Source organism: Devosia sp. 63-57, assembly GCF_001899045.1.
GTDB lineage: Bacteria > Pseudomonadota > Alphaproteobacteria > Rhizobiales > Devosiaceae > Devosia > Devosia equisanguinis.
Window position 1 is genome coordinate 224,074 of record NZ_MKUY01000005.1, and the last position, 450,977, is coordinate 675,050.

General features: G+C 63.0%; 432 protein-coding genes, 4 tRNA genes, 2 pseudogenes and 1 riboswitch (2 of these 439 only partly in view). Of the genes and pseudogenes, 206 read left to right on the plus strand and 232 right to left on the minus strand.

Annotated features, from left to right (window positions below):
* Together BGO80_RS09350 and BGO80_RS09355 are read left to right on the plus strand one after the other, a co-directional pair.
* Nucleotides 1-315, plus strand: the 3' end of a protein-coding gene (locus BGO80_RS09350; RefSeq protein WP_286721081.1) for an NnrU family protein. It extends 369 nt beyond the left edge of the window; 315 of the gene's 684 nt are visible here — the last part of the coding sequence; the start codon falls outside the window, past its left edge; its stop codon occupies nt 313-315.
* A gap of 84 nt (nt 316-399) precedes the next feature.
* Entirely contained in the window at nt 400-1,131 is a 732-nt protein-coding gene (locus BGO80_RS09355; protein WP_286721082.1) for an SDR family NAD(P)-dependent oxidoreductase, read from the plus strand.
* Here the strand turns inward: BGO80_RS09355 and BGO80_RS09360 are convergent.
* The 3 genes from BGO80_RS09360 to BGO80_RS09370 are packed head-to-tail and all read right to left on the minus strand — an operon-like array spanning nt 1,121 to nt 2,776.
* Nucleotides 1,121-1,540, minus strand: coding sequence for a DUF2177 family protein (locus tag BGO80_RS09360; RefSeq protein ID WP_286721083.1), 420 nt, complete (start codon nt 1,538-1,540; stop codon nt 1,121-1,123). The genes BGO80_RS09355 and BGO80_RS09360 overlap by 11 nt on opposite strands.
* 10 nt (nt 1,541-1,550) lie before the next feature.
* A complete protein-coding gene (locus BGO80_RS09365) occupies nt 1,551-2,201 on the minus strand; it encodes a ChrR family anti-sigma-E factor (RefSeq protein ID WP_286721084.1) in 651 nt (216 codons plus the stop codon).
* Nucleotides 2,198-2,776, minus strand: a complete 579-nt coding sequence (locus BGO80_RS09370) for an RNA polymerase sigma factor (protein ID WP_353744203.1) — start codon at nt 2,774-2,776, stop codon at nt 2,198-2,200. The genes BGO80_RS09365 and BGO80_RS09370 overlap by 4 nt, the downstream gene beginning before the upstream one ends.
* A gap of 248 nt (nt 2,777-3,024) precedes the next feature.
* Between BGO80_RS09370 and BGO80_RS09375 the strand changes: the two genes are divergently transcribed.
* The 3 genes from BGO80_RS09375 to BGO80_RS09385 all read left to right on the plus strand — a co-directional run bounded on the left by BGO80_RS09375 (nt 3,025) and on the right by BGO80_RS09385 (nt 5,624).
* Complete coding sequence (locus tag BGO80_RS09375; protein ID WP_286721085.1) at nt 3,025-4,368, plus strand: NAD(P)/FAD-dependent oxidoreductase; 1,344 nt, start codon at nt 3,025-3,027, stop codon at nt 4,366-4,368.
* The gene (locus tag BGO80_RS09380) at nt 4,365-5,093 is read left to right on the plus strand and encodes a DUF1365 domain-containing protein (protein ID WP_286721086.1); all 729 of its coding nucleotides are present in this window, start codon (nt 4,365-4,367) and stop codon (nt 5,091-5,093) included. The genes BGO80_RS09375 and BGO80_RS09380 overlap by 4 nt, the downstream gene beginning before the upstream one ends.
* 102 nt (nt 5,094-5,195) lie before the next feature.
* Nucleotides 5,196-5,624 carry an Rrf2 family transcriptional regulator gene (locus tag BGO80_RS09385; protein WP_286722997.1) on the plus strand — a complete coding sequence of 143 codons (429 nt, stop codon included), beginning with the start codon at nt 5,196-5,198 and terminating at the stop codon, nt 5,622-5,624.
* A 220-nt stretch (nt 5,625-5,844) separates the two neighbouring features.
* On the opposite strand, the gene BGO80_RS09390 is transcribed toward BGO80_RS09385, so the two are convergent.
* The 3 genes from BGO80_RS09390 to BGO80_RS09400 all read right to left on the minus strand — a co-directional run bounded on the left by BGO80_RS09390 (nt 5,845) and on the right by BGO80_RS09400 (nt 8,709).
* Nucleotides 5,845-6,816: a prephenate/arogenate dehydrogenase family protein gene (locus BGO80_RS09390; protein ID WP_286721088.1), complete on the minus strand. Its 972-nt coding sequence runs from the start codon at nt 6,814-6,816 to the stop codon at nt 5,845-5,847.
* Nucleotides 6,813-7,907, minus strand: a complete 1,095-nt coding sequence (gene hisC, locus BGO80_RS09395) for a histidinol-phosphate transaminase (protein WP_286721090.1) — start codon at nt 7,905-7,907, stop codon at nt 6,813-6,815. The genes BGO80_RS09390 and hisC overlap by 4 nt, the downstream gene beginning before the upstream one ends.
* 70 nt (nt 7,908-7,977) lie before the next feature.
* Nucleotides 7,978-8,709, minus strand: a complete 732-nt coding sequence (locus tag BGO80_RS09400) for a class I SAM-dependent methyltransferase (RefSeq protein ID WP_126149359.1) — start codon at nt 8,707-8,709, stop codon at nt 7,978-7,980.
* 104 nt (nt 8,710-8,813) lie between these two features.
* On the opposite strand from BGO80_RS09400, the gene gloB reads away from it, so the two are divergent.
* On the plus strand, nt 8,814-9,581 hold the full coding sequence (gene gloB, locus BGO80_RS09405) for a hydroxyacylglutathione hydrolase (protein WP_502686555.1): 768 nt from the start codon (nt 8,814-8,816) through the stop codon (nt 9,579-9,581).
* 387 nt (nt 9,582-9,968) lie between these two features.
* Here gloB and BGO80_RS09410 read toward each other — a convergent pair whose 3' ends face one another.
* On the minus strand, nt 9,969-11,015 hold the full coding sequence (locus BGO80_RS09410; RefSeq protein ID WP_286721094.1) for a DNA topoisomerase IB: 1,047 nt from the start codon (nt 11,013-11,015) through the stop codon (nt 9,969-9,971).
* 246 nt (nt 11,016-11,261) lie between these two features.
* On the opposite strand from BGO80_RS09410, the gene BGO80_RS09415 reads away from it, so the two are divergent.
* Nucleotides 11,262-11,546 carry a hypothetical protein gene (locus BGO80_RS09415; RefSeq protein ID WP_286721096.1) on the plus strand — a complete coding sequence of 95 codons (285 nt, stop codon included), beginning with the start codon at nt 11,262-11,264 and terminating at the stop codon, nt 11,544-11,546.
* Between the two features lie 12 nt (nt 11,547-11,558).
* On the opposite strand, the gene BGO80_RS09420 is transcribed toward BGO80_RS09415, so the two are convergent.
* From BGO80_RS09420 to BGO80_RS09430, 3 genes are read right to left on the minus strand one after another with little or no spacing between them, the layout of a single operon-like run.
* Entirely contained in the window at nt 11,559-14,705 is a 3,147-nt protein-coding gene (locus BGO80_RS09420; protein ID WP_286721097.1) for an efflux RND transporter permease subunit, read from the minus strand.
* A gap of 3 nt (nt 14,706-14,708) precedes the next feature.
* On the minus strand, nt 14,709-15,908 hold the full coding sequence (locus tag BGO80_RS09425) for an efflux RND transporter periplasmic adaptor subunit (RefSeq protein ID WP_286721099.1): 1,200 nt from the start codon (nt 15,906-15,908) through the stop codon (nt 14,709-14,711).
* Entirely contained in the window at nt 15,905-16,369 is a 465-nt protein-coding gene (locus tag BGO80_RS09430) for a GbsR/MarR family transcriptional regulator (protein ID WP_126151433.1), read from the minus strand. Before BGO80_RS09430 ends, BGO80_RS09425 begins: the two co-directional genes overlap by 4 nt.
* Before the next feature lie 162 nt (nt 16,370-16,531).
* On the opposite strand from BGO80_RS09430, the gene BGO80_RS09435 reads away from it, so the two are divergent.
* The 18 genes and pseudogenes from BGO80_RS09435 to BGO80_RS09520 all read left to right on the plus strand — a co-directional run bounded on the left by BGO80_RS09435 (nt 16,532) and on the right by BGO80_RS09520 (nt 31,585).
* A complete protein-coding gene (locus tag BGO80_RS09435) occupies nt 16,532-17,302 on the plus strand; it encodes an MBL fold metallo-hydrolase (protein WP_286721101.1) in 771 nt (256 codons plus the stop codon).
* 233 nt (nt 17,303-17,535) lie between these two features.
* Nucleotides 17,536-17,940 (plus strand): annotated as a pseudogene (gene rplU / locus BGO80_RS09440) (50S ribosomal protein L21); the annotation flags it as partial.
* A gap of 132 nt (nt 17,941-18,072) precedes the next feature.
* Nucleotides 18,073-18,339: a 50S ribosomal protein L27 gene (gene rpmA / locus BGO80_RS09445; RefSeq protein ID WP_126151430.1), complete on the plus strand. Its 267-nt coding sequence runs from the start codon at nt 18,073-18,075 to the stop codon at nt 18,337-18,339.
* Between the two features lie 119 nt (nt 18,340-18,458).
* Nucleotides 18,459-18,986, plus strand: a complete 528-nt coding sequence (locus BGO80_RS09450; RefSeq protein ID WP_286721104.1) for a GNAT family N-acetyltransferase — start codon at nt 18,459-18,461, stop codon at nt 18,984-18,986.
* A complete protein-coding gene (locus BGO80_RS09455; RefSeq protein ID WP_126151428.1) occupies nt 18,983-19,510 on the plus strand; it encodes a GNAT family N-acetyltransferase in 528 nt (175 codons plus the stop codon). The genes BGO80_RS09450 and BGO80_RS09455 overlap by 4 nt, the downstream gene beginning before the upstream one ends.
* Nucleotides 19,501-20,025, plus strand: a complete 525-nt coding sequence (locus BGO80_RS09460; protein WP_286721107.1) for a GNAT family N-acetyltransferase — start codon at nt 19,501-19,503, stop codon at nt 20,023-20,025. The genes BGO80_RS09455 and BGO80_RS09460 overlap by 10 nt, the downstream gene beginning before the upstream one ends.
* A complete protein-coding gene (locus BGO80_RS09465) occupies nt 20,022-20,594 on the plus strand; it encodes a GNAT family N-acetyltransferase (protein ID WP_126151426.1) in 573 nt (190 codons plus the stop codon). The genes BGO80_RS09460 and BGO80_RS09465 overlap by 4 nt, the downstream gene beginning before the upstream one ends.
* A 19-nt stretch (nt 20,595-20,613) precedes the next feature.
* Complete coding sequence (obgE, locus tag BGO80_RS09470; RefSeq protein ID WP_126151425.1) at nt 20,614-21,657, plus strand: GTPase ObgE; 1,044 nt, start codon at nt 20,614-20,616, stop codon at nt 21,655-21,657.
* 172 nt (nt 21,658-21,829) lie between these two features.
* Nucleotides 21,830-22,963, plus strand: coding sequence for a glutamate 5-kinase (gene proB / locus BGO80_RS09475; RefSeq protein ID WP_126151424.1), 1,134 nt, complete (start codon nt 21,830-21,832; stop codon nt 22,961-22,963).
* Nucleotides 22,960-24,240: a glutamate-5-semialdehyde dehydrogenase gene (locus BGO80_RS09480; RefSeq protein WP_126151423.1), complete on the plus strand. Its 1,281-nt coding sequence runs from the start codon at nt 22,960-22,962 to the stop codon at nt 24,238-24,240. The genes proB and BGO80_RS09480 overlap by 4 nt, the downstream gene beginning before the upstream one ends.
* Before the next feature lie 166 nt (nt 24,241-24,406).
* The gene (locus tag BGO80_RS09485; RefSeq protein WP_126151422.1) at nt 24,407-25,045 is read left to right on the plus strand and encodes a nicotinate-nucleotide adenylyltransferase; all 639 of its coding nucleotides are present in this window, start codon (nt 24,407-24,409) and stop codon (nt 25,043-25,045) included.
* Nucleotides 25,046-25,292: 247 nt separating this feature from the next.
* Entirely contained in the window at nt 25,293-25,619 is a 327-nt protein-coding gene (rsfS, locus tag BGO80_RS09490; RefSeq protein ID WP_126151689.1) for a ribosome silencing factor, read from the plus strand.
* Between the two features lie 15 nt (nt 25,620-25,634).
* Nucleotides 25,635-26,117 carry a 23S rRNA (pseudouridine(1915)-N(3))-methyltransferase RlmH gene (gene rlmH / locus BGO80_RS09495; RefSeq protein ID WP_126151421.1) on the plus strand — a complete coding sequence of 161 codons (483 nt, stop codon included), beginning with the start codon at nt 25,635-25,637 and terminating at the stop codon, nt 26,115-26,117.
* Between the two features lie 96 nt (nt 26,118-26,213).
* The gene (locus BGO80_RS09500) at nt 26,214-27,638 is read left to right on the plus strand and encodes a murein hydrolase activator EnvC family protein (protein WP_286721112.1); all 1,425 of its coding nucleotides are present in this window, start codon (nt 26,214-26,216) and stop codon (nt 27,636-27,638) included.
* A 7-nt stretch (nt 27,639-27,645) separates the two neighbouring features.
* Nucleotides 27,646-29,064, plus strand: coding sequence for a S41 family peptidase (locus tag BGO80_RS09505; protein WP_223214244.1), 1,419 nt, complete (start codon nt 27,646-27,648; stop codon nt 29,062-29,064).
* 145 nt (nt 29,065-29,209) lie between these two features.
* On the plus strand, nt 29,210-30,340 hold the full coding sequence (locus tag BGO80_RS09510) for a divergent polysaccharide deacetylase family protein (RefSeq protein ID WP_286721114.1): 1,131 nt from the start codon (nt 29,210-29,212) through the stop codon (nt 30,338-30,340).
* 11 nt (nt 30,341-30,351) lie between these two features.
* Nucleotides 30,352-30,888 carry an RNA pyrophosphohydrolase gene (locus BGO80_RS09515; protein ID WP_206437864.1) on the plus strand — a complete coding sequence of 179 codons (537 nt, stop codon included), beginning with the start codon at nt 30,352-30,354 and terminating at the stop codon, nt 30,886-30,888.
* 7 nt (nt 30,889-30,895) lie between these two features.
* Nucleotides 30,896-31,585 (plus strand): aspartate/glutamate racemase family protein, encoded by a 690-nt coding sequence (locus BGO80_RS09520; protein WP_286721116.1) that lies wholly within the window; start codon nt 30,896-30,898, stop codon nt 31,583-31,585.
* 8 nt (nt 31,586-31,593) lie between these two features.
* Here BGO80_RS09520 and BGO80_RS09525 read toward each other — a convergent pair whose 3' ends face one another.
* The 6 genes from BGO80_RS09525 to BGO80_RS09550 all read right to left on the minus strand — a co-directional run bounded on the left by BGO80_RS09525 (nt 31,594) and on the right by BGO80_RS09550 (nt 38,942).
* On the minus strand, nt 31,594-33,750 hold the full coding sequence (locus tag BGO80_RS09525; RefSeq protein ID WP_286721117.1) for a methyl-accepting chemotaxis protein: 2,157 nt from the start codon (nt 33,748-33,750) through the stop codon (nt 31,594-31,596).
* A gap of 213 nt (nt 33,751-33,963) precedes the next feature.
* Complete coding sequence (locus BGO80_RS09530) at nt 33,964-34,389, minus strand: F0F1 ATP synthase subunit epsilon (protein ID WP_126151415.1); 426 nt, start codon at nt 34,387-34,389, stop codon at nt 33,964-33,966.
* A gap of 85 nt (nt 34,390-34,474) precedes the next feature.
* Complete coding sequence (atpD, locus tag BGO80_RS09535) at nt 34,475-35,914, minus strand: F0F1 ATP synthase subunit beta (RefSeq protein ID WP_126151414.1); 1,440 nt, start codon at nt 35,912-35,914, stop codon at nt 34,475-34,477.
* A 21-nt stretch (nt 35,915-35,935) separates the two neighbouring features.
* Nucleotides 35,936-36,823: a F0F1 ATP synthase subunit gamma gene (locus tag BGO80_RS09540; protein ID WP_126151413.1), complete on the minus strand. Its 888-nt coding sequence runs from the start codon at nt 36,821-36,823 to the stop codon at nt 35,936-35,938.
* A 22-nt stretch (nt 36,824-36,845) separates the two neighbouring features.
* Nucleotides 36,846-38,381 (minus strand): F0F1 ATP synthase subunit alpha, encoded by a 1,536-nt coding sequence (atpA, locus tag BGO80_RS09545; protein ID WP_286721119.1) that lies wholly within the window; start codon nt 38,379-38,381, stop codon nt 36,846-36,848.
* The gene (locus tag BGO80_RS09550) at nt 38,382-38,942 is read right to left on the minus strand and encodes a F0F1 ATP synthase subunit delta (RefSeq protein ID WP_286721121.1); all 561 of its coding nucleotides are present in this window, start codon (nt 38,940-38,942) and stop codon (nt 38,382-38,384) included.
* 356 nt (nt 38,943-39,298) lie between these two features.
* On the opposite strand from BGO80_RS09550, the gene BGO80_RS09555 reads away from it, so the two are divergent.
* Both BGO80_RS09555 and BGO80_RS09560 read left to right on the plus strand, forming a co-directional pair.
* On the plus strand, nt 39,299-39,553 hold the full coding sequence (locus BGO80_RS09555) for a type II toxin-antitoxin system ParD family antitoxin (protein WP_286721122.1): 255 nt from the start codon (nt 39,299-39,301) through the stop codon (nt 39,551-39,553).
* Nucleotides 39,540-39,827 (plus strand): type II toxin-antitoxin system RelE/ParE family toxin, encoded by a 288-nt coding sequence (locus tag BGO80_RS09560; RefSeq protein WP_286721124.1) that lies wholly within the window; start codon nt 39,540-39,542, stop codon nt 39,825-39,827. The genes BGO80_RS09555 and BGO80_RS09560 overlap by 14 nt, the downstream gene beginning before the upstream one ends.
* Nucleotides 39,828-39,831: 4 nt before the next feature.
* On the opposite strand, the gene BGO80_RS09565 is transcribed toward BGO80_RS09560, so the two are convergent.
* Both BGO80_RS09565 and BGO80_RS09570 read right to left on the minus strand, forming a co-directional pair.
* Nucleotides 39,832-42,000 (minus strand): primosomal protein N', encoded by a 2,169-nt coding sequence (locus BGO80_RS09565; protein WP_286721126.1) that lies wholly within the window; start codon nt 41,998-42,000, stop codon nt 39,832-39,834.
* A gap of 92 nt (nt 42,001-42,092) precedes the next feature.
* Nucleotides 42,093-43,100 carry an omptin family outer membrane protease gene (locus BGO80_RS09570; protein ID WP_286721127.1) on the minus strand — a complete coding sequence of 336 codons (1,008 nt, stop codon included), beginning with the start codon at nt 43,098-43,100 and terminating at the stop codon, nt 42,093-42,095.
* Nucleotides 43,101-43,176: 76 nt separating this feature from the next.
* Here BGO80_RS09570 and BGO80_RS09575 point away from each other — a divergent pair, with 76 nt between their 5' ends.
* From BGO80_RS09575 to BGO80_RS09585, 3 genes are all read left to right on the plus strand, one after another.
* Complete coding sequence (locus BGO80_RS09575; RefSeq protein ID WP_126151687.1) at nt 43,177-44,106, plus strand: tyrosine recombinase XerC; 930 nt, start codon at nt 43,177-43,179, stop codon at nt 44,104-44,106.
* Between the two features lie 70 nt (nt 44,107-44,176).
* Nucleotides 44,177-45,133: a DMT family transporter gene (locus BGO80_RS09580; protein WP_286721130.1), complete on the plus strand. Its 957-nt coding sequence runs from the start codon at nt 44,177-44,179 to the stop codon at nt 45,131-45,133.
* An 81-nt stretch (nt 45,134-45,214) separates the two neighbouring features.
* Nucleotides 45,215-47,038 (plus strand): hypothetical protein, encoded by a 1,824-nt coding sequence (locus BGO80_RS09585; RefSeq protein ID WP_286721131.1) that lies wholly within the window; start codon nt 45,215-45,217, stop codon nt 47,036-47,038.
* A 114-nt stretch (nt 47,039-47,152) separates the two neighbouring features.
* Here the strand turns inward: BGO80_RS09585 and BGO80_RS09590 are convergent, their stop codons facing one another.
* The 5 genes from BGO80_RS09590 to sdhC all read right to left on the minus strand — a co-directional run bounded on the left by BGO80_RS09590 (nt 47,153) and on the right by sdhC (nt 51,030).
* Nucleotides 47,153-47,935: a succinate dehydrogenase iron-sulfur subunit gene (locus tag BGO80_RS09590; RefSeq protein WP_286721133.1), complete on the minus strand. Its 783-nt coding sequence runs from the start codon at nt 47,933-47,935 to the stop codon at nt 47,153-47,155.
* 93 nt (nt 47,936-48,028) lie between these two features.
* Nucleotides 48,029-48,319 (minus strand): hypothetical protein, encoded by a 291-nt coding sequence (locus BGO80_RS09595; RefSeq protein WP_286721135.1) that lies wholly within the window; start codon nt 48,317-48,319, stop codon nt 48,029-48,031.
* A gap of 113 nt (nt 48,320-48,432) precedes the next feature.
* A complete protein-coding gene (gene sdhA / locus BGO80_RS09600; RefSeq protein WP_126149046.1) occupies nt 48,433-50,244 on the minus strand; it encodes a succinate dehydrogenase flavoprotein subunit in 1,812 nt (603 codons plus the stop codon).
* 5 nt (nt 50,245-50,249) lie between these two features.
* Entirely contained in the window at nt 50,250-50,642 is a 393-nt protein-coding gene (sdhD, locus tag BGO80_RS09605; RefSeq protein ID WP_286721137.1) for a succinate dehydrogenase, hydrophobic membrane anchor protein, read from the minus strand.
* Between the two features lies 1 nt (nt 50,643).
* A complete protein-coding gene (gene sdhC, locus BGO80_RS09610) occupies nt 50,644-51,030 on the minus strand; it encodes a succinate dehydrogenase, cytochrome b556 subunit (RefSeq protein WP_286721139.1) in 387 nt (128 codons plus the stop codon).
* Nucleotides 51,031-51,282: 252 nt separating this feature from the next.
* Between sdhC and BGO80_RS09615 the strand changes: the two genes are divergently transcribed.
* Nucleotides 51,283-51,855, plus strand: coding sequence for an NUDIX domain-containing protein (locus BGO80_RS09615; RefSeq protein WP_286721141.1), 573 nt, complete (start codon nt 51,283-51,285; stop codon nt 51,853-51,855).
* A gap of 233 nt (nt 51,856-52,088) precedes the next feature.
* On the opposite strand, the gene BGO80_RS09620 is transcribed toward BGO80_RS09615, so the two are convergent.
* Nucleotides 52,089-52,826 (minus strand): DUF1223 domain-containing protein, encoded by a 738-nt coding sequence (locus BGO80_RS09620; protein WP_286721143.1) that lies wholly within the window; start codon nt 52,824-52,826, stop codon nt 52,089-52,091.
* 174 nt (nt 52,827-53,000) lie between these two features.
* Between BGO80_RS09620 and BGO80_RS09625 the strand changes: the two genes are divergently transcribed.
* A complete protein-coding gene (locus tag BGO80_RS09625; protein ID WP_286721144.1) occupies nt 53,001-53,615 on the plus strand; it encodes an NAD(P)H-dependent oxidoreductase in 615 nt (204 codons plus the stop codon).
* 59 nt (nt 53,616-53,674) lie between these two features.
* Here BGO80_RS09625 and acnA read toward each other — a convergent pair whose 3' ends face one another.
* Nucleotides 53,675-56,428, minus strand: coding sequence for an aconitate hydratase AcnA (gene acnA / locus BGO80_RS09630; RefSeq protein ID WP_286721145.1), 2,754 nt, complete (start codon nt 56,426-56,428; stop codon nt 53,675-53,677).
* A gap of 154 nt (nt 56,429-56,582) precedes the next feature.
* Here acnA and ccmA point away from each other — a divergent pair, with 154 nt between their 5' ends.
* The 6 genes from ccmA (at nt 56,583) to BGO80_RS09660 (ending at nt 59,610) form a co-directional block, all read left to right on the plus strand.
* Nucleotides 56,583-57,209, plus strand: a complete 627-nt coding sequence (gene ccmA / locus BGO80_RS09635; protein ID WP_286721146.1) for a heme ABC exporter ATP-binding protein CcmA — start codon at nt 56,583-56,585, stop codon at nt 57,207-57,209.
* Nucleotides 57,206-57,871 carry a heme exporter protein CcmB gene (gene ccmB / locus BGO80_RS09640; protein ID WP_126149038.1) on the plus strand — a complete coding sequence of 222 codons (666 nt, stop codon included), beginning with the start codon at nt 57,206-57,208 and terminating at the stop codon, nt 57,869-57,871. The genes ccmA and ccmB overlap by 4 nt, the downstream gene beginning before the upstream one ends.
* 76 nt (nt 57,872-57,947) lie before the next feature.
* Nucleotides 57,948-58,712 carry a heme ABC transporter permease gene (locus BGO80_RS09645; protein ID WP_286721149.1) on the plus strand — a complete coding sequence of 255 codons (765 nt, stop codon included), beginning with the start codon at nt 57,948-57,950 and terminating at the stop codon, nt 58,710-58,712.
* A complete protein-coding gene (ccmD, locus tag BGO80_RS09650; protein WP_286721151.1) occupies nt 58,709-58,855 on the plus strand; it encodes a heme exporter protein CcmD in 147 nt (48 codons plus the stop codon). The genes BGO80_RS09645 and ccmD overlap by 4 nt, the downstream gene beginning before the upstream one ends.
* Nucleotides 58,855-59,388, plus strand: a complete 534-nt coding sequence (locus BGO80_RS09655; protein ID WP_286721153.1) for a DsbE family thiol:disulfide interchange protein — start codon at nt 58,855-58,857, stop codon at nt 59,386-59,388. Before ccmD ends, BGO80_RS09655 begins: the two co-directional genes overlap by 1 nt.
* A gap of 81 nt (nt 59,389-59,469) precedes the next feature.
* Nucleotides 59,470-59,610 (plus strand): Flp family type IVb pilin, encoded by a 141-nt coding sequence (locus BGO80_RS09660; protein ID WP_126149035.1) that lies wholly within the window; start codon nt 59,470-59,472, stop codon nt 59,608-59,610.
* Nucleotides 59,611-59,694: 84 nt separating this feature from the next.
* On the opposite strand, the gene BGO80_RS09665 is transcribed toward BGO80_RS09660, so the two are convergent.
* Nucleotides 59,695-59,904, minus strand: a complete 210-nt coding sequence (locus BGO80_RS09665) for a DUF1674 domain-containing protein (protein ID WP_286721156.1) — start codon at nt 59,902-59,904, stop codon at nt 59,695-59,697.
* A gap of 96 nt (nt 59,905-60,000) precedes the next feature.
* On the opposite strand from BGO80_RS09665, the gene htpX reads away from it, so the two are divergent.
* The 4 genes from htpX (at nt 60,001) to purH (ending at nt 65,746) form a co-directional block, all read left to right on the plus strand.
* Nucleotides 60,001-60,990 carry a zinc metalloprotease HtpX gene (gene htpX, locus BGO80_RS09670; RefSeq protein ID WP_286721158.1) on the plus strand — a complete coding sequence of 330 codons (990 nt, stop codon included), beginning with the start codon at nt 60,001-60,003 and terminating at the stop codon, nt 60,988-60,990.
* Nucleotides 60,991-60,998: 8 nt separating this feature from the next.
* Nucleotides 60,999-62,300, plus strand: a complete 1,302-nt coding sequence (locus BGO80_RS09675; protein WP_286721160.1) for an RsmB/NOP family class I SAM-dependent RNA methyltransferase — start codon at nt 60,999-61,001, stop codon at nt 62,298-62,300.
* Nucleotides 62,301-62,440: 140 nt separating this feature from the next.
* Nucleotides 62,441-64,066, plus strand: coding sequence for a heparinase II/III family protein (locus BGO80_RS09680; RefSeq protein WP_286721162.1), 1,626 nt, complete (start codon nt 62,441-62,443; stop codon nt 64,064-64,066).
* Nucleotides 64,067-64,162: 96 nt separating this feature from the next.
* The gene (gene purH, locus BGO80_RS09685) at nt 64,163-65,746 is read left to right on the plus strand and encodes a bifunctional phosphoribosylaminoimidazolecarboxamide formyltransferase/IMP cyclohydrolase (RefSeq protein ID WP_286721164.1); all 1,584 of its coding nucleotides are present in this window, start codon (nt 64,163-64,165) and stop codon (nt 65,744-65,746) included.
* A gap of 65 nt (nt 65,747-65,811) precedes the next feature.
* Here purH and BGO80_RS09690 read toward each other — a convergent pair whose 3' ends face one another.
* From BGO80_RS09690 to BGO80_RS09705, 4 genes are all read right to left on the minus strand, one after another.
* A complete protein-coding gene (locus tag BGO80_RS09690; RefSeq protein ID WP_126149029.1) occupies nt 65,812-66,234 on the minus strand; it encodes a TadE/TadG family type IV pilus assembly protein in 423 nt (140 codons plus the stop codon).
* 5 nt (nt 66,235-66,239) lie between these two features.
* Nucleotides 66,240-66,803 carry a TadE/TadG family type IV pilus assembly protein gene (locus BGO80_RS09695; RefSeq protein ID WP_286721166.1) on the minus strand — a complete coding sequence of 188 codons (564 nt, stop codon included), beginning with the start codon at nt 66,801-66,803 and terminating at the stop codon, nt 66,240-66,242.
* The gene (locus BGO80_RS09700; protein ID WP_126149027.1) at nt 66,800-68,806 is read right to left on the minus strand and encodes a pilus assembly protein TadG-related protein; all 2,007 of its coding nucleotides are present in this window, start codon (nt 68,804-68,806) and stop codon (nt 66,800-66,802) included. Before BGO80_RS09700 ends, BGO80_RS09695 begins: the two co-directional genes overlap by 4 nt.
* 162 nt (nt 68,807-68,968) lie before the next feature.
* Nucleotides 68,969-69,979 carry a PAS domain-containing protein gene (locus tag BGO80_RS09705; RefSeq protein WP_286721168.1) on the minus strand — a complete coding sequence of 337 codons (1,011 nt, stop codon included), beginning with the start codon at nt 69,977-69,979 and terminating at the stop codon, nt 68,969-68,971.
* A 254-nt stretch (nt 69,980-70,233) separates the two neighbouring features.
* Here BGO80_RS09705 and BGO80_RS09710 point away from each other — a divergent pair, with 254 nt between their 5' ends.
* Complete coding sequence (locus BGO80_RS09710; protein ID WP_286721170.1) at nt 70,234-71,697, plus strand: site-specific integrase; 1,464 nt, start codon at nt 70,234-70,236, stop codon at nt 71,695-71,697.
* 3 nt (nt 71,698-71,700) lie between these two features.
* Here BGO80_RS09710 and BGO80_RS09715 read toward each other — a convergent pair whose 3' ends face one another.
* Nucleotides 71,701-72,216: a DUF6428 family protein gene (locus BGO80_RS09715; protein ID WP_286721171.1), complete on the minus strand. Its 516-nt coding sequence runs from the start codon at nt 72,214-72,216 to the stop codon at nt 71,701-71,703.
* A gap of 47 nt (nt 72,217-72,263) precedes the next feature.
* Between BGO80_RS09715 and BGO80_RS09720 the strand changes: the two genes are divergently transcribed.
* The 6 genes from BGO80_RS09720 to arsH are packed head-to-tail and all read left to right on the plus strand — an operon-like array spanning nt 72,264 to nt 75,732.
* Nucleotides 72,264-72,626, plus strand: coding sequence for an ArsR/SmtB family transcription factor (locus tag BGO80_RS09720; RefSeq protein ID WP_286722998.1), 363 nt, complete (start codon nt 72,264-72,266; stop codon nt 72,624-72,626).
* On the plus strand, nt 72,616-73,146 hold the full coding sequence (locus tag BGO80_RS09725) for an arsenate reductase ArsC (protein WP_286721173.1): 531 nt from the start codon (nt 72,616-72,618) through the stop codon (nt 73,144-73,146). The genes BGO80_RS09720 and BGO80_RS09725 overlap by 11 nt, the downstream gene beginning before the upstream one ends.
* A complete protein-coding gene (locus BGO80_RS09730) occupies nt 73,146-73,550 on the plus strand; it encodes an OsmC family protein (protein WP_286721175.1) in 405 nt (134 codons plus the stop codon). The genes BGO80_RS09725 and BGO80_RS09730 overlap by 1 nt, the downstream gene beginning before the upstream one ends.
* A gap of 4 nt (nt 73,551-73,554) precedes the next feature.
* Nucleotides 73,555-74,616, plus strand: a complete 1,062-nt coding sequence (arsB, locus tag BGO80_RS09735) for an ACR3 family arsenite efflux transporter (RefSeq protein ID WP_286721176.1) — start codon at nt 73,555-73,557, stop codon at nt 74,614-74,616.
* Nucleotides 74,613-75,032, plus strand: coding sequence for an arsenate reductase (glutaredoxin) (gene arsC, locus BGO80_RS09740; RefSeq protein ID WP_286721177.1), 420 nt, complete (start codon nt 74,613-74,615; stop codon nt 75,030-75,032). The genes arsB and arsC overlap by 4 nt, the downstream gene beginning before the upstream one ends.
* A gap of 10 nt (nt 75,033-75,042) precedes the next feature.
* Complete coding sequence (gene arsH, locus BGO80_RS09745; protein ID WP_502686569.1) at nt 75,043-75,732, plus strand: arsenical resistance protein ArsH; 690 nt, start codon at nt 75,043-75,045, stop codon at nt 75,730-75,732.
* A gap of 114 nt (nt 75,733-75,846) precedes the next feature.
* On the opposite strand, the gene BGO80_RS09750 is transcribed toward arsH, so the two are convergent.
* The 3 genes from BGO80_RS09750 to BGO80_RS09760 all read right to left on the minus strand — a co-directional run bounded on the left by BGO80_RS09750 (nt 75,847) and on the right by BGO80_RS09760 (nt 78,925).
* Complete coding sequence (locus BGO80_RS09750; RefSeq protein WP_286721181.1) at nt 75,847-77,244, minus strand: hypothetical protein; 1,398 nt, start codon at nt 77,242-77,244, stop codon at nt 75,847-75,849.
* Between the two features lie 108 nt (nt 77,245-77,352).
* A complete protein-coding gene (locus BGO80_RS09755) occupies nt 77,353-78,063 on the minus strand; it encodes a recombinase family protein (RefSeq protein ID WP_286721182.1) in 711 nt (236 codons plus the stop codon).
* A gap of 370 nt (nt 78,064-78,433) precedes the next feature.
* A complete protein-coding gene (locus tag BGO80_RS09760) occupies nt 78,434-78,925 on the minus strand; it encodes a DUF305 domain-containing protein (RefSeq protein WP_286721184.1) in 492 nt (163 codons plus the stop codon).
* A gap of 163 nt (nt 78,926-79,088) precedes the next feature.
* Between BGO80_RS09760 and nirK the strand changes: the two genes are divergently transcribed.
* The 3 genes from nirK (at nt 79,089) to BGO80_RS09775 (ending at nt 82,161) form a co-directional block, all read left to right on the plus strand.
* Nucleotides 79,089-80,156 (plus strand): copper-containing nitrite reductase, encoded by a 1,068-nt coding sequence (gene nirK, locus BGO80_RS09765; RefSeq protein WP_286721186.1) that lies wholly within the window; start codon nt 79,089-79,091, stop codon nt 80,154-80,156.
* Nucleotides 80,157-80,209: 53 nt separating this feature from the next.
* Nucleotides 80,210-80,692, plus strand: coding sequence for a DUF411 domain-containing protein (locus BGO80_RS09770; protein WP_286721188.1), 483 nt, complete (start codon nt 80,210-80,212; stop codon nt 80,690-80,692).
* Between the two features lie 98 nt (nt 80,693-80,790).
* Nucleotides 80,791-82,161, plus strand: coding sequence for an IS1182 family transposase (locus BGO80_RS09775; RefSeq protein WP_286721189.1), 1,371 nt, complete (start codon nt 80,791-80,793; stop codon nt 82,159-82,161).
* 120 nt (nt 82,162-82,281) lie between these two features.
* On the opposite strand, the gene BGO80_RS09780 is transcribed toward BGO80_RS09775, so the two are convergent.
* The 4 genes from BGO80_RS09780 to BGO80_RS09795 form a co-directional block, all read right to left on the minus strand.
* Nucleotides 82,282-82,821: a DUF305 domain-containing protein gene (locus tag BGO80_RS09780; protein ID WP_286721191.1), complete on the minus strand. Its 540-nt coding sequence runs from the start codon at nt 82,819-82,821 to the stop codon at nt 82,282-82,284.
* A gap of 403 nt (nt 82,822-83,224) precedes the next feature.
* Nucleotides 83,225-85,600, minus strand: a complete 2,376-nt coding sequence (locus BGO80_RS09785; protein ID WP_286721193.1) for a heavy metal translocating P-type ATPase — start codon at nt 85,598-85,600, stop codon at nt 83,225-83,227.
* A 168-nt stretch (nt 85,601-85,768) separates the two neighbouring features.
* On the minus strand, nt 85,769-87,445 hold the full coding sequence (locus BGO80_RS09790; protein ID WP_286721195.1) for a hypothetical protein: 1,677 nt from the start codon (nt 87,443-87,445) through the stop codon (nt 85,769-85,771).
* 124 nt (nt 87,446-87,569) lie between these two features.
* On the minus strand, nt 87,570-87,986 hold the full coding sequence (locus BGO80_RS09795; RefSeq protein ID WP_286721197.1) for a hypothetical protein: 417 nt from the start codon (nt 87,984-87,986) through the stop codon (nt 87,570-87,572).
* Between the two features lie 303 nt (nt 87,987-88,289).
* On the opposite strand from BGO80_RS09795, the gene BGO80_RS09800 reads away from it, so the two are divergent.
* The 3 genes from BGO80_RS09800 to BGO80_RS09810 all read left to right on the plus strand — a co-directional run bounded on the left by BGO80_RS09800 (nt 88,290) and on the right by BGO80_RS09810 (nt 90,446).
* Nucleotides 88,290-89,177: an AbiTii domain-containing protein gene (locus BGO80_RS09800; RefSeq protein ID WP_286721198.1), complete on the plus strand. Its 888-nt coding sequence runs from the start codon at nt 88,290-88,292 to the stop codon at nt 89,175-89,177.
* A 109-nt stretch (nt 89,178-89,286) separates the two neighbouring features.
* On the plus strand, nt 89,287-89,991 hold the full coding sequence (locus tag BGO80_RS09805; RefSeq protein WP_286721200.1) for a DUF3800 domain-containing protein: 705 nt from the start codon (nt 89,287-89,289) through the stop codon (nt 89,989-89,991).
* Nucleotides 89,991-90,446, plus strand: coding sequence for a hypothetical protein (locus BGO80_RS09810; protein ID WP_286721201.1), 456 nt, complete (start codon nt 89,991-89,993; stop codon nt 90,444-90,446). Before BGO80_RS09805 ends, BGO80_RS09810 begins: the two co-directional genes overlap by 1 nt.
* Before the next feature lie 297 nt (nt 90,447-90,743).
* Here BGO80_RS09810 and BGO80_RS09815 read toward each other — a convergent pair.
* Nucleotides 90,744-90,819 (minus strand) — tRNA-Ala (locus BGO80_RS09815).
* Nucleotides 90,820-90,913: 94 nt separating this feature from the next.
* Nucleotides 90,914-91,927, minus strand: coding sequence for an NAD-dependent epimerase/dehydratase family protein (locus BGO80_RS09820; RefSeq protein ID WP_286721202.1), 1,014 nt, complete (start codon nt 91,925-91,927; stop codon nt 90,914-90,916).
* A gap of 101 nt (nt 91,928-92,028) precedes the next feature.
* Between BGO80_RS09820 and BGO80_RS09825 the strand changes: the two genes are divergently transcribed.
* The 4 genes from BGO80_RS09825 (at nt 92,029) to BGO80_RS09840 (ending at nt 95,212) form a co-directional block, all read left to right on the plus strand.
* Nucleotides 92,029-92,586, plus strand: coding sequence for a TetR/AcrR family transcriptional regulator (locus tag BGO80_RS09825; RefSeq protein ID WP_286721204.1), 558 nt, complete (start codon nt 92,029-92,031; stop codon nt 92,584-92,586).
* An 89-nt stretch (nt 92,587-92,675) separates the two neighbouring features.
* A complete protein-coding gene (locus tag BGO80_RS09830; RefSeq protein WP_126150013.1) occupies nt 92,676-94,046 on the plus strand; it encodes a hypothetical protein in 1,371 nt (456 codons plus the stop codon).
* Nucleotides 94,043-94,861 (plus strand): COG3904 family protein, encoded by an 819-nt coding sequence (locus BGO80_RS09835; protein ID WP_286721205.1) that lies wholly within the window; start codon nt 94,043-94,045, stop codon nt 94,859-94,861. The genes BGO80_RS09830 and BGO80_RS09835 overlap by 4 nt, the downstream gene beginning before the upstream one ends.
* A 72-nt stretch (nt 94,862-94,933) precedes the next feature.
* Nucleotides 94,934-95,212 (plus strand): hypothetical protein, encoded by a 279-nt coding sequence (locus tag BGO80_RS09840; protein WP_126150014.1) that lies wholly within the window; start codon nt 94,934-94,936, stop codon nt 95,210-95,212.
* A 5-nt stretch (nt 95,213-95,217) separates the two neighbouring features.
* On the opposite strand, the gene BGO80_RS09845 is transcribed toward BGO80_RS09840, so the two are convergent.
* Both BGO80_RS09845 and BGO80_RS09850 read right to left on the minus strand, forming a co-directional pair.
* Entirely contained in the window at nt 95,218-96,432 is a 1,215-nt protein-coding gene (locus BGO80_RS09845; RefSeq protein ID WP_286721207.1) for a GGDEF domain-containing protein, read from the minus strand.
* 113 nt (nt 96,433-96,545) lie between these two features.
* Complete coding sequence (locus tag BGO80_RS09850; RefSeq protein WP_286721208.1) at nt 96,546-97,556, minus strand: LLM class flavin-dependent oxidoreductase; 1,011 nt, start codon at nt 97,554-97,556, stop codon at nt 96,546-96,548.
* 220 nt (nt 97,557-97,776) lie between these two features.
* On the opposite strand from BGO80_RS09850, the gene BGO80_RS09855 reads away from it, so the two are divergent.
* Together BGO80_RS09855 and BGO80_RS09860 are read left to right on the plus strand one after the other, a co-directional pair.
* Nucleotides 97,777-98,364 (plus strand): acyloxyacyl hydrolase, encoded by a 588-nt coding sequence (locus BGO80_RS09855; protein ID WP_286721210.1) that lies wholly within the window; start codon nt 97,777-97,779, stop codon nt 98,362-98,364.
* A gap of 138 nt (nt 98,365-98,502) precedes the next feature.
* Entirely contained in the window at nt 98,503-99,057 is a 555-nt protein-coding gene (locus BGO80_RS09860) for a hypothetical protein (protein WP_286721211.1), read from the plus strand.
* Between the two features lie 22 nt (nt 99,058-99,079).
* On the opposite strand, the gene BGO80_RS09865 is transcribed toward BGO80_RS09860, so the two are convergent.
* Nucleotides 99,080-100,270, minus strand: a complete 1,191-nt coding sequence (locus tag BGO80_RS09865) for a BaiN/RdsA family NAD(P)/FAD-dependent oxidoreductase (protein ID WP_126150019.1) — start codon at nt 100,268-100,270, stop codon at nt 99,080-99,082.
* 340 nt (nt 100,271-100,610) lie between these two features.
* Here BGO80_RS09865 and BGO80_RS09870 point away from each other — a divergent pair, with 340 nt between their 5' ends.
* The 3 genes from BGO80_RS09870 (at nt 100,611) to BGO80_RS09880 (ending at nt 103,654) form a co-directional block, all read left to right on the plus strand.
* The gene (locus tag BGO80_RS09870; RefSeq protein ID WP_286721214.1) at nt 100,611-101,654 is read left to right on the plus strand and encodes an aspartate-semialdehyde dehydrogenase; all 1,044 of its coding nucleotides are present in this window, start codon (nt 100,611-100,613) and stop codon (nt 101,652-101,654) included.
* Nucleotides 101,655-101,894: 240 nt separating this feature from the next.
* Complete coding sequence (locus tag BGO80_RS09875; protein WP_286721216.1) at nt 101,895-102,773, plus strand: EamA family transporter; 879 nt, start codon at nt 101,895-101,897, stop codon at nt 102,771-102,773.
* Nucleotides 102,773-103,654 (plus strand): EamA family transporter, encoded by an 882-nt coding sequence (locus tag BGO80_RS09880; protein ID WP_286721218.1) that lies wholly within the window; start codon nt 102,773-102,775, stop codon nt 103,652-103,654. Before BGO80_RS09875 ends, BGO80_RS09880 begins: the two co-directional genes overlap by 1 nt.
* 56 nt (nt 103,655-103,710) lie before the next feature.
* Here BGO80_RS09880 and BGO80_RS09885 read toward each other — a convergent pair whose 3' ends face one another.
* The 3 genes from BGO80_RS09885 to BGO80_RS09895 all read right to left on the minus strand — a co-directional run bounded on the left by BGO80_RS09885 (nt 103,711) and on the right by BGO80_RS09895 (nt 105,395).
* Nucleotides 103,711-103,986, minus strand: a complete 276-nt coding sequence (locus BGO80_RS09885; RefSeq protein ID WP_126150269.1) for an EF-hand domain-containing protein — start codon at nt 103,984-103,986, stop codon at nt 103,711-103,713.
* Between the two features lie 160 nt (nt 103,987-104,146).
* Entirely contained in the window at nt 104,147-104,395 is a 249-nt protein-coding gene (locus BGO80_RS09890) for an EF-hand domain-containing protein (RefSeq protein ID WP_126150023.1), read from the minus strand.
* 361 nt (nt 104,396-104,756) lie between these two features.
* Complete coding sequence (locus BGO80_RS09895) at nt 104,757-105,395, minus strand: carbonic anhydrase (protein WP_126150024.1); 639 nt, start codon at nt 105,393-105,395, stop codon at nt 104,757-104,759.
* 72 nt (nt 105,396-105,467) lie between these two features.
* Here BGO80_RS09895 and BGO80_RS09900 point away from each other — a divergent pair, with 72 nt between their 5' ends.
* The gene (locus tag BGO80_RS09900) at nt 105,468-105,674 is read left to right on the plus strand and encodes a DUF1737 domain-containing protein (protein WP_286721221.1); all 207 of its coding nucleotides are present in this window, start codon (nt 105,468-105,470) and stop codon (nt 105,672-105,674) included.
* Between the two features lie 27 nt (nt 105,675-105,701).
* On the opposite strand, the gene BGO80_RS09905 is transcribed toward BGO80_RS09900, so the two are convergent.
* The 4 genes from BGO80_RS09905 to tsaD are packed head-to-tail and all read right to left on the minus strand — an operon-like array spanning nt 105,702 to nt 108,491.
* The gene (locus tag BGO80_RS09905) at nt 105,702-106,136 is read right to left on the minus strand and encodes an EVE domain-containing protein (protein WP_126150026.1); all 435 of its coding nucleotides are present in this window, start codon (nt 106,134-106,136) and stop codon (nt 105,702-105,704) included.
* Between the two features lie 3 nt (nt 106,137-106,139).
* A complete protein-coding gene (locus BGO80_RS09910; RefSeq protein WP_126150270.1) occupies nt 106,140-106,433 on the minus strand; it encodes a YciI family protein in 294 nt (97 codons plus the stop codon).
* Between the two features lie 2 nt (nt 106,434-106,435).
* On the minus strand, nt 106,436-107,428 hold the full coding sequence (locus tag BGO80_RS09915) for an NAD(P)H-dependent glycerol-3-phosphate dehydrogenase (protein ID WP_286721223.1): 993 nt from the start codon (nt 107,426-107,428) through the stop codon (nt 106,436-106,438).
* The gene (tsaD, locus tag BGO80_RS09920; protein WP_286721225.1) at nt 107,412-108,491 is read right to left on the minus strand and encodes a tRNA (adenosine(37)-N6)-threonylcarbamoyltransferase complex transferase subunit TsaD; all 1,080 of its coding nucleotides are present in this window, start codon (nt 108,489-108,491) and stop codon (nt 107,412-107,414) included. The genes BGO80_RS09915 and tsaD overlap by 17 nt, the downstream gene beginning before the upstream one ends.
* Nucleotides 108,492-108,548: 57 nt before the next feature.
* Between tsaD and hemC the strand changes: the two genes are divergently transcribed.
* From hemC to BGO80_RS09945, 5 genes are all read left to right on the plus strand, one after another.
* Nucleotides 108,549-109,487, plus strand: coding sequence for a hydroxymethylbilane synthase (gene hemC, locus BGO80_RS09925; RefSeq protein WP_286721226.1), 939 nt, complete (start codon nt 108,549-108,551; stop codon nt 109,485-109,487).
* A complete protein-coding gene (locus BGO80_RS09930; RefSeq protein WP_286721228.1) occupies nt 109,487-110,218 on the plus strand; it encodes a uroporphyrinogen-III synthase in 732 nt (243 codons plus the stop codon). Before hemC ends, BGO80_RS09930 begins: the two co-directional genes overlap by 1 nt.
* Nucleotides 110,219-110,242: 24 nt before the next feature.
* Nucleotides 110,243-111,499 carry a COG4223 family protein gene (locus BGO80_RS09935; protein WP_286721230.1) on the plus strand — a complete coding sequence of 419 codons (1,257 nt, stop codon included), beginning with the start codon at nt 110,243-110,245 and terminating at the stop codon, nt 111,497-111,499.
* Nucleotides 111,496-112,881 carry a heme biosynthesis protein HemY gene (locus tag BGO80_RS09940; RefSeq protein WP_286721232.1) on the plus strand — a complete coding sequence of 462 codons (1,386 nt, stop codon included), beginning with the start codon at nt 111,496-111,498 and terminating at the stop codon, nt 112,879-112,881. The genes BGO80_RS09935 and BGO80_RS09940 overlap by 4 nt, the downstream gene beginning before the upstream one ends.
* A 35-nt stretch (nt 112,882-112,916) precedes the next feature.
* Nucleotides 112,917-112,992: transfer RNA gene (locus tag BGO80_RS09945), tRNA-Thr, on the plus strand.
* 75 nt (nt 112,993-113,067) lie between these two features.
* Here BGO80_RS09945 and BGO80_RS09950 read toward each other — a convergent pair.
* Entirely contained in the window at nt 113,068-113,823 is a 756-nt protein-coding gene (locus BGO80_RS09950) for an N-acyl amino acid synthase FeeM domain-containing protein (RefSeq protein WP_126150033.1), read from the minus strand.
* A 139-nt stretch (nt 113,824-113,962) separates the two neighbouring features.
* Nucleotides 113,963-116,233 (minus strand): putative bifunctional diguanylate cyclase/phosphodiesterase, encoded by a 2,271-nt coding sequence (locus BGO80_RS09955; RefSeq protein ID WP_286721234.1) that lies wholly within the window; start codon nt 116,231-116,233, stop codon nt 113,963-113,965.
* Between the two features lie 232 nt (nt 116,234-116,465).
* Here BGO80_RS09955 and BGO80_RS09960 point away from each other — a divergent pair, with 232 nt between their 5' ends.
* On the plus strand, nt 116,466-116,756 hold the full coding sequence (locus BGO80_RS09960) for a 4a-hydroxytetrahydrobiopterin dehydratase (protein ID WP_286721236.1): 291 nt from the start codon (nt 116,466-116,468) through the stop codon (nt 116,754-116,756).
* Here the strand turns inward: BGO80_RS09960 and BGO80_RS09965 are convergent, their stop codons facing one another.
* From BGO80_RS09965 to BGO80_RS09975, 3 genes are read right to left on the minus strand one after another with little or no spacing between them, the layout of a single operon-like run.
* Nucleotides 116,757-120,215, minus strand: a complete 3,459-nt coding sequence (locus BGO80_RS09965; protein WP_286721238.1) for an error-prone DNA polymerase — start codon at nt 120,213-120,215, stop codon at nt 116,757-116,759. It lies immediately after the preceding gene.
* Nucleotides 120,212-121,882 (minus strand): Y-family DNA polymerase, encoded by a 1,671-nt coding sequence (locus BGO80_RS09970; RefSeq protein WP_286721240.1) that lies wholly within the window; start codon nt 121,880-121,882, stop codon nt 120,212-120,214. Before BGO80_RS09970 ends, BGO80_RS09965 begins: the two co-directional genes overlap by 4 nt.
* On the minus strand, nt 121,770-122,576 hold the full coding sequence (locus tag BGO80_RS09975) for an ImuA family protein (RefSeq protein WP_286721242.1): 807 nt from the start codon (nt 122,574-122,576) through the stop codon (nt 121,770-121,772). Before BGO80_RS09975 ends, BGO80_RS09970 begins: the two co-directional genes overlap by 113 nt.
* A 227-nt stretch (nt 122,577-122,803) precedes the next feature.
* Here BGO80_RS09975 and BGO80_RS09980 point away from each other — a divergent pair, with 227 nt between their 5' ends.
* A complete protein-coding gene (locus tag BGO80_RS09980; protein WP_286721244.1) occupies nt 122,804-123,259 on the plus strand; it encodes a tellurite resistance TerB family protein in 456 nt (151 codons plus the stop codon).
* Here BGO80_RS09980 and BGO80_RS09985 read toward each other — a convergent pair.
* On the minus strand, nt 123,253-123,840 hold the full coding sequence (locus BGO80_RS09985) for a hypothetical protein (RefSeq protein WP_286721245.1): 588 nt from the start codon (nt 123,838-123,840) through the stop codon (nt 123,253-123,255). The two genes, BGO80_RS09980 and BGO80_RS09985, sit on opposite strands and share 7 nt — an antisense overlap.
* Nucleotides 123,841-123,917: 77 nt before the next feature.
* Between BGO80_RS09985 and BGO80_RS09990 the strand changes: the two genes are divergently transcribed.
* The gene (locus tag BGO80_RS09990) at nt 123,918-124,367 is read left to right on the plus strand and encodes a universal stress protein (RefSeq protein WP_286721246.1); all 450 of its coding nucleotides are present in this window, start codon (nt 123,918-123,920) and stop codon (nt 124,365-124,367) included.
* A gap of 111 nt (nt 124,368-124,478) precedes the next feature.
* A complete protein-coding gene (ppa, locus tag BGO80_RS09995; protein WP_126150043.1) occupies nt 124,479-125,009 on the plus strand; it encodes an inorganic diphosphatase in 531 nt (176 codons plus the stop codon).
* A gap of 159 nt (nt 125,010-125,168) precedes the next feature.
* Here the strand turns inward: ppa and rplS are convergent, their stop codons facing one another.
* From rplS to BGO80_RS10015, 4 genes are all read right to left on the minus strand, one after another.
* The gene (gene rplS / locus BGO80_RS10000; protein WP_164550317.1) at nt 125,169-125,717 is read right to left on the minus strand and encodes a 50S ribosomal protein L19; all 549 of its coding nucleotides are present in this window, start codon (nt 125,715-125,717) and stop codon (nt 125,169-125,171) included.
* A 306-nt stretch (nt 125,718-126,023) separates the two neighbouring features.
* On the minus strand, nt 126,024-126,716 hold the full coding sequence (gene trmD / locus BGO80_RS10005; protein WP_126150044.1) for a tRNA (guanosine(37)-N1)-methyltransferase TrmD: 693 nt from the start codon (nt 126,714-126,716) through the stop codon (nt 126,024-126,026).
* Complete coding sequence (gene rimM, locus BGO80_RS10010) at nt 126,713-127,252, minus strand: ribosome maturation factor RimM (RefSeq protein WP_126150045.1); 540 nt, start codon at nt 127,250-127,252, stop codon at nt 126,713-126,715. The genes trmD and rimM overlap by 4 nt, the downstream gene beginning before the upstream one ends.
* A 58-nt stretch (nt 127,253-127,310) precedes the next feature.
* Nucleotides 127,311-127,913, minus strand: a complete 603-nt coding sequence (locus BGO80_RS10015; protein WP_126150046.1) for a DUF4893 domain-containing protein — start codon at nt 127,911-127,913, stop codon at nt 127,311-127,313.
* An 80-nt stretch (nt 127,914-127,993) separates the two neighbouring features.
* Here BGO80_RS10015 and BGO80_RS10020 point away from each other — a divergent pair, with 80 nt between their 5' ends.
* On the plus strand, nt 127,994-128,293 hold the full coding sequence (locus BGO80_RS10020; protein ID WP_126150047.1) for a hypothetical protein: 300 nt from the start codon (nt 127,994-127,996) through the stop codon (nt 128,291-128,293).
* 44 nt (nt 128,294-128,337) lie between these two features.
* On the opposite strand, the gene BGO80_RS10025 is transcribed toward BGO80_RS10020, so the two are convergent.
* From BGO80_RS10025 to BGO80_RS10035, 3 genes are all read right to left on the minus strand, one after another.
* Entirely contained in the window at nt 128,338-128,775 is a 438-nt protein-coding gene (locus BGO80_RS10025) for a metallopeptidase family protein (protein ID WP_286721250.1), read from the minus strand.
* On the minus strand, nt 128,766-130,172 hold the full coding sequence (leuC, locus tag BGO80_RS10030) for a 3-isopropylmalate dehydratase large subunit (protein WP_126150049.1): 1,407 nt from the start codon (nt 130,170-130,172) through the stop codon (nt 128,766-128,768). The genes BGO80_RS10025 and leuC overlap by 10 nt, the downstream gene beginning before the upstream one ends.
* A gap of 93 nt (nt 130,173-130,265) precedes the next feature.
* The gene (locus BGO80_RS10035) at nt 130,266-131,621 is read right to left on the minus strand and encodes a lipopolysaccharide biosynthesis protein (RefSeq protein WP_286721253.1); all 1,356 of its coding nucleotides are present in this window, start codon (nt 131,619-131,621) and stop codon (nt 130,266-130,268) included.
* A 255-nt stretch (nt 131,622-131,876) separates the two neighbouring features.
* Between BGO80_RS10035 and BGO80_RS10040 the strand changes: the two genes are divergently transcribed.
* Nucleotides 131,877-132,689, plus strand: coding sequence for an exodeoxyribonuclease III (locus tag BGO80_RS10040; protein ID WP_286721255.1), 813 nt, complete (start codon nt 131,877-131,879; stop codon nt 132,687-132,689).
* 20 nt (nt 132,690-132,709) lie between these two features.
* Here the strand turns inward: BGO80_RS10040 and BGO80_RS10045 are convergent, their stop codons facing one another.
* The 3 genes from BGO80_RS10045 to BGO80_RS10055 all read right to left on the minus strand — a co-directional run bounded on the left by BGO80_RS10045 (nt 132,710) and on the right by BGO80_RS10055 (nt 134,877).
* Nucleotides 132,710-133,162 (minus strand): Crp/Fnr family transcriptional regulator, encoded by a 453-nt coding sequence (locus BGO80_RS10045; RefSeq protein WP_286721257.1) that lies wholly within the window; start codon nt 133,160-133,162, stop codon nt 132,710-132,712.
* A 111-nt stretch (nt 133,163-133,273) separates the two neighbouring features.
* A complete protein-coding gene (locus BGO80_RS10050; protein ID WP_126150053.1) occupies nt 133,274-133,957 on the minus strand; it encodes a response regulator transcription factor in 684 nt (227 codons plus the stop codon).
* 227 nt (nt 133,958-134,184) lie between these two features.
* Complete coding sequence (locus tag BGO80_RS10055) at nt 134,185-134,877, minus strand: YggS family pyridoxal phosphate-dependent enzyme (RefSeq protein WP_126150054.1); 693 nt, start codon at nt 134,875-134,877, stop codon at nt 134,185-134,187.
* A 131-nt stretch (nt 134,878-135,008) separates the two neighbouring features.
* Here BGO80_RS10055 and leuS point away from each other — a divergent pair, with 131 nt between their 5' ends.
* A complete protein-coding gene (gene leuS, locus BGO80_RS10060) occupies nt 135,009-137,612 on the plus strand; it encodes a leucine--tRNA ligase (protein ID WP_286721259.1) in 2,604 nt (867 codons plus the stop codon).
* A gap of 3 nt (nt 137,613-137,615) precedes the next feature.
* On the plus strand, nt 137,616-138,638 hold the full coding sequence (gene holA / locus BGO80_RS10065; protein WP_286721262.1) for a DNA polymerase III subunit delta: 1,023 nt from the start codon (nt 137,616-137,618) through the stop codon (nt 138,636-138,638).
* Here the strand turns inward: holA and pdxR are convergent.
* A complete protein-coding gene (pdxR, locus tag BGO80_RS10070) occupies nt 138,635-140,116 on the minus strand; it encodes a MocR-like pyridoxine biosynthesis transcription factor PdxR (protein WP_286721264.1) in 1,482 nt (493 codons plus the stop codon). The genes holA and pdxR overlap by 4 nt on opposite strands.
* A gap of 99 nt (nt 140,117-140,215) precedes the next feature.
* Here pdxR and BGO80_RS10075 point away from each other — a divergent pair, with 99 nt between their 5' ends.
* Nucleotides 140,216-141,424: a benzoate/H(+) symporter BenE family transporter gene (locus BGO80_RS10075; RefSeq protein WP_286721266.1), complete on the plus strand. Its 1,209-nt coding sequence runs from the start codon at nt 140,216-140,218 to the stop codon at nt 141,422-141,424.
* On the opposite strand, the gene BGO80_RS10080 is transcribed toward BGO80_RS10075, so the two are convergent.
* The 17 genes from BGO80_RS10080 to BGO80_RS10160 all read right to left on the minus strand — a co-directional run bounded on the left by BGO80_RS10080 (nt 141,421) and on the right by BGO80_RS10160 (nt 160,716).
* Nucleotides 141,421-142,488 (minus strand): ATP-binding protein, encoded by a 1,068-nt coding sequence (locus BGO80_RS10080; RefSeq protein WP_286721268.1) that lies wholly within the window; start codon nt 142,486-142,488, stop codon nt 141,421-141,423. The genes BGO80_RS10075 and BGO80_RS10080 overlap by 4 nt on opposite strands.
* A complete protein-coding gene (locus BGO80_RS10085) occupies nt 142,481-143,164 on the minus strand; it encodes a response regulator (RefSeq protein ID WP_286721270.1) in 684 nt (227 codons plus the stop codon). The genes BGO80_RS10080 and BGO80_RS10085 overlap by 8 nt, the downstream gene beginning before the upstream one ends.
* Nucleotides 143,165-143,218: 54 nt before the next feature.
* Entirely contained in the window at nt 143,219-144,997 is a 1,779-nt protein-coding gene (locus BGO80_RS10090; protein WP_286721271.1) for an ABC transporter ATP-binding protein, read from the minus strand.
* A complete protein-coding gene (locus BGO80_RS10095; protein ID WP_286721273.1) occupies nt 144,990-148,124 on the minus strand; it encodes a multidrug efflux RND transporter permease subunit in 3,135 nt (1,044 codons plus the stop codon). The genes BGO80_RS10090 and BGO80_RS10095 overlap by 8 nt, the downstream gene beginning before the upstream one ends.
* Before the next feature lie 15 nt (nt 148,125-148,139).
* Entirely contained in the window at nt 148,140-149,291 is a 1,152-nt protein-coding gene (locus BGO80_RS10100; RefSeq protein WP_286721275.1) for an efflux RND transporter periplasmic adaptor subunit, read from the minus strand.
* A gap of 54 nt (nt 149,292-149,345) precedes the next feature.
* Nucleotides 149,346-150,728: an efflux transporter outer membrane subunit gene (locus tag BGO80_RS10105; protein ID WP_286721277.1), complete on the minus strand. Its 1,383-nt coding sequence runs from the start codon at nt 150,726-150,728 to the stop codon at nt 149,346-149,348.
* Nucleotides 150,729-150,899: 171 nt separating this feature from the next.
* The gene (locus tag BGO80_RS10110) at nt 150,900-152,072 is read right to left on the minus strand and encodes an acetyl-CoA C-acetyltransferase (protein ID WP_286721278.1); all 1,173 of its coding nucleotides are present in this window, start codon (nt 152,070-152,072) and stop codon (nt 150,900-150,902) included.
* Nucleotides 152,073-152,729: a 3-oxoacid CoA-transferase subunit B gene (locus BGO80_RS10115; RefSeq protein ID WP_126150066.1), complete on the minus strand. Its 657-nt coding sequence runs from the start codon at nt 152,727-152,729 to the stop codon at nt 152,073-152,075.
* A complete protein-coding gene (locus tag BGO80_RS10120; RefSeq protein ID WP_286721280.1) occupies nt 152,729-153,442 on the minus strand; it encodes a CoA transferase subunit A in 714 nt (237 codons plus the stop codon). Before BGO80_RS10120 ends, BGO80_RS10115 begins: the two co-directional genes overlap by 1 nt.
* Before the next feature lie 13 nt (nt 153,443-153,455).
* Entirely contained in the window at nt 153,456-154,427 is a 972-nt protein-coding gene (locus BGO80_RS10125; protein WP_286721282.1) for a branched-chain amino acid ABC transporter permease, read from the minus strand.
* Nucleotides 154,427-155,314: a branched-chain amino acid ABC transporter permease gene (locus BGO80_RS10130; protein ID WP_286721284.1), complete on the minus strand. Its 888-nt coding sequence runs from the start codon at nt 155,312-155,314 to the stop codon at nt 154,427-154,429. The genes BGO80_RS10125 and BGO80_RS10130 overlap by 1 nt, the downstream gene beginning before the upstream one ends.
* Nucleotides 155,315-155,368: 54 nt before the next feature.
* On the minus strand, nt 155,369-156,565 hold the full coding sequence (locus BGO80_RS10135) for an ABC transporter substrate-binding protein (RefSeq protein ID WP_286721286.1): 1,197 nt from the start codon (nt 156,563-156,565) through the stop codon (nt 155,369-155,371).
* 45 nt (nt 156,566-156,610) lie between these two features.
* Nucleotides 156,611-157,339, minus strand: a complete 729-nt coding sequence (locus BGO80_RS10140) for an ABC transporter ATP-binding protein (RefSeq protein WP_164550321.1) — start codon at nt 157,337-157,339, stop codon at nt 156,611-156,613.
* Entirely contained in the window at nt 157,332-158,096 is a 765-nt protein-coding gene (locus BGO80_RS10145) for an ABC transporter ATP-binding protein (RefSeq protein WP_286721288.1), read from the minus strand. The genes BGO80_RS10140 and BGO80_RS10145 overlap by 8 nt, the downstream gene beginning before the upstream one ends.
* Nucleotides 158,093-158,878: a 3-hydroxybutyrate dehydrogenase gene (locus tag BGO80_RS10150; RefSeq protein WP_126150071.1), complete on the minus strand. Its 786-nt coding sequence runs from the start codon at nt 158,876-158,878 to the stop codon at nt 158,093-158,095. The genes BGO80_RS10145 and BGO80_RS10150 overlap by 4 nt, the downstream gene beginning before the upstream one ends.
* A gap of 168 nt (nt 158,879-159,046) precedes the next feature.
* Nucleotides 159,047-160,453 carry a sigma-54 interaction domain-containing protein gene (locus BGO80_RS10155; protein WP_286721291.1) on the minus strand — a complete coding sequence of 469 codons (1,407 nt, stop codon included), beginning with the start codon at nt 160,451-160,453 and terminating at the stop codon, nt 159,047-159,049.
* Between the two features lie 173 nt (nt 160,454-160,626).
* A tRNA-Ser gene (locus tag BGO80_RS10160) sits at nt 160,627-160,716 on the minus strand.
* Between the two features lie 108 nt (nt 160,717-160,824).
* Between BGO80_RS10160 and BGO80_RS10165 the strand changes: the two genes are divergently transcribed.
* Nucleotides 160,825-161,268: a gamma-glutamylcyclotransferase family protein gene (locus BGO80_RS10165; protein WP_286721292.1), complete on the plus strand. Its 444-nt coding sequence runs from the start codon at nt 160,825-160,827 to the stop codon at nt 161,266-161,268.
* A gap of 68 nt (nt 161,269-161,336) precedes the next feature.
* Here BGO80_RS10165 and BGO80_RS10170 read toward each other — a convergent pair whose 3' ends face one another.
* The 8 genes from BGO80_RS10170 to hemE form a co-directional block, all read right to left on the minus strand.
* A complete protein-coding gene (locus BGO80_RS10170; RefSeq protein WP_126150074.1) occupies nt 161,337-162,212 on the minus strand; it encodes a ParB/RepB/Spo0J family partition protein in 876 nt (291 codons plus the stop codon).
* Between the two features lie 9 nt (nt 162,213-162,221).
* On the minus strand, nt 162,222-163,022 hold the full coding sequence (locus tag BGO80_RS10175; protein ID WP_126150075.1) for a ParA family protein: 801 nt from the start codon (nt 163,020-163,022) through the stop codon (nt 162,222-162,224).
* 20 nt (nt 163,023-163,042) lie between these two features.
* A complete protein-coding gene (gene rsmG / locus BGO80_RS10180; RefSeq protein WP_286721295.1) occupies nt 163,043-163,690 on the minus strand; it encodes a 16S rRNA (guanine(527)-N(7))-methyltransferase RsmG in 648 nt (215 codons plus the stop codon).
* Nucleotides 163,690-165,552: a tRNA uridine-5-carboxymethylaminomethyl(34) synthesis enzyme MnmG gene (mnmG, locus tag BGO80_RS10185; RefSeq protein ID WP_286721297.1), complete on the minus strand. Its 1,863-nt coding sequence runs from the start codon at nt 165,550-165,552 to the stop codon at nt 163,690-163,692. The genes rsmG and mnmG overlap by 1 nt, the downstream gene beginning before the upstream one ends.
* A 101-nt stretch (nt 165,553-165,653) precedes the next feature.
* A complete protein-coding gene (mnmE, locus tag BGO80_RS10190; RefSeq protein WP_286721299.1) occupies nt 165,654-166,955 on the minus strand; it encodes a tRNA uridine-5-carboxymethylaminomethyl(34) synthesis GTPase MnmE in 1,302 nt (433 codons plus the stop codon).
* Nucleotides 166,956-167,003: 48 nt separating this feature from the next.
* Nucleotides 167,004-168,269 carry a transcription termination factor Rho gene (gene rho, locus BGO80_RS10195; RefSeq protein WP_126150079.1) on the minus strand — a complete coding sequence of 422 codons (1,266 nt, stop codon included), beginning with the start codon at nt 168,267-168,269 and terminating at the stop codon, nt 167,004-167,006.
* Nucleotides 168,270-168,444: 175 nt separating this feature from the next.
* On the minus strand, nt 168,445-168,870 hold the full coding sequence (hemJ, locus tag BGO80_RS10200) for a protoporphyrinogen oxidase HemJ (RefSeq protein WP_286721302.1): 426 nt from the start codon (nt 168,868-168,870) through the stop codon (nt 168,445-168,447).
* Between the two features lie 12 nt (nt 168,871-168,882).
* Nucleotides 168,883-169,914 (minus strand): uroporphyrinogen decarboxylase, encoded by a 1,032-nt coding sequence (gene hemE, locus BGO80_RS10205; protein WP_286721304.1) that lies wholly within the window; start codon nt 169,912-169,914, stop codon nt 168,883-168,885.
* 432 nt (nt 169,915-170,346) lie between these two features.
* On the opposite strand from hemE, the gene BGO80_RS10210 reads away from it, so the two are divergent.
* From BGO80_RS10210 to dnaQ, 4 genes are read left to right on the plus strand one after another with little or no spacing between them, the layout of a single operon-like run.
* The gene (locus tag BGO80_RS10210; protein ID WP_286723000.1) at nt 170,347-170,964 is read left to right on the plus strand and encodes a Maf family protein; all 618 of its coding nucleotides are present in this window, start codon (nt 170,347-170,349) and stop codon (nt 170,962-170,964) included.
* Complete coding sequence (locus BGO80_RS10215) at nt 170,961-171,791, plus strand: shikimate dehydrogenase (RefSeq protein ID WP_286721306.1); 831 nt, start codon at nt 170,961-170,963, stop codon at nt 171,789-171,791. The genes BGO80_RS10210 and BGO80_RS10215 overlap by 4 nt, the downstream gene beginning before the upstream one ends.
* A 2-nt stretch (nt 171,792-171,793) precedes the next feature.
* The gene (gene coaE / locus BGO80_RS10220; RefSeq protein WP_286721308.1) at nt 171,794-172,390 is read left to right on the plus strand and encodes a dephospho-CoA kinase; all 597 of its coding nucleotides are present in this window, start codon (nt 171,794-171,796) and stop codon (nt 172,388-172,390) included.
* Nucleotides 172,390-173,097: a DNA polymerase III subunit epsilon gene (gene dnaQ, locus BGO80_RS10225; RefSeq protein WP_286723001.1), complete on the plus strand. Its 708-nt coding sequence runs from the start codon at nt 172,390-172,392 to the stop codon at nt 173,095-173,097. The genes coaE and dnaQ overlap by 1 nt, the downstream gene beginning before the upstream one ends.
* Nucleotides 173,098-173,161: 64 nt before the next feature.
* Here the strand turns inward: dnaQ and secB are convergent, their stop codons facing one another.
* Both secB and BGO80_RS10235 read right to left on the minus strand, forming a co-directional pair.
* Complete coding sequence (secB, locus tag BGO80_RS10230; protein ID WP_286721310.1) at nt 173,162-173,677, minus strand: protein-export chaperone SecB; 516 nt, start codon at nt 173,675-173,677, stop codon at nt 173,162-173,164.
* 89 nt (nt 173,678-173,766) lie between these two features.
* Complete coding sequence (locus tag BGO80_RS10235; RefSeq protein WP_286721312.1) at nt 173,767-174,228, minus strand: FxsA family protein; 462 nt, start codon at nt 174,226-174,228, stop codon at nt 173,767-173,769.
* Nucleotides 174,229-174,399: 171 nt separating this feature from the next.
* On the opposite strand from BGO80_RS10235, the gene BGO80_RS10240 reads away from it, so the two are divergent.
* Genes BGO80_RS10240 through BGO80_RS10250 form a run of 3 tightly spaced genes read left to right on the plus strand, consistent with a single transcriptional unit; the run spans nt 174,400 to nt 176,091 of the window.
* On the plus strand, nt 174,400-175,119 hold the full coding sequence (locus tag BGO80_RS10240) for a Tim44/TimA family putative adaptor protein (protein WP_286721314.1): 720 nt from the start codon (nt 174,400-174,402) through the stop codon (nt 175,117-175,119).
* Between the two features lie 25 nt (nt 175,120-175,144).
* The gene (locus tag BGO80_RS10245; protein WP_286721315.1) at nt 175,145-175,726 is read left to right on the plus strand and encodes a Smr/MutS family protein; all 582 of its coding nucleotides are present in this window, start codon (nt 175,145-175,147) and stop codon (nt 175,724-175,726) included.
* Entirely contained in the window at nt 175,723-176,091 is a 369-nt protein-coding gene (locus tag BGO80_RS10250; RefSeq protein WP_126150275.1) for a helix-turn-helix domain-containing protein, read from the plus strand. Before BGO80_RS10245 ends, BGO80_RS10250 begins: the two co-directional genes overlap by 4 nt.
* Nucleotides 176,092-176,291: 200 nt before the next feature.
* Here BGO80_RS10250 and hslU read toward each other — a convergent pair whose 3' ends face one another.
* From hslU to hslV, 3 genes are read right to left on the minus strand one after another with little or no spacing between them, the layout of a single operon-like run.
* Nucleotides 176,292-177,602, minus strand: coding sequence for an ATP-dependent protease ATPase subunit HslU (hslU, locus tag BGO80_RS10255; RefSeq protein WP_126150089.1), 1,311 nt, complete (start codon nt 177,600-177,602; stop codon nt 176,292-176,294).
* Nucleotides 177,595-178,119, minus strand: a complete 525-nt coding sequence (locus BGO80_RS10260) for a GNAT family N-acetyltransferase (protein WP_286721317.1) — start codon at nt 178,117-178,119, stop codon at nt 177,595-177,597. The genes hslU and BGO80_RS10260 overlap by 8 nt, the downstream gene beginning before the upstream one ends.
* Nucleotides 178,116-178,676, minus strand: a complete 561-nt coding sequence (hslV, locus tag BGO80_RS10265; protein ID WP_126150091.1) for an ATP-dependent protease subunit HslV — start codon at nt 178,674-178,676, stop codon at nt 178,116-178,118. The genes BGO80_RS10260 and hslV overlap by 4 nt, the downstream gene beginning before the upstream one ends.
* A gap of 595 nt (nt 178,677-179,271) precedes the next feature.
* Here hslV and hisB point away from each other — a divergent pair.
* From hisB to coaA, 7 genes are all read left to right on the plus strand, one after another.
* Nucleotides 179,272-179,859 (plus strand): imidazoleglycerol-phosphate dehydratase HisB, encoded by a 588-nt coding sequence (gene hisB / locus BGO80_RS10270; RefSeq protein ID WP_286721319.1) that lies wholly within the window; start codon nt 179,272-179,274, stop codon nt 179,857-179,859.
* 171 nt (nt 179,860-180,030) lie between these two features.
* On the plus strand, nt 180,031-180,684 hold the full coding sequence (hisH, locus tag BGO80_RS10275; protein ID WP_286721321.1) for an imidazole glycerol phosphate synthase subunit HisH: 654 nt from the start codon (nt 180,031-180,033) through the stop codon (nt 180,682-180,684).
* A gap of 142 nt (nt 180,685-180,826) precedes the next feature.
* Nucleotides 180,827-181,558 (plus strand): 1-(5-phosphoribosyl)-5-[(5-phosphoribosylamino)methylideneamino]imidazole-4-carboxamide isomerase, encoded by a 732-nt coding sequence (gene hisA, locus BGO80_RS10280; RefSeq protein WP_286721322.1) that lies wholly within the window; start codon nt 180,827-180,829, stop codon nt 181,556-181,558.
* The gene (locus BGO80_RS10285; protein WP_286721324.1) at nt 181,555-181,884 is read left to right on the plus strand and encodes a hypothetical protein; all 330 of its coding nucleotides are present in this window, start codon (nt 181,555-181,557) and stop codon (nt 181,882-181,884) included. The genes hisA and BGO80_RS10285 overlap by 4 nt, the downstream gene beginning before the upstream one ends.
* Nucleotides 181,881-182,690: an imidazole glycerol phosphate synthase subunit HisF gene (gene hisF, locus BGO80_RS10290; protein ID WP_126150096.1), complete on the plus strand. Its 810-nt coding sequence runs from the start codon at nt 181,881-181,883 to the stop codon at nt 182,688-182,690. Before BGO80_RS10285 ends, hisF begins: the two co-directional genes overlap by 4 nt.
* 141 nt (nt 182,691-182,831) lie before the next feature.
* The gene (locus BGO80_RS10295) at nt 182,832-183,149 is read left to right on the plus strand and encodes a phosphoribosyl-ATP diphosphatase (protein ID WP_286721326.1); all 318 of its coding nucleotides are present in this window, start codon (nt 182,832-182,834) and stop codon (nt 183,147-183,149) included.
* Complete coding sequence (gene coaA / locus BGO80_RS10300) at nt 183,150-184,100, plus strand: type I pantothenate kinase (RefSeq protein ID WP_286721327.1); 951 nt, start codon at nt 183,150-183,152, stop codon at nt 184,098-184,100. It abuts the gene before it with no gap.
* A 119-nt stretch (nt 184,101-184,219) separates the two neighbouring features.
* On the opposite strand, the gene BGO80_RS10305 is transcribed toward coaA, so the two are convergent.
* Nucleotides 184,220-184,570 carry a VOC family protein gene (locus tag BGO80_RS10305; RefSeq protein ID WP_286721328.1) on the minus strand — a complete coding sequence of 117 codons (351 nt, stop codon included), beginning with the start codon at nt 184,568-184,570 and terminating at the stop codon, nt 184,220-184,222.
* Between the two features lie 103 nt (nt 184,571-184,673).
* On the opposite strand from BGO80_RS10305, the gene dapB reads away from it, so the two are divergent.
* A complete protein-coding gene (dapB, locus tag BGO80_RS10310; RefSeq protein ID WP_286721330.1) occupies nt 184,674-185,504 on the plus strand; it encodes a 4-hydroxy-tetrahydrodipicolinate reductase in 831 nt (276 codons plus the stop codon).
* Between the two features lie 20 nt (nt 185,505-185,524).
* Nucleotides 185,525-186,139 (plus strand): 2,3-bisphosphoglycerate-dependent phosphoglycerate mutase, encoded by a 615-nt coding sequence (locus tag BGO80_RS10315; RefSeq protein WP_286721332.1) that lies wholly within the window; start codon nt 185,525-185,527, stop codon nt 186,137-186,139.
* A gap of 6 nt (nt 186,140-186,145) precedes the next feature.
* Here BGO80_RS10315 and BGO80_RS10320 read toward each other — a convergent pair whose 3' ends face one another.
* From BGO80_RS10320 to BGO80_RS10330, 3 genes are all read right to left on the minus strand, one after another.
* The gene (locus BGO80_RS10320) at nt 186,146-187,192 is read right to left on the minus strand and encodes an AI-2E family transporter (RefSeq protein WP_286721334.1); all 1,047 of its coding nucleotides are present in this window, start codon (nt 187,190-187,192) and stop codon (nt 186,146-186,148) included.
* 91 nt (nt 187,193-187,283) lie between these two features.
* Nucleotides 187,284-188,153 (minus strand): methylated-DNA--[protein]-cysteine S-methyltransferase, encoded by an 870-nt coding sequence (locus BGO80_RS10325; protein WP_286721336.1) that lies wholly within the window; start codon nt 188,151-188,153, stop codon nt 187,284-187,286.
* A gap of 91 nt (nt 188,154-188,244) precedes the next feature.
* A complete protein-coding gene (locus BGO80_RS10330) occupies nt 188,245-188,727 on the minus strand; it encodes a DUF2244 domain-containing protein (protein WP_126150104.1) in 483 nt (160 codons plus the stop codon).
* Nucleotides 188,728-188,770: 43 nt separating this feature from the next.
* On the opposite strand from BGO80_RS10330, the gene nth reads away from it, so the two are divergent.
* Nucleotides 188,771-189,460 carry an endonuclease III gene (nth, locus tag BGO80_RS10335; RefSeq protein ID WP_286721338.1) on the plus strand — a complete coding sequence of 230 codons (690 nt, stop codon included), beginning with the start codon at nt 188,771-188,773 and terminating at the stop codon, nt 189,458-189,460.
* On the opposite strand, the gene BGO80_RS10340 is transcribed toward nth, so the two are convergent.
* Complete coding sequence (locus BGO80_RS10340; protein WP_286721340.1) at nt 189,457-189,903, minus strand: DUF2214 family protein; 447 nt, start codon at nt 189,901-189,903, stop codon at nt 189,457-189,459. The two genes, nth and BGO80_RS10340, sit on opposite strands and share 4 nt — an antisense overlap.
* Nucleotides 189,904-189,955: 52 nt before the next feature.
* Between BGO80_RS10340 and BGO80_RS10345 the strand changes: the two genes are divergently transcribed.
* Together BGO80_RS10345 and BGO80_RS10350 are read left to right on the plus strand one after the other, a co-directional pair.
* Entirely contained in the window at nt 189,956-190,516 is a 561-nt protein-coding gene (locus BGO80_RS10345) for a TetR/AcrR family transcriptional regulator (RefSeq protein WP_286721342.1), read from the plus strand.
* Nucleotides 190,517-190,737: 221 nt separating this feature from the next.
* Nucleotides 190,738-191,742: an adenosine kinase gene (locus BGO80_RS10350; RefSeq protein WP_286721344.1), complete on the plus strand. Its 1,005-nt coding sequence runs from the start codon at nt 190,738-190,740 to the stop codon at nt 191,740-191,742.
* Between the two features lie 216 nt (nt 191,743-191,958).
* Here BGO80_RS10350 and pyrF read toward each other — a convergent pair whose 3' ends face one another.
* The 3 genes from pyrF to BGO80_RS10365 all read right to left on the minus strand — a co-directional run bounded on the left by pyrF (nt 191,959) and on the right by BGO80_RS10365 (nt 193,884).
* Nucleotides 191,959-192,660: an orotidine-5'-phosphate decarboxylase gene (pyrF, locus tag BGO80_RS10355; protein ID WP_286721345.1), complete on the minus strand. Its 702-nt coding sequence runs from the start codon at nt 192,658-192,660 to the stop codon at nt 191,959-191,961.
* 68 nt (nt 192,661-192,728) lie between these two features.
* Nucleotides 192,729-193,334 (minus strand): histidine phosphatase family protein, encoded by a 606-nt coding sequence (locus tag BGO80_RS10360; RefSeq protein ID WP_286721346.1) that lies wholly within the window; start codon nt 193,332-193,334, stop codon nt 192,729-192,731.
* A gap of 4 nt (nt 193,335-193,338) precedes the next feature.
* A complete protein-coding gene (locus BGO80_RS10365; RefSeq protein ID WP_286721347.1) occupies nt 193,339-193,884 on the minus strand; it encodes an NADPH-dependent FMN reductase in 546 nt (181 codons plus the stop codon).
* A 121-nt stretch (nt 193,885-194,005) separates the two neighbouring features.
* Here BGO80_RS10365 and BGO80_RS10370 point away from each other — a divergent pair, with 121 nt between their 5' ends.
* A complete protein-coding gene (locus tag BGO80_RS10370; protein WP_126150112.1) occupies nt 194,006-194,413 on the plus strand; it encodes a VOC family protein in 408 nt (135 codons plus the stop codon).
* 57 nt (nt 194,414-194,470) lie between these two features.
* On the opposite strand, the gene BGO80_RS10375 is transcribed toward BGO80_RS10370, so the two are convergent.
* Both BGO80_RS10375 and dnaJ read right to left on the minus strand, forming a co-directional pair.
* The gene (locus BGO80_RS10375; protein WP_286721348.1) at nt 194,471-195,400 is read right to left on the minus strand and encodes a glycosyltransferase family 8 protein; all 930 of its coding nucleotides are present in this window, start codon (nt 195,398-195,400) and stop codon (nt 194,471-194,473) included.
* Nucleotides 195,397-196,533 carry a molecular chaperone DnaJ gene (gene dnaJ, locus BGO80_RS10380; protein ID WP_126150114.1) on the minus strand — a complete coding sequence of 379 codons (1,137 nt, stop codon included), beginning with the start codon at nt 196,531-196,533 and terminating at the stop codon, nt 195,397-195,399. Before dnaJ ends, BGO80_RS10375 begins: the two co-directional genes overlap by 4 nt.
* Before the next feature lie 263 nt (nt 196,534-196,796).
* Between dnaJ and BGO80_RS10385 the strand changes: the two genes are divergently transcribed.
* A complete protein-coding gene (locus tag BGO80_RS10385) occupies nt 196,797-198,467 on the plus strand; it encodes a hypothetical protein (protein WP_286721349.1) in 1,671 nt (556 codons plus the stop codon).
* An 87-nt stretch (nt 198,468-198,554) separates the two neighbouring features.
* Here BGO80_RS10385 and BGO80_RS10390 read toward each other — a convergent pair whose 3' ends face one another.
* Nucleotides 198,555-198,845, minus strand: a complete 291-nt coding sequence (locus BGO80_RS10390) for a GIY-YIG nuclease family protein (protein ID WP_286721351.1) — start codon at nt 198,843-198,845, stop codon at nt 198,555-198,557.
* Nucleotides 198,846-198,973: 128 nt separating this feature from the next.
* Between BGO80_RS10390 and BGO80_RS10395 the strand changes: the two are divergent.
* Nucleotides 198,974-199,263 (plus strand): annotated as a pseudogene (locus tag BGO80_RS10395) (GIY-YIG nuclease family protein).
* Complete coding sequence (locus tag BGO80_RS10400) at nt 199,227-199,388, plus strand: hypothetical protein (protein WP_286723102.1); 162 nt, start codon at nt 199,227-199,229, stop codon at nt 199,386-199,388. The pseudogene BGO80_RS10395 and the gene BGO80_RS10400 overlap by 37 nt, the downstream one beginning before the upstream one ends.
* Before the next feature lie 76 nt (nt 199,389-199,464).
* Here BGO80_RS10400 and dnaK read toward each other — a convergent pair whose 3' ends face one another.
* Entirely contained in the window at nt 199,465-201,381 is a 1,917-nt protein-coding gene (gene dnaK, locus BGO80_RS10405) for a molecular chaperone DnaK (protein WP_286721353.1), read from the minus strand.
* 216 nt (nt 201,382-201,597) lie between these two features.
* A complete protein-coding gene (locus tag BGO80_RS10410; protein ID WP_286721355.1) occupies nt 201,598-201,930 on the minus strand; it encodes a hypothetical protein in 333 nt (110 codons plus the stop codon).
* Between the two features lie 167 nt (nt 201,931-202,097).
* Here BGO80_RS10410 and BGO80_RS10415 point away from each other — a divergent pair, with 167 nt between their 5' ends.
* Genes BGO80_RS10415 through BGO80_RS10430 form a run of 4 tightly spaced genes read left to right on the plus strand, consistent with a single transcriptional unit; the run spans nt 202,098 to nt 205,306 of the window.
* Nucleotides 202,098-203,885 (plus strand): aminodeoxychorismate synthase component I, encoded by a 1,788-nt coding sequence (locus tag BGO80_RS10415; RefSeq protein WP_286721356.1) that lies wholly within the window; start codon nt 202,098-202,100, stop codon nt 203,883-203,885.
* Nucleotides 203,882-204,517: a bifunctional nicotinamidase/pyrazinamidase gene (gene pncA / locus BGO80_RS10420; protein ID WP_286721357.1), complete on the plus strand. Its 636-nt coding sequence runs from the start codon at nt 203,882-203,884 to the stop codon at nt 204,515-204,517. The genes BGO80_RS10415 and pncA overlap by 4 nt, the downstream gene beginning before the upstream one ends.
* 46 nt (nt 204,518-204,563) lie before the next feature.
* Nucleotides 204,564-204,845, plus strand: a complete 282-nt coding sequence (locus BGO80_RS10425) for a hypothetical protein (protein WP_286721359.1) — start codon at nt 204,564-204,566, stop codon at nt 204,843-204,845.
* On the plus strand, nt 204,845-205,306 hold the full coding sequence (locus BGO80_RS10430) for a PIN domain-containing protein (RefSeq protein WP_286721360.1): 462 nt from the start codon (nt 204,845-204,847) through the stop codon (nt 205,304-205,306). The genes BGO80_RS10425 and BGO80_RS10430 overlap by 1 nt, the downstream gene beginning before the upstream one ends.
* Here BGO80_RS10430 and grpE read toward each other — a convergent pair.
* A complete protein-coding gene (gene grpE / locus BGO80_RS10435; protein ID WP_286721361.1) occupies nt 205,303-205,902 on the minus strand; it encodes a nucleotide exchange factor GrpE in 600 nt (199 codons plus the stop codon). The two genes, BGO80_RS10430 and grpE, sit on opposite strands and share 4 nt — an antisense overlap.
* Nucleotides 205,903-205,986: 84 nt before the next feature.
* Nucleotides 205,987-207,063 carry a heat-inducible transcriptional repressor HrcA gene (gene hrcA, locus BGO80_RS10440; protein WP_286721362.1) on the minus strand — a complete coding sequence of 359 codons (1,077 nt, stop codon included), beginning with the start codon at nt 207,061-207,063 and terminating at the stop codon, nt 205,987-205,989.
* A 139-nt stretch (nt 207,064-207,202) separates the two neighbouring features.
* On the opposite strand from hrcA, the gene rph reads away from it, so the two are divergent.
* The 3 genes from rph (at nt 207,203) to hemW (ending at nt 210,068) form a co-directional block, all read left to right on the plus strand.
* Nucleotides 207,203-207,919: a ribonuclease PH gene (gene rph, locus BGO80_RS10445; RefSeq protein WP_126150124.1), complete on the plus strand. Its 717-nt coding sequence runs from the start codon at nt 207,203-207,205 to the stop codon at nt 207,917-207,919.
* A gap of 196 nt (nt 207,920-208,115) precedes the next feature.
* Nucleotides 208,116-208,760, plus strand: coding sequence for a non-canonical purine NTP pyrophosphatase (locus BGO80_RS10450; protein ID WP_286721363.1), 645 nt, complete (start codon nt 208,116-208,118; stop codon nt 208,758-208,760).
* Between the two features lie 153 nt (nt 208,761-208,913).
* Nucleotides 208,914-210,068: a radical SAM family heme chaperone HemW gene (gene hemW / locus BGO80_RS10455; RefSeq protein ID WP_286721364.1), complete on the plus strand. Its 1,155-nt coding sequence runs from the start codon at nt 208,914-208,916 to the stop codon at nt 210,066-210,068.
* On the opposite strand, the gene BGO80_RS10460 is transcribed toward hemW, so the two are convergent.
* Complete coding sequence (locus BGO80_RS10460; protein ID WP_286721365.1) at nt 210,065-211,306, minus strand: penicillin-binding protein activator; 1,242 nt, start codon at nt 211,304-211,306, stop codon at nt 210,065-210,067. The two genes, hemW and BGO80_RS10460, sit on opposite strands and share 4 nt — an antisense overlap.
* 87 nt (nt 211,307-211,393) lie before the next feature.
* On the opposite strand from BGO80_RS10460, the gene rsmI reads away from it, so the two are divergent.
* The 5 genes from rsmI (at nt 211,394) to BGO80_RS10485 (ending at nt 215,232) form a co-directional block, all read left to right on the plus strand.
* On the plus strand, nt 211,394-212,281 hold the full coding sequence (gene rsmI, locus BGO80_RS10465; protein WP_286721366.1) for a 16S rRNA (cytidine(1402)-2'-O)-methyltransferase: 888 nt from the start codon (nt 211,394-211,396) through the stop codon (nt 212,279-212,281).
* The gene (locus BGO80_RS10470; RefSeq protein WP_286721367.1) at nt 212,250-212,636 is read left to right on the plus strand and encodes a YraN family protein; all 387 of its coding nucleotides are present in this window, start codon (nt 212,250-212,252) and stop codon (nt 212,634-212,636) included. The genes rsmI and BGO80_RS10470 overlap by 32 nt, the downstream gene beginning before the upstream one ends.
* Nucleotides 212,637-212,644: 8 nt before the next feature.
* Nucleotides 212,645-213,589, plus strand: coding sequence for a glutathione synthase (gene gshB, locus BGO80_RS10475; protein WP_286721368.1), 945 nt, complete (start codon nt 212,645-212,647; stop codon nt 213,587-213,589).
* Nucleotides 213,590-213,604: 15 nt separating this feature from the next.
* The gene (locus BGO80_RS10480; protein WP_286721369.1) at nt 213,605-214,543 is read left to right on the plus strand and encodes a serine hydrolase domain-containing protein; all 939 of its coding nucleotides are present in this window, start codon (nt 213,605-213,607) and stop codon (nt 214,541-214,543) included.
* A gap of 62 nt (nt 214,544-214,605) precedes the next feature.
* The gene (locus BGO80_RS10485; protein WP_126149296.1) at nt 214,606-215,232 is read left to right on the plus strand and encodes a MarC family protein; all 627 of its coding nucleotides are present in this window, start codon (nt 214,606-214,608) and stop codon (nt 215,230-215,232) included.
* A 2-nt stretch (nt 215,233-215,234) separates the two neighbouring features.
* On the opposite strand, the gene BGO80_RS10490 is transcribed toward BGO80_RS10485, so the two are convergent.
* The 3 genes from BGO80_RS10490 to galE form a co-directional block, all read right to left on the minus strand.
* Nucleotides 215,235-216,398, minus strand: a complete 1,164-nt coding sequence (locus BGO80_RS10490) for an SGNH/GDSL hydrolase family protein (protein WP_126149295.1) — start codon at nt 216,396-216,398, stop codon at nt 215,235-215,237.
* A 71-nt stretch (nt 216,399-216,469) separates the two neighbouring features.
* Nucleotides 216,470-217,672 (minus strand): lytic murein transglycosylase, encoded by a 1,203-nt coding sequence (locus BGO80_RS10495; RefSeq protein WP_164550237.1) that lies wholly within the window; start codon nt 217,670-217,672, stop codon nt 216,470-216,472.
* A gap of 11 nt (nt 217,673-217,683) precedes the next feature.
* On the minus strand, nt 217,684-218,670 hold the full coding sequence (gene galE, locus BGO80_RS10500; RefSeq protein ID WP_126149293.1) for a UDP-glucose 4-epimerase GalE: 987 nt from the start codon (nt 218,668-218,670) through the stop codon (nt 217,684-217,686).
* Between the two features lie 103 nt (nt 218,671-218,773).
* Here galE and galU point away from each other — a divergent pair, with 103 nt between their 5' ends.
* Complete coding sequence (gene galU, locus BGO80_RS10505; RefSeq protein ID WP_126149292.1) at nt 218,774-219,658, plus strand: UTP--glucose-1-phosphate uridylyltransferase GalU; 885 nt, start codon at nt 218,774-218,776, stop codon at nt 219,656-219,658.
* 323 nt (nt 219,659-219,981) lie between these two features.
* Here the strand turns inward: galU and BGO80_RS10510 are convergent, their stop codons facing one another.
* From BGO80_RS10510 to BGO80_RS10525, 4 genes are all read right to left on the minus strand, one after another.
* The gene (locus BGO80_RS10510; RefSeq protein WP_286721372.1) at nt 219,982-221,277 is read right to left on the minus strand and encodes an outer membrane beta-barrel protein; all 1,296 of its coding nucleotides are present in this window, start codon (nt 221,275-221,277) and stop codon (nt 219,982-219,984) included.
* A gap of 91 nt (nt 221,278-221,368) precedes the next feature.
* Nucleotides 221,369-221,821, minus strand: a complete 453-nt coding sequence (locus BGO80_RS10515) for an NfeD family protein (RefSeq protein WP_126149290.1) — start codon at nt 221,819-221,821, stop codon at nt 221,369-221,371.
* A 15-nt stretch (nt 221,822-221,836) separates the two neighbouring features.
* Nucleotides 221,837-222,856 carry an SPFH domain-containing protein gene (locus BGO80_RS10520; RefSeq protein ID WP_126149289.1) on the minus strand — a complete coding sequence of 340 codons (1,020 nt, stop codon included), beginning with the start codon at nt 222,854-222,856 and terminating at the stop codon, nt 221,837-221,839.
* A 110-nt stretch (nt 222,857-222,966) separates the two neighbouring features.
* On the minus strand, nt 222,967-223,803 hold the full coding sequence (locus tag BGO80_RS10525; protein ID WP_126149288.1) for a glycoside hydrolase family 25 protein: 837 nt from the start codon (nt 223,801-223,803) through the stop codon (nt 222,967-222,969).
* Nucleotides 223,804-223,989: 186 nt separating this feature from the next.
* Between BGO80_RS10525 and BGO80_RS10530 the strand changes: the two genes are divergently transcribed.
* Nucleotides 223,990-225,516, plus strand: a complete 1,527-nt coding sequence (locus BGO80_RS10530; RefSeq protein WP_286721375.1) for a YifB family Mg chelatase-like AAA ATPase — start codon at nt 223,990-223,992, stop codon at nt 225,514-225,516.
* A gap of 45 nt (nt 225,517-225,561) precedes the next feature.
* Here BGO80_RS10530 and pheT read toward each other — a convergent pair whose 3' ends face one another.
* From pheT to rpmI, 7 genes are all read right to left on the minus strand, one after another.
* Nucleotides 225,562-227,985 carry a phenylalanine--tRNA ligase subunit beta gene (gene pheT / locus BGO80_RS10535; RefSeq protein WP_286721376.1) on the minus strand — a complete coding sequence of 808 codons (2,424 nt, stop codon included), beginning with the start codon at nt 227,983-227,985 and terminating at the stop codon, nt 225,562-225,564.
* An 11-nt stretch (nt 227,986-227,996) separates the two neighbouring features.
* Nucleotides 227,997-229,037 (minus strand): ASCH domain-containing protein, encoded by a 1,041-nt coding sequence (locus BGO80_RS19435; protein WP_353744204.1) that lies wholly within the window; start codon nt 229,035-229,037, stop codon nt 227,997-227,999.
* Nucleotides 229,034-229,297, minus strand: a complete 264-nt coding sequence (locus BGO80_RS10545) for a DUF2442 domain-containing protein (RefSeq protein ID WP_164550236.1) — start codon at nt 229,295-229,297, stop codon at nt 229,034-229,036. Before BGO80_RS10545 ends, BGO80_RS19435 begins: the two co-directional genes overlap by 4 nt.
* Nucleotides 229,278-229,514, minus strand: coding sequence for a DUF4160 domain-containing protein (locus tag BGO80_RS10550; protein ID WP_286721377.1), 237 nt, complete (start codon nt 229,512-229,514; stop codon nt 229,278-229,280). Before BGO80_RS10550 ends, BGO80_RS10545 begins: the two co-directional genes overlap by 20 nt.
* A 1-nt stretch (nt 229,515) precedes the next feature.
* Nucleotides 229,516-230,646 carry a phenylalanine--tRNA ligase subunit alpha gene (gene pheS, locus BGO80_RS10555; protein WP_286721378.1) on the minus strand — a complete coding sequence of 377 codons (1,131 nt, stop codon included), beginning with the start codon at nt 230,644-230,646 and terminating at the stop codon, nt 229,516-229,518.
* Nucleotides 230,647-230,946: 300 nt separating this feature from the next.
* Entirely contained in the window at nt 230,947-231,348 is a 402-nt protein-coding gene (gene rplT / locus BGO80_RS10560; protein WP_126149282.1) for a 50S ribosomal protein L20, read from the minus strand.
* A 19-nt stretch (nt 231,349-231,367) separates the two neighbouring features.
* Nucleotides 231,368-231,568, minus strand: coding sequence for a 50S ribosomal protein L35 (rpmI, locus tag BGO80_RS10565; RefSeq protein WP_046105910.1), 201 nt, complete (start codon nt 231,566-231,568; stop codon nt 231,368-231,370).
* 288 nt (nt 231,569-231,856) lie between these two features.
* Between rpmI and BGO80_RS10570 the strand changes: the two genes are divergently transcribed.
* Nucleotides 231,857-232,168 (plus strand): hypothetical protein, encoded by a 312-nt coding sequence (locus BGO80_RS10570; protein WP_126149281.1) that lies wholly within the window; start codon nt 231,857-231,859, stop codon nt 232,166-232,168.
* A gap of 49 nt (nt 232,169-232,217) precedes the next feature.
* Here the strand turns inward: BGO80_RS10570 and BGO80_RS10575 are convergent, their stop codons facing one another.
* Nucleotides 232,218-233,066, minus strand: coding sequence for a glycosyltransferase family 2 protein (locus BGO80_RS10575; RefSeq protein WP_286721379.1), 849 nt, complete (start codon nt 233,064-233,066; stop codon nt 232,218-232,220).
* Between the two features lie 136 nt (nt 233,067-233,202).
* Here BGO80_RS10575 and BGO80_RS10580 point away from each other — a divergent pair, with 136 nt between their 5' ends.
* Together BGO80_RS10580 and BGO80_RS10585 are read left to right on the plus strand one after the other, a co-directional pair.
* Entirely contained in the window at nt 233,203-233,622 is a 420-nt protein-coding gene (locus BGO80_RS10580) for an Hsp20 family protein (RefSeq protein ID WP_286721380.1), read from the plus strand.
* A gap of 24 nt (nt 233,623-233,646) precedes the next feature.
* Entirely contained in the window at nt 233,647-233,931 is a 285-nt protein-coding gene (locus BGO80_RS10585; protein WP_126149278.1) for a DUF1150 family protein, read from the plus strand.
* A 79-nt stretch (nt 233,932-234,010) separates the two neighbouring features.
* Here BGO80_RS10585 and BGO80_RS10590 read toward each other — a convergent pair whose 3' ends face one another.
* Nucleotides 234,011-234,478: a PTS sugar transporter subunit IIA gene (locus BGO80_RS10590; protein ID WP_126149277.1), complete on the minus strand. Its 468-nt coding sequence runs from the start codon at nt 234,476-234,478 to the stop codon at nt 234,011-234,013.
* 48 nt (nt 234,479-234,526) lie between these two features.
* A complete protein-coding gene (locus BGO80_RS10595; RefSeq protein WP_286721381.1) occupies nt 234,527-235,105 on the minus strand; it encodes a ribosome hibernation promotion factor in 579 nt (192 codons plus the stop codon).
* A 235-nt stretch (nt 235,106-235,340) separates the two neighbouring features.
* Here BGO80_RS10595 and BGO80_RS10600 point away from each other — a divergent pair, with 235 nt between their 5' ends.
* Nucleotides 235,341-235,664, plus strand: coding sequence for a hypothetical protein (locus BGO80_RS10600; RefSeq protein ID WP_286721382.1), 324 nt, complete (start codon nt 235,341-235,343; stop codon nt 235,662-235,664).
* Nucleotides 235,665-235,739: 75 nt separating this feature from the next.
* Here the strand turns inward: BGO80_RS10600 and BGO80_RS10605 are convergent, their stop codons facing one another.
* Together BGO80_RS10605 and BGO80_RS10610 are read right to left on the minus strand one after the other, a co-directional pair.
* Nucleotides 235,740-236,306, minus strand: coding sequence for a NifU family protein (locus BGO80_RS10605; protein ID WP_286721383.1), 567 nt, complete (start codon nt 236,304-236,306; stop codon nt 235,740-235,742).
* Nucleotides 236,307-236,609: 303 nt separating this feature from the next.
* The gene (locus BGO80_RS10610; RefSeq protein ID WP_286721384.1) at nt 236,610-238,220 is read right to left on the minus strand and encodes a glycoside hydrolase family 43 protein; all 1,611 of its coding nucleotides are present in this window, start codon (nt 238,218-238,220) and stop codon (nt 236,610-236,612) included.
* A 153-nt stretch (nt 238,221-238,373) separates the two neighbouring features.
* On the opposite strand from BGO80_RS10610, the gene BGO80_RS10615 reads away from it, so the two are divergent.
* Entirely contained in the window at nt 238,374-239,456 is a 1,083-nt protein-coding gene (locus tag BGO80_RS10615; protein ID WP_286721385.1) for a PAS domain-containing protein, read from the plus strand.
* 233 nt (nt 239,457-239,689) lie between these two features.
* Here the strand turns inward: BGO80_RS10615 and xylA are convergent, their stop codons facing one another.
* From xylA to BGO80_RS10630, 3 genes are all read right to left on the minus strand, one after another.
* Complete coding sequence (xylA, locus tag BGO80_RS10620) at nt 239,690-240,997, minus strand: xylose isomerase (protein ID WP_286721386.1); 1,308 nt, start codon at nt 240,995-240,997, stop codon at nt 239,690-239,692.
* Complete coding sequence (xylB, locus tag BGO80_RS10625) at nt 240,994-242,457, minus strand: xylulokinase (RefSeq protein WP_286721387.1); 1,464 nt, start codon at nt 242,455-242,457, stop codon at nt 240,994-240,996. The genes xylA and xylB overlap by 4 nt, the downstream gene beginning before the upstream one ends.
* 578 nt (nt 242,458-243,035) lie before the next feature.
* Nucleotides 243,036-244,079, minus strand: coding sequence for a LacI family DNA-binding transcriptional regulator (locus BGO80_RS10630; RefSeq protein ID WP_286721388.1), 1,044 nt, complete (start codon nt 244,077-244,079; stop codon nt 243,036-243,038).
* 135 nt (nt 244,080-244,214) lie between these two features.
* Here BGO80_RS10630 and BGO80_RS10635 point away from each other — a divergent pair, with 135 nt between their 5' ends.
* Both BGO80_RS10635 and BGO80_RS10640 read left to right on the plus strand, forming a co-directional pair.
* Nucleotides 244,215-245,225: an aldose epimerase family protein gene (locus BGO80_RS10635; protein WP_286721389.1), complete on the plus strand. Its 1,011-nt coding sequence runs from the start codon at nt 244,215-244,217 to the stop codon at nt 245,223-245,225.
* A 108-nt stretch (nt 245,226-245,333) separates the two neighbouring features.
* On the plus strand, nt 245,334-246,017 hold the full coding sequence (locus BGO80_RS10640) for a helix-turn-helix transcriptional regulator (protein WP_286721391.1): 684 nt from the start codon (nt 245,334-245,336) through the stop codon (nt 246,015-246,017).
* 200 nt (nt 246,018-246,217) lie between these two features.
* Here the strand turns inward: BGO80_RS10640 and pnp are convergent, their stop codons facing one another.
* The 3 genes from pnp to BGO80_RS10655 form a co-directional block, all read right to left on the minus strand.
* Nucleotides 246,218-248,362, minus strand: coding sequence for a polyribonucleotide nucleotidyltransferase (gene pnp / locus BGO80_RS10645; protein WP_286721393.1), 2,145 nt, complete (start codon nt 248,360-248,362; stop codon nt 246,218-246,220).
* Between the two features lie 312 nt (nt 248,363-248,674).
* The gene (gene rpsO, locus BGO80_RS10650; RefSeq protein ID WP_286721395.1) at nt 248,675-248,944 is read right to left on the minus strand and encodes a 30S ribosomal protein S15; all 270 of its coding nucleotides are present in this window, start codon (nt 248,942-248,944) and stop codon (nt 248,675-248,677) included.
* Between the two features lie 144 nt (nt 248,945-249,088).
* Nucleotides 249,089-250,807 (minus strand): sensor histidine kinase, encoded by a 1,719-nt coding sequence (locus BGO80_RS10655; RefSeq protein WP_286721396.1) that lies wholly within the window; start codon nt 250,805-250,807, stop codon nt 249,089-249,091.
* Nucleotides 250,808-250,919: 112 nt separating this feature from the next.
* Between BGO80_RS10655 and miaB the strand changes: the two genes are divergently transcribed.
* Nucleotides 250,920-252,329 (plus strand): tRNA (N6-isopentenyl adenosine(37)-C2)-methylthiotransferase MiaB, encoded by a 1,410-nt coding sequence (gene miaB / locus BGO80_RS10660; protein WP_286721397.1) that lies wholly within the window; start codon nt 250,920-250,922, stop codon nt 252,327-252,329.
* Nucleotides 252,330-252,390: 61 nt separating this feature from the next.
* Nucleotides 252,391-254,370: an acyltransferase family protein gene (locus BGO80_RS10665; RefSeq protein ID WP_286723003.1), complete on the plus strand. Its 1,980-nt coding sequence runs from the start codon at nt 252,391-252,393 to the stop codon at nt 254,368-254,370.
* 176 nt (nt 254,371-254,546) lie between these two features.
* On the opposite strand, the gene aceA is transcribed toward BGO80_RS10665, so the two are convergent.
* Nucleotides 254,547-255,842, minus strand: coding sequence for an isocitrate lyase (gene aceA / locus BGO80_RS10670; RefSeq protein ID WP_286721399.1), 1,296 nt, complete (start codon nt 255,840-255,842; stop codon nt 254,547-254,549).
* Nucleotides 255,843-255,938: 96 nt separating this feature from the next.
* Nucleotides 255,939-256,166: a hypothetical protein gene (locus tag BGO80_RS10675; RefSeq protein ID WP_286721400.1), complete on the minus strand. Its 228-nt coding sequence runs from the start codon at nt 256,164-256,166 to the stop codon at nt 255,939-255,941.
* A gap of 151 nt (nt 256,167-256,317) precedes the next feature.
* Between BGO80_RS10675 and BGO80_RS10680 the strand changes: the two genes are divergently transcribed.
* Nucleotides 256,318-257,727 carry a helix-turn-helix domain-containing protein gene (locus tag BGO80_RS10680; protein WP_286721402.1) on the plus strand — a complete coding sequence of 470 codons (1,410 nt, stop codon included), beginning with the start codon at nt 256,318-256,320 and terminating at the stop codon, nt 257,725-257,727.
* 36 nt (nt 257,728-257,763) lie between these two features.
* Here BGO80_RS10680 and BGO80_RS10685 read toward each other — a convergent pair whose 3' ends face one another.
* Entirely contained in the window at nt 257,764-258,339 is a 576-nt protein-coding gene (locus BGO80_RS10685; RefSeq protein WP_286721404.1) for a hypothetical protein, read from the minus strand.
* Between the two features lie 201 nt (nt 258,340-258,540).
* Here BGO80_RS10685 and BGO80_RS10690 point away from each other — a divergent pair, with 201 nt between their 5' ends.
* A complete protein-coding gene (locus BGO80_RS10690; protein WP_223214106.1) occupies nt 258,541-259,191 on the plus strand; it encodes a L,D-transpeptidase in 651 nt (216 codons plus the stop codon).
* 562 nt (nt 259,192-259,753) lie between these two features.
* Here the strand turns inward: BGO80_RS10690 and trxA are convergent.
* The 5 genes from trxA to BGO80_RS10715 all read right to left on the minus strand — a co-directional run bounded on the left by trxA (nt 259,754) and on the right by BGO80_RS10715 (nt 268,325).
* A complete protein-coding gene (gene trxA, locus BGO80_RS10695) occupies nt 259,754-260,077 on the minus strand; it encodes a thioredoxin (RefSeq protein ID WP_126148977.1) in 324 nt (107 codons plus the stop codon).
* Nucleotides 260,078-260,157: 80 nt separating this feature from the next.
* The gene (addA, locus tag BGO80_RS10700; protein WP_286721406.1) at nt 260,158-263,577 is read right to left on the minus strand and encodes a double-strand break repair helicase AddA; all 3,420 of its coding nucleotides are present in this window, start codon (nt 263,575-263,577) and stop codon (nt 260,158-260,160) included.
* The gene (addB, locus tag BGO80_RS10705; RefSeq protein WP_286721408.1) at nt 263,574-266,591 is read right to left on the minus strand and encodes a double-strand break repair protein AddB; all 3,018 of its coding nucleotides are present in this window, start codon (nt 266,589-266,591) and stop codon (nt 263,574-263,576) included. The genes addA and addB overlap by 4 nt, the downstream gene beginning before the upstream one ends.
* Nucleotides 266,588-267,280 carry a nucleotidyltransferase family protein gene (locus BGO80_RS10710; protein WP_286721410.1) on the minus strand — a complete coding sequence of 231 codons (693 nt, stop codon included), beginning with the start codon at nt 267,278-267,280 and terminating at the stop codon, nt 266,588-266,590. The genes addB and BGO80_RS10710 overlap by 4 nt, the downstream gene beginning before the upstream one ends.
* A 64-nt stretch (nt 267,281-267,344) precedes the next feature.
* Nucleotides 267,345-268,325 (minus strand): acetyl-CoA carboxylase carboxyltransferase subunit beta, encoded by a 981-nt coding sequence (locus BGO80_RS10715; RefSeq protein WP_286721412.1) that lies wholly within the window; start codon nt 268,323-268,325, stop codon nt 267,345-267,347.
* A gap of 183 nt (nt 268,326-268,508) precedes the next feature.
* On the opposite strand from BGO80_RS10715, the gene BGO80_RS10720 reads away from it, so the two are divergent.
* A complete protein-coding gene (locus BGO80_RS10720) occupies nt 268,509-268,805 on the plus strand; it encodes a type II toxin-antitoxin system RelE/ParE family toxin (protein ID WP_286721414.1) in 297 nt (98 codons plus the stop codon).
* Nucleotides 268,806-268,809: 4 nt separating this feature from the next.
* Nucleotides 268,810-269,112 carry an addiction module antidote protein gene (locus tag BGO80_RS10725; RefSeq protein ID WP_286721416.1) on the plus strand — a complete coding sequence of 101 codons (303 nt, stop codon included), beginning with the start codon at nt 268,810-268,812 and terminating at the stop codon, nt 269,110-269,112.
* Nucleotides 269,113-269,119: 7 nt separating this feature from the next.
* On the opposite strand, the gene trpA is transcribed toward BGO80_RS10725, so the two are convergent.
* The 8 genes from trpA to BGO80_RS10765 form a co-directional block, all read right to left on the minus strand.
* Complete coding sequence (trpA, locus tag BGO80_RS10730; protein WP_126148983.1) at nt 269,120-269,944, minus strand: tryptophan synthase subunit alpha; 825 nt, start codon at nt 269,942-269,944, stop codon at nt 269,120-269,122.
* A gap of 112 nt (nt 269,945-270,056) precedes the next feature.
* Nucleotides 270,057-271,274 carry a tryptophan synthase subunit beta gene (trpB, locus tag BGO80_RS10735; protein WP_126148984.1) on the minus strand — a complete coding sequence of 406 codons (1,218 nt, stop codon included), beginning with the start codon at nt 271,272-271,274 and terminating at the stop codon, nt 270,057-270,059.
* A gap of 43 nt (nt 271,275-271,317) precedes the next feature.
* Nucleotides 271,318-271,965, minus strand: coding sequence for a phosphoribosylanthranilate isomerase (locus BGO80_RS10740; RefSeq protein ID WP_286721421.1), 648 nt, complete (start codon nt 271,963-271,965; stop codon nt 271,318-271,320).
* 58 nt (nt 271,966-272,023) lie between these two features.
* Nucleotides 272,024-272,389 (minus strand): lipopolysaccharide assembly protein LapA domain-containing protein, encoded by a 366-nt coding sequence (locus BGO80_RS10745; protein WP_126148986.1) that lies wholly within the window; start codon nt 272,387-272,389, stop codon nt 272,024-272,026.
* 46 nt (nt 272,390-272,435) lie between these two features.
* Nucleotides 272,436-272,717, minus strand: coding sequence for an integration host factor subunit beta (locus BGO80_RS10750; protein WP_126148987.1), 282 nt, complete (start codon nt 272,715-272,717; stop codon nt 272,436-272,438).
* Nucleotides 272,718-272,815: 98 nt separating this feature from the next.
* The gene (locus BGO80_RS10755; protein WP_286721422.1) at nt 272,816-273,322 is read right to left on the minus strand and encodes a GNAT family N-acetyltransferase; all 507 of its coding nucleotides are present in this window, start codon (nt 273,320-273,322) and stop codon (nt 272,816-272,818) included.
* Nucleotides 273,323-273,395: 73 nt separating this feature from the next.
* Nucleotides 273,396-275,105 carry a 30S ribosomal protein S1 gene (rpsA, locus tag BGO80_RS10760; RefSeq protein ID WP_126148989.1) on the minus strand — a complete coding sequence of 570 codons (1,710 nt, stop codon included), beginning with the start codon at nt 275,103-275,105 and terminating at the stop codon, nt 273,396-273,398.
* Nucleotides 275,106-275,284: 179 nt separating this feature from the next.
* The gene (locus tag BGO80_RS10765; protein ID WP_126148990.1) at nt 275,285-275,938 is read right to left on the minus strand and encodes a (d)CMP kinase; all 654 of its coding nucleotides are present in this window, start codon (nt 275,936-275,938) and stop codon (nt 275,285-275,287) included.
* A gap of 195 nt (nt 275,939-276,133) precedes the next feature.
* On the opposite strand from BGO80_RS10765, the gene BGO80_RS10770 reads away from it, so the two are divergent.
* The 3 genes from BGO80_RS10770 (at nt 276,134) to BGO80_RS10780 (ending at nt 278,668) form a co-directional block, all read left to right on the plus strand.
* The gene (locus tag BGO80_RS10770) at nt 276,134-276,535 is read left to right on the plus strand and encodes a TIGR02300 family protein (RefSeq protein WP_286721423.1); all 402 of its coding nucleotides are present in this window, start codon (nt 276,134-276,136) and stop codon (nt 276,533-276,535) included.
* 197 nt (nt 276,536-276,732) lie between these two features.
* Nucleotides 276,733-276,808: transfer RNA gene (locus tag BGO80_RS10775), tRNA-Ala, on the plus strand.
* A gap of 171 nt (nt 276,809-276,979) precedes the next feature.
* On the plus strand, nt 276,980-278,668 hold the full coding sequence (locus tag BGO80_RS10780; RefSeq protein ID WP_286721424.1) for an alpha/beta hydrolase: 1,689 nt from the start codon (nt 276,980-276,982) through the stop codon (nt 278,666-278,668).
* A gap of 5 nt (nt 278,669-278,673) precedes the next feature.
* Here BGO80_RS10780 and BGO80_RS10785 read toward each other — a convergent pair whose 3' ends face one another.
* The 5 genes from BGO80_RS10785 to irrA form a co-directional block, all read right to left on the minus strand.
* Nucleotides 278,674-279,570 carry a ribokinase gene (locus BGO80_RS10785; RefSeq protein ID WP_286721425.1) on the minus strand — a complete coding sequence of 299 codons (897 nt, stop codon included), beginning with the start codon at nt 279,568-279,570 and terminating at the stop codon, nt 278,674-278,676.
* Nucleotides 279,567-280,106, minus strand: coding sequence for a DUF1697 domain-containing protein (locus BGO80_RS10790; RefSeq protein ID WP_286721426.1), 540 nt, complete (start codon nt 280,104-280,106; stop codon nt 279,567-279,569). The genes BGO80_RS10785 and BGO80_RS10790 overlap by 4 nt, the downstream gene beginning before the upstream one ends.
* The gene (locus BGO80_RS10795) at nt 280,106-280,702 is read right to left on the minus strand and encodes a YdeI/OmpD-associated family protein (RefSeq protein WP_286721427.1); all 597 of its coding nucleotides are present in this window, start codon (nt 280,700-280,702) and stop codon (nt 280,106-280,108) included. The genes BGO80_RS10790 and BGO80_RS10795 overlap by 1 nt, the downstream gene beginning before the upstream one ends.
* Before the next feature lie 3 nt (nt 280,703-280,705).
* On the minus strand, nt 280,706-281,548 hold the full coding sequence (locus BGO80_RS10800) for an arylamine N-acetyltransferase family protein (RefSeq protein WP_286721428.1): 843 nt from the start codon (nt 281,546-281,548) through the stop codon (nt 280,706-280,708).
* Between the two features lie 110 nt (nt 281,549-281,658).
* The gene (gene irrA, locus BGO80_RS10805) at nt 281,659-282,105 is read right to left on the minus strand and encodes an iron response transcriptional regulator IrrA (RefSeq protein WP_126148997.1); all 447 of its coding nucleotides are present in this window, start codon (nt 282,103-282,105) and stop codon (nt 281,659-281,661) included.
* 175 nt (nt 282,106-282,280) lie between these two features.
* On the opposite strand from irrA, the gene fabA reads away from it, so the two are divergent.
* Both fabA and fabB read left to right on the plus strand, forming a co-directional pair.
* The gene (gene fabA / locus BGO80_RS10810) at nt 282,281-282,781 is read left to right on the plus strand and encodes a 3-hydroxyacyl-[acyl-carrier-protein] dehydratase FabA (RefSeq protein ID WP_126149022.1); all 501 of its coding nucleotides are present in this window, start codon (nt 282,281-282,283) and stop codon (nt 282,779-282,781) included.
* A 107-nt stretch (nt 282,782-282,888) separates the two neighbouring features.
* Complete coding sequence (gene fabB, locus BGO80_RS10815; RefSeq protein WP_286721430.1) at nt 282,889-284,115, plus strand: beta-ketoacyl-ACP synthase I; 1,227 nt, start codon at nt 282,889-282,891, stop codon at nt 284,113-284,115.
* Between the two features lie 6 nt (nt 284,116-284,121).
* On the opposite strand, the gene BGO80_RS10820 is transcribed toward fabB, so the two are convergent.
* From BGO80_RS10820 to ubiE, 6 genes are all read right to left on the minus strand, one after another.
* Nucleotides 284,122-284,853 carry a HesA/MoeB/ThiF family protein gene (locus BGO80_RS10820; protein WP_286721432.1) on the minus strand — a complete coding sequence of 244 codons (732 nt, stop codon included), beginning with the start codon at nt 284,851-284,853 and terminating at the stop codon, nt 284,122-284,124.
* Nucleotides 284,843-285,583, minus strand: a complete 741-nt coding sequence (locus tag BGO80_RS10825; protein ID WP_286721434.1) for a DUF2259 domain-containing protein — start codon at nt 285,581-285,583, stop codon at nt 284,843-284,845. Before BGO80_RS10825 ends, BGO80_RS10820 begins: the two co-directional genes overlap by 11 nt.
* On the minus strand, nt 285,555-286,016 hold the full coding sequence (gene dut, locus BGO80_RS10830; protein WP_126149001.1) for a dUTP diphosphatase: 462 nt from the start codon (nt 286,014-286,016) through the stop codon (nt 285,555-285,557). Before dut ends, BGO80_RS10825 begins: the two co-directional genes overlap by 29 nt.
* A complete protein-coding gene (locus BGO80_RS10835; protein WP_286721437.1) occupies nt 286,013-286,612 on the minus strand; it encodes a hypothetical protein in 600 nt (199 codons plus the stop codon). Before BGO80_RS10835 ends, dut begins: the two co-directional genes overlap by 4 nt.
* Before the next feature lie 86 nt (nt 286,613-286,698).
* Nucleotides 286,699-288,252, minus strand: a complete 1,554-nt coding sequence (ubiB, locus tag BGO80_RS10840; RefSeq protein WP_286721439.1) for a 2-polyprenylphenol 6-hydroxylase — start codon at nt 288,250-288,252, stop codon at nt 286,699-286,701.
* Nucleotides 288,253-288,255: 3 nt separating this feature from the next.
* Nucleotides 288,256-289,020, minus strand: a complete 765-nt coding sequence (gene ubiE, locus BGO80_RS10845; protein WP_286721441.1) for a bifunctional demethylmenaquinone methyltransferase/2-methoxy-6-polyprenyl-1,4-benzoquinol methylase UbiE — start codon at nt 289,018-289,020, stop codon at nt 288,256-288,258.
* Between the two features lie 115 nt (nt 289,021-289,135).
* On the opposite strand from ubiE, the gene mutM reads away from it, so the two are divergent.
* The 12 genes from mutM (at nt 289,136) to gyrB (ending at nt 309,018) form a co-directional block, all read left to right on the plus strand.
* A complete protein-coding gene (mutM, locus tag BGO80_RS10850; RefSeq protein ID WP_286721443.1) occupies nt 289,136-290,020 on the plus strand; it encodes a bifunctional DNA-formamidopyrimidine glycosylase/DNA-(apurinic or apyrimidinic site) lyase in 885 nt (294 codons plus the stop codon).
* A gap of 289 nt (nt 290,021-290,309) precedes the next feature.
* Nucleotides 290,310-290,573: a 30S ribosomal protein S20 gene (gene rpsT, locus BGO80_RS10855; protein ID WP_126149006.1), complete on the plus strand. Its 264-nt coding sequence runs from the start codon at nt 290,310-290,312 to the stop codon at nt 290,571-290,573.
* A gap of 899 nt (nt 290,574-291,472) precedes the next feature.
* Complete coding sequence (dnaA, locus tag BGO80_RS10860; protein WP_286721445.1) at nt 291,473-292,948, plus strand: chromosomal replication initiator protein DnaA; 1,476 nt, start codon at nt 291,473-291,475, stop codon at nt 292,946-292,948.
* Between the two features lie 274 nt (nt 292,949-293,222).
* Entirely contained in the window at nt 293,223-295,964 is a 2,742-nt protein-coding gene (gene mutS, locus BGO80_RS10865) for a DNA mismatch repair protein MutS (protein ID WP_353744205.1), read from the plus strand.
* Nucleotides 295,945-298,740: a [protein-PII] uridylyltransferase gene (locus tag BGO80_RS10870; RefSeq protein ID WP_286721447.1), complete on the plus strand. Its 2,796-nt coding sequence runs from the start codon at nt 295,945-295,947 to the stop codon at nt 298,738-298,740. The genes mutS and BGO80_RS10870 overlap by 20 nt, the downstream gene beginning before the upstream one ends.
* Nucleotides 298,741-298,872: 132 nt before the next feature.
* The gene (murJ, locus tag BGO80_RS10875) at nt 298,873-300,435 is read left to right on the plus strand and encodes a murein biosynthesis integral membrane protein MurJ (RefSeq protein WP_286721449.1); all 1,563 of its coding nucleotides are present in this window, start codon (nt 298,873-298,875) and stop codon (nt 300,433-300,435) included.
* A 68-nt stretch (nt 300,436-300,503) separates the two neighbouring features.
* Nucleotides 300,504-301,547 (plus strand): tryptophan--tRNA ligase, encoded by a 1,044-nt coding sequence (gene trpS, locus BGO80_RS10880; RefSeq protein WP_126149010.1) that lies wholly within the window; start codon nt 300,504-300,506, stop codon nt 301,545-301,547.
* A gap of 17 nt (nt 301,548-301,564) precedes the next feature.
* On the plus strand, nt 301,565-302,038 hold the full coding sequence (locus BGO80_RS10885) for a universal stress protein (RefSeq protein ID WP_126149011.1): 474 nt from the start codon (nt 301,565-301,567) through the stop codon (nt 302,036-302,038).
* 390 nt (nt 302,039-302,428) lie between these two features.
* On the plus strand, nt 302,429-303,700 hold the full coding sequence (locus tag BGO80_RS10890) for an O-acetylhomoserine aminocarboxypropyltransferase/cysteine synthase family protein (protein WP_126149012.1): 1,272 nt from the start codon (nt 302,429-302,431) through the stop codon (nt 303,698-303,700).
* Between the two features lie 163 nt (nt 303,701-303,863).
* The gene (gene dnaN / locus BGO80_RS10895) at nt 303,864-304,988 is read left to right on the plus strand and encodes a DNA polymerase III subunit beta (protein ID WP_126149013.1); all 1,125 of its coding nucleotides are present in this window, start codon (nt 303,864-303,866) and stop codon (nt 304,986-304,988) included.
* Between the two features lie 213 nt (nt 304,989-305,201).
* Nucleotides 305,202-306,320 (plus strand): DNA replication/repair protein RecF, encoded by a 1,119-nt coding sequence (recF, locus tag BGO80_RS10900; protein ID WP_126149014.1) that lies wholly within the window; start codon nt 305,202-305,204, stop codon nt 306,318-306,320.
* Nucleotides 306,321-306,564: 244 nt separating this feature from the next.
* The gene (gene gyrB, locus BGO80_RS10905) at nt 306,565-309,018 is read left to right on the plus strand and encodes a DNA topoisomerase (ATP-hydrolyzing) subunit B (protein ID WP_126149015.1); all 2,454 of its coding nucleotides are present in this window, start codon (nt 306,565-306,567) and stop codon (nt 309,016-309,018) included.
* 104 nt (nt 309,019-309,122) lie between these two features.
* Here the strand turns inward: gyrB and BGO80_RS10910 are convergent, their stop codons facing one another.
* From BGO80_RS10910 to BGO80_RS10920, 3 genes are all read right to left on the minus strand, one after another.
* On the minus strand, nt 309,123-309,434 hold the full coding sequence (locus BGO80_RS10910) for a hypothetical protein (protein WP_286721456.1): 312 nt from the start codon (nt 309,432-309,434) through the stop codon (nt 309,123-309,125).
* Nucleotides 309,431-311,929 carry a cytochrome c oxidase subunit I gene (gene ctaD, locus BGO80_RS10915; protein ID WP_286721458.1) on the minus strand — a complete coding sequence of 833 codons (2,499 nt, stop codon included), beginning with the start codon at nt 311,927-311,929 and terminating at the stop codon, nt 309,431-309,433. Before ctaD ends, BGO80_RS10910 begins: the two co-directional genes overlap by 4 nt.
* A gap of 202 nt (nt 311,930-312,131) precedes the next feature.
* Nucleotides 312,132-312,884: a cytochrome c oxidase subunit II gene (locus BGO80_RS10920; RefSeq protein ID WP_286721460.1), complete on the minus strand. Its 753-nt coding sequence runs from the start codon at nt 312,882-312,884 to the stop codon at nt 312,132-312,134.
* On the opposite strand from BGO80_RS10920, the gene BGO80_RS10925 reads away from it, so the two are divergent.
* The gene (locus BGO80_RS10925; protein ID WP_126149019.1) at nt 312,810-313,364 is read left to right on the plus strand and encodes a DUF2231 domain-containing protein; all 555 of its coding nucleotides are present in this window, start codon (nt 312,810-312,812) and stop codon (nt 313,362-313,364) included. The genes BGO80_RS10920 and BGO80_RS10925 overlap by 75 nt on opposite strands.
* On the opposite strand, the gene BGO80_RS10930 is transcribed toward BGO80_RS10925, so the two are convergent.
* From BGO80_RS10930 to BGO80_RS10940, 3 genes are all read right to left on the minus strand, one after another.
* The gene (locus BGO80_RS10930; RefSeq protein WP_286721462.1) at nt 313,345-313,845 is read right to left on the minus strand and encodes a CopD family protein; all 501 of its coding nucleotides are present in this window, start codon (nt 313,843-313,845) and stop codon (nt 313,345-313,347) included. The two genes, BGO80_RS10925 and BGO80_RS10930, sit on opposite strands and share 20 nt — an antisense overlap.
* Nucleotides 313,842-314,603, minus strand: a complete 762-nt coding sequence (locus BGO80_RS10935) for a cytochrome c oxidase assembly protein (protein WP_286721464.1) — start codon at nt 314,601-314,603, stop codon at nt 313,842-313,844. The genes BGO80_RS10930 and BGO80_RS10935 overlap by 4 nt, the downstream gene beginning before the upstream one ends.
* 186 nt (nt 314,604-314,789) lie before the next feature.
* Nucleotides 314,790-317,327, minus strand: coding sequence for a membrane-bound PQQ-dependent dehydrogenase, glucose/quinate/shikimate family (locus tag BGO80_RS10940; protein WP_286721466.1), 2,538 nt, complete (start codon nt 317,325-317,327; stop codon nt 314,790-314,792).
* 199 nt (nt 317,328-317,526) lie between these two features.
* A riboswitch (cobalamin riboswitch) is annotated at nt 317,527-317,728 on the plus strand.
* 109 nt (nt 317,729-317,837) lie between these two features.
* Here BGO80_RS10940 and nrdH point away from each other — a divergent pair.
* From nrdH to BGO80_RS11025, 17 genes are all read left to right on the plus strand, one after another.
* Entirely contained in the window at nt 317,838-318,059 is a 222-nt protein-coding gene (gene nrdH, locus BGO80_RS10945; protein ID WP_126150824.1) for a glutaredoxin-like protein NrdH, read from the plus strand.
* 7 nt (nt 318,060-318,066) lie between these two features.
* The gene (nrdI, locus tag BGO80_RS10950; protein ID WP_126150823.1) at nt 318,067-318,465 is read left to right on the plus strand and encodes a class Ib ribonucleoside-diphosphate reductase assembly flavoprotein NrdI; all 399 of its coding nucleotides are present in this window, start codon (nt 318,067-318,069) and stop codon (nt 318,463-318,465) included.
* Nucleotides 318,453-320,624 (plus strand): class 1b ribonucleoside-diphosphate reductase subunit alpha, encoded by a 2,172-nt coding sequence (gene nrdE, locus BGO80_RS10955; protein WP_286721469.1) that lies wholly within the window; start codon nt 318,453-318,455, stop codon nt 320,622-320,624. Before nrdI ends, nrdE begins: the two co-directional genes overlap by 13 nt.
* A gap of 177 nt (nt 320,625-320,801) precedes the next feature.
* On the plus strand, nt 320,802-321,776 hold the full coding sequence (nrdF, locus tag BGO80_RS10960) for a class 1b ribonucleoside-diphosphate reductase subunit beta (protein WP_286721471.1): 975 nt from the start codon (nt 320,802-320,804) through the stop codon (nt 321,774-321,776).
* A 178-nt stretch (nt 321,777-321,954) separates the two neighbouring features.
* Nucleotides 321,955-323,838: an AfsR/SARP family transcriptional regulator gene (locus tag BGO80_RS10965; protein ID WP_286721473.1), complete on the plus strand. Its 1,884-nt coding sequence runs from the start codon at nt 321,955-321,957 to the stop codon at nt 323,836-323,838.
* Nucleotides 323,839-323,983: 145 nt separating this feature from the next.
* Nucleotides 323,984-324,166 carry a hypothetical protein gene (locus BGO80_RS10970; RefSeq protein ID WP_286721475.1) on the plus strand — a complete coding sequence of 61 codons (183 nt, stop codon included), beginning with the start codon at nt 323,984-323,986 and terminating at the stop codon, nt 324,164-324,166.
* A complete protein-coding gene (locus tag BGO80_RS10975) occupies nt 324,167-325,342 on the plus strand; it encodes a YcaO-like family protein (protein ID WP_286721477.1) in 1,176 nt (391 codons plus the stop codon). It begins immediately after the preceding gene.
* Nucleotides 325,339-326,046 (plus strand): TfuA-like protein, encoded by a 708-nt coding sequence (locus BGO80_RS10980; protein ID WP_286721479.1) that lies wholly within the window; start codon nt 325,339-325,341, stop codon nt 326,044-326,046. Before BGO80_RS10975 ends, BGO80_RS10980 begins: the two co-directional genes overlap by 4 nt.
* Nucleotides 326,047-326,139: 93 nt before the next feature.
* On the plus strand, nt 326,140-326,469 hold the full coding sequence (locus BGO80_RS10985; RefSeq protein ID WP_126150817.1) for a LuxR C-terminal-related transcriptional regulator: 330 nt from the start codon (nt 326,140-326,142) through the stop codon (nt 326,467-326,469).
* Nucleotides 326,470-326,627: 158 nt separating this feature from the next.
* Nucleotides 326,628-327,575 carry a cellulose biosynthesis protein BcsN gene (gene bcsN / locus BGO80_RS10990; protein WP_286721481.1) on the plus strand — a complete coding sequence of 316 codons (948 nt, stop codon included), beginning with the start codon at nt 326,628-326,630 and terminating at the stop codon, nt 327,573-327,575.
* Between the two features lie 28 nt (nt 327,576-327,603).
* Entirely contained in the window at nt 327,604-329,781 is a 2,178-nt protein-coding gene (gene bcsA, locus BGO80_RS10995) for a UDP-forming cellulose synthase catalytic subunit (RefSeq protein WP_286721483.1), read from the plus strand.
* Entirely contained in the window at nt 329,774-332,005 is a 2,232-nt protein-coding gene (locus BGO80_RS11000) for a cellulose biosynthesis cyclic di-GMP-binding regulatory protein BcsB (protein ID WP_286721485.1), read from the plus strand. Before bcsA ends, BGO80_RS11000 begins: the two co-directional genes overlap by 8 nt.
* A complete protein-coding gene (locus BGO80_RS11005) occupies nt 332,002-333,063 on the plus strand; it encodes a family 8 glycosyl hydrolase (RefSeq protein ID WP_286721487.1) in 1,062 nt (353 codons plus the stop codon). Before BGO80_RS11000 ends, BGO80_RS11005 begins: the two co-directional genes overlap by 4 nt.
* Complete coding sequence (locus BGO80_RS11010; RefSeq protein ID WP_286721489.1) at nt 333,060-335,234, plus strand: tetratricopeptide repeat protein; 2,175 nt, start codon at nt 333,060-333,062, stop codon at nt 335,232-335,234. Before BGO80_RS11005 ends, BGO80_RS11010 begins: the two co-directional genes overlap by 4 nt.
* Nucleotides 335,235-335,370: 136 nt before the next feature.
* The gene (locus BGO80_RS11015) at nt 335,371-336,393 is read left to right on the plus strand and encodes an LLM class flavin-dependent oxidoreductase (RefSeq protein WP_286721491.1); all 1,023 of its coding nucleotides are present in this window, start codon (nt 335,371-335,373) and stop codon (nt 336,391-336,393) included.
* Between the two features lie 63 nt (nt 336,394-336,456).
* On the plus strand, nt 336,457-336,615 hold the full coding sequence (locus BGO80_RS11020; RefSeq protein WP_502686556.1) for a type II toxin-antitoxin system HicA family toxin: 159 nt from the start codon (nt 336,457-336,459) through the stop codon (nt 336,613-336,615).
* Nucleotides 336,602-336,895, plus strand: a complete 294-nt coding sequence (locus tag BGO80_RS11025) for a type II toxin-antitoxin system HicB family antitoxin (RefSeq protein WP_286721492.1) — start codon at nt 336,602-336,604, stop codon at nt 336,893-336,895. The genes BGO80_RS11020 and BGO80_RS11025 overlap by 14 nt, the downstream gene beginning before the upstream one ends.
* Here the strand turns inward: BGO80_RS11025 and BGO80_RS11030 are convergent, their stop codons facing one another.
* Nucleotides 336,896-337,417, minus strand: a complete 522-nt coding sequence (locus BGO80_RS11030; protein WP_286721494.1) for a hypothetical protein — start codon at nt 337,415-337,417, stop codon at nt 336,896-336,898.
* A 256-nt stretch (nt 337,418-337,673) separates the two neighbouring features.
* On the opposite strand from BGO80_RS11030, the gene BGO80_RS11035 reads away from it, so the two are divergent.
* The gene (locus tag BGO80_RS11035) at nt 337,674-340,331 is read left to right on the plus strand and encodes a PBP1A family penicillin-binding protein (protein WP_286721496.1); all 2,658 of its coding nucleotides are present in this window, start codon (nt 337,674-337,676) and stop codon (nt 340,329-340,331) included.
* A 365-nt stretch (nt 340,332-340,696) separates the two neighbouring features.
* Here BGO80_RS11035 and BGO80_RS11040 read toward each other — a convergent pair whose 3' ends face one another.
* The 3 genes from BGO80_RS11040 to BGO80_RS11050 all read right to left on the minus strand — a co-directional run bounded on the left by BGO80_RS11040 (nt 340,697) and on the right by BGO80_RS11050 (nt 342,590).
* Nucleotides 340,697-341,383, minus strand: a complete 687-nt coding sequence (locus tag BGO80_RS11040) for a L,D-transpeptidase (RefSeq protein WP_223214200.1) — start codon at nt 341,381-341,383, stop codon at nt 340,697-340,699.
* A gap of 66 nt (nt 341,384-341,449) precedes the next feature.
* Nucleotides 341,450-341,788, minus strand: a complete 339-nt coding sequence (locus tag BGO80_RS11045) for a hypothetical protein (protein ID WP_286721497.1) — start codon at nt 341,786-341,788, stop codon at nt 341,450-341,452.
* Between the two features lie 46 nt (nt 341,789-341,834).
* Nucleotides 341,835-342,590 carry a M48 family metallopeptidase gene (locus BGO80_RS11050; RefSeq protein WP_286721498.1) on the minus strand — a complete coding sequence of 252 codons (756 nt, stop codon included), beginning with the start codon at nt 342,588-342,590 and terminating at the stop codon, nt 341,835-341,837.
* Between the two features lie 179 nt (nt 342,591-342,769).
* On the opposite strand from BGO80_RS11050, the gene BGO80_RS11055 reads away from it, so the two are divergent.
* Nucleotides 342,770-343,060: a hypothetical protein gene (locus BGO80_RS11055; RefSeq protein WP_126150805.1), complete on the plus strand. Its 291-nt coding sequence runs from the start codon at nt 342,770-342,772 to the stop codon at nt 343,058-343,060.
* A gap of 93 nt (nt 343,061-343,153) precedes the next feature.
* Nucleotides 343,154-343,537 (plus strand): endonuclease domain-containing protein, encoded by a 384-nt coding sequence (locus tag BGO80_RS11060; RefSeq protein ID WP_286721500.1) that lies wholly within the window; start codon nt 343,154-343,156, stop codon nt 343,535-343,537.
* A 515-nt stretch (nt 343,538-344,052) separates the two neighbouring features.
* On the opposite strand, the gene BGO80_RS11065 is transcribed toward BGO80_RS11060, so the two are convergent.
* Nucleotides 344,053-345,372: a hypothetical protein gene (locus tag BGO80_RS11065; protein WP_286721502.1), complete on the minus strand. Its 1,320-nt coding sequence runs from the start codon at nt 345,370-345,372 to the stop codon at nt 344,053-344,055.
* A 69-nt stretch (nt 345,373-345,441) separates the two neighbouring features.
* Nucleotides 345,442-348,360, minus strand: a complete 2,919-nt coding sequence (gene polA, locus BGO80_RS11070) for a DNA polymerase I (protein ID WP_286721504.1) — start codon at nt 348,358-348,360, stop codon at nt 345,442-345,444.
* A 256-nt stretch (nt 348,361-348,616) separates the two neighbouring features.
* Here polA and BGO80_RS11075 point away from each other — a divergent pair, with 256 nt between their 5' ends.
* On the plus strand, nt 348,617-348,958 hold the full coding sequence (locus BGO80_RS11075) for a response regulator (RefSeq protein WP_223214123.1): 342 nt from the start codon (nt 348,617-348,619) through the stop codon (nt 348,956-348,958).
* On the opposite strand, the gene tsaE is transcribed toward BGO80_RS11075, so the two are convergent.
* The 9 genes from tsaE to BGO80_RS11120 all read right to left on the minus strand — a co-directional run bounded on the left by tsaE (nt 348,959) and on the right by BGO80_RS11120 (nt 358,738).
* Nucleotides 348,959-349,384, minus strand: coding sequence for a tRNA (adenosine(37)-N6)-threonylcarbamoyltransferase complex ATPase subunit type 1 TsaE (gene tsaE, locus BGO80_RS11080; protein WP_286721507.1), 426 nt, complete (start codon nt 349,382-349,384; stop codon nt 348,959-348,961).
* Between the two features lie 306 nt (nt 349,385-349,690).
* On the minus strand, nt 349,691-352,042 hold the full coding sequence (locus BGO80_RS11085; protein WP_286721509.1) for a sensor histidine kinase: 2,352 nt from the start codon (nt 352,040-352,042) through the stop codon (nt 349,691-349,693).
* Between the two features lie 704 nt (nt 352,043-352,746).
* Complete coding sequence (gene ahcY / locus BGO80_RS11090) at nt 352,747-354,150, minus strand: adenosylhomocysteinase (protein WP_286721511.1); 1,404 nt, start codon at nt 354,148-354,150, stop codon at nt 352,747-352,749.
* 108 nt (nt 354,151-354,258) lie between these two features.
* Nucleotides 354,259-354,777: a DUF2937 family protein gene (locus tag BGO80_RS11095; protein WP_286721512.1), complete on the minus strand. Its 519-nt coding sequence runs from the start codon at nt 354,775-354,777 to the stop codon at nt 354,259-354,261.
* 110 nt (nt 354,778-354,887) lie between these two features.
* On the minus strand, nt 354,888-355,193 hold the full coding sequence (locus BGO80_RS11100; protein WP_126149730.1) for an HPr family phosphocarrier protein: 306 nt from the start codon (nt 355,191-355,193) through the stop codon (nt 354,888-354,890).
* A 4-nt stretch (nt 355,194-355,197) separates the two neighbouring features.
* Nucleotides 355,198-355,599, minus strand: coding sequence for a PTS sugar transporter subunit IIA (locus BGO80_RS11105; RefSeq protein WP_286721515.1), 402 nt, complete (start codon nt 355,597-355,599; stop codon nt 355,198-355,200).
* Between the two features lie 142 nt (nt 355,600-355,741).
* Nucleotides 355,742-356,209: an HPr kinase/phosphorylase gene (locus BGO80_RS11110; RefSeq protein WP_286721517.1), complete on the minus strand. Its 468-nt coding sequence runs from the start codon at nt 356,207-356,209 to the stop codon at nt 355,742-355,744.
* Between the two features lie 9 nt (nt 356,210-356,218).
* The gene (locus tag BGO80_RS11115) at nt 356,219-358,009 is read right to left on the minus strand and encodes a sensor histidine kinase (protein WP_286721519.1); all 1,791 of its coding nucleotides are present in this window, start codon (nt 358,007-358,009) and stop codon (nt 356,219-356,221) included.
* A 9-nt stretch (nt 358,010-358,018) separates the two neighbouring features.
* Complete coding sequence (locus BGO80_RS11120; RefSeq protein ID WP_126149733.1) at nt 358,019-358,738, minus strand: response regulator transcription factor; 720 nt, start codon at nt 358,736-358,738, stop codon at nt 358,019-358,021.
* Nucleotides 358,739-358,985: 247 nt separating this feature from the next.
* Between BGO80_RS11120 and pckA the strand changes: the two genes are divergently transcribed.
* Nucleotides 358,986-360,578, plus strand: a complete 1,593-nt coding sequence (gene pckA / locus BGO80_RS11125) for a phosphoenolpyruvate carboxykinase (ATP) (RefSeq protein WP_286721521.1) — start codon at nt 358,986-358,988, stop codon at nt 360,576-360,578.
* 56 nt (nt 360,579-360,634) lie between these two features.
* Here pckA and BGO80_RS11130 read toward each other — a convergent pair whose 3' ends face one another.
* The 6 genes from BGO80_RS11130 to BGO80_RS11155 all read right to left on the minus strand — a co-directional run bounded on the left by BGO80_RS11130 (nt 360,635) and on the right by BGO80_RS11155 (nt 368,244).
* The gene (locus BGO80_RS11130; protein ID WP_126149735.1) at nt 360,635-361,360 is read right to left on the minus strand and encodes a PadR family transcriptional regulator; all 726 of its coding nucleotides are present in this window, start codon (nt 361,358-361,360) and stop codon (nt 360,635-360,637) included.
* A gap of 224 nt (nt 361,361-361,584) precedes the next feature.
* Nucleotides 361,585-362,718, minus strand: coding sequence for an ROK family transcriptional regulator (locus BGO80_RS11135; protein ID WP_286721524.1), 1,134 nt, complete (start codon nt 362,716-362,718; stop codon nt 361,585-361,587).
* 231 nt (nt 362,719-362,949) lie between these two features.
* Entirely contained in the window at nt 362,950-366,141 is a 3,192-nt protein-coding gene (locus BGO80_RS11140) for an alpha-mannosidase (protein ID WP_286721526.1), read from the minus strand.
* Nucleotides 366,142-366,413: 272 nt separating this feature from the next.
* Nucleotides 366,414-367,352 (minus strand): aldo/keto reductase, encoded by a 939-nt coding sequence (locus BGO80_RS11145; protein ID WP_286721528.1) that lies wholly within the window; start codon nt 367,350-367,352, stop codon nt 366,414-366,416.
* Complete coding sequence (locus tag BGO80_RS11150) at nt 367,349-367,882, minus strand: hypothetical protein (RefSeq protein ID WP_126149739.1); 534 nt, start codon at nt 367,880-367,882, stop codon at nt 367,349-367,351. The genes BGO80_RS11145 and BGO80_RS11150 overlap by 4 nt, the downstream gene beginning before the upstream one ends.
* Entirely contained in the window at nt 367,852-368,244 is a 393-nt protein-coding gene (locus BGO80_RS11155) for a VOC family protein (RefSeq protein ID WP_286721530.1), read from the minus strand. The genes BGO80_RS11150 and BGO80_RS11155 overlap by 31 nt, the downstream gene beginning before the upstream one ends.
* Before the next feature lie 218 nt (nt 368,245-368,462).
* Here BGO80_RS11155 and BGO80_RS11160 point away from each other — a divergent pair, with 218 nt between their 5' ends.
* From BGO80_RS11160 to BGO80_RS11180, 5 genes are all read left to right on the plus strand, one after another.
* The gene (locus BGO80_RS11160; protein WP_286721531.1) at nt 368,463-370,040 is read left to right on the plus strand and encodes an ABC transporter substrate-binding protein; all 1,578 of its coding nucleotides are present in this window, start codon (nt 368,463-368,465) and stop codon (nt 370,038-370,040) included.
* A gap of 259 nt (nt 370,041-370,299) precedes the next feature.
* The gene (locus tag BGO80_RS11165) at nt 370,300-371,280 is read left to right on the plus strand and encodes an ABC transporter permease (RefSeq protein ID WP_286721533.1); all 981 of its coding nucleotides are present in this window, start codon (nt 370,300-370,302) and stop codon (nt 371,278-371,280) included.
* Between the two features lie 4 nt (nt 371,281-371,284).
* Nucleotides 371,285-372,244 (plus strand): ABC transporter permease, encoded by a 960-nt coding sequence (locus tag BGO80_RS11170; protein ID WP_286721535.1) that lies wholly within the window; start codon nt 371,285-371,287, stop codon nt 372,242-372,244.
* Nucleotides 372,244-373,884, plus strand: a complete 1,641-nt coding sequence (locus BGO80_RS11175) for an ABC transporter ATP-binding protein (RefSeq protein ID WP_286721537.1) — start codon at nt 372,244-372,246, stop codon at nt 373,882-373,884. The genes BGO80_RS11170 and BGO80_RS11175 overlap by 1 nt, the downstream gene beginning before the upstream one ends.
* A gap of 149 nt (nt 373,885-374,033) precedes the next feature.
* Nucleotides 374,034-374,759, plus strand: a complete 726-nt coding sequence (locus tag BGO80_RS11180) for an SIMPL domain-containing protein (RefSeq protein ID WP_164550289.1) — start codon at nt 374,034-374,036, stop codon at nt 374,757-374,759.
* 18 nt (nt 374,760-374,777) lie between these two features.
* On the opposite strand, the gene BGO80_RS11185 is transcribed toward BGO80_RS11180, so the two are convergent.
* From BGO80_RS11185 to BGO80_RS11205, 5 genes are all read right to left on the minus strand, one after another.
* Nucleotides 374,778-377,447 (minus strand): bifunctional diguanylate cyclase/phosphodiesterase, encoded by a 2,670-nt coding sequence (locus tag BGO80_RS11185; RefSeq protein WP_286721539.1) that lies wholly within the window; start codon nt 377,445-377,447, stop codon nt 374,778-374,780.
* Between the two features lie 143 nt (nt 377,448-377,590).
* On the minus strand, nt 377,591-378,001 hold the full coding sequence (gene mce / locus BGO80_RS11190; RefSeq protein ID WP_286721541.1) for a methylmalonyl-CoA epimerase: 411 nt from the start codon (nt 377,999-378,001) through the stop codon (nt 377,591-377,593).
* Nucleotides 377,998-380,112 (minus strand): methylmalonyl-CoA mutase, encoded by a 2,115-nt coding sequence (scpA, locus tag BGO80_RS11195; RefSeq protein WP_286721542.1) that lies wholly within the window; start codon nt 380,110-380,112, stop codon nt 377,998-378,000. The genes mce and scpA overlap by 4 nt, the downstream gene beginning before the upstream one ends.
* 174 nt (nt 380,113-380,286) lie before the next feature.
* Nucleotides 380,287-382,269, minus strand: coding sequence for an acetyl-CoA carboxylase biotin carboxylase subunit (locus BGO80_RS11200; protein WP_286721543.1), 1,983 nt, complete (start codon nt 382,267-382,269; stop codon nt 380,287-380,289).
* An 11-nt stretch (nt 382,270-382,280) separates the two neighbouring features.
* The gene (locus tag BGO80_RS11205) at nt 382,281-383,813 is read right to left on the minus strand and encodes an acyl-CoA carboxylase subunit beta (protein ID WP_286721544.1); all 1,533 of its coding nucleotides are present in this window, start codon (nt 383,811-383,813) and stop codon (nt 382,281-382,283) included.
* 125 nt (nt 383,814-383,938) lie between these two features.
* Between BGO80_RS11205 and BGO80_RS11210 the strand changes: the two genes are divergently transcribed.
* Complete coding sequence (locus tag BGO80_RS11210; protein WP_286721545.1) at nt 383,939-385,351, plus strand: helix-turn-helix domain-containing protein; 1,413 nt, start codon at nt 383,939-383,941, stop codon at nt 385,349-385,351.
* A 5-nt stretch (nt 385,352-385,356) separates the two neighbouring features.
* On the opposite strand, the gene BGO80_RS11215 is transcribed toward BGO80_RS11210, so the two are convergent.
* The 3 genes from BGO80_RS11215 to BGO80_RS11225 form a co-directional block, all read right to left on the minus strand.
* Nucleotides 385,357-385,737, minus strand: a complete 381-nt coding sequence (locus tag BGO80_RS11215) for a hypothetical protein (protein WP_286721546.1) — start codon at nt 385,735-385,737, stop codon at nt 385,357-385,359.
* Nucleotides 385,738-385,816: 79 nt separating this feature from the next.
* Nucleotides 385,817-386,371, minus strand: a complete 555-nt coding sequence (locus tag BGO80_RS11220) for a gamma carbonic anhydrase family protein (protein WP_286721547.1) — start codon at nt 386,369-386,371, stop codon at nt 385,817-385,819.
* Between the two features lie 11 nt (nt 386,372-386,382).
* Nucleotides 386,383-387,792, minus strand: coding sequence for a protein adenylyltransferase SelO (locus BGO80_RS11225; RefSeq protein ID WP_286721548.1), 1,410 nt, complete (start codon nt 387,790-387,792; stop codon nt 386,383-386,385).
* Nucleotides 387,793-387,881: 89 nt separating this feature from the next.
* On the opposite strand from BGO80_RS11225, the gene BGO80_RS11230 reads away from it, so the two are divergent.
* The 4 genes from BGO80_RS11230 (at nt 387,882) to BGO80_RS11245 (ending at nt 391,734) form a co-directional block, all read left to right on the plus strand.
* Complete coding sequence (locus BGO80_RS11230) at nt 387,882-388,571, plus strand: HAD family hydrolase (protein ID WP_223214062.1); 690 nt, start codon at nt 387,882-387,884, stop codon at nt 388,569-388,571.
* A gap of 417 nt (nt 388,572-388,988) precedes the next feature.
* Nucleotides 388,989-389,828 (plus strand): cell wall hydrolase, encoded by an 840-nt coding sequence (locus tag BGO80_RS11235; RefSeq protein ID WP_286721549.1) that lies wholly within the window; start codon nt 388,989-388,991, stop codon nt 389,826-389,828.
* A gap of 109 nt (nt 389,829-389,937) precedes the next feature.
* Complete coding sequence (locus BGO80_RS11240; protein WP_286721550.1) at nt 389,938-391,143, plus strand: class I SAM-dependent RNA methyltransferase; 1,206 nt, start codon at nt 389,938-389,940, stop codon at nt 391,141-391,143.
* Nucleotides 391,144-391,347: 204 nt separating this feature from the next.
* Nucleotides 391,348-391,734 carry a DUF2147 domain-containing protein gene (locus BGO80_RS11245; protein ID WP_126148714.1) on the plus strand — a complete coding sequence of 129 codons (387 nt, stop codon included), beginning with the start codon at nt 391,348-391,350 and terminating at the stop codon, nt 391,732-391,734.
* Nucleotides 391,735-391,793: 59 nt separating this feature from the next.
* Here BGO80_RS11245 and BGO80_RS11250 read toward each other — a convergent pair whose 3' ends face one another.
* The 3 genes from BGO80_RS11250 to BGO80_RS11260 form a co-directional block, all read right to left on the minus strand.
* Nucleotides 391,794-392,618 (minus strand): sugar phosphate isomerase/epimerase family protein, encoded by an 825-nt coding sequence (locus tag BGO80_RS11250; protein WP_286721551.1) that lies wholly within the window; start codon nt 392,616-392,618, stop codon nt 391,794-391,796.
* Nucleotides 392,615-393,784: a dihydrodipicolinate synthase family protein gene (locus tag BGO80_RS11255; protein WP_286721552.1), complete on the minus strand. Its 1,170-nt coding sequence runs from the start codon at nt 393,782-393,784 to the stop codon at nt 392,615-392,617. Before BGO80_RS11255 ends, BGO80_RS11250 begins: the two co-directional genes overlap by 4 nt.
* A gap of 155 nt (nt 393,785-393,939) precedes the next feature.
* Complete coding sequence (locus BGO80_RS11260; protein ID WP_286721553.1) at nt 393,940-395,091, minus strand: Gfo/Idh/MocA family protein; 1,152 nt, start codon at nt 395,089-395,091, stop codon at nt 393,940-393,942.
* A gap of 334 nt (nt 395,092-395,425) precedes the next feature.
* Here BGO80_RS11260 and BGO80_RS11265 point away from each other — a divergent pair, with 334 nt between their 5' ends.
* Complete coding sequence (locus BGO80_RS11265; RefSeq protein ID WP_286721554.1) at nt 395,426-396,115, plus strand: TetR/AcrR family transcriptional regulator; 690 nt, start codon at nt 395,426-395,428, stop codon at nt 396,113-396,115.
* Nucleotides 396,116-396,124: 9 nt separating this feature from the next.
* Here BGO80_RS11265 and rpoN read toward each other — a convergent pair whose 3' ends face one another.
* The 5 genes from rpoN to BGO80_RS11290 all read right to left on the minus strand — a co-directional run bounded on the left by rpoN (nt 396,125) and on the right by BGO80_RS11290 (nt 400,219).
* Nucleotides 396,125-397,633, minus strand: a complete 1,509-nt coding sequence (gene rpoN / locus BGO80_RS11270) for an RNA polymerase factor sigma-54 (protein ID WP_286721555.1) — start codon at nt 397,631-397,633, stop codon at nt 396,125-396,127.
* Nucleotides 397,634-397,746: 113 nt separating this feature from the next.
* Entirely contained in the window at nt 397,747-398,553 is an 807-nt protein-coding gene (gene lptB, locus BGO80_RS11275; protein WP_502686570.1) for an LPS export ABC transporter ATP-binding protein, read from the minus strand.
* Nucleotides 398,502-398,954 (minus strand): LptA/OstA family protein, encoded by a 453-nt coding sequence (locus BGO80_RS11280; protein ID WP_286721556.1) that lies wholly within the window; start codon nt 398,952-398,954, stop codon nt 398,502-398,504. The genes lptB and BGO80_RS11280 overlap by 52 nt, the downstream gene beginning before the upstream one ends.
* A 5-nt stretch (nt 398,955-398,959) precedes the next feature.
* Entirely contained in the window at nt 398,960-399,589 is a 630-nt protein-coding gene (locus BGO80_RS11285) for a hypothetical protein (protein ID WP_286721557.1), read from the minus strand.
* A gap of 15 nt (nt 399,590-399,604) precedes the next feature.
* Nucleotides 399,605-400,219, minus strand: coding sequence for a ribonuclease D (locus BGO80_RS11290; protein WP_126148723.1), 615 nt, complete (start codon nt 400,217-400,219; stop codon nt 399,605-399,607).
* Between the two features lie 242 nt (nt 400,220-400,461).
* On the opposite strand from BGO80_RS11290, the gene metK reads away from it, so the two are divergent.
* From metK to BGO80_RS11305, 3 genes are all read left to right on the plus strand, one after another.
* Complete coding sequence (metK, locus tag BGO80_RS11295; RefSeq protein WP_126148724.1) at nt 400,462-401,718, plus strand: methionine adenosyltransferase; 1,257 nt, start codon at nt 400,462-400,464, stop codon at nt 401,716-401,718.
* A 176-nt stretch (nt 401,719-401,894) separates the two neighbouring features.
* The gene (trmB, locus tag BGO80_RS11300; protein WP_286721558.1) at nt 401,895-402,605 is read left to right on the plus strand and encodes a tRNA (guanosine(46)-N7)-methyltransferase TrmB; all 711 of its coding nucleotides are present in this window, start codon (nt 401,895-401,897) and stop codon (nt 402,603-402,605) included.
* A gap of 88 nt (nt 402,606-402,693) precedes the next feature.
* Nucleotides 402,694-403,077, plus strand: coding sequence for a winged helix-turn-helix transcriptional regulator (locus BGO80_RS11305; RefSeq protein WP_286721559.1), 384 nt, complete (start codon nt 402,694-402,696; stop codon nt 403,075-403,077).
* A gap of 79 nt (nt 403,078-403,156) precedes the next feature.
* On the opposite strand, the gene BGO80_RS11310 is transcribed toward BGO80_RS11305, so the two are convergent.
* The gene (locus tag BGO80_RS11310; protein ID WP_286721560.1) at nt 403,157-403,396 is read right to left on the minus strand and encodes a hypothetical protein; all 240 of its coding nucleotides are present in this window, start codon (nt 403,394-403,396) and stop codon (nt 403,157-403,159) included.
* Nucleotides 403,397-403,724: 328 nt separating this feature from the next.
* On the opposite strand from BGO80_RS11310, the gene rimP reads away from it, so the two are divergent.
* From rimP to BGO80_RS11335, 5 genes are all read left to right on the plus strand, one after another.
* Complete coding sequence (gene rimP / locus BGO80_RS11315) at nt 403,725-404,351, plus strand: ribosome maturation factor RimP (protein ID WP_126148728.1); 627 nt, start codon at nt 403,725-403,727, stop codon at nt 404,349-404,351.
* On the plus strand, nt 404,351-405,949 hold the full coding sequence (gene nusA, locus BGO80_RS11320; protein ID WP_286721561.1) for a transcription termination factor NusA: 1,599 nt from the start codon (nt 404,351-404,353) through the stop codon (nt 405,947-405,949). The genes rimP and nusA overlap by 1 nt, the downstream gene beginning before the upstream one ends.
* 46 nt (nt 405,950-405,995) lie before the next feature.
* Nucleotides 405,996-406,667: an RNA-binding protein gene (locus BGO80_RS11325; RefSeq protein WP_164550193.1), complete on the plus strand. Its 672-nt coding sequence runs from the start codon at nt 405,996-405,998 to the stop codon at nt 406,665-406,667.
* A 6-nt stretch (nt 406,668-406,673) separates the two neighbouring features.
* Nucleotides 406,674-409,526: a translation initiation factor IF-2 gene (infB, locus tag BGO80_RS11330; protein ID WP_286721562.1), complete on the plus strand. Its 2,853-nt coding sequence runs from the start codon at nt 406,674-406,676 to the stop codon at nt 409,524-409,526.
* A 168-nt stretch (nt 409,527-409,694) separates the two neighbouring features.
* On the plus strand, nt 409,695-411,368 hold the full coding sequence (locus tag BGO80_RS11335; RefSeq protein ID WP_286721563.1) for a glycoside hydrolase family 3 protein: 1,674 nt from the start codon (nt 409,695-409,697) through the stop codon (nt 411,366-411,368).
* A gap of 6 nt (nt 411,369-411,374) precedes the next feature.
* Here BGO80_RS11335 and BGO80_RS11340 read toward each other — a convergent pair whose 3' ends face one another.
* Entirely contained in the window at nt 411,375-411,680 is a 306-nt protein-coding gene (locus BGO80_RS11340) for a hypothetical protein (RefSeq protein WP_286721564.1), read from the minus strand.
* Nucleotides 411,681-411,798: 118 nt separating this feature from the next.
* On the opposite strand from BGO80_RS11340, the gene BGO80_RS11345 reads away from it, so the two are divergent.
* Nucleotides 411,799-412,431, plus strand: a complete 633-nt coding sequence (locus tag BGO80_RS11345) for a LolA family protein (protein WP_286721565.1) — start codon at nt 411,799-411,801, stop codon at nt 412,429-412,431.
* Between the two features lie 87 nt (nt 412,432-412,518).
* Here the strand turns inward: BGO80_RS11345 and BGO80_RS11350 are convergent, their stop codons facing one another.
* On the minus strand, nt 412,519-413,217 hold the full coding sequence (locus BGO80_RS11350; protein ID WP_223214063.1) for an SH3 domain-containing protein: 699 nt from the start codon (nt 413,215-413,217) through the stop codon (nt 412,519-412,521).
* Between BGO80_RS11350 and BGO80_RS11355 the strand changes: the two genes are divergently transcribed.
* The 4 genes from BGO80_RS11355 to truB all read left to right on the plus strand — a co-directional run bounded on the left by BGO80_RS11355 (nt 413,186) and on the right by truB (nt 416,399).
* Nucleotides 413,186-414,205: a 2-hydroxyacid dehydrogenase gene (locus BGO80_RS11355; RefSeq protein WP_126148735.1), complete on the plus strand. Its 1,020-nt coding sequence runs from the start codon at nt 413,186-413,188 to the stop codon at nt 414,203-414,205. The genes BGO80_RS11350 and BGO80_RS11355 overlap by 32 nt on opposite strands.
* 182 nt (nt 414,206-414,387) lie before the next feature.
* A complete protein-coding gene (locus BGO80_RS11360; RefSeq protein ID WP_286721566.1) occupies nt 414,388-415,047 on the plus strand; it encodes a hypothetical protein in 660 nt (219 codons plus the stop codon).
* A 33-nt stretch (nt 415,048-415,080) separates the two neighbouring features.
* Nucleotides 415,081-415,488 (plus strand): 30S ribosome-binding factor RbfA, encoded by a 408-nt coding sequence (gene rbfA, locus BGO80_RS11365; RefSeq protein ID WP_126148737.1) that lies wholly within the window; start codon nt 415,081-415,083, stop codon nt 415,486-415,488.
* A 2-nt stretch (nt 415,489-415,490) separates the two neighbouring features.
* Complete coding sequence (truB, locus tag BGO80_RS11370) at nt 415,491-416,399, plus strand: tRNA pseudouridine(55) synthase TruB (RefSeq protein WP_286721567.1); 909 nt, start codon at nt 415,491-415,493, stop codon at nt 416,397-416,399.
* Nucleotides 416,400-416,563: 164 nt separating this feature from the next.
* On the opposite strand, the gene BGO80_RS11375 is transcribed toward truB, so the two are convergent.
* The 3 genes from BGO80_RS11375 to BGO80_RS11385 form a co-directional block, all read right to left on the minus strand.
* Nucleotides 416,564-417,451 carry a hypothetical protein gene (locus tag BGO80_RS11375; protein WP_286721568.1) on the minus strand — a complete coding sequence of 296 codons (888 nt, stop codon included), beginning with the start codon at nt 417,449-417,451 and terminating at the stop codon, nt 416,564-416,566.
* A gap of 227 nt (nt 417,452-417,678) precedes the next feature.
* Nucleotides 417,679-420,594, minus strand: a complete 2,916-nt coding sequence (locus tag BGO80_RS11380; RefSeq protein WP_286721569.1) for an FAD-binding and (Fe-S)-binding domain-containing protein — start codon at nt 420,592-420,594, stop codon at nt 417,679-417,681.
* A gap of 64 nt (nt 420,595-420,658) precedes the next feature.
* A complete protein-coding gene (locus tag BGO80_RS11385; protein WP_286721570.1) occupies nt 420,659-421,585 on the minus strand; it encodes a LysR family transcriptional regulator in 927 nt (308 codons plus the stop codon).
* A 394-nt stretch (nt 421,586-421,979) separates the two neighbouring features.
* Here BGO80_RS11385 and BGO80_RS11390 point away from each other — a divergent pair, with 394 nt between their 5' ends.
* The 6 genes from BGO80_RS11390 to BGO80_RS11415 all read left to right on the plus strand — a co-directional run bounded on the left by BGO80_RS11390 (nt 421,980) and on the right by BGO80_RS11415 (nt 428,344).
* The gene (locus BGO80_RS11390) at nt 421,980-423,275 is read left to right on the plus strand and encodes an ABC transporter substrate-binding protein (RefSeq protein WP_286721571.1); all 1,296 of its coding nucleotides are present in this window, start codon (nt 421,980-421,982) and stop codon (nt 423,273-423,275) included.
* A gap of 14 nt (nt 423,276-423,289) precedes the next feature.
* Nucleotides 423,290-424,237, plus strand: a complete 948-nt coding sequence (locus BGO80_RS11395; protein WP_286721572.1) for a carbohydrate ABC transporter permease — start codon at nt 423,290-423,292, stop codon at nt 424,235-424,237.
* Between the two features lie 49 nt (nt 424,238-424,286).
* Nucleotides 424,287-425,114 (plus strand): carbohydrate ABC transporter permease, encoded by an 828-nt coding sequence (locus BGO80_RS11400; RefSeq protein WP_386849545.1) that lies wholly within the window; start codon nt 424,287-424,289, stop codon nt 425,112-425,114.
* 68 nt (nt 425,115-425,182) lie between these two features.
* Entirely contained in the window at nt 425,183-426,190 is a 1,008-nt protein-coding gene (locus tag BGO80_RS11405; protein ID WP_286721573.1) for a Gfo/Idh/MocA family protein, read from the plus strand.
* A gap of 5 nt (nt 426,191-426,195) precedes the next feature.
* On the plus strand, nt 426,196-427,275 hold the full coding sequence (locus BGO80_RS11410; protein WP_286721574.1) for a Gfo/Idh/MocA family protein: 1,080 nt from the start codon (nt 426,196-426,198) through the stop codon (nt 427,273-427,275).
* Between the two features lie 13 nt (nt 427,276-427,288).
* Entirely contained in the window at nt 427,289-428,344 is a 1,056-nt protein-coding gene (locus tag BGO80_RS11415; protein WP_286721575.1) for an ABC transporter ATP-binding protein, read from the plus strand.
* Between the two features lie 95 nt (nt 428,345-428,439).
* On the opposite strand, the gene BGO80_RS11420 is transcribed toward BGO80_RS11415, so the two are convergent.
* Both BGO80_RS11420 and trhO read right to left on the minus strand, forming a co-directional pair.
* Nucleotides 428,440-429,378 (minus strand): LysR family transcriptional regulator, encoded by a 939-nt coding sequence (locus BGO80_RS11420; protein WP_286721576.1) that lies wholly within the window; start codon nt 429,376-429,378, stop codon nt 428,440-428,442.
* An 83-nt stretch (nt 429,379-429,461) separates the two neighbouring features.
* On the minus strand, nt 429,462-430,499 hold the full coding sequence (gene trhO, locus BGO80_RS11425) for an oxygen-dependent tRNA uridine(34) hydroxylase TrhO (protein ID WP_286721577.1): 1,038 nt from the start codon (nt 430,497-430,499) through the stop codon (nt 429,462-429,464).
* Nucleotides 430,500-430,570: 71 nt separating this feature from the next.
* On the opposite strand from trhO, the gene BGO80_RS11430 reads away from it, so the two are divergent.
* Nucleotides 430,571-431,608: an aldo/keto reductase gene (locus BGO80_RS11430; RefSeq protein ID WP_286721578.1), complete on the plus strand. Its 1,038-nt coding sequence runs from the start codon at nt 430,571-430,573 to the stop codon at nt 431,606-431,608.
* Between the two features lie 119 nt (nt 431,609-431,727).
* On the opposite strand, the gene BGO80_RS11435 is transcribed toward BGO80_RS11430, so the two are convergent.
* Nucleotides 431,728-432,618: an NAD(P)/FAD-dependent oxidoreductase gene (locus tag BGO80_RS11435; RefSeq protein ID WP_286721579.1), complete on the minus strand. Its 891-nt coding sequence runs from the start codon at nt 432,616-432,618 to the stop codon at nt 431,728-431,730.
* An 83-nt stretch (nt 432,619-432,701) separates the two neighbouring features.
* The gene (locus BGO80_RS11440; RefSeq protein ID WP_126148751.1) at nt 432,702-433,139 is read right to left on the minus strand and encodes an RrF2 family transcriptional regulator; all 438 of its coding nucleotides are present in this window, start codon (nt 433,137-433,139) and stop codon (nt 432,702-432,704) included.
* Between the two features lie 96 nt (nt 433,140-433,235).
* Here BGO80_RS11440 and BGO80_RS11445 point away from each other — a divergent pair, with 96 nt between their 5' ends.
* The gene (locus BGO80_RS11445; RefSeq protein WP_286721580.1) at nt 433,236-433,835 is read left to right on the plus strand and encodes a hypothetical protein; all 600 of its coding nucleotides are present in this window, start codon (nt 433,236-433,238) and stop codon (nt 433,833-433,835) included.
* Nucleotides 433,836-433,883: 48 nt separating this feature from the next.
* Here the strand turns inward: BGO80_RS11445 and BGO80_RS11450 are convergent, their stop codons facing one another.
* Nucleotides 433,884-435,011, minus strand: a complete 1,128-nt coding sequence (locus BGO80_RS11450; protein WP_286721581.1) for a Gfo/Idh/MocA family protein — start codon at nt 435,009-435,011, stop codon at nt 433,884-433,886.
* A 110-nt stretch (nt 435,012-435,121) separates the two neighbouring features.
* A complete protein-coding gene (locus BGO80_RS11455) occupies nt 435,122-435,538 on the minus strand; it encodes a VOC family protein (protein ID WP_286721582.1) in 417 nt (138 codons plus the stop codon).
* 77 nt (nt 435,539-435,615) lie between these two features.
* Between BGO80_RS11455 and BGO80_RS11460 the strand changes: the two genes are divergently transcribed.
* Nucleotides 435,616-436,218, plus strand: a complete 603-nt coding sequence (locus BGO80_RS11460; RefSeq protein WP_286721583.1) for a TetR/AcrR family transcriptional regulator — start codon at nt 435,616-435,618, stop codon at nt 436,216-436,218.
* Nucleotides 436,219-436,241: 23 nt separating this feature from the next.
* Here the strand turns inward: BGO80_RS11460 and BGO80_RS11465 are convergent, their stop codons facing one another.
* Nucleotides 436,242-437,306, minus strand: a complete 1,065-nt coding sequence (locus BGO80_RS11465) for a DUF2793 domain-containing protein (RefSeq protein WP_286721584.1) — start codon at nt 437,304-437,306, stop codon at nt 436,242-436,244.
* A 163-nt stretch (nt 437,307-437,469) separates the two neighbouring features.
* On the opposite strand from BGO80_RS11465, the gene BGO80_RS11470 reads away from it, so the two are divergent.
* Nucleotides 437,470-438,765 (plus strand): bifunctional folylpolyglutamate synthase/dihydrofolate synthase, encoded by a 1,296-nt coding sequence (locus BGO80_RS11470; RefSeq protein ID WP_286721585.1) that lies wholly within the window; start codon nt 437,470-437,472, stop codon nt 438,763-438,765.
* Between the two features lie 4 nt (nt 438,766-438,769).
* Here the strand turns inward: BGO80_RS11470 and BGO80_RS11475 are convergent, their stop codons facing one another.
* The 9 genes from BGO80_RS11475 to BGO80_RS11515 form a co-directional block, all read right to left on the minus strand.
* Nucleotides 438,770-439,918 carry an MFS transporter gene (locus BGO80_RS11475; RefSeq protein ID WP_286721586.1) on the minus strand — a complete coding sequence of 383 codons (1,149 nt, stop codon included), beginning with the start codon at nt 439,916-439,918 and terminating at the stop codon, nt 438,770-438,772.
* A gap of 55 nt (nt 439,919-439,973) precedes the next feature.
* On the minus strand, nt 439,974-440,438 hold the full coding sequence (locus BGO80_RS11480) for an MmcB family DNA repair protein (RefSeq protein ID WP_126148759.1): 465 nt from the start codon (nt 440,436-440,438) through the stop codon (nt 439,974-439,976).
* Entirely contained in the window at nt 440,431-441,621 is a 1,191-nt protein-coding gene (locus tag BGO80_RS11485) for an MFS transporter (protein ID WP_126148760.1), read from the minus strand. The genes BGO80_RS11480 and BGO80_RS11485 overlap by 8 nt, the downstream gene beginning before the upstream one ends.
* On the minus strand, nt 441,618-442,790 hold the full coding sequence (locus tag BGO80_RS11490; protein ID WP_286721587.1) for an MFS transporter: 1,173 nt from the start codon (nt 442,788-442,790) through the stop codon (nt 441,618-441,620). The genes BGO80_RS11485 and BGO80_RS11490 overlap by 4 nt, the downstream gene beginning before the upstream one ends.
* A 133-nt stretch (nt 442,791-442,923) precedes the next feature.
* Nucleotides 442,924-443,895, minus strand: coding sequence for a carbohydrate kinase family protein (locus tag BGO80_RS11495; RefSeq protein ID WP_286721588.1), 972 nt, complete (start codon nt 443,893-443,895; stop codon nt 442,924-442,926).
* 9 nt (nt 443,896-443,904) lie between these two features.
* The gene (locus tag BGO80_RS11500) at nt 443,905-445,104 is read right to left on the minus strand and encodes a trans-sulfuration enzyme family protein (RefSeq protein ID WP_286721589.1); all 1,200 of its coding nucleotides are present in this window, start codon (nt 445,102-445,104) and stop codon (nt 443,905-443,907) included.
* Between the two features lie 13 nt (nt 445,105-445,117).
* Nucleotides 445,118-445,954, minus strand: coding sequence for a carbohydrate ABC transporter permease (locus BGO80_RS11505; protein WP_286721590.1), 837 nt, complete (start codon nt 445,952-445,954; stop codon nt 445,118-445,120).
* Between the two features lie 2 nt (nt 445,955-445,956).
* Nucleotides 445,957-446,856, minus strand: coding sequence for a carbohydrate ABC transporter permease (locus BGO80_RS11510; RefSeq protein WP_286721591.1), 900 nt, complete (start codon nt 446,854-446,856; stop codon nt 445,957-445,959).
* A gap of 53 nt (nt 446,857-446,909) precedes the next feature.
* Nucleotides 446,910-448,160 (minus strand): ABC transporter substrate-binding protein, encoded by a 1,251-nt coding sequence (locus BGO80_RS11515; RefSeq protein WP_286721592.1) that lies wholly within the window; start codon nt 448,158-448,160, stop codon nt 446,910-446,912.
* A 134-nt stretch (nt 448,161-448,294) separates the two neighbouring features.
* Here BGO80_RS11515 and BGO80_RS11520 point away from each other — a divergent pair, with 134 nt between their 5' ends.
* Together BGO80_RS11520 and BGO80_RS11525 are read left to right on the plus strand one after the other, a co-directional pair.
* Nucleotides 448,295-449,149: a MurR/RpiR family transcriptional regulator gene (locus tag BGO80_RS11520; protein ID WP_286721593.1), complete on the plus strand. Its 855-nt coding sequence runs from the start codon at nt 448,295-448,297 to the stop codon at nt 449,147-449,149.
* 15 nt (nt 449,150-449,164) lie between these two features.
* Nucleotides 449,165-449,845: a phosphoribosylanthranilate isomerase gene (locus BGO80_RS11525; RefSeq protein ID WP_286721594.1), complete on the plus strand. Its 681-nt coding sequence runs from the start codon at nt 449,165-449,167 to the stop codon at nt 449,843-449,845.
* Nucleotides 449,846-449,923: 78 nt separating this feature from the next.
* On the opposite strand, the gene BGO80_RS11530 is transcribed toward BGO80_RS11525, so the two are convergent.
* Nucleotides 449,924-450,277, minus strand: a complete 354-nt coding sequence (locus BGO80_RS11530; RefSeq protein ID WP_206437760.1) for a septal ring lytic transglycosylase RlpA family protein — start codon at nt 450,275-450,277, stop codon at nt 449,924-449,926.
* A gap of 425 nt (nt 450,278-450,702) precedes the next feature.
* On the minus strand, nt 450,703-450,977 hold the final stretch of the coding sequence (locus BGO80_RS11535) for a peroxiredoxin (protein WP_286721595.1). It continues 361 nt past the right edge of the window; the window shows 275 of its 636 coding nt (coding positions 362-636); its start codon lies beyond the right edge, outside the window; the stop codon is at nt 450,703-450,705.

Here is a 450,977-nt window from a genome sequence, read left to right on the forward strand (position 1 = left end):
TGGGCTTTTGGCCATCTCGTCGCCAATGGCGATCTGCGCAGCCTCATGCTGTTCGGCGTTTTCGGCCTGTTTGCGCTTTTCGGCATGCTGATGGCCGAGCGGCGCGGCAGCAAACGCAATCCAGCCTGGAATGAGATCACCGCCACCACCTCGATTGTGCCTTTTGCCGCCGTCGTCGCCGGCCGCGCGAGGCTGCGGATCGACCGGGCTATGATCATCGGCTTTATCATCGCCCTTGCCCTCACCATCTGGCTGCTCTCGGGCGGCCATGCGGCCATTTTCGGCGCAGATCCGCTGGCCATGGCGACGGCCTGACCGGCAACGCCTCAGGGTTTTTCGCCACCAGACGCATCCATCCGTCCCGTTGGACCGTATATCGGGAAAAGCGGAGACGAGATCATGGCTGGCAGCAACGAGAAAATCTGGATCATTGGCGGCAGTGCCGGCATCGGCGCCGCCTTGGCCGAAGCCTATGCCCAACGCGGCGCGACCCTGGTGCTCTCCGGCCGCGACCAGGCCGCCCTCGACCAGCAGGTGGCCAAACTCGGCCCCGGCCATAGTGGCGCCGAGGCCGATATCGGCGATCGGGAAAGTCTCGAGCGCGTGGCGCGCCAGTTCGGCCCCTTCGAGCGGGTTATCGTCACCGCCGCCATCTACGATCCCGGCCCGGTCATGCAGGCCGATGCCGACAAGGCGGCAAAGATCTTCGCGACCAATCTCGGCGGCACGTTCAACGCCGTGCGCGCCGCCGTCCCCAGCCTGCGCCAAGGCGGGCAATTGGTGCTTTTCGGCTCAGCGGCGGCAATTTTCGGATTGCCCAATGGGCAGGTCTATTCGGCCACCAAGGCGGGCATCGTCAATCTGGCGCAAAGCCTGCGCAGCGAATTGTGGCCTGCAGTCGATACGCGCCTGGTCACCCCCGGCTTCGTGCGCACCCGCCTGACCGATCAGAACACCTTTGCCATGCCGGCCATGCTGGAAGTGGAGGATGCAGCCGCCCGCATCATCAAGGGGCTGGATGGCAAGCGCTTCGAAATCGCCTTTCCGCGCCGGCTGATCTGGCCGCTGCGGCTTCTGGCACGCCTGCCCCACGCCATCGCGTTTGCCCTCGCGGGCCGGCTTAAAGGGTGAAGCGCGCCACCCAATAGCCGGCCATTGCCGAAATGCCGGTCAGGAAGCCGCCCCACAGCACATCCACCAGGCTCACCTTCCAGGACCAGTCCTTGATGGTGGCCAGGTTGGTCATGTCATAGGTGCCATAGGCGATAAGCCCCAGCCCGATACCGGCGAGGAGCGCCCAGAGCCAGGACTGGTTGTTGAGCGCCGGCAGCACTGCGAAGAAAACGACGCCGACCACATAGAACAGATAGAACACCGCCGCCGGCACGAGGTTCGGCCGCTCCAGCAGCACATGCCCGATCTCGGACCGGTAAAACCCCAATGCGACGAAGGATAGCCAGACGAAATCCAGCGCGAAGAACACGACGGCCGACCCGATATAGGCGGCAATGAACGTCATCAGGGAATAACCGGCCAGCATCGCGTCCTCCTCAAATCCCCAGGAATGGTTGAACCAGGCGCACCAGGCGACTGCTGAAGCGCAGCGGCGCATCGGTCACGGCGAGGCAGATGCAGTCCTCGCTCTTGTCCGCCACCGGCTGATGCGTCAGTTCGCCATCCGCCTCTTCGATATCGCCGGGGCCAAAATGATCGACCTCGTCATGAAAACTGCCCGTCAGCACCAGGGTCAGCTCGCGCCCGCCATGGCTGTGCTCGGGCACCGGCTTGCCGGCGGGAATGCGCAGCAGCCTGACCTGGGTTTCCCGGTCGCCGGTGGGGATCAGCACCTGATGGGCCGTGCCGATGCTGCGCCATTTGAGCGCGTCGATATCGCCCACATAGCTGCGCAGCGGCTCGGGAATGACCGCATGAGCAGGGCGCTTGCGCGCGATCGGTGGCGCCACTTGCCTGGGTGCGTCATCGAGCCGTGCACGCATCCGCTCCCAGGCATTGGCCGGGCCCGCAACGGGGGCAATCGTGTCGATCACCGCCCCGCCGGCGGCTTCGGCCAGCGCCAGCCGCGCCCGGCAATCGGGGCACATGGCCAGGTGGCAGGCCACCGCAATGGACCAGCCCTCGGCCAGGTGGCCGGCGGCATATTCGACCAGCAGCTCGTCGCTCAAATGGTGTTTGATGCTCATCTCAAGCTCTCCAGCGCCGTTCTAAGGCGCCCGAAGGCCAGGCGGATTCTGGATTTGACCGTGCCGATCGGCAGGCCAAGCTGTTTGGCAATGGTGCTATGGGAAGCCTCTTCGAAAAAAGACAGGCGGATAAGATCCACCTGCTCCTTGGGGAGGGTTGCGAGCGCCCGGTGCAAGGCGTCGTGGCTTTGCCTGTCTTCCATTACCCGCGCCGCGTCGGGCAGCGGTTCGCTGACAAAGGCAGGGTCTTCGGGATTGAATTCGGGCCGACGCTGCTTGCGCCAGGCATCGATCCAGATATTGCGGGCGATGGTGAAGATCCAGGCCGATGCCGGACCGCGCGCCGGATCGAACTGACCGGCCTTGCGCCAGATGGTCAGCATGGTTTCCTGCATCAGGTCCTCGGCGGCCTGGCCATTGCGCGTCAGTTTGAGCATATAGGCGCGGATGCGTGGACTATATTGTTCGAACAGCGCCTCGAAAGCGGCCATGTCGGCATGGGCTGCGATGGCCACCAGATAGGGCGCCATATCATCCGCCGGCGGCGTGAGGCCGCTGTCCTTGCTTGCTGTCAATGGCGGATTTCCATGCTGGGCGCGCGCCAAAGGGCGTCGGCGTTTCTTGAACGCGCTATCTTCGCATGTCCCGACCAGTGGGTAAATTGCCAGTGTCATGCCGGCTAATACGCCCCCTTTCGGCGGGCGGATCACCACAGACCAGCGAAAATCTTGTCAGCGGCAATGGCGGGAAAAGAATTCGGCCCGGCGATGATCCGAAAGCGCGTCTCGCGCGTATCTACTACAAAGAAACCGGGACTAGATAGATGTTTCAATCGCCAGAGCCGTTCAACCGCTCCGTGCCGCCGCGCCAGCGCATTGCCGTCATCGGCAGCGGCGTTTCCGGGCTGTCGGCCGCCTGGCAATTGTCCAAGACGGCCGATGTCGTGCTCTATGAAGCCGATGCGCGCCTGGGTGGCCATGCCAACACCATTGACGTTGACGGCACGGGTCCGGTCGATACCGGCTTCATCGTCTATAACAACGCCAATTACCCCAATTTCCAAGCCATGCTCGCCCATCTCGGCGTCGATAGCGTGGCCACCGAAATGTCGTTCTCGGCCTCGCTGGAACAGGGCAATTTCGAATATTGCGGCGAAGGCCTCGCTGGCATGCTGGCCCAGCGTCGTAATGCTTTCCGACCGCGCTTCTGGAGCCTGCTCCGCGATCTCATCCGCTTCTACCGCGAAGCCCCCGATGTCCTTGATCAGCCCGACATGCGCGGCCTGACGCTGGACGAATATCTGCGCATGCAGCGCTATTCGCGATCCTTCGTCGAGGGCCACCTGCTGCCCATGGCCGCGGCGATCTGGTCGTCCACCGCCGAGGATATTCGCGCCTATCCGCTCTTTGCCTTCGTGCGCTTCTTCGAAAGCCACGGCCTGCTCAAGCTGACCGCGCGTCCGCTCTGGCGCACCGTGACCGGCGGCAGCCGTGCCTATATCGGGGCGCTGATGAACCAGTTCTCAGGCGAAGTGCGCCTCTCGAGCCCGGTGACCTCGGTCGAGCGCGATGCCACCGGCGTGACCATACGCGACGGCAAGGGCAATACCGACCGCTTCGACCAGATCCTGATCGCCGCCCATGCCGACCAGGCCCTGAAAATGCTCGACAAGCCGACTGCGCTCGAAAGCGAATTGCTCGGGGCCTTCGAATATACCCGCAATATTGCGGTGCTGCACAGCGATGCCAGCTATATGCCGCGCCGTCGCAAGGTCTGGTGCTGCTGGAACTACATCGCCATGGGCGAGGAGAAGGAGGCCCCGCTCTGCGTCAGCTACTGGATGAACAAGCTGCAGCACCTGCCCGGGCGCGATCTCTTCGTTACCCTCAACCCGCCGGGCAATCCGGAGGGTGAAGTGGCCCGCTTCGACTATACCCATCCCCTTTTCAACACCCGCGCCATCGAAGCGCAGGAAAATCTCTGGCGCCTGCAGGGTCAGAACCGCACCTGGTATTGCGGCGCCTATTTCGGCCGCGGTTTCCACGAGGATGGTCTGCAGGCTGGCTTGGCCGCCGCCGAGGACATGGGCGCACCCGCCCGCCCCTGGATGCTGGCCAATCCTTCGAACCGCATCACCCTAGCCCCCATCCCGGCGATGGTCGCGTGACCACCGCCTCGGCCATCTATGTCGGCCATGTGGTGCACCAGCGGCATCGGCCCAAAAAGCACGCGCTGCGCTATCGCGTGTTCTCGCTGCTGATCGATCTCGACGACTTGCCTCGGCTCAACCAGCTGCGCCTTTTCGGGCACAACCGGCCTTCTCTGTTCTCGTTTCGCGATGCCGATCACGGCCATGGCCAGACCCCTCGCGACTGGGTGTTCGCCCAGCTACGCGCGCATGGCCTGCCCGAACCAACCAGCATTCGCCTGCTCTGCTATCCGCGCATTCTGGGCTATGTGTTCAACCCGCTGACCGTCTGGTTCTGCGCCGATGGCGAGGGCAGGAGCATCGCCACCATCTACGAGGTGCACAACACCTTCGGCGAGCGCCACACCTATGTGCTACCGGCGGGCGCCGAGCAGACATGCAGCAAGACCTTTTACGTCTCCCCCTTCATCGGCATGGATTGCCAATATGCCTTCTCCATCCTCGAACCGGGCGAGAAGGTGCGGGTGGCCATCGACGAGACGGAAAAAGGCGAGCGGCTTCTCTACGCCGCCTTTGCCGGCAAGCGGCACGAGTTCACCGACAGAACCCTGTTTGGCCTCTTCTTCAGCCATCCACTGATGACGCTGAAGGTGACCCTGGGCATTCACTGGGAAGCGCTGCGCCTCCTGCTCAAGGGGATAAAATTCCACCCGCACCGGCCCAAGAATTCGCCTTCGGCCTAAAAGGACGGTGGGCGCTGCGACAACGTAGTGCAGTCCAACACCATTGTACTTGGCCACAATCAGGCCGATCTTGATGTCAGAAATGTCACGGTCAGGACTGCCATGCGCCTCACCCAGTTCACCGACTATGCGCTGCGCCTGTTGATCTATGCCGCCACAAATGGCGAGCGCCTCGTCACCATTGAAGAGGCCTCCGACGTCTATGGCATTTCCCGCAACCACCTGATGAAGGTCGCCAATCTTCTGACACGCGAAGGCTATCTGCGCGCCGTGCGCGGTCGCTCCGGCGGCTTGACCTTGGCCCGACCCGCCGCCGAGATCAATCTGGGCGCAGTGGTGCGCGCCACCGAGCCCGATTTCGCCATGGTCGAATGCTTCGCCGCCGACAACCGCTGCCGCATCACCCCCGGCTGCCGCCTCAAGACCATCCTGAACCGCGCGCTCAAGGCCTTCATCGCCGAACTCGACCAACACAGCCTCGCCGACCTCGCCGTCGACCCCGCGCTTTTCGGCATCGAACACTCAGCCTGACCACCGCCGCACTCCACCGCCTGGCCTTGAAAATGCGTTGCGATCCTGGCTTCTGCCCTTCCCTCTCCAAAAGGTGGGGAAGGCGCGCCTCCCCTAGAGCTTTCACGTTCTGGTTGATGCGGCTCCATCGCCCCTCCCCCTTGAGGAAAGGGAGGCAAAAGAGCCCTGAGTGCACCTCAGTTTGCAATGGTCCAGGCAAAGCCCGAACCCGCGGCCTCTGCTACGCGTCGTCGCCGCCGCCGTGGTCGCGGACTGGGGTGGGTTCGGGGGTGGGGGGCTGTTCGTGGGGGCGGCCGAAATCGGCGGCGGCGGTTTCCTGGCCGGCATTGATGATCGAGCGGCGGATGGCGCGGGTGCGGGTGAAGAGGGCTTCGAGCGCCGGGCCGTCGCCGGTGCGCACCGCGCGCTGCAGCCGTGATAGGTCTTCGTTGAAGCGGCCGAGCATTTCCAGCACCGCATCACGATTGGTGAGGAACACGTCGCGCCACATCACCGGATCGGAGGCGGCGATACGGGTGAAGTCACGGAAGCCCGAGGCGGAGAACTTGATCACCTCGGACTTGGTATCGGCTTCGAGATCGGACACTGTGCCGACGATATTATAGGCGATGAGGTGCGGAATATGGCTGGTAATGGCCAGCACCATGTCGTGATGGGCTGCATCCATGCATTCCACCATCGAGCCCATGGCCTGCCAGAAGCCGACGAGCCTGTCAGTCGCCGCCTGCGGCACGCCGGCGGTGGGGGTGAGGACGCACCAGCGCCCCGCAAACAGTTCGGCAAAGCCGGCAGAGGGGCCGGAATGCTCGGTGCCGGCAATGGGGTGGCCGGGAATGAAATGCACCCCGGCAGGCACATGCGGGCCGACGACCTTGACCACATGCTCCTTGACGGAGCCGACATCGGAGACGATGGCGCCCGGCTCCAGCGCCGGCGCGATGGCTTCGGCCAGCGCCGCATAGGCCCCGACCGGGGCGCAGAGAATGACGAGATCGGCGCCGCGCACCGCTTCGGCCGGGTCGAGCGTATAGATGTCGCCCAGGTTCAATTCGCGGGCTTCATCGAGCGTTTCCTGGCGCCGTGTGGCGATGGAGATCACTTCCACCAGCCCCTGCCGCCGCGCCGCCAGGGCAATGGAGGAGCCGATGAGACCGATGCCGATCAAAGCGAGCTTGCGAAACTGTGCGCTCATTGTGCGCCCCCGAATGCCTTGAGCACCTTGGCGACACCCTGCATGGCCGCCTCCGGCCCAATGGAAATGCGCAGCCCATTGGCAATGCCATAGGAGGCGCCGATCTCGCGCACGATATAGCCGGCCTCGACCAGGGTCTTAAACGCCGCTGCGGCAATCTCGGGGGTGTCGAACAGCACCATGATGAAATTGGCCTGGCTGGGGATGACGCGCATGGTGTTGGAGTGGAGCTCGGCGGTGAGCCAGTCGCGCCAGCGTGCATTATAGTCGCGCAAACTTTGCGTGAAGGCGGTGTCGCGGGTCGCGGCGGCCCCGGCCAGTTGCGCCGGCAGATTGACGTTGAACGGGCCGCGAATGCGGTTGATGGCGTCGACCACATGGTCGGGCCCCACCATCCAGCCGATGCGCGCCGCCGCCAGGCCCATCTTGGAGAAGGTGCGCACCATGACGACATTCTGATGCGCGCCGACCAGATCAAGCCCCACCGAATAGTCAGCGGCCGTCACATATTCGGCATAGGCACTGTCGATGACGAGCAGGATATCGGGGCGGAGACCGGCATGCAGCCGCGCCACCTCGTCTGCATTGAGATAGGTGCCGGTGGGATTGTTGGGATTGGCCAGCCAGACCACCTTGGTGCGGGGCGTTACCGCCGCCAGCAGCGCATCGACATCGGCGCAATAGTCACGCTCGTCGACCATGATAATCTGGGCGCCGGTCGCCCTGGTGATGATCGGATAGACCGAAAAACCGTAGCGGTTCATCACCGCTTCGTCGCCTTCCCCCAGATAGACCTGGGCCAACAGGTGCAAGAGATCATCCGAGCCATTGCCGCAGACGATGCTATCGGGATCGACGCCATGCACTTCGCCCAGCGCCTCGCGCAGCAGGCGCGACGTGCCCTCGGGATAGATTTCGAGCTTTTCGGCAGCGGCGGCAAAGGCGGCGATCGCCTTAGGGCTGGCGCCGAGCGGGGATTCATTGGCCGAGAGCTTGATCGCATTGCTGCCCGGCTTGCCGGACTTGCCCGGCATATAGGGCGCAATATCGAGAATACCGGGCTGCGGTGTGGGGCGGACGGTTTCGGACATGATGGTCTTCGCGAAAGGGCAGGGAAAGCCGCGCGGACCATAGTGAAACCGCGCCCTAAAGGCAAAGCCTCTATGCGTTGCGGGCCGTCGCCGCCGACAGGCCCGGCAGGCGCACATAGCGCTCGGCGCGCTTGCGCCGGGGAATGGCGGGAAACGCCTCCTTGCGGGCACGCACGCAGATCGCCCCGCTCATTGCCGGCCCGAACAGGCGCCCGAAGCGCTCGAAAAAGCGGGTGGATTTGAGCACCAGGCCCGATTGCACCGGCGGCACGAACAGGGCATCGCGCCAGGCCTCGGGCACGAAGCTATGATCGCGCAGCAGTTTTTCCAACTGCCCGCCGGAATAGGGATTGCCCTGCCCGAACGGGGTATTGTCGCGCTGGGCCCAGATACCACGGCGGCGCGGCACCACCAACACCAGATGCCCATTGGGCGCCGTCACGCGCCACAGCTCGCGCATCAGTTCTTCGGCATCGGCGACATGCTCGAGAGCGTGGATGGCAATGGTCAGATCGATCGCCGCATCGGTGAGCGGCATCTCCAGCGGATCGCAGAGTACCGTGCAGGACGGGCCCTCGCGCGGCCAGGCCGAGGCCCCCTGGCGTGCCGGCATGAAGGCCAGCACGCGCTCGGCCGGTTCGAGCGCGAATCGCAGATAGGGCGTGGCAAAACCCAGCCCCAGCACCCGCTTGCTGCGCACATCGCCGGCCAGGGCCATGACCTGTTCACGCACCAGCGCCCGCGAAATGCGGCCCAGGGGGGACTTGTAGTAGCCGATGAGGCGCGAAACATCGCTGGTCATGGCTGGGACTGTGCCAAAGCCCCGTGAACTTGTCCAATCCAAGGTTGTATTGCGCCCGCCCACTCCCTAGCTTGCGGGCAAACCGCAGAACCAAGGAGATGAAGATGGCCCTGATCGTGGATGTCTTTCCCGCCCGCAGCGACAATTTCGGCTATCTGGTGCATGACCAGGCCAGTGGCCGCACCGCCGCCATCGACGCCCCCGAAGCCGCCGCCATCCGCAACGCCCTCACCCACCGTGGCTGGACGCTGACCGACATTTTCATCACCCACCACCATATCGACCATGTCGAGGCCATTGCCGAGCTCAAGGCCGCCTTCGGCGCCCGCGTGGTCGGCCCGCGCGATGAAGCCGACAAGATCGAGGGGCTGGACGAGTTGGTAGGCGACGGTGACACGATCGAACTCGGCGACACCAGCTTTGCAGTGATGGCCACCCCCGGCCACACGCTGGGACACGTGGTGTTCTACAATGCCGAGGGCGGGCACCTGTTCTCCGCCGATGCGCTGTTCTCGCTGGGCGTGGGCCGCATGTTCGAGGGCACGCCCGGCCCGATGTGGGAAGGCGTCAAGCGCCTGCGCGCGCTGCCGGACGATACGCTGGTCTATTGCGGCCACGAATATACCGAGAGCAATGCCCGCTTCGCCCTCTCCATCGATCCGGACAATGCCGTGCTTCAAAAGCGCGCCGACGAGGTCAAGGCGCTGCGGCTGGCCGGCCGGGCCACCATTCCCTTCACTCTGGGCGAGGACAAGAGAGCCAACCCCTTCATGCGCGCCGACGCCCCCGAACTGGCCCGACACTATGGCCTTGAAGGCGCCGACCCCGCCGAAGTCTTCGCCGCCATCCGCAAGGGCAAGGACAATTTTTGATTTGGGGGCGCGCGGGGCGTCGGCTGCTGCTCCCCTCCACCTTTAGCGCATGTGGGTTGGAGCGGGCTGCCCACCCCCACCCAACCTCCCCCTGAAGAAGGGGGAGGAGCCATATCGCGTTCCAGGCAAATTCTAGCCAAAAGCACTGACGGGACTCCCTCCCCCTCCTTTAGGGGGAGGTTAGGTGGGGTGCTGCAGGTTCAGCAAACTCCAATCAACGAACAGATTCCCGGATGGTTCAGCACCCCCACCCTCATTCCCAGTCCGTTCGAGCGTAGCTCGAATGGCCTTCTCAACGAAAATCGCTCCACTGGAGCGATTTTGCCTCCGGCACGGGTCGAAGCCCCTCAAGGGGAGGAGAGTCCGTGGCCATATGCGATCGCCCTCTTACCCCCGCCCCAGACGCCGCAGAAAGTGAAGGGTCTCGACCTCATCTAGGTCGAGCATCTCGACCGGCTTGAGCCGGCCGGAGCGGCGCAATTGACCCTGCTGCCAATGCTCCTGCACCGCCGGATGCACATAGCATTGCCGGCAGACGGTTCGGGTATTGCCCAGCCGCGCCGCCACCTGGTCGATGATGGCATTGACGGTGCGGGCCTGGCCCGACTTGGTCTCGGGGCGTTCAGTGGCTTCGAACAGGCCAAAAGCGCGCACCGTGGCCGCCCAGGTGCGGAAATGCTTGGAGGTAAAGCCAGGCCCGGCAAAGCTCGAAATATAGGCGTTCACATCGCGAGAGGAGATAGCGTGATGCCCCTCCTCGCCCTCATATTTGAACAGATGCTGCCCCGGCAGGTCCTGCAGGGAGCGCACCAGTCGGGCGATGCGTCGGTCGGCCAGTTGCAGCCGCCAGTGTTTGCCCGATTTGCCCTTGAAGCGGAAATGCAGCGTGCTGCCTGAAATCTCGACATGGCGATTGCGCAATGTCGTCAGTCCGAAACTCTTGTTGTCGCGCGCATAGCTGGGATTGCCGACGCGGATCAGGCTGTTATCGAGCAACCAGACCACCGAGGCCACCACGCGCTCATAGCCCAGTGAGCGGCGGCGCAAATCCACCTCAACCTGTGCCCGCAGGGTCGGCAGCGCCGCGGCGAAGGCGGCCAGCGTCTCGAACTTGGTGGCGCTGCGGTGCTGCGTCCAATCGGCATGATAGCGATATTGCTTGCGGCCGCGCTCGTCGCGACCGGTGGCCTGGATATGGCCGCTCGCGTCTTTGCAGATCCACACATCCTGCCAGGCTGGCGGAATGACCAGCGCCTTGATGCGCTGGAGGTCCCGCGCGTCGGGCCGCGCTCCATCGGCGTCTACATAGGAAAAACCGGTGCCGCGGCGCAGGCGGCGCCAGCCCGGGCCGTCATCGGAGCAGTAGGACAGGCTGGGAGCGGGCGCGATCTCGTCGGCGCGCATCCGGTCATAAAGCGGTCGCAGTGGAAACATGGCACAGCCTCGCGGAGCTACCGCCGAGCAATGACCGACCTGCCACCGCAGTTCCTGGTTGGCTGATCACTTCTGCGGAACATGAGGCGCGTGGTGACGTTGGTTCCCCGCAGCGCTTTCCCTGTGAAGAGGCAACTGATCGCCATCGCCTTTCGTTAACAAATCGTTACCATCTGGCACGGCGATTGCCCCTGAAGGGTCATGATGCCGTGGTGTCTGGTCCATTCCGGACCAGGGCGGCCCAAAATGGAACAGTCGATGCACGGACTGACCGAGAACGACACAGACCGGGACAATAGCCTTGTGGGCCTGCCCACGTTGATCGAGGCCAATGGCGCGCGTCCCTCTTTGGCCCGCACTGCCCCCACCGCCGCCTTTGTCAGCCAGCTGATCGCCGCGCGCGACCGCCTGCCCCCGCAACGCGCCCGTCGCCAGGGCACAGTCGACGGCGCCATCGGCGCCTATGGCAAAGGCGCCCGCATCGCCGAGCGCCGCATGCCCCAAGGCTACCGCAAGTCGGTGGTGGCCTGAGCTTTTAGTGTTTCAAGTTTGGCTATCCGCCTCCACCGGGGCGGCATGCTCCATATCGTCGGGGGCCTTGGGCATGATGCGGCGCATGAAGACACTGAAGCGGTCGATATAGGTCAGGAGCACCGGCACCACCAGCAAGGTCAGTGCCGTCGAGCTGATCAGCCCGCCGATCACCGCATGGGCCATAGGCGCGTTCTGCCCGCTGCCTTCGTGCAGATTGAGGGCGAGCGGCAGCATGCCGAAGATCATGGCCAGCGTGGTCATGATAATTGGGCGGAAGCGGGTGACCCCGGCCTCCACCAGTGCGTCATAGAGATTCCAGCCCTCGCGCACATGCTGGTTGGCATTGTCGACCAGCAGAATGGCGTTCTTGACCACGAGCCCCATCAGCATGATGAAGCCGATGGCCGAGAACATGTTGAGGGTCGAACCACCGATCAGCAGCCCCACCATCACCCCGATAATGGCGAGGGGGAGCGAGCCCATAATGGCCAGCGGCTGGAGGAAACTGCCGAACTGGCTCGCCAGGACCAGATAGATGAAGATGACGGCCAGCAGCAGCGCCGAGCCGACCGTGCCCATGGTATCGGCGATCTGTTCGACCTCCCCGCCAAAGGAACTGCGATAGCCGGCAGGGAAGTCGATCCGCGCCAGAGCCGCCTGCAATTGCGGGGCGACCGCCCCCAGTTCCACCCCTTCGACATTGGCGGAGATGGTAACGCCGCGCTGCAGGTCCTGCCGGTTGATGGTCGAGGGACCGGTGCTTTCCACCACCTCGGCCACCTGCCCCAGCGTGATCATGCCCGCAGAACCGGTGGCCCCGGACTGAGCGATCGGCAGATTGCCGATGGCATCGACATCGTTGCGCAGATCCTGCGGCAGCCGCACCACCACCGAATAGACCTGCCCGTTCTTCGCGGTCCAGTCGGCGACATTCTCGCCGCTGATCAGCGGCCCCAGAGTGGCCGCGATCTGGCCCATGGAGACGCCAAGACTATCGGCGAGCTCGCGATTGACCCGGATACCCACCACCGGCTCGGCGTCGTCAAGGCTCGACGACACGTCGATCAACCCGTCGATGCGGCGCATATCGGCCATCAGCTGTTCGGAGAGCCGCTCGAGCACCACGATGCTGTCGCCATAAAGCGTCACCGAGACCGGTGCCGTGCCCGCCCCCAGATTGGAGGCCACCGAGACCTCGAATTCGGCGCCCGGCACCGCTTCGAGCGCCCGGCGAACCCGCGGCATCAGCTCACTGGGCGTGGAACTGCGCTCGGTCTTGTCGACCATGGTGACGGTGAGCGTGCCGCTATTGGAGCCGGAGGCGGCAAGACTGCCGGAAATGGTCGAATAGGTGGTTTCGATATCTGGGAAACTGCGCACCACGGCCTCGGCCTGGCGCAGCTTGCTGGCGGTATATTCCTTGGCCGAGCCGGCCGGGGTCTCCACCTTGATGGTGAAGATACCGGTATCGGTGGCGGGCATGAACTCGACCCCGACACGCGGGAACAGCAGCACCGAGCCGACCAGCGACAACAGCGCGATCAAGAGCACGGTCTTGCGGAATTTCAGCCCCCAGCGGATGAGATGGCGATAGCCTTCGGTGATCCACTCGAACAGTCGGTCGAATTGCTGCACGGCCTTGCCGATCGGCCCACGCTTGGCATTGGGATTGGCGGCGGGGTCGTACCAGACGCTCGACATCATCGGGTCGAGGGTGAAGGCGACGAAGAGCGAGATCAGCACCGCCACCGAGACGGTAACGCCGAACTGCAGGAAGAACCGGCCCATGATCCCGTCCATGAAGGCCACGGGCAGGAACACCGCGACGATGGACAGCGTCGTCGCCATCACCGCCAGGCCGATTTCATTGGTGCCATCCAGCGCCGCCTGGCGGTGCGTCTTGCCCATATGCAGGTGCCGGGTGATGTTTTCGCGTACCACGATGGCGTCGTCGATGAGAATGCCGACGGCCAGAGACAGCGCCAGCAGGGTCATGGTGTTGAGCGAAAAGCCCATCACATGCAACGCCACCATGGTGCCGATGATCGAGATCGGCAGCGTGAGGCCGGTAATGATGGTCGAGCGCCAGGAATTGAGGAACACGAAGACGATGACCACCGCCAGCGCCGCGCCTTCCACCAGCATGTTCTGCACGGCGTGGAAGGAATCCTCGACCGGTTTTGCATTGTCCACCACCACCTGGATCTTGACCGCATCCTTGGGCAGTTCGGTGGCCTCGAGCCGCTCGATGGTGCGGCGGATTTCAGCGGCCACCCCGACCGTATTGGCGCCCTGGGTCTTGAGAATGTCGATGGCCAGCGCCCGCTCGCCATTGAGGATGGCCAGGCTCGTGGCTTCGCCGGTGCCGTCCTCGATGGTGGCGACGTCGCGCAGGGTCACCGCCTGCCCACCCTGATTGCCCACGGTGATGTTGTAAAAATCCTGCTCGTCCTCGAGCCGTCCCAGCACCTGGATGGAGCGCACGATGCTGTCCTGGGTGATGGCGCCCGCCGCCAGATCCTTGTTGGCCGCCTGCAACGCCGAAACCACTGCCCCGGGGCTGATATTGAACGCTGAGAGGCGATCGGGGTCGATATTGATGTTGAGCTGGCGCGGCACCCCGCCGACGACGCTGGCGCTGCCCACCCCATCGATATTGGACAGGCGCTTGGCGATGACATCCTTGGTGAGCGCGGTAAGATCGCGGTCCGAGAGCGTGTTGGAACTGACCGCCAGCGACAGCAGCGGCAAGGCCGCCGGATCGAAGCGCAGCACCTGTGGATCATTGGCGCCGGCCGGCAGCCGCGCCTTGACCGGGTCGATCTTGTCGCGAACGTCCTGGGCCTTCTGCTGGGAATTGGCCTCGAGATCGAAGATCATGATGATCATCGCCTGGCCGGACTGGGCTACGGACTGGATGGTGTCGAGCCCGGCAATGGTATTGACCGCATCTTCGATGGGCTCGATGACGTCAGCCTCCACCGCCTCGGGCGAGGCGCCGGGATAGGACACCACGACCGCCACGACCGGCAGGTCGATATCGGGCAATTGCTCCACCGGCAGGCGCTGATAGGAATAAATGCCGAAGACCATGATTGCCACCATGATCATGGTGGCAAAGACGGGATGATTGACGCTGATGCGGGTCAGGAACATGGCTCAGTTCCCCAGCACTTCATAGGCATCCCCGGCGCCCAGGGTCGTCAGCGCCGCCGCGACGACAACCTCGCCCGTGGCAAGCCCTTCGACCTCGCGCACCCGGCCGCGATCCCATTCGGCGCCGGGGGTGACTGGTTTGCGGACCAGCGTGCCATTGTCGAGCAGCAGCACGAAGCTGCCTTCGGCATCTTCCCGCAGGGCGGTGGCCGGCAGGGCGATGGCATCGCGCTTTTCCGCCACGGTGATGTAGCCGGTGGCGAACATGCCACCGCGCAACAGACCTTCGGCGTTTTCGATCGACACATAGATCGGCACCGCGCGAGTGCCTGAAATCGCCACCGGATTGACCCGTGTGACGCTGCCGGTGAAGGTCCTGCCTTCGATCCCGGTGACGGTGATGCCAACACTCTGGCCCGGCTTGACCAGCGCACTGGAATTGACCGAGGCAGAGGCGTCGAATTCCATGGCGTCGAGATTGACCACGGTAAAGAGCGGCGTGCCGGCACTGATCGTCTGGCCCGGCTCCACCGAACGGACTGAGACCACACCATCGAGCGGCGAGCGCACCGTGGCATTGTCGAGCGCGATTTCGGCGCTTTCGACGGCGCTTTCGAGCCCTGTGAGATTTGCAGCGAAGGTCGCAACCGAGGTGCGCGCCTGTTCCAGTGTCGAGGGACTGGCCAGGCCCTGGCGTGCCAGTTCCTCGGTGCGTTCAAGCTGCTGGCGCGCCGATGCCAGTTGCAGGCGCGTGGCCTCGGCGGTGGCGCGCTGCTGATTGACCTGCAGCGCCAGGGTGGCCCGATCGATCTCGGCCAGCACCGCGCCTTGGGCAACGGTGTCGCCCGGCCGCACGGTGACGCTCAGCACCCGGCCCGACGCCATGGACGCCACAGCCGACTGCTGGCCCGGCACCAGCGTGCCGGTGACCTTGACAGTCTGGCTCAGCGTCGTCGGGGCAATCTCGACGATTTCGCTGGCCAGCAATTGCTTGACCACCGGCGCCGTGTCTTCGCTGGAAACCCCCGGCTCAGGGGCAGGCGGGCGCAGCAGCACGAAGCCGACGGCCCCCACGACGATCACGCCCAGCACCACCCAGCGCAGGATACGGCGCTTGGGCTTTTCGCCATTGGCGATGCGGCGGGCATTTTCCTTTTCGAAACGGCTTTGGGCCCATCCGGGCTTGGCATGGACTTGGGTCATTCACTGTCCCCCTGGGGTGGACGCTGACGCAGCGTCTCGGCCCACTGATCGAGAATTTCTGCCGACTGGCTGTAAAAGCCGGTGAGATGATCGATGCGCTTTGCCGCATCCTGATCCTCGGCCCGCAGCGCGGCGGCACAGGCTTGCATGGTGGCGGCATAGCGCCGGAACCGGGTAGCGACGTCGCCGATCATATCGGTATAGGGCGACTGCACCATCTGGTAGTAATCCTGCCGATCCCCGGCGCGGGTGGTGAGCTTGAGCACCCCGCCCTTGGCCAGCAGACGCGTATTGGTGCTGACGCTGGCTCGACTGACGCCGAGCCGCTCACTGATCTGGGAGAGGCTCATTTCGCGGCCCTCGGCCAGGAGCAGCCCGAAAATCCGCCCGGCAATGCGCGGCGCTCCACTATCCTGGAGCACCAGTCCCATCTCTTCGATAAACCGGTCGACGGCGGCCATGGCGAACCTTGCTTCATTTCGTTCAGTGCATACTGAACATACGAGACGATGTAAACACCATCAGCCCCAATCCGCGCAAAGTCATCACGATCCCGTGACTGCCCGATCCCTGCCCCGGTAAGGGCGTTGGTTTGGATCATCGCGATAAAGGGAGAAAAGATAATGCCGAGACGCCGCACCGTTCTCACCGGCCTTGCCGGACTGCCCCTGCTCATGCTTGCTGGCGCCCAGTTCAGCCCGCTTCTTGCCCAGGACACCGACTTGGCCGATACCATCGCCACCGATCAGGGCAACCTCACCATTCATCCGGTCGACCATGCCAGCATGGTGCTGCATTGGGGCGATCATGTCATCTATGTCGATCCCGTGGGCGGCGCCGAGCGCTATGCGAGCCTGCCCGCGCCGACCGCCATCCTCATCACCCACGGCCATGGCGACCATTTCGACCTGCCCACGCTCGAGGCCATCGCCAGCGGCGTTCCGATCGTGGCCAATGCCGAAGTTTTCGACAAGCTGCCCGAGGACCTGAAGGCCAATGCCACCAGCCTGGCCAATGGCGAGGCGGGCGACATTGCCGGCGTGCCGCTGCGCGCCGTCGCTGCCTACAATACCAGCGAGGACCGCCTGCGCTATCACCCCCAGGGCGTCGGCAATGGCTACATTCTGATCTTTGGCGACAAGACCGTTTATGTGGCCGGGGATACCGAGCCCACGCCCGAAATGCTGGCCTTCAGGGATATCGATGTCGCCTTCCTGCCGATGAACCTGCCCTATACCATGACGCCCGAACAGGCGGCCGAGGCGGTCAACGCGTTCAAGCCGGCCATCGTCTATCCCTACCATTATGGCGACAGCGATCTCGGCCTCTTCGAAAATGCCGTCGACAAGGGCATCGAGGTCAGGCTCCGCAACTGGTATCCCAGCGCCGGCTGAATGGCCCTCAGCGCCCGCCAGGCTCTTGACTCCGGGGCCCTTTGCCCTGATAAGCCCAGCAACCTGCGCATTGGCCCTGCCTTTGCGCTGGTTGTGTTTGAAAACGCTGCTCGAGGCTGCCGGCCGGTATGACATCGGCCCTCTGACCCGAAAAGCCCGCGGAACGGCACGAAATCCGCGGCGCCACAGAGCGCGACAGATAGGGACCGGTTGCATATCCAACCGGCATGAATATGACTTTCGCCGTTATCAAGACGGGCGGGAAGCAGTACAAAGTTGCTGCCAACGACGTCATCAAGATCGAAAAGCTCGACGCCGAAGCCGGCGACATCGTCACCTTTGACGAAGTCCTCATGGTTGGCGACACCATCGGCGCTCCGCTGGTGGAAGGCGCCCTGGTCGCTGCTGAACTGGTGGAAACCAAGAAGCAGAAGACCGTCATCATCTTCAAGAAGCGTCGCCGCCACAATTCGCGTCGCCGCAACGGCCACCGTCAGCTGCTGACCACCGTCCGGATCACCGAGATCCTGACCGGCGGCGCCAAGCCGACGATCAAGGCTGCTGCCAAGGCAGAGACCACCGAAGCCGTCGCCGAAAAGGCCCCGGCCAAGAAGGCTGCGCCCAAGGCTGAAGCCGCCGCTGACGCACCGGCCAAGAAGCCGGCTGCCAAGAAGGCTGCTGCCAGCGAAGACACCGCCGCTGAAAAGCCGGCGAAGAAGGCCCCGGCCAAGAAGGCCGATAAGGCCGACAAGGAATAAGGAGCTTAGACCATGGCACATAAGAAAGCAGGCGGTTCATCCCGCAACGGTCGTGATACCGCTGGCCGTCGTCTTGGCGTGAAGAAGTTCGGTGGCGAAGCTGTGCTCGCCGGCAACATCATCATCCGCCAGCGCGGCACCAAGTGGGCTCCGGGCACCGGCGTCGGCCTGGGCAAGGATCACACCATTTTCGCACTCGTGGACGGCCATGTGTCGTTCCGCACCCGTGCGAACTCCAAAGTACACGTTTCTGTCGTCCCGGCAGAGGCCGCCGAATAACCCGGCAGGCCTGACCAACCCGCCGGTGACCAGTTCCCCGGCGCAGTGTTTGGCAAACAACAGATGCGAAAGGGGAATCGGTCCGCCGGTTCCCCTTTTTCCGTCTGGAGTTTTGCATCGTGACCACCATCAAGAGCCGTCTGCCCCAAACGCTCACCACCCGGCGCCTGGTCCTGACCGCGCCGACCCTTGAGCATGTCCCGGCCATCGCAAAACTCTGCAACAACAAGAACATCCACCAATGGATGAGCCGCCTGCCCTTCCCCTATGCGGAAGCAGATGCGCGCTTTTTCGTCGAGACCGTCGTCCCCAGCGCCGAAGAGGCCTGCTATGGCATCATGCGCGAGGACGAATTCATGGGCGTTGTGGGCCTCCATTTCGCACAAGGCGAATTGCCCGAGCTCGGCTATTGGCTGGGCGAGCCCTATTGGGGCCATGGCTATGTCACCGAGGCGGCGCGCGCCGTGGTCGCGGCGGCCAGGGCGGCAGGGGCCAGCGCCCTGCGCTCGCGCGCACTCAGCACCAATGCCCGCTCGCTCAACGTTCTCGGCAAGCTCGGCTTCCTCGAAACCGGCAAGGGCGCCGAGCCCATCGGACCCAATGCCGGCATGCCCGCGACCTTTCTCAGGCTGGACTGGGACAGATGATCACGCTCAAGACCGATCGCCTCATCCTGCGCTCCGCCCGGCCGGACGATGCGCCCAGCTATACTTTGGGCATTGGCGAATTCGCCGTTGCCCGCTGGCTCACCCCGGTGCCCTGGCCCTGCTCGCTGGCCATGGCCATGGACTGGCTGCGCCAGACGCCGCGCAATACGCCCGAGCATGCGCTGTTCATCATCGAACGTCCCGGCAAGGGATTGATCGGTTCGATATCGCTGATGGACGAACTCGGCTTCTGGATCGCCCGCCCCTTCTGGGGACGGGGTTATGGCACCGAAGCGGCCGCGGCGGTGATCTCCTGGCATTTCAGCGAGACCGAGCGCGAGGCCATTCCCTCCAGCGCCCATCACGACAATGCCGCCTCGCTCAGGCTGCAGCACAAGCTCGGCTTTGTCGATGAGGGCCATGAAATGCGCTATTCCCAGGCCCTGCAAAACCATGTCGATCATGTGATAACCAGACTGACACGCACCGCCTGGCAGGCGCGGGGAGACCAACAATGCGCCTGACAGACACCCTCCCCCAGACCATCGCCACCGAGCGTCTGCTGCTGCGCGCCCCGCGCATGAGCGATGCCGAAGCGCTGGTGACAGAGGCCAATAATTGGAAAGTGCTGGAGCCCACCGCGAACCTGCCTTTTCCCTATCTACCCGAACATGCCGAGGGGTTTATCACCCGCGCCGCGCATAAACCGGGCCAGCGGTCCTATGTCATTGCGGGCAGCGGGGATGACAGGCTCAAGGGCGTCATCGGCTTCTACTTTTTCGAAGACCGCCCAGTCGAGCTCGGTTATTGGCTGGGCGAAAGCCATTGGGGTCAGGGCCTTGCACCCGAGGCGGTCACCGGTTTGGTCGAGGCCGCCGAAGCTTTGGGGATCACCCCCATCCGCGCCCGTGTTCTCGCCGGCAATGCCGCCTCGGTGCGCGTGCTGCAAAAGACCGGCTTTGTCGTGATCGAGGAAACGCTGAGCGTGGTCGAACGCCATCGCGGCCGGCCGCTGCTCCTCATGGAGCGCCGCCGATGAACCCAACGCTCAATACCGCCCGCCTGCTGCTGCGCCCCCCGCAGAGCCTCGACGCCCCAGCAATCGCCCGCTACCTCAACGATATCGACGTGGCTGGCAATCTAGCGCGCGTGCCCTTTCCCTACCATCTCGCCGATGCGCAGGGCTGGCTGCGCACCCGCAAGCCGGACCTGGCTCCCGACGAGGTCAATTTCGCCATCGAGATTCATGGCGCCTATGCCGGCCAGGTGGGATTTCATCCCGGCGCCGAGGGCCCCGTCATCGGCTATTGGCTGGGCAAGCCCTTCTGGGGCCGGGGCATCATGACCGAAGCGGTCACCGCCAGCCTCGCCTGGTTCTTTGCGGCAACGGCAGCGCCCATGATCTATTCCGGTGTTTTCCATTTCAATGCCGCCTCGCTCGCCATCCAGAAGCGGTTGGGCTTTGTCGAGACCGGACGATCAAGCCTGCTCTGCCTTGCGCGCGGCGCCGAGGTGGAGCATATCGAGACCCAATTGTCGCGCGAGAGTTTCCAGGACCACCAGCACCGGTCGGCGCCGGGCGGAAACCATACGCAAGCGAACACCTAGCCTGGAAGGCACGACAGCAATGAAATTTCTCGATCAGGCCAAGGTCTATATCAAATCCGGTTCCGGCGGCGCCGGCGCCGTCAGTTTCCTGCGCGAAAAATTCGTCGAATTCGGTGGCCCCGATGGCGGCAATGGCGGGCGCGGCGGCGACATCATCGCCGAATGCGTCGAAGGCCTCAACACCCTGATCGACTATCGCTACCAGCAGCACTTTCGCGCCGATACCGGCGTGCATGGCATGGGCCGCAACCGCACCGGCGCCGATGGCGCCGACGTCATCCTGCGCGTCCCCAAGGGTACCCAGATTTTTGAGGAAGACCAGGAAACCCTGATCGCCGATTTCACCGAGGTCGGCCAACGGGTCGTGCTGCTCAAGGGCGGCAATGGCGGCTTCGGCAATGCCTATTTCAAGACCAGCTCCAACCAGGCGCCGCGCCGCGCCAATCCCGGTCAGGAAGGCACGGAAAAAGGCATCTGGCTGCGGTTGAAGCTCATCGCTGATGCCGGCCTCGTCGGGCAGCCCAATGCCGGCAAGTCGACCTTCCTCGCCGCCGTCTCCGCCGCCAAGCCAAAGATCGCCGATTACCCCTTCACCACGCTCCACCCCAATCTGGGCGTGGTGCGCGTCGGCGAGCGCGAATTCGTGCTGGCCGATATTCCGGGTCTCATCGAAGGGGCGAGCGAGGGCATCGGCATTGGTGACCGGTTCCTCGGCCATATCGAGCGCTGCAATATTCTCATTCACCTGATCGACGGCACCAGCGAAGACGTGGCCCATGTCTATAAAGCGGTGCGCTACGAGCTGGCCGCCTATGCCGACGTGCTGGCCGACAAGGACGAGATCGTCGTCCTTAACAAGGTCGATGCGCTGAGCGAGGACGAGATCAAGGCCAAGGTCAAGGCCCTCAAAAAGGCCTCCAAGGCCGAAGTGCGCCTGGTCTCGGGCGTCACCGGCCAGGGCGTCGAACAGGTGCTCTGGGACGTCATCAACTTCCTCGACGCCGAAAAGGCCGAGGCTGTCGAGATGGAAAAGAAGGCCACGGAAACAAAATGGACGCCGTGATGGGCAGTCTCCTCGGCACAATTGTAGCACCCCCTCCCAACCTCCCCCTGAAACAGGGGGAGGGGTGGGCTGGTTGCGGCCCTCGATCGCGTCACGCGCACAAGGCCCCCCCTCCCCCTTCTTCAGGGGGAGGCTGGGTGGGGGTTTCTGGATTGCCTTTGGAAACCATCCGATGAACCCCCTCGCCCCCTATCGCCGTATCACCATCAAGATCGGCTCGGCTCTGCTCGTCGACAAGGCCGGCAAGCTGCGCGCAGCCTGGTTGGCCGATCTGGCCGAGGACATTGCCGCGCTCAAGTCCGAGGGCCGGGAGATCGTCATCGTCTCCTCCGGCGCCATTGCCCTGGGCCGGGGCCTGCTCGGCCTCTCCGCCGTCACCCTCACGCTCGAGCAGAGCCAGGCCGCTGCCAGCGCCGGACAGATCGCTCTATCCCAAGCCTGGGCCGAGGCATTGGGCCGGCACCAGATCGTCACCGGGCAGATCCTCATCACCCCCAATATCACCGAGGAACGTCGCTACTTCCTCAATGCGCGCACCACCATCCAGACGCTGCTGGGTCTGGGCGCCATTCCCATCATCAACGAGAATGACAGCGTCGCCACCGCCGAAATCCGCTATGGCGACAATGACCGCCTCTCGGCCCGCGTCGCCACCATGATCGAGGCCGATCTTCTGGTGCTTCTCTCCGATATCGACGGGCTCTATACAGCCCCGCCGGCCAAGGACCCCGCCGCCGCCCACATTCCGGTGGTCGAGCGCATCACCCCGGCCATCGAGGCCATGGCCGGCGGCGCCGCCAGCCATCTCTCGCGCGGTGGCATGACCACCAAGGTCGAGGCCGGCAAGATCGCCACCCTGGCCGGCACCGCCATGATCATCGCCAAGGGCACTGAAACCCATCCGCTCAAGCGCCTGGGCGAAGGTGGCTTACACACGCTCTTCCAGGCCGCCACCTCCCGCGCCCAGTCGCGAAAACGCTGGATCATGGGCACGCTGGCCGTCTCGGGCACCGTCCAGGTCGATGCCGGCGCGGCCGGTGCGCTTAAGAATGGCCGCTCGCTGCTGCCCGTGGGCGTCACCCGGATCACCGGGGAGTTCGAACGCGGCGACACCATTGCCGTGATCGGCCCGGATGGTATCGAAATCGCCCGCGGCCTCTCCGGGCTCGACAGCGACGATGCGCGCCTGGTCATGGGCAAGAAGAGCCACGCCATTGTCGAATTGCTGGGCGCTGGCAACCGCGCCGAAATGGTGCATCGCGACAATATGGTCCTGACAGGCAGTAAAGAGGAGCTAGCGTCATGAGCGCCGTCCAAGCCACCCCGAGCCTTGCCGAGATCATGGGCGAGATCGGCCGAAATGCCCGCATCGGCGCCAGCGCCCTCAAGATCGCAACCTCAGAGCAGAAGCGCACTGCCCTGCTCACCGCCGCTGGCGCCATCAACGCCCATCGCAAAAAAATCCTTGCCGCCAACGAGCTCGACATGGCCGCCGCGCGCGAAAAGGGCATTTCCGGCGCCTTTCTCGATCGCCTGCTGCTCACCGACGCGCGTATCGACGGCATTATCGAGGCCGTAAAGACCATTGCCGAGCTGCCCGATCCGGTGGGCACGGTCATCGCCGAATGGGATCGGCCCAATGGCCTCCATATCGAGCGCGTCCGCACCCCCCTCGGCGTCATCGGCGTCATCTTCGAAAGCCGCCCCAATGTTACGGCAGATGCCGGGGCGCTCTGCATCAAGTCGGGCAATGCCGTCATCCTGCGCGGCGGCTCGGATTCTTTTCATTCCTCCCGCGCTTTGGTCGATTGCCTGCTCGACGGGCTGCATCTGGCCGGCCTGCCGGTCGAATGCGTCCAGCTCGTGCCCACCACCGACCGCGAAGCGGTGGGGGAAATGCTCAAGGGCCTGGGCGGCAATATCGACGTGATCGTGCCGCGTGGCGGCAAGTCCTTGGTGGCGCGTGTCCAATCCGAAGCGCGCGTGCCGGTCTTTGCCCATCTCGAGGGCCTGGTGCATGTCTATATCGACCGCTCGGCCGATCTCGACAAGGCCGTCGCCGTCACCCTCAACGCCAAGATGCGCCGCACCGGCATTTGCGGCGCCGCCGAAACCCTGCTGGTCCACAAGGACGTGGTCAAAACCCATTTGAAGCCGATCATCACTGCGCTCGTGGCAAAGGGCTGCGAAATCCGCGGCGATGCGCAGGTCATGTCATTGATCCCCGAAGCGCTGGAAGCCACCGAGGAGGATTGGAAAACCGAATATGAGGACGCCATCATCTCGGTGAAGGTGGTCGACAGCATCGAGCAAGCCATCGCCCATATCGAGCATTATTCCAGCCATCACACCGAAGCGATCATCGCGGAGGACCTGGAAGCCGTCGAAAAATTCTTCAACGAAGTCGACAGCGCCATTCTCGTCCACAACGCCTCCACCCAGTTCGCCGATGGCGGCGAATTCGGTTTTGGCGGCGAAATCGGCATCGCCACCGGCAAGATGCATGCGCGCGGCCCGGTTGGCGTCGAACAGCTCACCAGCTTCAAATACCGCCTGCGCGGCAATGGGCAGTTGAGGCCTTGAACTTGGTTTCTGTTCTGCTGGGCCCCCACCCAACCTCCCCCGGAAGACGGGGGAGGGGCCCATCCAGTACGCCACTCTCTCAGCGCCCCTCCTCTTCTCCTCCCCCTCCTTCAGGGGGAGGCCGGGTGGGGGTGTTCATGGCTAGCTCTTCGAAGCAGCGCCACCCATGACCCTGCGCCCGCCCCTCCGCATTCCCGGCATCACCACGCTGCCCCCCTCGGCATCGGGCATGCGCATCGGCCTTTTCGGCGGCTCGTTCAATCCCATCCATGACGGCCATATCCTGGTCATGGAGGAAACCATGCGCCGGCTGGAGCTCGATGCGCTCTGGGTGCTGGTCACCCCCGGCAATCCGCTCAAGAACAATGCGAAACTGCCATCGCTCACCGAGCGGGTGACGGCGGCCCGCGCCCGCATTGGCCATCCGCGCATCCGCGTCACCGGCTTCGAGGCCGAGAAGGGCTTCGTCTATACCTGGCAGACCATTGCCTTCCTGACCCGGACGATGCCCGACCGGCGCTTTGTCTGGATCATGGGCGCCGACAGTCTCGCCGATTTCCATCGCTGGGAACGCTGGCGCGATATCGCGGCCATGGTGCCCATTGCCGTCTATGCGCGACCGGGATCGGGCCGGCGGGCCCTGGCCTCCCGCGCTGCCAGCGTGCTCGACCATGCCCAGCTCGACGAGAGCGCCGGTCCCCTCCTGCCCTATGCGCAGCCGCCCGCCTGGATCTATCTGCAGGGGCGTCAATCCGCGCTGTCCTCGACCGCCATTCGGGCCCAAAAGGGGCTGACTACGGCGTGATCGCGCCATGACCTTGCAAAAATCCCCATAAACGCGCATATTTGGCCGGAGTGATCACTGTCACCGGAACAGGAACTGACGGCTTGCCGTTTTTCACGACGCCGCAACATTCCGATCAACAACCAAGGATGCTTATCTCTCGCATGACCCATGCACGCGCATGGGCGGAAGGCCGTTTCTGATGGCCGCGCTGCCCGAAAACACACTTTCCGCTTCGCCGACCCCGGCTGCCACCGCTTCGAAGTCCATGATCGACGTCATTCTCGATACGCTCGAGGATGCCAAGGCCGAGGAAACCGTTGCCGTCGATATCACTGGCAAGTCCTCGCTGGCCGACCATATGGTGGTGACCTCGGGTCGCTCGCACCGGCACGTCGCCGCTGTCGCCGACCAGCTGATCTCGGCCCTGCGCGACCATGGTCACGGCAAGCCGCGGGTCGAAGGCTTGCCCCATGCCGACTGGGTCCTGGTTGATGCCGGCGATGTCATCGTCCACATCTTCCGCCCGGAAGTGCGCGAGTTCTATAGCCTCGAAAAGATGTGGCAGGCCGATTTCGCCGCCGACCAGCACTGAGCCGGACCGCACTGGATGCGCATTGCCATTGCGGCCGTGGGCCGGATGAAGAACGGGCCGGAGCGCGAGCTCGTGGCCCGTTATCTTGAGCGGGCCAGCGGCACCGGCAAGCCCCTGGCGCTGACCGGCTTTGACGTCTTCGAGATGAGCGAAAGCCGCGCCGGTTCCGCCGCGTCCCGAAAAGCCGAGGAAGCCAAGGCCATTCGCGCCGCCCTGCCGGACGGTCTCCTCGTCACTCTCGACGAACGCGGCAAATCCATCACCTCGGACGCCTTTGCCACCCAGCTCGGTCGCTGGCGCGATGATGGCCGCGCCGCTATCGGCTTTGTGATCGGGGGCGCCGACGGCATCGACCCCGACCTGGTGCGTCAGGCCGATCTCAGCATCAGCTTTTCCCCCATGGTCTGGCCGCACCAATTGGTGCGCATCATGCTGGCCGAGCAGCTTTATCGTGCCACCACCATTCTGTCGGGCCACCCCTATCACCGGGGCGACTGAGCCCCACATGGTTAAGCAATGTTAACCAGCGGTTTGCCAGCCGCTTGCTATGGTGCGCGGGACTGATTCGGGCGATTGCCCAGGCAAGGAGATGCCATGCGGCCAGGGCCGGGCAGCACAGTGAAAGCGGTTCTGACCGGGCTGGCCCTTGCCGGACTGGTGGCGCTGCCGCTTTCCGCGCAAACCCAGACCGTCGCGCCCGATCCCGCCGTCTCCACTCCAGCCGAAACGCCAGCGCCCGACGCCGCTGCGCCAATAGACACCGAGGCCACCCCGGCAGCGTCTGAGCCTGGCGCCGCGCCGGAGGTCACAATTCCGGCCACCGATACCGCCACCACCAGCGCCGCCGACCTCGAAACCGTGGAATCCTCGCTGAGCCTCAGCCGCGAGCGCATCGACGCGCTCAAGGCCGAAATCGCCGAGATGGAGGGCGACCGCACCCAGCAGAACGCCGCCCTGATTGCCGCGGCGCAACGCGTCAAACTGGCCGAAATCGAAGTGGCCAATGTCGAGGAGCGCCTCTCCGACCTCATCGTGCGCGAACTCGAAGTGCGCGGCCGACTCGATGGCGCCGATGCCGAAATCGCCAATGTGCTCGCTGCCCTGCAGCGCATTTCACTCAATCCTCCGCCGGCGCTGATCGTCGATCCCAGCGATGCCCTGGGTTCGGCACGCGGCGCCATGCTGATCGCTGCCATCGTCCCGCAATTGCGAAGCCGCGCCGATAGCGTGGCCGCCGATCTCAAGACCCTGACGGGAATCAAGGAAGAGGCGCTGGCCGAAGAAGCCACGCTCAAGGCCAACCACGCCGTGCTCGAGGAAGAGCAATTGCGCATCGCCACCCTGATCGCGGCGCGCAAGCAGGGCATTACCCAGCGCAGCACCGAGCTCGAAGCCGAGGAGGCCGAAGCCCTGGCGCTGGCCGAGCGCGCCAGTTCCTTGCGTGAACTGGTTGGGGCCCTGAGCGAGCGCGCCGCCAACAGCGCCGCCGGCACCCCGCAGAACCAGCAGCCCGACGCCCCAATGCTGTCGCCCGAGGCGATCCAGCTGGCTTTTGCCAATGCGGCGCGCACCGAGCCGGCCGTGCCCTTCCCCATGGCCCGCGGCTATCTCGCCCGCCCCGCCAATGGTGAAGTGGCCGTCGCCTTCGGCAGCAATGACAGTCGCGGCGGCATCGCCCAAGGGCAATCCATCCTGACGCGCAACGACGCCCAGGTCCTGGCCCCGGCCGATGGCTGGGTGCTCTATACCGGCCCTTACCTCAATTATGGCCAGATCATCATTCTCAATACCGGCAGCGGCTACACCGCCTTGCTGGCCGGGCTTGATTCGATCAGCGTCTCGATCGGGCAATTCGTGCAGATGGGCGAACCCGTGGGTGCCATGGGATCACGCACAATTGGACGGACGGTCACCACCAATGCTGGAAACGCCCAGCCGACCCTTTATATTGAACTGCGACAGAACAACGAGCCTTTCGACCCCGAGGGGTGGTGGGCCAGACAAGAACAGACGGGATAGATAATTCATGCGCTTCCCCCTTATCGGCGCCGGCGCCCTTGCCGTTGCCCTGCTGGTGCCCGCCACCATGCTCATCGCGCAGGACCAGGCCCCGGCTCCCGCAGCCCCGGCTGCCCCGGCCGAGGAAGCCCCGCAGGTCCCGCTCGATCCCAATGCCGAGCAGCCTGAGCCGACCCCCGAGGAAAAGGCCGCCGCCGAGCCGCGCGATCCCTTGCAGGTCTATGCCGACCTCAATCTCTTCGGCGAAATCTTCGACCGCATCCGCAATGAATATGTCGATCCCCCCGATGAGGAGGAGCTGATCCGCGCCGCCATCAGCGGCATGCTGCGCTCGCTCGATCCGCATTCGGACTATTTGCCGCCCGTCGACTATGACGAGACCCGCCAGGACATGTCCGGGCAGTTCGGGGGCCTTGGCATCGAAGTCACCCAGGAAAACGGCATCGTCAAGGTGGTGTCGCCCATCGACGAGACCCCGGCCGCCCGCGCCGGCATTCTCGCCAATGACCTGATCGTGGCACTGGATGGCGTCTCCATCGAAAATCTCTCGCTCGACGAGGCCGTCGACAAGATGCGTGGGCCGATCGGCACCACCATCAAGGTCACGGTGATCCGCGAGGGCGTCAACGAACCCCTCGACTTCGAATTGACCCGCGCCACCATCTCGATGCGCGTCACCCGCTGGTCGATGGAAGGCGACGTCGCCGTCATCCGCCTGGCCCGCTTCACCGAGCAGGCCTTTGTCGGGCTCGAGCGCTCCATCGAGGACATCTACAAGGAGCGCAATGGTACCCCGCCCAAGGGCATCATTCTGGATCTGCGCAACAATCCTGGTGGCCTGGTCGACCAGTCGGTCTATGTCGCCGACGCCTTCCTCAACAAGGGCTCGGTGGTGCTGACGCGCGGCCGCTCCGAGAACGAAAGCGCCCGCTACGACGCCCAGCCCGATCCGCTCGATGCCAAGCTGGCCGATGTGCCGCTGGTGGTGCTGATCAATGGCGGCTCCGCCTCGGCCTCCGAGATCGTCGCCGGTGCCCTGCAGGACCACAAGCGCGCCACCGTGGTGGGCACGCGCTCCTTCGGCAAGGGGTCGGTGCAGTCGATCATCTCGCTGGGTCCCGATGGCGCCATGCGCCTGACCACGGCCCGCTACTACACCCCGAGCAACCGCTCCATCCAGGCTTTGGGCATCACGCCCGATATCGAGATCAAGCAGACCGTGCCCGAAGAGTTCAAGGGCCGTGACGAGATCATCGGCGAAGCCGGGCTGGCCGGCCACATCACCGTGGATGGCCAGGAAGAGACCACGGTCGGCTCCTCGGTCTATGTGCCGGTGGACAAGGCCGAGGACAACCAGCTGCAATATGCCATTCGCCTGATCGATGGCGAAGAGACCAACCCGGCCTATCCGCCCAAGGCGGACTGACATCCGAACCGGTCTGCCGGTGCCAACACGATCACTTCACCGATTCAGCGAAACGGTGAAGTGATCTAGACTAGGGGAAGCGCGGGACCCTGATTCTCCCGCGCTTCCGGCCTTTCCCTCTCAGAAGAGCGAACCCGACCCCGCCATGGCCAACGATCTCAGCACACCATTGACCGGCCGCAAGCGCCGTGGCGACGGTGGCCGGGGCCGTCTGCACCTGCCGCTGGGGCGCATTCTCTTCGGCATCATCGCCGTGATCGTGCTGGGCCTGGTGCTGCGCGTGGTCATGGTCGAAGATCCCAATGGCGGCCGCCCCTCCCAGGAAGTGGCCATTACCTCCACCCGCGATGGCAATGCCATCGCCAATGCCGTGGCCAGCGGGCCGGTGACCATTACCGCCGATCCCGGGCAATTCCCCGCCGGCGCCGCGATCACCGAGATGACGGCCGGCCACGATGCGCCCGCCGACATGGGGCCGCTGCCGGTGCGCGACACCACTGGCGCTCTGCCCGATCTCAGCGAAGAAACTGCCAATGGCGCCATCCCACGCATTTCCGGCACTGGCACGCGCCCCTTCGAGGCCTATCGCAATGCCGCGCCTGTGGTCAGCGGCCCCAAGGTGGCGATCATCGTCACCGGCCTTGGCATCAACGAACAGGGCTCGCTCGACGCTATCGGTCAGTTGCCGCCCGATGTGACACTGGCCTTTGCCCCCTATGGACGGCAATTGCAGAACACGGTTTCGGCCGCGCGCTCCTCCGGCCACGAGGTAATGCTGGAGATCCCGCTCGAGCCCTTCGACTACCCACAGAACGATCCCGGCCCCCATACCATCCTCACCGGCGAAGCCCCGCGCGCCAATCTCGAAAAGCTGTTCTGGCTGATGGCGCGATTTGGCGGTTATTTCGGCGTCATCAACAATATGGGCGCACGCTTCACCGCCTCGGGCACCGACTTCTCGCCGATCATGGAAGAGTTGGGCGCCCGTGGTATCGGCTATATCGATGACGGCTCCTCAAACCGCTCGGTGGCCCAGCAATTGTCCAGCACCAACAAGGTGCCCTTTGCCAAGGCCAGCCTGATCATCGACGCCAACCCCTCGCGCCAGGCCATTCTCGCAGCGCTTGCCAGCCTTGAAAACCAGGCCATGGAAAGCGGCGGAGCCATCGGTATTGTGAGCGCCCTGCCCATATCGGTGCAGGCAGTGACCGAGTGGTCGCAAGACCTTCAAGCGCGCGGGATAACCTTGGTGCCCGCCAGCGCCCTGATGAAATGAAAAGACCTGCTATGACGACCCGCCCTGACCGTGACGCCCTGCCCTATCGTGACTGCGTGGGGGTGGCCGTCTTCAATGCCGAGGGCAATGTTCTGATCGGGCGGCGCAAGGCCGATCCCAATTCCGAGGACCGCAGTGAAGTCGCCGCGCCATGGCAGATGCCGCAGGGCGGCATCGACAAGGGCGAAGACCCGCTGCGCGCCGCTTTGCGCGAGCTGCACGAGGAAACCAATATCGTCTCGGTCAGCCTCCTGGCCGAGGCACCGGAATGGATCCATTACGACCTGCCCGACGAGGCCCTGGGCATTGCCCTCAAGGGACGCTATCGCGGCCAGCGCCAGCGCTGGTTTGCCTTCGCCTTTACCGGCAAGCCCAGCGAGATCGATGTCGAGACCCCAGGTGGCGGCAAGTTTCCAGCCGAGTTCGACGCCTGGCGCTGGGAAAAGCTGAGCCGCACCCCCAGCCTGATCGTGCCGTTCAAGAAGCCCGCCTATGAAAAGGTGGTCGAGGCCTTTGCCGATATCCCGCAGCGCTTCACCCATGTCTGAGGCCAGCATGAAGACCATCGGCCTGATCGGCGGCATGAGCTGGGAATCCACCGCCCATTACTACCGGGTGCTGAACCAGGAGACGGCGCGTCGTCTCGGCGGTCTGCATTCGGCGCCGCTCATCGTCCATTCGGTCGACTTCGCCGGGATCGCCGCCATGCAATCGGCCGGCGCCTGGGACGAAGCCGGACTGACGCTCAATGGCGTGGCGCGCGGTCTGGTCGCCGCCGGTGCCGACATCATCGGCCTGGCCACCAACACCATGCATGTGGTGGCCGACGCCATTCAGGACGGCATTGCCCGCCCCTTCGTCCACATCGCCGACCCCACCGCCGAGGCGCTGCTCGCCGACGGTTTCGATACGGTGGGCCTGCTGGGCACGCGCTTCACCATGGAAATGGACTTTTACAAGGACCGGCTGCTGGCGCGTGGCCTCACCCCGTTGATCCCCGAGGTGGAACGCACCAATCTCAACGGCATCATCTATGACGAGCTGTGCAAGGGCATCGTGCGCGAGCAGTCGCGCCGCATCTACCAGACCGCCATCCACCGGCTCGCCGCGCGCGGTGCCCAAGCCGTCATCCTGGGCTGCACCGAAATCGGCATGCTGATCGACGACAGCACCTCGTCACTGCCCACCTACGACACCACCGATCTGCACGCCAAGGCCCTGGTTGACGCGGCCCTCGCCGGCTGAGCGACCGCTCAAGCCGCCGCGCGCTGCTTCGGCATCTGTTTGTCCTCATCGAGCCGGAACACGTCGACAATCCGGTCCAGGGCCTGGGTCTGGCCTTCGGTCTGCGCAATGACCGAATTGGTCTCTTCCACCAATGAAGCATTGTGCTGCGTCATCTGATCGAGCGTGCGCACGGCCATGTTGACCTCTTCGATCGCCGAAGCCTGCTCACGGCTGGCCTGGGTGATGGCCCGCACCAATGCGCTATTCTCTTGCGCCGCCTCCAGAACCGCACGAAGTCTGTCACCGGCCTCGACCACAAGCTGTGCCCCGCCCTTCACTTCCGTGCCGCTCTGTTCAACAAGCGCCTTGACCTCATTGGACGCCTGCGCGGCGCTCTGCGCCAGCCGCCTCACCTCCACCGCGACGACGGCAAAACCCTTCCCGGCGTCACCCGCCCGTGCCGCCTCGACCGAAGCGTTGAGCGCCAACAGATTGGTCTGGAAAGCGATGTCGTCGATCAACCCGATGACGTTGGAGATCTTCTGCGAAGAGGCGGTGATACGCGCCATGGCCCCGGTCGCCTCCTCCATCACCGCGCCGCTCTCCTGGGCGACGGCAGAGACGGTCTCGGCCTTGCGCGCTGCCTCTTCGGCCATGCCGGCATTGCTGGTCACCGTCGCCGCCAGCTCTTCCATGGCTGCCGATGTCTGCTCGATGGTGGCCGCCTGCCGCGTCGTGCGTTCCGACAGATCATTGGCGCCGCTCAGCAGCTCGCCGCTGGCCGTCCGCAGCGAGCGCGTCGTCATGCGCAGCTGCCCCACCACATCGGCAAAGCGCTCCACTGTGCCATTCAGCGCCATGCGCAGGTCTTCGAACTCGGCAGGAAAAGGCGTGTCGATCGTATGGGTCAGGTCGCCCGAGGCCAGCGTCTTCAGCCCTTGGCCAATGGCGGCGACGGACTGCTTGCGCGCTGTCACGTCCGTGGCGAACTGCACGACCTTATAGGGCCGTCCTTCGGCATCGGAGATCGGGGTAAAAGTGCTCTGGATCCACACTTCGCGCCCATCGCGCGTCTGCCTGCGGTACTCGCCACTCTTGAACGTGCCCTCCGCCAACTCGGTCCAGAACTGAATATAGCTGACACTTTTAGGATCGGCGTTGAACAGGAAGAGCGCATTGGGCTGGCCGACAACGTCTGCAGCTCCATAGCCCAGCAACCGCAGGAAATTTTCATTGGCACTGATGACAGTGCCATCGAGGTGAAACTCGGCCACGATCTGGCTCCGACCAATGGCCTGCAATTGCCCCGTATGATCGGCTGCCTCGGCAAGATGATGCCGCGCCCGCTCGTCGAGCGCGGCTTTTTCCAGCGCATTGGTACGAAAAATCTCGACGGATCGCGCCATGGCGCCGACTTCGTTGCGCACATGGAGATAGGGCACTTCACAATCGAGTTCGCCGCCGGCTATGGCGTCCATCGCCTTAGCCAATTGGGGAATGGGTCTGATCAACCCGCGGGCCACCATGAGCGCGACGAGTGCAATCAAAACCAGGGCCAGCAGGGCCGTTGCCCCCAGCACCAGCATGGATTGTCCGAGCACCGCCTCCAGCGGCGCGCGGTCAACGGCGATAAGCAGGGCCCCAATCACTTTGCCATCGGCCGTGGCAATAGGCTGGTACCGCATCAGGTAGCGCTTGGCCTCGATCTGGTCGGCCACCTGCACCGCGCTGCCGGCCATAAGGGTGTCGAACAAAGCACTGCCGGCAGGGATGGCCCGATCCACTGCCCGCTCTCCGCTCGACAGGACCAGGCTGGTGCTGCCGACGAGAAAGTCCGGACTGACCTCAGGGTCGAACACATAGATGGCAGCGCCCTGTCCCGCGACACGCGAGACCGTGTCGATAACGTCGTGCGTGCGGAAACGCGGCATGCGTTGCGCAGAAAGACCTGTGACCTCGCCGTGCTCGTCGAGCACAACGTCCAGGCTGGGCAGATTGACCTGGAGGATTTGCGCTGCAACCCGCGTGGATGTCATGACCGCGGCGTCAGTATCCCGCTGCACCGTGCCACTGAGGCTGAGATACAGCCCCCCGATAACAGCCAGCATGGCGGTCGCCAAGGCCCCGATAGTCATGGCCGGAATGGCGAAGGTCAGACGCAGATTGCTCAGAAACGTGCCCATCGTAATGTCCCCATTTGCCGGCCCTCCAGCCGGACACCACCCGCTCCCTGGGCTCAGAGACTGGGGCCTAAATGTTAACTCGACGTTGCATCACGGAAAATTTCTAATCATATCAATGACTTGCCTAAACACTGGGCAAGGCGCTCAAATTAAAAGCAAAAAGGCCGCCTCCAGAGGAAGCGGCCTTACAGTATGGTCGACAGATCAAATGCCTTAATGGACGTGGGCGCCGTTGATCTGCTGGGCTTCGATGGCGAGGTTGAGCAGGCCCGAAACGACTTCCTGGGCATAGGACTTGTCCTCGGGCGAAGCGGCGCGGGCCAGTTCTTCCTCGGCGGCCTTGATCTGCGTCTGCAGATCGCCATGGTCGAAATGCGCGAAGGGAATGGAACGCTCGGCCAGGATGGTCAGCCCGGACGGCGACACATCGGCAAAGCCACCCTTGACGAAATAGATGTCGGCATGGCCGGCATCCTTGGTCACGGTGATGAAGCCGGGACGCAGCGTGGTCATGAACGGCGCATGGTCGTTCATCACCGTGAAATAGCCTTCCGTGCCCGGGACGGTGACCGACACGACGGTCTCCGACAGCACCAGGCGCTCGGGCGAAACGATCTCGATCTTGAGGCCTTCAGCCATATTTTTGGTCCCTTAGCGGAGAGAGCCCGAAAGCTCGAGCTTAGGCGCAGGGCCCGCCGCTGGCGGCGAGCCCGGATTGGATAGCTTAGGCAGCCTGGGCGGCCAGCTTCTGGGCCTTGGCAACGGCGTCTTCGATGGTGCCGACCATGTAGAAGGCGGCTTCCGGCAGGTGATCGTAGTCACCATTCACCAGGCCCTTGAACCCCTTGATGGTGTCTTCGAGCTGCACAAACACGCCCGGCGAACCGGTGAACACTTCGGCCACGTCGAAGGGCTGGCTCATGAAGCGCTCGATCTTGCGGGCGCGGGCCACGGTCAGCTTGTCTTCTTCGGAGAGCTCGTCCATGCCCAGGATGGCGATGATGTCCTGCAGAGCCTTGTACTTCTGCAGGATCGCCTGAACCTGACGGGCGGTCTCGTAGTGCTCGACGCCGACAACGTTGGCGTCGAGAATACGCGAGTTGGAAGCCAGCGGATCCACGGCCGGGTAGATACCCTTTTCCGAGATGGCGCGGTTGAGCACGGTCGTCGCGTCAAGGTGAGCGAAGGTCGTGGCCGGGGCCGGGTCGGTCAAGTCGTCGGCGGGCACGTAAACGGCCTGCACCGAGGTGATCGAGCCCTTGGTGGTGGTGGTGATGCGTTCCTGCATCGCGCCCATGTCGGTCGACAGCGTCGGCTGGTAACCCACGGCGGAGGGGATGCGGCCCAGCAGAGCCGACATTTCGGCGCCGGCCTGGGTGAAGCGGAAGATGTTGTCCACGAAGAACAGCACGTCCTGGCCCTTGTCGCGGAAATTCTCGGCGACGGTCAGGCCCGTCAGCGCCACGCGGGCACGGGCACCGGGGGGCTCGTTCATCTGGCCGAACACCAGGGCGCACTTGGAGCCGGCGGCGGAGCCACCATGTTCCTTGGGGTCCTTGTTCACGCCCGATTCGATCATTTCGTGATAGAGATCGTTGCCTTCGCGGGTGCGTTCACCCACGCCGGCGAACACCGAATAACCACCATGGGCCTTGGCGACGTTGTTGATCAGTTCCTGGATCAGCACGGTCTTGCCCACGCCGGCGCCGCCGAACAGGCCGATCTTGCCGCCACGAGCATAGGGAGCGATCAGGTCCACGACCTTGATGCCGGTGACCAGCACCTGGCTTTCCGGGGACTGCTCGACGAATTCGGGCGCATCCTGGTGGATTTCGCGACGGGCAGCGGCCGGGATCGGGCCGGCTTCGTCGATGGGCTCGCCGATCACGTTCATGATGCGGCCCAGGGTTTCGTCACCGACGGGCACCGAGATCGAAGCGCCGGTATCGGACACTTCGGTGCCGCGAACCAGACCTTCGGTCGTGTCCATGGCAATGGTGCGCACGGCGTTTTCGCCCAGGTGCTGCGCCACTTCCAGGACCAGACGCTGGCCATTATTGGTGGTTTCAAGCGCGTTCAGGATGGCGGGCAGGTGATCGTCGAACACCACGTCAACGACGGCGCCAATGACCTGCGAAACGCGACCGGCCTTCTTCTCTGCCATTTGTTCGTCCTCGCTGATGGGTTAGAGCGCTTCCGCGCCCGAGATGATTTCGATGAGTTCTTTGGTGATCTGGGCCTGACGCTGGCGGTTATAGCTCAGCTGCAGCTTTCCGATCATTTCGCCGGCATTGCGGGTCGCATTGTCCATGGCGGACATCTGCGCACCGTAGAACGAGGCAGAGTTTTCGAGCAGGGCGCGAAGAATCTGCACGCTGATATTGCGCGGCAACAGGTCTTCGACGATCGCTTCTTCGTTCGGCTCGTATTCATAGGGCACGGCGGGAGCGGCGGCATTGCCTTCGCCCTCGATGCGCTCGAGCTTGGCCGGAATGATCTGCTGTGCCGTCGGCACCTGGCTGATCACGCTGCCGAACTTGGCGAAGAACAGGGTGGCCACGTCGAATTCGCCGGCGGCGAACATGGCGAGCACCTTGTTGGCGACCAGCTCGGCCTGGGTGAACCCGACCTGCTTGATCTCGCGGAAATTGAAGGTATCGACGATCAGTTCCGGATATTGCCGGCGCAGAATGTCATGACCCTTGCGGCCAACGGTCAGAATCTTGACCGTCTTGCCTTCGCGGATCAGCTTGGCAGCGTGATCGCGTGCCAGGCGGGCGATGGAGGAGTTGAAACCGCCGGCCAGGCCGCGCTCGCCGGTGGCAACCACCAGCAGATGCACCTGATCCTTGCCCGTACCGCCAAGCAGCACGGGGGCGTTTTCCTGCCCATCATAGACGGCGCCAAGCGCGGCCAGCACCTTGCCCATGCGCTCGGCATAGGGACGCGCGGCCTCGGCAGCTTCCTGGGCGCGACGGAGCTTGGCCGCCGCGACCATCTGCATGGCCTTGGTGATCTTCTGGGTCGATTTGACCGAGTCGATCCGGTTTTTGAGGTCCTTTAGCGACGGCATTGCCTGTCGTCTCCTTCAGGGCTTAAACCGCGTAGGTCTTCTTGATCTCATCCAGAGCCGACTTCAGCTTGGCGCGGGTATCGTCGCTCAGAGCCTTTTCGGCGGCGATGGTCTTGAGGATGTCGGCATATTTCGAGCGCATGTTCGACAGAACGTGCTTTTCGAAGTCCTGCACCTTGGTGACCGGAATGCTGTCGAGATAGCCCTGGCCGCCGGCAAAGATCACCGCAACCTGTTCTTCCGTCTTGAGCGGGGAGAACTGCGGCTGCTTGAGCAGCTCGGTGAGGCGTGCGCCGCGGTTGAGGAGGCGCTGGGTGGCGGCGTCTAGGTCCGAACCGAACTGGGCGAAAGCGGCCATTTCGCGGTACTGCGACAGCTCACCCTTGAGCGAGCCAGCAACCTGCTTCATCGCCTTGATCTGGGCCGAACCACCCACGCGGGACACCGAAAGACCGACGTTCACGGCCGGGCGGATACCCTGGAAGAACAGGTTGGTCTCGAGGAAGATCTGGCCGTCGGTGATCGAGATCACGTTGGTCGGAATATAGGCCGACACGTCGTTGGCCTGCGTCTCGATGACGGGCAGCGCAGTCAGCGAACCCAGACCGTGGTCTTCGTTCATCTTGGCGGCGCGTTCGAGCAGACGGGAGTGCAGGTAGAACACGTCGCCCGGATAGGCTTCGCGGCCCGGCGGACGGCGCAGCAACAGCGACATCTGGCGGTAGGCAACGGCCTGCTTGGTCAGATCGTCATAGGCGATCACGGCATGCTTGCCATTGTCGCGGAACCACTCGCCAATGGCGCAGCCGGTGAACGGCGCGATATACTGCAGCGGTGCCGGATCGGAGGCGGTTGCCGCGATCACGATCGAGTAGGGCAGGGCGCCCGATTCTTCGAGCTGACGCACGAACTGGGCGACGGTGGAGCGCTTCTGACCTACGGCGACGTAGATGCAGTAGAGCTTGTCGGTGTCCGAGGCGTTGGCATCGTGTGCCGGGCGCTGGTTGAGGAAGGTGTCAAGAATGATGGCGGTCTTGCCGGTCTGGCGGTCACCAATGACCAGCTCGCGCTGGCCGCGGCCGATCGGGATCAGCGCATCGATGGCCTTGAGGCCGGTGGACATGGGCTCGTGCACGGACTTGCGCGGCAGGATGCCGGGAGCCTTGACGTCGACGCGGCGGCGTTCGGTATGCTCGATCGGGCCCTTGCCGTCGATCGGATTGCCGAGACCGTCGACCACGCGGCCGAGGAGGCCCGGACCCACGGGGGTGTCCACGATGGCGCCAGTACGCTTGACGACGTCGCCTTCCTTGATCGAACGGTCATTGCCGAAAATCACGACGCCGACATTGTCGGTTTCGAGGTTCAGCGCCATGCCCTTAATGCCACCCGGGAACTCGACGAGCTCACCGGCCTGCACCTTGTCGAGGCCGTAGACGCGGGCGATACCGTCGCCAACGCTCAAAACCTGGCCGACTTCGGAAACCTGGGCTTCCTGGCCGAAATTCTTGATCTGGTCCTTGAGGATCGCAGAGATTTCCGCGGCTTTGATGTCCATTTATCCGACCTCTTTCATGGCGATTTTCATCGCAGCGAGTTTTGTCTTGAGCGAAGAATCGATCATCTGCGATCCGACCTTCACCTGAAGGCCACCGATCAGCGAGGGATCGACGAATTGGTTGAGTGTGATGGTCTTGCCCAGCTTGGCCTTGAGCGTCTCGGCAAGGGCCGAAGCTTGTTCCGAGGTCAGGGGGGCAGCCGACGTCACCTCGGCAGTCATTTCGCCACGGGCGGCAGCGGCCAGCTCGCGGAAACCGATAATGATCTGATCGAGCGCGAACAGGCGCCCGTTCCGCGCCACGAGGCGCAGGAAGTTGGCGACCAGCGGATTGACCTTGGCCTTGCCGATAATGGCATCGAGGGCCGCAGCCTTGACGTCGCTGGTGATCACCGGCGAGCGGAGATAACGCGCGAAATCATCGCTTTCGCCGATCAGGCGGGAAATATCGGAAAGCCCGGTTTCCACCTGGGCCAGCTGGTTCTCGCTCTCTGCGAGATCAAACAGCGCCGACGCATATGGCCGCGCGATCTGGGTAAGCACTGAATTCTGCGCTGCCAATGCCGCTTCACCCTCTTTCTGGCCTGCCCTGTTGTCAGCTTCGCTATTGGAAGCCCCGGGCGGGTTATGAACGCTTGGACGTGCTCGGAAACGGGGTTCGAGCCGGACCCCTCTAAAGTCGCGCTCGCTCTAACATAAGCCCGGCGCGCCACGCAAGGCTTGGAAACGCGATTCAATTGTGGCGAAAGTGTCGCAGGCTTCGAGGCGTCCCGCAGGGAGAAAGGCTCCAATAGACCGATTTGAGCCGAAAAGGCCATGAGGGCTATGCCGGAGTGGCGGGGTCGACCGGCAGATATCGCAACTTGCTTTGCCAAAATACCAAGTTTTGGTATTTTTCTCTATCCGGAGGCAATGTCATGGCTCGCAATACATCCGTTTCTCTAAGCGATCACTTCGCCGAATTCGTCGACGATCAGGTCGAAACCGGACGCTACGGCTCCGCCAGCGACGTGATCCGCGCTGGGTTGCGCCTACTCGAGGAGCACGAAGCCAAGGTCAAAGCGCTGCATGACGCCATCAGGGCCGGAGAAGAATCGGGGCCGGCAACGCCATTTGACCGCGATGCGTTTCTCGCTGAACTACAAAGCCGTCATGCCCATGAGGGCTATTGACCTCAAGCCTTTGGCAAGAGAGGACTGGCGCGGCATCTGGGACCATGGAATAGAGAATTGGTCGGCAACGACGGCGAAAAGCTATTACAACCGGATTGCAAATCGTCTGGAAGACCTTGCAGTCGGCCAGCTCATTGGTCTTCCCGCCTATAACTATCCGGGCGTCCTGACGAGTCTGATCGGGTCTCATGCCATCTACTTCCGCATCGAGCCAAAGACCTTGACCGTCTTGCGAATTCTTCACCAAGGCATGGATGTCGGCAAAAACCTCTAACCACTCACATAAAACTCATCGGATCGATGTCGATCTGCACCTTGATGTCGCCCTTGGGCCGTTCACCGCTTGCCAGCCAGAAGCGGACGTAACCGGAAAGATCAAAGTCCTTGCCCGACTGGGCGAGGAGCCGCACCCGATGGCGGCCGCGAATCATTGAAACAGGCGCATCGGCCGGCCCGAACAGCCGCACCCCCTCGGCCATCGGCGCCGCCGACAGCAGCGTGCGCGCATAGGCCATGGCGCCCGCCTGCTCATTGGCCGAGATGATCAGCGCCGCCAGCCGTCCAAAGGGCGGCATCCCACCCGCCTCGCGCGCCAGCAATTCCTGCGCATAAAAAGCCTCGCGATCGCCCGACACCATCGCCTTCATCACCGGATGATCGGGATGATAGGTCTGCAAGAACGCCTTGCCGTGCCGGCTCGCCCGTCCGGCCCGCCCCGCCACCTGCGTCAGGATCTGAAAGGTCTTTTCGGCAGCGCGCGGATCGCCATGGGCGAGGCCGAGATCGGCGTCGAGCACCCCCACCACCGAAAGCTTTTCGAAATGGTGCCCCTTGCTGACCAGCTGCGTGCCGATGATCAGATCATATTCGCCCCGCTCCACCTCGGCGAAGCGCTCGCGCAATTGCCCATGGCTGCCCATGTCGGTGGAGAGCAACACGCGCCGGGCATCGGGAAAGCGCGCCGCCGCTTCCTCGGCAATGCGCTCGATGCCCGGGCCCACGGCCACCAGGCTATCGGCCTCGCCACAGGCGCTGCAGCTCTTGGGCGTGCGCATTTCGTAGCCGCAATGATGGCACATGAGCACGCCGCGAAACCGGTGTTCCACCATCCAGGCCGAGCAATTCGGGCATTGATATTGATGGCCACACGAGCGGCACAGGGTCAGCGGCGCATAGCCGCGCCGGTTGAGGAATAACAGCGCCTGCTCGCCCCGATCGAGCGCTGCAAACACTTCCCGCGCCAGGGTCGGGGCAATCCATTCACCCTTTTCCGGTCCATCCACCCGCATGTCGATGGCGGTGACATCGGGCATGGCAGCAGCCGCAAAACGGCTTTCGAGCCGCACATGGGCATAGCGCGCCTGATTGGCATTGTTGCGTGATTCCACCGAGGGCGTGGCCGAGGACAGGACCACCCGGGCCCGCGCGAGATTGGCGCGGACGATGGCCATGTCGCGCGCGTGATAGGTAAAGCCGTCCGATTGCTTATAGGCGCCGTCATGCTCCTCATCGAGCACCATAAGGCCCAGTTCACGGAAGGGCAGGAACAGCGCCGAGCGCGCCCCCACCACCGCCCTCACCGTGCCGTCCAGCACGCCGCGCCACACCTTGGCGCGCTGTGCCGGGGTCATGTCGGAATGCCATTCGGCGGGCCTGGTGTCGAAGCGGCGGGTAAAGCGGTCGATGAAGGTATTGGTAAGCGCGATCTCAGGCAGCAGAATCAGCGCCTGACGGCCGGCACGCAATGTGTCGGCCACTGCCTCGAAAAACACCTCGGTCTTGCCGCCCCCGGTCACTCCGTCGAGCAGCGCCACCCCGAACTGCTGGGGGTCGAGCGCCCTGATCTGGTCCAGCGCCGCCTGCTGTTCGGCATTGAGCACCGATGGATTGCCATCGGGATCAGGCGGCAAAACCACGGGCGGCGGCGCCATTTCGAGCTTTTCCAGCGCCCCGACCCGTTCCAGCCCCTCGATCACCGAAGGCGACACTCCGCTGGCCCCGATCAGCGCCGGCTTGGGCCAGGTCATGTCATCCATCAGGCAATCCAGCACCCGCAGCCGCGCCGGCGTCAGCTTTTCCGGCTCATGCCCGGTGCGGCGATAGGCGATGACAGGCTTTGGTGCATCCAGGGCTTCGGGCGAGCGCAACACGCCGCGCAGCACCTGACCCGGCGCCGCCAAAGTGTAGCGCGCTACCCACTCGACCAAAGCCAGCAACTCCCCTGACAGGGGCGGAACGTCATAGGCGTGGGCGATGTCGCGCAGGCGGTTATGAGCGATATTATCCTTGGGCGGACCCCAGACCACACCCAGCACCAGGCGCGGCCCCAGCGGCACGGCGACGATGGAGCCACGCTCCACCACCATGCCGGCAGGCACGCGATAGCTATAGGGGCCTTCGACGGCCACGCCGACCATGACGGCGACGATGTCGGGGTGATCCAGCATTTGTGCCCGTTCTGTTCGCGTCAGAACATAGGAGCATCAGCTGATTCTGCAAGAACAAGCCGGCCGAAATCGGCCGCGCTGTCCCACATGCTTCAGAAATTACCGCGCAGGCTCGCGGTGAGTTCGACACTGCGGAAATCGCCCCCCGCGCCGCCCCCGGTGGCGCTCACCAGCGTGCTGGTCGAGCCGATGAACATCTGGCTGTCGCCGCGTTGGCGGAAAATCTGGCTATAGCGTGCGCCCAGCACCACTTCGGCCATAGGGCCGATGGCATAGCCCACATCCGCGCCCGCCGTCAGTGTCGGGGATACATAGAGCTGGTCAACGAATTTGAGGTCACGCAGCCAGTGATTGTCGGTTCCCAGCGCATTGACCGTCAGGCCGCCACGCAACAGGCCACCGATGCGGATATTGCCATAATGCTGCTCGCCTTCAACGCCGGCGAACACTTCTGGAAGCTGCTGGCGATAGGTGATGCCGCGGCCAGGGGGCATGTCCCCGATCAGGTCGCGAAAGCCGCCTGGGGAGGAATAGACATAGGAGCCGCCATGGGCGGTCCATTGCACATCGGTGAATTTGAACCCGCTCTGCAGCCGCACCAGCGCCTGGTCGCTGCGCGAAAGATCATAGCCGATGCTGGCGGCGCCGGTCCAGAAATGGTCGAGATTGGTGCTGGGATGCTGGGAGCGGTCTGTCCAACTGCCGAAATTGTCGCTCGGCCCCGTCCAGTCATAATCCTCCATATAGGAGACGCCGTAACCGGCGACGCTGCCTTCGAGCCCGACGCTGAACCCGCCACCAAGATCGGCCGACAGATTGCCGCGCAGCACCGGCGCGCGGCTCTGCCAGATCAGCTGGCTCAGCGTTTTGTCGCCGTTATAGACGAGCTCATTGGCTTCAATGAAGGCCGCCCCGATTCCGGCCTGCACCCGCACGCTGTCGCTATCGGAGACGGCGTGCCGATAATCCTCGGTGCCGAAGCCGCCGCGAAAGGCGATCGGATCGCCCTTGCCGGGTTGATAGACCAGGCTCTGGTCCGCCGCCAGCGCGGGGGTGGCCAGGGCAGTGGCAGTCGAAAGGGCGAAAAAGATGGAGCGCACGGGAAATCTCCTTGTGCGACCAGTTGACCATGCCCAGGTTAAGACAGGGTTTACCATGTCCGTTGACACTTCAGTCATGACCGACGCCGCCTTTGCCACCGATGATTTCGTGCGTGCCCAGCTTGCCGGATGGCAGACCGAGCTCGGCGCCGTCCGGCGCCTGGCGCCCAAGACGCTCGAAGCCTATGGCCGCGACCTCACCCAGTTCATGTCCTTCCTCGCCGATCACATGGGTGGACCGGTGACGCTGAAATCGTTGCGCGAGCTGCGCGGCGCCGATATCCGCGCCTTCATGGCCCAGCGCCGCAGCGAAAGCCTCGGCTCGCGCTCGCTGGCGCGGGTGCTGTCGGCGCTCAAGAGCTTTTTTGCCTATCTCGAACGGCAGGGCGTGGTGTCGGTGGAGGCGCTCAATGTCATCCGTACGCCCAAAATCGGCCGCTCTCTGCCCAAGGCGCTGACCGTTCTCGAGGCCCGCGCCACCATCGATACAGCGGGCGAAATGGAAGAGCGCCCCTGGGTGGGCGCGCGCGACATGGCGGTGATCGCGCTCTGCTATGGCTGCGGGCTGCGCATTTCCGAAGCCCTGGCGCTGACCGGCGCCGATCTCGAGGCCGATGTTCTGCGCGTCACCGGCAAGGGCGGCAAGATGCGCATGGTACCCCTGATCGCGCCGGTGCGGCGAGCCATCGATCTCTATCGCGAGCTCAGCCCCTTCAAGCTCTGGCCCGAAGAGCCGTTGTTCCGCGGCGTGCGCGGCGGCGTGCTGTCGCCCCGGCTCATCCAGCTGCGCATGGAGCAATTGCGCTCGGTATTGGGCCTGCCGCCCTCCGCCACGCCGCATGCCCTGCGCCATTCCTTTGCCACCCATTTGCTCGGCAAGGGCGGCGATCTGCGCTCCATCCAGGAGCTATTGGGCCATGCCAGCCTCTCCACCACCCAGATCTACACCGCCGTCGATACCGACCGGCTCCTCGAAAGCTACGCAAAAGCCCATCCGCGCGGATAACCGCGCCAATTGGACGGAAAGGCCCCGACGGGGGCTTTGACGCTGCCGCCGCCAAGCCTATGCATGGGTCATGACCAGCCCCTCAACACCCAGTCCCGCGCCGCAAGCGGCTTCGATCGACATGCTCGGCTATGGCTTTGCCCTGACCGGCGCGGCGCTGTTCTCGACCAAGGGCATTTTCATCAAGCTGGCCTTCGCTGAGGGCGCCTCGACCGAAATCGTCCTGGCGCTGCGCATGCTGGTGGCGCTCCCTGTCTATCTGGTGATTCTGCTTGTGCTGCTCCGCCGCAATCCGCAGACCCGCGCCCTGCTCACCCCGCGCCGCCTGCTGGCTTCCATGGCGGTGGGGAGTCTCGGCTATTATCTTTCGAGCTATCTCGATTTTGCCGGCCTGGCCTTCGTCTCCGCCCAATATGAGCGGCTGGTGCTCTTCACCTATCCGTTCTTCGTGCTGCTGTTCGGGGTCTGGTTCTTCTCCGACCGCATGAACTGGCGGCTGATGCCGGCCATGCTGGTCACCTATGGCGGGCTTTTGGTCATCTTTGCCTGGAACCTCACCATGCGCCCCGACGGCCTGTTCATCGGCACCGCGCTGGTCTTGGGCTCGGCCCTCACCTTCGCCTTTTACCAGCACCTGGCGCGCCGGCAGATGCTGATCATCGGCTCTGGGCTTTTTACCTGTATCGGCATGTCCACCGCCGCCGTGCTCGCCATCGGGCAAAGCCTTCTTGCCGACGGTCCCGCCGCCTATGGCGAACTCTCGAATCATGTCTGGTTCTATGGCCTGATGCTGGGCATTTTCGGCACGGTGCTGCCCTCGTTCCTGCTCAATACCGGCGTTGCCCGCATCGGCGCCCGCGCCACCTCCTCCACCGCCTCGCTCGGCCCGGTGGTCACCATCGTATTGGCCGTGTTCATTCTGGGCGAGGAGTTCACCTGGATCCACGCCATCGGCACCGCCCTCGTGCTGTTCGGCTCATCCTGGTTCGCCCGCCAGGAAAGCCGCGCCGCCCGCGCCGGCAAATAATTCTTCCTCACGACGATGTGTGCCTGCCGCAAAGCCGCTATATTGTCGCTTCTATAGTGCTGGCCCAATTGGAGGACACCGATGCGTGCATTGAACACACTCATGGGCGGGGCGATGGTGAGCCTCATGCTGGCCACCAGCTTCACGGCGCCGGCATGGGCCCAACCGACGCCCAATGCGGCCAATATCGATTTTGGCGACGATTCCTCGCCCTGGGCCAAGGATGGCGAATGCGACGATCCGCGCTTCACCGGCCCCGGCGCCGCCCAGGAACTGGTGGAAGCGGACCGCATGAAGGACGCCACCGACTGCCGCGCCGCCTTCGAAGCGGGCAAGGTCACGTTAAAGGACGACGCTGGCACGCCGCCTCCACCCCCTCAGGGGCAGCCGGGGACGCCGCCACCCCTGCCGGGAACCACCCCGCCGCCTCTGCCGGGCGCCGACGCGCCCACTGCACCCTCGGCGCCGGCGAGCCCGGCCCCCAATATCGACTTCGGTGACGATTCCTCGCCCTGGGCCAAGGACGGCGAATGCGATGATCCGCGCTTCACCGGACCCGGCTCGGCCCAGGAGCTGGTCGAGGCCGACCGCATGAAGGATGCCACCGATTGCCGCGCCGCCTTCGAAGCCGGCACCGTGACCCTCAAGGACACCGGGGCCATCCCGCCGGCCACCATCACCCCGCCCGCCGATATCGACTTCGGCGACGATAGTTCCGAATGGGCCAAGGATGGCGAGTGCGACGATCCCCGTTTCACCGGACCCGGCTCGGCCCAGGAACTGGTCGAAGCGGACCGCATGAAGGACGCCACCGACTGCCGCGCCGCCTTCGAGGCCGGCACCGTGACCCTCAAGGACGCCGCCGCTACCCCCGCAGCCACCACGCCCACCGCCGCCGATATCGACTTCGGCGATGACAGCTCCGAATGGGCCAAGGACGGCGAGTGCGACGATCCCCGTTTCACCGGCCCCGGCTCGGCCCAGGAACTGGTCGAGGCCGACCGCATGAAGGATGCCACCGATTGTCGCGCCGCCTTCGAGGCCGGCACCGTGACCCTCAAGGAAACCGGCGCGTCCCAGCCGGCTGCCACGCTCACCCCCATCGGCGAGATCGACTTCGGCGATGACAGCTCGAACTGGGCCAAGGATGGCGAATGCGACGACCCGCGCTTTACCGGCCCGGGTTCGGCCACCACGCTGCTCGACGAGGACCGCCTCAAGGACGCCACCGACTGCCGTGCCGCCTATGAAGCGGGCACCGTGACCCTCAAGACCGATGCCGCCGCGACGCCCGCCGTCTCGGTGCCGGTGTCCGAAATCAATTTCGGCAACGACACTTCCGACTGGGCCAAGGACGGGGAATGCGACGATCCGCGCTTCACCGGCCCGGGCGTCGCCACCACCGCCATCGATCTCGACATTGCCAAGGACGCCACCGATTGCCGCGCCGCCGTCGAGGCCGGCACCGCCACCTATACCGGCGAGCACGTCGCCAGCAGCGATGCCTTCGACTATGGCTCGGACAGCTCCAAATGGGCCAATGACGGGGAATGCGACGACCCGCGCTTCACCGGGATCGGCACCAACAAGAAGCTCCTTGGCGAAGACATGTATGCCGACGCCACCGACTGCAAGGCCGCCGTCGAGGCCGGCACCGCTTCGGTGATCCCGGTCTATACGCCCGAATATGCCGCTGCCGCCCCCTATGACAGCACCGGCATCGACTTCGGGGACAATAGCTCCAATTATTCCGACGACGACGAATGCGACGATCCGCGCTTCATCGGTCCGGGCACCGCCACCACCCTGCTCGACAGCGACCGCATGGCCGATGCCAATGATTGCAAGGCCGCCTATGAGGCCGGCACCATCATGCTGCGCGAGGATCTCGAACGCGGCATGTAAATCCGGCCAACCAGCCGCACAGTACAATGAAAACGGCGGGCCCCCGGGGACCCGCCGTTTTCTATGCCAGATCGCCATCCTCGGGCCTGACCCGAAGGGCTCCCAGGGTCACCCTCAGGCGGCCTTGCGCTCCACCATCATCTTCTTGATCTGGGCAATGGCCTTGGCCGGGTTGAGCCCCTTCGGGCACACTTTTGCGCAGTTCATGATGGTGTGGCAGCGATAGAGCTTGAACGGGTCCTCGAGATTGTCGAGGCGCTCCTGCGTCGTCTCATCGCGGCTGTCGATCAGCCAGCGATAGGCCTGCAGCAGCGCCGCCGGGCCGAGATATTTCTCACCATTCCACCAATAGGACGGGCAGGAGGTCGAGCAGCAGGCGCAGAGGATACACTCATAGAGCCCGTCGAGCTTGGCGCGGTTCTCAATGGACTGGGTCCATTCCTTTTCCGGCGTCGGCGAGGTGGTCTTGAGCCAGGGCTCGATGGCGCGGTGCTGGGCGTAGAAATTGGACAGGTCCGGCACCAGATCCTTGACCACCGGCATATGCGGCAGCGGGTAGATCTTGATCGGGCCGGAACTGTCATCCATGCCCTTGGTACAGGCCAGGGTATTGAGCCCGTTGATATTCATCGAGCACGACCCGCAAATCCCCTCGCGGCAGGAGCGGCGCAGCGTCAGGGTCGGGTCGGTATTGTTCTTGATATAGAGCAACGCGTCCAGAATCATCGGCCCGCAATTGTCGAGATCGACGAAATAGGTGTCGATGCGCGGATTGTCGGTCGAGTCCGGATCATAGCGATAGATATGGAATTCCCGCAGGCGCGTGGCGCCGGCCGGCTTGGGCCAGGTCTTGCCCTTTTGCGGCTGATCGGCCTTGCGAAGCGTCAGTTCGGCCATTCTTTCATTCCTTCTCAGCGGACGCTTGGGGTCGTCCAGAAACTCATCGTCACACCGGCTGCCATCGCCACTGGCGAGCCTTCCCTGCCGCCATCAGTAATTCGGCTTACAGATCTGGTTCGATTTGGCGACATAGGTGTTGTAGGCGTCGTAGTCTGCTGCCGCCGGCGAGCCGCCCTTCATCGAGGAAATCACCACGCCCATGAAGCGCTCGTCGATCAGCGTCATCGCCGCATCGGCCTTGCAGCGACACAGCTCGGCATTCTGGGAAATGCCGACACAGACCTTATAGAATTCATCCTTTTGCGCCGCGCTGGGCTGGGCCGCCGTCACGGTCTGAACGCCCATCGTCAGCACGGCCAGTGCCAGAAGAATGTTCCGCATTATCTGCTCCGCTATTCGGGCCCTTGCCCTGTTCATCGCGATCCAGCCCGGCCGGGGCACAGGGCGCCGGCCAGAAATCATCGTAACTGCGCTCTTCGCAGAGATGGCACAAATCAGTACACGCGTGCCTTGGGCGCGATCTTCTTGAGATCGATGCCGCCCTGATCCTGCGGTGTCAGCGGGTCGGTGATCACCGGCCGATAGCCCAGCACCACATCGCCGGTCTCGACATTGACATGGGCCAGCGTGTGCTTGCGCCATTCGACGTCGTCGCGATTGGGGAAATCCTCATGCGCATGCGCACCGCGGCTTTCGTGGCGGGCTTCGGCCGACACCACCGTGGCGATGGCGCAGGTCATGAGGTTTTCGAGCTCAAGCGTTTCAACGAGATCGGAATTCCAGATCAGCGAGCGATCCGAAACCTTCACATCGGGCAGGCGCTTGTAGATTTCGCTCATGGCGGCAACGCCCTGCTTGAGCGACGCATCGGTTCGGAACACCGCTGCGTCCTTCTGCATGGTCTGCTGCATCTCGTCGCGCAGTTTTGCCGTCGGCTGGCTGCCATTGGCATTGCGCAGCCGATCGAAGCGGGCAAGGATCTTGTCGTCCTGCGCCTTGTTGATCCCTGGGATCGGCGCGGCCTTGTCCACGACCTTGCCGGCGCGAATGGCGGCGGCGCGACCGAACACCACGAGGTCGGTCAGCGAGTTCGAGCCAAGACGGTTGGCGCCATGCACCGAAGCGCAGGCGGCTTCGCCCACCGCCATCAGGCCCGGCACGATGCGGGTCGGATCCTCGGCGGTCGGGTTCAGCACTTCGCCGTGATAGTTCGCGGGAATGCCGCCCATATTATAGTGCACGGTCGGCAGCACCGGGATCGGCTCGCGCGTCAGGTCGACGCCAGCGAAAATCTTGGCGCTCTCGGTAATGCCCGGCAGGCGCTCATGCAGCACCTTCGGGTCGAGATGATCGAGGTGCAGATAGATATGATCCTTCTTGGGACCCACGCCCCTGCCCTCGCGGATTTCGAGCGTCATGCAGCGGGAAACGACGTCGCGCGACGCCAGATCCTTGGCATTGGGCGCATAGCGCTCCATGAAGCGCTCGCCCTCCGAATTGGTGAGATAGCCGCCCTCGCCGCGCGCGCCCTCGGTGATGAGAACGCCCGCGCCATAAATACCGGTCGGGTGGAACTGCACGAATTCCATATCCTGCAGCGGCAGGCCAGCACGCGCCACCATGCCATTGCCGTCGCCGGTACAGGTATGGGCCGATGTGGCCGAGAAATAGGAACGGCCATAGCCGCCGGTCGCCAAAACCACCAGCTTGGCGCGGAAGCGATGCAGCGTGCCATCATCGAGCTTCCAGGCGATCACGCCCTGGCATTCGCCATTTTCGCCCATGATCAGATCGAGCGCGAAATATTCGATGAAGAACTGCGCGTCATTCTTGACCGACTGGCCATAGAGCGTGTGCAGGATGGCGTGGCCGGTGCGGTCGGCCGCGGCACAGGTGCGCTGCACCGGCGGGCCGTCGCCAAACTCGGTCATGTGGCCGCCGAAGGGGCGCTGATAGATCTTGCCTTCCTGCGTACGGCTAAACGGCACACCATAGTGTTCCAACTCATAAATCGCCGCCGGGGCCTCGCGCGCCAGATATTCCATGGCGTCATTGTCGCCCAGCCAGTCCGACCCCTTGACGGTGTCGTACATGTGCCACTGCCAGCTATCTGGCCCCATATTCTGCAGCGAGGCGGCAATACCGCCCTGCGCCGCCACGGTATGCGAACGGGTCGGGAAAACCTTGGTGATACAGGCAGTATTGAAACCCTGCTCGGCCATGCCGAGCGTCGCACGCAGGCCCGCGCCACCGGCGCCGACCACCACCACGTCGAATTCGTGGTCGATCAGTTCGTAAGTGGTCATGTGGATCAACCCCAGAAGACGAGCTTGAGCACGGCGCCGATGCCGGCGAGTGCGATAACGAGACAGAAGAGCGTGTTGAGCATCATGACGAGGCTATAGACCCGCCCGTGCAGGTAATCCTCGAGCGTGTCGCGCATGCCATTACGCATATGCACGGCCACGATGGCGATCAGCACTGCCAAAGGCAGGCCGATCCAGGCGCTGCCAATGACCGCGACCATATCGGTGCGGTCCTGCCCGGCCAGCCGAACGACCAGATAAAGCAGCAGCCCCAGGAACAGGATATTGATCGCCCCGGTCACCCGCTGGGTGATGAAGTGGCGCGTCGAGGCCTTGGCATTGCCGTAATGGGTCTTGGGATTGGCAATCATGTCTTTGGTGATCACGGTATTGCGCATGTCAGGCCGCCCACACAAAGATGGTCCAGATGATAAGGGTGAGCACGACCGAGCCGATAATCGTCGCCCAGGCCATGGTTTCGCGCTGGCCCGGCTCCATCATCGCCGCGGTGTCCCAGACGAAGTGGCGGATGCCGCCCAGCATGTGGTGCACCAGGCTCCAGGTGAAGCCGAACAGCACCAATTGGCCGAACCAGCTGGCAAAGATGTAGTTGAGGCTGGTCAAGGTGTCCTGGCCCATGGCGGCGGCGACCAGCCAGATCACAAACAGCGCCATGCCGGCATAATTGGCTATGCCGGTGGCGCGGTGAAGGATCGACATGGCCATGGTGATGGTCCAGCGGTAGATCTGCAGATGCGGGGAAGTGGGGCGGGCTCTAACCGACATGGTGCTATCCAGGGCCTTCCTGTATGCGGCGCAGTGCCGCGTCCAGTTTGGAATTGTTCGAGGTTTCTAGCGCCCAAACCTTACGAAATCAAAGCCCTCTATGGCCTCAGGCTTCGTACTTTCGGCGCAATCCGCACTTTGTTCGTATAGCGCACAATTCGTTCGATGGGCGGACGAGAGGAAAATCGCGCCCTTTCTCTTTCCTCGCATCCTCTACCCGGCTACACCGGCACCCAATAAGGATTGGAGCCAATGGACGAGCGTATCCGCAAGATCGATGAACAGCTGCTGGCCCATGACTGGGGCAAGCTCACCAAGGTAACGCTCGACTACCGGCGCAATGACGGGCGCTGGCAGCGCATGAGCCGCGAAATCTATGACCATGGCAGCGCCGCCGCCATGCTGCTGTTCAATCCGGCCCGCGAAACCGTGCTGCTGGTGCGCCAGTTCCGCTATCCGGTGCTGGAAAACGGCGACAACCCCGATTTCCTCGAAGTCTGCGCCGGTCTGCTCGACGGCGAAGCCCCCGAGATCGCCGCCATGCGCGAAGCGCTTGAGGAAACCGGCCACGCCCCCACCGATATCCGCCATATATGTGACATCTATGCCAGCCCCGGCTCGCTGACCGAAAAATGCCACCTCTTCATCGGCCATTATGACGAAGCGACCCGCCAGACCGCTGGCGGCGGCATCGAGGCCGAGGGCGAGGAGATCGAGCTGGTCGAACTGGACCTGGCCGAAGCCCTGACCATGATCGCCGATGGCCGCATTCTCGACGCCAAGACCGTCGTCCTGCTGCAAAACCTGGCCATGAGCTGGCGCTGAGCAAATCCCAACCACGACACCGCCCTCAGGTCGAGCCCGCTGACAGGATCCTCCTCGCAAGAGGGAGAGGGAGACAGGCCGTTCTTTGGCTGGCTTTTGCCCAAAACGCCATACGGCCCCTCCCCCTCCTTCAGGGGGAGGCTGGGTGGGGGTGTGCAGCACACTCAAACCAATAGGCGATAACCCTACCCTTGAGGCAGGGCCCGGATGGCAGCCCCTCGATTTGAAATGATCTAAAGCTCGAAAGCGGCGGCGCCGATGATATTGCCGGGCATGCCGCGGCGCTCCTGCTGCACCACCACTGCAAGACCGGTGCTGGTGCCGCCCAGAAGCTCGCCCAGCGGCAGCTTGAGATAGGCGCCCGAGGCGGCTTCCCACATGCCCATGACCTGCCGACCGGTCACCACCTGGGTATAGACCATGCTCTTACCCGCATTGTCGCCGCGCTCGATGGCGACATCGGCCCGGTCCAGATAAGTCACCAGCGACACGGTGGCATCGCCATAGCTGCTATTGCGCGGCACCGAGACGCGCAGCATATCGCCGTCGCGCTGCAATTCGACGCTCAGCCCCAGGCTGGCCGTCTCCACCGCATCATGCACCTCGTCGCGGCGCGAGCCGACCACCGCCTTGGCGCCATTGACCACCATTTGCGGGGTATAGATGCGCGAAGAGCCCCAGCTTTTGGCATAGGCCCGTTGGCGGTCGGAAAAATCCTTGGCGCCAAAGGTGTCTTCCCAGCCGATATAGTCCCAATAGTCCACGTGATAGGCCAGCGCCACCACGTCGTCGCGCTCGGCCAGCGTGGTCAGCAGCGCATCTGCCGGCGGGCATTGCGCACAGCCCTGGCTGGTGAACAGCTCCACCACCGCCTTGATCTTGCCGCCCGACGCCTGGGCATGGGCCTGCCCCGTCAGGGCGAGGCAGAAGGCGGAGCCGGCAAGGGTGTTGAACTGGCGTCTGGAGAGCATGGGCGAAGTTGTAAGCCGCCGCTTTGCCCTCTGCCTAGTCAAAAGAGGGTGAGAGGTGAAACTTCTCACCGATAGAGCATGCCGGCCAGATGCTCTTGATCCAGCGCAAGGCTTGGATCGGCCGGAAATGGCAAGATTGCCCGATATCGGCCACGGTCAACTCATGGAAACCCAATGCCCAATTGCCTCATCCTCAACGGCCACCCCTTCACCCCCAGCTTCAGCGGCGCCATCGCCGGGCGCTATGCGGAAACGCTCGCCGGCCAAGGCATAAATCTCCGCCGGCTCGACCTGGCGGACATGACGCTCCCCGAGCACACCATCCGCAAGGCCGGCGACGAGGTGATGCATGGCGATGTCCTCGCCTTCTGGGAGGCCATGGTCTGGGCCGATCATGTGGTGATCATCCATCCCCTCTGGTGGGGCAGCATGCCGGCCAAGCTCAAGGCGCTGTTCGATATCGGGCTGCAATCGGGCCGCGCCTATCGTTACCGCGATGGCCGCCCGCTGCCTTTGGGCCTGCTCAAGGGCCGCTCGGCCAGACTGATCGTCACCTCGGATACGCCGAATTTCTTCATGGCGCTCGCCTATGGCAATGCTCATTTCCGCACCATGAAGAACCAGATCCTCAAATTCGTCGGTCTCAACCCGGTGCGCATCAGCCATTTTTCGACCATGCGCGACTCGACCCCCGAGCGCCGCGATACCTTTCTCCGCCGCACCGCCGAGGTCGCTGCCGCCGATGCCCAGCGCCTCCTGCGCCATTCCCGCAAGACCACTCCCGCCTGAAACGAAAATGGCGGCCCCGAGGGACCGCCATGCTCATTTGATCGCGTGCGACGCCGGGCTTAGGCGGCGACGAGGCTGCGCAGCACATAGTGCAGGATGCCGCCATTGCGGAAGTAATCCAGCTCATTGGCCGTATCGATGCGGCAGCGGGTCTCGACATTGATCACCTCGCCATTGGCGCGGGTGATCTTGACGGTGACATTGGCGCGCGGGACGATATTTTCGACCCCGGCAATATCCACGGTCTCGGTACCGTCGAGGCCCAGCGTCTGCCAGCTCTCGCCATCCTTGAACTGCAGCGGAATCACGCCCATGCCGACCAGGTTCGAGCGGTGGATACGCTCAAAGCTCTGGGCAATGACCGCCTTGACGCCGAGCAGGTTGGTGCCCTTGGCCGCCCAGTCGCGGGAGGAGCCGGTGCCATATTCCTTGCCGGCAAAGATCACCAGCGGCGTATTCTGCTGCTGATAGGCCATGGCCGCGTCATAGATGGCCATCTGGCTGCCATCGGGACCCTTGGTATAGCCGCCTTCGACGCCGTCCAGCATCATGTTCTTGATGCGGATATTGGCGAAGGTGCCGCGCATCATCACTTCATGATTGCCGCGACGGGCGCCATAGGAGTTGAAATCCTTGGGCGCGACCTGGCGTTCTTCCAGATATTTGCCAGCCGGGGTCGAGGCCTTGAACGAACCGGCCGGGGAGATGTGGTCGGTGGTGATGCTGTCGAGGAACAGCGCCAGGACGCGCGCCGAGACCACGTCGGTCACCGGCTTGGGTTCCATGGTCAGCTCTTCGAAATAGGGCGGGTTCTGCACATAGGTCGAGCTCGAATTCCAGCCATAGGTTTCCCCGCCTTCGACGGCGATGGCCTGCCAGTGCTTGTCGCCCTTGAACACGTCCGAATAGCGCGAACGGAACATGTCGGCGGTCACATGCTTGCGCACGATCTCGGCAACCTCGTGATTGGTCGGCCAGATATCCTTGAGATAAACCGGCTTGCCGTCCTTGCCCGTGCCCAGCGGTTGGGTGGTGATGTCGATATTGAGCGTGCCGAGCAGCGCATAGGCGACCACCAGCGGCGGGGAGGCGAGGTAGTTCGCCCGCACGTCCGGGTTCACGCGGCCTTCGAAATTGCGGTTGCCCGAAAGCACCGAGGCGGCGACCAGCTTGTTTTCGTTGATCGTGTCGGAAATCGCCTGCGGCAAGGGACCCGAATTGCCGATACAGGTGGTGCAGCCATAGCCGACAAGGTTGAAGCCGATGGCGTCGAGATCGTCCTGCAGGCCCGCTGCGGTCAGGTAATCAGTGACCACCTGCGAGCCGGGCGCCAGCGAGGTCTTCACCCAGGGCTTGGAATTAAGGCCGAGGGCCCGCGCCTTGCGGGCGACGAGACCGGCCGCGACCAGCACCGAGGGGTTGGACGTATTGGTGCAGGAGGTGATGGCGGCGATGACGACCGAGCCGTCATTGATCTTGTAGTCGCAACCCTTGACCGGGAAAGCGGCCTCTTCGGGAATGTCGTCGACGCCGGTGGCGCCTTCATCCACGAAGCGGCTTTCCTGCTTGTCGGCGGGCAGCTTGGTGCGCTCGATGCGGCCACCGGACAATTCCGGCAGGGCCTCGGCAAAGGCACGGGTCACATCCTTGAGCGCCACGCGGTCCTGCGGGCGCTTGGGACCCGACAGCGACGGCACGACGGTCGAGAGATCGAGTTCCAGCGTCGAGGTGAAGACCGGGTCCGGTGTCTCGGTGGTGCGGAACATGCCCTGGGCCTTGGAATAGGCCTCCACCAGCGCCACGCGGTCGGCATCGCGGCCGGTGGTGGCGAGGAATTTCAGCGTATCGGCATCGACCGGGAAATAGCCGCAGGTGGCGCCATATTCGGGCGCCATATTGGCGATGGTCGCCTGGTCTTCGAGGCTGAGATAGTCGAGGCCCGGGCCGTAGAACTCGACGAACTTGCCGACCACGCCCTTCTTGCGCAGCATTTCGGTGACGGTCAGCACCAGATCGGTGGCGGTGATGCCTTCATTGATCTTGCCGGTCAGCTTGAAGCCGACGACTTCGGGGATCAGCATGGTGACCGGCTGGCCCAGCATGGCCGCCTCGGCCTCGATGCCCCCCACGCCCCAGCCCAGAACCGCCATGCCATTGACCATGGTGGTGTGCGAATCGGTGCCGACCAGCGTGTCGGGATAGGCGACGGTTTCGCCATTCTCGTCCTTGGTCCACACGGTCTGGGCCAGATATTCGAGGTTCACCTGGTGGCAGATGCCGGTGCCGGGGGGCACGACGCGGAAATTGTCGAAGGCCGACTGGCCCCAGCGCAGGAATTCATAGCGCTCGCCATTGCGCTCATATTCGAGCTCGACATTCTGCTGGAAGGCCAGCGGCGTGCCGAAGCTGTCCACCATGACCGAATGGTCGATGACCAGATCGACGGGCACCAGCGGATTGATCTTCTGCGGATTGGCGCCGAGCTTGGCGGTGGCATCGCGCATGGCGGCCAGATCGACCACGGCGGGCACGCCGGTAAAGTCCTGCATCAGGACGCGCGCCGGACGATACTGGATTTCATATTCGGACGTGCGGGTCACCAGCCATTCGGCGATGGCCTGGATGTCTTCCTTCTTCACGGTCCGGTTGTCTTCGAAGCGCAGCAGGTTTTCCAGCACCACCTTCATCGAGCTCGGGAGCTTCGAGACGCCGGTGAGGCCGTTCTTTTCGGCTTCGAGAATTGAGTAATAGGTATAGGTCTTGCCACCGACTGTAAGCGTCGACTTGGATTTGAAGCTGTCGATCTGCGTCATGATGCTCCGCCCTTTGCTGCTGTTACGGGCCTGCCGGACGCTTTGGGGCCGCCGGAAACGCCGTCTTTCTGGAATGACTCCAATTCACTTGGGCTTATAGTCAATCGAATAGGCCCTTGCCAGTACGACCATGGGTTCAATACGAGATGGGGCCATGACGCAAAGGCAAGTCTTCCCGCAACTCCGTCTCAACGTGCACGGCCTCAGCTGCGGTCGCGGCGATGCCGTGCTGCTGGAAGGGCTCGATCTCGCGCTGGATAGCGGGCACGCGCTGCTGCTGCGCGGCCCCAATGGATCAGGCAAATCCACTCTGCTCTTGACCCTTGCCGGTCTCCTCCGGCCCCTCGAGGGTACCATCACCCTCGAGGCACACGACGAGGAAAACGGCCCGCCGCTGCATTATTGCGGCCATCGCAATGCGGTGCGGGCGCGGCTGGGCGTTCTGGAAACGCTCAACTTCTGGCGCGCCCTCAATGGCGCCGGCACGATGGAGCCAGAGGCCGCGCTGGAGCGGGTTGGGCTGGGGCGCGCTGCCCTGCTCGATGCCGCCTATCTCTCCGCCGGCCAGCAACGCCGCCTGGCCCTGGCGCGGCTGCTCGTCTCCCCGCGTCCGCTTTGGCTGCTCGACGAGCCGACGGCGGCGCTCGACAGCGAGGGCCACGCTTTGGTTGCTGCCCTGGTCATTGAGCACCTGGCCTCAGGTGGCCTCGCCATCATCGCCACCCATGATCCGCTTGATATCGCGGCTTGCGAAACGCTGACCCTTGGAGGGCCGGCATGAGCGGCTTCACCGCCATCCTCCGACGCGAAATCCGCCTCGGCCTGGCCGGTGGCGGCGAGGTTTTGACTCTTCTCCTCTTCTTCATCATCGTCGGCGCCATCGTTCCCTTCGCCGTCGGGCCCGACAAGGTGCTTTTGGCCCGCATCGCCCCCGGCATCGTCTGGATCGCGGCCTTCCTGTCCATGCTGCTCGGGCTCGAGCGGCTGTTCCGCCCCGATCACAATGACGGCACAATGGCGCTTTACCGGCTCGCCGATCTGCCGCTTTCCGCCGTCATGGCGGCCAAGCTCTTGGGCAATTGGCTGACCTCGGCACTGCCGCTGATCCTGGCCTCGCCCTTCCTGGCGCTGATCCTCGCCATGGATATGGACACCTATTGGCGCACACTCCTGTCCCTGCTGCTTGGCACCCCGGCACTGGCGGCGTTCGGCACTTTCGGGGCCGCCATCACCGTCGCCATTGCCCGCGGGGGCCTGCTGGCCCCCATCCTCATCGCCCCGCTTTGCGTGCCGGTGCTGATCTTCGGGGTCGGCGCCATCGCGCCGCAGGGCGGGCCGGATCAGGCGCAGGCGGCGCTGCTCTTCGTTGCGGCACTCAGTCTCATCTCGGTGAGCCTGTCTCCCTTCGCCGCCGCTCTTGCGATAGGCTGGGGAGAGGAATAGATCGGTTGAAACCTGCCTGGATGCCGTGCCCTTGCGCATCCTCCCCGCTGCGGGGACCATGGAGCCGGATGCAAAGATGACCATCAACGACACCACCCCGAAAATGAGCTGGTGGAACCGCCTGGCCCATCCCGGCCAGTTCGTCATCTGGACAAGGCCGCTGCTCTGGCCGCTGGCGGTGCTGACCGCTCTGCTGTTCGTCGCCGGCCTGTGGTTCGCCTTCTTCAATTCGCCAGCCGACTACCAGATGGGTGACACGGTGCGCATCATGTATGTGCATGTGCCCACCGCCTGGCTGAGCCAGTTCGTCTATGGCGCCATGGCGGTTTCGGCGCTGGGCACGCTGGTCTGGCGCCACCCCATGGCCGATGTGTCGATGAAGGCCGCCGCCCCCATGGGCGCTGTGTTCACCGCCATGGCCCTGTTCACCGGCTCGCTCTGGGGTCGGCCCACCTGGGGCACCTTCTGGGAGTGGGATGGTCGCATGACCTCCACCCTCATCATGCTGTTCATCTATCTCGGCATCGTCGCGCTCTGGCGCGCCTTCGACGATCAGCTGCGCGCCGCCCGCATCGTCGCCATCTTTACCCTTGTCGGTGCGGTCAATGTGCCGATCATCAAATTCTCGGTGGATTGGTGGAGCACGCTGCACCAGCCGGCCAGCGTCTTCCGCGCCGATGGTCCCACCATGCCGGGCTCGATCCTCACCCCGCTCTTCATCATGTTCTTTGCCTTCACCTTCCTCTTCATCACGCTGCAGCTTTTGGCCATGCACACCGAAGTGCGCCGCCGCCGGGTGATGACGCTGGAGCGCAAGGCCGCTCGGGGAGATGCACGATGATCGAACTGGGCCAGCATGCCGGCTTTATCATCACCGCCTATATCGGGGTCTTTGCCGGGCTTTTCGCGCTGATCGGCTGGAGTCTTTATGACAGCCGCCGGGTCAGCCGCCGCCTTGCCCGGCTCGAGGGGCGCAAGGACTGATGCGCGTTCTGTTCTTCGCCCTGCCGCTGGTGCTGCTCACCGGCCTCGTCGCCATTTTCGCTCTGACCATCGACCGCGATGCGAGCCTGGTGCGCTCGGTGCTGATCGACAAGCCCGCCCCCCAATTCGTCCTGCCGGCAGTCGAAGGGCTTGCTGTGCCCGGCTTTGACACCGCCACTCTCAAGGGCGCGCCGACCCTGGTCAATGTCTTTGCCTCCTGGTGCATCCCCTGCCGCGACGAACACCCGCTGCTCGAAGCCATCAAGGACGATATCGGCATCCGCATTTACGGCATCAATCATTCCGACGCGCCGGACAATGCCCGCGCCTTTCTGGCCGAGCTGGGCAATCCCTATGCCGCGGTCGGCGCCGATCGCGACCGGCGCGTCTCCATCGACTGGGGCGTCTATGGCGTGCCCGAGACCTTCCTCGTCGATGCCAATGGCACCATCGTCTATAAGCATGTCGGCCCGCTGACCCAGAAAGCCATCGACACCGAGCTTAAACCGGCCATTGCCAAGCTGGGTGGCTAAGCCGATCTGGAAGCGTTCATCTTCGGTTCAGACTGCGGTCAGCATTGTGGGGTCACTGGTTCTGCGTATCGAGTGACTGCCTTGCCCCTGATTGCCAAATTCCTCTCTGACCAACGCGGTGTCAGCGCCGTCGAATACGGCCTCATCGCCGCCATCCTCACCGTCGCCACCACCTTCGCCGTCTCGGCCGCCGGCTATAATATCACTGATTTCATTGGCTAATTTGGCCGCCAGGCAAGTGTCTGGGCACGATCGGTCCCTCCCCCTCCTCCAGGGGGAGGCTAGGTAGGGGTACCCTTCCAACCCTCAGAAATCAGCCGTCAGCCCCTTGATCTCCCAATCCCCATAGCGCCCCGGCTCCAGCCCCCCACGCCCACCCTTCTCCTTGGGCGCCATGGCCGTCGCAGCATCGATCGCACTGCGCCGCGCCGCCGCCTCGGCCAGTGCCCGCGCCGCCGCGGGGCTCAGCACCTTCGGCATTTCCTCTGCGATTTCAGGTAGTTGTTGCTCGCTCATCGCAAATCCGTTTCCGCTGTGATGGATGCCGCTTGCGCGGAACCCCTTGGCACACAACATAGTTGAGGCAAAGATCCAACCCAAGGGGTTCGACCCATGTTCAACGCCTTCCGCACTTTTGTCCTGCTCGCGGGCATGACCGCGCTCTTCATGGTGGTGGGCTATTTCATCGGCGGCCAGTCCGGCATGCTGATCGCGCTGGCCTTTGCGGGCGTGACCAATCTTTTTGCCTATTGGAACTCCGACAAGATGGTGCTGCGCATGCAGAACGCCGTCCCGGTCGAGCGGTCCCGCGCGCCCGAACTCTATGACATGGTTGATGTGCTGTCCCAGCGCGCCGGCATTCCAACCCCCGCCGTTTACGTGATCGAAACCGACCAGCCCAACGCCTTCGCCACCGGCCGCGATCCGAATAATGCTGCAGTGGCAGTATCTTCGGGCCTGTTGCGCCAGCTCGATACGCGCGAAGTCGCCGGCGTCGTGGCGCATGAACTGGCCCATATCAAGAACCGGGACACCCTGACCATGACCATCACCGCGACCCTTGCCGGTGCGATCTCGGCGCTGGCGCAGTTCGGCCTGTTCTTCGGCGGCGGCAACAGCAATAACCGCGACAATCCGCTCGGCGGCATCGGCACGCTGCTCATGGTTTTCCTCGCGCCCATGGCGGCGATGATGGTGCAAATGGCGGTGAGCCGCACCCGCGAATACGAGGCCGACAAGCACGGCGCGCTGATCTCTGGCGATCCGCTGGCCCTGGCCTCCGCACTCAACAAGATCGCAACCCTGGCCGGCCGGCAGGTCAATGTCGCCGCCGAGCGCAACCCGGCCATGGCGCATATGTATATCATCAACCCCCTCAACGGGCAGCGGATGGACAATCTCTTCTCCACCCACCCCGATACGGGCAACCGCATTGCCGCGCTGCAAAAGCTTGCAGGCGAGATGAGCGTGGACGATAAGGGGCGCCGGCCCCAGCCCCGCCCGCAGTCCGCCTCTAGCGGTCGCGATATCGGCGGCGGCTGGCGCGTGCCGACCGTGGGGCGCACCGAAGATGATGGCGGAGCGCGCGGTCCCTGGGGATAGGATAACAAGTGGCCAACAAACCCGAACCGGCGGGGCTTTCCCTCCGCCTTGCCGCCGCCCAACGCCTTCGTGCCGTTTTGGGCGGCGAGCATTTTGCGCCCCTATCAACAAGCGATATCGCCGATGGCCGCGACCGGGCCATGGCCAATCGCCTGATCACCACCGCCCTGCGCCGCCATGGGCAGATCGACGTCATCATCGCCGAATTGCTGGGAAAAGGCCTGCCGGCCCGCTCTGGCACCTTCGAGGCGGTCCTGCGCCTGTCGCTGGCGCAACTGGTCTTCCTGCCAGATCTGGGCGCCCACAGCGCTCTGTTTCTCGCCGTCGAGGCCCTCAAGAAAGACAACAAGGCTCGTCATTTGACCGGCCTGATGAACGCCGTGCTGCGCAAGGCGCAGGCCAATTCGGCGCGCTACGGGCTGATGGACGAACGCCTCCTGCTGCCCGAGGCCGTGCGCAGCCGCTGGACATCGGCCTATGGCGAGACCGAGCTCGACGCTTTTGCCGAAGCCCTGATCGAGGGCGCGCCGCTTGACCTGACCTTGCGCGACGACGACGAGGAGCTGGTCGAAGCGCTCGGCGCCGAGCGGCTCATGGCCGATTCGGTCCGACTTGCCAGCCGCGACCGACCCGTTGAAGCCCTGCCCGGCTATGATGCCGGACGCTGGTGGGTACAGGACGCCGCCTCCGCCATTCCCGCCCGTTTGCTGCGTGCAAGCCCCGGGGCCAGTGTACTCGATCTCTGCGCCGCCCCCGGTGGCAAGACCGCCCAACTGGCCAAAGCCGGCTTCGAGGTCTCCGCGCTCGACAGCGATTCGGCGCGACTGGAACGGTTCTCCGCCAATATGAGCCGACTGGGATATGCCCCCGAGGTCATCACTGCAGACGCTTCCAGCTACCGCGCGGAGACGCCTTTCGACGCCATTGTGCTCGACGCCCCCTGTTCGGCGACCGGCACCTTCCGCCGTCATCCCGAGATTCTCTGGCATCGCAATGCCGCCGATATTGCCGGCCGGGTGCGCCTGCAGCGGGCGCTGCTTACCAATGCCTTTGCCAATTTGGCGGTGGGCGGGAGCCTCATCTATTGCGTTTGTTCCCTCGAGCCAGAGGAAGGCGAAGCCCAGGCCGATTGGGCGCTTGGTGCCCTGCCTGGACTTGAAGCCGACCCGATCACCGTTGCTGAAATGGCCGGCCTGGCCGAGGCGGTGACGGAGAAGGGGCATGTGCGCACCCATCCGGGCATGGCGCCGGGCGGACGAAACGGTGGAATGGACGGTTTCTTCGTGGCGCGATTCCGGCGAACGCGATAGGCCATGGCCAAGCCGCTTCGGCTCAGCGAAAGTGACGCGAATTCAGGCGTGGTGACAAAGGCCACGGCAAGGACAGGACTGGTGACAGAGCGCGGCGGACGGATGCCGGAACGGGCGAAAACCCGGCAGGAGGCATATCGGTGAGCGTGCGGTTGACCCATACCGCGCGAAGGCTGTCGCGTGGCTTGGCCGACAGCCTCGTCACCCAGCCGCTCTTGCGCTGGACTTGGCAGGGTCAGGGCGAGGTCAATTTCGTCGGCGACCTGCCCGATTTTCGTCCTTCCGACCGCGAGACGGTGCGCGAGATGATGGCGGGCCGCTATCTGCTCGCCTCCAAGCTGGTGGAAACCGGCGGCACCTCGCCTTTCTCCATCGATATCGACCATCCCGACTGGTGGAACAATCTGCAGGGCTTTTCCTGGCTGCGCCATTTCCGCGACTGCCGCGATCCCGGCGAGCGGCAGTTTGCCCGCACGCTGGTGCTCGACTGGATCGGGCGCGAGGGCCAGTTCGATCGCGACACCTGGACACTGATGCTGACCGCCCAGCGTGTCCTCAACTGGCTTCGGCACCTGACACTGCTGCTTGACGGCGCCACCCCGGAGCAGATGAAAACCATCCAGCGCAATCTGGGCACACAGGTGCAAAGCCTGCGTGTGCGCGGCGGCCTGGCCGACGAACCGGTCGAAGAGCTTTTCGCCGCCATGGGGCTACTTGGCGCCGCCCTGTGTTCTGCGGCCGAAAACACCGAAATCGAAGACAAGCTCATCCGCCTCAACGGCGTCTTGGCGCGGCAGGTCGATGGCGATGGGTTGCATCTATCGCGCAATCCGCGCCTGCAGCTCAACCTTCTGGTCGATCTTGCCAGCCTGCGCCGCGCCGCCACCCAATATGGCAGCGCCGCGATGGCCGAATTCGCCAATCGGGTCGATCGCATGCATGAAGCGCTCGACGCACTGACCCTGTCCACCGGCGAGCCCGTCTATTTCAACGGCTGCGGCCAGGTTCCGCACGATGTGCTGGTCGCAGTGCAGGCCCATGGCCCTTCCGCCTCGCGCCGATCGCAGCTGATTGGAGGCTATGGCATCCTGCGCGATGGCGACAGCGTCGTGGTAGTGGATTCGGGCCTGCGACCGCCTTCCGGCTTCGACGGTGAGGCCCATGCCGGCGCTCTGGGCTTCGAATTCGCGCATGGGCGCGAACTGATCCTCGGCTCCTGTGGCCCGGCCCCCTCCGACCTGCCGGAAAGCCGGGCGCTGTTCCGCCAAGCCATTGCCCACTCCGCACCGACCATCGACGCCGAGGATGCAATGCCGCTCAAGGGGCGGCTCTTTTCGGGCCCGGCTACAGGGCCCGCCATGGATATCAACACGGCCGAACACATGCTGGGCCTCAAGACCAATGGCTATGCGTCCCGGTTTGGCGTCGAGATCGAGCGGCATCTGACGCTGATCTCAGGCGGCACCACGCTGGTAGGCCAGGACCGGGTCGTGGTCGCCGGCGACCATCCCAAGGGGCATCTGGCCATCCGCTTCCATCTGGGCCCCGGGGTCATCCCGCGCCGGCCGCCGGGGGACAGCATCGTGCGGCTCACCCTGCCGGACGGTTCGGTCTGGTCCTTCCTTTGGGAGGGCGCCAGCCTTCGCCAGGACGACAGCGTCCGCCAATCGGCCTATCTCGGCTTTCACCGCACCCAGCAATTGGTGCTGGAGGCCGACATCTCGGCCGATCACGAAGTGGCCTGGATTTTCACCAAGGAACAGTGATCAACCCCTCTGGGGCGCAATCCGTCATTGGCCTTTTGCCCGCTTCGTGCTAGCGAGCCGACAAATTCCTCCACACTTGATGGCGAGACACATCCCATGGGCAAGACGGTACAGGTCGGGCGGGCACTGCTTTCGGTTTTCGACAAATCGGGCATGACCGAATTTGCGAAGGGGCTCGCCGAAGCCGGGGTGGAGCTGGTGTCCACCGGCGGCACCCACCGCCTGATCTCCGAAGCCGACCTGCCGGTCCGCGAAATTTCCGATCTCACCGGCTTTCCCGAAATGATGGATGGCCGCGTCAAGACCCTCCACCCCAAAGTGCATGGGGGCCTCCTCTCGGTGCGCGATAATCCCGAGCACAAGGCGTCGATGGACGAGCACGAGATCGGTCCCATCGATCTCGTCGCCGTCAACCTCTACCCGTTCGAGAAAACCGTTGCCTCGGGCGCCAGCTATGACGAGATCATCGAGAATATCGACATCGGCGGCCCGGCCATGGTCCGCTCCGCGGCCAAGAACCACGCTTTTGTCACCGTAGTCGTTGACCCGGCCGACTATCCGGCCATTCTCGAGGCCATCAAGTCCGGCGGTATTCCCTTCGAACTGCGCCAGCGCCTCGCCGCCAAGGCGTATGCCCGCACCGCTGCCTATGACAGTGCCATTTCCACTTGGTTCGCCAGGGAGATCGACTTCGCCGATGTCACCTATCGCAGCTTTGCCGGCACGCTGAGCGAAGTCATGCGCTATGGCGAAAACCCCCATCAGTGGGCCGCCTTCTACAAGACCGGCGAAAACCGCCCCGGCGTCGCCACCGCCACGCAGGTGCAGGGCAAGACGCTGTCCTATAACAATATCAACGATACCGACGCCGCTTTCGAACTGGTCAGCGAATTCGACCCCACGGAGACCGCTGCCGTCGCCATCATCAAGCACGCCAATCCCTGTGGGGTCGCGGTGGCCGGTGACCTCAAGACCGCTTATTTGAAGGCGCTGCGCACCGATCCGGTTTCGGCCTTTGGCGGCATTGTCGCCACCAATCGCGAAATCGACGCCGAGACTGCCACCGAGATCGTGAAGGTCTTCACCGAGGTGATCGTGGCCCCCTCCGCCACCCAGGAAGCCCAGGACATCATTGCGGCCAAGAAAAACCTCCGCCTGCTGCTGACCGGCGGCATGGCCGACGCCAAGGCAGAAGGCCTCTTGGTCAAGTCGGTGGCCGGAGGCCTCCTGGTCCAGGGCCGCGACAACAAGAATGTCGATGATTGCGACCTCAAGGTCGTCACCAAGCGCCAGCCGACAGAACAGGAGCTGGTCGACCTCAAGCTCGCCGCCAAGGTCGCCAAGCATGTGAAATCCAACGCCATTATCTATGTCAAGGATGGCGCCACCGCCGGCATCGGCGCAGGACAGATGTCCAGGGTGGATTCCGCCCGTGTTGCCCATCGCAAGTCGATCGACGCTGCCCAGGCGGCCGGGATCGAGGGCGCGCTGACCCAGGGGTCGGTCGTGGCCTCCGACGCCTTCTTTCCCTTCGCCGATGGTCTTGAAGCCCTGGTCGCCGCCGGCGCCACTGCAGTGATCCAGCCGGGCGGCTCGATGCGCGACGACGAAGTCATCGCCGCCGCCGATGCCGCCGGCATTGCCATGGTGATGACCGGCATGCGCCACTTCCGCCATTAGGGCGGTCCTGGTGGGGTGGAGCGCGACGGCACCCATCCCACAGTCGTGACGGGCTCAAGCGAGATCTAAAGCGCCGACCAATCGAGAAAGCAGGCATTGGCCGAAAAGCTGATCACCTTCTCGAAGGGAAAGACCGAGTCGAACCTGGTGGAGAGCATCACCTCCACGGCGCCTTCCATGTCCTGACATGTGGTATCGGGCGTAACCACAATGCCGTTGGCCTCGAGGCGCACGCCGCGCGCCGCAGCCTGGGAGCGGGCAAACTCAGCCGCCGCTGCCGCAGACGGTTCATTGGCTGAGAGGCATTCGCGCTGGCCGACGCCAAAGCAGCGCGCAGTAGCCCCAGCCACGTCCTGAATGGCCTGCTTGGTCCACCAGGCGCGGCTGAACTCGATGATTCCGAACAGCAGCAGGATGAAGGGCGCGATCAACAGCGCGAACTCGACCGCCGAAGCAGCCCGGCTATCGCCCAGAAACCGCGGCAACATTCGCCTCACTGCAGCGCCGCCGTTGCGGTGACCACGATTTGTCCGCCATCGGACAGGCCATAGCTGAAAAAGAGCGGCGTATAGGGCGCCATGGCCGTGAGCGTCATATATTTGCCGGCACTTCCGCCGGCGGGACAGGCCGAACCGCAGCTGCGCGCATTGCCCCAGGAGATGGCGCCATTGGCGGGACTGGGGCAATAGCAGAGGCCAGCCAAAGCTGCCGTACCGCTTTGCTGCAGGCCACCCGCGGCGCCGCTGGTGCGCGGCCCCTCATTGATGCTGATATCGACCGAACTGGCGTCTCCGGCCTGGCCGGCCAGGATGCGCGCCACCGACAGCGTGAGGCCTGGCGCCGTCTGCGCCGTCACCTCTTGGCCATGGGCCAGTGCATAGCCGGTCGCCGTCGACATCGCTGTCTCGAGCTGTGAACGCACATAGATGAGTGCCCCGAAATCCACCACCGCTGCCAGCAGCATCAGTAGGATTGGCGCCACCAGTGCAAATTCGATGGCCGAAACGCCATTGTCGCGCCGAAGGAAACGGCGGAGCTGGCAACGGAAGCCTTTCATTGCACCAGCACCACCCGCTTTTTGCGGCCGCTGCCGCCCCCTTCGCCCAGGCAATCGGAGGCCGCCGCGGCGCCGCCGGTCAATTCGATGCGCGATCCGATCATCTGCAGGCAGTCGCCGCCGCCACCCGCCAATCCAGAACCCCCGCCCATGGCGATGGGCCCTGTGGGAAAATAGAAGGCGCCGGAGATGCGCGCATTGCTTGCACCTTCGACCAAGCTGGCCCCGGCCGTGCGGCCATCAACCGGCCCGATCACGGCGAGGCCCGCATAGGCGCCGCTGGTGGGGGCCCGCAACACAATATTGCTGTAGCCCGCGCCGACACAAAAGGCCTTGCCGTTGCAACTGCCGGCAGTGCCGACACTTTTGCCGGAAAGAACGAGGCTTACATTATTGGCCATGAGGCTGATCGACTGGCCATCGCAGGTGGCACCGCCGCCACCACTGCTGCCCAGAAGGAATGCCCCATCTATAGTATAGATACCGGCACCGAGCACGACGGCGCCCGAGCCTATGAAGTTTCCGGCGATATCGTGGTGCGGTGCGGCGCTCACGATGAAGCAAGTGCCCCCTCCCCCGCCATTGATATGGCCATGCACGCGGAAGCTGGCGGGATCGTTGCCCGCATCACCCGGCATGGCATCGGCGAGGATAGTGGTGCTGCCACCCTCGAGATCGATGGCATTGCCGACCCCGCTGGTCAATCGAGCCGCACCGATATCGAAGACATTGGTCTGCCCAGCCCCCAGCACCATGCGGGCACCACCGCCGGTTTTCAGCCCGGCAGTGAGCGAGAAGGCACTGGGACCATCGATCGTCAGCTTGCCGCCGGAAAGGGTGCAGATGCTGTAGCTACAGCCGGAGGTATTGGCACCGACGTGAAACCGCCCCTTGCCGAAAGTGGCGGTGCCTGAGGCCACATAGAGGCCCTTTGCAATCACATATTCTCCGGCCGGAAAGCTCGCCGTGCCTTCGATGCGCAGTCCGCCGCTGAATTCGAACCGCTTGCCGGGCTCGGCATTGAGCTCGAGCTTGACGCCGCCGGGTACGGTGAAGGCGCCGAAATTATAGACCTTTGCCTGGCCCCCGCAATTGACGATCCACTGACCGCTATAGTCTGCAGTATTGCCAAGCGAGCAGCCGGCCTGGGCCACCTTGTTCTGCATCGATGCACGGGTGGTATAGCCAAAGCTCAGATCCGGGCCGGTCTTGACGACCGGCGTCGTCGGTGGCGTCATGGTCGCGACGCTGGCCAACCGTGCCGTGGCACTGGCGACGCGCGCATTGCCGGCCAGGGGATCGGGCGTCGTGGTCTTGGTGATTGGCGCGGCACCGCCTTGCGGGTCACGGATACCGTTACAGCCATTGGTTGGCGGATTGGTATCGTAGGTGACGCCCTTGGAGGTAATGCTGGTGCCGCAGGGAACGGCAACGCTGGCATTGGAGGCAATGGTGCAATTGGGCGCTGCGATTTGCGTGCCACCCGACAGGACGATGCCGGGAAGGTTGCGATCAAGCGCCACGATGCAGGCAGGCGGCGTATTCTTGCCCCCGATTGACGCATAGGAATTGGTCACGATCGACAGTTCCGGCAACGCCCCCAGCAGCGTTCCCAGAACGATGCTCTGTTCCACCGCGATGGCCACATGCACCACCTCGCCCTCGCCGCGCGGCGAGGGGACGAGGCTCACCGTCAGCCGATCGGCAGCAATGCCGTTGAGTGTTGCGACCTGCGCCGCCACGGCTTTCATGCGCACTTCCGAATTGGTGGAGCCGTAATTCACCGCCCCGGCGAAAGCGGCCATATCGGCGACGCGCTGATTTTTCGCCCGCGTGACCAGGCCCTGCCCATATTCAACGGCCAGCGCAGTGCTACCGATCAGCACCGGCAGCAGCAGGGCCGCCAGAATGGCAAAATTTCCTGCCTCGTCGCTATGAAGGCGTCGCCAGGACGCAGCGGCTCTGGAGCGCAGATTTGCAATGAGTGCTCGTAAACCGGACATCGCGCAGTACGGGGCTCCTTGTGTGCCGGCAGGGGCCTGCTGGCACGCTTAGCTTCATCCAGGACGTTGACTTGAACCTCGTGCGGGACGCCGCCGCCAAAGCGCGCCCGGCGCATAGCTAATGCGTAGAAACACTAATAATTCTTCCTGATTGGCAAGATGTTACAACGAGATCGCAATTTTCCCGGTCACGGTATGCTGAAACACCACGCCACCATCACTCAGCGCCGCAACCAACTTGGACATGGTCGCCGGCCGCCGTGTCGACGGGGTGGGATCAGAGGCCTCCTCGATGCGCATGATGGTGGAGACGGAGACGCCGGCCCGCTGCGACAGGATGGGAATGGTCCAGTCGAGCATGGCTCGGGCAGCGCGGATGGTTGCGCCGGTCATTCCGACTATGGCGCTGTCATCGTCTGATCGGGTCACCGAAACCGATGGCTCGGGCAGGAGCCGGGTCACACCGAACCATTCCACCAGCATACCCGAAGCATCGCGCACCGGCATGCGGGCGCTTTCCGCCCAGGCATATTGACCCGGTGCCACAGCGATCCGGCAGCGCACCAATGTCTTGGACGTGTCGCTCGACACGGCCTGCATCGCCTCGCGATCATCTGGGTGGATCAGCTCCAGCCAGTCTTGGGTGAGTGCAGTATCAACCGCCACATCGGTGCGATCGGAGCGGAAGACGAGTTCAATCTGCCGGGCATCGGCGGAACTGAGCCAGGCCAGGTCCGGGTCGAAAAACCCCAGCAGGGCCTGCTGGCGCTGCCGCTCCCTGGTCGCGAAGCGCGCCAGATTATCCGCTTCGGTGACGTCGAGGACGCAGATCAGCCAGCCACAGGGGTAGTGATTGGCATCCACCAGCTGCTGGGGCTGCAGGTCGAGCAGCCGCAGCGTTCGATCTGGTCGAACCAGGCGAAAGCGGCGATGAATCGGCGCCGAACCGCGCATCATCTGATGGAAGGCCTCGAAAAGCCTGGGACGGTCTTCGGCGTGAAACAGGTCGGCCATCGCATCGAGCGGCAGCGGTCGCCCGACACTCTCGGTATCGCAGGCCATCACGTGCAGGCCATCCGACCACCGGACCGTGCCATCATCGGTATTGAAAATACCGAAGCCCACCCCGGCCATGGTCTCGAGCGCACGCAGCAGCTGGCGCGATGTCGGCATTGAAGTGGCGTCCGGTTTGCCTTGGACACTGGACTGCCGCGACATCCCGCTCGCTATTCCCGTAAACGTTTTCCCTCCATTGTGAGTAGCGACATGTCCCAAGCCGGGTCAAGCGCCGCAACGCGTCATGGCGATCACTTCTTGAGAGGGAATGGTGGAGCTGAGCGGGCGCTCCAATTTCAAGTGTTGTTTTCATTTTAAATCAAGGGTTTCCTAGGCATTATGGGCCATATCGGTACCCGTGGTGGGTACGAATGTGGGTACGCAGGGCGATGCCGGTAAAGAGCTCTTCAGACAAACGATATCTTGAGAAGCATGGCGACAAGTGGCGTGTCGTCCTGTCCGTGCCGCGCGACCTCCACAAACAGCTGGGCACCAAGCTCAAACAGAGTCTGGAAACCGACAGCTTGGCGGTGGCGAACCGGCTCAAGTGGGGCGTCATCAAGGAGCTTCGAGAGCGCATTGACATGGCGCTGGGTGCGGATGTTGCGGACCATGCTGCCGTCCTGCGAGAGGCCCTGTTGATCCGAAAAGAGTATCGTGCCGCCATGGATCCGAACCTGGAGAACGACATTCGTAGAGCCGCGGAAGCTCGCGCCTATGAGATTCTGGGCCCCGAGACTGCCGTGGTGCACGATGACGAAGGCGATTTCCCTGTCTACGACAAGCGAAGGGAGCAGTTGGCAACGAGCTACATGAGGGTGGCCACAGGCAGCGGGACTCCCCTAAAACTGCATTATGCTGAATATCTCGGGCAGCTCCGCCTGAACCGCAGGACCATAGCTGACGACCAGCGAGGCATCGACTATCTAGTGTCCTGGTGTGCGAAAAACGGCGTGAAGGACGATCTTTCGGCAATCTCGACGAAGGTGGCAAAGCAATTCGCCGCAGACCTTCCAGCGTTGGCAAACGGCATCGCGGCTCGCACGGTCCTCAAGTATATCACCAGGCTTGCCCAGTACTGGAAATTCCTCGCCTACAAAGAAATCCATGACGAGAATCCATGGCTCGCCGTGGTTGTGAAGGTCGAAGAGACACCCCATGAAGAGGAAGAGCGAGCCTTTACAAACGCAGAAGTGCAGACCCTCTTGCTGGGCGATGCCGCGCCAGAGATGCGTGACCTAATGATGATCGCTGCGTTGACGGGAGCTCGTCTCGACGTGATCGTGGACCTGAAGGTCGGCGACACGGCCAACAATGCCTTCAAGTTCAAGCCGCAGAAAAAGGAGAAATCATCTCGCTACGTTCCGATCCATCCGTCGCTAGCCGAGATTGTTGAGCGGCGGACCAGGGACAAGGCGCCAACAGACGAATTTTTTCCCGAATTCCCTGGCCCGAAAAAGGAAACGAGCTTGCGAGAGCGCAGCTTCAAGGCCTCCAACGAGTTTACCGCCTATCGGCGGCGCTGCGGTGTCGATGAGCAAATTCCTGGCCGACGCCGCTCCCTGGTGAACTTTCATTCCTTCCGGCGTTGGTTCATCACCGAGGCCGAGCGCGCCAATGTACGTCCTGAACTCATCTCGGCCTTGGTGGGGCACAAACGGAGCGGAATGACGCTGGGCCGTTACAGCGAGGGACCGGAAATGAAGGCGGCTCGACGGGCCATCGCCGCCGTCAAGCTCCCAAGGCTCGACGGGCCTGTCATTGAAGCTCAGGCCGTTACGCCGAGAGAGCGAAAAGGTGCGGTCAAAAAGGCTGCTGCAACCGAACCTATTTGACGATTAGCAGCAGGTTGGTGCCTTCGGCGACGATCTGCAGCATGCCGTTACCTCCGTCGCCCGTTCGGCCCGGTGACGCGGCTTGCAGATGGCGGGCCGAATGCCAAGAGCCAGTACGGCGGCATCCCCGGTGATGGCCACCTCGGCAATATCATAGACCCTCATAGCCTCTCCTGGCCGACCAATCTCGATGGTCAGGCGGGCGTCATGGTCCAGCGACACCCTTCGGTCAACCTGAGCGAGGATTGACCGGAATTTTCCTGCTGTCATCTGGGCCTTGCCGTCCGATGCCGGAATGTCCTCCACCTGGAGCACTGTTTCCGTCCAGGCGTCAGGGTTTCCACCGCAGTCAAGGGTAACAAATGATCCGGCCTTTACCTCCGTCACATGAAAACCTGACTGCACGGAGCGACCCTCGTACAAGATGGAGAGAACCCGGTCGTCATGACCGTCGAGTTGGACCAGAACGTCGGCCAAGGTGCTGTCGACTTGGACATAGGCGGTTGCATGGGCATTCATGTTCAGCTATCCAATAATTCAATGATCCTTGAGATATTGAAATGAAATTGGAAGAACCGCAAGCCCTCGATGCCTTCGGCGCCCTGTCGCAGGAAACGCGACTGCGAATGGTCCGCGTTCTGGTGCAGGCCGGTCCAGAAGGCCTGTCTGCTGGCGCAGTCGGCGAGGCTGTTGGCGCATCGTCGTCGGGCGCATCGTTCCATCTGGCGCATCTGGAGCGATCGGGGTTGATCGCATCCCGCCGCGAGTCTCGCTCGATCATCTACAGCGCCCGCTACGACACGCTAGCCGGCCTGGTCGAATTCCTCATGAGGGACTGCTGTTCCGGCCACCCCGAAATCTGTGCACCCGCCGCCGCTGCGGCAGCCGCCTGCTCGGCTGTACCCAAGGAGATCGCCTGTGTCTGCTGATCGCACCTACAATGTTCTCTTCCTCTGCACCGGCAATTCCGCTCGTTCGATCCTAGGCGAGGCCCTGACGAACCACGTAGGCCAGGGCCGGTTCCGTGCCTTTTCTGCGGGGTCCACGCCTAAAGGTGAAGTTCACCCTCTCACGCTCCAGACCCTGCGCCGTGCCGGCATCGCTACAGAAGGGTTGCGTTCCAAGCCTTGGGAAGAATTCGCCACCCCCGACGCCCCCAAGATGGATTTTGTCTTTACCGTCTGCGACAACGCCGCCGGCGAAGTCTGTCCGGTCTGGCCGGGACAGCCGGTGACGGCGCACTGGGGCATCGAGGACCCCGCCTCAGTCGAGGGCCCGGACTTCAAGAAGGAAGCTGCGTTCGACGACGCCTTGCGCTACCTGCGCAACCGCCTCGCAGCCTTCATGAGCCTGCCGCTGGCCACCATCGATCGGATATCGCTCACCTCCAGGCTGCAGGGGATTGGCGCCATGGATGGCTCTACCGGAACGGGCAAAGGGGCGGCCTGATGCTTGAATACAAGGTTCACGCGAGGCGTGTCGACGCCAATGGCGGCGTCGCCACCTGCAAAGAGGCGGAACTAGTGATCGACACCGCGCTTGCCGGACGCGCCGACGCGTTCAACCCGGCCGAGTTGTTCCTCGCCTCTATTGCCGCCTGCATGCTCAAGGGCATCGAGCGCGTCACTCCGCTGCTGAAATTTGAGCTTCGCGGAGTGGAGGTGAGCCTCGAGGCCAAGCGCCACGATTCACCGCCGCGCATCCTTTCGGTCGATTACATCGTGACGGTGGACAGTGACGAGTCCGACCAGAGGTTGGAACTGCTGCATACCAATGTGCGCAAGTACGGCACCATCTTCAACACTGTCGCCGAGGCTGCCGGTCTCAATGGCAGACTGATCCGAAAGACCTGACCCGGTGTCCATCTTCGAACGCTACCTGACCCTGTGGGTCGCCATCTGCATCGTGGTCGGCATCGCCGCGGGCCAGTTCTTGCCAGATTTCTTCCAGGGTCTTGGCGCCCTTGAATATGCTCAGGTCAACATTCCCATGGCGGTGCTGATCTGGCTGATGATCATCCCCATGCTGGTTCGCATCGACTTCCTGAGCTTGCGCCAGGTCGGCGCCTACTGGCGTGGTATTGGCGTCACCGTCTTCATCAACTGGGCTATCAAGCCCTTTTCCATGGCGCTGCTCGGATGGCTCTTCATCGGCTTCCTGTTCCGGCCCCTGCTGCCGGAAGTTCAGATAGACAGCTATATCGCCGGCCTCATCATCCTCGCTGCGGCGCCGTGCACGGCAATGGTGTTCGTCTGGTCGAACCTGGTCAAAGGCGAGCCGCATTTCACCCTGAGCCAGGTCGCGCTCAACGACGCAATCATGGTTGTTGCCTTCGCTCCTATAGTCGGCCTGCTTCTCGGCCTGTCGGCCATCACCGTGCCGTGGGATACGCTGCTGCTATCGGTCGGCCTCTATATCGTCGTGCCGGTCATCGCCGCTCAAATCTATCGCAGGTGGCTGTTGGCCAACGGTGGAATTGACGGAATGAACCGAGCGCTGGCCATCCTGCAGCCGATCTCGATTGCGGCCCTGCTCCTGACGCTGGTGATGCTCTTCGGTTTCCAGGGGGAGCAGATCGTCGCTCAGCCGACCATCATCCTGCTCCTGGCCGTGCCGATCCTGATCCAGGTCTATTTTAACTCGGGCCTCGCCTATCTCCTGAACCGTGCCACTGGTGAACAGCATTGCGTTGCTGGACCATCTGCACTGATCGGAGCCTCGAACTTCTTTGAGCTGGCCGTCGCTGCCGCTATCGCCTTGTTCGGTTTCAATTCCGGCGCCGCCTTGGCCACCGTCGTGGGCGTGCTGGTGGAAGTGCCGGTCATGTTGTCGGTGGTCTGGATCGTGAACCGATCGAAGGGTTGGTATGAACGCGGCGCTGCCGTGAAGAACAACACAAAGACGAGGGCAGCCTTGTGAGCGTCACCATCTACCACAATCCCGACTGCGGCACGTCCCGCAACGCCTTGGCCATGATCCGGCAATCGGGCGTTGAACCGACTGTCATCGAATACCTTAATACGCCGCCTGACAGGGACACCATTACCAAGCTGGTCGAGGATGCCGGCCTGACGCTGCGACAAGCCCTGCGCCAGAAGGACACTCCGTATGATGCCCTTGGCCTGGGCGATCCGTCCAAGTCCGATGCTGAACTGCTCGACGCCATCGAAGCCCATCCGATCCTGCTCAACCGCCCATTCGTTGTGACGTGCATCGGCACGCGCCTCTGCCGTCCATCTGAACTGGTGCTGGGTATTTTAGAAAATCCCGATATCGGGCCGTTCACCAAAGAAGACGGCCAGCTCGTTTCGGCTCAGGGGAAGCGCATTGACTGACTTGGAAAATATCGCGCCAGGCGCATTTGAGGTTCCCGATGCCGAGCGCCTGGCCGTGACCATCTCGCAGCGCAAGCCCCGCATCCTCATGCTCTATGGATCCCTGCGGGAAAGGTCGTATTCCCGGTTTCTGACTTTTGAGGGTCAGCGTCTGCTGGAAGCCTTTGGAGCCGAAGTCAGGGTCTTCCATGCCAATGGCCTGCCGCTACCGAATGATGCGCCCGATGACCACCCGAAGGTGCAGGAGCTTCGCGAAGCCATGCTCTGGTCCGAGGGGCAGGTATGGACCAGCCCAGAACGGCACGGTGCCATGTCGGCGGTGATGAAGGCACAGATCGACTGGATACCGCTGCCTGGCGGCGCCATCAGGCCGACGCAGGGCCGGACGCTGGCCCTGATGCAGGTATCAGGCGGCTCGCAGAGCTTCAATGCGGTCAATCAGATGCGAATTCTCGGCCGATGGATGCGGATGGTCACAATCCCGAACCAGTCTAGCGTGGCCAAGGCCTATCAGGAGTTCGACGAGGCCGGTCGGATGAAGCCTTCGTCCTATTATGACCGTGTGGTGGATGTCATGGAAGAACTGGTCAAATTCACCATCATCAATCGAGGCGTTTCTGGCTACCTAACCTCCCGATATTCGGAACGCAAAGAAGCGATTGCCAAGTTCGATCAAAGGGTCGGCCTGCCATTGATTTAACGCCTTGCCCGGTATTGCCACACCCGCAACTGCGACCGTCTCGGCGCTTCCGATTCTATCTCTGGTTGTGGTGATGGTGCTGGCATTCTGGGCGGCGGGTTGTGCGATAAAGTTTCAGTCCTCGTCGCTGTAGATGATGACGTCTTCTGGCTGAGGCGTGGTCCTGTTAGCGCCGATACGTTCTTCAAATTCACGGCGTCCAGGGGTGCGTGCCCATATGGCGTCGGCGGCGAGTTCGACTGTCAGCATATCCATACCTTGCATTAGAGGTAGGGCACGTTCCAGGAATGCGATACCTGCAGGCGTCGGCGACCAGTACCCGTTGGGGTAGAACAGGCTCGCCTCGGTGTGAGCTTCGATCTGAGATACCGCCTTATGAACATGCCCTGGCTTCAGAGAGAGGCGGGTGCAGAAATCGTCGAAGGTTTCCGGCACTGCCCCGTTCATGGATTGCAGAAGCCTGACAACCACCCAGAACGCGTCGATACTCGGTGCAGCAAATGGATTGTAGAACTCAGATTCTGGAGCTGCGGGGCGTACTGTAGATATAATGACGCTTCGTGTGCGAGCCTTGATAGGACGCGAGCTCTGCAGGTCTGCTTTTGTTCGCTTCGTAGCCGAAACACCGCCCTGACCCTCAGGGAGCCGCTTCTTGCCGGGGGTGGCACTTTCCCCATCGCGACGATCCGATGGCGCCCCAGGGGCGCTCTGACGCGTTTTACGGGTATTCCGAGCCTCGCTGGTCTTTGAACGTTTCTGTTCCGTGCCACCGCCCAGGGTATTCAAATATGCAGCATACCATCCTGCTGGCCGGATCATTCGGCGACGCTTGAGGTTCCAGACAGTCTCAAGGATGTGCGGCGGCCAGTTTGGGACCTGCGGATAGTCGAGCATGCGCGATGCGATGTAGAAGGCGGCTCGCTTAAGGCTTCGGACTGGGCGGTCATCGATCCATACCCCGCCGGTGAATCTTTCCTCCAGATATTCCCTTACAAGGCCAAGGTGCTCTGGAGCTATGTGCCAGAGGGCGTGGAGGTGCGGATCGAGTCTGCCGTCGTGGTCCAACCTTATTTGCGGAACCGACAGTACTGGCTCCACCCAGCCCTCCGACCTCATGTAGGGAACATACGTGTTGATGCTTTCGGAGAGAGCATCAAGGTGTGAGTTCAGCTGGTGGGGCTCCGGCTTGTCCTCAGTGAGCTTCAACGTCACCAGTCGGAGATTGCTCAGGTCTTGGCTTTTGCCAGCCAGCGATATTTGCCTGGCCACCTTGGCAGCTCTGCTCAAGCCAATGGTGGGGAAAATCCACCGAGCTTGCAGATCAGGATCATGGCCGCTTGTTGTGCGATCGGCCTTATCCAATGAGCTCCGCTTGTATGGTTCGTGCCCGGCCTCTTTCAGCCGTTTGGCAGTGTCAGTGCTGAGCTGGCGTCGCATCGCGCGGGTCAAAGCGGTGCGCCTTATGCGGCGTTCAGGTCCTGAACCCTTGCCCCAAGCTTCAGACTCGCCCACTCGCATCACCCGTGTACCGTTTGGTCACGAAATGCCTATCATTATAATGTTAGCTCCAGACTAACGGCTCACCTTTGCGCCAGAGCCTGCGACAGCGAATTCCCTTGCCTATATCCCATATTTCCGCAGCGCCCTGGAAAGCGTCGGCTGACTGATCTCCAACGTCGTGCATACCTTATTCCAGCTCTTGCCTTCGTTGAGCATGCGACGAGCCTCTTCTGTTCTGGTCAGGCTCATGCGTGCGGGCCGCCCTACGTGCTTTCCTGCCTTTTTGGCGGCCTTCATTCCCGCAGTGACTCGATCTCGTATCGTATCCCGCTCGAACTCTGCCAACGCACCCAGCACATGGAATAGCACCCGCCCCGCCGGGGTAGACGTGTCCAGGCTCTCCGTGATCGAATGCAGCGACGCCCCCTTTTCGCGGATGATTTCGGCGGTATCGATGAGCTGTCGAAGCGACCGACCCAGCCTGTCCAGCTTCCAGATCGCGAGAGTATCGCCTGGGCACAACAGTGATAGCGCTCGATCTAGGCCTGGGCGGTCTGCTCGAGCTCCAGACATCACATCCTCGATGATTTCGACGGGAGGGCGCTTGAGTTCCATCAACGCATTTCGTTGTAACGCCGAGTCCTGTTCCGCGGTCGAAACGCGGACATAGCCGAAAACCCGTGCAGTCTGTGGCTCCAAATCAAGCGATAAGGTTTCCTCTGGAGCTAAGGTCTCAATGGCGTCCTTGAGGCGCTGAAGGCGTGCAGCGTTGTATCGCGCCTCGAAGGCCATCGCGGCCTTGATCGATCGAGCCTCGATCATCTCGGCCATGCTGGGTTTTGAATACAGCTCGCTAGGATCGAAGGCCAACAGAGGCTCAATTTGACGCGGAATTTTTGAAAGCACCCTTTTGAAAGTCGTAACCCATTGTAATATCTGGTGTGGCTTCGTCTTGCAAAAGGATTTCCTTTTGCAAGTGTCGTCACCGACCGAGGGCGCATGGGCGGCTTATCGATACCTCAGATCTTATGTGCGGTCGATTCGGTGTACCGCGGTTGAATCGTGCCTGCGACTGGCACCGACCCCACTACCGACACTCGCTGCGGATTTGGGCAATCCCGAAAGCCGCCGTTCACGCCCTCACGACAATATGGGCGGGCAGCTCTAAAAGTTCGGATTGGATGACAAAGGCCAAGCCAGACTACAACCCAGCTCCGATTGCCTCCATCTGCTCGATTTCGCGTCGTTGCGCCTCGATGATTTCGCTGCAGAGCTGCACCAGTTCCTGATCTCGTAGGTCGGCCTCACGACACATGAGGATTGCGCCGGAATGGTGAGGAATCATGGAGTCGATGAACTGGCCGTCATCGATCAGCGCCTGCGATCGTGTGGCCCAAAACGAGCCGACTGTTAGCACGGCGAACAGCACGTAGAGGATGATATTCAAGCCCTTCTTGGGGAACATGCCCGGCATGGTGGCGAGCATGAATATGCCCATGGGCGCCCACATGGTCACGGCCATGTAGAACATGTTTAGGTTGTTCCGGAAATCGGCTGGGCCATCGATCATCGAGAACATCACCACGTACATAACGACAAGGCCCAGGATCATATTGATCCAGAACATCAAGTAGGGGCGCCCGTGGCCGCGATGCTCGCCCTGCAACTGGGCGTGTTGTTCATGTTCGGTCATGTGCGCTTTCCTCCATGTCACGCAGTTCAGGCGAGTGAAGGCCCTCGGAGCTGTTTACCGCAAGCGCTTTCGTCAGTGCTCGCTACGCCTAGTTGCGCTGGCGCAACGAACCGAAGCTTTAGCGAGGGTATCGTGAGTTCCACGATACCGAAGAGGACACCACATGCGCGCGCAAAATCGCCTACTCCCTGCCTTGGCAGCCATTATGATGTTCGCCGCCTCTGCCGGAGCCGTTTTGGCAGCCGGGTCTCATGAGCATCCAGAGGAGAACGGCACAGCCGCTGCGCCGCTCGATATTGTTCGGAGCGCAACTGATCTGCCAGCGTGGGAGAGCCGTGCGCCGCAGACCATCACGATAGACCTTGAAACGGTGGAGGTGACCGGATCGCTCGCAAATGGCGCCACCTACCACTATTGGACCTTCAACAGGAAAGTGCCAGGGCCGTTCGTTCGGGCTCGCGTGGGCGACACCATCAATGTCAGCCTCCACAATGCCTCTGACAGTTCGGAACCCCACAGTGTCGACTTCCATGCTGCCACTGGCCCTGGCGGCGGCGGAGTGGCAACCCACGCGGAAGCGGGCGAAACTCGGGAATTTTCTTTCAAGGCCCTGAAGCCCGGACTCTACGTGTACCATTGCGCTGTGCCGTCCGTGGCACAACACATTTCAAATGGAATGTACGGTTTGATCTTGGTCGAGCCTGAGGAGGGGCTGCCGCCCGTGGATAGGGAATTCTATGTCATGCAGGGCGAGCTCTACACCGCCGAGACCTTTGGCGCGCAAGGTGCCTTGCAGGGAAGTGTGGAGAAGCTGGCGGCTGAACAGCCTGAGTATTACGTCTTCAACGGCGCTGCCGAGGCGCTGACCGGCAACAATGCATTGGTGGCTGAGACAGGCGAGACCATCCGGATTTATTTCGGCGTCGGTGGGCCGAACAAGGACTCTAGCTTCCATGTCATCGGAGAGATATTCGATCGCGTGTATCAGCTGGGCTCGTTCGTTACCCCGCCGATGCTGGATGTGGGCACTATCTCCGTGCCGCCCGGCAGTGCCGCCGTGGTTGATATGACGCTGGAGGTGCCCGGGGAGTTCATCCTGGTGGATCACGCTCTGTCGCGGGCCGAACGGGGACTTCTCGGCAAGTTGGTCGTCACGGGCAAAGAGCAACGGGATATTTTCGATGTGCCTGACCTTGGTTCGAATGAAACCGACACGGACAAGCTACATTGATGAATGGAAGCCACGTCCAAGACGCAACCGCTGGTCAGTGAAGGAATAAGAACATGAAGGTTTTCACCCGCAGATCGACCCTGTGTCTGGGTGCAGCCGCCGTGGGGCTTACGATCGTCCCTGCTTTCAGCTTCGAGAGCGGCCCGGAGGTGATGGTCTGGAAAGATCCTTATTGTGGCTGCTGCGATGGGTGGATGGCCCACCTGCGGGCAAACGGATTTTCAGTTCAGTCTGCTGATGTCCAAGACATGGAAACGCTGAAGAGCGAAAGAGGCATTCCTCCAGAACTCCGCTCCTGCCACACCGCCCAAGTTCAAGGTTATGTTGTTGAGGGCCACGTGCCTGCTGCCGCCATCAACAGGCTGCTGGAAACGAAACCTGCGAACGTCTCAGGCCTGGCCGTCGCAGGCATGCCGCTTGGGTCGCCGGGAATGAGCGCACCCGAAGGCTATCCGCCGGACCACTACGACGTGATCTCGTTCGGAAACGGGCAGCAGTCGGTGTTCATGCGGTTTGCCGGTGAGCAGCAGCTCTGAGGTGCGGTGGGCTGGCGGAATGTGAAGGGGCGCTATTGCGCCCCTCAGACTGCTGACAAACCCCTGGCGCAAGCTGGGGGTTTTTGATTCATTGGGGCATGTTGCGCAAACCCGGCCCCGAACAGACCGCTCTTGAGATGGTAACGCTCGAAGAGTTGGTACCCGCCGATCACCTTTTGCGTCGGATCGATGCGGTGATCGACTTCTCTTTCATTCATGATCGGGTTGCGGGCTTGTACTGCGCCGACAACGGCCGTCCGCCGCTCGATCCGACCTTGATGTTCAAGGCCCTGTTCATCGGCTACCTGTTCGGCATTCGCTCGGAACGGCAACTGGTGCGCGAGATCACGGTCAACGTGGCCTATCGCTGGTTCCTGCGCTTGAAGTTGACCGATGGCGTGTTCGATGCCTCGACCCTGAGCCAGAACCGGCGGCGACGCTTCACCGATCCGCGTGTGGCCCAGGACATATTCGACGCCATCGTCGAGCAGGCGATCGGCCATGGCCTGGTGGATGGGACGGTGCTCTATACCGACAGCACGCATCTCAAGGCCAATGCCAACAAGGGCAAATACGACCTGGAGCTGATTGCCCAGTCGCGGGCCGACTATTGGGACGATCTGGACCGGGCGATCGATACGGATCGGGACGAGCATGGCAAGAAGCCGCTCAAGCCGGCCGAGCGCGAGCCCGCAGTGAAACAGACCAAGGTCAGCCGGACCGACAAGGATGCCGGCTATATGGTGCGCGAGGGCAAGCCCAAGGGCTTCTTCTATCTCGATCATCGCACGGTGGATGGCAGATTGGGGATCATCACCGATACCCACGCCACCCCCGCCAATGTGCATGACTCCATTGTCTATCTCACCCGGCTCGACCGGCAGGTGGAGCGCTTTGGCTTCGCGGTTGGAGCCGTTGGGCTTGATGCCGGCTATGCCACACCCGGCATTGCCAGAGGGCTGGAAGAGCGCAACATCCTGGGCGTCACCGGCTATCGCAATCCCACCCCGCCTCGGTCGGGCATGATGCGCAAGTCGCGCTTTGCCTATGAGGCAGAACAGGATGGCTATCGCTGTCCGGAGGGGCAGGTCCTGCCCTATGCCACCACCGACCGCAGCGGCTACAAGCACTACCGGTCTGATCCGGCCATCTGCAAGACCTGCCCGCTTCTGGCCTCATGCACGTCCAATGCCAAGGCTCAGCGCACCATCACCCGCCATGTCTGGCAGGACGCCCGCGAACGCACCGATGCCCATCGCCTGACCCCATGGGGCAAGGCCATCTACAAGCGCCGCAAGGAAACCGTCGAACGCTCCTTTGCCGATGCCAAGCAATTGCATGGTCACCGCTATGCCCGATTCCGAAGTCTCTGGCGCGTCCGCGTGCAGTGCCTCCTCGCCGCAACCGCTCAGAACATCAAGAAGATCGCCATGGCACTGACCACCACAGCAGCACCCAGGCCCGCATAAGAACCCCACCTGGTCACCTCTGCGAAAACACCCAAATCAAAGTGCAAAAAAATAAACCCCGCCAAAATGACGGGGTTTGTCAGCAGTCTGAGGGGCGCTATTGCGCCCCTTCTGCTGTCCTTAGTTTTCCGTTTCGGCTGGGGCCTGCTCCTCAAGCCAGGACATCATTTCGGCGATCTCCTGTTCCTGAGAGTCGATTATCTTCTGAGCCATTGCCCTGGCGTCTTCGTTGTCGCCATGGTCCAGCTCAGCCTTGGCCATGTTCACTGCGCTCTGGTGATGGGGGATCATGCCGCAGATGAACGCTACGTCGACGTCCTCGGCCATCATGCCCATCATCATCTGCCGGTTCATCTCATCCATGCCCTCCATGAGGGCCATGTGAGCTTCATCCATCTGTTCTGGTTTCATGGACATTTCTTCCATGGGATGGTCGCCGCCCGTCATGCAGATATCCGGAAGCTGCATCTGGCCGGGCGCCATGCCTGACATGTCATGTCCTTGGTGTTCCTGAGCGAGAAGGTTTCCTGTCGAAGCTGCAAGCAGGAGACCGGCTACAGCAGTTGATTTGAAGAAGTTCATTTTGTTCATTCCTGAAAATGTTTTCCGAAAGGGATCGATCGGGTCAGGAATGCCTTGGAGGTCGATCAAGGCGCTCAATGGGCCAATTCACATCGACATGCGTGGCCAGCGGGTGGTGCGGAGATCGGTTCCAGTCTGGAGGGGTGGCAGCAGCAGGACCAGGCAGCGCAGCCAGGCATAAACCCATTCCGCAACATTCCGGCAAGGTGTGATGCTGCAGCTCGCAAGCCAAAACTCCGCAGTCGTTATCGTGATGAACCTGGTCTTGGTGCTGATGGTGAGCAACAGAAAACTGGCTTGCCATCGCGCTGTGGTGCAGTGTCATGCTCGACACTACAGCCAGCAGGACGGCGATAATCAGCCGCAAGCGCCACCTCCCGCAATGGTCCAATCTGTATAACCTCATGGGCATCCTAATCTGCAAATCTCCGGTGGGTTCCCCATGTAATTCACGCAAGGATCAGCGAGCACGTTAATCAAACTAACCAATGCTGGCGCTGCGGAGGCGTAACGAGTTGGCGATCACGCTGACCGAGGACAGCGCCATGGCCGCCGCAGCGATCGCTGGTGATAGGGTAATGCCGAAAAACGGATAGAGGAGGCCTGCTGCAACCGGCACCCCGGCTGCGTTGTAGATAAACGCGAAGAACAGGTTCTGGCGGATATTGCCCATCGTTGCATGCGACAGGCGCCGAGCACGGACAATCCCCATCAGGTCCCCGTTGAGCAAGGTCACCCCGGCACTTTCCATGGCAACATCGGTTCCGGTTCCCATGGCAATGCCGACATCAGCCGCAGCTAACGCGGGTGCGTCATTGACACCGTCACCAGCCATGGCCACCACCTTGCCTTGGGATCGGAGACGTTCGACCACTTCGCTCTTGCGTTCTGGCAACACGTCGGCCTCCACTTCGGTGATCCCAAGGCGTTGGGCAACGGCATTTGCGGTTACAGCATTGTCGCCGGTCATCATGACGACGCGGATGTTCTCCGACCTCAGCGCCGATAGCGCATCGGCTGTCGTTTGGCGGATCGGATCAGCGATACCGATGCCCCCGGCAACCTCTCCGTCAATTGCCACCAGCACGACCGTGGCGCCCTCAGATCGGACATTGTCAGCCCTTCCCTTCCAGTCGTCTATCGGCACGCCCTCGGAAGCGAGGTACTTGGCGCTGCCGATCAGCACCCGCTTTCCGTCTACCATGCCCGTCAACCCTTTCCCCACAGGAGAGTCCACGTCCGACGGGTTAGACAGTTCAATGGCCCGTTCCTGGGCGGTAGCCACGATGGCGACACCAAGCGGATGCTCGCTTGCGCGTTCCAGGCTGGCCGCCACACGAAGCAGGGTATGCTCATCGAAACCTTCGGCTGGAAGAAGGTGGGTCACTTTCGGCTTACCTTCGGTCAGGGTGCCGGTCTTGTCCACGACCAGCGTGTCGACCTTTTCCAGACGTTCCAGAGCTTCCGCATTCTTGACCAACAGCCCGGATTGGGCACCCTTACCCACACCCACCATGATAGACATGGGTGTAGCCAGACCGAGGGCACAAGGGCAGGCGATGATCAGCACGGACACGGCGGCAACAAGCGCGTGGGCGAAGCGAGGTTCGGGCCCCCAGATCATCCATGCGCCGAATGCCACGAACGCGATGCCGATCACCAGGGGAACAAACCAACCGGAGACTTGATCCGCCAGGCGCTGGATAGGCGCCCTTGATCGCTGTGCGGTGGCTACCATTTGCACGATGCGAGCCAACATGGTGTCGCGGCCAACGCCAGTCGCCTCCATGACCAGACCCCCAGACTGGTTGATTGTTCCGGCAACCAGCTTGGCTCCTTCGGTCTTGGTAACCGGCATGGACTCGCCCGTCACCATGGACTCGTCCACTGCACTGCGACCTTCCAGGACCTTGCCATCCACGGGCACCTGTTCACCAGGGCGCACCCGCAGTCGATCGCCTACACCCACCGCGTCTATCTCTACCTCTTCGTCGGAGCCATCCGCTCTGATACGGCGGGCAGTTTTTGGCGCCAAGTTAAGCAGAGCCTTGATTGCACCCGAGGTCTTCTCCCTGGCCTGCAGTTCCAGCACCTGACCCAGCAGAGCCAACGCCGTAATCACAGCGGCAGCCTCGAAGTAGACGGGAACGGCCCCGTCCATTTCACGCATGTTGCCCGGGAATATCCCGGGAAGGAATGTTGCCACGACCGAATAGATCCAGGCGACGCCGATCCCCATAGCGATCAACGTGAACATGTTGAGGCTGCGGTTGCGGACCGATGCCCAGCCACGTTCGAAGAACGGCCACCCTGCCCAGAGAACAACCGGTGTTGCGAGCACCAGCTGTATCCAGTTGAGCGTCTGCCCCGACACCCAATGGTGCAGGTCGATCACATGCGCCGTCATCTCCAGGACGAACACCGGCAGCGCCAAGGCCGAGCCCACCCAGAACCGTCGCGTCATGTCCTGCAGCTCCGGGCTGGGCCCAGTCTCTGCTGTGGGTAGTTCCGGCTCAAGGGCCATTCCGCAGATTGGGCAAGAGCCGGGTTCGTTCCGCCTTATTTCTGGATGCATCGGGCAAGTCCAGATCGTGCCGGGCGGCGCCGTTTCGGTCGGGGTGTTCACTTCCCCCAGATACTTGGTCGGCTCGGCCAAGAACTTGCTTCGGCAATTTTCCGAGCAGAAGTAGTAGCTGGTTCCTTCGTAGGCCGCCTTGTGCTGTGCGGTCAGCGGATTGACCGTCATTCCACACACGGGATCTCTTGCCGCCGACGTGCTTTCAGGCGCCCCATCGCGCCCATGATGATGGTCATGGTGCTGGTGATCATGGTCGTTGTGCGTGTGGTGTGCAGACATGATGATCTCCTTTGTCCGACCTTGCACCTTCCTGCAGTGGTAAGGTCAAGGGGAAAGAAATCTTCCGACGCTATGTCCGTGTGTTGATCTGCAAAGCCAAAAGCCGACTGACGGCTACCCACCGCGATGCAGAACATTGCGAGCTGCACTGGCTGTCGGCCAAAGGAGCTATCGGCGCATGGCAAGCAGTTGGTCTGGAACAGGGTGGCCATGCGGATGCTTCAGTTCGGCCTTGGCATCCTCAAGGCGGTCGATTTCGCCACGCATGCGATCGATCCAGTCCTGATCTCTGCTGTTCTTCTTCCATTGCGCCTTGATGGCGTCGATCTTCTCGTCCAATGCCGCAATGCGATCACCTAGGGTCTGTGCGCCATTACCTGCATCGGCCTTGGCGGTGCGAGCGGTGGGACGGAAGCCGGCGGCACCTTGGGGCAACCCGCCCTCGGTGTTCTCAGCTTCCCACCGTTTGACCAGAGCGGGGGGCGGCGTATAGCCAAGGAACACGACGCCGGCATGCTGGCATGCCCACCATAGGCGTGCCTTGTCCTTTTCGGACCAATCAACGCTGCCGGGTGGGCCGGTAAGCTCCAGCCCGCCGCCCCAATGCGTTGCGGCATATTCCGCGATGAGCATCAACGCATGACTGCTGGGCGGTAGATCGTGAACCTCTATCTCATGGCCGCGATCGATCAGGAGCGTGCCGCCCACCTCCACAGCGATGCCGCCCGCGCGGCGCTCGGGCTGCAAGCCTTTCCCCACCCACCATTCGAAGCGACCATCGTCGTCGCGGGTCGCGACGGGGCAAACAGCCTTGATGACGTGTGGACGCCGCTTAAGGGGGGGGCGTTCCGCCCGGTGGATCGCAAATGGCTCCACCTTAGCCAACGCCTCAGCCAGTTCATCGGCATTACCCTTCGGCCCGGAGACCATCAAGCGCGACGCCGCATTGTCCACCGTCACCCAACCGCCATCCTGCATCAGGATCCGATGTGGCGGCCCTTTCTTCACGTAACGGGTGCGATTGCGAAATTCCTGCACAATCTGCTCGCCGGTGACGGCGGCCAGAATTCTGGACTTCTTGTCGTTGAACTGGGTCATGGACTGGGCCTTTTTGAATTGCTCCAGCGTGGGGAGCTTGAGGGTGGAAAGATAGGTTCGCACCTGCGCCGCCGATGGGGCTGGGAGCCCGTGACGGCGGCACGATTGACGCAGCGCCCTGGCCAGTGGGTGCGGTGTCCCCGTGTGGTCAACGAGAACAACCACCTTCTCGCCCATGGCAAGGCCAAGACCCCTTTCCAGCAGCGTATTGCGGAAGTCATGCGCATTGGTGGACGGCCAAGCGGACAGAAGTGAAACCTGCAAATCCTGGTGATCAACCCGAGTGCGTTCCGTGATGTGGCGCTGCTGGGGCGACAAGCCGGATATGCGGACAGGAGCGCGAATAGCGTCGGAATGTGCGCCCAGCCATTTTGCAACATCGATCCGGCCTTCACTGAGCAGCGCCTTATGGATCGCACGTGGTCGGGGAACCGGAGGGACCGGCAGGCCGAGTTCATAAGAGGTGATGACCGAAATCTTCTCCCGCCTCCGGAAAGAATTCCGCAGGTCAACGACCCGATGATCGGGCAGGACGAGGCTGTATACGAAATGGCCATGAAGCCTCGTCGCCCCATCTTTCCCTCGGTGCAAGACGCCGGCCCTGGGCTGCCCCTCGAGCCCGAATTCCGCTTCGAAGAGCCGGAGCCAGTGCCGGATGGTGTCAACATTGTCGGCGCCGATTGAGGGGTCGACATGGATGTGGAGGATAGGGCGCTGTGTTCGAGCGCCCCTTGCCGCGAGGGCCATTTCGGCGAGTTGTCCTGATAGCGTTGAAGCCGCGAGAAATCGGCTTTCGACGTGTTGGACCAACTGGCCCTTCGCGGTCGATTCCAAATGCCGGGCGAGCGCTGCGCCACCTGCTCCCCGCGTCTCACCGCTCAGCACTCAGTCGCTCGATCAACAGGCCAGCTCGACTGGCGTTCTCACGCAGGCCCGACAAGACCTTCTCTGCCTCAGCGTGATGAACGGAGGCACCCGAACGGCGCAAGGCTTTTGACAATTGAATCGTAGAGCCGGTCGCTCGGCCAAGCGTTGAAAGGAGCGCGGCAACTGCCTCGATATCGGCAGAGGTCATCCTTTGATACCGGCGGGGGCGGGTGGTCTCGGGAAGCTTGACCGCCGAGAGAACGTGCCGTCGAACGAACGCGGCTCTGCTGCATCCGCCTGCCCGTGCAGCGGCATCGATCGCCTGTGCTTCGGCATCGGTAAGGCCGACGTTCACTTGGGCCTTCAACCGGCGGCTCTGGCTGCTGCTCATCCCCACGCCCCTGGCGTTGTTGCGGTCCACGGGGGCACCCCCTGGCCAGTGGTATCGACGGCCCGGCGTCTAGATACCATGCCTGGCTCAACCAACATTAACTACGTTTCAGTTAACTTTCAACAGGACGCCTGGTAGCGACGGGAATGCGGGGTCAGCGTAGCTGGTCAGGGTTGCGAAGCTGGCCCCGCCATTCTGGGCACTAGGCGGGTCAGCGTTATGCCGGCGGCCTGCCCTTCGATATGCCAAGATGGATGGGTCGCCGTCTGGCAGAGCTTGAGGTGCATTTAGCGAATCGAGATATGATCGATGGCACTGCCATAAGGGGCCGCCATGAGCTTGCTCGACGATATCATCAAGTCCATTACCGAGACCGATGAGAAGACCTCGTCGATCCTGAGGAAGTGCTTGGTGCTCTCTTACAAGCTCAAGAACGACAGCCTGAAGTCGTGGGTGTCGAAGGAGCTTAACGGCTACGATTACGACGATCCTGACATGCCGGACTACAGGAAGATCAGTGCGCCGGCTAAAGGTGTATTCCTTGGGTCATTCGGCCAGCAGATCAACGATCAGCCTATCCCCTCGGCGGTCATGAAAGAAGAGCACAGGCACTGGGCTGAACGAGCGAAGTTGCCGCAGCCGATCGCCGCTTATGAAGACGTCAAGGGCGATGAGAACCGCGTGATCCCCTGGCCCGCCAACCTCGTGGTTTTCTACCAAGCCAAGTTCTTTGATGGCGACATGGCCCTAAATCGTGCTTGGCAGGATATCCCCGGCACCGTGATGGTTGGCATCGTTGATACCGTCCGCACACGTGTGTTGACCTTCGTGCTCGAACTCAAGGAGCAGACAGTCGAGGAAGAGGTGGAAGTAGAGAAGCTGCCGCCTTCTACCGTGCAAACGCTGGTCCAGATGACTGTCATCGGCGGCACGAATGTTTTCGGCAACGTCGAGCAGTTTGCCGCCACGACAGTCCAGGTCGGTGATGCAGCGAGCCTTAAGGGTACTCTGGCCGCTCTGGGCGTGGGTCACGAAGAGCTGGACGCACTCGAAGCGGACATTGCAGCCGATCAAGCCGAGGAACCCAAGGCGTTAGGGAAGCGCACGTTGAGCTGGATAGGCCGCAACGCCAAGGCTGCAGGCAAGGGAGCGGTAAAGATTGGTGGGGATGTCGCCACCGCCGTCATGACAGAGGCAATCAAGAGGTACATGGGGCTTTGATGAAAAAACGGATTTTTTCGAGCCCCGTGCGAATGGGGCGATCTGTTATGAGGCGAGGCCTATTCTGGAATATAACTTCGATCAATAATTCCATGCACCCAGGTAACTCATGAAGTTCGAGGTTTATTGCGACGAAACTCAGCCGGACCTGTTCACGTCGGTAAATCCCGCCGCCCGATACCTAATGATTGGTAGCCTATGGCTGCCATCCGGCCTGCGAGAAGATGCCAAAGAAAAGGTCAGTCGCCTTCGTGAGCGCCATAGTGTCTGGGGTGAGGCCAAATGGACGAAAGTTTCACCGGCCAAGAAGGACTTCTATCTAGAAATGGTCGATTTGTTCATGAGCTATGGCATGGACATGCGGTTTCGGTGCATCGCAGTTGATCGTACGCAGGTCAACATGGCGTTGCACAACAACGACGGAGAGTTGGGATTTTACAAATTTTACTACCAACTACTTCACCACTGGATTCTTGACTTCAACGAGTACAGCATTTTCTGCGACTTGAAGACCAACCGAGATAGAACGCGATTAAAAGTCCTTAAGCGCTGCTTGGAATATGCAAACAGGTCAGCGGCGATTTCATCCGTGCAGTCTCTCCCGTCACCTGAAGTCGCTCTTTTGCAGCTCTGCGACATACTGTTAGGAGCCGCCAGCAGCCGTCTAAACCAAACGTTGCGTGAAGGGTCTGCGAAGTCGAGTCTTGTCTCTATGCTTGAGACACGGCTTGATCTGCGCGGACAGCTATCACCGACCGGCGCAGCCGAGAAAAAGTTCAACATCTTCAAGATCAACTTGGGCGGGGGTTGGTAGTGCCTCCGTTATTGCTGCTTGAGCACGAAGCTGACTACCGTCAGCATTTCTACACAACCTACTGCAACGGTGAGATCAACACGCATGATGGAATTCGAGTCTACTTTCGGACGGAGGATTTCGATCACGCCTTCTTCGAAAGTACGATGCGAGATGGCGTGAAGGACGCGACGCTATCAAAGGTGCGAGCTGAGAGGATGAACTGGATTGCCTCTACGCTCGCAGACCCGGCATCTGACCGTTTTCAAGGCTGGCTCAAGAAAGAGCAGCGCTACGATCCCACGCGTTGTGTGAGCGTGGTGCATGGTGATTTCGTCGTCGTGTTACGCTTCGGCAAAAGGAAAGATGCTTCGTTGAGAGCCAACTTTGTAACGTGCTATGAAGCTGACAACAGCATCGGGAAGATACGTCAGTCTCCCCTTTGGATCAAAGAGGACTGTCTCAATTCGCTGTAGTGGGTTGGCGGACGCTGATTTGCTATGCTGGCTCAGCGTCCGAAGCCTCGATAGGTTCAAAGCCGATAGGCAGTGAACTCGAGCAACAGATATGGCCATGTCGGCTGACATGTCAAGAATCTTCCAGTCAACAATCCTTGAATCAGATTCCATAGCGCCGGGCCTGTTCGCATGTCTGCGTAGTTTATTAGCTGTGGAAATGGGTACGCATGGTGGGTACTTGCATGGGTACGCAACCTTTTCCAATGATCAGCTAAGGTCCTGTAGCATAACGCAAAAATCCAACTGAAATCGGAATGGTGGAGCTGAGCGGGATCGAACCGCTGACCTCGTCATTGCGAACGACGCGCTCTCCCAACTGAGCTACAGCCCCGCACCGACGCCGTATATGGACAATATCGCCCCCAAGGGCAAGAGGCCGGCAAGCAGATGCCCCGCAGCGCAGTAGTTACAGGGTGACGCGGGGACTAGACGAGGCCGTGCTCAACAAGGCTCCTGCCGGTGGCGATGACAGCTTTGGGCGTCCCGATCAGTGGACGGCCGAGCAATCGCGGCGCCCGCGTGGTGTCGAGGCGCTTGGGCGTGCCGATCTCGTGCATATTGTCCCGAATGTCGCGGTCAAAGAGGGCCGCTAGACGCACGATCCAGTTGGGCAGGGTGGCGGTGGGCACCCGACGGTTCGGGAAGGCCGGACGCAGCATGGCGCCCACCTCGGACATCGCATAGACACCCTCGGCGGCGATGCAGCGCTGGCCGAAAAAGGCCGGATCGGTCATCGCCGCGACATGCAAGGCCACCACATCGCGCACGTCGACACAGGCCATGTAGAGGCGTGGAACGGCGGGCAGGCGGCCGTCGAGAAGGCGACGGACCAGCAAAGATGAGGTGCCGGGATCGCTGTCCAGCAAGGGCCCGAAAATGCCGGCGGGATTTATGACCGACAGCGTGTTGCGACGCCCCGCGCTCTCGACCATCTGCCAGGCCATACGCTCGGCCAGGGTCTTTGATGCCGGATAGGCGCCGGTGCTAGGGGCATCCTGCCGGGTCCAGTCGGCCTCCGTCAGCAGCCGCTCATAGCTCTTGTGGCCATATTGGATGGCGGCGATGGACGAGGTGAGAACAATGTGCTCGACATTTGTCCGCAGTGCAGCACCCAGGGCACGGCGCGTACCCTCGACGGCCGGACGAATAAGCTCCTGGGGGTCCTTTGGGGTTTCGAGCACGAAGGGCGAGGCCGTATGCTGCAGATAGCGTACCCCGCTCATCGCCTCGTCCCAGCCGCTGTCGCTCAAGAGATCGAGGGCGACGAATTCGAGCCGTGTCACATCGCCCCCGGCGGCGGCGAGGGTTTCCCGCACCGCAGCGGCCCGGTCGAGGTTGCGCACGCTGCCTCGGACGGTGTAGCCAGACTTGAGCAGGGCGAGGGCGAGATGGCCGCCGAGAAAGCCGGATATACCGGTTACGAGAACGCGATCGGACATTGCTGTCTCCTGTAAGAATTGAACGATATATTCGAATATCGTTCAATAAGTTCAATAGGTGAGATGTGGCAACAGCGCGGATGGAGGAAAAGCGGCGGCGAATGCTGGACGCGGCAAGGGTGGTGATGCTGCGCGACGGACTGCGCGGCGCCACCATGGAAGCCATTGCACGCGAGGCCGGCATCGCCAAGGCTACGCTCTATGCGCAGTTTTCCGACAAGGATGCGGTCTTCGGTGCACTGGTGGTGTCGCTGCGCGACACGTTGCTGGCCGCATTCGAAGACGGCATCGACAGAGAGGGGAGCGCCGCCGTACGTATCGGATCGGCTCTGGCCGCCCACTATCTGGCGCTGTCGCAAATCCTTGAAGGCTCGCCGCATGCAAGCGAACTGATGAGCGAGCACAAGCGGCTCGGCGCCTCACTGCGCGACACCGATCTTGCCATGCAGGATCGCATGACCACCGCTCTCGCCCAGGCCGGCGCAACGGCACCAGCAGACTTGGCGCGTCTCCTCTCGGCGGCCAGTTATGGCATTGCGCTCAAGACCCGCGACGAGGAAACCATGGCGGCCCACATAAGGCTGATGTGCCGGCACGTGATCGATGGCGAGACCATAGCGGCACACCCTGCTCACGCAGAAATCATCCAAGGCAATTAACCCTCAGCCGATCTGCCCACTTCTTGCCAGCTTGGCTGTGTTAACCTCAGATTAAGCCTGCCCCGCGCGGGCACTTCAAAGGGGACCAGATGCAGCTCAAGCCCAATGCTTTTCGCCTGCACGAAACGGCGCGCGGCGTCGAAACCATGTCGCGCTTCGCGCTGGCGGTGCTGTCCCTGGCCTCGGGGGTCTACACCTATCTTGGGGTGCGGGGCCTGCTCGATGGTTCGGCCACCTTCGTCTTCTTCGCTGCCATCGTCTATTCGGCCGCGGTCTCGGTCGCCATCTATGCCTTCTGGACCTATATGATGCGCTTTGTGCCCTTGGTGGTCAGCGGCACGCAGCGGATCGGGCTGTTTTTCACCATGGCCATTGGCTGCGCCATGATCATCGCCATGAGTTCCTGGCTCAATGCCGCGGCACTGGCCGGCTCGGCGGCACTGGAACAGCACATGGCGGTGACGCTGCAAGGCTATGCCGAAGATCTGGATCAAGCCCATGCCAATGCCCTGGCCAGCCAGAGCCTGTTGCCCGACGTGCAGCGGGCGGCGGAGCGCTTTGCCGCCCTGGCACAGGACGAGCGGGAAAGCGGCGCACTGACCGGCACGCAGGGCTCGGGCAGCGTCGTGCAATTGCTCAGCCAGATGAGCCTGCAGATGAACCAGCTGGCCGCGACCATCAGCGGGTCGCGCGGCGAGGTGACGACGCTGTTCACGCAAGGATCGGAGCGGTTGGCCACCATGCGCGAGCTGGTATCGACCCCCGGCGCCATCGAGCCGCGTTCCGACAATTTCCAGGCTGAGGCGGTGCAGCTTTCGGCCATTATCGCCGCCTTGCAGCAGACCGATGTTGCCGCTTCGGTCAAGCGCGCCGCAGCCGATCTTTCGGCCGGCTTCATTGCCCCGGTGGCCGATGGTCGCTCCGCCGAACTGGCCAACCGGCAGGATCAGGTGATGGAGACCGTGCGGACCTCGGTGGCGGCCCAGTCGACGGCGCTGAGCGCCGCGGCCGATGAAATTCTCGCCACGCCCAAGGTCGAGCAGCGGCGCTTTGTGCCGCTCTCTTCGGCCGAGGCGGTGATCCGCTACTGGGGCGACTTCATTCCATCCTGGGCCGGAGCCATCTCCATCGATTTGCTGCCGGTGGTGCTGGTTCTGGTGCTGATGATCGTCAATGACGCCATGCGGCGCGAAGCCGAGACGCTCAAGGAGGCCGAGACCATTACCGCGGCGGAAATGCTGCGGGCGATGACGCTTTATCGACGCATGGAAGCCGAGGGGCTCACCCTGCCCAGTGTGACCGCACCTGTGGTGCAGCAACCGGACAATGAGGTTGCAACTGAGGAGCCGAAGGCTGCAGAGGCGGCAGTGACACCCGCGCCTGCCGGGACCGACGATGGCACGGTCACTCCGATCGAGACGGCGCAGCGCAAGCGTGGCGACGGACCGCGCCCGGCATGAAGACCCAGGCCAATGCGCGAGCCCCCACCGATGATGGGCCGTTTTACCGCGGCGTGATCGCCGCACTGGCGCGCATCGAGGACGGCACCATTCTGCGTACAGCGTTTTTCGTACTGCTCGCCGGGACCGTGGGGGTGCTCTATGTCGACTATCGCGAGCTCAGCGCCAAGCAGGCCGAGCTCACCCGCGTGCCGCAGCCCATCTTGCCACCCGCCACCACGCCCGATGGCACTGAAGGCCGGCCGCGCCCGCCAGTGACCAGTGCGCCGGACATTCTCGACGCACCTTTGGAGATCGTCCTTGGAACCGGTGGTGAATTGCGGCTGACCGGCACGATCGACCCGGGGTCTGCGCAACGCTTTGCCGACGAAATCGCGGCGCGCGGCGAATATGTCGAGACTGTATCGCTCGATTCCCCGGGCGGCTCAGTCGACGATGCCTTGGCCATGGGGCGGTTGATCCGTGAAAAAGGCCTTTCCACCAAAGTCGGCGCGGGGCAGCTTTGTGCATCTTCGTGTCCGATCATTTTCGCGTCCGGCACCAAGCGGCTAGCGGGCGCGAATTCAGCGATCGGCGTGCATCAGGTCTATGCCGCAGCGCTCAGTGCCGACCCGGTCGATGCCCTCAGCATGGCCGGCATCGCCATGGCCGATGCCCAGGTTGTCACGGCCGAGATCACCCGGCATCTGACCGAGTCCGGCGTAGACCCGGCCATGTGGCTGCATGCGCTGGAGACGCCCCCGGACCGGCTCTACTATTTTTCGCTCGAGGAGATGGAACGTCTTCGCCTTGTCACCGATGTGACAGAAGAGTGAACGCTACCAGCGGAACCGAGGGAGGATCGGGTCCGTTTGGCCGTATTGATCATAAGTGGAGGGAGGCCACACATGTCCAATGCACATATGCTGACCCGGCATCGGGATATTCAAAACTGGGTTGCCGGGCGCCGCGGCATGCCGGCGATCGCTCGGGTGCGCAACAGTTTTGGCGAGGAACAGGCACAGCTGCGGCTGACATTCTCCCGCAATATGGAAGGGCGCGAAGACATCGGAATGAGCCCATGCTCGTGGAGTGCGTGGCTGGCCGAACTCGACCGGCAGCAGTTGGCGCTGCGCATCGAGCCTAGCGGGCGGTGTGAACTGGTGTCACGCGCCAGCATGAACTAGGCACTCTAAACCGGCCCCTTGTCCTCGCGTGGCGCAATCGCAATGGCAACAAGGCTCGGCCGCGTTTCGGTTTCTGCAATACAGACCCGATCGCGGCCGTTCGACTTTGCCTCATAGAGCGCAGCGTCGGTGCGCCGCATCAAGTCAGGAAGGCGGTCGCTGGCGCGAAACTGCGACACGCCGAACGAGGCTGAAACAGGCCGATCGATGCCGTGCTCCTCAAGCGCCACTCGCGAAAAAACGCTGCGCACCGTTTCGGCATAGAGCCGGCCGGCAACCAGATTGGCGCCAGGAATGAAGACGGCAAATTCTTCGCCCCCCATGCGACCGATGACGCTGCGCTCGCTGGCCATCTGCTTGAGCACCCGGCCGAAGGCGGTGATGACGGCGTCGCCGGCAGCATGACCGAAACTGTCATTGATCTGCTTGAAGTGATCGAGGTCGGCCACCACCATCACGGCTGGCACACCCGAGCGCAGGGACAATGACAGGGCCTTGTCGGCCCGGTCCTCGAATCCACGGCGATTGAGCAGTCCGGACAGCGTGTCGGTCTCCGAGCGCGCGGTAATGTCGGCCATCACATCGCGCACGATGATCAGCAACAGGACGATGCCATTGCTGATCAGCATGACTGCGCCGGTTGTCTGCGAGATCGCGGCATAGCTCGAGGCCAGATAAAGCTGCGGCGACGCCCCTGAGCCCAGGACGGCGGCGATGAAGGGCTTGGCCAGGAAATGCAGGCCCGCAGCAATGAACAAGGTCAGCAAAGCATAATCGAGCGCACCATTGCCGCGATGCCGCAGGATAATAGCGGCGCCCACGAGCAGCATCACCGAATAGGGCGCTTGATAGGCTAGCCCACGCACCAGATCTGTGCGTGGCATGTCCAGAATGAGGAGATAGCCGATCAGCGACGCGCCGGTCAGCACCAGAAGCAGGCGCCAGGGCGGTTGCTGCCGATAATGGCGGGCCAGGCCAATGCAGCAGCCGGCAAGCGCCAGCACAAAGCTCATGGCGATGATCAGGCTGACCGGGCGGTGGTCGGTCTGATAGGGCAGGATGAATTCCATCACCGCCGTGACCATGCCCAGGCAATAGGAGAAAGCCAGCCACACCGCACCACGGGACGAACGCTGGAAGGCCGCGACACTGCCGAAGGCAATGGCAAAAATGCCCGCCACGAAGAGGTTGATCGCCAATACATAGGCTGCGGCAGTCATGGAGCGTCTTCTGTTGTCGGCGGCGCGTGCAGCCTAGACTGTGGCACCCAAAGAGACGTTAACGAAAGGGTCCGGATCGCACTTGTGAACAAAGTGCCCCCCGCTCAGCGCCCTCACGCCCGCGCCGCAATGCCGAGGGCATCAGCCAGCAGCGCATAGGACCGCCGGCGCAGCTCGTAGGAATGGATGGTCGTGGTGATCATCACCTCGTCGGCGCCCGCTGCCCTGGCCTTTTCGCTGATGGTTTCGGCCATGCTTCCTGGATCGCCCACCAGCCACAGGCTCGACTGATGATCGATGACCTGCTGTTGCTGCGGGGTCAGCCTGTGATTCATCGCCTCCTCGGGCGCGCTCAACTGCCGCTGTTCCCCGGTGACGAAACGGGCCCAGTTCACCTTCTGGGAGATCGAGAGATAGTCGGCCTCGTCCTGTGTCGGCGCACAGATCACCGACAGGCACAAAATGGTGCGCGGTTCGGGGAAATCCACCGAGGGCACGAAAGCGGCCCGATAGGCTTCAAAAGCCGGCGCCGCCGGCGTATGCGAAAAGTGGGCGGCAAAAGCATAGCCAAAGCCGATCTGGCCCGCCGCTTGGGCGCTGGCTCCGGACGAGCCAAGAAGCCATTTCGGTGGCAGGGTGATACCCCCCGGCGACACCGGCACACGCGAGAAAGGATGATCGGCCGGGAAGTTTTCCTCATCGAACGCCATCAGCTCGGCGAGATAGGTCGAAAATTCCTCCCCGCCACCGCTGCGCAAGGCGCGCATGGCATAGCCATCGCCACCCGGCGCACGGCCGATACCGAGGTCGATGCGTCCCGGATGGAGCGCTTCAAGGGTGCGATAGGCCTCTGCAATGCGCAGCGGCGCATGGTTGAGCAACATCACCCCGCCGGAGCCAACGCGAATATGTTTTGTGGCCGCCGCCGCGCTGCCGATCAGGATTTCCGGTACTGACGAGGCAATGGAAGGCATGCCGTGATGCTCGGCATACCAGAGCCTGGTATAGCCCAGCCGGTCGGCCTCCTGCGCCAGTCGCACGGTCTCGGCCATCGCCTCGGGCGTCGAACTGCCTTGGGCGATTGGGGCAAGATCCTGGAGGGAAAGTGCGAAGGGCGCTGTCATGAAGCCGGCTTTCAGAGAGTTTGGTACCATCGGTAGATCACGATGAAAGACGCAAAGGTCAAGGCTTGGGCGCAAAAAAATGCCAGGCGGCACCGCCGCGATTGTGTCCGGACTGCTGCACATTCGCCGCGATGCACCACGCCGCAGCCCGCATGAATTGACTTTTTAACGCTTTCACCGCCCTTATGCGAACCCATCAGTTATGCGTGAGGGTCGAACAGTGGCGCGAAACAGTGTGATCCTTGCCGGGCTCATGATGCTGGTGGCGACACCCGCTATGGCGCAGAACCTGCTCGATCCGCATCCGCTTGCTGGCGTCGTCGATGAATTGCGCATCGGTCTGCATGCCCATGACGTTCACCACGCCGCCCTGCCCTTTTCGGTCAATCAGTGGCGGCTCAACCAGATCGAGGACATCAGTTTCGATCTGCTTTTCACCTCACCGGACCTGGATGTGTTCCGCTGGATGGGTTCGCCCCGCCCGGAAGTTGGCGCCACGCTCAATCTCGGCGGCAAGGATTCGATGGCCCATCTCGGCCTCACCTGGCAATTGCCGATCTTTGAAACCCCGGTCTATCTCGAAGGCACGTTCGGCGCCGCCATTCACGATGGCGCACTGACCGGCGCAGCACCGGGCCGCAAGAATTTCGGCTGCCAGGTCAATTTCTACGAACGCTTCGGCGTCGGCATGCATGTCAGCGACAATGTCACCGCCACGCTGACCTATGAGCACACCTCCAATAATGGCTGGTGCCAGGCCAATGACGGGCTCTCCAATTTCGGTCTGCGTCTGGGCTGGAAATTCTAGGTCCGCAGGCTGCCGTGCGAGAAGAACGAGCGGCGTTACCGGGCGTTAGCATTAACGCCTGATTAAAGACGATTTTAATCAAATCTTGCCCATGGCGCATGCACGGCGCCCTATGGTTTTCTCGCAGGGAGACCGACAATGGCACGCTTTCTGACCGGTATCGCGCTGGTCCTGTTCAGTTTGGGGCTGGCAGTGCCTGCCTTCGCGCAAATTCTGCCTTTCGAAGTGCGCGGCGGCGTGTCTGCCTCCGGCGTCACCGATTCCGGCGTCAACATGTTCGACCCGTCTCGGCTGCGCGACGCCAATGTCGAACTGCTTTACGCAGTTCCCGATCTCAGCGCCTGGGCGGTATTGGGCGAGCTCCGCCCACACCTGGGCGGCACTATGAGCTTTACCGGCCAGGAAAATCTCATCTATGGCGGACTGAGCTGGACCGTGCGTGCGCCGCTGCTGCCGGTCTGGGGCGAGGCGAGCCTGGGCGGCGGCTGGCAGAGCGGCGCCCTGCAACCGGCCGGCACACCCACCCGCTTCGGCTGCGCCGTGGTGGCTCGAGCCGCAGCCACGGTGGGCGTCGATGTGCTCCCCGGCGCCTCGGTCATGGCAACGCTCTCCCACCTCACCGATTTCGGCGCCTGCAATCAGCCCAATAATGGCCGCACCGATCTGGGCCTCAGGGTCGGCATCCGGTTTTAGCTTTTGCTCCGCTGCAAACGCCTTAGGCGACTTGCCCCGCTGACCAGCCAGAAGCCCAGGCCCATTGGAAATTGTAGCCGCCCAGCCAGCCGGTGACATCCACGGCCTCACCGACGAAGAACAGATTGGGGACGGTGCGCGCCATCATGGTCTTGGCATCGAGATCCTTGGTATCGATCCCGCCCAGCGTCACCTCGGCCGTGCGATAGCCTTCCGACCCCACCGGCTTGAGCGTCCAATTGGTGATCTGCTCGGCGGCGACAACCAGTTTCTTGTCGGAGAGATCGCCGATCATCCCCGGCTGGTCGATCAGATCCCCCACCAACTGCGCCAATCGCTTGGGCAAATGGGCTGAGAGTACGGTCTGCACATGCAGCCTCGGCGTCGCCTTGCGGGCCGCCTGCAGCAGCGCCAGCGCATCCTGACCGGGGAGCAAATTGACCGCGATCGGGTCACCGTCGCGCCAATAGGAGGAAATCTGCAGGATCGCAGGGCCTGAAAGCCCGCGATGGGTAAAGAGCAGCGCTTCTTCGAACCTGGTCTTGCCATGACTGACAATGGCATTGGTCGACACCCCAGCCAGGGGCTTGAGCATTTCCAGAGCGCCCGGCTCAAAGGTCAGTGGCACCAGGGCCGGGCGCGTATCGATGACGTTTAGGCCGAACTGGCGCGCCAGTTGATAGGCGAAGCCAGTCGCACCCATCTTGGGAATGGATTTGCCGCCCGTGGCCACGACGAGGCTCGTCGTCGTGACGATGCCATCCCCGACCATGACCTTGAAACCGTCGGCATCTTGCTCGACGGCGCCGATGGCACGACCGGTCCAGATGGCCACTCCGGCCTGCCTGGCCTCGTCGATCAGCATGGAGACGATCTGGGTTGCCGGACCGTCGCAGAACAATTGCCCCAGCGTCTTTTCGTGAAAGGCGATGCCACGCTTCTTAACCCGCTCGATGAACATTTCCGGCGTGAAGCGGGACAAAGCCGACAGCGCAAAGCGCGGATTCTGGCTCAGAAAGCGGTCTCGCCCCAGAATGTGATTGGCGTTAACATTGGTAAAATTGCAGCGGCCGCCGCCAGAAATGCGGATCTTTTCGCCGGGATCGCGGGCGTGATCGGCAACCAGCACCCGCCGGCCACGCCGGCCGGCTTCAATGGCGGCCATGAGCCCGGCTGCGCCGGCCCCCAGGATGATCACGTCAAAATCGGGCATTTCAGGTCCTTCGCGGCTTTGCCCCATCCCTCTCGCAAAGGGCGATGGGGCGCAAGAGGCAAAGCCATCCGCAATGGCGATTGACTCTTTCCTATTTGAGAGTATGAGAAGTCCTGCTTTGCAATAGGAAGCATATGTTCGTCATGGCTCGCATCGGCTCCATCGCCGTATTCGCACTGACCCGGCTCACCACCGGGGGCGCTGCCGCCATGACTAAAACCACCAAAACCGCCTGACGCTTTTCCCCGGGTCGCACTCCCGACGGGGAGAGGCTCAAAGACAAGACCGCGATCAGCCGATCGCGCGGGGGCGGAAAATGGTAAGGGACCGGAGTTCCAAAATGGGTTATCGCGTCGCTGTCGTCGGGGCCACGGGCAATGTGGGCCGCGAAGTTCTCAATATTCTGGCCGAACGCAACTTCCCGGCCGACGAGGTCTTTGCGCTGGCCTCTTCCAGGTCGATCGGCAAGGAATTGTCTTATGGCGACAAGATCCTCAAGGCCAAGGACCTGCAGCATTTCGACTTCTCGACCGTCGATTTCGCCATCATGTCCGCCGGTGGCTCCATTTCCAAGGAATGGGCGCCCCGTATTGCTGCAGCCGGGGCTATCGTGATCGATAACTCCTCCTATTGGCGCTACCATTCGGACGTGCCGCTCATCGTGCCGGAAGTGAACGGAGACGTGCTCGACCGCTGGCTGGCCGATCCCAAGCGTACCGGCATCATCGCCAATCCCAATTGCTCGACCGCCCAACTGGTCGTGGCCCTCAAGCCGCTGCATGACGCCGCCAAGATCAAGCGCGCCGTCGTCTCGACCTACCAGTCGGTGTCCGGCGCCGGCAAGGAAGGCGTGGACGAGCTCTGGAACCAGACCAAGGGCATTTTCGTCAACGACAGCCCGACCCCGCAGAAGTTCACCAAGCAGATCGCCTTCAACGTCATCCCGCATATCGATGTGTTCATGGAAGACGGCTACACCAAGGAAGAGTGGAAGGTTCTCGCCGAGACCAAGAAGATCCTCGACCCCAAGATCAAGGTGACCTGCACCGCCGTGCGCGTCCCGGTCTTCGTGGGCCATTCCGAGGCGGTCAATCTCGAATTCGAAAACCCGATCTCCGCCGATGAAGCCCGCGACCTGCTGCGCGAGGCACCGGGCATCTCCGTGCTCGACAAGCGCGAAGCCGGCGGCTACGCCACCCCGGTCGAGACCGTGGGCGAATATGACACCTATATCAGCCGCATCCGCGAAGACAATACGGTCGAAAATGGCCTGGCCCTGTGGGTTGTCTCGGACAACCTGCGCAAGGGCGCTGCCCTCAACACCATCCAGATCGCCGAGACCCTGATCGAGAAGGGCTACAAGGCGCGCGCAAAGGCCGCGTGATCTCGCTTATTCTTCTCCCCTCGGGGAGAAGAGCCTGGCCTCGGGCCTGACCCGAGGGCAGAGCCCTCGTGTCACTTCGCGCACGAGGACAAGCTCCACGCTGGATGAGGGGGATATTGCCACGCGCCTCAGGCCCGTGGATAAGTTCCCCTCACCGACTCGGCGTCGCCGAGCTACCTCTCCCCGTGGGGGAGAGCAATGGGGCCCCGGTTTTGGACGGGCATTCCGAAAGACCTTTCCATGTCTCCCCGTGATCTGCTGCTCGCCCTGCTCGTTGTTGTGGTCTGGGGCCTCAACTTCGTCATGATCAAATGGGGCGTCGAAGAGGTTCCTCCCCTCTTTCTCACCGCCCTGCGCTATCTCTGCGCCGCGCTACCCATGGTGTTCTTCATCAGGCGCCCGCAGGTGAAGACGACAACGCTGATCGCCTATGGCCTGGCCATCGGCTTTGCCCAGTTCGGCCTGTTGTTTTCCGCCATCAAGCTCGGCCTGCCGGCTGGCCTCGCGTCCCTCATCATCCAGACACAGGCCTTTTTCACCTTCGGTCTCGCCGTGCTGTTTCTCGGCGAGAAATTGGGGCGGATGCAGGTGATCGGCGCCACCGTCGCCATTCTGGGCATTGGGGTCATCGCCATCGAGCGCTTCGAAGTGACCGCGCTGGTGCCCCTCATCATGGTGCTGCTGGCGGCCTTCTTCTGGGGCGTGGGCAATATCGCGTCCAAAAAGGCCGGCCAGATCGACATGCTCTCCTTCGTGGTCTGGGGGAGCCTGGTGCCGATTGTGCCACTTCTGGCGCTGTCCGTGGCCATAGAAGGCCCAGCCGCGATTGGTGCGGCGCTCAGCCATGTGAGCGTGCGCACCATCGGTGTGGTGCTGTTCAATGGCTATGCCGCTACGCTGCTCGGCTTTGGGCTCTGGAGCTATCTGCTGAAGCGTTATCCCGCCGGCCTTATCGCGCCGTTCTCGCTATTGGTGCCGGTCTTCGGCATCGGCTTTGCGTTCCTGCTGCTCGGGGAAACCATTACCAGCGTTGAAATCATCGGCTCCATGCTGGTGTTTGTCGGCCTGGTCATCAATGTGTTCGGTCCGCGGCTGCTCAATAGGAGGCCTAAGACCTGATGCCGCTTCGCCACGTTCTTCTGGCTCTGTTGGTCGTTTCCATCTGGGGTTTTAATTTCGTCGTCATCAAGCTGAGCGTCGAAGCCTTGCCGCCCATCCTCGCCGCGGCATTGCGGTTTACGGCGGCAGCCTTTCCGGCACTTCTCTTCGTGCGGCCGCCCAGGACATCGCCATGGCTGGTCATCGGGTTCGGGCTGAGCTTCGGCTTTGCCCTCTACGCCTTCCTCAACCTGTCCATTGCCTGGGGCATGCCGGCGGGGCTGAGCTCGATCGTGCTGCAGACCCAGGCCTTCTTCACCATGATGATGGCTTTCGTGCTGTTAGGTGAGCGGCCAAGCAAATTCCAGATCATGGGCGCCGCCATTGCCTTTGCCGGCATCGCCGTGATCGCCTCGGAACGCATCGAGGGCACGGGGCTATTGCCGCTGCTGCTGACCCTGGGGGCTGCCGTGAGTTGGGGACTGGCCAATGTGCTGACCAAGAAGGCCGGTCGCATCAATGCGCTGGCCTTTACCGTGTGGGGCTCGCTTGCCGCGCCTCTGCCGCTTTTCGCCATGTCGTTGATCACCGAGGGCTGGCCCACCATGTCGGCGGCATTGCTCGGTTTTTCCTGGAGCGATGCGGCGCTTATCGCCTTCCTCGCTTATCCGGCAACGCTGCTGGGCGGCGCCATCTGGAGCTGGCTACTGGGCCGCCATCCCGCGTCGGTTGTGGCGCCCTTCACCCTGCTCGTGCCGATCACTGGTCTTGCATCCGGCTATCTGGTGCTGGGCGAAGTGGTGACCCAGATTGAAATCGCGGGTGCCCTGCTGGTGATCGCCGGCCTGGTGGTCACGCTCAAAAAGGCAAAAAAAAGCGAGCCGCCGATCCGGCTGGATTAGCACAAGCAAAAGGGACCGCGCACCGCACGGTCCCTTTTGCAAAAATGGGGCGCCGTTCAGTTGGCGGGCGTTTCCGCCGGCACGCCGGTCGGGGAAGGCAGGGTGCTGGGCTGCAGGCTGTTGAGCTCTTCGATCGAGAGACCACCGCTGCCATCAATATCGGCCAGGTCGAACTCCTGCTGCGTCAAGTCGGGCCACACCACCTGCAATTCGGCAAAGCTCAGTTCGCCATTCCCGTCGGTATCGACATCGGCAAAGGTGAGCGGGGTCTGGGCCAGTGCGGCCGATCCGGCCATGAGCAGGGCAGCAAGGCCCAGCGCAATCTTACGCATTATCGTCTCCAAGTCGGGGTGACTTCACCCCAGATCACGGCGCCATCCCGCTTGCCGGCCACAGAGATCGGCCATGGCGCGAAGGCGCTCAAAAAACCGCAGCCACCCCGGAGCGTGGTCGGGGTGGCTGGCTGGGCTGCCCCAGAAGGGGCAGAAAGGCTTAGTTGGCCGGAACCGGGTTCGCTGCCAGCAGAGCCTCGAATTCAGCCTGCGACAGTTCGCCATTGCCGTCCGTATCAGCGGCGGTAAAGGCCTCCTGGGTCAGATCAGGCCAGATCGCCTGGGCTTCGGTCAGCGAGATGCTGCCATTGGCGTCGAGGTCGACCGAAGCGAAGTCGGTGGCAGCCTGGGCCATGGCGGCGCCGGAAAGGCCGAGAAGCACGATGGACGAAAGGATGATCTTCTTCATGGGATTTCTCCATGTTGACTTTGGGAGGAGGCAGCATCGGTTTGCCCGATACTGACGGGTCGCTCTCCGGCGGCCCGTGACCAAGACAATCGCTGCGCAATGTGGCTCGGAAAGGCCCGCTCCTTGGCACGGCTGGACAAATCTCGGGGCAATTTTCGGGCACGTCAAAACCCTTGAAAATCAAGGGTGTAGAAATAGACGAGGTGTCTCGATCACGGTTTCGTGGTCAGATCTGGAGACAAAAGCCGATAGTGATTGTGGCAGTGCGAGTGCAACTTTGCGGCAGGTTGGTGACAATTGATCACGCGCAAGTGATCGCGCAGCCCTGCCCGGCACCAAGGGCGCCGGGCATTGGAAAAATTCAGATGCTAGGGCGCACGAAGTCGCCGTTCTGGTCCATGATCCAGAGCTCACCGGCGGAAATATCGAACCAGGCGCCATGCAGGGCGATCTTGCCTTCGGCCTCGAGCGCCGCGACATAGGGGAAGCTGCGCAGATTACCGATCGAGTTGCGAATGGAGATTCGCTCCATAGCCGTCTGCCGCTCGGTGGCGGTCATCAGGCTGTTGGCAACAACCTGATCAGGCAGGTCGCCAAGCATGGACAGCCACTTGCCAATGAAATCGCCATCGTCGAGCGGCGTCTTGTCGGGATTGAGCGCGGCATGGATACCGCCGCAGCGGCCATGACCCATGACCACGATATTGGCAATGTTGAGCGCCTTGACCGCAAACTCGATAGCCGCCGAGGTGCCGTGCTGACCGCCATCGGGCTGGTAGGGCGGCACCAGATTGGCAACGTTGCGCAGGACAAAGAGCTCGCCCGGCCCGGAGTCGAAGATCATCTCGGGCGCCGCGCGGCTATCGCAGCAGGCAATCATCAAGGTGGTGGGTTTCTGGCCGGCCGAGGCCAATTCGCGATAGCGATCACGCTCGCGCGTATAGCGGCCGGACATGAAATTGGCGTAGCCGTCGAGCAGGTGCTGAGGAAAGCTGTGCATGGGCTCTCGATTAGCGCTAAGAGGCGACAAGATCAATCGCGGCGCAAAGCCGTTTATGCAAGGGGGCCATGCATGCTCATCTACCGTTTTCTAACCGGCGAAGACGATTCCACGTTCTGTCACAAGGTCACCAAGGCCCTGAGCGAAGGCTGGACCCTGCATGGCAGCCCCACCTATGCCTATGACGCGGTCAGCAAGAAAATGCGCTGTGGCCAGGCCGTGACGCGCATTGCCAAGGATCAGCCCTACGATCCGGACAAGAAACTGGTCGACTTTTAGGACATCTGCCCTTGATGGCGGGCAGCGCTACAGCCCGCCCATCGTGCAGAGCAGTTTCCATTCTGTCTCAGACACTTTCGAGACCGAAAGGCGCGAAAGCTTGACCAGTTCGAGTTCGCTGAGCTCGGGTGTCGCCTTGATTTCGGCAAGAGTGACCGGGCGCGGAAAGGGTTTGACCGACTGCACGTCGACGCATTCCCACACCACTTCGCCCTTGGCATTGAGATCGGCGGTGCTGTCGGGATGGGCTTGGGCCACGATGGTCATGACACCCACGATCTCCTTGCCGATATTGGAGTGATAGAAAAACGCCTGATCGCCGACCGCCATGGCTTTCATATTGTTGCGCGCCGCATAGTTGCGCACCCCGTGCCACTCTTCAACCTCGCCGTTTTTGGTCTTGGCGATGAGATCGTCAAAAGAAAAGACGTCGGGCTCCGACTTCATCAGCCAATAGGCCATGGCTCAGAGCTCCACGCCAGTGGTGTTGATGGCGAGGCGCCAGCGCTTGACCTCGTAGCTGGCAAAGACACCAGCGGCAACGAACGGATCGGCGTCGGCCATGGCCTGCGCCTCCTGCAGATTTTCTGCCTCGAACACCACGATCGAGCCCTCGGGCTTGTCTTCGGCATCAAGCAGCGCGCCGGCAAAAACCAGCTTCTTGCCCAGGCTGTTGAGATGGTCGAGATGCACCGGGCGGGTGTCGAGCCGGGTCTGCAGCGCCCCGGGGGCATCCTTGGCGATCATGGCATAGAGCATGTTCAATGTTCTCTCTTGAGCGGACGGGACATGAGCCCGGCAACGATAGTGGCGATATCGGCGCGCCCGGCGACCACAGCGTCGACGGCTTCGATCAGCGGTGCATCGACATCAAGGCTTCGGGCCAGCGCCACAGCCACCGGCGCGGTCGCCACGCCTTCGGCCAGCTTGGCGCCGCCAGCAATGATAGCCTCGGTGCTGTGCCCGGCGCCCAGGGCAATGCCGAACTGGTAATTGCGCGATTGCACCGAGGTGCAGGTGAGCGTTAGATCGCCCAGCCCGGCAAGCCCCGTCAGAGTATGGGCCGAACCGCCCATGGCAGTGACCATGCGCGCCATTTCGGCATAGCCGCGGGCGATCAGGGCGGCACGGGCCGAGGCGCCCAGCTGCGCACCCTCGACGGCGCCACAGGCCAGCGCATAGACATTCTTCAAGGCCCCGGCGATCTCAACCCCGATGCGGTCATCGGCGGCATAGGGGCGAAAGCTCGGGCCAGCCAGGGCGGTAGCAAGGTCTGAAGTCGCACTGGCATCGTCCCCCGCCAGCGTCACCGCGGTGGGTCGCCCCGCCGCCACATCCACGGCAAAGGACGGGCCGGAGAGCACATAAGGCACGGCCTCGGGCGCCATATCGAAAAGGATCTCGCTCTGCCGCGCCAGCGTGCCGGTTTCGAGCCCTTTGGCCGAAAGCACCACCGGCCGACCTGCCAGAAGCGCGGGATCGATAGTGGAAAGCAAGGTGCGGGTGGACTGGGCCGGCACGGCCAGGATGACAATATCGCTGCCGGCAAATTCAGCCGAAGCATTGACCCCCGCCAAGAGCGCCTGACCCGGCAGGGCTGCCTCATTGCGACGGCTGGTATTGATCGCCTCGGCCTGCGCCGGATGACGCACCACCAGCCTAACCTTGCGCCCTGCCATGGCCGCAGCCTGCGCCAGGGCCGTGCCCCAGGCGCCGCCGCCGATCACCGTCACCGTTTCAAGCCGCATCGTCATTGACCTTCATGCCCGGCGTATCGAGAGGCCAACGCGGCCGGGCCGCCACATCGAGCCCATCATTGGCCCCGAGCGCCAGGCGTTCCGCCCCGGCCCAGGCGATCATGGCGCCATTGTCGGTACAGAGCGGGATAGGCGGAACCACCAATTGCGCGCCCATAGTGCTGCACAGCGCCTCAAGCGCCTGGGCGATGCGCCGATTGGCCGCGACGCCCCCCGCCACCACCAGCCGCATCTCTTGGCCAGGAAACTGTTGCGAAAACCGCTCCAGCGCCTGGCGCGAACGGGTTTCGACGACGACAGCCACCGTATCCTGGAAACTGGCCGCAATATCGGCGACATCCTGGTCACTGAGTGGCGCCAGCGCCTCGGCCTGCAACCGCACCGCGGTCTTGAGGCCGGAAAAGGAAAAATCGAGCCGCTCTTCGCGCAGCAACGGCTTTGGAAACTTGAATCGGGTGGGATCGCCCGATTTTGCGGCCTGCTCCACCGCCGGGCCGCCCGGATGGCCGAGGCTCAACAGCTTGGCTACCTTGTCGAAGGCCTCGCCCAGCGCGTCATCGATCGTACCGCCCCAGCGCTCATAGTCGCCGACGCCGCGCACCAGCACGAACTGGCTGTGTCCACCCGAAACCAGCAGCATGAGATAGGGAAATTCAACCCCATTGGTGAGGCGCGCCGTCAGCGCATGGCCTTCGAGGTGGTTGACCGCCACCAGCGGCTTGTCGAGCGAAGCGGCCAGCGCCTTGGCCGTGGTCAGGCCGACCAGCACGCCACCGATCAGTCCCGGTCCGGCGGTTGCGGCGATGGCGTCGACATCCTCAAGCCGGATGCCGGCCTCTTCGACCGCCTGGGCAATGATGTGATCGAGCCATTCGACATGAGCGCGCGCGGCCAATTCCGGCACGACGCCGCCAAATGCCGCATGTTCATCGAGCTGCGAGCGCACCACATTGGAACGAATGGTTCCCCTGCCGGATTGATCCCGCACGACCACAGCCGCGGCGGTTTCGTCGCAGCTGGTCTCGATGCCGAGGAGTATGGCTTGTGCTTGCCCGGTCATGACGAACTGGTCTACTCCCATGAGGGAGCCTATCGCCTACACCAGGACTGACCGGATATGCAATCGCCTACCCCCTTCGCCCGGATCGGAACACGCGGCAGCCCGCTGGCCCTGGCGCAGGCGCGCCTCGTGCGCCGATTGCTGTCTGAGGCCCATGGGGTGGAGGAAGAGGCGATCGCCATCGAGGTGTTTTCCACCGGCGGCGACCGCAGCCAGAGCGAGAATACAACGCTGTCCGATATTGGCGGCAAGGGCGTTTTCACCAAGGAGATCGATGACGCGCTGCTATCGGGCCGAATCGATATCGGCGTGCATTCGAGCAAGGATGTCGCCACCGGCCTGCCGCAGGGCATGAGTCTGGCCGCATTTCTGGAGCGGGAGGATGTGCGCGACGCCTTTTTGTCGGTGAGCGTCAAAGGCATGGACAATCTGCCCGAGGGCGCACGCTTCGGCACCTCCTCCATTCGCCGCGCTGCCCAGGCCCTGCGCCTCCGGCCAGACCTGCGCATCGTGCCATTTCGCGGCAATGTGCATACGCGCCTGCAAAAGCTGCTCGATGGCGTGGCGGATGCCACACTCCTGGCGCTGGCCGGACTCAACCGCCTGGGTGAAGAGCATCGCGCCACCGCGATTCTCGATCCCGAAGACTTTATGCCGGCCCCGGCCCAGGGGGCCATCGGCATCGCCATCCGCGATCACGATGATCGTTTCGCCGAAATCGTCGCGCCGCTCGATCATGCCCCGACCCATGCAGCAATTACAGCGGAACGCACCATGCTTGCCGTGCTCGACGGTTCCTGCCGCACCCCCGTAGGGGCGCTCAGCGGGCGGGTGGGCGAGATGCTGACTCTCAAGGGCGAAATCCTCAGCCTGGACGGGCAAACTAGCTTCCGCGCCGAAGCCAGTGGCACAGACGCAACGACACTGGGCGAAAAGGTCGGTCGTGAATTGCTGGCCCAGGCCGGGCCGGACTGGGCTGGGCAATGGGGGCGCTGATGCGCATGCTGGTGACGCGACCCGAGCCGGACACTCAGGCCACCATGGACCGGCTGGCGGCGCTCGATATCTCCGCAATAAGCGCGCCGGTAATGACCCGGCAGACGCTCGATGCGCACTTCCCGCCGACCACCGGCTTTGCCGCCATGGCGCTGACCAGCACCAATGCGCTGCGCACGCTTGAAGATATAGGGCTCCTGCCGCAGCTTTTGGGCCTCAAGGTTTTTGCCGTAGGCGACCGCACCGCTCACGAGGCGCGCCTCGCCGGCTTTGGCGATGTCGTTATCGCCGAAGGCACGCTCGATAGCCTCGTCACCACCATCGCCCTGGCACGGCTCGAAGGACCAGTGCTCTATCCCGCCGGCCGGCATTTGAGCGGCGACATGGCGCGGGCCCTGGCCCCCCACGGCCTCATGGTGGTTACCGTCCCTGTCTATGAGATGGTGGCGGAGGAACGATTGCCTGAGGCGGCGCGAGAGGCGCTGGCTGGCGGCGAAATCGGCGGCGTGCTGGTCTATTCGCGACGCACGGCGGAGATTTTCGCAGATTTGGCCGCTCCTTGTCTCAGCGACGAGCAAAAGCGGGCCCTGCCTATGCTGTGCCTCTCGGAAAATGTTGCGGCGCCGCTCCTGGCCAACCATTTCAGCCGTGTGTTGCTCTCGGACCATCCGAGCGAAGAGGCAATGATGGCGCTGGCTTTGGCTTTTGCCCGCGAGCAAACTGGGTCATGATCGGACGAACGAAGAGGCAGGCTTATGGCTGACGACAAGAAGAACGACACGCCATCGACCAACCCCAAGCCGGCTGCCAAGTCGGCGGCGGTCAAGCCTCCGGTGCTGGAGGGCACGGCGCGGCCCGCCGATGCCAGCGCTCCAGGCAAGACGGATGACGCCAAGGCGGCCAAACCCACATCTTCCGCTGGTCCGCCCAAGCCGACGGCATCTCCACTGCCCAAGCCTGCACCGGCTCCCGCTGCTGCTGGCTCGCCCTGGCTCGCTGGCCTGGCTGGTGGCGTTATCGGCCTCGGCGCGGCCTATGGCCTTGCCTTTTTCGGGTTCTGGCCCAGCCAACCGGTGCAGGCTCCGCCCACCGATCCCCGCATCGCCCAGGTCGTGACTGCTTTTCCCGAGGTGAGCACTGCCACCACCCAATTGCAGGCCGACGCAACCGCACTGTCAGACCGCCTGGCAGCGCTCGAGGCCGCGCAAACCGCCCAACCAGCCACCGAGCCTGTCGCCGCTGACCAGAGCGCCTTGGCTGAGGAACTCGCCGCACTGACCCAGCGTGTCGATACCATGGCCAATGCTGCGGCGCAGACAACCACTGCCGCCACCCCGGCACCGGGACCCGACGCCGCAACCAGCGCCACCCTCTCCCGGCTGGACGAGGCGGTTACGGCGCTGGATGTGCAGGCGCAGACGCTTTCTGGCCGCCTGGACGAGGCCGACACGCGCATCGACCAATTCGACAAGGCTCTTGCCGAAAATCGTACCGCCGATACGGGCCTGGCGCGCATGCCGCTGATTCTCTCCGGACTCGAAACCGCATTCGACGCCGGCCGCCCCTATGGCACCGAACTTTCGGCGCTGGCGCAGGCCCTGCCCGATCAGAAAATTCCCGAGGCCCTGTTGGCAGCCTCCGCGACCGGCCTCAAACGCCCGGACGAAGTGGCGCGCGACTTTGCCGATATCCTGCCCGATATGTTGGCCGGTCGCCCCGCCTCCGCCGATGGGCAGTGGCAGGACAACGCTGCCGACTGGCTGCGTGGGATCGTCGCCCTTCGTCCGGCCGGCGAAGTGGAAGGGGACAGCCCAGACGCCATCGTTGCCCGTATCGAGGCCGCCATTGCCCGTCGCGACTTCGTCTCCGCGCAGCAAGAGCTCACAAGCCTGCCCGCTCCCATGCAGACCGCCGCCGGCGCGGTTGCCCATGACATTGCAGCGCTCGCCGCCGCCCAGAGCTTCCTTGCCCAGTTGCGGAGCACGGCCATGAGCGGGGAGCGTGCGCAATGATCAGACTGGCCTCCTGGATCATCGGCAGCTTGCTGGTTGCAGCGCTAGCCGCCTGGATCATCTCCCTGCCCGGCACGCTGACGCTCGAATTCGCCGGCTACCGCATGCAGCCGCGTCTCGGCACGGCTGTAGTTTTGCTGTTGATCGCCGCCGCATTGGTTATCGCAATCTGGGCGATCATTCGCCGCCTTATCGGCGCACCCGGTGCCATGGCTCGCCGCCGCGCCGCCAAGCGCCGCGAACAGGGCGTCGAGGCACTGTCCGATGCGGTAGTGGCCCTGCAATCTGGTGACCCCGCCCGTGCCCGCCTGATGGCCCGCGAGGCCCAGGCGCGACTGCCCGAGAACAGCGCCGCCAAGCTGCTCGAGGCCCGTGCCGACCTGGCGCTGGGCGACATGCCCGCGGCCCGCGAACATTATCGCGCGCTCATCGCCAGCGAGAAAACCGCCATCGCCGCCCTGACCGGCCTTTACGACCAGGCGCGCGCCCAGAACCGCCCGGAAGCCGCCCTGACCTTTGCGCGCAAGGCTCTGGCATTGGCCCCCGACAGCAGTTGGGCCGGCGAAGCCGTGTTTGAAGACCTGACGCAGCGCGGGCAATGGGCGGAAGCGGTGGCCATGGTCAATGCCGAAATTGTCTCGACCCGCGAGGCAAAGGCCAAGAAGCGGCGCAAGCAGGCGGTGATCGAAACCGCCCGCGCCCGCGAAAACGAGATCAGCCAACCCAATTCAGCGCTGGATCATGCGCTGACCGCACTGAAATTGCTGCCTGACTTCGTGCCGGCGGCACTGATCGCAGCCCGCATCTATATCAGCCGCGGCGAGGGGCGACGCGCGCAAAGCCTGCTGCGCCGCATCTGGCGCGCCACCGGCCACCCGGACGTCGCCGCGCTCTATGCCCATTCACAAAGCGGTGCCTCAGCAGTCGAGCGCCTCAAGCGCCTGCGCGAATTGATTGAATTGCCCGCACCCCATCGCGCCGCCGCCATGGCGCTAGCTCGTGCCGCCATTGATGCCTATGACTGGCCATTGGCGCGTCAGGCGCTGGACCCCTTTGCCGGCGCCGATGCCACCCAGGGTGTCGCCACGCTCATGGCCGAAATCGAGGAAGGCCAGAGCGGCGACCAGGGCAAGGCCCGCGAATGGCTGGCTCGCGCCGTGCGTGCCCCGCGCGATCCAGCCTGGACCGCCGATGGCATTGTCAGCGACGAATGGGAGCCGCTTTCGCCTATCACCGGCAAACTGGACGCCTTCGAATGGAAAGTCCCGGTTTCTACCACAACGCGCCCCACGCCGCTGCCGCCCGCAGAGTCCGTCAGCCTGCCGCAATTGCCGCAAACCGACCCTGCTTTGCCCCTTGCGCCCGCCGGAAACCCTCAGTAAAAGACACCCACTCCGGCGGGCCCACGCCCGCCTTAGCCGCTTTAGCTCAGTCGGTAGAGCACATCATTCGTAATGATGGGGTCAGGTGTTCGAATCACCTAAGCGGCACCATTTCTTTCCGACATCATCGTTCTGAGCCATGGTGGCAGCGGTCGACCAGAGCCTTGCCGCGCTGGCTGACGCGCCTCATCCCGCCTTGGACAGCAATTCCAGCCTTTGGGCCTGGCGTGCCGAAGGCGCGATGGCGCGGGTTTCCCCTTGAGCGGTTCCGAACAGCACCTCGCGCTCTTCGGGCAGCGACATGAAGAAGGGATAACGGTCAGCGACGCGGTCGCGAATAACCGGCACTTCGGCGGCATAAAGCTGCATCGGGAAAGTCAGATTGGCATAGCTGCGCTGATCGCCGAGCACCGTAGCCCCGAACACCCGGCGATAGAACGCGGTGTGCTCTGGGCGCACCGCCGACATGCAATAGCGCACCGGGAAATATTCGCAGGCCATGGCAGCAAGACGCAGGGTCAGATAGGGCAGCGCGGGATAGGCCAGGGACGCGTCGAAATCGGCGGTGAAGCGGCCTGGATCGATGAAATTGAGTCCCTTGTCGAGCAGGGGCTGCAATACATCGGGCCATACCGACATACAGGGCGATGTCGGTTGCTCGGCCGTAACCACGTGAAAGCGCAGGGAGCTGACCAGTTGGTCGTCGATATAGACGCCATAGCAATAGCAATTGGGCAGCTCGTCGAATTCGTCTCGGGTGACCTGCTGGGAATTGACCGGGATGAAGTCTTCCCGCCGATAGGCTTCGTAGCGCAGACGATAGACCGGGTCGAGCTGCTCTGCCGCCGATACACGGCGGTAACGCACCGAATCGAGCATGTCGATCAAGGCAGTGGCGAATCGAGAATTGGCGCCCGAAGGCGTGTCATTGGCCGCGTTCATAGACCCAAAAGCCCCCTGGGTTATGGCAGCCAAGTTAACCTTTCATTATCCATCTTGGCATGGTGAAAAATCGCACACCACCAGTGCGATAGCGGCGAGTAAGGGGTTTTCCCAAGCGGGGCCAAATGGTTAAGACCGATTAACCATGCTTGCGATTTTCTGCGGCCTGGTCTTTGCTGGCGCCGGAATTAAAGCGGGCGATCAATTCGGAAATATCGCGCGCCGGTAGCGGCCTGCTGAAGTGATAACCTTGGACCTGCTGAACCAGTGTATGGGCCACCATGGCTTCGAGCTGGGCTTCGGTTTCGACGCCTTCGGCAACCACGGTGAGATCGAGATCGCGCCCCAGTCGCGCGACGCTCGCCAAGAGGCGCAAGGCCCTCGGCTTGGTGGCGATATCGACCAGGAAGGAACGATCGATCTTGAGCTTGGTGAAGGGCAGCGCGTTGAGATAGCTGAGCGAGGAATAGCCGGTGCCGAAATCGTCGAGCGCAATGGCAATGCCCTTGTCGGCCAGCGTCTTCAGTGTCCGATTGGCCAGTTCGCGCTCTTCGATCACCGCTGTTTCCGTCACCTCGATTTCGAAGCGCGCCGCCGGCAAGGCGCTGTCAACAAGCGCAGCATCGATCAATTCAGGCAAATCGAGGCCGCGGAAATCGCGCGCCGAAACATTGACCGCCACGCCGACCGCGCCCGGCCACTGGCTGCATTCGCGCGCTGCGTTCTTGACCACCCAGGCGGTGATATCGGAAATCAGGCCCATTTCCTCGGCCAGAGGAATAAAGGTTGCCGGCGGCACGGGCCCCAGTTCCGCATGGTTCCAGCGGGCCAGAGCCTCGCAACTCACCACCCTGCGGGTGTCGATGTCGAAAAGCGGCTGGAACGCCAGACTCAGTTCGCCATTAGCCACGGCATCACGCAAATCAGCCTTGAGGCGCTGGCGGTAGTGGTAGTCGATATCCATCTGGGCATGGAACAGCTGGCTCCTGCCACGCCCGCCAGACTTGGCGGCAAACAGGGCCAGATCGGCCTTGGTCATCAGCTCGTCGAGCTCATCGCTGCTGTCGGCACTGGTGACCAGACCGACACTGACCTTGCTGGGCAGGTTGAGCCCATCGACGCTGAATGGGGCCTGGAAAGCATCGAGCACGCGGTCGGCGAGCAACTGAGCATTGCCCGAATAGGGGCTGAGCATGATGAATTCATCGCCGCCCAGCCGTGCCAGGATGGCACCCTCGGGCGCCGCCTTCTTCAGCCGGTCTGCCACCTGCTCGAGCAGCATATCGCCAACGATGTGGCCAAAACTGTCATTGACGTGCTTGAACTCGTCGAGGTCGATGATCATCAAGGCGCTCGACGTGCCGGCGGCGGCCTGCTTTTGCAGGGCCTCCAGCGCCAGCTCGCCGAAATAGCTGCGATTGGGCAGCTCTGTCAGCGTATCGTGACGAGCGATGAAATTGATCCGTTCCTCGGCTGTGACGCGCTCGGTGATGTCTTCGAGCAGCAACACGCTTCTGGAACGGCGCGAGCTCAGCGTCACTTCGTAATGCGCGCCGCCATCGATCGAGAGCAGGCCCTTTCCTGAAGTGCGCTGCCCAATCATCTCCGAGAGCCGCGCAATCGAGCGCTCCGGCACTCGACCGGTAGCGTTGAGGGCGTCGAGAATAGCCGTATAGTGTTGGCCGATCGGCTTTTGTACATTGAACAGGGCCAGCGTCTTGAGCGCGCGCTCATTGACGAGCGTCACCATGCCGTTTTCATCCAGCATCAGCAGGCCATGCTGCAGGGTGGTGATGGCAATATCGAGTTCGGCGGCGAGACGGGACACTTCGGCCCGCCCATGCACGGCCGAAAGCAGGATGGCGCGGACATCGCCGGCCAGCTTGCGGAAATTGATCAGCAGCAGCACCAGCATGGCGGCGAGCAGCTGGTAGTAGAAGTCGCCGCGCAGGATCATGGCGATCCACAGCGGCACCGACAGAGACAGGATCTGCACCGTCAGCAGCCGGTCCAGCCCGAAATTGCGGGCCACCAGACCCACCGTGGCGGCAATTGTCAGGGTAATGCTGGCCAGCTCGGCAAAGGGATCGCGCACGATCAGGATGGCGACGAGACACCAGATGCCATGCGCCACGGCGACCAGCGCGCCACCGACCAGCGCCCGCTGTTCCCAGCGTTCGGCGGCTTCTGCGTCCTCATTGCCGATCCCCGCATGCCAGAAGGCACGCATATTGGCAAAGCGGATAAAACCCACCAGCAGCAGCGCTGCAGCCATGACGAAGAGAATGGGAGCATTGGCCTTGAGGGCCGAAACCGCCGCAATACCGGCGCTGTTAAAGGCGCCAAACAGCAATGCCCACCGGTCGCCATAGACCGAGCGGATGATGGACACATAGTCCAGCGCTGGCATCGATTTCCGGGCCGAGGTGAACACACCGCTTCCCCAATTACCGATCTATTGAGCGGTAAAGCCATTAATAGGCCCTTGCCGCGCCTGCGTTCTGGCTCGGGACGGGACGGCTTCCGTTCATCAGGCTGAATCGAAGGTTAACGATTTTCAGTTGTGTTGGACACAACACGGTGAGCTCTGCGTTGCAGCCGGATCGGACGATACCCGTTTCAAGGCATGGAGGAAATTACCAATGGTAGAAAGACTGAGCGATGCGGCGCGGCAGGCCGCGATGTTCCAACTGACGCAGTGGCAACTTGAAGAGCCGGCCGAAGCCATTGTGCGGCGCTTCAAGTTCAAGGATTTTTCCGAGGCTTTTGCCTTCATGACGCGGGTGGCACTGCTGGCCGACGCAGCCGGGCACCATCCCGAATGGTCCAATGTCTACAACAATGTCACCATTCGCCTGACCACCCATGATGCGCGCGGCTTGTCGGAAAAGGATATTGCACTGGCCCACCGGATCGACGCGCTGCTCGGCTGATCAGTGGAAATTACGCCCCCCAGGCAGGGCAGCATAGGCGCGCCGCCGCGCCAGCTCGATTTCGCGCAAGGCTTCGCGATTGCGACTTTCGGGCTGGTCCGGCCCGGATTTGCCCTCATCGGCCCGCGCCAGCACCGCCTCGCCTATATCTGTGCCATGAGCGAGATCGAGCAGATGCGGGGTCAGGTCCGCCATATCTTCGGCCACGACATGGATCACGCCATGGGCTGATTGCACCTTACCGCGCACCGCCAGCATACGGCTCGACAGCAAGATCTTGCGCAGCCGATCGTCCTTGAACAGTTTTGGCCAGACCACGATATTGGCCACCCCGGTTTCGTCCTCGAGCGTCACGAAGATCACCCCACTCGCCGTACCGGGGCGCTGGCGCACCAGAACCAGCCCGGAAACCTCGACCACGATATCGGGTGGCACCTGCGCCAGATTTTCCGCCCGCGTCGTGCCGCGCGCCATCAGCATGGGCCGTAAGAATTCAACCGGATGGCCCTTGAGCGAAAGCGAGAGGGTCGAATAGTCGTGGATCACCTCCTCGCCCGGCGCCATCAGCGGCAGCCCGGCGGGCGTCTCCGGCGCCGCGTCCACTGGCGGGCCGGCAGCGGCAAAGAGCGGAAGCGTTTCGGCGCCGTGGCTGCCCACCAGACCCTTGACCGCCCACAAAGCCTCGCGCCGATTGAGCCCCATCGAGGCAAAGCCATCGGCCCGCGCCAGCTTTTCGAGACTGGCAATAGGCACCCCGGTGCGCAACCACAGCTCGCGAATGGAAGTATAACCCGCACCACGCCGGGCGACGATGCGATTGATGTCGACCTCTGCCAGCCCCTCGACAAAGCGCAGGCCAAGCCGGATCGCCTTGTTCGAGAGGATATCGCCGGCCATTTCGGCATGTCGCGGCCAGATATGATCGGCTACCCGCCGCTTCGCATCAGCCTCCAGCACGCATTCGAGATCGGAGCGGTTCACATCCGCCTCCAGCACGGCAATCCCGTGCTCGCGCACATCGCGCACGATCTGGCTGGGCGCATAAAACCCCATGGGCTGCGAATTGAGCAGGGCGCAGGCAAACACATCTGGATAGTGGCATTTGAACCAGCACGAAGCATAGACGAGGAGCGCAAAGCTCGCGGCATGGCTCTCCGGAAAGCCATATTCGGCAAAGCCTTTGATTTGCGCAAAGCAGCGTTCGGCAAAATCGCGCTCATAGTGATTGCTGATCATGCCATCGATGAAGCGTTCCTGAAAAATGTCCATCTTTCCGGTCCGCCGCCAGGCAGCCATGGCACGCCGCAATTGGTCCGCCTCGCCCTGGGTAAAGCCCGCACCCTTGATAGCCATCTGCATGGCTTGTTCCTGAAACAGCGGAATACCGAGCGTTTCCTTCAGCACCTCGTCCAAGGCATCACCGGGCTTGGGTGCCCAATATTCGGTACCGTCGCGCCGCTTGAGATAAGGATGAACCATTCCGCCCTGAATAGGTCCTGGTCGGACGATCGCAACCTCGATGACGAGGTCGTAAAACTTTGAAGGCCGTAAGCGCGGCAGCATGGTCATCTGCGCGCGGCTCTCAATCTGGAAAACACCCAGGGTGTCAGCGCGATGCGTCATGGCATAGACGCGCGATTTTTCCATCGGCCCCTCGCCCGTCTCCTCGGCCAGAAGGTCTACAAGCTCGTAACGCTTGTCATAGTGGACATGAAGCAATTCGAATGCCCGACGCAGACAAGACAGCATGCCCAGAGCGAGCACATCGACCTTCAGAATGTTCAAGGCGTCAATATCATCCTTGTTCCACTCGATGATTGATCGGCTATCCATGGCTGACTGACCAATGGGTACGAGGCTCTCGAGCGAATCGCGCGTGATGACGAAGCCGCCGACATGCTGGCTAAGATGCCGTGGAAAGCCGCGCAAAACCTTGATGACCTCGAACATCTGCGCCATGACCGGGTCATCGGGATTGAGGCCAATCCCCCTGAGCTGGCCAAGATCGAGCTTACTGCCCCAGCCCCAGTGCAGTTGGGAAAATGCTGAGACCACGTCGTCGGAAACCCCGAACGCCTTGGCCGCCTCCCTGATGGCGCTTTTCGAGCGATAGGAGATGACATTGGCCGTCAACCCGGTGCGTCGCCCGCCATACTTCTGATAAATATACTGCATCACCTCTTCGCGCCGCTCGTGCTCGAAATCGACGTCGATATCGGGAGCTTCGTCGCGCTCGGTAGAAATGAAGCGGCCAAAAACCAGTGTGCGCTTGGTGGGGTCGACTTCTGTAATACCCAGACAGAAACAAACCGCCGAATTGGCTGCGGAACCGCGCCCCTGGCACATGATCTTACGCTCATAGCGCGCATAGGCGACGATATCGTGGACGGTCAGAAAGTAAGCGGCATAGCCCTTATAGGCGATGAGGCAAAGCTCGGTCCAAAGACTGCGGTTGATGGCATCGCTCACCCCTCCCGGATATCGTTTTGCCGCCCCCTCCCAGGTCAGGCGCTCCAGCGTCTGCTGTGCGGTTTCCCCATTGCCGATGGTCTCTTCGGGATAGTTATATTTGAGATCGCTGAGACAAAAGCCGATGCGCCCAATGAAAACCTGCGTCTGGGCGATGGCATCTGCGTGTTCGGCGAAAAGTCGGGCCATTTCTTCAGGGAGCTTCAGGCACCGCTCGGCATTGGCGGCCAGGTGAAAGCCGGCCTCTTCGAGCGTCAGATGCTCGCGGATGCAGGTGACCACATCGAGCACGATACTGCGATCGGGCCGATGATAGCGCGCGTCATTGCTGGCGAGCATCGCCGCACCATGTCGCTTGCCCAGGGCGGCGACGCGGTTGAGCCGAGCACGGTCCCGCCCATCAAAGCGCGGCACCCCGGCCACCCAGACCCGGCCAGGCGCGGCGCGACTCAACTGGTCCAGGGTCTTTTCGGTGAGACCCCAGTCGGTTTCATCGGGCATGAGGATGAAGAGCTGGCCCTGCGAGAAATCCTCGATCGGCCCCTGCTCACTGTCGGATACAGGAGCACTGGCGCCGAAGAGATCGCTCAACAACAGTTTCGGATTGCCCTTTTCGCCGCGCTTATTGCCGATGGTAAGCAGCTTGCAGAGCCGCCCATAGGCCACCCGGTCGGTTGGATAGGCGATGATATCGGGCGTGCCGTCGGCAAAGACCAGACGCACGCCGACGAGATAGCGAAAACCGCGACTGCGCTCCTTGTTGTCCCGCGCCGTCACATAGCCACGCACCACCCCGGCAAAGCTATTGCGGTCGCAAACGCCCAGCGCCGTCATTCCCATGGCCATGGCATGGGCCACCAGTTCCTCGGGATGCGAGCCGCCGCGCAGGAAGGAGAAATTGGTGGTGGTGACCAATTCGGCATAATAGGGCGGCGCCAGCACGATAGGCGGCGGCACGATCTCGGATTGGGTTTCGGGCACCTCGCTCATGCGAAGACCCCATGCAGATACCAGGCCGGCTGTTTTTCACCGCTATAAAAGCCCTGTCGGAACACCCAATAGCGATGTCCCTCCTGATCCTCGACCAGGTAATAATCGCGCGTTCCGGCATCGGGCAAAAACAGTTGCAGGTCCGGGACATAAGGCGGCGGCTCCGACGGTTCTCCCGGCTCCTGTTCTTGCGGTTTGGGTGGCGCGACCAACTCCAGCCGCTGCCCGGTTCGCCACCATTCGGCACCCAGACGCTCGGGGCCCTCCCCCTTGATCAGCCGATACGTCTGGCCCCGCCACTCCATGCGCGCCGGCAGTCCATCGGGCACCTCGGCCATCACGCGGATGGGCTCGGGCCTGGGCAGGAGCCGCAGCGGCCGCGGCAAAAGCGGCGCCTCCAGCCGCGTCTCACCTGCGGCCAGCGCCGGGACCAGCCGCACAGCCCGCTCCGGGACATGGGAGGCGACCGGGACCGATTTGAGCACCGCCATGGCGCCGAGCCGGCTCGCCAACCTGTCATTGAGCCGGTCGATATCCTCGAGCCCGTTTTCTGTCGAAAAGGCTCCCGTCTGCAGCGCCTCGAGCCGCTCGGTGCTGGAGGCGGCCAGCCGCACCATGTCGATGCCGAAACCAGCATCATATTCGCCTTCGAGCCGCTGCGCCCGATGACGAAACAGCTCCGTGATATGGGCGGGGTCGCGGGTGACCCGCGCCGCATTGAGCGACAGGGTCATGACCTTGTGGTCGACCCGATAGACAAAAAGATGAAAGGCCTGGGCGCCGACCCCCGCCGCTTCGAGGTCTTGCGCCAATTGCACGCTGAGGTCGGCCGTCACCCGTAGCACATCGTCGAGAAGACTGATCGGTTCGGCCAGACGCCGTTCCGCCATATGCTCGGCAAGCGGCAGGCGCGGGGTCAGCTTTTCATCGATCACCCCAAAGGCCTGATCGATGCGGGTGAGCAGAGACAGCCCAAACCGGGCCTGCAGCGGCTTGCGCGGGCGCTGGCGCAATTGCCCGATCGTTGCGAGCCCCATCTGGCCGAGATCGGCGATCTGCTTGTCGCTGAGGCGCAGGCCATGGACCGGAAGGGCATCGAGCACGCTCTCCAGCATTTCCGGCACCACGATCTGGCTGCGGGCGAAATGGCTCACCGCCCAGGCTGCACCGATGGTTGGTGCGATGGCACCGGCCACGCGATAGCCCAGATCACGCAGGCGCTTGAGCAGCAGGCGCAGCATTTTTGCTTCGCCCCCGAACAGGTGATCAACCCCGGTAATATCAAGCACCAGATCGCCGAAAGCGCTCATGTCGCTCAATACCGATACCAGCGGGCTGGCATTGGAATGCCAATCGGCAAAGGCGGCGAAAGCCGCGACCAGTAGGGGCCGGTCGATCTCCTCGACCACCATATCCGGCTTGATTGCCCTGGCATCGGCCAGGTTCTGCCCGACCCGCAGACCCTCGCGGCTCAGCTGCGGATCGAGTGCGGCCAACCGCAAGCCGCCCTTGATGTGTTCATAAAGCGCCAGCGGCTTATCCCTGAGCTGGGGATCAGCCCGCTTGCGATAGTCGGTGGCCCAGAACGGTAGGTGGAGAACCAGGAAACGGCGTGCCGGCAGGCTGCCGGAGAGAAGGCTTGGGCTGGGGGATGACTGCAAAACCATTTTTCGTCCATTCCAGCACCCATTCGGTGCGATTGCCGGCAATGCGACCCTTTTCGAGCTCGAGGGACCAGCGCGCCGGCCCGGGCGCGCGATCGTCAAAGGCCTGGCGACCACTGCGCGCGGCGCGCAGATGCCAGCGCAAATGGCTGGCACTGCTGGCCCTGCCATGGCCGTAGCGCAGCATGAACAGCGACACATTGCTGTTGGCCGCCCGCAGGCTGAGGCGCCGGCTGGCGGTGAAATTGAGCAGTTTCGGCTCACCCCTGATATCGGCGATGACAGCGGCCACCGCCCGGCAGGAGGCGACCTCTTCTGCTGCCCACAAAAATTCGGTCATGTCGCCAGTGCGCACGATCACCAATTGCGCCGCATCCACCCCGGCCCAATTGAGACCCGGACCATAGGGCACGCCCATTTTCTGGGCGTCTTCGCCCTGCTGCAGGTAGAAAACGACTGGCCGACGCGGTGTCACAAGCCCCTTGGCCTGGGCCAGCGCAAAGCCGAGGCTGGCGCCACCATCGCGCAGATCATCGGCAAACACTTCCTGCACCAGGCCCCCGCCCAGAGCCGGGAACACATCACCTTGCACCGCGTCAGGCCGGCGAACCGCCTCGGCCAAGGCCGGCTTGCGCTCGATATCGGCAATGACGTCCCGCAACGCGGCGAGGCGCTGATGGTGAGCCTGGATCTGCATGATGACTGCTCAAGTGAACAAAACAAGAACATTTAGACTCCGAATCCGAGAGGAGTCGAGTCCCTTTTTCACGCGCCCGGTGTGGCGCAAGCGCATCAGCTTCCCGCAAGAGCGCGTGAGCGCACCCGCAGCCCATTGAGCCGTCATCGCTTCTGGCTAAGTCTTTACCAGCCGGTCTCCGGCGTTTCCCATCCGATTCTCGTGCCGATTTCTATGGAGACCCGCCTATGTTCGAGGCCCTGACGCGCCTGTTCGGAAAGGCCGAAGCCCAGCTCGACCCCAGCGATCCGCGCCTGGCCGTGGCGGCCCTGCTGGTGCATCTGGCCGGCGTCGATGGCAGCATGAAGGAAGAGGAGCGCAAGGCCATCCGTGGCGCGCTGATGGATCACTATGATCTCGATGAGACCAACGTCGACCAGCTGATCAAGGAAGCCGCGGCCCGCGACGCCGAAGCGGTGGATTTCTATAAGTTCACCAGCGGGTTGACCCAGCTGGAGATGCAGGACCGGGTCGAGATCATCCGCATGATGTGGAGCGTGGTCTTTGCCGACAGCAAGAACCACGAGCTCGAGGACAATATGGTCTGGCGGGTGGCCGAGCTGATCGGCGTCTCCAGCCGCGACCGCACCGTGCTGCGCAACCAGATGCGCGGCAAGGCGGCGGCAGAAACCAGCGATCAATAAGCGGTAAAGTCCCCGATCACTTCGGGTTCTTCATTGTCGCAATCAAAGCTGCCGGCCTTGTCGGCGGCCTGACGCGCCAGGTCATTGGCGTTCTTGTTGGCCAGCGCATCCACATAAGCGATGTGGCAGGAATTGCCCTCGGCGATCTGGCTGACCACCAGCACCTGCCCCTTGTCCTCGCCGGTTTCCACATCGGCGGTGAAATAGCGCACGATGGTGGCTATGGGCATCCAGCGCCCCGAGGCATTGGACAGCCGCCATTCGAGCTTGTTGCCCAGATGGTTGAACGGCGGCAGCGTCTGGAATCCCACGCTATTGGCATCGGGATTGAAGCCATAATTCAGCGAAAAGCGCAGATCGCCTTCCTGCACCCGCAACGGAAAGCCCTTATAGCCCGGGCAGGCCCAACTGGCGCCGAAATCGTCGGCCTCGAGCACAAGACACTGATCGAGGTCGAGATCGGTATAGGCGCTGGTAAAGCCTGATTGCCCAAGCGCCGGCGTGCCCAAGCACAAGGCCCCGGCGACAAGAGCAATGCCGCCCAGAACCGCGCGAATATCGACAAATGCGCCTGCTGCCATAGGATGTCTCCCGATGATCCAGATCAACTCGTCACCGACTTGATCCGGTTAATGTGCAAAAAACAAGGAGAGGACCCATGTTCAAGACCCTGCTGATTGCCACCGACGGATCCGAACTGGCGGCCAAGGCGCTTGATGCCGCCATCGAGCTCGCCAAGCTGCACGGCTCGAGCCTCATCATCCTGACCACCACCGATCCGGTGGGCACCAGCATCGGTGCCGGTGGGTTCGGCGCCATCGACGCCGCCCCCATCATTGCCCGACTGGATGAGACCTATACAGCCGAAGCCAAAAAGCTGCTCGATGCAGCCAAGACCCTGGCCGGCGAGCATGGTATCCCGGCCGAAACCGTGCACGTACCGCACCAGCGCCCGGCCGACGGTATCATCGACACCGCAAAAGCCCGCAATGTCGACACCATCATCATGGGATCGCATGGCCGGCGTGGCCTGGGACGGCTGATTCTGGGCAGCCAGGCCGCCGAAGTCCTCGCCCGCTCTGACGTGCCGGTTCTGGTGGTGAAATAACCCATCGGCTCACGCAGGACCGGTGCGGCGGATTTGCGGCTTGCCTTGGGGGCGGAATTTCGGGCAGAACCAGCCGCGAATTTCCGTCCTCCTCCTACGGCAGCAAGACACATGAATATCGACGCCATCCCCACCGGCAAGAACCCACCCGACGACCTCAATGTCATCATCGAGGTCCCCTTGGGGGGCGAGCCGATCAAGTACGAGATCGACAAGGATAGCGGCGCCCTGTTCGTCGACCGTTTCCTCTATACGCCGATGCGCTATCCCGGCAATTACGGCTTCGTCCCGCACACCCTGTGCGGCGACGGCGATCCGCTCGACGTTATCGTGATGAATTCCCGCCCGCTGGTGCCCGGTGCCGTGGTGCGCTCGCGCCCGGTCGGCGTCTTGTTCATGGAAGACGATGGTGGCCAGGACGAGAAAATTATCGCCGTGCCCGTCAGCAAGCTGACGCGCATGTATGACAACATCCAGGACGTCACCGACCTGCCCGAAATCCAGCTCGAGCGCGTCAAGCACTTCTTCACCCATTACAAGGATCTCGAGCCCGGCAAGTGGGCCAAGATCGACCGGATCGGCAATCTTGCCGATGCCCGCGCCGTGATTCTCAAATCCATCGAAATGGCCCAAAAGGGCTAAGAGGCTTCAAGCCTTGGAGAAAGAAGGGCGGAACCACAGGGTTTCGCCCTTTTTCTTTGCGCGGCCTATGTCGGTGCAGCGGCAAATGCTTCACGTGAATCAGGGCAAACAAAAAGCCCGGCACGATGGCCGGGCTTTTCGAATAGAGGCGCGCAGAGCTTATTCGCTCTTGGCGTCGCCTTCGGCCGGGGCGGCTTCGGCAGCGGCGGCAGCTGCTGCTGCGGCTTCCGCGTCCTTGGCGGCCTGCTCGGCGGCAAAGGCCTCGGCTGCAGCGATCTTTTCAGCTTCGCGGGCATCCTTGGCAGCCTGTGCGGCTTCACGCTCGGAGGCTTCGATCTTCTTGGTGCGCGAATTGGTCGATTCGAAAATACGAGCCGACTTACCGCGACGGTCGCGCAGGTAGTAGAGCTTGGCGCGACGCACCTTACCGCGCTTGATCACTTCGACCGAAGCGATGTTGGGGGAGTGAATGGGGAACACGCGTTCCACGCCTTCACCATAAGAAATCTTGCGGACGGTGAAGCTTTCCATGATGCCGGCGCCGGAGCGGGCAATCACGACGCCTTCATAGGCCTGCAGACGTTCCTTGTCGCCTTCGCGGATCTTGACCCAGACCTTGACGGTATCGCCATGGGTAAATTCGGGAAGTTCGCGCTTGGCGACGAGCTCGGCAACGTGCTCGGCATTGAGCTGTTCGATGATGTTCATTTTCGATCCGTTCGATCTTTTCATAGGAGCGACTTTTTTGAGGTTTTCTCAAACCCCGTCGCCCGGTCTTGGTTGGTAACGGAAGGCAGTCTTCTTGGTCTTGTCGCGCACCGGCTCCGAAACGCCCGGTACACGAGATGGGCGGCTCATAGGGGATTTCTGCCCCAGAGTCTAGGGCTTTTGGGCTTCCCCGCCCGACCATTGTGTCGTCACCACCCGTCTTGACCCGGTGGCCAACCTTCGGCCTTGGCAAGTGAGCAAATGGATTGCCCGGTCAAGCCGGGCAATGACGACGCAAGCAAAGCGTCAGCGCCCGCTTCGGTTCAGCAGGTCCGGCCGCCTCGCCTTGGTCAGCGCCAGGGACTGCTCGTGCCGCCACTTGGCGATCTTGCCATGGTCTCCCGAGGTCAATACCGCCGGAATGTCCTGCCCTTCAAAGCTCTGCGGCCGCGTATAGTGCGGATATTCGAGCAGGCCATTTTCAAAGCTCTCCTCGTCGCGGCTGTCGAGCGCACCGAGCACGCCGGGAATGAGCCGCACCACAGCCTCCAGCAGCACCATGGCCGCCACTTCTCCCCCGGCCAGCACATAGTCGCCAATGGAGATTTCCTCCAACTGGCGGTTATCGATGACGCGCTGGTCTACGCCCTCGAAGCGGCCGCAAATGATGACGGCACCGGGACCCACGGCCAGCTCATGCGCGCGGGCCTGGGTCAGCGGCTTGCCGCGCGGCGACATCAGGATGCGCGGGCGTAGATCACCAACGGGCGCAACGGTATCGATGGCCCTGGCCAGAATATCAGGTTTCAGCACCATTCCGGCGCCACCGCCCGAGGGCGTGTCGTCGACAGTGCGGTGGCGGTCCCCGGCAAAGTCGCGCAATTGGGTGGCGCGCAGCGACCACAGACCCTCATTGAGGCCACGGCCCAGCACAGAAGCGCCCAAGGGCCCCGGAAACAGTTCGGGGAACAGGGTGATGATCTCGGCGGAAAAACTCAATCGGGCTCTTCCTCGCCGGGATCGGCATCGAGCGGCGGCGCAATGGTGAGATAGCCATCGGCGATGCGAATGGTCGGGACGACCGCCTTGGTGAAGGGGAACAGGAACGTGTCGCCCGAGCGCGGATCGCGCACTTCAATGAGATCGCCGGCCCCAAAATTCGGCAGCGCCACCACTTCCCCGATGCTGACCCCGGTTTCCTCCAGCCGTGCGTCGAGCCCGATCAGGTCGGCATGGTAGAAATCGTCCTCGTCCTCATGCTCGGGCAGGCGGTCGCGATCGATATAGAGCCCGACACCATTGAGCAGTTCGGCCGCATTGCGGTCGCGCACCCCCTTGAGACGGGCAATGAGCACCGTCTTGTTGAGGCGAGCGGTTTCAATGGTGATGGTGAGCCCGGCCCGATCGGTGTGGAGCGGACCATAGGAGGCGATCGCCTCGGGATCCTGGGTATGGGAGGTGATGCGTACCTCGCCCTTGATACCGTGGGCAGCGCCGATCGTGCCCAGAAGAATGCGGTTGGAATTGTCTGCCATGACCTGCCTTCGCGTTTCCATCTGGCTCATATCAGGCCGGCGCGCGCACGCAAATGGGTCAATCCTTGCGCACCAGTTCAATGACGTCATGCGTGGATTCGTAGCGCGGATAAGGCAGCTCCAGCCGATAACGCTTCGCAGTCTTGTCGGGCACGCGATAGATGCAGCCCACCTGGTCGCGATCGGCATCGGCGCCATAGGCAATGGGCTGTTCATCCCCGTAATACAGCGCGCCCCAATAGAACACCGCTGTTTCCGCCGATTGCAGCCTGCCGGAAAAGCGCTGCGATACGGTAATTTTGTCGATACGGGTGCCGCCCTTGGAAATCCGGCAGTCGAAATAGGGATAGACCACCAGCGGCGAAATGGCGCCGCCGAGCTTGACGGTGCGGCAGAGATAGTCGCCATCGGCAATGGCGTCGATATAGCCGTCGCCCTGGGCAAACAGCGCATGCACATCGACCCGCTCGTTATAGGACGGTGCGATCAGCGTTTCGGCCAGGCCCTGGCTGCGCGAGCGGAAGAAATCCACCATCCGCTCCTGATCATTTTCGGAAAGCGTCACCCCATCCGGCACGGTGCAAGCCAGTGCCGAAAGGGGTTGCAGGGCCAGCACTGCCGCCAGCAGCAATGCGGCGCCTGATTTCAGACAATTGGACATGGCGGAGCCCCTTGTTCCAGATCAAGGAACCTTGCACGCCCATGGTGCTTTCTCAAGGACACTCGACCTGGAGGTTCATGATGTCCCAGATACTCACCGATCGCGAAGCCATCCGCCAATGGGTGATCGCCCGCGGCGGCAATCCCGTGCTGATGGATGTTCCTGACGGCAGCAAGAGCCGCACGGTGCTGCAACTCTCCTTCGGCCAGGACATTCTCAATGCCGATGCCAACGAAGGCCCCGACCGGGTCGGCGGTTTCCAACTGGTGAGCTGGGAAGAATGGTTCGCCGCGCTTGAAGCCGGCAAGCTGGCGCTGATGGTCTCGGACGATCCGTCCGGCGGCAATGAGGCCGAATATAATTTCGTCGAACGGGACTAGCGCTAAACGCGATCGGGCGAGGGAGCGACCGCTACAACTAGCCGTCAGCCCTCGTCTTCCAGATCCGCCTGGGCCTCGATGGCTTCCATATCCTCATCGGAATAGCCGAAATGGTGCCCGAGTTCGTGGATGAGAACATGGGTGACGATGTCGCCCAGCGTATCCTCGTCATGCTCGGCCCAATAGTCGAGGATGGCCCGCCGATAGAGAAACACCGTATTGGGAAACTGACCGGTATGCGGCACGGCGCCGTCATGGGTCATGCCGATGCCGGTAAACAGCCCCATCAATTCGAACGGGCTCTCCATGCCGAAATGGGCGATGATATCGTCCTCGGCAAATTCGGCCACCGAGCAGGTGACTTCGGCACTCAGTGACTTGAAAGGCTCTGGCAGGGCCGCAAGCGCCGCGCTGGCCAGAGCCTCGATGTCATCGAGGGTCGGGGCATGAAACCCCGACCAATCCAAACCCTTTAGCGCCACTCGCGAATATCGACGAAGTGGCCGGCAATGGCGGCTGCGGCGGCCATGGCGGGGGAAACGAGGTGCGTGCGGCCCTTAAAGCCCTGGCGTCCCTCGAAATTGCGGTTGGACGTCGAGGCACAACGCTCCTCGGGCTTCAGCTTGTCCGGGTTCATGGCCAGGCACATCGAGCAACCGGGCTCGCGCCATTCGAAACCGGCAGTCTTGAACACCACGTCGAGACCCTCGGCTTCGGCCTGTTCCTTGACGAGACCGGAACCGGGCACGACCATGGCCGACACGTGCGATGCCACCTTGCGGTCGCCGATCACGGCGGCAGCGGCGCGCAGATCTTCAATGCGGCCATTGGTGCAGGAGCCGATGAACACCTTGTCGAGCTTGATGTCGGTGATCGGGGTGCCGGGCTTGAGCCCCATATAGTCGAGGGCACGCCACTTGGAGCTGCGCTTGTTCTCGTCCTGGATTTCGTCCGGATTGGGCACAACACCCTGCACCGAAATCACGTCCTCGGGCGAAGAGCCCCAGGACACGATGGGCGGCAGCTTGGCAGCGTCGAGCACCACCACCTTGTCGTAATGGGCGCCTTCGTCGGTGAACAGCGTCTTCCAGTAGTCGACGGCCATGTCGAAGGCTTCGCCCTTGGGCGCGCGCGGACGATCCCTAACATAGGCGAAGGTCTTTTCGTCGGGCGCAATCAAGCCGGCGCGCGCGCCGCCTTCGATGGTCATGTTGCAGACCGTCATGCGGCCTTCCATCGACAGCGAGCGAATGGCCTCGCCGGCGAACTCGATGACGTGGCCATTGCCGCCGGCCGTGCCGATTTCGCCGATGATGGCGAGAATGATATCCTTGGCAGTAACGCCAGGGGGCAGCTGGCCATCCACACGCACGAGCATGTTCTTGGCCTTCTGCTGGATCAGCGTCTGGGTGGCCAGAACGTGTTCCACTTCCGAAGTGCCGATGCCGTGGGCCAGGGCGCCGAACGCGCCATGGGTCGAGGTGTGGCTGTCGCCGCAGACGATGGTCATGCCCGGCAGGGTAAAGCCTTGTTCAGGGCCGACAATGTGCACGATGCCCTGACGCTTGTCGAAGGGGTCGTAATATTCGATGCCGAAATCGCGCGTATTCTCGGCCAGGGTCTCGATCTGGATGGCGCTTTCCGGATCGGGATTGGGCAGGGAACGATCGGTGGTGGGCACATTGTGGTCGACCACGGCGAGCGTGCGCTCGGGATGGCGCACCTTGCGGCCATTAAGGCGCAGGCCCTCGAAGGCCTGCGGGCTGGTGACTTCGTGCACCAGGTGCCGGTCGATATAGATCAGGCTGGTGCCGTCCTCGTTGTTCTGGACCAGATGGTCGTCCCAGATCTTGTCATAGAGCGTGCGGGCCTTGGTCATGTCGATCTTCCGAGGGGGCATGAATGAAAGTTTGGAGTGGTTCTAAGCCCAAGCCGAAAAACGGTCAAGCACAACCGTACTCTTGGGTACGGTTCACGCCTGTCGGCTGGCATTGAGCCGCGACAGGGCGAAAATACCCAGCAGGCTGGTGTCGAGCCCGATGCGGTAGCGGCACCACAGGGCAATGGCGATCTGGGCGAGGATGCGCCCGCCCATATTGACCGCCGCTGCACCGACGACGCCCCAGATCGGGATAACGAGGATTTGCACCAGAAAACCCAGCCCCATAATGGCGCCGAAAATGGCGACATAAGCCCGCTCATGGCCCGTCATCATCATGACGATCTTCGAAGGACCAGTCGCGGCGTCGAACAACAGACCCGTGGCCAACAGCACCAGCACCAGCGCGCCACCGGCATAATCAGGCCCGAACATCGACAGGATCGGCCCGCCGAACAACACGAATCCCGCAAAGATGACCAGTGAAAACAGAAAGCCCGCCCAGGAGCACAGTGCGGTGATGGCCTGGGCCTTGCGCATTGAACCGGCATGATAATGCTCGGCCACCATCGGCGCGATGACCAGCTCGATGGCGAATGTAAACAGTGTCATCAATCCGGCGGTGCGGAAGGCGTTGAAGTAGAGCCCCGAGCTTTCGAGGTCGAGCATCAGCCCCACCAGGATCACATCGGCATTGAGCGTTGCGGTTTCGATGAGCGCGCCCAGCAAAAGCCAGCGGCTGAGCCCGCCCCATTCGCGCCAATGGCGGCGCACCGGGGCAATCGCCGGCATGATGGCGTAATTCTGGCGCCGCGCCGCAGCCATCTGCAGCACCAGCGCGCCGAGCAGCAGCGCGGCCGACAGGGCCAGGGCGTCAGGCCCGCTCAGTACAATGCCAACGGAGAAAAGAACAAGCACAGCGCCGGGCAGCGCCAGACGCCAGAGAATGTCGCGCGGCAACAAAGCCGTCCACAACGACCCCTGCGCGCGTAGCACCGAGGAATTGTATTCAGCCAGCGCCAGCGGCAAGAGGATGATCGCAGCGGCATAGAAATGGTTGACCGTCATGCGCGCCGGCAGGAATGGCAGGCTGATGACGGTGAGAATGCACAGCACCACAGCGACGACTAGGCTTGCCCCAATGGTAATGGCCGAGCCGGCGGCGACGGCATCCCTGGCCTTCTGCTCATCGCCCTGCCCCCGATATTGTGCCCAGAGCCGCAGTATGGCGGTCGGCTGACCGGCCCCGGCCAGGATGGCGAGCACAGTCGCCAGCGCCAGGCCGAAGGCGAAATGACCATATTCGCTGACCGTTTGCGTGCGCGAGAGCACCACATAAGTGAGATAGGTGAGGCCGGCCGTGGCCACCTTGATGCCCAGTGACCCCACCGACCGCCACAGGCCTGTGTGGAGCAATGCCCGCAGGTCGCTCGGTATGGTGAGCCGCATCGATAAGCCTCAAAAGCCGCGCAGACGCTTGCGCGGGAGCCTCAATCTGGCATGGCGTCTCTCAAGAACCCCTTACCGTGCGGCCCTTTGCGATGACAAAACCGTCAGCGACGATGTGTTTTGTCGACGCCAGCAGTGACCCATGCTGCCAGTCGGCGTCAGCAGCAGTCACCAGCACGCCATTTCCGGCTTTACCCCCGGGCCCGGCTTGGCGATAACAACGCCGCCCATCGTCGCGACTCACCCGGAACCGCCATGACCCAGTCCATCGTCACCTGGAACATCAATTCGGTTCGCCTGCGCCTGCCGATGGTGCTGGATTTTCTCGCGCAATATCAGCCCGACGTGCTGATGCTGCAGGAGATCAAGTGCACCAATGACCAGTTTCCGCGCAACGCCTTCATCGAGGCCGGCTATCCGCATATGGCCGTGCATGGGCAGAAGGGCTATCACGGCGTCGCCATTGTTTCGAAATTCCCGCTGATCGACATTTCGAGCCGGGTTTTCTTCGACATCCCGGAATCGCGCCACATCTCGGCGCTGGTCGATCTGGGGCATGGGCCTTTTACCCTTCACAACTTCTACATTCCGGCCGGCGGCGACGAGCCCGATCCCGAGATCAACCCCAAGTTCAAGCACAAGCTGGGCTTCCTCGACGAACTCAAGACCTGGTTCTCCGAGCCGGTTTTCCAGCGCGGCCATCTCATTGCCGGCGACTTCAACATCGCCCCGCATGAGAACGACGTCTGGAGCCACAAGCAGTTGCTCAAGATCGTCAGCCACACGCCCCAGGAAACCGAGCGTCTCGATGCCCTGCTCTCGGGCGGGCACGGCTGGGTGGATCTGGTGCGCAAGCACATTCCCTACGACCAGAAGCTTTATTCCTGGTGGAGCTATCGCAGCGCCAATTGGGAGCTGGCCAATAAGGGCCGCCGTCTCGACCATATCTGGTCCACTGCCGACGTGGCGGCGCACTCGATCGGTGCCGAAATCATCAAACCGGCCCGCGGCTGGACCGACAAGCCCTCAGACCATGTGCCAGTGATCGCTCGTTTCGTGAAGCCTTAGCGACGGGGAGCAGGCGCCTCTCAGGCGCCCTTCATCTTGCGCCGGAGCGGCTCGAGGGCGTGCATGTAGCGGCCCAGATCCTGCTCGATGCGCTGGGCGGCCCGCTGCGCCAATTCAGGATATTGCCGTAATAGCTTGAGAAAAGCGCTGCGCGGCACGAACAGCAATTCGCAATCTGTCACGGCCGTAAAGGTGACCGGGCGCGGCTTGTCTAGGATAAGCGCGGTGGGCGAGATGACGCTGCCCGGTTCGCTGAGGGCATAGGGCTTGCCGGCCTCGGCCCCCTCATGGCGCGCCTTGACCGTGCCATCCATCAGCACATAGGCGCCCTGCGGCACGTCGCCGGCGCGATAGATGACGTCATCGGCGTCGAAATGCTGGCGGTCGCCGGCAAAACCCAGCATGCGCCGCTGCTCGTCGTCGCAGATGTCGAAGAAATCGGCCTGGGACAAGACCCCGGCCGCGTCATCCATTCTCATGTGCCCCAGACCCGGATGCAAGACCGCCTGCCAGGATGGCAGGCGGAAGATCTGGTTAACCTATAGGGGAGTTCGCGACGGGATTGAACTCCCTTGTCCACCCAATCAGGGGACAAGCCGATAGCCGCCATCCTCGGTCACGAGCAGGCGCGCATTGGAAGGGTCGCGCTCGATCTTTTGGCGCAGCCGATAGATGTGAGTTTCCAGCGTATGGGTGGTCACGCGGTTGTTGTAGCCCCAGACCTCCTTGAGCAGCACGTCGCGCGTGATGGTCTTCGGACCCTGGCGATAAAGGAATTTGAGGATCGAGGTTTCCTTGTCGGTCAGGCGCACCTTGATGCCGTCATTGGTCTCGAGCACCTTGGCGGCGGGCTGGAAATGATACTGACCGATGGTGAAGACCGCATCCTCGCTCTGATCATGCTGGCGGAGCGCCGCATTGATGCGGGCGAGCAGGACCGGATAACGGAACGGTTTGGTCAGGTAATCATTGGCCCCAGCCTCGAGACCCTTGATCTCGTCGGCTTCGGTGTCGTGACCGGTCAGCATCAGCACCGGGCTCTTATAGCCCTCCTGACGCATCAGCTTCACCGCTTCGCGGCCATCCATATCAGGCAGGCCGACATCGAGGATGGTCAGCTCGATATTGGTGTCGCGCAAGACCTTGAGCGCATCATTGGCGGTGCCCGCCTGCAGGATGTCAAAGGAAGGCTCGCCCTGAAGCTGCTCCACCAGGGTCTGGCGCAGATCCGCGTCGTCGTCCACGACTAGGATGCGTCGCTTGTTCATTGAGGTCTCCGGTCTCTTCGGTCAGCGCCGACCAAGGTCACATCATTGCGACCTGTTTTTGGCCAGCCAATCACAACGGTGTTACAACTGCCAGCAACGCGGCAAGAACCGGAATAGTTGCATTTGCTGCTTTCCGAACGCTGCAAATGCGTCAAGGCGTGATCGATCCAAAGACCAGGCGCCGTGACTTCGGCAACCAGTGATTTACTACAGTAAGGCGGAGGGCTTTACGCTGGCTCAGGCGTGAAGCGGCGGCCGAAAAGCGCCGAACCGACGCGCACATGGGTGGCCCCCATGGCAATGGCCGTTTCGAAATCCCCGCTCATGCCCATGGAGAGTTTTTCGACAGCGCAATCCCTGGCCAGTTGCACGAGATGGGCAAAATAGGGACCGGGCGGCTGTCCATCGGGCGGAATGCACATCAGCCCCACGACATTCAGACCGTAGTCACTGCGACAGCGTCCCACGAAATCCGCGGTCTCGCTGACGGCAATGCCGGCCTTCTGTTCCTCGCCGCCGATATTCACCTGGACGAAACAGGGTAGCCGCCGGCCGGTGCGCGCCATTTCCTCACCCAGCGCCTTGGCGAGCTTGTCACGATCCACCGTTTCGATCACATCGAACAGCGCCACCGCCTCGCGCACCTTGTTGGTCTGCAGCGGGCCGATGAGGTGCAGGCTAAGACCGGGGAACTCCGCCCGCAGCCCCGGCCACTTTTCCTTGGCCTCCTGCACCCTGTTCTCGCCGAAGACCAATTGTCCGGCCACAAGAAACGGCCGCACCTGATCGGCAGGAAAGGTCTTGGACACGGCCACCAGTTCGACCGATTCGGGCGGCGGGCCGAAGCGGCGCCGTGCCTTTTCGATGCGGCCTTTGATGTAGTCGAGCGCCTGGGAGGCGCCAGCAGCAGTCTCTGCCATAACGCGGCCCCGTCTCTGTTGACCTGGTAGGGGTTTTCTGATGATGGTCCGGTAGCCAAAATCCCCAATAAACGCAAGCCGCGCCGCCTTTTGCGCGCTGGCCCTGCGTCAATCTTGTAAGGACGAGACAAGTGAGCGGCGAACGCTACAATCCGCGCGAAAGCGAACCGAAATGGCAGAAGGTCTGGGACGACGCCAAGACCTTCGTCACCGCCAATGACGATCCGCGCGAGCCCTACTACGTCCTCGAGATGTTTCCCTACCCCTCTGGCCGCATCCATATGGGCCATGTGCGCAACTACGCCATGGGCGATGTGGTCGCCCGTTATTATCGCGCCCGCGGCCGCAATGTGTTGCATCCCATGGGCTGGGACGCCTTCGGCCTGCCGGCCGAAAATGCCGCCATCGAGCGCAAGACCCATCCGGGCACCTGGACCTATTCCAATATCGAGGCGATGAAGAAGCAGCTGAAATCGATGGGCCTGTCCATCGACTGGACGCGCGAAATCGCCACCTGCTCGCCCGACTATTACCAGCATCAACAGGCCCTGTTCCTCGACATGCTGGCAGCCGGACTGGTCACCCGCAAGAGTTCCAAGGTCAATTGGGATCCGGTCGACATGACCGTCTTGGCCAATGAGCAGGTTATCGACGGCAAGGGCTGGCGCTCTGGCGCGGTGGTGGAGCAGCGCGAGCTGACCCAGTGGTTCTTCAAGATCTCCGATTTCGCCGAGGATCTGCTCGAGGCGCTCGATACCCTGACCGAATGGCCCGAAAAGGTGCGCATCATGCAGCGCAACTGGATCGGCAAATCCGAGGGCCTGCGCCTGCTGTTCGAGATCGAGCCCAACAACAAGACCAATGCCAATTCGGTCGAGGTGTTCACCACCCGTCCCGACACCATTTTTGGTGCCTCCTTCCTTGCCCTCTCCCCCGACCACAAGCTGACCGCGGCGCTGGCGGCCCACAATGCCGAACTGGCCGAATTCGTCGCCGAATTCCGTCGCCAGGGCACGGCCACCGAAACGCTGGAGAAGGCCGAGAAGAAGGGCGTCTTTACCGGGATTCACGTGAAACACCCGGTGATCGAGGGCGCCACCCTGCCCGTCTACGTCGCCAATTTCGTGCTGATGGATTATGGCACCGGCGCCGTGTTCGGCTGTCCGGCTCATGACCAGCGCGATCTCGACTTTGCCCGCAAATACGGCCTGCCAGTCAAGCCGGTGGTGCTGCCGACAGATGCCGATCCCGCAAGCTTCACCATCGGCGATGAAGCCTATGTTGACGCTGGCAACATTTTCAATTCCGGTTTCCTCGATGGCCTCTCCATCGACGCCGCCAAGACCCGCATCGCCGAGTACTTTGGCGCGCGCCAGGTCGATGGCCAGGTGCAGGGCAAGGTGGAAGTCAACTACCGCCTGCGCGACTGGGGCATTTCCCGCCAGCGCTATTGGGGCTGCCCGATCCCGGTCATCCATTGCGAGGTCTGCGGCACCCTGCCAGTGCCCAAGAAGGACCTGCCGGTGGTGTTGCCCGAGGATGTGAGCTTCGACAAGCCGGGCAATGCGCTTGACCATCACCCGACCTGGAAGCATGTCGATTGTCCGCAATGCGGCGGCCCCGCACGGCGCGAAACCGACACCATGGATACTTTTGTTGACTCCTCCTGGTATTTCGCCCGCTTCACCGCCCCCGATGCCGCGACCCCGACCGTTCCGGCCATCGCCAATCGCTGGCTGCCGGTGGACCAATATATCGGCGGCGTCGAGCACGCGATCCTGCACCTGCTCTATTCGCGCTTCTTCACCCGGGCGATGAAGGCCACCGGCCATGTCGGGCTCGACGAGCCGTTCAAGGGGCTCTTCACCCAGGGCATGGTGACGCACGAAACCTATAAGAGCACCGAAGGCGCCTGGGTCCCGCCCACCGAGATCGTCATTGAAGCCAATGGCGATCAGCGCACTGCCCGTCATGCTGAAACCGGCGCGCCGATCAGCATCGGCTCGGTGGAAAAGATGAGCAAGTCCAAGAAGAACGTCGTCGATCCCGACGAGATCGTGGGCACCTATGGCGCCGATACCGCGCGCTGGTTCATGCTCTCGGACTCGCCGCCGGAACGCGACGTGCAATGGACCGAATCGGGCGTCGAAGGCGCCGGCCGCTTCCAGCAGCGCGTCTGGCGGCTGGTCAACGACCTCGCCGACCTGCCCGCGCCTGCTGCCAATGCGGATGATGACAAGTCCGCGCTGGCCCTGCGCCGCAGTACCCATCGCGCCGTGGCCGGCGTGGCCCAGGATATCGAGGGCCTGCGCTTCAACCGCGCCGTGGCGCAGATTTATGAGCTGACCAACGCCCTCGCCAAGGGTCGCGACACCGCCACCGGCCCGGCCGCCCAGGCCGCCTTGCGTGAAGGCGTCGAGCGCCTGGTGCAGCTGATCAGCCCGATGATGCCGCATCTGGCGGAAAGCTGCTGGGAGATTCTGGGCAAGTCCGGCCTTGTCGCCGACGCCGCCTGGCCCGAAGTCGATCCGGCAATGCTGGTCGACGACGAAGTGGTCCTGCCTGTCCAGATCAACGGCAAGCGTCGCGCCGAAATCGCCGTGGCCAAGGGCATGGCTGCCGGGGAGGTGGAAGCCTTGGTGCTCGCCCTAGAGGCCGTGCAGAAGGCGCTCGAGGGCAAGACGCCCAAAAAGATCGTTGTGGTGCAGGACCGCATCGTCAACATCGTGGTCTAGGGCATGACCGCACTCAAGGCTCATGAGGTGGCGCGCTTTCTGGCGCGCCCCGATCTCGGCGAGGGGATTTTCCTCGCCTATGGGCCCGACGGCGGCTTGGTGCGCGAAACCGCTCAGCGGCTGATCCGGCATCTGAGCGGCGACGACCCAGCCTCAGCCAATGTCACCATTTTCGACGGGCCGGAACTGGCTGCCGACCCGTCGCTATTGGTGCTGGAAGCACGCTCTGTGTCGCTGTTCGGCGGCAAGCGCATCATCCGTGTGCGCAATGCCACCAAGGCGCTGGTCATGCCGCTGACCCAGCTGCGCGACGATCCCGGCGGCACCGCCATTGTGCTCGAAGCCGATAATCTCCCCCCACGCGACGCCCTTCGCGCGCTGGTGGAAGCGGCCAAGCTCGGCCGCGCCCTGCCCTGCTATCCCGACAGCGACGAGACGCTGACGGCGCTGATGCGCGAGACCTTCAATCAGGCCGGCATCCGCATCGAGACCGATGTGGTCCCCACCCTGCGCGAAATCCTCGGCAATGATCGCGAAGTGACGCGGCGCGAACTCGAAAAACTCACCCTCTATGCCGCGAAGAGCAAGGCGCTGACCCGTGAGGAGGTGCTGCTGCTCTGCGCCGACAATGGCGCGCTGGCCATCGACGCCATTCTCGACGCCACCGGCGGCGGCCATGCCGAAAAACTGGAGCTGGCGCTCAATCGCGCCATCGCCGCCAATATCAATTCCCAGCAATTGCTGGTCATGCTCTCCAACCACTTCGCCAATCTGCGGCGCTGGCGCACCGAGGTAGACGCCGGCAAGGCGCCGCGCGCGGTCTTGGACGGGTTGAAGCCCAAGCCGCATTTTTCCCGCAGCGGCGCGCTTGAACAGCAATTGCGTCTATGGACCGATACCAGCCTCGCCACGGCCGTGGAACGACTGTTGCAGGCCACCGCCGATTCGCGCCGCCGCCCGCATCTGGCCGAAACCCTTTTGCGCCGCACCGCCCTGGCGCTCTGCATGCTGGCCGCGACACATTAACGCGGACGCATAGCCGCAAAGGTCTGTGCCAGCCTCAACACCGCCGTTTCGAGCTCCTGCGGCGTATAGGCGGCAAAGCCCATCATGAAGCCCACCCGCCCCTCGCCCCCGGCATAAAGCGCCGAAAGCCCCAGCAGCTGGAAACCCGCTCTTCGCCCGGCTGCGACGGCAATCTCCTCGTCTATGCCCGGTTTCAGCATGCAGGCCAGCTGCAGGCCCCCGGCGGGGACCTGCGGCTCCACCCAGGCGCCAAGATGCTGGCGCACCAGCGCCACCAGCACATCGCGCCGCTGCGCATAGACGCCGCGCATGGCCCGCACATGCGCTCCGAAATGCCCGCCCTCCATGAAGCGCGCAAGCGTCAATTGCGCAATTACAGCGGTGTGGCCGTCCATGAGGCTGCGGGCATTGGTCATCGGCTGCACCAGCGCCGGCGGCAAAACCACATAGCCGATGCGCAGGCCGGGAAAGAGCGACTTGGTGAAGGTGCCGATATAGAGCGTGCGCTCTTGCCGATCGAGACCCTGGACGCAGGCGGTCGGCCGCCCCTCATAGTGAAACTCGCTGTCATAGTCGTCCTCGATGATCCAGGCCTGGTGCTGTGCGGCCCAGTCGATCAGGGCCAGCCGCCGCTCCAGCGTGAGGGTGGCCCCTGTCGGGAACTGATGCGAAGGCGTGAGAAAAACCGCACGCGCTGCCTGGGGATCGGCAAGGATCGGCTCCACGACGATACCCTGGCTGTCCACCGCTATCGGCACCGTCTCGACCCCGGCCGCCGCGAACGCCTTGCGGGCCCCGTAATAGGCCGGGTCCTCGATGAAGAGACGCTCGCCAGGATCGAACAGCAGCAGCGCGCACAGCATCATCGCCTGTTGCGAAGAGGTGAGCACCAGAACCCTGTCGGCACTGGCCCGGGCGCCACGCTCGAGATTGATATAATCGGCTATGGCACGCCGCAGTGTCTCGCTCCCCTGCGGATCGCCATGCAGCAGCGCCCGGCTACCGCTCTCCTTGAGCACCTGCCGCTCCAATCGCTCCCACAGCGCCAGCGGAAAGCGCCTGGTATCGGGCACGCCATGGGCAAAGGGAGTAGGGGCCTGCGTCTCCCGCACCCCGCCACTCTCGAACAGCGCCGAACCGCGTCGGCTGAGCCGGGCCGGTCCGGTGCCGCCGACTGGCCCGATCCGCCGCGGCCGGGAAAAGTCGTCAATGGCGGCAACGGAACTGCCGCTGCCCACGCGCCGCTCGATGAAGCCTTCGGCATGAAGCTGGGCATAGGCAGCCTCAACGGTATCGCGCGACACGCCCAACGACCGGGCCAGGGCGCGCGATGCCGGCAAGGGCTTGCCTGCCCCAAGCGCTCCATCCAACACCAATTGCCTTATCGCCCTATGAATGCGCGCATAAAGCGGCAGTCCCGCATGGTCAGGATGAAGCAGCGCTGCCTGCACCGAGGCAAGTTGGGAATGCTTGAACAAATGGTCTGGCTCATAACGATGAAGTGGCGGGGCTTATCAGTCCAATAGGGCGCTAGAGGTCAAGCCCTCTTCGCCAACCTCCTTGTTCCGGAGCCTACCTTGACCACCGCCCACGCCGCCAGGCCGACCCGTATCGGCCCCCATGACCTACTCCACCCCATAGTCGCGGGGCTCATCTCGGTGATCGTCAATTATGGCGGCACCTTCATTCTGGTGTTCCAGGCGGCGCGGGTTGCCGGCCTCAGCCCCGCGCTCACCGCGTCCTGGGTGTGGTCGGTATCGATCGGCGTCGGCCTCACCGGGCTTTATCTCAGCTGGCGCTATCGCGAGCCGATCATCACCGCCTGGTCGACTCCGGCAGCGGCATTTCTGGTCACTGCGCTCGCCACCACCAGCTATGCCGAGGCCGTGGGCGCCTACATGCTCTCGGCCGCCGCCTTTGTGGTCTTGGGGCTGTCCAGCTATTTCGATCGGGTTATCCGCCTCATCCCGCCCGGCATCGCCTCGGGATTGCTCGCCGGCATCCTGCTGCAATTCGGCATCGGCGCCTTTGCCGGCGCCAGCCTTGATCCCGTACTGGTGACGCTGCTCATCGTCTCCTACCTGGTGCTGAAGCGATTTTCGGCGCGCTATGCAGTGGTCGGCATCCTGGTGATCGGGCTCGCTTTCCTGCTGGCCCAGGGGCGCGTCGACCTTTCCGGCCTGCAATTGCAACTGGCCATGCCAGTCTTCACCCTGCCCGCCTTCAGCCTCAATGCGACGCTGAGCATCGCCCTGCCGCTGTTTCTGATCACGCTCACCGGCCAATACATGCCGGGCATGCTGGTGCTGCGCAATGATGGCTTCAAGACCAGCGCCGATCCCATCGTCACCGTGACCGGGCTGGGCTCGCTGCTCATGGCACCCTTCGGCTCGCACGCCTTCAACATCGCCGCCATCACCGCCGCGATCGCCACCGGTCGCGCGGCCCATGAAGACCCTTCCAAACGCTGGATCGCTGGCATTGCTGCAGGTTGCTTTTATTGCCTCGTCGGCGTGTTCGGGGTGACCCTGGCTGCCGTGTTCATGGCATTTCCCGCCAGTTTCATCACCACCCTTGCCGGACTGGCGCTGCTCGGCACCATCGGCAACAACCTTGCCAATGCGGTCGCCGATCCGGCGTCACGCGAGGCTGCGCTCATCACCTTTCTCGCCTCCGCCGCCAATATTACCCTCTTCGGTATCGGCGGCGCCTTCTGGGGCCTGATCATCGGGCTGATCGCACACACTATCCTCAACGGCAAACTGCCCAGGCTCAAATCCACCTAGTCGGGGATGCGTGCGGGCAGCGTGATGGTGACAGAGGCCCCGCCGCCAGGGGCATTATGGAGGCGGACCTGGCCGTCATGGGCATGCACGATTGCCCGCACGACCGACAGGCCCAGTCCGCTCCCACCCTTGTCACGGGCCCTCGACTCCTCGTCGCGCCAAAACGGTTCGAAGCCCTGACGCAGCGCTGCATCGGTGAGGCCCGGCCCGCTATCGGTAATGGTCAAAACTGCGTTGCCATGCTCGAGCCCCGTGGCGATGGTGAGACGCGTTCCCGGCGCGTAGCGCATGGCATTGTCTATCAGCGCAAGCAGGACCTGGCGGAATCTGGCCGCATCCGCCAGCACCGGGCTGGACCGCAGATCAAGGCTCAGCGTCATGCTCCTGGCCTGCAGCGCCTCTACCGAAAGATCAGTAACGTCACGGGCAATCAGTGCCAGATCGACATTGGTGACCGAAAGCTCCAGCGAGCCGGCATTGAACAGCCCCAATGTGCGCAAATCCTCAACAATGCGCGTCATACCATCGACCTGAGCGATCAGCAGGTCGATCAGATCATCGTCGAGTGCAAACACCCCGTCAGCCACCCCTTGCAGCCGACCCTTGAGGATGGTCAGCGGCGTGCGCAATTCGTGAGCGGCCGCCGAATTTGAAAACCGAAGCTCCGCCTCGGCGCGTTCGAGCCGCTCGGCCATCGCATTGAAGTCGGCCACGAGCCGAGCCGATTCGCCAAATCCCTGGATGCTCGGATTGGCGCGGGCGGTGAGATCACCTGCAGCAACGGCGCGGATGGCACGCGCGACTTCCAGCAGGGGAACGACGATGCGCCGTGACAGCCAGGCACCGCCGATTGCACCAAGTGGCAGGGCGATCAGCAGCGTCAGCAGCAGGTAGCCCCAATCGAGCCAGGACCAGAGGGCATCGGTTTCCGAGGCTTGCGGGAACAGCATCTGCGCCATTTCGAAATAGGCAGGGAAGCTGAAATAGGCGACCAGCGCCACGGCGGTTGCCAGGGCGACGGCGACAAGACCGATCTGCAATGCAGTGCTGACGGGCTTAGCCATGCGGCGCATCCAGGCGATAGCCGACACCTCGGACACCGATGATCAGGTCGGGCATTCCCGCCGTGCACAGCTTGCGGCGCAGATTACTCATATGGCTGTCGACCGTACGGTTCATTGCCTCGCCTTCCGGCAGGCAGGCGTCGATCAACTCGCTGCGTTCGAAGACCCGGTTTGGTGAACGGGCCATATGCTCGAGCAGCCGGTATTCCGTGCGCGTCAGCGTCAGGCTGATCGGACCCACATGTGCCGTCATGGCGTCGCTGTCGATACTGAGCGAACCCAGCCGCAATACCGCGCTGGAGCGCCCCCCGGCGGTGCGCCGCAGAATGGCGCGAGCTCGCGCCACCACTTCGAGCGGATTGAAAGGCTTGACCACATAATCGTCCGCGCCCAGCCGCAGGGCCTGCAACTTGTCCAGATCCTCGGCCAGAGCCGTCACCATGAGCACCGGCGTATCGTCGGTGCTGCGCAGGGCCGCAAGGGTTTCAAAGCCGTCCATCTTCGGCATCTTGACGTCCAGCACCACCAAATCGGGTTTGAGGCGCTGGTGGTGGGCGAGGCCGATATGCGGATCGGTCGCGGTGACAGTGCGGTAGCCATCGCGCTCGAAATAGGCCTGCAGGATGCGGACGATTTCGACATCGTCCTCGATGATCAGGATGAGCTGGTTGTTCATGATATTGGGGCCTTCCCCATCATTGGCGGGCATTCGTCTGCGAACGACACGAGCTCAACCAATGGACGCCAGCTGGCGATAACGGCCATTTGCGGCGATGAGCTGATCATGGTTTCCCATTTCCACGATACGTCCTTGTTCCAAAACCACGATCTGGTCGGCATGGCGCACCGTCGACAGGCGATGCGCGATTGAAACGACAGTGCGATTGTGGCGCGCGGCAAGAGCGGCGGATAGTGCATTTTCCGTTTGCGGGTCGAGCGCGCTGGTCGCCTCGTCGAGTAGCAATATCGTTGGATCACGCAGGATCGTGCGAGCCAGCGACAATCTCTGGCGTTCGCCACCCGAAAACTGATAGCCGCGCTCGCCCACTTCGGTCCTAAGACCCTGGGGAAGGCTCGCCACCTTTTCGCTCAGCTGCGCCAGCTCGAGCGCCGATCGCAGTTCGGCCTGGCTTGCCTCCGGCTTGGCGAAGCGCAGGTTCTCCTCGATGCTCGCGTTGAGCAGGAAGGGATCCTGGGTCACGACGCCCAGCAGCTGCGACAGACTCTCGAAGCTCATATCCCTGAGATCGATGCCATCCAGTGTCACTCGGCCGGAATCCGGATCGTAAAGCCGGGCAATGAGGTAGCCGAGCGTGCTCTTCCCCGATCCAGTGCTGCCGACAATTGCGGTATGCGTACCCGCAGCAATGCGCAACCAGATATGATCGAGCGTCTGCCGCTCCGACGCGGGATAGGCGAACGAGACATTTTCGAAGCAGATTTCGCCCCGTATTTCACCAGTGTTCAAGCTGACTGGGTTTGCCGGCTCGACCAGTGTCGGCTTGGTGTCGAGAGTGCCGAAGACGCGCGTCAACAGGGCACGGGCTTTACGCAATTCCACCCGCGCTTCAAACAGCTCGAGCAGCGGCCACAGCAATTGTTCCTGCAAGGCGATCAGCGCCACCAGCGTGCCGATGGAGACACCCAGACCCTGCGCCAGCATCAGGCCACCGACAAGAAAGGTCAGCGCCGGCAAAATATCGAGCGCGAACATGATGATGGCGATTTCCCACTGGCCCGCCGTATGCGAGCGCAGTTCAAGGTGCGCCACCTCGGATGATTTCTGCCGGAAAAGGCGGTTGAGATGGCGGGCCCGCCCCATAGTGCGGGCGAGAATGAACCCTCCGGCTGACAGCGATTCGGTGACCGTCGCCGACATGTCGGCAATGCGCTCCTGCTGCTGGAAGGTGATGCGTTCACGCAGCCCCGCAACGCGATTGTTGAGCCAGAGCAGGACCGGCATGAAGCCGAGCGAGGCCAGGGCCAGCCGCCAGTCGAGCAGGATCATGGCCACCATCGTCGTCAGCACCACGCTGACATTGCGCGCAACATCCGTAGCGGTGTTGGTGAACAGCGATTGCAGCCCGGTAATGTCGCTCGACATGCGCGATTGCACCTCTCCCGTGCGGGCGGTGGCAAAAAAGGCCAGCGAGAGCGACTGCAGGTGCTCGTAGAGCTTTACCCGCAGCTCATGCATGATCTGCTGGCCAATATGGGTCGAGACATAGGCCTGCAGCACGCTGGCGACCGCCGCCAGCACCGCGACGCCCAGCAACCCGCAGCAGAGCCAGACGAGCAGAGTGGTATCCTTGGCAGGCAAGGCATCGTCAACAATGGCGCGCATCATGAACGGTGTCGTCGCTCCGGCAATCCCCGCGATCACGATCAGACCAAGGACAACCAGCACCCCCCTGCGGTGGGGACGAAACAGCCCGAATACCCGCCGCCACGGCGTATGCTGGCGCGCCGAGGCCTCATAGGCTGCGAAGTCGTCATCATTTTCATGCATGGTCTGGCCTTTCCGCGTCACGTGCGGCCGCAACGGCCCTACCCGGTTTGCGACCGAAGATTGACATGACGACGAAATAGAAGACCGGTACGAACAGCAGCGCGAAAATCGTTGCCGCCACCACCCCGCCCAGCACGCCGGTGCCGAGCGCCTTCTGGGTTTCCGCGCTGGCCCCATGGGCATGCACCAGCGGCATGACGCCAAGGGCGAATGCCAGTGACGTCATGACGATCGGGCGGATGCGCAATCGGCCGGCCTCGACGATGGCGTCGCGCAGCGTCCAGCCTTCATGCAGCTTGGCCTTGGCGAATTCGACGATGAGGATGGCGTTCTTGGCCGAAAGGCCGATGACGGTGATCAGGCCGACCTTGAAGAACACATCATTGGACTGACCACCGATCTGCACCGCCGCCACCGAACCAATGACCCCGAGCGGCACCATCAACATGACCGAAAGCGGCACGGTCCAGCTTTCATAGAGCGCGGCGAGAACCAGAAACACCACCAGCATCGAGATGGCGATAAGCATCGGCATCTGCGCGCCGGACTGACGCTCCTGCAGCGATTCCCCGGTCCATTCGATGCCAAAGCCCTCCGGCAGCGCTGTCACCAATTGCTCGACTTCGGCCATGGCCTGGCCATTGGAGACCCCCGACTTGCCCTCACCCTGGAGCGATGTCGCCAGATAGCCATTGTGGCGGGAAATCTGCGCCGGAGCGCTGTTCCATTTCGCCGTGACCACTTCGCTGAGCGCCACCATGCCGCCCTTGTCGTTCCGCACGAACAGCTTGAGGACATCGTCGACATTCATGCGGTAGCGGGCATCGGCCTGCACGATCACCTGCTGCAGCTTGCCGCCATTGGAGAAGTCGCCGACATAGCTCGAGGTGATCGCTGTCGACAGCGTGTCGCTGATCGACTGGAATGCCACGCCCAGCGCCTGCGCCTTGTTGCGATCGATCTCCAGTTCGACATTGGGCCCATTGGGCAGGCTGTTCTGGTAGAGGCTCGCCAGTCGCGGCGACTGGGCAGCGGCGGCGAGCAACTTCTCCTGCGCCGCAAGCAGCGCCTCCAGGCCTTTGCCGCCGCGATCCTGCAGCACGAAGCTGAAGCCTGAACCACCGCCGAGTTCCTCGACCGGCGCCGGCAGCGCCACCATCACTGAGCCCTCGGGGATATCGGCCATGGTCGTGGTCATGGCCGCAACCTCGCCACTGGCCGGCAGGTGCGCACGCTCTTTCCAATCCTTGAGTGTGACGAACGCCATGGCGGCGTTCGAGCCGGTCCCCATGAAGCTGAAGCCGTTGATCAACAGATTGTCTTGCGTGGCTTCGCGCTTGAGGACTTCGCTATTGAACAGGTCCGTGACCTTGGCGGTCCGCTCCTGCGTGGCGCCGGCTGGCAGCGTGATCGAGACGGTGTAGTTGCCCTGATCCTCGTCCGGCATGAAGGCCGAGGGGATCTGCGGGAACCATACGGCGAGCGCCACCACCAGCACGCCATAAAGCGCCATCATGCGACCGCCACGTCGCAACAGCCCGGCAATGGTCTTGCCGTAACCATGAGTCACCCGCTCGACACCCTTGTCGAACAGGGCGAAAGGCAACCACTTCTTCTTGTGGTGATCCACCGGCTTGAGCAGAGTGGCGCAAAGCGCCGGCGTCAGGGTGAGCGCGAGGAAGGCCGAGAACAGGATGGATACCGACATCGACAGGGTGAACTGGCGATAGATGGCGCCCACCGACCCGCTCGCCAGACCCATGGGGATAAACACCGCCACGAGCACGGCAGTGATGCCGATCACTGCGCCGGTGATTTCCTTCATCGCCTTGCGCGTGGCATCCCTGGGCGACAGACCCTCGCTCGCCATGATGCGCTCGACATTTTCGACCACCACAATGGCGTCATCGACGATGATGCCGATCGCCAGCACCATGCCGAACATGGTGAGCACGTTGATGGAATAACCCGCCAGCAGCATCACCGCGAATGTGCCAAGCAATGCCACTGGGGCGACGATGGCCGGAATGATCGTGTACCGCACGTTCTGCAGGAACACGAACATCACCGCAAAGACCAGGGCCATGGCTTCCAGGAGCGTGTAGATCACCTTTTCAATCGACACCTTGATAAAGGGGGAGGTGTCGAACGGCAGCGCATAGGACATGCCCTCCGGCATGGACAGCTTGAGTTCGGCCAGACGCGCCTTGACCGCATCGGCCGTTGCGACCGCATTGGCACCGGGCGAAAGCTGGATGGCCGCCCCGGTTGCCTGGTTGCCGTTCTGTTGCATCGCGAAGCCGGTGGTCTGGGCACCGATTTCCACACGCGCCACATCGCTCAGCAATACGGTAGCGCCGTTGCGCTCGCCCTTGATCACCAGCTTGCCGAAATCTTCGGCGGTGGTGAGGTCGCTGCGCACGCTGAGCGGCACGGTGATCGCCTGGCCGGGCACGGTCGGCCCTGCCCCGAGCTGGCCCGGCGCAATCTGCAAATTCTGTCCTTGGATTGCGGCGGTCACGTCCGAAAAGCTGAGACCGAGCATTTCGAGCTTGAGCGGGTCCACCCAGATGCGCATGGCCTTTTCGGTGCCGAACGATTGCAGGCGCCCTACCCCTTTGATGCGCTTGAGCTCGGGCACGATGTATTTGGCGAGATAGTCTTCGAGGTCGAGCGCCGAGAAGCGCTTGCCTTCCGATGTCAGCGTCACGATTGCCAGGAAGCCCGACGTCGCCGATTCAACGCTGAGCCCGCCCTGGCGCACCAGAGCCGGAAGCCGCGGCTCCACAGCTTTGAGCCGGTTCTGCACGTCAACCATGGCCAGTTCCGGATCGGTGCCGGGCGCGAAGGTCAGGTTTATGCTGGCGGAGCCGGTGCTGTCGGCAGAGGAACTGAAATAGAGCAGGTTTTTCACACCCGTCAGCTCGCGCTCGATCGGGATGACCACGCCTTCATTGACGGTTTGCGCTGGCGCGCCGGGATAGCTGGCCGACACGCTGACGCTGGGTGGGGCAATGGAGGGGAAGCGCGCCACCGGCAGCTGGGGAATGGCGATGACGCCGAACAATACGATGAAAGCGGCCACCACCCACGCAAAGACGGGGCGATCGATAAAGAACTGAGGCATTGTGCTCGCCTGGAATTAAGGGGAGGTGACCGGCGCCGCAGCAGCGTCGGAGTGTGGTTGGCCAAAGGCCATGCTCCGCACCGGGCCGGCAGCAGAGAGCTTGTCCTGCCCCTCCACGACGAGGATCTGGCCCGGTTGAAGCCCGGCGCTGACGATGTATTGACCCTCAACCAATTCGCCCAGGACGACCTCTGCCGGCGTTGCAACACCATCGGTGCCGACGACGAAGACGCTGGGCGCACCAAGCATGTCGCGCACCACCGCCTGTTGCGGCACGCTGACGGCGTCCGGATAGATGCCGCGCGGCACCCGCGCCCGCACATACATGCCGGGGAGCAGCCGACGATCCGGATTATCCGCCCGCGCCCGCAGCCGCACATTGCCGGTGCCTTCATCGACGCTGATATCTGAAAACAGCGCCTTGGCGGCAATGACGCCGTCATCGCCTTCACCCAGAAGAATGTCGATGGGAATAGCGCCGGCCTGCTGCAGGCCACCGCTTTTTGCCAGGCTGCGCAGATGTTCCAGTCTCGAGGCCGGCTGGCGAATGTCAATGTTAACACTGCCTATTTGCTGGATGGTGGCGAGTCCCACCGTACTGGTGCTTTCGGCCAGCATGCCTTCTCCAACGGAAGCCGCGCCGATCTGCCCGTCGATCGGAGCCTTGATCGTAGCCAGGTCGAGCAACAGTCGCGCCTTTTTCAAAGCCGCCTCGGCCTGCGCAACATCGGCAGAAGCCTGGGCGTGCTGCGACCGCGTCAGGTCGAAAGCCTGATCGCTGATATTGCTGCTCGCCTTGAGCGCTTGCGCCCGATCGAGTTCGGACGCGGCCTGGCTGAGTGCCGCCTGGGTCTTTTGCAGCGTCGCCTCAGCGCTGGCGACATCGGCCGCATAGGATGCGGCGTCGAGCACAAATAGCGGCTGCCCCATTTTCACCTCGCTGCCTTCCTCAAACAGGCGGCTGACAATGAGCCCGCTGACTTGCGCCCGCACCTCGGCGGTCCGCAAAGCCGACACACGGGCAGGCAATTCGTCCCAAACGGTGACGGAGCTGGCTTTGAGCTCGATGACCGATACGAGCGGGGCTTCGGCTGCAGGTGGCTGAGCGGGCTGGTCCTGTGCGCTGGAGCAGGCGGCAAGGGCCAGTGCCAGCAGCGCAGTCGGCAAGAAACGAAATGTCGAGGAAATCATGATGCTACCCGGAAAGATATGGTCGTGCGGTCAGCGGGACGCAGTGGCGGGCATGGACGGCGAACCGCCCAAGACGCGGAAGATCTGCACCTCGGTGACCAGCTGATCGAGCCGGTTGGCGGCCACGGCTCGGGCTGCCGTGCGGCTGCGCTCCTGCGCATCAAGCCAGATGCGCAGGGCCACAGAACCGGCGCGATAGCGTTCCTCGGTCAGCTTGTCGGCAGCCTCAGCCGCTTCGAGCGCGGCACGCAGGCGCCTGGCCTTGTCATTGAGCGCGGTGCGGGCGCTGAGCGCCGTGCTGGTATCGCTGAAGGCGGTAAGCAGTACCGATCGGAATTCGGCAACGGCGATCTCGTAATCCACCTCCGAGACTTTGACCCGCAGCTCGCCGTCGCGAAAATTGAGAAATGGCAGGACAATGCCGGCGCCCAGAGTCGCCACGGGATTGGACAGAATCTGCAGGAGGTCGCTGCTGGCGGCCCCCAGATTGCCGGTGAGGCTGATCTGCGGATAGAGGCTGGCCCGCATGGTGTCGACCGCGCGGAGAGATGCCCGCAGACGCAGTTCGGCAGCCCGCAGGTCGGGCCGGCGCGCCAGCAGCTCGGCAGGGAGCCCGGCCGTGATCCGCATCGGCGTCTGGCGCGGCAGATGCTGGGGCTCGACGACCGGATTCGCCCCCCCATTGAGCAAGACAAAAAGGGCATTGCGCAACACGACGCGGTTCTGCTCGAGATCGGCAAGCGCCGCGGCCTGGCTTTCGAGCGTCTGTCGAACCTCGGCCAATTCGAGCGCCGTGGCCGCACCTGCAGCAGCCTGGCTTTTCACCAGGTCCTCCACCTGTCGCGCAATCTCCAGTGAGGCCCGGGCCGCGGCCAGATCCTGGTTGACGAAGGCCAGCCGCCAATAGGTTTCGATGGTCGCGGCAACCACTGTGGTGCGCGCCGCCTCCACATCCTCGATCGATGCCGCAGCCTGCAGACTGGCCATGTCCTGAGCGCTGGCCAGCCGACCCCAGAGGTCCAGCTCATAGGACGCACCAAGGCCGGCAACAAAGCTGCTGCTCGCCGCATTGCCATCGCCCAGCGGAAAGCTGCGCTGCGCTGTTCCGCCGCCAGTAGGGACTGGAAACTTAGTGACGCCGGCCAGCTCCGCCTGCAGCAGCGCCTTGCGTACCCGGAGCGTCGCAGCAAAAAGATCGTTGTTGTTGCCTAGGACCGCCTCGACCAGCTGGTCGAGCTTGGGGTCGCCAAAGCTCCGCCACCAGCCGATCGCGGCCGAGGGTTCGGCAACCCCAGCACTTTGCGTCCAAGCCGGTGCAGCCGGGAGAGCCGGCCGCATATAGGGCGTCGTTAAACTCGAACACCCTGCCACCAAGGCGGCAGGCAGCAGCAGCGCGAAGCGAAGAGACGACATGGCCAACCAGATGATCCCAAAAGCGACCGACGTCCGGCCGCCCTCTAACCATCAGGCGCATGTGCAGCAATTATCGAGAAACGGTGCAGATTGCGTGCAGACCGAACCGGCGCGACGCGCAAGCGCCCTGCAACGGCTCGTGGACTGTATCGGTGGGTATGTGTCGCCTCGTCAGGTTTCCAGGCACATGGCAACGCCCATGCCGCCGCCAATGCAGAGTGTGGCAAGCCCACGGCGAGCATCTCGCCGCATCAGCTCGTGCAGCAGCGTGACCAGCACGCGAGCTCCGGACGCGCCAATAGGATGGCCGATGGCGATGGCGCCGCCATTGACATTGACCCGATCCGGATCCCAGCCCATCTGCTGGTTCACGGCACAGGCCTGCGCGGCAAAGGCCTCATTGGCTTCGACCAGGTCGAGGTCAGAGACGGCCCAGCCGGCCTTGTCGAGCGCCTTGCGCGAAGCGGGGATAGGTCCGGTGCCCATCAGGGCCGGGTCGACGCCGGCGGTGGCCCAGGACGCAATGCGGCCCAGTGGCTTCAAACCACGGCGCGTCGCTTCATTGGCATGCATGAGCACGACTGCCGCCGCGCCATCGTTGAGGCCGGAGGCGTTGCCAGCCGTGACGGTCCCGGCCTTGTCGAAGGCAGGCGAGAGCTTGCCCAGCCCCTCGGATGTGGTTTCGGCGCGAATATATTCGTCGCGATCGACGATCAGATCGCCCTTGCGCGAACTGACCGTTACTGGCGCGATCTCATCAACGAAGCGGCCTGCGGCCTGCGCGGCTGCAGCCTTGCGCTGCGAGGCCAGAGCAAAGCCATCCTGCTCGTCGCGGCTGATGGAATAGGCCCTGGCGACATTTTCAGCGGTGATGCCCATATGATATCCGCCCATGGCATCGGTCAGGCCATCCGACAGCATGGTATCGACCAGGGTGACCGGACCCATCTTGGTGGACTGGCGCAGGTTCTGGCAATGCGGCGACAGGGACATCGATTCCTGCCCTCCGGCCACCACGATCCCGGCATCACCGCACAGGATTTGCTGCATGCCCATGGCAATTGCGCGCAGGCCGGAGCCGCAAACCTGATTGATCCCCAGTGCCGTCGCATGCTGCCCGATTCCGGCGGCCAGCGCCGCCCGTCTTGCCGGATTCATGCCCTGTCCCGCCGCCAATACCTGGCCCAGGATAACCTCGTCGACATCAGCCGCCGACACGCCGGCACGCGCCAGCGCGGCGGCGATGGCAGTGGCGCCGAGCTGATGCGCCGGCACGCTGCCGAGGGCACCCAGAAAGCTTCCAACCGGCGTCCGCGCCGCGCCTACAATGACGATATCGGTCATTTAATTGGCCCCTTGGTCCAGGCCGATCTCGAACCGGGCCTCTGTCTTTGCTGCAATTTCATCGAGCGTCACGCCATCTGCCAGTTCTACCAGCACCAGCTTCGGCGGCCCGCGTCGGGCGATGGTGAAGACGCCGAGATCGGTGATCACCAGATCGGCGCAGCGCTGTCCGGTCAGCGGCAGAGTACATTGGCGCAACAGCTTGGATTCGCCCTTGGCTTCGTGCTCCATCACCACCACGACGCGCTTGACGCCGGCCACCAGATCCATGGCGCCGCCCATACCCTTGACCATCTTGCCGGGGATCATCCAGTTGGCGAGATCGCCATTTTCGGCCACTTGCATGGCACCGAGGATGGAGAGGTCGATATGACCGCCGCGGATCATGCCAAAGCTGTCGGCACTGGAGAAGAAACTGGTCTGGGGCAGTTCGGTAATGGTCTGCTTGCCGGCATTGATGAGGTCCGCATCCTCCTCGCCCTCGAGCGGGAAAGCGCCCATGCCGAGCATGCCGTTCTCGCTCTGGAGCGTGACGTCGATATTGTCCGGGATGTAATTGGCCACCAATGTCGGGATGCCGATGCCGAGATTGACGTAAAAGCCGTCTTCCAGCTCGCGTGCGGCGCGGGCCGCCATCTGGTCGCGGGTCCAGGCCATCAGGCAATCTCCTCGATGCGGGGACGGGTGGTGCGCTGCTCGATATGCTTGAGCGGATTGGGCACGTGCACGAGGCGTGACACGAAGATGCCCGGCGTATGGATGCTGTCGGCCTCGATCTCGCCGGTGGGCACCAGATGCTCGACCTCGGCAATGGTCAGCTTGCCGGCAGTGGCCATCATCGGGTTAAAATTGCGGGCCGTCTTGCGGTAGACAAGATTGCCCTCGTGGTCGCCCTTCCATGCGTGGACGAGGGAAATGTCGGCGACAAGGCCCCGCTCCATCACGAACATTTCGCCGTCGAATTCCTGCACCGGCTTGCCCTCTGCAATGACAGTGCCCACGCCGGTCTTGGTGAAGAATGCCGGTATGCCGGCGCCGCCAGCGCGGATGCGTTCGGCCAGCGTGCCCTGCGGGTTGAATTCGAGCTCGAGTTCGCCGGAGAGATATTGCTGGGCGAACAGCTTGTTCTCGCCCACATAGGACGAGATCATCTTGCGGATCTGTCGGCTCTCGAGCAGCGTGCCCAACCCGATGCCGTCGACACCGGCATTGTTGGAGATGACGGTGAGGTCGCGCGCGCCGGATAAGCGGACCGCCTCGATCAGCGCCTGAGGAATGCCGCAGAGGCCGAAGCCGCCGGACATGATGGTCATGCCATCGCGGAGCGCGCCGGCAAGGGCGTCGACGGCGCTCGAATAGACTTTCTGCATCGGATTACTCTGCCTAAAGGGGTTTCTTGAGCCAACGGGAAATGACGCCGACAATGCCTTCGCGGAACAGCAGCACGCTGATGACGAAGATCACGCCCTGCAACACGGTGACCCAGGCGCCGAAACCGGCGAAATAGTTCTGCATGGTGACGATGACACCGGCGCCGATCAGCGGCCCGAAAATCGTGCCCATGCCACCCAGCAGCGTCATCAGCACCACCTCGCCGGACATGCTCCAATGCACGTCGGTCAGCGATGCAAGCTGGAACACCAGCGCCTTGGTCGCCCCGGCGAGGCCGGCAATGCTGGCCGACATGACGAAGGTGGCGAGCTTGTAGCGATTGACCTTGTAGCCCAGCGACGTCGAGCGCGCCTCGTTGTCGCGAATGGCCTTGAGCACCTGGCCGAAGGGCGAGTGGATGATGCGATAGATCAGCAGCATGCCGCCGACGACGATGGCCAGCACCACGAAGTAGAAGGTGAGGTCGCGGCTGAGGTCGATCACCCCGAAAAGATGGCCGCGAGGCACGGCCTGGATACCGTCTTCGCCGCCGGTAAACGGCGCCTGGATGCAGAAGAAATAGACCATCTGCGCGAAGGCAAGCGTCACCATGGCGAAGTAGATGCCCTGTCGACGAATGGCGAGCACACCGATCAGCAGCCCCAGAACCGCCGCCGCGGCAGTGCCGAGCAGGATGGCCAGCTCGGGCGTCAGCCCCCAGACCTTGGCGGCATGGGCCGACACATAGGCAGCAATGCCGAAAAAGGCGGCGTGGCCGAAGGACAGCAACCCGCCAAAGCCGAGCAGCAGGTTCAGCGCACTGGCAAACAGGGCAAAACACAGAACCTTCATCAGAAAGACCGGATAAAGCACGAACGGCGCCACCAGCAGCAGGGCGACCATGCCCAGGAAGATCAGCACATGGTGACGCGGCACGCCGACAGATGCATTGGTGACGACTGCAGGCTGAGTATCGACGGCCATTATGCAGCCCTCCCGAACAGGCCGGCGGGCTTGACCAGCAGCACCAGCGCCATGACGACAAAGACGGCGACCGAAGAGGCTTCGGGATAGAAGACCTTGGCCAGGCCCTCGATGATGCCGAGGCCGAAGCCGGTGAGGATGGCACCCAGGATCGAGCCCATGCCGCCGATGACCACAACGGCAAAGACGACGATGATGAGATCGGCACCCATATTGGGGTTGACCGAATAGATCGGGGCGGCGAGCACGCCAGCCAATGCGGCAAGCGCCACGCCGAAGCCATAGGTCAGCGTGATCATGCGTGGCACATTGATGCCGAAAGCACCCACCAGATCCGGGTTTTCCGTGGCGGCGCGCAGATAGGCGCCGAGCCGCGTGCGTTCGATGGCAAACCAGGTCCCAAGACACACCACCAGCGAGGCCAGTACGACCCACCCGCGATAGGTGGGCAGGAACATGAAGCCGAGATTAGTGCCGCCTGCCAGTTGCGAAGGGATGGAATAGGGCAGACCAGACACACCATAACCATTGCGGAACAAGCCCTGGATGATCAGCGCCAGACCGAAGGTCAAAAGCAGGCCATAGAGATGATCGAGCTTATAGAGCCGCGAGATCATCAATCGCTCGACCACTATGCCCGTCGCGCCGACCACAATGGGCACCAGCAGCAGCGACCACCAATAATTGATGCCGAGATAGGTCATCAGCATCCAGGCCACGAACGCACCCATCATATACTGGGCGCCATGGGCGAAATTGATGATGTTGAGCAGCCCGAAGATCACTGCCAGGCCCAGGCTGAGCAAGGCGTAGAACGATCCGTTGATCAGCCCCAGAAGGAGCTGGCCGAACAGGGCCTGTGGTGGAATGCCGAGAAGCTCGAACATGACGGTTCCTTGCTGGCGGGATGCGCGCCGGGGCCCGCATCCCGCAGAATTGAACTACTGGACCAGGGCGCAGCCGCCTTCTTCCATCGGTCGGAAGGCCTGATCGGCAGGAATAGTGGCCAGCAGATCGTAATAGTCCCAAGGACCACTCGATTCGCCCGGCGCCTTGACCTGGAACAGGTACATGTCGTGGATGGTCCGGCCATCCGCACGGACCGCCCCCTGGCCCATCAGCGGATCGGAAGTGGGCGTGGCCTTCATCGATGCCATCAGGTCAGCCGTGACCTTGCCGTCTGTGGCCTCGACGGCCTTGAGATAGTGCAGCACGCTCGAATAGACGCCGGCCTGAACCATGGTCGGCTTCTTGCCCCCGCTCTGGGCTTCGAAGCGTTCGGACCAGGCACGGGTTTCGTCATTGAGGTCCCAGTAGAAAGCTTCGGTCAGCACCAGACCCTGCGCCGCATCAAGGCCGAGCGCATGCACGTCGGTGATGAAGATCAAGAGGCCCGCCAGCGACTGGCCGGCCTGGGTGATTCCGAACTCGGCGGCCTGCTTGATGGCGTTGACCGTATCCCCGCCAGCATTGGCAAGGCCGATGACGTCGGCGCCCGAAGACTGGGCCTGCAGCAGATAGGACGAGAAATCGGTGCCCGGGAACGGGTGACGGGCAGTGCCCAGCACCTTGCCGCCGGCGGCTTCGACCACCTTGGTGGTTTCCTCTTCCAGCGAATGACCGAACGCATAGTCAGCGGTGATGAAGAACCAGTTCTTCTTGCCCTGCTCGACCATGGCGCCGCCCGTGCCCTTGGCCAGGGCATAGGTGTCATAGGTCCAGTGGATGGTGTTGGGCGAGCACTGCGCGCCGGTCAGCGCCGTCGAACCGGCGCCGGAATTGATAAAAATCTTGTCCTTTTCGCGGGTGACTTCCGACACGGCCAAGGCGGCCGACGAGGTGGGCACGTCCACGATCAGGTCGACGCCATCGGTATCGTACCACTGACGGGCAATGTTGGAGGCCACGTCGGGCTTGTTCTGGTGATCGGCCGAGATGATCTCGACATTGATACCCTTGTCGGCCACACCGAAATCCTCGACCGCCATGCGTGCGGCGATCACCGAGCCCTCGCCGGACAGATCGGCATAGATGCCGGAGCGGTCGTTGAGCACGCCGATCTTGACGTCGACGGCCATCGCCGTGCCGGTCATCAGTGTGGTGGCGAGCGCTGCCACCAGCAGTTTGTTCAAAGTCATAGTCGGTCTCCTCCCGATTTGCCTTGGCCCGTTGCGGGCAGCTGATCAGACGCCCAGATAGGCGTGTAGTTTGGCTGTATTGGCCGCCAGCTCGGCATTGGGAATCATGTCGATCACCCTGCCCTGTTCGACCACGTAATGCCGATCCGCGACCGAGGCCGCGAAGCGGAAGTTTTGTTCCACCAGGACAATGGTGAAGCCCTGACCCTTGAGCATGGCCAGTGTCCGGCCGATCTGCTGCACGATGACCGGGGCAAGGCCCTCGGTGGGTTCGTCGAGCAGCAGGAACTTGGCGCCGGTGCGCAGGATGCGGCCGATGGCCAACATCTGCTGCTCACCGCCCGACAGCTTGGTGCCCTGACTGCCCAGCCGCTCGCGCAGATTGGGAAACATGTCGAGCACCTGTTCGCGGCTGAGCCCGCCCGGCTTGACCATGGGCGGCAGCATCAGGTTCTCGTCCACCGACAGCGACGAAAAGATGCCACGCTCCTCGGGACAATAGGCAATGCCGGCCTTGGCGATATGGCGTGGCGGCAACCCCACCAGTTCACGACCGGCAAAGCTCACCGAGCCCTGGCGGCGGGGCAGCAGGCCCATAATGGCGCGCAGGGTACTGGTCTTGCCGGCACCGTTGCGACCCAATAGCGTCACCACCTCGCCGGCATGGACGTCGAAGTTTATGCCATGCAGCACATGGCTTTCGCCGTACCAGCCCTCAAGATTGCGGACCGCGAGTTCGGGCGCGGCAGATGCTGCAAGGGCCGGGCTATTCATGGCCGCCTCCGATATAGGCTTCGATGACCTTGGGGTGCTGGGAGACGTCGGCATAGCTGCCTTCGGCCAGCACTTCGCCGCGGGCGAGCACTGTGATGCGGTCGGAAAGGTCGGCAACCACGGACAGATTGTGCTCGACCATCAGGATGGTGCGATTGGCCGAGATACGGCGGATCAGGGCAGAGATGCGGGTGACATCTTCCTGCGCCATGCCCGCCATGGGCTCGTCGAGCAGCATCATCTCGGGCTCAAGGGCCAGCGTGGTGGCAATTTCGAGAGCCCGCTTGCGCCCATAGGACAGATCGCCGGCCTGGGCATGCGCCAGATCGGCCAGGCCCACTTCCTCGACCCGGCGCATGGCCTCGTCGTCGAACTGGGCCAGCACCTTTTGCGGCCGCCAGAAATCGAAGCTGTCGCCACGGCGGCGCTGCAGGGCGATGCGCACGTTTTCCAGCACGGTCATCTGCGCAAAGACCGCCGAGATCTGGAATGATCGGACGACCCCGAGCCGGGCAATGGCCGCCGGCTGCAGGGCGGTGATATCGCGGCCGTTGAAGGTGATACGGCCCGAACTGGGCTGCAGGAATTTGGTCAGCAGGTTGAAACAGGTGGTCTTGCCGGCGCCATTCGGGCCGATCAGCGCGTGGATGCTACCGCGCCGCACGTCGAGATCGACGCCGTTGACGGCGGTGAAGCCGGCAAAGCGCTTGGTCAGGCCGCGCGCGGAGAGGATGGTGTCTTGGGCCGATGTGGTCATTTGGCGGTCCAGCCTCCGTCGATGGAAATGGTGGTGCCGGTGATCGAGCGCGCCCAATCCGAGCAGAGATAGGCTGCCATCTCGGCGATTTCCTCGGGCTGGACGAACTGGCGGGTAGGCTGGGGCGCCAGGATGACTTGGCGAACCACGTCGTCCTCGCTCAGATTGTGCACGCGCGCCTGATCAGTCACCTGGCTTGCCACCAGGGGGGTCCAGACATAGCCGGGACAGATGGCATTGACGGTTATGCCCTTCTCGGCCACTTCGAGTGCGACTGACTTGGTGAGGCCGACCACGCCATGCTTGGTGGCCACATAGGCCGACTTGTAGGGCGAGGCACGCAGCCCATGGGCCGAGGCGATGTTGATGATCCGGCCCCAGCCGCGTTCGGACATGCCCGCAAGGGCGCCGCGAATGGTGTGAAAGGCTGAATCAAGACTGACGGCGATGATGCGGTTCCAGTCTGCGGCTGGCAGCTGCTCGACCGCGGCAACCTTCTGAATGCCGGCATTGTTGACCAGCACATCAAGGCTGCCCAGATCGGCAATCACGTCCTGGCTGAGCCGATAGCTTTCATGCTCATCGGCGAGGTCTGCCTGATGATAGACGATGCGGCCAGAAGACACGGCCTGAAGATCCCCAAGCACCGGGGCCACAGCCGCCTCCGGCTCGAAGCTGTTGATCGCCACATCATAGCCCAGACCGGCAAGTCGGCGCGCAATGGCCAGGCCAATCCCGCTCGTCGACCCCGTCACCAATGCAGTTCGCTTAGGCGCGCTCACTCCATCTCCATCCCTGTCGTTGCGGATCTTGATCGACCCGGCATCTTTGCAGGATGTCTTGCAGCTTTCGTGCCAGTCCCGGTTTTGCTGGACTTTTGTCCGGCGGCCGCTGCCGGACTGTCCGAAAATCAGGACAATATCGAACAGATGTCCGGTCAGCCGGACAGATCAGAGGTCGTGTCGCTTCGCCTTTTCGTAAAACTGGGAGCGCGAAATACCCAAGTGGCGGGCTGCGGCAGACTTGCTGCCATTGGCGGCGGCGATGGCATCGATCAGCGCCTGTCGCTCCGCCTCGGCGATACGGCCAGAAAGGCTGGGCGCGGTGCTGGACACTCGCCCACGGAGCTGCGGCAAGGCCCGGCCAATCAGCGCGCCGTCGATGCTGTCTTCCGGTGCCATGGCTGCCGCGCGTTCGAGCACGTTGCGAAGTTCGCGCACATTGCCGGGCCAATCGTGTCGGGCGAGGCACTCCACCGCATCCGCTGCCAAAATCCAGCCGGTTTGCCCCTCCTGGCCGGGGATTTGCTCGAGCAGGGTGGTGGCGATGACCTCGATATCGTCAAGACGCTCCCGCAGGGGCGGAACGTGAATGGTCAGCACGGCGATGCGATAATAAAGGTCCGATCGAAAGCTCTTGTCGGCCAGGCGCTCGGACAGATTTTGCGAGGTGGCGGCAATGATGCGCACATCCACCTTTTTGACCGTATTGGAGCCCAACGCTTCAATTTCCCCTTCCTGCAGCGCCCGCAACAGCTTGGCCTGAAGGGCGGCGGGCATGTCGCCGATCTCGTCGAGAAACAGCGTGCCGCCATGGGCCAGTTCGAACTTGCCCTTGCGCGGCTTGCGATCGGCTCCGGTGAATGCCCCGGGCGCCACGCCGAAGAACTCGGCTTCCAGCAGGGCCTCGGGAATAGCCGCCACATTGACCGCCACGAATGGACCCTCGGCCCGGTCGGACTGCTGATGCATGGCATGCGCCAGCAATTCCTTGCCGGTACCTGTTTCCCCTTCGATCAACACGGCACCATCGCGCAGCGCAAAGCGGCGCACCATCGCCTTGAGCTCGCGCACCGTGCCGCTATTACCGACAAAACTCGACAGCGTGTACTTGGTCTGTCGCTCGCGTGTCAGCGCTGCCTGGGCGCGGCTGAGTTGCCGTTGCAGCGCGGCAAACTTGTCGAGGATCGGCGCCAGATAATCGACATTGTCGTAAAACACGAAGCCGATAGCGCCTTCAACATTGCCCTGCTCATCCTTGAGCGGGATGCGGCACACCACGAACTGGCGATCGTCGAAATCCATGATGTCGAGCAGGATCGGACGGCCCGTCTGCACCACTCGTCGCAGCAGCGAATGGGGGATGACCTGCTCGACACTGAGGCCGATCGGGTCAAATTCCGCATCCAGTTTCAAAAGCTCGCGATAGCGTTTGTCGATCCAGGTGATGCGCGTATCGAGATCGACCGCGATGGCACCGGCGAAATATTCCCGCAACAAGCCGAAGGAACGCACCGCGTGCTCGATATTGACCTGGCGCGGCATATGCTGATCGTTTTCCTGGGCCTCGCCGGTCACATTCCGATCCTCCTGCGACAAGCCTAGCGCGTCCAGGCCTGTCCGGGCAACCGTACACTCCATCGCGCCGCCTTGCGCGACCAATCTCAGACGCAGCAAAGGCAAAAGGCGTGCGCCGTAACGCCCCGCTTTTCCGCCGAGACGCTTGTTGAGCCTTATCGGATTTGGTGAAGTGGCGGAGAGAGAGGGATTCGAACCCCCGATAGAGTTGCCCCTATGCCGCATTTCGAGTGCGGTGCATTCAACCGCTCTGCCATCTCTCCGCGAGATCGAAAGCGCCTTGGAGAGGCGCGGCTGGTCGATACGGGCGGCTTATGGCATAGCAAAGGCGCGGCTGCAACACCCATGAACGCAGAGCAGGATAAATTCGCATGGCCAACGCTACGCTATTCGCCTATGGCACCCTGCAGGATGCGGATATTCTCGCCGCTGTACTCGGGCGGCAGCCGTCAGCCGGGGATTTTCAACCAGCCTACGCCCCCGGTTTTAGCGCAGTCTACTATCCTGGGCGGGTTTATCCGGCTTTGGTTTCCCGTGAAACGGGCATGGCGCAGGGTCTGTTACTGGCCGGTCTTTCCGGCGACGATCTTGCGCTTCTCGATGCCTTCGAAGGCGATGAATACCTGCGGGCCAGCATAAAAGTCTTGGTCAGGGGCGCGCGTGTGGAGGCACAGGCCTATTTTCCCACACTGGCAATTGCAGCCAATGCCGCAGACTGGTCTTTGAACACGTGGACCCAACATCACAAGGCCATGGTCATCGGCGCAGAGCGAGGCCTGGCCGCTGAAATCAGGGCCAGGCTCGCCGACAACTAGGGCGCCACTTCGATGACCGATGTGAACAGTGCTCACAATCGGTAAGTTATGAGTTGCAAATAGGCGGCCTAAAAATTGGACCGACCGGTGAGGCGCAGGCAGAGGTCATCGAGCTGTTCGAGCGTCTTGTAGCGAATCTCGAGCTTCCCGCCGCGCTCCGAATAGTTGAGAGCAACGGTTAGCCCCAGGGCGTCAGCGAGCCGACGTTCCAGGGCCTGGGTGTCGGCATCCTTGCTGGCTTCGGCGGGCACTGGGCGCTTCTGGGGCAGTTCCCGCTGCTGGCTCAAGGCCTCGGCATCACGAACCGATAGCCCTTTGTCGACGATCTGTCTTGCCAATGCGGCCGGGTCTTCCACCGTGATCAGGGTGCGTGCGTGACCTGCGGTCAGCGTGCCGCTCGCCACCATGCTGCGCACTTCCTCGGGCAGGCGCAACAGGCGCAAAGTGTTGGCGACATGCGACCGGCTCTTGCCGATCACCTGCGCGAGATCTTGCTGCGTATATTCGAACTGCTCGATGAGCTGGCCATAACCCATTGCTTCTTCAAGCGGATTAAGGTCGGCGCGCTGCACGTTCTCGATAATGGCCAGCTCGAGCGCTTCCTTGTCATCGACCTCACGCACGATGACAGGAACATCGTGCAGCCCCGCCTTTTGCGCTGCGCGCCACCGCCGTTCGCCGGCGATAAGCTCGAAGACATTGGGATCATCGGTCGGCCGCACCAGCAGCGGCGACATGACGCCCTTTTCACGAATGGAATTAGTCAGCTCCTCAAGCTGATCGGCATCAAAGGTCCGCCGCGGATTGGCACGATTGGCGATGATGAAATCGACGGGAAGGCGCTTACCCGACGACGACTCGGTGACCCGCGCCCCTTCCATAGAGGCCATGTCGCCAATCAGCGCCGCGAGCCCACGCCCCAATCGTGTCGGTTTGTCGGTCATCATCGTCTCCTAGGCTGCATTCAGCCGCCGCTCGCGGCGGATCACTTCGGTGGCCAGGCGTAGATAGGCCTGGCTGCCGGCGCATTTCAGGTCATAAAGCAATGCCGGCTTGCCGTAAGACGGCGCCTCGCTGAGCCGGACATTGCGCGGAATGACCGTGTCATAGACCAGTTCACCCATTTCGCTGCGCACATCCGCCAGCACCTGCTCGCTGAGATTATTCCGCTTGTCGAACATGGTCATCACCACGCCCTGGATCGACAGGCGCGGATTGAGGGTAGACCTGATCTGCTCGATGGTCTGGAGCAACTGGCTCAGGCCTTCGAGCGCAAAAAATTCGCACTGCAGAGGCACCAATACGGCATCGGCGGCGACGAGGGAATTGACCGTCAACAGGTTGAGCGAGGGTGGGCAGTCGATGAGAATATAGCTGACAGGAAGCTCATTGATCACCAACTCCCCCAATTGCTTGAAGGCGTTGCGAAGCTTGAACGCGCGGTCGGCCTGACCGGCAATGGTCAACTCAACGCCCAGCAAATCCATCGTAGAGGGCACGATGGCGACATTGGGGACGGTGGTCATGATGGCAGCCTCAGCCACGCTGGCTTCGCCAACCAGCACGTCATAGGCCGACACGGCGCGGTCGGTGCGCGAGATGCCGAGACCTGTGGAGGCATTGCCCTGCGGGTCGAGATCGACAATGAGCACACGCTCGCCAATGGCCGCCAGGGCCGTTGCGAGATTGATCGCGGTGGTGGTTTTGCCAACACCGCCTTTTTGATTGGCCAGGGTGAGAATCCGGGGTGCCAAACTGGCCTCCACTTCTGCCACTAGAGCTGGGATTTCCGGCGTAGCTGGCTGAGAGTGAGTATCACGCCGCCGGGATCCGTATCACTGCTCGTGGTTACCACGTCATAGGACCATAAAGCATCCGATTCCGCGAGTTCTTCAACATGTTCCCGCCCCTTATGCAGGATTGCGCGGGTTTCCTTACCAAAAAATGGCTCCATCCAGCTGCAAAGTTGCGGCAGAGCTGCCAAGGCCCGGGAGGTGATCACTTCGGGCACGCCTGTTTCACGTGAATCAATCTGATCGCTGCGCCGGCCGATCACCGTGACATCCAGCGCGAGTTCCCGGGCCACCGTGCGCAGAAAGCTTACCTTGCGCGCCGTTGGCTCGACCAGAATGAAGCGCCTGTCGCTGCCTTTCGTTGCAATCGCCAGGGGCAGCGCTGGAAATCCACCGCCACTTCCCAGATCTAGGAAAAGTTTGTCGCTGCCTCTCAGAAGCGGCAGGACCTGCAGGCTGTCGGCAAAGTGACGCTGCCAGACGAGATCGAGTGTTTCACGTGAAACAAGATTCTGTACGGCCTGCCATTTGCGCAGCAACGCAGCATAGCGTTCCAAATCCGCACCCACGGCGTCCAAGCCACGCGCAAAATGCGGGGCATAATTTCGGATCGACGAAAAATCCCCCATTATCCCGCCTTGCGCAGAACGCCGCGCCGCAGCACAGCAAGTAACAATGTGACAGCGGCCGGTGTCATGCCATCCATGGCCTGCGCTTGCGCAATCGTCTGCGGGCGCAGCTGCGTCAGCTTCTGGCGGAGTTCCATGGAGAGGCCGGCAATAGCGTTATAGTCGATGTCGTCGGGGATGGCCTTTTGCTCGTCCCGGCGCATGCTGGCAATATCTGCCTCTTGCCGATCGAGATAGACGGCATATTGCGCATCGATCGCCAGCTGCTCCATGACATCGGGCGCAATGTTGGCAACCTGCGGCCAGAGCTTGGTCAGGTCTGTCGGCGTCATATCCGGATAGGATAGGAGTTCAAAAGCCGTGCGCCGCTTTCCGTCTTCATTGACGGCAAGGCCAGCGCGCCTTGCTTCGCTGGGCGAGGCCGAGGCGCTTTTCAGCATAGTGCGACCGGCCTCAAGCTTTGTCATCTTCGAGCGGAAGAGATCGGCGCGGCGATCGCCAATCAGAGCCTTTTCAAGTCCTATTGAGGTCAGACGCTGATCGGCATTGTCGGCACGCAGGTGCAGCCGGAACTCGGCCCGCGACGTGAACATTCGATAGGGTTCTGACACCCCGCGGGTCACAAGATCGTCGACCATGACACCGAGATAGCTTTCCGTCCGCGACAGGATCATCGGCGCGGCACCGGTGCTCGCCAGAGCGGCATTGGCCCCGGCAAGAAGTCCCTGCGCCCCGGCCTCCTCATATCCGGTGGTGCCATTGATCTGTCCGGCCAGATACAGACCCGGCTGGCGCTTCACCTCCAAGGTCGGGCGTAGCTCACGCGGGTCCACATAGTCGTATTCGATAGCGTAACCGGGACGAACGATCTCGACATTTTCGAGGCCAGGCATGGAGCGCAGAAAGTTCATCTGAACATCGGCTGGCAGCGAGGTTGAAAGGCCGTTGGGATAGACCGTTGTGTCATCGAGCCCTTCGGGCTCAAGGAAGATCTGGTGGCTGTCGCGATCGGCGAAGCGGACAACCTTGTCCTCGATCGACGGGCAATAGCGCGGACCTCGCGATTGAATGCGACCGGAATACATCGCCGAGCGATGCAGATTGTCGCTGATGATGCGATGTGTGTCGGCCGTCGTTCGGGTAATATGGCAGGAAATCTGGGGCGTGGTGATAGCTTCGGTCAGCGCCGAAAACGCCTCAGGCGGATCGTCGCCCGGCTGCTCTTCCAATATGTCGTAACTGATGGTGCGGCCATCGAGGCGCGCCGGCGTACCGGTCTTCAAACGCCCAAGGGCAAGGCCCAAAGCTTCGAGTCGGGTCGATAGCCCCAGAACAGGCTCTTCCCCAACCCGGCCGGCGGGCACTGTTTCTTCACCGCGATGAATCAAACCGCGCAGAAAGGTGCCGGTCGTGAGCACGACAGCGCGGGTACCGAAGACCCTGCCATCCAGCAACCGCACCCCGGTAATGGCGCCATGTTCGACGATGATGTCATCGACTTCACCCTCGATGACATCGAGATTGGGTTGCGCTGAGATCGCCGCCTGCATGGCCTTGCGATAGAGCTTGCGATCCGCCTGGGCGCGCGGACCGCGGACAGCCGGACCCTTACGCCGATTGAGCACCCGGAACTGAATGCCAGCCTGGTCCGCCACCCGACCCATCAACCCATCCAGGGCGTCGATTTCGCGAACAAGGTGGCCCTTGCCCAAACCGCCGATGGCTGGATTGCAGCTCATCTCGCCGATGGTCGCAAACCTGTGGGTGATAAGGGCGGTCGGCGCACCAATGCGCGCCGAGGCCGCGGCCGCTTCACAGCCTGCATGCCCGCCGCCCACCACGATTACTGCATAGTCGCTCATCTTCAGTCTCCATGTCCGGAGATAGGGGAATGTTTCACGTGAATCAATTCACCTCTGCGTCGGCTAGACCCGCGCACTTGAATGCCGATGTTTCACGTGAATCATTTGCCGATACAAAACTGCAGGAACAGCCGATCCAGTACCCGTTCCGCATCCAGTTTGCCGATCAACCGCTCCAGCGAAGCGGATGCTTCGCGGAGACTTTCAGCCGCCAGCTCGAACTGCTTCAGCGTGGCTTCCGCGCGATCAATATTGGCGACGGCAGCAGACAGGGCCATGCGATCGCGTTCGTGACTGACCAAAGCTGGTTCCCCGCCGATCAGATCTTCGGCATAGCGAGCCAGCGTGGCGAACAGCATATCAAGACCCTCTCCACTGACAGCAGAAAGCTGGAGGTCATGCGGGGCAGTAGCGGCCGTCAGATCCGACTTGGTGGCGACCCGGATGATCTTTCCGGTAAGATCGCCGGGCAAGGTCGCATCTTGAGTATCGGGAGCCATAAGCCACAGAACAATGTCGGCACCCTCCATCGCCTGTTTTGCTCTGCGGATGCCCTCGGCCTCAGCCTTGTTATCGGTATTGCGCAGGCCGGCGAGATCAAGAAAGACAAAAAGATTGCCATCGATGTCCAGCGGCACCTCCCGCACGTCACGGGTGGTGCCCGCCTCGTCCGAAACGATAGCAATGTCGGATTTGGCCAGGGCATTGATCAGGCTGGATTTGCCGGCATTGGGAGCACCCGCCAATGCAACGCGAATACCTTCACGAACAACGCGGCCACTCTCGACCGCGGCGAGCGTGTCAGCAATCGAACGCCGCAGTCCTACCAGGCTATCCAGAAAGCTATCGGGCAATTCCGCGTCGACGTCACCTTCATCGGAGAAATCGAGACGGGCCTCCAGCTCCGCGCGCAGATCGAGCAAAACAGAGCGCCATTGTTCCACTTTGGCGCTGAGAGCGCCATCATAGCGGGCGAGGGCCTGCTGGCGCTGTCGTTCGGTATCGGCGGCCAGAAGATCGCCGAGGCCTTCGACGGTCAGAAGATCAAGTTTGCCGTTTTCGAAGGCGCGGCGCGTAAACTCGCCAGCCTCGGCGAGGCGGAGTCCCTGGCCCGACAGCGCGGCCAAGATGGCTTTTACCCCGGCGCGCGAACCATGAACATGCAGTTCTGCGCAGTCCTCGCCGGTGAAACTGGCGGGGCCAGGAAAGAACACCACAAGGCCCTGGTCGAGGCGTTGGCCGGCATCGCCGATATGACGCAGGGCCATCAGGCGCGGCTTGGGCAAAGGTCCAGAGACGGCCATCAAGGCGTCGCGCACCTTGGGACCCGAAAGGCGGATCACGGCGACGCCGGCTGGCAGGACACCCGAGGAGAGCGCCATGATGGTGTCGTCGTGCCGCATCGCTGGGTCCATTGAGGTGATGGGCGCCACCGGGGCGCCCATCATCGATCAGGTATTCATCGAGTCGAAGAAGTCGGAATTGGTCTTGGTCTGGCGCACCTTGTCCATGAGGAATTCCATCGCATCAATGGTCCCCATCGGATTGAGGATGCGGCGCAGCACATACATCTTCTTGAGGATGTCGGGCTCGACCAGCAGCTCTTCCTTGCGGGTGCCGGACTTGGTGATGTCGAGCGCTGGGAAGATGCGCTTGTCGGCAACCTTGCGGTCGAGAATGATTTCAGAGTTACCAGTGCCCTTGAACTCTTCAAAGATCACTTCGTCCATGCGCGAGCCGGTGTCGATCAGCGCCGTCGAGATGATGGTGAGCGAACCGCCATCCTCGATATTGCGCGCGGCACCAAAGAAGCGCTTTGGACGCTGCAGGGCATTGGCGTCGACACCGCCGGTCAGAACCTTGCCGGAGCTTGGCACCACCGTGTTGTAAGCGCGACCAAGGCGAGTGATCGAATCGAGAAGAATGACCACGTCGCGCTTGTGCTCAACCAGACGCTTGGCCTTTTCGATCACCATTTCGGCGACCTGGACGTGGCGAGAGGCCGGCTCGTCGAAGGTAGAGGAGATGACTTCGCCGCGCACCGAGCGCTGCATGTCGGTCACTTCTTCCGGACGCTCATCGATCAGCAGAACGATCAGATAGCATTCGGGGTGATTGGTCGCGATCGATTGTGCAATATTCTGCAACAATACCGTCTTACCGGTACGGGGAGGCGCAACAATCAGGGCGCGCTGACCCTTGCCGAGCGGCGCCACCAGGTCGAGAAGACGCGCAGAGCGATCCCGCAGGGTGGGATCGGGCAGTTCCATGCGCAACCGCTCTTCGGGATAGAGCGGCGTCAGGTTGTCGAAGTTGACCTTGTGGCGGACCGCCTCGGGATCTTCGAAATTGATGGTGTTGACCTTTAGAAGCGCGAAATAGCGTTCGCCCTCCTTGGGGGAGCGGATTTCGCCCTCGACCGTGTCACCGGTGCGCAGACCGAAACGGCGAATCTGGCTGGGGCTGACATAGATATCGTCCGGGCCAGGCAGGTAATTGGCATCGGGAGAGCGCAGGAAGCCGAAGCCGTCGGGCAGCACCTCGACCACGCCTTCGCCGACGATGTTGATATCCTGAGCCGCCAGTTCCTTGAGAATGGCAAACATCAATTCCTGTTTGCGCATGGTCGAAGCGTTTTCGACCTCGAGTTCTTCAGCGAATGCCAACAATTCTGCCGGCGATTTGGCCTTAAGCTCGCTGAGCTTGATATTCTGCATGGATGCGATGGACCCTAGAGGGAAATCGAAAATGTCGAAAAGGAAGGGGAGTGCTCGCACCACGAAGCGACCGGGCGGCCGCAGGGACTGAAAAGGATGCGATGGCTCCCTCTAGCTGGTTCGCGCCAAGAATTCAAGATTGAACCGCTCAATTCAGACGATTCACGTGAAACGGTCAGAACGGTTTGACGATGACCATGATGACGATGACGATCATCAACACAGTCGGCACCTCGTTGAGCATGCGGAAGTATTTCTGCGGCTTGTCATTGGCATCGCGGGCGAAAGCCTTGAGATGCCGGGCGTAAAGTCCGTGAACACCCGACAGGGCCAGAACCATCGCTGCCTTGACCCAGGGCCAGACCGAGCCCCAGTCGACCAGACCCAGATGCACCATCCACAGCCCGAAAACCCAGGTGGCGATCATGGCCGGGGTGGTGATGGCCCGAAACAGACGTCGCTCCATGATCTTGAAGGTCTCGGACTGCACCGATCCCTTCTCCGCCGCCGTGTGGTAGACGAAAAGGCGCGGCAGATAGAGCATGCCTGCCATCCAGGCGATGACCGAAATCACATGCAGAGCCTTGACCCACTCGATCATCGCGAAATCTCCCTAGCCTTTGATCATGCCGATCAGCGCCTCGACATGGGCGATCGGCGTTTCCGGCACGATACCGTGGCCGAGATTGAAGATATGCGGCCGATTTGAAAAGGCCTCCAGGATCGCCCTGACCTGGCTCTCCATCGCCTCGCCACCAACCACGAGACGCAGGGGATCGAGATTGCCCTGCAGCGGCAGGTCGGCTGGCAAGGCATTGCGCACGAAATCGAGCGGGGTCGAATAATCGATACCCATGGCATTGATCCCGACCTCGCGCGCATATCGCGGCAGATTGCCGGCAGCGCCACGGGGAAAGCCGATAATAGGCGCATTGGGGACGCGGGCCCGCACGCCCTCGACGATGCGTTTATTGGGCGCGATGACCTGGCGGGCAAAAGCGGCGTCATCGAGATTGAGGGCCCAGCTTTCAAACAGCTGCACCACATCGGCGCCGGCTTGCAACTGCGCCACCAGATAATCGACGCTGGTGGCCACAAGGATATCCATCAGCCGATCGAAAGCCTCGGGATGCTGCAGCGCAAATTTGCGCGCGGTCCATTGGTCCGAGGAGCCACGACCACCCAGCATATAGGTCGCCACCGTCCAGGGAGAGCCGCAGAAGCCGATCAGGGTCTTGTCCGCTGGCAGGCTCGCTCGCAGGCGCCGCACCGTCTCCAGGACCGGCGCCAGATGGCTCATGGCCCGGTCGCGATCGAGCCGAGCCACATCATCGGGGCCGAGAGGCTCGAGGATTGGGCCCTCCCCCGTTTCGAAGCGAACCGATTGGCCCAGCGCGTCGGGAATGACGAGAATGTCGGAAAACAGGATTGCCGCATCGAGGTCGAAGCGACGCAGTGGCTGCAGGGTCACTTCGACGGCGAGTTCGGGCGTGTAGCAGAGCTCAAGGAAATTGCGGGCCTTGGTGCGGGTCTCGCGATATTCGGGGAGATAGCGGCCAGCCTGGCGCATGATCCACACCGGGGGGCGTTCCTGGCGTTGTCCCAGAACCGTCGCCAGCAATCTCTTCTCTGCCACTGGGCTCATGGCCATCACCCCTTCAAAACCGAAAAAGAGACTCTTTTTCTTATCTTCTTTATCTTTATGACGGTGTTTAGCTGCAATTCCGCTCCATCCACAATTGGCCTGCGTGGTGACACTTGCGCGCAGCACCGTCGTTAACGTGCTGTTAATCTTTGACGGGCTAGGTGGGAAAGAGGCGCCGCCACAATGATTAATGAAACGTTAATCAGGCCTTTCCCGAGTCAATGATTCGATTCACCCTGTGCATGACCTCTGGAATACCACATCGGCGCCGGGCGGGGATTTCCCCAGACCTTTCCCATGGCGGTTTTGGCAGGCATGCGGAGTCCAACTGTTAATTTTTAGTTAGCCAGGTCGAACAAGTCGGCGCCCCTGCCAAAGTTACGAGTCTTTCCCCCAGTTCCGGCTTGAGCTGGGGATGACAGTGTGGAAAACATTGGCGCCATGCTCATCCTCGCTTCAAGCAGTACTACCCGTAAAGCCTTGCTGGACAAGGCCGGATTGCCATTCACCGCCGTGCCCGCTGCGTTGGACGAGCGCGCTATCGAAGCCGAGGCGGTCGCCGCAGGTGCCGATGGTCGCGACGTCGCCCTGCTCTTGGCGCGGCACAAGGCTGAGGCCGTTTCCAACAGCTATCCCGGGCGCCTGGTCATCGGTGCGGACCAGACGCTCAGCCTGGGGCTGGAACTGCTGCACAAGCCCGGCAGCCGCGAGGAGGCCGTCGAACAGCTCGAGCGCCTGCGCGCCAAGACCCATCGCCTGCATGCAGCGGTGACGCTGGTGCGTGATGGCATTCTGCTCTGGTCCGATGTCCAGACTGCCGAGCTCACCATGCGCGATTTTTCTCCCGAGGAACGTGACGCCGTGCTGGCGCTCGAGGGAGATAGTATCCTGTCTTCGGTCGGTGGCTACCGGCTCGAAGGACCCTCGATCCGCCTGTTCGAAACCGTTTCGGGTGACTATTTCACCATTTTGGGCCTGCCATTGCTCCCCCTCCTGGCGGCTTTGCGCGACCTGGCGCCAGACATACTGCAACAGGGCAATGCGCTGTGACCAAAAAGGCATTCGTCATCGGGCATCCCATCGCTCATTCGCGCTCGCCCTTGATCCATGGCACCTGGCTCGACCTGCACGGCATTGATGGCTCCTATGAGGCCATCGATATTGCCCCCGAGGCGCTGCCGGAATTTTTCGAGCGCCTCCGTAATGGCGAATTTGCTGGCGGCAATGTCACCATTCCGCACAAGGAAGCAGTTTTCGCGCTGTGCGATGAGGTCGATCCGCTGGCCAGAACCATTGGCGCCGTCAATACGCTGGTGGCTTCCGAGGGCCGCATCTGGGGCACCAATACCGACTATCTCGGCTTTCTCGGCAATCTCGATGCGGGCGCGCCCGGTTGGGATAAGGACCTTGGTTCGGTGATCCTGCTCGGCGCCGGAGGGGCCACGCGCGCCCTGTTGGTGGCGCTGAAGAGCCGCAATGTCAGCCATGTTCACATTCTCAATCGCAGTCGCGACAAGGCCGAGGCGCTGGTGCGGGAGATCGAGGGACCGTTTTCAGCGCATGGTCTCGATGCCTTTGCTGAGCTCGCCCCCAGCGCCGGCCTTGTGGTCAATGCCACCTCGATCGGCATGCATGGCAGCCGGTTCGAAGGGTTCGATCTCGAATGTCTGCCCGCGACGGCGCTCGTCACCGACATTGTCTATGTGCCCCTCGTCACCCCGCTGCTGGCCGATGCCGCGGCGCGCGGATTGCGGACCGTGGACGGGCTGGGCATGCTGCTGCATCAAGCGGTGCCGGGTTTTGCGGCCTGGTTCGGGGTGACGCCCGAGGTGACGCCGCAATTGCGCGCCCGTATCGAAGCCACGCTCGGTCACTAGCCATGCGGCGGATCGGCATAACCGGCTCGATCGCCACGGGAAAATCCACCCTGCTGGCGGCCTTCGCCAAGGCCGGTATTCCCACTTTTTCAGCCGACCAGGCCGTTGCCGAACTCTATGCCGGTGCGGCGGTGACGCCGGTCGAAAAGCTGTTTCCCGGCGTCGCCAAGGCTGGCGTCATCGACCGGCAGGATCTGGCGCGCCGTCTTGCCGCCGACCCCTCCGGTTTCAAGCGGCTCGAAGCGGTGGTGCATCCCCTGGTGCGCGAGGCGATCGCTGATTTTCTTGATCACGCCGAGCGCGATGGGGCCGTCGCGGCAGCCGTGGAAGTGCCGCTGCTGTTCGAAAGTGGCTACGATTACGGCTTTGACGGCGTCGCCGTGACCTATGTCGATGACGCCACGCAAATTGCTCGCATCATGGCCCGCCCCGGCATGAGTGTGGAAAAGCGCGATGCTTTGCTTGCCCGGCAAATGCCGCAGGCCGAAAAGAAGGCGAAGGCCAGCTGGGCTTTCGACACCTCTCGCCCGCCGGCCGATATTGAAGCCGAGGTGGCGCGACTGGTGGAGAGTTTCAGGGTCGAAGGGGAGCGCCGATGATCCGCGAAATCGTCTTGGATACCGAAACCACGGGCCTGTCGCCGCATGACGGCGATCGGCTGGTGGAAATCGGCTGCGTCGAGCTGATCAACCACATTCCCACCGGCAAGAATTTTCACGTCTATATCAATCCCCAGCGCTCTATGCCCGAGGAGGCGTTCCGCGTGCATGGGCTGAGCGAGGAATTCCTCTCCGACAAGCCGCTCTTTGCCGATGTCGCGGAGGATTTTCGCGGCTTTATCGGTGATGCGACGCTGGTGATCCACAATGCGCCCTTCGATATGGGTTTTCTCAATGCCGAGCTGGAGCGCGCCGGCAAACCGCGCCTGGGCAATGAGGTCATCGATACGGTAATGGTGGCGCGCAAGAAGCATCCTGGCGCCCGCGTTAGCCTCGATGCGCTCTGCAAGCATTACGGCATCGACAATTCCCGCCGCACGCTGCACGGGGCTCTGCTCGACAGCGAGATCCTGGCCGAGGTCTATCTCGAACTGATCGGCGGCAAACAGGTGAGCCTGGCCCTGGTGGCCGAGATCGAAACTGGCCCGGCTTCGGCCGGCATGCAGCGTGTCGCTGCGCCGCAGCGGCCGCAACGCCTGCCCTCCCGCCTCAGCGCTGCCGAAGCGGCAGCCCATAGCGCCTTTCTCGGCAAGATGGGTGCCGACGCCATCTGGGTTCAGTATCTCGAGATTGAAACCCCGGCTTAAGGGTTTGGACAATGAAAAAAGCCCCGGAAATTCCGGGGCTTTTGTTTGATCGATGTACCAAAAATCAGTTGGGCTTGTCGGTGGCGGCGGCTTCGGCGCCATTGCCCTGCTGGGCGGCAAGCTTGGCCAGATTCTGGCGGTAGATGGCGGCAAAATCCACCGGTTCCATCATCAGCGGCGGGAAGCCGCCCTGCTGGGTGACGCTGGCCAGCACCTGGCGCGCGAACGGGAAGATCAGGCGCGGGCATTCCACCATCAGCAGGCCCGACATCTGGGCTTCGGGGATGTTCTTCATGCGGAAAATGCCGCCATAGACCAGCTCGACATTGAATAGCACGGTGTCGTCGCGATTGGCCTTGGCGTTGAGGGTGAGCTCGACGGCATAGATTTCCTCGCTCTGCTTCTTGACGCCCACTGAAATGGACACGTTGAACGCCGGATTGGCGCCGCCGACAAGGAGCGAATTGGGCGCGTTCGGATTCTCGAAGGAGAGATCGCGGATATACTGGCCCACCAGATTCATGCTGGGCTGGGTTCCGGGCTGCGGCGCTGCGGCTGCGCCCTGGTTATCGTCGGCCATGGTTCGTCCTTTGTCGGTTCCGTTAGGTCTTGAGCCTTGGGCGGCTGGCTAGCATCTTTGCCCCTTTGGGACAAGGCGCTCCGGGTGTTTCACGGGTCGCGGCGCCAATTCTCATCATCGAGATCGATGGTCTCGGGTCGCGCAATGCGCGGATCGCTGCCATCGCCCTGCTGGCGCCATGTGGTGGTGGTCTCGACCACGGTGACCCGGCTCGACAGCGATTTGTAGAGCCAATGCCGCAGGGCGGGCACCAGCAGCCCCAGCGCCACGATATCGCTGATGAAGCCGGGCAAAATCAGCAGAATGCCGGCAAAGCCCACGCTCATGGCATCGAAAATCGCCTGGCCGGGCAAGGTTCCGGCGCTGACATTGGAGCGCATGCGATTGATAATGCCCAGGCCCTGCTGGCGCAGGACGAGACTGCCCACCAGCACGCCCAGGATCACCAGTGCCAGGGTCGGCAAGACGCCTATGGCCTGGCCCACGAGGATGAACGTGGCGATCTCCAAAAGCGGCAGGAGAATAAAGCCGAGGGCGAAAAAACGGCCCATTGCAACGGTCCCTTCGGGTCTGGCGTTGAGCGGAGCGCGGCAAATCGCAACTCGCCCCAACGTGAACTGGTTTTGAGTTCAAGCTTTGCCTATATATAGGTCAAGTTTGGCGCAGGACGAGCGCCGTAAAGCGACTTTTTGTCGACGCATCCCACGCAAGGTGCCTGTTTCATGGACGATTTTCTCGATCTGCCGACCCTGATTGCCATTGTCGTGGCCGTGTTCGTGTTGTTCCGGCTGCGCTCGGTTCTGGGCACGCGGACCGGCAACGAACGGCCCCCCGTAGACCGCAGCCGCTCCACCCCGGCCGCCAAGGATAGCGCCACCGAGGATACCGTGGTGCCACTGCGTCCGCGCCCGGCCCAGCCTGACCTCGACGACGAGCGCCGGGCCCGCAAGCTCGAAGCCGAGATCGAACAGGCCGCCTCCGGCAATGAACAACTGGCCCAGGGCCTGCGCGCCGTGGCCGAAGCCGATCCCGGTTTTACGCCGAAATCCTTCCTCGACGGCGCCAAGCAGGCCTATGAGATGATCGTCACCGCCTTTGCCGAAGGCGATCGGCAGACGCTCAAGAACCTCCTCGAAAAGGACGTGTTCGACGGCTTCCAGCGCGCCATTGCCGATCGCGAAGCCGCTGGCCAGAAGGTGGAGTTCACCTTTGTCGGCCTGCCCAAGATCGCCATCGTCGATGCCGAATATGACAAGAAGAACGTGCTTGTGACGGTCGATTTCCATGCCGAAGTGGTTTCGGCCACCCGTGACAAGGACGGCAATCTGGTCGAGGGCAATGCCGACCAGGTGCAGACCATTGCCGACGAATGGACCTTTGCGCGCAATCCCAAGTCGCGCGATCCGAACTGGAAGGTTGTGACCACCAGCCAGCTCGACTGACCGGTTTGCGGCAGGCCCCTCGCCCATGTCCAAGCGCGACCCCAAGCGCCTGCCGCATGATTTCCACCTGTGGACGGCTGTGTCCTCCACGGTCGAGCCCCTGCGCCGCAAGGGCCTGATGAAATTGGGCACGGGCACCCTGCCGGTGCCCGCCGCCGATCCCGAGCCGAGTGTGAAGGCCCCGCCCAAGCGGGTCGGGCCCGGCAAACCCTTTCTTCCCCCCTATCAGCCACCGAAATCGCTGGCTCCGGTGCCCGACAAGGCGGTGGATCCGGCCATTCACAAAAAGGTCCGGCGCGCGCGGATCGAGATCGAGGGTCGCATCGATCTGCATGGCATGACCCAGGCCGAGGCCCGCGAGGCACTGCGCCGCTATGTCGGCATCTGTGCCGCCCGCGGCGATCGCACGATCCTCGTCATCACCGGCAAGGGCGCCAAGACTGACAATGACTATATCGCCGCCATGACCGAACGCGGCATTTTGCGCACCATGCTGCCCATCTGGCTCTCCGAACCGGGCCTGGCACATCTGATCTCGGGTTGGAGCCTGGCCGCACGTGGCCATGGTGGCGAGGGGGCGTGGTATGTACGCCTGCGCCGCTCGTGACCCCGCTGGGTGCAAAATTACGCGCCATGCGCGAAGCGCGGGGGATTTCGCTGAAAGAGATGGCAGCGGCGCTCAATGTTTCGAGCGCCTATCTCTCCGCCCTCGAACATGGCAAGCGCGGCACGCCGACGAGCTTTTTGCTTCACCGCATGATCGCCTATTTCAACGTCATCTGGGACGAGGCGGAGGAATTGCAGCGCCTGGCTGAAATTTCCGACCCCAAGGTGACGATCGATACCGGGGGTCTCAGCCCCGAAGCGACCGAGTTGACCAATCGTCTGCGTGACGATATCGACCGGCTCGAGCCCGAAGATTTGAAGTTCTTGCGCGACGAGCTGGTAAAGCGGGCGGGGCGGAAGCGCTAGCGCGCTGCGGCCAGCAAAACCCTTCACCCGTTGTTCTCGTCATCACCCGGCTTGACCGGGTGATCCATCTTGAGATCAGCGCCAGCCTTGGATTGCCCGGTCGAGCCGGGCAATGACGGTGGTGGAGGACTTGGGCAGGGAACAAAACACCCTCGGGTCGAGCCCGAGGGTGACGATCGAGTTTGTGGCGATGTGGTGTTTTAAAGCACGAACTTGCTCAAGTCGGTATCGCCAGCCAGCACCCCGACCTTGTCGTGGACGAAGGCCGCGTCAATGGTGAGGGTTTCGCCGGATTTGTCAGGCGCGTCGAAGGAGATTTCCTCGACCAGCCGTTCCATCACCGTCTGCAGCCGCCGCGCGCCGATATTCTCGACCGTTGCATTGACCTTCACCGCGGCATCGGCAATGGCCTCGATGGCGTCCTGGGTGAAATTGAGCGTCACCCCCTCGGTACCCATCAGTGCCACATATTGCTTGATCAGGCTGGCCTCCGTGTCGCCGAGGATGCCGATGAAATCCTCGCGCGTCAGTGCCTTGAGTTCCACCCGGATCGGCAGACGGCCCTGCAATTCGGGCAAGAGGTCGCTCGGCTTGCTCACATGGAACGCGCCGGAGGCAATGAAGAGGATATGGTCGGTCTTGACCGGCCCATATTTGGTCGCGACGGTCGTGCCTTCGATCAGTGGCAGGAGATCGCGCTGCACGCCTTCACGCGACGGACCGCCCTGCACGCCGCCCTCGCGGGCCGCGACCTTGTCGATCTCGTCGATGAAGACGATGCCGTGGTTTTCCACCAGCTCGATGGCCTCGGTCTTGAGCTGATCCTGATCGAGCAGCTTGTCGGCTTCCTCCGCGATCAGCGGCTCATAGGCATCCTTGACCTTGATCTTGCGCTTGACCCCGCGCCCGCCCATGGCCTGCTTGAACATGTCGGACAGGTTGATCATGCCGATGCCGCCATTGGGCATGCCGGGCATTTCAAAGCCGCCGGTATTGGTCGCCGGCTGCATCTCGATCTCGATTTCCTTGTCGTCGAGCTCGTTATCCCGCAGCTTCCTGCGGAAGCTGTCGCGGGTCGAGGGCGTCGCCGAAGTCCCGACGAGGGCGTCGAGAACACGTTCTTCGGCATTGTGATGGGCCTGCGCCTGCACATCGCGGCGGCGCTTGTCGCGCAGCACGGTAATGCCCGCCTCGACGAGGTCGCGAACGATCTGCTCGACGTCGCGGCCGACATAGCCGACCTCGGTGAATTTGGTGGCTTCGACCTTGACGAAGGGGGCCTGGGCCAGCCGGGCGAGACGCCGAGAAATCTCGGTCTTGCCGACACCGGTCGGCCCGATCATCAAAATATTCTTCGGAGATACCTCGCGGCGCAATTCGGGCGGCAGCTGCTGGCGGCGCCAGCGATTGCGCAAGGCCACGGCGACGGCGCGCTTGGCATCGGCCTGGCCCACGATATTGCGGTCGAGCTCGGAAACGATCTCGCGCGGGGAAAAATTGGTTTCACTCATGTTCTGACTTTCCTGGTGCCTTATCGAGGAAGCGCACCATCAGGTGTTCGTCGAGATATCGACCGTTCACGAAGAGATAGCGGGGCTCGGTGCCATAGGTCTCAAAGCCGAGCTTTTTATAGAGGCGGATCGCCGGCTCGTTTTCCGACCAGACGCCGAGATGGACCTGGATCACCCTGCCCGTGGCGTAGTCGAGCAGGTGCTCGACCAAGGCCTTCGACATGCCCGTGCCGCGATGCTCGGGCTTCACATAGACCTGGATCATCCAGCCGCGATGGCGGTCCTTGCTGCCCTCATTGCCCAGAAAGGCATTGATGCCGCCAAGTGATCCGTCCGGCAGCACGGCGCCGAAAATCGTCAGCGCCTTGAGCGTTTCCCTGATGTCCGCGTCCGATTTCTGCGCGAAACTTTCGGCAGACGACAAAAAGGCTTCGGGATGATTGGTCAGCGCTTCGAGCCTGATGGCGCGATATGCCGCCCCATCCTCAACGCTCAACTGCCGGATGGAAAAGCTCACGCGTCCAACTCGATGGTTTCGACCGTCACATTGCCATTGGTATAGACGCAGATTTCCTCGGCGATCTTCATGGCGCGGCGGGCGATATCTTCGGCATCGAGCTCGGTGGCCTGATGCAGGGCGAGCGCTGCCGAATGGGCGTAATTGCCGCCCGAGCCGATGGCGATGACGCCATGATCGGGGGTCAAGACGTCGCCATTGCCGGTCAGCACCAGGGTGTCTTTCTTGTCGGCCACGATCATCATGGCTTCGAGTTTTCTGAGATAGCGGTCAGTGCGCCAGTCCTTGGCCAGCTCGACCGCGGCGCGCATCAACTGGTCGGGATATTGCACCAGCTTGGCTTCCAAGCGCTCGAACAGGGTGAAGGCATCGGCGGTGGAGCCGGCAAAACCGCCGATCACCTTGCCGTCCGCCAGCCGGCGCACCTTCTTGGCGCCATGCTTCATGACCGTGGGGCCCATGGAAACCTGGCCATCGCCGGCGACCACCACCTTGTTACCCTTGCGCACGGAAACGATCGTCGTCCCGTGCCAGCCGGGATTTGTGTGTTCACTCATTGGGGGAATTACTCCGAACTGTTGAGTGATATTTAGGGGGCGAATGCGCGATTGCAACAGAACCGTTGTAACAGACGTGCCAGATCGACGCCCGGCCTTTCGGCTGGCGCTGACACGGTAACGAACGGCCAATGGCCCAAAAATCGAACGTTCAAAGACAGGAGCCACTGGCCGTTCGTCACGGCATCGGCTTGCTTAGGGGGCCCGGTCTCAGGCGGAACCAATGTTGCAGGTCCGGCTGCCGGCTGGCGGAAGGCCCCGCTTGGCGCCGTGCTGCACACCTGTCAGTGCCAACAGGCTTCGGTGCACCACGGCAAGGGTGATCCCGCCGTCTTCTGCCCACGCAGGGGAACGCCTTCCCCATCCGATCCTCCCCGCCCGGCCCTGCGTCGGGGCCGCGTGTGTGGCGGGGACAGAGCAAGAATAGGGCCGGGCTGAGGGGGCGGGGATAAATTCTGTGCGCTTTCCGCGGAGGGCAATGCTTGACTGGCCAGAGTGGGCGGCGGCTCCCGAGTGGGAAGCCCCTCGCGCTTACTCAATCTTCACGCGGCCATGCCTATCTGCTAGTGACCCGCAGACTGCCGGAGACCTCCCCATGCGCACAGCAACCATCGCCCGCAAGACCAATGAGACCGAGATTTCGGTTTCCATCAATCTCGATGGCACCGGCAGGCATGCGATGCGCTCGGGTGTCGGCTTTTTCGATCACATGCTGGACCAACTTAGCCGCCATTCGCTGATCGACATGGACGTCACCTGCAAGGGCGACTTGCATATCGACTTTCACCACACGGTGGAGGATGTCGGGATCGCGCTGGGCCAGGCGATCAAGCAGGCGCTCGGCGACAAGAAGGGCATCAACCGCTATGCCAGCGCCGACCTGCCGATGGATGGCACCCTGACCCGCGCCGCCGTGGATGTGTCGGGCCGCGCTTTCCTGGTGTTCAAGGCAGAGTTCAGCCAGGCCAAGATCGGCGAGATCGACACCGAGCTGTTCCGCGAGTTCTTCCAGGCGCTGGCCATCAATGCCGGCATCACACTGCATATCGAGAACTTCTATTTCGACAACAACCATCACCTGGCCGAGTCCATGTTCAAGGCGGTGGCCCGGGCCTTGCGCCAGGCCATCGAGATCGATCCGCGGATGGCTGACGCCGTGCCCAGCACCAAGGGCACGCTCTGAGGCTTTTGTTTCCGGTGCTTTTGCACTAAGTGAGCCTCAACCACGGAATGTCACCCCGGCAGAGGCTGGGGCCCATCCTGAGATCTGGAGATGGATCCCGGCCTGAGCCGGGATGACATCGAGGGTGTGGGGCCTTCGCGCCATGCTCTTAAACTTCGTAGGAGCCCGCCAATGAGCACCATCGCCATCATCGATTACGGCGCCGGCAATCTGCGCTCGGCCGCCAAGGCCTTTGAGCGGGTGGCGCATGAGCGGGCCAAGGGCGACACCGTCATCGTCACCGCCGATCCCGAAATCGTCCGCTCTGCCGATCGCATCATGCTGCCCGGCGTCGGCGCCTTTGCCGATTGCATGGCGGGGCTCGAGGCCGTCGCCGGCATGATCGAGGTTTTGGACGACAAGGTCATCAAGGGCGGCACGCCTTTTCTCGGCGTCTGCGTCGGCATGCAGCTGCTCGCCAGCGAAGGCCGCGAGAAGGTCGTGACCAAGGGTCTTGGCTGGATTCCCGGCGCGGTCGAAAAGATCGCCCCTTCCGATCCGACGCTCAAGATTCCGCATATGGGTTGGAACACCATTTCGGTGGCGCATAACCACGCGCTGCTCGACGGCATCGCCACCGGGCCGAATGGCCTCCACGCCTATTTCGTCCACTCCTATCATCTGCGCAGCGACAATCCCGCCCACACCATCGCCACCACCGATTATGGTGGGCCGCTGACTGCCTGTGTCGGCCGCGACAATATTTTCGGCACCCAGTTCCACCCGGAAAAAAGCCAGGCGCTGGGCCTGAAGCTGATCGAGAACTTTTTGGCATGGGCGCCGTGATTGGCCCCTACCCAACCTCCCCCGGAAGTCGGGGGAGGAGCCGCGTCGTTGATGTGGCTCTGTCTATGATTGAACGCCGGCCCTCTCCTCCCCCTCCTCCAGGGGAAGGCTGGGTGGGGGTCTTTTTCGTGAGTGCAAAACCATGATCCTCTTCCCCGCCATCGACCTCAAGGACGGCCAGTGCGTGCGCCTGAAACTGGGCGACATGGACCAGGCGACGGTCTTCAACGACGATCCCGCCGCGCAGGCCAAAAGTTTCGAGAACCAGGGTTTTGACTATCTGCACGTGGTCGATCTCAACGGCGCCTTCGCCGGCGAGAGCGTCAATGGCGCGGCGGTGGAAGCCATCCTCAAGAATGTAAAATTCCCCGTCCAGCTCGGCGGCGGTATCAGAAATCTCGGCCATATCGAGAGCTGGCTCGACAAGGGCCTGGCCCGCGTCATTCTCGGCACCGTCGCGGTGCGCGATCCGGCGCTGGTGAAAGAGGCCGCCGCAAAATGGCCCGGCCAGGTCGCCGTGGGGATCGATGCGCGCAAGGGCATGGTGGCGGTGGAAGGCTGGGCCGAAACCTCCGAGCTCTCCGTGATCGAACTGGCCAAGCGTTTTGAAGGCGCTGGCGTCGCGGCCATCATCTATACCGATATCGATCGCGATGGCGTGCTGGCCGGCATCAATTGGGACTCGACGCTGGAGCTGGCCCGCGCCACTACCATTCCGGTGATCGCCTCGGGCGGGCTGGCCTCCATGGCCGATATCGAACGCATGACCCAACCCGAATACCAGGTGCTCGAAGGCGCCATTTCGGGCCGGGCGCTTTACGATGGGCGGATTGATTCACGTGAAGCACTGGCGCTTCTGAGGGCGGCGGCATGAACGCGGCGCGGCCCTCCCGCTTTCCGTGGTGGGCCTATGGCGTCGCGATTGTCGTCATTGTGCTGTTCGCAGCCGCCCCGCTGATTGGCGTTCTCATCGCCTCCGGCCTGGCCGAGGCCAATGGCTGCATGCTCAATGAAGGCTCGGTCAATCCCTGCATCATCCTTGGTGCAGATTGGGGCGGGGCGCTTTATACGCTCTTCGTCCTCGGCTGGTTCATGCTGGCCACCATGCCTTTGGGCGGCGGCGCGCTGATCGTGCTGGTCGTCGTCTTCATCATCCACTATCTCGCTTGGCGCAACGCACAGGATGCACAGGTAAAATGACCCTCAAGACCCGCATCATTCCCTGTCTCGACGTCGCCGGCGGCCGTGTGGTCAAGGGTGTGCAATTCGTCGATCTGGTCGATGCGGGCGATCCCGTCGAAGCGGCAATGGCCTATGACGCTGCCGGCGCCGACGAATTGACCTTCCTCGACATCACTGCCAGCCATGAAGGCCGCGACACCATTTTCGACGTGGTGGCGCGCACGGCCGAGCATTGCTTCATGCCGGTCACGGTGGGGGGCGGGGTGCGCAGCATCGAGGATATCCGCAAGCTTCTATTGGCCGGCGCCGACAAGGTGGCGATCAATTCCGCGGCGGTGAGCGATCCCGATTTCATCGCCCGCGCCGCAGACAAGTTCGGCAATCAATGCATCGTCGTTTCGGTGGATGCCAAGCAGCGGCTCGACGCCAAGCTGGGTGGCGACAATCGCAGCGCCTGGGAAATCTACACCCATGGCGGCCGCAAGCCGACCGGCATCGATGCGGTGGAATTCGCGGCGCGCATGGTCGAGCGCGGCGCCGGCGAATTGCTGGTGACCTCGATGGACCGTGACGGCACCAAATCCGGCTTCGACCTCAAGCTGACCCGCGCCATTGCCGACGCCGTCGAAGTCCCGGTCATCGCCTCGGGCGGTGTCGGCACGCTGCAGGATCTGGTCGACGGCGTGACCGAGGGCCATGCCAGCGCCGTGCTCGCTGCCTCCATCTTCCACTTTGGGACGTTCACCATTCCCGAGGCCAAGGCCTATATGGCCGAGCATGGCATCGCCATGCGGCTCGATGCGAGCGGCGCGCAGGCGGCTTAAGTCTGAGATGACGGCAGGCCGAAATTTTGCTCTAAGCCGTAACCACGCACGATGTCATCCCGGCGCAGGCCGGGATCCATCCTGAGATCTCAAGTTGGGCCCCGGCCTTCGCCGGGGTGACACCCAAAGAGTGGGACCATAATGACGCTCGAAGAACTCGAAGCCCGTATCGCCCTGCGGGCGGCAGCCTCCCCCGAGGAAAGCTATACGGCGAAGCTGATTGCCCGCGGCATCAACAAGGCCGCGCAAAAGGTGGGCGAGGAAGCCACCGAAGCCGTCATTGCCGCTGTTACCGGCGACCGGGCCGAGCTGGTCAAGGAATCCGCAGACCTGCTCTACCATCTCCTGGTTGTGCTGAAGGCGGCCGACATTCCCTTTGGCGAGGTCATGGCCGAACTCGATACGCGCACGGCCCAATCGGGTCTCGCCGAAAAGGCGGCGCGGAAGGATCACAAGTAAATGGCCAAGCGCCCCCCTGCCCTCGATCCCTATCGTCATTTCACCAAGCAGCAGTGGAGCGATCTGCGCAACGGCCAACCCATGACGCTGGGCGAGGCCGATATCGAACGGCTGCGCTCGCTGACCGATCCGATTTCGCTGGCCGAGGCCGAAGAAATCTACCTGCCGCTGTCCCGCCTCCTGTCCTATTATGTCGAGGCCATCCAAGGCCTGCACCACGTTTCGACGCGCTTCCTGAACGCCCCCAATGACAAGGTCCCCTTCATCATCGGCGTGGCCGGTTCGGTGGCGGTAGGCAAGTCCACCACCTCGCGTATCCTCCAGGCGCTGCTCAGCCGCTGGCCGTCCAGTCCCAAGGTCGATCTGGTGACAACCGACGGGTTCCTGCATCCCAATCGGGTGCTCGAAGAGCGCGGCCTGATGCAGCGCAAGGGCTTTCCGGAAAGCTATGATCGCGCCCGCTTCGTCAACTTCCTCGCCGACATAAAGTCCGGCAAGGGCAAGGTAGCGGTCCCGGTCTATTCGCACCTGGTCTATGACGTCGTCCCCGGCGAGGAAGTGGTCATCGACCGGCCGGATATCCTGATCGTTGAAGGGCTCAATATTCTCCAGCCCGGCGACCTGCCCCGCGACGGCGCACCGATCCTGTTTGCCTCCGACTTCATCGACTTCTCGATCTATATCGACGCCGATGTCGAGGATCTGCGCGACTGGTACATCACCCGCTTCTTCCGCCTGCGCGACACCGCCTTCCGCGATCCGACCTCCTTCTTCCGCAAATTCTCGGAAATGAGCGAGGAAGAGGCCGGCGCTTTCGGCCGCAATGTCTGGGAAACCATCAACCTGCCCAACCTGCTCGAAAATGTGCTGCCCACTCGCAGCCGCGCCGATCTGGTGCTCAAGAAGGGCAGGGATCATCGGGTAGAAGAGGTAAAGCTGCGGCGGCTGTAACAACCCAAGATGGACCACCCGGCCAAACCGGGTGGTGACGATTGTTAAAAGACTCGATGCAGCCACACCGTCATTGCCCGGCTTGACCGGGCAATCCAGCTTCGGCGATCAACAACCCCCTAATATGTCCCCTGCTGCGGCTGGCTGAGGATGATGAGATTCCCGTCCGGGTCGCGCAGTTTTGCCGTCTTGAAGAAATCGCCGATGGCCTTGGCCACCGGCTTGATGCCGTGCATTTCGAGCCGCGCCAGCTCGTCGCCGATATCGTCGACGATCAGCATGGTGACGCTGGCGCCGGCGCGGTCCTGGTCGGTCATCACATGCACCCAGCCGCCGCCGGGCAGTTTCCATTCCGCCACATCGGACATGGTGCGCGCATCGGCCGGGCGGCCGAACAGATATTCGTACCAGACGAGGGAGTTGCCGAGATCTTCCACGGCGATTCCGGCCAGCACATTGGTGAGGGTCATGAAGCGTTCCGTCTCCTGGCTCTTGGCGCGAATACTAACACAGACCCGGTCCGCGCGGCACCATGGTTGGCGTCGTCCTTTGGCGCTGCTATAGGCGGGTGGAATGTGTGGAGTTTGCGGCATGACCAGATTGCGCATTGTCGTCGCCGGTGCGGGTGGACGCATGGGTGCGGCCAATATCAGGGCGGTGGCCGCCCATCCCGGCGTCGAACTGGTGGGGGCGCTGGATCGGCCGGGCGCGGCGGCGCTGGGCAAGGATGCCGGCATGCTGATCGGCCTCGAGACGCTTGGCGTTACCCTTACCGACGATACCGAAGCGGCGCTGAGCGGCGCCGACGCCATTATCGATTTTACCGCGCCGGCCGCCAGCGTGGCGCTGGCCGAGGCGGCTGCACGGCATGGTCTCGTCCATATTATCGGCACGACCGGCTGTTCGGAGGCCGATGATGCAGCGATAGCCGCCGCAGGGGCGGCGGGCGCGCGCATCGTCAAGTCGGGCAATTTTTCTCCCGGCGTCGTGACCTTGGCGGCGCTGGTCGAAAAGGCCGCCCGGGCGCTGGCGGACTACGATGTCGAAGTGCTCGAAATGCACCACAACCAGAAGGTCGACGCGCCCTCGGGCACGGCACTGATGCTGGGCGAGGCCGCGGCCAAGGGGCGGGACATTGCGCTCAAGGACCATTCGGTCCGGGTGCGCGATGGCCATACCGGACCCCGCGAAGTTGGCAGCATCGGCTTTGCCACCCTGCGCGGCGGCAATGTCATCGGCGACCACACGGTGATCCTCGCCGGTGCTTCCGAGCGCATCGAGCTCAGCCATCGCGCCCAGGACCGCAGCATTTTCGCCAATGGCGCGGTGCGCGCGGCGCTCTGGGCCAAGGCGCAGCCGCCGGGCTTTTATTCCATGGCCGATGTTCTCGGCCTCAACGACTGATCCCAGCAAGGATTGATGCAATGACAGGCACCCTCATCCTGGTCCGCCATGGCCAGAGCGACTGGAACCTCAAGAACCTCTTCACCGGTTGGCGCAATCCCGACCTGACCGAACAGGGCCAGGGCGAAGCCCGCGCCACCGGCAAGGCGCTCAAGGGCGCCGGGATCGTCCCCGACCTGTTCTATACTTCGGCTTTGCGCCGCGCCCAGCATACGCTCGACCTGATCCTCGAGGAGATGGGCATTCTCAATGTCACCATCACCCGTAATGTCGCGCTCAACGAACGCGACTATGGCGATCTCTCGGGGCTCAACAAGGACGATGCCCGCGCCAAGTGGGGCGAGGAGCAGGTGCTCGTCTGGCGCCGCTCCTTTGACGTGCCCCCGCCGGGCGGCGAATCGCTCAAGGACACTGCGGCCCGTACCCTGCCCTATTACGAGGCCGAGATCCTGCCGGCGCTCAAGGCCGGCAAGACCGTTCTGGTTGCCGCCCATGGCAATTCGCTGCGCGCTTTGGTCATGGCCATCGAAGGGCTGACCCCCGACGAAATCCTGGCGCGCGAAATCGGCACCGGCGAGCCGACTGTCTACAAGATCGGCGCCGACGGCACGCTGGCAGAGCGCGTCACGCTCTGAACCAGTTCATTTTTTGATGATCAGGGGGTCGCCAGTGGCGGCCCCTTTTTCGTCGCGCGGCTCGACATAGAGTTTGAGCGTCAGCATGCGACCCACCGCATAGATCGGCGTCGCCAGGGCGATGCCCATCAGCCCGAACAGCGTGCCCAGCACGGTCATGATGCTCAGCGACCAGGCCGGCGAGAGCTTGATGATGCGCTGCTGCAGCATGGGCGTGAGGATGTAGCCCTCCAGATTCTGGATGAGGAACAGCCCGATAGCGCCCACGATCAGCACATTGGTATCCTGCGCTGCCAGTGTCAAAAGCACCGGGACCGCCGAAAAGATCGGACCGAGGAAGGGGATGAAGTTGAGGGCACCCGAAAGCAGGCCCAGCACCGCCGCATTCGGCACGCCCAACGCCCAGAGCAGCGCAAAAACCAGCGAGCCGATCAGCACCATCATCGCCAATTGGGTGACCATCCAGCCGCGCAGTGCTTCGCCGGTATCGCCTAACGCAGCCGAGATGCGGGGCCGGTGGCGGCTGGGCACCAGCAGCAGCACGCTGTCGCGATAGCCCTTGGGGTCGATGGCGAAGAACAGCCCCAGGAAAATGATGATCACCACATTGCTGATAATGCCGATGGTGGAGCCGAACAGCGAGCTGGCCTGGTTGAAGAGCCCGCCGGGATCGGGGAAGAAGCGGGCGGCGAGGTTTTCGATGTCGCTGCGGCTGATGTCGCCGACCAGACCCAGCTCCTGCAATTCGCCATAGAGCCGCCCGATCTCACCGACGATCAGCCGGATAAGGTCCTGCAGATTGCGCCACAGGCCCAGCCCGCCCAGCGAAAAGGCGGCGATGGCGGCGCAGAGGATGAGGACGCTGACCATTGTGAGCAGCAGTGGTCGGGGCCAGGGCGCGATGCGCCCGAGGGTGCGCACGGCCGCGTCGAGCACGCAGGCGATGAGGATGCCGGCAAAGATCAACAGGATCGGCAGCGACAGCGTCCAGGCCAGGATAAGCGCGGCGGTGAGAAAGACGCCGACAACGACGGCACGGGTGTGTTCGGCCATGAGCCCCTCCAATTGCCGAGGACTTAGCCATGCCCGAGCCGGTTTTTCCACCCCCAATGGCGATTCACGTGAAACCTGGCCCGCGCAGGGCCTAGCGGCCGGCGGAAACGACGCCGGCTTCCCAGCCCAGAATGGCGCGCTTTCGCGGCACGCCCCAGTGATAGCCGGTCAGGGCGCCAGAGGTGCCGACGACGCGGTGGCAGGGCACCACGAAGCTGATCGGGTTCTTGCCGACCGCAGCCCCGACGGCGCGTGAGGCTTTCGGGCGGCCGATATGCTGGGCGACGCTGGAATAGGTGGTCGCCTGCCCCACCGGAATCTTCAGCAGCGTCTCCCAGACTTTGACCTCGAAATCGGTGCCGATCAGCACCAGCCGCACCGGCTGGTCCGGCGACCAGCGGGTGGGATCGAAAACCTGGTTTACCATGGGCGCAATGCGGGCATCGTCGCGGCTGAAGCGGGCATTGGGCCAGCGATTGGCCAGATCGGCAAAGGCCTCCTCTATACTGGTGTCTTCGTCGGCAAAGCCCAGGCCCGACATGCCATATTCGGTCGCTGTCACCACCGCAGTGCCGAATGGCGACGGGGCAACGCCCCAGATCATGTCGATGCCGGCACCTCCGGCACGAAAAATGCCCGGCGGCATGGCTTCATAGGTGACGAAGAGATCGTGCAGCCGGGAGGTGGAACTCAGCCCCACCTCATAGGTGGTATCGAGCACGCTGGCCTGGTCACGCAACAGACCCTTGGCGTGGTTGAGCGCCACGGCCTGGGCAAAGCTTTTTGGCGACAGGCCGCACCAGCGACGAAAGAGATCGGTCAATTGCCTCTCGGTCAGGCCGAGGGCCGAGGCGAAGCGGCCGAGATCGGTACTGTCGGGGCCATTCTCGCTGAGATAGCGAATGGCCGCCTGAATGGTCTGATAGTCGCTGGCGGGTGCCAGGGCACGCAGCTGGTTCATGCCGATATCCTCGGGACGGTATTGCCCACACCTAGACCGCTCTCGCACGCGATGCGACCCGGATTTGACGGCGTTTTTTGCCGGCAACCGCTTAGCTGCGCTGGCGGGCCTGGCGCAGGGCGCGGCCAAAGGCGCGGGCGAAGCTGGATTTGTCATCATTGGCGAGAAAGCGGCCAAGCTCGATTTCTTCGCTGGGGAGCACCAGAAAAATGCCGGTGGTGCGTTCATTGTCGTCGCGCTCTAGGCGCAGGCGAACGAGCTTGGGGTCGAGGCGTTTCAGCGCCTTGCCGGCCTTGTCCTCGGACAGGATTTCGAGCTGATCCGGCCAAAGGGTGATCTGCTGGCTTTTGCGGGCCCGACGCGACTGGGACACGCTGAGCGCAGAGAGGCCGGCAATGGCCAGGCCATAGGCAACCAGACCCGGAACCAGAAAGTCCGGTATGGCGAACAGAAAGGGCGTGCCCACAATTCCGGCAATCACCAAAGCCACCCAACCGCCGGCGGCGCGCAGGGTCCGGTCCGGCCGCAACGTCGCGGCGAACAGGGGCATTGTGGTTGTGGCTTGCATCGGCATGGTTCTCTCGGGGAAATACTGGCAGAGATTCGCGGGCGAGAGAATGGTTCTGGTTAAAAAAGTGAAGAGAATGACCCGCGCCGAGGCGGAGGCGATCTTTGCCCGCTTTGCCGAGATCGAACCCGAACCCAAGGGCGAGCTCGATTATGTCAATGCCTTCACCCTTCTGGTGGCCGTTGTGCTGTCGGCACAGGCGACCGATGCCGGTGTCAACAAGGCCACCAGGCGCCTGTTCGAATTGGCCCCCTCGCCCGCTGCCATGGTGGCGCTGGGCGTTGAGGGCATCACCGAACACATCAAGACTATTGGCCTGTTCCGCGGCAAGGCCAAGAATGTCTATGCCTTGAGCCAGATGCTGATCGATCTGCACGGCGGCGAGGTCCCCAGTGATCGCGAGGCGCTCGAGGCCCTGCCCGGCGTCGGCCGCAAGACCGCCAATGTGGTGCTCAATAGCTGGTTCAAGCAGCCCACCATCGCGGTGGACACCCATTTGTTCCGTGTCGGCAATCGCACGGGGCTGGCACCGGGCAAGACGCCGCTCGAGGTGGAAAAGGCGCTGACCAAAATGGTGCCCGCGCGCTTCATGCTGCATGCCCATCACTGGCTGATCCTGCATGGCCGCTATATCTGCAAGGCCCGCAAGCCCGAATGCTGGCGCTGCCCGATCGTGCAATGGTGCCGTTTCGAACCGAAATCACCGCCGCCGAACAAGCCGCTGCCCAAGCATGTCTAGCTCCCATAACCCCGCGCCATCGCGGCGGCGAAGATCGGAATCAGCAGCAGCACACCAGCCTGCAGGTGCACGAAGCGGCGATTGGCCTTTATCTCCTCTACTGGCGGCGCGTAATCGGGCGCGGTCTCGGCTGCCTTGATCCAGCGGCGGATGGCCAGCGTCGGCGGAATGGTGAGCAGGGCCATGAGGAGAAAGGCAGCCATCTTGCCCCAGAAGGCGTGGTTGCCCCAGTAATAGCCGGGATCGGCGGCGCCGAAAAAGATGCGGAGCAGGCCCACGACAATGACGATGCCAGCGACCAGACCATAGGCGGCGTCGATCCGCGCCAACTGCCTGAGGCGGTCGCCGCCAAGACCGGGCCGGATCAGGGTGAATTCGGCAGCGAAGAGCCCAACCAGGGTAAAGACCGCCAGGTGGTGGGCAGAGGCCAGAAGCAGATCCATTTCAGCGCTCTCGATGTTGACAAGGCTTACATCATTTCGGCATATGTGAACAATGTCAACTTTATCCAATAGCCGCTACCATCACGGCAATCTGCGCCAGGCGCTGCTCGAAGCGGGGCTGGTGATCCTGGCCAGGGACGGCGAGGCCGGATTGGGCCTGCGCGATCTGGCACGGGCCGTAGGCGTGTCGCCGGCAGCGCCCTATCGGCATTTCGACAGCCGCGCGGCGCTGCTCGAGGCGCTGGCAGTGACCGGTTTTCAGCGGTTCACTGCCCGCATGGAGGCGGTGGCGGCGAGCAAGCCGGAAAATCCCCTCGCCGCCATGGGCAAGACTTATGTGGTCTTTGCGCTGCAGAACCCCAATCTCTTTCGCCTGATGTTTTCGCCCCAGCTCAAAAAGGCAGCCCAGCCAGGCCTTGCCATGGCGGCCGATGCGGCCTTCGATACGCTGCGGCGCGTGGTGAGCGACAGCTCCGCCGAAGGCCGGATCAAGGCGCTTTCGGCCTGGGCCAAAGTGCATGGCCTGGCCGTGCTGCTGCTCGACGGCCAGATCGCCATCCGCGCCGGCGAGGACACCGAAGCCCTGATCGCCGAGATTATTTCAAGCCTTTAGTTTGTGCTTGGCATGGCGTGATGGCACGCCGATTCCCACCCACCGCTCCGCCCTCTTGCTCGACCCGCGAGCCAATTTTCACGCATGCCCGCCCATCGTGCTCCTTGCCCCTGTCGCGACAAGCTCCCTCGCCGCCCGCGACGGACGCTGCGGCGTTGCCCTCATCGCCATCATGCTCTAAACCGGCCCACGGCCATTTTCACAACGCCGGAATGCTGCGCATGACCCAAACCCGCTTCGACGTGCTGACCATCGGCAATGCCATCGTCGACATCATTGCCCCGGTGGAGGCCGGTTTCATCGAGCGGGAGGGGATGCAGGAAGGGATCATGCACCTGATCGATACCGATCGGGCCGAGGATCTCTATGGCAAGATGCCGGCCAGCCGAAAGCAGATTTCGGGTGGCTCCGCCGCCAATACCGCGGCCGGCGTCGCCTCTCTTGGGGGCCGCGCAGCCTTTGTCGGCAAGGTCGCCGATGACCCGCTGGGCGATGTGTTCGCGGCCGATCTCACCGATATCGGGGTGTTTTACGGCACGTCGCGCCTCAAGAATGGCGCCCTCACCGCCCGCTCGATGATCTTCCTCAGCGCGGATGGCGAGCGCACCATGAACACCTATCTCGGCGCCTGCCACCAGTTGACCGAGGCCGACATTCATCCCGACGAGATCGGCGGGGCCGCCGTCACCTATATGGAAGGCTTTCTCTGGGACCCGGTGGAAGCCAAGAAGGCCTTCGTGCTCGCCGCCCATTACGCCCACAAGCATGAGCGCGCCGCCGCCTTTACCCTGTCCGATCCGTTCTGCGTCGATCGCTACCGGGCCGAATTCCTCGACCTCATCCGCTCCAAGACCATAGACTATGTCTTTGCCAATGTGCATGAGCTGAAGTCGCTCTACCAGACCGACGATCTCGGCGTCGCGGTGCGCGAAATCGCCAAGGATGCCGAAGTGGCCGCCATCACCATGGGCGCCGAAGGCGCAATGGCGGTGTTCAATGGCGAAATCATCTCCGTACCGGCCTTCCCGGTCGAGAAGGTGGTCGATGCCACCGGCGCCGGCGATCTCTTCGCTGCCGGTTTCCTTCTGGGCCTCGCCCGCGGCCAGACGATGGAGTCAGCCCTCAAGACCGGGTGCCTGGCCGCCTCCGAGGTGATCAGCCATATCGGCGCCCGCCCGCAGCTCGACCTTGCCGAATTGAGCCAGAAGCATGGGCTGGTGGGGTAACAGGGGCTGGCCCCAACTTGGCCTCCCTTGCGGGGCAGGGTTATCGCCTATGGGTTTGAGCGTGCTGCACACCCCCACCTAACCTCCCCCTGTAGAAGGGGGAGGAAGAGCAGGAGCCGAAACTTCACCGTCCCAACGTGCTCAAAGTGAACACTTCCTCTCGAGCGGAGAGAGAAGGAGCGGAGGCATACATGCCTCTCAATGGGCCTTTCGCCCTCAGGCGAGCCGCGTGCCCTTGCTGGCCATTTCCGCCAGAATTGCCCGCGCCGCTGCGGCGGGGTCTGCCGCTTCGATGATCGGCCGCGCCACCACCAGATGCGAGGCGCCGGCGGCGAGCGCCTGGGCCGGGGTCATGATCCGCTTCTGATCGCCGGCGGCACTGCCCGAAGGGCGGATGCCGGGGGTGACAATGGCCATTTTCGGCCCGACAATGGTGCGCACCATCTCGGCTTCGTGCGGGGAGGCCACGATGCCCCCAATGCCGCTGTCGCGCGCCTGCTGCCCCCGCAGCGCCACCAGCCCGGCGGCGTCGCGTGCATAACCGGCATCCCTGACGTCCTGATCGTCCATCGAGGTGAGCACGGTCACGCCCAGCACGGTCAGGGTCGAGCCCTCGGCGCCCCTGCGGGCCGCCTGCATCGCCTTGGGATAGGCATGGACGGTGAGCATGGCCGCGCCGGTTTCGGCGATGGCGGCGACACCCTTTTCGACCGTATTGTCGATATCGAGCAGTTTGAGGTCGAAAAACACCTTCTTGCCAGCGGCGATCAGCGCCTTGCCCAGAGACAATCCATCGGCGCCGTAAAAGCATTGATAGCCGATCTTGTAATATTCGACCGTGTCGCCCAGTGCGGCAACGATCTCCTCGGCGCGTGCGCGTGACGAAACGTCGAGGCCCACGATCAACTGGCCTGCCATGATAATTCTCCCCGCAATGTCGATTATGGCTTGGGCCTAGACCATTCTGCCCGTCGCGGCAAGCGCCGTCAGGCGAACCAGTTCAGGACGATCTCCTCCATGGGCGTCCAGTCGCTGAGCAGCTGTCCGGTTCTCCGATCGAAGACAAAGCCATTGCCGCCACCGGCAACCCCGATGCGGCTCTGGTCCTCCTCGCGCGATATGCGGCGATGGCCATAATGGCATTTGAGCAGCGTCCCGACAGCGCCATGACCGCAAAAGATCGCCGGCGTGCCCGGCGGGACGCTGGCCAGGGCGGTGTCCACGGTCTCGACGATCCGGGCCTGTGCATCCACGGCGCGCTCCCACCCTTCGGCACTTTCATGCGGCTGGGCGAAGAAGCGGTCGGCCATTTGCTCGAACAAGACCGGGGGCAAAAAGCCGGTGGCGCTGCGATCGTTCTCGCCCATCAGGTGATCGGCCAGAACCGGCGTGCCCGCAGCCGCGGCCACCAGTTCCGCCAGCTCCAGTGCCTTGGTCTCCCGGCTCGAGAAAATAAAAGCGCCCTTGGGGACGATATTGCGGGCGACAAAAACCTCGGCGCGCGCCCTGCCCTCGGCGGAGAGGCCCCAGAGCGGTACCGGCACGGCGGCATCCATGCGCACCTGCGGATGCGTCAAATAGAGCGCCCGCATGGCTTCATCCCCGGCTGAAATGGGTGAGTTCGTGCACGATCTGCTCGACCTTGCGGGTGATGGCCGGCTCGGTAGGATTGCCGTCGCTGTCGAGCGCTTCTTCTGCCGGGCCGATGCCCAGCAGCGTCGGCACCACCAGGGCTCCCAGCTTGGTGAGAGATTCGCGCAAATGGCTCAGCCCCCAGATGGTGCCATATTTGCCCGAACTCACCCCGCCAATGCCGAAAACGGCGTGGCGGAAGGGGCTGGGTTTCTGCCGCGACAGCCAGGCAATGGTGTTGACCGTGAGCGGAGTGACCCCGCCATTATATTCGGGCGAGGCGATGAAAACGATGTCGTGGCTGCGCCAGAGTTCGGCCAGCTGCGCCGCGGCTTTCGGGACATTGTCGGGCTCGAGGTCCTCGTTGAAAATCGGCATCGGGTAATCGCCGAGATTGATGGCGGTCACCGCGACGCCGGCTGCGGCCAGTTTTTCGCCGACATGGCGTTGCAATTTCTGGTTGTAGGAACCCTTGCGGATCGATCCGGACAGGGTAAGCGCCGTCTTCAATTGCATCTCCTTGTACGAGGCATGTCGAAAGTGGCGTGTCGCATTCGTCTAGGCAAGAGCATTGACCGAATGGGCGCAATGTCCAGACAGTTGCAATGACCCCAAGCGAAAGGAAGGCATCATGGCCTCCATGATCTTCATTAACCTGCCGATCCGCGATCTCGCTGCCTCAATGGCTTATTACAAGGCACTAGGCTTCGATCATAATCCGCAGTTTACCGACGAGACCGCAGCCTGCATTGTCATCAGCGACACCATTTTCGTGATGGTGCTGACCCATGACAAGTTCAAGCAGTTCTCCTCCACGCCCATCCCTGATCCGTTGACACACACCCAGGCGCTCTACGCCCTCTCCTGCGACAGCCGCGCGGCAGTGGACGCCATTGCCGAGGCCGGGATCAAGGCCGGTGGACGCGAAACGCGCGAGAAGCAGGACTATGGCTTCATGTATTCCCGCGCCATCGCCGATATCGATGGCCATGTGTGGGAATATGTCTGGATGGACATGAGCCAGATGCCGTCCGAGTAATTCCATAGGCTTGTCGCCTCCCGTCCGGGCCGCTGATGCGCTCCGGACAGGAGGCGGCTATTTGAGCCGCAGCCAGCGGCGGACCATGCGCTTCAGCCGCTCGCGGCGATACTGGTAGTAATATTGGTTGGTCATCAGGTGACGATAGGTGCGCTTGAAGGCGACCCGCGACCAGGCCAGCCATGGCTTAGCGTCGGCCGAATAATGCAGGATCAGCGGGTTGAACGCTTCATGCGCCGGTTCGGGATTCTGCAGGTTCCAGCGCGGCGCCAGCTCGAGAATGCGGCCGCGGAAGCAGTAATTGATGATGTCCTGATCGTAATAGAACATCGCCAACTCGTCTGGCGTGAGCGTCGAGGTCAGCATGCCGGCAAAATCCATGGCCCGGTATTGGGTCAGATCGATCAGCATCACCCCGGCATTGAAATAGGGCTCGGCCATCGAAAAGGTGCTGCGGCTGCGCAGATCCGTGCCGGTGATGCAGTGCAGCCGGTCCGGTTGCAGCACCGCGGCGATGGCGTGGCCCTCCATGTCCATGGTGAACAGCGGGTCAAGCGCGCTGCGCACGAAGATGTCGCAATCAAGGAACAGTACGCGGTCGATCTCGGGGGCGAGCAATTCCCCCAGAAACAGCCGTGCATAGACGATGGGGTTGAGCCGGCGGGCGCGGATGCGGGGGAAATGCGCAATGCGGTCGCGCAGCACCCCCGAATGCTCGAGATCGATAAAGACCAGGCGCGCACCATAATCCCGGCCGATGGTTTCGAGCGCGGCGCGATGCTCTGGCGTCAGCGCCATATGCAGGAGGTGAAAGCGCAGGCGTTCGGGGTGTCTGGTCGAGATACAGACCGAGCGCATGGTGGCATAGGCCGGCGCCCAGAAATTATCGTCGAAGGTCAGCGCGATCTCGATGGTGCCGGCGAATGGCGCCCACGCCTCTTGCCCCGCCGGATCGACGGGCAGCGGTCCAGGCTCGCGCGGGCTCACGCTTCGAACATCTTTTTCAGCTTGTCGAAGAAGCCGCCCGAAGTGGGGCTCGTCTCTTCGGTTTCGAGCCGGGCGAATTCTTCGAGGAGCTCACGCTGCCGGCGGCTGAGATTTTGCGGGGTCTCGATGTCGAGCTGGACATAAAGGTCGCCCACATCCTTGCTGCGCAATACCGGCATGCCCTTGCCCTTGAGGCGGACGCGCTGGCCGGGCTGGGTGCCGGTGGGCACCTTCACCTTGGCGCGGGCATTGTCGAGCGTGGGCACTTCGAATTCACCACCCAGCGCCGCCGTGGTCATGGAGATGGGCACGCGCGCATAAAGGTCGGCGCCGTCGCGCTGGAACAATTGGTGCGGCTTGATGGAAATGAAGATGTAGAGATCGCCCGGCGGTCCGCCGCGCACGCCGGCCTCGCCCTCATTGGCAAGGCGAATGCGGGTGCCGTCCTCGATGCCCTTGGGAATATCGACGCTGAGCTTGCGGTTCTGCTGGCGCCGGCCCTGGCCACCGCAATCGGTGCAAGGCTGGTCCATCATCACGCCGCGGCCCTGGCAGACCGGGCAGGTCCGCTCGATAGTGAAAAAGCCCTGCGCCGCGCGAACCTTGCCATGGCCATTGCACTGCCGGCAGGTATGGGTGCCGGTGCCGGGCTTGGCGCCCGTCCCCTCGCAGGTGTCGCAACCGACCAGGGTCGGCACGTCGATCTCGACGGTGCGGCCGTCAAAGCTCTCTTCGAGGCTGATTTCGAGATTATAACGCAGGTCTGAGCCGCGCAGCTTGGCGGCGCCGCCGCCACCGCCACGGCGGCCACCACCGCCCATGAAGTCGCCAAAGATGTCCTCGAAAATGTCGGACATGGAGGAGGCAAATTCGGGACCGAAGCCGGCCGGACCGCGACCACCGCCATTTTCGAACGCCGCATGGCCGAACCGGTCATAGGCGGCGCGCTTCTGCGGGTCCTTGAGCGTGTCATAGGCCTCGCTGATTTCCTTGAACTTGGCTTCGGCCTCGTCATTGCCCGGATTGCGATCCGGATGGAATTGCATGGCGAGCTTGCGATAAGCGCTCTTGAGGGCACCGTCATCGGCGCCCTTCTGGCAGCCGAGAACCTCGTAGAAGTCGCGTTTGGCCAAGAGTTTCTCCTTGCTCCGCCCATGAGGGGTCGGAGCGCAACCGGCAAATATGATAAGCGCTCGAAATCGGGGAGCGCAGGAACCTGACGCCTAGATGGCGATGCTGCCCCGCCAGTGCAAGGGCGGAAACGCGGGGTTCCCGGCGGAGCGGTCCGCTCTTATCAAGCTTATGCTGGCCTTTCAACCAAGGCCCACCCGCATATCGGGGATGATTCGGGGGCGTCTGGCGCCCTAAAGTGCCGGTCGGTCCGCGGGAGGCGCGCATGGAAGAGCTCAAGTTCGGTTTTTGGCTGTCGCTGCTGATGCTGCCCTTTGGCGGGGCCGGCACGTCCCCCCAAACATCGACCAACACTGCCCCGCCGGTCAGCACGTCCTATCTGCATTTTGCCCTCGAAAATGCCGATACCGAGCAGGTGACCTATGCCGTCGAAGAGGGTTACGCCGCGGCCGGCGTCTCCCGCAACGACACCCTGACCTGGCAGTTCCAACCCTATGACGGCATCGTCAACTGGTACAATCAGCATAGCCAGGTCATCAATCTCTCCGCATTGCCCGGCGATGACGAGGTCGCGCCCTATTGGGACAACTGGTCAAAAACCCTCACGGCGGGCAATTGGGACTGGCGGGCTTTTTTCGCCGATGACGCCGAAGCCCGCACCATGGCGCGCTTCAACCAATTCGTGCTGGCGGCGCATGAATATGGCCACGCTCTCACCTATCGCTACGATCCCGAGCACGAAGCGCGCGAGGGCAATGAGGTCAATTGCCGGGAACTGCCCGCCGATCGGCTGGCTGCGGGGTTGCTGGAAGAAATGGCCGGCGTCGATCCGCTCATCGCCGGATATCGCCAGCGCTATGCCGAACTGGTCGCCGCCATCAATGCCGCCATTGCCCAGGATATCCGCTACGCTGTCATCGACTATGCCCGCCTCGATGCCGATTGCCATCTCATGCATGTCGCCCAGCCCGACGAGACCACGATGGCGCCCTATGCCTCGGCCTATTTCGCCCGCTGGCAGGCGCTGCTCGAGACCGATCTTCCGCCATTGGCCCAGCTCTACGAGACCTACCTTTATGCCCCTTTGCGGGCCCGGCTGTCGCAGAGTTCGGATGAGGCGAGCTGGGTCACGACCGTGGACTGGATCGACGACGATATCGCCGGCAATTTCGAGCACGGCGCGATCACCGGCTGGCGCCTGCCGGCCTTCGCGCCCGATGGCAGGCTCTATGTGATGAGCTATGCCGTGACGCCCGGGGATGGCGATGTCGGGCTTTTCGTTTCCTATGGTCCGGCCGGGAGCAAGAAAAAGACCGTGATCGATAGCGCAGCCCTTGGCGCGCGCGTCGCCGATCCGCAATTCTTCGACCTCACCGCCTTCCTGCCGCTGGGGCCCGACCGGTTTCTGGCCGCCTCATCCGATCTCTGGGGCGACGAGGCCTCGGTGGTGGTTCTTGACGTTGAGCGCGGCCCTGAGGGCTGGACCCACCGCATGGCCCAACCCCTGCCTGGGGTGGTGCCTTCAGAAACCCGTCTGAGAATGGATGCCGATGGCGTCGTGCGGCTCGACATCTACCAGTTCGGCCACGGCGATGCGCCCGCGCGCTGGCTGAGCTATCGGCTCGATGCCGATCGGCTGGAGACCGGCGCGATGACCGATCTGCCCGACAGCCCCTATGTCAGGTTCAGCGACCTGCCCGATGGTGCGGGCCTACTGATCGACCAGCAGAACCCCTCTGTGCTGCTCGAGCGCGACGGCCCTGCCCTGCGCATCGCCGGCAATGGCTTGCAGGGCTACAAGGAACTCGGCGATCCGCTTGAGATCGAATTTATCTCACCCAGCGCCGCCATCGGCATGGACGGTCGGATTCGCGTCCTCGATTATGAACCCTATCTCGAGCAATATGTCGTGCGCGAGATCGAGATCGAGCGCTAGGGATTCACGTGAAACGTTGAGGCGCAGCGCAAGCAGCTCTCTTCACCATCGTCACCACCCGGCTTGACCGGGTGGTCCAACACTCCCTCAGCTACCCAGCAGCCAATCTGAAACGTCAGCCCATTCCGGGTTGGCTGTCTCGATCAAGTCCACCTTCCATCTCCTTGGCCATTTCTTGATAGCCTTCTCGCGCTTGATGGCATCAGTCACCAAATCATGCTGCTCAATCCAGACTAGCGTCTTCACGCCGTAGCGCGACGTGAACCCTGGCGTGAGTTCATGCTGATGTTCGAACCAGCGACGCGATGGGTTGGAGGTCACGCCTGTGTACAGCGTGCCGTTCTTTTGCGAAGCGAGAATGTAGACGTAACCCTTCATGCGTCGAGGATGCTGAGAAATGGACCACCCGGTCAAGCCGGGTGGTGACGATGTTTCCGGGCCTCGATTTAGCCCCACCGTCATTGCCCGGCTTGACCGGGCAATCCATCTGCTCTCATCCTCATGCCATGAGGGGATATGTCTACATTCTCGCGTCCCAGAAGAACGGCACGCTCTATACGGCGTAACGTCCCACCCTTCGCGTCGCTGGTTCGAACACCAGCATGAACTGACACCCGGCTTCACCTCAAAGTATGGCGTTAAAAGGCTCGTCTGGATTGAGCAGCACGACCTTGTGGTTGCTGCAATCAAGCGCGAGAAAGCGATCAAGAAGTGGCCCCGGAAGTGGAAAGTAGAGCTTATCGCGACGGCAAATCCTGAATGGGAAGACGTCTCTCATTGGCTTCTGGACCGTTGAACCGCAAGATGGATTGCCCGGTCAAGCCGGGCAATGACGACGTTGAAATGGACCGAGATTTTCTCACCATCGTCACCACCCGGCTCGACCGGGTGGTCCATCTGCTTTCGTCCTCAGTCGGGTGAGGGGGGCCTTGAATAGGCCCCCGAAAACAAAAGCCCCGGTGTCTCCACCGGGGCTTTGTCGTTCATCGCAGGGCGTTTATGCCGACTTCTTGTCGTCGCCGTCCTTGACCTCTTCGAAGTCGGCGTCGACGACGTCGTCGTCGTCGTCATCGTCGGCGGTACCATTGGCCTTGGCTTCGGCTTCCGCCTGGCTGGCCTTGTACATGGCTTCACCCAGCTTCATCGAGGCTTCGGCCAGAGCCGAGGTCTTTTCCTTGATCGCTTCGGCATCGTCGCCGTCCAGCACACCCTTGAGATCGGTGATGGCGGTTTCGATCGCGGTCTTGTCCTCGGCCGAAACCTTGTCGCCATAATCCTTGAGCGACTTTTCGGTCGAGTGGATCAGGCTTTCGCCCTGGTTCTTGGCTTCCACCGCTTCGCGCTTGCGCTTGTCGGATTCGGCATTGGCTTCGGCGTCCTTGACCATCTTTTCGATGTCGGCGTCAGAAAGACCACCCGAGGCCTGGATGCGGATCTGCTGTTCCTTGCCGGTGCCCTTGTCCTTGGCCGAGACGTTGACGATGCCGTTGGCGTCGATGTCGAAAGTGACTTCGATCTGCGGCACGCCACGCGGTGCGGGCGGAATACCGGCGAGATCGAAATTGCCGAGCAGCTTGTTATCAGCCGCCATTTCGCGCTCACCCTGGAAGACCCGGATGGTCACGGCCGACTGATTGTCTTCAGCGGTCGAGAAGGTCTGGCTCTTCTTGGTCGGGATGGTGGTGTTGCGGTCGATCAGGCGCGTGAACACGCCACCCAGCGTTTCGATGCCGAGCGACAGCGGGGTCACGTCGAGCAGCAGCACGTCCTTGACGTCGCCCTGCAGCACGCCGCCCTGGATGGCAGCGCCAAGCGCCACGACTTCGTCCGGGTTGACGCCCTTATGGGGTTCCTTGCCGAACAGCTGCTTGACCGCTTCCTGCACCTTGGGCATGCGGCTCATGCCGCCCACCAGCACCACTTCGTCGATCTGCGCGGCCGAGACACCGGCATCCTTCATGGCCTGCTTGCAGGGCTCGATGGTGCGCTGGATCAGATCGTCCACCAGGCTTTCGAGCTTGGAGCGGGTGAGCTTGAGCGTCAGATGCTTCGGGCCCGACGCGTCAGCGGTGATGAAGGGCAGGTTGATTTCGGTCTGCGTCGCGCTCGACAGTTCGATCTTGGCCTTTTCGGCAGCTTCCTTGAGGCGCTGCAAAGCAAGCTTGTCGGAACGGAGGTCGATGCCCTGCTCCTTCTTGAACTCGTCGGCCAGGTAGTCGACCAGGCGCATGTCGAAGTCTTCGCCACCGAGGAAGGTGTCGCCATTGGTCGACTTCACCTCGAAGACGCCATCGCCGATCTCGAGGATGGACACGTCGAAGGTGCCGCCGCCAAGGTCATAGACCGCGATGGTGCCCGAATTCTTCTTGTCGAGGCCATAGGCCAGAGCAGCGGCCGTCGGCTCGTTGATGATGCGCAGCACTTCAAGGCCGGCAATCTTGCCCGCGTCCTTGGTGGCCTGGCGCTGGCTGTCGTTGAAATAGGCCGGAACGGTAATGACGGCCTGCGTGACGGTCTCGCCGAGATAGCTCTCTGCGGTTTCCTTCATCTTCTGCAGGATCATGGCCGAGACCTGCGACGGCGAATACTTGTCGCCCGAGGCTTCGACCCAGGCGTCGCCATTGTCGGCCTTGACGATCTTGAACGGGACCAGGTCCTTGTCCTTGGCCACGACCTTATCGTCATAGCGGCGGCCGATCAGGCGCTTGACCGCGAACAGGGTATTTTCCGGATTGGTCACGGCCTGACGCTTGGCGGGCTGGCCGACCAGGCGTTCGCCATCCTTGCTGAAGGCGACCATGGAGGGCGTGGTGCGTGCGCCTTCCGCATTTTCGATAACTTTGGGATTGCTGCCGTCCATCACGGCGACGCAGCTATTGGTCGTACCGAGGTCGATACCGATAACTTTTGCCATTACTCTAGCCTCTCTTTCAGCGAACCCGATGCAAGGCCCCTTGCAGCAGCCTTGTAACCCTCGCGGGTCGGGTCCCTCGTAGGTGAACTTGCGCCCATTGCTGGGCCTCGGGGGGTATATAGGGGGGTGGCCTCAGGGCTTCAAGCGCGCAACCGAGGAGATTTTCCGTCGCATAAGGGGATGGCCACCCGGCAAGGGCCGGGCAGCCGGGGCTAATCAGTCGGTGATGGTGTAGCTGTTGAGGCTGCAGATATCGATGGCGGGCTCGATCAGCTCTGCGCCATTGTCCATGACGAACTTGAAGTCGTAGAGGCACTGGTCCGAACCATCGCCGATGGTGGCGGTGGCCTGGTAGCCGGATTCGAGAATCCCGGTATCGCCGAGCAGGTCCCCGCCCCAGCTGTTTTCATTGCTGGGCGTGGTGAAGAAGTAATGCAGGTCGTAGGAGCTGTCATTGATGATGGTGAATTCTACAGTCTGCGCCACGGCAGGCAGGCTGGCTGCAGCGAGCGCCAGGGCGGCAAGGCCACCCAGCAGATAGGTTTTCATGAAAGGTCATCCCCAAGCCGGACGCAAAGGCGTCCGAACGCCGATTATCTGCCAGTTCGGACGATTTTCGCCAAGGGGTGCCGAGCGGACTTTAGACGAAATAGCTGGAGCTGCTGGCGCCAATTGGCCATTTCACCGCGGCGACGATTTGCTCTAGAAGCGGGACCATGATCACCCAAGGCACGGTGCTGCTGCACGACAATCGCGATCCGGCGGGACAGAGCCTGCTGTTCACCGCGCCGCGCGAGGTGCTGGTGGCCCATGACGCCGCCTCGGCCCAGGCAGCGCTGGCCCGTTTGCGCTCGGCCGCTGAAGAGGGTCTGTGGGCCGCCGGCTATTTCGCCTATGAGCTCGGCTTCCTGTTCGAGGAGCGTTTGCTTCACTTGCTGCCCGAGCGCAGCGAGACACCGCTATTGTGGTTCGGGCTCTACGACGCCCCAACTACGCCCGATATCGAGGCCCTGCTCGCCGCCGCGCCCGATGGCATGGTACGCGGGGTAAAACTGCGGCGCGATTTCGTGGACTATGAGCGGGCATTTGCGCAGGTGCATCGCTATATCGCCGCCGGGGATTGCTACCAGGTCAACCTAACGCTCAAGGCCGATTTTACCCTTGAGGGCGATGCCCTCGGCCTGTATCGGCGCCTGGTCGAGAGCCAGCCGGTGGCCTATGGCGCCTATATACATGCCGGAGATCACGTGGTGCTGTCGCGGTCGCCGGAGCTCTTCGTCGCCGACGCGGGTCGCCAACTCACCACCCGCCCGATGAAAGGCACGCTCAAACGCAGTCCGCGCGCGGCCGAGGATGAGAAGGGTCGCGCCGAGCTGGCGGCCGACCCCAAGAACCGGGCCGAAAACCTGATGATCGTCGATCTGCTGCGCAATGATCTGGGCCGCATTGCCGAAATCGGCAGTGTGCGGGTCACCGACCTTTTCACCGTCGAGACCTATCGGAGCCTGCACACCATGACCTCGGGCATTACCGCCCGGCGGCGGGCCGATATCGATATGGTGGCGGTGATCGAAAATCTCTTCCCCTGCGGCTCCATTACCGGCGCGCCCAAACTGCGCGCCATGGAGATCATCCACGAGGTCGAGGCCGGCCCGCGCGGGCTCTATACCGGCTCCATCGGCTATATGGCGCCCGATGGTGATTTCGCCTTCAATGTCGCCATCCGTACAGTCCTCATCGGTACTGATGGTCGGGGAGAAATCGGCATTGGCGGCGGCATCGTCGCCGATTCGGTCGCCGAGGACGAATATCGCGAGGCGGTGTTGAAGATGCAGTTCCTCTCCGATCCGGCGCCGCCGGTGACCCTGATCGAAACCCTCAAATGGACCCCAGAAGGCGGCTATGACCTGCTCGAGCGCCATCTCGACCGGCTGATGCAGTCGGCGCACTATTTCGCGCTGCCTGCTGACCGGGAGGCGGCGGCCCAATACCTCATCGTGGCCACGAAGGGCTGGGAAAAACCGATGCGGGTGCGGCTGACTTTGTCGGCCACAGGGCTTGACCTCACCGCCGTGCCACTGCCGCCGAGCCCGGCGCTTTTCCGCTTCGCCATTGCTAGCGAAAGCATGGATTCGGCCTCGGTCTGGCTGGCCCACAAGACCACCAATCGCGCCTTCTATGATGCGCCGCGCCAGGCCGCTTACGACGCCCACGGGCTCGATGAACTGGTGTTCCAGAACGAGCGCGGCGAGCTGACCGAGGGCTCGTTCACCACGCTGTTTGTCGCGCGCGGCGGCATGCTGCTGACCCCGCCGCTGACGGCGGGCCTCTTGCCGGGAACGCTGCGCGCCGAGCTCATCGCCCGGGGCAAGGCAGAAGAGCGCGTGCTCACCCTTGCCGACCTCGCAGCAGCCGAGGCAATCTATCTCGGCAATTCCGTACGAGGCCTGATCCCGGCACAATGGATCGACCTGCCCCATCCAGCCAAGGAGCCCAGCGCATGAGCATCACCATTGATCCCGAAGACGTGCTGGTGGTGGTCGATGTGCAATATGATTTCCTGCCCGGTGGCAGCCTGGCCGTCGCCGATGGCGATGCCATCGTGCCGCTGATCAACACGCTGGCCGCAAAATTCCGCAATGTGGTGCTGACTCAGGACTGGCACCCCGCCGACCATATCTCCTTCGCCAGCCAACATCCCGGCAAGGCGCCATTCGAGACGGTCGAGCTCGACTATGGCCCCCAGGTGCTGTGGCCCGACCATTGCGTCTGGAACAGCCATGGCGCCGAGATCAGCGGTGATCTCGACATTCCCCATGCCCAGCTGATCCTTCGCAAGGGCTATAACCGGGCCATCGATAGCTATTCCGGTTTTCAGGAAGCCGACCGCGAAACCCTGACCGGCCTTGCCGGCTATCTCAATGAGCGCGATGTCGGCCGGCTGTTCATTGTTGGCCTCGCCACCGATTTCTGCGTCGCCTGGACCGCTCTCGACGGCGTCGCCGGCGGCTTTGACGTCCTGGTCATCGAAGACGCAACCAGAGCTATCGATTCCAACGGTTCGCTGGCCAAAGCTTGGGCGGATATGGAAGAGGCGGGTGTGCAACGCATCCAGAGCCGGGAAATATTGGGGTAGTTGGTTCACCGTCCCAAGCCTATATTTGGGTCAGCAGGAGAATGTGATGCCACATATTTCGGTGAAGGAAGCCATTCGTCGCGCCAAGGATTTCGTTCACGAGACCTTTGACGAAGAGGACATTGCAAATGTTGGTTTGGAAGAGGTGAAGTTCGACGACCAAGTCGGCAATTGGGAAATCACTATTGGATTTTCCCGGCCTTGGGATAGCGAAACCAGCATAGTCCCGAGTCTGTCACGCCAACATCGGCGAGCCTTCAAGATCGTTACAATTGACGGAACGACCGGCGAACCAAAGGCAATAATGCAAAGAGAGATAGCGGCCTGATGGCCCGAAAGCCGGTTATCCTCGACACCAATCTCTTGCTTTTGCTGGTGGTTGGCGAGACCGACAAGGCAATGGTCGATCGGCACAGGCGCTTGCAGATTTACACCCTGGATGACTTTGTCTGGGTGAGGCAGCAAGTAAACGCGTCAGCCGGACTGATCCTCTGCCCAAATATCATAACCGAGACCTCTAACCTGATCAGATACAGTTCCAATCGGGACGCGGCATCTATAGCTGAGGTCTTCAAACTCGTGGTTGGACAGTTTCACGAGACCTATATCCCCTCGACGTCGGCGGTTCAACGTCAAGAGCACGGTCGGCTTGGCGTCACAGACTCGGTCCTGCTTATCCTCGCGAACAGCATGGCCCAGTTGATAACGGACGATCTTGATCTGGCCCTCGCTGCAGATCGTGCAGGTGCGGATGTGATCAACTACAACCACATCCGCGACAATCGCTAGGCGCTCTTGTCGACGCCGTCGCCTTCGGGGGCAGGGGCCGGGGCCGGCTGGGCGGTGCCGCCCTTGGCAACGCCGACCATGGCGGGACGCAGCACGCGGTCGCCGATGGCAAAGCCTTCCTGGACCACCTGCACAACCGTGCCTTCGGGCACATTGGGATTGGGCACTTCGAACATGGCCTGGTGTTTGTGCGGATCGAACTTCTGGCCGGCGGCCTCGATCTGCTTGACGCCATGTTTGGCCAGGAGGCGCTGGGTCTCGCGCTCGGCCAGCTCGATGCCTTCGATCAGGCTCTTGAGCGTGCCTTCGGCGGTTTCGCGCACCTCGTTGGGAATGACCATCAGCGCCCGGCTCAAGGCGTCGGTGGCGCTCAGCATGTCGCGGGCAAAGCCGGCAATGGCATAGGAGCGGGTGTCGGCCACGTCGCGCTCGGTACGTTTGCGCAGGTTTTCCATCTCGGCGATGCTGCGCAGCACGCGATCCCTAAGCTCGCTATTTTCGGCCCGCAGTGCCTCGACAGGATCCACTTCGGGTGTGTCGGCCACCGGGATTTCGTTTTCCGGCGTTTCGCCTTGGGCGGCGTTCTCGTCGCTCATGTCGTCTCCATCCGCAGGGATTAAGGGTGTTGACCAGCCATATCGGCCAATGGCGACACTATTTCAAGCCTTGGGTCTGCACGCTCAGCGCTTGCGCGACATCATCGCTGAAATCACATGGGCGGTATAATCGACCACCGGGACGATGCGGGCATAGTTGAGCCGCGTCGGACCGATCACGCCGAGGACGCCCACCACCTTGTCATTGGCGTCCTTATAGGGGCTGAGAATCACCGAGGAGCCGGAAAGCGAGAACAGCTTGTTCTCCGAGCCGATGAAGATGCGCACGCCCTGGGCGCGCTCGGCATCGCCCAAGAGTTCGAGCAGCCCGTCCTTGCTTTCCAGCTCGTCGAACAATTGCCGCATCCGCGCGAGCTCGTCGCTGGCCATGGTGTCGTTGATGAGATTGGCGCGTCCCCGCACGATGACGGTGGGCGCCACATTGCCCTTCTGCTCGACCAGGGTGGCGATCCCCGCATCCACCAGCTTCTGCGTCAATTCGTCGAGTTCGGCGCGTTGCTCGGCGCGCCGTTCTCCCAAAACCTTGCGCGCTTCGGTGAGGGTCCGTCCGACGACATAATTGGCGAGATAATTGCTCGCCTGCTGCAGGGCGCTGGCGGTGAAGCCCGGTGGCAGCTCCATGATGCGGTTTTCCACCTGGCCGTCTTCGCCGACCAGTACCGCCATGGCGCGGCTGGCATCGAGCCGCACGAAATCGATGTGGCGCAGCACCATGTCGGCCTTGCTGGCAATCACCACCCCGGCGCCATGGCTGAGACCGGACAAGAGCGCGCTGGCCTCGGTCAGCAGGTCCTCGACCTGCCCGCGGCTGGCCGGGCCCTCCATCTGCCGGGCGATCTGGCTGCGCTCGCTTTCGTCCACCGCACCCACTTCGAGCATCGAATCAACGAAAAAGCGCAGGCCCTGCTGGGTGGGAGCGCGGCCGGCCGAGGTGTGCGGCGCCGCGATCAGCCCCAGATCTTCGAGATCGGCCATCACATTGCGCACCGAGGCCGGCGACAATTCCACCTGCAGCATGCGCGAGAGATCGCGCGAGCCCACCGGCATGCCGGTGTCGAGATAGCGCTCCACCAGCCGCCGGAAAATGTCCTGGCTGCGGCTGTTGAGGGCGGAAAGGAAATCTTCGGCCGGCCTGTTCATGGTGTTTGGATAAAATCGTCCACTTTAACCCTGCCCTCTCATTTAGGGCCTTCCTCCCCAGCCGCCAAGCGCCCGGTGCTTGTGAGCGGGGACGAGGAGGGTTAAGAGGCGGTTAATAGCAATTTTGCATGGAATGATGATGCGGCCTTCCGGACGTGACCCGAGCCAGATGCGGGCAGTGACCCTCGAACGCAATGTGGCCATGAAGGCCGAAGGCTCCTGCCTTGTCGCCTTCGGCAATACCAAGGTCCTGTGCACGGCATCGGTCGAAACCAGCGTACCGGGCTGGCTGCGCGGCAAGGGCAAGGGCTGGGTCACCGCCGAATATGGCATGCTGCCCCGCGCCACCGGCAGCCGCACCCGCCGCGAGGCTACGGCCGGCAAGCAGTCCGGCCGCACCCAGGAAATCCAGCGCCTGATCGGCCGCTCGCTGCGTGCCGTGGTCGATCTCGAAGCCCTTGGCGAAGTCCAGATTACCCTGGACTGCGACGTGCTCGAAGCCGATGGCGGCACGCGCACCGCCTCGATCACCGGCGCCTATGTGGCTTTGGCCGACGCGATTCGGTGGATGGAAGAGCGCAAGCTGACCAAGGGCCCGGCCCTGACGGATTCGGTCGCCGCCATTTCCTGCGGCATCTATCGCGGCACACCGGTGCTCGACCTCGACTATCTCGAAGACGTGGAAGCGGAAACCGACGCCAATTTCGTCATGACCGGCTCGGGCAAATTCGTCGAAATCCAGGGCACCGCCGAAGGCGCGCCCTTCGATCGCGATGAATTGAACGCCCTGATGGCGCTGGCCGAACAGGGCATCGGCGAGCTTTCGGAAATGCAGAAGGCGGCTCTGGGCGGATGATGTTCTGGAACAAAACTCCCTCATCCGGCGCTGTGGGCCACCTTCTCCCCAAGCGGGAGAAGAATGGTTCAGCGCGCGCCTCTTATTCCTCTCCCTCTCGGGGGGAGGGTGCCCGAAGGGCGGGTGAGGGGGATTTCACCGAACACGATTGCCCGATCTGGAACGATATCCAGCGCGCCCTCGATGGAGCCAGCAAATGAGCCTACCCCGTCTGCGCGCCGGTAATCGCCTCGTCATCGCCACCCACAATGCCGGCAAGCTCACCGAATTCCGCGAGCTGTTCGCCCCGTTCGGGCTCGATCTGGTTTCCGCCGGCGAACTGGGCCTGCCCGAGCCGGACGAAACCGGCACCACCTTTGCCGAAAATGCCCGCACCAAGGCCCATGCCGCCGCCAAGGGCGCCAATATGCTGGCGCTCAGCGACGATAGCGGCCTCTGCGTCGATGCGCTCAATGGCGAGCCCGGCGTCTATACCGCCGACTGGGCGGGCGTGCCGCGCGATTTTGGCCATGCCATGAAGCGCGTCGAGGATGCGCTGCAGGCGGCAGGGGCCAATTCACCTGGCCAGCGCCGCGCCTCATTCAATGCCACGCTCTGCCTCGCCCATCCCGATGGACGGGACGTGCTCTATGTCGGCAAATGCGACGGCACCCTGGTCTGGCCGCCGCGCGGCGCGATGGGCCATGGCTATGATCCCATGTTCATGCCCGATGGCTATGACATCACCTTCGGCGAAATGGCCGCCGAAACCAAGCATTCCTGGTCGCCCGGGCAAACCGGCCTCAGCCACCGCGCCCGGGCTTTTGCTCAGTTCGTCGAAAACCAGATCGATCATGGGTGATTTGGGGATGATTGCAGCGCTGGAGGCTCTTTCGCCTCCCTCCCCCTTGAGGGGAGGGACCGAGGGTGGGGGTCCATCAGTGAACCACTGCACCACCCCCCACCCCAACCCTCCCCCTCAAGGGGGGAGGGAGCCAGAAAGCGGGGCTTGCCCATGACCAATCCCAACGACCTCTTCGGCGTCTATGTGCATTGGCCCTTCTGCGCCGCCAAATGCCCCTATTGCGACTTTAATTCCCACGTGCATCGCGGCGCCTTTGACGAGGATGCTTTCGTCGAGGGCTATATTCGCGAAATTTCCTATATGGCGGCGCTGTCGCCGGGCCGGCTGGTGCAGTCGGTGTTTTTCGGTGGCGGTACGCCCTCGCTGATGAGCCCCAAGGCCGTCGGCACCATTCTCGACGTCATCGCCAGCAAGTGGCAGGTGGCCAACAATGCCGAGATCACGCTCGAGGCCAACCCGACCAGCGTCGAGGTCGACCGCTTCCGCGGCTTCCGCACCGCCGGGATCAATCGGGTGTCGCTGGGGGTGCAGTCGCTGCGCGAAAAGCCGCTGGCCGAATTGGGCCGCCGCCACAGCGTGGACGAGGCCATCGCGGCAGTGCGCATCGCCCAGTCGGTCTTCGATCGTTCGAGCTTCGACCTCATCTATGCCCGTCCCGGCCAGACGCTGGACGATTGGGAAGACGAACTCAAGGAAGCGCTCTGGATGGCTCGGGGCCATATCAGCCTCTACCAGCTGACCATCGAACAGGGCACGCGCTATTTCGACCTGTTCAATGCCGGCAAGCTGAAAATGCCGAACGAGGACCTGGCCGCCGATTTCTACGAATTGACCCAGGAACTGACCGCCGCGGCCGGCATGCCGGCCTATGAGATTTCCAACCATGCGGTGCCCGGCCAGGAAAGCCGGCACAACATGCTCTATTGGCGCTATGGCGAATATGCCGGCATTGGCCCGGGCGCCCACGGGCGCCTCCTCGTCAATCACCAGCGCCACGCCACCGCCACCGAGAAAATGCCGTTCGACTGGCTGGCCCGCGTCAACCAGAACGGCCATGGCATGGTCACCGACGATATCCTCACCTGGGAAGAACAGGGCGACGAATTCCTGGTCATGGGCCTCCGGCTCAAGGAAGGCATCTCCCCCAGCCGCTTCATGGCGCTGTCGGGTCGCGGCATTGCTGAAAAGCAGATCGACGCGCTCAAGGGCTATGGCTTTGTCGAGACTCTGCCCAACGGCAATATCCGCGTCACCGAAAAAGGTTTTCCGGTGCTCGACGCCGTAGTGGCCGACTTGGCGGCCTAAAGCTTCGGCCCTTCGACTGTTACCACCCCGCTTGGTCCGATCTGCTTGATCGCAAGCGCATATTCCGAGCGGCCATCGGTGCCGAAGCGGAACAGGCCATCGCGGCCATTGAAGCCGGTGGGATTGGTCATCAGGCTGGGATTATAGGGCGGCGTGGCCAGCGACAGCGTATTCACATTGGCGAGAATCGTCGCCGTATAGGCCAGGGTTGCCAGCGGATGTGGCCGCCCACCGAATCGGGCCTGATAGTCCGGGGTGATGGCATTGAGCCCGGCCTCGTCCACCGCCGGATAAATGGCCCCTCGCAGGCCCGGTGAGGCCAGGATCGCCGGATCGCCCGCCCATTCGGCCGAACCAGCCAGTTGCAGCAGATCCGGCGTTACCCCCGCCTGGGCCAGGGCCTGCCCGAAGGCCGGGGCGGCACTGCGCTCGGGCAGGAACAGCGTGTCGATCATGCCGCGATCGATCAGCGGCTTGGCCTGCGCCACGATTCCGGCAATCTCGCTGGGCGAGGAATACATATAGACCGCATTGGGTGGGGCGCCGGAGGCGGTGGCCTGCTGGCGGAAGGCCAGCGCCTGGGCTTCGCCATAAGGGGTGGTCGGAAAGGCCCCGGCCAGCCCGCGCCGGCCCTGGGCGCGCAGATAGGAGACGGCGCGCTTCATTTCCATGTCAGGGGTGACCGAGAGCAGGTAGATGCCGGGTCCGGCCGACGAAACGGTGTTGGAAAAGCCGATCAGCGGCACGCCCGAGGCCCGCGCCACCGCCCCGGCGGCGCTCACCTGCTCGGCCTGCAGCGGCCCCAGAATCAGCTTGGCCCCCTCCGCCACCGCCGCATTGGCGGCATGGGTGGCGCCGGCGACAGAGGTGCCGCTATCGCGCAGGGTAATGGTGATATTCTCGCCGATATTGGGATTGGCGTCGATAAAGGCGATGGCGAGGCGCGAGGCATTGGCGAGCGAAGTGCCGATTTGGACCATGCCGGGCTCGCCGGTCAGCGGCAGTAACAGCGTAACCGGCACCGGGCCGCGTCCGAACCGGTCTGCGGCGGCGCTGGTGCTGGTCGGAACAGGCATGCCCGCGGGGCCATTATTGCCACCGCCGGCTTGCGGGCCGGGAAAGGACAAGGTGCGCGAGCCGAATTGCCATTCGCCGGGTGAACAGGAGGCGAGGAGGGCGGCAAGCCCGAAAGCCACCAGCCCGCGTGTCCAGACCTGCCGTCGCCACAGCCTCAGCATCGTTTCGCCCGAAATGCTCACATTGGGTTAACCAAGCTCACGCGATATGGTTAATCAAAAGTCAAAGTCAGAGAGAAGTTGAGCCGCATGAGTGCCGAAACCAGAGATTATTTCATCGCCGGCACCAAGTTCAGCGCGCCGCCCCTCGCGGCGGGACTCTATGTGGTGGCGACCCCGATCGGCAATCTGCGCGACATTACCCTCCGGGCGCTCGAAACCCTGGCCTCGGCCGATGCTGTCCTCTGCGAGGATACCCGCACCTCGGCGCGCCTGCTCGATCACTATGGCATCAAGGGGCGGCGCCAGGCCCTGCATGAGCACAATGAGCGCGACAAGGCCGCCTCCATCGTGGCCCGCATCGCAGGGGGCGAAGCCATTGCCCTGATCTCGGATGCCGGCACCCCCCTGCTCTCCGATCCAGGCTTTCCGCTGATTCGCGCGCTGGCGGAGGCCAATCTCCCGGTCTTTCCCATTCCCGGCGCATCGGCCCTGCTCTCGGCCCTCGTCGTCGCGGGTCTGCCCACCGATGCCTTTGTCTTTCATGGTTTCCTGCCGCCCAAGGCCGGGGCGCGCGCCAACGCGCTATCTCGGCTCAAGGATTCACGTGAAACCATGGTCTTCTACGAATCGCCGCGCCGGCTCGCCGATACCCTCGCGGCCATGGCCGATGCGTTCGGGCCCCGCGCCGCCGCCGTTTCGCTGGAGCTGACCAAGCGCTTCGAGCGCACACGGCGCGGGTCCCTTGCCGACCTCGCCGCGTCATTCGCTGAGGAAGAGACCAAGGGCGAGGCGGTGATCGTCGTTGCCGGGGCCGAGGCCCCCAGCGCCCCGGCCGAAGCCGATTGGCAGGCGGCTCTGGCCACCGAAATGGCCGGCCAGCCCCTGCGCGCCGCCGTCGATGCCATCGCCGCCCGTTTCGGGCTCAAGCGCAAGGAGGTCTATGATGCCGCGCTCGCCCTCAAGGCCCAAGGCTGAACGCCGCATCGCCGCCCAACGTGGTGGCCAGCGCGGCGAGGCGCTGGCGGCGCTTTACCTGCAAGCCAGCCTGCACCGCATTCGCCACCGCCGCTTCAAGACGCCGATGGGCGAGATCGACCTCGTGGCGGAGCGCTCCGGCACCATCATCTTCGTCGAAGTGAAAATGCGCAGCCGCGGCGATGCGGAGGAAGAGGCCTTCAAGGCCGTCAATCGCCAGCGCATCGTCCGCGCCGCCCAATATTGGCTGGCGCGCCACCCCGCCGAATCGAGCAAGGATTTCCGCTTCGATGTGATTTTTCTTGCGCGCGGGCGCTGGCCGCGCCATCTCATCAATGCCTTTCCCGCCTTCTGAGTATTGCCATGAGCCTCAAAGTCGCCGTCCAGATGGACCATGTCGCCACCATCAATCCCAAGGGCGACTCCACCTTCGCCATGATGCTGGAGGCCCAGGCGCGCGGCCATGAGCTGCTGCATTACACACCCGACGGCCTGGCGTTGCGTGGCCACACGGTGAGCGCCCTGTGCCAGCCGATCACGGTCGTGGATCAGCCCAAGGGCGAGCATTTTACCCTGGGCGAGGCGCGCCGCGTCGATCTCTCCACCCAGGACGTGATTCTCATGCGCCAGGATCCGCCCTTCGACATGAACTACATCACCATCACCCATATCCTCGAGCGCCTGCACCCCAAGACGCTGGTGGTCAATCCGCCGGCCGCGGTGCGCAATGCGCCCGAAAAGATCCTGGTCACCGATTTCCCCGAACTGATGCCGCCGACCCTGGTGACCCGCGACCGCGCCGAGATCCATGCCTTCCGCAAAGAGCATGGCAACATCATCGTCAAGCCGCTCTACGGCAATGGCGGCGCCGGCGTGTTCTTCATTCAGGAGGGCGACCACAATCTCGCCAGCCTCCTGGAATTGTTCGAGAGCAATTACCGCGAACCCTTCATGATCCAGAAATACCTGCCCGATGTGCGCAAGGGCGACAAGCGGATCATCATCATCGACGGCGAACCGGTGGCCGGGCTTAACCGCATCCCCGCCGACGGCGAGGCGCGCTCCAACATGCATGTCGGCGGCCGTCCCGAACTCTCGGAACTGACGGCGCGCGAGCGTGAAATCTGCGCCGCCATCGGCCCGGCCCTCAAAGAGCGCGACATGATCTTCGTCGGCATCGACGTCATCGGCAACTACCTCACCGAGATCAACGTCACCTCCCCCACCGGCATCCGCGAAATCAAGCGCTTCGGCGGTCCCGACATTGCCGTGCTGATCTGGAACGCCATCGAAAGGCGGCGCGGCTGAGAGGCGGTAGACCGCGTGCGAGGCATCACCGAAATTTTTGATGCCATGTCGGAAAGCGGCGCGCCGTTTTCACTTGCATTCGTTGCCGACCACGGTGGAATCGAGACTCATGTCGGTGGTTATTGGCCTTCCGGCCGGCCGGTGAAGTCAGATGATTACTTCTACGCCGCCAGCCTGGCAAAGCAGGTGACTGGGGCGGCTGTCGCAGTTTTGGCCCGGCAAGGTCTTTTGCTTGCCGATCACTGTGTCGCCCATCACCTTCCCGGGCTGGGAGCTTGGGCGGCCAGCGTGACGATCGGCCAGCTTCTGCATCACGTATCCGGCCTGGTGCCTGCCGGAAATTGGGAGGCAGGGGGGGCTGACTGGACAAATGACCGGGCGCTGGAACTGCTGCGGGGCGGGTTTGGCGATATCGGGCAGCGAGGCGCCTATGCATATTCCAATGTCGGTTATGTCCTCCTGGCGCGGATCGTGGAAAGTGTATCGGGTCTGGCTTTTTCGGACTTTGTGGCGACATATCTGTTTGGGCCGCTTGCTATTCAAGGCATGACCTTTTCAGAGGCGCCCCTCGGCCCCGAAAGCGAGCAATGGCATTTGCTGGGGGACACTTTGCCGCTATCGAGTGGCGATGGTGGCCTCTGGACGACGGCCGGCGCCTTTGCGCAATGGCTCGACTGCCAAAACCGCGATCTCCTAGAAATAGGCGGCCTTGTGAGCCAGGCGGGGCGATTATCCGATGGAACTTTGGGTGACTATGGATGGGGCATTGGCTTGCGCGGTGACAAGCACAAACCGAGCTTTGTTCACGCAGGCAACTGGCCCGGCGCCGGCGCCAAAGCCATCCGTCAACCGGGATCGGGCCTGTCGCTGGTGATGCTCGGTGCTGGCGAGATGGCTCCGGCGGTGGCCGGTTGGACCGATAAGATACTCACCTGCTTGCGACCTTCGAGATAGCTGGTACTGGCCTTGGCCGCGCGCTACCGATGGCTTAGGGATATCCCATTGAGGAGTCGGGCATGAACACTTTCCTCGTGGCTTTTGCCACGCTCTTTGCCACCGTGGGCGTTGCCGATATCGCCTTCATCTTTGCGGCGCTGACCAAGGATAATACGCCGGCGCAGCGGCGGCAGTTCGCCACGCGCGGCGTGCTGGTGGCGCTGGCCATCCTCCTGTTCTTCGCCGTTCTGGGCAATCTCATCCTCGACGTCTTCGGGATCACCATCGCGGCGCTGCGCACGGCGGGCGGCGTGCTGTTGCTGCTTATCGCCATCGACATGGTGTTCGCGCGCCATTCCGGCGGCACCGGCACCACCGATGAGGAAGAGATGGAGGCTCGCCGCAGCCACGATATCTCCGTCTTTCCGCTGGCCATGCCGCTGATGGCGGGGCCGGGCGCCATCAGCGCGGTGATTCTGCTGACCACCGGCGCTCAAACCGATCTCGAATTCTGGCTGGTGCTGGCCGCCATCGTCGTCATTCTGGCTTTGGCCTGGCTGACGCTGCTGATCGCCATTCCGATCCAGAAACTGCTGGGGCTGACCGGCCTGTCGGTGGTGTCGCGCGTGGTCGGTATTCTGCTGGCGGCGCTGGCGGTGCAATTCGTCTTCGACGGCATCAAGGCCAGCGGCCTGCTCGGTGGCTGAGCCTATCGCCCACCCGCATTCTGAACAGCTGGAGCATTGGGGTCGATTCCCACGCCGAAGGCGTCGACCCGGCCGATCGGCGCCTGCATGAGCTGTTCGAGGCTGAAGGCCGGGGCGGCGGCGGGGGCGGAATTGGCGGTGATCAGATCGGCCGCCCGCTGCGGTGCGCGGCTCAGCGGCATGACCGCGCCGGCCACTTCCAGCAGCCGCACCTGGCCCAGGCCCTGATAGGGCGGGCGCAGCATGGCGGCGGCATCGGTGCCGGCCAGGGGATCGGCCACGGCCATGGTCACGGTGCCGCCGCGGTAGATATTGCGCAGCGACTGGCTGATATAGAAGGCGAGCTTGTCGGCGCCGGCGGCCGAGAAATGGATGCCGTCATCCTTGCGCATGCGGGCATTCTGCCCGTTCACGTCGGGGCCATAGGACGAATATTTGCCGTCCTCGCCGATGAAGCGGTCATAGATGTCCAAAAACTCCACCCCGCCCGAAAAGGCCGCCATTTTCTGTAGCGCGCTGATCTGGCTCATGGCGGTAGAATATTCGCTGCGCGACATGGGCGGCAGCCCCACCCAGATCACCGGTTTGCGGGCGGCCCGGAGCTGGCTCAAAAACGTATTGAGCCGCGCCTGGTAGGCCGTGGTCCAGCTTTCGCTCAGCGCCGGAAAAGTCTGGCCGTTGACCTTGATCTCCTGCCGGTCATTGACGCCGATAACAACCACCGCCACGTCGAAACTGTCGGCGGCGATCTGGTCTGCTACCGTCTTGTTCCAGTCGAAATAATCGTCGCGCACGAAGCCCGATGAGCTGACCCCCTGCCCGATCACCACGAGATTGGCGTCTTCGGCATAAAAGCGCTCCAGCGCCCGGCTGAGATCGACCGCCATGGAATCGCCGAAGACGGCGAGTCTTGTAGCATTGGGAGCTTTTTCCACCTGCGGCTTGGGCGGCGGCAAGGCTGCGGTGGGCGCCTGCTGGCGCGGCTGGGTCTGCTGTTGCTGCGGCGGTGGCGCCTGCTTGGGCTCCTCGCCGAAGAGCAGGTCGAACAGGGTGCGGCGGCGCTGTTCCTGGGCCACGAGAATACGGTCCTGCGTCTGGGCATAGGCCGCCGACACGTCGAGCGTCACCAGCATCGCCATCATCAGCAGCAGGAAAAACCGCTTCATTGCATCCGTCCGATCTTCTCGTCCGCTTCTACCAGAACCCGGGCAACCGGGCCAAGGCGCTCGCCTTTGCTTTACCGGCTCGCCGCCATCAGCGCCTCATAGCTGGCGCGGGTGATGAACCCGTCGGCCGCCTGCCCCTGGGCCGCCTGGAAGCGCGCATAGGCAGCCTGGCTGACCGGGCCGATGCGGCCATCGACGAGGCCGTCATAATAACCCAGCTGCTTGAGCGCCTGCTGAATACTCTGCCGCTGCGCCAGATTGGGTAGCGTTGCCTGGCGCGGCCAGGGCGCCACGAAAGCGCCGCCGCCCTTGAGTCGATCCGTCAGATGGGCCACGGCCAGCGCATAGCTGTCGGAGAAGTTGTAGCCCTTGAGCACCAGGTAGTTGCCGGTCATCAGGAATTTCGGCCCGTCCTTGCCGGCGGGCACATAGAGGAAGACGGGGATATCGAGATCGGCGAATTGTCGCCCGGACACCCGCGTCACGCCGCGTTCTGCAAAGAAGCGCAATGGCCGCAATTGGTCGCGGGTGGCGAGGAGATAATCGAAGCCCGGAGGGACCGACACCTCAAAACCCCAGTCGAGCCCCGGCTGATAGCCCAGCTTGCGCAGAAAGACGCCGCTGGTGGCCAGGGCGTCGGCCAGCGAATTGTGAAGGTCCAGCCGCCCGTCGCCATCCCCATCGGTGCCATGGGCGACCACATTGGCGGGATTGACCTGCAGATGCCCGATGGCCCCGGCCCAGGAGCCGAGCGGTGACACTCCGCCATTGGCTTCCGCAAGAAGCAAGGCAGCGAAGAAATCCATCTTGTCCTCGGTAAAGCGGGTGCGCCGCTGCCAGGCGACGGTCGCCAGCGAGCGCACGATGGGGCGAATGAGGCTGTCATTGCCCAAGACGCCGCCATAATCGGTCTCGATGCCCCAGATAGCGCCTAATATATAGGGATCGACCCCATACTGGCCGCCGATCCGGGCAAAGAGGTCGCTATTGCGCCCCAAAGCCGTCTTGCCGCGCTCGATGCGCGATGCCGAAACGCGGGCGTCGAGATAGTCCCAGATCGGGGTGGTGAATTCGGGCTGGGTCTCGACCAGATTGGGCACGCGCGGATCGGGCGTCAGCCCCTTGGTCAGCGTGTCGTAGCTGGCTGGGCTGATGCCCTGCCCCCGGGCTTCCTCCTTAAGGCCGGCCAGGAAGTCGGAAAAGCTGTCGACCGGCTGCGCCGCGACCGGCGTCGCCATCAGTAACAGAAACATCAGGACGCCGCGAAGACTCATGCTCATCGCTCCTAGCGATTGCGGGTCATCAAATGCCGTTCCCAGGCATAGGCGGTTTCGACGATTTCCTTGAGGTCGTCATGCTGGGGCACCCAGCCGAGCAGCTTGCGCACCTTTTCGCCGGTGGCGGTGATCGAGGCCGGGTCCCCTGCCCGGCGCGGCCCCTCATCGGCGCGCAGATGCACACCCGAAACCTCGCGCACGGTCTCGACCACTTCGCGCACCGAATAGCCGCGGCCATAGGCGCAATTGAGCGTGGTGCTGTCCCCGCCCTTGCGCAGGTGATTGAGCAGCAGGCCATGGGCGGCAATCAGGTCGGTGACGTGGATATAGTCGCGCACGCAGGTGCCATCGGGCGTTTCGTAATCGGTGCCGAAAATGTCCATCTTGTCGCGCTGGCCGAGCGCGGTCTGGCAGGCCACCTTGATCAGATGCGTCGCCTGCGGCGTCGACTGGCCGGAGCGCTTCTGCGGATCGGCGCCCGCGACGTTGAAGTAGCGCAAGACGCCATAGGTCATGGGATGGGCGGCAGCGACATCGGCCAGCATCCACTCGGTCATCAGCTTGGACCGCCCATAGGGCGACATGGGATTGAGCGGCGTGGTCTCGACCACCGGCGCCAGACCGGTCATGCCGTAGACGGCGGCGGTGGAGGAAAAGATGAAGTGCCTGACCCCGCCTTTCACCGCTGCTTCGATCAGATTGCGCGAGGTGGCGGTATTGTTGGCGTAATATTTGAGCGGATTGGTCACCGATTCCGGCACCACGATCGAGCCGGCGAAATGCACGATTTCCTTGATGTCGTGGCTCTTGATCAGCGCCAGCACGAAATCCACATTGCCGGCATCGCCGGCAACGAAATTGGCACGGCCATCAATGGCCCAGTCGAAGCCGGTCACCAGGTTGTCGAGAACCACGACCTCTTCGCCCCGATCGGCCAGTTCCAGCACCATATGGCTGCCAATATATCCCGCACCGCCGGTAACCAGGACCGCCATCGAACTCTCCAACTCGGTAGAAATGCAAATTCCTGGCAACGATATGTTGGAGATATTGATTTAGCTTTACATCAACGAAATGGCCACCAGGGAGAATTGATCCGTGTCCAAACGCGTCCGTACCGCCGTCTTTCCCGTTGCCGGGCTTGGCACCCGTTTCCTGCCCGCCACCAAGGCAATGCCAAAGGAAATGCTGACGGTGGTGGATCGTCCACTGATTCAATATGCGGTGGACGAGGCGCGCGAAGCCGGCATCGAGCACTTCGTTTTCGTCACCGGCCGCAACAAGGGCGTTATCGAGGACCACTTCGATCGCCAGTTCGAGCTGGAAACCACGCTCGAAACCCGCGGCAAGAACCAGGCGCTGGAGGAATTGCGCAAGGACCTGCCCTCGGCCGGCCGCACCTCCTTTACCCGCCAGCAGGAGCCGCTGGGCCTGGGCCACGCCGTCTGGTGCGCCCGCGATATCGTGGGCGACAATCCCTTTGCCCTGCTGCTGCCCGACATGCTGTTCAAGGGCGAGCCCGGCGTGCTCAAGCAGATGATGGATGCCTATGAAGAGCGCGGCGGCAATGTGATCGCCGTCGAAGAGGTGCCGGAAAGCGAAATCTCCTCCTATGGCGTGGTGGCGCGCGGTGATGGCCCCGATAGCGGTTTTCCCATTACCGGCATGGTCGAAAAGCCCAAACGCGAAGAGGCCCCCTCCAACCTCATCATCTCCGGCCGTTATATTCTGCAGCCAGAGCTGTTTTCACTCCTGGCTGACCAGCCGCGCGGTGCCGGCGGGGAAATCCAGCTGACCGATGCCATGCAGACGCTGATGCACAACCAGCGCTTCACCGGCGTCAAATATCGCGGCCAGAGCTTCGACTGCGGCTCCAAGATCGGCTTTTTGACCGCCAATGTGGTTTATGCGCTGGAGCGCGACGACATCCGTCCCGGCTTCGTGCGCGAATTGCGCAAGCTCGATCTCGAAGACCAGCTCTAAGAGCGTTTTACGCGCCGGCTGATGCGCTCCGGCACCCCCTCCCCCTTGAGGGCTCTGAACTGTCCCGAAGGGCAAATCTCTCCAGCGGAGAGATTTGGATGATGACGCCGGGGTGGGGGTGGTTCAGTGATCCACTGATGGACCCCCCACCCTCATTCCTTCCCCTCAATGGGCAAGGAGGCGAAAGGGCCCAAAGTCTAACTCAGTTTGAAATAATCTAGAGCGCCCTACGCTTCAGGCTTCGCTTGAGTCGGCCGACAAATTCCTGTCGCCTCTCTCACCAGCTGTCACCCCAGACTTCGCCGAGATGACGTCACGCGGTCCTACCTCTGCACGGTCACGCCGAGGCTGACCCTGTGGCTGTCCAGCAGGCCGGTAGTGGAATTGTCGCGCTTGGCGAAAGCATAATCGGCCGAGAGCGCGGTGTGCGAATTGATGCGGTAATCGGCGCCGGCCGAAACGCCCCAGCGATTTTCCGTCTCGCCGCTGCCGGCGGTGAGGGCGCGGCTCCAGTCGGCAGAGGCGCGCAGCCGCAGCCAGCTATTGACCGTATAGTCGATATTGGCGGTGGCCGCATGGGTAATGCGGGCCGTGCCGGTGCTGTCGGCCCCCGGCGGGGTGATCGTGGTCGACAGACCCGCCGACAGCGCCAATGTCGGATCGGGCCGGAAGGTCAGATTGGCCTCGTAGAGCTCGGTGCGGATATCGGCGAGCGCGGCATTGTCGAAGTCATAGTCGCCCACGCCCACGGCAGCGCTGGCCGACAGCACCTCGTTCCATTGCCCGGCAATGCCGCCGCGCACCGTGCGCTCGGTCGCATTGCGATAGATGGTGGTGCCGGTGCCCGGCAGGTCGAACAGCGTGCGGCTGATGCCGCCCTGCCCGTAAATCTCGAAGATCGGGGTGATCTGATAGCCGACGCGCAGGCTGGAATTGGTGGTCCAGGTGTTTTGCGTATCGTTGTTGGTCAGCCCGGTATCGCTGCGCAGGGTGGGGCCGTAGAGGGTGCGCACGGCGCCGGCATTGAGCCCGACATTGAAGAGCCCGAATTGCCGCGTCAGCCCGGCGCCCAGCGTGCCGGTGGTGATCTCGGGCGGCACGACCACGCCCCCGGCCAGGCCCGGGGTGCCGGCCAGTTCCTGGGTCATGCCTATGGCGCCATTGGCAGTGAAGCTGGTGAGACTGTCGAGCGGCGCGGTGACCGAAAAGCCGAGATTGAGCCCGGTAATGTCGGCATCGCGCCCGCCACCGGGCTTGGCGATTTCGGCACTGCCATTCACAACCACATCGGCACGACGGCCATCATGGGTGGCGGTGAATTGCGGATTGAGGGTGGTGACGAAGGTTTCGCCGACATTGGTCTGCGTGAAGGTGCCCCGCAGCCCCACCGACCAGTCGATATCGAAAGGCGGGTGGCCCGGTTCGGCCGGGACGGCGAATTCGAGCGGCACCGGAGCGGCAGGATAGACGCCGGGGCGCAGGCGCTCTTCCTTGAGGTTCGCCAGCGGATCGGCAAGCACCGGCGTGGCCAGGGCGGAACCGGCCATCACAGCGACAAAAAGGGAATTGAACAGCCTTCCGGCCACGCCATGCTCCGCCACTGATGCCGGCAGAATCATGAAGATACCGGCCCATGACCCCTCAGGGCCCTTGGGCCGATCCTTTCAGCTTATGGTTAATGAAACCTTGCTGCTTGCCGTTTATGCGCCATCAGGCAACCGGCTCGACCTTGAGCACGGCGCCCTCCGCCGCCACGATGCGCACCCTTTGGCCCACCGGCAGGTCGGGCCCGGAAATACGCCAGATACTGTCGCCCAGCGCCAGCCGCCCGAAACCGCCAGAGATCGGCTGGTCCAACACCCCTTCCACTCCGACATAGCTTTCGGCGCGGCGGTTGAGGAAGGGGTTGTCGGTGCTGGTCTGTCGCCGCCGCTGCCAGCGCACCCAGATGAGGATGCTGACCAGCGACAGCGTGCCGAAGATCAGCCATTGCAGCGGCCAGGCCAGCGGCTGGACCATGACAATGAGACCGGTCAGCACCCCGGCAATGCCCATCCAGAGCAGATAGCCGCCGGGGACCACCAGTTCGAGCGCCAAAAGCACCAGCCCGCCGATGATCCAGCTCCAGGAGATATTGGCACCAATGAACTCGACCAGGGTCATGTCGGGCTCCCGCTATCAGGCGTCGCTGCTGGGGCCGGCCGAAAAGCCGGCGCTGGGCGGACGGCTGGTGGAGCGCGCCGCTGGATTCGTCGGCTTTTCACCGCCAAAGGTCTCGCGCGCGATCTCGGCGATACCGCCAATGGCGCCGATGACGCTGGAGGCCTCGACCGGCAGCATCAACAGCTTCTGGTTGGGCGAGGTGGCAATGCCTTCGAGCGCCTTTATATAGTTGTTGGCGACGAAATAGTTGATCGCCTGCACATTGCCCGAGGCAATAGCGTCCGACACCAGCTGGGTCGCCTTGGCTTCGGCCTCGGCGGCGCGTTCGCGCGCTTCGGCGTCACGGAAGGCGGCTTCCTTGCGGCCCTCGGCTTCAAGCACCTGGGCCTGCTTTTCGCCTTCGGCCTTGAGAATGGCGGCCTGGCGGCGGCCTTCGGCTTCGAGAATGGTGGCGCGCTTCTCGCGTTCCGCCTTCATCTGCCGGCCCATGGACTCCACCAGATCCTTGGGCGGATCGATGTCCTTGATCTCGATGCGGGTGATCTTGATGCCCCAGGGCGAGACGGCGGTATCGACGACGCGCAAAAGCCGCTCGTTGATTTCGTCACGGTGGCTCAACAATTCGTCGAGATCCATCGAGCCCATGACCGTACGAATATTGGTCATGGTGAGGTTAAGGACGGCGTTTTCGAGATTGGCGACTTCATAGGCAGCCGCGGCAGCGTCGAGCACCTGATAGAAGGTGACGCCGTTCGCGGTGATCGAGGCGTTGTCGCGGGTGATGACTTCCTGGTGCGGAACGTCGAGCACCTGCTCCATGACATTGATCTTCTTGCCGATCGTGTCGATGAACGGGACAATGATATTGAGGCCGGGCTTGAGGGTGCGCGTATATTTGCCGAAGCGTTCCACAGTATAGTTATAGCCCTGCGGAATGGTCTTGGCGCCGGCGAACAGCACCAATACGAACAACAGGCCCAGCACAAGCAGGGTCAGGCCCAGGCCGTCCAGCACGAAGCCATCAAAAATCGTCATCTCGAAATATCTCCCAGAGCCATAGCGCGACGGCACAATAATCCATTGTGCCGTCGGCTGGATACTCGTCTTTGCTGGGCTTTAATATGGCAGGCAAGCGCCCGCTGCAGCTATTTTGCGAAGGCGCAGCGGCCGGTTGGCGCCAGGGCGGCAATGGCCCGCGGATCGCAGCCGGTGGACAGGAACATCAGCCAGTCGCTTTGATTGCCGTAGAACACATTGCGATCCACCTCGCCGCGCACGCCCGGCACGACCCCGGTCTGAGTATATTGCCAGAAGGTCCAGGGGCGGTTTTCGTAGCGCTCATGCGGCTCGGCGGCAGTCGAGCGCAGCCAGAAAGTATTGGGGAAATATTCGCCGGCCAGAATATCGCGGTGGAAATTCATGTCGGTATAGATGATCGGCAGCTTGCCGGTATGGCGCTCCATGACCTCAAGCATCAGCCGGATCTTTTCCAGGGCATCGGCCTTGGACGGCTTGGCCTTGCAGCTCGAATGGTTGTTCCATTCGAGATCAAGCACCGGCGGCAGGGCGCTGGGATCGGCCGGCACGTTCTGGGTGAACCATGCCGCCTGCTCGGAGGCCAGCGAGCACCAGGTCATGAAGTGATAGGCGCCACGCGGCATGCCGGCATCGCGGGCGCGAACCCAGTTCCGCTGGAAATCGGGATCGACATAGTCTTTCCCCTCGGTTGCCTTCATGAACACGAAATGGATGCCGGCGCCGCGCGCCTTGGCGAAATCGACATTCTCCTGATAGCGGGCCACGTCGATGCCCTGGATCGGCATGGTGCGGGCGCGGTCGACCTTGGCATGGGGGCGATTGTCGCCGGGTATGGCGCCATAAAGACCCCCGCCACTGGCGCAGGCGGCCAAAGCCGCGAGGGCCAGGCTCAGAACGGCGCCACGAACAATGGCGGAGACGGAGCGGGGAAGGGCAATCGCCATGGACAAAAAGCTCGGTATCAGAGGACCACAATGAGCCTTTGATTCAACATGGACAGGTTAAGACAAGTTTAGGTTAACTATTGTGGCGATGAGCATGGTTAACGCGACATGATCTGTTCGCTTTACGTTCTTGTTAACCCTGTCTGCCTCTGTTAGCCTATGCTTCTGCTGGGGGCGAAGATCGACATGGTGACCCGTGTTGCGACGATAGCATTTCAGGGCATCGAGGCGGTGCCGGTCGATGTCCAGGCGCAGATTGCGCCCGGTTTTCCCGGCTTCATCCTGGTCGGATTGCCCGATAAGGCGGTGCGCGAAAGCGGCGAGCGAGTTCGGGCGGCCCTTGCCGCCTCTGGCCTGGGCCTGCCACCCAAGCGCATCACCATCAATCTGGCGCCAGCCGACCTGCCCAAGGAAGGCAGCCATTACGATCTGCCCATTGCCCTGGCGCTGATGGGCGCGCTGGGCGCCATTCCCCAGGATGCGCTCGACAGTTTCATGGCTTTGGGCGAGCTCGGCCTCGATGGCCGGCTGGCCCATGTCGGCGGGGTGCTGCCGGCGGCCATCGCCGCACAGGCCCGGGGGCTGGGCATGATCTGCCCGGCAGCGAGCGGGCCGGAAGCGGCCTGGGCGGGCGAGGATATCGACATCATTGCCGCCGACAGTCTTCTGGCGCTGGCCAATCATTTGACCGGTCATCAGCTGCAGGCGCGGCCGCAGCCCCGCAAGCTGACAGCGGCGCCGGGTGACCTGCCCGATCTGGCCGATGTGCGGGGCCAGGCCATTGCCCGCCGGGCTTTGGAGATCGCCGCCGCCGGCAATCATAATCTGCTGATGATCGGCCCTCCGGGATCAGGCAAATCCATGCTGGCGGCGCGCCTGCCTTCCATCCTGCCGCCGCTCTCCCCGCGCGAGCTGCTCGATGTGTCGATGATCCAGTCGATCGCTGGCGAGCTTTCCGGCGGCGCCCTGTCGGACCGGCGGCCATTTCGCGCGCCGCACCATTCGGCCTCCATGGCGGCGCTGGTCGGGGGCGGGCTCCGGGTGCGGCCGGGCGAAGCGAGCCTGGCGCATAACGGCGTGCTGTTTCTCGACGAATTGCCTGAGTTTTCGCCCGGCGTGCTCGACAGCCTGCGGCAGCCGCTCGAAAGCGGCGAAACCGTCATCGCGCGCGCCAATGCGCGGGTCTCCTATCCGAGCCGTTTTCAATTGGTAGCGGCGATGAACCCGTGCAAATGCGGATTGGCGGGCACCCCTGGCCATACCTGCAAGCGCGGCGTGGCCTGCGCCGCCGACTATCAGGCGCGCGTCTCGGGGCCCTTTCTCGATCGCATCGATATCCGCATCGACGTGCCGGCGCTCTCGGCAGCCGAAATGATCGCCCCCGATGGCGACGCCGAGCCCTCGGCCAGCGTGGCGGCGCGGGTGGCGGCGGCCCGCGAGCGGCAGCGCCAGCGCTATGAGGCGGCGGGGCATCCGGAAATCCTCACCAATGCCGCGGCGCCGACGGCGCTGGTGGAAAAGCTGATCGAGCCGGATTTCGACAGCCGCAACCTCCTGATGCAGGCGGCCGAAAGGTTCAACCTTTCGGCGCGCGCCTATCACCGGGTGCTCAAGGTGGCCCGCACCCTGGCCGATCTTGCGGGTTCGGAAAAAGTAGCCCGCCCCCATATCGCCGAAGCCCTGAGCTATCGGCTGAATCTGGGCGCGGGTTGAGAAACCTTCGCCGCCACATCCCGGTGCAGCGGCGAGGGTTTGGGCTTAGCGACGCAGTTCGCCGCCGGTGGTCTTGGTCACTGCTGCCACGACCGCCGCGGAGACCTTTTCGATCTCCTCGTCGGTCAGAGTCTTGTCCTTGGGCTGCAGCGTCACCTCGATGGCGACCGACTTCTTGCCTTCCCCGACATGGGCGCCTTCGAAGACGTCGAAAATACCGACATCCTTGATCAGCGCCTTGTCGGCACCCTTGGCGGCCTTGAGGATTGCTGCGGCGGTCACGCCCCGATCCATGACGAAGGCAAAATCGCGGGATACCGGCTGGAACGGGCTGAGCGCGATGGCCGGCTTGGTCTTGGTAGCCTTCTTGCGCGCCTCCGGCAGGGCATCGAGGTCAATCTCGAAGGCAGCGACCGGCCCGTCGATGTCGAGCTCGGCGGCCAAAGCCGGATGCAGTTCGCCGAACCAGCCCAGCGTCACCTTGGGGCCGAGCGCGATGCGGCCGCCGCGGCCCGGATGGCTCCAGCTGGCGGCTTCGGGCAGCACCTGCACCTTGTCGATATCGACGCCGAGCGCATCGAGCACAGCTGCAAGGTCCGCCTTGGCGTCCCAGACACTGACCGCCTCGGTCTTGCCCGACCAGTGGCGTCCCGCCCCGTCGAGCTTGGCCGTGCCGGTGCGTACGCCCGAGGCAGAGGTGTGCTGGCCCTCAGGCTGGTCGGAGAGGAAAATCTGCCCGACTTCGAACAGGGCGACGTCGGCAAAACCGCGATTGGCATTGCGGCGCGCGCCCGCGAGGAGGCCCGGCAAAAGCGAGGGGCGCATGTCGGTCATGTCCGAGGCGATGGCATTGGCGAGCTGGCGATCCTCGCTGCCGCCGCCGAACTGAACGGCCGCGGCATGGGCGATGAACGACCAGGTCACGACCTCGTCGAGACCGCGCGCGGCCAGCGCCCGGCGCGCGATGCGACGGCGGTTCTGGATGGTGGTCAGCATGCGTTGGGCCACGTGGTTGAGGCGCGGCAGCGGCTCGACCGGCACATTGTCGACACCGACCATGCGCATGACCTCCTCGACGAGATCGGCTTTTTGCGTCACGTCGGGGCGCCAGGATGGCACTTTTACGCTGCGCATATCGCCCGAGCCTTCGGCAACGAAGCCGAGGCGGGCCAAAATGGCCTCGATGTCGCTGGACGAGACCTCAAGGCCGGTGAGGCGCTTGACCTCGGCCAGTGGGAAGTCGACGGTCTTATTGGCGAAAACGTCCTCGCCCGAGACCACCGGCTCCATGGCTTCGCCGCCCACTAGCTCCAGCATCAGCCGCGTGGCCAGTTCGAGGCCCGGCTCGGTCAGCGCCGGATCGACATTGCGCTCGAGGCGATAACGGGCATCGGAGACGATGCCGGTCTTGCGGCCGGCCTGGGCAATGAGATTGGCATCCCAGCTGGCGCATTCCATGAATACATTGATGGTTTCGTCGGTGACGCCCGACCGGATGCCGCCCATAATGCCGCCCAGACAGAGCGGGCCCTTGTCGTCGGCGATGACGGTCATGGTCTGGTCGAGCGTATAGACCTTGTTGTCGAGCGCATCGAAAGCCTCGTCGCGCGCATTGCGCACCACCATCTGCCCCTCGACCTTGTCGGCGTCATAGGCGTGCAGCGGCCGGCCCCAGCCGAGCGAGACAAGATTGGTGATGTCGACCACGGTGTTGATGGGGCGCAGGCCCACGGCGCGCAGCCGCGCCTGCAGCCAGTCTGGCGACGGGCCATTCTTGATGCCGCGGAAGTAACGGCCGGCAAATTTGCGGATTGCCTTGGGCTCACCCTCGGCAAACTGATGCGGCAAAGCCGGGATCGGGCTCGGCCCCTTTGAGGGCACCGGCGACATGTCGGTCTTTTTCAGGGTGCCGAGGCCGAAGGCGGCGAGATCGCGCGCCACGCCATAGACGCCGGTGGCGTCACCGCGATTGGGGGTGATGGAAATATCGAAGACCACGCCATTGATCCCGACATAGTCGACGTATTTTTCGCCGATCGGCGCATCCTCGGGCAGTTCGATAATGCCGTCATGGTCGTTGGAAAGCTCGAGTTCGGCGGCCGAGCACAGCATGCCATTGGACGGCGCGCCGCGAATGACGACACCACCCTTCAATTCAAAATCCTTGCCCGGAATATAGGTGCCCGGGGCAGCAAAGACCGACTTGAGGCCCGTCCGGCAATTGGGCGCGCCGCAGACCACGTCGATCAGCTCGCCGGTGCCGGCATCGACCTTGCAGATATTGAGGTGGTCGGAATTGGGATGCGGCTTGGCCTCAACCACATGCGCGACCACGAATTTTTCCAGCGCCTTGCCCTGGCTTTCAATGCCTTCGACCTCCAGACCGATCATGGTCAGGGCCTTGCCGATCTCATCGGCCGAGGCAGTGGTCTCGAGATGTTCCTTGAGCCAGTCGAGGGTGAATTTCATGTTTTTGGACCTTAGCGGAAGTCACTCTTGCTGCCCGTGATGGGCGGCAGGGCGGAGGAGAGTTTGAACAGTTCAACGAGCACATTGGCAAAGCCGCGGGCATCGTCCACGGCTTTGTGGGTATGGGCGATATGGCCATAAAACTCGGATGGCAGCTTGCTCATGCCCCAATCGAGATAGGGCGCGCCGCGCAGCGTGCCGGCCATGGTATAAAGGCAGATGCCGCCGCCGCGAAAAATCTGGCGGCCCTTGAACGGGCCGCTGAGGACGCGGGTACAGGCGAATTCGTCCAGGTAATGATCCATCCACAGCCCGTCAAAGATCATCGGCGCAGCGACAAAGACCTTTGGGCCGGGCAGGCTGTCCACCCAGTCGGCAAAACGCGGCATGACGATCGCCGGGTCTTCCGCGCCTGATGTCGCCGCTTTCCAGGCTTCGGGCTGCGTCGCCCACCAATCCATGGTCATCTGGTTCTGGCTGCGGTCCGCGCGAGGCGTCAGCACGGCCTCGAACTCGCCATGGGGCGTGCCATCGGCCTCGATCGCCACCGAGGCAAAGCTCAGCATGGAATTGTGCAGCGGCGTCGGGCCATCGGATTCAATGTCGGTAACGACGAAGATCGGGGTGGCAACGCGGTTATAGAGCTCGCGCCCGGCCGGCAGCACGCTGACCAGCCGGAAGGTTTCGCAGACCACCTCCATATCGGGTGAGAAGCCGCCATTGCGGGCGAAATAGGCCTCGTGGCCTTTTCGCCACTCGGCATAGGGGCCTTCGCCTTCGCGATCGGTGAAGCTGGCGGGGATGGCGTCGAAGGCCATGGTTTCGACGCTCAGCGTTTCGATCACGCAGGCCTCTTCGCCCGCGCCATTGAGCACGGTGTCCCGGCGCCCCACCTGCGGCAGCGGCTCCTTGTCGCCGCCGAAATCGCGCAGCGCCCCGCAGGTCGCGGTTTTCTTGCCGGCCAGGACGAGCGCCAGCAGGCTATCGGCCAGCGCGGGGCTGTCACCGAAGCTGAAGCGGACGGGCTGGGTGGTGGCGGATTGTGACGTCAAGGCGCCGTCGCTCCCGGCGCCTTTTCACCACGCAGCATGCTGGCGATGGATATATCTTCGTCGATTAGAGGCCAGTGTAAACCCATCGGCAGGAGTTCGATGTCGGATCGGGCCGTTTGTGAGGCCGCCGCCAGGCGAGGATACCACCAGAGCGGCGTCGAGACGGTGCGCCCGTCGGCCAGGCGAACATGGAGTTCGCTGTCGTCGCACTGTGCTTCGATCGGACGGCTATCTTCGATTTCAAGCACCAAAGTAGTCATTCCAAGCCTCCAAGAATGCGTTTCTATGCTCACGAACTGCACCGATGATCTCGTTGAGATCACGCGCTGAGAAGCCAAGGTTGACCGCAATGTTGAGGTCGCGCAGCCATATTTTGGCTTCTCGTCCGTCCTTTACAACATGGACATGCGGCGGTTCCCAGCCGTCGGCCGAATAGAAGAAGAAACGATATCCCTTCCACCGCAGCAGCGTCGGCATCTTAGCTGCTGAGCCCCCCAAACAGCGTCGGCAGGTCGAGTGGGCGGAAGCCGTAATGCTCGATCCAGCGCTGGTCGGCGTCGAAGAAGGCGCGCAGATCCGGCATGCCGTATTTCAGCATGGCGATGCGGTCGATGCCGATGCCCCAGGCAAAGCCCTGATAGATATCGGGGTCGAGCCCGGCATTGCGGATGACGTTGGGATGGACCATGCCGCAGCCAAGGATTTCGAGCCAGTCATTGCCCTCGCCGATCTTCACCTCCGAGCCGGAGCGGTCGCATTGCACGTCCACTTCCATGCTGGGTTCGGTGAAGGGGAAGAAGCTGGGGCGGAAGCGCAGGGTAACGCTGGGCACTTCAAAGAACGCCTTCAAAAACTCTTCCAAGACCCAGCGCAGCTGGCCGATATGGCTCGACTTGTCGATGACCAGCCCCTCGACCTGATGGAACATCGGGGTATGGGTCTGGTCACTGTCATTGCGATAGGTGCGGCCAGGCATGACCACGCGGATCGGCGGATCCATCGCGGGCGTCAGGTAGGATGCGGCGGGCTTTTCGTTGGTCTTCTGCATGACGCGCATCTGCACCGGCGAGGTATGGGTGCGCAGCACCTTCTTCACCCCGTCCGGGCCGGGCTTCATGAAGAAGGTGTCGTGCATTTCGCGCGCCGGGTGTCCCTCGGGGAAGTTCAGCGCGGTGAAATTGTAATAGTCGGTCTCGATATCGGGCCCTTCGGCGATGGAAAAACCCATATCCGAGAAGATGGCGGTGATTTCGTCGATGGTCTGGGAAATCGGATGAATGCGGCCGCGCGCCGTGGGGGCCGGCGGCAGCGGCAGGGTCACATCCACCGTTTCGGCCTTGAGCTTGGCTTCGAGCGCCGCGCCCTTGAGGTCGGTGCTGCGCGCCTCGATCAAGGCGGCAATCTCGGTCTTGAGGCCATTGATGGCGGGACCGGCCGATTTGCGGTCTTCAGCTGCCATCGCGCCCAGGGTCGCCAGCAGGGCGGAAACCGAGCCCTTCTTGCCAAGGGCCGAAACACGCACCGCATCGAGCGCGGCTTCATTGGCGGCACTGGCAATGGCGGCGGACAGCTCGTTGCGCAGGGTTTCGATCTGGGCTTGTAGCGACATCGTGGTTCTCAACTCGGACAGTGTGGCGCGGTTAGAGCATTTTGGGTGGACGGAGTCAGCGGGTGTTGGCACGGCGACAGTGCGGTTACTAGCGGTATCTTGCCACTCCGTCACCACCCGGCTTGACCTTGTGGTCCAGGCGATGCCGGGGGCATCCTGTGGATTGCCCGGTCAAGCCGGGCAATGACGACGAATGGAGATGTCTGAGCCGCCTTGAACCGCCGCCAAACAAAAACGCCCCGCGCCGGCCCTTTCGGGCGGCGCAAGGCGCAATTTCGACCTCAGCGGAGCTGGGGGTGCTTAAGCGGTGACGCGGGCGTGGGTAACGGAGTCCACGCTTTCCAGATACGCCAGCGCTGCCTTGGCCTTGACGACCAGGGCGGCGAACGCTTCGGGCTGGGTGATCGCGAGATCGCTCAGCACCTTGCGGTCGACGGCAACCTCAGCCTTGCTGAGGCCGTCGATAAATCGGCCATAGGTCAGGCCGTGATCGCGCACGGCGGCGTTGATGCGCTGGATCCACAGGGCGCGGAAGTTGCGCTTCTTGACGCGACGATCGCGATACGCGTACTGGCCGGCCTTTTCGACGGCCTGCTTGGCGATACGGATCGTGGATTTACGACGGCCATAATAGCCCTCGGCGGCCTTCAAGACCTTCTTGTGACGAGCGTGGGCGGTTACGCCACGTTTAACGCGTGCCATTTATCTTTGTCCTTCCAGCTTAGCGGTTGTACGGCATGTACCACTTCACCAGACCCTCGTCGCCCTTGGACAGGATCTTGGTGCCGCGGTTGGTGCGGATGTACTTGGCATTGTGGCTGATCAGGCGGTGGCGCTTGCCGGCAACACCGGCCTTCACCTTGCCGGTTGCGGTGAAGCTGAAACGCTTCTTGGCACCGGACTTGGTCTTCATCTTGGGCATTTTGCGGGTCCTTTAGATTAGTCTGGATGGATTGAGGCCCATCGCATTCAAGAACCGCCACGGCATGCCTTTTGGCCGGGCGGTCCGGAGAAGTCGGCTCTATAGGGGGAATGACGAGGGAAGGCAAGAGGCGCGTCTCTACGAAATTACGCATTGAATAGTTTCAACGTCGTGGTCACAGATCGTTGTTCAGTCTTTCCGAACGTTAATGGAACTGGTCCGGGGTGTTGTGCGTATTTCTCCCCGAGTTCGACACGATGCGAACCCGGAATTTTCAAGGAGACTAAAATGCGTTTCACCAAGACTCTTGCCCTCGCCGCCGTGATTGCCACCGGTGCCACTGCCGCTTATGCCAGCCCGTTCGATGCCAATGTGTCCTTCGACGCGCTGAACAATGCGAGCTCGGCCACCGTGCTGAAGGTCAACCCGACCCAGGCCAAGTCGCTGGCCATCGACGTTGACACCGCTTCGCTGCAGCAGCTGATCAAGAACAACCGCTATCTGCAGCGCAATATCGAGCAGCAGGGTTATTCCATCGACCAGATCATTGGTATCGATGGCGACCTCGAAGGCTCCAATGTGACCCTCTACGCGCTCTAAGCGCGACCGGCCCATCGGGCGAACAGGGCGACCTTCGGGTCGCCCTTTTTCATGGCTGCCGCGCGGCCAGAAGTTTTGGCTCGATGTGATCTTCAAACAGCAGGCCCGGCCGCGCCGCCAGCGCCGCGCCATATTCGGCCTCGGCGGCCAGCGACACGTCGAGAAAGCCCAGTAGGCCAGCGACATCGCTCGAGCGCAGCCCATAATGACCCGATTGCAGCCGCCGCACGATCTCGCGTTTCGAGGCGATCATGCCCGCGGCCACGTTCTTGCCATTGCTCATCGAGCCATCGCGCTTGATATAGTCGTGCAGCGGCGTGCCCAGATGCATGCTGGTCGGGATGGTGCGATAGAGCTGCAACAGGAACTCGAGATCGGTCATGTTGCTCATGGTCGGGTCATAGCGCCCGTCGCCGCGCCGCCGATCCCAGACAATCATCGAATCCATGGAAAGGCTCACCCATTTGTGTTCACCGGGGCTGAGCACCCGATCGGCACCCGCGCCGACAAAGCGCAGATGGGCGAAATCCATGGTCATGACATCGAGCGCAGTGGTGACGATGCCGTGTTCGTCCAGCGCCGCCACCGCCCGCTCCAGCTTTTGCGGTTTCAGCCGGTCGTCGGCATCGAGAATGGCGGCATAGGAGGTTTTCAGCTGTTCCAGCGCGACATTGCGGGCGTTTGAGGCGCCGCGGCCGATCCCGCCACTGCCGACGAAGCGCTGGCGCGGATCAGCCAATCCGCGCTCGCCCAGAAAGCCGGCATAGTCGAAGCCGTCATCGGCGATGATCCAGTGTTCCCACTGCACATGGGTCTGCTCGAGCACGCTTTGCACCGTGGTGGCCAGCGTATCCTGGGCCTTGTAGGCGGGGGTGATGACGGCGACGGTCTTGTGCATGGCGATGTCCCTCGGGCGTGGCGGTATGGCCTTGAACCGGATACGCGTCTGACCCATATCTGGACCATGTTTCCGATGCCAGTCTTTGCGGGTTGGAGGCAATCAGTCGTTGCTTGCTCATCAAGGACGCATGGTCATGTCGCGTATTTCTGTGTTCTCAGCGCCGTTTCTCCTCGGCTTCGACAGTTTCGAGGAGCGCATAGACCGCCTGGCGCGGTCTGCCGATGGCTATCCGCCCTACAATATCGAGCGGAGCATCACTGAAGACGGCACCGAACGCTTTCTCATCTCTATTGCGGTAGCCGGATTTGCGCCGGGTGATCTCGAGGTCGTTGCCGAAGACAACCAGCTCATGGTGCGCGGCCGGCAGAAGGATGAGCCAGGACGCGACTATCTGCATCGCGGGATTGCCGCCCGCCAGTTCCAGCGCAGTTTTCTGCTTGCCGATGGCATGGAAGTGAAAGATGCAACTTTAGGGCATGGCATGCTCGTTGTTACTCTTGAGCGCCCCAAGGCGCCAAGATTCGCCCGTCATATTGACATTCGCTCATTGTGAGGACGTTCAGGAAAGGGCTGAAAAATGATGGATAGACGCAATCCCGAAAGCGTGACCCCCGATGAGCATCCGCTCAAGGCGTTGACGCGTGCAGAATTCGCCGCCCTGGGCGGCAGCGCCGTGGCTTATGTAAAGCCGGTCTCCGGCCTCATGCTGTCCGGCATGATCCAGGACACCGAATTCGACGCGAATGGTGAGTATCAGCTGGTGATGTCCGCCGATGGCACCCCGCTCATGGTCTCGGACAGCGCCGATGCGGTGAACGACTGGCTGGGCGACCAGAGCCTGGGCCTCGCCACACTGCACTGATCGACTTTCGCCGCACCCCAGATACACAAACCCCCGGAGGCCTTGGGCATCCGGGGGTTATGTATCTATGGCGCCTTGATCAGGCGGCGACAGTGTCTTCGACCGGGCTCGCCAGAATGGCGTAGAGCTCGGCCGGATCTTCGGTCGAACGCAACTGATCGACAATCGACTCGGTGCGCAGCAGCCGTGCCACGCGGGACAGCGCCTTCAGATGATCGGCGCCCGACCCCACCGGGGCCAGGAGCATCATAACCAGGTCGACCGGCTGGTCATCGACCGAATCGAAGTCGATCGCGGTCTCAAGGCGGGCGAACACGGCGGTCACCCCCTTGAGCCCGCCCATCTTGCCATGGGGAATGGCAATGCCGTTCCCCAATCCGGTCGAACCGATTTCCTCGCGGCTGGTGAGCGCATCGAGAATATCGGCACGCGGCAAGCCGGTGGTTTCGGCTGCCTTTTGTGCAAGAACTTCAAACAGCTGGCGCTTTGTGGTCACGTCCGTGCAGAAAAGCACGGCGTGCTTCGCCAGGATTTCGGCCAATTCCATAAGTCTGCCTTAGGATTTACTCAGCTAGGACGTAGGAGAGGGCGGGTGTCAATTGGCCCCCAAGGCTGGATCGATCCAGCCAATATTTCCATCGGAGCGGCGGTAAACCACATTAAGGCCGCCATGTCCAGCGTGGCGGAACATCACAACCTGGGCACCGGTGAGATCAAGCTCCATCACCGCCTCCTCGACACTGAGCTCACGCAGGCTTTTGGTGGTCTCTGCAATCACCGGCGGCGCATAGTCCTCGTCCAACTCGTCCAGCGCCTCGCTGGAGCCGAAAACCGTGTATTGCGCCAGCTGGCCATCGCTGTCGGTGCCATTGGGGCCGCGCCGATGCGACTTGAGCTTGCGATTGTAACGGCGCAGGCGCTTTTCGATATTAAGGGCCATCACTTCATAAGCCGAGGTGGCATCGCCGCCCTGGGCGCTGGCTTGCAGCGTCGCGCCAGAATCGAGATGCACCACGCAGTCGGCGCGGAAGCCGATGCCATCCGGTGTCAGGGTCAGGTGTCCGTCATAGCCGCCATCGAAATACTTTCCGACAACGGAGGCGAAATGGTCCTGCGCCTTGCCGCGCAGTGCATCGCCGACATCCATATTCTTTCCCGAAACGCGTAAGGTCATGGCTTTTTCTTCCTTTCGGTCGTTGGCATCGACGCGATGGGTCCGTAAAGCCGCCTCCCGGCTTGACGGGATCACGTCTGCCGACACTCCTGATGTGGGGTGCCTGCAGATGCGATGCTAGACCCCCCCGGCCGGTGCGGCAATGCGCAACTGTCCCCAACCCGCCAATTCAGGGGGTGACATCGGCGTGAGCGCGGCCTAGCCTTCCCCATCCTGATTTGCGAAAGGCGCGAGCATGCAGGCTCCGGCCCTGGCGGTTGGCGGCAGCGTGCCCCTCGTCTCGCCCCTTATGGCGCTGTTCCTGGTCCTGGCCGTGGCCGGCGCCATGATGCTGGTGGCCGCGCTGCTGCTGCGCAATCTGCGCCTCATGACGCGCCATCGCCTCAACCTTTTCAGCCCCGCCGACATGCAAAGGGCCGCCGACTCGACCCTTTCCACCCGGCCTGCCGGCGCGGTGCCGTTCTGGCGCAGCCCTTATGCGCGGATAGCGCTGGGACTGCTCGTCATTGGGCTGTCCGGCCTTGCCATCCTCCTGATCGCCCATCTCTTTTTTGGCTGACCCACAATAAACGAGAGCCCGATGATTGCTCATCGGGCCCTGGCTTGCTGCAGAACTGAAAAGGGCAGAAGGCGCTTAGACCTGCTGCACGGCCTCGACGCCCGGAACGAAGTGGCGGAGCAGGTTCTCGATGCCGTTCTTGAGCGTAGCGGTCGAGGAGGGGCAGCCCGAGCAGGCACCCTGCATATGGAGGAACACGGTGCCCTCCTTGAAACCCTTGAAGATGATATCGCCGCCATCCATGGCGACGGCCGGTCGCACGCGGGTGGCGAGCAATTCCTTGATCACCTCGACCATTTCCTTGTCTTCTTCTTCGAAGAATTCCTCGACCTCGTCGAAGGCAGGAGCGGAGCCGCTCGCTTCGGCGATGACCGGCTTGCCGGAGAGGAAATGGTCCATGATCACGCCCAAAATGGCCGGCTTGATATGGGCCCAATTGGTGTCGTCCTTGGTCACCGAGATGAAATCGGAGCCCAGGAACACGCCGGTGACGCCGGAAATACCGAACAGGCCGGTGGCCAGCGGCGAAATCCCGGCGGCCTCTGGCGAGCGGAAGTCGCGCGGTTCACCCTCGAGCACATCGCGTCCCGGCAGGAACTTGAGGGTCGCCGGATTGGGCGTGGCTTCGGTCTGGATGAACATGGGAAATCCCGCGTCGTTTGCGATTAGAACGCTTCTAAAATAGACTTTTAAGCGCGCGATGCAAGCTTGAACCGTGCGGACAGACAAAATTGATCGCAGAGGTCAGTTTTTCTGCTCGACACGAGGGGACAATGCTCGAAGGGCGGCCGGATTTCGTCACCCCAGCTTGCGCGGTGACCTGCGAGCCCCGCGGGGCTCCAGTGGCTGCTTCCCCGAGCTCCATACGAAAAACCCTCGGCATGGCGCCGAGGGTTGCATTCTCTGGGGTCGCCCGATGTCCTGGCGTGGGGGCCTTTGAGGCTCCTAGACCTCGTATCGGTCCGAAGCATCATGCTGCGGACGATAGATGAAATAGTCGAAATGCGCCGGGCTGGCCGTACCGTTGAGGTCACTGGCCGCGACGCCGACAAAGGCGCCGGTAAAGCTGCCATGGGCCTGGTGGCCGCCGCATTCGTCCGAGAGCAGGCTCGCATCGAGCACCGGGCCGATGGGCTGCAAGTCCTCGCCCTCCATGGCGTAGAAGAACTGCAGCTTACGGCCGCGAATGCTCAGCGCCAGCTTGACCTTGCCTCCGGGCGGGATCTGCACCGGGGCAGCCGGGAAGCGCAGCTTGCCATCGGGCCAGCTCATTTCCGAGGCCATGATCAGCAATTCGCGCTGCCCGTCGGAATGCGCTCCGACAGTGAGATAGAAAAAGTTGTAGCGGCTGTAATAGGCGGTCAGCCCGGCAAAGGTGCGCTCGTCGGTGGGATTGAAATCGACAAGGGTTTCCGCGTCATAGGAAAAATGCGTCTGCCGGCGGGCGACCAGCGCCTGCTCGAACCAGGAGCCGGGGGATTCGCGCCCGAACAGCGTCAGCTTGCCGTTTTCGGTCTTGAAGATGCGCTCGGTGTCGGGCGTGCGCAGCCACTGGAAGTCCTTGTGCAGCCCGTTTTCGAATGTATAGCGCTGCTCGGCCCAGTATTTTTCCTCGTCGCGCGTGCCCGGCACCTCGACATGCAGCGAGGGCACCGGGCCGTTCTTGATATAAAGCCAGTCATCCTCGCCCCAATAGGCCTCCTGAATCGAGGTTTCGCGACCCAGCACGCAGCGACGTTCCTGCGTCGTCGGGCGGCCGCCGAGATGGACCAGATAGGTCTTGCCCTCGGGCGTTTCGACGATGTCGCCATGACCGGCACGCTGGATGGCGGCGAGCGGGGTGTCCTTACTGGTCAGGATGTGCTTGTCGGGATGGGTTTCATATTGCCCATCGATGCTGCGCGAGCGGGCAAAGGTGCAGGCATGGTCATAGGCCGTGCCGCCTTCTGCCGTCAGAAGGTAGTACCATCCATTGCGCTTGTAGAGATGCGGGCCTTCAACGAGCTTGAGATCGGTACCCTGATAGATATTGGTGATGGGACCAACCAACTTGCCCGCAACGGGATCGAATTCCTGCAGCATGATGCCGGCGAACAGCAGCGGCCTGACGCGATGGTCCCAGGCCATGTTGACGAACCACTTTCTGCCGTCGTCGTCGTGGAAGAGGCTGGGATCAAAACCCGAGGAATTGGCATAGATCGGGTCCGACCACGGGCCTTCGATCGTGTCGGCCCAGACGATGTAATTATGCGCGTCCTTGAACGAGCCATCCTTGCGCTTGACATCGGTATAGACCAGCCAGAAACGCTCGCCGTCATGGGTGAGACAGGGGGCCCAGACGCCGCAGCTATCGGGATCACCGCGCATGTCGAGCTGGCTGGCGCGGTTGAGCGGGCGCGTCACCAGATCCCAATTGGCCAGGTCCCGGGAGTGATGGATCTGCACGCCCGGGAACCATTCGAAGGTCGAGGTGGCGATGTAATAATCGTCACCCACGCGCAGAATGGACGGGTCCGGATTGAATCCGGGCAGAATCGGATTGGTGATTTGGGGCATGCTGGCTCCTCCCTATGCGACAAAAACGCCGCTTCGAACGTTGTTGTGAGAAATGTGATGCGGTGACGGCTTGAGAGATCGTTCCTGATCTGCAAGCGAGTAACTGCAAGCAAGATCTGCGCACGCTGCGCAGACCAGAAAGAGTGTGCCCCGTTGGACCACCAAATCCGCGAAATCAGCTACTGGAAGAATGTCCGGTCCAAGATGCGTCTGCAGCCCTTCGTGCACGCAGTCGAATCCAGCGCCGTTCCCATCGTCATTGCCGATCCCTTCGAGCCTGATTGTCCGCTCGTCTTTGTCAACAATGCCTTCCTCAAGCTCACCGGCTATAGCGAGGACGAGGTGTTGGGCCGCAATTGCCGGTTCCTGCAGGGGCCCGAGACAAGGGCCGAAGACCGCGAGGCGCTGCGACAGGCGATCAAGAAGCAAGAGACGATTAGCCAGGAAATCCTCAATTACCGCAGGGACGGCAGCAAATTCTGGAACGAGCTGCACATGGCACCCATGCTCGATGACCGGGGAGAGCTGCTCTATTACATCGCCACCCAGGTGGACGTGACCCACCGCATCGAGCGGCAGCACGATCTCAAACACCAGCTCGATGCCCAGACCGAGGCGCTGCGCGACCAGGCCGAGCGGACCCATCACATGGCCCGCGAAATGACCCATCGGGTGCGCAATTCGCTGGCGCTCATCCAGGCAATGCTGCGCATGCAGCTCTCGAGCCTCGCCGATGACACTGCCCGCAATGCCCTGATCGGCGCGCTCAGCCGCATCCAGGCCATTGTCGAGATCCAGCGCATCATCGAGCATGGCGATATCGATACGCGCATCGAGATTGGCGAGATCATCGGCTCGATCTGCGAAAAGCTCGACCATATCAGCCGCGCCCATGTCGCCGCATCGGCCGATCCCATCGAAATCGACGAGGATATGATCACCCCGATCGCGTTGATCGTCTCCGAACTGGTCACCAATGCGCAAAAGCATGCCTATGGACCGGATCAGGGCGGCATCATCGCCGTCACCGCGCGCAAGAAGAATGGCGGCATCGAGCTCACCATCCGCGACGATGGCGGGGGCGTGCCCGAAGATTTCGACCCGCGCGCCATCAAGGGGTTCGGCATGAAGATGCTGATGCACGAGATCGACCACCTCGGGGCAACATTGCGGGTTGACCGGCTCGACAAGGGCACGGCGTTTGTCGTCGACATTCCGGAGCGGGTAGCGGAATAGGGCATCTTGCCGGCCAGCCACCGCCCCGGCAGCTACCCCTCGATGGGGGAGGATGGGAGGGCGTGCGGGAGCCCGGATGCCGTGCCTCTCATCCCCACCCCGGCCCTCCCCGCAAGAGGGAGGGTGCCTATTGTGCGTGTGGAAAATCTGGAGCCATTCGAGCCCAGCGCTCATGACCTTCTCGCCTCAAATCGCGCCACCGGCGCGATTTGCCCTTACGGGACGGCGTGAAGTCAGACGAAGCGGTTGACCAGGTTTTCGAGATATTCCTGGCGGCCGGACTTGGGCTGCGGGTTGATATTGTCGGATGCGACCTTGGCGGCAATATCCTCAAGGCTGAGCTTGCCGCCGAGAATGTCCTGCCCGAGGCCATTGTTCCAACCGGCATAGCGGTCGTCCAGCATCTTGTCGAACTCACCGTCCTCGATCAGCGCCACGGCGCCCTTGAGGCCGCGCGCCAGCGTGTCGAGACCCAGGATGTGGCCATGCAGCAGGTCGGCCGGATCGAGCGACTGGCGGCGCACCTTGGCGTCGAAGTTGAAGCCGCCCTTGCCGAGGCCACCCTGCTTGAGGATGTAATAGAAGGCCAAGGCCATTTCGCCGGCATTATTGGGGAAGTGGTCGGTGTCCCAGCCGGACTGCAGATCGTTGCGGTTGGCGTCGACTGAGCCGAGCTGGCCAAGCGAGGAGGCAACAGCCAGTTCATGCTCGAAGGAGTGACCGGCGAGGAAGGCATGGCCCACCTCGATATTGCACTTCACCTTTTTTTCGAGGCCGTATTTCTGCAGGAAACCGTAAACGGTGGCCACGTCGAAATCGTACTGGTGCTTGCTCGGTTCCTGCGGCTTGGGTTCGATCAGGATCTGACCCTTGAAGCCGATCTTTTCGGCATGCTCGATCACCAGGGTCAGGAAGCGGGCCATCTGGTCCTGTTCCTGGCCGATCTTGGTGTTGAGCAGGGTTTCGTAGCCTTCGCGACCGCCCCAGAGCACATAGTTCTCGCCGCCCAGTTCATGGGTCAGCTCGAGCACGGTCTTCACCTGACCAGCGGCATAGGCGAAAACTTCCGGATCGGGATTGGTGGCGGCACCCGCCATATAGCGGCGGTTGGAGAACAGGTTCGCCGTGCCCCACAGCAGCTTCTTGCCGGTCTGCTGCATCTTCTCGGCAATGATGTCGCCGATGACGCGCAGGTTCTTGTTCGATTCCGCCAGCGTCGCGCCTTCCGGGGCCACGTCCACGTCGTGGAAGGCGAAGAAAGGGACGTCGATCAGGTTGAAGAATTCAAAGGCCACCTCAGCCTTGAGCTTGGCACCGTCGAGACCCTTGTCGAACCAGGGACGATCGAAAGTACGGCCGCCAAACGGGTCGCCGCCTTCCTGGGCGAAGGTGTGCCAGTAAGCGATGGCGGGACGGATATGGTCTTCCATCCGCTTGCCGGCGATCATTTCGTCCTTGTTGTAATGGCGATATGCGAGAGCATTCTTGCTCTGCGGGCCTTCATACTTGACCTGGCTCAGGCCCTTGAAAAAATCACTCACGAACGTGCCTCCTCGATGGCGGGGTAGAGAGCGCGATAGCGCGCATATTGGTCGGAATAGGCACCCGACAGCGATGTGTCGGGCGCAATGGTTGTCTTGATCGGCGGCATGGACATGACGTCGGCCGGGTTGGCGCCGGTCGCGGCACAGAGGCCGAGCCGAGCCGCGCCCAGCGCGCCGCCGAAATCGCCGTCTTCGGGGAGGGCGATTTCCATGTCGAGATTGGTGGCCAGCATTTTGAGCCAGAGTGCGGATTTGGAACCACCGCCCACCGCCAGCAGGCGATTGATCGAGGTGCCGGCATCGGCCAGCACGCGCTGGCAATCGCGCATGGCGAAAGTGACACCTTCCATCACCGCCTGGGCCAGTTGCGCCGTGTCGGTGGACTGGGAGAGGCCAGTAAACGAGCCGCGGGCACCGGCATTATTGTGCGGGGTGCGCTCGCCCGAGAGATAGGGCAGGAAGATGGCTTCGCCTGGTCCCTTGAACTGGGCTTCGGCTTCACCCGAAAGCTCGGCCTGCTTCTTGCCGGTGATGCGGCTCAGCCAGTTGAGCGAATCCGTGGCCGAGAGGATGACGCCCATCTGGTGCCAGGTATCGGGAATGGCGTGGCAGAAGGCATGCACGGCCCCAGCCGTATTGGGGCTGAATTTTTCGTTGGAGACGAAGAGCACGCCTGATGTGCCGAGCGACACGAACCCCTCGCCGGGCCGGATCGCGCCGATACCGCAGGCGGCAGCGGCATTGTCGCCGGCGCCACCGGCCACGACGACCGGGCCAGACATGCCCCAACGCGAAACGTATTTATCCTTGAGCTGTGCCGAAACGGCAGAGCCCTCGACCAGTGATGGCATGTGGTCACGGGTCAAACCCGTCACCCCCAGCAGCTCGTCCGACCAGTCGCGCTTGGCCACGTCCAACCACAGCGTTCCGGCGGCATCAGACATGTCCTCGACATGCTCACCGGTCAGCAGTAGGCGCACATAGGCCTTGGGCAGCAGCACCTTTCTTATCTGGCGGTAGATGTCTGGCTCGTGTTTTCTGACCCAGGCAATTTTCGGCGCGGTAAAGCCCGGCATGGCGATATTGCCGGCCAGCTGCCGCAGATTGGGGAGCGCCGCTTCCATCTCGCCGCATTCAGCGGCAGAGCGGCCATCGTTCCAGAGGATACAGGGGCGCAGGACCGCATCATTCTCGCCCAGCAGCGTCGCGCCATGCATATGACCGGACAGGCCAATGCCCTTGACCGCCGCCAGTTCCTTGGGATGGCTGGCCTTGAGCTTGTCCACGGCGCCGAGCGTGGCCGTCCACCAATCTGTCGGGTTCTGCTCGGACCAGCCGGGATGCGGGCGAACCGGCTCTACGGCGGGGGCCGAGGCCTCGCCCAGCGCCTTGCCGGCCGCGTCGATCAGGAGCGCCTTGACGCCGGAAGTGCCGATATCAATGCCCAGAAATGTCATGAGGCACGTACCTCATCTGGCTGCGGCAGAAACATCTCTTACTCCTCCCTCGCCCCGTTTGCGGGGCAGCGCCGAATTTTTGAGTGACGCGTTTCTTAGCGCAGATTGTGACCGAGGAAAACGGGAATTTCAACTTGGAGCTGCGCCCAAAGCGCAAAATCTCCTCTGTCGGGGCATTTTAAGCGAGAAGGTCGCGAGAGCTATGCTCGAGTGGCACAAAGGAACGAGGCATCATCGCCCTCACCCCTCGCGGGGCAATTCGATCTCACAAGAGTTTGAGCCTGTTGCACACCCCCACCCAACCTCCCCTGTTAAGGGAAGTGTTTAGTTTGGGCGCATTGATAACCAGTGTCAGGGCTCTTTCGCCTCCCTCCCACTTGAGGGGAGGGAATGAGGGTGGGGGTGCTGAACCATCAGAAAATCCGTTGGTTTCATGGGAGTTTGCTGAAGCTGCAGCACCCCCACCTAACCTCCCCCTGTAGAAGGGGGAGGGACAGCAGGAGCCGAAGCGCCAACGCCTCCTGACGCGCTCAAAGTGAACACCCACTCTCCCGCAAGGGGAGAAGGGAAGACGCGGCTCACCGCAGATTGTCCTTCAAGAAAATCCCGATCTCGATCGGATCGGTCACGGCGCTGCGGGCCGTGCCCAGCGCCAATGCCCGTGCTGCCGCAATGGCTTCACGGATTTCGCCATCGGGGTTCTGGTCGAGCACCACGTCGATGGCGCCGCTGCGCAGGCCGGCGCGGGTGGGCTCGGTCAATTCGTGGGCGATGACGCGCAGGCTGCGGGCCCGGCCGGACTGTTCCAGCGCCGCCACCAGCCCGGCATTGCCGGCGCCGAAATTATAGAGCCCGGCAAGGTCGGGATTATCCTCGAGAATGGCGCCGACGATCCCGGCGGTCTGGTCGCGCTCGTCATGCCCCTCGAAGGGGCCAAGCATGGTGACCTCGGGGAATTCGGCGCCCAGCGCCGCCCGGAACCCTTCCAGCCGCTCGGCATGGTCGCGCAGGTGCAAAGAGCCGGCGATCAGCGCCACCTTGCCCTTGCCGGAGAGAAACCGCCCCATCAGCGAGGCAGCAGTGCGCCCGGCCGCGACATTGTCGATGCCGATGAAATTGCGCCGCGCTGACCCCGGCAGGTCCGAGACTAGCGTCATCACCGCAATCCCGCGGCGATGGGCGGCATCGACCGCGGCGATCACCTCGGGCTCCTCGCTGGCGACGATAACGGCGCAGTCGCAATGGCGTGCGTCCAGCCCATCGAGCCCCTCGGCCAGCCCGGCGCCATCCAGCGGCTTGACGCGGCGGGTGTCGAGGTGAATGCGATCGCCCAGCGCCTGGCCGAATCGGCGGGTAACCGCCTCGGCAAGACTGTCCATGAACTCGTTGGACCCGTCGGGGATGAAGAACACGACACTGAGGTCGCGGGCTCGCGCCATCAGCGACGCATTGAGGTCGCGCGAAAAGCCGATGCGCGCAATGGCCTCCTCAACCTTTTCGGCCGTGGCCGCGCGCACGCCGGGGCGGGCATTGAGCACGCGGTCGACCGTGGCCAGGGACACACCTGCCGCCCGCGCCACATCGTGAACCGTGGCCCGCCGCTTCATCGTCTCTTCGGTCAAACCGTTTCCCCTGCCGGACCGCACAAGTTTGGCGACACACTTGTTTCCAAAGGCGCAAACGTCAAGTGCAGCGTTGCAGGCAGGGGGCAATAAGGCTAGAGCTCCACCCCCAGAGCGGGAAAAGGGGACTCGACAATGGCAATCACGGTTTCAACCTTCGGCGACTTTCGCGGACAGCGGGTCGATCAGTTCCGGCTGGTAAGCGATAGCGGCGTTACCGTCGACATCATTGGCTATGGCGTGGTCGTGCGCGACTGGCGCGTGCCAGTGGCCGGCGGCGAGCGCTCGGTGGTGCTCGGCTTTGACAGCTTTGACGCCTATCCCGCCCATAGCCCGCATTTCGGTTCGCTGGCCGGGCGCGTTGCCAACCGCATCAAGGACGCGTCCTTCACCCTCGATGGCACCACCTACAAGCTGCCGCCCAATGCCGGCAATCTGCAGCTGCATGGCGGCGAGGACGGGCTGGGCCGCCAGGTCTGGTCGGCCCAGGTGGACAATGCCAATAATGCCGTGCGCTTCACCCATTTCTCGCCCGATGGCGCCATGGGCTATCCCGGCAATGTCAATTTCGCTGCCACCTATAGCCTGCTTGGCAATCGCCTGCGGCTCGAATTGACCGCCACCACCGACCGGGCCACCCCGATCAGCCTGGTGCAGCACCAATATTTCAATCTCGGCACCACAGACACGGTGCTGGACCACACCATTCAGGTCAATTCCAGCGCCTATACCGAACTGGGGGACGATCTCGCCCCCACCGGCGCCATCCTGCCCTCGCGCGGCACCATTTACGATCTGCGCAATCCGCGCACCATGCGTGACGCCAATGGCGCGCCCGTCGATTACGATATGGGCCTCGTGCTCGACACCGGCCGCAGGACTGCCGACCCGATCGCCACGGTGGTGTCGCCCGACAAGGATCTGACGCTCAAGCTGTGGAGCGATCGGCCGGGCGTGCAGGTCTATAACAGCGTCTGGACCGACATTCCGGTGCCCGGGCTCAATGGCAAGAGCTACAAGAAGCATTCCGGCTTCTGCCTTGAGGATCAGGCGCTGGCCGATGCGGTGCACAACCCGCATTTCCCCAATGTCATCTATTCGCCCGAGCGCCCCTATGGGCATTGGTGCGAAATCGAGATCGCCTGACGCGTCAGCCCGGCTGGATGCCGGGTCACGCTGCTGACGCGGCCTGTCAGGCCAAGAGCCAATGCTCCTGTCATGCCAATGGCAGGAGACAGCAATGGATGGGTTCGCTTGGACAAGACAGAACGCCTGTTTTCGATCATGGACGCCCTGCGCCGGCATCGCCGCCCGGTTACCGCGGCGGCGCTTGCCGAGGAACAGGGCGTATCGGTGCGTACGCTCTATCGCGACATTCAGACCCTTATCGGGCTGGGTGCGCCGATCGATGGCGAAGCCGGCGTGGGCTATATGCTGAAGCCCGGCTTCTTCCTGCCACCCCTGATGTTCTCGCCTGAAGAGCTCGAGGCCCTGGTGCTGGGCGCGCGCTGGGTGGAAACCCAGCCCGATGATGGGCTGAGCGTGGCGGCGCGTAATGCGCTGGCCAAGATCGCCACCGCCTCACCCGAAGATCTGCGCGACCGCATCAACGACACCGCGCTCTGGCCGGTGGCCGTCTGGGGCGAGCGCCGCCCCATCCCGGTGCTGGGCGATATCCGTCTTGCCATGCGGCAGGAAAAGGCGGTGCAGATCGAATATGAGGACGTCGAAGGCCGCGCCACCAGCCGCACCATCTGGCCGGTGGGCCTGGCCTTTTACGAGGGCAAGCAGACCATTGCCGCCTGGTGCCTGTTGCGCCAGGACTTCCGCAGCTTCCGCACCGATCGCATCGCCAGCCTCACCATCACCCAAGAGCGCTACGGCAAACGCCGCGCCGTCCTCGAACGCGAATGGCGCGCCAGCTGGACGCATGAATAGGCGCTACCTGCTCGCTGCCGCACCGCCAACAAAATGACCACGGCATACGCTTTTCACGCGCGACAAGGCGAGCCTGAGTACATTTCAAAGTGCACGCCGCTCTAAATGCTTTCGCCTCCCTCCCCACAGGGGGAAGGGAGGCGATTGAGCAGTATCGACCAGAACGCGAACGCTCTGGCGCGTGAGCCGAAGCGCTCGCCTTATTCGGCGGCGTCTTCCTTGGCTTCCTTGGCGATTTCCTTGCCGGTGGCCTGGTCGAGCACCTTCATGGAGAGGCGGACCTTGCCGCGCTCGTCAAAGCCCAGGAGCTTGACCCACACCTTGTCGCCTTCCTTGACCACATCGGTGGTCTTGGCAACGCGGGCTTCGGCCAGCTGGGAAATGTGGACCAGGCCATCCTTGGCGCCAAAGAAGTTGACGAAGGCGCCGAAATCGGCGGTCTTGACCACGGTGCCCTGATAGATGGCGCCGATCTCGGGCTCGTCGGTGATCGAGCGGATCCACTTGATGGCGGCTTCGATCTGGCTACCGTCGGAGGACGAAACCTTCACCGTGCCGTCATCTTCGATATTGATCTTGGCGCCGGTCTTTTCGACGATCTCGCGGATGACCTTGCCGCCGGTGCCGATCACTTCACGGATCTTGTCGGTGGGGATCTTGAGGGTCTCGATGCGGGGCGCGAACTCGCCCACTTCGCCACGCGAAGCCGACAGAGCCTTGCTCATTTCACCCAGGATATGGATGCGGCCGTCCTTGGCCTGAGCCAGGGCGATCTTCATGATCTCTTCGGTGATACCGGCGATTTTGATATCCATCTGCAGGCTGGTGACGCCTTCTTCGGTGCCAGCCACCTTGAAGTCCATGTCGCCCAGGTGATCTTCGTCGCCGAGAATGTCGGAGAGAACGGCGAACTTTTCGCCTTCGAGGATCAGGCCCATGGCGATACCGGCCACCGGGCGCTTCATCGGCACGCCGGCATCCATCAGCGCCAGCGAGGTGCCGCACACGGTTGCCATCGAGGAGGAGCCATTGGACTCGGTGATCTCGGAGACCACGCGGATGGTATAGGGGAATTCTTCGACCGACGGGCGGATCGGGTTGATGGCGCGCCATGCGAGCTTGCCATGGCCGATTTCGCGACGGCCGGGCGAACCCATGCGGCCGGCTTCACCGACGGAGTATGGCGGGAAGTTGTAGTGCAGCAGGAAGTTTTCCTTCTTGGTGCCCTCGAGCGAGTCGATGAACTGCTCGTCTTCGCCGGTACCGAGCGTGGCAACCACCAGCGCCTGGGTTTCGCCACGCGTGAAGATGGCAGAACCATGGGTGCGCGGCAGCACGCCCACTTCGGCCAGGATCGGACGCACGGTCTTGAGGTCGCGGCCGTCGATACGGCTGCCGGTGTCCAGAATGTTCCAGCGCACGATCTTGGCCTGGAGATTGTGGACGACTTCGCCGAGGGCTTCCTTGGAGATCTCTCCGGCTTCGATCTTGGCGGCGAAAGCCTCCTTGACCTTGGCATTGGCGGCGTCGACCGCAGCATAGCGCTGGGCCTTTTCGGTGATCTGGTAGGCAGCGCGCAGATCGGCTTCGGCAATGGCCAGCACTTCGGCCTCGAGAGCCGAGAAGTCCGGAGCCTGGAAGTCGCGCGGCTCCTTGGCGGCCAGTTCTGCCAGCTTGATGATGGCTTCGATCACCTGGGCCGAGGCCTTGTGACCGAACATCACGGCGCCCAGCATCACCTCTTCGGAGAGCTCCTGGGCTTCCGATTCCACCATCAGCACGGCGTCCTGCGTGCCGGCCATGACCAGGTCCAGCTTGCTGTCGGCGCGGCGATCGACCGGCAGGTTCAGCACATATTCGCCATTGACATAGCCGACGCGGGCAGCGCCGATCGGGCCCATGAAGGGAACGCCCGAAATGGTCAGCGCGGCAGAGGCGGCGACCATGGCCAGCACGTCGGGATTGTTCTCCATGTCATGCTGGAGAACGGTGACGACCACCTGGGTCTCGTTCTTGTAGCCATCGGGGAAGAGCGGGCGGATCGGACGGTCGATGAGGCGCGAAACCAGGGTTTCGTTCTCGGTCGGGCGGCCTTCGCGCTTGAAATAGCCGCCCGGGATCTTGCCGGCGGCGAAGTATTTTTCCTGGTAGTTCACGGTCAGCGGGAAGAAGTCCTGGCCGGGCTTGGCGGACTTGGCGCTGACGACGGTGGCGAGCAGGACGGTTTCGCCCAGGGTGGCGAGCACGGCGCCATCGGCCTGGCGGGCGATCTTGCCGGTTTCCAGCGTCAGGGGCTGGCCGCCCCAGTTGAGCTCGACCTTATGGTGATCAAACTTGATCGACATGATTTCGTCTTTCCATTCTGCCGGTCGAGCGGGAACGCGGGGAGAGGCCAAGGGCCCACGAACGCGACCGGTGTGCCCGCACCGGACCCGCACCCTATGTACGTAACCGGCTCAAAATCAGGCACTGTTGCTGTCTGGCGAGACAGAACATGGACAAGACAACAAGCGGCTCCGCGGCGGAAGGCGCCAATAATCCTGCCATGCTCCGGCACCGCCGGCCTCATGCGGGGCGCCGCAAACCGGCGCCGACACGTGCCCCAAAAAGGGCGTTCGGCGCGGAAGGCATGCTCCCGCGCCGGAAACTTCTTGCGCTTAGCGGCGCAGGCCGAGCTTTTCGATCAGCGTCTTGTAGCGGGCTTCGTCCACCTTCTTGAGGTAGTCGAGGAGGCTACGACGCGTCGACACCAGCTTCAGCAGACCACGACGGGAATGGTTATCCTTGTTGTGGCCCTTGAAGTGCTCGGTGAGATTGGCAATGCGCTCGGAGAGGATGGCAACCTGCACTTCCGGCGAGCCGGTGTCGTTGGCCTTGGTTGCGTATTCCTGAATGAGGGCGCTTTTGCGCTCTGCAGTAATCGACATCGGTTGATCCTTTCACAAAAGAGGATTGTGGCCGCCCCAGCCGGGATGTCGTCCAGGTGGGGCCGAGAAAACCGGGCATTGTATCGGACAAGCCGGGCGCCGGTTGCGGGCTCTATAGGGCAAAAAGCCCCGCAAAGCCAGAGATTATTGGTCCATGTCCTCGTCGGGCCGTACCGCGGCGAAGCCGGGGTCGAGCGCGCTGAGGGGAATGCTGAGCGTCCATTCCACCCCATCGGCATGGTCGTGATGGATCACCGTGGCGCCCAGCGCGCCCCCGACCATGGAGAGCAGCACCGTGGTGCCGAAGCCCGCGCGCCCCGGCGGGGGCAGGGGCTGGGACAGGGTTTCGCGCCAGTCCAGCACCAGCCGCTCGTCGGCGATGCGCCAGTCCAGCCGGATCTGGCCGCCCGGATCGGCAATTGCGCCGTAGCGGGTGGCATTGGTGGCGAGCTCGTGCAGCGCCATGCCTAGGATCTGGGCGCCCTGCGGATTGATGCGGATGGTGGGTCCGCTTACGAGGATGCGCCCATCGGCGGGACGGAACGGGGCCAGCTGCTGATCGACCAGATCGGACAGCCCCACCCCGGCGCGGCCATGGGCCAACAACAGATCGGTGGAGCGCGCCAGGCCCATGATGCGGCGCTCCAGCGCCTGCACATAGGTGGGTACATCGGTGGTGCCGCGGGCGGTCTGCTTGGCCATGGCGGCAATGACGGCCATCTGGTTCTTGGAGCGATGCGCAAGCTCGCGCATGAGAAACCGCACGTCACGCTCGGCAGCCTGCAATTGCGCCGAGGATTCGGCCAGGGTGGTCGATATCTCGGTGATCTCAGCCACCGGGTATTGCCCGGCGGTGACGATTTCCCCGCGCCCCAGGCGCCGCGCTTCCCGCTGCAGGCCCTGCACGGAGCGGCGGATGCGCTGGGCGAGGAGAAAGGCGATGAGCGAGGCGACGAGCGCGATGGCGACGCCCCAGGCCGTCAGCTGCAAGACCGATTCTCCCAGCGGCCGGCTGACCTGAGCCGCCGAGGCCCAGGCGACGATGCGCCAGCCGCTGAGGCCGGAGCGCCATTCCGCCGTCACCACGCGCTGGTCGTTGACCACTTCCTCTGTCCAGTCGCTGGCATTAGTGGTGGTCTCGCGGCGCAGCGGCAGGATGTCTCCGATGCGCAGGCCGGCCTCGGAGGTGGCGGCAATGATGGTATTGCCGCGATCCACCAAGGCTGCATGCCAGCCCGCCGGCATTTGCCGCGATTGCAGCGCCGGCACCAGATTGGCGGCATTCTGCGTCAGGGCGAGAAGCACGGTGGAGCCGGCATTGGACACCGGCAGCCAGACATTAAACACATAGGATTGCGCCGTCTGTCCGAAGAACAGGCTCGATACCGTGGCCACGCCGCGCTCGCGCGCCAGAATGGCGGTTTCGTCGTCGGAAGTTTTGCCCAGCGGCTCGCCATAGCTGACGCGGGTATTGAGCAGCTGGTTCATGTCGGCATCGACGGCGAGCAGATAGGTGCCGGTGCCGGCCAGCGCCTCGACGCCGCGATCGTGAAACTGGGCGAGATCACCCTCGTAAAGCGCGGAATCGCTGGAGAGCACGCGCAGTGTCGTGCCCATGCCGGCGATTTCGCGATCGACCGAATGGCCCATGGCCTGCACGGTGGCATTGGTGAGGGCGCGCACCACCTGGTCCTGCGCGTCATTGGTGCGCATCAGCAGGATGAGGGCCACGGCGAAGGCCGGCACCAGGATGACGAGAATGAGGGCGAACAGGTAATGAGCAACCGGCCGGGCGCGCCTTGGCGGGGGAAGATTGCCATCGGGTTGGGCAGAGGGTCGCTCAGGGGCGGCGTTGTCCGCCATTCGCAACCTCCAGTGCAGTCGGGCGTGAACTCACTCGTTGAGAGGTAACACGCGACGGCCGATGAGGTTGCAAGGCATGGAAACAGCTTTCCGCCTCTGGTAAAGAGCGCCCATGAGCACCGCAGAAACCGCCTCCCAGACCCGCCCCAAGAAGCTGTTTATCCGCACCTATGGGTGCCAGATGAACGTCTATGACAGCGACCGCATGGCCGATGCGCTGGCGCCGCAAGGCTATGAGCCGACCACGGAGATCGAAGACGCCGATCTCGTGCTGCTCAACACCTGCCATATCCGCGAAAAGGCCTCCGAGAAGGTGTTTTCCGAGCTTGGGCGGCTCAAGGAATTGCAGAGCGAAAAGCGCGCCAGTGGCGGCGATCTGATGATCGGTGTGGCCGGCTGCGTGGCTCAAGCCGAGGGTGAGGAAATCGCCCGCCGCGCCCCGGTGGTCGACATGGTGTTCGGACCGCAGGCCTACCACCGCCTGCCCGACATGCTGGCGCGCGCCGAAAGCCAGCGCCACATGCATCCCAGTCTTAAAAAGCCTGTGATCGACACTGATTTCCCCGAGGAAGACAAGTTCGCCCACCTGCCGGCGGCCAAGAAGGAAGTGACGCTGACCCGCGGCCTCACCGCCTTCCTGACCGTGCAGGAAGGCTGCGACAAATTCTGTTCGTTCTGCGTCGTGCCCTATACGCGCGGCGCCGAGGTCAGCCGTCCGGTGCATCAGGTGCTTGAGGAAGCGCGCCGGCTGGTCGATGCCGGGGTCAAGGAAATCACCCTGCTCGGCCAGAACGTCAACGCCTATCATGGTCTCGATGCCACGGGGCGCCCCGTGGGCCTGGGTGAACTGGCCTATCTCCTGGCCGAAATTTCCGGGCTCGAGCGGCTGCGCTATACCACCAGCCATCCGCGCGACATGGACGACGCATTGATTGCGGCGCATCGCGACCTGCCGCTGCTCATGCCCTATCTGCACCTGCCGGTGCAGTCCGGTTCGGATCGCATCCTCAAGGCCATGAACCGTAAGCACACATCAGCCGAATATCTGGCGCTGATCGACAAGATCAAGGCAGCGCGGCCCGACATGGCGCTATCAGGCGATTTCATTGTCGGCTTTCCCGGTGAAAACGACCAGGACTTCGAGGATACGCTGAGCATCATCCGCGAGACCGGCTATGCCTCGGCCTATTCGTTCAAATATTCCACCCGCCCCGGCACGCCCGGCGCCAATCTCGGCGATCAGATTGCCGAAGAGGTCAAGACCGAGCGGCTCTATCGGCTGCAGGAGCTGGTCAACGCCCAGACCACGGCTTTCCACGCCTCCTGCGTTGGCAAGACCATGCCGGTCTTGATCGAACGCGTCGGCCGCATGCAAGGCCAGGTCGGCGGCCGCTCCCCCTATCTGCAAGCCGTGCATCTCGACGGCCCAACCAGCCTGATCGGCGCCATCCACCAGGTCGAAATCATCGGTACCAGCACCAATTCGCTGGTCGGCCGATTGAAACAGGCCGTGGCGGCGTAAGCGCGAGGCGCCGGAAATTTCGACCCCCGCCTTCAAAACTGCCCGGTCCTATGTCGCGGAAATAGATTTTTTGCGCGCCGTTTCGGTGCTGGTAGTGTTGATCTGCCATTTGCAGATCAACATCCTGCCCGGCGGCTTCGTCGGCGTAGACGTGTTTTTCGTCATATCCGGCTATGTGGTGGCGTTGTCCCTGCTACATCGCAGCTTCAAGGGCATCGCCGATTTCATTTTCGGCTTTTATGCGCGGCGGTTTCTCCGCATTTTCCCGGCATTGATCCTGTGCGTGTCGGTCACGGCCCTGCTGACCGTGCTGTTCGTGCCGCAATCCTGGCTGAGCCAGGCTGTCTATGCCACAGGCCGCTATGCGCTGTTCGGCTTCAGCAACCTTGCCCTCATCTGGTTCGATGACGGCTACTTCTCGCCACGCAGCGATTTCAACCCATTTACCCACACGTGGTCATTGGGGGTGGAAGAGCAGTTTTACCTGATCTTCCCCTTGATGTTCCTTGCCCTCATCGCGCCCTGGGTGTTGCGGGGCCGGAAGGCCCTGCCGGGCCTCGCAGTGCTCGCCATCGCCTCGGTAGCGTCACTGGTTTACGCTTGGCATCTGGGCAATGCCGATGCGCGCGCCGCCTACTACCTGCTGGCGTCCCGCTGGTGGGAGCTAGCTTCAGGCGTCATGCTGGCGGTGTTGCATGCCAGCTACCCCCATTGGCGCATAACCGACCGGTGGCGTGGAGCGCTGGCGATTGCGGGCCTGGTTCTGATCGGACTTGCAACGCTTTATGCCGATCCCGCACACTTTCCCTATCCATGGGCGTTGCTGCCCGTCTTTGGGGCGGTGTTGTTCCTGCATGGCGTGGCGGGCGACAGGCCGGTGGGGGGCAAGATCGGTGCGTTGCTGAGCCAGCCTGTCGCCCTTTACATCGGCCGCATCTCTTATTCACTCTACCTCTGGCACTGGCCAATGATCGTGCTGTTCCGCTGGACGGTCGGGATCGATGGGCCGCTGGAGATTGCCGCCGCTATAGCGCTCAGTTTTGCGGCGGCCTCTGCCTCCTATCATTTTTTAGAGACCCCGATCCGTCGGCTCGGGCACAGACAATTCCGCTTCTTCAATATCGCTGTGGTCGGCGCCGGTCTGGCCTCCATTGCCCTGGCCCTCTTCACCTATTCAGCGCTTTTCGCGCATCGCGATGCGCTGACCCTCAGCGTCACCAAAGACCAGCAGGCCTGGTATCCCTATGCCTATGATCGCCCGAGCGATTATACGGGACCAACCTTTGCCGGCCGGACCTTGTTCGCGGTGGGCGACAGTCATCTCGGCGCCTATGAGGCCATGCTCCATTGGACCACAAAGGACCTCAAAATGGAGCTTTGGGCCCGTGGCATCGATGATTGCCAGCTGGCGCGGCTCTACTATCCGATCAACGGCTCCGACCATTGCCAGGCCCTGGTCGAGAACATCCTGAGTGGGATCGAGGCCAAGGCAAAGCCCGGCGATATCGTGTTTTTCCCGACACTTCGGGGGCACCGTCTGGTCGATCAATGGTTCCATTTCGACCTTGAAGACGTTCGCGGCTACAATGCCAGCGAGGGCTTTGCCGAAAGCCTGCGTTTCGCGGTGGACCAGAATCTGCCCTATTTCGAGCGGCTGGCGTCCAAGGGCCTGATTATCCTCCTGGACCTGCCCAAACCCACCATGATGACCGTGCCCTATCGCTGCGCCGATTGGTTCAATAGGTCCAATCCGATCTGCGCGGCTGGCGACACGGTGCCACGCAGTCTCATGCTGGAGCTGCGCCAGCCCATGATCGCAGCGCTCGATATGGTCGCGCAGCGCGTCCCGGCGCTGCATCTGTGGGACCCGTTCCCGCTGCTCTGTCCTGAGGACCCGTGCGGTGTCTATGATGCGACAGGACCGCTCTTCATGGACGGCGACCATATCAGCGGGCATGGCAACCAGGTACTGCTCCCGGCCTTCCGCGCCGAAATCGTCAGCCTGTTGCAAGGGCAGTCGTCCACTTCAAACCGCGGCTGAAGCGAGGCGCGGTCACCTCCCTCACCCTCTCGTGGGAGGGAGCCAAGGTCGCCCCAACCAGAACGTGAAAAGCTCTGGGCTGAACACGACGGCTTCAGCGTTTGGGACGCCCCATGCTCGCGGGCAAAAGGTTTCACGTGAATCCGCGCCGGGGTGGGACCGGCGCGGGGTTTGCCTCAGTGGAACTGGGCGGTTTCGGTGGATTCGGCCATGGCTGTGGTGGCGCTCTGGCCCTCGCTCACCGTCATCGAGACGGCGTCGAAATAGCTGGTGCCCACTTCGCGCTGGTGGCGCACGGCCGAGAAGCCGTGTTTTTCCGCCGCGAATTCGGCCTGTTGCAGTTGCGAATAGCCGGCCATCCCCCGCGCCTTGTAGTTGCGCGCCAATTCGAACGTGGTGAGGCTGAGATTGTGGAAGCCGGCCAGGGTGATGAACTGGTATTTATAGCCCATGGCGCCCAGTTCGCGCTGGAACTTTTCCATATCGGCCTCGCCCATATGCTTGGCCCAGTTGAAGCTGGGCGAGCAGTTATAGGCCAGCATCTGCTCGGGATGCTCCCGGCGGATGGCTTCGGCAAATTTGCGCGCTTCCCCCAGATCGGGCGTCGAGGTTTCGCACCAGATGAGATCGGCATAGGGCGCATAGGCCAGCCCCCTGGCAATGGCACAATCAATGCCGCCCTTGAGCCGGTAAAATCCCTCGGCCGTGCGCTCGCCGGTCACGAAGGGCTTGTCGTAATCGTCGATATCGGAGGTGATCAGCCGCGCTGCCTCGGCATCGGTGCGCGCCATGATCAGGGTGGGCACGCCCATGACATCGGCAGCGAGCCGGGCGGAATTGAGGGTGCGGACGAACTGGCTGGTGGGCACCAGCACCTTGCCGCCGAGATGGCCGCACTTCTTTTCAGATGCAAGCTGGTCCTCGAAATGCACGGCGGCCGCGCCGGCCTCGATCATGGCCTTCATCAGCTCGAAGACGTTGAGCGCGCCGCCAAAACCGGCTTCGGCATCGGCAATGATGGGGACGAAGAAATCGAGATCGGTGGTCGCAGTGCCATCAGCCTTTTCCATGGTCTGGATCTGGTCGGCGCGCTGCAGCGCCTTGTTGATGCGCTTGACCACGGCCGGCACGCTGTCGACCGGATAGAGCGACTGATCGGGATACATATTGCCCGAGGAATTGGCGTCGGCTGCGACCTGCCAGCCGGAGAGATAGATGGCTTTCAAACCGGCCTTGACCTGCTGGACGGCCTGATTGCCGGTAAAGGTACCGAGCGTGGGCACAAAATCCTCACTGTGCAGCAGCTGCCAGAGCTTCTGCGCGCCATTCTCGGCCAGGGTATGGCGAATGGGCAGGGAGCCGGCGAGGCGCCTGACATCGGCGGGAGCATAGGTGCGGGCAATAGTCTTCCAGCGGTCCGGGGCATAATCCGGCGTCGGGAAGGCTTCTGGCTTGTGTGGCTTGTCGAGCATGTCGGTTCTCCTCGAATTTGGACATGGCTGCGCCGGTCCGTCCGAAGACGGCTGGCAATGATTCACGTGGAACTTTTTGGGTTGGGGGCGGCCAGCCTATCCCGCGACGCGGCGGGAGAAGGTGGCAGCGATCATGCCGGCGCCTGAGAACAGCTCCTGGGCGTCTTCGCCCCCCACCAGGGTGAACTGGTGCCGACCGATACGGCCGGCAATCGCATAACCCTGGACGTCGAGTCCGCGGGCCTTGAACTGGGCCATGGCCTCATTGGCGGTGGGGGCAATGATGGTGATGTATTCGTCGCGTTCGGCGGTAAGGGGGGACATTGGAATTTCTCCTCGCTGGTTGATGTAAATATTTGACAACCGGCAAAAGAATGCAAGAAATAGCCTGCATACCGCCTGTAAACCTGTAAATCGGCGGTCAATTCCGGAGCGCAGTTCTGTAAATTCTGTAAATCCGGGGGCGGAGGAAAACATGGTCGATACGGCAGAAAGCCAGATCGGTGGCCGCATCAAGCGGTTGCGGCGGCAGCGGCGGCTGAACCAGGCGGACCTGGCGGCGGCGCTGGGGATCTCGCCCAGCTATCTCAACCTGATCGAGCACAATCGCCGCAAGGTGACGGTCCCCTTGCTGTTTTCCATCGCCGGCTATTTCGGGGTCGAGCCGGGCGAACTGGTGGACAGTGACGAGGGCCGGTTGGCCGGCGACCTGATGGAGGCCTTCGGCGACGATCTCTTCGCCGATAGCGACCTCACCAATCTCGAAATCCGCGACCTTGCCACCGCCAATCCAGCGGCGGCGCGGGCGGTACTGAAACTTTATGATCGCTATCGGGTGCTGGCGTCAGGGGGTGAAGCGCCGCGCCGGGACGGGGAGGCAGAGCCCTATCACCTCGCCACCGACGCCATTTCCGATTTCCTTCAGGAAAACGCCAATCATTTTCCGGCGCTGGAAGATGCGGCCGAAAGGGTGCGCGTCGATATCGACAATTCCGGCGACAGTTTCGATCCGGCCATCCGCACCTATCTCTTCAATGTCTTCGGGCTCGAGGTGCGGCTGGCCTCGCTGCCCCATGGCATTGCCCGCCAGACCGATCCGGCGCGGCGGCATCTGCTGGTGTCCGATCTCTTGTCGGCAGAAAGCGCCAATTTTCTTCTCGCCCAGCAAGTGGGGCAAATGGCGGCAACAGCCGAAATCGAGGCGGTGATCGCGGCCGCCGAATTGCCGGAGGGCGATGCGCCGGCCCTGGCGCGCAATGTGCTCTCGGCCTATTTCGCGGCGGCGCTGCTCATGCCCTATGCGCCGTTTCTGCGGGCCTGTCGCGACTATCGCTACGATATCGAACGGCTGGGCCGGCGGTTCGGCGCCAGTTTCGAGCAGGTCTGCCACCGCATGACCACGCTGCAGCGCAAGGGCGCGGCGGGCATTCCCCTGCATCTGGTGCGCACCGATATCGCCGGCAATATTTCCAAGCGCTTTTCGCTGTCCGGCATTCACATTCCGCGCCATTCCGGCGCCTGTCCGCGCTGGAATATTTACGCGGCCTTCCTGGCGCCCGAGCGGATCAATGTGCAACTGAGCCAGATGCCGGACGGACAGAAATTCTTCTGCATTGCCCGCACCATCACCAAGGGCGACTACCGCTACAACGCCCCGCGCCGCTATCTCTCGATCGGTCTCGGTTGCGCCATCCACCATGCCGGCGAGATGATCTATTCTGACGGCATGGATTTGGGCAGCGCCCAGCAGGTGGTGCCGATCGGCGTCGGCTGCCGCATCTGCCCGCGCATGGAATGCGGCCAACGAGCCCACCCCCCCGCCGACCACCGCTTCCGGCTCGACGACAATGTCAGGCCCGAAAGCCTATATGCGCGCATGGGCTAGCGGTAGCGCGGGACCAGGGCGACCCCGGCATTGCTGTTACTCGAGCACCATGGAAAAGATGGTCAGCAAGGCAAATATGGCAGCGATGCTGATTTGAGCCCACCGCTTGGGCACCGTGATTCCCAGCGCCAGCAGCACGAAGATCAGCCCGTTGATACCGAAGAACATCGGCGTCATTGGCAGTTCGGCAAAGCCTTCCTTGATAACCAGATTGGCCATGTCGAGAGAGTGGCTGATCAAGAGCGCGCCATAGAACCAGTACCGGCGGGCCACAAAATATTCGTAGTGGTTCTCGGCGCCGTCATTGGACTTGATTTCGTCCGGCAACAGCACCGCAGTCATGAACAGATAGCTCGAGCAATAAAGGATCTGGTAGAGATAGAGCGGATAGCTCCACTGCACCTTGCCGAAGGTCTGCGCCTCTTCCCACCAGAACACCGATATCGCGCCGAACAGAAAGAAAATCCACAGCGCGTGGACGATATTCATCCGATATTCCTGCGGATGCTGCACGAACTTGGCGAGGCCGCTGAGCAATTTGCCCACCGCCAAGCCCAGGATCATGCCTGAGATCAGGCGCACATAGAGCGAGAGATCGGCAACCGGTTCCATGGGCGAGGCTTCCTTTCGCGCTGCACACCCCCGCTCTGCTAGCCGATTGTGTGGGAGTTCTGCAACAGTGCGCAATGAGATCAAATTGTGGCGAGGAACTGCCCAATTCGTGCCACGTTAAGGATAACAAGCGTAATCACGAGGTGACTGCGCACCGATTTGCGCGCGCTTCCCCGAAATGCCTGCCCCGAGGTCCCTGTATTGATTTCCCGCCGCCTTTTCCTGCTTGGCATTTCCGCCACCGCCCTGTCGGCCTGCTCCACCACGCGCCAGCCCGTGGTCGTCGAACCGACCTTCGATCCCTATTACGTGCGCATGTATGGGCCGGTTACCGATGAGCCCTACATGGTCGCCGCCATGGACCTGCGCCGCGTCGACCCGCAATGGTGGCGCCAGGAAGTGCCCTATATGACCACCGAGCGTCCTGGCACGCTGGTCGTCGATACCCCGGCGCACTATCTCTATCTGGTGCTCGAGGGCGGTCGCGCCCTGCGCTACGGCATCGGCGTCGGCAAGGACGAGGCCCTGGTGTTCCGCGGTAATGCCACCATTGGCCGCAAGGCGGCCTGGCCGCGCTGGACCCCGACCAAGTCGATGATCGCCCGCGAGCCCGACCGCTACGGCCCCTACGCCAATGGCATGGGCCCCGGCCCGGAAAATCCGCTTGGTCCGCGTGCCCTTTACCTCTACAAGAACGGCGCCGACACCCTGTTCCGCATCCATGGCACCACCGAGCCCTACACGATCGGCACCAATGTGTCTTCGGGCTGCATTCGCCTCATGAACCAGGACATTATCGATCTCTACGCCCGCGTCCCCGTTGGCGCCCGCGTCACAGTGATCAACGCCTGACCCCATTCTCGAATTGCTGGTTGCGGTTCATCCGTAGTCACCCGCAGCCAGCACCCAAAGCACCGCCGGTCACCCCGGCGGTGCTTTTTCTTTATCGGTGGTCCAGAACTTGGTGCAACAGCACCAATCCGCCCTCGGGCCTGGCCCGAGCGCCTGTCGGCAAGCCACCATGCAGCCCTGGCGCAAGCGTCGGGGCTTCGGCTCCCGCTCTCCGTTTCGGGGCAGTCCCCTTTTGGGCGCATTTTATAACCGATCTCGGTGCTCTTTCGCCTCCCTCCCCCTTGCGGGGAGGGAGTTAGGGCTGGGTGTTTGGCAATATCTCACCTGGCACTCGATGGGGCTCCTCCCCCTTCTTCAGGGGGAGGTTGGGTGGGGGTGTGCAGAGTGCTCAAGCCCATATGCAATAGCCCTGCCTTGCGCGCAGGGTGGGGGGCTGAGAGCCCGGTGCCAATGTGTCGATAGGCGATGGCCCCCAGAGCCCCCCTCACGAACGTGACCACGCCCCCAAACAAAAGGCCCTCCCCTGGCGGAGAGAGCCTCTATCTGTCAGCGATGCGATCGCTTAGGCGGCGTGGCTTTCCAGCCATTTGGCCAGGCCCGCCTTGGGGGTGCCGGCGCCGATCTTCATGTCGGCGGCTTCGCCGCCCTTGAACAGGATCATGGTCGGGATCGAGCGCACGCCATACTGGGCGGCGATGCCCGGGTTTTCGTCGACATTGAGCTTGACGATCTTCACCTTGCCGGCGAGTTCGCTGGACAGCTCATCCAGCACCGGGGCGATCGCCCGGCAGGGCCCGCACCACTCGGCCCAGAAATCCACCAATACGGGTTCCTTGGCGTTGAGGACTTCCTCGCCGAACGTGGCGTCGGAAACGTGTGAGGTCATGGTTCGTGCCTTTTGGGTTTGAAAGCGGAGGGGTGTTTGCGCCTAAAGCTGGGAAGAGTCCAGTCAAAGAACAAGACCTATCACAGAAGGGTAAAGTCGGCGCGCGCCTCGGCCAGCAGAGCGGCGGGCAGATTCATCAATGATTCCAACTCGGTCCACAAAATTGCCGCCGAAATGGGGCGCCCCGGGAAAAGCTGACCTGCAACCAATGCATATAGGCCCAGTTGCGTGAGATAGCGCGCCGGCACGTCCGCGACTCGATTTGGCGCATTGGCGTCGGACTTGTAGTCGACCACCAGCACCCCCTCTTCGTCAACCACCAGCCGGTCCATCCGACCCGATAGCCGCACCGCTTCGCCGCGGTGTCGCGCTTCGACCAGGAACGGCACCTCGGCGCGACTGCCGGGGCCGAAGAGTCGGCCCAGTTCCGGCCGCCGTAAAATGGTTAAGGCTTTGTTCAGAATGCGGTCATGTTCATGACCGTGGTCGGGCAACAACGTCTCCAGCGCCCGCGGCACCACCCGCTCCCAATCGGTGGGATCGATGCGGCCCAGATGCTGCAGCAGCGCATGCAGGGCCAGCCCGCTCTTGCGTGCCGCCTCGGCATCGCGCACCTGTTCGGCAAGGCTTTCAAGCACTTGCGGCCGCGCAATCCCCGCCCGTGACGGCGAGATCACCGGCTTTTCCTTTGGCGCCGGTACCGGTTCGGGTAAGGCGACAGGCGCATAAGCTGTTGGTTTCACTTCATTTTTCTCGACAGCAAGCGGTTCCGGCCGCGCCTGCGGATAGACCAGCGTGCCATCATCAAGACGCTCGCCCGAAGGCGCCAGCCCCATGTCGATGGCCTCGTACCAGCTGCCGACCAGCTGGGTTTCCGGCTTGCCGCGCCCGCTAAAGGCGCCGGTGACATAGAGTTCGTCCTCGGCCCGGGTCATGGCCACATAGAGCCGGCGCCAATACTCCTCGGCCTGGTTGCCGTCGATTTCGTCTTTGATCCCAGAGGTTTGCGGCACATGCTGTTCGGCGCGCTGGGCATGGATCAGCAAGGGGCCGGGATGGTCGGGGACCACATAGACCGGCTTTCCGGTCTGCTGCGTCGAAGGCTTTGCCACCGCATCGGCAAGAATGACGATCGGCGCTTCAAGCCCTTTGGCGCCATGCACCGTCATCACCCGCACGCCATTGCCCGCTTCAGTCAGCTCGCGCTTGATGGTCACCGAGCGGCGGCGCAGTTCGGCCGCAAACCCTTGCAGCGACGGCTGTTCCGTCTGCTCATGGGCCAGGGCCAGCGCCAGGATTTCCGAGAGCACCTCGTCCACCTCGGTGCCCAGCCGGGCGTGAAAGCGCCTGAGCCCACCCCCGGCATAGAGCACCGAAGCGAGGAATTCGAAGGGCCGCTCGAAATCGAGTTCGGCCCGCCAGGCGCGCAAGCGTCCCGCCGCCTCCTGCGCCGATGAGAGGTCCGAGGCCATCAGTCGCTGCCACAGGGTCTCGCCGGGTGCGCGCCCTTCGGACAAGCGATAGAGATCGTCCTCGGACACATCGAACAGCGGCGAGCGCAACAGCGCCGCCAATTGCAGGTTTTCCGCCGGATTGAGCAGCACATCCATCAGAGCCAAGAGGTCGAGGACCGCGATATGGCCAGTGACCGCCAGCCGGTCGGCGCCCGGCGTGGGCAGGTTTTCGAGCCGCAGCGCGCGGATGATTTCCTGGAAGAAGGGCCCGCGCTTCTGCACGAGAATGAGCACGTCATCGGCCCTGACCGCCCGTCCGCGCTGGGCCAGCGGGCGTTGTGTGTCCACCCAGGAGCGGATCTCCCTGGCAATGCGCTGGGCCACGAGGCGCTGGGCGCTGGGCTCGGCATCGAGCGGTTTTCTCGGCCATTCGCCATCGCTTGCCGCTGCATCGAGTGGCGCGATAGGCGGCCAGAGCGACACCAGCCCACCGGGCTGGATGCGGGCCGCCTCATGGCCAACCTTGTCCTCGGCCAGCAGTGCCTTCTGGATATCGGGGCGGGCGCAGACCAGGTCGACCGCCGCCAGAATGCCGCTCAGCGTCCGAAAACTGGTATGGAGCTTGACCTGTTCGAACAGTTGCATGGCCTGCCTGGCCCGCTGCGCGAAGTCGCGGCCGGCGGTGCCGAACAGGATCGGCTGCGCGCCCTGGAAGGAATAGATCGACTGCTTCTGGTCACCCACCGCAAAGATCGACCGGGGCCGCGTGACCGCTCCGGCCCCGGTGAAGAATTCCTCGGCCAGCGCCTTAACCACGCGCCATTGCTGGGCATTGGTGTCCTGGCTTTCATCGACCAGGATATGGTCGATGCCGGCATCGAGCTTGTATTGCACCCAGGGCGCGATAGCGCGGTTGTCGAAAAGATCGCCCAGCTTTTCGATAAGATCGTCGAAATCGAGCAGCGCATGGCCACGCTTTTCGGCTTCATAGCGGGTATGGACCGCCGCCACCACGTCGAGCACGGCAAAGCTGCGGTCGAGCAGATAGGCGCCGGCCAGTTCGGTCTGCAGCGCCAGAAGCCGTTCCTGTTCGGCCACCAGCAGCTCGTAGAGTTCCGGAAAAGCCTCGATTTCCTTCTTGGTCATCAGGCCGGCGCGCGGCTTGTCCTCGGCGGTGAAGAAGGCGGCGCGCAGGCCGGCCTGGGTAAGCGCCTGCGGATCGAGCCGGGCCAGGAGATCGACGCAACGGCGGCTGCCCTCCGGACTGCCCTTGAGACACTCGACCAGCCGCGCCAAAACACCGGGGCCGAGCAGGGTTTCGCTGGTAAAACGCGCCGTGATGGCCTCGAGCGTGCCGACAGGCCCCACCAAAGCCTGAAGGCGGCGCCTGGCGGCGGCGACATCGACCAGCACCGGCTTCAGCCTGGCGCCTTCGACCAACGCCGCGTCGATGGCGTCCTTGATGGCCGTATCGGTCATGAGGGCGAAAAGGGTTTCCACCGCGACGGCATTGGCGCCACCGCGCAGCCCCTCGGCCAGAACCGCTTCGCGCGCCGCCAAGACCATGGCATTGCGCTGATCGTCCTCGATCACCTTGAAGTCAAACGGCACCCCGGCCTCGATGGGGAAGCGATGCAGCACCGCTTCGCAAAAGGCGTGGATGGTGAGAATGCGCAACCCGCCCGGCGTTTCCAGCGCCCGCGCAAACAGGGTCCGGGCTTTTTCCAGCACGACTTCATCGGGGGCAGCGCCCGTCAGTCCGGCGATTTCGCTGGCAAGCTCGTGGCGCTCGACCACTGCCCAGCGCGCCAGTTCACGCCCGACGCGCCCGCGCATTTCGGCGGCGGCCGCCTTGGTGTAGGTGAGGCACAAAATCGATTGCGGCCGCACCCCCGCCAGCAACAGGCGCAAGACCCGCCGCGTCAACACATAGGTCTTGCCCGAGCCGGCATTGGCCTCCACCCAGATGGAGCGTAGGGGATCGCTGGCCCGGGCCTGGCTGTCGCTGGTGTTATAGGGGACGGTCAGCTTGCCACGATCGCTCATGCCTCGTCTTCCCCATCCACGGCGGTCCATTCGGCAAGGCGCGACAGGTGATCATAGGCGCCGGCAAAGCTCTGCGTCTTGAGCGGCAGGAGCCGCGCCGGCATCGGCGTCTGGCGCAGCAGGAAATGATCGATATGGCGTTGCATGCGGCGGCTGATCTCGTCGGCCACGGCCATCACATCCATCTCAGGCGCGGTGGCGAAGGCGCTGGGCTTGAAGGCCTCGGGCCCCAGGCCGATCTTGACATAGGTGAGCGCGCTGGTGTCAGCGGCCGCGATCTTGTCCATGCTGCCCGCCCGCGCTATCGCCGCTTCGAGCGGCAATTGCGGCGCCTCGAAACCAGTCATGGCCCTCTTGGTCGGGGGCGAGCCGGTCTTGAAATCGAGGATTTCAAGGCTGCCATCGACCAGTTCATCGACCCGGTCAGCGCGGCCGATCACCTTGATCTCTTTGTCCAGTTTGAGCGTCAGCGCGCCATCGATCTCGGCATGGCGGCGGCGTACCTGGGGCGCGCGGTCCCGCTCGAAATCGAGGAACTGCCCCGCAGCCACTCCAAAGCGTTTGAGCCAGATGTCGCGACGTTCCCCGATATGTTCGAGCCCGGAAAATTCCTCGCCGGCAATCGTCATCAGCCGCTCCAGCGCATCTGCAGCCAGCGGGTCATGTCCTTCATTGACGAAGCGGGAGAAGATGGCGTGGATGATGGTGCCGCGCTCGCGCATGTCCGGGTCTTCACCCAGGGGATCGAGCGGGCGCAGGCCCAAGACGTGGCGCGCATAGAGGTCATAAGGCGAGCGGATCAGCGTCTCGATCTCGGTCACCGACAATTGCCGTGGCCGTTTGTTCACCGGCGGATTGGGCTCGGGGCGCGAGGCGGGTTTGACAGAGTCCACCGCATCGAGCCGCCGCGCCGCCAGCAGCCAGTGCCGCCCGCGCCGACGCAGGATTTCGGCCACGGCGCTGCCGGCAAAGGCATCGACGCGCTGTACGAGGCGCGACGGCAGTGCCGGACTGGTGCCGATGCGGCTGGAAAAGGCGATAATGGCTTCGGGCGCGCCCAGCGCCTCGACAAAATCGTGGGCAGCAAGACCCTGCTGGCGCTCCGGCGGTTCGAGCCCGGCGACAATGCGCATGCCGCGGCTGAGCCAGGGACCGGGATCAGCAGCGGCGGGCCACACATCCTCGTTGAGCCCGGCCAGGATCATCAGGTCGGGGCGCATCAGTCGCGCTTCCAACTGCCCCCAGATGGCAATGTCCTGGCGGCGCTGCTCGCGGTTGCGCACCTCATAGCCGCTCATCAGCGTCGCGAGCACGCCGTCGAGCCCAATGGGTGCAAAATGGTGCCCCTGCCCCGGCAGGCGCGCCATTTCCTCGGCCCAGGCGGCCATCTCGTCGCGGCCGCGGAGCGCCAAGGACCCCGAAATCTGTTCAACCGCCGACCACAATGCCACAGCCAGCGCCGACGCATCGATGCGCGGTGTCGCCAAAAGCGTGGTGAGGGATGCGAGCGCCTGTGCAAGCTCGGCGAACAAGGCGGCGATATCGGCACGCTCCGTATCATTGAGCCGCCGGGCCCGGCGCGAAGACGTCTGCTCGGTGTGCGCGGCCAGCGCCATGAGCAGGCCGTCGACGCCCTGCCCCGGCCTTTGCCCGCGCAGCAGCCCCAACTCGATGGCATCGGCCAGCTCGGCAATGGTCTTGCGCTCACGCCCCAGGCCAAAGGCCTGGTTGCGCAACAGCGCCATCAGATCGACAGGAGCCCAGCGATTGGCCACCAGCCGCAGCACCTGCCGCGCCAGCCGTCCGGCCGGGGCGTGGAACAATGGCGCGCCTGCGGCATCGTCGATGATGATGTCGAAACGCGCCAGTTCGGCCGCGATCCGCCGGGCGAGGTTCCGGTCCGGGGTCACGATCCCGACGCTCTTGCCCTCGGCCAATGCCGCCCGTGCCGCAAGGGCAATGGCGCGGCCTTCCTCGTCCTCGGTGCGGGCCTCGATCACGGCGAGCCCGGTAATGGCCTGCTGCAATGCCGCTTCATCAAGACGGTGCGCTGCCCAGAAGGCGGTCTGGTCGGTCGGCGCCAGCGCCAGATTGATCAGCCTGGTACGCGGATGCTCGCCGTCTGCCAGTTCAGTGACGCCATCGGGGGTGACGCCCAGAATGGGCAGGAGATGCACCAGCCCATAGTGCGGATGGCCATGGGGATTGCGGGTCGGGTCGCGCAGATCGGCAAGGGCCTCAGCCGTCAACGCCATGTCGAGCCCCGGCAGCACCACGGCGCCGCGTGGCAGCCGGGCAATGGCGGCCAGAAGCCGCGCCGTGGCGGGAATGGAGCCGGTGGACCCCGCCGCGATCACCGGCCGGTTGCCGAAAAGATGCGGCGCGGCCGCTGCCTGGCGATCGAGCCTGATGCCCCGCAGCGCCGCCGGATCGGCAAGCCCGGCCTCGGCCAGATAGGCCGGCCAGGCCGTGAGCGCGATATCGAGAAAGGTCAGGGTCTGCTGCCAATAGGCACCCAGCTCCTGCGAGAGCGCCTCGCCAATGGCGGCAATATTTGCGGGCGTGCGCTCCTCGATACTGAGATCGTCGAGCACGGTCCCCAGCGAATCGGCCATGGAGAAGATTTCGGCGGCGCTGGGTGGGGTAGAAAAGGCCTGCCGCCCGGCATCGCTATGGGCCCAGGCGGCCACCAGCTGCGACAACACCAGGCGCCGCCGCAATGGGCTTGCTGCCTTGGGTAGGGCCGGCACGTCGAAGGGCGGCAGGAACGGCTCCTCCTCGCCCTCGTCGCCGCCAAAGGTGCGGATATCGGGCAGAAGGCCCCTATGCTGGGGATGTCGCGCAAAGGCCTCAGCAAGGCTCTGCCGGGCGCGCTGGGTGGGCACGATGATGGTGATGTCGCTGAGCCAGAACGGGCCGCTGCGCGGCCAGTCCCCGGTGAGCCGCCCATCCATGATCGCCGCGACCAGCGTCGGCAGGAAGGGCGCATGCGGGGCGATGGAAAAAACGCTCATGCCGAAAGGATCCGCTCGGTTTCGGCCAATGCCCCCACATCTCCGACATGGAACCAGGGCGTATCGAGCACCACACCCACGAGATTTTCATCCTCCAGCGCCTTGTCGAGCAGCAGGTTCAGTGAAAACGGCCCGTCCGGCGTCTCTGCGAAGTGATCTTTGCCCAAGAGCGCCACCCCGGCATAGATCACCGGGGCGCCCCAGTCGCGGGTAACGCGGCCATGGGGATCGAGGCAGAAATCATGGCTGCGGGCAAAGCCGGTGGCCCGGCCCGGCTGCACGCAGAGCAGCACGATCTGCGCATCCGTCTGGCGCCGTGCCAGCATGCGCGACAGCGGGCGATCGGCACCCGGCAGCCAGAAGACGTCGGTATTCATGACGAAAAACGGGTCCGACACCAGCATGGGCAGCGCCGCCTTGACGCCGCCGCCGGTCTCGAGCAGTTCGGGCTCGCGATTGACCTTGAGCAGGCCGCCGAAATGGGCGAGCAGCTGGTCGGCGCGATAATGGGCATTGGCCACGAAGCGCGTCGCGCCCTCATGGCGCGCCACGGCCATGACGCGCTCAATCAGCGGCACGCCGAGGACGGGAACCAGCGGCTTGGGGATGGTCTCGGTCAGGGGCCGCAGCCGCATGCCGTGGCCGGCAGCGAGCAACATGACATCGGGGAATCGAACCGGCTTTTCCATGGGGCGATAGAACCGGTCCGGGCTGGACCTGTCCAGCCCGATCGCAGTGCTTGCTCTGCCCGGCCTATTCGGCGTGCGCGGCGCCGGCCGGAGGGGTCATGTCGTCATCGCCTTCGGCGGCAACAGCAGCTTCACGCATGCTGGCCTGGGCGGTGATGGCCCTTGTCGTGCCGGCGGTCAGCGCGTCATTGGCCGGCGCCTTGGTCAGGATGCCCGCCAGCGAGCCGATCGTGGGGCGCAGGTTATGGCGATGCACCACCATATCCACCATGCCGTGCTGGTAGAGATATTCGGAGCGTTGAAAGCCCTTGGGCAGCTTTTCACGAATGGTCTGCTCGATGACGCGCTGGCCGGCAAAGCCGATCAGGGCGCCGGGCTCGGCCAGATGCACATCGCCCAACATGGCATAGGAGGCGGTGACGCCGCCGGTTGTGGGATTGGTCAGCACCACGAAGAAGGGCAGGCCCGCTTCGCGCAGGCGCGACACGGCGACGGTCGTGCGCGGCATCTGCATGAGGCCGAGAACGCCTTCCTGCATGCGCGCGCCGCCCGAGGCGACGAAGAGAATGAACGGGGTCTTGAGCCGCACCGCGGTTTCGAGCCCGGTGATGATGCCCTGGCCGGCGGCCATGCCGAGCGAGCCGGCGAGGAAGTCGAAATCCTGTACCGCCACGGTCACGGCGCGCTCATAAAGCTTGCCGGTCGCTACCAGCACGGCATCGTCATAGCCGGTCTTGGCGCGGTTTTCCTTGAGCTGGTCGACATAGCGCTTCTGGGCGCGGAATTTCAGCGGGTCCTGCGGCGCCGACGGCACCGGCACGACATCATACTTGCCATCATCGAGGAAGGTCGCCAGCCGATCGACCGGCTTGATCTTCATGTGATAGCCCGAATTAGGGACCACCCACTGATTGGCCTCGAGATCGCGATAGAACACCATCTCGCCGGACTCGGGGTCCTTGACCCAGAGATTTTCCGGGGTTTCCCGCTTGGGATTGAGGATCGAGCGGATTTTGGGGCGGACGAAATTGTCGATCCAGTTCATGGCGCGGCCTTTCGCGGTGATCTCGAGAGCATTTTCCTGAAACGCTTGGCGATCACGTAGTCGTCAATTGTGGCAATTCTTATCAGGGCAAGCCTATAGGGCAAAGACCCTTCGCGACAAAGCTGTTTGGTATGACCTGCACAGCCAACTTGCATGTTTGTAAACCATGGTTTACAGTTTGTCATGCTGACAATCCGTGAGACGGAGATATTCTCGGACTGGTTGCTCAATCTGCGTGACAATGTGGCCCGGGCCCGCATTGCGCGGCGGATAACCCGTTTGGCATCCAGAAATCCGGGCGATGTGAAACCGGTTGGCGGTGGTATCAGCGAGTTGCGGATCGATTACGGACCCGGATACCGGGTCTATTTCGTCCGCCACGGCGACATTGTGATTGTACTGCTATGCGGCGGTGACAAGAGCACGCAGAGCCGCGACATCGATCAGGCAAAGCGCCTTGCCAAAGCCCTTGGGGATTAGCACCGTGAGTATACGCACCCGTGAATTCGATCCTGCCCGTTACCTCGACCACGAGGATGCCATCGCTGCCTATGTGAGTGACGCGACTGAAAGCGGCAATGCGCAGGAATTGGCACATGCCTTGGGCGTGGTGGCTCGGGCCCGTGGCATTTCCGATCTCTCGCGACGGACGGGCTTTACGCGGCAAACGCTCTACAAGGCTCTGAGCGGCGAAGGAAATCCGGAGCTGGAGACTATCGCGAAGGTGGCCGATGCCCTCGGCTTTCGGCTCACCCTCGTTGCCAAATCTGGCGAGTCGGCTGCGTAGCCGCAGCCTATCCCCGCGCCCGTTTCACACCGCCCGCGAGATCGGCGACGATGTCGCGAACGGCGGCGACGGTTTTGTCGGTGGCCTTGCCATTGTCCAGCGATTTTGCCACCGCGTCGACCAGCACCGAGCCAACCACGATGCCGTCGGCATGCTTGCCGATATCGGCGGCGTCCTCGGCGGTCTTGATGCCGAAGCCAACGGCCACGGGCAGGCTGGTATGGGCCTTGATGCGATCCACCGCCTCGCCCACCGCGCCGCGTGATTTGATCACCGAGCCGGTGACCCCGTTCATCGAGACGTAATAGACAAAACCCGACGTATTTGCGAGCACCACCGGCAGGCGCTTGTCGTCGGTGGTGGGCGTGGTCAGGCGAATGAAATTGAGCCCGGCCTTGAGGGCTGGAATGCAGAGCTCGTCATCTTCCTCGGCCGGCAGGTCGACGACGATGAGGCCATCGACACCGGCTTCTTTCGCTGCAGCGATGAAGCGGTCGACACCGAAGGAATAGATGGGGTTGTAATAGCCCATGAGCACGATGGGCGTTGTCTCGTCCTTGCGGCGGAACTCTTCCACCATGCCGAGCACGCCCAGCATGGTCTGTCCGGCGGCCAGCGCCCGCTGAGCAGCAAGCTGGATGGCGACACCATCCGCCATGGGGTCGGAAAAGGGCATGCCCAGTTCGATCACATCGGCACCTGCTTGCGGCAGGGCGTTGAAAATGGCCTGGCCGGTGCCGAGATCGGGATCGCCGGCCATTACATAGGTGACGAGTGCGGGGCGGTTTTCGGCCTTGCAGGCGGCAAAGCGCGCGTCGATACGGGTGGTCATGCAAAGGCCCCTGATTGATTGCCCCGAAACTGGAAAGAGGCAGCAGGCCCCCTCACCCGGCGCGCTGCGCCGACCTCTCCCCCAGAGGGCGAGGTAAAGACGATACGGGTGGTCATGCCTTGAGAAGCCCCAGATATTTGCCGACGCTTTCCACGTCCTTGTCGCCGCGGCCGGAAAGGCAGAGGACGATGGACTGGTCCTTGCCCATGGTCGGCGCGATCTTCATCAGCTGCGCCAGGCCATGTGCCGATTCCAGCGCCGGGATGATGCCTTCGAGCTTGGTCAGCAGTTGGAAAGCCTCGAGCGCTTCAGTGTCGGTAATGGGCGCATAGGTGACGCGCTTGGTATCGTGCAGATAGGAGTGCTCGGGGCCGACACCGGGATAGTCGAGCCCGGCCGAGATCGAATGACCCTCCAAAATCTGCCCGTCGTCATCCTGGAGCAGATAGGTGCGGTTGCCGTGCAAGACGCCGGGGCGGCCGCCGGTCATCGAGGCGGCATGGCCGTTCTCGACCGCGATGCCAAGGCCACCGGCTTCGGCGCCATAGAGGGCGACATCGGCGTCATCGAGAAAAGCATGGAAGGTGCCGATGGCATTGGAGCCGCCGCCGACACAGGCAACGACAGCATCGGGCAGCTTGCCCTTGAGCGCGAGGAACTGTTCCTTGATTTCGGTGCCGATCACCGACTGGAAATCGCGGACCATTTCCGGATAGGGGTGCGGGCCTGCGGCGGTGCCGATGAGATAATAGGTGCTCTCAACATTGGTCACCCAGTCGCGCAGCGCCTCGTTCATGGCGTCCTTGAGCGTGCCGGCCCCGGCGGTGACCGGACGGACTTCGGCGCCCAGCATGCGCATGCGCAACACGTTGGGCATCTGCCGTTCGACATCGGTTGCGCCCATGAAGATGGTGCAGGGCAGATCGAACTTGGCGCAGACCGTGGCGGTGGCGACACCATGCTGGCCGGCGCCGGTTTCGGCGATGACCCTTGTCTTGCCCATGCGCTTGGCGAGTAGAATCTGGCCCAGGCAATTATTGATCTTGTGGCTTCCGGTGTGGTTGAGCTCTTCGCGCTTGAGATAGACCTTGGCGCCGCCCAGATGCTCGGTGACGCGCTGGGCGAAATAGAGCGGGCTGGGCCGGCCGACATAATGGGTGGCCAGGTCCTTGATCTGGGCCAGATAGGCCTCGTCGACCTTGGCGGCGCGATATTCCTTCTCGAGGTCGAGAATGAGCGGCATCAGCGTCTCGGCGACGAAGCGCCCGCCATAGATGCCGAAACGGCCATGTTCGTCCGGGCCATTGCGCAGGGAGTTGGTGCCGTCCATGTCGTCCTCTCGGCTTGGCCGAGATGATCCCGGCGAAAGCCCTCTATACGGCTGAGCGCGCGTTGCGGATGAACGCCTCGATCAACATCTTGTTCTTGACGCCCGGCGCGGTTTCCACCCCCGAGGAGACATCGATCCCGAAAGGTCGAACCTCCCGCACGGCCTGGGCCACATTATCCGGCGTCAGGCCCCCGGAAAGCATGAAGGGCACGGAGGGGTCAAGCGCTTTGAGCAATTGCCAGTCAAAGCTCTCGCCCAGCCCGCCGGGACGGTCAGCGCCCTTGGGCGGCTTGGCGTCGAGCAGAATGCGATCGGCGACATCGAGGAAGCCGGCGACATGGGCGACATCGTCGGCCGAGCCGATGGGCAGGGCCTTCATGATTTCCACTCCGGCCTCGGCGCGGATGGCCTCGACGCGGTGCGGACTTTCCGGCCCATGCAGTTGAATCCAGTCCGGCCCCAGCGCCGCCACTTCCGCGACGCAACTATTGTCGGGATTGACCAGAACCACGCAGCTTTCGATGCGGCCGCGCGCGGCTGAGATCAGCCCGGCAAGGTCTTCGATGGAAACGTGGCGTGGCGACCGCTGGAAATGCATGAAGCCAACCATGTCGGCGCCGGCCGCAATGGTGGTTTCGAGCAGGTCGAGGGTCTTGATGCCGCAGATCTTGACGATCAAGGGATCGCTCATGTGGGCGCCGGACTCGAGGGATCGGTGTGGGAGGTGGTGAAAGTTGCGGCGCCGTCCATCACCGCAACTCCAGAAGGTCGTCGAGATCGTTTGCCGGGCTGGCCGGGCGCTCGCCACTGCGGCGGCGCAGGGTCTCGACCTCGGTGGTCAGGATCTGGGTTTCCTTGCGCCAGTGCCGTTCGCGGCGGCGATGCTCGGACTGGGCGAACCAGGTGGCAATGCCGCCCATCAGCACGCCAATGAGCAGCACGATATAGAGCACGACGAAGAGCGGGATACCGTAGCCGGTGGCCGGGTCGAGCTGTGCCGGCGCGGCGAAGGGGTTGAGATTGACGGCAACGAGGTGTCGATTGGCCAAGGCAAAGGCGATCAGTGCCAGACAAAGCGGCACCAGCACCAACCAGCCGATGATTTTCTTGACCATTGGGTATTCCACTCGTGCCCGGGGACGTTTTCCGCCCCCAAGGGTCTCAGGACTTGTTCAGCCGCTCGCGGATTTCCTTGCCCGCCTTGAACTGCGGCACATATTTCTCGCCCACATCGACCTGTTCGCCGGTGCGGGGATTGCGGCCGACACGGGCGGGGCGGTTCTTGACCGAGAAGGCACCGAAGCCGCGCAACTCCACCCGATCGCCGCGCGCCATGGCGTCGCCGATCTCATCGAGGATGGCATTGACGATGTTTTCGATGTCGCGCTGAAACAGGTGCGGGTTCTCCGCGGCGAGCTTCTCGACAAGTTCCGACTTGATCATGAAAGGCTCCGGTCCTCACGCCGATCCCCTGTTCAGGGGTTAGGCCAACCTGCCAAAGCCGGGGCGACCCGTCAAGCGCGTGCGCTCATGCGAAGCGCTCAGTCCAGCGGCCGGATCATGTAGCGGGCCGTGTCCTCATATCCGGCGAGCTTGTCGGCCAGTTCCGGCCGGTCTTCGACCTCAAAGCCCTGCCGCTGCCAGAAGGGAATGGAATTGTTGACCGCCACGAGACTCATGGTCGCAAAGCCCTGGGCCTGGGCGTGCTTGGCCAGCGCCGCGACAATCTGACCCGCCGCCCCGACGCCGCGCGCCATCGGCAGGAGCGCCAGATCATGGATGTAGAAACTGTCGGCGTGCTCGGGCAACTGCCCCATCAGCGTGTTGAGCGCCGGCAGCGACCCACGCCTCCACGGATGGCTCAGCACATAGCCCGCCGGCCGCTCGGAGATTTCAAAGAGATAACATCCGTTGCGGTAGAGGGCGAATTTTTCGGCCAGCACCGCGTCGGCTTCAAAAAAGCCCGGATGCACCTTGCCCGCAATCTCGGAGACGCTGGCCAGATCATAGCCGGTCATGGAGCGCCAGGCGACGTCGCGATGCTGCATCGAACATGTCCTTCTCAACAAAACGACCCGCGCCAGAGCTGGCGCGGGTCGCAAAGGTAATCAGCGAAAACGCTTACTTGTCGTCGCGACCCTTGAGGGCTGCGCCCAGGATGTCGCCGAGCGAAGCGCCCGAATCGGACGAACCATAGGCAGCCACGGCTTCCTTCTCTTCGGCGATTTCGAGCGCCTTGATCGAGAGCTGGATGCGGCCGGTCTTGCGGTCGTACTGGGTGACGCGTGCGTCGACCTTCTCGCCCTTGGAGAAACGCTCCGGACGCTGGTCGTTGCGATCGCGGGAGAGATCGGCGCGACGGATGAAGGCGGTGACTTCGCTGTCGGCGATACGGACTTCAATGCCCCCATCGTTGACTTCGATGACTTCGGTGGTCACCACGGCATTCTTGCGCAGACCGCCCTGCTCGTTGCTGGCGGAATTGTCGGCCAGATCATCGGCAGCGAGCTGCTTGATCCCGAGGCTGATGCGTTCCTTGTCGACGTCGACATCGAGAACCTTGGCCTTGACCATGTCGCCACGGTTATAGTCGTCGAGAGCGACTTCACCGGACTTCTGCCAGTCGAGATCGGACAGGTGAACCATGCCGTCCACATCGCCTTCGAGGCCGATGAACAGGCCGAATTCGGTCTTGTTCTTGACTTCGCCTTCGATGGTGGAGCCAACCGGGTGCTTGTCGGCAAAGGCTTCCCACGGATTCTGCAGGGTCTGCTTGAGGCCCAGCGAGATGCGGCGCTTGTCCGGATCGACTTCGAGCACGACCACGTCGACTTCCTGGGAGGTCGAGACGATCTTGCCCGGATGGACGTTCTTCTTGGTCCAGCTCATCTCCGAAACGTGGATCAGGCCTTCGATGCCCGGCTCCAGTTCGACGAAGGCACCGTAATCGGTGATGTTGGTCACGCGGCCGGTGAACTTGGCTTCGATCGGGTACTTGGCTTCGATGCCTTCCCACGGATCGGCCTGCAGCTGCTTCATGCCGAGGCTGATGCGGTGCGATTCGTGGTTGATGCGAACGATCTGGACCTTGATGGTCTCGCCGATCGTGAGCACTTCGGACGGGTGGTTGACGCGACGCCATGCGATGTCGGTGACGTGCAGCAGGCCGTCAATGCCGCCGAGGTCAACGAACGCACCGTAATCGGTGATGTTCTTGACCACGCCGTCGACAACCTGGCCCTCTTCGAGCTGCTGGACGATTTCCGAACGCTGTTCGGCGCGCGATTCCTCGAGAATGGCACGACGCGAGACGACGATATTGCCGCGACGCTTGTCCATCTTCAGAATCTGGAACGGCTGCGGCACGTTCATGAGCGGCGCGATATCGCGGATCGGACGGATGTCGACCTGCGAACGCGGCAGGAAGGCCACGGCGCCTTCCAGATCGACGGTGAAACCACCCTTGACCTGGTTGAAGATGGTGCCTTCAACGCGCTCATTGGCGTTGTACTTCTCTTCGAGCTTGACCCAGCTCTCTTCACGGCGGGCCTTTTCGCGGGAGAGGACGGCCTCGCCAGCAGCGTTCTCGACGCGGTCGACATAGACTTCCACTTCCGAACCGACGGCGATGGTGCCGTCGCGGCCGGCCTGGCCGAATTCCTTCAGCGGCACGCGGCCTTCAGTCTTGAGACCGACGTCGATGATCGCCAGGTCCTTCTCGATCGCGACGACGCGGCCCTTGACGACAGTGCCCTCAGCGGCATCGTTGTCGACAAAGCTGTCGAGCAGCATCGATTCAAAATCGTCTTTCGTCACAGTTTGCTGTGCCAAATTTTTTCTCCGGTGCGCCGGTGGTTGGGGTGTTGGATCCTGTCGGAAGCCGGGTCCGCTTCAGCGAAATGCTAAAGCCGGCGCACGGAGCACCGGTTCACGAACAGGACGATCTGTGTGTTCTGATATCCGGGCCATCGGTTTGGCTGAGCGGCGTGGCACTGGCCCCAAGGAGGAAATTAGGAGGGGCTTTGCCCCCCTGCCTTGAGCGCCATGGTGCGATCGACGATCTCGATGGCAGCGCGGAGTGCGGCCTCTATACCCATAAGCGTGGTGTCGAGCAAGTGCGCGTCATCAGCTTTGTAAAAGCCGCCATGGGGATTGAGCATGTCGCGGGCATCCCGCTCTTCGATCTGGTGATAGAGCGCATAGCGATCCACCACCACGCCGCGCTTCTCCAATTGGCGCGCCCGGCGCTCCATGCGCGCCTTGCTGTCGGCCTGGATGAACAGTTTTACATCGGCATCGGGGCAGATCTTGGTGCCGATATCGCGCCCATCGAGCACCGCGCCGCCCTTCTGGGTGGCAAAGGCCCGCTGAAAATCGAAGAGCGCCGCCCGAACCCCGGCAAAGACGGCGACCTTGGAGGCCAGCACCCCGGCTTCGGCCGAGGTCAGGGCCTCGCGGTCCACGAGGTGCGATGTATCGAGCGCCTTGGCGGCTGCGATGGCGGCCTGTTCGAACTCCGGACGATCGGCCGTGTCGGCCACGGCCAGTCCCACCGCACGATAGAGCAGGCCGGTATCGAGATGGGGCAGGCCATAGTGCCCGGCCAGCCCGCTGGCCAGGGTTCCCTTGCCCGATGCGGCCGGTCCGTCTACCGCAATGATCATTGCACCTGTTCTCCGCAGTCACTATTCGACGCCCAAGGCGATAGCCGCAGCAGCAGGGCGGGGCAAGGCCCAGGCGCATCGGCACGCATTTTGCGTTTGACAGGGCCCGGCTTTACTCCTAACCGGACTGACCGAAATAGGCGCACGCGGCACTTATGCGCGCCTCACCTTCTTACATTCCACGAGGCATGAGAAATGGCCAATAGCGAGCGCGGGACCAAGCGGACCGATCCCGATACCGGCAAGAAGTTCTATGACCTGAACATGGACCCGATCGTCTCGCCCTATACGGGCAAGAGCTATCCGCGGTCCTTCTTCGAACAGCTGACCGGCAAGGCCAGCCCCGTCACCACCCGCAAGGTGGATGATGAGGACGAGCTGGAAGAAGAAGACGAGGTCGAGGAAACCGCAGGCCCCGAAATCGTCAGCCTCGAAGAGGCCGACGCTGAAGAAGGCGGCGAGGAAGACATCCCCGAAGTCGAGGACGTCGAGGTCGACGAAGACCTGGGCGACGACGAGGAAGACGTGTTCCTCGAAGACGAAGACGATGAAGACGACGATATAGGCTTCGACGTCGGCGACGACGAAGACCGCTGATTTCATTGCGCTTTTTCCGCCGGACGTGGAAAATGTCCGGCGGATGAAAAAAAGTGTCATTTAGGCACTTGCATCAGGCGAAATCATCCAATAGGTTCCGCCTCGCTTCGGACGGGAATGACCCGGACGAACCCAAACAAACTACCGCAAGGTGTTGTGCGCACGGTTGATTTCAACCCCGCCGGCCTTGTCCGGATGGGGCCATAGCTCAGCTGGGAGAGCGCTTGCATGGCATGCAAGAGGTCAGCGGTTCGATCCCGCTTGGCTCCACCATTTCCTTCCTGAAATCGATAGTGCATTGCGGCGAAACGGCGCGGCGTGCTGGCATATCCGGCTGGCCTTTCGGTTGTCCGCTTGGCGTCGGTGGCTATAGTGGCGGGGTGTTCCCCAGCGAGAGGCATTCCTCTCTTCGTGTCGTCCCGTCCGCTTCCAACTCCCGTGCTTATGCGCCGCTGGCTTGGTCGGCGGCTCGATACTATTTCGACCGGCGGCTGGCTGGTGGGGCTGCTGTTTTTTGCGCTGTCGCTGACCCCATCGCTGATTCCCCGTCATTTTGCCGTGCAGGGCGTGCTTTGCGGCTGCACCTTCGCGGCCGGCTATGGAATCGGGGTGTTTCTCGAATGGTTGTGGAATTTTCTCGAGCTGCGCTGGCCCAATCGGCGGGTAGCGCGCGGGGTCGGGCGTGCCTGTGCCTGTGGCTGCCTGATTCTGGCGCTGGCCTTTCTGTGGTTTTCCCCGGGCTGGCAGAATTCCATTCGCGCCGGCATGGGGATAGCGCCGGTCGAGGCGCGCCAGCCCTGGTTCGTGGCGGCCATCGCCGTGGTCCCGGCGGCGTTGCTGATCGGGCTGGGCACCATCATCGTCAGCGGCGTCCGCTCCATCAGCGCCTGGTTTGCGCGCGCCATTCCCCCGCGTGTGGCGCTGTTGGGCGCCATGATCCTGGTTGGCATTGTGACCGCCAGCATCGGCAATGGTGTCGTCGCGCGCGGCCTGCTTTACGCCGCCGACCGATTCTACGGCAATTTCGATCGCCTGGTCGGCATTTCCGATCCGCCGCCGGTCGACGCCTGGAAATCGGGCAGTGCCGCCTCGCTGGTCGATTGGCAGACGATCGGCATCGATGCGCGGGTCTATGTCGAAGCCGGGCCCAGCAGCGACGAGATCGCGGACCTGACCGGCGCCCCGGCAGAGACACCATTGCGCGTCTATGTCGGATTGCGCTCCGCAGAAACGCCCGAAGAACGCGCCGCCCTGGCGCTGGCGGAAATGGACCGGGTCGGGGCCTTTGATCGCTCGATCCTGGTGCTGATCATGCCGGTCGGGACTGGCTGGGTGGAGCCGGCCGCCATCGACACGCTGGAAATGCTGCATCATGGCGATGTGGCGAGCGTCGCCGTGCAATATTCCTACCTCACCAGCTGGCTGTCGCTGGTGTCCGAGCCCGATGTCGGGGTGGAGACCGGGCGGGCGCTGTTCAACGCCGTCTACAAGCGCTGGCACGCCATGCCGGCAGCGACGCGTCCCAAACTCTATCTTCATGGGCTGAGTCTGGGCGCCTATAGCTCGGCCGCCTCGACGGCGCTTTACGACATTTTGGATGATCCTTTCGACGGCGCTTTGTGGGTAGGGCCGCCCTTCGCCTCGCAGACCTGGCAGTCGGCGACGCGCAGCCGCAACCAGAACACGCCGGTCTGGCGGCCGCATCTGGGCGACGGCTCGACCCTGCGCTTTGCCAATCGCGGCGCAGACCTCGATGCCGGCGAAAGCTGGGGCCGGATGCGCATCGTCTTTTTGCAATATCCGTCCGACCCGATCGTCTTCTTCGAACCGGCCATGCTCTATCGCGAGCCGGAATGGCTGAGCGGGGTGCGCGCACCCTCGGTGTCACCGCTGCTCAACTGGTATCCGGTGGTCACCTTCCTGCAGGTGGCGCTCGACATGGCCTTGGCCCAGACGGCGCCGATCGGCTTCGGCCATGTCTATGCGCCGCAGGACTATTTCGATGGCTGGGTGGCCGTCACCGCGCCTCAGGGATGGACGGAGGAAAGCCTTGCCACCCTGCGGGCAAAAATCACCCGCCATGGCGATCGGCACGTCATCGAAGGCGGCTGGTTCCGCGAGAACCAGCCGTAAGAATCTCAGGCGCCAGCGATGGCGTCGACATCGGCCTTCATCGGAATGGCTGGCTGGGCGCCAGACTTGAGACAGGCGAGGCTCCCCGCCACGGCGGCACGGCGCAGCGCAGTTTCGAGGTCGTGCCCGGCTTCGAGCGCTGCCCCCAGATAGCCGCAAAAGGTGTCGCCGGCGCCAACCGTGTCGACCGGCGTCACCTTGTGGGCAGGCACGGCAATGGCCCCATCGGGCGTGCGGGCACGTGCGCCTTCAGGGCCCAGGGTCACCACGATGGTGGTGCCGGTGCGCTCCACCCACTCGCTCATCGCCGCATCGAGTTCTTCGATAGGGCGGCCCGAGAGCAAGGCAAACTCGGTTTCATTGGCGACGACGATATCAGCGAGCGCTGCCAGCTCCGGCGTGTCATCCAGGAAGGGCGCAGTGTTGAAAAGGCTGGTCGCGCCTTTCTGGCGGGCGATTTCGAGCGCCCGGCGGGAGGCGGCTTGCGGCACTTCCTGCTGTACCAGCACCACGTCGCCGGCCTTGAGATCGCTCAGGCCGCGCTCGGCATCCGCGGCGCTGACCGTGCCATTGGCGCCCGGCAGGATGGCAATGACGTTTTCGCCTTCGGCATCGACGAAAATCATGGCAATGCCGGTGGCCGTATCGGCCTTGCGCAGATGGCTGAGATCGACACCGCCCTCTTCCAAGAGGTCGAGTGCCAGCGGCGCGAAGGCATCCTCGCCCACTGCCGAGACATGGCGCACTTCGGCGCCGGCGCGGCGCGCGGCCAAAGCCTGGTTGGCGCCCTTGCCACCGGCCGCCATGGAGAAAGTGCCGCCGGCAACGGTCTCGCCCGGCTTGGGCAGGCGCGGAACGGTGCCGATCTGATCGAGATTGGTGGAGCCGAATACGGTGATCATTTCAGCATCTTTTCCATGGTGTTCCAGTTGCGCATCGTGTCGAGCGCATTCTTGTCGAGCCGGTCATAGAGCGGCTTGAGGACGCCCTCAACCCCCTCGGTATAGCGCCCGTCGGGCTGACGGTAACCGGCGATATAGATCTCGCGCGCATCCATGCGCAGGATCTCGGTATGGCCCGGGCGGTCGGGCAGGGACAGCCCCTGCGGCAAGGGCCTGTCGAACATCAGTACATGCCGGGTGACATCGGCCGCGGAATCGAGCCGACCAAAGGGATGCCTAGCGTGCATGGCCTGCAGCTCTGCCTCCGAGCGGAGGACAACGCCCACGGCAAAGCCGAACTGCTTCTCGATCAGGCTTTCGAGCTGGCTCCTGATAGCATCGGCGTCGCCTTCGGCCTCAAAGCGCACATTGCCGCTGGCCAGCACCGTCTTGACGCTGCCAAGGCCCGCGCCCTCGAGGCAGGCCTTGAGCTCGGCCATCTTCATCTGCCGCTTGCCCAGATTGATGCCGCGCAGGAAGGCGAACCACAGCGCCATCAGCCCTTGTCCTTTTGCGGATAGATGGTTTCACCCCGCGACAGCATCTCGACGAAGCCGGCAATCTTCTTCTTGCGCCCCGCCTCGGTCTTGAGGTTGTTGGTGCGGAAAATCAGCGCGAAACGGTTTTGCGCCGACAGGCCCTCATAGGTCTTCTGCGCCATGGGATTTTCGGCGATGGCCGCGAGCAGGTCGGGCGGGGCGTCCTGGGTGGTCTTGTAAGCCGCATCCCACCGGCCATCGGCCTTGGCCGTCTCGACATGGACCAGGCCATGTTCGGTCATCAGCCCCTGTTCGCCCAGCCGCGCGACATTGTCGCGATTGACCTGGCTCCACACCGATTTCGGCCGGCGCGGACAATAGCGCTGCACATAGGACACCTCGTCCCAGCTCTTCTTGATGGCGTCGATCCAGCCCCAGCAGAGCACGGCGTCGATCGCCTCGACCGGGGTGATGGTCGCTCGCCCGGCGCTCTTCTTGAAAATGCGGATCCAGACCTCGTCGGCGCTGTCATGGTTGGCGGCCAGCCAGGCATAAAAGGCATCGAAATCGACGAATTCATGCAGCTTGTCTGTCGCGACGATGACGGGCGCCATGGATCAGGCCGGCAGCTCGTCGGGGAGGTCCGGCGGCAGCGGAAAAAGCCGCGCCAGAGCCGGCTCGAGGCGCTCATCGGCCGGCAGGACCAGCCCGAACGCCTCGGTCAAAACCGAGCGCAGGCTCTCCATGCTGGTGATCTCGCGCTGTTCCTTTTCCCCCTCGACCGGCTGGATGGTGAAGCTGGTATTGAGCAGCTTGACCCTGCGGCCGGACGGCGACAGCGCCACCCTGAGCCCGCTGACCATGGGCGAAGTCTCGGATGTCGCCATGGTCTGGTTGAGCGCTGAAATGGCAGCGTCATCGACGGCATCGAGCGTAAAGGCATAGACCGGAAGCCAATTCTCGCCGATCCGCACCTCGAGCGTCCATTCTGGCGCGCCACCCACCAGGCGGAAGGTTTCGTGCGGAGTGGTCTGCTCGACATCGGCGCGCAGCCGCAGCGGCGTGGTCAGCGTCAGCCCGCCATGGCCGACATCAGCCAGGTAATTCTGCCCATTGATTTCGACCAGGAGCACCAGATGGCTCAATTCCTGGTTATCGGGATTGGTCCACAGACCACGCGCCAAGAGCGGGCGCACCGTATAGTCGAGATCGCGCAAAATGCGCATGAACAATAGGTTATGCTCGAAACAATAGCCGCCGCGCTTGTCCGCCAAAAGCTTGCGCTCGAGGCTCGGCTGGTCGAGCAGCACCGGCTCGCCGATCAGCGAATTGAGGTTTTCGAAGGGGATGACGGCGGGATGCAGCGCGTGCAGCAATTCCAACGTCGCCAGAGTGGGGGCAATGGAACCGGCAAAGCCGATTCGCTCGAAATAGGCGTTCAGATTGACCTTTTCGGACATCCACCACCTTTTTTGCTGTTTGAACCGGCGGCCACTATGGCCAAGCCCGGCACCTTTGTCACCACGCCCGCAAGCTCAGAAACCGGTCGGGGACGCTTGACAGCGCCGGCTCAGACCGGCGCCTTGCGCACCCGGATCACCACGTCGACATGGGCAACTTCCATGCCGGCCGGGGCTTTGGGCAGGGATTTGAACTCCACCGCGTCGGCGGGAATATCGATCATCCGCTGCTCGTCTTCCACGTAGAAATGGTGGTGATCGGACGTATCGGTGTCGAAATAGGACCGCGAGGCGTCGATGGCGACTTCGCGCAACAGCCCAGCTTCATGGAACTGGTGCAGCGTATTGTAGATGGTGGCCAGGGACACATTGACATTGGCCGTACCGGCTTCGCCATGCAGCTGCTCGGCGCTGACATGGCGATGCGGCCCGCCGAACAAGAGTTCGGCCAGCGCCACGCGCTGACGGGTGGGACGAAGACCGGCCATGCGCAAGACGGCCGTCAGGCAGGGTTTGCGGGACGGATGGGGCCGGGCAGCGGCAAGGCGTTCAGTCATTGGGCCTGAGATACTCGTCATAAAGGTCCAGATTTCCAGCCTTTGTTATAGGGGCGATGGGCCCATGAAACAAGTCGGCACCGCCCGCCGGGCCCCGGCTCAGCCTTTCGCCCGGCTTGACCCTCCCCATAGGGGTCTATACGAGACGAGGCTTGAGGTGAAACGGGGTTTGTCCATGGCCGAGCGGCAGAACGCATTTGGATATGAAGAGCTGTTGGCGCATGGCCGCGGCGAGTTGCCGGGCCAGGGCGATGCCCGCCTGCCAGCCCCCCCGATGCTGATGTTCGACCGCATCACCGATATCCAGGAAACCGGCGGTGCCTTCGACAAGGGCTATGTCCGTGCCGAACTCGACGTCAATCCGGACCTGTGGTTCTTCAAATGCCACTTCATCGGCGACCCGGTCATGCCCGGCTGCCTGGGGCTGGACGCCATCTGGCAGATGACCGGCTTCTTCCTCTCCTGGATCGGCCAGCCCGGCAAGGGCCGCGCCTTGGGCGGGGAGATCAAGTTCACCGGCCAGGTGACCGACGACGTCAAGCTCGTGGAATATGGCATCGACCTCAAGCGCGTCATGCGCTCGCGTCTGACCTTGGGTCTGGCCGATGGCTGGGTAAAGGCCGATGGCAAGACTATATATGAGGCCAAGGACCTGCGGGTCGGGCTGTTCACCTAAAGCCCAATGAGGGTGAAGGCGCCCAAGCGCCCGGCCGTAACGGCCACCAGAAGAAAGGTAAGCGTCGGCCCCATGACGCCAAAGCACATCGATCAGGCGAGGACGAAATGAGACGAGTTGTCGTAACCGGCATGGGCATCATTTCATCGATCGGCAATTCGCTGGATGCGGTCACCGAAAGCCTGCGGCTGGCCAGGCCCGGAATCATCGCCGCGCCGGACTATGCCGAGCTGGGCTTCCGCAGCCAGGTCAAGGGCGATCCGCAGCTCGATCCGTTCGAAATGCTCGACCGCCGTGTGACCCGCTTCATGGGCAAGGGCGCCGCCTGGAATTACCTGGCCATGCAGCAGGCGATTTCAGATGCAGGGCTCGACGAAAGCCTCATTTCCCATCCCATGACCGGTATCGTCATGGGCTCGGGCGGCGCTTCGACCCGCACCATCGTCGAAGCCGCCGACACCACCCGCAAGAATACCAGCCCCAAGCGCATCGGGCCGCTTGCCGTGCCCAAGGCGATGGGCTCGACCGCCTCGGCAACGCTGGCGACCTCGTTCGGCATCAAGGGCATCAACTATTCGATCACCGCTGCCTGTGCCACCTCCAAGCATTGCATCGGCAATGCCTATGAGCAGATCATGCTGGGCAAGCAGAACATCGTCTTTGCCGGCGGCCACGAAGACCTCGACTGGACGCTGTCGGACCTGTTCGACGCCATGGGCGCCATGAGCTCGGACTTCAACGCCACCCCTGAAAAGGCCAGCCGCTGCTACGACGCCAATCGCGACGGCTTCGTCATCGCCGGCGGCGCGGGCGTCCTGGTGCTCGAAGAGCTCGAGCATGCCAAGGCGCGCGGCGCCAAGATCTGGGCCGAAGTGGTGGGCTATGGCGCCACCTCGGACGGCGTCGACATGGTCGCTCCCTCGGGCGAAGGTGCGGAGCGCTGCATGCGCATGGCGCTGGCCAATGTGAAGGGCCCGATCGACTACATCAATCCGCACGCCACCTCGACCCCGGTCGGCGATCTCAAGGAGATCGAGGCCCTGCGCGCCGTCTTCGGCAATGAGGACAAGTGCCCGCCCATTTCGGCCACCAAGTCACTGACCGGCCACAGCCAGGGCGCAACGGGCGTGCATGAATCGATCTTCTCGATCCTGATGATGAAGCATCGCTTCATCGCTGAAAGCGCCAATATCGAAGTGCTCGATCCGGCCTTCGAGGACATGCCGATCCTCAGGCAGCGCCGCGACGATGTGGATCTGGCCTATGTGCTGTCCAATTCCTTCGGCTTCGGTGGCACCAATGCGGCCCTGGTGTTCAAGCACCCGGACGCGTGAGGCCGATCAGTATGCCAGTTCGGTGAAACTTGCGTCGCGGGCGTCATAGATCAGCAGTCGCCCGATCAGCGGCCGACCCATGCCAGTGATGAGCTTGATGGCCTCCATGGCCATCAACGTGCCGATAATGCCGGTGACTGGCCCCAATATGCCATTGGCTTCGCAGGAGGGCAGGTTGTCATCGCTTGCCGCCTCGGCAAAAAGCGCTCCGTGGTCCGGCCCGCCCAGATGCGGCGCGATTACCGTCACCTGACCTGAAAACATCGACACGGCTCCTGAAACCAGCGGTATCCGGCGCGCAGCGGCTTCGGCTGCCACCAGCCGCCGGGTCACGAGATTATCGGTGCCGTCGAGCACGACGTCGTAGTCGACGAGCACAGCTGCGGCATTGTCTGATGTCAGAGCCGTATCGATGCGCACCAGGTCCACATGTGGATTGAGCGCCGTCACGAAGGCTTCGGCGCTTTTGGTCTTGAGCTGGCCGACGCTATGCGTGGTGTGGACGATCTGGCGCTGCAGATTGGTCACCGATACCGTGTCGTGATCCACCACGCCCAGCCTGCCGACCCCGGCCCCAGCTAGATAGGCGATGGCGGGGCTGCCCAGGCCCCCGGCACCCACCACCAGCACGCGCGCCGCCCTGAGCCTTTGCTGGCCGGCCCCGCCCATGCCCTTGAGCACGAGATGGCGGGCATAGCGGCGGGTTTCCTCGGGTGAAAGCGTCGGTTCAATGGGCAAGAGGCACCGCCAGGAAGCGCCGGTCCGGCCCTTCGAATCCTTGGGGATAATAGGAGACAATGGCAACGCCGCTCGCAATGTCCTGGCTCATGAACGGTAGCGCCACCGCATAGAGACGATAATCGGTGGGGCAGGCGCGCGAGCGGGGCAGGGTGCCGTCGCGATAGATGACCCTGTCGGTCTCTGCGTCGGACAGCACCAGCTCGAAGCCGAGCGGGGCGCTGTCGAACCATTCACTGCAGGGATTGGCGGCGCCGGTTTCAAAGCTGCGCAATTGCAGGTGATGCTTGTCCATCACCTGGCCGGGCGCATATCCCGGCACGCCGAAGCTCAGCGTCTTGCCATCGATTTCGGGCGTCCCATCGCCGAGCATGGTGGCGACATCGACCGGCACGGAAATGTCGAAATCGCGCAAATGCGCGGCGGCATTGCGACCGGCCTCGGCGCGGGTATCGGCGAGGCCCCGCTCCTCATCGGCCGCCTGGGCCCGAATCGGTGTACCGACCACCCAGCTGTCATTGGTGAGGTCGAGAAGGTAGATGCTCGAATAGGCAAAGCCCGAGCCATCCTGGATGCCGAATTCCTCGAAGGCGAAATAGCGCGCATCCGGAGAAAAGCCGATCAGGTCGATCAGCGCCCGGTCGCCGGCCAGGGCTGGCGCCGTCAGAGCCGCCAGCAGCACCAGCGCCGCAAGCGCCGTTTCAGGCCTTTCCCGTCGAGCCGAAGCCACCTTCGCCTCTTTGCGTCTCTTCCAGTTCATCGCTCACCTCGAAAACCGGCCGCACCACCGGCGCCACCACCATTTGCGCAATGCGCTCGCCGCGTCTGATGACGAAGGGCTCTTCCCCCAGATTGACGAGGATCACCTTTACCTCGCCGCGATAGTCCGCATCGATGGTGCCGGGGGAATTGAGCACCGTGATGCCATGCTTGGCGGCAAGGCCCGAGCGCGGCCGCACCTGTGCCTCGAAACCCTCCGGCAGCGCCATGGCGAAGCCGCAGGGCACCAGCGCCCGCTTGCCGGGCAAGAGTTCGAGCGGTGCATCCGCAGCCAGGGCGGCGCAGAGATCGGCTCCCGCCGCCAGCGCCGACTGCAGTGCCGGAAGAGGCAGGCCCACGCCATGGGCCTGCCATTGCAGCTTTATGGAGACGCCAATGCTCACGGCGCGCGCACCACCGCGAACAGCTCGTCGGGCAGGTCGACCGTGCCATTGATCAGGTCGAGCATGGGAATGACCTGGCTGGCGCTCTTGCCGTCGGCGGCGCGGGTCATATTGGTATCGGTGACTTCGGCGCCCGAAATGGTCAGGGTGATCGAATGGCCCTCGAAGAAGGCCAGCACCATCTGCTTGGTCTCTTCGTCCATTTCCTCGTCGGCGCCCAGTTCCTTCTTCATTGCAACGGTCGGCAGGGCAACGCGCACCAGGCCATTGCCGATATCGGTAAAGCTCATCCCGCTTTCGCCCGAGCCCATATCGAGGCTGTCAAAGGGGCCTTCCTCGACCATGGTGCAGGTGGCGGTGCCATCGGCATTCTCGGTCAGCGTGCCCTCGTCGCAGAAGCCGGCCTCGCTGCTCTCGCCGCTCTCTTCGCCCATCTTCACCATGGCGTAGAGGTCGGCGGTCATCACCTGGGTCATGGTGGCGCGGGCCGTGGTGGTGCTGGTCACCGCCACGTCGATATTGACGTCGACGCAGGCGCTGACTCCAAGCGCAATGGCCGCCACAGAGGCGAGCTTGCCGAAGAGATTGAGGCTCATGAACTGACTTTCTCGAAACGATTGCGGGCCGGCATCAGCGGCACTCTATGAAGCCGGGCGCCCCTTGGGCAAGCCGGGATTATGGGTCAGGCCTGGCCGGCGAAGCGCAGCGCCATGAATGCGACGGCGGCAAAGGCGACAAAGCCCATGCCCAGCGTGGCGAGGATGGCGAGGCGAAGGAGCCTGTCCCTCGGGCGGGCCAGGGCGGCGCGATGCTCGGACAGGGCAAGTTCGGCCTGGGCGATCAGATTGGGAATGCGACCCGCTGCCTCGGCGGCGCGGCGCAGATGCTGCCCCAAATCCTCGATGCGACCAAGCGGGCCCTCTTCGCGCCGCAGCCAATCGCCCACCACCGGCTCCGCCACGGTCCAGATATCGAGCTCGGGATCGAGCGTGCGCGCCACCCCTTCCACCAGCACCATGGATTTCTGCAACAGCACCAGTTCGGGCCGCGTCTGCATGTCGAAAAGGTCGGTAATGGTGAAGAGCTGGCCCAGCACCTTGGCCATGGAGATATTGTCGGCGGTGCGGCCATGCAGCGGTTCGCCGATGGAGCGGATGGCCAGCGCGAAATCCTCGACCGACTGATGCGGTGGCACATAGCCGATATCGAAGTGGCGCTGGGCAACCAGGCGATAATCACGGGTGATGAAGCCATAAAGAATATCGGCGAGGAAACGCCGTTCCGGCTTGGCGATACGGCCCATAATGCCGAAATCGACGGCCACCACGTCGCCGGTGCGAGGATCGGCGAAGAGATTGCCCGGATGCATGTCGGCATGGAAGAAGCCGTCGCGGATGGCATGGCGCAAAAAGCCCTGCAGCACCTTGGCGGCCAGCGCCTTGCGGTCGATCCCCGCCGCATCGATGGCGGCATGGTCGCGGATGGGAATGCCGTCCACCCAGGTGGTGGTAAGCACATTCTGCGCCACCTGGTCCCACTGCACCGTCGGGATGACGAAGCCTTCGTCATCCTTGATGTTTTCGGCCATTTCCGAGATCGCCGCCGCCTCAAGGCGCAGATCGAGCTCGAGCCGCATGGAATGATCCAGCGTCTTGACCACTTCGGTGGGCCGCAGCCGCCGGCTGGCGGAGGAGAAGGTTTCTGCCAGCCGCGCTCCGGCATAAAGCGCCTGGGTATCGGCATGGAAGCGCTCGGACACGCCCGGCCGCAGGATCTTGACGGCAACCACCTTGGGCGCCTCGCCGGGCTGGCGCAGCTTGGCCTTGTGCACCTGGGCGATGGACGCGGCAGCGACGGGCGGGCTGACCTCGGTGAGAGCAGCGGCCTTTTCGCCCAGCGCCTCGCTCAGAATGGCTGGCACCAGTGCCGCGTCGAAGGGCGGCATGCGGTCCTGCAGGCCCGAAAGGTCCGCCGCCGCCTGGGCGCCGACAATATCGGGGCGGGTGGCCAGGGTCTGGCCGAACTTGACGAAACTCGGGCCCAGCCGGTGCAAGGCAGTATTGAGCCGCTCGACGCTACCGGTCTTGCGCACGGCGGGCCGTTCGACCAGCCGCGCCATGCGCACGCCCAGCTTCATCATCGGCGGCAGCGAGGCGACGGGAAGGATCGAAAAGGCGCCTTCGCGCGCCAGTACCCAACCAGCATGGATCAGGCGGAAAGTGGAACCCAGACCCATGGGCTAAATCTTCCAACCCGAAAACAGCGTGGCGATATTGCCGGTATAGCTGGTGTGCTTGACCCGCTTGAACCCGGCCTTGGCCAGCATGGAGCCGAACAGTGCCGGATCGGGGAATTTGCGGATCGATTCGATGAAATATTGATAGGGCTGCGCATCGCCGGTCACCACCCGCCCCAGAGGCGGAATGACCCGGTCGGAATAGAGCTTGTAGAAGGCCTCGAGGCCCGGCACGTCCACCTGCGAGAATTCCAGCACCAGGATGCGACCCCCGCGCTTGAGCACGCGATGCGCCTCGTCCAGCGCCTTCTGGATGCGCGGCACATTGCGGATGCCGAAGGCGATCGTATAGGCGTCGAAACTATTGCTCTCGAAGGGCAGCTCCTCGGCATTGGCCTCGAGAAAGCTGACCTGGCCGGGATAGCGCCAGCTCCGGGCGCGCTCGGCGCCGACGCGCAGCATGTCGGCATTGATGTCGGCAACAACCACTTCCGCATAGCCCATCGAGGCGTTGACGATACGCTCGCCGATATCGCCGGTGCCACCGGCCATGTCGAGCACCCGATAGGGCCGTGTGCCGGCGCGCGGCGGGGCCAGCTCGGACACCATGGCGTCCTTCCACAGCCGGTGCACGCCCCCGCTCATCAGGTCGTTCATCAGGTCGTAGCGGTCGGCCACGTCGTGGAACACCTTGTTGACCAGGCCCTGCTTGTCTTCGAGAGCGACGGTCTGCTCGCCGAAATGGGTGGTTTCTTGGGACTGGGTCATGGCAAGGACCTCGATACGGTCTGTATGGAATGGTGTCGATACGGTGTATTGACCAATACATAAGCCCTCGCCCATTGCCTATGCGCAAAGGCGCGCAGGGTGAAGGAGTTTTGTCATGCCAGAATTGCCCGAGGTCGAAACTGTCCGGCGCGGCTTGGAACCCTGGCTGACCGGCGCCACCATTCAAAGCGTCACCCTCAACCGCAAGGATCTGCGCTTTCCTTTTCCGGACGGGCTCAAGACTGCGCTGGAAGGCCAGCGCGTCGAAAAGGTGGGACGACGCGCCAAATATCTCCTGCTCAGCCTGTCGAATGGCAAGACCCTGCTCAGCCATCTGGGCATGACCGGCTCCTGGCGTTTTGCCGAGCACGGCATCGACAAGCCCCCGCGCTATTACGAGCCCGGCACCGAGCCCAAGCACGACCATATGATCTGGGCTCTGTCCCATCCCAGCCATGGGGCGAGCCACCTGATCTATGCCGATCCCCGCCGCTTCGGCTTCATCGACCTTTACGAGGATGTGAACGACAGTCCCTATCTCAAGGGGCTGGGGCCCGAGCCGCTGGGCAATGACTTCAGCGCCGAAGGCATGGCCGAGGCGTTCCGGGGCAAGAAGGCGCCGATCAAGGCAGCGCTGCTCGACCAGCGCGTGGTCGCCGGGCTGGGCAATATCTATGTGGCCGAGGCGCTGCACCGGGCCCATATCCGTCCCGATATCGAGGCGCGCACCCTGGTGCGGGCCGATGGCAAGCCCAAGGCGGCCCTCGAAGACCTAGCCTTTGCGGTGCGCGAAGTGCTTGTCGCCGCCATCGAGGTGGGCGGCTCGACTATTCGCGACTTCCGCAGCGTCGAGGGCGCCGGCTACTTCCAGCACAATTTCGCCGTCTATGACCGTGAGGGCGATCCCTGCCCCACCCCGCTCTGCACCGGCACCGTCAAGCGCATCGTGCAATCGGGCCGTTCCACCTTTTACTGCCCGGTCTGCCAGAAGGCACCCTGAGCCATCCTCCGCTTCGATCGTCACCCTCGGGCTTGACCCGAGGGCGTTACACTTGCGGCAAGGACGCTGAACAAAGGCCCCTCGGGTCAAGCCCGAGGGTGGCGCGCGATGGGGACGGCGGGTCGGAGCGCTAACCACAAGGCCGATCCCGAATCCAGTTGACGCCTCCCCGCCTATCCCCTATAGACCCCGCAACTTGGCGGCTGTCGTTTGCCGCCGATTTCATTTCATCCCGGACGCCTGTCTCCCAGATGGGGCAATCGTTCGGCTGGACGCTAAGAGGACCGAAATGGCCAATACGCCGTCAGCAAAGAAGGCGACCCGCAAGATCGCTGCCCGCACCGCGATCAACAAGTCGCGCCGTAGCCGCGTGCGCACCTTTATCCGCAAGGTCGAGGAAGCGATCACCTCCGGCGATCACGCCGCTGCTTTCGCTGCGCTCAAGGCTGCCGAGCCGGAAATCCACCGCGCAGCCGGCAAGGGCATTGTCCATACCAACCTTGCTTCCCGCAAGGTCAGTCGTCTCAATAGCCGCGTCAAGGCGCTGGCCTGATCGGCAGGGGTCGCGGCGCCCACAAGAGGCTGACGCGACGACACTAAAATGGGCTCCGAAAGGGGCCCATTTTTATTGCCCGTCTTCGGGCAAGGTTTTTCGCCATCATAACGTCACATGTCGGTTCGATGACGTAGGGTCCGGGCCTGATACATGGCGTCGCACCAAGATTTTTTCTTTTGTAATCAAAGGATTAACCATTGGTGGGCCAGTTGTGCCCCCGCCATGTGGCGATAGAGAATCTGCGGGATCGAAATATTTTTTTCACCATGCCCGCAGCCGCTAAGTGTTGGAATCTGCGTTGAGTCACAGGCTCTTGTGGAAGGTGGGTTTAAAGGGGGTTGCACCTCAGAATTGGTGGTCCGGGAGTCAAGCCCCTATTTCATCGATTCACGTGTTGCGGGTCCAAAATCCACCCTCTAATGTACTTCTGCCGGCACGGAAAACGGCCCCGAAAAATGGGGTGGAACCGGGCGGTGAGTTTCTTAGGACGCTCATGGTTTGGGGCAAATTTTCGGCATTCAGTCGGATGGAGTTCTGCCAGTTATGATTGTTTTGGCTGCATTTTTTGCTGCCAGTCCAGTCGGGGCTGGCCACGTGCGGTAGACCGCCGACCAGGTCTGGTCGGGTTCATCGAACAGGTCATTTCTGAAAACGGCGGCCAACCGCCGAACGAACAATCGTGCCCGTTTTTTGCGGGCGCAATGGCGAAGCTATGCCTGGGGTCCAGCCCGGGGCGGACAACGATAATAGACAGCCGGCGGTTATGCGGACCGCGCGGTGCGATGCAGATAATGGGGCATGACATAATGACGCGACAGGCGATTGCGGGACGGGACGACTGGGCTTCGGCCGATCCTTCCTCCCTCCAACTCACCAGCAAAGGTGGCACTCCTGTCATGGCAAGTCCCGATAGTTCTCTCGAAGCGCAGCGCGAACTGTGGAAGCGCGTTCGTGCCCGCCTCAAGACCGCTGTCGGCGAGGACGTGTTTGCCTCCTGGTTCGCCCGGCTGGAGTTGGAAGAGCTGGTCGATGACATGGTGCATCTGTCCGCACCCACGCGCTTCCTCTGTTCCTGGGTTCAGTCCAACTATGCCGACCGCATCGTCGAGGCCTTCCGCCACGACGTGCCCGAAGCCGCCCGTCTGCAGGTGACCCTGCGCGTCAACGGCCAGGCCCGCCCGCGCCTTGCCCCCGCCGCGGAAGCAGCGAGCGAGACGTCCGCGCCCACCGAAATCGCTGCCACACCCGCTGCAGCCTCCCCCGCCAGCAGCGCGATGGTTCAGGCCACGCCGCGCCTCGTGCGGGACAGCGCCAAGGCCGGCGATGCACTCTCGGGCAGCGCCATCGACCCGCGTATGACCTTTGACAGCTTCGTTGCCGGCTCCGCCAATGAAATGGCCTTCGGCGTCGCCAAGCAGATTGCCAGCGCCGCCATCAACAATGCGGTGACCTTCAATCCGGTCTACATGCATTCCACCGTCGGCCTGGGCAAATCGCACCTGCTCAACGCCATCGCCCATGCCGTCGCCGAAGCCGACCCGACCAAGAACATCGTCTATCTGACGGCCGACCACTTCATGTACCATTTCATCACCGCCGTGCAGCGCCAGTCCGCGCTCGGCTTCAAGGAATGGCTCCGCCGCGTCGACCTCTTGCTGATCGACGACATGCAATTCCTTCAGGGCAAGTCCGCCACCGAATTCGGCCATACGCTGGGCACCCTGCTGACCGGTGCCAAGCAGGTGGTGGTTGCCGCCGATGCGCCGCCCCGCGATCTCGAAATGCTCGATGAACGCGTGCGCTCGCGCCTTTCGGGTGGTCTGGTCGTGCCGATCTCGACCTTCGACATCGATCTGCGCCGCGCCATCGTGCAGCGCCGCTCCGAACAGGCCACTGCCCGCTTCGGCATGCATTTTCCGCCGGCTGTGCTCGACTATGTCGCCCGTGCGGTGGTCAGCCATGGCCGCGATCTCGACGGCGCCGTCAATCGGCTGGTGGCCGCCAATCAGCTCACCGGTGAACTCATCACCGTGCCGCTGGCCGAAAAGACCCTTGCCGATCTGATCCGGGCCCGCGACGCCAAGCGCGTCCGCATCGAGGACATTCTCAAGATCGTTTCGCGCCACTACAAGGTGCCGCGCAACGAGCTGCTCTCGGCCCGCCGCAGCCGCGACGTGGTGCGTCCTCGCCAGATCGCCATGTATCTGGCCAAGGCGCTGACCAGCCGCTCGCTGCCCGAAATCGGCCGGCGCTTCGGCGGCCGCGACCACACCACCGTGCTGCACTCGGTGCGCAAGGTCGAACAGATGATCAAGGACGATCTCGAACTCGGCCAGGAAATAGAACTCTTGAAGCGCATGCTGGAAGAGTAGTCAGCCGCGGCGCTGCGCGCGGTCAAATCGGTCCGCTGGACCGATTTGAGCTGACTGCGCCCGGAGAGCTGCGCTCGAAGGGCTAACTGACAGCGTCAGCCCCGTCCCATCCCCAAGCGCGATGCAACCCCTCCCCTTCTTCAGGGGGAGGCCGGGTGGGGGTGTCAGGACGCTCGCCCCCTGTGCGATAGCCCCAGACCCACCATGGGATAGTTTGGTGCAAAGCCTGACGCCCCGGTTGGCATGGCCGGGGGAATTGCCTAAGGTCTGGGCTTTGGATGAGCCCCTGACCGACCCGACCATGGACCAGACCCCATTCGAGGCCGAGACTGGCCCGGCTGCTGCCGCCCTCACCCCGATGATGGCGCAATATTTCGAGATCAAGGCGGTCAATCCCGGCTATCTCCTGTTCTACCGCATGGGCGATTTCTACGAGCTGTTCTTCGAGGACGCCGAAATCGCTTCGGCGGCGCTGGGCATCGTGCTCACCAAGCGCGGCAAGCATCTGGGCGAAGATATCGGCATGTGCGGCGTGCCCATCCATGCCGCCAATGATTATCTCAACAAGCTGATCCGCCTGGGCCATCGCGTCGCCATCTGCGAGCAGATGGAAGACCCTGCCGAAGCCAAGAAGCGCGGGTCCAAGTCGGTGGTGCGGCGCGATGTGGTGCGGCTGGTCACCCCCGGCACGCTGACCGAGGACGACCACCTCGACGCCCGCTCGGCCAATTATCTCGCCGCCCTCGCCATGGTGCGCCATGGCGACACCGATTTTGCCCTGGCCTGGGCCGATATCTCCACCGGCGAAACCTTTGTCGCCGACCTCACGGCCGAGGCGCTGGCCGACGAAATGGCGCGCATCGCGCCGGCCGAATTGATCCTCACCGACGCCACCCGGCAGGCCCTCGGCGAGCGGCACCTGTTTGCCCCCGCCTGGGCCGGCATCGCCTCCATCATTGGCGCGGAACTGGCCGACAGCGAAGTGGCGCTGCCGCTGCTGCGCCGCAGCTTTCCGTCCGAGCGTTTCGACCCCACCATTTTGTCGCGTGCTGCTCGCGCTGCCCTTGGGGCCCTGGTGGGATATGTGGGGGAAAGCCAGAAAGGGCGCCACGCGCCGCTGCGACCGCCAGTTCTGGATGCCTCGGACAAGGTGATGGCCATCGACGCGGCGACCCGGCAGAGCCTTGAAATTCTCCAGACCCAGCGCGGCCAGGCCAAGGGCTCGCTGCGCCAGTCCATCGATCTCACCGTAACCGCCCCGGGCGCTCGTCTCCTGGCCACGCGCCTTGCCGCGCCGCTGCGCGATGCAGATGCCATTAATAACAGGCTCGATGCAGTGAGCCGGCTGGTCGAGGATACGCTGTTGCGGGCGCGGCTACGGCAGGACCTCAAAGCTGCCCCCGATCTCTCCCGCGCCCTGTCGCGCCTCGCGCTCGAACGCGGCGGCCCGCGTGACCTCGCCGCCATCGGGAAGGCCATCGGTGCGGCGCTCAATCTCGCCCAGCACCTTGCCGCGCAACCCGATCTCTCGCCCATCCTGTCGCGCCTTGCCACCACGCTTGGCGCCGCCCCGCGCGATCTTTCCGCAGAACTGGCCGCCGCCCTCGATGACGAGCTGCCCTTGTTGAGCCGCGACGGCGGTTTCGTGCGCGGGGGTTTTGACCACAAGCTCGATGAAGAGCGGGCGCTGGGCAGCCAGACGCGCGCCGTCGTCGCTGCCCTCCAGGCGCGGCTGATGGACGAAACCGATGTCCGCTCGCTCAAGATCAAGCATAATGGGGTGCTGGGCTATTTCGTCGAGGTGCCGGCCAATCATGGTACGCGGCTTCTCGAAGCCCCGCACCGCGAAATCTTCATCCACCGCCAGACGCTCGCCAATGTCATGCGGTTCACCACCACCGAACTGGCAGAGCTCGAGGGCCGCATCGCCAAGGCGCAGGGCGCCGCGCTCGAGATCGAGCTCGCCATCTTCGCGCGGCTGCGCGAGGCGGTGCTGGCCGATACGGCGGCCCTCCAGGGCCTCGCCGATGCCCTTGCCGAGCTCGACGTCACCGCTGCTCTCGCCGAAGTGTCCGCCCTGCGCGGCTATTGCCGGCCACAGGTCGATGCCAGCCTTGCTTTCGCCATTTCGGGCGGGCGTCATCCGGTTGTGGAATTGATGGTCAAGGCCGAAGGCCAGAGCTTTGTCGCCAATGACGCCGATCTTTCGGGCAGCGAGGAGATCGGCGGCGGCGGGCTGTGGCTGGTCACCGGCCCCAATATGGGTGGTAAATCCACCTTCCTGCGCCAGAATGCCCTGATCGCCATCCTGGCGCAGATGGGCTGCTATGTGCCCGCCGACAGCGCCCATATCGGCGTCGTTGATCGCCTGTTTTCGCGCGTCGGGGCCAGCGACGACATCGCCCATGGCCGCTCCACCTTCATGGTCGAAATGGTCGAGACCGCTGCGATCCTCAATCGCGCCACTCGGCACTCGCTGGTAGTGCTGGACGAGATCGGCCGTGGCACCGCCACTTTCGACGGCCTCTCGATCGCCTGGGCCACCGTCGAGGCGCTGCATGAAAGCACCGGCTGCCGGGCGCTCTTCGCCACCCATTTCCATGAGTTGACCAGTCTGGCCAAGACGCTGGGCCGGGTCGCCAATGTCACCATGAAGGTGCGCGAATGGGAGGGCGAGGTGGTGTTCCTGCATGAAGTGGGGCCCGGCGCCGCCGACCGCTCCTATGGCATCCAGGTGGCGCGGCTCGCCGGCCTGCCCGATCCGGTGCTGGCCCGGGCCCGACAGGTGCTCGACATTCTCGAACAGCGCTCGGCCGGCACGGCGTCTTCCAAGCAGAAGGCCAGCGTGCTAGACGATTTGCCGCTCTTTGCACATCAGCCAGCCCCGGCTCCAAAGGGCAAGGATCCTGTTCACGAAGCGCTCGATACCGTCCGCCCCGACGAATTGACGCCGCGGCAAGCCATTGAAGCGCTCTACGAGTTGAAGAAAATCCGCGATGACGCTCGCCGAAACTGAGGCCCGGCCCAAAAAGCCGCAGTTCGCGCTCAAGACCGCAGAGACCATCCTGGTCGAGCTCGATGCGCTTGTCGGCGCCGAGCCGGCCAAGTCTCCTGTCGCCCGCGCCGCCGTGCTCGCCCATATTCGCCAGACCCTGGCCGATGCGCGCAAGAGCGCCGAGGCCGAACTCCTGGCCACCAATAAGGGCACGCGCTGCGCGCAGAACCTGTCCAATGCGCAGGACGAAATCATCACCGCGGTGCATCGCTTTGCCACCACCCGCGTCTATCCGGTCGACAATCCCTCCGGCGCCGAAGCCATCGCGCTCTCGGCGGTCGGCGGCTATGGCCGCGGCACGCTGGCGCCGGGCAGCGACATCGACCTCCTCTTCATCCTGCCCTACAAGCAGACCCCCTGGGGTGAGCAGGTCACCGAATATATCCTCTATATGCTCTGGGATCTGGGCCAGAAGGTCGGCCATGCCGTGCGCTCGGTGGACGAATGCATCCGCATGGCCCGCGCCGATATGACGGTCCGCACCGCCACGCTCGAGGCGCGATTTCTCACCGGCGACAAGGCGCTGTTCGACAATCTCGTGCATCGCTTCGAGACCGAAATCGTACCCAGGACCGGGCCCGAATTCATCGCCGCCAAAATGGCCGAGCGCGACGAGCGCCACAAGCAGATGGGCAATACACGCTATGTCGTGGAGCCCAATATCAAGGACGGCAAGGGCGGGCTGCGCGACCTCAACACGCTGTTCTGGATCGGCAAATACTTTTACCAGGTCAAGACCAGCCATGAGCTGGTCGGCAAGGGCGTGCTGACCTCGGCCGAATATAGGCTGTTCTCGCGCGCCGAGGACTTTCTCTGGGCAGTGCGCTGTCACCTGCATTACATTACCGGCCGTGCCGACGAAAAGCTGACCTTCGACGTGCAGCCCGATCTGGCGCGCCGCATGGGCTATGCCGAGCGCCTGGGCATGCTGGGGGTGGAGCGCTTCATGAAGCGCTATTTCCTCGTTGCCAAGGATGTGGGGGACCTGACCCGCATCATCTGCGCCAGCCTCGAATTCCACCACGCCAAGGATATGGATCTGGTGGGCCGCGTGCTCGCGCCCTTCCGATCCGGCAAGAGCAAGATCAAGGGCGAGCCCGATTTCATCGTCGACACAGGACGGCTCAATATCGCGACGCCCGATGTCTTCGAAAAAGAGCCGGTCAATCTCATCAAGATGTTCATGGTGGCGGGCCGCGAGGAGCTTTTGTTCCATCCCGACGCCATCAAGGTCATCCGCGACAGCCTGCGCCTCATCGACAATCGCCTGCGCACCGACCCCAAGGCCAATGCGCATTTCCTCACCATCCTGACCAGCCCGCTCTATGTCGAGCGCATCCTTCGGCAGATGAACGAGAGCGGCGTGCTGGGCAAATTCGTGCCCGATTTCGGCAAGATCGTCGCCCTGATGCAGTTCAACATGTACCACCACTACACGGTGGACGAGCATCTGATCCGCGCCGTCGGCGTCATGGCCGAGATCGCCAATGGCGGGTTGCGCACCGAACTGCCGCTGACCCACGAGCTGCTGCCGCAGCTCAACGATACGCGCCTGCTCTATGTGGCGCTGTTCCTCCACGATATCGCCAAGGGCCGGCCCGAGGACCACTCCATTGCCGGCGCCCGCATCGCCAAGAAACTCTGCCCCCGCTTCGGCCTCAACCCCGCCGAAACCGACACCGTGGCCTGGCTGATCGAATATCACCTGCTGATGAGCGAGATCGCCCAGGCGCGCGATATCCAGGACCCCGAGACGGCCAAGGCCTTTGCCGATGTGGTGCAGTCGCCGCAGCGCTTGGCCCTGCTGATGATCCTCACCGCCTGCGATATCCGCGCCGTGGGCCCCGGTACCTGGACCGGCTGGAAGGGCTCGCTCCTGCGCGCGCTCTACTATGCCACCGAACCGCTGCTATCGGGCGGCCACAGCCAGGTCAGCCATACCGACCGCGTCAACCAGGCCCGCCATGCCCTCGCCAATGCGCTCTCGAGCTGGCCGCCCGAGGAAATCGAAGCCTATTCGACCCGCCATTACGACCATTACTGGCTGCGCGCCGAGCCCGAGCTGCAGATCGAGCACGCCCGCATGATCCGCCAGGCCGACATGGCCCAGCAGCCCTTTGCCGGCTCGATCCGCATTAAGGCCTTCGAGGGCATTACCGAGGTCAGCTTCTACGTCCCCGACCATCCGCGCCTGCTGTCGCTGATCGCCGGCGCCTGCACCATGCAGGACGCCTCCATCATCGGGGCGCAGATTTTCTCCACCCGCGATGGCCGCGCCATCGACACCTTCCGCCTGCGCCGCGCCTTCACCAGCGACGAAGACGAAAAGGTTCGCGCCACCCGCATCATCGACACGGTCAAGCAATTGCTGCAGGGCAAGCGTACCGTGCTGATCGATCTGGGCAAGGAAAGCCGCCACAACAAGCGTCTCAAACCCTTTGCCCTGCCGGCACAGGTCTCGGTCAGCAATGCCATCTCGGAGAAATTCACCGTCATCGAGGTCTCCGGCCTCGACCGCATCGGCCTGCTCTACGCCCTGACCCGCGAGATCGCCGATCTCAACCTCACCATCGGCTCCGCCCATATCGGCACCTATGGCGAAAAGGCCGTCGACGTCTTCTACGTCACCGACCTCACCGGTCAGAAAATACACGTCAAGGCGCGGCAAAAGAAAATTCATGACGCCCTGATGGGCGTCTTCGAGCGCCCCGAGGTCAAGCGTGTGGCCAATGGGTAGCGGGCATATACACCCCCACCCCACCTCCCCCTGGGAGGGGGAGGGGCTCTGTCCCGGTCTGGTCAGCGATTTGTGCTTTTCACCGTCTCTTCTCCTCCCCCTGAAAGGGGGAGGGCGGGTGGGGGTTCTGCCATGAGCCTCTTCCGTAATTTCGTGTCCGTGGGCGCGCTGACCCTCGTCTCGCGCCTGGCCGGGTTCGTGCGCGATGCACTGATGGCGGCGGTTCTGGGCACTGGCCCGGCCGCCGACGCCTTCTTTGCTGCCTTCCGCTTTCCCAATCTCTTCCGCCGGCTCTTCGCCGAAGGCGCCTTCAACACCGCCTTCGTGCCGATGTTCTCGGGCGCGCTCGAGCGGGATGGTGAGGAGGGCGCAAAGCTATTGGCTGCGCGGATCATGAGCTGGCTCGTCGCCATGCTGGTGGTCGTGACCATTCTGGTCGAAATCTTCATGCCGCAGATCATGGTCGCCTTCGTTCCCGGCTTCGTCGACGATCCGGAAAAGTTCGAACTGACCGTGCTGCTGACGCGGATCATGTTCCCCTATCTCGCCTGCATGTCGCTGATGGCCGCCTATGGCGCCATCCTCAACACGCTGGGCCGGTTCTTCGCGGCGGCCTTCGCGCCGGTCCTGCTCAACATCGTCAACATCGCCATGCTGATCCCGCTGGCCACCTTCTGGCTGCAGGCGCCCGAAGAGGCGACGATCTGGGTCGCTATTGCCACCATGGGCGGCGGCATCGCCCAATTGGTGCTGGTCTGGGCGGCGATCGAGCGCGCCGGCTTCCGGCCGCGCCTGGCTTTGCCCCGGCTCGATGCCGAGGTGCGGCGCTTCTGGGTGCTGGCCATTCCGGCAATCCTGGCCGGCGGCATCACCCAGATCAATATCTTCGTCGGCACCATCATCGCCTCGGGCGCCGACAATGCCATCTCCGTCCTCTCCTATGCCGACCGGCTCTATCAATTGCCGCTGGGGATCATCGGCATCGCCATCGGCACGGTGTTGCTTCCCGAACTCAGCCGCCATCTCAAGGGCGGCCGCGAGATCGAGGCGCGCCAGAGCCAGGATCAGGCCCTGTTCGTCGCCATGCTGCTGACCATGCCGGCCGCCTTCGCGCTTTCGGCATTGGCCGAGCCCATCGTGCGGGTGCTGTTCGAGCGCGGCGCTTTCAATGCCCTGGCCACGTTGCAGACGGCGCAGGCGCTGATCGCCTTTGCCGCCGGCCTGCCGGCTTTCGTGCTCATCCGCGTGCTGCAGCCGGGCTTTTTCGCCCGCGAAGATACCATCACCCCGACCATCTTTGCCGGGGTCAGCGTCGTTGCCAATATCGCCATTTCGCTCTGGCTGTTCGCCAGCCTCGCCCATGTCGGCATCGCCATCGCCACTTCGGCCTCGGCCTGGCTCAATGTGGTGATGCTGGCCGGAATGCTGGCCCTGCGCGGCCATTTCCGGCTCACCCCGGCGCAGTGGCGCGGCCAGCTGGCCATCCTCGTCATCAGCCTCGTCATGGGCGCGGCGCTGTGGCTCCTCGCCGCGCGGGGACAACACCTGCTCGCCAGTGGCACCCCGTTCTGGCTGCAGGCCAGCGTCTTGGGCGTGCTGATCCTTTTCGGCGTGGTCACCTATTTCACCCTCGTGCATGTTTCGGGCACGCAAAGGCTGGGCCTGTTGCTGCGGCGCCTGCGCCGGCGCGGCTAAACGCATTGTTCCCGACCAGCCCGGCGTGGTAACAGCCAACGGCGATTTTTGAACTGCTAGGCTCGATCATGACTTTCACCCAGCGCGTTTTCTCCGGCATCAAACCCTCGGGCGATCTGCATTTGGGGAATTATCTCGGTGCCATTCGCCGCTTCGTGCCGCTACAGGACACGCATGAGACGCTCTATTGTGTCGTCGACATGCATGCCATCACCGTCTGGCAGGACCCGGTCGACCTCAAGCGCTGGACCTATGAAATCGCCGCCGCCTATATCGCGGCTGGTCTCGATCCCAGAAAGTCGATCATCTTCAACCAGAGCCAGGTGGTGGAACACGCCGAGCTCGGCTGGATTTTCAATTGCGTGGCGCGTGTGGGCTGGATGAGCCGCATGACCCAGTTCAAGGACAAGGCCGGCGGCGAAGGGGGCGAGAATTCCGAGCAGGTGTCGCTCGGGCTTTATGCCTATCCCTCGTTGATGGCGGCCGACATCCTGCTTTACAAGGCGACGGCCGTGCCGGTCGGCGACGACCAGAAGCAGCACCTGGAACTGACGCGCGACATCGCCAAGAAATTCAATCACGACTACAAAAAGCAGATCAAGGCGCTGGGCGGCAAGGGCGACTTCTTCCCCGTCCCCGAGACCTTGGCGACCGGTCCGGCCATGCGCGTCAAATCGCTCAAGGACGGCTCCAAGAAGATGAGCAAGTCCGACGCCTCGGACATGTCCACCATCTACATGATGGACGATGCTGATCTCATCGCCAAAAAGATCAAGCGCGCCACCACCGATGCCGATGCGCTGCCCTCTGAGGCGGCGGGCCTGGCCGGTCGTGCCGAGGCAGAAAACCTCGTGGGCATCTACGCCTCGCTCTCCAATCGTTCGGTCGATGATGTGCTGGGCGAATTTGGCGGGCAGGGCTGGGGTGTCTTCAAGCCGGCGCTGGCCGATCTCTCCGTTGCCGTCCTGGCCCCCATCGCCGACGAAATGAAGCGCTTGGTGTCCGATCGCGGTGAAATGGATAATATCCTGCGCGACGGTGCCGCCCGCGCCCGCACCATTGCGGAGCCGGTCATGGCCGGCGTGCGCGATATTGTCGGTTTCGTCCGCTAACAGACAGGGAGACGCCCTTGGTTTCGCAGGTTGAATACAAGCGCAAGTTTCTTGTCGTCATCGACGAGACCGAAGAGTGCGACCGGGCCCTGACCTTTGCCGCCTGGCGGGTCAAGCGCACCGGCGGAACCGTGGTGCTGATGAGCGTCGTCTCCCCGCCCGAATTCATCGGATTGGGGGTCGAAGACGTGCTGCGCGCCGAAGCGGTCGAAGAGGCCGAACGCAATCTCGACATGCGGCTGGCGCGCATCAAGGAGATCGGCGAGGTTCGCTCCGAATCCGTCATCCGCGAAGGCAATGGCGCCGAGCAGATCGAGGAAGTGATCGGCAAGGACCACGACATCGCCATCCTGGTGCTTGCCGCTTCCAAATCCTCCGAAGGGCCGGGCCCCCTGGTCAATCACTTCGCCAACCGCGCTCATGCCCTGCCGATCCCGCTGACCATCGTGCCCGGCCATATGAGCGACGAAGAAATCATCGCGATCTGCTGACCGGCCCGCTTTGGCGGGCAAAATCTCCCCGGTGGGGAGATTTTAGGTCAGCAGGCCACGGCACCTATGGTGACGTGGCAAAAAGCGTTCCGCTCAAAATCTCCCCGGTGGGGAGATTTTAGGTCAGCAGGCCACGGCACCTATGGTGACGTGGCGAAAGCGTTCCGGGCAAAATCTCCCCGGTGGGGAGATTTCAACTCCGCAGGCCATGAGAGCTATGCTCGACTGGCGGTGCGCAGATTTGTGCAGCGCGCCATCGCGCTTTCGGCACGCCCGGAAACAACCTTCCAAAACAAGGGCGCGGCAGAGGACGACTTGCCTCGTCTACGCCTTGTCATTTTCGGGTTGAGCGGAGAATGTGGCGCCCAGCGAGTACCTAGGGAGCGTCTCATGAAGCTTGAATCCATCGCCCTGCATCACGGCTATGAATCGGAGGCCACCACCAAGGCGGCGGCCGTGCCGATCTACCAGACCACGTCCTATACCTTCGACAACACCCAGCACGGCGCTGATCTCTTTGATCTCAAGGTCGCGGGCAATATCTATACCCGCATCATGAACCCCACCACGGCCGTGCTCGAAGCGCGCGTCGCCGAAATGGAAGGCGGCATTGCCGGCCTGGCTTTGGCCTCGGGCATGGCGGCGATCACCTATGCCATCCAGACCATTGCCGGCGTCGGCGACAATATCGTCTCGGTCTCCCAGCTCTATGGCGGCACCTATAATCTGTTCGTCCACACCTTCCCGCGCCAAGGCATCGAAACCCGCCTCGTGAGCCACGACGATTATGAAGGCTTCGAAAAGGCCATCGACGAGCGGACCAAGGCCATTTTCCTTGAATCCATCGGCAATCCCGCCGGCAATGTCGTCGATATCGAGCGCATCGCCGAAATCGCCCATCGCCATGGCGTGCCTGTCATCGTCGACAACACCGTCGCCACCCCCTATCTCACCCGCCCCTTCGATTTTGGCGCCGATATCGTGGTGCATTCGCTGACCAAATATATCGGCGGCCACGGCACCTCCATCGGCGGCATCATCGTGGATTCAGGCAAATTCGACTGGAAGGCCAATGCCAAGCGCTTCCCGGTGCTGAACGAGCCCGATCCGTCCTATCATGGCGTGGTCTATACCGAGGCGCTGGGCCCGGCGGCCTATATCGGTCGTGCCCGTGTCGTGCCGCTGCGCAATACCGGCGCCGCCATCTCCCCGCTCAATGCCTTCCTCATCCTGCAGGGGCTTGAAACCCTCGGCCTGCGCATCGAGCGCCATGCCGAGAACGCGCTCAAGGTGGCAAAGCACCTCAAGGGCCATCCCAAGGTGGAATGGGTCAATTATGCCGGCCTCGAGGACAGCCCCTATAATGCGGTGGCCAGGAAGATTTCCAAGGGCAGCGGCTCGGGCATTCTTTCCTTCGGTATCAAGGGCGGCAAGGACGCCGGTGGCCGCTTCATCGACGGCCTGCAGATGATCCTGCGGCTGGTCAATATCGGCGATGCCAAGTCGCTGGCCTGCCATCCGGCCTCCACCACCCACCGCCAGCTTTCGCCCGAAGAACTGAAGAAAGCCGGCGTCTCCGAAGATCTGGTGCGCATCTCGGTGGGCATTGAGAATGTCGACGATATCATCGCCGACATCGACCAGGCGCTCGACAAGGCCTGATAAGGCGAGCGGGGCAGGGCTGTCTTTTCCGTGACAAAAGACCGCCCGCCCTTGCCTTTTGCCCGCCGACTTGCAAATGTATCGCACGATTACAAAACCCCGGTTCGCCGGGGTTTGCCGTCTCTAGTCAGACGGAAATTGAGTGCCAGGGGTAGGTTGAGACATGAAAGTCACGCTCGAACGCAATCATCTGCTCAAGTCGCTGAGCCATGTGCACCGGGTGGTCGAGCGCCGCAACACCTACCCGATCCTGGCCAATGTGCTGTTCAAGGCCAGCGACGACCATGTGGAGCTGCGCGCCACCGACCTCGATATCGAGGTGACCGAGAGCGTGCCCGCCATGGTCTCGACCCCCGGCGCCACCACGGTGCCGGCGCATACGCTTTATGAAATCGTGCGCAAGCTCTCCGACGGCGCCGAAGTGCGGCTCGAAACCGATGGCGGCGAGAACATGGTTCTCACCTCCGGCCGCTCGCGCTTCAACCTCGCCTGCCTCAATCCCGACAGCTTCCCCGATCTCAAGTCGGGTGCTTTCGCGCATGAATTCGACATTGCCGCCGCCTCGCTGCGCGAACTGATCGAGCGCACCCAGTTCGCCATTTCCAACGAGGAAACGCGCTACTATCTCAACGGCATCTATTTCCATGCCGTTCAGAACAGTGCCAGCGGCAGCCTGTTCCGCGCTGTGGCCACCGACGGCCACCGCATGGCGCGCGCCGAAATCGCCGCGCCGGCCGGCGCCGAGGGCATGGGCGGCATCATCGTGCCGAAAAAGACCGTGGGCGAAGTGCAAAAGCTGCTCGATGGTGTCGATGGCGATGTGCATGTGGAAGTCTCCGACACCAAGATCCGCGTCACCGTGGGCCCGGTCGTGCTGCTCTCCAAACTCATCGAAGGCACCTTCCCCGACTATGACCGGGTGACGCCCAAGAACAACGACAAGCAGATGCTGGTCGACAAGGCCGGCTTCGCCATCGCCGTGGATCGCGTCTCCACCATCGCTTCGGATCGCGGCGGCAAGGCGGTCAAGCTGTCGGCCTCCAATGGCCTGCTGGAATTGTCGGTGACCAATCCAGATCATGGCACGGCCAGCGAGGAAGTGGCGGTGGATTTCGAGACCGATGGTTTCGAGATCGGCTTCAACGCCCGTTATCTGCTCGACATCATCACCCAGATCCGCACCGAAAGCGCCGTCTTCCTGTTCAACGATGCCAATTCGCCGACCCTGGTGAAGGAAGAAGGCAGCGAGGCCAACGCCCTCTACGTCCTGATGCCGATGCGTGTCTAGGCCGCGTCCCGCAGGGCAAATCGCTCCGGTGGAGCGATTTGAGCGGACTAGGCCCGCAGAGCTATGCTCGCAGGGCGGGATGCCTGCGCCAAACGCGATCGTCACCCTCGGGCTTGACCCCAGGGCTCTTCACCTGCTGATGTCGACAAAGTGCAGTCCCCTCCGGTCGAGCCCGAGGGTGACGAGCAGTGAGTTGAACGAGGTTGCGGACTAATGCCCATGATCCGCCACATCTCTCGCCTGCGCCTCACCGCCTTTCGCAATTACGCTTCGGCCGCGCTCGATCTCGATTCTCGCCATGTCGTACTGACCGGGCCCAATGGCTCGGGCAAGACCAATCTGCTTGAGGCCATTTCGGTCCTGTCGCCAGGGCGCGGGCTGCGCGGAGCCAGTTTCGAGACCCTGCAGGGGCTGGGCACGGACCTGCCCTGGGCGGTGGCGGCGACGATCGAGACCGATGCCGGGCCGGCCGATATCGGCACCGGCGCTCTGCCCGATGGCGGGCGGCGGGTGCGCATCAATGGCGCCAATGCCCGCTCTATCGAGGCGATGAGCGATTATCTGCGCGTGCTCTGGCTGACCCCATCCATGGATGGACTCTTTACCGGCCCTGCCGGCGATCGCAGGCGGTTTCTTGATCGGTTGGTGACGACGCTCATCCCCGCCCATTCGGCCGCGGTGGGCGACTTCGACAAGGCCATGCGCCAGCGCAACAAGCTGCTCGACGAAGATGCCGATCCGCGCTGGCTCACCGCCATCGAGGCGCAGATGGCCGAACTGGGGGCTGCCATCCATCTCAATCGCACCGATAGTCTGCACCACCTGCAGGGCCTGATCGCCGAAAGCCTCGAGGATGGCAGCTTCCCCGCTGCCCGGCTGTCGCTGAGCCCGCTTCTGCCCGAAGGCGAGGAGCCGGCCACTTCGGCGGCGCTCGAGGCCCTGCTGATGACCCGCTGGCAGGGGCTGCGCGGGCTTGATCGGGCGGCCGGACGCACCACATTAGGACCACACCGCGTCGATCTCGATGTCGTCTATGCCCAAAAGGGCGTGCCGGCAGGGTTGGGTTCGACCGGCGAGCAGAAGGCGCTGCTGATCGGGCTGATCCTGGCGCATGCCCGCCTCGTGCGGCTGCGCACCGGCATCGTGCCGTTCCTGCTGCTCGACGAAATCGCCGCCCACCTCGACGCCGACCGCAGAAGGGCCTTGTTCCAGGCGCTCGATGGACTCGAAACCCAGTGTTTCCTCACCGGCACCGACCCGGTACTGTTCGAAGCTTTGGGCGAGCGGGCGCAAAGCATCGGTGTCCGCGACGGGCGCTTGGCGGCGGCGTGAGCCTTATGCCTCCCCCCTCGGGGAGAGGGCGGATCGGCCGAAGGACGAGACGGGTGAGGGCTTTTCTACCAACGTGGGCCCCCTCATCCGGCGCTACGCGTCACCTTTTCTCCGAGAGGGAGAAGAATGGCCGCTTGTACCTTCCTTATGCCCAGCAAATGCCCTTCAAACGGCCAATTTTCTTGGGGTTTCAGCCCCATTCCGATAGAACGAAACTTACGTCTCAACCACTGATTCGGACCTCATGAGCGACAGCGAAAACCCGACCCCGAACGAGTATGGCGCCGACAGCATCAAGGTGCTCAAGGGCCTCGATGCGGTGCGCAAGCGCCCGGGCATGTATATCGGGGATACGGATGACGGCTCGGGCCTGCATCACATGGTCTATGAGGTGGTCGACAACGCCATTGACGAGGCGCTTGCCGGCCATGCCGACCTTGTCACCGTGACGCTCAATGCCGACGGGTCCTGTTCGGTCAACGACAATGGTCGCGGCATTCCCACCGACATTCACAAGGAAGAGGGCGTCTCGGCAGCCGAGGTCATCATGACCCAGCTGCATGCCGGCGGTAAGTTCGACCAGAATTCCTACAAGGTTTCCGGCGGTCTCCACGGCGTGGGCGTTTCGGTGGTGAACGCGCTTTCCGTGTTCCTGAAGCTCAATATCCGCCGCAATGGGCAGGTTCACGAGATGAGCTTTACCCATGGCGTCGCCGATGCGCCGCTCAAGGTCGTCGGCTCCTATGTCGAGAACAAGCAGCCCGGCACCTATGAAGGCCGTTCGGGTTCAGAAATCACCTTCCTGCCCTCGACCGATACCTTCACCATGGTGGAGTTCGACTTCAAGACGCTCGAGCACCGCCTGCGCGAACTGGCCTTCCTCAATTCCGGCGTGCGCATCCTCCTGCGTGACCATCGCCATCCCGAGCCGGTCGAGGTCGAGCTGTTCTACGAAGGCGGGCTCGAAGCCTTTGTGCGCTATCTCGACAAGTCCAAGGCGCCGGTGATTGATACCCCGATCGTCATGCGCTCGGAAAAGGACGGCATCACCGTCGAAGTGGCGCTGCAGTGGAACGACAGCTACCACGAAAACGTGCTGTGCTTCACCAACAACATCCCCCAGCGCGATGGCGGCACCCACCTTGCCGGCCTGCGCGGGGCGTTGACGCGGCAGGTCACCGGCTATGCGACTTCTTCGGGCATTGCCAAGAAGGAGAAGGTCGAGCTCTCCGGTGACGATACCCGCGAGGGTCTCACCTGCGTGCTCTCGGTCAAGGTTCCGGATCCGAAGTTTTCGAGCCAGACCAAGGACAAGCTGGTTTCCTCCGAAGTGCGTCCCGTTGTCGAAAACATCGTCAACGAAAAGCTCGGCCAGTGGTTCGAAGAGCACCCCAACGAGGCCAAGACCATCGTCGGCAAGGTGGTCGAGGCCGCTGCCGCCCGCGAAGCCGCGCGCAAGGCGCGCGAGCTGACCCGCCGCAAGGGGGCGCTGGAAATCTCCTCGCTCCCCGGCAAGCTCGCCGACTGCCAGGAACGCGACCCGGCCAAGAGCGAAATCTTCATCGTCGAGGGTGACTCGGCTGGTGGCTCCGCCAAGCAGGGCCGCGACCGCTCCAACCAGGCCGTGCTGCCGCTGCGCGGCAAGATCCTGAACGTCGAGCGCGCCCGTTTCGACCGCATGATCAGCTCCGACCAGGTCGGCACGCTGATCACCGCGCTGGGGACCGGCATCGGCCGCGAAGAGTTCAATGCCGACAAACTGCGCTACCACAAGATCATCATCATGACCGACGCCGATGTGGACGGCGCTCATATTCGCACCCTGCTCCTGACCTTCTTTTACCGGCAGACGCGCGAGCTGATCGAGCGGGGCCATATCTACATCGCCCAGCCGCCGCTCTACAAAGCCACGCGCGGCCGGTCCGAGCTCTACCTCAAGGACGAGGTGGCGCTGGAAGATTATCTGCTGCAGGGTGGGCTCGAGGACGCCGTATTCAAGACGCGGGATGGCGCCGAGCATGCCGGTCACGACCTGCTGGGCATTCTCCAGCAGTCTCGAGACATCGTCAAAGCCATCAACAATCTCAACACCCGCTACAATCGCAACCTGGTCGAACAGGCCGCTATCGTCGGTGGGCTCGATCCCGATGGCATGTCGGATTCCCAAAAGAGCGGGGAAACGCTGCAGCGCGTCGCCCAGCGTCTGGATCGCATATCCGACGAGCTTGAACGCGGCTGGACCGGCGAGATCACCGACGAGGAGGCTTTGGCCTTTTCCCGCACGGTGCGCGGCGTGACCGAGACCCACCAGATCGACCGGGCCCTGCTGCAGAGCGCCGACGCCCGCAAGCTGCGCCAGCTCGCCGAGCGGCTCGACGAACTGTTCGGCGGCGTCCCGACGCTGACCCGCAAGGGCGAGACGATTCCCATCTATGGCCCCGCCTCGCTGTTCAAGGCGGTGACCGATGCCGGCCGCAAGGGAGTCAGCCTGCAGCGCTATAAAGGCCTTGGCGAGATGAATGCCGAGCAGCTCTGGGAAACCACGCTCGACCCCAATGCCCGCACCCTGCTGCGCGTCGAAATCGACCAGACCGACGAAGCCGACCAGATCTTCACCGCCCTCATGGGCGACCTCGTCGAGCCGCGCCGCGACTTCATCCAGGACAACGCGCTGAACGTTTCCAACCTGGACGTTTGAGTTCGTCGCGCCAGCGGCGTGTGACCTCTCTAGGCGCGCTTCAAGAGCGATCGCGGCTCAAGGCAGCGATCCGATAGTGCTTTGCGCCACGGCGAGGCTCCGTCCTAGATACACGCACTCACAAACGTCACCGGCAGGAACACCAATATGCCGGAGGCGAGGGCGGCGCGGTTGGCCCAGAGGGCGGCGCGTTGCAGGCTGGGGTCGGTGTTGGTGCGCGGCTGCGGGGGACGAAAGGCAAGCCAGGCCAGCGGCAGATTGCTGAGGATGAAGCCAGCGACGAGGACCGGTCGGTGGGCGCTCCAGCCATAGGCGCAGCCCAGCGCCTGCAGCGCATAGAGCACAACGAAGGCCAGCGACCAGACGGTAAAGCCCGCCACCAGCAGCACCAGCGGATTGTCGAGCGCTTGTCTCATGCCGCGCTCCCCACGCCGCTCAGCACCAATCCCATTCCAAGCGCCGCTGTGGTCACGGCAGCCCCATAGCCGCCCCACAGCCAGGCAAGGATCAATTCCGTCTGCCGGCTCGCCGACACAAAACCCTGGCTGGTGCGCCAGAGCGCGTGCAGCGAGAGAATGGCGGCAAGGCCCATGTGAAGCGCCGCATAGACCAGCAGCACGAAGATAACCGCGTCCCGCGCATGGCCCGTCGGGTCCGGGATTTGCGTCATGGCGTAAACCAGAGCCAGCCCGGACAGGACTTGCGCCAGCCCTGCTGCCAGCGTGATCGGTGCGGCCGACGCTCCACCGGCAGTGGCCCGGCGGGCGAGCCCGGTCAGGACCGCACCCGTCACAGCCGCGACGAGCGCCAGGCCCATGGCAACGAGCGGAGCGGCGAAGGGCGCAACCCCCTGCCAGTTGGGCGCGACGACGAGCAGAAATAGCCCCCCGAACACCAGCGATGAGAAGAGCGTCGCATTCATCACCAGGGCAGTGCGATTGGCGAGCACGCTGACATTATGCGGGCTTTCGGCGTCGAGCGGGGCGGTTTCGCCCATGCCGATCTCGATCGGGCCGATATCGCGCTTTTGCCCGAGCGTGGCGGGCCAGAGCAGGAACAGTCCGAGCGTCACCAACGCCGCAAACGGCGCCAGCCAATATTGACCGAAAAGGAAGGCGAGAAAGAAGCTGCCGGTGGCCAAGGCGGTCCATAGCGGCAGGAAGGTGCGCTGGGGCAGGATGATCACCTGCTCGGCTGCCCCGGTCAGCATGTCGACGCCCAGCGTCTCCTGCCGGTTCTCGCGGGCAAATCCGAGATAGCCGAAGCCGCCGGCCAGCACCGGCCCGATCTTGGCCGGCTCCAGCCCATCGGCGCGCTCGTCGATGCGGGGAATGGCGGCAAAGTTGTAGCTTGGCGGCGGGGTGGGCGTGGCCCATTCCAGCGTCTGCGCCTGCCAGGGATCGCGGCGGAAGCGCTGGCCGAAACGGAATTGCAGCACGAGATCGGCCAGCACCAGCGCAAAGCCCATGGTCAGCACGAACCCACCCACCGACGAAAGCAGATTGAGCCAGTCCCAGCCCCAGTTCGACGGATAGGTCGAAATGCGGCGCGGCATGCCCATGAGCCCGGTCAGGTGCATGAGGAAGAAGGTCATGTTGAAGCCGACAAAGATCAGCCAGAAGGCCGGCACCGACAGCCGGTAAAGGCTCTGCCGACCAGAAATGTGCGGCATCCAGTGATAGATGCCGGCCAGCATGGGAAAGACGAAGCCGCCCACCAGCACATAATGCAGATGTGCCACGACGAAATAGCTGTCATGGGCCTGAGTGTTGAACGGCACCATGGCCAGCATCACCCCGGTCAGCCCGCCAATGACGAAGACAAAGAAGAAGCCGAAGATATAGAGCATCGGCACGTCCCAGCGCGGTTTTCCCGAGGCCAGCGTGCCCAGCCAGACAAAGATCTGCACGGCCGTGGGCACAGCCACCAATGCGCTGGCGGCCGAGAAAAACGCCAGAGCCAGATGCGGAATGCCCACCGTAAACATGTGGTGCACCCAGAGCCCGAAGGACAGAAACCCCATGGCGACGATGGCAGCGATAACGGCGCGATAGCCCAGGATCTGCCGCTGCGCGAAGACCGGGATGATGGTCGAGAGCGCCCCGGCGGCGGGCAGGAAGATGATATAGACCTCCGGGTGCCCGAACAGCCAGAACAGGTGCTGCCACAGCAGGGGATCGCCGCCCCGCGTCGGGTCGAAGAAGGGCAGGTCGAAGGCGCGTTCGAGCTCGAGCAGGATGGAGCCCAGGATCAGCGGCGGAAAGCCGATGATCATCATCCCGGCGGTGACCAGCATATACCATCCGAACAGCGGCATGCGGTTGAGCGCCATGCCCGGGGCCCGCATCTTGAGGATGGAGACGAAAATCTCGATGGCCGCGGTGACGGCCGAGATTTCGACAAAGGTAATGCCCAGGAGCCACACATCGGCATTGATCCCCGGCGTATAGGGCTTTGAAGACAGCGGGGTATACATGAACCAGCCGCCATTGGGCGCCACCCCTGCCAGCATGGCCACGATCAGGATCGAGCCGCCGAACAGATAGCACCAGAACCCGTAGGCGGTGAGGCGCGGAAAGGCCATGTCGCGCGCGCCCAGCATCTTGGGCAGCATGTAGATGGCAAAGCCCTCGAACATGGGAATGGCGAACAGGAACATCATCACCGTGCCATGCATGGTGAAGATCTGATTGTAGAGCTCGGGCCCGATAAAGGCGCTGTTGGGCGTCGCCAGCTGCGCCCGGATCAGCATGGAGAGCATGCCCCCGATGGTGAAGAACACCAGGGCCACCACCATGAAGCGCTTGCCCAGCACGGTGTGATTGACGCTGGAGAGCCGGCCAATCCCCGGCGGCGTCATCCAGATGCGCTCGAGCTGCTTGTGCAGTCGGATGGGGGAAGGGGTGGTCATGTCAGATGCCCCGTGCAACTAAACGCCATACATGGCTCCTGCCCACTCTCGGGAGGGTAGCGCCGCTGGGCCCTCAGGGCCCTAGCAGAGCTGGGGAGGGGGTGATTATTGTGATCACCGAACGACCCCCACCCCGGCCCTCCCCTCAAGGGGGAGGGAGCGAGAGAACCGCAGGCGAAAATGGAGAAGCAAGCAGCAGGACTCATTCCCCGCCCTCCATCAATGCCGCAAAGTCCTTGGGCGCATGCGCTTCGACGCGGAAAATCATGCTGTCATGTCCGATGCCGTTATATTCGGCGTTCTGTCCCCAATAGGTGCCGGCGGTGTCGACCTGCAGGCGGATGACATTGGTGTGGCCGGGAATGGCGTCGATCTTGCCGCCGAGTCGGGGCACCCAGAAGGAATGGATGACATCGGCCGAGGTCACCGCGATATCCACGGGCACGCCCACCGGCAGATGCAGAACGGTGCTTGCACCCATGGCCGGCGCGTCGGGATAGGAAAACCGCCAGTGCCATTGCCTGCCTTCGGCCTCGACCCGGTATTGCGCCGTGCCATGGGGCAGCAATTGCTCGCCCAGCACCAGGGCCGTGCCGGTCAGCAGCACGAGAACCGGGATGGGCAATACCAGGCCGCCGCCGATGATCCACTGTGCCGGAGTGATGCGCTTGAGCGGGCCGCTGCGGCGCCAGACCAAAGCGAACAGCACCATGACCAGGGTGAAGAGCGCCGTCGCGCCGGCCAGCATGATCCACCACAGCGTCGCCAGATTGGCCGCGCGTGGACCCGCGGGATCGAGCGTCGAGAGCTCGCCGGTGCAACCGGCCAGCGCCAGCGGCGTTGCACACAGTGCAACGAATTTGAAACAGGGGGTGAAACGATGAGCGAAGCGTCGCGCGAAGCCGAACAGGTTGAGATTGCGCTGGAAGAGGGCCAGGAAGCCAGCACCACCCATCCCAATCCCCATATTCGCGAAGTGGCCGAACAGGATATCGGCTCGGCCATTGCCGTTGCGGGTCATCCCATCCACGCCATGCTGGTGCATTTCCCGATCGCCTTCGTCATCTCGACGCTGGGGATCGACATGTTCTACTGGTTTACCGGTGATGCATTTTGGCTTGCGGTCGGCACCTGGTCGGCCGGCGCCGCTTTTGTCTTCGGCGTGCTGGCGGCGGTAGTCGGCACGGCCGAGCTGCTCGCAGTGCCCGGCATACGCGTCCGCGTCGCCAGCTGGAACCACGCCATCGCGGCCATGGTCATGCTGGCCATTGTCGGCGCCAATGCCGGGCTGCGCCTGTTCTGGCCCGAAACGGTTCTGCCCAGCGGATTGATGCTGTCGGTGCTGTCCAGCATGGCGGCGGGTTTTGCGGGATGGCATGGCGGCAAGCTGATTTTCGATCATGGCGTCGGCCTCCTCATTTCATCCAAGGGATGAAGGGGCCGGCAATCTCCCCCAGCCGGCCCGGCACGAAGAGGTTGGCGAACAGCGCCGGCCATTCGAGCCTTGGCTTGCCCAGCACCAGCGCCAGGATGATGGTGACCACGGCGACCGTCAGTGTCACCACGCCGATCAGCCGCCACAGCGGATAGGCCCGGCCCGGCTCGAAGAGTTTCAAAATCATCAAGCCGGAGAAGATGTGGATGCCGGTCAGCACGGCGACCCCCAGCAGCTTGGCCGAGAACCAGTTCTCATAAGTGCCCATCAGAAAGATCAGCGCCGTGCCTGTGCCTATGGCGATAAAGGCGGCGGGCGAGACGATGCTGACGTAGAGAAAACGCGCAAAGGCGTGTAGGCGATGCAGCGCCTCGTCCTCGAGCCCCCTGCGCTGCAGATAAAGGAACGGCAGGGCGATGAGCCCGGCGGCCCAGAAGGCGATGGTGCCCACATGGATGAATTTGAGCCAGGTCACGATCATGAGGCTGCCGTCTGCCGCGTCTGCCTGGAATCCAGCGCCGCCACCAGCCGCCACAGCGCCAGCACCATGAGCGGAAGGTTCGCGGGCACCCACATGATCAGCCCGGCCAACTGCTGGTCATCCAGCGGCGAGAACCCATAGGCCAGCGTGCCGGAAAAATGCGGCACATAGAGCGGCGCGGGCGCAAAGACCAGCAGCGCCCCGAGCAGCCCCATCTGGATCGCGCTCGACAGAGCCGTCACCCCCGCCGGCAGCACCGATCCATTGCGGATGAGCCCGAGCCAGAGCCAGGTGAAGGTGCCCAAAAGGCTCAATTGCATGGCCCAGTAGATGCCGGGATGACTGAAAGCGGCGGTATAGACATCCGGTGCATGCCAGAGCCAGAGCGCGATGGTCGAGAGGGCGAGGGGCGGCAGCAGCGGCAGCACCCGCCCCCAGCGCGGCGGCAGTGCCAGTGCCAGGAGCGGCGCCACCACCATGGCGAGCAGCACATGGTGCCCCACTCGCGCCGAGAACAGCCCCACGGTCAGCGCACAGAGCGGAGAGACGAACAGCACCGCCGCCAGTCCCCAGGCTCCGGCAAAAGCCGCCTTGCGGCCGCTATCCGCAGAGCGCAGCAGCACCGCGCCAACCAGCGCCGTGAGCACCAGACCGGTGATCAGACCCGGCTCGAAATTCCACCGCCCCATCAGCTCGGCGGGGGTCGGCGGCGAGCCGCAATAACTCATATCGAAGGAAAAGGCTGACGCTTGATCCATTTTCCGTTCCGTTTTTCCAAGACGCACAAGGCCTGCGGTTCCTGCTCTCCCTCCCCCTTGAGGGGAGGGCCGGGGAGGGGGTGGTTCAGAGATCCACTGATGGACCCCCACCCTCATTCCCTCCCCTCAAGGGGGAGGGAGGCAAAAGGGCCACGCTCACCGCCCTCCGGCACAGGGATGCCCCGCCTACTCCGCCCCTTCCCCTGTCATCGCATCCACCGCCGCGTGGGTCTCGGGCAGGGCATAGGCGAGGAAATAGTCTCCGATCGGGGTTTCCATGAAACTGTGGCCACCCGCATTAATGACGAGGAATTGCTGGCCATCCACCTCATACATGGCCGGCCCGGCCTGGCCGCCGGCTGGCAGTTCGGCTTCCCACAGCACTTCGCCGCTCTCGATATCCATGGCGCGGATGAGGTCGTCGGTCGTCGCGGCGATGAAGATCAGCCCCGATGCGGTGACCACGGCGCCGGCATTGTTCGGCGTGCCGATATCGAACGGCAGCATGGAAGGAATGCCGAAGGGACCGTTTTTGCGGGCGGTACCAAAGGGCTTGTCCCACAGCACTTCACGCGTGGTGAGATCGATCGCCGTGATGCCGCCATAGGGAGGCTGGGTGCACAGCATGTCGGTGAACGGCACGCGCCAGCCGGCATTGACCTTGATGCCCCAGGGCGTATCGCCCTGCGGGCTGACATTGCTTGGCGCGCCATCTTCGCGGCCGCCCTGGTCGATGGAGCGCACGCCCATGGCGTCCACATCCTCGCGCGGGATCAGCCGGTTGAGATTGGCCGTATTGTTGTAATTGGCGACCATGATATTGCGCACTGGGTCGATGGCCACGCCACCCCAGTCCGAGCCACCATTATAACCGGGCCACTGGATCCAGTTCCGATCCGCGGAGGGCGGCGTATAGATACCCTCGTAATAGGCCTGCCGATACTGGATGCGGCACCACAGCTGATCCAGCGGCGTCATGCCCCACATGTGCTTTTCGAGCAGGTCCGGCTGCAACAGGTTCGGGAAGTCGACGACAAAGGGCTGGGTCGGCGAAAGGCGCTCGGGCTCGACGCCGCCCTGCGGCACCGGACGCTCTTCCACTTCCACCAGCAGCTCGCCGGTGCGTCGATCAAAGATCCAGAACATGGCCTGCTTTGTCGGCAGGATCAGTGCCGGCACCGGACCGTTTTCGGTCGGGAAGTCCACCAGCGATCCCTGCGAGCCCAGGTCATAATCCCAGATGTCGTAATGCACCGTCTGATAGAACCAGGCCACGTCGCCTGTTGTGACATCGAGCGCCACCAAAGCGGTGGAATAGGTGTTTTCCGCTTCCGAGCGCATGCCGCCCCAATAGTCGACCGCCGAATTGCCCAGCGGCAGATAGACATGGCCCAGCTCATTGTCGCCCGAGGCAATGGTCCACACATTGGGCGTGCCGCGTGTATAGGTCTCGCCTTCAGGCGGCAGGCCCTTTTCGCCCGGCCGGCCCATATCCCAGGCCCAGAGCATGTCGCCGCTTTCGGTATCATAGCCGCGCACCACACCCGAGGGCGCGTCGCGGCGCTGGTTGTCGCGCACCTGCGAATAGACCACGGCCACATTGCGCACGATGGTCGGCGGCGAGGTTGGCGCATACCATCCCGGCACCGTGTGACCGAGACCCTGCTCCAGATCGACAATGCCACCATTGCCGAAGTCGCTGCACAGCTGCCCCGTGGCGACGTCAACCGCGATCAGCCGCGCATCCAGCGTGTTCATGATCACCCGCTCGGCACAGAGCTCGGTGCTTTCCAGCGTCGGCGAGGCATAATAGGCCAGGCCCCGGCAGGTCGCATTATAGGGAATGGCGTCGGTGGGTACCTGCGGATCGTAGCGCCAGCGCTCGAGCCCGGTCTGGGCGTCGAGCGAGATCACCTTGTTCATCGCCGAGCACAGCAGCAGCTGGTTGCCGATCTTGAGCGGGGTGTTCTGGTTGGAATAGCGCTCATCTTCTTCCGGCATATCGCCGGTGCGATATTCCCACACCAGTTCGAGGTCCCCCACATTATCCCTCGTGATCTGCGACAGCGGCGAATAGCGGGTCGCATGATGCGTGCCGCCATAGGCGGGCCAGTCGGCGCCGGCTTCGGGCATGGCGAAATTGATCGGGGTGACGTCGAGGGGCGTAGGGGGCGTGGCCGTATCTTCGGTGGTGGCCTGCGTATCTTCAGGCGCGGGGACCGGGGCAGTAGCCGGTTCGGTCACCGGGGCGTCGGTGTCCTGGGCCAAGGTGCTTTCCACGCTGTGATTGGCAATGCCGATGGCGGCAAACAGTCCGGCAATGGTCACCGCCGTGGCCGCCGTACCCGTGCCGAAGCTGCGGCGGCCGCGCTTCAAGGCCGGCCAGGTGGACAACACCAGCAGCAGCACCACGCTGGGCGCGACCAGTCGTGGCACCTGGGCCCAACCATTGAACCCGGCCTCCCAAAACGCCCAGGCCAGCGTGCCGATATAGGTCAGAAGGTAGACCCCGATGGCCGTGCGGTCCTGCCGGATCAACAGAAACGCGGTGAGCAACAGGCCGATGCCTGCCGGCAGGTAATACCAGGAGCCACCGAGGGTGATGAGGTAAAGTCCACCGGCGGCAATCGGCGCCCCAAAGGCAATGAGCAGAACCGCCACGATCACCGCCCACCAATAGGTCGGGCCCCGGTCAGTGGTGTGTCGCGCCCTTGCCTCAGCCATGCCGGTCTCCCTCTAGGTTGTGTGGGGCCAACGCAGGGGCGCCGTGATGGTTCCGGCACAATTTTGCCGTTTTTCACTTTGCCCAAAAGTCCCGGATTCCTTGGGGGCGCTCCGGAGTCGCGGCAGCGTCAAGGCCAAAATGCGTCAGAATCCCCGTCGATCATGGCAAGCCGACATTGACGTAATGGAGTGGTCATATACCATATGTAGTGTTCGAGGTTCCGCTGCGCGCAAGCCGTGGCGGCTAAGATGGGAATTCGGTGCAAGGCCGAAACTGCCCCCGCAACTGTAAGCGGCGAGTTCTTGTTCGCGTGATGCCACTGGGCCCAAAAGGCTCCGGGAAGGCCGGATGAGTGCTGTGACCCGCCAGTCAGGAGACCTGCCCCGAGCGTAGTAACGTCCACCGGCGGGGTGTCCGGTCAGGCGAGCGGTATCGCTATGGCATCTGCCATGCGCCGTTTCCCTGTCTGTCCCCGCGCCAAGCACAATGTCCGCGAGGAAACCCATTCGATGACCATCACCGTCTATTCCAAGCCCGCCTGCGTCCAGTGCACCGCCACCACCCGCGCGCTCGACCGCAAGGGCCTGGCCTATTCCATCATCGACATTTCCGAAGATGCCGAAGCCTATGCCCGCGTCGAAACCATGGGCTATCGCCAGGTGCCGGTTGTCGTTGCCGGTGACCAGCATTGGGCCGGCTTCCGTCCGGACATGATCGGCGCGCTGGCCTGATCGGGTCATGGCCGGGCTCGTCTATTATTCCAGCACCTCGGAAAACACTCATCGCTTCGTCGAGAAGCTGGGTGTGGTGGCCATGCGCCTGCCGGTCGATGCGGCGAGCGCGCCGCCCGAGGTGGCTGAACCCTTCGTGCTGGTGCTGCCCACCTATGGTGGCGGCGACGGCAAGGGGGCGGTGCCCAAGCCGGTGATCCGTTTTCTCAATGTCGAGGCCAATCGTAGCCTCATTCGCGGCGTCATCGCTGCGGGCAACACCAATTTCGGCAGCGGCTATGCCCTTGCCGGCGACATCGTCGCGCAAAAATGCGCTGTGCCGCTCCTTTATCGGTTCGAACTGCTCGGCACCGAAGAGGACGTCGCCACTGTCAAACAAGGACTGGAACGGTTTTGGACACGCTGACACTCGAACGCCCGGTCAAGCCGGCCGACAAGGTCCATGACGAGGATCAGGCGCTGGATTACCACGCGCTCAATGCCATGCTCAATCTCTATGATGAGCAGGGCAATATCCAGTTCGACAAGGACAAGCAGGCCGCGCACCAGTATTTCCTGCAGCACGTGAACCAGAACACGGTGTTCTTTCACAATCTGCGCGAAAAGCTGACTTATCTCGTTGAAGAAGGCTATTACGAGCAGGACGTGCTCGACCAATATAGCTTTAACTTCGTGCGCGATCTTTATGATCACGCCTATGACAAGAAGTTCCGCTTCCCCACCTTCCTCGGCGCGTTCAAATATTACACCTCCTATACGCTCAAAACCTTCGACGGTAAGCGCTATCTCGAGCGCTATGAAGATCGCGTCTGCATGGTGGCTTTGGCTCTGGCACGCGGCGACGAAAAGCTCGCAAAGAACCTTGTCGATGAAATCATCGCCGGTCGCTTCCAGCCCGCCACGCCAACCTTCCTCAATGCCGGCAAGAAGCAGCGCGGCGAACTGGTCTCGTGCTTCCTGCTCCGCGTCGAAGACAATATGGAATCGATTGGCCGCTCGATTAACTCCGCCCTGCAGCTGTCCAAGCGCGGCGGTGGCGTGGCCCTCAGCCTCACCAATATCCGCGAGATGGGCGCCCCCATCAAGCATATCGAAAACCAGTCCTCGGGCGTGTTGCCGGTGATGAAGCTGCTCGAAGACAGCTTCTCCTATGCCAACCAGCTCGGTGCCCGTCAGGGTGCGGGTGCGGTCTATCTCCACGCCCACCACCCCGACATCATGCGCTTCCTCGATACCAAGCGCGAAAATGCCGACGAGAAAATCCGCATCAAAACGCTGTCGCTCGGCGTCGTGATCCCCGACATCACGTTCGAACTCGCCCGCGACAACGAGGATATGTACCTCTTCTCGCCCTATGACGTGGAGCGCGTCTATGGCGTGCCGATGACCGAGATCTCGGTCACCGAAAAATACCGCGAAATGGTCGAAGACAAGCGCATCAAGAAGAAGAAGATCAAGGCGCGCGAATTCTTCCAGATCATCGCCGAGATTCAGTTCGAATCCGGCTATCCCTACATCATGTTCGAGGACACGGTGAACAAGGCGAACCCGATTGCGGGCCGCATCACCATGTCCAATCTCTGCTCGGAAATCCTGCAGGTCAGCGACGCTTCGGTGTTTAACGAAGACCTCAGCTACGAGCATATGGGCAAGGATATTTCCTGCAATCTCGGCTCGCTCAACATCGCCAATGCGATGGATAGTGGTGATTTCGGCACCACGATCGAAACCGCGATCCGCGGCCTTACCGCCGTGTCGGATATGAGCAATATTTCCTCGGTGCCATCGGTGGCCAAGGGCAATGCCGAAAGTCATGCCATTGGCCTGGGCCAGATGAACCTGCACGGTTATCTTGCCCGCGAGCGCATCTATTACGGTTCGGACGAAGGCGTCGATTTCACCAATATCTATTTCTACACGGTGACCTATCACGCCATCCGTGCGTCGAACCTGATCGCCACCGAGCGCGAAGAGACGTTCAAGAATTTCGAGAATTCGAAATATGCCGACGGCACCTATTTCGACAAATACACCAGCAAGGAATGGAGGCCCGCCACCGAGCGCGTCGCCAAGCTGTTTGAAGATGCCGGCATTCACATTCCGACCCAGGAAGACTGGCTGGATCTCAAGGCCAAGGTGATGATGTCAGGCCTTTACAACCAGAACCTGCAGGCCGTGCCCCCGACCGGTTCGATCTCCTACATCAACCACTCGACCTCCTCGATCCACCCGATCGTTTCCAAGATCGAGATCCGCAAGGAAGGCAAGATCGGCCGCGTCTATTACCCCGCCGCATTCATGACCAATGATAATCTCGAATATTATCAGGACGCCTATGAGATCGGCCCGGAAAAGATCATCGACACCTATGCGGCGGCCACTCAGCACGTCGATCAGGGCCTGTCGCTGACGCTGTTCTTCCGCGATACCGCAACGACCCGCGATATCAACAAGGCGCAGATCTATGCCTGGAAGAAGGGCATCAAGACCATCTACTACATCCGCCTGCGCCAGCTTGCCCTCGAGGGCACCGAAGTGCAGGGCTGCGTTTCCTGCGCGCTGTAAGAGTTTAGCCTGCCGTCATTCACAGGGCTGACGGCTCCGGCGCCTCCCTCCCCCTTGAGGGGAGGGAATGAGGGAGGGGGTCCATCAGTGGACCGCACGACCACCCCCTCCCCGACCCTCCCCTCAAGGGGGAGGGGGCGAAGGAACCGCTGCCGTCAAATTTGAAATGCCAAAGCCATGAACGTTCACGTAAAGCCTCTTTCCCGCGTTCGCGCCATCAACTGGAACCGCGTGCAGGATGACAAGGACCTCGAAGTCTGGAACCGCCTGACATCCAATTTCTGGCTGCCGGAAAAGGTGCCGCTCTCTAACGACATCCCGAGTTGGGCGACGCTCAATTCGGTCGAGCAGCAGCTCACCATTCGCGTCTTTACCGGCCTCACCCTGCTCGACACCATCCAGAATGGCGTCGGCGCGGTGCGGCTGATGGCGGACGCGGTGACCCCGCACGAAGAAGCGGTGCTCAGCAATATCTCCTTCATGGAAGCGGTGCATGCCCGCTCCTATTCCTCGATCTTTTCGACCCTGTGCCTCACGCCGGATGTGGACGACGCCTATCGTTGGTCGGAAGAAAACGAGTTCCTGCAGCGCAAGGCGCAGCTGATCATGGAGCAGTATGACAGCGGCGATCCGCTCAAGAAAAAGGTCGCCTCGGTCTTCCTCGAAAGCTTCCTGTTCTATTCGGGCTTTTACCTGCCCATGTACTGGTCGAGCCGCGCCAAGCTCACTAATACGGCCGACCTCATCCGTCTCATCATCAAGGACGAGGCCGTGCATGGCTATTACATCGGCTATAAATTCCAGCGCCATGTCGAAACGCTCAGCGAAGAGCGCCGTCAGGACATCAAGGATTTTGCTTTCGACTTCCTGCTCGAACTCTATGACAACGAAGAGCGCTATACCCAGGAGCTCTATGACGGCGTCGGCCTCACCGAAGACGTCAAGAAATTCCTCCATTACAACGCCAACAAGGCGCTGATGAATCTCGGCTACGAGGCCCTGTTCCCGCCCGAGGCCTGCAAGGTCAACGCAGCCATCCTCTCGGCCCTGTCTCCCAATGCCGACGAAAACCACGACTTCTTCTCGGGCTCAGGCTCCTCCTATGTCATCGGCAAGGCAATCGCCACCGAAGACGAAGACTGGGATTTCTAGGTTTTTCGGCACCCCTTATGCGTAGGTCCGGCACATTTGCGCTCACGTCCAAGTCAGGACAGGGGTGTGGCGCCGGGCGCAGCTTTGCATTATTGTAAACATTACGAGGGATGATTTACTGAGACCGGCTACCGAGGGCTGGATGCTAAGACTATTTGGCCTACCGCGATTTGATGCCGTGACAGCGCGGTTGCCTGCCAAGGCCTATCTGTTATTTGCGCTGGTCTTGCTCGAGCATCGCAGCGGTCTCGGCCGCAACGAGGCGGCCACCGAGCTCTGGGCCGACAGCGCCCAGGACAAGGCCTTCGCCAATCTGCGTCAGCTGCTCGCCTCCATCAGCCGCTGGCAGGATGCGACAGGACTGGTCGCGCTGGAGCTGGACGGGCGCAGCATTCTGCCCGGCCCAGCGCTCGACCCGGCCGATATCACCCAGTTTCTTGCCCTGCCTGCGCCTGCCAGCGGCACCGAGATTACCCGGCTCGATGCGTTGACGGGGGATATCTTCCTCGCCGGGGTGGATATCCACGAGCCGGAGCTGACGCGCTGGATCGCTGATCGGCGCGAAACCTTGTCCGCCCGCCGCATCAACCTGCTCATCGCTGCCGGTGAGCGCGGCGCCTTTGCCGAACTCGAAACGGCGCTGGCCCGTGACGGGCAGATCAACCCTGCCGACGAGCGGCTGGCCCGGGCCCGCATGGCCAACCTGGCTGGTCTTGGCCGTGATCGCGAGGCGGCGCGGGTCTATGACCGACTCACCCGGCAATTGCGCGACGAGCTCGATATCGAGCCCGCCATCGAAACCCAGGCGCTGGCGGCTCGCATCCTGCAGCGCAAGGCCTCCTTCGTCTCTGCCCCTGCCGCTGCCCCGGCTCCATCTGCCGATCCGCCACGACAGACCCCGCTTGGCCTGCCGAAAATAATCCTTCTGCCCCCCGAGACCAGCGCCTGGGCCAAGCCGCAGGAAATGGATCTGGCGCGCTATCTCGTCAGCGACATCACCCTGCAGCTCTGCCGCATGCGCGCCTTCGCCATGTTCGCACCGCACACGGCCCGGCAATTGACCGGCCAGGACCCGCTCGCCGCCGCCGCGCCCTATGGCGTCGACTATGTTGTGCATACCTCGATCTTTCCCGGCGCCCGGGCGTCGCGCCTTGCCTTCAGCCTGATCGAGCTGGGTAGCCAGCGTGTGCTCTGCGCCGACGAGGTGCTGCTCGAAGCCGAAAAGCTCCTGGGGTCGCAGGAATTGGTGGCCGAGCGGTTGGCCCGCGCCATTGCCCATCAGGTGGCCGATGTCGAGCTCAGCCGCTATCGTGCCACCGGCGCCGCTTCGGCCTATGTGCGGTTCCTGCTCGGCTCCGACCTGGTGCAGAACACCGACCTTTCCCTGCTGCGGCGCGCCCGCAGCCATTTCACCCAGGCGCTGCGCCTGTCGCCCGATTACGTGCCGGCGCTGGCGGCGCTGGCGCGCACCTATTCCATCGAATGGCTGCTGCTCGGGCGCAGCGATCGCTCCATGCTGCGCACGGCACAGGAGCTGGCGCAGCGCGCAGTGGAGCTCGACCCGCTCAATGCCACCGGCCATCGCGAACTCGGCCATGCCAGTCTCTATCTCGGCGCCTTCGACGAAAGCCGCATGCATTTCGATGCGGCGGTGGAGCGCGCCCCCCATTATGCCGACCTGCTGATGGATCAGGCGGACGTGCTGGTGCACACCTCGCGGCCGGGCGAGGCCAAGCCGCTGATCGAAAAGGCTTTTGCGCTCAATCCCCTGGCCCCGGACGATTATCGCTGGATCGGTGGCTCCGCCGATTTCTTCCTCGGCAATTACACTGGCGCCCTGGCGCTCCTGACCGGCATGCAAGACCAGAGCCTGGCCGGGCGTCTCATCGCCGCCACCGCCGCCATGGCCGGCGATTTCGAGCTGGCGGCCAGCCACCGCGACGACTGGATGGCGCGCTATCCCGAATTCCGCCTCAAGGACTTTGCCGGCTTCATGCCGCACAGCTCCAGAAGCGATGTCGAACGCTATGTCGAGGCGCTGGCGCTGGCCGGATTCCGCTGACACCCTTAGGGGATTTTCCCAGGCCCTCCTTCCCGAGAGCGAGCGGCTCGCCCTCTCATACAGGCCGTTTCGGCTTGCGATAAATCCCAAAAGACGATGAAAAAACAAGGCGTTACATCTTCCCGATCATTCACGGGAGATGCAGATGTCGTCCTATCAGATCACCTCGTCCGACCAGCCTGGCTTTGTGCGTATTACCGATCTGGCCAGCGGCGCCACCCAGCTCGTATTCATGGGCGGCAAGGCCCAGAGCTTTGACGGCGGCGCCCTGGCCCAGCCGCGCCCCGATGCGCCCTCGCAGAAGTGGACCGCCGTCGTCGCCGCGTAAATGCAGCACCCGGGCTATCATGATCGGGTCTGCTCGCCGGAGCAGACCCTTGCCACCATAGGCCCCCATCTCGGCCGCTATGGCATTACCCGGCTGGCGCGCCAGACATCGCTCGATCTTCTGGGCATTCCGGTCTTCGCCGCCATCCGCCCCAATGCCATGACCCTCGCCACCTCGCAGGGCAAGGGCCTGACCGACGCTGCCGCCAAAGCCTCCGCCGCCATGGAAGCGCTGGAATATGCCATTGCCGAGCGGCCCGAATGCCCGATGCGGATTGCGGCAGCCGAAGAGTTGCAGGCTGCGGGTTTCGCGCTGCATCTTTCCACCGCCACATTGCCGCTTGGCGCCACTTTCCCGCTGGATCGGCCCATCACCTGGCTTGAAGGCAGCAGTCTCTTCGGCGGTGAAACGGTGCTCGTGCCCCTGGATCTGGTGGCCCTGCGTGGTGCCGCCAGCGACCTCCCCGGAATTTGTCAGCACACCAATGGTCTGGCCTCCGGCAATAGCGTCGAAGAGGCGCTGTTTCACGGCCTGTGCGAACTGGTGGAACGCGATGCCGGCAGCTTCTGGGCGCTGATGCCGCTGGCCCACCGCGACAACCGGCGCCTCGACCCCGCCGTCTTCGGTGACCCGGAAGTCAAGCGCCTGGCCAAGGCGGTAGCCGATGCCGGGCTGGTGCTGCGCCTTTACGACCAGACCAGCGACTTCGCCATTCCCACCATCATGGCAGAGATCGGCCCGGCTGGCTCTCATGCCAGCCAGCGCCATCAATTGTCCTCGGGCTCCGGTACGCATCCGGTAGCGGCGCGGGCCGCCCTGCGCGCCATCACCGAGGCGGCGCAGTCGCGTGTCACCGCCATTGCCGCGGCGCGCGACGACATGCCGCCCGAACTCTATGCCGGCATGGCGTTGCAACCCGAACAGGGCGACAGGCCAACCCGTGCGGCACCCGCGGGCCTGACGCTCGGCACGCCGCTGGCCGAGCTGCTCGACCATATGCTGCAGACCCTCTTCGCCCACGGCATCGACCGGCTGATCGCCGTGCCCCTGGGCGGCGAAGTGGCGGGCGTTGCGGTCATGAAAATCCTCAGCGACCAGCTCGAGGATGTGGGCGTCAATCTCCATTGGCGCCCCGGGCCCCGCGCGCTGGCTTTTCTGGCGGAGCTGGCGGCGTGAAGATCGTCTTTGCCGGTCCCAGCCTGCATGGGCACCAGATCGACTGGACCGGGCTGGTGCCGCGTCCCCCGGCCGCCCTGGGTGACCTGACGCAAGCGGTCAGCGACGGCGCCAGCATGATCGGGCTCATCGACGGCTATTTCGGTTGGACCGCCAGCGTTTGGCACAAGGAAATCCTCCACGCCCTCGCCAAGGGCATTCCCGTCTATGGCGCCGCTTCCCTCGGTGCGCTGCGCGCCGCCGAATGCGCCCCCTTCGGCATGATCCCGGTGGGGCGGATCGCCCAGGCCTATCAGCGCGGCGAGCTCGACGATGATGGCGACGTGGCGCTGCTGCACTATCCGGCCGAAGCCGGCTTTCTGCCGATGACCGAGCCGCTGGTCGACATGCGCGCCAGCCTCGACGCCCTGCGGGATGCCGGTGTGCTGGACGCCGCCGCATACGCGCATCTTTGGACGCGGGCCCATGCTCTCAATTTCCGCCAGCGCACGGTTGCGGCCTTGCTCGATGGTCTGCCGGCTGAGCGGGCAAGCGAACTGGCATCTGCCTATGAGATCCATCGCGTCTCGATAAAGGCCCAGGATGCGCTCGAACTGATCGCCACCATGCGGGCGGTAACACCATCGGCGCCACACCGGGACTGGGATTTCGAGCCCTCCTTCCCCTGGCGGCGCGCCGGGCTCGATCACCCCGCCAAAGGCTGAACCGCAGATGGCGTGAACGCGGATTCACGCTGCAATCACGCCAGCTGCGCTTCACTGCACGTCAGACAGATTCTAACGTGCGGAGACGCGCCAATGACCCACCATTTCGGCCGCGAGGCCATGAAGCCCGAATATATCCTGCCCGAGCTGCTGGAACGGCTGACGCCCCGGGAAAAGCAGGTGCTCGACATTATCCTCGAGGCCAAGACCGCCAAGGAAATCGCTTTCGATCTCGGCATTTCCCAGCGCACGGTCGAGGCCCATACCGAGCGTTTGCGCATAAAGTTGCTCGCGCGCTCGATCACCGATATCCTGCGCATTGTCGCGGCGGCCGAGCGCATGGGCCTGGTCCGCCACGATCAGTTTGTGACCCCGGTGCCGCATCGCGCTGGCCGCGTTGGTCTGCAGGTGGCGGCCAACTGAGCGGCGCCGCCGAAATCGGGTTTTCTGCATAGCGATATGGGATTGAGACGGAGTGGCTGGTTAAGACGCCATTAACTATAAACATTTAGGATTATTCGTGAGTTATCCGGCTTTGGGGGCTGCTGGATTGCGTGTTTCTTGACGCGAGTAGAGCCCGTATGACGCCCAAGGCCGGAACAGCTTCGTTTCCCCCCTTTCGTACCGGACTGGCGCGTGCCCTCTGCGCTGCCGGTTTGATCGGGGTCCTGCTGTCCGGCTGCGCCTCCAACCGCACCAATGTTCCCCAGGAAGCCCGCATCGTCACCCCCAGCGAGTCGGTGATTCTGCCGCCGCCGGGTGGCCCGGCCCTGGTCAAGGTCACCACCACCAGCTTCCCCAATGCCATCCGCCAGGATGTGTGGCTCGAAACCACGGCCCGCTCCACCGGCGAGAACAAGATTTCGGTGATCCGCTTCACCGACAAGGGTGGCGACGGCAGCGATGCCCGCCTGCGCGACATTCCCTTCACCAATGTCAATCTGACTGAAGAGGCGCTGGCCGCCTGGCCGGGCAGCGGCATGGCGGTCTCGCCCTTCTATGTGCAGAACGACTACGGCCCCTTCGGCTATGCCATCGGCAAGCCGGCCAATGGCGATACCTGCATCTATGCCTGGCAGCGCATCGATCCGATGCTCAAGCCCTCCGGCGCCGTCGATCGCGGCGCCATCGTCATTCGCCTGCAGATGTGCCGGCAGCGCAGCACCGAGCAGCAATTGCTCGAAGTGATGTATCGGCTGCGCCTCAATACGGCAGTGTTTCCGCCCAACAAGGCGCCGGCGCTGATCGGGCGCAATTCGGCCCCCATCCGCCCCATCGGCGTCGAAGGCTTTGCCGAAGTCATTCCGATCAATGTGGCCCCACAATCCACCAGTCCGGTAAAGGCGGTGGCAACCAAGCCGGTGGCCGCGCCATTGCCGGCCGGTACCCCACTGGTACCATCGCCGGGCACGCCCGCCGCCGGCACGGTGATCGTTCCTTCGCCCAGCACCAGCACAAGCACCAGCACAACCGGACCGGTGGTGCCCCGCCCGCCCAGTTCCGGGACGTCGACCTCAACCGGCCAGTAGACCCCCCGCTTTGGGCATGGAATAGACAATGACGAAGGCACTGACGATCCTGATCTGGCTGGCCGTTTCGGTGGTGATGTTCGCCATCATCAGTCTGCCTGTCAGCCTGCAGGTGCACCTGGTCACCGCGGCCGTGCTGATCCTGGCCATGGCGGTGATCAAGATCCTCAAGCTCGACGGCAATTGGCGTCTGCTGCTGCTCACCTTCGGCACCGTCATCGTGCTGCGCTATGCCTTCTGGCGCACCACCAGCACCCTGCCGCCGCTCGACCAGTGGGGCGATTTCATCCCCGGCGTGATCCTCTATCTCGCCGAGATGTACTGTATCATGATGCTGTTCCTCAGCGTCTTCGTCGTCATCAAGCCCATGCCCTCGCGGCCCTCGATGAAGCTCGCCAAGGACGATGCCGTGCCCACGGTCGATGTCTTCGTGCCCACCTATAACGAGGATTACGACCTGCTCGCCGGCACGCTCGCCGCCGCCAAGGCCATGGATTATCCGTCCGACCGCTTCACTGTCTGGCTGCTCGACGATGGCGGCACCGATGCCAAGCGCAACAATGCCGATCCCGATGTCGCCGCTGCCGCTCATGAACGCTACGAGCTGTTGCGCCGGCTCTGCGAAGAGCTCGATTGCCGCTATCTGACGCGCGCGGAAAACGACCACGCCAAGGCCGGCAATCTCAACAATGGCCTGGCGCATTCCAGTGGCGACCTCATCGCCGTGTTCGACGCCGACCATGCCCCGGCGCGTGATTTCCTTCAGGAAACCGTGCCCTATTTCGCCCGGGATGATCGGCTCTTCCTGGTGCAGACCCCGCACTTCTTCCTCAATCCCGATCCGCTCGAGCGCAACCTGCGCACCTTCGAGGTGATGCCCTCGGAAAACGAGATGTTCTATGGCGTCATCCAGCGCGGCCTCGATCGCTGGAACGCCTCGTTCTTCTGTGGCTCGGCCGCCCTGCTCAGCCGCGAGGCGCTTGAGGTCACCGGCGGCTTTGCCGGGCGCAGCATTACCGAGGACTGCGAAACCGCGCTCGAATTGCACAGCCGCGGCTGGAACAGCATCTATGTCGACAAGCCCCTGATCGCCGGGCTGCAGCCGGCCACCTTCTCGAGCTTCATCGGCCAGCGCACCCGTTGGGCCCAGGGCATGATGCAGATCATGCTGTTCAGCTTTCCGCTGTTCAAGCGCGGCCTCAAGATCCCGCAGCGGCTGAGCTACATGTCCAGCATCCTGTTCTGGCTGTTTCCGCTGCCGCGCATGATCTTCCTCTTCGCGCCCTTCTGCTACCTGTTCTTCGACCTGCAGATCTTCACCGCTTCGGGCGAGGAATTCGCCGCCTATACGCTCACCTATGTGCTGGTGAACCTGGTCATGCAGAACTCTTTGTTCGGGCGCTGGCGCTGGCCGTGGATTTCCGAGCTCTACGAATATATCCAGTCGGTGCACCTGCTGGGGGCACTGCTCTCGGTGGTGCGCAATCCCACCAAGCCCACCTTCAAGGTGACCGCCAAGGACGAAAGCGTCGACAAGTCGCGCCTGTCCGAGCTGTCGCGGCCCTTCTACCTCATCTTCCTGCTGCTGATCATCGCCCTGGGCATGACCATCTACAAGATCGGCGCCGAGCCCTATCGGGCCGAGGTGACCATGGTGGTGGGCGGCTGGAACATCCTCAACCTGATCCTGGCCGGCTGTGCCCTGGGTGTGGTCTCCGAACGCCGCGAATTCCGCACCGGCCGCCGGATCGAGGTCGAACGGCGCTGCGAAATGCGCGACGCCGACGGCAATTGGGTCAAGGGCACCATTATCAACGTCTCGAGCGGCGGGCTGGCCGTGCGCCTGCCCAATGGCAGTGCCGGGCTGGGGCGCGGCGCGCCTTCCGCCATCCGCTTCAATACGCTGACCCCGGTCGACAGCAATGAGCTCAAGCTCTTCGTGCGCTCCACCATTTCTGAGGGCAAGGGCGCCATTCTGGGCGCGCGCTACATGCCCGAACGCGGCCAGGATTACCGGCTGATCGCCGACCTGCTTTACGCCAATTCGTCCACCTGGCAACTGCGCCAGCGCTCTCGTCAGATCAATATCGGCGTGGTGCGCGGCACCCTGCAATTCCTCGCCATGGCGCTCTACCAAACCGGGCGTGGCCTCGGCTACCTGCTGCGTTTCGGCTCCACCAGCTCCTCCGGAGCGGCCAATGACTAAGCGCCTGCTCGCCCCCCTGCTTGTTGCTTCGGCGCTTTCCGCCCCGGCCTTTGCCCAGCCGACACCGTTCGACATGGGCCCGGAAAGCGGGCTGGTGGTGACCCCGCCCCCGACAAGCGCTCCCGAGGCCACGCCCTCGGTCGCCGTTCCGGCCCCGCAGCCAACCGGCTTTGACCGCTATATCCTCCCCGATTCCACGCTCTCGCTCGAAGGCGAAACCAGCCGACGGCTGGTGGCGCTCTATCTTACCGCCGCCCAGGCCCAGGCCCCGGCCACGTTGCATTTGAGCTATCTCAATGCCGTCATGGTGGCGCCCGAAGTCTCTCGCCTCACGGTCACCATCAATGGCGTGTCGCTGACCTCCGTCCCCATTGCGGCTTCGGCCGGCCCCGCGGCGCTGTCCGTCGACGTGCCCAGCGGCGTGCTCAAACCTGGCGCCAATGTCGTCGAGTTCAGCGCCGTCCAGCGGCACCGCACCGATTGCACCGTCGGCTCGACCTATCAATTGTGGACAAGGCTCGAGGCCGAGGGCATTCGCCTCAGCTTTGCCGGCAATGGCCTCGACCAGATCAGCCAGCTGGCCGATATCGCCGCCATCGGCGTCGATGCCGAGGGCGTCACCACCCTGCGCGTCGTTGCTCCCGATATGAGCAATCCCGACGCCACCAGCGCGCTGATGCGGCTCACCCAGCAATTGGCCATCGCTCTGCGTGTCGCCGATTTGCGCATCGACCTCGTCGATGGTCTTTCCACAGAGGCGCAGCCGGGCACGCTCGACCTGGTGCTGGCCCCAGCCAATGGGCTGCCGGATGCCTTTGTGGCGCTGCGCGACCAGGCCGCCGGCGGCCCTGTCGCCTCCCTGCAGTCGCCGCAGGGCGGCAATCCGGTTCTGGTGGTGTCGGGACCCGACTGGGCTGCCATTGGCCGCGCCGCCGAGGCGATGATGCCGGCCATGGCTGCCGACGGACGGCCGCGCATCGATCTGGGCCGCACCCTGCCCTTGATCACCGGCGGTGGGGAAACCAGCCTGGCGCTGCTGGGCGGCCAGACCACCGAATTCAACGGCCGGCGCTATACCGACCAGTTCCAGTTCAACCTGCCATATGATTTCTACGCCAATCGCTACGGCAAGATGGAGCTGGTGCTCGACGCCGCCTATTCCAGCGATGTACTGCCCGGCAGCGAGATCGACCTTTATGTCAACGGCCAGATCGCCTCGGCCACCCCGCTGCTGCGCACAGATGGCGGCCTGCTGCGCGATACTGTCATCCGCATCCCGATGAAGAGCCTGCAGCCGGGTCGCAATGTCATCGACTTCTCGGTCAATCTGCTGACCCAGTCCGATCAGGTGTGCAGCGCCGGCTGGACTGGCGAGGCGCCGACCCGTTTCGTCTTTTCCGCCACCAGTGCCCTGCGCATGCCCGATTTCGCCCGTGCCGAAACCGCGCCCGATCTGCGCGCGCTGGCCGCCACCGGCATGCCCTATGCCGCCGAGCCCAGTGTGCAGTTCGCCTGGGGCGAGGACAGCGCCTCGCGCGTCGCCGCCATGACCATATTGGCGCGACTGGCCGCGGCGGGCGAGCAGGTGACGGCGGTGACCACTGTCCCCGAAGCAGCGCTGTCGCCTGGCGCCGATGCGCTGCTGATCATGCCGCTTTCCGCCATCTCCGCCCCCACCCTGGCGCGCTCGGGTCTGGCGCTGCCCGCTGCCGGAACCGGCGGCGATGATCGGGTGCTGACGCAGTTCTCGACCGGCACACCTGGTGGTCCCCTGGCCCCGCTGGTCAACTGGGTGCTCAACCGCGCCGGCCTCACCCTCGATGATCTGCGGGTTCTGCCCGCCAGCCAGGCGCCCTTTGCGCCTGCGCCCGGCAGTCTGGCACTGTCGCAGATGCAACAGGCCGAAGGCGGCCTGTGGACCACCATTGCTGCCGCCGATGGTGCAAGCCTGGCCTCCGGCGTCGAAAAGCTGGTCGAAACTGCCCGCTGGCGCCAGATCGCCGGCCGCGTGACCACGCTCAATGGCGATGTGCTGACCACCATCGCTCCGGGCGCGGTGGCCGTGACCCCGGCAGAGCCGGTCTCGCCCTTCAATCTGCGCCTCGTGGCCGCCAACTGGTTTTCGGGGAACATCCTGGCCTTTACCGGGTTGATTGCCTTGGCGGCAGTGCTGCTCATGTTCGCCACCTCTGGCGTGCTGACCCAGATCGGGAGGCGCAAGTGAAGTCCATCCGCGCAGCGATTTTCGCCATGGCCAGCCTCTTCCTCCTTCCCGCCGCCGCGGTGGCGGACACGGTGTTCCAGCCCGGAGAGTGGCAGGCCTATATGGGCAATTTCGTCGGCGATGATGGCCGCGTCATCGATACCGGCAACGCCAATATCAGCCATAGCGAGGGCCAGGGATATGGCCTGATCCTGGCTGCCCTCGCCGATGATCCCGAGGGTTTCGAGCGCATCTGGAAATTCACCGCCACCGAACTGATGGTACGCCCGGATGGCCTGGCCGCCTGGCGCTGGGAGCCCGACGCCAGGCCCCATGTCACCGACATGAACAATGCCACCGATGGCGACATGCTCATCGCCTATGGCTTGCTGCTCGCCAGCAAGGCCTGGGACCGGCCCGACTATCTCGACAAGGCCCGCACCATCGTTGCCACCATCGGCAAATCCATGCTGCGGGTCGAGGACGGGCTGCCGGTGATCGTGCCGGGGGCCGCCGGCTTCCTCGCCGCCGATACCGGCAATGATGGCACGGTGCTCAACCCATCTTATTGGGTGTTCGAGGTCTTCTCGCCCTTTGCCGAACTCGATCCGGTGGTCGATTGGCGCGCCGTCGAGCAGGCCGGGCTCGATATCCTGCGCCGCTCCGCCATCACCCCGGCGGGCATTCCCGCCGACTGGATCCTCATCAGCGACGGCGCGGTGCGTCCGGCGCCCGGCTTCCCGCCCGAATTCGGCTATAATGGCCTGCGCATCCCGCTCTATCTCATCCGCGCCGGTGCCGATCCGGCTTTCCTCAAACCCTTCCGCCGCAATGCCGTGCCGCCCGATCTGGCCAAGGTCAATGTGGTGAGCGGCAAGCCGGTCGAGCCGATCACCGAGCCCGGCTATCGGCTGATCCTGGCCGGCATGGACTGCCTGCTCGATGGCACGCTGGTGCCCGAAGAGCTGCGCACCATGACCCCCTCGAGCTATTATTCGGCCACGCTGCAATTGCTGTTGCTCGACCATTTCCGCCGCAACGATCCGCGCTGCCTGGGCGGCGGGGAGAGCCAGCCATGAAACCCATCACCTCGGTTGCCGCTCTGGTTCTGGTTGGCCTCGGCACCTATGGCATCCTCGCCTATCAGGGCTGGCAGTCGCGCTATCATGCCGATGCGCAAATGCCCACTCTTGTGGCCCAGGCTTCACCCGCCGCAGCCACGCCGTCCGCCAATGCGCCGGGTTTTACCATGGTGGCCCAGAACGCCACCCCGGCGCCTTCAGATGCCGAGACCAATCTCTCCGCGCCCACCGAGCCCGGCAATACCACCGCCACGCCGAGCCCGACGGCGCCGGCCACCACACCGTCCGCGCCGGCCGTTGAGGTGGATGAATCGGCATTGCGCTATTTCGCCCAGCAGGGCGACACGGTGCGCCTGCAGCGCGAGATCGAGCGGCTGCGCGCTTTGCATCCCGGCTGGCAGCCGCCCGCCGATCCGCTGGCCGACGACTATGTGCCCGACGCCGATATCACCGCCATGTGGGACCTGTTCTCCAAGGGCGATTTCGCCGGGGTGCGCGCCGCCATCGCCGCCAAGCAGGCCAAGGACCCCGGCTTCGTGCCCTCCGCCGACCTGCTCGACAGCCTGAGCCTGGGCGAAGCGGGCTTGCAGCTGCGCCAGGCCTCCGATGCCGGCAATTCGGCTGAGGTGATCACCATCGCCGCCAATAATGGCCGGCTGCTGGTCTGCGAGAGCGTCGACAATCTCTGGCGTCTGGCCGAGGCCTTTGTCGATACCGGCACGCCGGACCGCGCCGTCGATGCTTATCGCTATATCCTGACCAGTTGCACCAATCCCGAAGAGCGCTTCGCCACCATGCAGAAGGCAATCGCGCTGCTCGACCGCACCACGATCGAACCGCTGCTGGCGCTGGAAAAGACCGACGCCACCGGATCAGGCGAATTCGCATCCCTGCGGCTCGATCTCGCCCGCACCGCCATTGCCGCTGCGCTCGAACAGGGCGGCCAGATGCCGGTAGCATCCGACATCGATCTGTTCGAGAAAAACGTCGCCGCCACCAATGCGCCCGAAGACCTGCGGCTCCTCGGCTATTTCGAGCTGCACCGCAATCGTCCCAATGAAGCGCGCCGCCTGTTCCAGAAGGCGCTCGATGTAGATCCCGGCGCCGAATCCGCCGAGGCGCTGGGCGTGGCACTGTTGCAGGTGCGCGACTTCGCTGCCGCCGAAAGCGTGCTGGCCGACTATCGCGACGACAATGACACGATCGGTCCGCTCTATCTCAATGCCGCCGCCGCCCTGCTCTCGGGCGAACCGCGCAAGGTGCTCGACCAAGCCGTGCTGGGGCGTATCGCCGATGCGGCCATGTCGGCGCTCTCGGCCAATACCGCCCAGGAGCTGGGCTGGTATGCCTATGCCTTCAGCCAGCCGCAGACCGCGCTCGAATGGTTCACCCTGGCCCTGCGCTGGCAGCCCGATCTCGAGCCGGCGGCCTATGGCATGGTGGTGGTCGCCGACGCTCTGGGCGACAGTGCCACGGTCAAGAGCATCCAGACCCAATGGGTGGGGCGCTCGGTGCGCATCGCCAATTTCGGCAAGACTTCGGACGCCGCAGCAACGCCGCAGACCCCGGTCGCCAGCGGCGTGCGCAATGCGCCTGCCAGCCCCCCGGCCGATCCATCCCCGGGTGGAGGCGGTGGGGGCGGTGGCTCTTCTTCGTCCTGCACCGGCTATGTTCCCGCCGCCAGCCTCTCGGCTGGTGCTGCCTTGTCCCGCGCCTGGTGCATGATGCGCTCCAACCGCCCGGCCCAGGCTGTCGATCTGTTTGCCCGCGCCCTGCAATCGCCCTCCCAGGGCACACGCAGCGACGCCGCCTATGGCCAGGCCCTGGCCTATGTGCGCATGGGCCTGGCCAGCGAAGCCTCGGTGGCCGCCGCTGCCGCCCCGCTGACCAGCAAGCAGATCATCGAACTCGATATTTCCATCCTCACCCTGCGCGCCACCAGCGCCTATTCCATCGGCGACTATGTCCGCGCCCTCGATGCGCTGGACCAGCGCGCCCGCTATGCCGCCGAGCGCAATGACCTGCTGACTTTGCGCGCCTGGAGCTATTATCACCTGCGCCGCTATCGCGAGGCGCTACAGATCTTTACCGCCGTCGCCGCCACCGGCTATGGCGACGCCGCTTCCGGCCTCGACGCCACCAAGCGCGCCCTCAATCTCTTCAACTGAGCCGGCAGCACCGCTGCCCGTCCATGCGGCCGATGCACACAAGACAATCGGGTCGGTGGGCTGGTTTTTTCGACGCGCCGAGGCCACATAGCGCTCAAACAGCGGTCCATCGGGACCGGCCACCAGGACAAGCCACATGAAAAAGATCGGATTTCTCTCCTTCGGCCATTGGAGCCCCTCGCCGCAATCGGGCACGCAGACCGCCGCCGATGCGCTTCTGCAGTCGATCGACCTGGCCGTCGCCGCCGAGGAATTGGGAGCAGACGGCGCCTATTTCCGCGTCCATCATTTCGCCCGCCAACTGGCTTCGCCCTTCCCGCTGCTCGCCGCAGCCGGCGCCAGGACCAAAAAGATCGAGCTCGGCACCGCCGTTATCGACATGCGCTACGAAAACCCGCTCTACATGGCCGAGGATGCCGGCGCTGCCGACCTCATCGCCGGTGGGCGCCTGCAGCTGGGCATTTCGCGCGGCTCGCCCGAACAGGTGATCGATGGCTGGCGCTATTTCGGCTTTGCGCCCGAAGAGGGCAAGACCGATGCCGACATGGCCCGCCAGCACGCCGAGGTCTTCCTCGAAGTGCTCAAGGGAAAGGGCTTTGCCCAGCCCAATCCGCGCCCCATGTTCCCCAATCCGCCGGGCCTGTTGCGGCTCGAGCCGCATTCCGAGGGCCTGCGTGAGCGCATCTGGTGGGGCGCGGCAACCGACGCTACAGCCGTCTGGGCCGCCAAGCTGGGCATGCATCTGCAGTCCTCGACGCTCAAATTCGACGAGACCGGTGAGCCGCTCAGCGTGCAGCAGGCCAAGCAGATCCGCGCCTATCGCGCCGCCTGGAAGGAAGCCGGCCATGCCCATGAGCCGCGCGTCTCGGTCAGCCGCTCGATCTTTGCGCTCGTCAACGACCAGGACCGCATGTATTTCGGCACCGGCCGTCCCGAGCAGGATCAGTTCGGCTATATCGAGCCGGAAGTGCGCGCCGTCTTCGGGCGCGGCTATACCGGCGAACCCGACAAGCTGATCGAGGCGCTGCGCCAGGACGAAGCCATCGCCGAAGCCGATACGCTGCTGCTCACCGTGCCCAACCAGCTCGGCGTCGACTACAACGCCCACGTCATCGAGAGCATCCTCAAACACATCGCCCCAGCCCTCGGCTGGCGCTGAGCCGCGGCGGGCTCATCGGTGATGGTCGCTTGACCCCACCTCGCATTGAAGGTGAGGTGGGAGATGGCCAGGCTAATGCTCTCCGATAGCAGGGATATAATTCGTCGTCTGGAGGCGACGGGCAGGGTGGTGATCCTGCCCCATCCGCGCCGTGACATTCCCATTGGCACGGTGCGCTCGATCTATCGGCAGGCAGGATGGCTCAACCATGACGATCGCTGACACCCACTATGTTGCCCTGATCCACAAGGATGACCAGTCCGGCTACGGCGTGTCGTTTCCCGATCTGCCGGGCATCATTGCCGTTGCAGACACGCTGGATGAAGCGATTGCCGAAGCGGCTGCCGCGCTCGATTTCGCTTTCGAGGATTGGGTTGGACCAGCCCCAAAGCCGCGCTCGATCGAAGCCTTGCGCCGGGACGCTGATTTCATGGCGGCGTCAGCCGATGCAGTGATCGCCGTTATTCGGCCCTCGGCCAGCTATGACGCTGCTGCCGAATAATCACGGCAACGCATATCCAGACCCCGCACAGCCATTGGCCTCCCAATAGCGGGTGACCGGGGTAAAGCTGCCGGTGGCCAGCTGTTCGATGAGGGCGGCAAAGGCCATGGCCTGGCATTCGTTTGACCCGGCCACCACATGCACCATTTCGTGAAGGATGGTGAGGCGCCTAAGATCGTCGGCGCCTGGTGTCGAAAATTGCGGACACAGCACCAGCCGCACCGCGCCGCGCTCCGGCGGCAGCCGCACATAGGCGGCATAGCGCGCGCAGGAGCCGCTCTCCTTGCTCTCTGACACCACGGCAACGGTGATCTCGCCGCCCCAATGGCGCGAGGTGAAGCGCCGGAGGCTGAGCGCGTCGCGATAGGCTTTTACATCGACACCGAAGGCCTCTGCGCCCAGCTGCGGCAGGGCCGCCTCGGTCTGGGCGATGGCAGCGTCGAAGGCACGCTCGGTCGCCGACTGCGCCAGGACGGCCGAGGAGAGGCAGAGGCTGAGCGCAACGAGGAGAAGACGAATCATGGTTTTGCGGTCTTGGCGGTGCTTTGCGGCTTTGCTGCGGCGTGGCGGGCATGCAACACCGCGCTCATGAGCGCAAAATGCCACATAAACCGGCCACAATTGCCAAGGAAAACCGATGCTGTCGCAGTTTGAGCCCCGATTGGCCGCTTGTGGTGTGTTCGGCCCGCTTCTGTTAACCGCTCGGTAACCATTGGTTTCCCTAGAGTGAGGAACAGGGTAGAAGCGGCCCGGTGATCTTCTGGAACAGGTCTGCTTGATGGATTTCCGCATTTCTGCCGATGACCGTGTTGGTGCCCAGCCCGCGCAAAAGGGCAAGTCGCAGCCGCGCGCTGCCGCCAAGGGCCAACGCATCGAGCCGAGCATCGGCCAGTCCATGGGCTTGTTATCCGATCGCGAACGCCCCGTCGGCGGTGGTTCGGGCGCGGGTGGCGGTGGCGGACGCAAGCCGCCCAAGGCGCAGAAGCCGGAAAAGCCGCGCCGCGGCAAGGCCGAGACCGCAAAACCCCGCAAGAAGCGCCGTTCCGGCGGCTTCCTCATGGGCCTGCTCTGGTGGGGCTTTGTCGCCTGTCTCTGGGGCGGTCTCGCCGTTATCGGCGTCATCGTCTATTACGGCGCGCAATTGCCGGCCTCCAATACCTGGGCCATTCCCGAGCGTCCGCCCAATATCCGCATTCTCGCGGCCGATGGCAGCCTGATCTCCAATCGCGGCCAGACCGGCGGCGAAGCCGTCACCTTCCGCGAGCTGCCCTATTATGTGCCCGCGGCCTTCATCGCCTCCGAAGACCGCCGCTTCATGAGCCATTTTGGCGTCGACCCCATCGGCCTCATCTCCGTGGCCATCGAATCCGTGCAGGCGCGCGGTGTCACCCGCGGCGCCTCCACCCTCACCCAGCAGGTGGCCAAGAATCTATTCCTCACCCCCGACCAGACCCTGGGCCGCAAGGTGCAGGAAGCCATCCTGGCCATCTGGCTCGAACAGAATTTCACCAAGGAAGAAATCCTCGAACTCTATATGAACCGCGTCTATTTCGGCGCCGGTGCGACGGGGATCGAGGCGGCGGCGCAGACCTATTTCGGCGTCTCCGCGCGCAATCTCTCCCTCGGTCAGGCAGCCATGCTGGTGGGCATCCTGCCGGCGCCCTCGGCTTACAATCCCAAGGTCAATCCCGAGCGCGCCATCGAGCGGCAGCGCCTCGTGCTCAACCTCATGGCGCAGGAAGGCTATATCACCGCCGAGGAAGCCTCGGCCGCCCGCATCGACCCCGACCAGACGGTGCGCACCCGCGTCGCCGGTTCCGAATCCTATGTGGCCGACTGGGTCGAAAGCCTGATGACTGCCTATATCGGCGACATCCAGAGCGACGTCGTGGTGCAGACCACCATCGACTACAAGATGCAAAAGGATGCCGAATTCATCGTCAGGGAAGCCGTGGCCGAAGAAGGCGCCAAGCGCGGCTTCAGCCAGGGCGCCCTGGTGGCCATGGATGTCGACGGCACCGTGCGCGCCATGGTGGGCGGCGTCGATTACCAGGCGAGCCAGTATAACCGCGCCGTCACCGCCAAGCGCCAGCCCGGCTCGACCTTCAAGCCCTTCGTCTATCTCGCCGCCATGGAAAAGGGCTATACGCCCGACACTTTGGCGGAGGACGCCCAGTTCGATTACAACGGCTGGAGCCCGCGCAACGCCTCGGGCAAATATGCCGGCACGGTGACGCTGCGGCAGGGCCTGGCCTATTCGCTCAACACCATTGCCGGGCGTCTGGCCATCGACGTCACCCCCGAAAAGGTGATCGAAGTGGCCATGCGCATGGGCATTTCCTCGCCCCTCACCCCGGTGCCCTCCATCGCGCTGGGCACCCAGGAGGTGAGCCTGCTCGAATTGACCAGCGCCTATGCTCCTTTCGCCAATGGCGGCAATGGCGTCATTCCCAATGTCATCACCAAGATCGAGGATGTCAGCGGCAAGGTGCTCTATGAGGCTTCCGATGCCGGCCCGGGCCGCGTGGTCGACCCCAAGGTGCTCTCCGAGATGAACGACATGCTCAAGACCGCCGTCGAGGTGGGCACCGGGCGTGGCGCCAATATCGGCGGCTGGGACGTGGCCGGCAAGACCGGCACCAGCCAGGAATCGCGCGACGCCCTCTTTGTCGGCTATACCTCGGCCATGGTCACCGGCGTCTGGCTCGGCAATGACGACAACAAGGGCACCAAGCTTTCGGGCGGCAATGTGCCCGCCACGATCTGGCACAATTTCATGACCAAGGCTTTGGCCGGCAAGAACCCGGCGCCGATTCCCAGCGGCTCCTATGCCGGCCAGGTCATCGCCCAGCAGCTGGTCGACCCCAATACCGGCCTGCCGGTCGTCGATCCAGCTACCGGCCAGTCACAGGTGCAATATGTCGATGGCGGCACCGGCCAGCCGGTGCAGACCACGATCGACCCGGCAACCGGGCAGGTGGTGGCCATCGATCCCACCACGGGCCAGCCGATCCAGGGCCTGCAGCCGCTGGCCCAGCAGACCAGCAATCCGCCGATCCAGACCAACCAGATGGTCGATCCGGCGACCGGCATGCCGGTGACCAATGGCGCCGATCCCTGGGCCCAGCCCGGCCAGACCGTGACCTATGATGCCAATGGCCAGGTCATCGATCCCAATGCCGGTCTGGTGCAGGACCCCAATGCCGGCCTCAACGCCGCGCCGATCGATCCCGAAACCGGTCTGCCGATGACGCTGATCGTCGACCCTGCCACCGGCCAGCAGGTCTGGGTGCCCAGCGCCCCGGCGACGCAGAACCAGCAGGTCATCACCCAGCAGAACAACGCCTTCGCGCCACCGGCCGCCGTAGAACAACAGCCCACCTATCAGGGCGAGCGCCAGCAACGCACGCTGATGGACCTGATCTTCGGCAACTGAGCCGTGAAAACCAAAAGCCCCGGATCGCTCCGGGGCTTTTTGTATTTTCGGGCTGGTCTGGCCCCCACCACAGTTCCGCCCTCGGGCTCGACCCGAGGGCCTCTCCAGGCCAAACGAGCTTTGGCGAAAGGCGCTGGTGCGCCCCCATCAATCGGAAATGTTCACTTTGAGCGCATCGGGAGGCACCGAGGCTTCGGCTCCTGCTCGCCCTCCCCCTTCTACAGGGGGAGGTTAGGTGGGGGTTCTGCAGGTTCAGCAAACGCCCATGAACGAACGATTCCTGGATGGTTCAGCACCCTCCCCAACACACAAAAAAGCCCCGGACAATCCGGGGCTCGCTTGTGGCGCCAAGGCCATGGGCGCCGTCAGATCACCACGATCGGCGCCCCATTGGGCACGCGGTCATAAAGATCGATGATGTCGTGGAACAAGAGCCGCACGCAGCCGCTCGACACCGCCTTGCCGATAGACACCACGTCCATGGTGCCATGCACGCGATAGAGCGTGTCGCGATTGCCCTGGTGGATATAGAGCGCGCGGGCACCCAGCGCGTTGAGCAGCCCCGGCGGCTGGCCGTGGCGATACATTTCCAGCTCGGGCTGGCGGTCGATCATTTCCGCAGGCGGCGTCCAGACCGGCCATTTGCGCTTATAGGCGATATGGCCCTTGCCGCTCCATTCGAAGCCGGCGCGGCCCAGGCCCACGCCATAGCGCATGGCCCGGCCATTGGGCAAAGTGAGGTAGAGGTAGTAATTGGCGGTGTCGACCACCACCGTGCCCTCCTTCTCGCCGGTGATATTGTCCACTTCCTGGCGCCAGAAGCGCGGGGCCATCATCGAGATGTCGGCGGCGGGCACCGGATGCTCCTCTTCCGGGCGGGCCGCATACATGGCCAGCACATCGGCGGGCACGACCGGACGCACCGGTTCGGCGGGAGCAGTGACGCGGCTGGCGCCGGTGGTGGAGCAGCCGGCAAGGGCGAGGGCGGCCAGGCTGGCAAAACCAGCCATGACGGCGCGACGCGACAGGGTCGCGTCCTGAGCAAAAGTCATGATGTCATCCTTGGCCCCGTTGGGGCGTGGGAAATAGGGAAATTGAAGCGGGTACGGGCGAGCGGATCAGGCCGCGCGCGGCGGTCGCAACACGTCCATCCCCGAGGAGGCCGGCTCATCGGCATCCAGCACCAGCGGCAGCGAGGTGGCGGGCGCCACCTGCGGCAGCCCCGCAATCTCCACCGGAATGGCATGGTGCGGGCCGCAGGGCATGACAATGCCCGAGCCCAGGTCGATCTCGCCCCGTTGCACGCTCACCAGCACCGGAATGGCGGTGTTTTCGGCGTCGACATGGTTCAGCACCACAATGGGCGTGCTCACATAGCGATGGGCATGCGCCGTCGTCGCTCCGGCCAGGGAGGCGAAGGCGAAAACCAGGGCGATGAGGGCTACCAGACGCTGCATGGCACCCTGATAGAACAAGGAATAAGGCAGGATGGAGGCAGTTTGCTCATGCGCCCTCCTTCCCGGGCGCCTGCCAGGCCATAAGTCCGCGACCGTGTGCTTTTAGCCACGCTCGGCCCCGCTCCATATCGGGCAGGGTGCGCTCCACCGTCGCCCAGAAGGCCGGCGAATGGTTCATTTCCACCAGATGCGCCACCTCGTGCGCGGCCACATAATCGAGCACATGCGGCGGCGCCAGGATCAGCCGCCAATTGTAGTTGATGGTGCCGCTCGACGAGCACGAGCCCCAGCGGCTCGATTGGCTGCGCAGCCGGATCTGCTTGACCTCGACCCCCAGCCGCCCGGCATGCCAGTGGCTCTGGCGTTCCAGATCGACCAGCGCCTCGGCCTTGAGCCAATCATAGAGCCGCCGCGGCTGATGCGCCGTATCCCCCGGCACCAGCAGCACCGGGCTGCCCGAAACCTCGCCGCGCTCGACCCGGCCGCGCAGGCTGCCCAGCGCCGCGACCCGGTGCGGCACGCCGCGCAGCGGCACCATAGTGCCCGCTTCCAGCCTCTGCGCCTGCGCCGTGCGCGGCAGCCGCGCCGCCAGCCAGTGCCGATGCCGCTGCAGAAATGCCTCCGCCTCGCTCCAGCGCGCCCCCTCGGGCAGCGTCAACAGCGGCCCGGCGGCCGGCAACGACAGCCGAAAACTGCGCGACCGCTTGCTGACGCGCACGCTGACGCTCACCGGCTCGCCATCGAGCTCGATCTTGGTACTGGCGGGAACGGCGCTGCCGCGCGGGCGCAGAAAGGAAAACATGGAGCCCCAGAATCACGAAGCCCAAGCCTAACCCAGCCACGCCCGCCCCGAAATGCCGCGCCGTGCCCCGCACCCGATCGTGAAGCCTGTGTCTTAACCCTTCATTCACCATAAACCCACTTGGGGGGAGCCGCCTGGATGCTCATGCATTGCATTTATATCAAATACGAGGCAGCCCCATGGCCCATCACACCCCGATGCCCGACGCCTATATCGCCGAATTCCTCGACCTGGCGCGCTCGGCCAATGTCAGTTTCGACATCACCAATGACCGCCTGCACATGCGCATGGTCAATCCCGACTGGACCCTGTGGTCCCCCATCCGTCACCTGCTCGACGAAATCGGCCAGGAACAAATCGAAGCCTTCCTCCGCCGCGAAACCGCCGCGCAAGACCTGGTCGCCCGCAGCGCTCAAGCCAGTGCGGAGCGCCTGCATCTGGCGGTGGAGGTGATGCGGACCCCCACCTAGCATCCGGTCCCTTCTCCTCCCCCTTCTATAGGGGGAGGCCGGGTGGGGGTTCTCTTCCCTATCCCCAATGCTAATCTCGTCCAAGGAGCCCCCATGGACGACCCCGTCACTTTCGCCCGCCAACTCCGCCGCCGGCAGACCCCTGCCGAGCGCAAGTTCTGGGCGATCCTCCATCCGTGGCGGATCGGCGGTCTTCATTGGCGGCGTCAGTCACCCATCGGCCCCTATGTGGTGGACTTCATCTGCAAGAGCCAAAAGCTTATCGTCGAGATCGACGGCGAAACCCACTACCTCGAGGGCGGCCCGGCCCACGACCAACGCCGAACCGCCTCTCTCGAAACCCGCCGCTACCGCGTTGTTCGCTTCACCAACCATGAGGTGATGCACAACCCCGAAGGTGTTTTCACCATGCTGACCGGCCTTCTCGGCCCACCATCGCCCGAGCCCAAAACACCCCCACCTAACCTCCCCCTATAACAGGGGGAGGGACCCATCCAGCCCGCCGCACCCTCAGTGCCCCCCCTTCTCCTCCCCCTCCTAAAGGGGGAGGCCGGGTGGGGGTTCTTCGTCTGGGTGAAGCCGAGACGTGAATGCGCACCTAACATGCGCTGGCCAGTTCCCCATTGGCCGGTCGGCGACATCCCGGCACGATCACCGAAAGCCCCCCACCTAACCTCCCCCTGCAGAAGGCGGAGAGACACATCCCGCCCGCCGCACCCTCAGCGAAACCCCTCTTCCCCTCCCCCTCCTACAGGGGGAGGGAGCCATCTAGTATGCCACGATATCTCTGCCAAACCCTGTCCTTCTCCTCCCCCTTCTTCAGGGGGAGGTCGGGTGGGGGTTCTTCAACGTGTTCACCGCTCAGCAGGCTGCGGCAACGCATATTGGGGGCGCAGCGTCGAAGCCAGCGCGGTGCTGCTGCACCTAGCGGTGGAGGTGATGCGGGAGTGAGTGTAGGCGAACTGCATTCGCTCATCCTCAGTGCCCCCGGCTTAGTGGCTTCCAGTCCTGAGCAGGTCGATCTGCCTAGTTACGATTTGTGCAGCGTCACTCATCCAGTTGAGACCGCCCACTGTTCCTTCCAAAATTGAAAGGTTATTAGCTGCAACCAACGCTGCTGAAAGTAGGGAGATCACTATAATTTTTGATGTTGTCGTCGATAGGTCGCTGATGCTCTTTTTGACAGTCTGGTCGATATAGTCTGCCCCATATCCAAATACCCTAATGACTAAATTCTCAAGCGTTCTCGCGGCGGCGAGGGCAGCATTTTTGGACGCTTTTTGTGGGTCTGCTATGAATTTTTGCACTTCAAGCAAGGTCTTAGGAACTTCGGGGTCCGCTAAATCAGGCTCCTTTGTGAAAGAACTAACAACATGACCCAAAGTTTGAGATAAGGCGGCAATATCTACTGAAGAAAAATCCAATGTTTCAGACGCATTTGAGAATGCTCTCCAGTCTGAAAATTGTGCCAAGTACATACTCACGCTTGACACATGAGCAAGAAGCAAAGCAGAAGTTGCGTCTGGAAGCTCAGAGGAAAAAACCTTTGCCAGATGATCGCAGGCATTATTAGATATTCCTATTAGTATCGGGCTATCACCGCTACAAAGGCGGCCTTGTAGCTCTTCCATGTTCCGCAACAATCTGGGATCACAGTTAGAATTTTTTAACTCACCTATTAAACTAGCACCTCGCCTGATTATGTCGTCACGAGCCACGCTCGCAATTTCCTCGCGACCCGGTATCGGAGAGCTGTTCTGAGGTTTGACGGCCAGCTTGCCGTCTTCAATCTCAAACTGGACAGGCGATATTTTTTGCTCTGGTACGATTGATCGTAGTCGTGACGAATCCTTCATTATTGAGGAGTTGTCAGAAACTAATCTTTCTACCTCAAAGCTTTGCTCAACACCGTCTCTGACTGCATACAATATTCTGTCAAGAAGATCATAAACAGATGACGTCGGACGAAGATCCAGCAAGGGCCCCAATTCCACGTGGTGGGGCTCGTTTCGCAACCTAATGGGACGAGATACGTATAGTTCATGCGCGACACGCTTAAAATCTTCATCGTTTAGCAGCCCTTTAATTCCAAGCTGAAGCTGCCTGAGAAGCGAGTTGGCCTGCTCATAGCGACCATATCTACGAGCTTCCATGTAGAAATTTGCAAATCTGAAGCGTACTTGTTCAAATTTCAGATATTCAGCTTCAACGATGTCTGGTGGTAGCTTTCCGCGTCGCCCAGCGGCATCAAACGACTGCCTAGCGGCGTTGATCGCATCATTTAGCGTTAGTAGGTCAGTTTGATAGATCAACTAGCCCCCCAATTGGTTCGACGCAAACGGACCTAATTTTGCTCATTCAGCAGTGATACCTTGCGGACGTCAATGCGCCTCATCCCAATTCTTGGCCGGTTGCGCATCCACCTGGATCGGCACTGACAACCGCACCGCCGGCTCTGCTGCGCCTTCCATCACCCGCTTGATCACCGGGATGGCCTGGTCTTCCGTTCCCTCGGGCACTTCGAAAATCAGTTCGTCGTGGACCTGCAGCAGCATGTCGGCGTCGACGCCGGCCTTCTGCAATTCGCCCTCCATGCGGATCATGGCCCGGCGGATGATGTCGGCGGCGCTGCCCTGGATGGGGGCGTTGATAGAGGCGCGTTCGACGAAGGCGCGTTCGCTGGGATTGCCGGAATTGGCGTTTGGGAACTGGATTTTGCGGCCGAACAGCGTGGTGACATGGCCCTCGGCCTTCACCCGGGTGCGCTGGGCGTCCATATAGTCCTTGATGCCCGGAAACCGCTCGAAATAGGTCTTGATATACTCCCCCGCCACCGAGCGCTCGATGCCCAGCTGATTGGCGAGGCCAAAGGCGGAAATCCCGTAGATGATGCCGAAATTGATCGCCTTGGCGCGCCGGCGCACATCGGAGGGCATGCCCTCAACCGGCACGTTGAACATCTCGCTCGCCGTCATGGCGTGAATGTCCAGACCCTCCTCGAACGCATCTTTGAGCGCCTGGATATCGGCGATATGGGCCAGGACGCGCAGTTCGATCTGGCTATAGTCGGCCGAGATCAGCACCTTTCCGGGCGGCGCGACGAAGGCGCTGCGGATTTTCCGCCCATCCTCGGTGCGCACCGGAATGTTCTGCAGGTTCGGATCGTTGGACGAGAGCCGCCCGGTCAGCACCGAGGCCTGGCTATAGGAGGTGTGCACGCGGCCGGTGCGCGGATTGATATAGGTGGGCAGGGCGTCGGTATAGGTGCCCTTGAGCTTGGTCAGCTGCCGCCAGTCGACAATGGTGCGCGCCAGCGGAATGCCCTTCAGCGCCAGATCTTCGAGCACATCGGCCCCGGTCGACCAGGCGCCGGTCTTGGTCTTGGTGCCGCCTTCGAGCCCCATCTTGTCGAACAGGATTTCGCCCAGCTGCTTGGGCGAGCCGAGATTGAAACTCTGTCCCGCCAGTTCATGCGCCTCGGCCTCGAAAGCGGCGGCGCGCTGCGCGAAATCGCCCGAAAGCCGGGCCAGGATCTGCCGGTCCACCATGATCCCGCGCGCTTCCATGCGTGCCAGCACCGGGGCCAGCGGCCGCTCCAGCGTTTCGTAGAGCGTGGTGGCATTTTCGGCAGATAGCCGCGGCTTCAGCACATGCCAGAGCCGCAATGTGACATCGGCATCCTCGGCGGCATAGCGCGCCGCGGCGGCGATATCGAGCTGGTCAAACGTCTTCTGGTTCTTGCCGGTGCCGGCCAGCTCGGTGAACGAAATGCATTTGTGCTCGAGCCAATGGTCGGCCAAGACGTCCATGCCATTATAGCGCGGGCCATCAAGCGCATAGGAGATGAGCATGGTGTCGTCGATCGGCGCCAGGGCGATGCCGTAGCGCTCCAGCACCTCCATGTCATATTTGACATTCTGCCCGATCTTGAGGATGGAGGCGTCTTCGAGCACGGGCTTGAGTGCGGCCAACACGTCGCGAATGGGCAATTGCCCCTCGACCAGCCCGCCCCCGCCCAACAGGTCGCCGGGCAGCGCATGGCCGACCGGGATATAGCAGCCCTCCCCGATTGCGGTGGAGAGGCAGATGCCGACGAGATCGGCCATTTGCGGATCGAGCCCGGTGGTCTCGGTGTCGATGGAGACCCGGCCCGTGTCGACGATCTTGTCCACCCATGCCGCCAGCCGCTCCGGCGTGGTCACGATCTCATAGGCGTCGTAATCGACCGGGATGGCCTTGACGCGCGCATGCTCCTCGGCGGCGTGGCGAGCCGGGCCGGTGCCCGGCGTCGCATTGGCGGCCAGCTTGGCCTTGGCCACGGACAGCGAGGTGGATTTCTGCGGCGCGCCGACATCGGTGGACCCGCCGGCCTTGAGCTCCGGATCGGCTTCAAAATCGTCGGGATTGGCCTCGAGCAAGGTCGCCAGCCGCTTGGTAATGGTGGCGAATTCCATCGCCTTGAGGAAGGGGAACAGCGCCGAAGGCCGCATCGGCTGGCGCACCAGCCCATCGAGACCGATGTCGACCGGCACGTTCTGCTCGAGCGTTACCAAACGCTTGGAAATCCGCGCCAATTCGGCATTGTCGATCAGCTTCTGCCGCCGCGCCGGCTGCTTGATCTCCTCGGCGCGGCTCAAGAGCGTCTCGAGATCGCCATAGGCATTGATCAGCTCGGCGGCGGTTTTCACCCCGATCCCCGGCACGCCCGGCACATTGTCGACGCTGTCGCCGCAGAGCGCCTGCACGTCGATCACCTTGTCGGGCGTGACGCCGAACTTGGTCATCACCTCGTCCGGCCCGATCCAGCGCAAAGGCGGCTGTCCGGGGCGCGGAATGGTGTCGAGCAGGCGGATCGAGCCATCGGGCTCCACCAGCTGCATCAGGTCCTTGTCCGAGGAGGCGATGGTGACCTTCATGCCGGCCTGGCGTGCCATCACCGCATAAGTGGCCATGATGTCGTCGGCTTCCCAGCCTTCCATTTCGATGGAGGGAATGGAAAAGGCCCGCGTCGCCGAGCGGGTCAGCGGAAATTGCGGCACCAGTTCCTCGGGCGCGGGCGGGCGCTGGGCCTTGTAATCGGGATAGATGTCGTCGCGAAACGTCTTGCCCTTGGCGTCGAAGATGACGGCCATATGGGTGGGGGCCTCATCGCCATCCATGTCCTGGGTCAGCTTGAACAGCATGTTGCAAAAGCCCTGGACACAGCCTACCGGCAACCCGTCCGACTTGCGGCTGAGCGGCGGCAAAGCGTGGAAGGCGCGGAAAATATAACCCGAGCCATCGACGAGCAGCAGATGCATGAGGCGATTCCTTATTCTTGCGGGCGCAACTTTACCGTCTTGCCGCCGATAAAGGCACCCACTTTTGCCAGGGTCTGTCAGTGGCAAACAGAAAGCAAATCCTGGCCTCCGCAATGGACCTAGGATTGCCACTTTCATCGGCTACACACAGAATTGAAACTTGGTAGACTGTTCTACCTTGGTAGTTTGCGGCACCCCGGAAGGATAAGATTTGCAACCGATCCCAGCCCAGCAACGGGGGGACCTCCTCTTGGTGGTGGACGACGACGCCCTGATCACGCTCAATACGGTCGATCTCCTGACCGAGATGGGCTATCGGGCGCTCGAAGCCTATTCCGGTGCCGAAGCGCTGGAGATTTTGCGCCAGCGTCAGGATGTCGGCGCGATGATCACCGATTTTTCCATGCCGGGCATGACCGGGGTGCAATTGGCCGAGGCGGCGCGTGGGTTGCATCCGGGCCTGCCGATCCTGCTCGCCACCGGCTATGCCGAATTGCCCGATGGCGCCCATTGCGATTTTCCGCGGCTCGAAAAGCCGTTTCGCCAGGAAGAGCTGGCCCGCAAGATCGAGGCACTGCTGGCGCGCGCCGCCAGCTGATCAGCGCCGCGTGACGCCAGCCATGCGGCCATTGCCGCCGGGCGGAATGGCCAGCGTCACCACCACGCTGGCGGCCGTGGCAATTTCGGGCGCGCGTTCGGCCCACTCCACCAGGACGATGGCTTCGGGATCATCCAGCAAGCCCAGTTCGACCACCTCGCTGGCATCGGCCAGTCGATAAAGATCGGCATGCAGCACCGGCGCCAGCGGTGTGTCATAAGGCTGGACGATGGCAAAAGTGGGCGAGGGCACTTCAAGCGCCGTGTCGCCGGCAAGGGCCCTGATCACGGCACGAGCCAGGGCGGTCTTGCCGGCGCCGAGATCCCCTTCCAGTCGCACGATATCGCCCGGCTGCAGTGTCGCCGCCAGCGTCGCGCCAAAGGCTGCGGTCGCATCGTCATCGGGCAGGAAGGTCTCGTTCAGCACTTGGCTCGGCTCCTCTTCTCCGTCCCCGGAGAGGGCAGAGGGTTATCGCATATGGGCTTGAGCCCTCATCCACAACGATCAGCAGGGCGCTCGCTGGCGATAAGTTGGCACGGTGCTCCCCATCCACCTTTAAACCCTCGGGCTCGACCCGAGGGCGGCATGATGCTCATTGCTCCTGTCGCGTCAAAGCCAGCCACACAGGCGATGCAACTCCTCTCCCTCCTTCAGGGGGAGGCTGGGAGGGGGTGTGCAGCAGGCCCAAACCCATGAACGATCGTCCTGCCCGCAACGCCTTCCTGCTGCAATCTACTCCGCCACTCCCGCCACGGCGCTATCGAGTGGCAGGTTGACGATGATGCGGCTGCCCTTGGGCTCGCGCCGTTCCGCCGAGATGGTGCCGCCATGCAGGTTGACGAAGGTCCGCACGATCGAGAGCGCCAGCCCGGCGCCGCGCTGGCGGCCGCTGGCCTGGGTCGTATCCAGCCGGGTCAGAATGGCCGATTTCATCTCGTCGGTCAGGCCCGGGCCCTCATCCTCGATGACGAACAGCATACGGCCGGCGCGATGGCCCACGGTGAGGCGGATTTCTCCACCCGGCGGCGAGAAGCGCGCGGCGTTGGACAAGAGATTATAGAGCACCTGCACGATGCGGGTGCCGTCGGCGACGAATTCGGGCAGGCTCGGCTCGATGTCGATGACCAGGTTCGGCGGTTCACCCGAAAGGTCATGCAGCGAGGCGGTAAGGCCGGCGCGCGCCTTTTCGACGAGGCTGGTGACATCCTGCGGTTCCGGATTGAGCTCGGCAATGCCGGCATCCACCGAAGCCAGGTCGAGAATATTGTCGATCAGCACGGCCAGCGTGACCGAGGAAGCCCGGATATAGTCGAGATATTCGCGCTGGCGCGGATTGAGGTTTTCGCCCTCGGCCTCGGCCAGAAAATCGGAAAAGCCGATAATATTGGTGAGCGGCGAGCGCAATTCGTAGGAGACGTTTTCGACAAAGGCGTCCTTGAGCCGATCGGCGGCCACCAGCGCGTCATTGCGTTCCTTGAGCACCTTGGAATAGCCGGCACTCTCGGTGACATCGAGAAAGGTCATCATCGTCTGCCCATCGGGCAGGCGGGTGATGGCATAATCCACCAACCGCCCGTCGGAGCGGTTGATGCGGCCGGTCTGATCGGTGCGGGTGGGATTGAGGTCGATGATACCGCGCTTGAGATCACGCCAGATCGAAGCGCCGTCCTCGGGAATGGCGCGGCCGGAGGCCTCGGCGATCTGGTCGATATGCGGATTGGCGCCCAATTCGTTCATCGGCACCCGCCACAGCTTGGACAGTTGCGGATTGGACAGGGTCAGCCGACCATTGGTCCCGAACACGGCCACCGCCTCGGTCAGCGCGTTGATGGTCTCGCGCAGCACATTGGTAAAGGCCTTGTTGGTGCTTTCGAGCTTCAGTCGCTCGGTCAGGTCTTCAAAGACATAGATGACGCCACCCTGGGCCCCGGCCGGCGCCGAGATGACTTTTATGGTGCGGCCATCGGGCAGGTGCCAGGGTTCGGCCTCGAACGGCTCCTTGCGCGCATAGCTCTCCAGATGCCTGGTGCGCCAGGTATGATAGTCGACCTGGTTGGGCAATTGCCCCTCGGTGCGCAGCTTGTCGAGAATGGCGCGTTCATCCAGCCCCAGCACCAGAAAGCGCGGGTCGAGATTCCACAACCGCGCATAAGCCTGGTTGAATTGCACCAGTTCGCGCTTGGCGTTGAAGATGGCGATCGGTGTGCCCAGGGCGTCGATAATGCCGGCAATATGGGTGATGCCGGTCTCGGGCGGTGGCGGTTCTGCCGCCATGGCGCCGCTGGGGCGGAGATAGCCGGCGCGACCCTGGCCCACCGGAAATTCGATCAGCTCGAACTTGCCCTGCCGGCCGAGATCGAGTGGCAGGCTTACCGGCTGGTCGGTGGCGTCGCAGCGCTTGAGATGGTCGGCCAGTCGCTTGGCATCGAGCAATTCGGGCGTTTCGCCTTCGCCGCCCCAACCCAATGTACGGGCCAAAGCCAGATAAGCGGGATTAGCATAGATCAGCTGGTCGTCCTGGTCGCGCAGGAAAGCCGGTTTGGACAGCAGCGCCAGGATGGCGCGCGCACTGTCCATGTCCTCGGCGCTGCTGTCGCGCTCGGCATTGGGCTGGCTGAAGGCGGGGCGCAGGCGCAGCGCCGTCGCGCCGCCCATAACCCAGCCGCTGGCCCGTACCACGCGGCCGTCATTGGTCTCGATACTGGTGGAAAAGCTCTGCCCATGCAGGCGCAGATCCTCGATATGGCGCGCCAGCCGATTGGCCTGGGAGGGTGGCAGCCAGCTGTGCAGGTTGAGGACGCTCTGGGGCGGGCGGCCGATCGGCAGCACCGAGGCGGCCTGCCCCAGCACCCGCGCCTGCCCATCTTCCTGCTCGGTCCACAACACCGTCAGCTCGCGATTGCCCGCGATCAGGTTCTCATATTCGTCGACCAATGCGCGCAGGCTCGACACCTGTTCGGCCGCCAGGCGCTTGGTGGCGCGGCTGTCCCTGAGCAGGGTGCGCACCGCCAGCATGGCGATCAGGCCGAAGCCGCCGGCGCCAACTGCGATCGCAATGGGGGCGATGCCGCCCAAATTTGCCACGGAAAGACCCTGTGCCGAGGCGGGGGCGGCCATCATCAGGGTAAGTGGGGCTGTGGCGACGCCAACGAATCCCCAACGCTTCCGGAACCGATCCGGCGCCATAGACGGCCCTCTTTCATTCTTGTTGCGCTGCCAGTCCGGCCAGGAGGGCCGGTACGCCTGCACTTGAAAACCGAAGCGGTCGACGCAAAAGCGCAGTGCGCTTCCATCCGCCCCGAACGGTCCGCGTGTCCCCCCGCGTTCCGAATCATCCAGACCATAGCGGTCCGAACATGGGGGCAAAAGAGTCTTCCTGCCTGTGCGTTGCGGGCAAATGCCCCTCAAAGCTCTTGACCGGGAACGAAACAGAAACCTTTAAGAAAGATTAACGCCAGTGTTTCATCCAAGGGTTTCACCGGGGAAAACAGGTCGCGTGGTTAATCGATTTTAAGAGAGTTTGCGGCCCTGGCTCACCTCCGGCCCGACCCGAGGGCGACATTGCGCCGTTGCGCTCCTCTCTCGCCCAGCACCCGATGCGGCTCCTCCCCCTTCTTCAGGGGGAGGTTGGGAGGGGGTGTGCAGCGCGCGCCGGCCAAACTGCCTGGACAAAAACTGCGTCCAGATTGCTCGGAATGGCTGAATCACCCAAAAAACCAAAAAGGCGCAGCGCATTGCTGCGCCACGCCTCCGATCATCGTGTCCCCCCAGGTCGGAGGCAACGCCTCTTAGTAGCGGTATTCGCCTGATTTGAACGGGCCGTTCTGGCTGACGCCGATATAGTCGGCCTGGTCCTTGGTCAGCTTGGTCAGCTTGGCGCCCAGCTTGGCCAGGTGCAATTCGGCGACCTTTTCGTCGAGATGCTTGGGCAGCACATGCACCTTCTTCTCGAGCTTGGCGCCATTGGTCCACAGCTCGATCTGCGCCAGCGTCTGGTTGGAGAAGCTGGCCGACATCACGAAGCTCGGATGGCCGGTGGCATTGCCCAGATTGACCAGGCGCCCCTCGGACAGCACGATCAGGCGCTTGCCATCGGGCTTTTCGACCAGGTCCACCTGCGGCTTCACATTGGTCCACTTGAAGTTGCGCAGCGCCGCGATCTGAATCTCGTTGTCGAAATGCCCGATATTGCAGACGATGGCCATGTCCTTGAGCTTGCGCATGTCGTCGAGCGTCAGCACGTCGCGATTGCCGGTGGCGGTGACGACGATATCGGCGCGCGGGGCGGCCTCTTCCAGCGTCACCACCTCGAAGCCTTCCATGGCCGCCTGCAGGGCGCAGATCGGGTCGACTTCGGTCACCAGCACGCGGGCACCGGCGCCGCGCAGCGATTCTGCCGAGCCCTTGCCGACATCGCCATAGCCGCAGACGATCGCCACCTTGCCGGCCAGCATCACATCGGTGCCGCGACGAATGGCATCGACCAGCGATTCACGGGTGCCATACTTGTTGTCGAACTTGGACTTGGTGACCGAGTCATTGACGTTGATGGCCGGGAAGGGCAGCTCGCCCTTGGCATGCAGCTGGTAGAGGCGCATCACGCCCGTGGTGGTTTCCTCGGACACGCCGCGGATGGCGGCGCGGATGCTCGAATAGAAGTTCGGATTCTGGGCCAGGCGCTTCTTGATGGTGGCAAAGAAGATTTCTTCTTCCTCATTGCCCGGCTTGTCGAGAATGGAGGGATCCTTCTCGGCCTTGGAGCCGGTCAGCACCAGCATGGTGGCGTCGCCGCCATCGTCGAGGATCATGTTGGGCGTGCCACCATCGCCCCACTGCATCATCCGGTCGGTAAATTCCCAATATTCGTCCAGCGTCTCGCCCTTATGCGCAAACACCGGAATGCCGGCTGCTGCGATGGCGGCGGCGGCATGGTCCTGGGTCGAGAAGATATTGCAGCTGACCCAGCGTACATCGGCGCCCAGCGCCACCAGCGTCTCGATCAGCACCGCGGTCTGCACCGTCATGTGCAGCGAACCGGCAATGCGTGCGCCCTTCAGCGGCTGGGCCGCGGCATATTCCTCGCGGATCGCCATCAGGCCCGGCATTTCGATTTCGGCGATGGAGATTTCCTTGCGGCCGAAATCGGCGAGGGCGATGTCCTTGACCGCGTAATCGGTCGGGCTCTTGGTCATGTCTGGCTCCGGAATGCTTGATATCTTGGCCTTGTCTATACGGGAGCCCCGGTTACCGATCAATGACAGACATAAAGATTTGTTTATATCCCCTTTATACCGCGCCGCTCAGCTGCGGTAGATGCGGTCGCGGCTGCGCCGCTTGCGGAAGGGCAGGGCGCAAAAGCGCACCAGCCCAGACAGCACCAGATAGCCGAGGATGAACCCGCCGCCGGCATAGAGAATGCCCTCCATGGTCACCGGCACGGCAGGCTTGTAGTTCTCCAGCGTCCGCCGTCCGATATCGGTGTCGAGATAGGCGGGCAGCGATTGCAGCCGCTGCAGCGGATCGGCGCCCTGGATACGCTCCAGCGTCGAGCTGAGCTGTTCATAGCGCAGGAAAGTGCGGTTCATGCTGTCGCCGCGTTCGGCGAGAAAGCTGTCGGTGGAGGCTTCGTAACGGTCGAGCGCGCTTTCCCGGTCGAGCCCGCTCTCGGCTGCGGCGCGGTCGAAATCCTCGGTAATGACCCGCAATTCGTCCACCGCCCCGCCCAGGCGCTGGGTATATTGCTGCGCATATTCGGGAAACTGGCTGAGCGTCACCGCCAGCCCGATCCCACCGACCCCCGCAATGAACTGCCTCAACACATCGGTTCTCCACCCAATTGCCGGACCAGCACTATTGCGCAGTCTCTGGGCAAGAAAAAGTCAGCGCCGCCGCTGGTGATGGTCGCAAAACTCAAGATATCAGGGTCTGGTTAAGTCTCGGCCCCGTCGACATCCTCGTCAAAGCCGTTATTGACCAGTTCGACAATGGCCTCGAGCGCTTCGCGCGCCTGCTTGCCGGTGGCCTGCACCAGAATGGTCGAGCCGGGCCCCGCGCCCAGCATCATCAGGCCCATGATCGAATTGCCGGCCACCGATGTACCATCCTTGATCACGCTGATGGCGGCGTCGAAGCATTCGGCGGTGCGCACGAAGCGCGCCGAGGCGCGCGCATGCAGGCCCTTGCGATTGAGAATCGTCAGTTGCTGGGCAACCGCCCGGCCGGAACCGGCGTCCATGATGTCAGGCTCCACCCAGAACGGCATTGGCCACGGTGATGTATTTCTTGCCCGCTTCCTGCGCCATGGCAACAGCCTGCTGCATGGTCATCTCGCCGCGAATGCGACCCAGCTTGACCAGCATGGGCAGGTTGACCCCGGCAATCACCTCGACATTGCGGTTCTGCATCACCGAAATGGCCAGGTTCGAGGGCGTGCCGCCGAACATGTCGGTGAGAATGATCACACCGTCCCCGGTTTCGGCCCGGTCGATGGCGGCCAGAATGTCCTCGCGCCTTGTTTCGGCATTGTCTTCTGGTCCTATGGCGATGGTTTCGCAATAGTCCTGCGGGCCGACAACATGTTCCAGCGCCAGCTTGAATTCATCAGCCAGCGCGCCATGCGTCACCAGAACCAACCCGATCATGCACAATCCCCAGATGGCCGCTCAACTGCGGATTGTTCCGCACGGCGGTCGTTCAGCCCCTTGCCGGCGGCATCGCCGGAGCCCCAAAGGCAGGTGCTCCATAGTTTTGCCGCCATGGAGAATCGTTGCAAGGGATAATTTGTCACGCTTGTGTGGGTTGTCCGCTTGCGCGCAGCGCCGCGACCACCAGCAGAATCTGGTGACCCAGACTCACCACCCCGGTCTGCGGCACCGGCGCGCGCGCCAGCATATGCCCGAAAAGCTCGGTCTGCAGCTCCTCTTCCTCCACCAGCCGCATCAGATCGGGCACGAGATCGACCACCAGATGCAGTTCCGCCTGGTCCTGATGCGGGCAGGTGATGATGCCGCGCCCGCGCAATTCGATCATGCCCGCGAGGCGCGGCGGCGCCCGCATGACGAGGTTTTCCCCCTCATCCACGATATCGACGCGGTCATCGGCGATCAGTGCCGCCTCCAGCCCCCGCCCTTCCCAGCGATCCAGCAGCGCCAGCGTCAGCACCGACTTGCCGGCGCCCGAAGGCCCGCGCAGCAGAACGCCCTTCCCCCCAAGAACCAATGCGGTTCCATGCACATTGTTTGGCTTGTTCATCCCGCCAGTCTATTTGCGGGCTTTTGGCAGCACAATTGTAAAAACCGCGCCGGACCGGTCGGTGCGATTATGCGCCCGGATCGTGCCCTTATGCGCATCCACGATCTGCTTGGAAATGGAGAGGCCCAGGCCCGAATGATTGCCGAAACTCTCGGTTTCGGGCCGGTCGGTATAGAAGCGCTGGAAGATGCGGGTGACATCGCCGGTGATCCCTGGCCCCTCGTCGGTGACCGTCACCTGCATGGTGTCGCCCTCGGTGGACACAGCCACGCTGACTGTGCCGCCGGGCGGCGAGAAGGACACCGCATTGTCGATGAGATTGGCAAAGACCTGCGCCAGACGGCTTTCATGCCCGGATATGGTGGTCGAGCCCTTGCCCAGCCGCTTGCCCATGACGACGTTGACGTCGCGTCCTGCGGCCACGTCGCGCTGGATGGCCACCATGGCTTCGGCCAGTTTTTCGACATCCACCGCTTCGGCGCTTTCACGCGCCAGTTCGGCATCCAACCGGCTGGCGCTGGAAATATCGGTGATCAGCCGGTCGAGGCGCTTCACATCGTGCTGGATGATGGCGTTGAGCCGCTCGCGATCTTCCGGCTTCTTGGCAAGGGGCAGGGTTTCCACGGCCGAGCGCAGCGAGGTCAGCGGGTTCTTGAGTTCATGCGCAACGTCGGCGGCAAAGCGTTCGATGGCCTCGATGCGATTGTACAGCGCGTCGGTCATCCGCCGCAGCGCATAGGACAGGTGGCCGATCTCGTCGGGGCGGTAGGTGAGGTCGGGAATTTCGGCGCGGGCATTGCCGGCGGTCTGCACCCGTTCGGCTGCCGCCGACAGGCGCCGCATCGGCCCGGCTATGGTGCCGGCCAGCAAAAGTGACAGGGCGATCTGCACCGCAGCCGCGATCAGCGCGATGCGCAATATGCTCCAGCGCTCCTGCGTCACCACCGAATCGATATCGCCCGGCGCGGTCGAGAGCAGGATCACCCCGACAATGGCGCGCAGGCGCTGCACCGGCACGGCCACCGAGACCACGAGATGGTTTTGCGCGTCGACGCGCACGAAATCGGCCGGGGCACCCTGCAGCGCCGAGGCGACCTCGGGATAGCGCGTGCCTTCGTTCGCCTCGTATTCCTGGTATTTTGGGTAATTGTCGCCCGGCGACCAGGCCATGAAGGCATTCCACCAGTCCACCAGGAAGAACGAGCCGTTCTGGCTGGTATCGATGGTTTTGCGCAGCACTTCGCCCCGGGCATAGATGTTCTCGCTGTCGAGAATCAGCAGGCCCTGCTGGTCATAGATGCGGGCGCGGGTGCGGGTGGGGGTGATGAGGTTGCGCAAGAGCGGCGCCACCCGTTCCGGACTGATGGGGAATTCAAGCGTCGGATCGAAATAGGACAGCGGGGAGACATTGCCCGCCTGGAGTTCCAGCAGGCGATCGGGATTGACCGAGATCACGTCGCTGTCGACCGTGGCCGAGGCGGCAATGGCGGCGGCGATGATTTCGCCCTGCACGCGCAGCGATTGCACCCGCGCATCGATCAGCCCGGCGCGCCACTGGTTGAGGTAGAGAATGCCCACCACCAGCACCAGGAGCCCGGCCATGTTGAGCACGACGATGCGGCGGGTGAGGCTGGAAAAGATGGTGATGTCGAGAAAGCGGCGAATGCCGGCCACGCCCTTGCGCAACCAGCGCGCCAGGGGACGAAGCCCACCGCGCGCCGGGCGCAACGTGCTCTTGCCCGTCGCCGCATCGTCGCTGCGGGGGCGCCCCTCGTCGAGCTCTGGATCGAGCGTGGCCACCTTTTTCGCCTATTGCTCCTTGAAGCGATAGCCGACGCCATACAGCGTCTCGATCATCTCGAAGTCGTCGTCGGTGGACTTGAACTTCTTGCGCAGCCGCTTGATGTGGCTGTCGATGGTGCGGTCGTCGACATAGACCTGGTCGTCATAGGCGGCGTCCATCAGCGCATTGCGCGATTTCACCACACCGGGACGCAGGGCCAGCGCCTGCAGGATCAAAAACTCGGTGACGGTGAGGGTGACGCGCTGACCCTTCCAGGTACAGGTATGGCGTTCCTCGTCCATGACCAGCGAGCCGCGCTCGATCAGCGCCTTGCCCGGCATCGGTTCGGCGCCGGGTGTGCCGGCAGCCGCGGAGGGGTCGCGCGGGGCGGAGCGGCGCAGGATCGCCTTGACGCGTTCGACCAGGAGACGCTGGCTGAACGGCTTGGTGATGAAATCGTCGGCGCCCATCTTGAGGCCGAACAATTCGTCGATCTCTTCATCCTTACTGGTGAGGAAGATCACCGGCACATCCGATTTCTGCCGCAGCCGCCGCAGCAGCTCCATGCCGTCCATGCGCGGCATCTTGATATCGAGAATGGCCAGGTCCGGCTTATCGGTGGTCAGGCCTTCGAGGCCCGAGGCGCCATCAGTATAGGTTGCGACCTGATAGCCTTCCGCTTCCAGGGTCAGGGACACCGAGGTGAGAATATTGCGATCATCGTCCACTAGGGCGATCTTGGGCATGTTCTGCCTTTCTCTTCGTGACGCTTGTCGGCGCGCGCATCAGCGCAATAGAGCCGTTGGTGCGACGTTCAAGCGACAATTACGCACTAAATAAGGCGGGGCCAAGCCTGGTGCCAGGGCGTCGGGACATTTCCAGCGTCTCAGACTTCCGTCTTACGACCGATTTCGGGATGGTTGAACCCATCCTGTCACCCGTATTTTCCGCCCATCGGCTGCCCGTGCTGGCAGCGTCAGTGGAGACGGAATGATGACCGCGTTCGACCATGTGTCCCTGCGCACCCAAATTGCGACTGCCGCCCAATTGTTGAGCGACAACGCCATCGCCCCGGAACTGGTTGCCCTGGCGCTCTCCGCCGGCGAGCCGAAGCTGACCGCCGATGGTGCGCTTTCGGTGCGCACCGGTGCCTTTACCGGTCGCTCGCCCAAGGACAAATATATCGTTCGCGATGCCCTGACCGAGAACAGCGTCTGGTGGGACAATTCGGGCGCCATGGCGCCGGAAAGGTTCGACCTGCTGCTCGCCGACGTCACCGCTCATCTCGCCGGTCAGGACCTGTTCCGCCAGGACCTGCTCGCCGGGGCCGATCCGCGCCACCAATATGCCGTCACCGTGCTGACCCCAAGCGCCTGGCATGCCCTGTTCATCCGCAATCTCCTGATCCGCCGCGGCGAGGGCATCGACGCATCCCCCGGCGCGACAGCGGTCACCATCGTGCACGCCCCCCATTTCAAGGCCGATCCGGCCCGTCATGGCTGCCGCACCGATACCGTCATCGTGCTCGATATGAGCCGCAACCTCGTCATCATCGCCGGCACGCTCTATGCCGGCGAGATCAAGAAGAGCGTCTTCAGCCTCTTCAACTTCCACGCCCCGCGCAATAATGTGCTGCCCATGCATTGCTCGGCCAATCTCGGCCCCAATGGCGAGGCAGCTCTGTTCTTCGGCCTTTCCGGCACCGGCAAGACCACGCTCTCCAATGATCCCGATCGGCCCCTGATCGGCGACGACGAGCATGGCTGGAGCGATGACGGCGTCTTCAATCTCGAAGGCGGGTGTTATGCCAAGACCGTCAAACTTTCGGCCAGCGCCGAGCCCGAAATCTTCGCCGCCACCAAGCGCTTTGGCACGGTGCTCGAAAATGTCGTGCTCGACGACACAAGCGTGCCCGACTTCAACGATATCTCGCTGACCGAAAATACCCGCGCCGCCTATCCCATCCATGTCCTGCCCTCGATCGCCCCGGGCAGCACTGGCGGCACGCCGAAAACCGTGGTGTTCCTCACCGCCGATGCCTTCGGCGTCCTGCCGCCTTTGGCCCGGCTCACCCCGGAACAGGCGGTCTATCACTTCCTCTCCGGCTACACCGCCAAGGTGGCCGGCACCGAGCGCGGTGTCACCGAACCGCAGGCCACGTTCTCGGCCTGTTTCGGCGCCCCCTTCATGCCGCTGCACCCCACCGTCTATGGCGACATGCTGGCCCAGCGCCTCAAGGCCAGCGGCGCCCAGGCCTGGTTGCTCAATACCGGCTGGACCGGCGGCGGCTATGGCGTGGGCAAGCGCATCGACATCGCCTCCACCCGCCGCCTGCTGACGGCAGCTTTGGATGGCTCGCTCGACATGATCGACATGCGCTTTGATCCGCTCTTCGGCTTCGAAGTGCCGCTGCATGTCGCTGGCGTCGACGACAAGCTGCTCGATCCGCGCCGCACCTGGGTCGATGGCGATGCCTATGACGCCCAGGCGACGAAATTGGTGGAGCTGTTCCGCCGGAATTTCGAAAAATTCGGCCCCGACGCCAATGCCGAGGCCGGTCCCCGGCTGCAAATGGCGGCCGAATAAGCAAGGGGCGGCCCTCGGGACCGCCCCTTCTCTTTGCGATCGATGTCGCGGGCCGGTTAGAGATCGACCTCGTCATCGCCCAGCCCATCCACCTCGGCGGCGGCGCGGCGCAGGATTTCGGCGGCCCGGCGCTGCTGCTCTTCGCTGCCCCGCCGGGCCTTCTTCAAAGCCAGCTTCAGCGCCTTGCGCGCCGCTTCCAGCTCCGGCGTTGCATCATGCATCGGCCGGTCATGCTCATGCCGTCCGGGTCCGCCGCCATGGCGCTCGCCCCAATGCGGCGGCACCGGGCCATCCTCGGCGCGGCCCTCGCCCTGGAACGGCCAGTCGGCCCGCACGAATTCGCGAAAGCGGTTCATCTGCTCGCCGGTCTTGGCCAGGAAATCCAGGGTCGAGGCGACGGCCTCGCGGTTTTCCTCCAGATGCGCCTTGCCCTCTTCGGTAATGGCATAAAGCTTCTTGTTGCCATCGGCCGCCGAGGTCACATAACCGGCCTCCTCGAGGAAGGTCAGCGCCGGATAGACAATGCCGGGGCTGGGCGAATAGACCCCGTTCGAGCGCTCTTCCACCGCCTTGATCAGGTCATAGCCGTGCCGGGGCTGCTGCTCGATCAGATAGAGTGCCACCAGCCGCAGGTCGCCCGAGGCCAGCATGCGCCCGACGCGCATATTGCCACCCCAATTGCCGAATTCGTCATCGGCCATGCGCTGCATGCGCCCCCAGCCGCGCCGCGCCATCTGCTCGAACTTGCGCCAGTTCGGCTCGCCGTCTTTCCAATAGCTCATGGTTATATCTCCAGATATGTTTTCAAACCCGTGGCCTGGAGATCGGCACGGCAAAGACCAGTTTCAAGATATATCTTACGATCAAATTTCGCACAGCGACGACAGCGCTCGGGCCGACGCCGTCAAGGGGGAGGGCTGGGTTGGGGGGCTGAGAGCCCAGTGCCAATTCGCCATCTGCGGAAGCGAAACAACTCAGCGCCCTGCTAAGAGCAAACGCGCAAAACCTAAAAATGCCGGCGCAGCAGGGCCAGTTCGGCGGCGCCGATGGCCGGGGCCAGCCCGCCGAGTTGGCCGGGCAGGATGCGCGGCGGCCGCGCATAGGTGACCGGCAGGGCTGCCAGGTCCTCGGTGACACGTTCCACCAGACGGGCGGTGATGTCATCGCCCAGCATGGTGCCGATCACCACCGTGCCGGTTTCGACCACGGTGGCGGTGTTGAAGACGGTCTGTGCCAGGGCCTTGGCGCTGTCGGCGATCCACAGATCAACCTCGGGCGCGATGGCGTCCCAATCCCATTGCGCCGGCAGATGCGTCTCCTGCGCCTTGCCGGCCGCCGCCAGCCGCTGGCGCAGCGCCCCCACCGAGGCGATGGCATGGGCCGTCTGCGGCCCGTCATGTTCGGTGGGCACCAGCATGGCGCCGAGATCGGCGGCATTGCCGCCCGCGCCTTCCCACAGCGCCCCGCCCTCGACAATGCCGGCGCCGATAAAGCTCGAAGCCAGCAGATAGACGACATTGGCCGGCCGCGGCTGGGGCAGGGCGATGAACTCGCCCCAGCAGCCGGCGCTGCCGTCGTTGACGCAGGTAACGTCGAGCCCGGTGCGCTCCTTCAGCACGGCGCCGAGATCGATCTCGGCCCATTGCCGCGCCGCGTCCGCGGGCGCATCGAGGCGCTGCAGCTTGGCCACCAGATTGGAGGGAATGGCGACGCCGATATCGAGCAGGCGCGCCCGCTCAGGCTCCTGCAAGTGTGCGCCCAACTCTGCGGTCCATTTGGCGACCAGGTCGATCACCGTCTCGCATTGGGGGAATTCATAGCGCGCCTGCCGGCGGCTGAGCACGGTGGCATGCAGGTCGAGCAGCAGCACATCGACATGGTTCCAGCCGATCTCGACCCCGAAGGCAAAGCCGCTGCAGGCCCGCAGGAAAAACGGCGTTGCCGGTTGCCCGCGCCGTCCGCGCAGCACCTCGCCGCGCTCCACCAACCCGCTTTTCTCCAAATTGGTCAGAATGGCCGACACCGTCTGCGGCGCCAACCCGCACAGCCGCGAAATCTCGGCATTGGACAGGCCCGGATTAAAGCCGATGGCCCGCAAAACCGCGCGCTCATTGGCGCGGCGCAGCCCGTGATGCTGCATGCCGCGCCCCGCGCCACCAAATGTGCCCCCCGGCAGGTCCGACAAATCCATCGCCGGTCACACGCCGCTATGTTCAGTCGGGCCTTGCGGCCGCGCTCTGGCAAAAACCATCGTCACAGAAGTCGCTCCACTGCCGCCGCTGGCGCGCTAAATGACTGATTCGTAACAAATTACATCGGCATCATGACAAAGCTGCCCGAGCCCGCCAAGCCCTTGGGCGCCGGCTTGAACTCAAGTCTTAACCAAAATTGTCAGGATTTCAAACGGGTGCAGGCAAAGCGTGATCGTGTGCTCCGAAATCGGCAGTTCCGGCCCGGCATTCTCCTCCATCAGATTGACCAATCGTGCGCTGGCGATCGGCAGGCCGAAGCGCAATTTCGCCTCGGCGCGACGATTGGCGGTTTCGACCACGCGCAGCACCAGGCCTGTGCCGGCCTCGGCCTGTTTCACCGTTTCCACGGTCACATTGTCGGCGTCGCTGCCGACAAGGCTGAAGGCTTCGGGCATGGCCGGCGGCTGGCCCTGCGGCGCGAGACTGCCGATGGCGGCAATGGGATTGTTGAAGCGCTCGGCCGCCCGGTGCACCGCCGTCAGATCGCTCAGCCCCTCATGGACGAACAGGCCATAGCGCAGCCGGTGCTCGCCCCTATCGGCATCGGGGTCGGGATAGGACGGGCCACGCACCAGCGTCAGCCGCACCGTTTCGTCATGGGCGTCATAGCCATATTTGCAGTCATTGAGCAGCGCGGCGCCGAAATCGGGCTCGCTCATATCGACCCAGCGATGCATCGAGGCCTCGAATCGCGCCTTGTCCCAGCTGGTATTGCGGTGCGTGGCGCGGGTGACATGGCCAAACTGGATTTCGGAGCGGACCTCGGAGACGTTGAGATCGAAACTGAACTCGGCCTTCAGCACCTGGGCGCGCTCCTGCCAGTCGATGAAGGTGTCGAATTCGAGCTGGCGTTGGCCTTCAGCCAGCGACACTACCTGCACCACCCGCGATGCCTGATACTGGCGCACAATGCGCAGCGCCGCCCGATGCGGTCCGCTCTCGACCACGCTGATCTCCGCGGGCGCGTCGCCGAGCGGCCAGCTCTGTTCCTCGAAATAGGCGTCGATATCCCAGGCGTCCCAGTCCTTGGATTTGTCCTCATAGCTGATCAGCCGGTTGGCGACGGTGCCGGGCTTCAGCACCTGGCGCCGCCTGGCCTTGTCGAACAGTGCAGTGATCTCGCCCCGCCCGTCGAGCTCGACCCGCAACAGCTCATTTTCGAGATGGTTCGGCGATACCGACAGCCTGGTTGCGCGCGGAGATGCGCCTGAAACCACGGCAGCACCGGACCAGCCCAGGGACGCGACCGCGGCCGGCGCAGCATAGATGGCGCTGCCATCGGCGCGCTGCAGGCGCTGGATCGGCTCTCTCCCATCGCCCTGGGCGAGACTGGCACCTGCCAGCGCCGGGTCCTCGCCCAGCTGCACCAGCTCGTGCCGGGCCTGGCTGGTGAAATTGACCAGCGCCAGTCCGTCCGGGCTGAGGCCGATGGCGGCGCGCGCGGCGCTGTGCCAGGGGCCATTGCCCGAGGCCAGGGTCGAAAAGATGCGCTGGTATTCGGCATCGCTGTCGACATAGACTTCCGGGATCGAGGTGCCGGGCAGAATGTCGTGGAACTGGTTGATCAGCACCAGCTCCCAGAATTCGGCAAGGCTGTCTTTCGGATAGGGCTGCCCCGCCCTTTCCGTTGCCATGGCGCCGAGAAATTCCAGCTCCCGCAGCATCCGCTCCGCCCTGCGATTGGCCGCCTTGGTCTTGGCCTGGGTGGTGAGGGTGCCGCGGTGATATTGCAGGTAAAGCTCGCCAACCCAGGTCGGGAAGCGTCCGGGCTCTGCCGCCATGCGTTGCCCCAGCCGCTCGAGAAACGGCACGATGCCTTCCAGCTTCACCTTGGGCGCCCCGGGAATGCCGCGTTCCAGCCGCGTGCCGCGCTCGATCATCGCCCGTGTCGGCCCGCCGCCGCCATCGCCATAGCCATAGGACATGACCACTTCGTCATGGGCCGCCTTGGGTTCATAGCGTTTCCAGGCGCCCATGGTCTCGCTGACCGAGAGATCGCCATTATAGGTGGTGTAGATCGCGTCGCTCTCGAAACGCTGCGCCGTAATCAGTTGCGCCTTGATGGTGCTGCCGTCGATCCCGCGCCAGAAAAAGCTGTCATAGGGATGCCTGTCGGTATCGTTCCAGCTCAATTTGCTGGTGACAAAATAGTCGAGGCCCGACTTGGCCATGATCTGCGGCAGGTTGGCGGAATAGCCGAAGGTGTCGGGCAGCCACACGGTTTTCGGCGTCACCCCGAAATGCTCCTGGTGAAACCGCCGCCCGCGCATGATCTGGCGCACCAGGCTCTCGCCCGAAACGATATTGGCGTCCGGCTCCACCCACATGGCGCCTTCGATCTCGAACTGCCCGGCCTTCACCCGCTCCAGCAGGCGCGTCCACAATTGGGGATAGTCGCGCTTCAGAAAATCGAACAGCACCGACTGGTTATACATGAAGATGAACTGCGGATATTCCTCCATCAGCCGCAGCACCGTGGCAAAACTGCGCGCCGTCTTGTCGCGCGTATGCATGACCCGCCAGAGCCAGCCGACATCGAGATGGGTCGAGCCGACGGCGGTGATCTGCGCCTTGGCCTCGGTATCGGTGAGGGCATAGATTTCGGCCGCAATGGCTTCGGCTTCAGGCAGGCTCGCCTCCAATGCCGCGCCATAACCCCCGCGCCGGTCGAGCGCCCGCAGCGCCCTTTCCACGAGATCGAGAATGGCGTGGCGCCGCCCGTCATGCTGGTTGAGCCGCACCGCCACCTCCAGCGGCGTCATCAGGTCATAATAGAGCTTTTCCACCCGCGCGTGCCGCAGATGAAAGCTGACGCCAAACCCCACCAGCGGCCGCTCGAAAAAGGTAAAGGCATTGATCAGCACCACATGGCGGTTTCCAGGCACCGCCGCGTCTTCGATCACCAGTTCGGTATGGTTGCCATCCAGCGCCTGAACGATCTCGCCATCGAGATAGGCGAGGCATTGCGGATCCGTCGAGCCCGGCCGCTCCTGCCACTGGCTCGAAACCGCCATGACCAGCCTCTGCCCACGAGCCGCCTCCGGCACCACGATCTCGGCGGCGAACCAGGTGTGCCCCTGCTTCTTGGCCCAGACCGATTCTGGCCCAAAGGCCTCCCAGCTGCGCCAGTCCGCAGCCAGCGCCGTTTCCGCGTCGATATCGCCGCGCTGCACCCGCCAGGCAAAGGACAATTCGACCGGCGTGCGGATCTTGCTCTCGAGATCGGCGCAAAGCCGAAACAGCTTGCCCTCGCGCTTGATATCATCGTCGAGCAGCCCAAGCTTGGCCGCGAGCGGGTTGGAATAGGGCATGGTAACGGTCCGGGCGCTGGGATGGAAACGACCCAAACGCTAACCCCAAAATTGCAACGTTGCAATTGTCACAAAACAAAAAGAGGCCGCTCGATGGTGCCGGCCCTTCTCCAACGTTTTTGGCAACGTCTGGCCGCTACGCGATGCGGCCACTCCCCCTCCTCCAGGGGGAGGCTGGGAGGGGGTGAGCAGCACGCTCAAACCATATGCCGATAGCCCTGTGTAAAATGGGGCGGAGGCTTATCAGTGGCGCACTGATAACCCTCACAAGTTCAAGCCCCCGCAGCCGTCAGCTTCTCCACCGCCGCCTCGGGCAGGCCGAGACGCGCCCCGCGGGCGATGGATTTGACCTGCTCCACCGAGGTGGCCGAGGCGATGGGTGCCGACACGCCCGGCTGGGCGATGAGCCAGGCCAGCGCCACCTCGGCCGGCTTGGCGTCGAGTTCGGCCGACACTTCGTCCAGCGCATCGAGGATCTTGAAGCCCTTGTCGGTGAGATAATTGCCCACCCCGCCGCCGCGCTGCGATTGGCCCAGATCCGCCTTGCTGCGATATTTGCCGCTGAGGAAGCCCGATGCCAGGCTGTAATAGACGATAGCGCCTACCTCGTTTTCGAGCAGGAACGGACGCAGCGCCTCGAACTCGGCGCGATCATAGAGATTGTAGCGCGGCTGGGTGACCTCATAGCGCGGCAGCGATTTTATGATCGCGGTCTCCTGCGCCGCCGCCATCATTTCAGCCGTGTAATTGGACGCCCCGATGACGCGCACCTTGCCGGAACGGATCAGCGTGTCATAGGCGCCCAGCGTTTCCTCGTGCTCGGTCTCTTCATCCGGCCAGTGGCTGAAATAAAGATCGATATAATCGGTCTGCAGCCGCTTGAGCGAGGCTTCGACGCTTTCGCGGATCGCATCGGCCTTGAGCCCGCCCGGCGTCTTGCCCGAATTGACCTTGGTGAACAGGTGCATCGCCTCGCGATTGCCGCGTGCCTTCATCCATTTCCCGATGATGGTCTCGCTCATCCCCGGCGGATTGCCCGGCACCCAGTTCGGATAGCCCTCGGCGGTGTCGATGGCGGTAAAACCCTCCGCGACATAGGCATCGAGAATGTCGAAGCCGCGCGCCTCGTCCACGGTCCAGCCAAACACATTGCCGCCCAGTACCAAGGGTTCGATCACCAGTTCAGAGCGGCCCAGCGGACGTCGGTTCATTGTCGGTCTCCATTGTCATCTTGAGGGTCAATGCCCGGCTCGGCATTTCGTTCAGCCCGCGGCGCGCACCAATAGAGCGCTTCGGCAATGGCGGTGAACGAGCCGCTGAGGTCGATAAAGGCAAAGGGCGCGTCGCTGTCGGCTTCGTGCCTCAAATAGATATAGGAACCGTGCCGCAGCCGATCCAGCAGCCAGTCTGCATCATCGGCCCCGGCAAAGCGCGCCCCATAGGGTCCCCGCTCCGCGACCGCCGCTAACACCATCGTCTCCCGGTCGGCGGTAATCTCCCAGCGCCCGCCATCCCCGCCCCGGCGGCTCGAAAGCACATGCACGCCCACGGCAAAATCATCCTCGCAGCGCACCACGAGGCAGGCATGCGCCTCGGCATCCGCATCGCGCGAACAGCCCATGCTGGCCCGGTCGCCCTCGCCCGGAAACGGCGAATAGTGCCAGCCCGGCTCGATCCCCTGTGCAGGAGCGGCCAACAGGCCCAGCGCCATCACGGCCGTCTTGGCGCGATCAAATCCCATTTGTTTCCATAAAGATCGGCGAACACCACAACGCTGCCATAGGCCTCGTGTCGCGGCGCCTCGAGAAAACGGACGCCATTGGCCAGCATCTGCTGATAGCTCCGCTCGAAATCCTCGGTTTCGAGAAAAAACATCACCCGGCCGCCAGCCTGATTGCCGACGGCCGCATCCTGCTCGGCGCCGTCCGCTTTGGCCAGCAGCAGCTGCCCACCTCCCTGCTGGTCCGGCGCCACCACCACCCAGCGCTTGCCTTCCCCGAGATGGGTATCCTCGATCAGCACAAAGCCCAGCCGATCGCGGTAAAACGCGATGGCGTCATCATAATCGCGCACGAGCAGAGTGATTTTTGCAAGTCTAGCCATGGTGACCCATCGTTTACGTCCAATCCCTCGCGGTCAAGCCGCCGAACGGTTCTCTGAATAACCGTCCAATTCTGTGGAATGCCCGCATGACCGTCACAAGATTGACCAAATGGTCAACAACCCCCATTGCGCTCCCCGGGATTCTACGCTTTTGTGTCGCCCAAGCCTCCGGCGCCACGGCGTTGAGAAGGCGTTTATCAAGGAACGGGAGACTATTCATGCACTCATCACTGACCCGTATCGCGGCGGTACTCATTGCCTCCACGATGCTCGCCGGTGTTGCCAATGCCGAGACGATCCGCTGGGCGCGCTCTTCTGACGCGCTGACGCTGGATCCGCACTCGCAGAACCAGGGCAATACCCACACTCTCGCTCACCACATCTACGAAACGCTGATCGGCCGCGACAATGACGGTACGCTGACGCCGCGCCTGGCCACCGAATGGGCCCTCAAGGAAGGCGATCCGACCGTCTGGGTGTTCAAGCTGCGTGAAGGCGTGAAATTCCACAACGGCAACGACTTTACCGCCGAGGACGTGGTCTATTCCATCGAGCGCGCCAAGTCCGAATTCTCCAACATGAAGCAGCTGCACGCCGAAGTGCAGTCGGTGAGCGCCGTCGACGACTACACCGTCGAGTTCCAGATGACCGGCCCGGCCCTCATCTACCCGAACAACCTCACCAATACCTTCATCATGGACAAGACCTGGTCGGACGAGCACGATCTCGCCACCGTTCAGGATTTCGCCTCCGGCGCCACCAATTATGCCGTGCTCAACACCAATGGCACCGGCCCCTATACCCTGGTCTCGCGTGAAGTCGATGTGAAGACCACCCTGGCCTATAATGATGGCTGGTGGGGCGAAAAGCCCGAAGTCACCGATATTGAATATCTCACCATTGCCGACGCCCAGACCCGTATCTCGGCCCTGCTTTCGGGTGAGATCGACATCGTCCAGGACGTGCCGCCCCAGGATATCCAGCGCCTGAGCAGCACCGCCGGCTTCAAGGTCGAAACCGGCCCGGAAAACCGCTTCATCTATTTCGGCTACAAGTTCGGCGATGAGCCGCTGAAGTCGTCCAACATCACCGACTCCAACCCCTTCAACAACCCGAAGGTTCGCGAAGCCATGGAGCTGGTGCTCGATCGCGACGCGATCAAGCAGGTGGTGATGCGCGGCCAGTCGATCCCGACCGGTATCCCCAACCCGCCCTTCGTGCGCGGCTGGACCGAAGAGCTCGACGCCTATCCGGCCCCGGACGTGGAAAAGGCCAAGGCCCTGATGGCCGAAGCCGGCTACCCGAACGGTTTCTCGGTCACCCTCGACACCCCGAACAACCGCTATGTCAACGACGAGGCGATCTCCACCGCCTATGTCGGCATGCTCGGCCAGATCGGCATCAACGTCACCCTGGCCTCGCGCCCGGTTGCCGAACACTCCCCGATCATCCTGGCCAACCAGTCCGATTTCTATCTGCTCGGCTGGGGCGTGCCCACCTTTGACTCGGCCTATGTGTTCAACGACCTGATCCACTCCAAGACCGAGCTGCACGGCACCTACAACGTCGGCCTCTATTCCAACCCGGAGCTGGACGAAAAGATCATCGCCCTCGGCACCATGGACGACATGGATGCCCGCGATGCCCTGGTCAACGAGATCTGGGAAGTGGTGAAGGCCGACCGCGTGCTGCTGCCGATCCACAATCAGGTGCTGGCCTATGCCATGCGCGAAGGCGTGACGCTGCCGGTTCAGCCGGAAAACCAGCCGAACATGACTACGGTCACCTTCCAGTAAGTCCCGTCAATCCCGAGCCGCCGCGCGGAGTATTCTCCCGCGGCGGCTCCCGTTGAGGGTTGTGTTTGCTTTGGACGCTTCCGCATGCGCGGAGGCCGCAGCTTCGCTCTTCCTGCCCCCTCGCGGGGAAGGGCCGGGGTGGGGGGGAGGTCAGTGATGCACTGATGGCCCCCACCCTCAATCCCATCCTCAAGCGGGCGGGAGGCGAAAGCGCGATCGATCTGTCCAAAGTGAATCCTGCCCGTTTTGAGGGGGCAAAATGCTCGCTTTCATCGCTCGACGGCTGGTTCAGTCCGTCATCGTCATGCTCGTCGTGGCGTTCATTGCCTTTCTCGTCTTCCGTTATGTCGGTGATCCCCTTGCCGCCCTGCTCAGCCAGGACGCCAAGCAGGCCGACTACGACGCCGCCCGCATGCGGCTGGGCCTCGATCAGCCCTTCTATGTCCAGTTCTATTATTTCGTGCTCAATGCCCTGCAGGGCAATTTCGGCATTTCCTATCGCCTGCAGCAGCCGGTCAGCCAGCTCATCCTCGAGCGCTTGCCCGCCACCATCGAGCTCGCCTTCGCCTCCGCCACCATCGCCCTGGTCTTCGGCGTTCTTCTGGGCATCTACACCGCGCTGCGGCCGCGTGCCTTTTCCACCGGCGTCATCATGACGGCCTCGCTGGTCGGGGTATCGCTGCCCACCTTCCTCATCGGCATCGGGCTCATCTATGTCTTTGCCGTCGAGCTCAAATGGCTGCCCTCCTTCGGACGGGGCGAGGTGGTGCAGATCGGCTGGTGGCGCACGGGCCTGTTGACCCAGTCGGGCCTGCGCTCGCTGGTCCTGCCGGCCATCACCCTGTCGCTGTTCCAGCTCACGCTGATCATGCGCCTGGTGCGGGCCGAAATGCTCGAAGTGCTGCGCACCGACTATATCCGCTTCGCCAAGGCGCGCGGCCTCTCCCAGCGGGCCATCAATTTCGGCCATGCCCTCAAGAACACCATGGTCCCGGTGATCACCATTACCGGCCTGCAGCTGGGTTCGGTCATCGCCTTCGCCATCATCACCGAAACGGTGTTCCAGTGGCCAGGGGTAGGGTCGCTCTTCGTCAATTCGGTCGCCGCCGTCGACGTACCTGTCATGGCCGCCTACCTGGTCTTTGTTGCCCTGGTCTTCGTGGTCATCAATCTTATCGTCGACATCCTCTATTTCATCGTCGATCCGCGCCTGCGCGACGGCGCCAAGACCGGGAGGTAGATCCATGACCGACCTGCCCCATTCGCCGGAACAGCCGGTACCGCCTGCCAAGACCTCGCGCTGGAAGACCTTTCTCAAGTCCGACATCGTCTGGTCCTATCGCCATTCCCCCGTCACCATCGTCGCCTCCATCGTGGCGCTGCTGCTGATCCTGATGGCGGTGTTCGCGCCGCTCCTGGCGCCCTATAATCCCTTCAATCCGGCCACGCTCAACCTCATGGACGGGTTCACCCCGCCCAATTCCACCTCCATGTCCGGCAAGTATTTCGCCCTCGGCACCGACAGCCAGGGCCGCGACATGCTTTCGACCATCATGTATGGCAGCCGCGTCTCGCTCTTCGTGGGCTTCATGGCGACGCTCTTCGCCATGGTCATGGGCGTGGGTCTGGGCCTGGTCTCCGGCTATCTCGGCGGCGCGGTGGATGCCATCATCATGCGCATCACCGATGTGCAGTTGAGCTTCCCTGCCATTCTGATCGCGCTGCTGATCTTCGGCGTGGCGCGCGGCATCATCCCGCCCAACCAGCAGGAAGGCGCTGCCGTCTGGGTGCTGATCGTCGCCATCGGTCTGGCCAACTGGGCCCAGTTCGCCCGTACGGTTCGCGGTGCCACCATGGTGGAACGGCAGAAGGATTATGTGGCCGCCGCCCGCATCCTGGGCGTCAATCCCTTCATCGTCCTCTTGCGCCACATCCTGCCCAATGTCACCGGACCGGTTCTGGTCATCGGTACCATCAGTCTGGCGCTCGCCGTCATCGAGGAAGCCACGCTCTCCTATCTGGGCGTCGGTGTGCCCCCGACCCAGCCCTCGCTTGGAACGCTGATCCGTATCGGCCAGCAATTCATGTTCTCGGGCGAATGGTGGATCATCCTCTTTCCGGCCATCACCCTCATCCTGCTCGCTCTCTCGGTCAACCTTCTGGGTGACTGGCTGCGCGATGCCCTCAACCCGAAGTTGCGCTGATGACCGAGCCCGTATTGTCCATCAAGGACCTCGTCGTCGAGTTCCCCTTCCGCGACGACGTCTTCACCGCCGTCAATGGCGTCTCCTTCGACATCATGCCCGGCGAAGTCGTCGGCGTGGTGGGGGAGTCGGGCGCCGGCAAGTCCATGACCGGTTCGGCCGTCATCGGCCTCATCGATCGTCCCGGTCACATTGCCGGTGGCGAAATCCGCCTCAAGGGCGAGCGCATCGACAACCTGCCCGAAGATCAGCGTGCCAAATTGCGCGGCAAGCGCATCGGCATGGTGTTCCAGGACCCGCTGACCAGCCTCAACCCGCTCTATACGGTGGGCGAGCAGCTGGTCGAAACCATCCGCACCCATCTGCCGCTCTCCGAAGCCGAAGCGCGGCAGAAGGCCATCGACCTTCTGGCCGAAACCGGCATCCCCAAGGCTGCCGAGCGCATCGATAGCTATCCGCACCAGTTTTCCGGCGGCATGCGTCAGCGCGTTGTCATTGCCCTGGCTTTGGCGGCGGAGCCGGAACTGATCGTGGCCGATGAACCGACATCGGCGCTCGACGTCTCGGTGCAGGCCCAGATCATCAAGGTGCTCAAAAAACTCTGCGCCAGCCGTGGTGCGGCCGTCATGCTCATCACCCACGATATGGGCGTCATCGCCCAGACCGCGGACCGCATGGTGGTGATGCATCAGGGCAAGGTGGTGGAAACCGGCACGGTGGGCGACATTATCCGCCGCCCGCGCGAGCCCTATACGATCAAGCTGATCGACTCGATCCCCACCATCCAGCGCAAGGATGGCCAGGTTTCCGCCAGCCATCCCGCCAATGACGATAGCGCCTATGTGCAGGTGCGCAATCTGGTGCGCGATTTCGAGATCGGTGGCGGTGGCTTCATGTCGCTGCTGCCCGGCAAGACCCAGATGTTCCGGGCCGTGGACAATGTCAGCTTCTCCATTCCGCGCGGCGAGACCTTTGGCCTTGTGGGCGAGTCCGGTTCGGGCAAGTCCACCTGCGCCAAGATGATCGTCGGTCTCGTGCGCCCCAGCTCGGGCCATATCCTGGTCGATGGTCACGACATCTGGGCCGGCGGCAAGGGGCATCAGGAGCGCCGCAAGCGCGTGCAGATGATCTTCCAGGACCCCTATGCCAGCCTCAATCCGCGCTGGCGGGTTGCCGATATCATCGCCGAGCCGATGCGCACGCTGGGCATTGCCCGCAATCGCACCGAAGTCGATGACCGCGTGGCCGAGCTTTTGCGCCGCGTCCGGCTCGACCCGTCGGTCATGCGGAAATTCCCGCATGAATTCTCCGGCGGCCAGCGTCAGCGCATCGCCATTGCCCGCGCCCTTTCCAGCCAGCCCGAATTCATCGTCTGCGACGAACCGACTTCGGCACTGGACGTCTCGGTTCAGGCCCAGGTGCTCGATCTGATGAGCGAATTGCAGGCCGAATTCGGCCTCACCTATCTCCTCATCAGCCACAATCTGGCAGTGGTGCGGCAGATGTCGACCGCGGTCGGCGTGCTGCACAATGGCGTCCTGGTCGAGAACGGTCCCACCGACGCCATTTTCGACAATCCGCAGGCCGACTATACCCGCATGCTGCTTGATGCGGTGCCCGACATTTCCAAGGTGGCCTGAGACAAAACGGCGGGTGCCCGGCACCCGCCGCCTTTCCGTTCAGAATCCGTTCATATCGCGGTCAGACTAGGGCCTGCACCTGCCTTCGTTGCGCCATGATCGCCATGCTTCTATGCTTTGCGCAGGGGGCACTGCGAGAGGGCAAGATCATGAAATTCGTCGGAATTGTTGCAGCGCTTTTCGTTGCTGCGGGCATCGCCTTGGCGGGCTGGTTCGTCGGCACGTCACTGGTGGAGAGCCGCCAGCCACTGCGCGTCGTCACTGTAAAAGGCCTCAGCGAGCGCGCTGTCCAGGCCGATCTCGGCTTCTGGCCGATCCGCTTCGTCGCCACCGGTCCCACCCTGGAAGCTGCGCGCGAAGGTCTTGAAAATTCAGAACAATCCGTGCGCGGATTCCTGTCCCAGCGCGGCTTTGTCGACAGCGAAATCCAAGTCCAGAACGTCATGGTGGAGGATCGCGCCGCCGGTTACAATGCCGGCTCCACCCCCGATGAATATCGCTTCGTGCTGACCGAGGACATGCTGGTGACCACCGACAAGGTCACCGAACTGGCCGATGCCAGCCGCTCGGTCGCCGACCTGTTGCGCCAGGGCGTGGTCTTCTCCGCCGACAGCTACAGCGCCGGCGCCTCCTTCGTCTTCACCGGCATCAACGACCTCAAGAGCGAAATGCTCACCGAAGCCACCCAGCGCGCCCGCGAAACCGCCGAGCAGTTCGCCACTGAATCCGGCGCCAAGGTCGGCGCCATCCAGACCGCCAATCAGGGTGTGTTCGAGATTCTGCCGGCGGTCGAAATCCCCAATGACCGGCCGGAAAAGCAGATCGACAAGAAGGTGCGCGTGGTCTCAACCATCACCTATTTCCTTGTAGATTAAGCACTTTCTGGCGCCGCGCTAAGCGGTGCGGCGCCAGGCCTGCACGCCGATGAAAGCCTCCAGTTGCGTCCGGTCCATGGGCCGGGCGAAGGCATAGCCCTGCAGGATGTCGCAGCCCAGGTCGCGCAATATGGCGGCGTGCTCCATGGTCTCGACCCCCTCGGCGACGATCTCGATATCCATCGACTTCCCGATATCCACGATCGAGGACACCAGCCGCCGCTGAGCCGGCTGCTCGATAATCGGCGCCACTAGTTGCTTGTCGATCTTCAGCCGCGCCGGATGCAGCTTCTGCAGCGAGACGATTGACGCATAGCCGGTGCCGAAATCGTCGATCTCGACATCGATGCCCAGTTCCTTGATGTGCTCGATGTTCCAGCTGACCACGCCGTCATTTTCGTCGAGATAGATGGACTCGACCAATTCGAAGGCGATGCGGCCAGGTGCGATGTTCATTTCGCGCAGGCTGGCGATCAGCCGATCGTCATGCAGTCGCCGCAGCGACACATTGACCGACACCCGCGGCACCTTGATCCCCGCGCGGTCCCAATGGGCCAGGTCGCGCAGCGCCTGGTCGAGCACGATCCGGTCGATAGTGCTGACCACATTGAGCTCCTCGGCCACGTCGAGGAAATAGTCCGGGGTCTTGAGCCCCTCAGCGGGGTGCTGCCAGCGCGCCAGCGCCTCCACCCCGACCAGATCATAGGTCCTGGCGTCGAATTGCGGTTGATAGTGGGCGATGAAGGCGTCGGTCTCCAGTCCCACCAGAATGTCGTCGGCGATGCGCTTGTTGCCGATGACTTCGGCCTGCAAGGCTTCAGAGAAAAACTCGTAGCGGTTGCGCCCCCGCGCCTTGGCCCGGTAGAGCGCGATATCGGCATTGATCAGCAATTGCTTGACGTCGATATCCGGTCCCTGCACCGCCGCCACCCCGACACTGACCCCGAAGCGGCACTCATGCCCTTCGTGCATCGCCGGTTTGCGCATTTCGGTCACGATGCGACCGGCCAAAAGGCTGAGGGGCTGGTCGTCCACGCCGGCGGTCGAGACGATGACGAACTCGTCCCCGCCAATGCGGGCGACGAAATCGGTGCTGCGACAATGGGCTTTCAGCACCTGGCTGGCATGGATCAGCATGGCATCGCCTGCCGCATGGCCCAGCGTATCGTTGATCTGCTTAAAGCGGTCGAGGTCGATATGCAGCAGGGCAATGCCTCCGCTGCCCAGATAGCCATGTGCCGCGTTGCGCCGCAGCACTTCGTCGAGATAGCGCCGGTTCGGCAGCCCCGTCAGACTGTCATGCAAGGCATTGAACTCGATGCGCACGCGCGCCGCTTCCAGCTCGGCATTGCGCGCTTCGGTGATCTGCTTGGCGTGGTGCAGATCTTCGTTGCGGGCCACGTCCTCGGTAACGTCCCAATTGGCGCCGATGACACGGCTGACATCGTCGTCCTCGCGGTAGAGCACCCCCATGGACCGCACATGATGGATCGAGCCGTCTGGCCAGATCACCCGGTACTGCGATTCATAGCGGCCACTGCCGATCATGCGTGCGAATTCCTCTTCGGCGCGCTCGCGATCATCGGGGTGGATGGCCGCCAGCCAATGCTCGTGGCGGCGCGCCGCGCGGTCGTCAGGCAGGCCATAGATCTCATTGGTGCGGCCGTCCCAGTTCTCCTCCCCGGTCGCCATATTGAGATCCCAGACGCCGACCTTTGATACATGCAGCGCCAGGTTGAGGCGCCGGGTCAACCGCACCAGCTCGGTCTCGCGGGCACGCAACTCCCCGATATGCACATGCTTGTCGGCAGCCATGGCAGACGCCATGAAAATGGCGAGCATGATGAGCCCCCCGCCGGCGAACAGGGCGGCCCGCTGCAGGCCAAGCGATGCCGGATCGGGCGCCCAGCCGGACTTGGGCACCGCGGTCAGCTGCCAGGTGCCGGAGGGCAGCACCACACTTGCCATGACTGGATTGAGCGCGCTGAGGTCCGGCCCGTAGAAGCGGTCGCCCGTGGCGCCTTTGCCATCGCGGCCGGTAATGGCGACCTGCAGCTTGAGGTCGGGGTCGCTGAGGCCGCTGGCAGCATAGAGCCGATCCACATCGACCACCGCCGAGACCACGCCCCAGAAGCGGCGGGCTGTATCATCCCCGGCATAGACCGGGAAACGACCCACGAGGCCAGTGCCGCCCTGTACCAGCTCGATCGGGCCGGCCATGCTGAGCTTGCCGGTTCGCCTCACCCGCTCCACCGCCTCCCATTGCTGTGGAGAGCGGCGATAATCGAGGCCGATGGCGGCCTCATTGCCGGCCAGGGGATAGGTCATGCGAATGACGAGGTCGGGCGCGGCTGCAACCGAGCGGAGCTGGCTGTCATCGGAAAAGATGTTCTTGACCAGCGCGTCATAGCGCGCCTGGTCCATGTCAGGCTCGGTCGAGATTGTGGCGACGAGGCCCCGCACGAGCTGGATATTGCTCGAAATATTGCCTTCAAGCTTGGCCCGGATCACCGAGAGTTCGGCCAGAACATCCGAGCGTATACGGGCTTCGGAAATCTGCTGGCTCTGCCGGTCGATGAACAGGCCAACCACGATCACCGTGATCATGGCGATGAGGGTGGGTACGGCAATGGTACGCCGCCTGTCCCTGTCCCTGTCCTGTTGCCGCAATGCTCGATATGCCGACATGCCGTCCATCGTAATTGCGCCAACGCACGCGCGAAATCCCAGACTAGACCCGGCGCATTGATGATTGTCTTACTCAGCGGTGGAAATGTAGGCGTGGTAAAATTTGTCCAAATTCGGTTTCGACAAGTGTTGCCAGGGCCGGCTCAGCCACGAACTTCTTCGAGTTCGATCAGCGCGCCATGGAAATCCTTGGGATGCAGGAAAACCACTGGATTGCCGTGGGCACCGATCCTCGCGCGACCGTCACCAAGCACCCGCGCACCAGTGGCCTGCAATTGCTCAACGGCCTGGGCGATATCCCCCACCTCAAAGCAAAGGTGGTGTACCCCGCCGGCCGGGTTCTTCTCGATAAACCCAGCAATGGGCGAGTTTTCGCCCAGGGCCTCGAGCAGCTCGATCTTGGAATTGCCAGTGTCGATGAAGACGACGGTGACGCCATGCTCGGGCAGCGCCTGCGGTGCCCCGACATTGGCGCCCAGCTGTTCGCGATATTTCGCCGAAGCTGCCGCCAGATCAGGCACCGCAATGGCGACATGGTTGAGACGGCCGATCATCGGTTGGACAACCTTCCTTCGATTTCGTTGAGCACCGAAAAGGCGGCGTCGAGCACATTGGTGCCGGGTCCGAAAATGCCTGCGACGCCGGCATCGTAGAGGAAGTCATAGTCCTGCTCGGGAATGACGCCCCCAACCACCACGGTGACATCGCCCAGTTCGCGGTCGCGCAGCGCCCCGATCAACTCGGGCACCAGCGTCTTGTGGCCCGCCGCCAGCGAGGACACGCCCACCGCATCGACCTTGAGCTGGTCAACATGGGCTGCCACCTCAGGCGCGGTTTCGAAGAGGTCGCCCATATGGGTGACGAAGCCCATATCCGCAAAAGCCGAGGCGATGATCTTGGCGCCACGGTCATGCCCGTCCTGGCCCATCTTGGCGATGAAGATCGAGGGTGCCCGGCCGCGCGCCGCCTTGAATGCGGCAATGCGGTCCTGCACCGATTTGAGCTGCGGATCGTCGCCATAGCCGCCGGCATAGACGCCCGAAATCACCCGGGTGATGGCGCGATGACGGCCGAACACGTCTTCCATGGCCGACGAAATCTCGCCGAGCGTGGCCCGCGCCCGCGCCGCCTCGATGGCGGCTTCAAGCAGATTGCCCTCGTCCTTGGCGGCGAATTCCCGCAAGGCGGCGAGCATGGATTGGCACTTCTCCTCGTCGCGGCTGTCGCGAATGCGCTGCAATTGCGCGATCTGCTCGCTGCGCACCTTGGCATTGTCGATCTCGCGCACCTCGATCTCGTCTTCGGTGTCGAGCCGATAGCGATTGACACCGACAATGACGTCGTCGCCGCGATCGACCCGCGCCTGGCGCAGGGCGGCGGCTTCCTCGATGGCCAGCTTCGGGCCACCCGACTGCACGAAGGCGGTCATGCCGCCCTGGGCTTCGGCCCCGGCGATCAGGTCGCGCGCGCCCGCGACCAGCGCGTCGGTCAGCGCTTCGACATAGTATGAGCCGCCCAGCGGATCGACCACGTCGGTGATGCGGCTTTCGTGCTGCAGGATCAGCTGCGTATTGCGGGCAATGCGGCTCGAAAACTCCGTCGGCAGCGCAATGGCTTCGTCGAAACTATTGGTGTGCAGGCTCTGCGTCCCCCCCAAGGTCGCCGCCAGTGCTTCGATCGTGGTGCGCACGATATTGTTGTGCGGGTCCTGCTCGGTCAGCGATACGCCCGAGGTCTGGCAATGGGTGCGCAGCATTTTCGAACGCGGGTCCTTGGCGCCGAGATCGGTCATGATCTGGCTCCAGAGTTTTCGCGCCGCGCGCAGCTTGGCGACTTCGAGGAAGAAGTTCATGCCAATGCCGAAAAAGAAACTCAGCCGCCCGGCAAAGGCGTCGATATCGAGCCCCTTGGCCTGTGCGGCGCGGACATATTCCATGCCGTCGGCCAGCGTATAGGCCAGCTCCTGCACCGCCGTCGCCCCGGCCTCGTGCATGTGATAGCCCGAGATCGAGATGGAATTGAACTTGGGCATGTGCTGGGCAGTGTGGGCAATGATATCGCCGACGATCCGCATCGAGGGTTCGGGCGGGTAGATATAGGTGTTGCGGACCATGAACTCCTTGAGGATGTCGTTCTGGATGGTCCCTTCGAGCTGCTCCTGACGAACACCTTGCTCCTCGGCGGCAACGATGAACATCGCCAGCACCGGAATGACGGCGCCATTCATGGTCATGGACACGCTCATCTGGTCGAGCGGAATGCCGTCGAACAAGACCTTCATGTCCTCGACCGAGTCGATGGCGACGCCGGCCTTCCCCACATCGCCGACGACGCGTGGATGGTCGCTGTCATAGCCGCGATGGGTCGCGAGATCGAAGGCGACCGAGAGGCCTTTCTGCCCCTTTTGCAGCGCCTGTCGATAAAAAGCATTGGATTCCCGGGCCGTCGAGAAGCCGGCATATTGGCGGATGGTCCAGGGGCGGTTGGCATACATGGTCGCCCGCACGCCGCGGGTGAACGGCTCGACGCCGGGGATTTCACCATTCTCAGCCAGATAGACCGGGCTGACAGGTATGCCGCCATAGTCGCGGTTGAGCGATGATAGGGGCGTCTCGCGCAGCTCATTCTGGGCGAGCCTGGCCCATTTCTCGTGGTTATCGGACATTCTGTCCCCCCACTATCGACCATTCAGCCAGCACCTCCCTCCCCCCTTGAGGGGGAGGGTTGGGGTGGGGGGTGGTGCAGTGATCCACTGCTGGACCCCCTCCCTCAGTCCCTCCCCTCAAGGGGGAGGGATGCAAGAGAGCCGGGCGGTCACAGCGTAAGAAATGATCCATCATCACACCACCTCAAACTCAAGCATGACCTGATCCACGGCGAGCACGGCGCCTGGCACCACATGCACCTTGCTCACCCGTGCCCGCTTCTCGGCCTTGAGCACATTTTCCATCTTCATGGCTTCGACCACGGCCAGGGTCTGGCCGTCCTCGACCACATCGCCCTCCTTCACGTCGATCCGCACCACCTGCCCGGGCATGGGGCAGAGCAGGAACCGGCTCATATCCGGAGGCACCTTCACCGGCATATATTTGAGATAGTGCGCCACATGCGGTTGCAGCACCAACACCTTGAGATCGGCGCCGCGATAGCGGATGCGGAAGCCTGACGTGGTGGGGTTGACCTTGAGCACGGCATGGCGGCCACCGGACCAGTCGAGATGCGCCAGTGTGTCGCCCGGCTGCCAGGAGAGGCGCACCGCTTCGGACCGCCAGTCGAGATCAACCAGAATGTCGGGGCCGTGTTGGTGCAGGACCACGGTTTCGGCGCGCTCGCCCACCTGCACATGCCAGCGGCTTTCCGCCTCCGCGCCGGTGCGGCGCTGCTGCCGCCGCGCCATCAGCATGGCGGCTCCGGCCACGACATCGAAATGATGGTCGTCGCTGAGCACCGCTCCGGAAAACCCCTCCGGGAACTCCTCGGCGATATAGCCGGTGGTCAGCCGCCCATCACGGAACCGCTGCTGCTCCATGACCGTGGAGAGGAAAGGCAGGTTGTTGCCCACCCCTTCCACTTCGAAACTGTCAAGCGCGATGGCCATGGCGTCCACCGCCTCAAGACGTGTCGGGGCCCAGGTGCACAGCTTGGCGATCATCGGATCGTAGAAAGTGGAGATTTCGCCGCCCTCGAAGACGCCGGTATCGTTCCGGACGACCAGCGTTTCAGATGCGCTTTCCGCTGGTGGGCGATAGCGGGTTAGCCGCCCGGTCGAGGGCAGGAAATTGCGGTAGGGGTCCTCGGCATAAAGCCGGCTTTCAATTGCCCAACCATTGCGCTGCACCTCGTCCTGGGAGAGCGGCAGGGCCTCGCCATCGGCCACGCGCAGCATCAGTTCCACAAGGTCCAGTCCGGTGATCAATTCGGTCACCGGATGTTCCACCTGGAGGCGCGTGTTCATCTCGAGGAAATAGAAATTGCGATCCTTGTCGACGATGAATTCCACCGTCCCGGCGCTGCGATAGCCCACCGCCTTGGCGAGGGCTGCCGACTGTTCGCCCATGGCCTTGCGCGTTGCCTCGTCGAGGAAGGGCGAGGGCGCCTCCTCGATCACCTTCTGGTTGCGCCGCTGGATCGAGCATTCGCGTTCGTTGAGATAGAGCGCATTGCCATGGCCATCGGCGATGAGCTGGATTTCGATGTGGCGCGGCTCGGTGACGAATTTTTCGATGAAGATGCGATCATCGCCGAAGGAGCTTGCGGCTTCCGATTTGGAGCGTTCAAAGCCCTCGCGCGCTTCGGCGTCGTTCCAGGCAATGCGCATGCCCTTGCCGCCGCCGCCGGCGGAAGCCTTGATCATCACCGGATAACCGATGGACTGGGCGATGGTGACCGCATGCGCGGCATCGTCGATCAGCCCCATATGCCCAGGCACAGTCGACACACCCGCCTCGGCGGCGAGCTTCTTGCTGGTGATCTTGTCGCCCATAGCCTGAATGGCCTTGGGCGGGGGGCCGACAAAGATGATGCCTTCCTTTTCGAGCGCCGCGGAGAAGGCAGCGTTTTCCGAGAGAAAGCCATAACCGGGATGCACCGCCTGCGCGCCGGTTTGCTTACAGGCCGCGATGATCTTGTCGATCTGGAGATAGCTCTCCTTGGCCGGCGAGGCGCCGATATGCACGGCCTCGTCGGCCATGCGCACATGCAGCGCCTCCCGGTCGGCATCGGAATAGACCGCCACCGTGGCAATACCCAGTTTCCGCGCCGTCTTGATGACGCGGCAGGCAATCTCGCCGCGATTGGCGATGAGGAGCTTTTGGATTTTCATTTTTTCGCCCCTCACAACGGAATATTATCGTGCTTCTTCTTCGGCCCCTGCACGCTCTTGTGCCGTAGGGTCGAAAAAGCCCTGATCACGCGGCGGCGGGTGCCGTGGGGCATGATGACGTCGTCGATGAAGCCGCGTTCGGCGGCGACGAAGGGGTTGGCGAAGCGGGCTTCGTAGTCGGCGGTGCGCTGGGCGATTTTGTCCTTGTCGCTTAGCTCGGAGCGATAAAGGATTTCCGTCGCGCCCTTGGCGCCCATCACGGCGATCTCAGCACTGGGCCAGGCATAATTGACGTCGGCCTTGATGTGTTTTGAGGCCATCACGTCATAGGCCCCGCCATAGGCCTTGCGGGTGATGACCGTCACCAGCGGCACGGTGGCTTCCGAATAGGCAAACAAGAGCTTCGCGCCATGCTTGATGATGCCGCCATATTCCTGCGCCACGCCGGGAAGAAACCCCGGAACATCGACAAACGTCAAAATTGGAATCTCAAAACTGTCGCAGAAGCGGATGAAGCGCGCCGCTTTCTTGGAGGCATTGATGTCTAGGCACCCGGCCAGCACCAGCGGCTGGTTGGCGACGACGCCAACGGTCTGCCCGTCGAGGCGGATGAAGCCGATGAGAATGTTGCCGGCATGGGCTTTTTGCAGTTCGAGAAACTCGCCCTCGTCGGCAACCGTCTCGATCACCTCGCGCATGTCATAGGGTTTGGTGGCGCTGTCCGGGATGATGGTGTCGAGCTTGTCATTGCGTCGATCAATTGGGTCATGGCTGGGCAGGCGCGGCGGCTTCTGCCCGGCGGCCAATGGCAGATAGGAGAAGAGCCGGCGCACTTCGAGCAGGGTCTCGATGTCGTTGGCAAAGGCGGCGTCGGCCACCGAGGAAATCTTGGTGTGGGTGGATGCGCCGCCCAGCTCTTCCTGGGTGACGATCTCGTTGGTCACGGTTTTGACCACGTCCGGGCCGGTCACGAACATGTAGCTCGAATCCTCGACCATATAGATGAAGTCGGTCATGGCCGGGGAATAGACCGCGCCGCCTGCGCAGGGGCCCATGATCACCGAAATCTGCGGCACCGCGCCCGACGCCTGCACATTGCGCCAGAAGACGTCGGCATAGCCGCCCAAAGCCGCCACGCCCTCCTGAATGCGGGCGCCGCCAGAATCGTTGAGCCCGATCACCGGCGCGCCGTTCTGCATGGCCAGGTCCATGATCTTGCAAATCTTTTGTGCATGCGTTTCGCTCAGCGAGCCGCCGAAGACGGTAAAGTCCTGGGAAAACACATAGACCATGCGACCATCGATCGTGCCCCAACCGGTGACGACGCCGTCGCCGGGGATGATGGTATCCGCCATGCCGAAATCGGTGGCCCGATGGGTGACGAACATGTCATATTCTTCGAAAGACCCCGGATCGAGCAGCACGTCGAGGCGTTCGCGGGCGGTGAGCTTGCCCTTGCCATGCTGGGTATCGATGCGGCGCTGACCGCCGCCGAGCCGCGCTTCGCCGCGCTTATGTTCGAGGGCGGTGATGATGTCCTGCATTGGCGGCTCTCCGGCTCTTGGGCGGGTTAAACCATAACGACGCCTTATGGCCTGTCCAAGGCCGGAAAGGGTGGGTATGCTACAATCACACAAAACGAGCTATGTGATATTGTGGAGTTGTGAATATGGGCGCCAGGAAGGTGTTCGCCGGCGCGCGTTTGCGGGCCCTGCGCGCTCAGCACAAATTAACCCAGGCCGAACTGGCCGGGCGGCTCGATATTTCGCCGTCTTATGTCAATCAGCTCGAATCCAACCAGCGCCCGCTGACCGCGGCGGTCATGCTGGCGCTTTCGGAGCATTTTCACCTGGATCTGGCGAGCCTGGCCACCGATGCCTCGGACCGGCTGGTGCTGGATTTGCGCGAAGCCCTGGCCGACCCGGTATTCGGTGAGGCGGTGCCGCATTTGCAGGATCTCAAAACCGTGGCCAGCAATGCGCCGGACATGGCGCGTGCCATGCTGGCGCTCTACGACGCCTATCGCAAATCCAATGAGCGCCTGGCGGGCATGGATGCGGCGCTGACCCGCGACCCCGGCTCCAGCGTGCAGACCGCCTATGAGGAAGTGCGCGACTTCTTCCACTATGCCGACAACTATATCGATCCGCTCGACCGCGCCGCCGAGGCGCTGGCCACTGAGTTGGGTGAGTTCGGCCCCGACCGGCTGCGCCGATTGATCGACTATTGCGCCGAAATACACAATATAAGGGTCATTCGCGATGCGCCGGGCCAGACCGAGCGGCTGGTGGACTTCGACCGCGCCAATCGCGATCTCTGGATCAACAGTTTGTTGGAGCCATCAAGCCAGTTTTTCCAGATTGCCACCGTTCTGTGCGGGCTGGAGCAGACCACGCTTCTCGACAGCCTGCTCGATGGCGCCAATTTCAAGACCGCCGAGGCGCGGGGTATCGCCCGCATGGGGTTGGCCAACTACTATGCCGGGGCATTGCACATGCCCTATGGCGCCTTTCTCAAAGCGGCCGATGGCTATCGTTTCGATATCGAGCAGTTGGCGCGGGTGTTCGGGGCCAGCCTTGAACAGGTGGCCCATCGCCTCTCCACCATGCAAAGACCGCGCGAACGCGGCGTGCCGTTCTTCTTTGCCCGGGTGGATGCGGCCGGGACCATCACCAAGCGCCATTCCGCGACAGCCCTGCAATTCGCCCGTTTCGGCGGAGCCTGTCCGCTCTGGAATGTGCACCGGGCCTTCGAGGCACATGGCCAGATCATCAGGCAATTGGCCGAAACGCCGGATGGCAAGCAATATCTCTGCCTCGCCTGGAGCCATGAAAAGCGTCTGGGCGGCTATCGCGGCACCACGCGGCGCTATGCCTATGCGCTGGGCTGCGAAATCACCCATGCCGGGCGGCTGGTCTATGCCGACGATCTCGATCTGGGCAAAGCCGGTTTCGAGCCCATCGGCATTTCCTGTCGCATCTGCGAGCGGCGCAATTGCCCGCAGCGCTCGGTCCCGCCCTTGGCGGCCAGTATCAGTGTCCCGACGGACCGGCGCAGCGTCGTGCCTTACGAGATCGGCTGATTGCGTCAGCGGCGGCAGCTGCACATGACCGTGGAGGCCTCGTCGTTCCACTTGCCACCGACATAGCTGTAGTTCGAATTGGCTTCCCAGCGGTCGCCCTTGGCGTCGTGGTTCTTCCACAGCGTGATGGTGCAGCCCGGGGCGACCTTGAACGAGGACAGCTGGTCGTTCCAGGACTTGTTGTATTCCGGGTCAATGCCATGGCCATTGGTGGTCGAGGAAAAGCCGGGATTGGGGTTGTTCTTCATATAGAGAATAGTGTTGCTCCCCACCGTCCATCTGGAGCCGCCATAGTCGCGATGCTGATAGATATGGCATTGCGCAAAAGCGGCAACCGGCTGAATGGCAAGGATGGCAACGAGCGCGGCAGCAAGACGGCGTTTCATGTTCGGTTCCCTCATCAACTGTTGTGAGGTCACGCTACCGGCCTGTGGCTGAACCGGAACTGAACTGGGGGTTCAGCCTTTATGCCGGGTCGAAATTGGGTGCCAAGCGATCAGCCGGCGTCATCCCTGCTGCAAAGCGCCGGGCATTCTTCACATAGCGCTCGGCCGAGGCGGTAAGTGCCGCCACGCCCTCGGCGTCGATCTCCCGCACCACCTTGGCCGGGGCGCCCATGACCAGGGAATTGTCGGGAATAACTTTGCCCTCGGTAACCAGCGCATTGGCGCCGATCAGGCAGTTTTTCCCGATGCGCGCCCCATTGAGCACCGTGGCGCCCATGCCGATCAGCGAGTTATCGCCAATGGTGCAACCATGCACGATGGCACCGTGACCGATGGTGACATTGGCGCCAATCTCAAGCGGATGGCCACTGTCGGTGTGCAACACGCAGTTTTCCTGCACATTGGTGCGAGCACCGATGGTGATGCGCTCGATATCGCCGCGCGCCACCACCCCGAACCAGATGCCGGCCTCGGGACCCACCACCACATCGCCAACCAGAACCGCTGTTGGCGCGATCCAGGCGATGTCAGCATCGATCTCGGGCGAAACGCCATCAAGGGCATAAACAGGCATGCGGGCCTCCGTCAGGGAACGATGCCATATGCTTGACGCATCTCGGCGATTTCCGAAAGTGTGCTTTCGAACAGCGACCAGTCGTCGTTCGCCGCAATCGGCGCCCAGATGGCTTCGACCTCATCGATCAGCATGGTGCGCGGGGTTGTGCGGGCGAAATAGGGATGGTCGAGATTGACCCCGGCGGTGGGGTGATAGGATTCGAGTCCGTCGGCCACCGGGCGGAACGCCTCGCTGGCATAATGTTCCGCCGATGGGCTGCGGGCAGCGCGTTCGGCGCTGAGGGCCCCGCCGCGCCAGTCGAAAAAGAACTGCTCATAAGGCGCGCGGGTGGCGCCCAGGAAGCCGAACAGCGCGGTGACGAAGGCGCCATCGGTTTCGACATCGCGCGGTACGAGGCCCAGCCGCCTGAGGATGGCTGCGGGCAGGGCGGCGCGGAAACCCGGCCAGACGGCATTGAGCGCCGGCTCCAGCGCTTCGATGGAGGACAGCGGCACCAGGCACTCGGCCAGCCGCGTCAGGTTCCAGGCCAGTGTGTCGGGCTGGCGGCCAAAAGCGTAGAGACCGGTTTCGTCGAAATAGGCGGCAGTGAAATCGGGATCATAGGCGGGTAAAAACCGCCAGGGGCCATAATCGAAACTCTCTCCGGTTACGTTGATATTGTCGGTATTGAGCACCCCATGGACGAAGCCGGCGGCGATCCATTGCGCCCCCAACCGGGCCACGTTTTTTGTCACCGCTTCCAAGAAGGCTACGGCTTTGTCATCTGCGTCCGCCAGCTCCGGGTAATAATTGGCGATGGCGTAGTCGACCAATCGCGCGAGATTGGCCGTGTCTTCGAGATAAGCGAGGCGCTGGAAGGTGCCGATGCGAATATGGCTGTGGCTCAGCCGCGTCAGTACCGAGGAACGGGTCGGTGAAGGCTCGTCTCCGCGATGCAGTTGCTCGCCGGTTTCGACCAGCGAAAAGCTCTTGGACGTATAGACACCCAGGGCTTCCAGCATTTCCGTGGCCAGCACCTCGCGCACCCCGCCCTTGAGCGTCAGCCGCCCGTCGCCGCCGCGCGACCAGGGGGTCTTGCCACTGCCCTTGGTGCCGAAATCGAGCAGCCGCCCATCGACGGGATCGATGCACTGGCCGAAGAGAAAGCCGCGCCCGTCGCCGAGATCGGGATTGTAGGAGCGGAACTGGTGGCCGTGATAGCGCAGGGCCAGCGGCTCTGGCAGTGAGCCGGGCAGGGGCTCGAAGCGCCCGAAATGGGCTAGCCATTCCGCCTCGTTCAAGCCATCAAGCCCGAGACGCGCTGCCCAGCGGCGGTCGCGATGGCGTAGTGTCAGGCGCGGAAAATCGGCCGGGGCTACAGGGTCGAAAAAATCTGTCCCGAGCTCGGCATGGCGTCGCGCGGTTTGAAAAACGGTCATCGGGCGGGCCTTGGCTTCTTGTCCGTGCAGACCGGCCTTGCAAGCGCGCGGTCTGGAGGTTGTCACAAAATCGGACTATAGCATGCCAGATGACCATGCTTGCCGATACCCGCCACCTCAGCCCCTTCACCGCCGTCATCTTCGACATGGACGGCACCATTCTCGACACCGAATCCGTGTTCAAGACCATCGTCTTCGAGGTCTGCACCGAACTGGGCTTCGAGATGACCGAGGACGTGCATCGCTCGATGATCGGCTCGAGCCACGAAACCACCAATCGTCTGCTGCTCGAGGCCTATGGCGTCGCCTTCCCCTATGCGCTGTTCGACGAAAAGTGCAGGGTGATCATGCGCGAGCGCAGCCATGATGGCGTACCGGTCAAAGCCGGGGCGCGCGAATTCATCACCGAGTTGCGCGATCGCGGCATTCCGGCGGCGGTGGCCACATCCTCACGCAATCCTCATGCCCAGCACCATCTGAGCGCCGTCGGCTTGCTCGACCTGTTCGAAACCGTGGTGACACGGGACGACGTGACCTTCCCCAAGCCGCATCCGGAACCGTACCTGCTGGCTGCGCAACGCCTTGGCGTCGAGCCGACCCAATGCCTGGCACTGGAAGACAGCCATACCGGCGTCCGCGCCGCCCATGCCGCCGGCATGCAGACCATCATGGTGCCCGACCTTGTGGGCCCCAGTGACGAGATCCATGCGCTGGGCGTCTCGGTGATGACCAGCATGGTGGATGTGCATCTGGCCGCTTTCCCGCGCCTGCGCCGCTGACCTCTCCTCGCAGCAGCAGCGTTTCAAACCCGGCCACTGCTGGCTAGGGCTTGTCTGCGTGAGCCCAAAACGTGAAGACGCATTAACCACTCCGGTAAACAGATAAAACTGTACGGAATGGCGAAACCTCCCGTTCAGCAACAATCAAGTCATTGAAAATCAAGGCTTTCAATCGCCCCGCGCCTGGATTAACCGTACTTTAACATGCTAAGCGCTATGGTTAATAGGCTGTAAATTTCAGCTTCCATAGTGCGTCCGGCTTGGCTAGTGTGCTGCCGGAATTGAGGACAGGGCCCTTGCGCACTGTCCACATAGAAGGCTCGCCGGATACGGCCGGACGAGCTCAGGGGCAAGGTCGGGGCATTGCAGAACAGCGGCAAGGGTAAATTCGGACGTCTTGCATCGCAGGGGCTGGCATTGTGCGCCGCCGCCCTCGTCCTGTTTGTCACCCTGTCGCCGAGCCATGCCAATGAGAGCCCGGTCCTGCCGGCGCCCATTCCCGAAGCTGTTGCAAAACTCCGCCTGCAGCCCGCCATCGGCCCGACCGCCGTGCCGGTGCGCGCGGGTGAACAGCCCCTGACCGAGGCGCTGCTCGCCAATTACGTCAAGCGCCAGCAGGAACTGCGTTCGGTCGACGTGACGCTGGCCGGTCCGCAGCCCGAACTCAATACCGAGTTGCTGATGGGCTATATTGCCCGCGGTTCGCTGGGTGGCGGCAACACCGCCCTTTCGGCCATTGCCAGCTTTACCGAGCCGGCCGCCCCGCGCCCCGAACCGACCGTGACGCCCGACCTGCTCGCTGCCTATGTCGAAAGCGGTTATCAGCCGACCGCCAAGCGCGTGCAATTCGCCGACAATGAGCGCCAGTGCCTGGCCCAGGCCATCTATCACGAGGCGCGCGGCGAGACCGCCACCGGCCAGCTGGCTGTGGCCAATGTCATCGTCAACCGCGCCCGCTCCAGCAAGTTCCCGTCCTCGTTGTGCGGCGTCGTCTACCAGAATGCCGACAAGGGCCGCTATCGTTGCCAGTTCACCTTCGCCTGCGATGGCCGTGACGATACGCCGAGTGAACGCGCCGCCTGGTCGCGCTCGGTCGCCCTGGCCGGCAAGGTCTATGCAGAATATGCCACCGGGCAAGAAATCGGCGTGCTGCCGCGCTCAGCGCTATACTACCACACCACCGCCGTGCGCCCGTCCTGGGCCAGCACCTTCTCGCGTGTGGCAGCCGTCGACTCCCACATTTTTTACGCCCCCTGATCGCTCAGGCCAGACGCTGAGATAGGTTGGCGAGGAGGCGTGGCGCGGCGACTGTTGCCGTACAGCGTCAAACCCGTTAGGGCTCGGGCCAGCAAGCCCCGGATGAGCCATGACCATCACCGCCACTATTGAATCCCTTGGCCACAAGGGCGAGGGCATCGCCCTTGTCGATGGCAAGCGTGTGTTCGTGCCCTTCACCCTGCCGGGCGAAACGATCGAGCTGAGCTTTGAGGGGGATCGCGGCAGGGCTGAAGCGATCGTCGCACCATCCCCCCATCGTGCCACCCCGTTCTGTCCGCATTTCGGCGTCTGCGGAGGCTGCCAGTTGCAGCATCTGGATGCGCCCAGCTATGCCGCATTCAAGACCGGGCTGGTGGAAAACGCCTTGCGCCAGGCTGGCATCGACCAGTCTGTCGAGGGCTTTGTACTGGCTCATGGCGTCGGTCGGCGCCGCGCCACGCTGCACGCCCGCCGCGATGGCGCCGGCTATATGCGACTGCGCAGCCACGATCTTCTCGATCTCGATCAATGTCCGATCCTCGTGCCTGCCCTGGTGCGTGCGCCCGATATCGCGCGCGCTCTGGGCGCGGCCCTTGGCGATTGCGACATCAGTTTCACCGCCACAAATGCGGGGATCGATGTCGGCATCCGCAAGGCCGCCAAGTCAGTGCGGGTGGAAAAGCTCGTGCCCCTGGCCAATAGTCTCGGCGTTGCTCGGCTGGCGCTGGAGGGCGAAATGGTGCTGCTGCGCCAATCGCCAACCATCACCATGGGGCGCGCCGAAGTGGATCTGCCTATTGGCTCGTTCCTGCAAGCCACGGCTACCGCCGAAGAGGTGCTCGCCGATTATGTGGTCGCCGCGGTAGGCAAGGTGAAAAGCGTCGCCGACCTCTTTTGCGGGATCGGGCCGTTCGCGCTGCGCCTGGCAGAGAAGTCAGCTGTCTATGCTGCCGACAGCGACAAGCCCGCCACCCAGGCGCTGGAAAAGGCCGTGCGTTTTACCAAGGGTCTCAAGACCATCACCACCAAGGCCCGCGACCTTTTCCGCGATCCCTTGACGCGCTTCGAGCTCGATTTCGACTGCGTGGTGCTCGATCCGCCCCGCGCCGGAGCCGATGCCCAGGTCCGCGAGATCGTCGCCTCCAAGCTGGGTCATGTGGTGATGATTGCCTGCGACCCCGCCAGCTTTGCGCGCGATGCCGCAACCTTGCTCAAAGGTGGCTTTTCCATGTCCAACCTGGTCGCCGTGGACCAGTTTGCCTGGTCCAGTCACATCGAAATCGCCGCCACCTTCCGGCGCTCTAGAAAAACGTGATCGCCCAAACGGCGAGAAGAATTTCTTGAACTGATGGCTATTTAGGTCCGATTTCGGCGTTTATATGGACCCCGAGGCCGCCCGATTGCAGGCAAAAACTGCAACCGATCCGATGCTCGCCACGTTTTCTCTGCATAACCAACATCACCAATTCCGGCACGTGGCTCGGCCACGTCGCCTTCATCTTTGTCTGCGGAGAAATCCATGTTCAAATCCTTCGTCGCCACCTCCATCGCTCTTGCAGCACTTGCTGTCCCGGCCATGGCCCAGTCTGCAGCCAATCCCGATGGTGTCTGGAAGGACCAGTGGGGGACCACCTTTACCTTCAAGACCTGCGGTGATGGCACCCAGCTCTGCGGTACGCTGAACGACGTTCAAGGCAATTCGCGTACGCCTGAGAATTTGGCTTTCGTCAACTCGCAGGTCGTGACCGCTGCCCAGACCGCGGATAACAAGTGGGAAGGCCAGATCGCCATGGGCGGTGGTACCGCCAAGGCCATCGTCGAGCAGGTTGACGCCAATACGCTGACCATTACCGGTTGCCGTGCGGCCATCCTCTGCCAGACGCTGACTTATGAGCGCGTCTCCTAAACGAGGCGTCGGTTAAAAAGAAAAGCCCCGGTTCTGCCGGGGCTTTTTGTTTGGCGGGGTCAGCAGACCGTGGCGACCCGCTCCTTGATTACGGCGAGTACGTCGTTGCCGTCCCGCTTCCACCAATTGTCTTGGCTGAAGATTTCGACCTCCTGCGGGCCGAAGAAGCCGGCACTTTCGATCATGGCGCGAATGCCGGGCAGGTCGATGACGCCATCGCCCATCATGCCACGATCGAGCAGCATGTCCTTGGTCGGAACCAGCCAGTCGCAGATGTGATGGGCGAAGATGCGCTTCATCCGCCCGGCCCGGGCAATGGCATTGGCGAGGTTCGGGTCCCACCAGACGTGGTAGACATCAATGGCGACGCCAACGGTCTCCCCGAGCGTTTCGCAAATATCGAGCGCCTGATCGATGGTGTTCACGCAGGCGCGGTCCGCCGCATACATTGGGTGTAGCGGCTCGATGGCGATTTTCACGCCCGAGGCCCTGGCATGCGGCAGCATGGCAGCGATCCCGTCCGTTACCATCTGGCGGGCGCCGCCGATATCGCGGCTGCCTTGCGGCAGCCCGCCAACCACCAGCACCAGGCAATCGGCATTAAGCGCTGCCGCCTCGTCGATGGCGCGCAGATTGTCATCGATATTGGCCTGGCGACCTTCGGCCGTTGCCGCCGGAAACATACCGCCACGGCAGACGCCCGTGACCTGCAACTTGTTCTCGCGCACGATACGGGCGGCTTCATCCAGGCCGATGGCGGCAATCTGGTCGCGCCAGGGCGAGATAGCGGTGATTCCAGCGCGCAGGCATCCATCCACTGCTTCGGCAAAGCCCCATTGCTGGCGGGTCGTGGCGAGATTGAGGGAGATACCGCGCGTCGTCATGATGCCACTCCATGCACGGCCAACACAGCTTTCATCCGTGCCGTTGCAAGTTCAGGGTCAGCCAGCACCCGTGCCTTGTCGGCGAGGCGGAACAGCTCCGCCAGATGCTGCAATGAGCGCGTCGATTGCTGCCCGCCAATCATGGCAAAGTGGTCCTGCAAGCCATTGAGATAGACAAGGAACACCACGCCCGTCTTGTAGAACCGCGTTGGCGCCGCAAAGATATGGCGGCTGAGCGGTACGGTCGGTTCGAGGATATCGAAAAACGCTTTGGTGTCGCCACGTCCAAGGGCAGAGAGGCCTGCAGAGGCGGCGGGGGCGATGGCGTCAAAAATCCCCAGCAGGGCGTGAGAATAGCCCTGTTCGTCCCCGGCAATCAGTTCGGCATAGTTGAAGTCGTCGCCGGTATACATTTTGACCGCTACAGGCAGGCGGCGGCGCATAGCGATTTCCTTCTCGGCAGAGAGCAGGGAAATCTTGATGCCATCGACCTTGTCGGCATTGGCAGCGATGACCTCGAGGCAGGTATCCATCGCCTTGTCGTGGTCCATATTGCCCCAATATCCTTGCAGGGCGGGATCGAACATTTCGCCCAACCAATGCATGATCACAGGCTGCTTTACCTGGCTCAACACATGGCCATAGACGCGGGCATAGTCGTCCGGAGATTTCGCCGCCGCCGCCAGAGCGCGGCTGGCCATCAGGATGACGCGGCCACCCTGCGCTTCAACGAAACCGACCTGTTCTTCATAGGCTTTGATGATGTCGTCGATGGTGACATCGGGCCCGGGCATCAGGTGATCGGTACCGGCGCCATAGGCGATGAGGCTGTCATCGCGGGTCCGCGCTTCGGCCTGCGAACGGCGGATCAGCTCCTGGGCTTCAGTCCATGTCAGCCCCATGCCGCGCTGCGCGGTATCCATAGCCTCGGCGACGCCCAGGCCCAGATCCCACATGCGATGGCGGAATTTCAGCGTCGTGTCCCAGTCGATGACCGGGGTCAGCCAGGGATCGTTCAATGCCAGCGGATCGGCCACAACATGAGCCGCCGAATAGGCAATGCGGGGAAAGTCGCTGGCCTTGACCTTGACGAAGGGAATGGGGTCGCCAGTCAGAGTATAGCGCGTTATCGAGCGATCGGCATTTGGTAGATTGATGGTAGTCATGAATACCCCTCATCCGCCCTTCGGGCACCTTCTCCCGCAAGGGGAGAAGGCAAGCGTATAGGGCGAGGTTTGTCTCGGTGCCCCCTCTCCCCTCGCGGGAGAGGGTGGATCGGCCAAAGGCCGAGACGGGTGAGGGGGCTTCCTCCGTCAGCGACTTAGAATTCCAGCTTCGGCACATCCAGCCAGCGGCGTTCCGCCCAGCTCTTCAAACCAAGTTCGGCGAGCTGGACACCCTTGGCACCGGCTTCAAGGCCATATTCCCAAGGCGCGTCCTCGGCGACGTGACGCAGGAACATTTCCCACTGGGCCTTGAAGCCATTATCGGCCGGCCAGTTGTCCGGCACTTCTTCCCAATCGTTGAAGAAGTTCATGGTCTGCGGTTGATCGGGATTCCACACCGGCTTGGGCGTGTTCACGCGATGCTGGGTCCAGCATTTGTGCAGGCCGGCGACGGCGGAACCGTGCGTGCCATCGACGTGGAAGGTGACCAGATCGTCGCGGCGGACGCGGGTGGTCCAGCTGGAATTGATCTGGGCAATCACCCCGCCTTCGAGCTCGAAGGTGGCATAGGCGGCGTCATCGGTATCGCAATCGAACGTATTGCCCTTCTCGTCGACGCGCTGCGGAATATGGGTGGCGCCAAGGCAGGAGACGGCCTTCACCTCACCGAAGAGATTGTCCATCACGTAACGCCAGTGGCAGAGCATATCGAGAATGATGCCGCCGCCATCGTTCTTGCGATAATTCCAGCTCGGGCGCTGCGCCTTTTGCCAGTCACCCTCGAACACCCAATAGCCGAACTCGCCCCGCACCGACAAAATCTTGCCGAAGAAACCGCTGTCGCGCAGCATTTTGAGCTTCATCAGGCCGGGCAGGAACAGCTTGTCCTGCACCACGCCATGCTTGAGCCCGGAGGCGCGGGCGGTTTTGGCGAGATTGACGGCGACGTCGAGATCGTCCGAGGTCGGCTTTTCGCAATAGACATTCTTGCCGGCGGCCAAGGCCCGCTCCAGCAGGCCGGCACGCATCAGCGTGGTCCCGGCGTCGAAGAAGATGGTGTCATCGGGATTGGCGAACGCCGCATCGAGATCGGTGCCCCAGCGCGCAATATTGTGCTTCTTGGCGAGGGCTTCGATCTTGTCGCGGTCGCGGCCGACAATGATCGGATCGACCACGAGCCGGTCGCCATTTTTCAGCGCAATGCCGCCCTGGTCGCGGATCGCCAGGATCGAGCGCACCAGATGCTGGTTGTAGCCCATGCGTCCGGTGACGCCATGCATGATGATGCCAATGCGCTGCTCGGCCATTCTACCCTCCCTAGACATGCAGTCTGTGTAACTGATTAGTTACTTCACTACAGGAAGCGGACACGCAGCGTCAAGTCGGTCGCGGTTCGACCTTGGTCCGAATATCTGCTTAAGCTTTGCACGCGTGGGGGAGGCGGGGCGGCATATGCGTGACAGCGAGCCTGTGCGCATCGTCACTATGTGGTTACATCAGAGCTTGACAGCTTGATCCCACAGCCGCAAGCTTTGGTGCGGCCATCTGCGGCCTCTGCCGGGGAGCGGCGCCTTTACCGGACAGATGAGCGCTGTTACTGGCTTGTCGTCCTCAATTCTCACCAGCCGACGGTAAACCGACGTGTCCGAGCCCATCTCATCCGCATTGGCGCCGGCGTCGAAATCCAAAGCCGAGCCGGCCAAGCGCCCTCGCAATTCCGCCAAGACCAAGGCTTCTATCCTGGCGGCGGCACGGGTGGAGTTTGCCGATCGCGGCTTCGAAGGGGCGCGGGTGGACGCCATTGCCGAACGGGCCGGCGCCAACAAGCGGCTGCTCTACCACTATTTCGGCAACAAGGAAGATCTTTACCGGGCGGTGCTGCTCGACGCCTATCAGGAGATCCGCAAGGGCGAGCGGGCCCTGTCCCTCGATCAATACGACCCCGTCCAGGCGATGGACCGGCTGGTGCGATTCACCTTCCGGCATTTTCTCGCCAATCCATGGTTTCCGCGCCTGCTCGGCACCGAAAACATCGAGAACGCACGCTTCCTCAAAACCTTGCCCGACATCAAGGCGCTGCATTCCCCGCTGGTTGGGCAGATTGCGGCCATTCTCGATCGTGGGGTAGAAACGGGGGTGTTCCGGCGCGATGTCGACCCGGTGCAACTCTACATTTCTGTGGCCGCGCTGGGGTTTTTCTACGTTTCCAACACCGCCACTTTGTCGGTGATCTTCGAGCGCGATCTCTCCAGCGTCGGCATGGTGCAGGAGCGCGAAGCCCATGCTGTGCAGATGGTGCTGGATTTCTTGCGCACCAAGCCGGGCCCCTGAACGACCGTATCAGGCCGAGCGGTCCAGTTCCTTCTTCTGTCGCCGACGGATGACCGAGGAGGGAATGTTCATGCCCTCGCGATATTTGGCGACGGTCCGACGCGCCACGTCGATCCCCTGCTCCTTGCGCAAGATTTCGGCGATGGTGTCGTCCGAGAGGATGTCCGTCGCCGCTTCTGCATCGATCAACTGCCTAATGCGGTGGCGCACGGCTTCGGCCGAGTGCTCGCTGCCACCATCGCTCGAGGCAATGGCGGTGGTGAAGAAATACTTCATTTCGTAGAGACCACGTGGCGTCGCAATGTATTTTTGCGCGGTGACGCGAGAGACGGTAGACTCGTGCATCTCGATGGCTTCGGCCACCATTTTCAGCGTCATCGGCTTGAGATGGGCGACCCCGTGGGTCAAAAAGCCGTCCTGCTGCCGGACGATTTCGGCGGCGACCTTGGTGATGGTCTGGGCGCGCTGGTCGAGGCTTTTGGTCAACCAATTTGCGGTCGCCAGGCAATCTGAGAGGAAGGTCTTTTCGGCACTGTCCCGCGTCTTCTTGGTGACGGTGGCGTAGTAGACCCGGTTCACCAGAACGCGTGGAAGAATGTCGCTATTGAGCTCCACCTGCCAGCCTCCATCCGGCCCCGACCGCACGAACACGTCGGGCACTATCGCCTCGATCGGGGCGCTGTCGAAGGCCAGCCCCGGCTTGGGGTCGAGCTGGCGGATTTCGCCCAGCATGTCGGCCAGATCTTCGCGGTCGCAGCCCACGGCTTTGAGCAAAGCCGGCATATTGTGGTCGGCGAGCAGTGTGAGATTGTCGAGCAGGCGCTGCATCATCGGGTCCAGTCGATCGCGCTCACGCAATTGGATCGCGAGGCATTCGGGCACGCTGCGCGCAAACATGCCGAGCGGATCGCAGCTTTGCAGCACCCCCAGCACCGCCTCGACATCTTCGACCTCGGCACCAAGCAGATCCGCCACCGCCTGCAACTCGACAGTGAGGTAACCGGCCTCGTTGAGCCCGTCGATCAGATGCAGAGCGATCAGCCTGTCCGCCGGATTGCGCAGCAGCATATGGGCCTGCGCCTCGAGATGGTCGGAAAGCCGCGGCCGCGAGGCGACGAACTGATCGATATCGGGCGCCTCCCCGCCCTCGAAACTGCCATTGCGGTCGGGGCTGCTGCCCTGGCTCAGCTCCTGCGGCGCCTGGTCGGGAAAGACGTTCTCGACCGCGGTGTCATAACCTTCGGCGATCTGGTCGGCGCTTTTGATCCGGTCGCCTTGCGCCACGGTGTCTTCATAAGCACTGAGTTCGGTGGCGCGCTCGGCCGGCTCAGTGGGCTCGGCATCATCGGCGCCGCCTCCCTCTTCGCGCTCAAGCAGCGGATTGCGCAGAAGCTCGGCATCAACGAAGTCGTTGAGCTCGAGATGGCTGAGCTGCAGCAGCCGGATCGACTGCATAAGCTGTGGTGTCAATGTCAGCGACTGGGACTGGCGGAATTCCAGCCGTGGCGAAAGCGCCATGCGTCAACCGTCTCTGTCTAGAATGCAAATCCCGGCCCCAAGGCCGCTTCCCGCCGGCACCATGACTCAAATCGTGGCACGGAGCAAGTTTCGTGCCAGTCTCTTGGCCGACGCTAAATGGAAAAACTGTCGCCCAGATAGACCCGGCGGGCTTCGGGGTCTGCGGTGATGGTCTCGGGGCGTCCCTGGATCATCACCTTGCCGCCATGGATCAGATAGGCCCGCTCGACGAGCCCAAGCGTTTCGCGCACGGCGTGGTCGGTGATCAAAACGCCGATGCCGCGCTGGGTGAGCTGGCGCACCAACCCCTTGACCTCGGCGACCGCTATGGGATCGACACCGGCAAAGGGCTCGTCCAGCAGCATGAACACCGGATCGGCGGCAAGCGCCCGGGCGATCTCGACACGCCTACGCTCACCGCCGGACAGCGCCAGCGCATTGGACTTGGCCAGATGGGTGATGGAAAACTCTTCGAGCAGCGCCTCGAGGCGCCTTTTGCGCTCGGCTCGGCCGCGCACATGGTTTTCCAGAACGGCCATGATATTGCCGGTAACTGTCAGCCCACGAAAGATCGAGGGTTCCTGCGGCAGATAACCGATGCCCAGCTGTCCGCGCTGGAACAGCGGCAGACGGGTGATATCATTGCCATCGAGCAGGATTTTTCCGGCATCGGGTTTGACCAGGCCCATGATCATGGTGAACACCGTGGTCTTGCCTGCGCCATTGGGGCCCAGCAGGCCCACGGCTTCGCCGCGCCGCACCGCCAGCGAGACATCGCGCACCACTGCACGCTTGCCAAAGCTCTTGGCCAGGCTATGGGCGACCAGCCAGCCGGTCTGGTCGATGCGGGGACGGGCGCTGCTATCGGTCATTGCGAGGTGAACACGCCCGTGACGCGACCACCGCCGCCGCTGGTGAATGTCGACACATTGGTGGCCAGATTAACCACCAGCTCATTGGCGCTGACCGTGCCGCCCGAATTGGTGACCTTCACATTGCCGGTCAGGCGCAGCAATTGATCGCCAGGCGTGAACACGGCGCGTTCGCCGGTAGCATCCTGATCACTGGTCTTCAGCCGGACATTGCCGCTGGCCTCGAAACTTTCGATATCATTGGTGCCGCCCGCGCCATAGGTGGCCACCACATTGGGCGCCCACACGGTCACCGTGGGGTGCTTGACCACCACATTGCCGGCAAAAACCGCCTTGCGGCTGGCTTCATCGACCGTAAAGGTGTCGGCGTCAATTTCGACCTGCTGCTGGGCCAGCACCGGTTGGACCAGGCCGGCAAGGACGATAAGCGCAGGCAAGAAGCGCATCATGGCGGTCAGTCTCCGGAATCGAGGGTGAGTGTCACAATGGCTCGAGAAAAAGTCCAGCTTGCGGCATGGGCATCGTAGACCATGCCCTCCGCCCTCACTTTTGTGCCATCGGCGTAATTGATCTCGACTGGACCGCGCGTCGTCAGCAGACGTGCCGGCCAGTCAAAGACAGAGTCGCGCAGCGTTCCCATGGTGCCGGTGGAATCGGAGATCTCGACGATACCCGACACCAAAACCTGCTGCTGGGTCACGTCCAGTTGGGCCCGTGGCGCTTCGGCCTGCATCTGCACGCCGTCGATGCGGTTCAGCACCACGGACGCTTCGGCAAGATCGATGATGTCGGCGTGATCCATCGAGGCGCGAGCGGAGATCGCCGAGACGCGATAATTGCTGCCGTCATCCATGACCCCGGCATATTCGGGTGCTTCCACCATCACCGCCTCAGGCGTGATGCTGATCTGTCCGATGCCGAAGCGGCTGCCCAGGCTCGAAATCACGATCTGGGCGGCCAGGACCACCAGGATCAATGCACCCAGGATCGGCACGCCGATGCGCAGGATCGAGACCAGTCGGTTTCGCCGCTCGAGGCGACGAAACAGCATCTGGCGGTCTTCGATCCCGCGACTGGCGGCCATGCGCATCTATCCGCGTCAGCTGTGGGCGAAGATGTCGGTCTCTTCCCAGCCCATCAGGTCGAGTGCGCACCGCGTCTTGAGGAAGTCGAAGCAGGACTGAGCCAGAGCCGTACGGCCTTCACGCTCCAGCATGCGGTCGAGATGACGCTTCAGGTCGTGCAGGTAGAGCACGTCAGAGGCCGCATATTCGAGCTGGGCGTCGGAAAGCTTGTCACCACCCCAGTCGGAGCTCTGCTGCTGCTTGGAAAGGTCAACATTGAGCAGTTCGCGCACAAGCTCCTTCAGCCCATGACGGTCGGTATAGGTGCGCACCAGCTTCGAAGCGATCTTGGTGCAATAGACCGGGCCGGTGACGACACCGAAGCGGTTCTGCAGCACGGCGACGTCGAAACGCGCATAGTGGAAGATTTTGGTGACACCGGGATCGGACAGAAGTTTGACGAGGTTGGGCGCCTCGGTCGCGTCCTGGGGGATCTGGACCACATCGGCGCTGCCATCGCCGGGCGACAGCTGCACTACGCAGAGCCGGTCGCGGTGCGGATTGAGGCCCATGGTTTCAGTGTCGATCGCAACGGAGCGGCCGTAATTGGAAAGGTTTGGCAGGTCGCCGCGATGCACTCGGATGGCCATGGTCTTTGATCCCATTGTTTTGTTGGCATTCCTCTTGGCACAGAGCGATGGCCAAGAAAAGGCATGGGCGCGCGGCAGCAAAGAATTGGCGTCAATCCGCCTCGGGGCGATATAAAGCTTTCTTTATGTGCCCATTGATTTCCGCCCCTGTTCCTGCGACAAGCAGGGCTGAAAGTGTGGAGAGAGCTGTCTCCACACGCGCACTCCCGCGTGCGCCCTCGCCACTAGCAAAGAGGTTTAACGTGGCCCGTTCGTCTTATCTCTTCACCTCGGAATCCGTTTCCGAGGGCCATCCCGACAAGGTCTGCGACCGGATTTCCGACGAAATCGTCGATCTGGTGTTCAAGGAAGCCAAGAAGGCGGGCATGGACCCGGCCAGCGTTCGCATCGCCTGCGAGACCCTGGCCACCACCAATCGCGTCGTCATTGCCGGTGAAGTGCGCGTGCCCGACACGCTGCTCAAAAGGGGCAAGGACGGCAAGGTGCTGCACGACGCCGCTGGCGCGCCGCTGGTCAACCCTTCAAAATTCAAGTCCGCCGCGCGCAAGGCCATTCGGGCCATTGGCTATGAGCAGCCTGGCTTCCATTGGAAGACCTGCCGTATCGATGTGCTGCTGCACGGCCAGTCGGCTGATATTGCCCAGGGCGTCGATGCAAGCGGCGACAAGGATGTCGGCGCCGGCGACCAGGGCATCATGTTCGGCTATGCCAGCCGCGAAACGCCCGAACTTCTGCCTGCGCCGATCTACTACGCCCACAAGATTCTCGAAACGCTCACCGAAGCCCGCAAGTCTGGCACTGGTCCCGCTGCCGTACTTGGCCCCGATGCCAAGAGCCAGGTGACGGTGAAGTACCAGGACGGCCAGCCGGTCGGCGTGACCCAGATCGTGCTGTCGACCCAGCATCTCGACGAGACGCTGACTTCGGCCGATGTTCGTCGCATTGTCGAGCCCTATATCCGCCAGGCACTGCCGGATGGCTGGATCAGCGACGAGACCGTGTGGCACATCAATCCCACTGGCAAGTTCGTTGTCGGCGGACCTGACGGTGACGCCGGCCTTACCGGCCGCAAGATCATCGTCGACACCTATGGTGGCGCGGCCCCCCATGGCGGCGGCGCCTTTTCGGGCAAGGATCCCACCAAGGTGGACCGCTCGGCCGCCTATGCCGCACGCTATCTGGCCAAGAATGTCGTCGCCGCCGGCCTCGCCGATCGCGCCACGATCCAGCTTTCCTACGCAATCGGCGTCGCCAAGCCGTTGTCGATCTATGTCGACCTGCACGGCACCGGCAAGGTCGACGAGGCCAAGCTCGAAACCGCTCTGGCCGAAGTGATGGACCTGACCCCACGCGGCATCCGCACCCATCTCGACCTCAACAAGCCCATCTATGCCAAGACTTCCGCCTATGGCCATTTCGGCCGCAAGGCCGGCCGCGATGGCAGCTTCTCCTGGGAGAAGACCGATCTGGTCAAGGCGCTGAAAGAGGCGGTGCGGTAGTCCGCGCGCCGGAATTTAGTATTGAGGCGCCACTTCGCCTTTGCCGCGATCCTCACCCTCGGGCTTGACCCGAGGGTGCTTCGTTTTTATGGGCCTCTTTAGCAGCCTTGGGGTCAAGCCAGAGGGGCAGGCGTGGTGGTAGGGCGAGAAATGGCCATTCAACAGCGGACAGGCGCATGAGCGATCACGAACTTCCCAAAACCCGCGATGGCGAACCGCGTGCCTTTTTCGGGCGGCGGTCCGGAAAGACCCTGCATGGCGGGCAAAAGGCCCTTGTGGACGACCTGTTGCCACGGGTTGAACTGCCACTGGCTGACCACATTGATCCAAAAGAGCTGTTTCCCGATGCGAAGCGCATGGTCGTCGAAATCGGCTATGGCGGCGGCGAGCATCTGGCGCGCAAGGCAGCCGAAGAGCCGGAAACCGGTTTTATCGGCTGTGAAGTCTTCACTGGCGGCATTGGCAAGATGGTGCAGGCGATCGCGGCACGCGCGCTGGATAATGTGCGGCTCTTTACCGACGATGCGCTCAAGCTGCTGATGGTCATGCCCACCGCCTCGGTTGACGCTGTCTATCTGCTTTATCCCGATCCATGGCCCAAGACGCGCCACCACAAGCGCCGCTTCGTTTCGCCGGTCACCCTGGCGGAACTGGCGCGGGTTATTCGCCCCGGTGGCAGCTTTCATTTCGCGACCGATATCGAAGATTATGCCGACTGGACGCTCGCCCATATCGTGCGTTCTCCCGATTTTGAGTTTTTGCCCGATACGCCGGGTTCCTGGCATAAGCCCTATCCGGGCTGGCAGCCGACCCGATATGAGCAGAAGGCGCGCCGTGAAGGCCGCATGATCAGCTTTTACTTTTCGTTCACCCGGCGCCAACCCTGAGGGCAGAACAGCACGTTTCTTGACCGCCGGGGCTGGATGTCGGCGCAAATGACACCATATCGGGGTCTTGCAAGCCCAGGATAGCGTCATGTCCACCCAATTGCCGATCGACTCCCAGACCAATGAGATGCTGGAGGTGCGGCCGGGAAAGTGGACGCTGGTGGTGATTTCCGAACTACGCGATGGGTCTCGGCGCTTCAATGAACTGCGCCGCGCCATGGGCGGGATTTCGCAGAAATCGCTGACCACAACGCTGCGAGACCTGGAGCGGGATGGCTATATCTCGCGCAGCGCTTTCGCCACCATACCGCCGCGCGTCGATTACGCGCTGACCGCTCTGGGCGAGGAATTGCTGGAACTGGCCGATGGCTGGCGCCGCTTCGCCTTGCGCAACCGCGCCCATGTGGTGGCAGCCCGTATCCGTTTCGACGGGCTGGGAACCAGCGTTTCTATCCACATAGAAGAAGAATAGGGCGGTCTGCGTCAGCAGCCCACCCAATCACAACAAGGCTACGGGCGCCGCCCTGGGGCGGCGCCGTGCTCGGCCGGCACTAGAGGCTGACAGGGGACAGCGTGTCTGTGCTGTAGAACTGCATGACCGAACGACCTTCGGGGGTAACGACGAAGGCACGAACCAGATCGCCCCATTCTTCGGCTGCGGTGGCATTGATGCCCTGTTCCTGCAGGCGTGCCAGAGCCAGATCGGAATCGAAGCTGTCGGCAAAGGCCGGGGCAGCAGCGCCGACAAGCAGAGCGGCAGTGGTCAGGGCGATGACGCTGTTCTTGAACATGATGTGTTCCTTTCTGTTGAACGCACCAGAGATGTGAGCCGCCAAGATCACCCACAAGACGCTGAAAACTTGTTTTTGCCCCTTGAAAGCCGGTCCCTGTGCCCGAGGGTTTGTCTAAAGAAATCAAGGGCTTTGATGGAAACTTGGTTTCTCCGTGGAAACTGCGTATCGCCCCTGATACCGGGTACAGTCCGGCAGTTGGGTGGGGTGCGGCTGGGCTCCGCTCTTGCCTTTTGAACGCTTTGCATCTATATGAGGCGCACATCGTTGCTCTCATTCGAGAGTGGTGCCCTGACCGGCCCCGCTCTTTTTGTTTATACGGACCCTCATGGCTTTCGATATCGCCGAAAAGCGCTACATCAAGGAAACCGGGCTCGAAGCCCGCATCGCTCGCATTGTCGAGCCGGTGGCCAATGATCTGGGCTTTGCGCTGGTGCGGGTGAAAATCACCCCCGAAAACGGCTGCACGCTGCAGATCATGGCCGAAGATGAGCATGGCCGTTTCAACATTACCGACTGCGAGACCCTGTCCAAGGATCTCTCCCCGGTTCTGGACGTGGAAGACCCGATCGACCGCGAATACCATCTGGAAGTCTCTTCTCCGGGCATTGATCGTCCTCTGGTGCGCAAGCGCGACTACGAGCGCTTCCTGGGCCATGAGGCCAAGGTCGAGCTGCTCGACATGATCAATGGTCGCAAGCGTTTCCGTGGCGACATCCATGCCGTCGATGACGAGGGCGTCACCATTCGCCTGCCCGACGCGCCCGGCGGCACCGATCCCGACCACAAGCTGGCCTTCTCGACCATTGCCGAGGCCAAGCTGGTAATGACTGACAAGCTCATGGATCAGGCGCGCGCCGACCAGGAGCTGCACCCCATCGACGACGACGAGACCGAGACGGTCGAATATGCCGACGCCGACAATGACGATAACCTCCCCGAGGAGACCAAATAATGGCCGTTAGCGCGAACCGCCTTGAGCTGTTGCAGATTGCTGATGCTGTTGCCCGCGAAAAGTCGATCGACCGCATGGTGGTGATCGAGGCCATGCAGGACGCCATGGAGAAGGCCGCCAAGGGCCGCTATGGCGCCGAGACCGAGATCAAGGTGGAGATCAATCCGCGCTCTGGCGAAACCCGCATGTGGCGCCTGCTCGAGATCGTCGACTCCGTCGAAGAACCCTCCCGCCAAGTCAGCCTCAAGCTGGCCCAGGTCAAGAACCCTACCGCCAAGGTTGGTGACTTCCTCACCGAGCCGCTGCCGCCGATGGAATTCGGTCGTATCGCCGCCCAGTCCGCCAAGCAGGTGATCGTGCAGAAGGTGCGCGATGCCGAGCGCGACCGCATGTTCGAGGAATATACCAGCCGCGTCGGCGAGATCGTCAATGGCACGGTCAAGCGCGTCGAATATGGCAATGTCATCGTCGACCTCGGCCGTGGCGAAGCCATTATCCGCCGCGACGAGCTGATCCCGCGCGAAATGTTCCGCTACGGCGATCGCGTGCGCGCCTATATCTATGACGTGCGCCGCGAACAGCGCGGTCCGCAGATTTTCCTCTCACGCACGCATCCGCAGTTCATGGCAAAGTTGTTCATGCAGGAAGTGCCCGAGATCTATGATGGCGTGATCACCATCCGCTCCATCGCCCGCGATCCCGGCTCCCGGGCCAAGATTGCCGTGACATCGAACGATTCTTCGATCGATCCGGTCGGCGCCTGCGTTGGTATGCGCGGCTCTCGCGTTCAGGCGGTCGTCGCCGAATTGCAGGGCGAAAAAATCGACATCATTCCCTGGACCGATACCATTGCCGACCTCGTGGTCTCGGCGCTGCAGCCGGCCGATGTCGCCAAGGTGGTGCTCGACGAACAGGCCGAGCGCATCGAAGTCGTGGTTCCCGACGAGCAGCTCTCGCTTGCCATCGGTCGCCGCGGTCAGAATGTGCGACTTGCTTCGCAGCTGATCGGCTGGGATATCGACATCCTGACCGAGCAGGAAGAAAGCGAACGCCGCCAGAAGGAATTCACCGAGCGCTCGACCCTGTTCATGGAAGCACTCGACGTCGACGAGATGGTGGCCCAGTTGCTCGCCTCCGAGGGTTTCTCCTCGGTCGAGGAACTGGCCTATATCGAACCGGGTGAGATTGCCTCCATCGATGGCTTTGACGAAGAGACCGCCGGCGAAATTCAGAACCGCGCGGCTGAATACCTGGCCGAGATCGATCGCAAGTTCGACGAAGAGCGCAAGGCGCTGGGCGTCGAGGACGAACTCTACGAAATCGCCGGCCTCAATGCCGCCATGCTGGTGGCTCTGGGCAAGGACGAGGTGAAGTCGGTTGAAGATTTCGCCGGTTGCGCCGCCGATGACCTGGTGGGCTGGACTGAACGCAAGGATGGCGAAACCAAGCGCTACGAAGGGACCTTCAAGGACTTCCCCATCTCCCGCGAAGAAGCCGAGGACATGATCATGCAGGCCCGCATCCGGGCTGGCTGGATCAGTGCCGAGGATCTTCCGGCCGAAGACGATGTGGTCGAAACCGAGGAGGAGGCGGTCTAAGGACCGCCTTCCTTTGGGGCACCCGGCCTTGGCCCGGCGCGTGGACATGGTAAGGACTTGCGCTCTCACCCGGCAGGAAAAGCCGGTCGAGGATCTCGTGCGCTTTGTCGTCAGTCCGGACGAGACTATCGTTCCGGATGTGGATGCGCGCGCCGAAGGGCGCGGCGTCTGGATCAGCCTCAGCGAGGCTGCCGTGGCAGAAGCCGTCAAGAAGAAGGCTTTTGCGCGCAGCCTCAAGGCGCAGGTGAGCGTGCCCGAGGATCTGGCTGCGCTCACCCGGCTCCGGCTCGAGCAGCGCCTGCTTTCGGCGCTCTCGATGGCCAAGAAGGCCGGGCAATTCGTCTCCGGCGGCTCCAAGGTCAAGAGCGCCATCGAGACCAATCAGGTGCTGGCGCTGCTGACCGCCACCGACGCGGCCGAAGATGGTCGCAACAAGATGACCGGCTCCTTGCGGGCCCTCAACTATGCGCGGCGCGAAATGGGGCTTTCCGGCCCCGATGTGCCGCATTTCGAATTGCTCTCAAGTGCGCAAATGGGTTTGGCACTTGGGCTGGAAAATGTGATACATGCTGCCCTCATGACAGGGGCGGCAGCCCAATCGGCACTGGACAAGGCCATAAGGCTGGCCCGATACAGCGCCCAACCGATGGAAAATGACACCGACCGCGTCGCGGTAGACGGTGTGCTTTTGTCCGCGGAACACGACGAAAGACGATAGGACGATATGGCTGATAACGACGACAAGCGTTCCGACGATACCGGCGCCAAGAAGACGCTGACCCTCAAGGGCGGCCCCGCGCTGGGCAATCGTCCTGGCGGCATGTCTCGTGGACCTTCCCGCTCGACCGTGGTGGTCGAGAAGCGCACCCGTGTGGTGCCCAAGCCGGCCGGACAGGCCAGCCCGACCAATTCGCGACCAGGCGGGTCGTCCAGCCAGGGCACGCGCCCGGGCCAGGGCGGTCGTCCCGGCCAGGGTCGGCCCATGCAGCAGCAGAACCGTGCACCTCTGGGCCTGAGTGCTGCCGAGGCCGAGGCGCGACGCCAGGCATTGGCGCTTGCCGGCGCTCGCCAGGCAGAGGACAGCCAGCGTTTCGCCGCTGAAGAGGCGCGCCGCATCGAAGACGACAACCGTCGCCGCCAGGTGCGCGAGGAAGCCGCTCGTCAGGAAGAAGAACGTCGCCAAGCCGAAGAGGCGCGCCGCGCCGAGGAAGCAGTGGTGGCCAGCGCACCCGCGCCAACGCCCGAGCCAGAGCCGCAGGATGCCGCGCCGCGTACACCATTCGTACCCGCCAGCCAGCGTAATCCCGGCCCCTCCAGCGTGCGCACGGTTTCCGGTCGCCCGGGTCAGTCGGCTCGCCCGCAGCGTCCCGAACGTCCGACCGACAACCGTCGTCCGGAAGGCGATCGCGGCGCTGCCGGGGCTCGCCCGACTGGCGAACGTCGCCCCGCCGGCACAGCTGGTGCCCGCCCGGCAGGTGCAGCAGGTCGTCCCACCGGTGACCGTCGTCCTAGTGGCGCCGGCATGGCGCCGATCGGCAATGTGCCGCCCGCTCCGCCGAGCGAGGCAGATGGCCGTCGTACTCGCACCGGTGCGCCGCAGCAGCGTCCGACCACCGCGGCAGAGCTCGAAAATGCCCGCCGCGCCAGCCGTGCGCAGCCCGAGCGCCCGACGCGCCGCGCCGATGATGGCTCCGAACGCGGTCGCCTGACCGTTTCCAGCGCCACCACCGAGAACGATCGTGATCGTGGTCCCTCGCTGGCGGCCATGCGTCGTCGCCGCGACAAGAAGATGGGTCGTAACCAGCAGGATGCGCCCAAGCTCAGCCGCGAAGTCATCATCCCGGAAGTGATCACCGTCGCCGAACTGGCCAATCGTATGGCCGAGCGTTCCGTGACCGTGATCAAGATGCTGATGCAGCAGGGCCAGATGGCCACGATCAACGATGTGCTCGACGCCGATACCGCCGAGCTCGTCGCCACCGAGCTGGGTCACACCGTCAAGCGCGTGTCGGAAGCCGACGTCGAAGAAGGTCTCTACGACATCCCGGCCGACGACAAGGCCGAGGATCTGACCGATCGTGCGCCGGTTGTGACCATTATGGGTCACGTCGACCACGGCAAGACCAGCCTGCTTGATGCGATCCGCAATGCCAATGTGGTCTCCGGCGAAGCCGGCGGCATCACCCAGCATATCGGCGCTTATCAGGTCGAAAAGAATGGTGCCAAGATCACCTTCCTCGACACCCCCGGCCACGAGGCGTTCACCGCCATGCGTGCCCGTGGTGCCCAGGCGACCGACATCGCCATCCTCGTGGTGGCATCGGACGACAGCGTGATGCCGCAGACCATCGAGTCCATCAAGCATGCCAAGGCTGCTGGTGTGCCGATCATCGTGGCCATCACCAAGATGGACAAGCCTTCTGCCGATCCGCAGAAGGTGCGCACCGAACTGCTGCAGCATGAAGTGTTCGTGGAAACCATGGGCGGCGACGTGCTCGACGTGGAAGTCTCCGCCAAGACTGGCGAAGGCCTCGACAAGCTGCTCGAAACCATCCTGCTGCAGGCCGAAGTTCTCGAGCTCAAGGTGGCCCGCGATGGCCGTGCCGAGGGTCTGGTGATCGAAGCCAAGCTCGATCGCGGTCGTGGTGCTGTGGCAACGGTTCTGGTGCAGCGTGGCACGCTCAAGATCGGTGATATCGTTGTCGCCGGCACCGAGTTTGCCCGTGTGCGCGCGCTGATCAACGATCAGGGCGAGCAGGTCAAGGAAGCCGGCCCGTCTGTTCCGGTCGAGGTTCTCGGCTTCAACGGCGTTCCGAGCGCGGGCGACCGCTTCTCGGTGGTCGAGACCGATGCCCGTGCCCGCGAAGTGACCGAATATCGTCAGCGCGCCATCCGCGAAAAGACGGCCGGCGGCGGTGCCACCAGTCTCGAGCAGATGATGAACCAGCTCAAGATCGCCGGGATTTCCAAGTTCCCGCTGATCATCAAGGGCGACGTGCAGGGTTCTGTCGAAGCCATCGTAGCCAGCCTCAACAAGCTCTCGACCGACGAAGTGTCGGCTCAGATCCTGTTCTCTGGCGTTGGCGGTATCACCGAATCCGACGTGACCCTGGCTTCGGCATCCAACGCCATCGTCATCGGCTTCAACGTCCGTGCCAACAAGCAGGCCAACGACCTCGCCACCCGCGACGGTATCGAAATCCGCTACTACAACATCATCTACGACCTCGTGGATGACGTGAAGAGCGCGATGAGCGGTCTGCTCAAGCCAGAACGTCGCGAGACCTTCATCGGTTACGCAACCATCAAGGAAGTCTTCCAGATCACCAAGGTCGGCAAGGTTGCCGGTTGTCAAGTCACCGAAGGCATTGTGGAACGCGGTGCAGGCGTGCGCCTGCTGCGCGACAACGTCGTCATCCACGAAGGCAAGCTCAAGACGCTCAAGCGCTTCAAGGATGAAGTCAAGGAAGTCCAGGTCGGTCAGGAATGCGGCATGGCCTTCGAAAACTACGAAGACATTCGCGCTGGTGACCAGATCGAATGCTTCCGCGTCGAGACGGTGCAGCGCACGCTCTGATCGAGCGGCCTCAACGATACGCCTTTTGAAAGGGTGCGGCTGGTCCGCACCCTTTCTGTTTTGGCCCCATTGGCGCCCTCATCTGCGGTTTCTGTGTTGGCCGCATCGGCCGGGCTCTGCTAATCATCCCTCCGAAAACGATACCATCCGCGTTCTGGAGGACCCGACTTGGCCGCCATTGACCTCTCCGCTGCTCCCTTCAATCTCGACGAGACGGCCATTGCCTGGGTCAACCAGACCCGCGACGCCCTGTCGGCGCGCGACAAGCTGGCTCAGCTCTTCGTGCTGCTGTCCCGCGCCGCGCCGAACGAAGCGCTGGATGAGTTGCGCAGCTTCAAGCCGGGCGGCATCACGCGCATTTATTCCGGCGACCTCGCCGCCGAGATTGAGCTGATGGGGCAGATCGACCAGGTCGGTCCGGCACCGATGCTGGTCAGTGCCGATCTCGAAGGCAGCCGCATGAGCCTGCCTTTCGGCACGGAAGTGCCCAACCCGCTGGGCCTTGCGGCCATCGACGACGTCGAAACCACCACCGCCATCGCTACCATCATGGCCGAAGAAGCCCGCGCGGTCGGCCTCAACTGGAGCTTCACGCCGGTCATCGACATCAACAAGGCCTGGCGCAGCGCCATTGTCGGCACCCGCTCCTATGGCAGCGATGTCGATACGATCGAACTCCATGCCCTGGCCCAGATCGCCGCTTTCCAGAAAAACGGCGTTGCTGCCACGGTCAAGCACTGGCCGGGCGAAGGTTTTGACGATCGCGACCAGCATCTGGTTACCACGGTCAATCCGCTGACGCTGTCGGAATGGGAAGCGAGTTTCGGCCGGCTTTATCGTTCAGCCATCAAGGCTGGGGTGCTCAGTGTCATGTCCGCTCACATCGCCTTCCCGGCCTTTGTGAGCGAGCTCGACCCCGAGGCCGGCGCCGAGGCCTTCCGCCCCGCCTCGCTGAGCCGGGTGCTGAACCAGACGCTGCTGCGGGAGAGGCTGGGCTTTAACGGCCTCATCGTCTCCGATGCCACGCCCATGGCGGGCTTGGGGGATTGGGGGCCGCGCGACCAGACCTTGCCCGAAGTGGTCATTTCCGGCTGCGACATCATCTTGTTTTCCGATGACCCCAATGCGGATCTGATGCGGCTGGTGAAGGCCGTCGCCGATGGCCGGTTGAGCCAGGAACGGGTCGATGAAGCGGTGACCCGCGTGCTGGCGCTCAAGGCCGCATTGGGTCTGCACCGCGAAGATCGCGCTCAACCCAATCTCGATGGCGCCCGTGGCGTGCTTGCCAGCCCGGAAAACCTGCGCGTGGCACGCGAGGCAGCCGCCCGCGTTCCCACCCTGGTCAAGGACACAGCAGGCAATCTGCCGCTGTCCCCGGCTCGCCACAAGCGTGTCCTGGTGTTCTCGACCGGCGCCGTTCAGCCATTCGCCCCAAAACCCTTGCCACTGTCGCTACCGGAAAAGCTGCGCCAGGCTGGCTTTGAGGTCACCGAATTTTCGTCCGATGTGTCGGCGGACGCGAGGGATTACGATCTCGTCCTCTATCTGCTCGCCGAAGAGACGCTCCTGACGCGCAGCCGCATCTTCCTTGACTGGACGGGGCTGACCGGCAGCGTGTTCGGCGCCATGCATCGCTATTGGCACGAAGTGCCAACTGTGATGGTGTCGCTGGGCTACCCCTATTACCTCTACGACGCGCCACGGGTCGCCACCTATGTCAACGCCTATGGCTCAAACGAGGACATGCAGTCCGCAGTGCTCGCGGCTCTGCTCGGGCGGGCAGAGTTCGTCGGCAAGAGCCCTGTCGATGCCTTTTGCGGCAGCGACCAGGCGCGCTACTGATCTGTTTTAGGGACAGACCGGCTCACCGGCCTCCACAGTGAACTGGCGGGGGCCGACCCAGCCCTCGGCCTGCTTCTGCGGTGCATCGACGATCTTGAGCGCCAGCGTGCAGCCTTCGGCCTCGGCTTCGTAGCTGTCGGTTTCGACAAAGCGCACGGCGTCTACCGGTCGCGCAATGCCGAAAATCTCGACGGCTGTGCTCAGCACGGCTTCGAGCTCCGCCTGGCGCTGATATTGCGGCGCCAGCGCGGCGAGAGCCGGAGCGCTCAGGGCCAGGACCAGGCCGAGCGCGATGGGGATGGATTTCGTCATTATGGCTTCCCATATGTGGTTGAGACAAAGCAGGCGGTCGAGGGAACTTTCCACCTCTTGCCGCAATTGCAGCCTAGGTTAGTTTCGACCACTAAATCCATGCGAGGAAATCACGCAGATGATTCGCCGCCAAGCTCTTCTTCTCGGTGTCGCCGCATTTCTGGCTCCGCTGGTGCCCGCTCTGGCGCTCGATCGCGCGTTGACCCCGCAGGAGCAGCAATTGATCGCCGAGATCAATGCCCATAATTCCGCCATTCGCACCATGGCCGGGCGCTTCCTGCAGATCGACACCAATGGCGGTCGCACCGAAGGCACATTCTTTCTGGAGCGCCCCGACAAGGTGGCCTTTCGCTACGCGCCGCCCAGCCGCGAGGAAATCGTCTCCCAGGGCCGTGGCTTCTACGTGCTCAATCGGCGCGACGAAACCTATTACGCCTACCCGCAGGACACCATTCCGTTGCGCCAGTTCCTGGGCAGCGAAATCAATCTGCTCAATGCCAATGTGGTCAATGTCACCACCTCGGACGGCTATATCAGCATCACCGTGATCGACCGGACCGTGGCCGGCACCGTTCAGGTGTCATTGGTCTTCGATGTCGATACCAAGGAATTGGCGCAGTGGAGCCTGGTGGAGCCAAGCGGCTCGGAGCTGACCTTCTCGCTCTATGATGTGCAGCAGGGCATGGATATTCCCCGCGCCTTCTTCTCCATCCCCGCCACCTATAAGGGACTTGATCCTTCGACCCGCTGAGTGGGAAGAGGCGGTAAGAAACACCAAAGCCCCCGAGCCAGGCTCGGGGGCTTTGGTGTTTTCGGCGCCAGCGCAGGCACCGGACAATCAGTCGAATTCTTCGTTGGGATAGACGCCCCAGAGCTCTTCCTGGCGCACATAACCGGAAAAGGCCTGGCGTTCACCGGGCTGACCTGCCGCCACCGAACACCACTGCCCGTCGCATTCGTGGATGGTGACCTTGACCCCAGGCGCCAACCGCGCGCGGACCGGGCCGTCATCGGCGCGATTGGTGTGCATGGTCACTTCGCCATTGGCCATCAGCGGAGTGGCGTAGCCAGTGCGGGTGCCGATCAGCAGGTTCTGGTGCACCCAGCCCTCATCGCCCTCAACGTCTCGAATCTTTCGCCAGGTGTCGAATTCCTGGATGATTTCCACCGGTACGCCCGAAACCACAAAATTCCAGGCGATGTCATATTTGGTGCCGGGGCCGACGCGCACATTGATCGGGCTCGAGCGGGTGGACACGAAGCGGGGCAGGGGCAAGCCGCTGGCGCCCTCGGTCTGGGCATAAGCCGCAGCCGGAAGCTGCAGCGCAGCGGATGTGCTCAGGGCCAGAACGAGAAAAAAAAGCGCTACGGCGCGGCCTGGAAGGGCGGGCAGGACGAACATCACTTTGCAGACGGTAAAGATTTGCCCTATCAGTAGCGCATGATCCTTAATGGTCGCTGAAGGATCGGCTTCGTGCCGGCCCCGGCCAGCTCCATCGGTGCCCATGACATCCAGCAAACCCAAAATCCTGGTCACGCGGCGGCTACCCCAAAGCATCGAAGCCCGAATGGCAACCCTGTTCGAGACCGATGTCAACGAGGGCGATGCCACCCTGACCGGCGAAGACATTCTCGATGGCCTCGCCGGCAAGGACGTTCTGGTCTCCACCATCACCGACCGCATCGATGCGGCCCTGATCGCCCGCTTGCCCAAGAGCGTGCGGCTCATCGCCCAGTTCGGCAATGGCGTCGATAATATCGATCTCGAAGCGGCCTGGGCCGCCGGTGTCACCGTCACCAATACGCCCAGCGTGCTCACCGAAGATACCGCCGACATGGCCATGGCGCTGATGCTGGCTTTGCCGCGCCGGCTGGTGGAAGGCACGCAGATGCTGCTGCGCGATCGTGCCTGGGCCGGTTGGTCGCCGACCTCGATGCTCGGCCATCGTCTGCGCGGCAAGGCGTTGGGGATCGTCGGCATGGGCCGGATTGGCACTGCCGTGGCCCAACGAGCGCGCGCCTTCGGGCTCGCCATTCACTACTATTCGCGCAATCGCCGCCCGCCTGGGGTCGAAGAGCCGCTGGGTGCCACTTATTGGCATGATCTCGACGCCATGTTGGAGGCGGTCGATATCGTCTCCCTGCATACACCGCTGACCCGCGACACCCAGAACATTCTCTCCGCCGCACGGCTCAACCGCCTCAAATCCAGCGCCTATGTGGTCAATGTCAGTCGCCCCGAGCTGGTGGACGAACCGGCGCTGATCGCGGGTATCGAAACCGGTCGCCTGGCTGGCGCCGCGCTTGATGTGTTCGAGAACAAGCCCGGTATTAATCCGCGTCTTCTTGCCCTTGCCGAGGCCAATAAGGTCGTGCTCACCGCTCACATGGCATCAGCCACGATGGAAGCGCGCATCGAAATGGGCGAGGTAGTGATCGTCAACATCCGGACCTTCATGGACGGGCATCAGCCGCCCCACCGCATTCTGCCGGAAACGCCACTGCCGCGTGCCCTGCGCGCCTGACTGTTGCAGTAATTCCGCAAGTGAAATGGCTTCGCCGGCTGCGACATCTGTTTTCCTTGCATGGCTGGCCCATCCCTCCTAATCGTCGGCCAAGGCTGGAATCGTGGGGGCGAAGCATCCGGTCTCATTGTTGCGGCACGGCGAGCGCCGCGGTCCGGTTCGAGGAGAGCCCCTTGTTGCGTTTGAACGTTCTGCCTCTGATTGTCCTGCTCGGTCTGGTGACGCCGGCCGCGACATTTGCCGCCGAAGGCGATGCGGCGCCGATCAGCGAGGCAAACGGCCATCTGGTGCTCGAAGCGCTGGGCCATCAACTCGCTTTGCCCATGCCCGATTGGGTCGACCCGGCCTGGCGCGAGCGGGACGGCCTCTCGGCCTTGATCGATACCAATTACGTGACGCTTGATGGCCAAGCCGCCGTCAGCCTCTATCCCAAGGGCGAGGGCGAAGGTTTCTGGACCAAGCGCTATGGCGCCCGTATTCTCGACGATGCCTCGACAGCGCTCGTCGACTATCGCGATGCTGCCATTGATGCCTTCGCCACCACCTGCAAGCCAGGCCTGACTGGCTTCTTCCAGCTCGAGCCAGATGGAGCCGACCACTTGCCGCCGCTTGGCTTCGTCTGTGGCGGTTTCCTGGACGCATTACCCGGCTATCGCGGCAAGGGAGAAGTCATGGTCATGGGCTTCCTCAAATCACCGAACGGGCTGGGTGTGGTGTTCCAGGAATGGCAGGGAACTGCCTTCGATCCCGCTGATCCCACCAGCTGGCCGGTGGACGTACAGACCGTCGAAGCCCGCGTTGCCCAGTTCAAGACCGATGCCAGTCTCGCGGTCGTGGATTGACGGCGGCCCGGCAAGGCCCTAAGCCGCTGGCCCATGAAAAGAGATAACCCATCCACCGGCCCCAGCCAGCGTATGCTGCGTGTGGGGGAACTGGTCCGCCATGCATTGGCGGCGTTGTTCGCTCGCGGCGAAATCGAGGACGACGCCCTGCGCGGCACGGTCCTGACCGTCCCTGAAGTGCGCATGACGCCCGATCTCAAGCTCGCCAATGCCTATGTAATGCCGCTGGGCGGCAGCCATGCTGATGAAATCGTGGCGGCGCTCAACCGTCACCGCAAATTCATCCGGGGTCGTATTGCCCCGCAAATCGACCTCAAATATGCGCCCGAATTCCGCTTCTTCGTCGATGAGACGTTCGAGGAGGCTGGCCGTATCGATGCCCTGCTGCGCTCGGATCGCGTCAAGCGCGACCTCGATGAAGACGAGAACGGCGAAGACTGACAGTGACGCAGCCCAGATCCAAAAAGCGCCCCATCTCCGGGTGGGTGGTGCTGTCAAAGCCCTATGACATGACCTCCACCCAGGCGGTGGGCAAGGTCCGCTGGCTGTTTTCCGCTGCCAAGGCAGGCCATGCCGGTACACTCGACCCGCTGGCCACCGGCATCCTCCCCATCGCTCTCGGTGAGGCTACCAAGGCCGTGCCGCAGGTGCAGGATGGTACAAAAATCTACCGCTTCGCCATTCAATGGGGCAGCTCCACCAGCACCGACGATGCCGAAGGCGAGGTGATCGCCACTTCCGACCACCGCCCTGAGCAGGCCGACCTGGAAGCGGTGCTGCCGCGCTTTACCGGCACCATCATGCAGCGTCCTCCGGCTTTTTCGGCGATCAAGGTCGATGGCGAGCGTGCCTATGACCTGGCGCGCGCCGGTGAAATCGTCGAACTGGCTGAGCGGCCGATCGATATCGACGCCATCGCGCTCGTCTCCCACGATACGGTGCAGAGCATTCTCGAGGTGACCTGCGGCAAGGGCACCTATGTGCGAGCCCTGGCGCGCGATATTGCCGAAGCGCTGGGCACAAGGGGCCATGTCACCAGCCTCCATCGCGCTGCGGTGGGGCCATTTACCGACGCCATCGCCGTGACCATCGAACAATTGGAAGCGGCAGAAGCCGGTCTGGCGCGCGACGCGCTCCTTGCACCTGTCGCATCCGGTTTCGCCAATCTGCCAGAAATTCGGCTCGATCCCGTGCAGGCGACAGCCGTCGGCCATGGCAATGCGGTGCTGCTGACCGGCGCCGGCGCGCCACTGGCGCTCGATGATTGCTGGGCCAGCTTCAAGGGCAAGGTGGTTGCCACGGGGTCGGTGGCCTTCGGGCAATTCCATCCGCGCCGGGTCTTCAATCTCTAACCTTTCGGCACGGCATCGTCGTCAATAAAAACGGGGCCCGATTGGGCCCCGATTTTTTGCTCCGGTCAGGTGACCAGGAAGATGATGATGATCAGCCAGATCGGCACGCCGAGAAGCCAGAGTGCAAGTCCTTTGAACATGGAATTCTCCTCTTTCTTATCGGATCAGAAGCGGCGGAAGACGTCGGTGAAGACGCTGTTTTCGTCGCGGTGATTGCCACCCTTCTGGGCTGCCCAATAGGCACCGATGGCCGAAACCAGCGAAGAGGCGGCGAGGAGGAAGGCGGCGATAATAGCCGTGTTGCGGGCAATGCGGGCAGCCTCGACGGCTTGCTGACGGGCAGTGGCGACATTGGCGGCAACCTGGTCGACGCGGGACTGGGCTTCTTCCGGCGTCAGGCCGGTATTGGCGGCCACAACATTGGCGAGATAGGCGCGGTCGTCGGCATTGATGCTGCCATCGCCAAGCGCGGCTTGGGCGAAAATGCGGCCGGCCTCGTCGCGGGCAAGCGTGGCGTCTACCGGCTGGTTGGCGCGGAACAGCGTGTCGACGAAATAGGCATTGGGGTCGACAGCGTCCTCGACGGCATTGGAGGCAGCAACCGTGGCGGTAGCGGTAGCGCTGCCCACGGCATTGGCAATGGCACCCACGCCGCTGACAGCCAGCACGGCACCAACAATCATGGCACCAGCCCAGACGAGCAGGCCATGGGCGCCATCGCGCACATCGCTCTCATCTTCAGTGGCGTCGAAATTGCGTCGACGCAGGCGACCGGTGAGGTAACCGCCGGCCATGAAGCTGGAGATCTGCACCCAGAGGAACCAGCTGGCGGCAGCAACACCGATCAGCACCGCCGGTGCGCCCTCGCGGGCATGAAAGCCCACCATGTTGAGCCCGATGGCGGAGCCGAAGCTGATGAAGAGAATGGAAATCGCGCTGGCGAAGACGACGCCGGCAATGATGGCGGGCCAATCCACATAGCTGGATTTTTCGCGATCACTGGCTGCGCCAGCCTCGATAACGGCAATGCCGGAGGGATGTTCGATCGTCATGGTGATACCTGTCCTTGTTGCTAATGGCTCAAGCGAGACCGATGAACGACAGGATGGCCATGACGATAACGACCAGGCCGACAAGATAGATGATGGAGTTCATGGGAAGAGCCTCTGTTGAGTGACGCAAGTGGTCAGACAACGGGCCCGATGGGATTTTGTTCCGATTGCGGCAGATTGGCGGCGAAGGCTGTGCGCCTCCGCCGCTGGCTTTGGTGCCGAGGGGCTCAGCGGCTGGCCCATTCCAGAAGGCTGGCCAGACCCACAAAGGGCAGGTCTGCGCGTTCGGTCAGCCCCGAGGCGCAGGTCGAAACGGTGGAGACGCCCAACTCGCACCCTGGTGGAATGTCGTCGCGCACGCGCCGCGTCGCATGCTGGTTGAGCTCGGGCAGGAACAGGCCCTTGTCTCCGGCATAGCCGCAGCACGTGACCGAGGTCAGCACCGCGATCTCCTCGGCACAGGCGCGGGCAATGGCTTCGGTCGCCGGCTGTTCGCCGAGGCGCTGCGCCGAGCAATTGTGGTGCACAGCAACAATTTTCAGCTTCTGGGTGATGCTGAGGTTGGGTAGCACCTGCTCGACCAGGAACTGCGCGGAATCGCTGACCTCGGCCGAGCCCGGCACCGCCTGCAAATGCTTGGCGCAGGTCGACGCATCGGTGACCACCGGCAAGGCGCCATCGACCGAAAGATCGTTCAGCTGCGCCATCAGCATCCCACCGACCTTCTCGGCTTCCTGCGGAAAGCCCTTGGACTGGAAAGGCTGGCCACAGCATTGGCCATTGAGGTGCTCGGGGATGATCACGTCAAACCCGGCGCGTTCCAGCAGCGTCACCATGGCCTGGTTGGTTGGCAACAGCTGGTGGTGAGTTTCGGGCGCGCCGAACATGCGGCTCGGGCAGGCCGGGAAATAGACCACAGATGGCCGCCCGGTTTGAGCGATTGGCACCGGGAAGCCGCTTTTGCGCGGGTCCTGCCGGTTGTCCTTTGCTTTGGGCGTGCCGGGGCCATGGTGTAGCGCTCGTGACACGCGCGGTACATGTCGCCCCGTCAACCGTCGCGCCGTATCGGTGATCGCTTCGACGGCAGGGGCAGGCACGACTTTGCGGGCCATATCGGCCACCGCCACCCCACCGCGCATCATCGACTCGACCGCGCCGCGATGGTCGGCCACGAAATGGGCGACCGAACGGGCGGTGTCGCCCCGGCGCCTGGCGCGCTCGCCCAGAATCATGGTGCCGGTCTCGATACCCACGGGGCAGCGCAGAGAGCAGAGATTGCAGGCAGCGCAGGTATCCATCCCGGCATATTGGAAATCGGCCTCGAAGCGCGCCAGCCGCGCCGGGTCCTCGCCGGTCTGCTTGAGGCGAGCGCGCTCGCGCGTCACGGCAATGCGCTGGCGCGGCGTCAGCGTCATGTGGTGGCTGGGACAGGCCGGCTCGCAAAACCCGCATTCGATGCACAGATCGACGATCTCGTCGGCCAGCGGCATGACCTTGAGGTTCTTGACGTGGATCTTGGGATCGTCGTTGAGCAAGACGCCTGGATTGAGCAGTCGCTCGGGGTCGAAAGCCGCCTTGATCGCCTGCATGATGCCATAGGCCTTGGCGCCCCATTCGGCTTCGACGAAGGGTGCGATGGCGCGGCCGGTGCCGTGCTCGGCCTTGAGCGAACCGCCATAGCGTAGCGATACGAGATCGGAGAGCGCGCGATTGAACGCGTCGAATTTTTCAGCGGCACCCGGCTTGGTGAAATCGTCGCCCATCTGGAAATGCAGATTGCCCGCCAATGCGTGGCCGAATATTACCGCATCGGGATAGCCGTGCTCATCGAGCATGCTGCGCAAGTCGACAACAAAATCGGCCAGTTTTTCAATCGGTGCCGCCACGTCCTCGGTCAGCATGATGCTGCCCTTGGGACGCGCTGCACCGGCGGAGGTGAAGAAGCCCTTGCGGATATCCCACAGCTCGTGGCTGCGATGCTCGTCGGTGGACAGATCGATATGGGTGGCGCCGTGGCGCGCCAGCAGCGCAGCGGTCTTGGCGACTTCGCGCGCCAGCGTCTCGGCGTCGGGAGCGGTGACGTCGATCAGCACGGCCGGCGAAGTCTCGGTCAGCCAAGGCAGTAAAGGCACCATGGGCGAGAGGTGCTCGACCGTGGCCAATGCGCGCCGCTCGATATATTCGGCCGCGGTCACTCCGGTGGTCACCTGCACGCCGCCATTGGCCATTTCGATGATGGCGCGCCCGGCGGCCTGCGGATCGGGAAAGGGAATAAGCCCGGTGGCCTTGAAGGGGTGTTCGGGCACCGTATTGTAGGTCACCTCGGAGACGAAGCCGAGCGTGCCTTCCGAGCCCACCATCAGGTGGATGAGAATATCGAGCGGATCGTGATAGTCGACCAGAGCGTTGAGCGAATAGCCCACCGTGTTCTTGATGCGGTATTTGTGCCGGATCAGCGCCACCAGTTCCGCATCATCCATGACGGCGCGATGCAGCGCCTGCAACTGGTCGAGCATCTTGGCATGGCTCTTGCGGAAGGCGGCAACGCTATCCGCGTCGCCGGAGTCCAGCATAGTGCCGTCGGTCAGGACGATCCTGAGTCGCGCCATGGTGTGGTACGTGTTCTGCGCTACCCCGCAGCACATGCCCGAGGAATTGTTGTTGACCACGCCGCCGATCTTGCAGGTCGCCTGGCTCGCCGGATCTGGCCCAATCTTGCGGTCAAATTTCTTCAGCGCGCGGTTGGCCTCGGCGACGATGACGGCCGGTCCAAGAGTGATCTTCTCGGCTCCCGGATGGATGGTCAGCTTGCGCCAGCCATCCCCGAGCACGGCCAGCACGCCATCGGTGACGGCCTGTCCGGACAGCGAGGTGCCGGCGGCCCGGAAGGTTACCGGCAGTCCCTCGGCACGGGCTGCCTGGAACACGGCACGCACATCATCCTCGGAGTTGACGAAGACCACCACGGCCGGAATCAGCCGGTAGGAACTGGCATCGCCGCTCCAAGCATAGGTCATCAGCGGATCGGTGTGAATGGCGCCCGAAACACTGGCTTTGAGGCGATGGGCGACGCGCTCCCCGGCGGCCTGGCGGTCGGGGGCGGGAGCCTTGGGCTGGATCGAGGTGAGAACGGCTTGCTGCATGCTTGTCTACTAACATGTTAGGCAATGTCTGCGAAGGGCTTCTCGCTCCATGTGGCGAAACTGCTCAGCGTTCCGGCGGTGGCAACACCACCGCTGCCGCCTGCATGATCCGCGCGATCAACGCTTCGATGCGTGCTTCGCTGCGTCGCTCGCTCAACACATGAACGCCGGCGGTGAATCTGGTCATCTCGTCGACGACATCGAGCTGAAGCAGTCCCTGCTTTTGCAGGTGATCGCTGATGACATGGGAGTGCGGCAGCACCGCGTCGGTGGCCAGTGTGTAATCTATGCAGGCCGCCAGGGAATTGGAGCCGAAAGTAAAGTCGGTCTGGTCGAACAGGGCCTTCATCCGAGCGCGCCAACGATTGGGATCGAAAAACCGCTCGTGCCGGCTTTCCGGCGGGGTGCTGGTGACGATGGGGAAGCGCTCGACCTCCTCCCGCGCACAGGGTCGACCGAGCAGGGGATGGCCGGCGCGTACAAAATAGCCGTTATGCACAGTCGTCAGCGGAATGAATTCAGTGGCCACGGCGGCATTGAGCTCCTGCGTCTCGTGCCCGAGAAACAATGAGATGTCGCCGGAGAGCAGTTGATCCAGCAGTCGAAACTGATGTCCAAGGCTCACCTGCACGGGCGAACCGGGAAATTCCCGCTGATAGTCGAGGATCATGTCCTTGAGAAACAGCTGCCACCAGGAATAACCGGTGCCGATCGACAGACCCTGCTCGGCGCCACGCCGCTGGTCGTCGATCATGGCCAGCGTATTGTCATAGAGCCTCTGCATCAGCCGGGCATTTTCATAAAGCGTTTCGCCGTAGCGGGTAAGGCGGACGCCGCGCGAGGAGCGCTCGAACAGCGGCACGCCGATGCTCTCCTCCAGCTTGTGCATGTTGAAGGTCAGCGTCGGCTGGGTGAGCAGCAGCGCGGTGGCCGCACCGCTCAGCGAACCGGCATCGGCCACCGCGATGAACTGGGTGAGAAGCTTGTCCATATCATTCCTCTCGGTTTGCGGCAGAGCTAACGCCAGTGACCATAGAAAAAATCTATAGAAAGCGCGACATTTCGTAGTTCTCTCTTTGGAAAAAATCCGCCAGTCTCGCCACACAACATGCCGGACAGGGATAGGCGGGCGAGATGGGCAGCGATGATGACTTCCTCAATCTTCCATACAAGATAGTTGCTCGACCCAAATCTCCCGTGTTAAGAGCGTAACTGACTGGTTATTTAAGCAGGGCGTCAATCAGCCACTTGCGCAGGAACTCGCGCGACAAGGTTGTCTAGTCATAGGCTTTCTGGTAACCAATCGGTGATTTAGCGGCGGGGAGGCCGCTATGCGAGAAAACCGGGTCCCAGGCGGGTCCGGATTGTTTTGGGAGGACCAAACTATGACTCTACGTCTTGATCGTCGTCAGTTTCTGATGGGCTCTTCAGCCTTGCTGGCTGCAGGGGCTGTCGGCATGGGCCCGGCATGGGCGCAGAACGCCACCCTGCGGCAGTTCTTCTGGGGCGGCCAGAACCGTGCCGACCGCACCTATGGTGTCAACGACCTGTTCAAGGCTGCCACCGGCAACACCGTCGATAGCAGCTTCCTCGGCTGGGGTGACTACTGGCCCAAGCTCGCCACCGAAACCGCTGGCGGCAATGCCCCTGACATCGTGCAGATGGACTATCGCTATATCGTCGAGTACGCCAAGCGCGGTGCCATTGCTCCGCTGGACGAGTTTGTCGGTGGCGCCCTCAAGCTCGACGGCTTCGACGCCGACCAGCTCGAAGGCGGCAAGGTCGATGGCAAGCTCTATGGTATTTCGCTCGGCGCCAACTCCGTGGCTCAGCTGGTCAATATCGCCGCTTTCGAGGAAGCCGGCGTCGAAGCGCCGAACCGCGACACCACCTATGACGAAATTCGCGAAAAGGGCGAAGCGTTCAAGGCCGCCAATGTCCGCGGCGGCATGAAGATCATTGCCGATGGCTCGGGCTCCGAGCCCATGCTCGACAACTGGCTGCGCCAGAAGGGCCTGGCGCTCTACACGGCCGATGGCAAGCTCGGCTTCGATGCCGATGCGGCCATCGAGTGGTTCACCCTCTGGCAGGGCTTCCGCAATGACGGCATCTGCGTCAGCGCCGAAGATCAGGCGCTCGACACCAACGGACCGCTGGAAACGACCATGGTGGTTATGGGCAAGGCGGCGATGATGCCGTCCAACTCCAACCAGCTCGTCGCCTTTCAGACGCTGATGACAGATCCGCTGACCATCACCAACTATCCGCGCATCGCGCCCGGCGTCGGTGGCGGTCACTATCGCAAGCCGTCCATGTTCTTCTCGGTCGGCGGCTCCTCTGCCAACAAGGAACTGGCCGCCCAGTATCTGAGCTTCTTCGTCAACGATCTCGGCGCTGCCGAAGTCCTGGGCGTGGAACGCGGCATTCCCTGCATCGACAAGACACGTGAAGCCGTGGCGCCTGGCCTCGACGAACAGAACCAGATCGCTCTCAACTTCGTCGCCAATCTCGGTGATCTGCTTGGGCCGCTGCCGCCGCCGCCGCCGGCCGCCGCTGGTGAAATCGACATCTCGCTGCTGCGCGTTCTCAGCCAGGAAGTGGCTTTCGGTGCTCGTTCGCCGGAAGACGCTGGCCAGTACTTCGTTTCCGAAGCCACTGCCATCCTGCAGCGCGCCAGCTGATCCAGGATACGACTATGGCCACGCAGGTCGACAACAGTGCTTCCACCGGAGCCGGCCGCGTGGCCCCTCCATCCTTCTGGTCCGGGGTGTGGCAAAACCATGCCCCGGGCTACCTCTTCCTTCTGCCCTGGCTCATCGGCTTTCTCGGCCTGACCATTGGGCCGATCCTCACTTCATTCTATCTGAGCTTCACGCATTTCGACCTGCTCACCGCTCCGCGCTGGGCCGGCCTCGACAACTATATGCGCATGTTCACCAATGATCCGAAGTTCGTCGCTTCCATGCGGGTGACCTTCACCTTCGTGATCTTCTCGGTGCCGCTCAAGCTGGCTTTCGCTCTCGGCGTCGCACTGCTGCTCAATCGCGGTATGAGGGGCCTTTCGATCTATCGGGCGCTGTTCTACCTGCCCAGCCTTCTCGGCGCCTCGGTGGCCATTGCCATCCTCTGGCGGCAGATCTTTGCCGGCAATGGCCTGGTAAACCAGCTGCTCGCCAATTTTGGCATTCAGGGCCCGAGCTGGATTTCCAATCCCAACACGTCGCTGTGGACGCTGATCATTCTTGCCGTCTGGCAGTTCGGCTCGCCTATGATCATTTTCCTCGCCGGCCTGCGACAGATTCCGCAGGATATGTACGAGGCCGCCAGTCTCGATGGGGCCAGCAAATGGCGCCAGTTCTGGAAGATCACCCTGCCCATGCTGACCCCGGTGGTGTTCTTCAACGCCATCATCCAGACCATCGAGGCCTTCAAGAGCTTCACCCCGTCCTTCATCATTTCGGGCGGTACCGGCGGGCCGATCAATTCGACCCTGTTCTATACCCTCTATCTCTACAACGAGGCCTTCGGCTTCTTCCGCATGGGCTATGCCTCGGCGCTTGCCTGGGTGCTCCTTGCCATCGTGGCGCTGTTCACCGCCTTCTCCTTCCTGACCAGCAAGTATTGGGTGCATTATGACGACTGATGCAGAGCGCCTGACCGTGGTCACCGGTTCCTCGCCGACCCGCCGCAAAATGATGTCGATCATCGCCCATGTGCTGCTGGTCGGGGCATCGATCGTGATGCTTTATCCGCTGCTCTGGCTGCTGGCCGCATCGTTCCGCCCGGAAAATGAGATCTTCACCTCCGGCGTGTCGGTGCTGCCCTCCGCCAATTGGAGCGTGGATTCCTACATTCGCGGCTGGAACGGCCTGCGCGTCGGCTTCGGGCAGTTGTTCATCAACTCCTTTGTCATCTCGATCCTGTCGGTGATCGGCAATGTCGTGGCCTGCTCGCTGGCCGCCTATGCCTTCGCCCGGCTGGAATTTGCCGGCCGCCGCTTCTGGTTCGCCATGATGCTGATGACGCTGATGCTGCCCTATCAGGTGACGCTCATTCCCCAATATGTGTTCTTCCTCAACCTCGGTTGGGTGAACACCATATTGCCCTTGGTGGTGCCGAAATTCCTCGCCGCCGATGCCTTCTTCATCTTCCTCATGGTGCAGTTCTTCCGCGGCCTGCCCAAGGAGCTCGATGAGGCGGCGCGCATGGACGGGGCGGGACCCTGGCGCATCTATTGGAAGATCATCCTGCCGCTCTCCATGCCGGTTCTGGCTACGGCTGCGATCTTCACCTTCATCTGGACATGGGACGATTTCTTTGGCCCGCTGATCTATCTCAGCGATCTGCGCCAATACACCGTCATGCTGGGCCTGCGCACCTTCACCGACAATACCGGCATGTCCGATTATGGCGGCATGTTTGCCATGAGCGTGCTGAGCCTTGTCCCGATCTTCGTCTTCTTCCTGTTGTTCCAGCGCCTTCTGATCGAAGGCATCGCGACCACCGGCATGAAGCGCTAACTCCAAAATGCGGAGTGCGGGTCATGCCGCGCTCCGCTCACCAGCGACGACCAGGATATTCTGCTGAAATGACGATCAAATTTGCCGCCATCGGCATCAATCACGCCCATATCTACGGCCAGGTGGATTGCCTGAAGCGCGCCGGTGCCAGCTTCGTGGCCTTCCATGCTGTTGAGGACGACCTGGCAAAAACCTTTGGCGACAAATATCCCGAGGCCCGGCGCGTTGCCGATCCCCGCGAAATTCTCGAAGATGCCTCGATCCAGGTCGTCACCACTGCCGCCATTCCGGCCGATCGCGCCGATATTTGCCTTGCAGCCATGCGGGCCGGCAAGGACGTGTTGACCGACAAGCCCGGCATGACCACCTTCGCCCAGCTTGAAGAGATCAAGCGTGTACAGAAGGAAACCGGGCGCATCTTCTCGGTGCTCTATTCAGAGCATTTCGAGGTCCCGGCCGCCGTCGAGGCCGGCAATCTCATTGCCCAGGGCGCCATCGGCCAGGTGGTCAACACCGTCGGCCTGGGACCCCATTCACTGCGGCTCAACAATCGTCCGGATTGGTTCTTCACCCGCAATCGCTATGGCGGCATTCTGTGTGATATCGCCAGCCACCAGTTCGAGCAGTTCCTGTTCTTCTCCGGTGCCATGGACGGCGAAGTGGTTTCTGCCAATGTGCACAATCGTAACCATCCCAACCGTCCGGGCCTGCAGGATGTGGGCGATGCCCATGTACGCACCGCTGGGACCACCGGCTATATCCGTGTCGACTGGTTCACACCCGAGGGGCTGCCGACCTGGGGCGACGGGCGCCTGACCATTTTGGGTACAGAGGGCTATATCGAGCTGCGCAAATATGTCGATATCGCCGGCCGGCCCGGCGACAACCACCTCTTCCTTGTCGACAAGAAGGGCGTCCAGCATATCGACTGCTCCAAGGTCGACATGCCCTTCGGCCGCCAGTTCCTCGACGACGTGCGTAACCGCACCGAAACGGCGATGCCGCAGGAACGCTGCTACAATGCCATGAAGATGGCACTGACCGCCCAGGCTATTGCCGAACAGGGCAGGGAGTAAGAACGATGAGCCGCATTTTGAACGTCGCCGTCGTCGGCTGCGGTATCGGCCGCTCCCATATCGTGGAAGGCTACCTGCCCAATGCCGACAGGTTCAAGGTTGTCGCGCTTTGCGACCTCAACCAGGAACGTCTGGATGAGGTTGGCGAAGAATTCGGTGTCGAGCGCCGCATCACCGATTTCGCCGATCTTCTGAGCATGGACGACATCGACATCATCGATGTCTGCACCCCGCCAGGCGCGCATCTCTCCATGGTGGTGGACAGCCTGCGCGCTGGCAAGAATGTGGTCTGCGAAAAGCCGCTGGTCGGGTCGCTCAAGGATGTGGACGCCGTCATTGCCGCCGAGAGGCAGGCCTCCGGAAAGCTGATGCCGGTGTTCCAGTACCGCTTCGGCGACGGTATCGAGCAGGCCAAGGCCATCATCGATGCCGGCATCGCCGGAAAGCCCTATGTCGGGACGGTCGAGACCTTCTGGCGCCGCGAGGCCCCCTATTATGCCGTGCCCTGGCGCGGCAAGTGGAAGACCGAATTGGGCGGCGTCCTGATGGGCCACGCCATCCATCCGCACGATATCTTCACCTATCTCATGGGCGATATCGCCCGTGTCTTTGGGCGCGTCGCCACAAGGGTCAATCCGATCGAGGTGGAAGACTGCATCTCGGCCTCCATCGAAATGCAGAGCGGCGCGCTGGCCAGCTTCACCGCCACGCTGGGTTCTGTCGACGAGATCACCCGCATCCGCCTGCAGTTCGAGCACGTGACTATCGAAAGTGATCACGCGCCCTATAATCCGGGCAATGCCCTATGGAAGATTCTGCCGCGCAATGACGCGGTCAAATCCAGGATCGACGCCCTGCTGGCCGATTGGCAGCACGTGCCCTCGCGCTTCCAGACCCAGATGGCGCGCTTCTACGACGCGCTGGTCCACGACGCCCCTTTGCCGGTCACCAGCCAGGATTCGCGCCGTGCCCTGGAATTGGTGACGGCCTTCTATCATTCTTCATCCACGCACCAGGAAGTCGTGCTACCCCTTGGAGCAGACCACCCGCTCTACGAGAGCTGGGTACCGGCAGCGTTCCGGTAAAGAGGAGATAACCATGGCGACCAGCATCGAACTCAACAAGCTCCAGAAAGCCTATGGCGATGTCGCTGTCATCCATGGCGTCGATCTCAGGATCGAACCGGGTGAGTTCACCGTCTTCGTCGGTCCTTCGGGCTGCGGCAAGTCCACCCTGTTGCGGATGATCGCCGGTCTCGAGCCCATTACCGGTGGCGATCTGCTGATCGATGGTCAGCGCATGAACGACGTGCCAGCGGCCAAGCGCGGCATCGCCATGGTGTTCCAATCCTATGCGCTCTATCCGCATATGAGCGTTCACCAGAACCTGGCTTTCAGCCTCGAAACCGCCAAGATGCCCAAGGCGGAGATCGAAAAACGGGTGCAGAAGGCCGCCGAGATCCTCAAGATCGAGCCCCTGCTCAAGCGCAAGCCCAAGCAGCTCTCGGGCGGCCAGCGCCAGCGCGTCGCCATCGGCCGGGCCATCGTGCGCGAACCGAAGATATTCCTCTTCGACGAGCCGCTGTCCAACCTCGATGCCGAACTGCGCGTCGCCATGCGCGTGGAAATCGCCAAGCTGCACAATGATCTGGGAAACACCATGATCTATGTGACCCACGATCAGGTGGAGGCCATGACCATGGCCGACAAGATCGTGGTGCTGCGCAGCGGCATCATCGAGCAGGTCGGCGCTCCGCTCGACCTCTACAACAATCCGCGCAACCTGTTCGTCGCCGGCTTCATCGGCTCTCCCAAGATGAATTTCCTCACCGCCACGGTGGAGAACGGCGCCATCCGAACCGCGGGCACGCTGACATCTTTGGGCCGCGACGTGGCCGGCGCCACGACGCTCGGCATTCGCCCCGAACACATCAGTCTCAACGACGCCAGCGGCGTCAAGTTCGCGGATCTGCGGGTGGATCTGGTTGAAAATCTGGGCGGCCAGACCGTGGTCTATGCCACCACTAGTGATGGACAGGCCATGACTGTAGTGCTCGAGGGCCAGCGCCCCGTCGAGATCGGTGCCACCCTTGCCGCCTATGTCGATCCGGCCAAGGCCCATGTGTTCGACGCTCAGGGCAACGCTATCCGCTAGGTGCTGCGCGCTATAAACCCGCGCAAGTGATACAACGGCAGTGCCCATGCGGCGCTGCCGTTTTGCGTCGGGAACTGGCCAGTAGAGCGAAAAGCCTATGCCTGCGTCTTGGAGGGCGCCACGACATCAAGGCGGTTGTCGATGATCTCGCCCATCTGCGCGCACTCCACCGCGATTTCGCGAATGAAGTCGGCCAACATCGGTCGTTCGAGCGCTGCCAGATTGCGCACCACCATGGCAGTGTCGCGGTGCAGCGGTTCGAAATCGGTCGGCGCGATCTCGACCAGCCGCCCGGCCTTGACGTCGTTGGACACGGCGGAGTTGACGAAGAAGCCCAGACCTTCACCCTTAAGCGCCAGGCGGCGTGCGGGGCCGGTCGGCAACTCGACGCTGGTCTTGGCGAGACGCACCAGAGCTGCCGCAGTCTCCGGGTCGGCCTGCCACCAGCGCAGGGCGATGACGCGGGGCACCAGCGCCAGCACCTCCTCGATACTCGGTCTGGGCGGCAGCTTCGCCGCGATTTCAGCTGACACCACCAGCGGCACGCGCTCGCGCATGATGACCAACGGTTCCAAATCGACCACAAGCGGATCGATATTGGGCCAGCACAATATGCCCATTTCCACTTCGCGCTCATGCAGCATGGCAGCGATCTGCGCCTGCCGGCCCTCGCGCACCACCACATCCACCGCTGGGTACTTCTCCTGAAAGCGGATGAGGCTTTCGGTGATCAGCGGCGAGACCAGCGTGCGCAGCGAAGCGATCGACACCCGGCCCCGTTCTACCCGACGCAGCGCCTCACGTCCCTCCTGCGCTGTACCGATGATGCGCCGCGCATAGGGCAGGAAGGTCATGCCCTGGTCGGTCAGCGTCACCAACCGTCCACGTACGAACAACTGGACGCCCAGCAATTGCTCCAGCGCCCTGATTCGCATCGAGGCGGTCGCCTGAGTAATGTTGAGATGCGCTGCAGCCTTGGTGAACGACTGGTCGCGGACGATACGATCAAAGGTGCGGAGCTGGTCGAGGTCCATAGGAAAGGCTTATGCAAGGGTCGGCTATTGACCAAGTTATCGCCTGGTCGATAGGACCTGTCGATACGTCAACTGACGCAAGCCTAGCCCTTATTGGCCAGTCGCGACTGTTCGGCGCGTTCGATTTTTTCGGCGCGCGCGCGGGCGGCGTCATCGGCGACGGCGTCGCCCATATGGGCGCGCCCGCGTTGCCGGGCCAGGTCCATCTGCCGCTGCCGTTCGGCGGCGGCCTGATGCTTGTCGCTGTCATCGGCGCAATAGGCGCAGGAAACGCCCTCGACATAGTGCTGGTGCTGCCGGTCCGCCGCGGTCAGGGGATGACGGCAGGCACGGCAGAGCGTGGCCTGACCCAGTTCGAGGCCATGGCCGACCGAGACCCGCTCGTCGAAGACGAAGCATTCGCCCGAAAATCGGCTTTCCGTCTCCGGCACCACTTCGAGATATTTCAGAATGCCGCCCTTGAGGTGAAACACCTCTTCAAAGCCTTGGCTGAGCATGTAGGAGGAGGCCTTTTCGCAGCGGATGCCGCCGGTGCAGAACATGGCGACCTTCTTGTCGCGCTTGGGGTCGAGGTTCTTGGCCACGAAGTCCTTGAACTCGACAAAGCTCTGCGTATTGGGGTCGAGCGCCCGCTGAAACGTGCCGATCCCGACCTCATAATCATTGCGCGTATCGACCAGGACAACGTCGTTGCGCTCGATCAGCGCATTCCAGTCCTCCGGCTCGACATAGGTGCCCACTTGGCGGTTGGGGTCGACCTGCGGCGCCCGCAAGGTCACGATCTCCGGCTTGAGCCGTACCTTCATGCGCAGGAAGGGGGCCGTATCGGCGTAGGAATACTTTACCTCCGCTCCGGCGAGCCGCGTACCGAAGGGGCCGGACACGAACAGAAAATCGGCGAGTGCCTCTATGGCCTGGGGTGAACCGGACACGGTGCCGTTGATCCCCTCGGGGGCCAGGATGAGCGTGCCTTTGATCTCCCTTGTGCAACAGAACGCGGCCAATGGCGCCTTGAGGCTTTCCACATCCGGCAAAGGTGCAAATTTATAGACCGCCATCACCTTGTATGGATGATCGGGCTGGGGCAGATTGGTCATCGAAGTTGAGCTGTGCGCTGTCATTTGCCTCGCTCATATCAAAGACCGCATCCGGCGTCACGGGCGGTCGGAACCAAGACATCGGGAGCTTCTCCATGACCTACCGGGCCGACACGGCACGCTATGACACCATGCAATATCGCCGTTCCGGTCATTCGGGGCTCAAGCTGCCGGTGATCAGCCTGGGGCTGTGGCAGAATTTCGGGGGCACGCGCGACTATCCCTCTGCCATGGAAATTCTCGGCTATGCCTTCGATCAGGGCATTACCCATTTCGACCTCGCCAACAATTACGGGCCGCCCGCCGGCTCGGCCGAAGAGCTGTTTGGCACGGTCCTGGCGCGTGACTTCCGGCCCTATCGTGATGAGATGATCATCTCCACCAAAGCCGGCTACAATATGTGGCCCGGCCCCTATGGCGAATGGGGGAGCCGCAAATCCCTCCTCGCCAGTCTCGACCAGAGCCTCAAGCGGATGGGGCTCGACTATGTCGATATCTTCTATTCCCACCGCTTCGATCCCGATACGCCACTTGAGGAAACCATGGGCGCTTTGGCCCATGCGGTGAAATCGGGGAAGGCGCTCTATGTCGGCATTTCCTCCTATCCCGAAAAGGAAACGCGCGAGGCCCATCGCGTTCTCAAGCAAATGGGTGTGGCCACCACCATTCACCAGCCGTCCTATTCGATGATCAATCGCTGGATCGAGAACGACAAGACCATTGATGCCTGCGGCGAGCTGGGGATCGGGGTGATTGCGTTTTCGCCGCTGGCGCAGGGGGTGCTTTCGGGCAAGTACAATTCGGGCAATCTTGCCGGCACGCGTGGGGAGAACCCTAATGGCTCGCTGCGCGCCAGCCAGATCGAGCCGCGCGTGCTCGATGCGGTGAACAAGGTCGGCGAAATCGCCAGGGCGCGCGGGCAATCCATGGTGCAGCTGGCGCTGTCCTGGGTGCTGCGCCGCAAGGAAATGACCTCGGCGCTGATCGGGGTGCGCAATCTCGACCAGCTCAAGGACAATCTCGGCGTCCTCAACAATCTCGATCTCTCTGCCGACGAGATCGCCGCCATCAATGAAGCGACCAAGGGCGGGCAACTGGATCAGCAACCGCGCCCACAACCCGCATCCCGTTAGGGTTTCGCCACAGGGCCAACTCGGCCTGCGCCATTGCCGCATCGTAGCTGCCTAAAGGCCCTCGGGTCGAGCCCGAGGGCGGCATGGCGACGCGAGCCAGACCGTGCCAGGATCGGGGGTCACACCATCATCGATTGCAGCGCGCCCATGGCCGCCAGCGAGCCCATGGAATTGGCAAAGGTCACCGAATGCATGGCGGTGGCCAGATCGCCTGCCGCGAAAATGCCGGGGCGCGAGGTCGCCTGCATCTCGTTGACCGCGATCATCGTGCCGGTGGGCGTTTGCTTCATGTCGAGGCCCAGCTGGCTGTGCAGATCGGCCGCGGGGTGGCTGCGGGGATGGGCATAAAGCGCGCCCATAGCCAGGCTCTTGCCGTCATCCAGCGTGACGCGGCGCAGCATGCCGTTCTCGTGGTCGATCGACACCAGCCGGGCATTCTCGATGCGGACGCCGCGCGCTTTCAGTTTCTGCCGCTCGTCATCGGGGATGGCATGGCCATCGAGGATCAGCGTGAGGTCATCGGTCCAGTTCCGGTAGAGCGCCGGCATGTGCAGCGAAAAGGGGCCGGAATAGAGCAGACCCCAGCTTTGGCCGGCGACCTCATAGCCATGGCAGAAGGGGCAGTGAATGACGGTTCGCCCCCAGCATTCGGCAAAGCCCGGAATAACAGGCATTTCGTCGACAATACCATAGCTGAGGATCAGCCGGCGCCCTTCGAGCTGCTCGCCCGTCGCGCTGGTGACGATGAAGCGGTCCGGCGCGCCGGAAACGCTCACGGCCCGCGCGGAAATCAGTGCGACGGTGGGATAGGCGGCCACCTGCGCGCGGGCCCTTGCAAGCAGTTCACCGGGCGGCGTGCCATCGGCGCCAAGGATGTTATGCGCCGCCTCGGCATAGCGATTGCGGTTGAGCCCGGTGTCGAGCACACTGACCCGACGGCGGGCGCGGCCCAGCTGCATGGCGGCGGTGAGGCCGGCAAAGCTGCCGCCAATGATGATGACGTCCTGCATGGTTTTGGTCCTTTTGATGGCGAGCGAAGGCGCCCGGCGCCCAGGGGCAAATCCGGCGTGTTCGTTTCGCAGTGGAGAATGGTTCAGCCCAGGCGCGGAAACCCCGCGCCCATGGCGTCCTTGGCGATGTCGGCGAGGCGGATGCGCGTCAGCCTTGCGGCCAGCAAAGCCTCGGCGTCATCGAGAAATTCGCTCATCACCCGGTCTACCGACCGCACGATGGCGCATGCTTTGTCGCCGGGATCGCTTTCTGTGCGCAGCAAGAGGCGCTCATCCATGGCTGCATAGACCTGGTGGAGGGTGATCTCCTCTGCCGGCCGGGCCAGCGCCCAGCCGCCATTGGGTCCCTTGCTAGCCACGACGAGGCCCGCCTCGCGCAATTCGCCCAGCGCCCGCCGCACCACCACGGCATTGGTCATGAGGCAGCTGGCCAGCGCCTGCGAGGTCAGCACCTTGTCGGGCTGGGCATGGAGATGCACCAGCGCGTGCAAGGCCAGGGATAGTCGGCTCGATTTTTTCATGTAACTATTATTGTTACATATAGAGGCCTCAGTCAAGCCGCATTCCGCAGGTCACCTGGAGCGGCTAAGCTGGTCGGCAGGTCTGGGAGGATAAGCATGCGTCGCTTTGCCATGGTTTTGGGTTTTGGACTCTTGGGGCTGGCGCCGGCACTCGCCTTCGATGCCGATATAGAGGCGGTCATCGACCACATGAAGACCGGCAAGGCCATTCCAATCGCCGATGTCGGCACGCTGATGAGCGGGGCCGAGCGATGGTGCTACAATCAGGACGGCAGCAATTGCATGTGGTCCGATATCTATCTCAAGGTCGATGCCAAGGGCGCCGTGTTCGAGCTGGAGCATGCCTGGGACGATGTCCATGACGTGCAGTTTGTCGAACGCGGCGAATTTCGCGACGGCCGTTTCATCTGCGAGACCGGCGGGGACTGGCTGCCGACACTGCGCGCCACGAGGCGCAGCGACGGCATGCCTTTGGGCGGGCGGGAGTTGGCAGCGCTCAAGGATGAGGTCGGCGCCTATGTGACGCGCGATGCCAATAATTGCTTCGACTACCTGTTCGAGGGCGCCGACCCCGCCGCCGACACCGTATCGCTGCTGCAGCGCCAATATACCGATGGCGTCTATCAGGACGGCGCCGATGCCAAGGTGACGCTGCATTTCGACGCCGACACTGCGCAGGGACTGTCGTTCTACTGACGACAGAGGAAAGGCAGCCCCTGCAAGAGGCCGCCTTTCTGAAGCTTCTTAGCCGATGCGGCCGTCGACGATGTTGTCCGACAGCGGCGCCGGGCGTGTGACCGGCGTGTTGATCGCGACCGTGCGGCCATCGCGGGCAGCCGTTTCGAAGGCCTCCATGACCTCGAGCACATGCAGCGCCAGGTCGCCATTGGCGCGATGCGGCCGGTTTTCGAGAATGCCCAGTGCCATGTCGGCGACGCCCAGCGAGCGGTAATTGCCCTCGGCATAGGGCTGCTCGACCTTGACCAGGGCCCATTGCTCATTGTGGCCGCGCTTGCGCAATTCGAGCTCACCGCCGAACAGGTTGGGATCGGGGACCAACAGGCTCTGCTCGGTGCCATAGATCTCGAGCGGGACGTGCTTGTGCGCAGCGACGTCGAAACTCATGGCGATCTGCACGATGGCGCCATTGGCAAAGCCCAGCGAGCCGGTGACATGAGTATCGATCTTGACCGGCATGATCTGGCCCTTCTTGGGCTCCGACAACACCGGCCGCTCCTGGCGCAGGCGCGAGGACATGGCCGAGACACGCGCCACCGGACCCAGGAGATTGACCAGGTCGGTAATGTAATAGGGCCCCATATCCAGCATCGGGCCGCCACCCAGGTCATAATAGAAGGCCGGATCGGGATGCCAGCTTTCATGGCCGGGGCACTGCATGTAAGCGGTGCCGCCGATGAGCTGGCCCAAGGCGCCGCTATCCACCACGGCGCGGGCCTGCTGGTGCGCGCCGCCAAGGAAAGTGTCCGGCGCCGACCCGAGGCGCAGCCCCGCCGCATTGGCAGCCGCGAGCAATGTCTTGCCCTCGGCGAAGGTGATGCCCAAAGGCTTTTCCGAATAGACATGCTTGCCGGCGGCGAGGCATTTGAGACCGACCTCTACATGGGCGCGCGGAATGGTGAGGTTGACCACGAGATCGATCGCGGGGTCGGCCAGCATCTCCTCGACGCTCATGGATTTAAGACCGAATTCGGCGGCGCGCGCCGTGGCGGCTTCGGCCCGCATGTCGGCCAGCCCCTTGATGTCGAGCACCGGAAAGCCTGGCAAGCCGTCCTTGCCCAGAATGGCCTTCAGATAGGCCGACGAAATATTGCCGGTACCGATGAAACCGATACCGAGGCGCTTGGCAGACATGCGCGTCTTCCTCCCAGATGTACGTGCCTCAGACTAGCGCCCCAATGGCGGAGGCGGAAGGGGTTTTGGGAGGGAATCGCGCATGAACAGCTTGTCTGGCTGGTGCCCTGCTAAGGCTGGCCGATTTGTGCCTTTAGCCAGTCGGCATCCGGCTCGATCGGGGTGATGACGTCGATCAGCACGCCATTGGGATCGGCCACGATCACATGCCGCTGGCCGAACACCTCGTCGCGCAGCGGCTGGGCGATCGCAACGCCAGCGTGTTCCAGCCGTTTGGCTTCTGCGGCTGCGTCGTCGACATAAAAGCTGAGGATGACGCCGGCGCTCGGCACACGACCAGGCTCGGGAATGGAATCGTGCCGGTAGTCGATGACGGCAAGTTCGAACAGACCGGCGCTATCTCCCTTGAGATGCACATACCAGTCGCTTTCAAACACGGGGGTAAAGCCGAAGGCATCGCGATAGAACTGCGCCGTGCGTGCCACATCGGCGACCTGCAACAGGGGAAACAGGCTGTTGAATTTCATAATCGGCCTCCTTGCCGGAACTGTCATTTAGATACAGACTGCATGTATCTAAGATAAGTAACATACAGGCTGCATGTATGCAAGTCGAACGGCGAACACAGGATGAGCGGCGAGAGGCGACGCGCACGGCTCTGCTCGATGCGGCAAGATCGCTCTTCGCAAAAAAAGGCTATGCCGGTACCAGCACCCCCGAGATCGTCGCGGCGGCGGGCGTGACGCGCGGCGCGCTCTACCATCACTTCCCCGACAAGCTCGCTCTCTTTGCGGCCGTGGTGGTAGAGGAGCACCGCGCCGTGGCCGATGCCATTGGCGCTGCCGGCGACGGAGATGCGGCCCCACCAGACATGATCGAGGCGCTTGTTGCGGGGGGCGAGGCCTTCATACTGGCCATGCAGGATGAAGGCCGAAGGCGCATCATGCTGGTCGATGCGCCTGCGGTTTTGGGCCGCGAGGCGGTGGACGGCATCAATGCCGAATATGGCCTGCGCACCCTGATCGATGGCGTGCAATGCGCCATCGATCAGGGTGTCATGGCACCGGTGCCCGTCTGGCCCATGGCGCATTTGCTCAACGCCGTCTTCGACCGCGCCGCTCTTGCGCCGGCGGATGAGGTGGCTGCCTTTCGGGATGCAATCGACGCCCTGCTGCGCGGTTTGCGCCAGACGTCCCCTCGCCCCTGAGACGAGGGGACTGTGTGTCGGCTTTAGTCCCCCGCGCGTTCCAGGTGCTCGATCCGCGCTGCCAGTTCCTGCACCGCCTTGACCAGGGGTGCGATGAACTGGGTGTAGCGCAGCGCCTGGCTGCTCAGGGGATCGTCGGGATCGGCGAGCACATGGCCGGCGAAATCGCCTATATCCAGGGCGGAGATGGTTTCGGCGACATCCTGGGCGATGAAGCCGTAATGGGTGCGCCGTCCGGGCTGCGCTTCGCCGTTTTCGAGGCTCCCTTCGCGCCAGCGATAGCTGACAGGATTGAGCTTTTGCACGAAGTCGAGCCCAAGCGCGCTTGGGACGATGTCGGTCTTGAGGCGCAGGTCGGAGGTTTCGATGGTGCCGGTCGCCGACCAGATGGCCGACCAGCGAGCTCCGCTCGCACCAAGGCTGGCGCTGTTGTCGCTTGATGGGCGCAGGTCACTGGCCAGCGTCACCGCGCCAGTCGTGGCGTTGACGGCGACAGCATTCACCCAGGAGACGCCATCGGCGCTGACCTTGATGCGCCAGTCATTGTCGCCCATCAGCCCCATTTCGGCCTGGCCGGTCCAGTTGGACTGGAACAGCAGGCTCGCCGTATCCCCGCTGGTGGCTTTGTTGATCTTGAGCTGATGGCCGGCACCGTCATGGGTGAGCAGCACTGCTTCGGCGGCCACGGCCAGTCGGTTGACCGAATCGGCACTGGTGTTGACGCCCAGTTGCGGCAGGCCCGCCCCGATTGCCGCCACCGCGATCCAGGCGCTGCCGGAATAGAGCTTGAGACTGCCTGCCTGGCGGTCGAAGACCTGCCACCCCGCCTCTGGCGCGAGGAAGCGCCAGGTCCCTGCCTGCCAGACGGCAATGGCGTTTTCTTCTCCAGCCCAGGCGCCGGTTGCGCCAATCGGTACGATCCAGGCCGAACCGGCATCGGGCGTTGCCGGCGGGTTCGCGACATTTGCCGCCTCCACAACAGGCTGCACCAGCACGTCGAGCATCTGCAGCGCCTCGTTGTGCGTAATGTGCTTGAGCGCCTGTCCGGCAGCGATGAAAGGCATGTTCAGTCGATCAGTTTGCATCATGCGAAGCTCCAAAAAATGGCCCCGTCAGTTTGCGCCCGCTTTCAGCGGCGGGGATAAGCGGGATAAGTCAAGCGCGCCAGCGTCGTCCTGCCCCTTGCCGGAGCGGCCCAGTCGGCGCTAGGCAGGCTGCGCAGAATCTTGTCTGCCTTGCCCGGAGCTCCCTATGTCCCGCACCGACGCCATTCTGAAGCGCCTGTCCGGTCTGCATCCCAAGCTGATCGATCTCAGCCTCGAACGTATTCTGCGTCTGCTCGCCGATATGGGCAATCCGCAACAGCGCCTGCCGCCGGTGATCCACGTTGCCGGCACCAATGCCAAGGGCTCGACCATCGCCTATCTCCGCGCCTTTCTCGAAGCGGCGGGACAGCGCGTCCATGTCTATAATTCGCCGCATCTGGTGCGTTTCAACGAGCGCATTCGCCTCGCCGGCACTCTGGTCGGCACCCGCCAGCTCAATGCCGCTCTCGAAGGGGTCGAGCATCTCAATGCTGGCCGCTCCATTACCTTTTTCGAGGTGACGACCGCCACGGCCTTCAAGCTTTTTGCCGAGACACCGGCCGACTTCCTGCTGCTCGAAACCGGCATGGGCGGAACCTATGACACCACCAATGTCGTCGACCAGCCCCTGGGCACCATCATCACCCCGGTCGATCTCGACCACCAGGCATTTTTAGGCAATAGCATCGCCGAGATCGCTGTCAGCAAAGCCGGCATTCTCAAGCGCGGCGCCAAGGCCGTCATTGGCCTACAGCAGCCCGAAGGGCGTGCCGTGCTGGAGCGGGCCGCCCATCGCCTCGGGATCAGGCCGCTCTGGCAGGGTGAGGATTTCCATGGCCAGGTCCAGGATGGGCGGATGGTCTTCCAGGACGAGGATGGTCTGCTCGACCTGCCGCCACCTGCGCTCCTGGGCCCGCACCAGTTCGACAACGCCGCCCTGGCCATCGCTGCCACCCGCCATTTTGGTCTGCCCGTCGATGCCGCTGCTATCGCCACTGGCCTCCGGCACGTGATCTGGCCGGCGCGTATGATGCCGCTGCGGAGCGGAAAATTGCGCGCGCTGCTGCCGGCCGATCACGAACTCTGGCTCGATGGCGGCCACAACGCCCATGGTGCGGCGGCGCTCGCCCGGTCCATCGCCGCCCTGCAGGACGCGCGGCCGCAAAAGCTGATCATGATCATGGGCATGATCAATAACCGCGATCCGGTGGCCTTTCTCGAGCCGTTCCGCAGCTTTGCGCCCGAAATCATGACGCTGACCATTCCAGGTGAGGCAAACGCCCACAAGGCGGCCGCCATGGCCGGCCTGTTGACCGAGGCGGGATTTACCGCGCACCCCAAGCGGTCGATCGCCAGCGCCTTGTCGGAGGCCGCACAGGTGCCCGATGCCCGAGTGCTGATCTGTGGTTCGCTCTACCTGGCTGGAGATGTCCTCGCAAAAAATGGGACGCCGCCGGACTGACCGCTCAGGCAAGGCCCTTGGTCTTGCTCCGCAACTGTCCCGACATGACGAAGGTCAGCACCAGGATCGGGATCAGCGCGGCAAAGGCAAAGCGCACGCCAAAGCCCTGCACCAGCGCGCCGATCAGCGCCGGCGCGCCCAGATTGACCAGCTGAAATATCAGCGTCGTCGCGGCCACGTTCTGCGAAGCCGGCCGATCGCCCAGCCGCGCTGCGGAAGACAGCATCAGCGGATAAAGGACGCAGATGCCCAGGCCCACCAGCGCGAAGCCGACAAGGCCCGCCCAGGCATTGGGTGCGAGGGTGACCAGCAGCAGGCCGGCAATGGCAATGGCCGAAAGGATGCGTGCCACCGGCACCGGGCTGAACCGATCGAGCACGCTGTCCGCCCGCAACCGCCCGGCGGCCATGGCGGCGACGAGAACAGGCAGTGCCAGCGACTGCAGCCAGGGCGCGACGTCAAAGCTGTCGCGCAGATAGATGATGGCCCAGGCCCGCGCCGCGCCTTCCGTCAGCCCCGCACCAAGGCCGAAGGCCACGAGGCCCAGCGTGGCCAGCGTAGGCAATGAGAGCCGCCTGACCTTGGCGTCACCACTATACAGCCGCGGTGGCGCGCTTCGCATCGGCACGACCACGATCAGCAGCAGTATCAGCAGAACCGGCGCCATGAGGCCAAGATGCCAGGCGGGGGAAAGGCCCATGCCGCGCATGCCGACCCCGATGAGTGCGGTGACGAGAAAGCCGATGCTCCACACGCCGTGGCAGGTGTTCATGATCCGGCCGCCGCCTGCGGCCTCCACCCTGTCGGCCTCGACATTGATCGCGATATTGGTGAGCGAAAACCCCACCCCGTTCAATGCCAGCAACACAAACAGTGCCACCGGATGCAAGAGAATGCCGGCCAGCGCGGAAGTAACGATCACCACCGGCAGGAAGAGAAGGATGACCTTGCGCGGGCCAATGCGCTCGATGATAGCGCTGGAAAACAGGAACATCGGCAAACCACCCAGCGGTTGTCCCATGAGGACAAGGCCCAACTGCGCCGCTGAGAGGCCGTTGAGCACCTGCAGGTCGGGAATACGGGTCTGCACACCGCCGACGGCCAGAGCGTGGATGAAGAACAGCGCAATGATGCGCCACTGGGCGGTGAGCATGGGTTCTGGATAGTCTCGATTGGTCGGGCGCCGCCAAGGGAAGAGCGGCTAGAATTCAGCGAGGCCCTGGGTCCATCAGGATGTGAATGCGGTCGGCTCCCAGGCGCGCCAGTTTCAGCATCAGCGCCTTGCGCCGCGCCCCGGGCAAGGGCGTGTCGGGACTATCGCGCAAGATGGCGCCGTCATGTCCATCGGCCACGATCAGCCCTTCGCTTTCGGGGAAAATCCCGGCTTCGAGTTCCGGCGGCTTGGCGAAGAAGAACTTGTCGGAGAATTCGCGATATTCCGGCCATTTGCGGTCGACCTGAAAGTCGATGAGGCTCGACTTGATCTCGACGATCCAGATTTCTCCCCTGGGACCGACCGCCAGCACGTCGGCGCGCCGGCCATTGGCCAGCGGCACTTCGGCATAGCAGGCCATGTCATGCCGCTCACGCAGCATCCGCATCACCCCGCGTTGCACGCGCAGCGCAGTTGCCGACTGCCTGAGGTCGACAATGGGCGGCAGCGCGTCAGCCATTGGGTCCCAGTGGTTCGGGCGGCAGGCCATGCGGCGTCGCGGTGTTGCGCGTGCCGAGAGCGAAGCTGGCGGCCCAAAGTCCGGCCAGCAGCAGCGGCAGGCAGATGAGATAGGACGCGCGGATATTGACGAATTCTGCCACGAAGCCTAGGAGCGGCGGCGCGAGAAAGAACACCACGAAGCTCACCTGCCCCAGCGCCGCGACATTGACCGCCGCCGGGCGATCGGTGCGCTGGGCCGCGGCCGAAACGGCGAGCGGATAGACCGCCGAACACCCAATGCCCATCAGCGAAAAGCCGAGCAATGCCAATTCGGGCGTCGGCGCCGTGCCCACGAGGAGCGCGCCGACACTGGCAAGGCTGAGCAGCACCATGGCCACATTGCGCGGCCCAAAGCGGGCGACGATGGGATCGGCAGAGAGGCGCATGGCGGCCATGAAGAAAGCGAAAAGTGTCAGCCCCATCCCGCCCACGAATGGCTCCACCGCAAAGACATTGCGCATATAGATGGCCGACCAGTCGATACCTGCACCCTCGACCAGGAAGGCGGCAAAGCCGATCAGGCAGAGCGGCAGCAGCCCCAGATTGGGGAAGGCGAAGCGGTGACCATCGGCCTCCGACTGGCTGCGCGCGGTGCGGGGGGCATCGGTCGCCCCATAGATGAGGTAGCCGCCTACCAGCACCACGATCGCCGCAACAATGCCCATATGCAGGGCCGGCGTCAGTCCCGATTGGCGGATCATGGCGCCGAAGAGGGCGGTGATGAAGAAACCGACGCTCCAAAAGCCATGGGCGCGGTTCATGAAGCGCTTGCCGGTCTGTGTCTCGAGCCGGTCGATCTCGACATTGAGATTGATTTCGAGTGCGCCCGAAAGCAGCCCGACCACGAACAACACGCCGAACATGGCCGGCGCACTGGGCAGCCAGGGAATGGTGGCAAAGAGCACTGCCGGTCCCAGCGTGGTGATGAAGGCGGTGGTGCGGAAGCCCAGCTTCTCGATGATTGGCGCGCCCAGGGTCAGCGAGATCAGCGAGCCAATGGCCATGCCGATCATGGTCAGGCCCAACTGGCCCTCGGACACGCCAAGATGGGTCTGGATATCGGGCAGGCGCGCCATCAGCGCGCCGGTGGTTACGGCGAAGAGGAAGAAGCAGGCATAGATGCGATGCTGTGCAGCGATCATGGCGTAACGGTCCTGGTAACGGGGCGTGGCGCCAATGCCTGGGCCGTGGCAAGGCCGAGAACGACCAGCGGCAAGCCAACACCGAATGTCCATTGGATGCCATAATGCTCGGCGATGAAGCCCAGCAGCGGCGGTCCCAGCAGGAAAGCGGTGAAGGAGAATTGCGCCAGGGCAGCGACATTGATGGCAGCGGGGCGATCGGTCTGCTGCGCTGCCGCCGACATGGCGAGCGGGAAGAGCGCGCTTGAGCCGATGCCGATCATGGCAAAGCCGAGATAGGCGGCCCACACCGATGGCGCGAAAAAGACGATCACGACGCCGATGCCCAAAATGGTCAGCAGCACCCTGGCGACAGTGACCGGCTTATACCGCTCGACGAAACCATCGGCGAAGAAACGGGCAAAAGCCTGCGATCCCGCTACCACGGCCACCGCAAAGCCGGCCCAGAACGGTTCGACCGCAAAGATGTTGCGCATATAGATCGCCGACCAATCGATCCCCGCGCCTTCCATCAGCATGGCCGAAAGACAGACGCCAACCAGCATCATGATGGCGAGGGTCGGCTTGGCGAGACGCGGCGTTTCCTCGGTGCTGCTGCCGCCACGGGGCGGCGCGGCCTCGAAACGGCCAAGCAGCAACAAGGTGATCACCAGAATTACCGGCACCATGATCATCAGGTGCAGCTGGGGCGACAGGCCGGTCTGGGCAAGGAACGACCCCACCATGCCTGCCGCGAAGAAACCCAGGCTCCAGAAGGCGTGAGCGCGGCTCATGATGCGGCGGCCGATGGCGTGTTCGACCCTGTCCGCCTCGATATTGATGATGATCTCGATGGCCCCGATGGTCAGACCCACAGGCACGAGCAGCAGGAACAGCATGAGTGGGCCATTGGCCCACATGGCAATGGCGTAGAGCAGCGACAGGAGCGGCACGGCGCAAAGCAATACGCGGCGATAACCGACGGCCTCGATGAGACGCCCGGCAAAGGTCAGCGAAATCAGCGTGCCCATGGCAGAACCGATCAGTGCAAGCCCCAATTGCCCCTCGGCGACGCCCATGGCGCTCTGAATATCGGGAAGGCGCGGGAACATGCTGCCCATGCAAAACGAATATACAAAAAACGCCCCGAAGACCTTGATCTGGGGCGGCAGGTCAATGCCGAATCGCATGATGGGAAATGCTCGAAAAAGATCAGTACGCTTTAGCGTAGTGGATTCCGCCGTCACTGCAATGGCCCGCCAAGACCATCAAAACGGTTTATTGCAACGATTGCATTCCGGTCACACGCGCGCGTGAAAAGGTTTACCGGACTGTGTGCTTGCCGACCCAGGCGCGTAGCGCGTCGATCAGGCGGCCTGTTGTCATGGTTGTGGTCAACAGGGCCTCGGCCTCGCGCAGCGTGGGCATGGCGAGGCCCGCGCCGACGCGGCCGACCGTGAGTGCGCCCAAGGTGGCGCCCAGTTGGCAGGCTTCGTCCTCGGCCAATCCAGCGAGCCGCGCGGCGATAATTCCGGCCGCCATGGCGTCGCCCGCGCCGGTGGTGTCCACCACTGTCACGGCGAGGCCCGGTATGGAGGTGGCTGCAGCCGCGGTGACGAGGAGGCAGCCTGCGGCGCCGCGTTTCACCACCACGGCACGTATGCCGAGAGCGACGATATTGTTTGCCGTGGCAAAACCCATCTGATCGATATCGGCTTCGCCCAAGAGTACGGTGTCGAGCATCGGCGCAAACCGGCGTACCTGCTGGGCGATCTCGGCGGCAACCCCGGCGGGAATATCGAGCGAGACCGGAATGCCGGCCGCATATGCGAGGCTGGCGAGCTTGAAGGCGGCGTCGCGTTGCGGCGATTGCAGCAGCGAATAGCCCGACAGATGCACCATGCCGACGCCCTCGAGCACATCGGGCGCGATCAGCTCGGGCGAGAGGCGCGCATTGGCGCCGCGATAGGCGAACATGGTGCGTTCGCCGCTGGCGCTGACCACCACGATATTGGTCTGGGTCGGTTCGGCCGGATCGCGGGAGATCCAGTTGGTATCGACCCCGGCGCCTGCCATGTCGGCAAGCGCCGTGTCACCGACCGCATCGCTGCCGACGCGGCCGATCATGCGGGAGGTGATGCCCATCCGGGCCAGTCCGATCGCCGTATTGGTGGCCGAACCGCCCAATTGCTGCACCTGCCGGTCGGCAATGGCCTCGCCACCCTCGGAAGGATAGGCGGGGACTGCAAGCAGCAGGTCGACATTGATGTCGCCCAGAAGCACAGCAATGGGCACGAGGGGCTCCTAGAGGTCGATATGCATCTGCTCGATGGCCTGGTCGACATCGGCGATGATGTCGTCGATATGCTCGATACCGACCGAGAAGCGGACGAGGCCGTCGACCACGCCCATGGCTTCGCGTTCCTGGCTGGGAATGTCAAGGAAAGCCATGGTGGCGGGCACCTGGGTGGTGGTGCGCAGCCCGCCCAGGCTGGCCGCGAAGGAGCAGAGCTTGAGGCGCTTGAGCAGGCGCACGCCCGAGGCTTCGTCGGCAACGCGGAAACTCAGCATGGCGCCGCCATCCTTGAGCTGTTCCTTGGCCGATTCATAGTTGGGGTGCGATTCGAGGCCGGGGTAGAAGACGCGCTTGACCTTGGGGTGCTTCTCCAGATGCAGCGCCAGCGCGCGAGCATTGGCGCACTGCTTTTCAAGGCGCAGCGCCAGGGTCTGGGCGCCGCGCAGCAGCAGCCAGGCATTGAACGGGGAAAGCGGCGCGCCCAGCTTGTTGAGCGTGTTCCAGCGCACATCCTCAACCCAATCGGCCGGAAGGATGTCGGACTTCTGGGTGATGACGCCACCGACGGCGTCGTTGTGGCCGCCGATGAACTTGGTGGCGCTTTCCACCACCACGTCGACGCCGAAATCATGCGGACGGCAGACGGCGGGGGAGGCGAAGGTGTTGTCGCAAATGACGACGATGCCGCGGGAATGGGCCAGTTCCACCAGGGCGCGCAGGGGCGGCACCTTCATGGTCGGATTGGCGATGGCCTCGACATAGAGCACCTTGGTCTTGTCGGTGAAGGCGGCTTCCACCGCCTTGACGTCGGTGCAGTCGACCAGGCTCACCTTGAGCCCGAAATCCTGGGCGCGGTGGTCGAAGAATTCGTGCGTACTTGAATAGGTGGTGAGATCGGCCACCACATGATCACCGGCCTTGAGAATGCCGAACAGGGCATGGGAAATGGCGGCCATTCCCGATGCCGTGGCGAGGCACGCCGTGCCGCCGGTCAGCTTGGCGATGTGCTCTTCGAGCTTGTATTCGGTAGGATTGCCGCAGCGCGAATAGATATTCACTTCCTTGCGGGCGCCATCCACGATCTGGTCGTAGATATCGCCGGCATATTGGAAGTTGGCCGACATGTAGATTGGATAGCTGATCGACTGGGAGTGTTCCTCGGGATCGTAGAACACGGCCTGGCTGGCGAAATTGAGATCCTTGGACATCGAAATACTCCGGTTATTCCTTGACGGCGCCGCCCAAGAGCGCAGCGGTGACCTGGCGTTCGAAGATGACGAACAGCACCAGCGGCGCGATGGCGGCAATGAGAATGGCGGCCAGCATCACCGGATAATTGGTGATGTGTTCGCCCACGAAATCGGTCAGGCCCACCGGCAGCGTCTTGCGCGCCGGATTGTTGATGAAGACCATGGGGAAGAGGAAGTCGTTCCACACCCAGATCATGTTGACGATGCCGGCGGTGAACATGGCCGGACGGGCAATGGGCATGGCGATGCGCCAGAAGATGCGCCATTCCCCGGCGCCGTCGACACGGGCGGCATCGAAGAGTTCGCGCGGCAGCGTGGCGAAGAATGCGCGCATGATGAAGATGGTCACCGGCACGTTGAAGGCGACGGTCGGCAGGATGACGCCGAGATGGGTATCGAGCAGGCCCGCGGTGCGGAGCATTACCACCAGCGGCACCAGCGCCACATAGGCGGGAATGGCCATGGCGGCGGTCATGCCCAGCTCCACGCCGGCCATCCAGCGCGGCCGATAGACAGCGAGCGCATAGCCGGCCAAAGTCGCCGCCGCCACCGTGAGCAGCGTCGAGCCCGCCATGATCCAGAGCGAGTTCATCGTATATGTGCCGAGCGCCCCATTGCTCCAAGCCGAGGCATAGGCGTCGAACGACCAGTCCTGCGGCAGCGACCAGACCGAGCGCATGAAGTCGCGATTGGTCTTGAAGGTGCTGTAGATCATCCAGACGAAGGGGAAGATCACGATCACCACATGCAGCGCCAGGACGGCGAGCACGACGATGGTGGTGGGCGTAAACCGGGCATTGAACTTCATGCTCAGTCCTCCCCACCGCTACTGGCGCGGCGCAGATAGCGGAAGATGATCCAAGCGGCGAGCGCCGTCAGCACCATCTGGGCAAAGCCTATGGTTGCGGCATAGCCCATCTCGAAACTCGAAAAGCCGACCTTGTAGAGATAGGTGGAGACCACCTCGCTGGCCTGGTTGGGCCCGCCATTGGTAAGCACGAAAACCAGCGAAAAGGTCTTGAGCGAGCCGATAATGGCCAAGAGCACATTGGCCCGTACCGCGTCCCAGACCATGGGAATGGTGATGCGGAAGAATTTGGTGAAATGGTTGGCGCCGTCGAGATCGGCGGCCTCGTAGAGCGATTCCGGCACGCTGCGCACCGCGGCAGTGAACAGCAGTACATAGAGGCCGAGATAGGTGAAGCTCATCACCACGATGACGGCAAGGAAGGCGGTGTCGGACTCGCCCAGCCAGCCGCGCTGCAGATCGCCCAGGCCAATCGCCTTGAGGGCGCCGTTCACGAGGCCAAAATAGGGATTGTAGAGAAAGCGCCAGAGCAGGCCGATGCAGATCTCGCTGACCATCACCGGCACGAGATAGCAGAACAGGAAGAAGCGGCTGACAAAGGGAACGACGCGCACCAGGCAATAGGCGATGGCGAGGCCGACAAACACCTGCAGCACCAGGGCGGTGCCGGCGACCACGATATTGCGGCCCAGCGACAGCCAGAACGTTGCGTCAGTAGCCAGCCGGGCAAAGTTGCCGAGGCCGACAAAGATCGGGGTGGAGACGCCGTTCCACTGGTGGAAGGACAGCCAGCCGGAATAGACGATCGGATAAACGACGAAAGTGGCGACCAGGATAATGGCCGGCGCCAGGAACATTAGCGCAGGAACGGTAAAATCCTGGGATGGGGCGTGTTTGTTCATCGTCGTCTCCGGTCCGGTGCGGCCGAAGCCGCACCGGAAGCACCTGGCAACTCTTAGTTTGCCTTGAGTGCGGCCTCGAGCTGCTGGGCGGCATCGGCTGGGGCAACCGAACCTTCCAGGACGCCCTGAAGGACTTGATAATAGGTATTGGTCGCGGCCGGAGGCATGGCGGTGTCGTAGAACGGGTCGAGATGGCCCGCAGCCGACATCAGGTCATTGGCAATGCCGTAAAGCACCGGGCCAGCATCCTGTTCGGTGGTCGCGCCCTTGACCGTCACCATGGTCTTGCGCAGCTCCACATACTTTTTCATCACCGCTTCGGAGGTGAGGAACTTGACCAGCGTCACCGCATCGGCCTTGTTCTCCGTCTTGTCCGAGATGCCGAAGGCAGCGGCCACGCCGGCCAGCACGTCGGTCTGGTCGCCATTGCCGCCTGAAACCGACGGGAAGGCGAAGTAGCCGAGATCGAAGCCTTCGGGCGCATCAGCCGAAGCGCCGATCTGCCAAGTGCCGTTGAGCAGCATGGCGGCCTGACCATTGAGGAAGAGCATATTGGCTTCCTGGTCGCTTAGGCCGTTGAATCCAATGGGGAAATAGCCTTTGGCGGCAATGTCGGCAACGTTCTGGAAAGCGGTGGTGCCTTCTTCGCCCAGCGTCGCTTCGGCGTCGCCATTGACGAAGGCAGAGACCACGCCCGAACCCTTGAGCCGCATTTCCATATACTGGAACCAGAAGGTCGCCGGCCAGGAATCCTTGTTGCCCAGCGAGAAGGGGATGACGCCGGCGGCCTTGGTTTCCTCGGCCAGCGCGGTCAGTTCTTCCCAGGTAGTCGGCGGGGTCCAGCCCATTTCGGCAAACAGCGCCTTGTCGTACCAGAAGACCACCGAGTCCACGTCGACCGGCACTGCATAGGTGTGGCCGTCAATGGTGGTCTGGGCCAGGGCGCTTTCGAGGAAGCTGTCGCCCCAGCCATCCTTGGCCAGGTCTTCGTCCAGCGCATACATCTGCCCACCATCGACAAAGGCGCCCAGGAACCCGCCCGGCAGGGTGTAGAACACGTCCGGCGGATTGCCCGAGGCCATGGCGGTGTTCAGCTTGGTCTTGTAGGAGGACTGCTCGGAGGCCACCACGTCGAGCGTGATATCGGGATGGGCCTTGGCGAATTCATCGAGCGCGAAATTGATGAAATCGACCTTGTCCTGCTGGCCCGCATAGGCATGCCAGAACGTCAATTCACCTGCCTGGGCAGGAAGCGCCAGGGCCAGGGCAAGCAGGCTCGCGCCGTACAACGACTTCAATGTCATCTGTGGTTCCTCCTAGACCGCCACCATTGCTGGTCCGTCATGAAGTGGTGCCACAACGAAAGTGACCTGTCTATAGTGACACCACATCGTACCCATGCTACCGCTTAATGGTCGAGGGAGAGGGGAGGCTCAACATGGCGCAACCGGCACAGGTCAGGGTGTTATCCGCCACCAGCCAGCTGCGCAGCGTGTTGCCCACCCTGTCGGACTCCGAGCGGCGCGTGGCGCTGTGGATCCTCGAACACCCCCAGGACGTGATGCGTCAATCGATGTCCGCCGTAGCGCAACTGGTCGAGGTCAGCGACACCACGGTATTGCGGATGTGTCGCGCCGCCGGCTTTGAGGGCTATACCGATCTCAAGCTGGCTTTGGCGCGCGAACCCTTCGTGCCAATGCCAGTATCGGGCGACGCGCCGCCTGCCGATGGGCTGCAACTGGCCCAGACCGTGTTTCGCGCCATTGGCCGAGCGCTCGACGACACGCTTGCCGTGCTCGACGAAAGCACGCTGACTCGCGCCATCGAGCAGATCGCCGGTGCCCGCCACATCCTCGTCGGCGGCGTCGGCGGTTCGGGCATTGTCGCCCAGGCCTTCTACCAGCGCTGTTTCCGGCTGGGCCTGCGCTGCGACGCGCCGATCGATTCCCAATTGCAGATCATGCATGCCGCCGGCATGGGGCCACAGGACCTGGTGGTGGCCATTTCCTATTCCGGGATCACCAGCGATCCCGTGCTGCTGCTGCAGGAAGCGCGGGCCCGTGGCGCCGCCACCATCTGCATCACCGGCAATCGCCGCTCGCCGCTGGCGCAGCTGGCCGACACCACTCTGGTCAGCGTGTCCTACGAGCATGGCAGCGAGCCCATGGCGGCGCAGGTGGCGCAGCTGACGCTGATTGACGCCCTTTATGTGGCGCTGGCACAACGTTTGGGCAACCAGGCCCAACTCATCGAAGAGCGGATGGTCAATGCCATTCTGCCCAAATCCATCTAGCAGAAGTTGAGACCCATGAAGGTTCAGATTTATACGATGCAGACCCCCGAAGAGGCCGTCCTGGCGGCCGCAGCGGGTGTCGACTATTTGGGGGTGACGCCCTCAAATCGCGGCCTGCCCGGTGAGATCGATTTCGCCACGGCCCGTAGCATCGTCGATGCGCTGGACGGCAAGGCCAAGCGCGTCGCCCTTTCGGTCGAGAGCGATCTCGGCGATATCGCCGCCATGGTTGCGGCGGTGCGTCCCGACGTCTTGCACCTCTGCGGCGATATCAGCCTCGTTACCCCCGAACAGGTCGGCATTTTGCGCGATCGCCTCAAGGCCGTTCATCCCAAGCTCGAAATTTTGCAGGCCATACCCATGACTGGCCCCGAGGCGCTGGATCACGCCGCCGCCTTCGAAGCGGTCTCCGACCTGTTCATCCTCGATTCCGTTGCGCCCCATATCGGTGGCATCGGCGCGGCCGGTGTCACCCATGACTGGTCGATCAGCCGCGAAATCGTCGCGCGCAGCAAGCATCCGGTGATCCTGGCGGGCGGTCTCAATGCCGACAATGTCGGCGCCGCCATCGCCGCCGTGCAGCCCTGGGGTGTGGATTCGCTCACCCACACCAACAAGCCGCTCGATGGCGGTGGTTTCCGCAAGGACATCGACAAGATTGCCGCCTTCGTCAAGGCTGCGCACGCTGCCGCCTGACCCGGAGGCACTCCACAGATAGCAAAAAGGCCGTTCGCTGCTGCGGACGGCCTGTTTTCTGGCAATAGGTCGATAAGTCTAGATGGCGGCGATGCACACCGAGGTGACGCCGCGATTGCGGAAGCCCAGCTCGTTGGCTGCGGCCTTGGAAAGATCGATGATGCGCTTGCCATGGAACGGGCCGCGATCATTGATGGTCACCTGGATCGACTTGCCGGTCCGCTGGTCGGTGACCTGCACCTTGGTGCCGAAGGGAAGGGAACGATGCGCCGCCGTCATGGCGTTCTCGTTGAAGGTTTGTCCCGATGCGGCCTTCTTCCCGTGGAAGCCGGGGCCATACCAGGATGCGCCACCACATTGGGCATAGGCTGCGCTGGAAAAACTAAGGACGATTGCAGCACAGGTGGCGGCGAGAACGGCTTTCTTAATCAATGGGGGAGGCTCACTGTCGTTGTCGATGCCGGCTGACTAAGCAGCGCCAGCGGCCACAATGTGAGCATTTCTGGCCTTTTGGCCGCAGATGGACGCGCTGTGGCGCCTTTACCGCAGTTAAAATGCCGAAATCTGTTAACGATAGCGTGTTTCGTCTTGGCTTTTTAGAATTTGAATCCGCGAGACTAACGAATCATTCACCTCTAGCCGCGGGGTCGCGGCAAGTGTTGGAACCGCTTTGCCCGGTGTGGCAGATGGGCAACGGTTCCCCAAAACAGCCCGATGGGGCCCTAAAAACCAAAATCGTGATCTGTGAATAATGGGAAAGGCGGGAATTTCCGGCTCCGCCTTCGCAAATGTGGCAAAGAAAAAGGCGGCAGCCTAAGCCACCGCCCCAGTTCGTCAGGGAAAAGACCGCAACCAGATCAGTCGCGCGGCTGCGGCACGATGCGCAGATAGGGCTTCAGCTCTTTCCAGCCTTCTGGATACTTGGCCTTGGCGGCCTCGTTGGACACGGCCGGGACGATGATGACGTCCTCGCCGCTCTCCCAGTTCACTGGCGTTGCAACCTGATGCTTGGCGGTAAGCTGCAGGCTGTCGATGACGCGCAGCACTTCATTGAAATTGCGGCCGGTGGAGGCCGGGTATTCGATCTTGAGCTTGACCTTCTTGTCCGGCCCGATGACGAAGACCGAACGCA

Bases quoted from the DNA above. Each gene is read 5' to 3' on its own strand.
- BGO80_RS11135 (WP_286721524.1), bottom strand. From the start codon at position 362,718: ATGCAGCATCACGGGCTGCGCCGCGCCAATGAGCGCGCGGTTTTGCGG.
- nrdF (WP_286721471.1), top strand. From the start codon at position 320,802: ATGAACGTTCACGTAAAGCCTCTTTCCCGCGTTCGCGCCATCAACTGG.
- BGO80_RS09960 (WP_286721236.1), top strand. From the start codon at position 116,466: ATGGTAGAAAGACTGAGCGATGCGGCGCGGCAGGCCGCGATGTTCCAA.
- BGO80_RS10245 (WP_286721315.1), top strand. From the start codon at position 175,145: ATGTCCAAGCGCGACCCCAAGCGCCTGCCGCATGATTTCCACCTGTGG.
- BGO80_RS09875 (WP_286721216.1), top strand. From the start codon at position 101,895: ATGTCTCCCCGTGATCTGCTGCTCGCCCTGCTCGTTGTTGTGGTCTGG.
- BGO80_RS10055 (WP_126150054.1), bottom strand. From the start codon at position 134,877: ATGGCAGAGACTGCTGCTGGCGCCTCCCAGGCGCTCGACTACATCAAA.
- BGO80_RS11180 (WP_164550289.1), top strand. From the start codon at position 374,034: ATGAAATTCGTCGGAATTGTTGCAGCGCTTTTCGTTGCTGCGGGCATC.
- addA (WP_286721406.1), bottom strand. From the start codon at position 263,577: ATGAGCGATCGTGGCAAGCTGACCGTCCCCTATAACACCAGCGACAGC.
- hslV (WP_126150091.1), bottom strand. From the start codon at position 178,676: ATGAGTGAACACACAAATCCCGGCTGGCACGGGACGACGATCGTTTCC.
- BGO80_RS11030 (WP_286721494.1), bottom strand. From the start codon at position 337,417: ATGATTCGTCTTCTCCTCGTTGCGCTCAGCCTCTGCCTCTCCTCGGCC.
- BGO80_RS11250 (WP_286721551.1), bottom strand. From the start codon at position 392,618: ATGACGACGCGCGGTATCTCCCTCAATCTCGCCACGACCCGCCAGCAA.
- BGO80_RS10085 (WP_286721270.1), bottom strand. From the start codon at position 143,164: ATGAACAACCAGCTCATCCTGATCATCGAGGACGATGTCGAAATCGTC.
- htpX (WP_286721158.1), top strand. From the start codon at position 60,001: ATGTTCAACGCCTTCCGCACTTTTGTCCTGCTCGCGGGCATGACCGCG.
- ahcY (WP_286721511.1), bottom strand. From the start codon at position 354,150: ATGACCAAGAGCCCGACCGATTACGCGGTCAAGGACATCGCCCTCGCC.
- BGO80_RS10040 (WP_286721255.1), top strand. From the start codon at position 131,877: ATGACCCAGTCCATCGTCACCTGGAACATCAATTCGGTTCGCCTGCGC.
- BGO80_RS10090 (WP_286721271.1), bottom strand. From the start codon at position 144,997: ATGCATGAAAATGATGACGACTTCGCAGCCTATGAGGCCTCGGCGCGC.
- BGO80_RS09625 (WP_286721144.1), top strand. From the start codon at position 53,001: ATGCCCAATTGCCTCATCCTCAACGGCCACCCCTTCACCCCCAGCTTC.
- rimP (WP_126148728.1), top strand. From the start codon at position 403,725: ATGGCTTTCGATATCGCCGAAAAGCGCTACATCAAGGAAACCGGGCTC.
- BGO80_RS10460 (WP_286721365.1), bottom strand. From the start codon at position 211,306: ATGCTGAGGCTGTGGCGACGGCAGGTCTGGACACGCGGGCTGGTGGCT.
- fabB (WP_286721430.1), top strand. From the start codon at position 282,889: ATGAGACGAGTTGTCGTAACCGGCATGGGCATCATTTCATCGATCGGC.
- BGO80_RS11445 (WP_286721580.1), top strand. From the start codon at position 433,236: ATGCGTCGCTTTGCCATGGTTTTGGGTTTTGGACTCTTGGGGCTGGCG.
- BGO80_RS11290 (WP_126148723.1), bottom strand. From the start codon at position 400,219: ATGGCCATCCGAGTGCATCGCGGCGACCTGCCAAACCTTTCCAATTAC.
- BGO80_RS09690 (WP_126149029.1), bottom strand. From the start codon at position 66,234: ATGTTGCCGCGGTTTCTGGGCGATAGCCGGGCTGCTTCGGCGGTCGAG.
- hemJ (WP_286721302.1), bottom strand. From the start codon at position 168,870: ATGATCGAGTGGGTCAAGGCTCTGCATGTGATTTCGGTCATCGCCTGG.
- hemE (WP_286721304.1), bottom strand. From the start codon at position 169,914: ATGAGCCCAGTGGCAGAGAAGAGATTGCTGGCGACGGTTCTGGGACAA.
- BGO80_RS10385 (WP_286721349.1), top strand. From the start codon at position 196,797: ATGGAAGAGCTCAAGTTCGGTTTTTGGCTGTCGCTGCTGATGCTGCCC.
- BGO80_RS11260 (WP_286721553.1), bottom strand. From the start codon at position 395,091: ATGGCCGAGCAGCGCATTGGCATCATCATGCATGGCGTCACCGGACGC.
- BGO80_RS09375 (WP_286721085.1), top strand. From the start codon at position 3,025: ATGTTTCAATCGCCAGAGCCGTTCAACCGCTCCGTGCCGCCGCGCCAG.
- obgE (WP_126151425.1), top strand. From the start codon at position 20,614: ATGAAATTTCTCGATCAGGCCAAGGTCTATATCAAATCCGGTTCCGGC.
- rpmI (WP_046105910.1), bottom strand. From the start codon at position 231,568: ATGCCCAAGATGAAGACCAAGTCCGGTGCCAAGAAGCGTTTCAGCTTC.
- hisC (WP_286721090.1), bottom strand. From the start codon at position 7,907: ATGTCCGAAACCGTCCGCCCCACACCGCAGCCCGGTATTCTCGATATT.
- nrdH (WP_126150824.1), top strand. From the start codon at position 317,838: ATGACCATCACCGTCTATTCCAAGCCCGCCTGCGTCCAGTGCACCGCC.
- BGO80_RS11220 (WP_286721547.1), bottom strand. From the start codon at position 386,371: ATGCCTGTTTATGCCCTTGATGGCGTTTCGCCCGAGATCGATGCTGAC.
- hrcA (WP_286721362.1), bottom strand. From the start codon at position 207,063: ATGAACAGGCCGGCCGAAGATTTCCTTTCCGCCCTCAACAGCCGCAGC.
- BGO80_RS10430 (WP_286721360.1), top strand. From the start codon at position 204,845: ATGGCCCGAAAGCCGGTTATCCTCGACACCAATCTCTTGCTTTTGCTG.
- BGO80_RS10525 (WP_126149288.1), bottom strand. From the start codon at position 223,803: ATGGCGATTGCCCTTCCCCGCTCCGTCTCCGCCATTGTTCGTGGCGCC.
- BGO80_RS10545 (WP_164550236.1), bottom strand. From the start codon at position 229,297: ATGACTACTTTGGTGCTTGAAATCGAAGATAGCCGTCCGATCGAAGCA.
- rplS (WP_164550317.1), bottom strand. From the start codon at position 125,717: ATGAACATCATCGAACAGCTCAATGCCGAGCACGTTGCCGAGCTCGTC.
- hisA (WP_286721322.1), top strand. From the start codon at position 180,827: ATGATCCTCTTCCCCGCCATCGACCTCAAGGACGGCCAGTGCGTGCGC.
- BGO80_RS11025 (WP_286721492.1), top strand. From the start codon at position 336,602: ATGACGATCGCTGACACCCACTATGTTGCCCTGATCCACAAGGATGAC.
- mce (WP_286721541.1), bottom strand. From the start codon at position 378,001: ATGATCGGCCGTCTCAACCATGTCGCCATTGCGGTGCCTGATCTGGCG.
- BGO80_RS09590 (WP_286721133.1), bottom strand. From the start codon at position 47,935: ATGGCCGAACTGACGCTTCGCAAGGCCGATCAGCCGCAAAAGGGCAAG.
- BGO80_RS10170 (WP_126150074.1), bottom strand. From the start codon at position 162,212: ATGACCGACAAACCGACACGATTGGGGCGTGGGCTCGCGGCGCTGATT.
- BGO80_RS11280 (WP_286721556.1), bottom strand. From the start codon at position 398,954: ATGATGCGCTTCTTGCCTGCGCTTATCGTCCTTGCCGGCCTGGTCCAA.
- BGO80_RS10515 (WP_126149290.1), bottom strand. From the start codon at position 221,821: ATGACCCTGGTCGAGTTCATTGGTGCCAATATCTCCTGGAGCTGGATC.
- BGO80_RS10350 (WP_286721344.1), top strand. From the start codon at position 190,738: ATGACCCAAACCCGCTTCGACGTGCTGACCATCGGCAATGCCATCGTC.
- BGO80_RS11325 (WP_164550193.1), top strand. From the start codon at position 405,996: ATGGTAAGGACTTGCGCTCTCACCCGGCAGGAAAAGCCGGTCGAGGAT.
- BGO80_RS09455 (WP_126151428.1), top strand. From the start codon at position 18,983: ATGATCACGCTCAAGACCGATCGCCTCATCCTGCGCTCCGCCCGGCCG.
- BGO80_RS11460 (WP_286721583.1), top strand. From the start codon at position 435,616: ATGCAAGTCGAACGGCGAACACAGGATGAGCGGCGAGAGGCGACGCGC.
- BGO80_RS10680 (WP_286721402.1), top strand. From the start codon at position 256,318: ATGGTCGATACGGCAGAAAGCCAGATCGGTGGCCGCATCAAGCGGTTG.
- gyrB (WP_126149015.1), top strand. From the start codon at position 306,565: ATGAGCGACAGCGAAAACCCGACCCCGAACGAGTATGGCGCCGACAGC.
- BGO80_RS11390 (WP_286721571.1), top strand. From the start codon at position 421,980: ATGACTCTACGTCTTGATCGTCGTCAGTTTCTGATGGGCTCTTCAGCC.
- BGO80_RS10400 (WP_286723102.1), top strand. From the start codon at position 199,227: ATGGGAAGACGTCTCTCATTGGCTTCTGGACCGTTGAACCGCAAGATG.
- ccmB (WP_126149038.1), top strand. From the start codon at position 57,206: ATGAGCGGCTTCACCGCCATCCTCCGACGCGAAATCCGCCTCGGCCTG.
- BGO80_RS11455 (WP_286721582.1), bottom strand. From the start codon at position 435,538: ATGAAATTCAACAGCCTGTTTCCCCTGTTGCAGGTCGCCGATGTGGCA.
- BGO80_RS09355 (WP_286721082.1), top strand. From the start codon at position 400: ATGGCTGGCAGCAACGAGAAAATCTGGATCATTGGCGGCAGTGCCGGC.
- BGO80_RS09775 (WP_286721189.1), top strand. From the start codon at position 80,791: ATGTTGCGCAAACCCGGCCCCGAACAGACCGCTCTTGAGATGGTAACG.
- BGO80_RS10675 (WP_286721400.1), bottom strand. From the start codon at position 256,166: ATGTCCCCCCTTACCGCCGAACGCGACGAATACATCACCATCATTGCC.
- BGO80_RS10835 (WP_286721437.1), bottom strand. From the start codon at position 286,612: ATGAGCCTCAATCTCTTCGGCAAGCTCGCCTCTGTGGCGGCCATTGCG.
- BGO80_RS09575 (WP_126151687.1), top strand. From the start codon at position 43,177: ATGACCGACGCCGCCTTTGCCACCGATGATTTCGTGCGTGCCCAGCTT.
- BGO80_RS11210 (WP_286721545.1), top strand. From the start codon at position 383,939: ATGGGCGCCAGGAAGGTGTTCGCCGGCGCGCGTTTGCGGGCCCTGCGC.
- mnmE (WP_286721299.1), bottom strand. From the start codon at position 166,955: ATGCGGCACGACGACACCATCATGGCGCTCTCCTCGGGTGTCCTGCCA.
- hisF (WP_126150096.1), top strand. From the start codon at position 181,881: ATGACCCTCAAGACCCGCATCATTCCCTGTCTCGACGTCGCCGGCGGC.
- rlmH (WP_126151421.1), top strand. From the start codon at position 25,635: ATGCGCATTGCCATTGCGGCCGTGGGCCGGATGAAGAACGGGCCGGAG.
- BGO80_RS10425 (WP_286721359.1), top strand. From the start codon at position 204,564: ATGCCACATATTTCGGTGAAGGAAGCCATTCGTCGCGCCAAGGATTTC.
- BGO80_RS09480 (WP_126151423.1), top strand. From the start codon at position 22,960: ATGAGCGCCGTCCAAGCCACCCCGAGCCTTGCCGAGATCATGGGCGAG.
- trxA (WP_126148977.1), bottom strand. From the start codon at position 260,077: ATGACCTCACACGTTTCCGACGCCACGTTCGGCGAGGAAGTCCTCAAC.
- BGO80_RS09805 (WP_286721200.1), top strand. From the start codon at position 89,287: ATGAAGTTCGAGGTTTATTGCGACGAAACTCAGCCGGACCTGTTCACG.
- BGO80_RS09645 (WP_286721149.1), top strand. From the start codon at position 57,948: ATGACCATCAACGACACCACCCCGAAAATGAGCTGGTGGAACCGCCTG.
- mutM (WP_286721443.1), top strand. From the start codon at position 289,136: ATGCCAGAATTGCCCGAGGTCGAAACTGTCCGGCGCGGCTTGGAACCC.
- BGO80_RS11160 (WP_286721531.1), top strand. From the start codon at position 368,463: ATGCACTCATCACTGACCCGTATCGCGGCGGTACTCATTGCCTCCACG.
- BGO80_RS11015 (WP_286721491.1), top strand. From the start codon at position 335,371: ATGAAAAAGATCGGATTTCTCTCCTTCGGCCATTGGAGCCCCTCGCCG.
- BGO80_RS09985 (WP_286721245.1), bottom strand. From the start codon at position 123,840: ATGGCAGCAGGCGCATTTGTCGATATTCGCGCGGTTCTGGGCGGCATT.
- BGO80_RS10360 (WP_286721346.1), bottom strand. From the start codon at position 193,334: ATGCGGGCGCTCTATTTGACGCATCCGCAGGTGCGCATGGATGCCGCC.
- sdhC (WP_286721139.1), bottom strand. From the start codon at position 51,030: ATGTCGGTTAGAGCCCGCCCCACTTCCCCGCATCTGCAGATCTACCGC.
- BGO80_RS09845 (WP_286721207.1), bottom strand. From the start codon at position 96,432: ATGACTGCCGCAGCCTATGTATTGGCGATCAACCTCTTCGTGGCGGGC.
- BGO80_RS10750 (WP_126148987.1), bottom strand. From the start codon at position 272,717: ATGATCAAGTCGGAACTTGTCGAGAAGCTCGCCGCGGAGAACCCGCAC.
- BGO80_RS10870 (WP_286721447.1), top strand. From the start codon at position 295,945: ATGACGCTCGCCGAAACTGAGGCCCGGCCCAAAAAGCCGCAGTTCGCG.
- rsmG (WP_286721295.1), bottom strand. From the start codon at position 163,690: ATGGGGGATTTTTCGTCGATCCGAAATTATGCCCCGCATTTTGCGCGT.
- BGO80_RS10370 (WP_126150112.1), top strand. From the start codon at position 194,006: ATGGCCTCCATGATCTTCATTAACCTGCCGATCCGCGATCTCGCTGCC.
- BGO80_RS09555 (WP_286721122.1), top strand. From the start codon at position 39,299: ATGGCTCGCAATACATCCGTTTCTCTAAGCGATCACTTCGCCGAATTC.
- BGO80_RS10340 (WP_286721340.1), bottom strand. From the start codon at position 189,903: ATGGATCTGCTTCTGGCCTCTGCCCACCACCTGGCGGTCTTTACCCTG.
- aceA (WP_286721399.1), bottom strand. From the start codon at position 255,842: ATGCTCGACAAGCCACACAAGCCAGAAGCCTTCCCGACGCCGGATTAT.
- ccmA (WP_286721146.1), top strand. From the start codon at position 56,583: ATGACGCAAAGGCAAGTCTTCCCGCAACTCCGTCTCAACGTGCACGGC.
- BGO80_RS09935 (WP_286721230.1), top strand. From the start codon at position 110,243: ATGGCTGACGACAAGAAGAACGACACGCCATCGACCAACCCCAAGCCG.
- BGO80_RS11355 (WP_126148735.1), top strand. From the start codon at position 413,186: ATGACATCCAGCAAACCCAAAATCCTGGTCACGCGGCGGCTACCCCAA.
- bcsA (WP_286721483.1), top strand. From the start codon at position 327,604: ATGACGAAGGCACTGACGATCCTGATCTGGCTGGCCGTTTCGGTGGTG.
- BGO80_RS11415 (WP_286721575.1), top strand. From the start codon at position 427,289: ATGGCGACCAGCATCGAACTCAACAAGCTCCAGAAAGCCTATGGCGAT.
- BGO80_RS11145 (WP_286721528.1), bottom strand. From the start codon at position 367,352: ATGAACCGACGTCCGCTGGGCCGCTCTGAACTGGTGATCGAACCCTTG.
- BGO80_RS10745 (WP_126148986.1), bottom strand. From the start codon at position 272,389: ATGGTCAAGAAAATCATCGGCTGGTTGGTGCTGGTGCCGCTTTGTCTG.
- BGO80_RS10095 (WP_286721273.1), bottom strand. From the start codon at position 148,124: ATGCCTCAGTTCTTTATCGATCGCCCCGTCTTTGCGTGGGTGGTGGCC.
- coaE (WP_286721308.1), top strand. From the start codon at position 171,794: ATGCGGCGGATCGGCATAACCGGCTCGATCGCCACGGGAAAATCCACC.
- BGO80_RS11120 (WP_126149733.1), bottom strand. From the start codon at position 358,738: ATGCCCAAGATCGCCCTAGTGGACGATGATCGCAATATTCTCACCTCG.
- tsaD (WP_286721225.1), bottom strand. From the start codon at position 108,491: ATGACCGGGCAAGCACAAGCCATACTCCTCGGCATCGAGACCAGCTGC.
- BGO80_RS09790 (WP_286721195.1), bottom strand. From the start codon at position 87,445: ATGGCCCTCGCGGCAAGGGGCGCTCGAACACAGCGCCCTATCCTCCAC.
- BGO80_RS10935 (WP_286721464.1), bottom strand. From the start codon at position 314,603: ATGGATCAAGCGTCAGCCTTTTCCTTCGATATGAGTTATTGCGGCTCG.
- infB (WP_286721562.1), top strand. From the start codon at position 406,674: ATGGCTGATAACGACGACAAGCGTTCCGACGATACCGGCGCCAAGAAG.
- atpD (WP_126151414.1), bottom strand. From the start codon at position 35,914: ATGGCAGAGAAGAAGGCCGGTCGCGTTTCGCAGGTCATTGGCGCCGTC.
- BGO80_RS11150 (WP_126149739.1), bottom strand. From the start codon at position 367,882: ATGGGATTTGATCGCGCCAAGACGGCCGTGATGGCGCTGGGCCTGTTG.
- bcsN (WP_286721481.1), top strand. From the start codon at position 326,628: ATGACGCCCAAGGCCGGAACAGCTTCGTTTCCCCCCTTTCGTACCGGA.
- BGO80_RS09885 (WP_126150269.1), bottom strand. From the start codon at position 103,986: ATGCGTAAGATTGCGCTGGGCCTTGCTGCCCTGCTCATGGCCGGATCG.
- BGO80_RS10970 (WP_286721475.1), top strand. From the start codon at position 323,984: ATGTCGTCCTATCAGATCACCTCGTCCGACCAGCCTGGCTTTGTGCGT.
- BGO80_RS10890 (WP_126149012.1), top strand. From the start codon at position 302,429: ATGAAGCTTGAATCCATCGCCCTGCATCACGGCTATGAATCGGAGGCC.
- BGO80_RS09800 (WP_286721198.1), top strand. From the start codon at position 88,290: ATGAGCTTGCTCGACGATATCATCAAGTCCATTACCGAGACCGATGAG.
- BGO80_RS09730 (WP_286721175.1), top strand. From the start codon at position 73,146: ATGCTTGAATACAAGGTTCACGCGAGGCGTGTCGACGCCAATGGCGGC.
- BGO80_RS10740 (WP_286721421.1), bottom strand. From the start codon at position 271,965: ATGAGCGATCCCTTGATCGTCAAGATCTGCGGCATCAAGACCCTCGAC.
- BGO80_RS11215 (WP_286721546.1), bottom strand. From the start codon at position 385,737: ATGAAACGCCGTCTTGCTGCCGCGCTCGTTGCCATCCTTGCCATTCAG.
- BGO80_RS09785 (WP_286721193.1), bottom strand. From the start codon at position 85,600: ATGTCTGCACACCACACGCACAACGACCATGATCACCAGCACCATGAC.
- BGO80_RS10510 (WP_286721372.1), bottom strand. From the start codon at position 221,277: ATGATTCTGCCGGCATCAGTGGCGGAGCATGGCGTGGCCGGAAGGCTG.
- BGO80_RS11155 (WP_286721530.1), bottom strand. From the start codon at position 368,244: ATGGCTAGACTTGCAAAAATCACTCTGCTCGTGCGCGATTATGATGAC.
- BGO80_RS09820 (WP_286721202.1), bottom strand. From the start codon at position 91,927: ATGTCCGATCGCGTTCTCGTAACCGGTATATCCGGCTTTCTCGGCGGC.
- pyrF (WP_286721345.1), bottom strand. From the start codon at position 192,660: ATGGCAGGCCAGTTGATCGTGGGCCTCGACGTTTCGTCACGCGCACGC.
- BGO80_RS10770 (WP_286721423.1), top strand. From the start codon at position 276,134: ATGGCCAATAGCGAGCGCGGGACCAAGCGGACCGATCCCGATACCGGC.
- BGO80_RS10485 (WP_126149296.1), top strand. From the start codon at position 214,606: ATGAACACTTTCCTCGTGGCTTTTGCCACGCTCTTTGCCACCGTGGGC.
- BGO80_RS11395 (WP_286721572.1), top strand. From the start codon at position 423,290: ATGGCCACGCAGGTCGACAACAGTGCTTCCACCGGAGCCGGCCGCGTG.
- BGO80_RS10315 (WP_286721332.1), top strand. From the start codon at position 185,525: ATGACAGGCACCCTCATCCTGGTCCGCCATGGCCAGAGCGACTGGAAC.
- BGO80_RS11340 (WP_286721564.1), bottom strand. From the start codon at position 411,680: ATGACGAAATCCATCCCCATCGCGCTCGGCCTGGTCCTGGCCCTGAGC.
- BGO80_RS10110 (WP_286721278.1), bottom strand. From the start codon at position 152,072: ATGACCGATATCGTCATTGTAGGCGCGGCGCGGACGCCGGTTGGAAGC.
- BGO80_RS09910 (WP_126150270.1), bottom strand. From the start codon at position 106,433: ATGCTCTATGCCATGATCGCCAAGGATGCCCCCGGGGCGCTGCAGACC.
- BGO80_RS11245 (WP_126148714.1), top strand. From the start codon at position 391,348: ATGTTCAAATCCTTCGTCGCCACCTCCATCGCTCTTGCAGCACTTGCT.
- recF (WP_126149014.1), top strand. From the start codon at position 305,202: ATGCCCATGATCCGCCACATCTCTCGCCTGCGCCTCACCGCCTTTCGC.
- BGO80_RS10585 (WP_126149278.1), top strand. From the start codon at position 233,647: ATGATGGATAGACGCAATCCCGAAAGCGTGACCCCCGATGAGCATCCG.
- BGO80_RS10780 (WP_286721424.1), top strand. From the start codon at position 276,980: ATGCGCCGCTGGCTTGGTCGGCGGCTCGATACTATTTCGACCGGCGGC.
- BGO80_RS09385 (WP_286722997.1), top strand. From the start codon at position 5,196: ATGCGCCTCACCCAGTTCACCGACTATGCGCTGCGCCTGTTGATCTAT.
- BGO80_RS11000 (WP_286721485.1), top strand. From the start codon at position 329,774: ATGACTAAGCGCCTGCTCGCCCCCCTGCTTGTTGCTTCGGCGCTTTCC.
- BGO80_RS09955 (WP_286721234.1), bottom strand. From the start codon at position 116,233: ATGCCAGCGCTGGACTATGTGTCCATCATCCGCTCGGTCTATGGCGAC.
- BGO80_RS09620 (WP_286721143.1), bottom strand. From the start codon at position 52,826: ATGCTCTCCAGACGCCAGTTCAACACCCTTGCCGGCTCCGCCTTCTGC.
- BGO80_RS10050 (WP_126150053.1), bottom strand. From the start codon at position 133,957: ATGAACAAGCGACGCATCCTAGTCGTGGACGACGACGCGGATCTGCGC.
- BGO80_RS11310 (WP_286721560.1), bottom strand. From the start codon at position 403,396: ATGTTCAAGAACAGCGTCATCGCCCTGACCACTGCCGCTCTGCTTGTC.
- nrdI (WP_126150823.1), top strand. From the start codon at position 318,067: ATGGCCGGGCTCGTCTATTATTCCAGCACCTCGGAAAACACTCATCGC.
- BGO80_RS10080 (WP_286721268.1), bottom strand. From the start codon at position 142,488: ATGGCTAAGCCCGTCAGCACTGCATTGCAGATCGGTCTTGTCGCCGTC.
- BGO80_RS11100 (WP_126149730.1), bottom strand. From the start codon at position 355,193: ATGGACGCCGGTTCCGGCCGGGCGGTTGCCCAGCAACTGACGATTCTC.
- BGO80_RS09430 (WP_126151433.1), bottom strand. From the start codon at position 16,369: ATGGCCGCCGTCGACCGGTTTATCGAAGAGATGGGACTGGTGCTCCAG.
- BGO80_RS11200 (WP_286721543.1), bottom strand. From the start codon at position 382,269: ATGAAAATCCAAAAGCTCCTCATCGCCAATCGCGGCGAGATTGCCTGC.
- BGO80_RS09410 (WP_286721094.1), bottom strand. From the start codon at position 11,015: ATGTTTCCACTGCGACCGCTTTATGACCGGATGCGCGCCGACGAGATC.
- BGO80_RS11515 (WP_286721592.1), bottom strand. From the start codon at position 448,160: ATGACATTGAAGTCGTTGTACGGCGCGAGCCTGCTTGCCCTGGCCCTG.
- irrA (WP_126148997.1), bottom strand. From the start codon at position 282,105: ATGACTGAACGCCTTGCCGCTGCCCGGCCCCATCCGTCCCGCAAACCC.
- BGO80_RS09360 (WP_286721083.1), bottom strand. From the start codon at position 1,540: ATGCTGGCCGGTTATTCCCTGATGACGTTCATTGCCGCCTATATCGGG.
- BGO80_RS09900 (WP_286721221.1), top strand. From the start codon at position 105,468: ATGCTCATCTACCGTTTTCTAACCGGCGAAGACGATTCCACGTTCTGT.
- BGO80_RS09835 (WP_286721205.1), top strand. From the start codon at position 94,043: ATGAAGACCCAGGCCAATGCGCGAGCCCCCACCGATGATGGGCCGTTT.
- BGO80_RS09770 (WP_286721188.1), top strand. From the start codon at position 80,210: ATGAAGGTTTTCACCCGCAGATCGACCCTGTGTCTGGGTGCAGCCGCC.
- BGO80_RS10765 (WP_126148990.1), bottom strand. From the start codon at position 275,938: ATGATCATTGCGGTAGACGGACCGGCCGCATCGGGCAAGGGAACCCTG.
- BGO80_RS11485 (WP_126148760.1), bottom strand. From the start codon at position 441,621: ATGATCGCTGCACAGCATCGCATCTATGCCTGCTTCTTCCTCTTCGCC.
- BGO80_RS10600 (WP_286721382.1), top strand. From the start codon at position 235,341: ATGCAGGCTCCGGCCCTGGCGGTTGGCGGCAGCGTGCCCCTCGTCTCG.
- BGO80_RS10790 (WP_286721426.1), bottom strand. From the start codon at position 280,106: ATGGCGCTGTGGTTCGCCTTCCTGCGCGGCATCAATCTGGGCAAGCGG.
- BGO80_RS09950 (WP_126150033.1), bottom strand. From the start codon at position 113,823: ATGAACGCGGCCAATGACACGCCTTCGGGCGCCAATTCTCGATTCGCC.
- BGO80_RS11505 (WP_286721590.1), bottom strand. From the start codon at position 445,954: ATGAAGTTCAATGCCCGGTTTACGCCCACCACCATCGTCGTGCTCGCC.
- BGO80_RS10910 (WP_286721456.1), bottom strand. From the start codon at position 309,434: ATGAGACAAGCGCTCGACAATCCGCTGGTGCTGCTGGTGGCGGGCTTT.
- rpmA (WP_126151430.1), top strand. From the start codon at position 18,073: ATGGCACATAAGAAAGCAGGCGGTTCATCCCGCAACGGTCGTGATACC.
- rimM (WP_126150045.1), bottom strand. From the start codon at position 127,252: ATGGCAGACAATTCCAACCGCATTCTTCTGGGCACGATCGGCGCTGCC.
- BGO80_RS10140 (WP_164550321.1), bottom strand. From the start codon at position 157,339: ATGAATAGCCCGGCCCTTGCAGCATCTGCCGCGCCCGAACTCGCGGTC.
- BGO80_RS11400 (WP_386849545.1), top strand. From the start codon at position 424,287: ATGATGTCGATCATCGCCCATGTGCTGCTGGTCGGGGCATCGATCGTG.
- BGO80_RS10330 (WP_126150104.1), bottom strand. From the start codon at position 188,727: ATGCCGATGCAAGCCACAACCACAATGCCCCTGTTCGCCGCGACGTTG.
- trpA (WP_126148983.1), bottom strand. From the start codon at position 269,944: ATGACCACCCGTATCGACGCGCGCTTTGCCGCCTGCAAGGCCGAAAAC.
- BGO80_RS09825 (WP_286721204.1), top strand. From the start codon at position 92,029: ATGCTGGACGCGGCAAGGGTGGTGATGCTGCGCGACGGACTGCGCGGC.
- BGO80_RS10105 (WP_286721277.1), bottom strand. From the start codon at position 150,728: ATGTCGTCTCTTCGCTTCGCGCTGCTGCTGCCTGCCGCCTTGGTGGCA.
- BGO80_RS10145 (WP_286721288.1), bottom strand. From the start codon at position 158,096: ATGACCACATCGGCCCAAGACACCATCCTCTCCGCGCGCGGCCTGACC.
- sdhA (WP_126149046.1), bottom strand. From the start codon at position 50,244: ATGACCACTTACGAACTGATCGACCACGAATTCGACGTGGTGGTGGTC.
- BGO80_RS09585 (WP_286721131.1), top strand. From the start codon at position 45,215: ATGCGTGCATTGAACACACTCATGGGCGGGGCGATGGTGAGCCTCATG.
- dnaA (WP_286721445.1), top strand. From the start codon at position 291,473: ATGGCAAGTCCCGATAGTTCTCTCGAAGCGCAGCGCGAACTGTGGAAG.
- BGO80_RS09905 (WP_126150026.1), bottom strand. From the start codon at position 106,136: ATGGCCTATTGGCTGATGAAGTCGGAGCCCGACGTCTTTTCTTTTGAC.
- hemW (WP_286721364.1), top strand. From the start codon at position 208,914: ATGACCAATCCCAACGACCTCTTCGGCGTCTATGTGCATTGGCCCTTC.
- BGO80_RS10720 (WP_286721414.1), top strand. From the start codon at position 268,509: ATGCTGACAATCCGTGAGACGGAGATATTCTCGGACTGGTTGCTCAAT.
- BGO80_RS10305 (WP_286721328.1), bottom strand. From the start codon at position 184,570: ATGACCCTCACCAATGTGCTGGCCGGAATCGCCGTGGAAGATCTCGGC.
- BGO80_RS09500 (WP_286721112.1), top strand. From the start codon at position 26,214: ATGCGGCCAGGGCCGGGCAGCACAGTGAAAGCGGTTCTGACCGGGCTG.
- BGO80_RS09485 (WP_126151422.1), top strand. From the start codon at position 24,407: ATGACCCTGCGCCCGCCCCTCCGCATTCCCGGCATCACCACGCTGCCC.
- BGO80_RS10710 (WP_286721410.1), bottom strand. From the start codon at position 267,280: ATGGAAAAGCCGGTTCGATTCCCCGATGTCATGTTGCTCGCTGCCGGC.
- dnaK (WP_286721353.1), bottom strand. From the start codon at position 201,381: ATGGCAAAAGTTATCGGTATCGACCTCGGTACGACCAATAGCTGCGTC.
- sdhD (WP_286721137.1), bottom strand. From the start codon at position 50,642: ATGCGCAATACCGTGATCACCAAAGACATGATTGCCAATCCCAAGACC.
- BGO80_RS11470 (WP_286721585.1), top strand. From the start codon at position 437,470: ATGTCCCGCACCGACGCCATTCTGAAGCGCCTGTCCGGTCTGCATCCC.
- BGO80_RS11510 (WP_286721591.1), bottom strand. From the start codon at position 446,856: ATGAACAAACACGCCCCATCCCAGGATTTTACCGTTCCTGCGCTAATG.
- hslU (WP_126150089.1), bottom strand. From the start codon at position 177,602: ATGAGTGAAACCAATTTTTCCCCGCGCGAGATCGTTTCCGAGCTCGAC.
- BGO80_RS09530 (WP_126151415.1), bottom strand. From the start codon at position 34,389: ATGGCTGAAGGCCTCAAGATCGAGATCGTTTCGCCCGAGCGCCTGGTG.
- BGO80_RS10975 (WP_286721477.1), top strand. From the start codon at position 324,167: ATGCAGCACCCGGGCTATCATGATCGGGTCTGCTCGCCGGAGCAGACC.
- ctaD (WP_286721458.1), bottom strand. From the start codon at position 311,929: ATGACCACCCCTTCCCCCATCCGACTGCACAAGCAGCTCGAGCGCATC.
- BGO80_RS10345 (WP_286721342.1), top strand. From the start codon at position 189,956: ATGTCAACTTTATCCAATAGCCGCTACCATCACGGCAATCTGCGCCAG.
- BGO80_RS09365 (WP_286721084.1), bottom strand. From the start codon at position 2,201: ATGAGCATCAAACACCATTTGAGCGACGAGCTGCTGGTCGAATATGCC.
- rpsT (WP_126149006.1), top strand. From the start codon at position 290,310: ATGGCCAATACGCCGTCAGCAAAGAAGGCGACCCGCAAGATCGCTGCC.
- BGO80_RS11405 (WP_286721573.1), top strand. From the start codon at position 425,183: ATGACGATCAAATTTGCCGCCATCGGCATCAATCACGCCCATATCTAC.
- BGO80_RS11420 (WP_286721576.1), bottom strand. From the start codon at position 429,378: ATGGACCTCGACCAGCTCCGCACCTTTGATCGTATCGTCCGCGACCAG.
- BGO80_RS11055 (WP_126150805.1), top strand. From the start codon at position 342,770: ATGGCCCATCACACCCCGATGCCCGACGCCTATATCGCCGAATTCCTC.
- BGO80_RS11255 (WP_286721552.1), bottom strand. From the start codon at position 393,784: ATGACTACCATCAATCTACCAAATGCCGATCGCTCGATAACGCGCTAT.
- BGO80_RS09425 (WP_286721099.1), bottom strand. From the start codon at position 15,908: ATGACCCAAGTCCATGCCAAGCCCGGATGGGCCCAAAGCCGTTTCGAA.
- BGO80_RS09705 (WP_286721168.1), bottom strand. From the start codon at position 69,979: ATGCCGACATCGCGCCAGCTGCTGCGTGCGCTCGAGACCATGGCCGGG.
- BGO80_RS09850 (WP_286721208.1), bottom strand. From the start codon at position 97,556: ATGACAGCGCCCTTCGCACTTTCCCTCCAGGATCTTGCCCCAATCGCC.
- BGO80_RS11205 (WP_286721544.1), bottom strand. From the start codon at position 383,813: ATGCAGGACATCATCACCGCCCTCGAACATAAGCGCGGCGAAGCGCGG.
- BGO80_RS10570 (WP_126149281.1), top strand. From the start codon at position 231,857: ATGCGTTTCACCAAGACTCTTGCCCTCGCCGCCGTGATTGCCACCGGT.
- proB (WP_126151424.1), top strand. From the start codon at position 21,830: ATGAACCCCCTCGCCCCCTATCGCCGTATCACCATCAAGATCGGCTCG.
- BGO80_RS10135 (WP_286721286.1), bottom strand. From the start codon at position 156,565: ATGACTTTGAACAAACTGCTGGTGGCAGCGCTCGCCACCACACTGATG.
- atpA (WP_286721119.1), bottom strand. From the start codon at position 38,381: ATGGACATCAAAGCCGCGGAAATCTCTGCGATCCTCAAGGACCAGATC.
- BGO80_RS09865 (WP_126150019.1), bottom strand. From the start codon at position 100,270: ATGCCCGATTTTGACGTGATCATCCTGGGGGCCGGCGCAGCCGGGCTC.
- BGO80_RS11520 (WP_286721593.1), top strand. From the start codon at position 448,295: ATGGCGCAACCGGCACAGGTCAGGGTGTTATCCGCCACCAGCCAGCTG.
- BGO80_RS10590 (WP_126149277.1), bottom strand. From the start codon at position 234,478: ATGGAATTGGCCGAAATCCTGGCGAAGCACGCCGTGCTTTTCTGCACG.
- BGO80_RS10415 (WP_286721356.1), top strand. From the start codon at position 202,098: ATGATCACCCAAGGCACGGTGCTGCTGCACGACAATCGCGATCCGGCG.
- BGO80_RS10605 (WP_286721383.1), bottom strand. From the start codon at position 236,306: ATGTTCATCCAGACCGAAGCCACGCCCAATCCGGCGACCCTCAAGTTC.
- BGO80_RS11345 (WP_286721565.1), top strand. From the start codon at position 411,799: ATGATTCGCCGCCAAGCTCTTCTTCTCGGTGTCGCCGCATTTCTGGCT.
- BGO80_RS11225 (WP_286721548.1), bottom strand. From the start codon at position 387,792: ATGACCGTTTTTCAAACCGCGCGACGCCATGCCGAGCTCGGGACAGAT.
- BGO80_RS09915 (WP_286721223.1), bottom strand. From the start codon at position 107,428: ATGACGATGCGGCTTGAAACGGTGACGGTGATCGGCGGCGGCGCCTGG.
- BGO80_RS09890 (WP_126150023.1), bottom strand. From the start codon at position 104,395: ATGAAGAAGATCATCCTTTCGTCCATCGTGCTTCTCGGCCTTTCCGGC.
- BGO80_RS10800 (WP_286721428.1), bottom strand. From the start codon at position 281,548: ATGTCCGAAAAGGTCAATCTGAACGCCTATTTCGAGCGAATCGGCTTT.
- nusA (WP_286721561.1), top strand. From the start codon at position 404,351: ATGGCCGTTAGCGCGAACCGCCTTGAGCTGTTGCAGATTGCTGATGCT.
- addB (WP_286721408.1), bottom strand. From the start codon at position 266,591: ATGAGCGTTTTTTCCATCGCCCCGCATGCGCCCTTCCTGCCGACGCTG.
- rpoN (WP_286721555.1), bottom strand. From the start codon at position 397,633: ATGGCGCTTTCGCCACGGCTGGAATTCCGCCAGTCCCAGTCGCTGACA.
- BGO80_RS10165 (WP_286721292.1), top strand. From the start codon at position 160,825: ATGGCCAACGCTACGCTATTCGCCTATGGCACCCTGCAGGATGCGGAT.
- BGO80_RS11465 (WP_286721584.1), bottom strand. From the start codon at position 437,306: ATGATGCAAACTGATCGACTGAACATGCCTTTCATCGCTGCCGGACAG.
- BGO80_RS11050 (WP_286721498.1), bottom strand. From the start codon at position 342,590: ATGTTTTCCTTTCTGCGCCCGCGCGGCAGCGCCGTTCCCGCCAGTACC.
- BGO80_RS11045 (WP_286721497.1), bottom strand. From the start codon at position 341,788: ATGCAGCGTCTGGTAGCCCTCATCGCCCTGGTTTTCGCCTTCGCCTCC.
- BGO80_RS09895 (WP_126150024.1), bottom strand. From the start codon at position 105,395: ATGCACAGCTTTCCTCAGCACCTGCTCGACGGCTACGCCAATTTCATG.
- pnp (WP_286721393.1), bottom strand. From the start codon at position 248,362: ATGTCGATCAAGTTTGATCACCATAAGGTCGAGCTCAACTGGGGCGGC.
- galE (WP_126149293.1), bottom strand. From the start codon at position 218,670: ATGGCGGTCCTGGTTACCGGCGGTGCGGGATATATTGGCAGCCATATG.
- acnA (WP_286721145.1), bottom strand. From the start codon at position 56,428: ATGACGCAGATCGACAGCTTCAAATCCAAGTCGACGCTTACAGTCGGT.
- BGO80_RS10240 (WP_286721314.1), top strand. From the start codon at position 174,400: ATGGACGATTTTCTCGATCTGCCGACCCTGATTGCCATTGTCGTGGCC.
- polA (WP_286721504.1), bottom strand. From the start codon at position 348,360: ATGCATCTGCTGCTCGTCGATGGCTCGGGTTATATTTTCCGCGCCTTC.
- BGO80_RS09710 (WP_286721170.1), top strand. From the start codon at position 70,234: ATGTGGGTACGCAGGGCGATGCCGGTAAAGAGCTCTTCAGACAAACGA.
- BGO80_RS09965 (WP_286721238.1), bottom strand. From the start codon at position 120,215: ATGAGCGAGGTGCCCGAAACCCAATCCGAGATCGTGCCGCCGCCTATC.
- BGO80_RS10320 (WP_286721334.1), bottom strand. From the start codon at position 187,192: ATGGCCGAACACACCCGTGCCGTCGTTGTCGGCGTCTTTCTCACCGCC.
- BGO80_RS09515 (WP_206437864.1), top strand. From the start codon at position 30,352: ATGACGACCCGCCCTGACCGTGACGCCCTGCCCTATCGTGACTGCGTG.
- gloB (WP_502686555.1), top strand. From the start codon at position 8,814: ATGGCCCTGATCGTGGATGTCTTTCCCGCCCGCAGCGACAATTTCGGC.
- BGO80_RS09870 (WP_286721214.1), top strand. From the start codon at position 100,611: ATGGGTTATCGCGTCGCTGTCGTCGGGGCCACGGGCAATGTGGGCCGC.
- BGO80_RS10755 (WP_286721422.1), bottom strand. From the start codon at position 273,322: ATGCAGCATCGCGACGTCGCCTGGCGCTCCATGACCGGCTATGATCTG.
- BGO80_RS11490 (WP_286721587.1), bottom strand. From the start codon at position 442,790: ATGCGATTCGGCATTGACCTGCCGCCCCAGATCAAGGTCTTCGGGGCG.
- gshB (WP_286721368.1), top strand. From the start codon at position 212,645: ATGAGCCTCAAAGTCGCCGTCCAGATGGACCATGTCGCCACCATCAAT.
- BGO80_RS10520 (WP_126149289.1), bottom strand. From the start codon at position 222,856: ATGACGATTTTTGATGGCTTCGTGCTGGACGGCCTGGGCCTGACCCTG.
- fabA (WP_126149022.1), top strand. From the start codon at position 282,281: ATGGCCGAGCGGCAGAACGCATTTGGATATGAAGAGCTGTTGGCGCAT.
- BGO80_RS11240 (WP_286721550.1), top strand. From the start codon at position 389,938: ATGACCATCACCGCCACTATTGAATCCCTTGGCCACAAGGGCGAGGGC.
- ccmD (WP_286721151.1), top strand. From the start codon at position 58,709: ATGATCGAACTGGGCCAGCATGCCGGCTTTATCATCACCGCCTATATC.
- BGO80_RS11105 (WP_286721515.1), bottom strand. From the start codon at position 355,599: ATGATCGGGTTGGTTCTGGTGACGCATGGCGCGCTGGCTGATGAATTC.
- BGO80_RS10985 (WP_126150817.1), top strand. From the start codon at position 326,140: ATGACCCACCATTTCGGCCGCGAGGCCATGAAGCCCGAATATATCCTG.
- BGO80_RS09700 (WP_126149027.1), bottom strand. From the start codon at position 68,806: ATGTCCGGTTTACGAGCACTCATTGCAAATCTGCGCTCCAGAGCCGCT.
- BGO80_RS10120 (WP_286721280.1), bottom strand. From the start codon at position 153,442: ATGCAGAAAGTCTATTCGAGCGCCGTCGACGCCCTTGCCGGCGCGCTC.
- BGO80_RS10045 (WP_286721257.1), bottom strand. From the start codon at position 133,162: ATGGATGACGCGGCCGGGGTCTTGTCCCAGGCCGATTTCTTCGACATC.
- BGO80_RS09460 (WP_286721107.1), top strand. From the start codon at position 19,501: ATGCGCCTGACAGACACCCTCCCCCAGACCATCGCCACCGAGCGTCTG.
- hemC (WP_286721226.1), top strand. From the start codon at position 108,549: ATGCAATCGCCTACCCCCTTCGCCCGGATCGGAACACGCGGCAGCCCG.
- BGO80_RS11440 (WP_126148751.1), bottom strand. From the start codon at position 433,139: ATGAAAAAATCGAGCCGACTATCCCTGGCCTTGCACGCGCTGGTGCAT.
- pheS (WP_286721378.1), bottom strand. From the start codon at position 230,646: ATGTCGCTACAAGCCCAGATCGAAACCCTGCGCAACGAGCTGTCCGCC.
- BGO80_RS10550 (WP_286721377.1), bottom strand. From the start codon at position 229,514: ATGCCGACGCTGCTGCGGTGGAAGGGATATCGTTTCTTCTTCTATTCG.
- BGO80_RS09510 (WP_286721114.1), top strand. From the start codon at position 29,210: ATGGCCAACGATCTCAGCACACCATTGACCGGCCGCAAGCGCCGTGGC.
- BGO80_RS10595 (WP_286721381.1), bottom strand. From the start codon at position 235,105: ATGACCTTACGCGTTTCGGGAAAGAATATGGATGTCGGCGATGCACTG.
- nth (WP_286721338.1), top strand. From the start codon at position 188,771: ATGGTTCTGGTTAAAAAAGTGAAGAGAATGACCCGCGCCGAGGCGGAG.
- BGO80_RS09970 (WP_286721240.1), bottom strand. From the start codon at position 121,882: ATGGTTTTGCAGTCATCCCCCAGCCCAAGCCTTCTCTCCGGCAGCCTG.
- ubiE (WP_286721441.1), bottom strand. From the start codon at position 289,020: ATGACCCAGTCCCAAGAAACCACCCATTTCGGCGAGCAGACCGTCGCT.
- nirK (WP_286721186.1), top strand. From the start codon at position 79,089: ATGCGCGCGCAAAATCGCCTACTCCCTGCCTTGGCAGCCATTATGATG.
- BGO80_RS11110 (WP_286721517.1), bottom strand. From the start codon at position 356,209: ATGAACAAGCCAAACAATGTGCATGGAACCGCATTGGTTCTTGGGGGG.
- BGO80_RS11385 (WP_286721570.1), bottom strand. From the start codon at position 421,585: ATGGACAAGCTTCTCACCCAGTTCATCGCGGTGGCCGATGCCGGTTCG.
- xylB (WP_286721387.1), bottom strand. From the start codon at position 242,457: ATGACATTTCTGGGCATTGATATCGGCACTTCCGGCGTCAAGGCGCTC.
- BGO80_RS11435 (WP_286721579.1), bottom strand. From the start codon at position 432,618: ATGCAGGACGTCATCATCATTGGCGGCAGCTTTGCCGGCCTCACCGCC.
- BGO80_RS09415 (WP_286721096.1), top strand. From the start codon at position 11,262: ATGGAACAGTCGATGCACGGACTGACCGAGAACGACACAGACCGGGAC.
- BGO80_RS09860 (WP_286721211.1), top strand. From the start codon at position 98,503: ATGGCACGCTTTCTGACCGGTATCGCGCTGGTCCTGTTCAGTTTGGGG.
- rplT (WP_126149282.1), bottom strand. From the start codon at position 231,348: ATGGCACGCGTTAAACGTGGCGTAACCGCCCACGCTCGTCACAAGAAG.
- BGO80_RS10580 (WP_286721380.1), top strand. From the start codon at position 233,203: ATGTCGCGTATTTCTGTGTTCTCAGCGCCGTTTCTCCTCGGCTTCGAC.
- BGO80_RS11450 (WP_286721581.1), bottom strand. From the start codon at position 435,011: ATGTCTGCCAAGCGCCTCGGTATCGGTTTCATCGGTACCGGCAATATT.
- BGO80_RS10125 (WP_286721282.1), bottom strand. From the start codon at position 154,427: ATGGCCGTCGATACTCAGCCTGCAGTCGTCACCAATGCATCTGTCGGC.
- BGO80_RS10235 (WP_286721312.1), bottom strand. From the start codon at position 174,228: ATGGGCCGTTTTTTCGCCCTCGGCTTTATTCTCCTGCCGCTTTTGGAG.
- BGO80_RS11480 (WP_126148759.1), bottom strand. From the start codon at position 440,438: ATGGCTGACGCGCTGCCGCCCATTGTCGACCTCAGGCAGTCGGCAACT.
- BGO80_RS10285 (WP_286721324.1), top strand. From the start codon at position 181,555: ATGAACGCGGCGCGGCCCTCCCGCTTTCCGTGGTGGGCCTATGGCGTC.
- secB (WP_286721310.1), bottom strand. From the start codon at position 173,677: ATGGCCGACGATAACCAGGGCGCAGCCGCAGCGCCGCAGCCCGGAACC.
- BGO80_RS09755 (WP_286721182.1), bottom strand. From the start codon at position 78,063: ATGGCCGAGATGATCGAGGCTCGATCGATCAAGGCCGCGATGGCCTTC.
- dapB (WP_286721330.1), top strand. From the start codon at position 184,674: ATGTGTGGAGTTTGCGGCATGACCAGATTGCGCATTGTCGTCGCCGGT.
- BGO80_RS10495 (WP_164550237.1), bottom strand. From the start codon at position 217,672: ATGAGTCTTCGCGGCGTCCTGATGTTTCTGTTACTGATGGCGACGCCG.
- pheT (WP_286721376.1), bottom strand. From the start codon at position 227,985: ATGAAATTCACCCTCGACTGGCTCAAGGAACATCTCGAGACCACTGCC.
- rpsO (WP_286721395.1), bottom strand. From the start codon at position 248,944: ATGTCGATTACTGCAGAGCGCAAAAGCGCCCTCATTCAGGAATACGCA.
- BGO80_RS09980 (WP_286721244.1), top strand. From the start codon at position 122,804: ATGTTCGAGGCCCTGACGCGCCTGTTCGGAAAGGCCGAAGCCCAGCTC.
- BGO80_RS11130 (WP_126149735.1), bottom strand. From the start codon at position 361,360: ATGAGCTATTGGAAAGACGGCGAGCCGAACTGGCGCAAGTTCGAGCAG.
- BGO80_RS11175 (WP_286721537.1), top strand. From the start codon at position 372,244: ATGACCGAGCCCGTATTGTCCATCAAGGACCTCGTCGTCGAGTTCCCC.
- trpS (WP_126149010.1), top strand. From the start codon at position 300,504: ATGACTTTCACCCAGCGCGTTTTCTCCGGCATCAAACCCTCGGGCGAT.
- BGO80_RS09560 (WP_286721124.1), top strand. From the start codon at position 39,540: ATGAGGGCTATTGACCTCAAGCCTTTGGCAAGAGAGGACTGGCGCGGC.
- BGO80_RS11375 (WP_286721568.1), bottom strand. From the start codon at position 417,451: ATGACGATCGAACATCCCTCCGGCATTGCCGTTATCGAGGCTGGCGCA.
- BGO80_RS09975 (WP_286721242.1), bottom strand. From the start codon at position 122,576: ATGCAGATCCAGGCTCACCATCAGCGCCTCGCCGCGTTGCGGGACGTC.
- murJ (WP_286721449.1), top strand. From the start codon at position 298,873: ATGAGCCTCTTCCGTAATTTCGTGTCCGTGGGCGCGCTGACCCTCGTC.
- BGO80_RS10390 (WP_286721351.1), bottom strand. From the start codon at position 198,845: ATGAAGGGTTACGTCTACATTCTCGCTTCGCAAAAGAACGGCACGCTG.
- BGO80_RS10325 (WP_286721336.1), bottom strand. From the start codon at position 188,153: ATGAACCAGCTGCGTGCCCTGGCACCCGCCAGCGACTATCAGACCATT.
- BGO80_RS10130 (WP_286721284.1), bottom strand. From the start codon at position 155,314: ATGTTCGAGCTTCTCGGCATTCCACCACAGGCCCTGTTCGGCCAGCTC.
- pckA (WP_286721521.1), top strand. From the start codon at position 358,986: ATGACCGCGTTCGACCATGTGTCCCTGCGCACCCAAATTGCGACTGCC.
- BGO80_RS11185 (WP_286721539.1), bottom strand. From the start codon at position 377,447: ATGTCGGCATATCGAGCATTGCGGCAACAGGACAGGGACAGGGACAGG.
- trmB (WP_286721558.1), top strand. From the start codon at position 401,895: ATGAGCGATCACGAACTTCCCAAAACCCGCGATGGCGAACCGCGTGCC.
- BGO80_RS09400 (WP_126149359.1), bottom strand. From the start codon at position 8,709: ATGACCAGCGATGTTTCGCGCCTCATCGGCTACTACAAGTCCCCCCTG.
- ppa (WP_126150043.1), top strand. From the start codon at position 124,479: ATGAATATCGACGCCATCCCCACCGGCAAGAACCCACCCGACGACCTC.
- BGO80_RS11165 (WP_286721533.1), top strand. From the start codon at position 370,300: ATGCTCGCTTTCATCGCTCGACGGCTGGTTCAGTCCGTCATCGTCATG.
- BGO80_RS09565 (WP_286721126.1), bottom strand. From the start codon at position 42,000: ATGCTGGATCACCCCGACATCGTCGCCGTCATGGTCGGCGTGGCCGTC.
- purH (WP_286721164.1), top strand. From the start codon at position 64,163: ATGGGCAAGACGGTACAGGTCGGGCGGGCACTGCTTTCGGTTTTCGAC.
- BGO80_RS10715 (WP_286721412.1), bottom strand. From the start codon at position 268,325: ATGAACTGGATCGACAATTTCGTCCGCCCCAAAATCCGCTCGATCCTC.
- BGO80_RS10655 (WP_286721396.1), bottom strand. From the start codon at position 250,807: ATGGCGGACAACGCCGCCCCTGAGCGACCCTCTGCCCAACCCGATGGC.
- BGO80_RS09880 (WP_286721218.1), top strand. From the start codon at position 102,773: ATGCCGCTTCGCCACGTTCTTCTGGCTCTGTTGGTCGTTTCCATCTGG.
- BGO80_RS09420 (WP_286721097.1), bottom strand. From the start codon at position 14,705: ATGTTCCTGACCCGCATCAGCGTCAATCATCCCGTCTTTGCCACCATG.
- dnaN (WP_126149013.1), top strand. From the start codon at position 303,864: ATGAAAGTCACGCTCGAACGCAATCATCTGCTCAAGTCGCTGAGCCAT.
- coaA (WP_286721327.1), top strand. From the start codon at position 183,150: ATGGCCAAGCGCCCCCCTGCCCTCGATCCCTATCGTCATTTCACCAAG.
- BGO80_RS11140 (WP_286721526.1), bottom strand. From the start codon at position 366,141: ATGCCCTATTCCAACCCGCTCGCGGCCAAGCTTGGGCTGCTCGACGAT.
- BGO80_RS09830 (WP_126150013.1), top strand. From the start codon at position 92,676: ATGCAGCTCAAGCCCAATGCTTTTCGCCTGCACGAAACGGCGCGCGGC.
- BGO80_RS11410 (WP_286721574.1), top strand. From the start codon at position 426,196: ATGAGCCGCATTTTGAACGTCGCCGTCGTCGGCTGCGGTATCGGCCGC.
- grpE (WP_286721361.1), bottom strand. From the start codon at position 205,902: ATGAGCGACGAGAACGCCGCCCAAGGCGAAACGCCGGAAAACGAAATC.
- scpA (WP_286721542.1), bottom strand. From the start codon at position 380,112: ATGTCCGATAACCACGAGAAATGGGCCAGGCTCGCCCAGAATGAGCTG.
- BGO80_RS11035 (WP_286721496.1), top strand. From the start codon at position 337,674: ATGGATTTCCGCATTTCTGCCGATGACCGTGTTGGTGCCCAGCCCGCG.
- BGO80_RS09465 (WP_126151426.1), top strand. From the start codon at position 20,022: ATGAACCCAACGCTCAATACCGCCCGCCTGCTGCTGCGCCCCCCGCAG.
- BGO80_RS11380 (WP_286721569.1), bottom strand. From the start codon at position 420,594: ATGCAGCAAGCCGTTCTCACCTCGATCCAGCCCAAGGCTCCCGCCCCC.
- BGO80_RS10295 (WP_286721326.1), top strand. From the start codon at position 182,832: ATGACGCTCGAAGAACTCGAAGCCCGTATCGCCCTGCGGGCGGCAGCC.
- trhO (WP_286721577.1), bottom strand. From the start codon at position 430,499: ATGACAGCGCACAGCTCAACTTCGATGACCAATCTGCCCCAGCCCGAT.
- BGO80_RS10035 (WP_286721253.1), bottom strand. From the start codon at position 131,621: ATGCGGCTCACCATACCGAGCGACCTGCGGGCATTGCTCCACACAGGC.
- BGO80_RS10940 (WP_286721466.1), bottom strand. From the start codon at position 317,327: ATGGCTGAGGCAAGGGCGCGACACACCACTGACCGGGGCCCGACCTAT.
- hisH (WP_286721321.1), top strand. From the start codon at position 180,031: ATGAGCACCATCGCCATCATCGATTACGGCGCCGGCAATCTGCGCTCG.
- BGO80_RS09435 (WP_286721101.1), top strand. From the start codon at position 16,532: ATGCCGAGACGCCGCACCGTTCTCACCGGCCTTGCCGGACTGCCCCTG.
- BGO80_RS10575 (WP_286721379.1), bottom strand. From the start codon at position 233,066: ATGCACAAGACCGTCGCCGTCATCACCCCCGCCTACAAGGCCCAGGAT.
- BGO80_RS11010 (WP_286721489.1), top strand. From the start codon at position 333,060: ATGAAACCCATCACCTCGGTTGCCGCTCTGGTTCTGGTTGGCCTCGGC.
- BGO80_RS11305 (WP_286721559.1), top strand. From the start codon at position 402,694: ATGTCCACCCAATTGCCGATCGACTCCCAGACCAATGAGATGCTGGAG.
- BGO80_RS09840 (WP_126150014.1), top strand. From the start codon at position 94,934: ATGTCCAATGCACATATGCTGACCCGGCATCGGGATATTCAAAACTGG.
- BGO80_RS09505 (WP_223214244.1), top strand. From the start codon at position 27,646: ATGCGCTTCCCCCTTATCGGCGCCGGCGCCCTTGCCGTTGCCCTGCTG.
- BGO80_RS09520 (WP_286721116.1), top strand. From the start codon at position 30,896: ATGAAGACCATCGGCCTGATCGGCGGCATGAGCTGGGAATCCACCGCC.
- BGO80_RS09580 (WP_286721130.1), top strand. From the start codon at position 44,177: ATGACCAGCCCCTCAACACCCAGTCCCGCGCCGCAAGCGGCTTCGATC.
- BGO80_RS10410 (WP_286721355.1), bottom strand. From the start codon at position 201,930: ATGAAAACCTATCTGCTGGGTGGCCTTGCCGCCCTGGCGCTCGCTGCA.
- BGO80_RS10020 (WP_126150047.1), top strand. From the start codon at position 127,994: ATGTCCCAGATACTCACCGATCGCGAAGCCATCCGCCAATGGGTGATC.
- BGO80_RS11500 (WP_286721589.1), bottom strand. From the start codon at position 445,104: ATGTCCAAGGATCTCAATTTCGCCAGCCAGGCCGTGTTCTACGATCCC.
- hisB (WP_286721319.1), top strand. From the start codon at position 179,272: ATGCGCACAGCAACCATCGCCCGCAAGACCAATGAGACCGAGATTTCG.
- BGO80_RS09940 (WP_286721232.1), top strand. From the start codon at position 111,496: ATGATCAGACTGGCCTCCTGGATCATCGGCAGCTTGCTGGTTGCAGCG.
- rbfA (WP_126148737.1), top strand. From the start codon at position 415,081: ATGAAAAGAGATAACCCATCCACCGGCCCCAGCCAGCGTATGCTGCGT.
- BGO80_RS09615 (WP_286721141.1), top strand. From the start codon at position 51,283: ATGGACGAGCGTATCCGCAAGATCGATGAACAGCTGCTGGCCCATGAC.
- BGO80_RS10115 (WP_126150066.1), bottom strand. From the start codon at position 152,729: ATGGCCTGGACCCGCGACCAGATGGCGGCCCGCGCCGCACGCGAGCTG.
- BGO80_RS10930 (WP_286721462.1), bottom strand. From the start codon at position 313,845: ATGATCGTGACCTGGCTCAAATTCATCCATGTGGGCACCATCGCCTTC.
- rho (WP_126150079.1), bottom strand. From the start codon at position 168,269: ATGCAGAATATCAAGCTCAGCGAGCTTAAGGCCAAATCGCCGGCAGAA.
- BGO80_RS11285 (WP_286721557.1), bottom strand. From the start codon at position 399,589: ATGGCCGCCAGTCGCGGGATCGAAGACCGCCAGATGCTGTTTCGTCGC.
- BGO80_RS11170 (WP_286721535.1), top strand. From the start codon at position 371,285: ATGACCGACCTGCCCCATTCGCCGGAACAGCCGGTACCGCCTGCCAAG.
- pncA (WP_286721357.1), top strand. From the start codon at position 203,882: ATGAGCATCACCATTGATCCCGAAGACGTGCTGGTGGTGGTCGATGTG.
- leuC (WP_126150049.1), bottom strand. From the start codon at position 130,172: ATGACCAAGGCCCGCACGCTCTATGACAAGATCTGGGACGACCATCTG.
- BGO80_RS09595 (WP_286721135.1), bottom strand. From the start codon at position 48,319: ATGCGGAACATTCTTCTGGCACTGGCCGTGCTGACGATGGGCGTTCAG.
- BGO80_RS10925 (WP_126149019.1), top strand. From the start codon at position 312,810: ATGAGCGAAGCGTCGCGCGAAGCCGAACAGGTTGAGATTGCGCTGGAA.
- BGO80_RS09930 (WP_286721228.1), top strand. From the start codon at position 109,487: ATGCGCATGCTGGTGACGCGACCCGAGCCGGACACTCAGGCCACCATG.
- BGO80_RS10470 (WP_286721367.1), top strand. From the start codon at position 212,250: ATGCCGCGCTCGCCCTCAAGGCCCAAGGCTGAACGCCGCATCGCCGCC.
- BGO80_RS10450 (WP_286721363.1), top strand. From the start codon at position 208,116: ATGAGCCTACCCCGTCTGCGCGCCGGTAATCGCCTCGTCATCGCCACC.
- BGO80_RS09695 (WP_286721166.1), bottom strand. From the start codon at position 66,803: ATGAAAGGCTTCCGTTGCCAGCTCCGCCGTTTCCTTCGGCGCGACAAT.
- BGO80_RS10530 (WP_286721375.1), top strand. From the start codon at position 223,990: ATGGTGACCCGTGTTGCGACGATAGCATTTCAGGGCATCGAGGCGGTG.
- BGO80_RS10795 (WP_286721427.1), bottom strand. From the start codon at position 280,702: ATGGCGCCCGTCATCGTCGCGACAGACAAGCTGCATGAATTCGTCGAT.
- ubiB (WP_286721439.1), bottom strand. From the start codon at position 288,252: ATGGGTCTGGGTTCCACTTTCCGCCTGATCCATGCTGGTTGGGTACTG.
- BGO80_RS09760 (WP_286721184.1), bottom strand. From the start codon at position 78,925: ATGACCGAACATGAACAACACGCCCAGTTGCAGGGCGAGCATCGCGGC.
- BGO80_RS09665 (WP_286721156.1), bottom strand. From the start codon at position 59,904: ATGAGCGAGCAACAACTACCTGAAATCGCAGAGGAAATGCCGAAGGTG.
- BGO80_RS10610 (WP_286721384.1), bottom strand. From the start codon at position 238,220: ATGCCCCAAATCACCAATCCGATTCTGCCCGGATTCAATCCGGACCCG.
- BGO80_RS09990 (WP_286721246.1), top strand. From the start codon at position 123,918: ATGTTCAAGACCCTGCTGATTGCCACCGACGGATCCGAACTGGCGGCC.
- BGO80_RS10785 (WP_286721425.1), bottom strand. From the start codon at position 279,570: ATGATCACCGTATTCGGCTCCACCAATCTCGATCAGATCGGCACCGTT.
- BGO80_RS10685 (WP_286721404.1), bottom strand. From the start codon at position 258,339: ATGGAACCGGTTGCCGATCTCTCGCTCTATGTGCGCCTGATCTCAGGC.
- BGO80_RS11475 (WP_286721586.1), bottom strand. From the start codon at position 439,918: ATGCTCACCGCCCAGTGGCGCATCATTGCGCTGTTCTTCATCCACGCT.
- mnmG (WP_286721297.1), bottom strand. From the start codon at position 165,552: ATGAGCGACTATGCAGTAATCGTGGTGGGCGGCGGGCATGCAGGCTGT.
- BGO80_RS11230 (WP_223214062.1), top strand. From the start codon at position 387,882: ATGACCATGCTTGCCGATACCCGCCACCTCAGCCCCTTCACCGCCGTC.
- BGO80_RS11020 (WP_502686556.1), top strand. From the start codon at position 336,457: ATGGCCAGGCTAATGCTCTCCGATAGCAGGGATATAATTCGTCGTCTG.
- BGO80_RS11060 (WP_286721500.1), top strand. From the start codon at position 343,154: ATGGACGACCCCGTCACTTTCGCCCGCCAACTCCGCCGCCGGCAGACC.
- BGO80_RS10635 (WP_286721389.1), top strand. From the start codon at position 244,215: ATGGCAATCACGGTTTCAACCTTCGGCGACTTTCGCGGACAGCGGGTC.
- BGO80_RS09390 (WP_286721088.1), bottom strand. From the start codon at position 6,816: ATGAGCGCACAGTTTCGCAAGCTCGCTTTGATCGGCATCGGTCTCATC.
- holA (WP_286721262.1), top strand. From the start codon at position 137,616: ATGACCGCACTCAAGGCTCATGAGGTGGCGCGCTTTCTGGCGCGCCCC.
- miaB (WP_286721397.1), top strand. From the start codon at position 250,920: ATGAGCACCGCAGAAACCGCCTCCCAGACCCGCCCCAAGAAGCTGTTT.
- BGO80_RS09525 (WP_286721117.1), bottom strand. From the start codon at position 33,750: ATGGGCACGTTTCTGAGCAATCTGCGTCTGACCTTCGCCATTCCGGCC.
- BGO80_RS09540 (WP_126151413.1), bottom strand. From the start codon at position 36,823: ATGCCGTCGCTAAAGGACCTCAAAAACCGGATCGACTCGGTCAAATCG.
- rph (WP_126150124.1), top strand. From the start codon at position 207,203: ATGCGGCCTTCCGGACGTGACCCGAGCCAGATGCGGGCAGTGACCCTC.
- BGO80_RS09655 (WP_286721153.1), top strand. From the start codon at position 58,855: ATGCGCGTTCTGTTCTTCGCCCTGCCGCTGGTGCTGCTCACCGGCCTC.
- BGO80_RS10920 (WP_286721460.1), bottom strand. From the start codon at position 312,884: ATGGGTGGTGCTGGCTTCCTGGCCCTCTTCCAGCGCAATCTCAACCTG.
- BGO80_RS11525 (WP_286721594.1), top strand. From the start codon at position 449,165: ATGAAGGTTCAGATTTATACGATGCAGACCCCCGAAGAGGCCGTCCTG.
- rsfS (WP_126151689.1), top strand. From the start codon at position 25,293: ATGATCGACGTCATTCTCGATACGCTCGAGGATGCCAAGGCCGAGGAA.
- trpB (WP_126148984.1), bottom strand. From the start codon at position 271,274: ATGGACGGCACCAACTCCCTGCGCAATGGCCCGGACGAACATGGCCGT.
- rsmI (WP_286721366.1), top strand. From the start codon at position 211,394: ATGAGTGCCGAAACCAGAGATTATTTCATCGCCGGCACCAAGTTCAGC.
- BGO80_RS10490 (WP_126149295.1), bottom strand. From the start codon at position 216,398: ATGAAGCGGTTTTTCCTGCTGCTGATGATGGCGATGCTGGTGACGCTC.
- BGO80_RS11430 (WP_286721578.1), top strand. From the start codon at position 430,571: ATGACCTACCGGGCCGACACGGCACGCTATGACACCATGCAATATCGC.
- BGO80_RS09715 (WP_286721171.1), bottom strand. From the start codon at position 72,216: ATGAATGCCCATGCAACCGCCTATGTCCAAGTCGACAGCACCTTGGCC.
- BGO80_RS10015 (WP_126150046.1), bottom strand. From the start codon at position 127,913: ATGTCCAATTGTCTGAAATCAGGCGCCGCATTGCTGCTGGCGGCAGTG.
- BGO80_RS11040 (WP_223214200.1), bottom strand. From the start codon at position 341,383: ATGACTTTTGCTCAGGACGCGACCCTGTCGCGTCGCGCCGTCATGGCT.